The sequence below is a fragment of the Arthrobacter sp. KNU40 genome, assembly GCF_051515115.1.
In the GTDB taxonomy this organism is placed as follows: domain Bacteria; phylum Actinomycetota; class Actinomycetes; order Actinomycetales; family Micrococcaceae; genus Arthrobacter.
Map to the genome: position 1 here is coordinate 1,242,457 of NZ_CP195850.1, position 460,419 is coordinate 1,702,875.

Consider the following 460,419-nt stretch of genomic DNA (forward strand, 5'->3'; position numbering starts at 1 on the left):
CAGCAAGATGGCAACCGCCCGGCTCGGCAAGGACGTGCTGGACCTTGAAGGTGTCTCCCTCGACTTCAAGGGCGACGACGCCGGCCGGAAGCTCTTCGACGACGTTACCTTGCGCTTGGCGCCCGGGCAGCGGCTCGGGCTGGTGGGCGTCAACGGTGCCGGAAAGTCCACACTGCTGCGGCTGCTCAACGGCGAGATCACGCCGAGTTCCGGAAAGGTCAAGCGCGGCAAGACCGTTGTCACGGCGGTGCTCAGCCAGGACGTGAAGGAGCTCGACGATGTGTCCGACCTTCGTGTCATCGAGGTCATCGAACGCGAGAAACGCTCCTTCAGCGTTGGCGGCAAGGAATTCACGGCCGGCCAGCTGGTGGAGCAACTCGGGTTCACGAAGGAAAAGCAGTGGACGCCCGTCACCGACCTTTCCGGTGGCGAACGGCGCCGCCTGCAACTTTTGCGCCTGCTCGTGGGCGAACCCAACGTCCTGATGCTCGACGAACCCACCAACGACCTCGATACCGACACTCTTGCCGCCGTCGAAGACGTCCTTGACGGCTGGCCCGGCACGCTCGTCGTTGTCAGCCACGACCGCTACCTGCTGGAACGCGTCACGGATTCCCAAATGGCACTCTTGGGCGATGGCAAGCTGCGCGGACTTCCGGGCGGCGTGGACCAGTACCTCGAATTGCGCGAAGCCGCGCTCGCGAGCGGTGCGGTGACCGGCGGCGCGTCGAGCGGGAGCGCCAGGCCGACGGCGGCAAGCGGCTCGAGTGCGGCCGCCTCCGGTCCGAGCGAAGCAGAGAAACGTGAAGCCCGGAAGGACCTGAACCGGATCGACCGGCAGCTCGGCAAGATCGCGCAACAAGAAGAGAAGCTCCACGTCCAAATGGCGGCCAAGTCCCACTCCGGCGACTTCGACGCCCTCGGCGAACTGAACACGAAGCTCCAGGAACTCCTCGAAGAAAAAGAAGGCCTGGAGCTCGAATGGCTCGAGGCGGCCGAGATCCTGGGGGAGTAGTCGGGCACGTCGCGGATTCCCGCAGTCCGGCGGTTAAGGGCGGCGGACTGCCGGCGTCGTCCGCGAAAGAGAGAAGGGCGCTGGGTCCGAATCGACATCCAAATGTGCTGACGACTCGGAAAGAGGAATCCGATGCGCGGATTCCGGTGTCGACAGGAATTTTGCGCGTCGCCGGGACACATCCGCGTCGACACCAATGCGCGCATAGGGGTGAGTCCCAAACGGAACTTTGGCAAGAGCGGTGCTGCGGGCCTTCGGGTAGGAGCGCATCGCGGCGCATCGGGGTTTGGAGGTCGCTCAGCGACCGGAAGACCCCCACATGCGCTGTGTCTAAGCGACGGCGAAGGGCCGTTGCGCCGCGGAGGCGACCTCGGACGCGACCGCAAAGGCAACCACGGACACTGGCGAATGGGCCGTGGCGCCGCGAAGGAGACCAAAGACGTGACCGCGAAGGTGACCACGGACGCGACGCGAAAGGTGCCCCTAGCCCTCGCTCCGCAGCTCCGGCTCTTTTTGCAGGCCCGTCAGGCCGTTCCATGCCAGGTTGACCAGGTGGGCCGCTACTGCGCGCTTGTCGGGCTCGCGGTGGTCCAACCACCATTGGCCGGTCATGGCCACCATGCCCACGAGCATCTGGGCGTACACGGCTCCATCGGCTGCGCTGAATCCGCGCCGGGAGAATTCGTCGGCCAGCAGGTTTTCCACGCGATCCGCCACGTGGGAGAGCAGGGTGGAGAAGGCGCCTTCGGGCTGGGATGGCGGGGCGTCGCGCATGAGGATCCGGAAGCCGTCGCTCCGCTCTTCGATGTAGCCAAGCAAGGCAAGCGCCGCCTGTTCAACGAGGACGCGCGGTTTGGCTTCGGCGGCGAGGGACTCGTTGATGGCGTCGAGGAGGATCCGGAATTCGAACTCCACAACCTGCGTGTAGAGGCCTTCCTTCGAGCCGAAGTGCTCGTAAATCACGGGCTTGGACACGCCTGCGGCCGCTGCGATTTCGTCGATGGTCGTAGCGTCCAGGCCGCGGGCGGCGAAGAGGCCCCGGCCAATTTCGATGAGCTGGGACCGGCGCTGGGAGCCTGTCATCCGGGCACGGACAACCTGGGCGGCGGGTGCGTGGTTGATTACCCTGGAACCCGTCGATTGCCGGGGAAGTCCTGTGCTGTTGCTCACGCATCCATCATGCCTCATGTCAAGCGTGCAGCGACCTCGGGAGTGCCTGTAAGTGCCGATGAAAAGGACTCAGGAATGCACCAAGTCGCGAACACCGCAATGGTCATGGCAAACTAGATTCTTGTGTGTGCGACCCGGTCAATCGGGAAGCCCGAGGACCCCGCGTCCGCAAGGGCCGCGTGCGCACGGTCCGCTCTGGTGTAATGGCAGCACCCCGGCCTTTGGAGCCGTGGAGTATAGGTTCGAATCCTATGGGCGGAACTTGTCGGTGGTCTGCCGGCACCGCCTCTGAAGGCACCGTCTCTCCCGAAGCTGTCCACTGGCTGCACGGAAGGCTGTGAATCGGCAAGAGTAGGATAGAGCAGATGCCGCAGCCGGGTTCGCCCGGACGTAACCGAGCAAGGAGAGCGACTTCGTGAGCCCCGATACTACTGGCCCCGCCGCTGTAATTGTCCTAGCTGCCGGAGCCGGTACGCGGATGAAGTCGCGGACTCCCAAAATCCTTCACGAAATCGGCGGACGCTCGATGGTGGCGCACGCCATCCTCGCGGCCCGCTCCATCGATCCCCAGCAGCTGGCCTTGGTGGTCCGCCACGAACGCGACCTCGTCGCGGCGCACATCGGACTGATGGATCCCGACGCCGTCATCGTGGACCAGGACGATGTTCCGGGAACCGGACGCGCGGTGGAAGTAGCCCTTGACGCCTTGGACGCGAAGGCCGAACTCACTGGCACGGTAGTGGTCACGTATGGCGATGTGCCTTTGCTGACCGGTTCTCTTCTCTCCGAGCTTGTCGCCACGCATGAATCCGAGGGCAACGCGGTGACGGTCCTGACTGCGGTTCTCGACGACGCCAATGGCTATGGCCGCATCCTTCGTGCCGAGGACGGCACCGTGCTGGGCATCCGCGAACACAAAGACGCCAGCGACTCCGAGCGCTCAATCCGCGAGGTCAACTCCGGCATCTACGCTTTTGACGCAAAAGTGCTTCGCGAGCAGTTGCGCAAAGTGACCACTGAGAACATCCAGCAAGAAAAGTACCTCACGGACGTTCTCGAATTGGCCCGCGACGCCGGAGGCCGGGTTTCCGCCGTCGTCACCGCAGACCGCTGGCAGGTCGAGGGCGCCAACGACCGTATCCAGCTCGCCGCGCTCGGTGCCGAGCACAACCGCCGCATCATCGAGGCCTGGATGCGTGCCGGCGTCACGGTGGTTGACCCGGCCACCACGTGGATCGATTCCACCGTCACCTTGGACGAGGACGTCCGCCTCCTGCCCAACACACAGCTCCACGGCACCACAACCGTGGCGCGCGACGCCGTCGTCGGGCCCGACACGACCCTCACCGACGTTTCGGTGGGCGAAGGCGCGAAGGTGACCCGCACCCACGGTTCGGGATCCACCATTGGCGCCAGGGCAAGCGTGGGCCCGTTCACCTACCTGCGCCCCGGCACTGTCCTCGGGGAGACCGGCAAAATCGGCGCGTTCTACGAAACGAAGAACGTGACGATCGGCCGCGGTTCGAAGCTGTCCCACCTCGGCTATGCGGGCGACGCCGAGATCGGCGAGGACACCAACATCGGCTGCGGCAACATCACGGCCAACTACGACGGCGAGAAGAAGCACCGTACGGTGATCGGCTCCGGCGTACGGACCGGTTCCAACACCGTCTTCGTTGCCCCGGTAACGATTGGTGACGGCGCGTACAGCGGTGCCGGCGCAATCATCCGCAAAGACGTTCCCGCCGGAGCACTCACCTTGAGTGTCGCTCCCCAGCGCAATGCAGAAGGCTGGGTCATCGCCAACCGGCAGGGCAGCAACTCGGCCCAGCTGGCGCAGGCTGCGCAAGCCGCGCATGGCTCCACTGCCACCCCCGATTCCTCAAGTACTCCGGCAACCACAGAAGAGGGCACACAGGCATGAGCGAAATTACCGCACACGGCGAGAAGAAACTAGTTCTCGCCGCCGGACGGGCGCACCCCGAGCTGGCGCAGGAAATCGCCAAGGAGTTGGACACCGAACTCCTGCCTATCGACGCCTACGACTTCGCGAACGGGGAGATCTATGTGCGCTCTGCGGAGAGCGTCCGTGGCACGGACGCCTTCGTCATCCAGGCGCACCCGGCCCCGTTGAACAACTGGCTCATGGAGCAGTTGATCATGATCGATTCCCTGAAACGCGCCTCGGCGAAGCGGATCACGGTTGTTTCGCCGTTCTACCCCTACGCCCGGCAGGACAAGAAGGGCCGCGGCCGCGAGCCGATCTCCGCCCGCTTGGTGGCAGACCTCTACAAGACCGCCGGCGCGGACCGCATCATGTCCGTGGACCTGCACACGTCCCAGATCCAGGGGTTCTTTGACGGCCCCGTGGATCACCTCATGGCCATTCCGCTGCTTGCCGACTACATCCGCACCAGGGTCGAAGCGGACAACATCACTGTCGTCTCGCCGGACACCGGCCGTGTCCGCGTCGCGGAACAGTGGGCCGAGCGCCTGGGCGGCGCGCCGTTGGCGTTCGTCCACAAGAGCCGCGACCTCACGGTCCCGAACCAGGCTGTCTCGAAGACCGTCGTCGGGCAGATCGAAGGCCGCACCTGCGTTCTGATCGACGACATGATCGACACCGGTGGAACGATCTCCGGCGCTGTCCAGGTCCTCAAGAACGCCGGTGCCAAGGACGTCATCATCGCGTGCACCCACGCCGTGTTCTCCGAGCCGGCGGCGCAGCGCCTGGCCGATTCCGGTGCCCGCGAGGTTGTCGTCACCAACACCCTGCCGATTCCGGCCGACAAGCGCTTCCCGCAGCTCACGGTGCTGTCGATCGCACCGTTGATTGCGCGCGCCATCCGCGAAGTGTTCGACGACGGTTCCGTCACCAGCCTCTTCGACGGCAACGCGTAGCCCCCACCCAACTGACTGGCAGTAGTTGTCGTTTTCGAGCCTCAAAACGACAACAAATGCGAGTTAGTTGGGCTGGGCCCGCGCCGTTTTCCCTTTGGCGGGACGCGGCTGCTAAACTCTTGGGGATACCTTGGCGAGGGAGAGCACATCCGGGTTAAAACCGGATTGCGGGTCTCCGTTATCGACTGGGTCTGAATCTCCTTCAACGAAGGCGGACCGAACCTGCTGCTCAGCGGCTGGTCCTCTGCCGGGCGTGGAAGGTCACCACAGACCTCCGCCCTTGCTGATCGACTTGCCGGCAATTTGCCGGCGCCACAGTAATCAAGGAGTACACATGTCTGAGCAGAAGCTCGCAGCAGAACTGCGCACCGAATTCGGCAAGGGTTTCGCCCGCCGCGCCCGTGCGGCCGGCCAGATCCCGGCTGTCATCTACGGTCACGGCGCTGAGCCCCTCCACATCAACCTGCCGGGCCGTGCCACCACCTTGGCCGTCCGCGTCTCCAACGCACTGTTGGCCTTGGACGTCAACGGCGAAGAGCACCTGGCTCTCGTGAAGGACATCCAGCGCGACCCGATCAAGCAGATCATCGAGCACATCGACCTGCTGACAGTCCGCAAGGGCGAGAAGGTTACCGTCGACGTGGCCGTCCACGTTATTGGTGAAGCTGCCATTGGCGCTGTCGCCAACCAGGAAGCCACCACGGTTTCCCTCGAAGCCGAGGCCACCCACCTGCCGACCTTCGTCGAAATCAGCATCGAAGGCCGCAAGGCCGGCGAGCACGTCCACGCTTCGGACATCGTCCTGCCGACTGGCTCGGAGCTGCTCACCGATCCGGAGACGCTCGTCATCCACATCTCGGAGGCCACCTCGGAAGCCGAGGAAGAGGCAGCTCCTGCTGCTGAGTAGTCTTTCGGACTAATCGAGGCATTAGCCTTTGTGAGTGGCCGGGTCCCCGAGGGGTCCCGGCCACTTCTTTTTCATTCCACCCTCTTGATTCCCTAGGATGACTCCATGACAGACACTTGGCTGATCGTAGGCCTTGGCAATCCCGGTGCCGAATACAGCCACAACCGCCACAATGTCGGCCAAATGGTCCTGGACGAACTTGCCTCGCGGATGGGCGGAAGCTTCAAAGCCCACAAGGCCCGGGCCCACGTGGTCGAGGGCAGGCTAGGAATCGGGGGGCCCCGCGTAGTACTGGCGAAACCGATGAGCTATATGAATGTTTCCGGAGGACCCGTTTCCGGCCTCGCCAGGTTCTTCGACATCGCTCCGCATCACGTTATTGCCGTCCACGACGAAATTGATATTCCCTTCAATACGGTTAGATTGAAGATCGGCGGTGGGGAAGGCGGGCACAACGGCCTGCGCGATATTTCCAAGGCTTTGGCTACAAAGGACTACTTGCGGGTTCGCGTGGGGGTCGGCAGGCCACCCGGGAGGATGGACACTGCGGACTATGTCCTCAGGGATTTTGCACCCTCCGAGAGGAAAGAGCTGCCGTTCCTCCTGGATGAAGCAGCGGATGCTGTTGAGGTATTGATGACCGAAGGTTTGCTTGCCGCCCAGCAAAAGTTCCACCCCGTCAAGGCCTAGCGGCGGGGCCCCATGCGCACTCATTTCAATGGTTAACAAGTACTCTGAGGGTTCGTCGGCTGACTAATTGATTCGCGCCGATCGCTATGATACTTTGCAAATCACTGCTGGGGGTGAAGAGGAAATACAAAAGCAAACGACCCGCTGAACGTCACGTCCGCCAGAGCTGCGAAGGTAGCGTGATCTAAATTGCGAGCAACACCGGAATCTGAAACAGAGCGACCCGCAACGGAGCGGCAAGCACTGGGCGCTGCGGAGCGTCGAAAATGGTCGTCACTGGTCCGGCAGGATCTTCAGAACACGGTTATTGAAGCGCTCGGCGACCCGTCTTTGTATGGAGTGGTGGTGGTTGGCGCGCCGGGCGTGGGCAAAGCGACTTTTGCCCGTTCAGTAGAGGCCCGCCTCACTCCAAGGACCCACGTACTGCATTTGCACGGCTCCACGGACGTCACCACTCCGTTTGGGGCCCTGGCCCATCTGCTCGCGAGGCTGCCAATCGATGCCGCAGATTCCCCTGGCGCGATTATCCACGAGATCTCGCATTTGATAAGTTCGGACGCCGCGGGGCGCGAAGTGCTGTTGGTCCTGTCGGAACTTCCCGCTTTGGATACCATGAGCACAGCACTTCTCGTGCACTTATTAATCAGTGGGACAGCAAAAGTCCTCGTCACCGTCCGCCAAGCCACGGACATGCCGGAAGATCTGGTCAGGCTGTTGAAAGACGGCCTCCTGGACGAGGTTGAACTTCAGGTCTTTTCCCGCGCGGAAGTTGCCAAATTGCTCAGCGGCGTCCTTGGGAAACGAGTGACCGCTACGGCCGCAAGCGCTTTGCACGCGTCCAGCGGTGGAAATCCCCTGGTGCTCCAAGCCATTGTCACTGAGCAGCTCCGCTCGGGCAACCTGCACCTGGCCGGGCAGGTTTGGGCGATGAAGGGCGAAATCCACCTTTCATCCGCCGAAGTCCTGACCGATCTGGTCCGCTCGCGCCTGGCCAGGGAGAGCCCTGCGGTCCGGGAAGCGCTGGAGCTACTTGCCCTCATTCGAACGGCCCCGCTCGCCGTGTTGTTGGACGTCCTGGAACCTGAAGTGGTTGCCGAGATGGAGTGGTCCGGCTATCTCCGCATCGAAGCGTCAGGGGCCCGCCGGGTGGCGCTGCGCGACGAGTACATGGGGGAGGTCATTCGGGGCTGGATGGACCTGCCGCGGAGGAATGAACTGCGGCGGCTCGCCGCCGGGGTGATCGGCAGCATTACCCGGGACCTGGATGCCGAGGCGCTCCTGGGCTTTGCCTCTTCGACGCTGAACGTCCGCGAAACCCTTGAACCCGGGGTGGCCCTCGCGGCTGCGACGGCAGCGAACAGGCAATTCGATCCTTGGTTCGCCTTGGAATGCGCCCGGCAGATCGGACGCGAGGACAAGGAATGGGTGGCTGCCGCCCAGCAACGCTGCGTTTCCCACGTCATTCTGGCCGAGCACGAGGCTGCGGTGGCCGCATTGAAGGATGTGGCGCCCGAGCAGCTTCGGCGCCTCGCGGCGTATGACTATGCGGACTATGTGCAGGAGCTCTGCAGTGCGCTGCTGTGGATTCCAGGCGGGCACCTCCAGATCCCGGGCCTCATCGCTGAGGCGGGGGAGGATCTTTCCCGCCGATCGCAGGAAGCCGGAGCGGATGCCACTGAAATAGAACGGGCATGCGGGATGCTGAGGCTCGCGAGTTTCGAGCTCCACGTCCATCAGGGCGAGTATGCCGAAGTTGCCGAAGCCTTGGAGCAGGAGTACCGGGATGGCGTTGATCTTCAGCAAAGGCTGAGCTGCGGGAGCCTGCTGACCATGGCCTGGGCAGTACTAGGCAGGGAAATGGAGGCGATCGAGCTGGCGCGCGAGCTGAGGCACAAGATTCAGCGCGCAAAGGCGCGGCCGCGGTTGCATAACTGGTTGTCCGAAGGCTTGTTTGCCGCACTCCTTTGCAGCGGACAGTGGGAAGAACTTGCCCGGATGCTGACGGCTACCCTCGATCAGCAACCAAAGAACATCCACTACCTTGGCGGTGCCGCAGAACTTGCCCTTGGCGTTTCCTACACCTATGCCGGACGGGCTTCAGTCGCGATCGACACCCTGCTGGGGGCCCAGGCGCAGTTGGAGATCAGGCGCAACTACTACGGACCAGCATTGGCCTACTCGGCGCTCGCTTTTGCGTACGCCCAGGCCGGGGACGTGAAGGAATCCCGGACTTTTCTCGAATTGGCGGAAAAGGGACAAGGGGAAACAGCCTGGTTCCCCGCCTGGATGGCCGAATTCTGCGTCAAGATGGCAAGACGCTGGCTGAAGGATCCCGGGGCGAAGCAAAGTCTCATCGAGTCGGCCAACCGGGATTTGGCGAAGGGACGGATCACCACGGCATCAATCAGCCTCTTCGGCGCCACCGTGCACGGCACCGAGGAGGAGCTGCTGCTCCTGGAGCAGGTCTCATCGCGCCGCCAGGGCAAGATGGCCGCAGTGAACCGGATGGTGGCGGAGGGAACCCGCAAGAAGGACCCGAAGACGCTGCTTCTTGCTGCTTCGGTTGCCCAGGAACTGAAATTGGATGCGGTAGAGTCCCGCTGTGCCGTCCTGGCCTTGGACATCGCCCGGGAAGCCGGCGATTCAGCGTCCGCCAGGCTGGCCCAACAGCGGCTGGACCGCTTGGTCGGGACCGTGCCGGTGCTACCCCTGACACCACACACTTTCGGACCCGAACTGACGGAAAGGGAGCGTCAGGTTGCAAAGATGGCCAGTCAAGGGTTGAGTAACAAAGAGGTAGCCAACCAGTTGCAAGTTTCCGTGCGCACAGTCGAAGGCCACCTTTACCAAATCTTCACGAAAATGGGAATCTCATCGAGGAGCGAGCTTGAAGGAACCGCGCAGTCATGACAACGCTGCGGCGGTGCATGGTCACGTCGGAGAACGCGGTACAAGGCCGCCCGAACCGTGGCTCGACTATGGGCATTTGCTTCCTGGAATTACAGCTGCCATCCGTGCGGATGACTGTTCGGCCGTCTTCATCGTGGGCGATTCCGGTCTCGGCGCGTCATCTCTCCTGGCCCAACTAGGAAGCGCCTTTGGCGGGGAACGTGCGGTAGTCCCGATTCACGGAAGTCCGTCACTGACCGCGGTCCCGTACGGGGTACTGGCTCCTTTTCTTGCCCATCTTTCGCTTGCCGACATATCCTCCCGGGTCGCCGTGCTTCGCTCACTCTGGGATCATCTTGAGGGCGTCCGCGTAGGTACCGGACCAGCTTTGCTGCTCGTCGATGACGCGCACTACCTTGACGATGCCACGTGCGCGATGCTGACCGAGCTTGTCCAGGCAGGGTGGGCCAAAATCGTGGCCGCATGCATTCCACGGCCGGGAGTCCCCGGGCCGCTCCTGCGCTTGTGGCACGAGGGGACTGCCGAGTGGTTTGACCTGGAGCCTTTGACCGCTGAGCAAGGCCACGAACTGTGCGAGGCATTGCTGGGGGGAATCGTCCTGAACAGCACGAGCCATGGGTTCTGGACCGAGGCGGGCGGCAACACCCTTCTTTTGAAGACCCTTGTCCGCGAAGCCGAGAGCTCGGGTACCCTCGTCCAGAGGCACGGCGTTTGGCTCAAAGCAGCCGCGACACCGGTCCACACGGTAAAGCTGGAAGCTGTTGTCAAACTTCAGCTGATGCGCATTTCGGCCGCGGGCAGGGAAGCGTTGAGCTTGATCGCATTGGCAGAACCGGTGGACGAGACGTTGATTAACGTCGTGGCCGGAGAAGCGGCCGTCCAAGAGCTCGTGGACCAGCATTTAATCAAGCCCGGGGGCAATGGGTTGCCAAACCTTCGACTCGTCAATCCGGTCTACGGAGAGGTGCTTAGAAGCATCGTCCCGGCCGCGCAGAGCCTCCAACTGCATCGGCAGTTGATCTCCCGAATGGATGTTTTGGAGGACAACCCGGATTCCTTGTTGCGGATGGTGGCGTGGTCGCTTGACTGCGGAGCGGACGTACCCGATCGTCTCTTGATCCGGGCCGCGGTGCTTTCGGCGAGATTACTGCAGAGCGAGACGGCACTGCGCATGGCGGGCGCGGTACGGGACACGCAATGGCAATCGGTTGCTCAGGCGGTCGTCGCCCGCTCGTACTTCAATCTCGGCCGCCGGGACGAGGCTGCGGCAGCCTTGACCCAAGAAACAGTGGATGGCGCTGCCGGACCCTCCCACGTCGTGTCCAGCAGCGTTCTCCGCGCGGTCACGCTTGCCGCCGTCGGGCAGTCAGCTTCCGTGATTCGGGCAGAGGCCGACGTCCTCCGCGAATGGGGCGAACAGCAGCCAGGCATCGACGGCCAGCGGACGCCGGACGCGAAAGCCTCGGTGACGCTCGCCGTCACCGTGATCGGGCTGCTTGCCGGCTCCGTGGACGGCGACTACAAGAGGATGGGCCCCGAACTGGAGCACGTGCTCCTTCAGTCGGGAACCGTGGAAGGCTCTTTGGGCCCCCTATTCAAGGCCCTGGCGCTGGCCCTGAAGGCAGAGATGCTATGCGCCCTCGGCCGCGGGCGGCAGGCACGGCTGCTGGTTCTCGAGGCTGCCGGCTTGGCGCAGCCCCAGGAGAACGATGTCTTCTTCATCCCGGAATTCATTTCTGCCCGCCTCGTCATTTGCGCACTGGCTGTAGGTGACTGGGCCGACGCACAAACGCTCCTCGACAGGTACTACGAATCGTCGGGTGTCTCGATGGCGACCTTCGGCGGCGCGGCCTACGTGGTGGCCGGGTACATTGCCATCAGGCAGGGAAAGTCCGGCGACGCCTTGCCGTTGCTGACTGCGGGACTCGAAGCGTTGAGGGACAGCGATCCGCAGAATCTCTTCGGACTGTGTGCCGCCATGGCTTTCTACGCCGCAGCCGGCGCCGGGTTGACTGAAGCCGAACGGTTCCGGGCGGACTACAAGGACTGGGGACAACACAGCACCCACCTTCTCGCGGCACAGGCAAACAGTTTTTTCGACGCCGCGCTTGAACTCCTCAACGCCGACGGTTCCGGCGTGGAAGGGTTGCACCGCAACGCTGACCACGCGGCGAAGGAAAACGCCACGTACCTTGAACTTCATGCCCTGGAGCTTGCGCTTGGCCTGGGCGATCTCAGCAGGCTGGACCGGTTTTGTGAAACCGCGGCTGCAACGGAGGGCGAGTGGGCACAAGCGCTCGCCGAATATGGCCGGGCACTTAAGTTCGGGGGGGCTGCCCGCTATCTCTCCGCAGGGGAGAAGCTGCAGGCGGCCACCGCCTACCATCTGGCCGCGAAGGCTTATGGTTTGGCGTTGGCAGCACCGGATCGCAACAGCACCAAAGAGCTCAGTGCCGTTGCGCGCGCGGGGCTGGCGCGCTGCAACGAAGAACTGGGCCAGGGCAGCGAGGAGACACAGAACGAGTCGGTCGTTCCGAAGCTGACCAAGAGGGAATGGGACATCGTCAATCTGGCGGTTCAGGGCCTCAGCGACCGGCAGATTGCGGACACGTTGCTTATCTCGGTCCGGACCGTCGAAGGGCATCTGTACCGCTGTTATTCGAAATTGGGGATCACGGGCAGGGACGAACTTGCAGGGGCCGCCGCCGTCGCGCAGGGAGCGTCGAGTACAAGCTGAACCCGGGAAAGACCGCAGGGCACTAGTAGTGCACTCTCGATTTCGAGCGGGCGCCACTGCCAGTGACGAGTACCTGCCACCCGGGGGAAAGGTACTCACACCCGCATACGAGTATCCGGCAGTATGAAAGTCGAGTACTCACTACTGGTGTGGGCCTGACGGCTAGCTGGTTAATTGGGGGGTGTCACCACTCGATCACTGGGGGTCTCGCTCATGTTGACAGCAGGCAGTGCATCTACGGTCCATGCCGTTCGGTCCGGGAACGGGTCCCGGTACCAGGCATTCGACGCATCTTCGGCTCCGTCATCGCCTGACGGAACCGGAGGCAAATCGGCAATTTCGACGGCCTGGCCGCCGATTGGACCTAGGGCCGCTGTTGAAGACATCGCCAGTGCGCTGGCAGCTTCCAAGGGTGGTGTCCTTGTTACGGGGCCGTCGGGGAGCGGCAAGAGCTACTTGACTACTCGCGCGGTGAACGAACTACGCGGGCGCTCTTTCGTCGTCGTCATCCGGGGCAGCGCCGCGTTGGCGAGATCACCGTACGGCGCCCTCAATATCCTTTTGAGCGACCTTGACCCGGGATACCTTGCGCATCCCGTCCTGGTGCTGTCGGCGCTCACCAATTTGCTCCGTGAGCGCTCCGAGGGAAAGCCGGTATACCTGGTCATAGAAAACGCGGCCGAGCTTGATGAGTTGGCGGCGATGACAGTGGCCCAACTCGCGAGGAACGGCACTGCGCAGCTTATCCTCACCTGCACCGACCCGCAGCGCCTCTGCGGCGAGATCACGCGGCTTTGCGGTGATGGGTTCCTGCACCGGATAGACCTCAAACCACTGACATTCCAGGAATCGCACGCTTGGCTCGAGGCCGGACTGGGAGCACAGGTCTCTGCGTCCGGCGTCCATGCGCTGTGGACAGCAAGCGGAGGCAACCCCCACTACCTCAAGATGCTCGCTGCGGAGCTCGCCGAATCCGGCTCGCTACTGAAAAGCGACGGCGTCTGGGTCCTGACCTCCCGCAGCGAACAGCACGGCAGGGCGATCACCGACCTCATCACCACGCGGCTTGGGCGAATGGGCGACGGTGAGCGCAAAGTCCTGGAGATCCTTTCGCTGGCAAGGGCCGTGCCCCTGGAATCCCTGCTGGCCCTCGCCCCTGCGGACGATGTGGACTCCCTGGAAAAAAGGAGCGTCCTCGTCGTCGACGATTCGCTGCCCAGGATGGCACGGCTCCAAAGCCAGCTGGTGGGTGACGTGGTCCGGGCGAACGTTCCCCCTGGCCGCAGCAACGAACTCCGGGGCCTGCTCCTTAGGTCGATGAATCCGGACCTTGGGCAACGCTCGATGCTGCTATCCATGGCCGCGTGGGCCTTGGACTGCGGAGCCCAGCTGGGAAGGGAAGAAGCGCTTGAAGCTGCCGCGATCGCGAACCGGCAACTTGATGCGCGGCTGGCCCTGCGCCTGGTCCGGTCCATTCCAGGCCACGCGACCATGCCGGGGGCAATAGCCGAGGAAGCCCGGGCGATGATGACCCTGGGTGACGTCGCCGGGGCCAGGGACCTGCTGAGTCTTCATTTGGATGAACCGGGGGATGAATCCACCCTTGCCAAATGGGTCCGGCTCAAGCTGGCCGAAGCCGCGGTTCTTCTGGCCCTTCCCGAAACTACGGCGCAAGCATGCGAAACGCTGGCCCACGTCCGCCAGCGGCTCGAAGAAGAAGTCGGCGAAGGACAGGACATCGCCGCCTTGCGGGAGGAACTTGTCCTGTCCGAATCGCAGGCAGCCAGCTATTCGGGTTCCTACGTCGAGATGGCAGCAAGACTGGAAGAGGTCCTTCAAGACTTTGAATCGCACGGCACCGAATTCCGCCTCCTTGCCGGAAGCTGGCTGTGCGAGGCGTGGGCCCTGACGGGACGGCAATCCGAGGCGGCGGGCATGGCGGAACAGCTGATGGCTGACTGCCATGATCCCGCTGTTTCGGTCGCCGCAGCCCGGCGCGCCACATCGCGGCTCCGGTTCGCCTTCGTCCTTGCAGGACGGTGGGATAAAGAGGCGGAAATGGTCCAACCCGGCGATGACCTCTTGGTTTCCGCGGCCGAGGCACTGCCCACGGCGATCGATCTTCCCAAAGCGATCTTCCGGTGCCTGCAAGGGCGGGGCCAGGACGGTTTGGACGCGCTCATTCCGGTGATAAGCCAGTTGCGGGTCCAGGACAACGAAGGCATGCTGGATGTCGCGTGCACGGCGGCGGCTTACGCCTCGGCCCTGCAAGGTGGGCAGGAGCAGGCCCTGCGCTATCTGAAGGAAGCTTCCACCCAGCCGCGCCGGCCGACGTGGCGCAAGGAGCGAACGAAGAGGTACCTCGCGGCGTTGGCCCGGGACCGGGTCGACGGACCGGAGGCCGCCGTTGAGGAGCTCCTCCGCCTGGCCGACGCCGATCGGGACGAAGGTGCCCCCGGTCACGAGATCTTTTGCCTCAGTTCAGCGGTCCGCCTTGGCGCAGTTGCAGCCGCTCCACGGTTGTTGGACTCGGCCCTCCGGTGCCAGGGACGATTCGCCGAACTGTGCGTTGCGTATGCGCGGGCGACGATGTCCGGAAGCGCAGAGCTTCTTCTTGAGGCGGCACGGTTGGCAGAAGACATGCAGAACGACAGGTTCGCCTTCGATATCGCTGAGACCGTGTTGCACCTGGACCTGGTTCAGCTGGACAAGACGGCCCTCAGGAAGGCGCGGCAACTCGCGGAGACGTGCCGGCAGCGCTTGCGCACCCCGCAAAGCAGCAACCAAGAGGGGTTGAAGCTGACTGCCCGCGAGATGGAGATCGCCAAGCTGGCGGCGAACCGGGAGAGCAATAAAGGTATCGCTGCGAAGCTCCATGTTTCAGTTCGCACGGTGGAGGGGCACCTGTACCAGATCTTCGGCAAGCTGAAAATCGTTGAACGCTCCGAGTTGAGCTTCGCGCTTGGAAACGTCGAAGGTGGTGCGAAATGACTGAAGTGGTTGCGGCCGATGCGCTCGTCGGACGATACAACGTGATGGCAGCCGTCGTTGACTGCCTTCTTGACGTCAATGGTCCCGGGGTCCTGCTTTTCGGTGATGCGGGCATCGGCAAGACGGCACTGATTAACGAAGTGGTCCATGAATTGGGGCAACGCGTCCGCCCGTTCAGGGTCTTTGCCGGCCCCACCCTGGCCTCGGTACCGTTTGCCGCCTTGGCACCCTTGCTGACGGCCTTGACCCCAAGCCAGATCAACGAACCGTTGTCGGTCCTGAGGGCCGTAGTCGCGGCGCTGAACCCGGCAGGACAGCCGCATCCGGCCCCAGCCGTGCTGATCGTGGAGGACGCACATCACATCGATGACAGCAGCGTGGCTGTCCTGGCACAGTTGGCGGCAGCGGAAGCCGCAAAAGTCGTGTTCTTGTGCCGTCCGTATCCCGCGCCGCCGGCAGAGGTTTTCTCGATGTGGTCCGAAGGGCTCGTGGACCGATTCGACCTGCAGCCGCTCAACGAGCAGGAAGTCAACCAACTTTGCGCCCAGGCCTTGGACGCGCCCGTCGTCCAAGGCACCAGTGCCGTCCTTTGCAAGTACTCCGGCGGAAACCCGATGTTCCTGCTGGAACTGATCGAGCACGCCAAATCGTTGGGCCAATTGGTCTGCCGCAACGACGCCTGGATGCTTTCGGGCGAGCTCCGGGGGACCAGCGTGCGTTTGATGGACCTTGTCCGGAACCAGATCCTGATGCTGGGAGCCGCGCAGCGTGAGACCCTGGAGACCGTGGCACTGGCGGAGCCCGTCCCGCTGAATGTAGTGCAACAGGCCAGCGACTCCAGCGCCGTGGACGAACTGCAGGAACTGCATTTCATCGAGATCGCGTCCGACCCCGAGCGGCATGTCCGGCTGGCCCAGCCGTTGGTTGGCGAAGTGATTCGCCAGCTCGTCCCGACCGCCCACAGCATGACCATCCGGCGGCGCATCGTGAACCTCATGGAGTCCAAGCCCCAGACCATGGACGGACTGCTGCGCTACGTCTCCTGGGGATTGGAATCGGGCACCGAGATTCCGGACTCCGACATCCTGGAAGCGGCCCAGCTGGCCAACCGGTTGTTCATCCCCAGCTACGTGGAGCGGGTAGCCGGCGCGATCAAGGATCCTTCCCTGAGGCTGGCCGCCCAAGTGGAGGTGGCGCGGGCCAAATGGTACCGGGGCGACATCCGGGGAGCGGTGTCGTCGCTTGCGGGGGTCGTGGATCGGACAAATGACCCGCGGACGGTCCGGCAGGCATCGATGTTGGCGGCCCAGCTTGCCGGGCGACAAGGCGTCGGACCGAACGCCATCAAACAGGCCGCGTACGAATGGGAAGCAGCCCTGGCCAGGCTCGTCGAATCCCGTCAGGGGATCGGCGCTGATGAGCTGGAACTCGGGAAGCTGGGAAGCAGGCTCCTTTCGCTGGAAGGCCGCCAAACCGAAGGCCACTACATCGAGACGGAGCGGGAGCTCCGCCAGATCTGGAAAGAAGCGGACGACGACGAGTCCCGCCTCGTCGCGGGCACGCTCCTCGCAGAGGCCATGGCTGTCACTGGACGGCCGGTTTCCGCGATCCAGATTTTGATGGAGATACAGGAGATGGTCGCCAGGAGCGGCGACTGGAGCCTCCAGTACGCGGGGATGGTGATGCGCCGCTACATCCTGGCCTTGCAACAGTCAGGCGAGTTCGGCGTCCTGGAAACGTTCCTCAAGAACCATGTTTCCCAGGCACCGAACTCCCTGATCTATTCAGGCGGGATGTTCCACCTGGCTGCGGGAATGGTGGACCTGCGCCGGGGAGACCTGGGGGTGGCGCTGCCGCGGCTTCGCCAGGCGGTCAGCATGCTGCGTGTCTCCGACATGGGAAGCGACCTGCCCGACGCCGTTGCTGCCGCCGCGTACGCGGCGTCGATCCTGAAACGCCGGGACACTGCAATGACGTACTCAAACGAATACGACGCATTAATCCGGGAAGGCTTGCATCCGTCGCTGTTGGCACAGGGTCATGCGGCAGTAGCGCGAGCCGAGCATACCGGAACGCAAACAGCGATCGCGAGACTCATGTCCCTTGCGGATTCCGCAGCCGCGGACGGAGCCATCGGCGCGGAGATAGACATCCTGATGTTGGTCCTGAGACTGGGAGACCCCGGTGTGGCGCGTCGGCTGATAGCAGTAGCCGAGGGCAGCGAAGGCCGCACTGCGGAGTTTGCCTTGAGCGTCGGGCTTGCCCTCACGCACAAGGACGCGGATCGCCTCATTGAGCTGAGTGATTCGGCAGCCAGGGACGGGCTGGAGCTTGCCGCCGCTGACTGCGCGAGCCACGCCCTGCGGATCCTGGAAAGCAGGGGAGATAAGGCGCGCCAGCTTGAGGGACAGCGGCTCCTCAAGCGCCGAACCGCTGCTCTCGACAAGGCCGGCCCGGCGGTTGAAGGAGTCTCCCCGGATCTCCAGAAGCTGACCCGGCGCGAACAGGAAATCGCAACGCTCGTGCAGTCCGGATCGAGCAACAAGGACATTGCGCTTAGCTTGGGCCTGTCGTTGCGCACCGTTGAAGGTCACTTGTACCGAATGTTTGCGAAGCTTGGGATCAGCCACCGGGAAGACTTGATGAACGGTGGCCACGGCATGCAGGGTGTGGGCTGATCGCACGCGACCCCTATGCCCACTGCGATGGGGTGACCGCTTCCCGGAAGCCGCCTTCCGCCGTCGTGCGCTAGGGCAAAAGGCACGCAAAGGGCCCGAGGCCTAAAAGCGAGTACTGAATCGAGTGGTTAAAAGCGCTCGGACGGGTAGTCAAAAGCCTCGGAAGGGACCGCGTGTCCAAAGACGGGTAGAGCCCACTCGCGCCCGCCCTAGGGGTTCGTTAATACGCTTTTCTTGATGGCAACCGCCACTCATTTGGGGATAAGTGAGTCTCGAGATGAAGCGCAGGAAGAATTCTATGCAACAGGAAAACCTCCCGGTGATCCGGCGAGAAGTCAACTCCAATGCGACCGGTCTCCCACATCCGGCGGGTACCCCAACAATCGAGCCGGCGGCAGGCGGTTATGTGCCCTCTGAGACCAGGGCACATCCCGTTTCGCCGCCGGCTTTCTTTCACATTGGAGACAACACGCACCGGGAGGTCGACTGACCATGGCACCGAACACGAAAGTAAAGACCCTCAATACACAGCCGGGCGGGAGCCCGCAATCTCTGCACACGCAGGCACCAGCTTGGTCTGAGGGTGCGGGAACGCGGACAACCACACAGGACCCGGCTTTTACTTTCGACGTGGCGATCGTGGGAATGGGCTATGTCGGGCTGCCCACGGCCCTGGCGATCAACGCCTCAGGTCGGCGTGTTCTCGGCCTCGACGTGTCCGACGCCCGTCTGGCGGTGATCCGCGAGCAACGTGCAGATCTTCTGGACTCCGACAAGGAGCGGCTCAGCAACGCGCTGTTGGATCCGACCTTCATGCTAAGCAGCGACTTGTCGTTGCTTGCCCGCGCGGCGGCGGTGGTTGTCTGCGTTCCCACCCCCGTGGACGAGTACTTGGTCCCGGACCTCGGTATTCTCCGGGCGGCCTGTGCCTCGGTGGTCGATTTCGCCACCACCGGCCAGTTGCTGATGCTGACCTCTACAACCTACGTCGGATCCACGCGCGACCTTCTGGCCCTGCCCTTGGCTGCGAGGGGACTCATTCCAGGACGTGACGTGTTCGTGGCCTTCTCGCCCGAGCGCATCAATCCTGGCGTGGATTCGTTCTCCCACGAAGACGTTCCCCGGGTAGTCGGCGGCGTGACCCCGGCCTGCGGCGAAGTTGCCGAACGGCTCCTGAGCGCCAGCACCAAACTGGTTCACGTTGTGCCGTCTGCGGATGTCGCCGAAATGACCAAGCTGGTGGAGAACACTTTCAGGGCCGTCAATATCGCTTTGGCCAACGAATTCGCTGATATCTGCCACGAACTCAACATGGAAGTCATGGACGTCATCGATGCGGCCTCCACGAAGCCGTATGGCTTCATGGCGTTCACCCCCGGTCCCGGAGTCGGGGGACACTGCATACCGTGCGACCCGCACTACCTGCTGTGGCAATTGCGCAAGGCCCGCTTGACGGCCCCGGTGATCGAGCAAGCGATGGCCGGGATTGCAGGCAGGCCGCACCAGGTGGTGGAGAAGGCCCGCCGTATCCTGTCGGACCGCAACCACGGTATTGCCGGTGCCCGCGTCATGGTGCTCGGGGTCGCGTACAAGCCCGACGTCGAAGATCTCCGGGAATCCCCGGCGTTGGAAATCATTGCCGCCTTGATCGCCGACGGAGCGGAAGTGGCATTCTCCGATCCTTGGTGCCAGACGGCGCCCGACGGTCACGGCGGGACACTCCAATCCGAGCAATCGCCTGCCGACTGGAGTGCGGACCTGGTGATCCTGCACACGAGGCACAGCCAGATGGAACTTGACTGGCTGGCCGGAGCACCAGCAGTACTGGACACGACGTACCGCTTGCCCAAGGCCGACAACGTAACCCGGCTCTAGATCCACCAGGTTTTCGACGGAAGCAGGAGTAATGAAAACAGCAATAACCGGCGGTGCCGGGTTCATAGGAAGCCACCTTGTTGAGTACTTGTTGGCGGCCGGGGACGAAGTCGCCGTGCTGGACAACTTGTCGACCGGGCGCTTGGAGAACCTCAAAGGCGTCATCGGCCACAGGAACTTCCATTTCATCGAAGGTACGATCCTCGATCGTGACGCAGTGAACAAGGTGGTTGCGGGTGCAGACAGGGTCTTCCACCTTGCCGCCGCGGTTGGCGTGAATCTGATTGTCGACCACCCGTTGGAGAGCCTCCGCACGAATATCCACGGCACCGAAGTGGTCCTGGACTCGGTCTTGGAATCAGGTGCCTCGCTGTTGCTGGCATCCACGAGCGAGATCTACGGCAAGAACACGTCGGACAGCCTCTCGGAGGAAGCGGACCGCATCCTGGGATCCGCGCTCAAATCCCGGTGGACGTACGCTGCGGCCAAGGGTATTGACGAAGCATTTGCCCACGCATACTGGCGCCAATTCGGGTTGCCGGTTGCCATCGTGCGGCTCTTCAACACGGTGGGCCCGCGGCAGACGGGCCGGTACGGAATGGTTGTTCCGCGACTTGTGCGGCAGGCGCTCGTCGGTGAGCCCCTGACTGTATACGGAGACGGCCACCAGACCAGGTGCTTTTCCTACGTCGGCGACATCGTTCCCGCCATCGTCCGTATATCCGAGGAACCCCTTGCCTACGGAAATGCGTACAACCTCGGTGGTAGCTACGAGATTTCCATCCTGACGTTGGCCGAGAGGATTGTTGAACTCCTTGGGAGCGGCAGCACCATCACCTTGGTGCCTTATGAGCAGGCGTACTCGGAAGGCTACGAGGACATGCGCAGGCGGGTTCCGGACAACAGCAAGTCCTTCGGGCTTGTTGGCTTCGAGCCGAAGACCACCTTGGATGAAATCATCCTCAACGTCGCGGCCGACTACAAACCGGCAAAAGTCCTGGATCCCGCAGGTTGGAAGATCACGCTCGCATCTTGAACCAAGGGACGGGAAAGCCTACAGCGTAAGGACAGGCGGCTGGGTGAGTGGAGTATGCGCTGACCGGTCGCCTGCCCCTGTCCAAGGAAAGATCCGACGAACCCTTTTCCAGGAGCACGATGTGAATCGCCCAGCATCCGGGCCGAGGCGCCACAGCCGGGGCGGAGTGTCTGTACTTGCGGTCCTTACCCTGCTGACGGCGGCCTGCACCGGTCCAGGACCTTCCCCGAGTCCGACACAATCAGCCACAACGGCCGGCCGGTATCCATGGCACACCGGGATCGTGTCCACGACTTTCTGGGTTGGCGAGATCTTTGATCCCAAGGCTGCAGACGGGAGCCAAGTGATGTCGACATACGACTCCCAATGGATGCAGAGCTACGGAGGCTGTGACGGGGTCGTGACAAACGGCTGCAAGACCGAGGCGAGAACGCAGGCCAAAGGATACGCGCCCACCAGCATGACTCCGAAGGAGAACCCGTTCTACCTCGATCTTCCCTACGATGACGTCAACGATCCCACCGCGTTCGCCGAAAGGGCCAGCGTCATTCCGTGGGCCAACGATCCAGGTTTCGCGGGCAATGCCCAGAACCGTTCCTTCAGCTACATGAAGAACCAGTGGGTGAGGATCCGGATGGGCAACCGCGAATGCTACGGACAGATTGAAGATGCCGGTCCGGGGCAATATCACGACAAAAATTACGTTTTCGGATCCAATGATGCACGTCCAGTCAACAAGAACTTCAACGGAGCCGGAATGGATGTCTCGCCTGCGCTCAACGGGTGCCTTGGCTTCTCCGAGCTTGACGGCGAGTCGGACAAAGTCGACTGGCAGTTCGTGCCGCGGGACCAGGTTCCCGCGGGACCGTGGCTGAAAATCGTCACGGTCAGCCAAGTGAAGTAGCACCGGCCGCCGGGGCCTTCCAAGTAACCCGGTAAATCAGCCCGGTACGGGCAGTCCCTCGAAAATTGGAGGTATCCATGCAGTGGCTTAAGAAGCTGTTTCGACACGGCAACGGGAGGCACCTTGCCCGCCCGGCCGAAGCCAAGGACCAGAACAGGGCGGAACGTCCAAGCCAGGCATGATCGCTTGTTAATCGGCGGGGTCAAGGCAGTTTGGCGTGGAATCCTGCACCCAACAAGTCGGAGAAGCGTTGGGTTCCTTGATCGATGCCGCTACACACGTGGCTGGCCGGATCCTCAGGGGTGTCCTGCGGGCACGACATGTCCCGGTTCAAGGACCACATGGAGACTCGTTGAACTCCCTTGCTGATTGCGAAGGAGTTCAATCCGCGAGCCGCATCGAGGTCGAATATCTCGCCTGGGAGATCGTTCCGGCCGATCATGGGGGTCAATCCCATCTTTCCCCAGATCTGTTCGCTGTTGAGGGTGGTTCCTGCGCGCTGGTAGATGATGCTGAGCTGATCGTGGGTGGACTGGGCCGCCGAGGTTCCGGCATCGAGCATGCTCTGCGATTGACTCCGGCTTGAACCGTAGTTCATGGTCATGATGTTGACCCCGGAGAGCTGGACGCCGGCGGCGAGCATCTGGTCAACGGCTGATGTCCCGGCGTCGGTCAGCCCTTGCGGGGTGACCGGAAGGGTCAGCCAAATTGAAAGGGCGTGCCCTTCCTTGATCCGCTCCTTCTGGAGGGCAGCGATGGCTGCGGCTCGGCGCTGCCAGGCTGCGCTGTCTGCCAGGTTGTCGCCCTCGATGTCAAAGTCGATAGTTGCGGGGTTGTAGTGCTCCAGCACGGCCCGGTAGGCCCTTTCCAGATCTGTTGCATTCTGGCAGGAGTTGGCGAGCTCACTGTTCACTGAGCCGCCGAAGGACACAGCGAAGGCGCCGCCGTTTGACCGTAGCCTGGCGATACGCTCTTCGAGCTTGAGCGAAGTCTTCGCGGCATCGAGACTGTATGTGCTACCCCAACTCGGTGTGCAGGCCTGTCCAGCCATTGCCACCACAAACGCCAGCGTGACGTTCTTGGTGCCCTCGCCCACGGGTGTCTCGAAAGCGTACTGAGGGACCACAGTGACGTCGACGTAGCCGGAAAACCACGGGGGCTCGAGGGAACCGTTTGCGTCCGTAGTAAACCGCCACACGAGGATGCCTCCCATCCCCAGCACCACAAGGATGGCGGCAATGCAGGCTCGGGCGAAACCTGACAGCCGGCGGAGAGGTCCAAGGGTTTGGGCAGACCAGCCACGGACTTCACGCGCCCCGTCCGCCTCAGCCGAAACGGACGTGCCGCCTCCCTGCTTCCTGGACACTCTCTTCCGCCATCCTTAAACTCCGACTGCCCTGATTGCACCATTTGACCACGAACAGATCGGATTCGCCCCTGGCTGCGCCCTGAGGTTTGATTCCGGTGCTTTAGGCGCGGAGCGCACGAGTAGTGGCGCTGTCCGGACGTCAAGGTTGAGTGTAAAGACGGGTAGAGCCTACTCGTGTCCGTCGCCGCCTCAATTCTTACGCTGATGGTGTCAGTTGGTGGAGGGCAACGGGGGAAAGACAGGTCTCGCAATGGAAACGGACTCTCTGGTCCGAGCGGCAACAGGACGCGGCGGATTTATCCGAGAAGGCGTTTACCTGGAGTTCGAGCCTGCTCTTGGGGGATTCAGCACAGTCCCTCCCATCGACCCTGCGCCGATTGACGGTGCTGCCGAACGGCAGCGCGCCCTCATAGAGAGGGCCCCTGAGCGGGGGCCGGTGGTGAATAAGCCTTTGAGACCGAGGCTTCCCCCAGTCGCCACCGGCCCCTTCAGGAACCGCGGCAGCGCGGGTTGGCGATGAGCTCCCGGAGGAAGGGTGTCGCATCCGGCCCGCTCCGAACTTCGAGGAAGCGGGCAGGCCTGTGGGCTGCCTCGTGGGTGTCGGTGCTGCTCTTGTTGACGGGCGCCACATCGCTGATCAATGGAAACCAAGCTCCCCTCGTTGGGCCCGGGGACGACACCCCCACACCTTCTGCCGCCCCGCTCTCATCCGTCAGCTTGACGTTTGATGCGGGCCGGTCAAGCCAGATGGAGGCGGCCCGGATCTTGAAGGACCACGGCCTCCGGGGCACCTTTTTCATCGACTCCGGCTTTGTTGGCGCGCCTGACTACATGACCACGGACAATCTCCACAGCTTGGCCGCGGACCAGAATGAAATCGGTGGCCATACGGTCACTCTTGCTGATGTGACCTCGGTAGAGCCGGACGAAGCCTCGAGGCAGATCTGCAACGATCGGGTGAACCTCACGGATTGGGGCTTCAAGGTCACCTCTTTTGCCTATCCGTTTGCGGCTTCAACGCCAAAATCGGAAGAACAGGTCGCCGGTTGCGGCTACAACAGCGCGCGTGGCCTCGGCGAGATAACCACCCCGATCGACTGCGCGGGCTGCGCGGCCGCGGAAACTGTCCGCCCCGCCGACCTGTTCCGGACAAAGGCAACATCGGAGGTCGGCAGCAAGTGGTCATTGGCCGACCTTGAGGCGACAGTAACGCAGGCCGAAAAGGCCGGGGGCTGGTTGCAGTTGACCTTCTACGACATCGATAACAGCGGCAGTCTCCGCTCCATCAGCCCCGCGTTGTTCGAACAATTCGCCACCTGGCTGGCGGCCAGGACCCAACAAGGGACCATGGCCGTGCGGACGGTACATGACGTGATCGGCGGCGTGGCGAAACCCGTGGTGAACGGTCCTGGGGCGGCGCCGGCAGCACCTGGGAAGAACGCCCTTCGGAATCCGGGGCTGGAAACCGCTGGAAAATATGGCTTACCGGAATGCTGGCAGGTATCGTCCTATGGCAAGAATGCCGTGGTCCTGAGCACATTGACCCCGGGACACAGTGGTGCGGTGGCCCGTCGCCTGGACGTGACCGAATATTCGTCCGGTGACGCGAAACTGCTTCCCGTCCTCGATCTGGGAGCGTGCGCTCCGAGCGTGAGTGCCGGCCACAGCTATTCGCTCAGGGCGTGGTACCAGTCCACCGCAAAGACCCAGTTCGAAGTGTATTACCGCAACAATCTGGGCACGTGGACCTACTGGACGGCCAGTCCGTGGTTCGCGGCCAACACCAGTTATGAGCAGGCGATCTGGGATACGCCGCCCGTTCCGGCAGGAGCCGAGGCCATCAGCTTTGGAATGAACCTCTTCAGCGATGGCCAGCTTGCTACCGATGATTACGAAATGTACGACACAGTGGGAGCTCCGTCGCCGTGATAGTTCTTTCGATCTTTTTGGTTCTGGGGGTAAGCACGATCTTTTGGTCCCTTGCCGGGCTGGTCCGCCTGACCAGTGAGGAGTGGTGGCGGGTCCAGGGGTTGTCCTCCCGGACCCGCGGATGGATCGCCCTGCTGCTCGGCGGCACGGTGCCGATCCCTCGACGTCAACGGGCCCGCCATCGTTCGAAGGGGGTGCGGATCTCCCCGGCGAATGTCGCGGTCCTCGTGGCCGCCCACAACGAGGCTTTGGTCATCAGGGAGACAATCCTCGCTGCGTCCGCATTGGTCCCTCGACGCAACATCCACGTCGTTTCGGACATGTCCACTGATGACACGGCCGCAATTGCGCGGGCCGCAGGTGTGAAGGTCCTTGACCTCGAACCGAACCGTGGCAAGGCAGGCGCACTCGCCGCGGGCATCGCCCATTTCGATCTGTGCAGGCGGTTCAAGGTAGTCATGCTCCTGGACGCAGACACCCGCCCGACACCGGACTACCTCGAAACCGGGCTGCCGTTGTTTGACGATCCCACCGTGGTCGCCGTCGCGGGACGCGCCAAGTCGATCATGAGCCCGGCGCCTCCGACGGCGATCGGCCGCTTCTTGGTGGCCTACCGGGAGCGCTTGTACATTGCGGTCCAACTGCTGCTCAAGTACGGCCAGGCGGCGCAGGGCGCCAACGTCGTCTCCATCGTGCCTGGATTTGCCAGCATGTACAGAACCAGCGCGCTCGCAAAGATACAGGTCCTTGCGCCCGGACTGGTGATCGAAGACTTCAACATGACGTTTGAGATCCATGCGAAGAAACTGGGACGAATCGCGTTCCATCCCTCCACAGCTGTTGCGTACACCCAGGATCCGGACAACCTGAAGGACTACATCAAGCAGGTGCGGCGGTGGACACTTGGTTTCTGGCAGACCGTCAGGCGGCACGGCCTGCAGTTCAGCAGATTCTGGTTTGTCCTCGGGCTGTACATTGTTGAGCTCATAGCCAGCTGCCTCTTCTTCGTGCTTCTGGTGCCGGCATTCCTGCTATCGTCCCTCGCTGCGGTCGAAGTGTGGATTTTTGGCAATCGATCGGAAGTTTTTATCTTTCTGTCGGGTGTCCTGCGGCCTCAGGACGTTCTCATCGGAGTCTTCCTGCCGGACCTCTTCTTGACAGTCCTTGCCGCTGTTTCGATGCGCAACCCGCGCTTTCTGTTGATGGCTCCCTTCTTTCCGCTGATGCGGATCCTGGACGCGGTCATCTGCCTCCAGGTCTTGCCCAGGGCGTACTCGGCGAATTCGTCGGGAGTCTGGGTCAGCCCCGTCCGGCGGATCCAACGCGAACCTCAGGAAATCGCGACTCCGGGGCCTTCTGTAGTGCGGACAGGTTAGGGCACAGGCGTTGGCCTAGTGTGCGGACACGCGGACGCCCATGCCAGGCAGCCATTGCGGCTGTGTGGCATGGGCGTCCGACACTCCCGGAGTGCGTAGTGTCCTGCTGACCCGGGGGTCCCGGGATATTAGTTGGTGACTCCCGAAGTCGTGACAACGTTGAGCCACGGACCGGCCGGCACGCTGGCGCGGTCAACGAAACGCCACGATACGTGGTCATTGTCGCCGTTCAACTGAGCGAAGCCCAGGCAGCCGTTCAGGGCAGGGGACACGTCCATGCCTGCACCCTGGCTCGGGTCGCCGGAGAAGGACTTGTTGGCCGGACGGGCGTTGTTCGCGCCGAACACGTAGGCGGAATCGTGGTAGAGCGAGCCGCTGGAGGGGCCGGCATCTTCAACTTGTCCGTAGCAAACGCCGCCATTGGGGCCGGTGATCTGGACCCATGCGTTCTTCATGTAGCTGTAGCTCGAGTCCGCGCAGTGGTTGACGCCGGTTTTGGCGTTGTCCGCGGCGGCCCACGGAATCACTTTGCAACGCTCGGCGAAAGCGACGCTGTCATTGACGTCGTCGTAAGGCAGATCCAAGTAGAACGGGTTCTGCAAAGGCTTGGCCTGGTGCAGCGGGAAGTACCCATTGCTGGCTACGCGCTGTTCCGTGGCGCACTGGAAGCTCGTGCCGGTGCCGGAACTGACTCCGTCACAACCGCCGTAAGTGCTGCCGGGGCAACCGCTTGCGCCGGACGGAGTGGTTCCCATGTTGACGCCAGTGTGCTGCAAAGCCCACTGGCCGTTGTAAGTGGAGCAGACCTGGGAGCCGTCCGAGAGGCTGGCGTTGAAGATCTCGCCCACCCAGAAGGTGGTGCTCACGATGTTGGTGTGCAGGGGGTATGTTCCCGTCACAGGCAGGGGCGCAGCCGTTGGTGCGGGCGCGCTGGCGGCTGTTGCGGTCGGAGCCGGCGCAGCTGGAGCGGGCGTACTCGACGGCGCCGCGGCCGGAGCATTGCTGGGCGTCGGCGTCGGTGCCGGCGTGGCGGTGCGAGTTGGCGCGGATGAAGGGGAGGGTGATGAGCTGGGCCACGAATATGAACCGCGGTCGCCGGCCTGATAGGAGGATTTGTGTGATGACTGGACAGCGGAGATGGTGGCGAACCCGCCGAAGGCAAGTAGCGCCACGGCGACGAGAGCCGTGAACAGGTGTTTCATATTTTGGGTGACATATCTGTTGGGGACATAGACATACGAGACCTGGGCAATGGATGGGCGAACTGCAGGCGCACACGCCGCAGTGTCGTGCACGGCCAAATGGCGTGCAACGACAGAGTTGTCGGGAAAATCGGCTGCGCTTCAACTCCCCAGAAGTAGCCAGCCGGAACTTACTCTTGCCGCACCAGCTTACACAGTCAGATCACAGGGCGGTAACAGATGAGGCAAATCCCGCGGGAAACCCGGGTTGGAAACGACGCCGTGGTGCCTCGCGGGGAGGCTCCGTGGAGCAGGGATGTTTCGTGCGAGTGGCCCCGCAAAACCAAGTAGTTACCACTCAATCCAGGATCGAAACCCGAAGGTAACGTTTGGAAATGACACCGGTCCGTGCCACTGCCGTCAGGAACGTGTGTCCGGCGGCCCGAAGATGAGACAGGACCATGGACGATACCGAAGGGACCCACACCTCGCCCCCGATCATTCGGGCCGCGGAGCTCCAGGAGATTGCTATTGCCTTGTCAGGGCCGGAACCCGCCGGGATAGTCATCTCGGGGCCGGGGGGTTCAGGAATGACCACGCTCTTGGACGCAGCGGCCTCGGTGCTGAGCGGTTCCTTCAGCGTGATCGCCCACAACGTCTCGGAGTCATTCGCGGACATTCCGTTTGGAATCGCCATGGCACTTGTTCCGGAGCTGCCAGCCAGGGCCAAGGTGTGGCCGGGTTCCATCGTGGCGGCTTGCCGCAAAGCAGTGCGTGGCGCAGCGACACCCGGATCTGCCGCCTTGCTGGTGCTGGACAACATAGATTTCCTGGATGACATGTCTCTTTGGCTCCTGAGCCAGCTGCTTGTCGAACCGGACATCCGCCTGATTGCCACCCACCGCTCCGACCGGCCCTTGAGAATGGAACTCATGGAATCCGTGGTGTCGCGGCAGCTGTCCGTGGTGACGCTGGACGATCTCACGCAGGAGCAGCTTCGCGAATTCCTTGATGATCGCCTCGGCGGACGGGCGGCCCGCAGCCTGGTCCGGGACATCCATGCCCTCACCGGAGGGAACGTGCAAACTGCGAAGTTGCTGTTGGACGAAGCCGCAGGGCGTGGCGAGATCGTGGAGCAGGCTGATTCCTGGATGTTGTCCGGACCGATCCGCTTAGACGGCTCGCAAGCGCTCGAGCTGACCCGCCACCGGCTTGAGGGCTATTCCGTGCCACAGCGGCAAGTCGTGGACTTCCTGGCTGTGGGGGAGCCAATACCGCTGGCCGTCCTTGAACAACTTGGCCAAAAGCGGGCGATCGAAGCGCTGCGGGCCGACGGAACGATCCGAGTCCTGAAAGACGGCCAGAAGACGGCAACGCTCAGCCACGCCATCGAAGCGCGGCTGGCCCGGCAGCAGCTGGGACCTGAACGGATCCTCGAACTTCGACGGGGCATCTACGCGACGAGCTCAACCGTTGCCGATGACTCGCTCTGGACCCTGTTCCGTCGCGTGGACCTTGAACAGGCAAGCGGTTTGCCGGTGCCCGACGCCGATCTTTTGACCGTGGCCATTGCCGCAAACGATGTTCACGACAATCGGAGGGCCCGGCGGGCCGCGGAAGCGGTGCGGGCGCCGGAACTCGAACTGGTTGCCGCTGTGGAGCTGGCACGGGCGCTCTACCAGACAAGGGATTTCCCCGGGGCTGTGACGGTCTTGAAGGGTCTGGTGGCAAACACCCCGGACGTCCTGACTGTTGACTTCGCCCACGCGGTATGGCTTCTGCTGCGTGCCCTTTTGCCGACATCGCCCGGGGCAAGTGTCCTGCAGGCGGTCCTCCAGGATGCCCGACGGCGGCTGGAGGCTGCCGCTGTCGGCCTCCAGCCGGGCGAGCCAGCCCATCTTGACGAGTCTGCGGTCCGGGACGAACTGGATGTCCTCCAGCTGTATCTGGATGCCCAAAACGGCAGCTGGCCTTCAGCCAACGGTGAGCTGTTCCAAAGGCTTTGCCATAGCCAATTGGTCGATCCTGGATTGCGTACGGAGCACCATCCGCCACCGCCCGTCCAGGCCGGCGTGCTGTTGATGGCGCTCGTCTCCCAAGGGCTGGCCGTCAGCGGGCGGTTCGCTGACGCCGTCGCTCTTTCGACTCTGGCCCTCGAAGCCGTGGGGCGGCTGCCACGGTGCCCCGTGGACTTCCACTCCACCGTGCTGACCATCCACGGGTCCAATCTGATCTGGCGCGGGCAATGGGGTGGCCCCGAAATGTTCTGCGCCGGAAGTTCCAGCTTTAGCAACCGGATGAGCTATTTCGGCGGGTCTGCGCATCTCTACAGGGCACTTGTACTTGCCAGGCAAGGGAGCCTGGAACTGGCATGTGAACAGTTCCGCCAAGCCAAGGCCCGGCTGGATGAAGCCGACCCTGAAGGGCTCCTCCCACCGGCCCTCGGCGGACTTGCCGCGGCTGCGTGGTTGCTGGGCGACGTCAACCAGGTACGCCGGGCACTGACGGCCTACGATTCGAGGTCCAGCGGAGGGAACTATCTTGCTTCGCAGCTCGCCGAAAGCTATTCGTCCGCCGCCCGGTCAGTGCTGATTGGCGCTGAGCACTCGCACCGGAAACTGCTCCAACTTGCCGGGTCTGCCGCCAAGAAGGGGCACCGGGCGCTTGAAATGTTGAATCTCGGCCTCGCGGCCCGAACCGGCAGCCGGGGAGACCGGCAGCTTGGGGCGGGAGTGTCCGAACTGGTGTGGAGCGCCGAGTCCGGCATGCCGTCGGGACAGGAAGCAGGACAGGAAATGGGAACAGGGCAGCTAAGTATAGGTGAACCTCAGCAAGGGTCAGACGAGGAGGAGGCTTTCGTTTTTGACGAGCCCCGCCCGGCCAGTCCGGAGGCCGCGTCCTCGGTCCTTCCCGGCGTCGTCAAGCTTTCACAGCGTGAACGCGAAGTGACTGCCTTGGTGGCCTCAGGCCTAAGCAGCGCGGAGGTGGCTGCCCGATTGGGTATCGCCGTGAACACGGTCAACGCCCACCTGCAGCGGGTTTACGGCAAGCTGGGAGTGTCACGTAGGCAGAAGCTTTCCGAACTGTGGGACGAGTTGGCGAAGCCGGAGGAGTAGGGCCAACGCTCCGCGGATGAAGGCAGAGAAGCCGATTGGTGGGACAATTACTACGTGACGCCGCCACTCATGGCGGTCAGCCGCTGGCGATTGCCACGTAGTCCTAACGAGGAGCACCGGTTTTGACAATGGTTTCCACCCCCGCGTGGGGAGATGCCCAGGTTTCCGCACTTGATGACGATGAAGTCCGCCGCATCCGCAACGACTTCCCCGTTCTTGGGCAGGAAATCAATGGCAAGCCGCTGGTCTACCTCGATTCGGGCGCAACTTCGCAAAACCCCCGGAGCGTGCTTGAGGCTGAGCAGGAATTCTATGAACAGCGGAACTCAGCCGTCCATCGCGGCGCGCACCACCTTGCGGTAGAGGCCACGGACGCCTTCGAAGACGCGCGTGCCACCGTGGCCCGTTTTGTGGGCGTGCAGGACGATGAGTTGATCTGGACCGCCAACGCCACCGCAGGGCTGAACCTGCTGGCCTATTCGTTTTCGAACGCCAGCGTGGGCCGGGTGGGCGGGGAAGCCGGGCGCTTCGCCCTCAAGCCGGGCGACGAAGTGCTTGTCACCGAAATGGAACACCACGCCAACCTGATCCCGTGGCAGGAACTGTGCCGGCGGACCGGAGCGAGCCTCAAGTACATTCCCCTCGACGGCACCGGTGCGCTGCGTCTCGAGGAAGCAGCACACCTCATGACCTCGCGCACCCGGATCGTGGCCTTCACCCACACTTCAAACGTGCTCGGGAATATCAACCCCGTTGACGTGTTGGTCGGAATGGCACGGCAAGTAGGCGCGTTGGTGGTCCTTGACGCCTGCCAGTCTGCGCCACACCTCCCTTTGGACTTCAAGGCCCTCGACGTGGACTTCGCCGTGTTCTCCGGCCACAAAATGCTGGGGCCCACGGGAATCGGCGCGGTCTATGGCCGCAGCGAACTGCTCAATGCCATGCCCCCGTTCTTGACCGGCGGTTCCATGATCACCACAGTGACCATGGAGGAAGCCCAATACCTGCCTGCCCCCCAGCGTTTCGAGGCCGGAACCCAGCCTATTTCGCAGGCTGTGGCCCTCGCTGCCGCGACGAACTACCTTAGCGAAACGGGGATGCAGCGGATCGCCCTTCGTGAGGCGGAGCTCGGCCAACGGCTTGTTACGGGCCTCAGCGCCATCGATGGGGTGCGTGTGCTGGGCCCCGGGCCGGGGGAGGAACGGACCGGTCTTGCCGCGTTCGATGTCGCCGGAGTGCACGCTCACGACGTCGGGCAGTACCTCGACAATCTGGGCATCGCTGTCCGCGTGGGCCACCATTGTGCCCAGCCGTTGCACCGCAGGCTGGGCCTGAGCGCCTCCACGCGGGCCAGTACCTACCTCTACACCACATCCGACGAAGTCGACCTGCTGGTGGAGGCCGTTGCCCAGGTCAGGCCTTACTTCGGGGTAACCGCCGCCGGAGCCGCATCATGAGCGCCCTGGATTCCCTGTACCAGCAGCTGATCCTGGAGCATTCCAAGGCCCGCAGCGGCGGAGACCTTGCCAAGCTTCCGGCTGCCGGAACGGGCATCTCCGGGACAGAACAGAGCTACACGGGACAGAGCCACCAGCTCAATCCGATTTGCGGTGACGAAATCACCCTCCGGCTCAGTCTCGGCACCGCCGGAGACGGGCAGGCCGTCACGGAAATCCATTGGGACGGTGACGGCTGCGCCATTTCGATGGCGTCGGCGTCCATACTCAGTGAAATGGCACCGGGCATGTCCCCGGTGGCCCTCCGCAACACGATCGATCACTTCCGGGAATTGATGCGTTCACGCGGCAAGCTGGAAGCGGATGAGGAACTGCTCCAAGACGCTGCCGCGCTGGCCGGCGTTGCCAAATATCCTGCCCGGGTAAAGTGCGCCATGCTCGCGTGGGTTGCTGCGGAGGACGCGCTGCGCCAGGCCGAGGCGAGCCAAGGGGTGTCCCCGGCTCTCTAGTGCGGGTGGTTCGAGGTCGAGTACCGTCCACTCTATTCCGGGCAGTGGTCCGGACTTAGCCTCGAAGCATGATTACCTTGGAGAGCAGGCGCGAATGGCGCCAGAGCCAGCATCGGGTCCGCCGGGCGGAATTCGTTGTTGTGGGTTTGTTGCTCGCCCTCGTCGCCGCGACAATTCTTGCCGCCGTCGCGGGACTAGTGCAGTAAGGGGCGAATGCTCCAACGCAGCATGCTGCGGCGTTCACGCCTGACTATTTATAGCTTTGGAAAACCGTACGGCAAAGAAAAGCTCGGACCCGCAATAACCGGTCCGAGCTTTTTTGTACCGTTGGCCTAGTCACCGCATCATTTGGGTACCGCTGCGATGAGCACCGAAATCGTCATGAGACCGAGAATTGCCCAAACAAAGAACAATGACCAGTTCTTCTCTTGGGTTTTCCTGTGGGCCCCATGCCACACTCGTTCCATACTATTCGCGTCCATAGCAGCAAGGTATTCCTGCCGATACCGCCCAAACAGCGTGCCAACCACCCCAATTGAAAGCGGCATTACTCCAATTAAAATGAGGGCTACTCGTATGCGGCCCCGCCACGTCAGGCGCGGGTAAAAACGTCAGGCACGCCGTCGCCGTCGTCGTCCCTTTGCTCTTCCTGGGCCACGCTGCGGTAGTGCCGGTTGCGGGCTTTGAGCACGACGGCGGCAATCGCCGCCGCCGCGAGCGAACCGGCGAGGATGGCCACTTTCGCGTGGTCATCGTGCGGGGAACCGGAACCGAAGCCCAGCTCGGCGATCAGCAGGGAGACGGTGAATCCGACGCCCGCGAGCAGGGCCAGCCCTGCGACGTCGATCCATGCCAGGCCGTCGTCCAGCCGTGCGCGTGTGGTCTTGGTGATGAGGAATGTGGTGCCGAAGACTCCTGCCGTCTTACCCACCACGAGGGCCAGGACGATGCCAACCGCCACGGGATCGAGCAGGGCGGCACCCAGTCCCTCGGCGCCGCCCAAAGCCACGCCGGCGGAGAAGAACGCGAAAACAGGCACCGCAAAGCCGGCGGAGAAGGGACGCAAGCGGTGTTCGAAGCTTTCGGCGAGCCCGGCCGCTGGCTCACCCTTCTTGCCTGAGGCCACGACTGGCACGGCGAATCCGAGCAGGACTCCGGCGACGGTGGCGTGGATTCCCGAGGCATGGACGAAGGCCCAGGTGGCTGCGGCCAGGGGGAGGAGGAGGTACCAGCTGCGCACCCGTTTCTGGACCAAGAGCGTAAAGAGGGCCAGGGGCACAGTGGCGGCCATCAGCATGAAGGGCTCAAGACCGCTCGAGTAGAAGAACGCGATGATGCCGATGGCAATCAAGTCGTCCACCACGGCCAGTGTCAGCAGGAAGGTCCGCAACGCCGCGGGCAAATGTGTGTTGATGACGGCCAGCACTGCCAGAGCGAAGGCGATGTCAGTGGCCGTAGGGATGGCCCAACCCCTGAGGGTTTCCGCGCCCGAGCCGAAGTTGACGACCATGTAGATGAGCGCGGGAAGGATCACGCCGCCCACCGCTGCCGCAACCGGGACGATCGCTTTTGCGGGCTTCCGCAGTTCCCCGGCCACGAATTCACGCTTGAGCTCCAGCCCCGCGATGAAGAAGAAAACGGCCAAGAGCCCGTCCGAGGCCCAGTGGCCCAAGCTCAATTCCAGATGCCAGGGAGCGTAGCCGATCTTGACTTCGCGCAGCGCGAAGTAGCCGTTGGCAAGGGGTGAGTTTGCCCAGACGAGCGCGGCCACCGTGGCGGCGAGCAAGAGCGCGCCACCAACGGTTTCAGTGCGGAGAATAGCCAGGATCCGTTGATATTCCGGGAAACTGGATCGGCTGAACACCTTCGAAGGGGCAGCGGGGCGTCGGCGGTTAGCCATGTGGCTCCTTGGGGAGTTGCGGGTCGACAAAACTGTTGCCGACCAGACTTCCCGGCGCACCTGTATTCCACTTTAGCGGAACGGTCACCCACCCGGCCGCGGCCCCCAACTAACTCGCAGTTAACGTCGTTATGAGGCGTCAAAACGACAACAAATGCGAGCCAGTTGGGGACGGCAGGGGCGTTACGTGAGCAGCGCCGCGATCCCGATGACCGCCGTCGCGAGTCCGAGCACCATCGAGATGGTGACCAACACGACGTGGACCGTGAGGAACTTCGTGGCTTTCCCGTTGGCGTCGCGGGCACGCGAGTCTGCCATGACGCGGCGCAGGAACTGCGGCCACACGATGAGGGACCACGCACCTGCGATGATCAGCACAATCGACAGCCCGGCTGCCAGCTGCACGCTAGTGGCTTTCGAGCCAGGCCTGGGCCTGCTGGGACTGGATGTTCAAGGCCTTGCCCACCATCGGTTCGGCTGCGTCGGCGATCTTGCCGCCGAGGAACGGAACCGACGACGTGACGGCACCTTCGAGCTCGACGCGGGTGTTGCCGCCGTCGGCCACCAGGCGCTGCGCTGCCGTAACATCCAGCGGGGCGCCGGAGATCTTAAGGGAGATGTTGCTAGTCCGGGAACCATCGGCCGTCGGGGCGTCCCACTTCTCGGTCTGGGTGACGGTGAGCTTCTCGCCCACGAACTTGCGGGCGATCTCCGGGAGACGCGTGGTGGGCAGGGTGCGGACCGTGATGGTCGTGAAGGCGCCGGAGGTGTCGCCGTCGATCTGGAATGATTCCAAGGTGCCGCCGACGTACTCGCTCGTGTGGCGCAGGAAGTCTTCGTCGATGAAAGTGGCGGCTACGCGGTCGACGCCGTAGGGCAGGGTGGTGGATGCGTTCAGGGCCATGGGGGTCCTCCGTGAATATCTCGGTTGAAAGCTCTTGCGGCTCCCAAACATCCTACGGTGTGGTCGGGGTAGGCTAGGAACGCCCCGGGATTCGAGAGAATTTCGGGTTTTCGTGCTGCCTTTCCCCATCCGACTTCCCTCTTCCGAGGAGTGCCATCCATGAGCCCCAAAGGCCAACCGTCAGCGGTCAACTCCGGAGTCAGCCCTGCCGGCACTGTCGCATCCCTTGGTGGACTGCGGCGGGCCCTGGGTGAGGACCGGACCTTCGCCCGGGTCAGGCCCGAGGCCTCGCGGGCCTTCACCGAACGCAGCTCCGATTACCAGATCAGCGCCCCGGCAGGCTTGAGGGCGGCGCTGCTCGCGGAGATGGCCGACGGACTCGCCTCCCAGGATCTTGAAGCCACCGCTGTGGTGTTGGCCGTGACGGCCACGGGTCGAGAAGCCGAGGACCTTACCGCGGCCTTGGCTGCCTATCTCCCCGCGGACTCGGTGGCGGCCTTCCCCAGCTGGGAAACCCTGCCGCACGAACGGCTCTCCCCGCGCTCGGATACGGTGGGCCGCAGGCTCGCGGTTTTGCGCCGCCTGGCCCACCCGGAGAGCTCGACGGCGGGTCCCCTGCGAGTGGTCGTGGCGCCGGTTCGCGCAGTAGTCCAGCCAGTGGTGGAGGGACTGGGAGAACTGGTTCCGGTGACGTTGAAGGTGGGGCAGGAAATGCCCTTCACCGACGTGGTACGCCGCCTTGCCGACGCTGCCTATTCGCGAGTGGACATGGTTACCCACCGTGGTGAATTCGCCGTCAGGGGCGGTATTTTGGACGTTTTTCCACCCACCGAGGACCACCCGATCAGGGTGGAATTCTTCGGCGACGAGGTGGACCAGATGCGCTGGTTCGCCGTGGCAGACCAGCGTTCGCTCTCCGGACCGAGCGTGCACCACCCGAGCGAATTGCACGCCCCGCCTTGCCGGGAAATCCTCATCACGCCGTCGGTCATGTCCCGGGCAGCCAAGCTCAAGGCCGAGATGCCAGCCGCCGCCGACATGCTGGAAAAGATCGCGGGCGGCATCGCCGTCGAGGGCATGGAGTCCCTGGCTCCGGTTTTGGTGGACGCGATGGTGCCTTTCGTGGACCAGCTGCCGGCAGGTTCCATCGGTGTGGTCATCGAACCGGAGAAGGTCCGCACCCGCGCGCATGACCTCGCGGCCACCAACGAGGAGTTCCTCGAAGCCGCCTGGTCCACGGCGTCCGACGGCGGGTCGGCGCCCCTCGATCTCGACTCGGTGCTGGGCTCCCAAGCCGCTTCAGCGTTGCATGCGGCCAGCTTCCAGTCCTTGACCGACACCCGGCACGCGGCGCTGGCCCACGGTGTTTCCTGGTGGTCCATCACCTCACTGGCCACGGACGAAGAACTTGTCCTCGATATCGACGTCCTGAACCTGCACGCGCGTGAACCGCGCGGGTACCAGGGCGACGTCGCGGAGATGCTCGAATTCATCGGTTCCCACGTGCGGGACCAATGGCGCATCGTGGTGGCGACGGATGGCCCTGGGCCTGCCCAGCGTCTCGCCGAGTTGTTCCACGATGCCGACATCCCGTGCTCCCGCGTCGAATCCCTGGCCCATGAACCCCAAGCCGGAATCATCGAGGTGACCACCGCCGCCGTCGGACGCGGTTTTGTCTTGGACGGCCTCAAACTGGGGCTCCTTACGGAAGCCGACCTCCTGGGCCGTACTTCCGCCGGGTCCACGAAGGACATGCGGCGCATGCCCTCCAAGCGGCGCAACGCCGTCGACCCCCTCCAGCTGCACGCCGGCGATTTCGTGGTCCATGAACAGCATGGAATCGGGAAGTTCGTGGAGCTGATCCAGCGCAAGGTGGCTGGCTCCTCTGCTGGTCCTTCCGGTGGAGACGCGGGTCTTCGCGAGTACCTCGTGCTTGAGTACGCGGCGTCCAAGCGCGGTGCCCCCGGCGACCGGCTTTTCGTCCCTACGGACCAGCTCGACCAGGTGACCCGCTACGTCGGTGGCGATACGCCGTCGTTGAGCAAGATGGGCGGGGCGGACTGGGCGAGCACCAAGTCCAAGGCCCGCAAGGCAGTCAAGGAAATCGCGGGTGAGCTCATCAGGCTGTACTCGGCACGCATGGCTTCGCGCGGGCATGCCTTCGCTCCGGACACGCCGTGGCAGCGGGAGCTGGAGGAAGCATTCCCGTATGTGGAGACGCCGGACCAGCTCACCACCATCAACGAGGTCAAGGCCGACATGGAACGCGAGATCCCCATGGACCGTCTGGTCTCGGGCGACGTCGGCTACGGAAAGACCGAGATCGCCGTCCGGGCGGCGTTCAAGGCGGTACAGGACGGCAAACAGGTCGCAGTGCTGGTTCCCACCACGCTGCTCGCCCAACAGCACTATGAGACCTTCACCGAACGCTTCTCCGGATTCCCCTTGCGCGTCAAGCCGCTGTCACGGTTCCAAGGCGCGAAGGAAGCCAAGGAGACCATTGAGGGAGTCAAGAACGGCTCCGTGGATGTGGTCATTGGCACGCACCGCCTGCTGTCCAAAGACTTCGAGTTCAAGGATCTCGGCCTGGTGATCGTCGATGAGGAGCAGCGCTTCGGCGTGGAGCACAAGGAAGCGCTCAAGAAGATGCGCACCAACGTGGACGTCCTCGCCATGAGCGCCACCCCCATCCCGCGTACCTTGGAAATGTCCCTCACGGGTATCCGCGAAACATCAACGCTGGCCACACCGCCGGAGGAGCGGCACCCGGTGCTGACGTATGTCGGGCCGTTCACCAACAAGCAGACGTCCGCGGCGATCCGGCGTGAACTCATGCGCGAAGGCCAAGTCTTCTTCGTTCACAACCGTGTGTCCTCGATTGAGCGCATCGCCGCCCAGATCCGGGAGCTTGTCCCCGAGGCCCGCGTCGAAGTGGCCCATGGACAGATGTCCGAGAGCCGCCTGGAAAAGATCATCGTGGATTTCTGGGAGAAGCGCTTTGACGTCCTGGTCTGCACCACCATCATCGAGACCGGGCTGGATATTTCCAATGCCAACACCCTGATCGTGGACGGCGCGGACAAGTACGGCCTCTCCCAGCTCCACCAGCTGCGTGGCCGCGTGGGCCGTGGCCGCGAACGCGCCTACGCCTACTTCCTGTACCCCTCCGAGAAGCCGCTGGGCGAAGTGGCTCTCGAACGGCTCAAGGCCGTCGCGGCCCACAACGAGCTGGGGGCAGGCATGCAGCTGGCCATGAAGGACCTCGAAATCCGTGGTGCCGGCAACCTGCTGGGCGGGGAGCAGTCCGGGCACATCCAAGGGGTCGGCTTCGATCTGTACATCCGCCTGGTCGGCGAAGCCGTGGCCGAATACCGCGGCGAGGCGGAAGAGAAGGCCGCCGACATGAAGATTGAGCTGCCCGTCAACGCCCACTTGCCGCACGACTACGTGCCCGGCGAACGCCTGCGCCTCGAGGCCTACGGGAAGCTGGCCGGGGCCATCACCAACGAGGCCATCGACGAAGTGCTGGCTGAACTCGTGGACCGTTACGGCGAGCCGCCGCTGCCCGCGAAGAACCTGATCGCCGTCGCACGCTTCAGGGTGGGTGCCCGCGAGGCCGGGCTGTCCGACGTCGCGCTCCAAGGCAACTTCATCCGTTTCTCGCCCGCCCAGCTGCCCGAATCGAAAGTCATGCGGCTCAACCGCATGTACCCCGGCTCGCAGATCAAGCCGGCCCTCGACGCCGTGTTGCTCCCCAAGCCCAAGACGGCGCGGATCGGCGGCCGCGACCTGCAGGACGCCGAGATCCTGGAGTGGGCCAACACAGTGATCGAAGCTATCTTCTTCCCGGCTTCGCCGACGTCCAGCGCTTCGCAGACCGCAGGCTAAGCGATGATGGGAGGACACCACGCCGCGTCCGGGGCCGCGGCGTGGATAGCTATCGCTTCAACCGGCCCGTACGCCTTGGGCTGGTACCCGCTGGACGCCACCGGAGTCCTCATCGGAGCGATGACGACGGCGGGAACTGCTTTGGTGTGCGATTGGGACCACCGCTCAAGCACCATCGCCCACTCCCTGCCGCCGCTGTCGAACGTGATCGCCGTCGGGATCGAGAAGGCCAGCGGAGGGCACCGGCAGGGAACCCATTCACTGTTGGGCGCCTCGGCCTTCGTGGTCCTCGCCGCCATGGCCGCCCAGTTCCAGCTTGATACTCCCGTGGGCCGTTTGTCCGTGGGGGCCGGACTGTTGTGCATGTTCATGATCAACCTGGCCGCCAAAGCCCTCAAGCTGTTCCCGAATACCGGGTGGATCGCCAACTGGGTGTTCGCTCTTATAATGGCCGGGCTGGTCACGTGGTTCGCCCCGCATCAGTGGAGCTGGCTGCCCCTGTCCATGCTCACCGGCGTCGGGATCCACATTGTCGGCGACATGATCACCACCGGGGGAGTGCCGCTGCTGTGGCCCATCGTCATCAAGCCGCCGAAGTTCTGGCGCAAGCTGCCCCTCGTCAGCGGGATCTGGCGGGCCAACGGCGCCTTCTCCGTCCCCTTGCTTGGCAAAGCCGGTTCGCGGCGGGAATGGCTGGTCCTGATTCCCGTGAGCGGCTACGCCATGGTTGGACTTGGCCTGGCGGCGTGGGCATTGCTCCGGAACCAGTGGCCGGCACTCCTCGGGCTCATGTTGGGGTTGGGTGGGTGACGGTGGATTCTAGAATCGCGAGGTCATGCCGCCCGTGAAGCTCCCGGACAGAGGGTTGCCTGCCTTGTCCGCAGCGCCTGACACCGGGGTGTAGACGGGATTTACCTTGTTGCTGGTAGATCCCGCTGTGCCTGAACGGTTCCCCTGCAGGGTGATGACCAGTGTCCCGGATGTCCAGGTCATCGTGGACAAATCGAAGCTCAGGGGCGTCTGGCCGGTGGCATAGGCACTGACCAGGTCCACGCTTCCAAACGACCAAGCCGAGCACGTGGCGGGGCTGGCGAAAGTCAGCTTGTGGTCTAGGCCGATGCTGGCGGTGCCGCTTGCGGACTGGGCAGAAGCGGAGGAGGAATCCCAGCCACTGCACAGTGTGCGTGGGTCCATGTCCGGGGGAAAGACGATGGTGAGGGTGTCTCCCGCGTCGGCTTCCTTTGAATTTTGCGGACCGCCGTTGGCCATTGTGACGGAACTGACGGTAGGGGCCATGGTGTCGATGTTGATTGTCTGGGACTGGGATGTGACGTTGCCAGCGACATCCGTGGCGGAGTAGGACACCGTATGGGTTCCGTCGGCGCCGCTGACATTCACTGCCGCTGTGGCCGCGTTGACGGTGGATGGGGTGCCGTTGTCCACCTTGTAACTAATGGACGCGACCCCCGAACCGCGGACGTCCGTCGCGCTGAGGTTTACAGTCACCGAGCTGGTCCTGTTGTAGCCCAGGGAGTTTGGCGTTGGGGAGATTGAGGCCCCCACGACCGGATAAGTGGTGTCGATCTTAACCGTTTGAGTGTGGGAATCGCTGGGGTTCCCTGCGACGTCCGTGGCGGAGTAGAACACCGTGTGGGTGCCGTCGCCGCCGCTGACGGTCACCGCCGCTGTGGCTGCGTTGACGGTGACTGGGGTGAGGCTGTCCACGTGGTAGGTAATGGATGCGACACCCGAACCGCCCGTGTTGTCCACGGCGACGAGATTGACCGTGACCGTTCCGGCGCGGTTGAAGCCCGCGCCATTCGGCGCTGGGGAAACCGAGGTCACGCTGATGGTGGGTGGAGTCGAATCAGAAGTGGTGGAGTCGCATTTAAACTACTGTGGCCCCGGACTGAAAAGTCCGGGGCCACAGTTTTTGTATTTAGGTCTTAGCTTTCGCCAGCCGAGTTGGAGCGGCCGAGAATGGTCTGCGGGATCCAGAAGGCAAGGCCAAAGAGGACCAGGCAAACGGCCATCGGCCAGGTGTTCTCCAGCGTCAGGAAAGTCAAGGAGTAGATGGCACCGAGGAACAGGACCATGCTAAAGACAAAGAGCAGAATGCTCTGGCCCATAGGGTTTTCTTTTTCGATGGGCTGGCTGGCGTTCTGGGACATGCTTTCCTCCTCGGCCCCGGGGGGGGCTCAAAAACTATGGCGGCTGCCGGGAAACTCAGTACGCGGATGAACCTTGTTCACCTTTGACGATGGCAATTCCGGAGCTCGCACCGATACGTGTTGCACCAGCAGCAATCATAGCCTGTGCATCGGCCAGGGAACGTACTCCACCGGAGGCCTTGACGCCGAGATCCGGACCCACTGTCTTGCGCATGAGGGCCACGTCTTCCACTGTGGCGCCGCCACCGTTGAAACCGGTTGAGGTCTTCACGAAGTCCGCCCCGGCTTCCACCGATGCCTCGCAAGCCAGGACCTTCTGCTCGTCATTCAGCAGGGCAGTCTCGATGATGACCTTCAGGATGGCGCCGCCGGCGTGGACAGCCTCCGCGACGGTCGTGATGTCATCCACCAATGCGCCTTTGTCGCCGGCACGGGCCGCGGCGATGTTGATCACCATGTCGATTTCATCCGCACCGTCCAATACGGCGCCACGTGCTTCGAAGGCCTTGACGTCGCTGGGAGTGGCGCCGAGCGGAAAGCCGACAACCGAGCAGGTGAGCACTCCGGAACCCTTGAGTGCCTTCGTCACGGTCTTGACCCAAATCGGATTGACGCACACCGACTTGAACTTGTACTCGGCCGCCTCGGCGCAGACTTGGCGCACTTCGGCTTCGCTGGCTTCCGGCTTGAGAAGAGTGTGGTCGATGTATGAAGCGATGCTTGCACTGTTGTCCAGTGCGCTGGAGGCTTCGTTGCTCATGGAGGTCCTTCCGTGGCGGGCCCGGTGTGCCGCAAGGGTCGCGGCTCGTCAAATGACCATCTTGCCACACTGCCCGGCTGCCGTGGAGGCTCCTTCAGCGCGGCTGGCGGGCCGGGTATCGGGCTCCCTGAGACTCCCTTCCCGGCCCGCACTTAGGCCCCCGCCTCAGACCCGCGTCCCCTCAGGCCGCTGCGGCGGAGCGTGCGGAACGCGGAGGCCGCGTAGGACTGGGAGTGCGGAGACTGGCGTCTTCCTCAAGCCTGGCAGCGCAGTGTGCCGCGGCGGCATTCGAGGAGAAAACGAGCCCAAGGCGCATGCCGTCCCGCGAGGCGGCGTCCCCGATCGCCCAGATGCCCGGCGCCGATGTGGAGAAATCGCGCCCCACCCTGATACCGCCGTCGGGAGCTGTCTGCAGGCCCGCGCTTTCAGCGAGCCCATTGCGGGGGAGCCGTTCCTCGGCGAGCACCACAAGATCGCCGTTCATGCTGCTCCCGTCCTCGAAGACGATCCCGGTAGCCGGCAGGACTGAACCGGCGACGGAAGGCATGACGGCAGCTGGACGCAAAGTGGTTCGGATGGGGCGTACTCCGCGGGCGCGCAGCACGGCCTCGGCCTGGCCAGCCGCCGGACCGGTGCCAACCAGAATCCCCAGCGGACGACGGCCCAGGACCCTGGTGATGTCCTTGACGGCGGTGCCGATCTGCTCGGCGTCGTCGATGGTGGAGTAGTTGAGGCTGCATGCTGCGCCTTGGACCGGCGGGTACATGGGGGACGAGCCGGTCGCAATCACCAGCTGATCGTAGGGGAATTCGAGGCCTTCGGTGGTGGTGACCGCGCGGGCCTGGACATCGATGAAGCTAGCGGCCTGGCCGAAACGCACGGAGACCTGGGGGAGGGCGGCTAGCTCCAGGAGGGCATCGGGGCACTCGTCGCGGTTGCTCAGGACGGTGATAGTGCCATGGAACGCTGCCGTTCCGGACTGTCGCGAAGTAGTGCTGCTGCCTGTCAGTCGACGGACCAGGGCCTGGGCTGCCGGCCCGGCTCCTGCGATGACGAGGTGGATCGTGCCTGCGGACGGGGGGATGGACATGGTGGGTCCCTTCGCTGAACTGAGCTGTGGTTGATGTGCCTGTGCCCAGCGTAGGCGGGGGGTTTTTCGGTGGTGTTTCCCTGTTGTTGCCATTTGGCGGTGGCCCGTTCCCTGATGGTTACCAGCCGGTAATGAGTTGGATCACACAGGCGCCGCCGCGGCGTCAATCCTGCACGCCTAGTGCGCTGTGAGGGAGCGGTCCGGAGGTGCCAGCCACTCCCCGCTCTGGCCAAGCCCGACTACGCTGTCCATCGTGCCTCCGCCGCTCAGCGCCGCCGCACCTGTTTCCGTAGGAGCCGTGAGGAACCACGCTTCGACATGGTCGTCCAGGAGGCTGTGTGCTTCGGGAAGCCACGCGGTGAACACTGGCTTGGGTGCCACGTGGAGGGTTTTCAAGGGCGCGACGCCGGGAGTGTCGCCCAGGATGAGCCGCGCCTGGGCCTGCCTGCCGTAGGCGACGTCCGCGGTGCCCTCGATATAGCTGACCGACTTCCAGAGCATTCCACGGAAGGCGCAGTAGTTGGAGACCGCGAGCCTCACCGGGAGCCCGACCGGAGCAGGCTTTTCGATTTCGATATAGCAGCCCAGCCGTCCGTCCTGGTCGTACTGGGCTGAGACGGTGGCGTCTGTGACTACGAAGTCGAGGTTGGCCTGATGCTGGGGCATGCCCCAGATTCCCTTGCCGCACTTGACCGAGATTTCGGTGTTGACCGGCAGGTCCACCACGAACTGGCCAAGCCTGAACGACTTCTGGAAGAGGAGCGGCAGAAGCGGCGGGACGGGCCGGCTGCCGTGGGTGATGGCAATGGCCAGGGAATATTCGATGTATGTGCCGATATCCGTCGACGTGTGGTTGACCACCATGACCAACAGCAGGGCTTTGCCGCCGAGGCTGAAGGGTCGCATTTCCTTGCCTGGAAGCAGCCCAGCGGCGGCGCGTTTGTTGATGGGAAATGCCGCGATCAGCATGGGGGAGTTGTTCGACTTGAGCGGCATCACGCGACTGATGCCATCCACTTTGGCGTACTGGCCGCTGAGTTTGATCTGGCGGCGTGGGACCGGCGAGGGAAGCAATCTGTGGAAGGACCTGTGCATCGCCGCGTGCAGCTGTGCGAAGTTTTTCATGGCCGTTCCTCCGGACCAAGAGCGAATCTACGGCCATGGTCCCACCGGGCCGGGCATCTGTCCATGACGCGACGCGGAATCAGCGTCTGGGCGCCGCCGTTGAGCTGCGGACCACCAGGTCGGGCGTGAGGCGCTCGTCCGCGATGGGAGCCTCGGGATTGTTGAGCCGGTTCATTGCCGCGGCTCCGGCGATGTTTCCCAGTTCTATTGCGTGGAGATCGACCGAGGTCAGGTCGATCCCGTGGAGCCGGCCGGTCCGTGAATTGTCGTAGCCCACCAGTGACAGGTCCCCGGGAATGGCCATGCCCCTCGCGTAGGCGGCTTCTCGTGCTGCCAATGCGAACTGGTCATTGTGGGTGAAGATGGCTGTCGGGCGGTCCGCGGAGTCAAGGATTTCAATTGCGGCACGCATTCCGGCATCTTGCGTGAAGTCATCGGCCGGTACGGTCCGGGGAACCATTCCTGCGCCGCGCATTGTCTTCTCGTAGCTCCTTCGGCGGACCGTATGGCCGTCGTAGTCGGGCCCGGCCAGATGGGCGATCCGGGTGTGTCCAAGGCTGAGAAGGTGTTCGGTGGCGGCGCGGGCGCCGGCGTCGTCGTCCGAATACACGCTGTCGACGCCGGGTACGGGCCGCGCGACGCTGACGATCGGGACTATTTGTGCAAGTTCCTGCACCCGTTCGTCCGGGTCGAGCAGCGTTGCGGCGATGATGATCCCCACCCGCGCCTCAATCAGCGAGTCCACGGCTCCCGCGTCCACGCCGTCGATAGACTGGGAGACGCTGAGGATGAGCCGGTTGCGGGCTTGGGGGAGTGCCATCCTTACGCCGCTGAGGATGTCGGCATAGACCTCGTTGTGGATGTCCATCAAATAGAGCCCGACGGCGGAGCGATGCTTGCGTGCAAGGTCGGCGGCGGCCGCGTTGGGCCGGTAACCGAGACGTTTTGCAGCGTCGAAGATGGCCTGCTTCGTCTCGCCGCTAACACCGGGAGCATCGCGGAAGGCGAAAGACACAAGCGTGCGTGAGACGCCGACTTCACGAGCCACATCGCTCTGTGTTGCGGGACGGAGCTGCCGGTCAGGACCCATGCCCTCATCTTCCCATGGCCGGGAAGTCTCAATTAAGTCATTTGTTAGATTGACCTTACATTTAAGTCTTTCGCGCGTTAGTCTGTTATTCAGAGCGGGTGTATGACCCGCATCACAAGACAAAGGAGTCCTGATGTCTGCTACGCAAAGCCATAGGGGAGTCGGCAGCGCAGTCGCGCTTCCTCCGCTGACCAACGGCCCGCATCGTAAGCGCCTTGGCCTGGTCGCACTGATTGCCACCTTCGGCGGCCTGCTGTTCGGTTATGACACGGGTGTCATCAATGGGGCGCTCCGGCCAATGACGGCCGAACTCGGCCTCACCCCGTTCACCGAGGGCATCGTTGCCAGCTCACTCGTGTTCGCGGCGGCGATCGGCGCCCTTTCGGGCGGACGCATCTCCGACGGGTGGGGGCGCCGCAAGACGATCATTCTGCTAGCGGTGCTGTTCTTCGCCGGCACCTTGGTGTGCGTGTTCACGCCGAGCTTCGGGGTGCTCGTGGTCGGCCGCGTCCTGCTCGGTCTCGCCGTCGGTGGCGCTTCAGCGGTGGTCCCGGTGTTCCTGGCGGAGATGGCCCCGTATGAGATCCGGGGCTCCCTGGCGGGCCGCAACGAGCTCATGATCGTCGTCGGCCAGCTGGCGGCCTTCGTCGTCAACGCCATCATCGGCATCGTATGGGGCGACGTCTCCGGCGTGTGGCGCATCATGCTTGCGGTCTGCGCGTTGCCGGCGATCGCGCTGTTCTTCGGAATGCTCCGCGTGCCTGAGTCGCCGCGCTGGCTCGTCGAGAAGGGCCGGCACGATGAGGCCCTCGCGGTACTGCGGTCCGTCCGCTCCGAGGACCGCGCGCTCGCAGAGCTCGGCGAGGTCGAGAACGTCGCCAAGGAGGAGCAGGAGAGCCAGCAGATCGGCTGGCGCGCGGTCTTCAGCAACAAGAACCTGTTCCGCATTCTGCTCGTTGGTATCGGCCTGGGCGTCGCCCAACAGCTGACCGGCATCAACTCGATCATGTATTACGGCCAGACGGTGCTTGTCGAGTCGGGCTTCAACGAGAGCGGCGCGCTCATCGCGAACATCGCGCCCGGCGTGATCGCGGTGGTCGGCGGCGTCATCGCGTTGTCTTTGATGGACCGGATCGACCGTCGCAAGACCTTCATCCTCGGGCTTACTCTGACCACCAGCTGCCACCTTCTGATCGGCTTCGCCTCAATGATGTTGCCCGTAGGCAACCCGATCCGCCCGTACGTGATCCTCTTCCTGGTGGTTGCCTTCGTCGGGTCCATGCAGACATTCCTGAACGTCGCGGTGTGGGTCTACCTGTCCGAGGTCTTCCCGCTGCACATGCGCGGCTTCGGCACCGGCGTCTCGATTTTCTTCCTCTGGGTCGTGAACGGCTTCCTCTCGCTGTTCTTCCCATCGCTGGTCGCAGGGGTCGGGATCACCGGCACCTTCTTCCTCTTCGCCGTCGTCGGGGCACTGGCCCTGGTCTTCGTCGTCAAGCAGGTCCCCGAAACCCGTGGCCGCACCCTGGAAGCACTCGAGGAAGACGTCACCACCGGTGCCATCTACCTCGTCCACAAGAACCACAGCTAGACGCGGAGCCGGTAACCCCGTTTGACCACGGTTTCCACGAGCTTTCCGTCCGGCAGCGAGGACCGCAAACGGCTCACCGTCATGTCTAGGGCATGGACCGAGCCACGCAGTTCCAGAAGATCGGAAAGCGCTTCGCGGGACAACACGGCTCCCCCGGCTCCCAAAAGCGACCGCAGCAGGAGTAGCGGAGCCGGGGCCAGCTCCACCACGGAACCATTGATCCTCAAGCAACGCCCGCGCAGCTCGATGTTCCCTGCGGGAGTGTCGAGCCGGCGCACATGGTTCAGGGCCAGATGTTCGGTGACGAGCCGGATGAGCGCACCCATGCGGTAGCGGTCCGGGATGAGGGGGGTAAGCCCGGCGTCGATCAGTGGCTGTGCAGTGACGGGCCCGACGGCGGCAACGGTCACCTGGGTCTTGAGGGCCTCGATCAGCTGGCGGTACATGCCCATTTCGTGGGCAGTGCTCCACATGGCGTCTACGGCCGGTGCGCTCGTAAAGGTGAGCACATCCAAGTCTCCACTACAGGCGGCTTCGATCAGGCGCGGCAGCTTGTCTTCGCCGTCGGGCTTTACCCAGCGGTAGGGGGTGACTGTGAGGACCGTTGCCCCGGACATGCGGAGGCGCTCCAACTGGCGCACATCGGTGTAGCCGTGCAATTGCACGGCGACGGTCTTGCCGCGGACGCCTTCCTGAAGGAGCATGTCCACCAGGGTGGCGGTGGTTTCGTCACTGCTGATCCCGACGTCGGCAAGGCCCGCCGCGCGGACCGCACCACGGGCTTTTGGCCCCCGCACGAACATGCGACAGGCAGCCAGGACGTCGAGAAGTTGCTCGCCGATGCCGAAGGAGTCCGCAGCCTCGCACCAGCGCCGCATGCCGTAGGCAGTGGTGGCGATGCAGATATCGGGTTTGGCCGCGATGATCGTTTTCGTGTCCTCGATGAGCGTGACGTCTTCCTGGACCGGCGCGATCTTCAAAGCCGGAGCGTGCAACACGGAAGCGCCGCGCCGTTCAAGCGCCTCAATCAAGTCACGTGAACGCCTGTGTGAAGTCACTCCGATGCGGAAACCGTCCAGCGGCGCATCGTCGGTTGGTACGGGGGTGGCCAACGGCGAGCCTGCATCGATGGAGTCTAGGGCATTCAACGTAGTCATGTGTGTTCTTTCAGGCTTCAAGGAGGGAAGCTGCGAGGAGGTTGAGGTCTGCGGTGGCTTCGGTGTGATTGCGGTTGGCTTCGGCCACCCGGACCACTTCGCCAATAACCAGGACGGCCGGGTTGGTGCAGCCTGCGGCCGCGGTTTCAATGGTTCCGAGTTCGGCGATGGTAGTGCGTTGTCCGGGTCGGTAACCGCGCTCGACGACGGCCATGGGCATTGCCGGGTCCATCCCGGCCCGGCGGAGCCCGGCGGCGAGCTGCGGGAGGGTCCCGATGCCCATGAGGACCACGATGGTCCCGCCGAGCCCGGCCAGGTGCGTGTGCTCTTTCTCGGTCAGAGGTGCGTGGCCCGAGACAACCGTGAACATGTGGCTGACCTCGCGGTGCGTGACGGGAATGCCCGCGGCCGCAGGGACAGAGATGGCGCTCGTGACGCCCGAGATGACGCGGACGGGGATGCCCGCCCGCACACAGGCGCTGACTTCTTCGCCGCCGCGGCCGAACACATAAGGATCACCGCCCTTGAGCCGGACCACATTCTTCCCGGTCAGCGCGGCGTCGACCATGAGTTTTTCGATGTCGCATTGGGCTACCTTGTGGTGCCCGGGGCGTTTGCCGACGTCCACCATTTCCGCGGACGTCAGTTGCGCCAGTTCCGCGTAGGGGGCGAGCCGGTCGTAGAAGACGACGTCGGCGTCCCGCAGCGCGTTGACCGCGCCGATGGTCAACAGATCGAGCGCGCCGGGGCCGCCGCCCACCAAGGTGACGTGGCCTGACTCGCCTGCGGCAGGTTCGCTGGCGACCGGGATCCCCGTCTTCCGGCAGCGTTCGAGCAGGGGTTCCCAGCCGGGCTGGCCGTCGTCGACAGCCGCGACCAAAAAGGGGCGTTCGGGCAACGGGCCGTCAGCGTCGGCTCCGTCGGGGGTGCTGAGCCGATGGACGACGGCGCCGGCGGCTTCGTAGCGCCGGACGGCCTGCCGCGCGGCGTGAGCGGAGCCTATGACCAGAACGTCGCGGCCTGTGAGGTCGATGGTGAGCTGCATGGCTTCTTGCTCCTTAGTCCTGGCCGCGAACGGGGATCGTGCTGGCGATGAGGACGCCGCCTTTTTCCTCGTTGGTGGCGGGGCGGATCTGGCCGCGTTCGGGGACGAAGGTGATGGCTTCGTCTTTCTGGTCGGGGGCGTTGACGAAGGAGCGGAAGCGGCGAAGGCGTTCCGGGTCTTTGAGTGTTTCGGCCCATTCGTCCTGGTAGGTGTCGATATGGCGGGCCATCGCGGTTTCGAGGTCGTTGGCGATGCCGAGGGAGTCGTGGATGATGACGTCTTCGATGTGTTTGAGGCCGCCCTCGAGCTCCTCCTGCCAGCGCGCGGTGCGCTGGAGCCGGTCCGCGGTGCGGATGTAGTACATGAGGTAGCGGTCGATGTATTTGATCAGGGTGTCGTCGTCCAGGTCCTGGGCGAGGAGTTGCGCGTGGGCGGGCAGGAAACCGCCGTTGCCGCCGACGTAGAGGTTCCAGCCTTTGTCGGTGGCGATGACGCCGACGTCCTTGCCGCGCGCTTCGGCGCATTCGCGGGCGCAGCCGGAGACGCCCATTTTGAGTTTGTGCGGGCTGCGAAGGCCGCGGTAGCGCATCTCCAGGTTGATGGCCATGGCGACGGAGTCCTGGACGCCGAAGCGGCACCAGGTGGAGCCCACGCAGGATTTCACGGTGCGCAGGCTCTTGCCGTACGCCTGCCCGGATTCGAAACCGGCCTCGACGAGTTCCTTCCAGATCTCCGGGAGTTGTTCGAGGCGGGCGCCGAACATGTCGATGCGCTGGCCGCCGGTGATCTTCGTGTACAGGCCGTACTTCTCCGCGACGCGGGCGATCACGCCCAGGCCCTGCGGCGTGATTTCGCCGCCTGCGATGCGCGGGACCACGGAGTAGGTGCCGTCTTTTTGCATGTTGGCCAGGGCTCGGTCGTTGGTGTCCTGCAGGGTGCCGCGCCCGGCGCCCAGGACGTATTCGCTGTTCTGGCTGGCAAGGATGGAGGCGATGGTTGGCTTGCAGATGTCGCAGCCCGCTCCGGTGCCGTATTTGGCCAGGATGTCTTCGAAGGAGTCCAGTTCCAGGACGCGGATGGCGTCGAAGAGTTCCTGGCGGGAGAGGCTGAAGTGCTCGCACAACGCCTTGGAGACTTCGATGCCGGACTTCTTCAGCTCCCCCTCGAGGAGCTTCTTGAGCATCGGCACGCAGGAGCCGCACTGGGTGCCGGCCCGCGAGCACGTCTTCAGTTCGCCGAGTTCCCGGACGGGGGTGTTGCCGTCGCAGGAGCCGCAGCCGTTGATCGCGTCGCGGATGGAGCCGGCGGGGACGTTGTTGCAGGAGCACAGGATCGCGTCATCGGGCAGTTCGGTGTCGGGGGCCTCCCCGCCGCCCGCGGCGGTGAGGTAGGCGCCCGGTTCGGCGGGGAGTTCGCGGCCGAGCAGGGGGCGCAGGCTCATGTACGGGGTGGCGTCGCCGACGAAGATGCCGCCGAGCAGAGTCTTGGCGTCGTCGGTGGTGACGATCTTCTGGTAGACGCCGCGGGCGGGGTCGGCGTAGACGATTTCCAGGGAGTGCTCGGTTGTGGCGAACGCGTCGCCGAAGCTGGCGACGTCCACGCCGGAGAGCTTGAGCTTGGTGGCCGTGTCGAAACCGGGGAAGGTCGCTTGTCCGCCGTGCAGGCGGTCCGCGACGATTTCGGCCATCGTGTTCGCCGGTGCCACGAGCCCCAGGCACATGCCCTCGAAGTTCGCGACCTCGCCGATGGCCCAAATGCCGGGAACCGGGGTGGCGCAGTGGTCGTTGATGACTACTCCACCCTTCTTGCCCAGTTCGAACAGCTGTTCTTTGCCAGCTGTGGGGTCTTGAGCGGCGCGGAATAGTTCATCGCGGGGGCGGATGCCGATCGACGCGATGACCATGTCGGCGGGAATGATGCGCCCGTCTTTCATGAGGACGCCGGTGACCTGGCCGTCGTCGTCGGACAATACTTCGGCGGGGTAGGTTCCCGTAAGAACTTCGAGTCCTTTGGCAGTGACCAGCCGGCCCAATGCCTGGCCGGCGCCCTCATCAAGCTGGGCGTTCATGAGCCAGCGCGAACCGTTGATGACGGTGGCCTGCGCGCCCAACTCCATGGTGCCCGCCGCTGCTTCCAGACCGAGGAGGCCACCGCCGATCGTCACGGTCTTGACGGTCCGGCCGAGCTTATCCGTGAGTTCGGCGATGGCCTTGTTGATGGCCCAGACGTCGTCGAGCGTGCGGTAGACATGGGCGAGGTCACCGCCGGGGAAGGGGAGTTCCGCCGCGTCCGAACCGGTGGCCACCACCAGGTGGTCGTAGTCGTAAGTGTTGCCGGCCGCGGTCTCCACCGACTTGGCTTCGGGGTTGATCTTGGTTACCCGCTCGCCAGTGCGCAGGTCCAGCGACTCGTGGGCCCACATGGACATGTCGCCTAGTGTGAGGTCGTAGTCCACATCGGTCAGGGCCTTGCTCAACGTGACCCGGTCATAGGGAAGATGCGCTTCCTCGGTCAGGACCGTGACGTGCCAGCCCTCGAGACCGCGGGTATGCATGGCATCGGCAAAGCGGTGGGCGGCAGGGCCTCCGCCGGCGACAACAATACGGCGCAGGTTTTCTGGGGTGGAAGTGTGTCCGGTCACTGGTGGCCTTTCGCATACGCCGCAGAACGTGCTCCGCAACTTGTCACTTCAGACTACGGACGGGCAGTTTCTCTTCAGTTTCCCTTTTGTTTCGTGGTCTTAACTTCTGGGTCACGATTGGATGTCGGGACGTGTGAGGTCTCTTTTACGCACCGGACACATTGACTGCGTTCCGGTGAAACACTCCCCGCCTACCTTGAACGTATGGCCGCGTGGCGGCCAACGCCTTAAAGGAACGGGCAGCATTTGTCCGGCCGCAGGCATAGCGAGAGGGGTTGACATGACCGTCATTCTGGAACGGGAAGAACAACTGACGAGCGCTCCGACGGCGTCCGGCTGGCACCGCGTATGCCCCTTGGACGAACTTGAGCCAGCTTGGGGCGAGGCAGCTTTGATCGACGGCGTGCAGGTGGCGCTCTTCCGCGTCGACGCCGACAATGTCTACGCGGTCGCCCAGCAGGACCCTGCAACCTTGGCCAACGTCATGGCCCGCGGCATCACCGGTTCCCGGGGATCACGCCCCACCATCGCGTCGCCGTTGCACAAAGAGGTCTACGATCTGCAGACCGGTGAATGCTATTCCAACCCCGGGCTGCGGCTTGCGGCATTCAGGACCCGCATGGTTGACGGCTTCATCGAAGTCGAACTCTAACTAGAGCCCCAGCGCTTCGCGGACGTCCGCGAGTATGTGGTCCAAAGTGGTCCGCGCGGCGTGGCGGGTTTCCGCGAGTTCCGCCGCGGAACCGACCGATTTGATGACCTCCAGGTAGCACTTGAGCTTTGGCTCGGTGCCGCTGGGCCGGATGATGACGCGGCTTAGGTCCTTGGTCAGGTAGAGGAGGCCGTCCGTTGGCGGAAGTTGTTCGGTTCCCTCGGCCAAATCCACAAAGGTCTCGATGGCCGAGCCGCCAAAGGACTCCGGCGGATCGGCCCGGAGCCGGTTCATCATGGCGTCCAGCAAACCAAGGTCCGCCACCCGGATGCTGAGCTGATCACTCGCATGCAGGCCGTGCACAAGGTAGATCTCGTCCAAGGTGTCGAAGATCGTCTTTCCCTCGGCCTTGGCAGCCGCCGCCAGTTCTGCGATGAGCAAGGACGCGGAAATGCCATCCTTGTCCCTGACAAGTTCGGGCGCCACGCAGTAGCCCAGGGCTTCCTCATAGCCGTAAACGAGTCCCGGTACCCGGGAAATCCACTTGAATCCCGTCAGCGTTTCCTCATGGGCGAATCCAGCCGCCGCCGCGATGCGGGACAGCAGCCGCGACGAGACGATTGAATTGGCAAAAACGCCCCGGCTCGCGTCGCCTTGCCGGGCATCCGCGCCTTGCCGGGCATCCGCGCCTTGCCGGGCATCCGCGGCGTGCCGGGCCACGACGTGTGCCCCAAGCAGGGCGCCTACTTCGTCGCCCCGCAACATCCGCCAAGCACCCGTATCAGGGTCCTTTGCCGCCACAGCCGCGCGGTCGGCGTCGGGGTCGTTGGCCAGCACGATGTCGGCATCCAAGCGCGCCGCGGCCGCCAAAGCCAGATCCAGCGCGCCAGGCTCTTCCGGGTTGGGGAAACTGACCGTGGGAAAGTCCGGGTCCGGTGCTGCCTGCTCCTCGACGAGCGAGACGTCCGTGAAGCCGGCCGCGCTGAGAACCGAGACCGCGGTTTCACCGCCCACGCCATGCATGGGGGTCAAAACGATCTTCAGCTCACGGGCCGGGAAATTCTCGACGTCGGCCAAGCCAGCCATCGCAGCCTCATACTCGCCGGTGATGGAATCGGGCAGCTCAGTCCAGCCGGATTCAGCCAGTTCAATGGAGTCCAAGGGGCCCACGGCTTCGATGCTTGCGGCGATCTGCGAATCGTAAGGTGCCACGATCTGGGATCCACGGCCGCTTTCCTCCACGGCCCGGCCGCCCAGGTACACCTTGTAACCGTTGTCCTGCGGAGGGTTATGGCTCGCTGTGACCATGACGCCGCCGTCGCAATCAAGGGAACGGACCGCGTAAGCCAGCAGTGGGGTGGGAAGCGCTGAAGGCATCAGGAAGGTGTCGATCCCGGCGGCCGTGAAGATGGCAGCAGACTCCAGGGCGAAGACATCCGAGTTGTGCCTCGCGTCATAGCCGACGACGGCGCGCGGCCGCGTTCCGGGGGAAGCGGCCTCAACGGCATCCTTGAGGAAGGACGCCAAACCTGCCGCTGCCCGCCGCACCACCACGCGGTTCATCCTGTTGGGACCGGGACCGAGGGCTGCCCGGAGTCCCGCGGTACCGAACTGCAGTGTTCCACTGAAGCTGTCTTCAAGCTGTTGACGGGCTGCAGCGACGCCGCTGGAGGCGAGTCCGGTCAGCTCGGACAGGGCTGCCGCAGTGATTGGGTCCGGATCCTGGGCAGCCCATTCGCCGGCGTCGGATATCAGCTTTTCAAATTCGGCATCGCTCGATGTCATAGGGATAAAGCTATCGTCAAAGGGAATGAATGCCGAGGTCACGGGCTATGTCAGCCGTCACAGTCCGGCCCACGCCACCCAACTGGCTCGCAGTTGTTGTCGTTATGAGGCGTCTAAACGACAACTAATGCGAGTCAGTTGGGCTCCTCGAGCGTCAGGGTTGCTGCCGCGTGCTGCTGAGTTTGAAGCTCGCCGCGCCACCTGCGCTGAAGGCGGCCGCACCCGTGTTGCCCCATGGCGGAAAGAAAATGTCCGAAATGACTACCGAGCCGTCCTGTGTGAAGACCTCTACGGACGAGGAATCCAGGAGGATGCGGAGGCGGACCTTGCCGTCCTTCATGGGCACGGATGCTTGGTGGTAGGGGCTGAATTTCGGCGAGAAGTTGGAGGTTCCGGCCGCGGAACGGTCCACTTTCAGGGTCTGGCTTGCGCGGTTGTACGAGATCCGGAGGCCTGCCTTTCCGTCCGACGAGGCCCGCAGCACCATGCCGGCGTCCGCTGAGCCCGCAACGTCCATTTCGGCTTCGATAAGCTGGGTTCGGGACCCGAATTCGCTGCCGAGGGACTTCGTGGAGTCAGTGACGGTGAGGTTTTCGCCATGTACTTCACTGGTGTTGGCGTTCGTGAGCGCATCCGCGGCGGGCGGGGCGATGGTCGAATGGAGCTCGAAGCGGCTTCCCGTAGCTGCGAGGGTGAGTTGGCGGGGGATGGCCATGGATCCGCGCCACGGGGTGCTCGGGACGGACTGCGCATAGTCCCAATTCCCCATCCAGCCGAGCAGTACCGGCTTTCCACCGGGAGCCGCGGAGATGGTGTTGGCGGCGTAAAAGTCCGCTCCATGGTCCAGCCATTGCGAGTCCGTCAGTGGGTCACCCGGCTTCGCCGCGTTTTCCGCCGTGAACCGGGTGCCGTCGAAATCGCCCACGAAGTACTGCATGCCCGAGCCTCCTGCGATGCCTCCGGGGTTGATGCTCACGATCATGACCCACTTCTTCAGTCCGTTGGCGCCGTCGACGTCCATCTGGAGAAGTTCGGGAACTTCCCAGAGGCCGCCCTGGGCCCCCACCCCTGAGAAATCGCTGAGGAAGCTCCAGTGCAGCAGATCCGTGGATTTGAACAGTTTCACCACTTGGGCGTCCGCTACCACCGTGGTCATGACCCAGTATTTGCCGGGCTCGTACCAAGTGATCTTGGGATCGCGGAAGTTGTTCGACGCCGGCTGCAGGCTGAGCACCGGATTGCCTTTGTACTTGGTCCAGGACGTCCCATGGTCGAGGCTGTAGGCCACGGACTGGGCCTGGCTACCCTTGGGCAGAGCCCCGCCTTCTCCGTATGAGCTGGTGTAGAGGGCTACCAGCGGCGGGTTTTCAGCTGTGCCCAGGCCGGAGGCGTTCTTGGTGTCCGGAACGATCGCGCCGGAAAAGATTTCCTCGCTGGCGGAGCCTTCCATGGCCACCGGCTGCTGGGTCCAGTGGACCAGATCGGTGCTGGTGGAGTGGCCCCACGACATGTCTCCCCAGAAGTTGCCGTGCGGATTGTGCTGGTAGAACGCGTGGTAGGTGCCGTTTTCGTAGACAAGCCCGTTGGGGTCGTTGATCCAGTTTTGCGACGCTGTCAGGTGCGCGGCGGGCCGCCACGGGTCCGATTCGGACGGTGCGGGTGCAGAGGTTCCGACGGCGGATGGCGGGTTCGTCGCAGGCCGCGAGGAGTCCGGCGTCGGAGTGCAGGAGCTCGCGAACATTGCCACGACGACGGCGACGACGGCGAGTACCGCCTTGCGGGCGGGCCGGAGCGGGCATTGGGGAGAGTGGAGCATGGGACTTCCTGGGTTGTGGAGCGGGGCGCCCGGGGTGAACCGGGCGCCCCATAATCGCCGGGCAGGCAGCAAATCATCTGCCCGCCCGGCTGGAATTGACGGTGGCCTACTTGTAGAGGCCTTCCCCTCCAACGCGGACGTTGGTGGGGAGGTAGCCGAACGGGCCGAGGCCGTTCTTGCCGAAGCTGCGGTCAACCTGTGTGACGCCACCGGCGAAGTTGATCTTTACCGTGGGCGAGAGGGACCCTCCACGGACTCCGTCGACATTGTCGATGAATGACTGCACCAGGCCACCCGGCTGCACGTAGTGCGAGTAGGCCTGGAACTGACGGCCGTTCTGTTGTGCCGACTGGGTGCCGCTCGGGTTGTTCGCCGGGAGGTTCAAGTCGGTCGGCGAGCCGAGCGCGAGTCCCGAGTTGTTCACCGGCTGGAAGTCCGAACGGACACCGTTGCCAACAAAGCCGTAGACGCCGTCCGGGCCACGCATGCCATCGGCGTAGGTGAACTGGTGGCTGATGGTGAACAGGTAGTACTTGTTCTTGCCGTTTTCGTTCTGGATGAAGATCTGCGGGCGCTCGGTCTGGTCGTTGACGCAGTTGGCGGACAGGATCGGCGGCAGGAAGTGCCACTGGGTCAAGTCCTTGTTGTCGGCGACAGCCAGGCCGACGCTCGCGGTCTGGAACCACGAGCCGGTGGTGGTGTTGACCATGTTGGTGTTCTCGGCGTGGGGATCGCCTTGCTGGTAACCAAGGTCAGCATCGGTGCACTTGTAGGAGCCGCGGTTTCCGGCGGTGTTGCCCTCAAAGACCATGAAGGTCTGGCCTGGGTGGGCCGGGTCTTCGAAGGTGTACGGGTCACGGAAGGCGAAGCCGGCGTTCTGGGCCTTGGTCTGGTACAGCTTTCCGTCCGGTTCGAGCAGCTTGGTGTGCTGGAACCCGTCGAAGGTCACACCGTTCTTGTCGGCGTGGATGTTGCCGAGAGCCTTGGCGATGACTGCGTCCGGAGCGATCCCGCCGCCTCCCGCGTTGCGCTCTGCACGGTCGTAGAACGTGGTGGCCGTGTAGAACACGTTGACGTGGTCACCCTGCATAAGGCGCGTGGAACCCGACCATTCGGTGTTGCCGATGGAGGTGTTGTCCAGGAACAAGTGGCCGCCGTAGTTCCACTTGTCCTTCGCCGGGTCGGCGTTGGTCTTGCGGAAGAAGTAGCCGATGCGGGCGTTCCAGTGGCGCTGGTCGAAGCCGTAACCCGCGTGGCGGTCGGCGACGAGGGAGAAGATGACGTCCCAGCCCTTGTAGCTGATCTGGTTGGCGTTCTGGTCTGTCAGGGACCAGGTGTCCCAGACCCAAACGTCGTCGTTCATGGCCGGGAAGTCCTTGGGGATCTCCGGCATGGTGACGCTGGGGCTCATGGAGTTCTGGCCGGGGGTCACGTTCGGGTTGCTCTGGGCCATGATCTGCTTGGCATCCGCCCGCGTCCATTTGGACGTGAAGCTTGCTGCGGGATCAAAGGCTTCCTGCGTGTGGACCGTCGGCAGCGGGAATCCCGGCGTGGGGGCCGGCATCGTGGTGGCCGGCTTGTCGGCGGGCAGGTTCGCCTGGGCTGCCGGGGATGCCATCAGTACCGTGGCGGCCACACCGGCAGCGGCCGCAAAAGCGGCTGCCGACCGCAGTCGGCGGCGCGGCCTGTTGGGGTTTGAGTGAGATTTCATGCTTGCTCTTCTCGCGGAGGTTGGACTACGGGGGAATGGGCGCAAGCCCTTGTCCGAACTCCGGCGTTCCCGGTAACACCGATGGCGTCGTCAGGAACGCCATCGTCTCGGGTGGATGAGGATTCATAAGAGGCCCCCATCCTGCGGTCCTGGCACGTCGACTTGCCGGGACCGATCAAAGCTTGACGCGCGCTGAATGTGGCCGCAACTCGTGTTTCGCGAGGCATTCCGGGCCATAGGCCACATGTCAGACATATGTGCGCAAGCGCTTACATTTTTACACCGCGCGCGTGCCATGGAAAGTGCGGCGGGTCAAATATTTCTGAATAAATCTGATTTATTCAAAAAGTTCACACGCCATTAACACTTGGGTGAATTGACTTGACAGGAGTCGGAAAATTGCCGTGACGACGCCTGTCGCGTGCTGCTTGCTTGGATCGCGGGCGCGTGAGCTGGCGGGCAACCCCGGACCGTTCCTACCATCTCGCCTTCAGATGCAAAACTGCCCGCGCCGGGGTCCGGCGCGGGCAGTTCAGTTGTTCGTGGTGACGCTATTTGGTCTTTGTGGAGCGGGTTCGCGCGAGTGCGGTCACCCCCGCGGCGAGGCCAATGAGGCCTGCCGCGAGTCCGAACCAGCCGGCCGTGGATCCGGCGTCGCTCGATGTCGATGCCGCAGCTGACGGAGCCGGGGTCACGGTTGGAGCGGACGTGGGAGCCGCCGATGCAGCCGAATCACTGGCGGTCGTCACGAACGAGGGAGCCGGGTGCTCCGGCTCTGGCTGTCCCTCAACGGTCTTCTCATCCCACTTCACTACCGTGCCGTCGGTGTACGTCTGGGTAGCGGGCAGGGTGATGGTGGTGCCGGCGTCGGGCAGTACACCGACCGAGATCGAGAACGCCTGATATTGGTTCTGCCCGATCTGGTGTGCTGCGTCCGCAGTCCAGACGACCGAACTGACAGCCTTGGTCACCGTTGCTCCTGCGACCGTGACGGGTTTTGGCAGGGTGGTGGTGACGAGCTCGGCCGTCCAGCCCTCGACCGGCTTCACGGACACCGAGTTGAAGGGTGTGTCGGTGGGGAGCGAGACTTCGAGCTTGTTGGTCTTGGCCGTCGGGGACTCGTTGGGGACGTTGAAGGTCAGGTGGGTGTAGCCGCCCGCTGCCGGGTCGTCGGGATTGACGTTGACGTGTGCGGAGGCGGCCGAGACGCCGAAGGCGAGCAGCCCGGCGACCATGGTGGCGGCGCAGGCGGTTTTGAGGGTACGGCGTTGGGAGGTCTTCATGGCAATGGTGCCCTTTCACAAAGGAAAAGCGGTTGGGACCGGGGCGGACGGAGGTCCAGACCGGTGAAGGCAAGGAGCTGCCGCCCGTCCCTGCCCATGTGTGAAAGGGAGAGTCTTAGACGGCGGACACGAGGGCTGGGGGACCGCGCCGGGAAGGAAGCCGGAGGCAGGGAAGGCCCCGAGGACGAACATTGCGGCTCGAACGGGGGCTGGGGGCGCGAAGTGGCTGGACCACTGTGGCGACGGGCAGTTGGACCAGCGGACGTAGCCACGCAGCCAGCGCCCATAGTGCTCGTTCGCCGCGAGCGAGCACCAGCGCCGTGCCCAAGATTGCCATGGTGTGCGCCGCGAGCATCTGCCAGTCGCTGGCCGCGGCGTGGGTCGAGACGATGGCGCTTACGGTTTCCGGAGCGGGCGCCAAGGGAACATGCCCTGCATGCCCGGACAGCAGCGGTGCCGCGGTGGAAGTTCCGGACAGGGCGCAGAACGCCCAGTGAAGGCAGAGCTGCCCGGCCCCCAGTAGCCCGGCTAGGGCGGGCAGCGAAAGCCGGACGCGCGTCAGTATGGCGACGGGGAGGATTGTCAGGGCACACAGCGCCGTCAAAATGGCTGGCGCCGGAAGTTCTCCGCCAACAGCCAGGTGCCCGCCCGCGGCGAAGCCCAGAATGATTGAACCGATCAGGCCCGTTCGCAAGAACCGGAAAGGCGCGGATGTGGTCATCGGCGGTCCTTTCCGGCTCGAGCGCTACGGCGGAGAATCACTCAAATTCTACTGTGCTACGAACTCCGGAATGGCCGGGGAGCCTTGACTCCCCGGCCATTGGATCAAAGCTTGGCGATGATGTCCGCCAGGAGGCGCGAGATGCGTGCGCCCGCCGTCTGGCCTGCCTCGATGACTTCCTGATGGCTCAGCGGTACCGGGCTGATGCCTGCGGCCAGGTTGGTCACGAGGGAGATGCCGAAGACCTCCATGCCTGCGTGCCGGGCGGCGATAGCTTCCAAAGCGGTGGACATGCCCACCAGGTCCGCGCCGATTCGCTTGGCGTATTGGACCTCAGCCGGAGTTTCGTAGTGCGGGCCGGTGAACTGGGCGTAGACACCTTCGTCGAGCGTGGGATCCACTTCGCGTGCCAGGCCGCGGATGCGCGAGGAGTACAGGTCCGTGAGGTCCACAAACGTGGCACCTTCAAGGGGAGAAGCCGCGGTCAGGTTGATGTGATCACTGATCAGCACCGGAGTGCCGGGCGTCCAGGCTTCGTTCAGACCGCCGCAGCCGTTGGTCACTACGAGGGTCTTGCATCCGGCTGCCGCGGCAGTGCGAACGCCGTGCACTACGGCCCGAACGCCCTTGCCTTCGTAGTAGTGGGTACGCGCGCCGAGGACAAGGGCCCGCTTGCCCTCTTTCGTCAGGACCGAACGGATGGTGCCCACATGCCCCTCAACGGCAGGCGCGTGGAAGCCGGGAACTTCCGACGCCGTGAGGGTCGCCGTCGTCTCGCCTATGAGATCCGCAGCCGCGCCCCAGCCTGAGCCGAGCACGAGCGCGACGTCGTGGGATTCGACGCCGGTCTCCGCCGCGATGTAGTCGGCCGCAGCTTTGGCGGCCTCGAATGGGTCTGTGTTCATCAGCTCTGTGTTACTCACTGGTACAAACTACAGTGCGGCGCGCGCTGTTGAACAGAGCGCAGCTGGGCAGGAAAGCGGCCTCTGGGGGCGTTCTCAGGTGGGGCTTAGTGGCAGGTCCGCCGGCATTAAGTGAGAATTGAACATTGTGACCATGCATCCTGACTTCAGCTCACCACGAATCGCGATCCTGGGCGGAGGTCCAGGCGGATATGAAGCGGCCATGGTCGCGGCCCACTTGGGAGCGCGGGTAACCCTCATCGAGCGCGCCGGGCTCGGCGGCTCAGCCGTCCTCACCGACGTCGTACCTTCCAAAACCCTGATCGCGACGGCGGATCTCATGACCCGCGTCGGCGAGGCGGGGGAGCTGGGAGTCAAGTTCGCCGTCGACGGCAGCGATGTGGCGCCGGGCATGCGCGCGGACCTGGGCCACATCAATGACCGCGTCCTGCACCTCGCGCGGGAGCAGTCCGACGACATCCGGGTGGGCCTCGAGCACCTTGATGTCGAGATCCTGATGGGTTCCGGAAAACTTTTGGACAACCACACCATCGAGGTCACCACCGCGGACGGCACCAAGACAATCACCGCCGACGCCATCCTCCTGGCGGTCGGTGCGCACCCCCGCGAACTGCCCACGGCCAAGCCGGACGGTGAGCGCATCCTGAACTGGGCGCAGATCTACAACCTCGAAGAACTTCCGGAAGACCTGATTGTCGTCGGGTCCGGAGTCACCGGTGCAGAATTCGCCTCGGCCTACAACGGCCTTGGTTCTAACGTCACCCTGATTTCGAGCCGCGACCAGGTTCTGCCCGGCTCGGACACGGACGCAGCGCAGGTCCTTGAAGGTGTCTTCAAACGCCGCGGCGTGCGCGTTTTGTCCCGCTCACGCGCGGAGGCAGTTGAAAGGACCGACGCCGGTGTGAAGGTGACGCTCGGCGACGGTTCGGTGGTGACCGGTAGCCACTGCCTGGTGTGCGTGGGTTCTATTCCCAACACGGCCGGAATCGGGCTGGAAGAGGCGGGCGTGGCTGTCACGGAGTCCGGCCACATCAAGGTGGACGGCGTCTCCCGCACCACCGCGCCGAACATTTACGCCGCTGGCGACTGCACGGGAATCCTGGCTCTCGCCTCGGTCGCTGCCATGCAGGGCCGCATTGCTGTTGCGCACTTCCTGGGCGACGCCGTCATGCCGATCAAGCTACACCAGGTGGCTTCCAACATCTTCACTTCCCCGGAAATTGCCTCTGTGGGCGTCTCCGAGGCCGACCTCGAATCAGGCAAATACCAGGGCGACGTGGTCATGCTGTCCCTGCTGAGCAACGCCCGCGCCAAGATGCGCAACACCAAGGATGGCTTCGTCAAGATCATTGCGCGCAAGGGTTCCGGAACGGTGATCGGTGGCGTCGTCATCGGCCCCAATGCCTCCGAGCTCATCTTCCCGATCGCTGTTGCCGTCAAGCAGAAACTGCACGTCGACGACCTCGCGAGCACCTTTACGGTGTACCCCTCGCTGACCGGTTCCATCTCGGAAGCCGCGCGGCGGTTGCACGTGCATATGTGACGGTTGCAAGGCCGCGGAACTGGATACGTTGCCTCAGGTGAAAACCTCCGCTTAGCGGCGTGGTTGCGCGCATTGCGTTTGCTAGCGTCGGGCACATGCCTTCTTTCTATCCGCCCAAATTTCGTCGCGGTGACCTGGTGCGCGTGATCGCGCCCGCGCTAAGCCGCGCTGTGGTCATGGAGCACGACAACACCACCCACATCGAAAGGCGTTTCGCCGAGATAGGCCTGCGACTTTCCTTCGGGGAGCACGTCGACGAATTGGATGGCCTCCTTTCGTCGTCGGTGCAGTCGCGCGTTGACGATCTTCATGCCGCCTTCTCGGATCCGGAAGTAGCGGGAATCCTGACAGTGATCGGCGGATTCAGCAGCAACGAATTGCTTCCACATCTCGACTGGGATCTCATCGCGGCGAACCCGAAGATACTGTGTGGCTACTCAGACATCACGGCCCTTCAAAACGCCATCCACGCACGAACCGGACTCGTTACCTACTCCGGGCCGCACTGGTCCACGTTCGGCATGCGGGACCACTTTGAGGAAACTCAAGCGTGTTTTGTGGACGCGCTCTTTGGCGAGGCGCCCATGGACGTGCGTCCCGCCGCGACTTGGACCGATGACGCTTGGTTCCGAGACCAAGACGGGCGAACGCCAATTCCCAGCGGCGGCTGGTGGCCGTTGCAGGGTGGCGCTGCGAGCGGGCGGATTGTCGGCGGAAATCTGTGCACGCTGAATCTCCTGCAAGGAACTGCGAACATGCCGTCCTTGGAAGGTGCGTTGCTCTTCTTGGAGGATGACTTCGAAAGCCACCCGGCCACATTTGCCCGGGACCTTGCGTCGCTTTTGCAGACGCCTGAGGCAGCGGGCATACGGGGATTGGTGATAGGTCGCTTCCAGCGGGCAAGCCGAATGACCCGGGAGCTACTGGCGTTGATCGTGGCCAAACAATCCGTTCTTGCAGGCTTGCCGGTGCTCGCCAATGCCGATTTCGGTCACACCTCGCCTATCTTCACGTTCCCGATCGGCGGTGATGCCGAAGTTTCTGTCGGTGAATCGAGCGCTTTGCGGATCACGCGCCACTGACGACGGAGAAATCTGTAAGTGGACTTACTCCCGGTAGATTTCGCGGCGGTGACCGGCCTGAACGACGACGATCACGAGTCGGCCGTCGTCGATCCGGTAGAGCACCCGATAATCTCCCGTTCGGACGCGCCGCTCGACCCGCCCTGCCAGCTTCTTGGCGCCGGGCTGGCGCGGAGTCTCGGCCAGCAACTCGATGGCTGTTTGGACCCGGCGGCGGCCCTCGGGAGGAAGATTGCGCAGTTGCCGAAGGGCCGCTGGCAGGACCGTGACGTTGTAGCTCACGTCAGGCCCAGATCGCGCTTGACGTCCTCCCAAGGGATAGGCGTCTGACCCGTCTGTTCCATCTCTTCCCAGGCCACGTCCACGGCCCGGATGTCTTCAAGCTCTTCCGCGGCTTCACGAAGACGCTCCAGCTCGGCGGAATCGATAACTGCGGCGACCCGAATTCCGCGGCGAGTGAGGAATACCGGTTCGCGCTCGCGATGTGCCGTGTCCACAATGGTTGCCAGGTGATTCCGGGCTTCGGTGATGGCGATATCGGTCATGGACTCGATAGTGCGGTAAGTGCAGCAAAATGTACGTTGCGTACAGAACTGTCGATAACGCATGTGCGTTCCAGGTCGGTGGGCCGGCTATTTTGTCAGAGCCTCCTGAGATGCTTTGGGTATGGAAGCGATCGGACACCTCACTACCCGCCAGGCCGCTGCGCCCGGCGGCGGGTTCGTCGTCTTCCGTAAGGCGCGCCAGCCGCGGATGGTGACGGCGGCTGCTCAAGCGCCGGGTCAAATGCCGGGGCCGCGCCGGCTCGCTCTGCTGGATCCGCCCGAGGATCGCGACGGCGGCCGCGGTGGTCCGCAGCGGGTTCTGGAGGGTGCTCTTGCAGCGTTACGCTCCTTGGCACGGACGGCGGTGGACGACGTCGGGCCGATGGGGCTGAATGACTCCGCCGCGTTTGCCTTCAACGTGGAGGAACTCTCCCGAACGCTGGACTATTTGCAGCTGGTCGCCGCGGGGCAGTTGGACCGGGTGCGGCAGGAGGAGCCGGCCGGCGGGACCGGCTGGACGACCGGCTGGGGAGTCGAAGCGCGGGCGGCCGGCTCCAGCGATGGTCCCGGCAGCGCGGAAACTAAAGTCGGGGCAGCCGGAGCCGGAGCCGGTGCCGGCGTCGAGGGCGGTGGGCTCGCTGCGGGCGATGCCCGCGCCGGGTTCCAGGAGTTCCGGAACACGGGCGAGCACCTCCGCTCGCTTTTGCGGATCAGCGCGGCCGAGGCCCGTCGCCGCTTGGCTCTGGCGGAGGATCTGCTGCCCGGCCGTTCACTTACAGGTCAAAGGATCCAGCCGCGGTATGGGGAAGTGGCCGCGGCCCTGGCCTACGGGAGCATCGCGTCCCGGCCGGCCACCATCATCACCATGGCTCTGGATCGCGTCCGGCCCCTGTGCAGCCCCGAGACAGCCGCGGACATGGAACACGCACTGACCCTGACGGCGGCCGAGAACGACGCCGATTTCCTTGCCAGGATCGCCCGGCGCTGGACGGACGCGATCGATCAGGACGGTGCCGAGCCCAGCGAAGAAGCCCTGCGCCACCTCCAAGGCGCTTTCCTGCGGCGGCCCAAACACGGGCTGCAGCATGTGGAAATCTTCGCCACTCAGGACCAGTACGAGCACCTGCTCACCGTCATGAACACCGCCACCAACCCCCGAACCCGCACGTCCGAGGAGCCCGGACCGGGGGACAATACCGTGGACGCCGGCGGCGGGAGCGCGCTGGCAAATGCTCCGGCCGACAGTCTTCCGGGCGGTTCAGGCGATGATGCCGCGTCCCTGGATCGCCGCACACGGGCGCAGAGACTTCTGGACGGGTTGCTGGGCGCCTGCAAGATTGCCCTCGCCACCGGGGCGCTGCCCGCGGTCGGAGGCCAGCGCCCCCAGATCATGGCCACCATCGACCACCGGGACCTGCTGGCACCGCTGATGGAAATCGGGCAGCTCGCGTTCCTCGGGCAATCCGGACACCCCGGGCGCTCCGGCGGGCCGAAACAGGGCACGGGGAGCTTCACGTTCAGCGGTCCGGTCCCGGCGGCCACGTTGCGGAAGATCGCCTGCGATGCGGACATCATTCCTGTCGTCTTGGGCGGGGAAGGCCAGGTGTTGGATATCGGCCGGGCCTCCAGGATCTTTCCCGCCTACATCCGTAAAGCGATCACCGCCCGGGACAAAGGCTGCGCGTTTCCTTCGTGCACGATGCCGGCCCCGTGGTGCGAAGCCCACCACATCACCTACTGGTCCCGGGGTGGACCAAGCAGCGTCGACAATGGTGTCTTGCTTTGCAGCCACCACCACCACCTGATCCACAAGGAAGAATGGCACATCCAAGTCCAAACAGGCGTGCCCTGGTTCATCCCGCCACCCCACATCGACCCGCGCCAAAAAGCGCGCAGAAACCACTACTTTCAGGTGTGACCACGTTTCTTGGTATTGATCCTCAAGGCCTGTGCAAGAGTGTGGGGATGGAAATTCGTAACCGGGAGATCCTCGTCGATGAACTCACGGCTGTCATGCGCGGGTATGAGGCGGCCAACAATACACACGACATCGAGCGGGTTCTGCCGTACATAGACAGCGACGCTACCTACTGGTTCTCAGACGGATCCCACGAGGGGCGCGATCAGGTCCGGGCTGCCATCGAGGCGACCTTCCTTGCGATTCGGGACGAGCGATACGTCGTTGACGAACTGACGTGGGTGCTCGTGCAGGAGGAGGCCGCCGTGTGCCGCTACCGATTCTCCTGGACGGGAATTATTGACGGACAACAACACTCCGGAAGAGGACGCGGCACCAACGTATTAGTGCGCACACACGAAGGCTGGCAGATTGTCCACGAACAACTGACAGCCGATTCGTAATAGCGCACCGGGAGGCACCGTTGCCCGAGGCAAAATGGGGTAGCCAGATCCTGCGCTTGTGTCGCGAACTGGTGATTCCGAACAACCCCGACGGGAAAGCACCCTCTGGTTTACTAGGGCCATGGGGGATCCGGCAGAAAACAAAGATCGCACACTCAAAGTTGACGGCTTGGTCAACGGACGTGACCTCGGCGGTCTACGGCGCGTAGATGGGACGGTCACTCCACGGGGCGTGTTCTTTCGGAGCGAGAACGTCGATTGGATCACCGGGAGCGGATGGCAACAGATCCACGATGCCGGGATCCGGACCGTGGTTGACCTTCGTCAGCAAGGTGAACGCAACACAGATACCCGGGAACGGCCCGGCTGGCTCACCACCGTCCATGTTGACCTTGACGGCTTGGAAAACAAAGAGTTCTGGGCCGACTACTGGAACAACGGTCTGGTCGGCACAGCTCTCTATTTCCTCCCGCACCTTGCGGCCATGCCCGAACGGGCCGGTGCCGCCATATCCGCTGTGGTCAACGCACCGCCAGGAGCGGTCCTCTTCCACTGCATGGGCGGCAGGGACAGGACGGGCCTGCTCGCCATGGCCCTGCTTCATGCGATCGGCACCGATCCCGAAAGCATCGTCGGTGACTATCTCGAAACCGTCAGGCTTGGCGATGTACGGGCAGCGAACGCCAAGCGAAACAACGCCGAACGAAGGCTTGAGGAAGTGTGCCGGCAACACGGTACAACAACCGAGGGCGCGTTCCGGGATGCCTTGGCAAAATTCGATCTCAAAGGCTTGCTCGACTCCGCGGCGCTCACCGACGAAGACCGCGAGGGCTTGTTTACCTGGCGCGGCGCGACCACCACAGCCCCAAACCGGGAAGCGATAGCCTGAGCACCAAACCCCCTACGCCGCAACCCCCTGAAAGTGCTTCTCGATAATCCCCTTGATGTCCCCATGGCACCCGCCACACCCAGTCCCCGCGCGGGTCGCTTTGGATACCTCCGGCACGGAAGAGCAGCCATCCAGCACGGCTTCCTCGATGCTCGCACCGCTGACGCCCGCGCAGCGGCACACGGTCCGCTGGGGGTCATCATTCGAAGCAGATGAATCCAGTTGGTCCGGCCCATCCAAGCGAAGCAGGAGTGAACGGTCTGCGGGCAGTTCGGAGCCGCGTTCGAACAGCATCACGAGCTCCGCGGCCGTGCGGGGCATTCCCACGGTGACGAGTCCTTCGAGCGCGCCGCCCCGCGTCGTCATTTTGACATAGCGGCCGTGTTCCGGATCGGCCCATTGGGCAACCTGGCGCCGCGGCATTCCCTCGGAGACACCGACGGTCAACAGCTCGTCATCCCACGGTTCGGCGCTGTTGTCGCCGGCGACCGCCAGGTTGATGCCGCGCGCCTTCAACACCACGACGCCGGGCTTCTCCTGCGGTAGCGGTGCCAAGGTGTCGGCAGCGCCCTGGCCGCCCTCTGCAAGGAGGATCAGGTACTCGGCAAGCCATTCGGCCTGCCGCCAGCCCGGACCGACCAGCCCGGAAGGACCCAGTGCGGTGCGGCATTCGGCGCACTCGGCATCGGCGCAGCGGACTTCGGCGCAGTCGCCTATCGCGAACATGTGCGGCTCGTGATAGGTCCGCAGGTGGTGATCCACCAAGATCCCGGTGGCTGCAGGCAACCCACAACCTTCGGCCAGTTCGATCCGTGGGCGAACGCCGCAGGAAAGGACCAGAAGGTCGCCTTCGATCCGTGACCCGTCGTGGAGCACCAGGGCCGAAAACTTGCCGTCGGGACCATTGTGCTCCACCGCAGTAGAGCGGGCGTTGCCCACCATGGTGATCCCGCTGTTGCGCAAGCTCGCAGCGAGGACGGCTCCACCGCCACGGTCGATATTGCGGCCCAGCGGGAAGGAACCGTTGTGCACCACTGTGGTCAGGGCGCCTTCTTCCGCCGCGGCCAAGGCAGTTTCCAGGCCAAGCACGCCGCCACCGAGGACGATCACGCGCTTGCCGGCGGTCACGGCGTCGCGCAGTTGCCCGGCATCTCGGAGATCGCGGAGGGCCGTTACCCCTAGAGGGAGCACAGGATGCGAAGGATCAGGGTTGATGCCGGTGAGGTTCGGAATGACGGGCCTCGAGCCGGTGGCGAACACCAAACGGTCGTAGCCGGGCGTGGTCCCGTCCGATAGGACCACTTGCTGACGTGCACGGTCGATCCGCTTGACGGTGACGCCCAGCCGGACCTCGACGCCGTCGGTCGCCAAATCGGCAGCGTCCGCCATCGCGAGAGCCTCCGCGGTGGTCCGCCCCACGCCGAGTTCCGCCACCATGACGCGGTTGTACGCGGCTTCGGCTTCCTGCCCGACGACGAGCAACTCGACAAGGCCGCTGCGCACGGCCGGCAACAACTCGTCCACCAGCCGGGACGCGACCGGTCCGAAACCGACCACCACAATTCGCTCGCTCACGATGCCTCCTTGACCTGCATTGACAAGCTCTCCTGCATTGACGAGCCGACGGCCGCCGGCACAGTCAACTGGGCAGCCGACTGGGCAGCCAACCCCGGTTCGGCATGTGCTAGTGCCGCCTTCCGGACCCAGACTGTGCTGGTCTTGAATTCCGGCATTCCGGAAATGGGATCCGTGACCGCCTCAGTGAGACGATTAGCGCTTCCCAGTCCAGGGAAATGGAAAGGCAGAAAGACCGTGTCCGTCCGGATGCTGTTGCTGAGCTCTACCTTGCACAGGACCTCACCGCGCTCGTTGGAGACCCGGACAAAGTCGCCGCCGGAGATGTCCCTGACGGCCGCCGTCGCCGGGTGGATCTGCAAGAGCGGCTCCGGCTGGGCTGCCGCGAGTTCGGGCACGCGGCGGGTCTGGGCGCCCGATTGGTAATGTTCCAGCAGCCGTCCGGTGACGAGCGTCAGCGGATCGGGATCAGAGCCGACGACGGCGGATCGCCGGGACCGCTTCTGCGGTGCCACCGGGACCATCACCGCGCGTCCGTCGGAGTGCGCGAAGCTGTCGAGGAAGAGTCGCGGCGTTCCCGAACTGCCGGTTGGATAAGGCCAGTAGGCGGCTTCTCCGCGGTCCAGCATGGCGTAGTCGATTCCGGAGTAGTCGGCCAAGCCGCCTGCGGAGGCGAGCCGGAGCTCCTCGAAAACGGTCTCGGGATCGTCGCTGAACGTTGAAGGAGCGTCGAGCGATTCGGCGAGCCGGGCCATGAGCCACAATTCACTGCGGACGCCTGGGGGAGGGGTGAGCGCCTTACGACGGCGGAGCACACGGCCCTCGAGGTTGGTCAGGGTGCCTTCTTCCTCGGCCCATTGGGTGACGGGGAGGACCAGGTCAGCCTCCTGCGCGGTCTCGGACATGAAGAAATCGCAGACAACCAGGAAGTCCAGGCTGCGCAGGCCCTCGATCACCGCGCCGGCGTCGGGGGCTGATACCGCCACGTTGGCGCCGTGGACGAAAAGGCAACGGACGCCGTCGGGCTGTCCCAAAGACTTCAACAACTCCACGGCAGGCAGTCCAGGGCCGGGGATGAGGGATTCGTCCACGCCCCACACTTTGGCGACGTGGGCGCGGGCGGCGGGATCGGTGATCTTGCGGTAGCCGGGGAGCTGGTCGGCCTTCTGGCCATGCTCGCGGCCACCCTGGCCGTTGCCTTGGCCCGTCAATGTGCCATAGCCGCTGCGGGAGGATCCCGGCAGGCCCAAAAGAAGGCTGAGATTGATCGCCGCTGTGGCTGTGTCTGTGCCGTCGACGTGCTGCTCGACTCCGCGGCCGGTGAGGATGTAGCTCCCGCCGCGCCGGGCGCCGTCGGCGAGGCGGCGGGCGGTGTCCCGGATGAGCGTGGCGGGCACGCCGGTGATCGACTGGACGCGCTCCGGCCAGAAGCCGGCGAGGCTACGAACGATCGCAGGGTAGCCGGTGGTGCGGGACTGGAGGTATTCGGTGTCGGCAAGGCCTTCGTGCACTACCACGTGGGAGATGCCCAACAGCAGTGCGAGGTCCGTTCCCGGGGTCGGCTGCAAGTGGATGCCGCCGCCGTCGCCGGTGAATGCGGCGGTCGCGGAACGGCGGGGATCGGCCACGATCAACCCGCCGGAATCGCGCGCGCCCTGCAAGTGCTGGACGAATGGCGGCATGGTCTCGGCAACATTGGAGCCGAGAAGGAAGATGACGCTGGCCGAATCAAGGTCCTCGACGGGGAACGGGAGGCCGCGGTCCACGCCGAACGCGCGGTTTCCGGCTGCCGCAGCGGAGGACATGCAGAAACGTCCGTTGTAATCGATGCGCGACGTTCCCAGCGCCAAGCGGGCGAACTTGCCCAACTGGTAGGCCTTCTCATTGGTGAGTCCGCCGCCGCCGAACACGCCGACGGCGTCGGGCCCGTACTGCTCGCGGGTCTGCTTGACTGCTCCGGTGACCAGCATGAGTGCCTGGTCCCACGTGACCGGCCGGTGGACGCCGTCGGACCCTTTGAGCATGGGTTCCGTGACGCGTCCGGTGTGGTTCAACAACGACGGCGATGTCCAGCCCTTGCGGCACAGCCCGCCCCGGTTGGTGGGGAAGTCACGGCCGGACACTTCCAGTAGCGGAAGTGCCTTTGCTGTGGGAGCGGGGTCTGACCCCGGCTGCGCCGAGGGCGCCGCCGGGGTCAGGGTCATGGCGCACTGCAGCGCACAATACGGGCAGTGGGTGTTGGCGCCATTGGGCATATTAGATGTGTCCCATCGCGTTGCGGTTGGCCTTCCGGAGGTAGCAGGCCCAGCAGACGATGAGCATCAGCACATAGGCGCCGACGAAGCCATAGAACGCGGGGGTGTAGGAGCCGGATGCGCTGGATGCGTTGAGCACCTGGGGGATGACGAATCCGCCGTAGGCACCGATCGCCGAGATCAGGCCGAGGGAGGACGACGCGAGGCGCGCCGTGCTGGCGGCGCTTGCACCGGAGCGGGCGGCCCGGCTGGAGGTGGCGAAGATGACCGGAATCATGCGGTACGTGGCGCCGTTTCCGAAGCCGCTTGCCGTGAAAAGGAACAGGAACAAGACCAGGAACAGCCAGAAGTTCTTGAGCGGAAGGGTCCAGATCATGGTCAAGGTGATGATGGCCATCGCTGCGAACGCCGTGACGGTCATCCGGGCTCCGCCCATGCGGTCAGCCATGCGTCCACCGTAGGGGCGGGCGAGGGAGCCGACCAGCGGGCCAAGGAAGGCGAGCGAGAGGACGACCGCGCCGAGGTGCATGGAGGAGAAAGCCGGAAAGTAGTCCTTGATGAGCTTGGGGAAGACTCCGGAGAAGCCGATGAACGAGCCGAAGGTGCCGATGTACAGGAAGGCCATGACCCACAGGTGTGGTTCCTTGAGTGCGGCGATGGAGCCTGCGACGTCACCCTTGGCGCTCGTGAGGTTGTTCATGTACTTCCAGGCGCCGAACGCGGCGACAAGGATGAGCGGAATCCAGATGAGGCCGGCCATGGGCAGGTTGACGGTACCGGCCGCCAGGAGGGTGACCGCGATCGGGACGATGAGCTGCGCGACGGCGGCACCGAGGTTTCCGCCCGCGGCGTTCAGGCCCAGCGCCCAGCCCTTTTCACGTGCAGGGTAGAAGAAGGTGATGTTCGCCATCGAGCTGGCGAAGTTACCGCCGCCGAAGCCCGCGAGGCCCGCCACCAGCAGCATGACGCCGAAGGGGGTGCCGGGGGTCGAAACACACAGGGCGAGGCCCGCCGTCGGGATCAGCAGCAGGAGGGCCGAGACGATGGTCCAGTTACGGCCACCGAACCTCGGAACCATGAAGGTGTAGGGGATGCGCAGGGTGGCACCGACCAGGCTGGGGATCGAGATGAGCCAGAAGATCTGGTTGGTGTCGAACTTGAAGCCTGCGGCTGGAAGCTGGACGACGACGATCGACCAGAGTTGCCAGACAACGAAGCCGAGGAACTCGGCAAAGATGGACCAGTACAGGTTGCGCTTGGCGATGGAACGGCCGGCGGCTTCCCACTGCTCTTTGTTCTCTGCATCCCAGTTGGCAATCCAGCGGCCAGGGCGGTGTTCAAGCTCGGGGACGAGGGCGGTGGGCGCCTGCTCGTTGGTGAGGATTTCGGTGCTTCGGTCAACTGTCACGGAGTGCCTCCTTTGTGGGGACGTTGTACTTCCACGTTAGGGACGGCGCGTTTCGCGGACCGTCGCGGTTTGTAAACGTGCTGTGACATTTGCCTATCGGAGGGGGTCACCGGTGCGTGAGGCGATGGTGAGGTTGTGTGGCGCGGACCACAGAGTGAGACTTTCCAAAGCGTCCGCATATTGGACCTGATTGTCCATTTGTTGGATACCGGCAACTATTATTGAACTCTCAATAATCTTTGCCGGCAGGCTCAGGAACGCCGGGCCGGCGTGAACGGAAAGCAACCACTACATGTCTTCCATCGCTGAATCCAAGGAAAGCGAGTCAGTCAAGCCGGTCAACTCGCGGGGACGGGTGATCTTCGCCAGCCTCATCGGGACGTCCATCGAGTTCTACGATTTCTACGTTTACGCCACGGCTGCTGTCCTCGTCTTTCCCAAACTCTTCTTCCCGACGGCGGACGAGACCACGCAGTTGCTGAGCTCCTTCGCGGTGTTCGGCGTCGCTTTCGTCGCCCGCCCGCTCGGCTCCATAATTTTCGGCCACTTCGGTGACAAGTTCGGTCGCAAGGGAACGCTGGTTGCGTCCCTCCTGACCATGGGTATCGCCACGTTCCTGATCGGTTGCCTCCCGACGGCGCAGGTCCCGGGCTGGACCTTCCTGGCCCCCACGTTGCTGGTAGTGCTTCGTTTCGCCCAAGGCCTGGCTCTCGGTGGTGAGTGGAGCGGCGCCGCGCTGCTCGCAACCGAGAACGCGCCGGCCAAGAAACGCGCCATCTATGGAACGTTTCCGCAGATGGGCGCGCCGATCGGCTTCATCCTGGCCAACATCATCTTCCTGGTCTTCAGCTACACCCTGACTCCCGAGGCCTTCGCCGCCTGGGGCTGGCGCGTGCCGTTCCTGCTCAGCGCCGTCATGGTGATCCTCGGCCTCTACGTGCGCCTCAAGCTCATTGAAACTCCCGCGTTCACCAAGGTGCTGGAGTCGAACGAAGTGGCAAAGCTGCCCATCGGACGCGTTTTCAAGAAAAGCTGGCGCCCGCTAATCCTCGGTACCTTCATCATGTTGGCCACGTATGTCTTGTTCTACCTGATGACCACGTTCACGCTGACCTACGGCACCAAGCCCACGCTGGCGGGCGCCCAGGCCGCAGCGGTCAAGGCCGGAAAGCCCATGACCGACGCGGCCGCCGCGGCGTTCGTCCCGGGCTTGGGCTTCAGCCGGAACGACTTCCTCTGGATGCTGATTGCCGGCGTCGTCTTCTTCGGCATTTTTACCCTTGTGGCGGGCCCGCTGGCCGAAAAGTATGGTCGCCGCAAGATGCTTCTGGCGGTCACCGCGGGAATCCTGGTGTTCGGCTTGCTTTTCGTGCCGCTGTTCAGCGGCGGCTTTGTCGGCACTATGGCGTTGCTGATCATCGGTTTCACGCTGATGGGCCTCACCTTCGGCCCCATGGGTGCGCTGCTTCCGGAACTGTTCCCCACCAACGTCCGCTACACCGGATCTGCCGTCAGCTACAACATGTCCAGCATCCTCGGCGCGGCTGTGGCTCCGTTCATCGCGGTCTGGCTCTGGGAATCGGCCAAGGGCAGCACGGTCCTGGTGGGTGTCTACCTCAGCGCGATGGCAGTCCTGACGCTCGTGGCACTGTTCCTGTCCAAGGAAACCAAGGACACGGACTACGAGAACAACGTAGCCTGATCTTGTATTAACAGGCTCGCGTTTAGCAGGCTCGCGCTAAATGGCTCCGGCCCCGCACCAATGGTGCGGGGCCGGAGCTCTTTAATTGGGCCCACGCTGCCCGGGTTCCCTGGCCGAGCGAAGCGAGGCTAGGGCGGCAGTGGGGACTAGTCTTCGATCGTCGCGATAACGGCGCCCGCGGAGACGGTCTCGCCCGCCTTGGCCACCAAGCCGTGAATGGTGCCGGCCTTGTGGGCGGTGAGGGGCTGTTCCATCTTCATGGCTTCCAGGACCACGATCAGATCGCCCTCGGCAACCACGTCGCCGGCGGCTACAGCCACCTTGACGATGGTGCCCTGCATTGGCGAGGTGAGGGCGTTGCCGCCCGCGACTGCAGCTGTGGCGCCCGCAGATCGGGAACGCTTCTTGACCTTCGTGCCCTTGGCGCCCGCGCTGGCAACCGAGGAAACCGAGCCGAGAGTCGCGGGAAGGACAACTTCCAGCCGTTTGCCGCCAACCTCGACGACGACGCGCTGGCGCTCACCGGCGTCGGCGGCTTCTGTTCCGATTCCGGTAGGCGTCCATGCGGGGATGTTGTTGACGAACTCGGTCTCGATCCAGCGCGTGTGCACCTTGAACGGGCCTTCGGCCGGAGCGAACGCGGGATCGGTCACCACTGCGAGGTCGAAAGGAATGACGGTGGGGATGCCTTCAACGACCATTTCCTCAAGGGCGCGGCGGGAGCGCTGGAGGGCCTGTTCGCGGCTGGCGCCGGTGACGATCAGCTTGGACAGCATGGAATCGAAGTTCCCGCTGATGACGTCGCCCTGTTCGACGCCGGAATCGATGCGGATGCCCGGACCCGTCGGGTTCTTCAGGGTGCTGATGGTTCCCGGTGCGGGCATGAAGTTGCGGCCCGGGTCTTCGCCGGTGATGCGGAATTCGAAAGAGTGGCCGCGGACCTCGGGATCGCCATAGCCGAGTTTCTCGCCCCGGGCGATGCGGAACTGCTCACGGACCAGGTCAAGGCCTGTGACTTCCTCTGAAACACAGTGCTCCACCTGAAGCCGGGTGTTGACCTCAAGGAAGGAGATGATGCCGTCCTGGCCCACCAGGAATTCGCAGGTTCCCGCGCCCAGGTAGCCGGCTTCTTTCAGGATGGCCTTGGAAGACTCGTACAGTCGCTCGTTCTGCTCGGGGCTCAGGAACGGAGCAGGGGCTTCTTCAACGAGTTTCTGGTTGCGGCGCTGGAGGGAACAGTCGCGGGTGGAGACCACCACAACGTTGCCGTAGGCATCGGCGAGGCACTGGGTCTCGACGTGGCGCGGGGAATCCAGGAAGCGCTCGATGAAGCACTCGCCCCGGCCGAAGGCGGCAATGGCCTCGCGCACCGCGGACTCGAAAAGCTCGGGGATTTCCTCGATGGTGCGGGCAACTTTGATGCCGCGGCCGCCACCACCGTAGGCGGCTTTGATGGCGATCGGCAGCCCGAACTCCTGGGCGAAGGCCAGGATCTCGTCGGCGGATTCCACGGGGTCGGCCGTGCCGGGAACCAGGGGAGCGCCGACCTTTTCGGCGATGTGGCGGGCCTGCACTTTGTCGCCCAGCGCGGAAATGGCGTCCGGAGAAGGGCCGATCCAGGTGATGCCGGCGTCGATGACTTTGGCGGCAAACTCGGCGTTCTCGGCGAGGAAGCCATAGCCGGGGTGGATGGCGTCGGCACCCGACTGCTTCGCGACCTCGATCAACTTGTCCATCACGAGGTATGACTCAGCAGCAGTGTTGCCGCCCAGCGCGTAGGCCTCATCTGCCAGCCGGACGTGCAGGGCGTCGCGATCGGGGTCCGCGTAGACGGCCACGGAAGCGATCCCTTCGTCCCGGGCTGCGCGGATAATGCGGACCGCGATTTCGCCTCGGTTGGCGATCAAGACCTTGGTGAGAGGGCTGGAAATGGGCTGCGCCGGATTAGCTGACAAGTTGACTCCTTCTGTCCTTCAGGGAGCCTAGCGTGATTTTGAGGGTTCCGCCCATATTGATGGGGGATTCCGTGTGTGAGACGGCCTGTCTTTGTAGGGTTGCTACAAAGACCGGAATCCGGCTATCAAGCCGGCGCCTCGGCGCGTCCCTATTCGTTGGTCCCTTCGGAACCGTTGTGGGTCCAGAGTTCGGTGATTCCAACGTTCGCCTGCCCCAGCAGATCGCGGAGGGTCGAAATGGAGAGCCCGACGACGGCGTGCGGGTCGCCGTCCACCTTGCGGATGAAGGCCCCGCCCAAGCCGTCGATCGTGAACGAACCGGCGCAGTGCAGGGGCTCGCCGGTTGCGATGTAGGCGTCGATGTCTTTCTCGCTCATCTCGGCAAAGTGGACTTCTGCGCTGGATACGGCGCCGACTGTTGCTCCGGTGCCGACGGCCGTCTCGCCGTCGTTCATGTCGGCTGCGGTTTCGCGGCAGTCCACGAGCCAGTGCCCGGTGTGGAGTACCCCCTTGGAGCCGCTCATGCGCAGCATCCGTTCCTTGGCCACGTCCACCGTGTACGGCTTCCCGTGCGACTCGCCGTCGAATTCGAACACGGAATCGCAGCCGATCACCAAGGCGCCCTCAGCATCCGGAAGGGAGGCAACGGCCTCGGCCTTGGCTCGAGCGAGGAGGAGAGCGGTGTCATGCGCGTCTGTCACCCCGTACCGGGCTTGCACGGCATCCTCGTCCACGTCCGAGACGAGCACCTCGTGGTTGATGCCGGCCTCGGTGAGGAGCTTGGTGCGGGCGGGGGATTGGGAAGCCAGGATCAATCGGGTCACGGCTCAAGCGTAATACGCGGCGCCTTCCACCGACGCTCGCTCACTTATGTGGGTGTTTGGCCGGACGCTCGCTCACCGAGGTGAGCGGGCGTTTGGGGAAAGGGCATTAAAGGTGAGCGGGCGTCGGTTCCGGACACAGAACCGACGCCCGCCTCAAGACGACCAGGCGCTTAGTGGACCAGCTCCTTGGCCCCGCCTGCCGCCGTCGTGCGCTGCAGCTTGGCGCCCTCGACATCGACGTCGGGCAGGATCCGGGACAGCCACCGCGGCAGCCACCAGGCCTTCTCGCCCAACAGGTACATCACGGCAGGAACGATGGTCATTCGCACCACGAACGCATCCACGAGCACGCCGAACGCCATCGCGAAACCGAGCGGCCGGACCATGGTCAGGTGGCTGAAGATGAAGCCGGCGAACACGCTGACCATGATGATGGCGGCGGCCGTGACTACCGCTGAGGCATGGCTGAAGCCGCTTCGGACCGCCTGCTTCGCGTTCTCACCGTGCATGAACGATTCACGCATGCCTGAGGTGATGAACACCTGGTAGTCCATGGCCAGGCCGAACAGCACACCAATCAGGATGATCGGCAGGAAGCTCAGCACGGCTCCGGGATTGGGCACGTCGAACACGGTGCCCAGCCAGCCCCACTGGTACACGGCCACCACGGCGCCGAACGCTGCCGCGAGCGAGAGCAGGAATCCGCCGGTAGCGAGCAGCGGGACGACGATCGAGCGGAACACGAGGAGCAGGAGGACCAGCGAGAGCCCGACGACGATCGCCAAGTATGGCGGTAACGCGGCACCGAGCTTCGCCGAGACGTCGATGTTACCGGCTGTCTGCCCCGTCAGCCCGATGGTGGCGCCTGTGGCCTGCTGGATTTCGGAACCCTTGGCACGCAGTTCCGAGACCACCTGGACGGTGCTGGCACTCGCGGGGCCGTCCTTGGGGATGACCTGGAAAACGGCCGTGCGGTGATCCGGGCTGAGGGCTACCGGAACGGCCGCCACGACGTTGTCCACGCTGCGCAGCTTGTCCGCGACGTCGAACTGCTTGGTCTTGGCCTGGTCGTCGCTGAGCCCGGACGGGAAAGTACCGACAACCACGATGGGGCCGGTCATGCCCTCGCCGAAGCTCGTCCGGGTGAGGTCATAGGCCTTGAACGCTTGCGAGTCGACCGGTTCCGAACCGCCGTCGGGCAAAGCGAGGCGCAGCTGGGAAGCCGGGAGGGCCAGCACCCCGAGCAGCACGACGCCGGCAAGCAGCGAGACCACCGGGTGCCGGGTCACGAGCCCGCCCCACCCACGGCTGCTTCGCCGCTGGTCCTCGGCGCGGTCCGCCGAGGCATGCTCCGGCTCCGCGTTGTGGCGCTCCGCCTTCGCCCACGCCCGCTTCGAGATCAGCTTGCGGCCCACCAGCGAGAGGACCGCCGGGGTCAGGGTCAGGGAGACGACGACGGCGACTGCAACTGTCGCGGCGGCCGACAGGCCCATGACGGCCAGGAACGGGAGCCCCGGAACGACCAGCGCGGCAAGCGCGATGACGACGGTGAGACCCGCGAAGAGAACGGCGTTGCCTGAGGTGCCGGTGGCAAGGGCGACAGATTCCTCGGCGTCCATCCCTGAAAGCAATTGCCCGCGGTGGCGGTTGACGATGAAGAGCGAGTAATCGATTCCGACGGCGAGGCCCAACATGAGCGCGAGCATCGGGGAGATGGAACTCATGTCGATGACGCCGGTGAGGGCAAAGGTTCCGCCGACGCCAACGGCCACGCCAATGATCGCCATCAGGAGGGGCAGGCCGGCGGCGACGAGCGTTCCCAGCATCACGATGAGGGCGATCGCAGCCACGGCGATGCCAATGATTTCGGAGACTCCGAACAACTGGGAGACGTCCTCGGTGATTTCCTTGCTGGCCAGGGCCGTGACACCTGCCGAGGAGACTCCGTGGACGATGTCCTGGACTTGCTGCCGGACGGCGGGGGTCAGGCCGTTGATCGATGTCTTGAACTGGACCTGGGCGATCGCCGCTTTACCGTCCTGGGAGACGAAACGCATGCCTTGGGACGCTGTCACCTGGCGCTTGGCCAACGCAAGGGCGGCGGCACCGTCAGTGGCTTGTTTCTGGCCGGCGTCGAGTTTTTGGCGTCCGGCCAGAAGTTCGGCCTTCTGCGGGGCGAACTGGGCCTGGATCTGCGCAGCGGGCATGCCCGCAGCGGTCATTTGCTGCTCGGCGGCCTTCAGTTGGGCATCGCCCGCATCGAGCGTGGCCCGCGCCTTGTCCAGCTCAGCTTGCCCGGCGGCGGCTTTCTGTTCCCCGGCAGCAATATCGGACGGTGCCTTGTCCAAGGTGGCTTGGGTCGTGAACGGGTTGACCGTTGACTGCACATCGGGCAGTTTTTCCAGCTGGGCGAGGGCCGACGCGATGGCGTCCTTGCCGGCCTGGTTGAATCCGGCGTCGCCGGCTTCGAAGACGATCCCCGCGGAACCACCCGAAGAAGCCGGAAGGTCCTTTTTGAGCTTGTCCAGCATCTGCTGGGTCTCGGTACCCGGGATCTGGAAGTTGTTGGACATGGTGCCGTGGAAGGCGGCTGCGGAGCCGCCGACTGCCACGAGCACGGCCAGCCAGAGGGAGATCACCAGCCAGCGGCGACGGTAGGAGAACTTGCCAAGGCGGTAGAGCAGGAGTGCCATATTGGAACCGATCTGTCGGTGTGTGGTTATGCCGAGTGTTGTGGGTCAGCCGCGGGCTGAGTGCCGCGCGACGCCGGGCTTCGAGGGGCGGGTGTCGTGAAGCCCGAACCGAGCAGGCCAATGGCGTCGATCAAGTACTGCCGCAGGCTCGCGAGGGAATCAGGGGAAAGGTCCGGGCCGTGTTGTTCGAACCAGACGCTCATGGCTGCCTTGCCGCACGAAATGATAGACCCGGCCAAGGCCCGCAAATAGAGCTCATCGACATCCGGGCCGAGGCGAAGACGCGCGGCGTCGATGATCTGCATGGTGCAGTGGTCCCAGGCTTCGAGTTCGGAACGCACCAGGGCGCGGTTGTCGTGGGTCAGGCTGAAGAGCTCGGCCATGGGGGAAACCGTCATGGGGTCAGCCAGTGCCATGAGGGCGGCCCGGGCGGAATCGAGGATGGGTTCGTCCGACGGGCGCAGGCGGAATTGTTCCAGGGCATGGTCCAGGAAGCCCTCGGTCACCGAGGCCAACGCCGCCTCGAGGCTGGGGAAGTAGTTGAAGAACGTGCGCCGGGATACGCCGGCCTCTTCCGCGAGGTCCTCCACCGTGAAATTGCCGGCGCCCCTGCTGCGCAGCATGGCGAGGGCCGCATCCGCGATTGCTCGGCGGGTAGCCAGTTTGTTCTGTTCCCGGCGCGAGGGCAGGGCGGCGGTGTCGGAGGTTGTCACGTACTTACACTAAGTGCAACTTTGCACTCAGGGCAAGTTAAATCTCCGGCGGTGCCGTGTCTTCCCGGGGCGCGGCCGACGTCGCGGGCTGTGCGGGCTGCTGGGCAGCGGTGCTGGTCAGGTAGATCGACTGGCCAGTAGCGCCGGGCTCGCCTTCGGCGAGGGGGATGGCGAACACTGCGGTCCCGTAGGCGCACACTTCGGTCCAGTTGCCGCCCATCTCGGACGTGTCGAAGCGCATGGCGACAATAGCGTTGGCGCCGCGCTGCTGTGCCTCGCTGACCATACGGGCCATGACCTCCTGGCGGCTTTCATAGAGTGCCTTGGTCATTTCGGGCAGTTCGCCGCCGCCGAGGGAGCGGAAACCGGCAATCATTTGGGAGCCGAGATCCCGGGAGCGGACGGTGAGGCCCATGACTTCGCCGAAGACGGCGTCGATCCTGTGGCCCGGAATCTTGTTTGAGGTGACAATCAGCATGGACAGAGCCTATCCAGAATCCACCCCTGTTAAAAGGACGAATCCCCGGGGCATTCCCCGGGGATTCGTCCGCGCGACGATGGGCCTCCGCTAGGCCTTGGCGTCAGCGAGCTCGCGTGTGTCTCCGGATGCTTCCGCAGACTCGGTCTCGGCTGCGAACGCTGTTCCCTTGCGTGGCGCGTTGTAGAGCGATTCGTCCAGGATTCCCTGCCGTTTGGCGACGATGGCCGGAACCAGCGCTTGTCCTGCGACGTTGACGGCCGTGCGGCCCATGTCCAGGATCGGGTCGATCGCAAGGAGGAGCCCGACGCCGGCGAGCGGCAGTCCCAGCGTGGACAGGGTCAGCGTGAGCATGACGACGGCGCCCGTGGTGCCTGCCGTTGCTGCCGAACCAAGGACCGAAACCACCACGATCAGCAAGTACTGGCTGAAGTCCAGGTTGATGCCGAAGAACTGGGCAACGAAGATCGCGGCAACGGCCGGGTAGATGGCGGCGCAACCGTCCATCTTGGTGGTGGCGCCGAGCGGCACGGCGAAGGATGCGTAACCCTGGGGAACTCCGAGGTTGCGTTCGGTGACGCGCTGCGTGAGCGGCAGCGTGCCTATCGAGGAACGCGAGACGAATGCCAGCTGCACGGCCGGCCACACGCCCGAGAAGTACTGCTTGACGGACAGTCCATGGGCCTTGACCAGGATCGGGTAGACGACGAAGAGCACCAGGGCCAGGCCCGCGTAGATGGCCACCGTGAACTTGCCGAGCGAACCGATGGTGTCCCAACCGTAAACAGCCACGGCGTTGCCGATCAGGCCGATAGTACCCAGCGGGGCGATGCGGATGATCCACCAGAGGACCTTCTGGATGACCGCAAGGGCAGAAGCGTTGAGGTTCAGGAACGGTTCGGCCTGCTTGCCGACCTTGAGGGCGGCGACGCCGACGGCGATGGCGATCACCAGGATCTGCAGCACGTTGAAGCTGATCGACGTGCTGGCGACGCCGTCCGTGACGCTCGTGCTCGCGCCGATGCCCAGGAAGTTCTTGGGGAAGAGGCCGGTGAGGAACGCCCACCAGTCGCCGGTCTTTCCGGCGTATGCGGCCTTCTTGGTGATGCCGGTGCCGGAGCCCGGCTGCAGGAGCACTCCAAGTCCGATGCCGATCATCACTGCGATGAGCGAGGTGATGGCGAACCAGAGCAAAGTGTTCCATGCCAATTTCGCTGCATTGGACACTTGGCGGAGGTTCGCGATGGAGCTCACTACAGCGGTGAAGATCAAGGGCACGACGGCGGTCTGCAGCAGCGAGACGTAGCTCGAGCCGATGGTCTGCAGCGTGGCGCCGAGCCCGTTGGGAGTCTTCGTGGTGCTGCCGGTGGCTTTGGCCAGGAGACCGAGCGCCAGGCCGATCACCAGGGCCGCGATGATCTGGACGCCGAAAGACGTTGCCCACTTGGGAAGCCGGGACCCAGTCTTTCCGGCGGAAGTCAAAGTGTTGGATGAATTGCTCACCGGAACAAACTAGGCCCCGACAAATACCACCGCGACCCGACGTTGAGAAATGTTACATTCCCAAATTCAACCCACTACAAAAGAGGCCCACGAATTCGTGGCCAATCCACCCATTTATGAAGTTATTCCCGGAGCAAATGTGGGGAATGTAACAGCGTTTGGGCTTCGATATGGGAGCGAATTGTTGGGTCGCGAAGCCCGGAGGACGGGCATCCGGCAGCGTGCGTCTAAGCGAGGAACGAGCGAGCACGCAGAGGATGTCCGCCCTCCGGGCGGGGAGTTGGGTCAACCCAGCAAAGCGCGCTTGAGAGTATCCAGGCCAACCGAGCCGATATTCAGCGCATCCGTGTGGAAGGCCTTCAGGTCGAATCCGTCGCGGCGTTCGAGTTCAGCCCGGATTTCTTCCCATAGCCGTTGCCCTACCTTGTACGACGGAGCCTGCCCCGGCCAGCCGAGGTACCGGGTGAATTCGAACTGGAGCTGGCCCGCGCTGATGGGAAGGTTGGCCTTGAGGAATTCGAAGCCCTTTTCAGAGGTCCAGGTGCCGCTGCCCCAGCGTTCGGGAACTTCCAGCTCAAGGTGGACGCCGATATCGAACACGACGCGGGCAGCGCGCATGCGCTGCATGTCCAGCATGCCCATGTGGTCGCCCGGGTCCTTGAGGTAGCCGAGCTCCAGCATGAGCTTTTCGGCATAGAGGGCCCAGCCTTCACCGTGCCCGGACACCCAGCAGACGTTCCGTCGCCAGTTGTTGAGGAGTTCGCGGCGATAGACGGCGGTGGCCACCTGGAGGTGGTGGCCGGGGACGCCTTCGTGGAACACCGTGGTGGTTTCGGCCCAGGTGGTGAAGGTATCTTCGCCGGCGGGGACAGACCACCACATGCGCCCGGGCCGGGAGAAGTCGTCAGAGGGACCTGTGTAGTAAATGCCGCCTTCGTCCGTGGGCGCAATGCGGCATTCGAGCGTCTTCATGATGTCCGGGATCTCGAAGTGCACGTCGGCCAGTTCGGCTACTGCGCGGTCGGAGAGGTCCTGCATCCAAGCCTTGAGGGCATCGGTGCCCTTGATTTGCCGCTCGGGATCGTTGTCGAGGATGGCTTTGGCTTCCTCGATGGACGCGCCAGGCTTGATTTGCTCGGCTACGCGCTCCTGTTCGGCAATAATCCTGTCGAGTTCCTGCACGCCCCAGGCGTATGTTTCCTCCAGGTCCACGGTTGCTCCGAGGAACAAACGTGAGGCCAGGGCGTAGCGTTCGCGGCCCACCGCGTCCTTTTCGGGAGCAAAGGGCAGAAGCTCCGCTTCGAGGAAGGCGGCGAGGCGCAAGTAAGCGGAGCGCGCGACGGCGGCACCGGCGTCGAGCTCTTCCTGCAGTTCCACCGGCAGCGGCTGCCCATCGAGGGATGCTTCCGAAGCGAGCTTGGCGAAGAAGCCGTCCTCGGCCGCGTATTTGCTGGTCTGTTCGATGACGATCTTGACTTGGCGGGCTGCGGAGACTCTCCCTGCCTCCTTGGCTGAACGAAGGGAAACAATGTACCCGTCGATCGCTTCAGCAATGTTGGCCGCGCGGCCGGCGATGTGCCCCCAGTGTTCGGCAGTGTCGGTGGGCATGAGGTCGAAGATCGCGCGGATGGTTTGGGCCGGAGACTCGATGTTGTTCAGGTCCGCGGCGTCCCAGCCTGACTCGTGGATCTCGAGGGCCAGTCCGAGCCGTTCCCGCATCGCGTCAAGGGTGACGACATCGGAAGCGTCCGCCGGTGCGAGGGCAGCCAGCTCATCGAGGGTTCGGCGCGCTGCCTGGGCAAATGCCTCCGCGCCGGCAGGCGAGAAGTCCTGGTACTCGGTTTCGTGTCCGGGCAGGCCCAGGGTGGTGGCGAGGGTCGGGTTGAGGGCAAGAAGGGTGTCCGTGTAGGCGTCGGCGACCGCATCGATGGCAGTCTGGAGGCGTGCCGGAGCTGTGTTAGGAGTAGTCACCCCAAGAGCCTAACCGCGACAAGACTCTTGTGAAAGGGTTGTTGCAGATGTCTCGGAGGCCAACCCAACTAGCTCGCAGTTGTTGTCGTTTTGAGCCTTCAAAACGACATTAAATGCGACTCAGTTGGGGCACCACAGAACTTAACCCCGGCTGCGCTTCCAGGCGCCTGGCCCCGGAGTGGGGTCCATGCGCAGTTGCTGCCGTCGCAGCCAGTGCCGCGTGCTGGGTTTGGGAGTTTCGGCTTCCTCCGGCGATCCAAGGGAGGCGACGACGGCGGCAAGCGCCGCGAGCTCTTCCGGCGTCGGGTTTCCCTTGACGACCGAAAGCAACGGTTGCGCCGGCTCCACGTCAGTGGAATCAGGCCCGGAGTCAGGAAGGTTCTGTCCGGCGCTCACAGAGGGATGTTTCCGTGCTTCTTGGTGGGCAGGCTGGCGCGCTTGTCGCGAAGCGCACGAAGGCCCTTGATGATCTGGATGCGGGTCTCCGACGGCACGATGACGGCGTCGACGTAGCCAAGCTCGGCCGCCTGGTAGGGGTTGAGGAGTTCTTCCTCGTACTGGCGGATGATCTCGGCGCGCTTGCCTTCGACGTCGCCACCGGCCTCGGCGACGGCGGCAAGGTCGCGGCGGTACAGGATGTTCACGGCACCTTGGGCGCCCATGACGCCGATCTGGGCCGTGGGCCAGGCCAGGTTGAGGTCGGCCCCAAGCTTCTTGGAGCCCATCACGATGTACGCTCCGCCGTAGGCCTTGCGGGTGATGACCGTCAGTTTGGGCACGGTGGCCTCGGCGTACGCGTAAAGCAGCTTGGCCCCGCGGCGGATGATGCCCTGGAATTCCTGGTCCTTGCCGGGCAGGAAGCCGGGGACGTCCACCAAAGTGATGATCGGAACATTGAAGGCATCGCAGTGGCGGACAAAGCGGGCTGCCTTTTCCGAAGCGGAGATGTCCAGCGTGCCGGCGAACTGCATGGGCTGGTTGGCCACGATCCCGACGGTGTGGCCTTCAACCCGGCCATAGCCGATGATCACGTTGGGGGCGTAGAGCGACTGCATTTCGAGGAAATGGGCGTCATCCACGATCTGCTCGATGACCTTGCGCATGTCGTAGGGCTGGTTGGCCGAGTCCGGGATGAGCGCGTCCAGGGCGAGGTCGTCGTCGTCGAGCTCCAGCTCTTGCTCGTGCTCCAGCACGGGTGCCTCGGAGAGGTTGTTGGACGGCAGGAAGTCCAGGAGTTCGCGCACGAACTCGATCGCATCGGCTTCGTCGCTGGCGAGGTACGTCGCAGTGCCGGTGGTGGCGTTGTGCTGGCGCGCGCCGCCGAGGGTTTCCATGTCCACGTCTTCGCCGGTGACGGTCTTGATGACGTCTGGGCCGGTAATGAACATGTGGGAGGTCTTGTCCACCATCACCACGTAGTCGGTGAGGGCGGGGGAGTAGGCGGCGCCGCCGGCGCACGGGCCCATGATGAGGGAAATCTGGGGGACGACGCCGGAAGAATGGACGTTGTTGCGGAAGATGTCGGCGAACATCGCCAGTGAGGCGACGCCTTCCTGGATGCGCGCGCCGCCGCCGTCGTTGATGCCCACCATCGGGCAGCCGTTGCGGAGGGCGAACTCCTGGACCTTGACGATCTTCTCGCCGTTGACCTGGCTCAGGGAGCCGCCGTAGACGCTGAATTCCTGGCTGTAGATGGCCACCAGGCGGCCATCAACGGTGCCATAGCCTGAGACAACCCCGTCGCCGAGCGGCTTTTTCTTCTCCATGCCGAACGCGGTGGAGCGGTGGACGGCCAAAGCGTCGAACTCCACGAAGGAGTCTTCATCGAGGAGCATGTCGATGCGTTCGCGGGCGGTGTTCTTGCCGCGGGCATGCTGCTTCTCGATGGCTTCGGGGCCGGAAGGTTGTTCTGCACGGGCCTGGCGGTCGCGGAAGTCGGCAATCTTTCCCGCTGTCGTTGTCAGATCGTGGCTCATCAAATATCTCCGGCTCTGTAGCTGATTTACGCTGGCACTGCTTCGTTAGGCATGCGCTCTTAAGTAGCATCCGTACAAAGTGCGGGCCCTGTTGGCTAGTCTAATGACGCAAAAGCCACAGACCGCTGTAGAAACCCTACAATTTTCGGACTTCAAGTCGAGCATCGAGCCATGTTACTCGCCAGTAACATAGTTGGGCTACAGTGTCCTCATGACCTCAAGCAACGATGCTTCTGCAAACCCTGCCCTTCCCTACCAGGCACGTGGATCTCTGAAGGGCCGCACCATCCTGATGTCCGGCGGCAGCCGCGGCATCGGCCTGGCAATCGCAACCCGCGCGGCCCGCGACGGCGCCAACATCGTCATCATGGCCAAGACCGGAGAACCCCACCCCAAGCTGCAAGGAACGGTCTTCACGGCCGCCGAGCAACTGGAAGCAGCGGGCGGACAGGCGCTGCCGCTCGTTGGGGACGTCCGCAACGACGACGACGTTGCCACGGCGGTTGCCGCCGCCGTCGAACGCTTTGGCGGAATCGACGTCGTCATCAACAACGCCTCGGCGATAGATCTCTCCCGCACTGACGCGATTGACATGAAACGCTATGACCTCATGCAGGACATCAACGTCAGGGGCACCTTCCTGCTGTCCAAGCTCGCGCTTCCGGCCCTGCGGAAATCGGGCAACGCCCATATCCTGACTCTTTCGCCGCCGTTGAACCTCGACCCGAAGTGGGCCGGCATGCACTTGGCCTACACCATGGCCAAGTACGGCATGAGCCTCACCACGCTGGGACTGGCCGAAGAACTCAAGGACGACGGCGTGTTGGTCAACTCGCTCTGGCCTTGCACCCTGATCGACACTGCTGCCATCCGGAATATGCCGGGCGGGGAACAAATCGTCCAAGCCGCCCGAGGCTCGGACATCATGGCCGACGCTGCCCACGCTGTCCTGACCGGCGCGCACCTGACCGCAGACTCAGGCGGTTCGGCAAGTTCGGGCAACTTCTACACGGACGAACAGGTGTTGCGGGCTGCGGGCGTTTCGGACTTCAGGCCCTACAGTCTGGGTGCCCCGGAGGAGAAGCTGGTGCCGGATATCTTCCTCTAAGCGGAGAACTTCTTCCGGGACCTGCCTGGCTGGATAGGATTCTGTCTATGGATGTCGAACAGCCTGCCAGCACCGAACCACGTGCCCCGCGCCCGGGCCTGGACCGTGATGCCCTGCTTCATCCCGACTTCCTCGCGGCCGCCGGTATTTCGCAATTGAAGATCGTGGAGACCACCGGTTCCACCAACGCTGATCTGCTGCGCGCCGTTACCACGGAGCCCAAGGAATGGGGCGACCTCGCAGTCCTCACCGCCGAGCACCAGACGGCGGCGCGCGGCCGGCTCGACCGTCATTGGGAATCTCCCGCACGTTCGGCGATTTCCGTTTCGATCGTCCTGCGCCCCGTGAATTCCCAAGGACTGCCCGTCCCGACCCAGAGCTACTCCTGGCTCTCCCTCCTGGGTGCGCTCGCCTTGCGTGAGACCCTCCTGGAAACCGCGGGCCTGCCTGCGGAGATCAAGTGGCCCAACGACGTCCTCGTCCGGGGCAAAAAGATCGCCGGCATCCTGGCCCAGATGGGGCCGATGGGCGATGGCTCGGTTCCGGCGGTGATCCTGGGTACCGGCCTCAACGTCACGCTCGGCGAGGATGAATTGCCTGTCCCCACGGCAACGTCCCTCCTGCTTGAAGGTGCCACCACCACGGACCGCACTGTCCTTCTTCGCAACTATCTCTCCCGCTTCGCAACGCTGTACCGCAGTTTCTGCAATGCCGACGGCGACCCTACAGCGGGATTGGCCGGCGGCTCCTCCCTGCACAAGCGGGTAGAAGCTGTCATGGTCACCTTGGGACGCGAAGTAAAGGCCCATTTGCCCGGCGACCACGAATTGGTGGGGCATGCGTCCAGGTTGGATGAATATGGTTCCCTTTTAGTGGTGGACCATGGTGGCCGCGAGCACGTCGTGACCGCCGGCGACGTCGTCCACCTGAGGGCTACCGAAAGCGGTTATGCGTAAAGAGCTCCTGCGTGGGGAGCAAGTCATCGTGATCACGCGGCAGCAGCCCAGGATGCTCTTTGGTCCCGTCCTGACATTCATACTCGTCCCCGCTGCCGCCGCGTTCGCCTGTGCATGGATTGTCAAGGGCGGACCGGGCAAATTGATTCCGGTCATCACAAGCGACTGGACCCAATGGTTGGTTACCGCGTGCCTGGCCCTAGTGGCGATCGTGCTGCTCGGCTACAGCCTCCCGCGATTCATCCGCTGGCGCGGCATACGGTACATCCTGACAAGCGGCCGGATAGTTGCCCGTTTCGGAATGCTTCGCCGCGGCGACTGGCAGGTTCCGCTGGCTGCGGTGCGTAGCGTGGGGATTCAACAATCGCTGCTCCAACGGATATTGCGCTCCGGGAATATATCCTTGGATACCGGGCACCCCGGCGAGGCCGTTCTCGCGGATGTCCCGGAGGTCGGCAAGTTTCGAAGTTTCATCCTGGATGCCATGGCCGAGCTTCCGGCGAATGTCAGGTTCGGCCCCGGCGCCGGGCAAGAGAACCGGCGATTTTGACAGTTTTGCTGGACCAGTTGACGACCCGGATGCCGCGTTGCCCTGGGATATGAGAGAAGGTGGAAGAGATGAGCGTTGACGAGCAGGAGCCTGAGTACATGGACCACGAGCCCGACGCCGTGCCCGAACCTTCCGTGGACCAAGCACTAACAGGGGTCCTCCCCGTAGTGTCCCCGCCAACCGGCGCCCTGTCTTCAGAACGGCTTGCCATCAAGGCCCTGGAAACCAGGCTCCTGGGCGGCGAACGCAAACTCCGGCGACGCGAAGTGGCGGCCGGAGCAGGCGTCTCGCTGTTGTCTGCCCGCAAGCTGTGGCGAGCGCTGGGTTTCCCCAACTTCGGCGACCAGGACGTCGCGTTCACTGAGCGCGACCTCGCTGCGCTTTCCACCATCCTTGACCTCGTCCGCGCAGGAAAGCTCACCGAGGAAGCCGCCATTTCCGTGACGCGCGCGATCGGCCAAATGACCGACCGGATGGTGGTGTGGCAAGTCGAGGCCCTCATCGAAGACATGGTGATGCAGCAAGGCATTCCCGACGCCGTTGCCCGCAAACAGTTGGTCAATGAACTGCCCAACCTCGTCGACGCCATGGAAGAGATCCTTCTGTACTCGTGGCGCCGCCAGATGAACGCCGGTGTGCAGCGCCTGGCCGTCCGAGCAGAGGCAGGTCTTCAGGCGAGCGAAGCCGGCCGCGAAGGGGACGAAGACGATGCCCCTTTGCCCTTGGCGCGCGCCGTGGGCTTTGCCGACCTCGTCTCCTACACGAGCCTGTCACGCCGCATGAACGAGAAAACCCTGGCCCAGTTGGTCCAGCGCTTCGAGAACAAATGCGCGGAAATCATCTCCATCGGCGGAGGGCGCCTCGTCAAGACCGTCGGCGACGAAGTCCTCTACATCGCCGAGACGCCGGCCGCCGGCGCTGAGATCTCCTTGGCCCTCGCCCAGGCCTTCACGGAAGACGAAATCCTGCCGGAAGCCCGCGTCGCCATGGTCTGGGGACGGATCCTTTCCCGCCTCGGCGATATTTACGGCCCCACCGTCAACCTCGCGGCCCGCCTCACCGCCTTGGCCGAACCCGGCACGGTCCTCGTGGACGAGATGACGGCAGCAGCGCTAGGCCAGGACGAACGCTTCGTCCTGGTTCCGCAGACGGCCGAGAACGTTCGTGGTTTCGGGGAAATCCTCCCCGTCCGGCTTGCCCGCGGCCTTGGCAAGGGACTGGTTCTCGACTGATGACTTCACCCTCTGCAGCGACCTCCCCCGAGCCCGGATTCACGTTGAGCTATGGCTACGGGACGGACCGCGGACACAGCCGGGAACTCAACGAAGATTCGCTCATCGCGGAGGATCCGGTCTTCGCGGTCGCTGACGGCATGGGCGGCCACGAGGCGGGCGAGATTGCCAGCGCGTTGTGCGTACGGACCCTCGGCAGCATGCCCCAATTGGCGTCCGGAGTCCGCTCGGCGACCGCTGTTGCCATGCAAGAGTGCATCCTTGCCGCCGACTCCCAGATCCGGAATGCCACGGGTGGCCGCGCCGGAACTACGCTCACCGGCGTCGTTGTCGCTGAGCACATGGGCGTTCCATATTGGCTGGTCATGAACGTCGGCGATTCGCGCACGTATCGCTTGAGCCGGGGCGATTTCAGGCAGGTGAGCGTGGACCATTCGGAAGTCCAGGAACTCGTGGAGGCCGGAAGCATCACGCGTGAAGAAGCCACGGTGCATCCGCGCCGCCATGTGGTGACCCGCGCCCTCGGTACAGGCGGGGAAAACGAAGCGGACTTCTGGTTGCTGCCCATCCAGGATGGGGACCGGATGCTGATCTGCTCGGACGGACTCACCGGGGAGCTGAGCGACGAGCACATGTCCCGGATCCTGCGCGCGGTGGAGAAGCCCCAAGACGCGGTGGATGCCCTCATTCAGGAGGCGTTGCTGAGTGGCGGACGGGACAATGTCACCGCGATTGTGGTGGATGCCAGGATCGAGTAGAACGACGCCGAAGGGACTGGTGCAGGCTCCTGCCGATGGCGTTTTTGGGGGACGGGATTTGCGACACGCCCGGACTTTGTAGGAAGATTCCGGTCAATACCACCCCAACTCCGGGCGGCCTGTGCCGTCCTGCAGAGGTAAACATGACACAACGCTCCTCCGCGCGCTCTGGCGGCGCGACCCGTACCGCCGTGCGACGCCCGTTCTCCGTGGCCCTCGCGGGCATTGCCATGGCTGTGGTGATGTGCGCTTTCCCGTTGCTTTCGGCCCATGCCGAGACCGTCGGGCCTCCCGGGCAGGGACAAGTTTCCCCGGCCCCGGCCCCGGACCCGGCACCAACCGAGCCCACGCCAACCCAGCCGAAGGTCGTGGATCCCGCGCCCACCAAGCCACCCGTCGTCGCGCCGGCGGTCCCGGCACCCGCACCGGTTGTGCCGGCACCCGCCGCGCCCGAACCGGCCCCCATGACGCAGGTGACCCCGGAGCCGGAACCCAGCGTTGCGCCGTCGGAGGCTCCGGTAGCCTCGAGCTCGGCTACCCCGTCGGGCAGCCCGACGGCTAGTGCCTCGCCGTCGGCGTCGTCCAATTGGAATACCCCGATCCAAGACGGCCTCAAGGCGACCCAGGCTGCCGCGGTGAGCGGTACAAAAGGGCCGGGTTCTGACATGTTCGCCGTGATCGCCATCATGGGCGGCGTGCTTTTGGTGGCGGCGGGCGGCATTGCCTTCGCTTTGTGGAGCCGTCACCGCTTCTCGCACTGATTCCTGCTTGTGGTCCCTGCTTCCCGTCCGGGGGCCCTATTTTGTCGCTGCTTTGCGGCAAGATAGGTACGTGAGCACAGCAGAGAGCGAAACCGCAGTTCCAACGGAAGCCGTACGGGAAGAGTACGAAAACCTCGCAGACCTCGTCCGCAAGTACCGCTATGCGTACTACCAGGAAGATGCGCCGACTGTTTCGGATGCCGAGTTCGACTCCCTCTACCGCCGCCTTGAGGAGCTCGAGGCTTTGCATCCCGAGCTCGTGTCCAACGATTCGCCCACGCAGGAAGTGGGCGGAGAGGTTTCGGCCGCTTTCGCCGCCGTCGAGCACCTCCAGAGAATGTACAGCCTGGAGGATGTCTTCTCGCTGGACGAGTTGGAAGCTTGGGTCCGCAAGGCTGAGGCTTCGGTCGAAAAGCTGGGCACCGCGGCTACCCGCATTGCGTGGCTGACGGAGCTGAAGATCGACGGCCTGGCAGTGAACCTGCTCTACCGCGACGGCAAGCTTGTACGTGCCGCCACGCGCGGAGACGGCACCACGGGCGAGGACATCACCCACAACGTGCTCACCATCAAGGAGATCCCGCGCCAGCTCAGCGGCAGCGGATTTCCGTCCGAGGTGGAGATCCGGGGTGAAGTCTTCATTCCGTCCAAGGCTTTCGCCGAATTCAACGAGGCGCTGATCGAAGCCGGCAAGGCGCCGTTGGCCAATCCACGCAACGCCGCGGCCGGCTCGCTGCGCCAGAAAGACCCCGCGGAAACCGCCAAACGTCCGTTGAGGATGTTCGTCCACGGCATCGGGGCCCGCGAAGGCCTTGACTCCACGAGCCAGTCGGAAACGTACAAGCTGTTGGAGGAGTGGGGCCTGCCGGTCAGCCCCTATTTGAAGGTTCTGGACTCCTTCGAGGAGGTCCTCGACTTCATCAAGCACTTTGGCGAACACCGGCACGACCTCCTGCACGAGATCGACGGCATCGTGGTCAAAATCGACGACTTCGCCACGCAGCGTGCCCTCGGCTACACCTCTCGGGTGCCTCGTTGGGCGGTTGCCTACAAATACCCGCCGGAGGAAGTCCACACCAAGCTGCTGGACATCCAGGTCAACGTCGGCCGCACCGGCCGCGTCACTCCCTACGGGGTGATGGAACCGGTCAAGGTGGCCGGATCCACCGTGGAGATGGCTACCCTGCACAACCAGGACGTGGTCAAGGCCAAGGGCGTCATGATCGGCGACATCGTGATTCTGCGGAAGGCCGGAGACGTCATTCCTGAGATCGTCGGGCCGGTATTGGCGTTGCGAGACCAGCAGGATCCTCCCGTCCGTGAGTTCGTGATGCCCACGGAATGCCCGTCCTGCCACACGCCCCTGGCTCCGGCGAAGGAAGGCGACGTCGATATCCGCTGTCCCAACGCGAAGTCCTGCCCGTCCCAGCTGCGCGAGCGTGTCTTCCACGTGGCGAGCAGGGGCGCTTTCGACATTGAGGCACTGGGGTGGGAAGCAGCCATCGCGCTCACCCAGCCTGCGGAACCGGAAACTCCGCCCCTGCGCAGCGAAGCGGCCTTGTTCAGCCTCACACCGGAGGATCTCGCCGAGGTCCGCATCCACCGTGAGAAGCGCTCCAAAGGCGTGGGCACGGGAACGTTCGAACTGGTGCCCTACTTCTATTCCAAGGCCACCGCCAAGACACCCTCCAAACCCACAGCCACCACGGACAAACTGTTCAAGGAACTCGAGAAAGCCAAGACGCAACCCCTCTGGCGCGTCCTGGTTGCCCTGTCCATCCGGCACGTCGGCCCCACTGCGTCCCGCGCCCTGGCCACCGCTCTTGGCAGCATGGAAGCAATCCGGGCCGCCTCTGAGGAGGAACTGGCCAACGTCGACGGGGTGGGACCGACCATTGCCGCGGCACTCAAGGAATGGTTTGCCGTTGACTGGCACCAGGAAATCGTTGATAGCTGGGCAGCTGCCGGTGTGCGCATGGTTGACGAACGCGACGCCGGTATCCAGCGGAACCTTGAAGGCCTCACCATCGTGGTGACGGGCTCCCTCCCCACGCTGAGCCGGGACGAAGCCAAGGAAGCCATCATCATCAGGGGCGGCAAGGCAGCCGGCTCCGTTTCCAAGAACACCAGTTACGTCGTGGCCGGGGAGAACGCAGGCTCCAAACTGGACAAGGCAGAGCAGCTTGGCATCCGGGTGTTGGACGAGGACGGCTTCAAGGCATTGCTCGACGGCGTCCTGGAACCCGTCGGCGGCGCGGCTCCGGATGATGAAGACGCAGCGGTTTCTCTGGCTGGCGCTGCCGCGGCGGAAGCGGACGCCGCCGAATGACGGCCGATGTCTTGGAGCTTCTCGCTGTCGCCCACGCGGCCGCCGCGGCAGGAGCGGAGGTGCTCGCGGCCAGGCCTGCGGGCCCCAACTCGGCCGGGAACCTCGGCGTCGTGAACAAAGGTGACGCCGGCGACTGGGTGACGGCCTTCGACGTCGCGGCGGAGAACGCTGTGCGGGGCGCAATTACCGCGGCCCGCCCGCACGACACCATCACGGGCGAAGAGCACGGCACCACGCGGCCCGAGGAGCCCAGTGGCTACCGATGGTCGATCGATCCGCTGGACGGCACCACCAACTTCATCCGGAATATCGTCTACTACGCCACGTCCGTGGCCGTTGCTGATGCCGACGGCGTCTGGCTGGCCGGCGTCGTCAACGCCCCGGCGCTTGGACGCATCTACTCGGCGGCACGCGGCCACGGAGCGTGGCTTGAAGAAAACGGGGAGCGCACCCAGTTGAGCGGACCGCTGCTGGGCCGTACGGGGCTGATTGTGGCCTCCGGGTTCAGCTACGATCCCGCCACGAGGGCCGAGCAGTTCGCCGGGCTCGGAAACCTCATGGAAGGTTTTGCCGATCTCCGCAGGCTCGGCTCCGCCGCATTGGATCTCTGCCTCGTGGCCGATGGAACCCACGACGCCTTCGGGGAGCGGGGGCTCAACGAACACGACTACGCGGCAGGTGCCCTGATCGCCGAGGAAGCCGGCTGCTGGGTCCGCCGCCCACGGCTGACCAGCCCGCTGGACGGCGGACCCACAGACGCGGACCGTTTGGAAGCGTGGACCTGCGCGGGAACCCTTGAGCTCTCGGGCAAGTTCCCGCTTTAGGATCGCGGAGTCTTCGATGATACGGACGCTGGCGATTTCGAACTACCGTTCCATCCGGGACCTGACCATGGAGCTGCATGGCCTGGACTTGGTCACCGGCTCCAATGGCAGCGGCAAGTCCTCGCTTTACCGTGCTTTGCGGCTCCTGTCTGAGTGTGCCGGGAGCGATTCCGCGAACGTGGTGGGTTCCTTGGCCCGCGATGGGGGGCTCAGCTCAACGTTATGGGCCGGACCAGAAACCATCAGCGATGCCATGCGGCGGGGTGAAGCGCCGGTGCAGGGAACAGTCCGGAAGGCATCCGTCAACCTGAAACTGGGTTTCTCCGGAGATGACTTCGGCTACCTGATCGACCTGGGACTGCCCGTTCCCGCTGGCGCTTTTGACGACGCCATTGGCAGGACCGTCCCGTCCGCTTTCAACAGGGATCCGGAGATCAAGCGAGAGCACGTATTTTCCGGCCCGGTAGCCAGGCCCGGGTCGGTGCTCGTGGACCGCAAAGGGGCCGTTGCCCGGCTGAGAGGCGGGAAAGGCGAATGGGTGGAACTGTCCCGTCGCCTGCACGCTTACGAAAGCATGCTCACAGAAGTCTCTGACTATGACAGGGCCCCGGAGGTACTCAGGGTTCGGGACATGGTGCGGTCTTGGCGTTTCTATGACCACTTCCGCACCGACCATGAAGCTCCAGCCCGTCAGGCGCAAATCGGCACCAGGACTCCCGTCCTCCACCATTCCGGGGGTGATCTTGCGGCAGCCTTGCAGACACTCCGCGAAACCGGCCAGGACGGTCTGCTCGACGACGCGATCGGCAGCGCTTTCCCGGGCAGTAGGCTGCGGATCGCCGTCGTCGATGGTCGCTTCAGCGTCGAGCTCCAACAGCCGGGTATGCTTCGGGCCATGGCGGCCGCCGAACTGTCCGATGGCACACTCCGCTACCTCATGTTGGTTGCGGCGCTTCTGACGCCGAGGCCGCCGGAGCTCATGGTTCTCAACGAGCCGGAAACCAGTCTGCATGTGGATCTCATGCCGGCGCTGGCCCAGCTCATCGTTCAGGCCGGTGAGCGCAGCCAGCTGATTGTGGTCTCCCACTCTGCGCCCCTGATCGCTGCCTTGCGGGAGAGCGGACGCGTTCATCAGCATGAGCTGTACAAGGACCTGGGGGAGACAAGGATCAAGGACCTCGCTGCACTGGAGGGACCGCCCTGGAACTGGCCCCGCCGGTGACTCGTGCACCCAACATCCTGATGTCAGGCTCCGGCCGCGGCGAGCGACCCCAGTTCCGCGCTCACTTATATCTGAGCGAGCGTTGTGGGATTGAGGCGTATATCTGAGCGAGCGTCGGGGGCGGGGCGCCGCGAAGCCGCCCGCCGCCGTCGTATTTTACGACGCTCGCTCACGTATCCGGGGTTTTCCTTGGACGCTCGCTCACGTATGTCTGAGCGAGCGTTGGGGGATTGGGGCGTATGTCTGAGCGAGTGTCGGGTCCCGGGTGATAGTTCGGTCACGGAAACGCCGCTTTGGCAGGTCGTCCCCCGCGGACCCGACTACCATGGATCAGTGCATTCGCAGATTACCGTCCGTCCCGCCCTGCCCGAAGACTACGACGCCGTAGCCCGAGTCACGATGGCGTCTTACGTGACCGCTGGCTACTACGGCAGCCCGGATCACCCGTACTTGGAGAAGCTGCGCGATGTGGCCGGCCGCGCCCGGTATGCCGACGTTTTCGTCGCCGAGCGCGATGGCCAGGTTATCGGCTCCGTCACGTCGGCCAGGGCCGGCGGCGACTTTTCGGACATTGGCCTTCCTGACGAACTCGAAATGCGCACCTTGGTGGTTGATCCGGAGGTTCAGCGCTCGGGCGCGGGACGCGCCCTCGTCCAGGCAGTAGTCGACCAAGCCCGTTCCATGGATGGCATCAACGCCGTTTCCCTCACGACAGGCGCCACATGGGAAAGCGCGAATGCCCTCTACGCCAAGACCGGATTCGAGCGCGAGCCGGAGCGTGATTGGTTCGTACCCGGGACCGACATAAAACTATTCGTTTACCGGCAGGATGTCCGCCAGCCATAAGGTTTCCTCGTAAACCCCGGTCATCGGGCCGGGTGCGGAAACTGAGAAAGGCGCGGCATGCGCAAGACATTCGGCACGGGCTCGGTCTGGGAACAGACCCTTGGATACTCCCGTGCGGTCCAGGTGGACAATACACTCTTCATTTCGGCCACGGCGGCGTCCGGAACCGTTGACGGCAAGAACGCGATCGTCGGCGACGACTTCTACTCGCAGACCAAATACATCCTCGAAAAGCTGGGAGCGGTCCTGGCTGACGCCGGGTTCGCTTACGACGACGTCGTGCAGTCCAAGCTTTACCTGACGGACATCAGCAAGTGGGAAGACGCCGGCCGCGCACACGGCGAGGTCTTCGGCGAGATCCGTCCCACCCTTTCCCTGGTCCACGTCCTGCCGTTCCTCGACCCGGAAATGCTGGTCGAGATCGAACTGGTGGCCCAGAAGAGCGCGTAAGCAGCCCAACTAACTCGCATTAGGTGTCGTTTTGACGCCTCATAACGGCATCTACTGCGAGTCAGTTGGGTGGGCAGCTACTTGGGGGAGAGCCGCGCGGGGACGCCGTAGCGGTGTTCCGGGCGGCCCGTGGTGCCGTAACGCAGTTGGATCTCGACGGCGCCATCATCGGCCAGCGAGGACAGGTACCGTTGCGCCGTGGCGCGCGAGACGCCCACCCGTTCGGCCACTTCCGTGGCCGAGTATTGTTCCCCCGGTGCCAAGGATTCCAGCACGGACGCCTCGGTCGCCGAACGAGGCTTTCCCGACGGCGCCACGTCACCTGCCACGAGCGCCCGCTTGGCCCGCTCGATCGTGTCCTGGTCCACGGCATGTTGGCGGCCGAGGATTCTCCGGTATCTGGCGTACGAACGCAGTTGCTGCGACAGAGATTCAGCGGTGAACGGTTTCAGGAGATACGCCAAGGCCCCGCGGCGCAGGGCGGTCCTGATAGACACCGCATCGGATGCCGCAGTCAGCATCATGGCATCCACATCGAGTTGGCCCAGCAGATCCAAGCCTGAGCCGTCCGGGAGATAAACGTCCAGCAACACAAGGTCCGGCCGAAGGCTATGCACAGACTGGAGCGCCTGCGCCGTGGATCCCACCGGGGCCAGGGCAAGGAAACCGGCCACAGAGTCCACATAGGCGGCATGGAGCTTGGCGACGTGGAAATCGTCATCCACGATCAACACCCTGAAGTCTTCGCTCACTGGTGTCCTTCCTTGCGTTCAGCTGCGGGTGGTACGGCCCGGACGGCATTGTCCGGCGTGCCCGTCACGCCCGGCATCGTGGCCATAAAGACGGCGCCTGGGCCGCCTGTCGAACCCGGGTCCAGGACGCGCACATCGCCACCCCGACGGCGGGCGAGTTGCAGGACCAGTGCGAGGCCGAGTCCCTGCCCGCCGGCCCTGGCAATACCGCCCTCGGCGGGCTCCGCCGTCGTGAATCCTTCCACGAAAACCCTTTCGGGCTCGACACCGCCGAGGCCGTCGCCGGAGTCCGCGACGACGATGTGCAGCGTGCCGCCGTCGGGCCCTGGTTCGTCGAGCAGCTCAAGCTCCACCCAGCGTTGGGTCGAAGAGCCGGCGACGGCGGCGTTGACTGCGTTGTCGATCAGGTTGCCGAGCACCGTGGTGACGTCCTGCGGCTCGGTGACGTGCTCCCGCACCAAGGTCTCGGGGCCGATCCGCAGCGCCACCCCCCGCTCGTCCGCTTCCACGCTTTTCGCGCCGACGAACGCCTGCAAATACGGATCCTGGAGGAGCTCGGCTTGCTGGACAGGAAACTTCAGCGGCCCGGTGGCGGAGATCCTGGCGAGATAGTCCTTGGCCTGGCCGTGTTGGCCGATGCTCATGAAGCCGGCGATCGTATGGAGCTGGTTCGCGAATTCGTGGCGCTGGGCCCGCAGCGCGGCGGACATGGTGCCTACGGCGTCGAGCTGGCGCGTCAGCTGCTGCAGCTCGGTGCGGTCCCTGAGCATGACCACCCAGCCGAGATCCTCCTTGCGGTGCAGCGCCTTGCGGGCGTTGGCAACCAAGACCCGGCCGCCCGCCACGATTTCCACTGCTTCGGCGTCGTGCGCAGAGGGTTGAGTGAGGGCCTTGAGCTGCGCCGGGACGGCGGCCCTTTCCCAGTCAGTGCCCGCCATGTCAGTGCCCGCCAAGTCCGTGCCGGACCGGGCCGAGCCGGCCGTGGCGGGGGAGCCAGGAGTTCCTGAGCCTTCCGGCATGCCGAGCAGCCGCCTCGCCGCGGCATTGAAGACGGTGATGCGGCCATCAGCGGAAATGCCGATCACGCCGTCGTCCACGCCCTGAAGCACGGCCACCTGGTCATGCACCAGAGTGCTGATCTCCTCGGGTTCGAGGCCAAGGGTTAGGCGCTGCAAACGACGACGGAGGAGGAACGATGCGAGGACGCCGGCCACCAGGGAGCCCGCAGCGGTCAGGGCAATCGGGACGATGTCCTCGGCAAGGCTTTGGCCGAGCGACTCCATGGAATAGCCGACGCTGACTTCGCCCACCACCGTCGCTGCGGAACCTGTCGCTGCGGAACCTGTCGCTGCGGAACCTGGAGCGAAGACCGGGACCTTGGCGCCCGCCGATGGTCCCAAGGTTCCGGTGTTCCGAGTGGTGACTTCCTTCCCGGAGAGGGCATCCGAGGGGTCCGTGCTGACCCGTTCGCCGAGACGGACCCGGTCCGGGTGGGCCAGCCGCAGGCCGGTCTCGTCCGTGACCACCACGAACAAAGCACCGGTGCGGCTCCTGGCGGCCTCGGCAGCAGCTTGGATGGGTCCGGCCGCGAGAACGGTGGCGGGTGGGGTTCCGGGCTCTTTGCTGATGGCTTCGACCTGGGAGCGGAGCGCGGGGTCCGAGGCCACGGTGCGTGCCAAAGTCAGCGCCTGGTTCTCCGCCTCCGTGCCGATCCGACCATAGACGAGCCACGCATGGACGGAGCCGCTTAGCAGCACCACCAAAAGGACGACGCCGAGTTGCAGGAGCAGGGTCTGCGTCGAGAACCGCAGGGCAAGCCTGGGCATGCTGCCTCCTTCCGGCGGGGATTGGCCGGCTGGAGCGGGGCAGCAGCGGCGCTGTATTTCTACGTCTACCTCTCCATTGAAGCATTGAGCACAATGAGCAAAATGCTCTCAATCAGCAGTATGTCCATCAAATCCCACAAAGGCCTTGCCGTGAGCGTCGCCACTATACGTTCTGTATCGCGCATCACATCGACGTGATGCCGTTCACTGTAGTAAGGAGCCGGCTGTGCTGGTATTGCTTGGATTCGCAATGATTGCGGTGTTCATGGTCCTGATCATGACAAAGAAGTTGACGCCCGTTCTGGCGCTGATCATCGTTCCCACCATCTTCGGCCTGTTTGCCGGTGCCGGTCTTGGCATCGGAAGTATGGTGATGGACTCGATGAAGTCCATGACGTCCACGGCCGCCCTCCTGATGTTCGCGATCGTGTACTTCGGACTCATGATCGACGTCGGCCTGTTCGACCCCCTGGTGAAGTTCATCCTCCGCAAGCTGGGCAACGACCCCGCCAAAGTGGTCCTGGGCACCGCCATCCTCGCGGCCGCAGTATCGCTCGACGGCGACGGCTCCACCACCTTCATCCTCACCACCGCAGCGATGCTGCCCGTGTACCTGCGTTTGAAGATGAGCCCTGTGGTCCTGACCTGCGTGGCCGGCCTGGCCAACGGCACCATGAACATCCTGCCGTGGGGTGGCCCCACGGCCCGCGCCGCCACCGCCCTCAAGATCGATGTCAACGACGTGTTTGTCCCGATGGTTCCCTCCCTGATCGCAGGCCTTGTCGTGGTCTTCGTGTTCTCCTGGCTCTTGGGCCTGCAGGAGCGCAACCGCCTCCGCGCCACGGCTCCCGAGATCTGGGGCGACGTCGCTGACGCCGGTGACGCGTTCGACGGCGGCACGCACCGCGGTGGTACTGGCACCGGCGGAGGCTCCGGCGTCGTGGTCCTGGAACGCACTGAAACCCTCGTTGACCTCGCCGACACCGGCTTGACCGACACCGCTCTCGATCCCAACCGCAAGACCCTGCGCCCGAAGCTCTTCTGGTTCAACCTCGGACTGACGGTCGCTGTCATGGTGATGCTCGTGGCCAACCTGGTGCCGCTGCCGTACGTCTTCATGGTGGGTTCCGCGATTGCCCTGTTGGTGAACTTCCCCAAGGTCAAGGAACAGGGCGCGCAGCTGGTGGCCCACGCGCCGTCCATCGTGGCTGTGGTCAGCATGGTCATGGCTGCAGCCGTCCTCACGGGTGTCCTCAACGGCACCGGCATGGTCAAGGAGATGTCGGCGTGGCTCGTCCACATCATCCCCGCCGAGATGGGCCCGTTCATGGCCGTCATCACCGGCCTGCTCAGCATCCCGATGACGTTCTTCATGAGCAACGACGCCTTCTACTTCGGCGTCCTGCCGGTCCTGAGCGAAACCGCCGCGCACTACGGCATCAGCGGCGCGGAAATGGCGCGCGCCTCCATCACCGGCCAGCCCTTCCACCTCCAGAGCCCCCTGGTCCCAGCGATCCTGCTGCTGGTGTCCCTGGCGAAGGTTGAACTGGGAGACCACCATAAAAAGGTCCTCTGGCGCACGGCCGTCATCTCCGTCGTCATGCTCGCAGTCGGCATGCTGACGGGAGCCATCGGCATCGGTTAACAAAGCAACCAGCAACGCGGGGTCACTTACGGCCCATTCGGGACCTCCGGATGGGCCGTAAGTGACCCCGCGTTGTTCGGGGTCCAACCCACGTAGACTAGTCCGGAAAACCATTTGAACTTTGCAGGGGAGATCCATGGCTGCGATCAACCGTGACGACGTCGCGCATCTTGCGCGTCTGGCTCACATTGAAATGAGTGCTGAAGAGCTGGACAGGATGGCCGGCGAGCTTGCCGTCATCGTGGATTCGGTGAAGTCCGTCAGCGAAGCCGCCGGGGACGATGTCCCGGCCACGTCCCACCCGATTCCGTTGAGCAACGTATTCCGTGAGGACGTCGTGGGCCACACCTTTACGGCCGAGCAGGCGTTGTCCGGGGCTCCGGATTCCTTCGAGGGCCGCTTCAAGGTTCCGGCAATCCTGGATGAGGACTAAGCGAATGACTGAATTGAACAACTCCGAACTCATCCGCCTGTCCGCGGCACAGTTGGCCGCCAAGCTGGCCGCGCGCGAGGTCACGTCCGTTGAGGTCACCCAGGCGTACCTGGACCGCATTGCCGACGTTGACGGGCTAGTCAACGCATTCCTGCACGTCAACGCCGAAGAAGCGCTCGCCGTGGCCGCCGAGGTGGACGCGATCCGCGCCGCCGGCGGTGCCGAAGCCGAGGCGCTGCACGAGCTCGCCGGCGTGCCCATCGCCGTCAAGGACCTCATCGTCACCATCGGCCAGCCCACCACGGCCGGTTCCAAGATCCTCGAGGGCTGGCACAGCCCCTATGACGCCACCGTCATCAAGAAGCTGCGCGCAGCGAAGATGCCCATCCTTGGCAAGACCAACCTGGACGAATTCGCCATGGGGTCCTCCACGGAACACTCGGCTTACGGCCCCACCCGCAACCCGTGGGACCTGGACCGCATTCCGGGCGGCTCGGGCGGTGGCTCCGCGGCCGCCGTCGCAGCTTTCGAAGCTCCGCTGGCCCTCGGCACGGACACCGGCGGATCCATCCGCCAGCCCGGCGCCGTCACCGGCACGGTCGGCATGAAGCCCACTTACGGTGCAGTGTCGCGCTATGGCGCCATCGCTATGGCGTCGTCGCTGGACCAGATCGGCCCGGTTTCGCGGACCGTGCTCGACTCGGCCTTGCTGCAGGAAGTCATCGGCGGCCACGACCCCTTCGACTCCACCTCGCTGACGGACCCCTTCGACACCCTCGTTGCCGCAGCCAAGACGGGCAACGTCACGGGTATGAAGATCGGCATCATCAAGGAACTCCACGGCGAGGGCTACCAGGCCGGCGTCGAGAACCGTTTCAACGAGTCCCTTGAGCTGCTCAAGGAGGCCGGCGCGGAGATCGTCGAGGTTTCCTGCCCCAACTTCAAGTACGCGCTGGGCGCCTACTACCTGATCATGCCGTCCGAGGTTTCCAGCAACCTGGCCAAGTTCGACGGCGTCCGCTACGGCTTGCGTGTCCTGCCCAAGGACGGCCCCATGACGATCGAACGCGTCATGGCCGCTACCCGCGCCGCCGGTTTCGGCGATGAGGTCAAGCGACGCATCATCCTGGGCACCTACGCCCTGAGCGCCGGCTACTACGACGCGTACTACGGCTCGGCGCAGAAGGTCCGCACGCTCATCCAGCGTGACTTCGAGGCCGCGTTCGCGCAGGCCGACGTCCTGATTTCGCCGACGGCTCCCACTACAGCCTTCAAGCTGGGGGAGAAGCTGGACGATCCGCTGGCCATGTACCTCAACGACGTCGCCACGATCCCGGCGAACATGGCCGGTATCCCCGGATTGTCCCTGCCTGGCGGACTGGCGGACGAAGACGGCCTCCCCGTAGGCATCCAGCTGCTGGCGCCTGCCCGCGAGGACGCCCGCCTGTACCGCGTGGGCGCTGTCCTTGAATCCTTGCTCGAAGAGAAATGGGGCGGCCCCTTACTGGACCGCGCCCCTGTTCTTGGTTCCAGCTCCACCATCGCCGGAGGTTCCAACTGATGTCTACCGACGCCATCCTCAGCTTCGAAGAGGCCATGGAGAAGTACGATCCCGTCCTTGGCTTCGAGGTCCACGTGGAGCTCAACACCAAGACCAAGATGTTCTCCTCAGCCCCGAACGTCTTCGGCGACGAGCCGAACACCAACGTCAACGAGGTGGACCTCGGCATGCCCGGCGTCCTGCCAGTGGTGAACAAAACGGCGGTGGAGTCCTCCATCAAGATCGGCCTTGCCCTGAACTGCAAGATCGCCGAGTACTGCCGCTTCGCCCGGAAGAACTACTTCTACCCGGACACCCCGAAGAACTTCCAGACGTCCCAGTACGACGAGCCCATCGCGTACGACGGATACCTGGACATCGAACTCTCGGACGGCACCGTGTTCCGTGTCGAGATCGAACGCGCACACATGGAAGAGGACGCCGGCAAGCTGACCCACATGGGTGGCGCCACAGGCCGCATCCAGGGTGCCGACTACTCGTTGGTGGACTACAACCGTTCCGGTGTCCCGCTCGTGGAAATCGTCACCAAGCCGATCGAGGGCGCAGGCAGCCGGGCACCCGAGCTCGCCAAGGCCTACGTTGCCGCAGTGCGCGAAATCGTCAAGAACCTCGGCGTTTCCGACGCCAAGATGGAACGCGGCAACGTCCGCTGCGATGCCAACGTCTCCCTGCGCCCGCACGGCCGCGAACGTTTCGGCATCCGTTCCGAGACGAAGAACGTGAACTCGCTGCGCGCCGTCGAGCACGCCGTCCGATACGAAATCCAGCGCCACGCCGCCGTTTTGGACTCCGGTGAGCCGGTCATCCAGGAAACGCGCCACTGGCACGAGGACACGCGCACCACGACGTCGGGCCGCGCAAAGTCCGACGCCGACGACTACCGCTACTTCCCGGAGCCGGACCTCGTTCCGGTCCTGGCGTCCCGCGAGTGGGTCGAAGAGCTGCGCGCCACGCTGCCCGAGCCGCCCGCAGCCCGCCGCAAGCGGCTCCAGGCCGACTGGGGCTATTCGGACCTCGAGTTCCGCGACGTCGTGAATGCCGGCGTCATGGACTCCATCGAGGAAACCATCGCCGCCGGTGCCAGCGCCTCCGTGTCCCGCAAGTGGTGGATGGGCGAGATCGTCGGACGTGCCAAGACGGCCGACGTCGACCCCTCCGAACTCGGCGTCACGCCGAAAACCATCGTGGAGCTCAACAAGCTCGTCGAGGGCGGCAAGATCAACAACAAGATGGCTTCCCAGGTGCTCGACGGCGTCCTCGCCGGCGAGGGCACTCCGGCCGAGATCGTCGAGAAGCGCGGCCTCGCCGTCGTGTCCGACGACGGCCCCCTGCTGGAAGCGATCGACGCCGCATTGGCGGCCCAGCCCGACGTCGCGGAGAAGATCCGCAGCGGCAAGCTGCAGGCCATCGGTGCGATCGTCGGCGGAGTCATGAAGGCCACCCGTGGGCAGGCCGACGCCGGCCGCGTCAAGGAACTGATCCTGGAGAGGCTCGGCGTCGAAGGCTGATCCCACGCGCCCCCCACGCGCCTCACCCAACTAGGTCGCAGTTAATGACCCTTCTATGGTTCGTCAAGCGTGGCTGGGTGTTGGGTTTGTGTTGTTGAGTGTTCGGTAGATCCGTCGGGCGAGATAGCGTTTCACGCACCGGCGGATCTCCCTTTTGGTCCGTCCTTCGGCTTGTCGTTTCTGGACGTATCCGATGGTCTCGGTGTCGAAGGTCATCCTGCTGAGGGCGATCATGTGCAGGGCTTTGTTCAGGGTTCTGTCGCCGCCGCGGTTGAGCCGGTGCCGGACGGTGTTCCCGGAGGAGGCCGGGATCGGGCTGACCCCGGCCAGGGAAGCGAAGGCGGCCTCGGAACGGACCCGGCCCTGATGGGACCACGCGGTCAGGCAGATTGCGGCGGTGACGGGACCGAATCCGGTTTCCTGCAGCAGGGGCGCGGCTTCGCTGATTTCGACCAGTTCGGTGATCCGGGAGCCGTTGGTTTTGATGTCCGCGTCGAGTTCGCTGATGTGTCTGGCCAGCCGGACCGCTTCGGAGCGGGCAACGGACAATGCCAGCGGTTCTTCGCGGGCCCGCCAACGGGAGACCTCGGCGATCTGGGTTCCGGTCAGGGGTTTGCGGGCGTCCAGGCCCAGATCGTTCACCCTCAGGAGCGCGGTCAGTGCGTTCACGGACCGTGTGCGCTCGGTGGTCATGGACTCCCGCGCGGTGACCAGGACCCGCAAGGCTGCACGGATCCCTTCGTTCAGCCGCGGGCGGCGCAGCTGCTGCTCCCGGAGGGGCAGGACGGCCGCGGCGATCCGGTGCGCGTCCAACACATCGGACTTGCCGACTCCGCGGTGGGTGCGGGCGTCCATCCGGGCGGCTTCGGCGACCTGGTAGCCGGCGGCGCCGACGGCACCGGCGAGCAGGGCGCCATAGGACGCGGCGCCCTCGATCACCCACAGGGTCCCCAGATCGGCGCCGGTGCGGCGCGCGACCCAGGCGATGGCCCGGTTGATGCCGGCGCTGGTGGTCGGGAAATCCCGGGTCTGGAGCAGTTCCCCGGTAGCGGTGATGATGGCGTAGACATGGTTTTTGGCGTGGGTGTCGACGCCGACGACAAACGGGTGGGAATGCGCAACGATAGTCATAGCGGTTCCGGCACTTTCCTCTATTTCGCGGATATGGTCAGGGCCGCAAACGGCCGGTACCAGTCCGGGTAGAGGTCACTTCGGAACAGCACTGTGACGAGCCACGCCCCGTCAAACAGGGCGGGCAACCTTCTGATCAAGTCACCGAGGTGGGCCGGGCAGGTACCGGCCGCCCACCCCGCGGACGGACAAGTCACTAAAATGGCACCCCGACGGGGCCAGCCGTTATGTGAGTCACGACCGCAGGGCGGAACGGCCAGCACCTACTCTGCCAGCCAGTCCCAGACCAGCCACTCCAATCCTCACAGTCGTTATGAGCCTTCAAAACGACAACAACTGCGACCTAGTTGTGTCTGGATCCACAGCCCTCACACAGCTTCAAGGCTCATTATGGAGTCATCAGTTCTTTGCTGCCCGCCCCTTACCGGCCCGGGGAGGAGCGGAGGAAGGATTCGGCCATGTCCACCATGACTCCGGGGCTTCGCAAGGCCCTCATCGCGGGCGGTATCGCCGTCGTGTTGACCGGCGGTGGTGTGGCCGCAGTCTGGGCTGCCGGCCAGATCATCCCCGCCTACGTAGTGAGCGCGACGCCGACGAGCACGGCATCGCCTGCCTCCCCGTCGCCCGGGGCTACTTCGCCCGCCACCCCGTCGCCCGGCAAGGCCCGGCCGTTCCCGGTGCTTCCACGCGGCTTCGCAGGCCCGGGGATCCACGGTGAGTTTACGGTCAAGAACAACGACGGCAGCTACACGACCCTGGTGACGCAGCGTGGCTCCGTGCAGTCGGTCAGCGATTCGAGCATTTCCGTGAAGAGCGACGACGGCTTCACGCAGAGCTACGCGATCACATCGTCTACCACCATCGTCAGGTTCCCTGCTGCCGGAACAGGCACCCAGGGCCGCCGTCCATCTCTTCAAACCATCAAGGCCACCGACCTGAAGGCGGGCGACACCGTCGCAGTCTCCGGTACCAAGAGCGGCGCCACGGTCACGGCCACGCGAATTATCGGGGGTACCTTGCCCGCCGGGCCCACTGATGGCGGACGACGGCTTGGCTACGGGAGCGTCTCTTCCTGACTCTGCGCCCGCTCGTCTGGCTATGATGCTACTACCGCCGAACCGCGACCAATGGTCCGGTGTCTTAGCCCAAAAGGAGACGAATGCGCCCCACGATCAAGTCCGTGGCGGCGGCAGCCGGGGTTTCGACGGCGACTGTGTCCTACGTGCTGTCAGGCAGGAGCGGCAAAGACGGCAGCAGGAGCGGGTCCGGGGTGGCGCCCGCTACCGTGCTGCGGGTTCAAGAGGCGGCCCTGGCCCTCGGGTACCGCCCCAACCAGTCGGCAAGGGCCATCCGCACCGGCCGAACGAACCTGCTCATGTTGTCGCTGACAATGATCTCTGATCCGTGGGCATTGGATGTCAGCCGCGCTGTTGGTACGGCCGCCGCCCAGCGGGGCATTACGCCCATGATTCTGGCCGATACCGACTGGCGGGTGGCACTCAAACGCCAAAACGCGGACGTGACATTCATCGACGGCGCCGAGGAACCCGGGGATGCCGAACTGCTGGCACAGGCGGCGAGGCTGCAGCGCTTGGTGGTCTTCAGCGACACCATGGAACCTGAAGGGTTCGACGTCGTACGGCCCGTGGCCGGTTCGTCTTGCGACCAGGCGGTGGATCACCTCACGGGGCGGCACCACCGGGTGGGTTGCCTGATCTCCTCGACACATTCGACAAGCACCCTCGACCTCCGCTTTGGTGCCTACACCCGCGGCCTGGCCAGGGCTGGTTTGGACTACCGGGACGACTACGTCGAGACGTATGACCGCGACGGGCTCAGCGCGTTCGACGCAGCGTTGCGGCTCCTGCAGCGGGCGGATCGGCCGACCGCGATCTATGCGACCACGGACTTCGCGGCGATAGCCGCCATCCATGCGGCCCAGCGGCTGCAACTTCGCATTCCCGGAGACGTTGAAGTGCTCGGTATCGGCAACACCACAGAAGGCGAGCGCATGACGCCGTCGTTGACCACCGTTGGTCCCGAGGGCTTTTTCCATGGCCTGGCCGCATTCCTGCTCGACCGGGCAGAGAATCCCGATGGGCCTGCCGGCATTCTGGAATTCCCCTGGAAGCTCATCGTGAGGGACTCAGCGCCCTCGGTGTGAAAGCCAGGGCCTACGGTATGAACCGGGGCCCTCGGGCTAAGCCCGGACTATCCACGCAGCGTGTCGAGGCACGTGCCGGATGATCGCACAACCCGCACTCCATGCACTTTAGTGACGTTTTCTGCCAGTAAAAGTTAAGGAAAGATCATCCGAGATCTTGCCTTTAAACGATTAACATGATGTGATCAACTGCACAACACCAGTTGGGTTGGCTGTTCGCCGAATGCGGGCCCGCCCCCGAAGGACCGTCGGTCTTCTGACCAAGACATCGGAGAATTCTTATGAACCACAACGTGACCCGCAGGTCATTCCTTTCCTTTGCGGCTGCCGGTGCCGCCGTCGTCTCGCTTGCCGCTTGCGGCGGGAACAGTGCCGCGGGGGGTAGCGCAGCCAAGGCCGCCTACGCTGCTCCCGCGAAGGACCTGAGCGCCGAGCTGAGTTACGCCATCTGGGACGCGGCACAGAAGCCCGCGATGCAGAAGATCGTGACTGAATTCAACAAGCAATACCCGAACATCAAGGTCACCATCGACGTCACGCCGTCGAAGGGTTCGGCCTACTGGACGAAGATCCAAACCCAGGCAAGCAGCAACACCCTGCCAGATGTTTTCTGGATGAATGGTCCGCACATCAAGCTTTACGCGCAAAACAACCAGCTGTTGCCCTTGGACGGACTGGTGTCCGGCAAGGCAGTGGACACGGCCAATTACCCCAAAGCGCTGGTGGATCTGTACACCGTCGACGGGGCGTTCTACGGGGTGCCCAAGGACTTCGATACCAGCGCGCTCTTCTACAACAAGGCCCTCTTCAAGGAAGCCGGGGTGCCGGAGCCGACGTCCAACTGGACCTGGGACGATGTGAAATCCGCCGGCGCCAAGCTCTCCAAGTTCTACCAGGGCAAAGGTATCTACGGGTATGCCGGCGACCTCACGGGCGGCCAGACCAGCTACTACAACACGATGATCGAAGCCGGTGGGACCATCATCTCGACTGACGGCAAGAAGTCCGGATACGACTCCGCCGGCTCAATCGCCGGCCTTCAATTCTGGCGCGACCTGATCGAATCCGGCGTATCTCCCTCGATGCAGCAATTGACGGACACCTCTTCGAGCGACATGTTCACGTCCAGGAAATTGGCTATGACCATGGACGGCTCCTGGACCGTCGGGCCGGCCCAAAAGGCCCTTGGGGAAGATCTTGGCATTGTCAGCCTCCCGAAGGGGCCGAAGAGCAACCAGAGCGTGATCCACGGACTTGCCAACGTGATTCCCGCCAATGCGAAGAACCCGGCCGCGGCGCAGGCGTTCGTGGCCTTCCTGGGAACCCAGGATGCTGCCAAGATCCAGGCGGAAACCGGAACCGTCATCCCGGCCTTCAACGGCACGCAGGATGCCTGGGTCAAGTCCGTTCCCTCTGTCGACCTCAACGTCTTCCTTGACCTGGCCAAGGATGCCTCGCCCTACCCGGCGTCGGCCAACACGGCCGCCTGGAACGAACTCGAGAACACCTTGCTGCCCCAGGCGTTCGCCGGGACCAAGCCGGTTGCGGACGTCGCCAAGGACCTTGCCAGCCAGATGAATGCCGCGCTGGCCAAAGAATCATGAAATCCCAGACCCTGACGCCGGCGCCCAAAAACGGCCGGGCCGTCCAACCCGCCGGGGATCGCCGCAAAGGAAAATCGAAGTCGGATGGCTGGTGGCCATGGTTGTTCGTGGTGCCTACTGTTGCGGGCATCGGAGTGTTCTATCTTTGGCCGATCGTCCAGACGTTCTACTACAGCTTCACCAAGTGGGGTGTCTTCGGCGGAACCAAGTTCATCGGCCTGGACAATTACGTGCGGATGTTCGCGGATTCCACTATTCCGCAATCAATCCTCAATACGCTGATCTATACAGTCGTCGTCCTGCTGGGGATTCCTATTGCGGTCATCCTTGCGTCCCTGATCGAGCGTCCCGGCCTGCGCTTTGCGGCCCTGTACCGGACGCTGTACTTCATTCCCTACATCACCATGCCGGCCGCCGTCGGGATCGTGTGGAGGTTGATCTACAACGGTGACTTCGGTCCCATCAACTGGTTCCTGGGCTTGTTCGGGATCCAGGGGCCTTACTGGACATCGACGCCGGGGTTTGCACTCCTTGCCGTGGCTACCGTGGGGCTTTGGATGTCGCTGGGATTCAACCTCATCATCATCAGCGCGGGACTGCGCGAGATCCCTCGGGAGCTCTTCGAAGCCGCGGAAATGGACGGGGCCAGCCGGGTCCGCCAGTTCTTCAGCATTACCGTCCCGCTGCTGACGCCCAGCATCTTCTTTGTCACGATCGTCACCGTGATCAGCGGCTTCCAGCTGTTCGATTTGCTGTACGTGATGATGGGGAAAGCGAACCTGGCCATGCCTCAGACGCAAAGCCTCGTGTACATCTTCTACAACCAGGCCTTCCTGCAGAACGACAAGGGCTATGCGGCAGCCATCGGCATCCTGATCCTCGTCATCATCGCTCTTCTGACCGCTTTCCAATTCCGTATCCAGAAGAGGTGGGTCAACTATGTCTGAATCGATGCTCTCCACAAAAGGCGGTGTCGAATCCCGACAGATCGCTTCGGCAAGGCCATCTCACGCTGGAGGCGAACCCTCTGAACCCGCGGGCCGCGACCGCAAGATCCGCGGCACCAAGGGCGCCAAGGGCGCCGATCGCAAAGGTGCCAAAGGCGGCAAACAGGGCTCGAACGTCCTGGCACATTGTGTACTGAGCATTGGCGGGTTGGCCATGATCTCGCCCCTCCTGTACCAGATCGTCATGTCGCTTTCGACGAACGCCGAAGTCCAGAGCACGCCGCCCACCCTGTGGCCCAGCGTCGTCCAATGGCATAACTTCGCGGACGTCTTCACCTCCATGAATTTCGGTTCACAGCTCTGGGTGACGGTAGCAATCACTGTCATGAGGGTGTTCGGCCAGGTGCTCCTCTGCTCTTTGGCGGGTTACGCCTTCGCTCGGATGCAATTCCGGTTCAAGGGGCTCATCCTGGCCATAGTCTTGTCGATCATCATGGTGCCGTCCCAGTTGTTCCTGATCCCGCAGTACCAGATCATCCAGAACCTGGGGTGGCTGAACAGCATCGCCGGCATCGTGGCTCCGGGCATCTTCAGCGCCTTCGGCCTTTTCCTGATGCGCCAGTTCTTCATGGGGCTTCCGGACGAACTCGAAGACGCGGCACGGCTCGACGGTGCCAATCCGTTCCAGATCTTCTTCCGGGTCATGCTGCCCCTCGCGGCAAACGGCTTGTGGGCCCTGGTCATCATTACCGTGCTGTGGTCCTGGAATGACCTCTTGTGGCCTTTGGTGGTGACGTCGACGGCGAACGCCGCACCATTGAGCGTCGGGCTTTCGAATCTCCAGGGTGAGCACGCCAACAATTACCCGATCCTCATGGCGGCATCGCTCATGGCCATGGCGCCAATCCTGATCATGTTCCTGCTCATGCAGAAGCGTGTGATGGCAGGCATCGGCCGCTCCGGACTCAAGTAAAAACCAAGTGGGCACCCACGTAGAGACTCACGTAGGAAAGGATCGCAGCCCTTGACGGAACAGAACCCGGTCCAGCTGGACGGCTGGTCGTTCGTGCTGGTCGACTCCTTGGAAAAGGTCTACCCGGACGATCCACCACGGCCGTTCGACAGGACCATCCCGATGTCCGTTTTCCCCGGCGAGACTGCGTCGATCCAGGTGGCTCTCCGGCCGCCCATGAAACACGATTTTCGGCTGTCAGGGGCGTTGGAGGTTGCAGTCGATGGTCCGGCGGCAGGAATTGCCACCATTTCGCAGGTTGAACTGGTGCCGTGTTCATTGGCGGCATTCCCGCAGCATGACGGTGGCTATGACCGGGACACTCCCGGTTTGTATCCCGACCTTTTGCGACCCACCCCGGATGGTCTGATCAAGCCCCTCTACGGGCAGTGGAGCGCCGCATGGATCGACTTCGTGGTGCCATCCGCGGAGAATGCGGGCGATCACGAATTCGGGATCTCGGTACGGGACGTGGGGGGCCGCGTGCTCTTCAGCACCACTATCGAAGTCACTGTCCTCGCGGCTCAAGCCCCGGAACTGGAGATCGTGAACGCCCACTGGTTCCACTGTGACGGCTTGGCGAGCCATTACGGCGTCGGCGTCTTCAGCGAAGAGCATTGGTCGATCATCGACGCCTTCATCGGGTCCGCGGCAAGGATGGGAGCCAACTCGCTGCTGACGCCCACGTGGACTCCTCCGCTCGACACAGCCGTAGGGGGAACCCGGCTGCCCACCCAGCTGATCGGGATCCGCGAGGATTCCGGCTACCGCTTTGATTTCAGCAAGCTGCTGCGATGGGTGGATCTTTGCGCCAAACATGGCATCCAGTACCTGGAAATTGCCCACCTCTTCACGCAATGGGGGGCCAAGGCGACGCCGGCGATCTATGTCGAGACTGCCCGCGGAATGGAGCGGCGCTTTGGCTGGGACGTGCCGTCGACGTCGCCGTCTTACCGGGAGCTGATGGCCGGGCTGCTGCCTGCCCTGCGTTCCTTCCTGGCAGAGCACTGGTCTCTTGACCGGGTCATTTTCCACATTTCCGATGAACCAGCGGGCGCGCAAGCCCTGGCCGGATACAAGCAAGCAAAGGACGTCGTCGCGGACCTCCTGGACGGGTTGACGGTGGTTGACGCCCTGAGCGACTTTGAGTTCTACAACAGCGGAGCAGTTCCCAAACCCGTGGTGGCAAGTGATGCCGTGGCACCGTTCCTGGCGGCCGGGGTGAAGGACCTGTGGGTCTACTACTGCGTCGCCCAGGACGCCGGCGTCGCCAACCGGTTCATTTCCATGCCTTCAGTGCGGAACCGGGTTTTGGGTCACCAGCTATATGCCCTGGAATGCGCGGGCTTCCTGCATTGGGGATTCAACTTCTACAACACGGCCCACTCGTTGGCGCCTGTGGACCCGTTCAAGGACACCTGCGCCGGAGGAGCGTTTCCGGGCGGCGACGCCTTCATGGTCTACCCGGGACCGGATGGGGTGCCGTGGGAGTCGATCCGTTACAAGGTGTTCGCCCAGGCCATGTGGGACCACCGGGCACTCTCGCTCCTGGCAACGCTGGCCGGTCGCGAGGAGGCACTCGCGTTCATCGATACGAACGGCTCGGGCGGGAGCCTCGCCATGGACAGCTTCAGCTACGACCCCCTTCATTACCGAAGGGTCCGCGAGCTGGTCAACCAGGGAATCGCGCAGCGCGTGGGTCAAACACGCCGACGCATCAACTTATCTAGTTAGGAATAGTACTTATGGACCTCAAAGTAGGCATCGTCGGATTCGGCTTGCGGTCGTCGCTGTGGCGCCACGCGCACAAGCCCGGCCACGGTTCGGAAGTCACCGTCGTGTGCGATCTGGGCGAGCGCGGCAGGGCGGACGCGGCCGGGAAGATCCCGACGGCGGTCATCACCGACGATCTGGACGTCCTGTTGGACTCCGGCCTGGACGCGGTCCTGGTCCTGACGCCGGACAACCAGCACGCCGCCGTCGCCGTCCGGACGCTCAAAGCCGGCATCCCCACTTTCTGCGAGAAACCGCTTGATGTCACGTTGGAGGCAGCCGATCTTATCCTCCAGACGGCCTTCGACACCGGAACGCGACTCTATGTGGGCCACAACATGCGGCACATGCCGGTGGTGGTGCAGATGCGCGACATCATCCAGGCCGGGACCATCGGCGACGTCAAGGCAGTCTGGTGCCGGCACTTCGTGGGGAACGGCGGGGACTACTATTTCAAGGATTGGCATGCCCAGCGTGCCAACACCACAGGGCTGCTGCTGCAAAAGGGCGCGCACGACATCGACGTCATCCACTGGCTCGCCGGGGGATACAGCACCAAGGTGCAGGCGATCGGCGAGCTGGCCGTTTACGGCGACGTCGCTTCCCGCCGCGACAACACGGCACGCCGGATGGGTGATTGGTTCTCCGTGGACAATTGGCCCCCCACCGAACAGACGGACCTCGCCGAGACGATCGACGTCGAGGACATCTCGATGATGAACATGGTCCTAGGCAACGGCGTACTCGCCTCGTACCAGCAGTGCCATTTCACCCCGGACTATTGGCGGAACTACACGGTGATCGGCACCAAGGGCAGGATCGAGAACTTCGGTGACGGAGCCGGCGACCAGATCTATGTCTGGACCACCCGGACAACCTCCGGTTTCGCCGAGCCCGACCAGAAGGTGGAGATCCGCGACGGAGAAGGCGGCCATGGCGGCGCGGACCCCTTGCTCATAGCTGAGTTCCTGCGCTTCGCAAGGGATGGCGGAACCACGGCGACTTCGCCGATCGCAGCCCGGGAGGCCGTGGCGGCGGGCGTGCTCGCCACCGAGTCCCTCCGCGGCGACGGTTGCGCGAAGCTGGTTCCGGCCTTGCCCGAAGAGCTCGTGGAGTACTTCAACGCGGGCCAACCAGCCCGGGTGCGGGAACCCTAGCGTCGCGTGCCCCCAGCTAACTCGCAGTTATTGTCGTTTTAGAGCCTCATAACGACAACAAATGCGAGTCAGTTGGGCTGGGCGGCGCCAGGTGACGTGCCCCCGGAAAGTTCGGTCATGACAGTCTGCAGCGCTTCGCAGACCGTCATGACCGATTTCCGTTTCAGGGTTTCCGGCCTCGCCAGGATGTCGATCTTGCGCACGGAATTCACCCCCGCCAGCGGTCGCAGCACCACGCCGGCGTCCAGTACCCGCTGGGCGGTGAACCGCGGGAGCAAACCTATCGCGCCGCCGTCCGCCACGAGCGAGGCCACCGTGGAGTAGTCGTTGATGCGGTGCAGGACATCCGCCGGGCGCCCGCTGACAGCGACGACGGCGGCCAGCACGTCCGCGGGGGAGTAGCCGGCGCGGCTGGTCACCCAGGGCTGCCCGACGACGTCGGCCGGCCTGAGTTCGCGTCGCGCCGCGAGCGGGTGTCCGGCAGGCAACGCGACGTCGAGCGGCTCGTCGGCGAGCGGGATCACGGCGACTTTGTCGGTGGGCCACCCGGGGCTGTGCTCCATCCGGTGCGCCAGCACAAGGTCATATCGGGCGGCCAGGCCCGGAAAGTCTTCCTGGGCAACGTCTTCGTCGGCGAGCTTCACGCGGGGAACGCTGTTTTCCGGACCCGCGTTGCGCGCGGTGGTCAGCAAGGCCGCGAGCGGAGCGAACAAAGCCTGGCCCGCGCTGTGGAAGGCGCTCACGGTCACAGTGGAGCCCGGTGAGTCGTGGTACGCGCCAATGGCGGCCTGGGCGTCCGCGAGCGCATTCACGACGGCGGCTCCGGCGTCGGCCAGGACCCGGCCCGCATCGGTGAGCACCAGGGCCCGGCCCTCCTTGCGGGTCAGGGGCACGTCCACCGACTTCTGCAAGAGGGCGAGCTGCTGGGAGACGGCCGAGGGAGTGACCATGAGCGTCTCGGCCACGGCCTTGACACTGCCGAGATCTCCTAGTTCCCTGAGCATTTGGAGCTGATGTACTTCCATTTAGCAAATGCTAATTCGTTGATTGAGAAAAACCTAGTTGTGCTAAACCGTCCGTGGGGTTTCAATGAAGTGAAACGGCACACAAACGGCCCAATCCCTTGAGTTAGGAAGACCCATGAAGGCTCTCTACAAGTCCGGTCCCCACGCTGGTTTCGAACTCGCCGAACGGCCCGAACCGGAGGCAGGTCCCAGCGACGTCAAGATCCGCGTCATGACCACCGGCATCTGCGGAACGGACCTGCACATCCAGTCCTGGGACGCGTGGGCGCAGGGCATCATCGAGACCCCGCTGATTGCGGGACACGAGTTCTACGGCGAAGTGGTCTCCGTCGGCGAGGACGTCCGGGACGTCAAGGTCGGTGACCGTGTGTCCGGTGAAGGCCACGTGGTCTGCGGTATCTGCCGCAATTGCCGCGCAGGCCGCCGCCAGATGTGCATCCACACGGTGTCCGTGGGCGTGCAACGCGATGGTGCTTTTGCCGAATACGTTGTCATCCCGGAGACCAACGTCTGGGTCCACCAGGATCCTTCCATCACTCCTGAGCTCGGCGCCATCTTCGACCCCTTCGGCAACGCCGTCCACACCGCACTGAGCTTCCCCCTCGTCGGCGAGGACGTCCTCATCACAGGTGCCGGCCCCATCGGACTCATGGCAATCGCCGTCGCGCGCCATGCCGGTGCCCGCAAGATCGCCATCACCGACGTCTCCGCGCCCCGCCTTGAACTCGCCCGGAAGATGGGTGTGGACCTCGCCGTTGACGTGTCGAAGATGCGCGTCAAGGATGCCCAGCTCGAGCTTGGCATGCGCGAAGGATTCGACATCGGCCTGGAAATGTCCGGGCATCCCACGGCCCTGCCTGAGATGATCAACAACATGAACCACGGCGGACGGATCGCCATGCTTGGCTTGCCCAGCCAGTCCATTGACATTGACTGGGGCAAAGTGGTCACACACATGCTGACCCTTAAGGGCATCTACGGCCGCGAGATGTACGAAACCTGGTACGCCATGAGCGCCATGCTGTCCTCAAACCCCGTACTGCACAACCACATTTCCGCCGTCGTCACGGAAAAGCTGCCCGCCACCGACTGGGAAAAGGGCTTCGAAATCGCCCGCGCCGGCACGGGCGGCAAGGTCGTCCTCGACTGGACCGAAATCTAAGACACCGTAAAGTCCTCCCCAAGACCCCAGTACCAGGAGCCACCATGTACTCAAGTATCAAAGACCAGCTGCAGGGCGAACTTGAAGAGATCCGCACCGCAGGCCTCTTCAAAACCGAACGCCACATTGACTCGCCGCAGGCCAGCCACATCTCCGCAGGCCAGCTCGGCCAGCCGGCGAACACCGTCTTGAACTTCTGCGCCAACAACTACCTTGGCCTGGCAGACCACCCGGACATCATCGCCGCAGCCAAGTCCGCTATGGACGAGCGCGGCTTCGGCATGGCATCCGTCCGCTTCATCTGCGGCACCCAGGACCTGCACCTCGAACTCGAGGCGCGCGTCTCACAGTTCCTTGGAACCGAAGACACCATCCTCTTCTCCAGCTGCTTCGACGCCAACGGAGGCGTTTTCGAGTCCCTGTTCGGGGCCGAGGACGCCATCATCTCCGATTCCCTGAACCACGCCTCCATCATCGACGGCATCCGGCTCAGCAAGGCCAAGCGCTTCCGCTACGCCAACCAGGACATGGCTGACCTCGAAGCCAAGCTCATCGAGGCCTCAACCGGCGAGACCCCGGCCCGCCGCAAGATCATCGTGACGGACGGCGTTTTCTCCATGGACGGCTACCTTGCTCCGCTCGAGGCCATTTGCGATCTCGCGGAAAAGCACGACGCGCTGGTCATGGTGGATGATTCCCACGCCGTAGGCTTCATGGGAGCAACCGGTGCCGGAACCCCGGAACACGCGGGCGTTTCCGACAGGATCGACATCTACACCGGCACGTTCGGCAAGGCCCTTGGCGGTGCTTCGGGCGGCTACGTCTCCGGCCGCAGCGAAATCGTCGCCATGCTGCGCCAGAAGGCCCGCCCGTACCTTTTCTCCAACTCCCTCGCCCCCGCAATCGTCGCAGCCACCATCAAGGCCATTGAGCTGGTCCAGGGTTCGGGCGAGCTCCGCTCCAGGCTCTTCGAGAACGCCGCCTTGTTCCGCCGCCGCATGAGCGAGGAAGGCTTCGAACTGCTCGACGGCGAGCACGCCATCATTCCTGTGATGTTCGGCGACGCCGTGGCGGCCGCGAAGGTCGCCGACGAGATGCTCCACCACGGAGTGTTCGTCACGGCGTTCAGCTACCCCGTGGTGCCCAAGGGAGCTGCCCGGATCCGCGTGCAGCTCTCGGCCGCACACAGCTCTGAGGACGTCGAGGCGTGTGTCGAGGCCTTCGTGAAGAGCCGCGCAGCCGCGGGGCTCTGAGTTCCCATGATCCTCACCATCCTGGGCGGCGGGGGATTCCGGGTACCCCTGGTCTATTCAGCACTGCTGTCTGACCACGGGCCCGGCCGGGTCACCGAACTAAGGCTGTTCGACGCCGACCCCGCGCGCCTGGGCGTGGTGGCGAGGGTCCTGGCCGACATGGCCGAGGGGGTGCCTGACGCGCCCGCAGTGGGGCTGTTCACGGAGCTGTCAGAAGCATTGCCCGGCACGGACTTCATCTTCTCCGCCATCCGGGTGGGTGGCCTGGAGGGGCGCGCCGCCGATGAACGTATTGCCCTGGAGCATGGGGTTATCGGGCAGGAGACCGTGGGTGCCGGGGGGATTTCCTACGCCCTGCGGACCATTCCCGTGGTCCTGGACATCGCCGAGGCCGTGAAGAAACATGCTCCACACGCCTGGTTCATCAACTTCACCAATCCAGCCGGGGTCATCACCGAGGTGATGACGCGGGTCCTCGGCAACAAGGTGGTGGGGATCTGCGATTCGCCGGTGGGGCTGGCCAGGCGATGCCTGCTCGCAGCCGGAATCCACCGCGGCGCGGCAGCCTTCCGGGACGGTTCCGTGCAGATCGACTACATCGGCCTGAACCATCTGGGCTGGCTGCGCGGGCTGGTAGTCGACGATGAAGATGTCCTGCCGCGGCTCCTCGACGACGACAGCGCCATCGAATCGTTTGAAGAGGGCCGGCTTTTCGGCGCTTCGTGGATCAAAGCCTTGGGCGCGGTTCCCAACGAGTATCTGCATTACTACTACTTCAGGCGGGAAGCGCTCGACGCCGACCGGCGCGCCGAAACCACCCGCGGCGCCTACTTGGCGCGGCAGCAGTCGTCCTTCTACAGCGGGCTGGCGGAAGCGAACGACGGCGGTGCGGGGCCCGCCGAGGGGGTCCCGTCGTCGAAATCGGCCCTCAGGCTCTGGGAAAAGACCAAGCTCGATCGCGAAGAGACGTACATGCAAAGCAACAGGGACGCGGCCGGTACGTTCGAACGCGACGCCGAGGACCTGGTATCCGGCGGCTACGAGGCCGTAGCCTTGGCGATCATGCGTGCCATCAGCCAGGGCGAAACGGCCCGACTGATCCTGAACCTCCCCAATAGCGGCACCCTGGCAGAACTCGACGCCGACGCCGTCATCGAGGCGCCCTGCCTCGTAGACGCAGACGGAGCCCGCTTGCTGCCGGCCAAGGCTCTTCCGGACTACGCGCGCGGGCTCGTCGTCAACGCCAAAGCGGTGGAACGCGCCACGATCGACGCTGCGCTCACGGGTTCCCGGCGGTCCGCCTACAAGGCGATGGCGATGAACCCGCTCGTGGACTCGGTCAGGGTGGCAGAAGCGCTCCTGGACGACTACATCAGCCATTTCAAGGAGCTCCAATACCTGCGCTGAACCCCTTCGCCTAAGCCCTGTCCCGCAGAGGATCGGAGGCCTAGTATCTGCAGCATGGACAAAGATGCAGCACAACGTGTAACCGAGGTGTTGGATTCGCAGCAATGCTGGAATCTCCTGAGGGGCGTGTCTGTCGGCAGGCTGGCCGTGTGGCTCGGAGACCACCCTGACATTTTTCCGATCAACTACACCGTGGACCAGGGGACGGTTGTCTTCAGGACGGGAGCGGGCACAAAGCTCGCCGCGGCTCTGGGCGAGTTCCCGGTGGCCATGGAGGTGGACGGAGTCGACCCGAACACCGGAGTCGCGTGGAGCGTTGTGCTCCATGGCAAAGCGGCGCCCGTCAAACAGCTCGACGACGTCATCAACTCGTTCTCGCTGCCCCTGTTTCCTTGGGAATCCGGCAAGAAGGACCATTTCGTGCGGGTTCCCGCGGATTCGATCTCCGGGCGGCGCTTCACCGTCACGGAACCGCTCACGTGGTGGACCCCCTACAGCGGCATCAAGCCGTCCGCTCTGGAATAGGCCCGCTGGGACGGGCGCGGCGAGTCCCGAGCCGGCCCCTCGCATCTGGGCGTATGCGCTGACAGGATGGGGGGATGGCTGCGAATTATGATGTGGTAATTGTCGGTGGCGGCATCGCCGGGTTGTCGCTGGCTTCAGCGCTGGCCGGCCGGTGTTCGGTGGCGCTCGTGGAAGCCGAACAGACACTGGCCTACCACACGTCCTCCCGCTCAGCCCGGCAGCTGATCCCAAGCTACGGACCCGCCGTCGTACAGGAACTAACCGTCCGCACGCTGGAGCTGATGGCAGCCCGCGATGCTGCGTTGCCGGTGCCGGTGCTGGAACCGCGCTCGTTCATGTTGGTGGGCGACGAAGCCACCGTCAAGGCAGAAGCCAGCGGGCACATGCACCCCATCACGCACGCCGAAGCCCTTGAGCTGTGCCCGGGGCTGAATCCCGGCGCCTTCACGGCCGCAGGCCTGGACACGGGGTCGTTCGCCTGTAATGCGCCCGTGCTGTTGGAAGACCACCGCCAACGCGCCGAGGCCGGGGGAGTGGATATCATCACCGGAGCCCGGGTCCATTCTGCCCAACGGCTCGGTTCCGGCTGGCAATTGGGCGCCGGGCTGGAAGGTTTCCAGTCCGCCGTCGTCGTCAACGCGGCAGGTGCCTGGGCGGACGAACTCGCGGTCCTCAGCGGGGTGGAAAAGCTGGGCTTGCAGCCGTTCCGGCGCACGGCGGCAATCGTTGACGTCGAACGCCCGCTTGCGCCAGGCACCCCGATGGTCGCGGCAGCGGATGATTCCTACTATTTCCGGCGCGAGGGGGAGCAAGTGCTCATTTCGCCATCGGAAACGGTGCCGAGCGGGCCTGAAGACGCGCAGCCGCGGCCCGGCGACGTGGAAGAGCTCGTGGCCCGGCTGAATTCGATCACGTCGCTGGGCATCCGCTCCGTGGCAAAGGGATGGACAGGCTTGCGTACTGAAGCTGCCGACGGGGTTCCGGTGGTGGGTTTCGACGCCGAGGCTCCCGGTTTTTTTTGGCTTGCGGGCCAAGGTGGTTACGGTTTCCAGACGTCCTCGGCAATCGCCGAACTCGCCGCCGCGGAGATCCTGGGATCGGCGAATGTTGCCTCCGCGCCGGGCATCAGTCCGGCATCCCGGACACCGAGGGAGCTCGCGGCGGCCCGTTGTTCCATCCGCCGATGAACAATAGGTTCATGAGCGGGCAGACGAGCACACTGATCAGCAACATTGGCGAACTGATGACCCAGGACGCGGAGCATCGCGTTCTCAAGGACGCCGCCGTGGTGATCGAAGGTGAGCGGATTTCCTGGATCGGTCCGGTGTCGGAGGCTCCCGCGGCTGATGAGCATGTGGACGCGGAAGGCCGCGCGGTGCTCCCGGGCTGGGTGGACTCGCACTCGCACCTGATTTTCGCTGGCGACCGCACGGCCGAATTCGAGGCCAGGATGGCCGGCCAGAGCTACAGCGCCGGCGGGATCGCTGTCACCACGCGCGCCACGCGCGCCGCGAGCGACGAGGAACTGACCCGCCTCGCTGCCGGGCGCGTGGCCGAAGCCGTCTCCCAAGGCACCACCTATCTCGAGAGCAAGACCGGCTACGGACTGGACCTGGAGAACGAGGCACGCAGTGCACGGATCGCGGCAGCGACCGTGGATGAAGTCACCTACCTCGGCGCGCACTTGGTTCCGGCCGGAGCCGACGCCGAGGCATACACGGACCTCGTCTGCGGTCCGATGCTTGACGCCGTCCGCCCGTACGTCAGCTGGGCCGACGTTTTCTGCGAGCGCGGCGCGTTCACCGAAGAGCAGTCGCGCCGTGTCCTGACCGCCTGCCGCGATGCGGGACTGGGCCTGCGTGTCCACGGCAACCAATTGGGTGAAGGCCCCGGCGTGCAGTTGGCAGTGGAGTTCGGCGCGGCCAGCGTTGACCATGTCAATTACCTTTCAGCGGCCGACATCGAGGCGCTCGCCGGAACATGGAGGGGCTGGGATGCCTCCACCGGAACGGGTGCGCGGGGCACGGTGGCCACGTGCCTGCCCGCTTGCGATCTTTCCACCCGCCAGCCGCTTGCCCCGGGCCGTGCGTTGATCGACGCGGGGGTGCAGATTGCCTTGGCCGCGAACTGCAACCCCGGCACCTCCTACACGAGCTCCATCGCCTTCTGCGTCACTACTGCGGTGTTGCAGATGCACCTGAGCGTCCACGAAGCCGTCCGGGCGGCCACGTATGGGGGTGCGCTGGCACTGGGCAGGGAGTCGGGGAACGACGTCGACGGCGAACGGGCGGTGGGTTCGATCGCCGTCGGGCACCGCGCCGACCTCCACATGCTCAAGGCGCCGTCGGCGACGCACCTGGCGTACCGGCCCGGTATCCCGCTGACTTCCGCGGTGTGGCGGGCAGGCGTGCGGGCGCTCTAGCGGCGCTCTCGAGTCAACAAGGCAGGGCCTCTCCAGATGGAGGGGCCCTGCTTTTTCTTGTGCACTCTAGCGACGCCAGGGCGGGGTTCCTCCCTAAGGTTGGTCATTCCCATTTGCCAGGCGCGTCGAGGCGCCGTCGCGATCCTTGTGCGATTGAATATGATCGTTTAGTGTTTATATGGATCATAAAACGTCAAATCATTGACCGTTGAAGAGTGCGTTGAAGAGTGCGTCGAAGAAGCGCGGACAGGAATGGTAAGTGCGATGAGTAACAACACCCTCGGGGCCTTCATGGAAGAAGAGCTTGTTTCGCAGCCCGAGGTCTGGAAGCGGGCCATCGAGCAATCCAAGGCGGAGCACCTGCTTCCCGCTGACGGTGAGCGGATCGCCGTCGTCGGTTGCGGTACCTCATGGTTCATGGCGCAGAGCTATGCCGCCGCCCGCGAATCCGCGGGCAAGGGCGTCACCGACGCCTTTGCAGCGTCCGAAGCCTTCCTCAATCACAACAGCGCCGGCCGCCAGTACGACGCCGTGATCGCCATTACCCGCTCCGGCACCACCACTGAGGTGCTTGAGCTCCTTGAAGCCTTGCGTGGAAAAGTCCGCACTATCGCCGTGATCGGCGACGTAAATTCACCCATCACCACCCTGGCCAACGCCGTGATCGGCCTTCCCTACGCCGACGAGAAATCGGTGGTCCAGACCCGCTTTGCCACCACAGCCCTCGTGTACCTCCTGACGAGCCTTGGTATCGAACTCGGCACGGCGATTGAGGATGCCCGCACTGCCGTCACCGAGCCTGTTTCCCAGGAGTTGCTCGACGCCGAACAGTTCACCTTCCTCGGTACCGGCTGGACCGTTGGCCTGGCCCACGAAGCCGGACTCAAGATGCGCGAAGCAGTGCAGGGCTGGACCGAATCCTATCCGGCGATGGAGTACCGGCACGGTCCCATTTCCATTGCCGCCCCAGGCCGCGTGACGTGGATCTTCGGCCCGCAGCCCGAGGGCCTCGACGCCGACATGGGCCGCACGGGCGCCCTCTACGTCAACACCGGCAAGCATCCGCTCGCCGAGCTGGCCCGGGTCCATAAGGTCACCTTGGAGCGGGCACGCGTGCGCGGCCTCAACCCCGATCTGCCGCGCAACCTCACGCGCTCTGTTGTCCTGAACGCCACGGCCTAGGCAATCCCATGGTTCTCGGAGCCGCTGAATCCGCAGTCCTGGCCTTCGACGTCGGCGGGACGGATCTGAAGGCAGGCCTTGTCGACACAGCCGGGAATGTCCTTGGCCTGCGCCGCACCGCTACGCCGCATGATCCCTTGCGGCCGGGCGAGGCGATCCTGGACGCAGTCGAGGCATTGGCCTCGGAATTTGCCGCTGAATTCCCCGGCCACCCAGCGAAAGCCGCGTGCATTGTGGTTCCGGGAATCGTTGATTCCGACACCGGAGTAGGGATCTATTCGGCGAACCTGGGCTGGCGGAACTTTCCCTTTGGGGAAAAGGCCGCGCAACGCCTCGGGCTGCCGGTCTCCTTCGGCCACGATGTCAGCACGGCCGCCGAAGCCGAATTCCGGTTCGGAGCGGCCCGCGATTTTCGCAACGTCGTGGTGATGGTGGTCGGCACGGGGATCGCCGCCGCCGTCATCTCCGACGGGTACCCGGTGCGCGCAGGCGGCTTCGCCGGGGAACTGGGCCACGCCCTCGTACCGGACCCCGACGGTCCCGGGACCACTATCCTTGAGGCCGTCGGCTCCGCCGGAGCGATCGCCCGGCGTTACAGCGACAAAGCCGGAACACCGCGCGCCGGTGCCCGTGAAGTCCTTGAACGGGCCACAGCGGGCGATGCACTTGCGGCAAGGATCTGGGCCGACGCGGTGGACGCCCTCGCTTTCAGCCTCAGCCAATGCGTCAGCATCATTGGCACCGAAGCAGTGGTGGTTGGCGGCGGGCTTGCCGAAGCGGGTGAAGGACTCCTGCAGCCACTGCGTTCGCGCCTCGATGAGCTGCTCGATTTCCAGCGCCGGCCCATCATCATGCGCGCCCAGCTCGGCCAGGATGCAGGTTTGCTCGGCGCCGCCATGAGGGCACGGGCCTTGCTCCCGGCCGCGAAGGCCGCCTCCGGCACGGGGACGGGGCGGTGAACCAGGCCATGAAAAGGGTCATCACCGTCACGCCTAATCCGGCCATCGACCTCAGCTACCACGTCGCCGGAATCACCCCCGGAGCAAGCCATCGCGTTGCCGGACCCCTCAGCCGCGCAGGCGGAAAGGGCCTCAATGTTGCGCGCGTGGCCCACCAGCTGGGCCATCCCGTGCTGGCGATCGCGCCCTCGGGCGGCACGTCCGGTGCCGAATTCGCCGCCGAACTGCTCAGCAGCGGCGTACCGCATCGCCTCATTCCGGTCGCCGCGGAAACACGGCGCAGCATTGCGCTCGTGGACACGGTGGGCGGCGAAACGTCCATCTTCAATGAAGAGGGCAGTCCCCTCCAAGCGTCCGAATGGCAGGCGCTGGCCGCCGCCGTCGTCGACGCCCTTGACGGGCAAAGCGCGGGAGTGCTTGTCGGTTCCGGCAGCCTGCCACCCGGCGCGCCGGCCGACTTCTACCCGGCGCTGGTGCGCCTGGCGCACGACGCCGGGATTCCCGCCGTCGTCGATACTTCCGGTCCCGGGATCATCGCCGCCGCGCGGGCCGGGGCGGACCTCCTCAAGCCCAACAATCACGAACTCCTTGAAGCAACAGGGGAAAGCAGCCTTGACGTGGCCGCAGGGCGATTGATCGCCCTCGGGGCCAAGACGGTACTGGTCAGTGCCGGCGCTGAAGGCATGCTCGCGTTCCACCATGCGTCCCCCGGAGGCTACTGGAGCGCCCGGCTCCCGGAACCGCTCAGCGGCAACCCCACCGGAGCCGGCGACGCCGGAGTGGCGGCGGCCGCCGTCGCGCTCGCCGACGGGATCACGGACATCCCCACGATCCTCCGCCGGGCGACAGCCTGGTCCGCCGCCGCGGTGCTCATGCCGGCCGCCGGTGAGATCTCACCGCTCTACGCGGACCTCGAAGACAAACTTATTCTCAGCTGGAAGGAGACCCTGTGACGCTCGTCAGCACACGGGAACTCATGGATACCGCCGCGACCAACGGAATCGGACAGGGCGCCTTCAATGTCGTCCACCTCGAAACCGCCGAAGGCCTTGTTGCCGGGGCGGAGACGGCTGGTGTCCCGCTGATCCTGCAAATATCGGAGAACTGCGTCCGGTTCCACGGCGGACTCGTCCCGATTGCCCGGGGTGCCATGTCCATCGCCCGGGACTCTTCGGTGCCCGTGGCCCTGCACCTGGACCACGCCGAATCCGAAGAGCTGGCTATGCAGGCTGTCGACCTCGGGTTCGGTTCCGTCATGTACGACGGTGCGCACTTGCCCTATGGCTCGAATGTTGAAGTCACGCGTCGGGTCGCCAAATACGCCCAGGACCACGGGGTCTACGTCGAGGCCGAACTCGGCAAGGTGGGAGGCAAGGACGGTGCCCATGCCCCGGGAGTCCGCACGGATCCGGCCGAGGCTAGATCCTTCGTGGAAGCCACCGGCGTCGACGCCCTCGCCGTCGCCGTCGGTTCCTCGCACGCCATGACGGAACGCAGCGCAGCCTTGGACCTGGCCCTCATCACCCGGCTCAAGGAGGCCGTCCAGCTGCCGCTCGTCCTGCACGGATCCTCAGGCGTAGCAGATGAAACGCTGGTGGCGGCAATCCGGGCCGGTATGACTAAGATCAACGTATCCACACACTTGAACGGGTTCTTCACCCGCGCCGTCCGTGAGTACCTGGATGCCAACCCCTCGGTGGTGGACTCCCGCAAGTACATCAAGGCCGGACGGGACGCCTTGGTGCTGGAAACCGCACGTCTGCTGACGCTGTTCGCGAAAGTGAACTAGTCCCAATTTCCGGAAGGTTCGTGATGACCCGCAACGATCGACTGACAGCCATCCTTGATCTCCTCGCCGAGTCAGGGCATGTTGAGGTCGAGGATATCGTGACCCGACTGGCCGTCTCGCCGGCCACGGCGCGCCGTGATCTGGACAGCCTCGCCAAGCAGCGGCTCCTGAGCCGTACCCGTGGCGGAGCAACCACAGGATCGGTCGCCTACGAACTTCCGGGGCGCTACAACAGGGATGATCACGCCGAGGCAAAGCAGCAGATTGCCTTGGCAGCCTCGGAGCTCATCATGCCCGGGGCCGTGATCGGACTCAGCGGAGGCACCACCAATACGGCCCTGGCCCAGGTGCTGTCCACCCGCGAAGACCTGAACGCGCCCTCCAACAGGCCCATGCTGACGGTGGTCACCAACGCAATCAATATCGCCGCCCAGCTTGCCGTGCGTCCCAACATCAAGATCATGGTCACCGGCGGCATCCTGAACCCGCGTTCCTACGAACTTGTCGGGCCCTACACCGATGTCATCATGCAGAAGGTTGCCTTGGACATCGCCTTCATCGGCGTCAACGGAGTCGATCCGAAGATCGGCCCCACCATCACCGACGAGGGAGAAGCCATGGTGAATACCGTCATGGCCCGGCGCGCCACCGACTCCTATGTCCTCGCCGACTCCACGAAGATCGGCAAGCGTGCCTTCGCGGCGATGGCCGGGTACGATTTCCGCCGGCTCATCACGGATTCGGGCATCACGGCAGAGGACAAAGCTGCGTTTGAAGCCGGCGGCACCGAAGTGATCGTGGCCAAGGACGCCTAGCTCTGTTAGATGGCCGTCAAAAGACCATCGGGGGAGCGTTCAACACGGTTTCGTCCGTGCTGCGCCGCACCCACTGGCTGAACGGCGTGTCCAGATCGTACTTGTCCTGGTCGTTGCGGATCAGTGTCCGTAGCTCCGCGTTGCCCGGGTTGTTGAGGGACTCGAAGTACTCCACCGACCAGTGGAACCACCGCATGCAGAAGAGCCGCATGGTGAGGCCATGGGTCACCAGCAGGGTGTTGGGCGCGTAGTCGGGTTTCTCCCAATGCCGGTACAGGGTTTCCATGAAGGACGAAATCCGGTCGTAGACATCGGAACCTGATTCGCCCTCGCGGAAGCGGTAGAAGAAGTGCCCGTAGAGGTTGCGGAGCTCCTTCTGGTCCCCGATGTCTCCGGCAATCTGGAAGTTGGCCCAGTCCTGTTCACGCAGCCGGGGCTCCTCGATCACCCTTTCCGTGAGGCCGCCCAGATTCAGTGCCTCGAGGGTCTGGTATGCCCGAAGGTACGGCGAGACATAAACGCACACGGATTCGCCGTCGAGCTTCCTGCGCAGTGCCTCACCCGCGGCCCGTGCCTGCTCGATGCCGAGCTCCGTCAACGGGATACGGTAATCGGGCACACGGTTGTAGATGGAAGTGTCGGCGTTGGCGGCGGACTGGCCGTGCCGGATCATGAAGATTCGTGCTGGCGCGCTCATCCCACCAAGCATAGGGTCAGGAGACGCCTGGCCATGCAAACGGACTCCGGGTGGCCGGGCTCAGGGGAAACATCAGGCAAATGCAGGCAAGATAGGAGCATGCTCCTAGCCTCAACGCGCCGGTTGCGCGCCGAAGTACTGATTGTCCTTGGCCTGTCCCTCGGCCAATCGGCCGTGTACTCCGTGGTGCAGTTGCTGGACAAGATGACCCAGGGGCCTTTGGCCCATGCGACGTCCACCCTCAACCGCTCGCAGAGCACGCGCGAGTACTTCGATCTCACCTACCAGCTGTTGGATATCACGTTCGCCCTGGTCCCGGTGGTGTTGGTGTTCTACTTCCTGTCTTTGCACCGCCAAACGGCGGAGAGCCCCTCGGGTTTCACCCGGCTGGGCTTCAACTTCGCCCGCCCGGGCCGCGACGCGTTGCAAGGACTAGGCCTCGCCGCGCTGATCGGGATCCCGTCGCTGGGCCTCTATGCTGCCGGCCGCGCCCTGGGGATCACCACAGCGATCATTCCCAGCGGCCTGGACTCCTACTGGTGGACCGTGCCGGTGCTGGTCCTCTCCGCGGTGCGGCACGCCGTCGTCGAAGAAGTGATCGTGGTGGGCTACCTCCTGGACCGGTTCGGGAAGTTCGGGTGGAGCACCCCGCTGGCGATCGTGCTCAGCGCGCTCCTTCGCGGCAGCTACCACCTGTACCAAGGCTTCGGACCTTTCATCGGCAATGCCGTCATGGGCCTCGTGTTCGGCTGGATATACACGAAGACCAAAAGGGTCATGCCGCTCGTGGTGGCCCACGCCCTCCTGGACATTGTGGCGTTCGTCGGCTTCAGTGTCTTCGGCAAGGCCATCGGGCTGGGCTAGGGGCGCGTTAAAAGGTTTCGGCCGCCATTGCGGGGTGACGTCATTGGCACCCGCATAATGGCGGCCGAAGTTTTCCGGGCCATCCTGGCCCGTTGGTCCGTCAGATCGTGACGGCTCCGTTGGCGGTTTCGAACGTTACCGACATGATGCCCGGCGTTCCGTGCGGAGCCATCCATTGGACAGCAACGTCCTCAAGCGGCTTCTCCACGGGTTCTCCGAGCCATTCGGTAACCCGTTCCGCGGAGCCGGCAATGGTGAGGCTGGACATCTTGACGTCGCTTGGGTACACGAGGGACGGGTGAAGTGCAGGGTCGCCCTCCCAACGGAGCAGGTACGGAACCTGGGGATCGGCGATGAGTCCCAGGATGCCGATCTGCGACCAAACGAGTTCGCGGCCGTCCGGAAACTTGCGGTTGCCGGGGACAGCGGCGCGTCCGAGCCGCTCTTCGAACGGGCTCAGGTCGTCAACAGCGACGCACCAGCCCATCCAACCGCCTCCTGCGGCGGAGCGTGCACGGACTGCTTGTCCAAAAGGTGCCTTGTCGGATGCCGGGTGGTCTAGGACCTCGACAACTTCCAGGTATTTGTGGTCAGCAAGGGGGATGATCATGTTCCGGGTACCGAAGCGCGGATGCACTCCGCCCCGGACTGCGTCCACTCCCAATGCTGCGGAAATTCGCTCGGTGGTGGCCAAGAGGCCATCTCGTTCACAAGCGTAAGAGACGTGATCCATGCGCATGGCTTCATCTTGGCACTTTGTGATGGAGCTCTCAGCTAAGTCAAGCCTAACCAAGGTGGGATGTATCGAAAAGGCAGCTCAGAGTCACTTCAGGACGCGCCGGGACCGAAAACTACTGTGTTCGTCACAAACCTTCCGGAGCCCGCAATACCGTCCATAGACTGGCGCCAACCGAACGCCGGCAGGCTGAATACTTCAGCCCGGCAGGCTGAAACACGGCAAGAGCCCAGACAACCAGGAGTCCGCATGTCGCAAGGATGGTCATTCGAAACGCGCCAGATCCACGCCGGCCAGGAGCCGGACGCCGCCACCGGCGCCCGGGCACTTCCCATCTACCAGACCACTTCGTTCGTCTTTCCCAGCGCGGAAAGCGCGGCCAACCGCTTTGCGCTCGCCGAGCTGGCACCCATCTACACCCGGATCGGCAACCCCACGCAGGATGCGGTGGAACAGCGCATAGCGAGCCTGGAGGGTGGACTCGCGGCACTCCTGCTGAGCTCCGGCCAGGCCGCGGAAACGTTCGCCATCCTCAACGTCGCCGAGGCTGGCGACCACCTGGTCGCCAGCCCGAGCCTCTACGGCGGCACATACAACCTGCTGGCGCACACGCTGAAGAAATTCGGAATCTCGGTCACCTTCGTCGAGGACCCGGACAACCTCGAACACTGGCGTGACGCCGTGCAGCCAAACACCAAGCTGTTCTTCGCCGAAGTCGTCTCCAACCCGCGCCAGGACGTTTTGGACATCGAGGGCGTCTCCCGCATCGCGCACGAAGCCGGAGTCCCGCTCGTCGTCGACAACACCCTCGCCACGCCCTACCTGATCCGGCCCATCGAGTGGGGCGCGGACATCGTGGTGCATTCGGCCACCAAGTACCTGGGCGGGCACGGATCCGCCATTGCCGGAGTCATCGTGGACTCCGGCAACTTCGATTTCGGCAAGGACCCCGAGCGGTTCCCCAACTTCAACACTCCGGACCCCAGCTATAACGGCCTGGTCTATGCCCGGGACCTCGGCAAGGACGGTGCCCTCGGCGCGAACCTCTCCTACATCCTCAAGGCCCGGGTCCAGCTCCTGCGCGACCTTGGCTCGGCAGTTTCACCGTTCAACGCTTTCCTGATCTCCCAGGGAATCGAAACCCTCAGCCTGCGGGTGGAACGCCACGTGGAGAACGCCACGAAAGTGGCGCAATGGCTCGAAGGGCGCGACGACGTCGAATCGGTCGCGTACGCGGGGCTGCCTTCCAGTCCGTGGTTCGAGCGCGGGCGGAAGTACGGACCCCGCGGCACCGGCGCGGTGGTGTCCTTCACCATCCGCGGCGGGATCGACGCCGGCAAACGCTTCGTGGACGCCCTGGAACTGCATTCGCACGTGGCAAACATCGGGGACGTCCGTTCCTTGGTTATCCACCCCGCGTCCACGACACACAGCCAGCTGACCCCCGAACGGCAGGCCGTGGCCGGAGTGACCCCGGGCCTGGTGCGGCTGTCCGTCGGGATCGAGCACATCGACGACATCCTCGCGGACCTCGAGTCAGGATTCCGGGCGGCGAAGGGCAGCTAGTGCCGCTCCGGATGGCGCAGGAGGCCGGCGGGCGACGCAACATGAATCTTCGCCAGCCGGCCTCCTTGGTCCCTGCTTCGTGAACAAAACACGGTCAAGTGTCACAAAGGTGTCATAATCTTCGTCAGAAGGGGTCCGGTTTTCCTAGACTCTTCCTATAGGTCATGAGTGCCAGCGACAGCCCCGGCTTGCTGGCCGGCAACCCTCCATTCGCGGCGGGGTGCCCCGGGTGAAGACCTGGCCCTTCGCTGTGTTGGCGGCGGGCAAGCGCGATGTGAGGTGTCAACGAATGACAATTGCTGCAACAGCCATACCCCTTTCCGGTACCCAGGACGGAACACTCAAATATGTTTCCGTGGGCGGACTCGAACTGGAGGCCGGAGGTTTCCTGCCGGAGGTCCTCCTTGCGTACGAAACATGGGGGCGGCTCAATGCCGACGCTTCGAACGCCGTCCTGGTGGAACACGCCCTGACGGGCAGCACCCATGTGGCCCGTGGCGAGAGCGACGAAGAAGGCTGGTGGGAGCAACTCGTTGGTCCGGGCGCCACCATCGACACGGACCGCTACTTCGTGGTCTCCGTCAACATCGTGGGAGGCTGCTACGGCAGCACCGGGCCGTCGTCGAGCGCTCCTGACGGCAAACCGTGGGGTTCCCGCTTCCCTCTGGTGACGCTGAGGGACAGCACCGTAGCCGAAGCCCGGCTCGCCGACGCTCTAGGGATCCGCAGCTGGCACACCGTCGTGGGCGGGTCCATGGGCGGTGCCCGTGCACTCGAATGGGCTGTCGGCTATCCGGGCCGGGTCGAGCGATGCGCCGTGATTTCGATCGGGGCGTACAGCACTGCCGAGCAGATCGCGTTCGCGCAGGCCCAGACGCTCGCCATCCGGCAGGACGCCGACTTCAACGGCGGTGACTACTATGGCCAGGCCGCGCCCGAGGCGGGGTTGGCCCTTGCCCGGCGGATCGCCCACATCACCTACCGTTCGGCGGATGAACTGGACTTCCGCTTCGGCAGGAACGCCCAAGGCGGCGAGGCACCCCTCCAGGCTGCCGCGCTGGGGGACCGCGGCCGCTACCAGGTGGAGAGCTACCTCGACCACCAGGGACGCAAGCTGGTCCAGCGCTTCGACGCCAACAGCTACATCGCCATCACCGAGGCCCTCATGAGCCACGACATCACCCGCGGCCGCGGCTCATTGGAGGAGGCGCTGTCCGTGGCAACGGCGAAGTTCTTCGTTGCGTCGGTGGACTCGGACCGGCTCTACTTCCCGGAACAATCCCACGAGCTGGCCAAGGCCTTGCCCGGAGAGGTCCCGGTTCACGTAATCCAGGCGCCGATCGGGCACGACGGTTTCCTCACCGAGATCGGCCAGCTCGGCCCCCAGTTGCGCGAAGCCTTCTTCGGCTGAATCAGCCGTTCATGATCTCCTGGCGGAGCTTCATGTAATCCTCCATGGCGATTTTCCCGTCGCTGTACTCCTGGTCCAGTTCGGCCAGTTTCCGTGCCCGGTAGCCTTGGGGCGCGCTGTTCGGCTGGGGCGCGCTGTTCGTTTGCGGAGCAGCCGACGACGGCGGAGCGGCCTGCGGTACGGGCGTCGCCACCGGGGGTTGCGGCTCAGCCGGGAAAATTACCGGGGGTTGCTCCGGGTATCCGACGGGGTTGGTCTGCGGAGGATAGGGCTGACCGGGGTAATTCTGCGGAGGGAAGTCCCGGAGCCTGCGTTGGCGCGAGCGGTTGTACATGCGGATCCCCATCGGAATCAGCCAAGAGCAGACGATGATCCAGAAGATCAAATTGTTCACGGTACAGGCCTCCTAGGTCTTTCACCAGCTTAGCCCCGCCCCCCGTGACCCGCCCTGTGGTTCCCGCTCAACTCCGGGGCAGGAAGGTGTCGGCAGGACCGAAGACGGGTCCCGGCGTCGGGCGTTTCGGCAGGATGCCGTCACCGGAGGACCGGTGCCGGATCCTGCGGATGACCCAGGGGACAAAATACTCCCGTGCCCATACGAGGTCGCCCGAGCGGGCTTCGCGCCAACTGCGCTGGGGGAGCGGCTTGGGGAACAGTGGTTCGAGGCTATGCGGCACATTGAGTGAGTCGAGGACCATCGCGGCGATCGTGTGGTGGCCGAGCGGGGAGAAATGCAGGCGGTCTTCGTCCCACATCTGGGAGTTGGAGAGCTGCCGCAGGGACCACATATCAGCGATCACGGCATCGTTGCGGGCGGCCACCGTGCGGAGGTTTTCGTTGTAGATGGCCACCTTGCCGCGGATCCGGCCGAGTACTGACGACAAGGTGTCCGGGCCGTTGAAGAGAACCACGGTGGCGCCTTCGGAACTCAGGGTCTGCACGGCGGCATCGAGTTTCTCGGCCAGGGCGTCCGGATCGCCGCCGGGACGGATGAGGTCGTTGCCGCCTGCGGAGATGCTCACGAGGTCCGGCTTGAGGTCCATGCACGGGCCAAGTTGTTCGTCGAGGATCTGCTGGAGCAGCCGCCCGCGGATGGCGAGGTTAGCGTAGGCGAAATCCCGGTGTCCCCTGCTCAGTTCCTCGGCTACGCGGTCGGCCCAGCCGCGATGTCCCCCTGGATTGTTGGGTTCCGGGTCGCCGATGCCTTCGGTAAAGGAATCACCGAGTGCCACGTAGCGCGTCCACGGATGAATCCGCTCGTGCGGCTTTGCCTCCACCATGGAATCAGTGTCACTCACGTTCATATCCTGCCTCTTGCTGCAACGCTACGCGCCCGTAGCTTGTTACTCATGGGTAACTGTAAGAATAGTCCCATGAGTCAAGCTTCTGCCTTTCCCGCCCCGGTCGTTTTGTGGTCCCACGAAGAGGAGGAGCGGGCTGGAAAGCCGTTGCTGGTCCTGTTGCACGGTTACGGCTCCAACGAGCAAGACCTCTTCAGCCTTGCCGGGCTGTTGCCCCGGGACTTCGTCGTCGCTTCGCTCCGCGCGCCGATCGCGACGGGCCCAGGCTTCACGTGGTTCCCGCTCACGGCGTCCATCGACTACTCGCTCGACGCCGTCAAGGACGCCGCGGAGTACGTGTTTTCCTGGTTGGACTCGTGCAAGTCCAACCACAGCTCGGTGACGCTCCTCGGATTTTCCATGGGCATGGCCATGGCAACCTCGCTGCTCCGTCAGCGCCCGGCGGACTTTGCCGCCGTCGTCGGGCTTTCAGGCTTCGTCGTGGACGCCGATGCCGACCCCGCCTTCCGTGACGCCGAACTGGACGGTTCCGTGCCGCTCTTCTGGGGCCGGGACCAGCAGGACCCTGTCATCACCCCCGACAAGATCGAATACACCATGGGGTGGGTGCGAAAGCACACGGACCTCACCAAGGTGCTCTACACGGGTATGTGGCACGGCATCAACGAGCAGGAAATCGGCCACGTATGCGAATTCCTGGAGCACAAGGTCCTCGCGTCCGTCTGAAAGCAACGCGGGGTCACTTACGGCCCATTCCGAAGCACTTAATGGGCCATAAGTGACCCCGCGTTGCCAATAGCTAGGAAGCGGCGGTGATCCGCACCGTCTGCCCGTTGACGGTCACGGTGTCGCCGACATGGAGCTGGCGGCCCCGGCGATCGTCGATCTCGCCGTTGACTTTGACCAGGCCGTTCTTGATGAGTTCCGTAGCTTCCACGCCGTCCTCCACCAGATTGGCGAGCTTCAGGAGCTGACCAAGGCGGATCATGTCGTCGCGGATGGGGATTTCTTCGATTTCCGGGTTGCTCATACAAGCAATGATGCCTGAAGTAAGGTGGTGAAAATGCCGCAGTCGTCCCGCCCCTTGCTCACCGGACTGCTCCTCGCCGTGGCCACCGGGCTCGTGATCCCGCTTCAGGGCCGGATCAATGGCGCCCTGGGAGCAACGCTCGACGACGGCATCGCGGCCGCCGTCGTGAGTTTCACCACCGGGCTGGTACTGATCGCGGCGATCGGACTGGCGCTGCCGAAAGGCCGCGCCGCCCTGCGAAGGGTCCTGCCCGCCCTCAAGGAGCGCAGTTTTCCGCGGTTCTATGTCCTGGCCGGCGGTATCGGCGCCCTGTTCGTGTTCGCGCAATCTTTCACGGTCGGCTTGCTTGGCGTGGCCTTGTTTACGGTCGCCGCGGTCACTGGCCAGACCCTGAGCGGACTGCTCGTGGACCGGCTCGGCATCGGTCCCGGCGGCAAACGCTCGATCACCGGGGTCCGCATCCTCGGCAGCATCCTGACGATCGCCGCCGTCGTCTGGGCCGTCTCGCCGCGCCTTGGGGCAGCCGCCGACGTCGGGTCCTTGCTGCTGCCGATCCTGTTGCCGGTCGTGGCGGGTTGCCTCATGAGTTTCCAGCAGGCGATGAACGGTACAGCGACCGTGCACTACGGCAGCCCTATCGCCGCGACGCTGGTGAATTTCGTGGCTGGAACAGTCATTCTCTGGATCGCCTGGCTGATCAAGTTGTCGCTGCTTGGTCCTGGCCACGCCCTGCCCGCCGAATGGTGGTATTACTTGGGCGGGCCGATGGGCTGCGTCTTTATCGGCCTGGCTGCCTTGTTGGTCCGCAGCCTCGGTGTCCTGGTCACCGGGCTGGGAATGATTGCGGGCCAGCTGCTCGGATCGCTCGCGCTTGACCTGGTCCTGCCGGCTCCAGGAACCGTGGTGGCCTTGCCCACGATTCTTGGCACCTTGCTGACCCTGTTCGCCATCATCGTCGCCACCTTGCCGTGGCCGAAGGGTGCGCTCTCGTCCCGCCGCCCCGGCAAGGGCTAGCCGGGCCAGTCCCGGAAGCAGGACAGCACCCAAAGGCCGGTAGGCTAGGACACGCAGCTTCCTGCACAGCATTACCTACGCGCACAAGCACGGACCGCACCCAGCGGCCCTGTAGAACATTGGAGTTACCCATGGCAGCAAAATCCGTCCTCGACCAGGTCATTTCCCTCTCCAAGCGGAGGGGCTTCGTGTTCCAGGCCGGTGAAATCTATGGTGGCTCCCGGTCCGCATGGGACTACGGTCCCCTCGGTGCCGAACTCAAGGAAAACATCAAGCGCCAGTGGTGGCAGAGCGTTGTCCGCGGCCGCGAAGATGTTGTAGGCCTCGATTCCTCCGTGATCCTGCCCCGCCAAGTATGGGAAGCCTCCGGCCACGTCGACGTGTTCTCCGACCCCCTGGTCGAGTGCCTTTCCTGCCACAAGCGCTACCGCGCCGACCACCTCGAGGAAGAGTACGAGGAAAAGAAGGGCCGTCCCGCCGAAAACGGCCTCAAGGACATTGCCTGCGCCAACTGCGGCACCCGCGGCCAATGGACCGAACCTCAGGAGTTCTCCGGCCTGCTCAAGACCTTCCTGGGCCCAGTGGCCAGTGAAGAAGGCCTGCACTACCTGCGCCCGGAAACCGCGCAGGGCATCTTCGTCAACTTCAGCAACGTGCTCACCACATCCCGCAAGAAGCCGCCGTTCGGCATCGGCCAGATCGGCAAGTCCTTCCGGAACGAGATCACGCCGGGCAACTTCATCTTCCGCACCCGCGAGTTCGAACAAATGGAGATGGAATTCTTCGTCGAGCCGGGCACCGACGAAGAATGGCACCAGTACTGGATGAAGGAACGCATGTCCTGGTACACCGATCTGGGTATCCGGCCGGAGAACCTGCGTTTCTACGAGCACCCGCTGGACAAGCTCAGCCACTACTCCAAGGGCACCACGGATATTGAATACCGCTTCGGTTTCCAGGGCTCCGAGTGGGGCGAGCTCGAGGGCATCGCCAACCGCACCGACTTCGACCTCTCGACTCACTCGAAGGCATCCGGCCAGGACCTCAGCTACTTCAACCAGGCCACCAACGAGCGCTACACGCCGTACGTCATTGAACCGGCCGCCGGCCTGACGCGTTCCTTCATGGCCTTCCTTGTGGACGCCTACACGGAGGACGAGGCACCCAACGCCAAGGGCGGCGTCGATGTCCGCACTGTCCTGAAGCTTGATCCGCGCCTGGCACCGGTCAAGGCAGCCGTGCTGCCCTTGAGCCGCAACGAGGACCTGTCCCCGAAGGCAAAGGACTTGGGCGCCCAGCTGCGCAAGAACTGGAACATCGACTTCGACGACGCCGGCGCCATCGGCCGCCGCTACCGTCGCCAGGACGAGATCGGCACCCCGTTCTGCATCACCGTGGACTTCGACACCCTCGACGACCAGGCCGTCACCATCCGTGAGCGCGACACCATGAGCCAGGAACGCGTGTCCCTGGACAAGGTGGAGGGCTACCTGGCCGCACGACTGATCGGCGCCTAAGCGTGTCCATCGAATACCGCGAATGGCGTGAGGGCGACGACCTCGTCCTCCTGGAAATGTGGGGCGGGCCCGAGACCCTGCCGGCCCAGCAATTCCGCGCAGCCCTGGCGCCGTCGAGCAATAGCGGCCAAAGCCAGCCTTGGCGCCGGTGCATCGTGGCCGAAGACGTCGTGGACGGCATCGGCATCCCGGTGGCGGCAGGTGTGGTCCACGAGGCCTCCCTGCACCCGGAACGGCTCTGGGCCTACATCGAGGTTGCCAAGGACCACCGCCGGAGCGGGATAGGGGCCACGCTCCTGACCATGCTGCGGCGCGAAGCCGAGCAGGCGCCGTCGGGGGTCACAAAGCTGCGCAGCAAGGTGGAGCCCGGCACGGCCGGCGCCGCCTTCGCCGAGTGGGCGGGACTTGCACCCATCCAGCGTTCGCAGCTCGTGGTGGTTGACCCCGAGCCGCTCAGGCTTCCGGTGTTTGGAGACGGCTCCGAAGCAGCGGCCTCCGAGCAGGTGGAAGACCTAGCCACGGGATCCGTGGAATTGAGCGACGTCGTAGGCCGGTACTACACCGCCGTGCACCACTGGGATAACCCGGGAGTGCTCGGCATCCCCACTGTGCAGCGGCTGTTCCTCGATGACCTGACGGGGGCACACGGCGCGGTGGTGCTGCGTGCGCCCAAGGCGAGTGCCTTTGGCTCGGGCGTTCCGGCCACCCGCAAGGGCAAGCTGCAGGCCTTCGCCATCAGCTACGCCCAGGGCAGCTCGGACGAGCCCTCGGAAGTGTTCCTTGGCCACGATCCGCTTTTGCAGGATGACGAGGCGCGCGCCGCAATCCGTGACCTGCTGGCGCTCATTGCCTATCAGCACCCCGTGCTCCTCGAGGTGGACGATTCCATGACGGCAGTGCGCGCCGTCGTCGATCCCTTGCTGGAGTTGGGCAAGGCGAAGCTCCGCGGCGCGGACACCCTGGTGGTCAGCGAATAACTGTTCTTCCCCGGCTGGCCCAACTGACTCGCAGTTGTTGTCGTTTTGAAGGCTCATAACGACAACAACTGCGAGTCAGTTGGGTGGGACGCAGCGCTGCCCCACGTAGGCTTGTGGGCATGAGGTTTTGCAGCTAATGGGTCACGGCCATTCACACGGACACACAGGGCATTTCGAGCCAAGCCCGCTGGCACTCGCGGCACGCAAGCGGGCCAACTCGCTCCTCGTGGCCGTGCTGGCCCCGATTGCCGTGCTCACGATCGTTGCCATGCTTGTGATGTGGCCGTCAGGGAGCAAGGAAGGCATCACCTTCGCGAGCCCCTACGCGGCCGCTCCCGGGGTGACGTTTGATACCGGCAAGATCCAAGCCGTCACCCAGGAAAACTGCACGCAGGGGACCCAGGCTCCCGGCACGAGCGGTACGAACCAAAGCAGCGGTACGAACCAAAGCAGCGGCACACAGCCGCAAGGGTCCCAATGCACCTTCGCGTCCACGCAGCCGGATAACGGCGGCAGCCCCGTCAAAGTGGTCATCAACCCGGATGTCGCCAAGTCCCACGGCGTCAAAGTGGGGGACAGCATCCGCTACCTGAACCTCTCCAAGGTGCAGGGCGCAGCGGCAGGCAACGGCTCGCCGTCGTACGTTTTCCTGGACTTCGTGCGGGCCGTTCCCATGGCGCTTCTGGCTCTCCTGTATGCCGTGGTGGTCATTGCGGTCGCGCGCTGGCGCGGCTTCAGGGCGCTCCTTGGACTGGCCGGAGCCTACGTGGTGATGGTCAGCTTCATGCTTCCCGGATTGGTGGAAGGCAAACCGCCGCTGCTCGTGGCATTGGTCGGCTCCACCGCCATCATGATCGGGGTGCTCTATTTCGCCCACGGATTCTCGGCCAAGACCTCCACCGCGTTGCTGGGCACGATCTTCGGCCTCGGAATTACAGCGCTGCTGGCGGCCTGGGCCACGGATGCGGCCAACCTGACCGGGATCGCCACCAGCGAGGGCGCCACACTCGTGAATATGTCGGACAAGATCTCCCTGTCCGGCATCATCCTGTGCGGGCTGATTATCTCCGGGCTCGGAGTCCTCAACGACGTGACCATCACCCAGTCCGCCGCCGTGTGGGAACTCTACGAGCTGGCGCCTGAAACCGGCGCGCGCAAGCTGTTCAGTTCAGCCATGAGGATCGGCCGGGACCACATCGCCTCCACCGTCTACACCATCGCCTTCGCCTACGCCGGTGCTGCGCTTCCCCTCTTGATCATTGTGATGCTGTACGACCGCCCGCTGGTCGATGCCCTCACCAGTGCCGAATTGTCCGAGGAAGTCATCCGCACGCTGGTGGGCTCCATCGGCCTGGTGCTTGCCATCCCGGTGACCACCTTGATCGCAGTACTGGTGGTCAAGGCGACCGGTCCGCGGCGGCTCGCGGCCGCCGGCACGGAGGATGCGAAAGCCGCCGGCACGGGGGATCCGGAAGCAACCCACGACGACGGCAACGTCCGCGAGCTTGAAACCGCCGGGTCCGCCGATGCCTTCGAATCGTTCGACACTGGCGAGCTTGCCGCCGTCGTCATGACCAGGCGGGCACGCAGGGAAGCCGAGCGCCGCTAGCCGTCGATGACATTTGTCATCCCTCATTGGTGACACACGCCCGGGCACCGGACGCGGATCTCGGCTTTGATGGGTAGTGGAGTAAACCAAAGCCAAGGAGAGTCATGACAACAGCGAGTGTGCCGGCAGTCCACGCCGCCGGACTGCACAAGAGCTTCGGGAAGGTCCGTGCCGTCCGCGGCCTGGACCTGACCGTCCAGCCGGGGGAGGTGGTGGCGTTCCTCGGTCCCAACGGGGCGGGCAAGACCACCACCATCGACATGATCCTCGGATTGAGCGCCCCGGACCAGGGAAGCGTTTCCATCTTCGGCCACACTCCCCGGGGAGCCATCGCCCGTGGCCAGGTGGCAGCGGTGATGCAGACCGGCGGCTTGCTGCGGGACATCACCGTGCGCGAGACCGTGCAGCTCAACGCCGCCATGTTCGACTCCTCCCGGCCCGTGGACGAAGTCCTGGCGCGGGCGGGCATCCTGGAGATCGCCGACCGCAAGGTGGAAAAGTGCTCAGGTGGCCAGCAGCAACGGCTGCGCTTCGCCATGGCCCTCGTCTCCGATCCCGGATTGCTGATCCTGGACGAGCCCGCTACCGGCATGGATGTCGCGGGACGACGCGACTTCTGGAACGCCATCAGGACCGACGCCCAGCGCGGACGGACCGTCATCTTCGCCACGCATTACCTCGAAGAAGCAGACGCCTACGCGGACAGGATTGTCCTGGTCCGGCAAGGCAGCATCGTGGCGGACGGCACCGCCGCCCAGATCAAGAACCTAGCCTCCGGCCGCACCGTCAAGGCTTCGCTTCCGGCAACAGAGCGCGGACTGCTGGCCGGGATGCCGCCTGTGGAGAGCATGGATTACGACGGCGGCCGCCTCACCGTCCGCACTGGCGACTCGGACGCCGTCGTGCGGTACCTGCTCAATAGCACGGGCGCCCACGACGTCGAAGTGGCGGCCAACAACCTCGAGGAGGCCTTCGTGGCCCTCACCGGAGACGATGCCGTACCGGAATCCACGAGCATCACTTTTGAAGGAGACCTCATATGAGCACGGCAACAGTCGTCCAGGAACGGAAGCCGTCCACCGGCGGGGTCAACCGCACATTCCTCTGGATCGAGATCAAGCGGATGCTCCGGAACCGTCGGACCATCATTTTCACGGTATTCATGCCGGCCATCTTCTTCTTCATTTTCGGCTTGTCCAACAAGGACAAGCTCCTGCCCAACGGACACAGCTACGGCCAGTACATCCTCATCAGCCTCACGGTCTATGCCGCGATGACCGCTGCTACGGGCGCCGGTAGCCAAGTGGCAGTGGAACGTGCCCAAGGCTGGAGCCGCCAGCTTCGCCTCACCCCCCTCCTGCCCGGTGCGTACATCGCGGTGAAAGCAATGGCCGCGCTGACGCTGTCCCTCGTAGCCGTCGTGGCCCAATTCGCCATCGGTGCCCTGGCCGGTGTCACCATGGATGCCCAGACCTGGCTGACAGCGGGGCTTGTCGCTTGGCTCGGCTCCCTGGTCTTCGCGGCACTTGGCTTGTTCGTCGGATACCTCATGCCGAGCCAGAACGTCATGCAGATCCTCGGCCCGGCCCTGGCCATCCTTGCCATGCTCGGTGGACTGTTCATGCCGATCGAGATCATGGGGGAGACCTTCGGGAACATCGCCAAGTTCACGCCCGCATACGGGATCGGGCAATTGGCCCGGAGCCCCATCACCGGAGAGTTCGACTGGGCGTGGATCCTCAACGTGCTCATCTGGCTCGTGATCTTCGTGGCCGGGGCTGCCATGGCCTTCCGCCGCGACACGAAACGTGTCTGAACAGGCCGCTAGGGTGGGCACCATGACGATGTTCCGCGGTCCCGGGCCACGGGGCTGGTTCATCGGTGCGGGACTCTCCATCCTGCTCTGGGCCTGGCCGACGTGGAACATCGTGTGGTCCGTGGACGAGCCGCTCGCCTGGAAAATGGCGGCGTCGGCGTCCTTGATCGTGTTCTTCGCGGCCTACGTCTTCCTGCCCCAGATCAGTTGGAGCCTGGGCGTCCCGGCGGGCATCGTGTCCGTCTGCATCCTGCTGGCGCTGAACGGGCTGATGATCCTCATCATCGGAAGGGAAGCCTTGTGGACCTGGACGTTCCTCGCCTGCGCCATCGCCATGACATCCCTTCCGCCGCGCACGGATTTCTTCCTCATCGTCGCTTTGGCCCTCGTCTCCTTCACCACCCAGCTGGTGACGGGCAACGGGGAGCAGGCCCTGCTGCAGGCGGGGATCATCTTGTCCCTTGGCCTCATGATGTCCGCCTTCGCGCGGCTGATCCGGCAGACCGCACGGCTCCGCGAAGCGCAGACTGAACTGGCCGACGCAGCCGTCGCAGCAGAGCGCAGCCGCGTGGCCAGGGACATGCACGACATCTTGGGGCACTCCCTGACGGTGATCGCCGTGAAGGCCGAATTGGCCGGCCGGATGCTGGACACCGTCCCCGGCGACTACCTTGGCCGCGACCGTGCGGCAGCCGAGATCTCGGCGGTGCAGGACTTGGCCCGAGGTGCGCTCGCCGACGTCCGGGCCACAGTGGCCGGTTATCGCGGAATCAACGTCCTTGCGGAGCTCGCCGTCGCCCGGACGGCCTTGGAATCGGCCGGGATCGACGCCGAACTGCCGGGAACCGTGGAACAGGTTCCGGCGCGGCACAGGGAGCTCTTCGGCTGGGTGCTGCGCGAAGGTGTCACCAACGTGGTGCGGCACTCCGGGGCCGCGCGCTGCCGCGTCCGGTTGACGGCGTCGAGCGTCCTGGTGGAGGACGACGGCGTCGGCCCGGCCTCCGGGGGCCGCCCCGGGAACGGACTGGCCGGGATCCGCGAACGCGTGGGTGCCGCCGGGGGAACCGTCAGCATTGGCCCGAGTGACCTGGGAGGGTTCAGATTGGCGGTGGAGGTATGAGCATCCGATTGGTGATCGCAGACGATCAGGCGCTCGTGCGCGGAGCACTCGCGGCTTTGCTGGGACTGGAGCCGGACATCGAGGTGGTCGCGGAACTGGGCGACGGGACCGGGGTGGCGGCCGCCGTCGTCGAGCACTCCGCCGACGTGGCAATGCTTGACGTCGAGATGCCTGGCCTGGACGGCATCAGCGCGGCTGCGGCCGTGCGGCGGGCCGCGCCGTCGTGCCGGGTCCTCATGGTGACCACCTTCGGACGGCCCGGCTACCTCAAGCGCGCCATGCAGGCCGGTGCCTCCGGATTCGTCGTCAAGGACACGCCCGCGCGGCAATTGGCCGAGGCCGTGCGCCGCGTCCATCGCGGGCTTAGGGTGGTGGACCCCGTGCTCGCGGCGGAATCATTGACCGCGGGAGACAGCCCGCTGACCGAGCGCGAGGGCGAGGTGCTCAAGGCGGCGTCCGACGGTGGAACGGTTGCCGATATTGCGAAGTCGGCGATGCTTTCCGAAGGGACCGTGCGGAACTACCTGTCCGCCGCGATGGCCAAGACCGGCGGCCGGACCCGCGCCGAGGCCGTGCGCATCGCCGAAGACAACGGCTGGCTGCTCTAGCGGTCCGACTAGGTGGGTGCGGGCCGGGGGCTGCGTTCCGGGCCGAGCAGTCGGCCCGGACCCACGTCTTCGGCCGGTCAGCCGATTTGCCCCGCTTTGAGACAATGGACGGGTGACTGTAGTAGCAACGCCCCCTTCGCCCAAGCTCGAACTGCCCCCGCTGCAGCTCGGCCGGATCACCGTGGACACCCCCGTGGTCCTTGCCCCGATGGCCGGGATCACGAACTCGGCCTTCCGCCGGCTGTGCCGTGAATACGGCGGCGGCCTGTATGTCGCGGAGATGGTGACCTCCCGTGCCCTGGTGGAGCGCACGCCGGAATCGTTGCGCATCATCTCCCACGACGACGACGAAAAGGTCCGTTCCGTACAGCTGTACGGCGTGGACCCTGTCACCGTGGGCCAGGCCGTACGCATGCTCGTCGAGGAAGACCGGGCGGACCACATCGACCTCAACTTCGGCTGTCCCGTGCCCAAGGTCACCCGGCGCGGCGGCGGATCCGCCCTCCCGTGGAAGATCGACCTCTTCACCTCGATCGTCCAGACCGCCGTCAAGGAAGCCTCCAAGGGCGATATCCCGCTCACCATCAAGATGCGCAAGGGCATTGACGAGGACCACCTCACGTACCTCGACGCCGGCCGCATCGCCCGCGATTCCGGCGTAGCCGCCGTCGCGCTCCACGGCCGCACGGCCGCGCAGTTCTACTCCGGCCAGGCCGACTGGTCCGCGATCGCACGGCTGCGCGAGGCCCTCCCCGACATTCCCGTCCTGGGCAACGGCGATATCTGGTCCGCAGAAGACGCAGTCCGCATGGTACGTGAAACCGGGATTGACGGCGTCGTGGTGGGCCGTGGCTGCCAAGGCCGCCCGTGGCTTTTCGGTGACCTCCAGGCAGCGTTTGAGGGAAGCGATGAGCGCCACCGTCCCGGCCTGCGCGAGGTAGCCGACGGCGTCTACCGGCACGCCGAGCTCATGATCGAAACCTTCGGCAACGACGAGTACAAGGCGCTGCGAGAGATCCGCAAGCACATGGCCTGGTACTTCAAGGGCTACGTCGTGGGTGGCGAACTGCGCGCCAAACTGGCTACCGTGCCAACCCTCGAGGTCCTGCGCGAGCTCCTGGACCAACTGGACATGGACCTGCCGTACCCGGGCATCGACTCGGAGGGCCCACGTGGACGGGCGGGTTCCCCGAAGAAGCCGGCCTTGCCAAAGGACTGGCTGCTCAGCCGGCAGATGGACGCGGATCAGACGCGCGATATCGCCGCAGCCGAACTCGACGTCTCAGGCGGCTAAACCGCTGCCGGGGCCGCCGCGTGCACGCGCACGGCCAGAGTCATGGAAAACTGGCTGCATAGGCACCGGCTGAAAAGACGCCGGTGAACGGCAAGCGGAGGAGGCAGATACCCATGGGAACTGAAGCGATGTCTGCAGCACGCCCGGCCGAAAACGCAACGGGCATTCCAGGCTATGTGGAAGCCGACTCGGCACGCTGGGTCCAGGAACCCCGGAAGAATACCTACCGCTCGGACTTCGAGAGGGACCGGGCACGGGTGTTGCATTCGTCAGCCCTCCGGCGGCTCGGGGCCAAAACCCAAGTGGTGGCACCGGACACCGACGACTTCGTCCGTACCCGCCTGACGCACAGCCTTGAAGTGGCCCAGGTGGGCCGCGAGTTGGGCCGCGCTCTCGGTTGCGATCCGGATGTTGTGGACACGGCGTGCCTGAGCCACGACCTCGGCCACCCGCCTTTCGGCCACAACGGGGAATCCGCGCTCAACGAGGTAGCCCACGGAATCGGCGGCTTCGAAGGCAACGCCCAGACCCTGCGCCTGCTCACCCGCCTTGAACCGAAGGTCCTTGCTGCCGACGGCCGGCCCGCGGGCCTGAACCTGACCCGCGCGAGCCTTGACGCAGCGTCCAAATACCCGTGGTCCGCCATCGACGCGCCCGTCATCCACGGACAGCGGAGCAGCAAATTCGGTGCTTATGAAGACGATCTGCCCGTTTTTACGTGGCTTCGGGACGGCGCGCCGGGCAACCGCTCCTGCATCGAGGCCCAGGTGATGGACCTGGCTGACGATATCTCCTACTCCGTCCACGACGTTGAGGATGCCATCGTTGCCGGCCACTTCCAGCTCAAGTGGCTGGACAATCCCGATCACCGGGCCCGAGTGGTGGGGTACACCAAGCAGTGGTACCTGCCCCACAACGATCCCGCCGAAATCGATGCCGCTCTGGCCCGCCTCGAAGCCACGAGCGTGTGGGTCCGCGAGGCCGATGGCAGCCGCAAGTCGATGGCGGCGCTGAAGGACATGACCAGCCAGCTGATCGGCCGGTTCTGCCAGAGTGCCCTTGAGACCACGCGTGCCCGCTTCGGCCCGGACCACCTCACGCGCTACGGCGCCGAACTCATGGTCGCGGAGGAAACCGTCACGGAGATCGCCGCCATGAAGGGCCTTGCCACCACGTTCGTGATCTCCACCGACCATCGGCAGCCCGTCTATGAGCGGCAGCGCGAAGTCCTGCACGCGTTGGTGGGCGTACTCAACGCGAGCGGAGACCGGCACCTGGAACCGATGTTCGCCGCGGACTGGCGGGACGCCCCCGACGACGGCGCCCGGCTTCGCGTCGTCATCGACCAGGTGGCGTCCCTGACGGACGCATCGGCGCTGGCGATGTACGAACGTCTTGTGGGCAGCCTGCCGTCGCTCTGGTAGGCCGCCTCGAGTTGTTGGCCCGCTCAAGGACCGCCCGCGCGAAGCGACTAGGATGGTGACGTGGCTGGCCTGATCAAACGTGAAGATATCGACGAAGTACGCCAGCGCACCGATATCAAGGAAGTGGTGGACGGCTACGTCACCCTCAAAGGCGCGGGCCTGGGCACTTTCAAGGGCCTCTGTCCCTTCCACGACGAGCGCTCGCCGTCGTTCACTGTCCGTCCCCAAGTAGGCCGGTACCATTGCTTCGGCTGCGGTGAAGACGGCGATGCGATCTCCTTCGTCCAGAAGATGGACCACAGCTCCTTCCACGAAGCCGTGGAAAAGCTCGCGGCCCGGATCGGCTACGAGCTGCGTTATGAAGACGGAGGCACGGGTCCCAACCGCGAAGAGGTCGGCAAGCGCCAACGGCTGCTGGATGCCCACAAGATCGCCGACGAATTCTTCCGCGCCCAGCTGCTCACGGCAGGTGCCGCCGAGGGCCGCAACTTCCTCCATGGCCGCGGTTTCGATCGGACCGCAGCCGAGCAGTTCGGCGTCGGCTACGCGCCGCAGGGTTGGGACTCGCTCCTGAAACACCTGCGCGGACGCGGGTTCACGGATGCCGAATTGAAGCTGACGGGGATGTTTTCCGAAGGAAACAGGGGCATCTACGACCGCTTCCGAGGCCGGCTCATCTGGCCCATCCGGGACATCGCCGGCGACACGATCGGATTCGGCGCCCGGAAGCTGTACGAGGACGACCAAGGCCCGAAATACCTGAACACTCCGGAGACTGTGCTCTACAAGAAGTCCCAGGTCCTCTACGGCATCGACCTCGCCAAGCGGAGCATCGCCAAAGACCGGCAACTGGTGGTGGTGGAGGGGTACACGGACGTCATGGCCTGCCACCTTGCCGGAGTCGGTACCGCTGTGGCCACATGCGGTACGGCTTTCGGTACAGACCACATCAAGATCGCCCGCCGCTTGCTGTCCGACGACGGTACCGGGGGAGAGGTCATCTTCACTTTCGACGGCGACGCCGCCGGCCAGAAAGCGGCATTGCGCGCCTTCGAGGAGGACCAGCGTTTCGTCGCGCAGACGTACGTGGCCGTGGAACCGAGCGGAGCAGACCCCTGTGACTTGCGCCAACTGAAGGGGGATGCAGCTGTCCGGGACTTGATCGCCACCCGCCGCCCGCTGTTCGAATTCGCGATCCGGGCGTCCCTCAAACGCCACAACCTGGACACCGTGGAAGGCCGTGTCTCAGCCCTGCGGGAATCGGCCCCGGTGGTTGCGCAGATCCGTGATTCGGGCATCCGCCCAGCATATGTCCGCGAGCTGGCAGGCTGGCTCGGCATGCCCATTGAGGAAGTCAGCCGGGCTGTGGGTTTGGCTGCCAAACGCGCTGCTTCCGGCGCGCCGGGTACTGCGGGGGCTGCGAGCACCGCAGGAGCCACGGGTGCCGGGCAAGGCACAACGCCGGGCCAGGCCGGCCAGCCGGCGGCAGCACCGCCGTCGGACGCTCCCATCGCCTTCATGCGCCCGGATCCGAGGGATCCCATTGCCGCCATGGAGCGGCAGGCCCTCGAAGTGGTCATCCAGAACCCCGCCGTCCTGGGTGGCGAAGCTGCGCTCATCGGTGGCGCATGGGAACGGTTTGAAGCCTGCCACTTCGTCACCCCTGCCTACTCAGCCGTGCACACTGCCGTCCGGGCCGCCGGGCTGGCCCACGCGGGTGACCCTGTGGCTTGGGTGGAAGGGATTCGCCGGGAAGTCCCGGAGCCGCTCCAAGGCCTGGTCTCCGAGCTTGCAGTCGTTCCGCTGCCCGCCAGCACTCCCGAAGCGCTGCAGCGTTATTGCCGCGACATCCTGGCCCGGCTTTTCGAACTGCAGATCACCAGGGTCAAGGCGGACAAGATGGGCCAATTGCAGCGACTGGATGCCTCGGCCCAGCCGGAAGAGTTCCAACGCCTCAACCGGGAACTCATGCAGCTGGAAATGCAGCGCCGCGCCCTCCGCATGGATAACTGAAGCCTTTCCTGCGCCGATTTCGTTTCCCGGCGGCCCTTTGTTAGGCTTGTACACGCTTCATTCCTCCGTAGCTCAATTGGCAGAGCATTCGACTGTTAATCGAAGGGTTACTGGTTCAAGTCCAGTCGGAGGAGCTTTGAGTCGGAATCCCCGTCAGCCGCGTGCTGGCGGGGATTTTTCGTGTCCGGCAGTCCGTGGCCCAGCAGATCAGCGAAGGGATAGTGGATTAGCTTCGAAAAGCATGCTCCAGTGACGAACGTGGCAGGTTTCAGGCCTACTTGGGTCTCACCCCTTATTGCCCTGAAGCCGCGCACGGTCAGCGCAGCCGAAACCGCCGCGCCGCGGCCCAGGTCTCTGGAAATGAACGCGAAGCCCCTCAGTCGGCTGTAGGTTGACGCTTACGACCTTCCGGTAGTTACTGGCGGCGCCGGATGGTGGCGGGGACGGGGACAATGCCTGTAGTAAAGCATGATGATCTGGTGATGCAGGCGCTGTTGCTGGAGGAAATCCAACAGTCGGTGATCGGACTCGACAACACGTGGCGGGTGACCTATTGGAACCATGCCTCCGAACGGCTCTACGGTTTCGGGTCCACGGAGGTCCTTGGTCGTAAAATCAGCGAGCTTGGGATCATCGCCGGCCTGGACTTACAGGTGCAGGCGGTGACCCTGCGGGAGATCACGGACGGGATCGCCGCGGGCCAAGGCTGGGCAGGTGAGTTCTGGATGCAGCACCGAATGGGACGTGGGTTCACGGTGTATGCCACGGTCAGTCCGGTCCGAGGCATAGCTGCCATGTCGGTCGCGGCGGTGGCAGTGTCGACGGAAATCACCCGGGACATCACTGAGCTGAAACGTCTGCAGGTGGCCGCTGCCGAGCTTGAACGTCTCGTAGCGGCCCAGGAAATGGTTCACATGGGCATCGTCGAACACGACATCGTTTCGAATCGGTGGTCGCACTCAGATGAATATGCCCGGATCTACGGACTGGCCCCGGGTGAACTGGTCTCACGAAAACAGTCTCTGGCCCTGGTCCACCCCGAGGACCTGGAGCTAATCCAGGCGGCGCGGCGGGCGCTTGATTCAGGCACGAAGCGTGTTGAGTACGAGTTCCGGATCATTAGGGCCGACGGCGAGCTTCGGTGGATGCAGTCCCAGGGAAGAATGACCCATGACGCCAATAACGGGGCACCGTTGCGCTTCCTGGCGACGGTCATGGACATCACTGACCGTAAAGACGCCGAACAGGTTCTTGAATGGCAGGCCCGCCACGACGCGTTGACAGGCCTGCCGAACAGATATCTGCTCATCGACGTCCTCCAGGGCTTCTTGGCGCGGGCGTCCCGGCGGGTGGTGGTGATGTTCGTTGACGTCGACCGGTTCAAGCTAGTCAATGACGGCATCGGGCACACTGCCGGGGACGCTCTCTTGATCCTGCTCGGCGAGCGGCTCCAGACTGCCGTCCGCTCGGGCGATACCGTGGGCCGATTCGGTGGCGACGAATTCGTCATTGTCTGCGAGAACCTGGGTATCCGCGACGCCGCCGCTGCTGCGGAACGCATCAGGATGGCGACCCGCCAGCCGTTCAATATTGACGGACGAAGGATCTTCCTCAACGTCAGCGTCGGGATCGCGGTCTCGGGACCGGGAGATACTGCGGAATCGTTGCTTCACGGCGCGGACACGGCCATGTATGAAGCAAAGGCCGCCGGTGGAGACGGCTCAGTGGTCTATGACTCCCGTACAACCGGGCAGGCAGCCGGGCGCCTGGACCTGCAATCCGACCTGCGCGTGGCTTTGGAACGGGATGAACTGTTCCTGGAATACCAACCCATCATTGAACTGGACACGGAACAAACGGTCGGGTTTGAGGCCCTCTTGCGCTGGCGTCATCGTGAACACGGACTGATCATGCCGGACACGTTCATCCCCATTGCCGAGGAGACAGGCCTCATCGTTCCAATCGGAACCTGGGTGCTCAACGAAGCACTGGCCCAGGTCCAGCGGTGGCGCTCCAGTGTTCCGGGAGCCGGGAACCTCTGGGCCGCGGTGAACATTTCCGCCCGCCAGCTCGTGACCCCCGACTTCCCGGACATCGTGCACGCGGCGGCCCTAGCGGCGGGCATCGATCCAGCGGCGGTCAACCTGGAAATCACCGAAACCGTGTTGATGGAGCAACCGGAGCTGCCATCTGAGACCCTCCACCGGCTGCACGATCTCGGTGTCGGGCTTTCCATCGATGACTTCGGCACAGGTTACTCCTCATTGGGCTACATTCAGTGGATGTCCGCCCGGACCCTGAAGATCGACCGGTCCTTTGTTGAAGTACTCGGCACGGACCCGCAAAGGGCCTCCATCATCGAACTCATCCTGGGCATGGCACGGACCCTCGACCTGGTCGTGATCGCCGAAGGAGTTGAAACCCCCAAGCAACTCGCCGAACTTCGACGTCTCGGCGTCCACCATGCCCAGGGCTATCTCTGGAGTAAGCCGATGCCGGCTGACCAAGTCACGGCCTGGCTGGCGCGAACGGTCCGGCGAACCGAGCCACGGCTTGGCTGACGCCAACGGATCTCGTCCCACTGCCGTGCCTTTGCATTTTCGCCGCCGGACAGGAATCACACAGCAAGGTCGGTGTCGGTAGACACATTCGTCTTGGAGCTGAACGGATCACAGGGCGGCAGCCGCAAGGAGAGCGTAAACCAAGTCGTAGTACCGGAGCATTCCGGACCAATAATCGAAGGGTGACTGGGTCAAGCACAGTCGGAGGATCTTTGAGTCCGAATCTCCGTCAGCCGCGTGCCGGCGGGGCTTTTTCGTACCCAGCCCGTTCGTGGGGGCCAGGCTCTTGTCAGTGGCTCCGCTCCGTGTAGTACCGGACTTCGAACATCTTGGCCCCGTTCTCGGAGACCCACGGACCGTGTTCCATACCCGGAGGACGGGTCGCCCAGTCGCCGGCTTTGAAGGTCCGGCCGAGCCGTTTGTCCACAAACGAGCCTTCGAAGATGAAGACCTCTTCCCAGAATTCGTGGGTCAGAACGCCGTTGGGGGAGGTGTCAGTGCCCGGCTCGAACTTCAGGATGCGCGTGACGCAGTCATTGTCTGAATCCCGCGCCAGGATGGCCTCGGACAGGCCCTCGATATGCGGGTTGCAGGGTGTGAAGTCCACCGATTCCGTAGGGGTGAACTCAAATTCGGGCTTTGCCATGGCTATTCCTCTTCCTTGACGTTGATGCCGTGGGTGCTTTATGACCTGAAGACCCATTGCACCGTTGCTCAAAAATCCCCGTCCCCAGTAGAGGGCGGGGATTTTTGGCGTCTGATTCGTTTACCTGATCGTGAGGGCGACTATCGGGTGGTGAGGGTGACGTCGTCGAGGTACATCCAGGTGTCGTCGGCGGGGGTGGAGCCGTCGAGGTGGACGTTGAACCAGAGGGTGATGGTCTGGCCTTTGTAGGCGGTGAGGTCGGCGGTGAGCTGGGTCCAGGTGCCGTTGTTGTTGCAGAGTTTGAAGAGGCTGCCCAGGGTGGTGCCGGTGGTGGTGCGGACTTGTGCTTCCATCCAGTCGTACGGGCAGGTGTTGCCGGTGCAGGGGTCTTCCTGGCTGTGGGGCTGGTACCAGAAGGACAGGGTGGTGGTTCCGGTGGCGGGGACGGTGATGGTCTGGGACAGGCTGCTGTCGCCGAGCGGTTCCGCCCCGGAGGCCAGGCCCAGGAGCGCGGAGCCGGTGCCGGTGTGCGCGGTGGTGGAGGCCACGGGTGCCCTGACGCCGCCGGTGATCCAGGAGCTGAGTCCGGATTCGAAGCCGCCGTTGGTGATGGCCGAGCTGGTGGTTCCGGTGGGGGTGACCGGTGCCGAGGCCGCCGAGGCAACGGAGGTGCCGACGGCGTTGGTGGCGGTGACGGTGAAGGTGTAGGCGGTGCCGTTGGCCAGGCCGGTGACGTTGGTGCTGGTGGCGGGCGGGTTCCCGGTGACGGTGACCGGGGCCAGGGTGGTGGCGCCGGCGTGCGGGGTGATGGTGTAGGAGGTGACCGGGGAGCCGCCGTTGGCCGGGGCGGTCCAGGACACGGCCGCGGAGGCGTTGCCCGCGGTCGCGGTGACCCCGGTGGGGGCGGCGGGTGCCGTGGGGTTGGTCTGGGTGTTGGTGAGGGCCACGTCGTCCAGGTACATCCAGGTGTCATCGGCCGGGCTGGAACCGTCGAGGTGGACGTTGAACCAGAGCACGATGCTCTGCCCGTTGTAGGCGGAGAGGTTGGCGCTGAGCTGGGTCCAGGTGCCGGAGTCGCTGCAGAGCTTGAACAGGCTCGCCAGGACCGTGCCGCTGGTGGTGCGGACCTGCGCTTCCATCCAGTCGTAGCGGCAGGCGGTGCCGGTGCAGGTCTCGTCGGCGGTGTGCGGCTGGTACCAGAAGGACAGGGTGGACGTCCCGGTAGCGGGGACGGTGATCGTCTGGGACAGGGAACTGTCGCCGAGCGGTTCGGTGCCGGATGCCAGGCCCAGGAGCGCGGAGCCGGTGCCGGTGTGGGCGGTGGTCGAGGCCACCGGTGCCCTGGCGCCGCCGGTGGTCCAGGAGCTGAGCCCGGATTCGAACCCGCCGTTGACAACGCCCGGAACCGGGGCCGTCGGGGTGACCGGGGCCGAGGCCGCGGAGGGCACGGAGGTTCCGACGGCGTTCGTGGCGGTGACCGTGAACGTGTAGGCCGCGCCGTTGGTCAGCCCGGTGACGGTCGCCGTCGTCGAGGGCGGATTCCCGGTAACCGTCACCGGAGCCAGAGACGTGCCCCCGGAGGTAGGCGTCACCGCATACGAAGTGATGGGGGAGCCGCCGTTGGCCGGCGCCGTCCAGGACACCACTGCGGAGGCGTTGCCCGCCGTCGCGCTCACACCTGTCGGTGAGGCGGGTGCGGTCGGGGCCGTCGGGGTGACGGGGGCCGAGGCCGCGGAGGGCGCGGAGGTCCCGACGGCGTTCGTGGCGGTGACCGTGAACGTGTAGGCCGTGCCGTTGGTCAGTCCGGTGACGGTCGCGGTCGTCGAGGGCGGATTCCCGGTAACCGTCACCGGAGCCAAGGCCGTGCCCCCGGACGAAGGCGTCACCGCATAGGAAGTGATCGGGGACCCGCCGTTGCCCGGCGCCGTCCACGACACGGACGCCGAAGCGTTGCCCGCCGTCGCGCTGACACCCGTCGGTGCGGCAGGCGCGGTCGCGGCGGCAGCTACAGTCACCGCGTGCGTGACGTTCCCCGTGAGGCCGGAGTTATCGGTCACCGTCAGCTTCACCTGGTACGTTCCTGCTGTGGCGTAAGTGTGCGATGGCTTCACGCCGGTGCCTGCCGCGGAGGCGTCGCCGAAGTCCCAGCTGTAAGAGGCCACGGTCCCGTTCGGATCGGTCGAAGTCGAACCGTCAAACGTGGCTGTCAGACCCGCCGTCGAGGATGTGAAGGCGGCTACCGGGGGCTGGTTGGGCACATTGCCCAGGGCCTGGGCGACCGTTTGAACTGACGTGGTTCCGTTGGCCGTTCTCGCAGCCAGCCATGTGACAAAAGTCTTGAAGAGATTGGGATCGATAGTCAAAGTGGGATCTGTTCCGACCGCGATGTGGTGGAAGGTCAGCTGGACCCAGCCCCCTCCTGGTTCCGCGTTCGTAACCAGGTCCTCGAGGTTCTGCAGCGTCCACGTGCTGTCGACTTCGTCCGGTGCCGCCGTGTTGTAGGGATTGGCCGGGGGGAGGGTTTCCGCGAAGGGGCAGCTCGAGCAACTCGCAGGCGAACGGATATCACCCAAATTGCGCGCACTCGCAAACCCGCAATTCTTCACGATTTGCTCGACGGAAGAGTTTTCGGCGGCGAAGGGATAGGCGAAATCGGTGGCGTTGAATCCCCAGCTGGCGAGCGTGGTCCGCCCGCCGCAAACCTCGTTGGTTGCGGCCGAAGTGGACAACGTGGTGAGGTCCGGGTGGGTGATGGTGTGGCCGCCGATCTCGTTGCCATCCGCGGCGATGCTGTTCAGGTTGGCACGGGTGAGCCATGACGGATTATCGATCCAGCTGGTCGTAATGAAGAAGGTGCCGTGCAATCCGAGCGACTTCAGTAACTGTTCGGCCGGGAGCTGATCGGCATTGCCGTCGTCGAAGGTCAGGCTGATGATTGTTTTCGGAAGTGCCGCACGCGCGGCAGGCGCCAAGTAGACAGCGGAGTAGCCCAGCAAAAACAGCACGGACGCGGCCGTGGCCCAGCGGAACCAAGTGGGCCGCCGGAACAGTATGGTCAGGAGCCGCATCGGCTTCCCCTTTTTCTGAACAGACCGGGTCAGAATCCCCAGGTCCGGAGCCTATTGGCTATCCATCGCACGGGTTAAGAGTGGGTGGTACCCGTTTTAGACCCGGTCTCCCGCTCGTCCACTCAGGCTCCGATGCGCGTATCCGGCCCCAAGGCCGCCGACTCAAGCGAAAGGCGAGTACCTTCCCTCAGAGACGAGCTCGATTGCCCCGTCGAGCACGCTCACCATCGGCCCATGACCCGGCAGGATGGTCTCAGCGCCCAATTGCCTAAGCACCTCAACGCTGGCCAAGGTCTCCGCCGGACGGTGATGGAAGACAGCGGGCAACAACTGCGGACCGTGGACCGGACTGACGGCGTGGCCCGTGACGAGCGCGTCCCCGGTGACCACGGCCTTGGCTGAAGGGACGAAGAAGGACACGTGGCCGCTGGTATGCCCGCCCGTGGGGACGATTCGGGGAGATCCCGGGAGCCCGTCGAGAATGTCCTGGGTCATCGCGGCGACGCCCGGGACCGCGACGTCGGACAGGCCCCCCGAGCGGATGGCGTGTACCGCCCACACGCCGACCCTCGGGCGGAGGATCCGCGATCCAAGATCTTTGACGGTGACTTGTTCCAGGACCTCCCGGCGGATGTTCGGCAACTCCGCCTGGGACGCAAATACCGGAATACCCATCGCGGATATTCTGGCGGCATTGCCGATGTGATCCGAGTGACCATGCGTCAGGAGAACTCCGGCAGCATTTTCCATAGCCAGCCCAAGGAAATTCATGCTCGATTGGAGCAATGGCCAGTTCCCGGGATAGCCCGTGTCAATGAGGGTGAATTCCTTGCCCCGCTTGAGGATCGTCCAGTTGACGGCAGGCCCTTGGACGAAGAAGACGTCCTCGGCAACTTCCGTCACGTTGTCCTCGGCTGACCAGTTCTTAGGCATGCTTCCTTCTGTTCCTTTCCGTCACGGATGCGCTTCGGAGGCTCTACGTATGCGCCTCAGGCGCGTCGGACTATCCTATCCTCGGTGAGGGCGTCGGCTCCGCGGCATTTGGCGATACCCGGGAGGGGTATTCTGCTGCCCTTCCCGTGGGGGCCGGGGCTCGATTTCACTTGAGGCAAAACCTTTGCTAAAGTCATAACCGCTTCATTCCTCCGTAGCTCAATTGGCAGAGCATTCGACTGTTAATCGAAGGGTTACTGGTTCAAGTCCAGTCGGAGGAGCGCAAAGGTCCCGCACCGGTTTTATTGGTGCGGGACCTGTTTTTTGTCTCGGTTTGTCTGATTTTGCGCAATTGCCCGAATGGGCAGATTCTCATCGCCAAGTCGTCAAACGAAATCCATTTCCACTTGAAGGAATCTCGCTGCCTCGGCCACGGCGGACTGGAAGGCGTCATCTTCGGTGGGCGGCGTCCTCGGCTCCCGCGGGTGCCATTCGTGGGCGGCGGAGTGGACGCGGGTGAATCCGCCGCCAGGCGGGGCGTAAAAGATTCCGAAGCGTTGGACGGGCCATTCGGGGGAGGTCTCCGGAGCCACGAGCAGGGCCGCGCCGTTTGTCGGATTGAACCACTGCGCAATCGGCCGGCGGCGGTCCTCGGTGAAGAGCCCGGCCGCGTAAAGTGCCGCGGATTGCGGACTTGTCACGGTGCATAGACGATCCCACCACAGCGGCAGGATGCCATCATCCCTGCGCTGCCATGGGGCTGGAATAGGCTGTAGTTCCTGCCAACGGGGCACATCTCAACTTTATCGCCGGGCCATGACCGGCAACAGACCTCGAAGCAACGGAAGGCCTGCTTAGTCCCGTTTCCATGGCCCGGGATTGATCCGGTAGAGGATTGCGGAACCGACGACGGCGCCCAGCAGCGCTCCGAACACAGGGTTTCCGGCCCCACGGCCCAGCAGGAAGCCGACGACGGCGCCAAGCACCGCTCCGAGGAAAAGTCCCCTGCCGTTGCGGTGCGGTTTGCGCGTCATGGTTTGAGCCTACTTCTCCGTGCCGACGCCCGGGCTTCTCGAATCAGGGGACAGCCGCATCAGTGGATGGGCGGATTAGTGGATGGAGGGGACCGACCGGGGCCGCACGACGAGCCAGAGGGCCGCCACGGCGCTTGCGAGGCACACAGCCTGGACGGCCCCCATAGGAACGGCAGAACCGACGCCCAGCCAGCCAACCACGGGCGGGATGATGCCGGCCATCAGGAAGTTCGAGGCACCCAGCAAGGAGGCCGCGGTTCCGGCCTGCGCGCCATGGTTGGCCAGGGCAATCACCTGGACGCAGGGGAACATGAACCCGGTGGCAAGGATGTAGAACCACAACGGGACCATGACGCCCCATAGGCCGAAGCCGAGCAGATCGAACACCACAATCAAAAGGGCCATGAGCAGCATCCAGGCCGTGGCGAACGCCATGATCCATTGGGGTGCCACCCGCCGGATGACCCTGGAGCTGATCTGGACGCCAGCGACGATGCCCAAGGAATTGACACCGAACAGCAGGCCGTATTCCTGCGGGGAAAAGTTGTAGACCTGTTGGAACAGGAAAGTGGACGCGGACAGGTAGGCAAACAGTCCGCCGAAGTTGAAGCCGCCTACGAGCAGCATCCCAACGAAAATCCGGTCGGCGAACACGGCCTTGTAACGCTGGCCCGCCGTCGACGTCGTCTGCCGGCGGAGTTCGGCAGGATACGTTTCCCGGATAAGGAAAACCGCGGCAATGAACACGAGGATTCCGTAGCTCGCCAGGAAGTAGAAGATCCCGGGCCATGGCATCACCAACAGCAGTTGTGAACCGATGATAGGAGCCAAAATAGGCGCCAGGCCATTCACCAGCGACATGCGGGAGAACATCCGCACCATGGCGTAGCCCGCGAAGAGGTCCCGGACCATCGCCATGGCCACTACGCCACCGCCGGCTGCACCGACGCCCATCAGGACGCGGAAAAGGGCAAGGGTGCTGATGTCCGTGGACAGCGCGGCGCCGAGGGAAGACCCGATGTGCAGGGCCGTTGCCAGGATCAAGGGCATGCGGCGCCCGAATTTGTCGCTGAACGGACCCACCATCAATTGGCCAATGGCGAAGCCCACCGTTGTGCCGGTGAGTGTGAGTTGGATCGCAGCCGCTGACACGTCGAAATGATGCTCCAGCGCGGGAAACGCCGGCAAATAGAGATCCACTGTGAATGGACCCAAGGCGGTCAATGCGCCAAGTAGCAGGATGTAGAGGAGTTTTTCGCGTCGACTAAGGGAATCGCCCGGTACAGGGGGAGTGTTCACGATTATCAATCCTATGTGCGACAGATCATATTTATCAGCGATGGCTGGGGCGCGCCGCAGGACCGCCCCGGAAGTTGAGGCTGAAGCTGAATGGTAGTTTTGTGGACAGGTGCGCGTGGGCGGCTGTATTCGTCTCCGTGCCGGAGCCGGGTAGGAGCAAGATGGAAGCAGTGAGGCGGAACCTATGAGTGGACGTCACAGCGGCCGGGCTGGCCAACGCCCGGGCATTTCGGCATTGCCGAACACCCTGAAACTTGCAGCCCGGCTCGCGCCGCGGCAGCTCAACGACGAAATCAGCCTGGCCAAGCTTGAACTTAAGGGCAAAGGCAAACAGCTGGGTGTTGCCGGCGCTTTCGCTGGCGTTGCGCTGATCTTTCTCTCTTTGCTCGTCATCGCCCTGGTTGTGGCGGCAATCTTGGGCCTGGCCACGGTCATGCCACCGTGGCTGGCTGCGCTTGTGGTTGCGGCGGCGTTCCTTTTGATCATTCTTATCGGGGCACTCGTGGCATTCCGCGGGTTCAAAGGCGCCATGCCGCTTGTGCCTGAGAAGACCATCCGCGGCATCAAGCACGATCTCGGCATAGTCAAGGAGGGCACTTCCTTCGATGCCAGCATCCTCGACCCCTCGTCGGAAGCCTACAAGGCAGCGGAGGCAGCGAAAGCCGCCGCAGCTGAGAAAGCCAAGGCTGAAAAAGCCGCCAAGGCAGAAGCACACAAAGCAGAGCAACCCCCCGCCCCAAGCGAAGCTGAGCTGCTCCGCCGTCTGGAGCAGCGCCGCGAGCACCTCGCCGACGTTCGCGATCAGCTCGGCGTCGAGCTCGACGTCAAGACCCAGGGAAAGGTCCTCCGCGACGTTGCCGGGCAAAAGTTCGACGACGGACGCCGGTTCGCTGCCGACAAGCTCGCAGATTTCAGTGAGAAAGTTCCTGCCGGGCTGCCGGAGCGGCTCGCCGCGCGCTGGAAAGAGCTGTTTCTCTTCGCCGCTTCCGCCACGGTGGCCGCAGTAGGACTGCGGAAGCTGTTCAAGAAGTAATCGGGACGGCAAGCAGCAGCGTCAGCTGCGAACTACGGAAAGGGGGACAGGTGAGGTTCATCGGTGCAGGCGCACGCCCGGGCCAGCCACAGATCGACCACGATCTCATCTTCACCGTCCCAAATTTCCTCACCGTGTTGCGCTTCATGGGCGTCCCGCTGTTCGTGTGGCTGGTGCTGTGGCAAAGAGAATACGGTTTCGCCGTACTGGTTCTCGCCATCATGGGCGGCACTGACTGGGTGGATGGCTACGTCGCGCGGCGTTTCAACCAGACCTCCAAACTGGGCCGCATCCTCGATCCCGTCGCGGACCGCCTGGCACTCATCGCCGTCGCTGTCACGCTCGCCATCGCCGGTGTGGTGGATTGGTGGTACCTGGCCGCCCTCGTGGTGCCCGACGTCGTGCTTGCCACTGCGTCATTGTTCTATTTCCATAGCCACCCCGACCTCCCGGTGAGCCGGATCGGCAAGATCAGGACCGCGTTCCTGCTGCTGGGCACGCCTCTTCTGGTCCTCTCGAGGCTCGCGATTCCCTACACCGGTGTGTACTTCGTGATCGCATGGATCTGCCTGGGCCTGGGTCTGCTGGGGCACTGGGTGGCGGCCTACAACTATTTCTGGGCAATCCTGCGTAAGGGCAAAGAACTCAAAGCCAACGACGGCGGTCGCAGCTGATGGCCTGGTTCGCAGTCCTTCTTGCGGTGCTTGGCGCCTTTTGCCTTGCCATTGGCGCCCAGCGCCAGGGCAGCGCGGTTAAGGCCGATACCGGCGGCCTCGCCCTCAGTTCCAAGGGTTTTTTGAGGCTTCTCAGAAATCCGCGGTGGATGCTCGGCCTGCTGTTGCTCGCCTTGGGCATGGGGATGAACGCTATCGCCTTGGTGTCGGCACCCTTGACGGTGGTGCAGCCCATCGGAGCCATCGCCTTGGTCATCACCACGGTGGTCAATGCCAAGGACCAGGGACTTGCAATCAATCGCGGCACGGTGGTGGCGATCTCTGCTTGCGTGACTGGCTCGGCGATGTTCGTCCTGCTGGCTGTCAACGCCACCCAGGAGAACCACCACGTCAGCGGCGAGGACGAAATAACCATCGTGCTCCTGTTGACCCTCGCCGTCGGGCTTTTTGGAACGTTGGCTGTCATGTTCCGGCACCGCTTGAGTGCTTTCGTGTACATCCTGGGAGCCGGGGTGTTGTTCGGATTCGTCGCGGTGCTGACGCGCATCATCGGCCGGCACCTGCTGGACCCGAACGGGCACTTTTTGCTTAACGTTCAGTGGTACACGGTGGTGGCAATCGCCGCTGCCGGCGGGCTTGGTTCGTGGTTCGTGCAGAGTGCCTACTCCGGTGGGCCACCGGATTTGGTGATCGCAGGGCTGACTGTGGTGGACCCCATTGTCGGAATTGCCATCGGGATCGCAATTTTGGGTGAGCTTCGTCCCGATGTCCACGCCGTGCTTGCAATCGGCATGGCCGTGGCCGCTTCCCTTGCTATCGTGGGGGTTATTGCCCTGAGCCGGCACCATCCCGAGGTCACCAAGCGAAAACGTGACGCGAAGGCGGCTGCAAGCCGGAAGGCCTAGGGCAAAGTTCGACAACCGTGCCCCGCACACCCGCGGCAGGCAACCGGCGAAGACACCGCAGGGCCAAACGTTTTGCGATGTTCGCACCGTGACCATCAGGAGTTCTCCACGTGACTGTTCCCGAAACCAACAAACCCCTCACCATCCTGATCGCGGCGGAGACCTACCGCCCGCAGGTCAACGGTGCTGCACAGTTCGGGTACCGGCTTGCCAAAGGCATGAAGGCGCGGGGGCACAACGTCCATGTGCTGGCCTGCCGGGCGGACAACGGCAAGAGCTTCACCGAGTTCGGGGATGAAGGCACCGTGCACCGCTTGAAGTCCCACGGAGTCTTTACGCACGAGTACTTTCGCATCTGCTACCCCTGGGAAATCAAGAACGACATTCGGATGCTCTTCGACAAGGTGAAGCCCGACGTCGTTCACATCCAAAGCCACTACATGATCGGCGAACATGTTCTCTACGAGGCGAAGAAGCGGGGCATCCGGATCATCGCCACCAACCACTTCATGCCCGAAAACCTGAACCCGTTCTTGCCGTTCCCGCAGTGGTTCAAGGACATCATCGGGCGGGTCTCGTGGAAAGACATGGGCAAGGTCATGGGCCAGGCCGATGTCGTCACTACTCCCACGCCGCTGGCCGCGAAGGCAATGCACCAGCACGCCTTCCTCCGCAAGGTCCTGCCTCTGTCCAACGGTATTGACGCGGCGGCTTACGAACTTGCGCCGGGCGAAGAAATCGAGCCGCATGCCAACCCCACCGTTCTCTTCGTCGGCCGCCTTGCTGAAGAAAAGCATGTGAACGTCCTGATCGACGCCGTCTCCAAAACACCCGCCGAACTCAATGTGCATCTTGAAATCGTCGGCGGCGGAGAGGTCCGTGCCGCTTTGGAGGCCCAAGCCAAGCGCCTGGGCCTGGGCGAGCGGGTCAGGTTCCTGGGCCTCGCCAGCGACGAGGACCTGAGGAAGGCGTACATTCGGGCGGACCTGTTCTGCATGCCCGGAACCGCCGAACTGCAGTCCCTCGTGACGCTCGAGGCGATGTCGGCGTCGACTCCGGTTCTTCTCGCCAACGCGATGGCCCTGCCGCACCTTGTGCGTGAAGGCGAGAACGGGCATCTGTTCACGCCAGGGGACAGCAATGAACTGGCAGCCCGGATCACCGAGCTCTTCCGCCTGCCGGCCGGCGAACTCGAAGCCATGGGCAAGGCCAGCCGCGCCATGGTGGAGCCGCACAGCATCCAAGGCACATTGCAGACGTTCGAGGACCTCTACCGCGGGGCGAGCTATGAGGACAAGGTCATCTAGCCACACGAGCGCGGCGTAGGCTCCTGCTTGGCATCAGGAGCCGAATTGTTTTGCTAGAGTGTTTTGGCCGGGGACGCTGACAAAGCGTCCCCGGTGACTCGGGGCTATAGCTCAGCTGGTTAGAGCGCGGGACTCATAATCCTAAGGTCCTCGGTTCAAGTCCGAGTAGCCCTACCTGAAAAGAGCCCCTGAACTGCGGAAACGCAGGTCAGGGGCTCTTTCGTTTTGACGTTCTCAGGTGGCCATCCACCGGAAACCCACCGGAAACGAATCGAGCTAGTTACCGAACGCCTCGAGCAGCGAGGTGTTATCAGGTGCCTCGTGCGTCTTCTGGACGTAGTGCTTCCTGGTCACGTTCTCGCTGGAGTGGCCAAGCTGGGCGGAAGCGGCAGCCACTCCTGACGAAGCCTCCAGCAGTGTTCCGACGGTCTTCCTGAAGGTGGGGCCTAGCGCCCAGAGCACGGAGACGGACTTGGGGACGCTGAACGTGAGGTCAAATCCGGCGACAGCGTGCCGAGTAACGGTTTGCCCACTATTGTTTTGGACGATGGTGGCTTGGCCGTGTGCCCGGCCCATCGGAGCGCCGGTATCCGGGTGGGCGACATCGTCTAAAACGGCCTTCGCGTCGGTTTCCGTGACGAGGTCACCGGTTGTTCGGCCGATGCCGTTCAGGCCGGAGCCGAGCCATCGCCTGTTGCTCCGCGTTCCCTGCTTCGAGGCGCTCGAGTTCCGACGATTGGGTCCGGAGGGCCGTCTGGAGGGCGTCGATGCGCTGTTCGAGGCCCTTTGTTCCGGCAGCCTGCTGGATGGTGGCATGTTGCCGAGCGACAAGCCTGGAATAGGGTCCCCTTGCTGAGGCCTTGTCGCGGGCAGGTCGCAAGAGGCCGTTTTAAGCGGCGCTCCTCAGCTATTGTCCTCATCTGCGCGGGTGATGGTTCCGGCGGCGCCGTCAACGGTGATGGTCTGCCCGGTAACGAGCCGCAGGGTGGCGTCGGGGACGCCGACGACAGCCGGGATGCCGTATTCGCGGGCCACCACCGCCCCGTGCGAAATGGTTCCGCCCATCTCCATGACCAATGCCCCGGCGGTAAGGAACAACGGCGTCCAGCCGGGGTCCGTCGACGGCGCCACCAGGATCTCGCCCGGCTCCAGGTGCGCGCCGACCGGGTCCAGGATCACCCTAGCTTTGCCGGTGGCGATGCCGGCAGACGCCGGGCTGCCAGAGAGCACCAGCCGCCGAGGCTCCCCTTCCGCCACCGCCAGTCCTGAAGTTCGGGCCGCCGCGGCCTCCACGTCCGTGCCGTCGGACAGCAATAGCCGCGGAATGTACCGGCGGCGCAGCTCTCGCTCGTAGACACGCCGTCGGCCGGCCACCAGCTGATGCAGATCCGCTCCACGCAGCCCCACCCGCACCTCGTCCGGCTGGAGAAAGAAGACGTCGCTTGCCTCGGCAATCCGGTCGGAGCGGGCGAGCTCCGCGCCCACGGCTGCCAGTTGCCGCCTCAGCGCCGCAAGAATCACCACCAGGTAGTATTTGGGCTGCTCGCGCAACCCGCACAGCTGCCGTGCCCGGCGCAGCGCCAACCGAACAATCGCCGCCCGCAGCCTGCCGCGCCGGGCAGCCCTGGCCACCAAATCCGCGGCCTTCTCCTCTGCCTGGGCGGCGGCGCGCGCGAACTGGACGTCCGGAGCCTGCTCCGGATCGGTGACCCGCAGGTAATTGGCGATGGCGCCCAGAAGATGCGCCGGGTCCTCCCCCCAGCGCGGCATCCCCAAGTCGATCTCCGCGACTGCCCGGTGGCCAAAGCGCCCTAGAAACGCCCCCAGCCTTTCCTGCAGAACCGGCGGAAGCGTGCCTGCGGCGTACCGACGGGACAATTCAGTTGCTGGCTCCGCCGCCAGGACCTCGGTGGCGGCTGGATCAGAACGAACCTTGGTGGCCAGCTGCCACAGTTGCAGGTCCATGTCCGTGGTGACGTTATTGGGCAGGCCGCGCAGAACTGCCTGCAGTTCCCCGGGCGCGGCTATTCCGCGCAGCAACCATCGGGCCACACCCAACAGCACAAACCCGGCGGCGGGCGCCGCGATCACCTTCGGCACCGCGTTCGCAAAGGCCCCGGGCATGACGCGATCCACATAGTCCATGCGCTGCACCGCGGTTGCTGGTTCGCCAAATTCCAGCCGCTTCTCTAGCTCGTCCGCGAATCTCCGCACGCGCTGCAGCGCTGCCTCCGGCCGCCATGCGGCCTCGGCCAGCCGGGACGGCAGCTGGATCAGCTGCCTGACGATGTCCCCGGCAAAGATGTTCGGGGTGCGGGATCCCCGGACCACGGAGAACCTCGGATCGTCGTAGAGGGTGTGCAGGAGCCCGGCGGACCGTGCCTCCGCAACTCGAAACGTCCTGAGCAAGGTCCTCCGGCCGCCCTTGCTTCGGACCACCGGGGTCAGGTCCACGTATGGCCGCAGCCCGGCCCCTGGCATCTGCCATCCGCTGTCGTTGGCGGTGCTCAGGCGCTGGAACAGGGCCAGCCCCATCGGCGTGATCGGCCGGACGAGTCCTTGGGCCAGGCTGGCACACAGGAAAACGCGGGCTCCTGCGGCCGGATCCACGCCCTCCGGCACCGGATACAGCGTGGTGATTGGCCTTGACTGGGTCAGCCAGATCTTCCCTGCCGCGTCCACGGCCCATTCGAGGTCCTGTGGAGCGCCGAAAATATCCTCAACGCCGGCGCCCAATGCGGACAGCTCACCCAGCTGCGCGTCCGTCATGCACGGTCTCCCGACAGCGCTCGCCTGTCCACGTTGGCTCCCTGGCGGACGCTCCAGCACCCGGCCGCTGGAGGTGTCCAACACGAAATGGTCGGGGTTGACGCCGCCCGACACCACCGCATCCCCGAGCCCCCGGCCAGCGTCTATCACGGCCTGCCTGCGGGTGCCGGTTACCGGGTTCGCGGTGAACAGGACACCCGATGCCTCGGCCTGCACCATCCGCTGGACGACGACGGCGATTCCGACCTCGCCCTGCCCGATCCCGTTCGCGGCACGATAGGCGACCGCACGGTCCGTCCACAGCGAACCCCAGCATCGCCGGACCGCATCCAGGAGGGCATCCATGCCGGCAACATTCAAAAAGGTGTCTTGCTGGCCAGCGAAACTGGCCTCGGGAAGGTCTTCGGCGGTCGCGGAAGATCGTACGGCGACTGGCACGTCGCGTCCCAATTCCGCGTAAGCGGCTCGGAGCGCATCGGCCACAGGCTCTGGAACCGCGGCATCCAGAATGAGTGCGCGCGTACGTGCGGAGGCCTCCAGCAGGTCCGGTGGGACCCCCGGGCGCATTGCGTCGAGCGTTGCGCCAAGCCCGTCCAGGTCCGCTACGACCGTCCGGTAGGCCGCCGTCGTCAGGCAGAACCCGCCAGGCACCGGCAGCCCGGCAGCGGCGAGGATCCCAAGATTCAGCGCCTTTCCCCCGACAACCGGCAGCATACCGGGCCCAACCCCGGCCAGATCGATGACGAAACGCTCCTGGCCGTCCCCCCGCCGGCGTTCGCTCGCCGAATCCATGATGTCCCCGGTTCCTGCAGTGCCGATGATGCTTCGTGCCGACTTTATGCCCGCCGGCTGGTGAACTCAATGGCGGCCCCGGGCAAAACAACACGCCCCAACCGGTGTGCTTGAAGGTCGTGGTCAGCCCCAGGCCATGGTGGTTGATCAGACAGCGATTGGCGAATCATCGGACATCAACGCCGCGATCTTCTCCCAGAGTCTGGCGTGAGGCCGGTTGATCAGCTGGGCCGGACCCACTCCACTTGGTCGGAGGCGGAGAAACGTCTCCATGAGTTGAACTCACTCTGCAGCGGTGTTAAGCCTCGCATGCCGGAACGTGCTGAGGCAGGGACTGCGTCGGCGGGCATGGACTTGTCCTGTGTCTCCTGGCGGCCAGGTCAGAGTGACGGTGAGCTGCGGTCTCATCATGCCGGGGTTCTGGCCGCCCCGCTGTCCGGGCGGATGTTGGCGTTTCGGTGGAACACGTTGCCGGGGTCCCATTCAGTCTTGATCCGGGCGAGCCGATCGTATTTCTCTGCCCCGTAGGAGGCCCTGACCCGGTCTTCGTCGTCGGCGTCGGACAGGAAATTCACATAGGTCCCCGCCCCGGCTGCGTAAGGCCGCATCGCCGCCCAGAATTCACGGACCCAGGCCCGGTCCGCGTCGAACATCTCGGGCGTGGGGGAGGCTGCGGAGATGTTGAAGACCCATTTGGCTCCCCGGCTGCCGCCGAACGCGCTGTCCGCATCCGCGGTCCGGGCGAACGCGCCGCCTAGCGGGAAAACCGGGACGAACGACAACGGGGACGCCTTGCGGGGCAGGAAGTCGGCAAAGACGTCGATGGCATCGTTGCTCAGATCATCTAGGGTCAGGGCCTTTTCGTAAGCCTGGGTGCCCCACGGGGCGCTTTCGTTGAACATCTGCTGCAGCTGGACGTAAGGGATCGGGGACAGCATCTGCCACTGGGGCTGGGGTGTCATCCGCCGGATAGGCTGAAGGACGGATTCGTGCTCCTCCGCGGTGCCCCATCCGACGACCGCCAGTACAAAACCAGGCTGTCCTTGGTACTCCGGGGGAACAAACGGCGCAGGCGGTGCGCTCAAGCCGGCGATCAGGGAGCCCATGGTGTCAGGCAAGGTCGCTACGAAATCGCGGCTGAACCGCAGGCCTTCCTTTCCGTGCTCGGGATCCCAGAAGAACAAGGCCAATTGGGCCAGCGGTGGAACGTCATGAAGGGCAAATTCAAAGCTGGTGACCACCCCGAAGTTGCCCCCTCCGCCCCGCAAGGCCCAGAAGAGATCCGGATTCGCTTTCTCCGAGGCGGTGACGACGCGTCCGTCTGCGGTCACCAGCTCCGCAGCGACAAGGCTGTCGCAGCTCAGCCCGGTCCGGGCTGTGAGCCAGCCCATTCCGCCCCCCAACGTCAAACCCGCCACCCCCGTGTGGCTGATGAACCCGCCGGTCATTCCGAGCCCATGCTCCTGAGTCGCCGCGTCAAGCTCGAGCCAGGTAGTGCCGCCGCCGCAACGGGCTCTGCGGGACTGCGGGTCAACACTCACGGCGTTCATGGCACTCAGGTCAATCATCAGCCCGTCGTCGCAAACCGAGTGGCCCGCGTAGCTGTGCCCGCCGCCCCGCACGGAAAGCTCAACCCCTTCGGCTAGGGCATAGCTGATCGCTGCTGCCACCTGTGAAGCGTCCGTTGGCCGGACGATCAGTGCCGGGCGCCGGTCAATGTCGCCGTTCCATACTGATCTGGCCGTGTCATAGCCATTTTCTCCTGGAGCCAAGACCTCGCCGCCGAAGGAGTCTCGAAACGCCGCCAAAGATTGCTCTGAGATAGACATTGTTTTCTCCCGGTACGACGACACAGTACCGGGATCGTACACCCGGGCCTCCCTTCCAAACCAGAGGTTGCGTGGCCGCTCTGGAGGGCGTCGTATGGCCCGGAGCGCGTAGTGCGGCGGGGACTTCACCATGCCCTCGGCAGTTTGAAGCTTTTCCGGCCGGACCGCTGGGACATCATCGGGGCAGTCATCTGCCTGCTCGGCGTCGTGGTCATCATGTACGCTCCGCGCAGCCCCGGATAACGAAACCGGAATACAGCATCCTCTGAATACAGAGTCTGATGTACTGTTTCGTCATGGAAACCCTCACCCATGCCCCGGTGCTTGCCCGTTTCGGCTACGCGGTCTCGGACCCGACCCGGGCCCGGGTCCTGCTGGCCCTGGCCGGCGCGCCGGCCTACCCGTCCGAGCTAGCCGACTCCCTGGAGGTGTCCAGGCAGAGCATGTCCAACCACCTGGCCTGCCTGCGCGGCTGCGGGCTCGTCGTGGCCGTCCCGGACGGGAGACGGACCCGGTACGTACTCGCGGACCCCCGGCTGGGCCAGGCAATCAAGGACCTGCTCGGGGTGGTGCTCGCCGTGGACCCGGCCTGCTGCGCCCCGGACGGGACTTGCCTGGCATGAGCACCGCAACCACCTTGGCCTCTTCGGACGGCCGCCGGGCGGTGCTGAGCCGGCGCATCCGCCTGTTCGCCGCTGCCACGATCAGCTACAACCTCATCGAGGCCGTCGCCGCGCTCTGGGCCGGCGGCGTCGCGGATTCCTCCGCGCTGATCGGCTTCGGCCTGGACTCGGTCATCGAAGTCACCTCCGCCCTGGTTCTGTCCTGGCAGTTCTCCGCCCGGGACCCGGAACGCCGCGAGCACCTGACGCTTCGCATCATCGCGGTGTCCTTCTTCGCCCTGGCCGCCTTCGTGACCGCTGACGCCGCCCGCGCACTGACCGGTGCGGGCGAGCCGCAGCATTCGACCCCGGGCATCATCATTGCCGCCCTCAGCCTGGGGATCATGCCCGTGCTGTCCTGGGCCCAGCGCCGCGCCGGGCGGGAACTGGGTTCCCGCACGGCGGTGGCCGATTCCAAGCAGACCCTGCTGTGCACATACCTCTCCGCGGTGCTGCTGGCCGGGCTCGTGCTCAACAGCACGCTGGGCTGGTGGTGGGCGGACCCCGTCGCGGCCCTGGCCATCGCGGCGATCGCCGTCCGCGAAGGCATCAACGCCTGGCGCGGGGACGCGTGCTGCGCCGTCGCCTATGCCGGACACTCCGGGACCACGACCGAGGCCGGCCCCGGAGCCGACCGGCCAGCCCTGGATGACTGCTGCGCACCGGCCGCTGCGGACCCGGACACGGCAGTGACCGTTGGCACCGCAGCCCCAGGCCAGGCGATGGAGACCGCCGCGGGACCAGGGCATGGTGCCGGGCCCGAATCCGTCGCCTGCTGCGCCGAGTGCGCTTCCGCCTCAGCCCCGAAGACCTTTCCGATACCCCCTGACCGTGCGCACGGGCAAGGAATAGCGCCGGCCTGAGCTCACCGGATTTCCTTCAAGCGGGCCCCTTCCCGGATCACCCTCCGGGCGTATTGTGTTATTCCATGGAGTCATGGACTACGCCTTCGGGCGAGGAGAAGCTGGAAGTCTTCGATCAGCTGGCCCGCATCGCCAAGGCGGTGTCGAACGGTAAACGGCTGGAGCTGATCGAGCTCCTGGCCCAGGGCGAGCACCCCGTGGAAACGCTCTCCACAATGCTGGGGATGGGGATGACCACGGTCTCGGCGCACCTGCAGCTCTTGAAACGGGCGGGCCTGGTCCGGACACGGCGGGTGCGGACCACCATCCTGTACCAGCTTGCCGGCGATGACGTGGCCCAGATGTACCTGGCCATCAAGCGGGTGGGAATGCTGCGTTCCCCCGCCCTACGGGACGCGCTGGCAACCTATTTCGCACCCGGCGGCGCCCAGCCTCCGGTCAGGACCATCGATCCGGCCGACGTCACCTCCGGCATGACAGTCCTCGATGTCCGCCCCCTCTCCGAGTACGAGGCGGCGCATTTCCCCGGAGCGGTGTCCATTCCCCTGGCGGAGCTGCAGGACCGTGTTGGTGAGATCCCGGCCGGTAAGCCCGTGGTCGTGTACTGCCGCGGCGAGTTCTGCAGGCTCGCCAGGGACGCCGCGGCGTGGCTGACGGTCAGGGACATCCCGGCGATGGCCATGGATGAAGGCATCATCGAGTGGCGGGCAACCCGCGAGGTGGATCTCGATGCAACCGCGTGAGCAGATGGCGCTGCTCGGGGCGCGCATCCGCGCTGACGCAGCCGTGCAGGAATCCCTTCACCGCCGGACCCTGATCGTGGTCGCGACCAGCCAGATCCTGGGCGGGGCAGGCCTGGCCGCCGGGGTCACCGTCGGCGCGCTGCTCGCCCAGTCCATGCTCGGCGGGGACGGCGCCGCCGGCCTGCCCGCCGGGTTGTTCACCCTCGGCTCGGCGCTGGCGGCATTCCTTGTCGGAGCCACCACCCAGCGACTGGGCCGCCGGACCGGGCTGGCTCTGGGCTTCGCCGCCGGAGCCCTCGGCGCCCTCGGCGTCGTCGGCGCAGCCGTCATCGACAGTATCCCCTTGCTCTTTATTTCCTTGTTCATCTACGGGGCGGGCACCGCGACGAACCTGCAGGCACGCTACGCAGGCACCGACCTCGCCCCGGTCTCCCGCCGCGGCACCGCGGTCAGCATCGCCATGGTCTTCACGACCCTCGGCGCCGTGGTCGGCCCGAACCTGGTCGACGTGCTGGGCCGGTTCGCCGCGAGCCTGGGCATTCCCGCCCTCGCCGGTCCGTTCCTGCTCGCCGCGGCCGCCTACGCATCCGCCGGAGCCGTGCTGTTCACCCTGCTGCGCCCGGATCCCTTCCTGCTCGCCAGGGAACTGGAGTCCTCCACACTGGCTCCCGGCCCGGCCGGCACGCCCCGGCCCGCCGGGCAGCCCGGCACCGGAGTGTACGTGGGGGCCGCCGTCATGGTCCTCACCCAGGTCGCGATGGTCGCCATCATGACCATGACACCGGTCCACATGCGCGCCCATGGCCACCCGCTCTCCGAGGTCGGCCTCGTCATCGGCATCCACATCGGATCGATGTACCTGCCCTCCCTGTTCACCGGCATCCTCGTGGACCGCATCGGCCGCACCCCGATGGCCATCGCCTCCGGCTTGACCCTGCTCGCGGCCGGATTCACCGCGGCCATGGCCCCGGCGGACTCCCTCGGCCTGCTCATCCTGGCCCTGGCGCTGCTGGGCATGGGCTGGAACCTGGGACTGATCTCCGGAACCGCCCTGCTCGTGGACGCGACCGTCCCGGCGAACCGGGCCCGCACCCAGGGAGCCGTCGATGTGCTGATCGCCGTCGCCGGTGCCGGCGGCGGGGCAATGTCAGGGCTCGTCATGGCCCAGACAAGCTACGCGGTCCTGTCGATAGCCGGCGGGGTCCTGGCCCTGCTGCTGATCCCCGTCATCTTCTGGGCCCGGTCCCGCACCGTCAGCCCCGCCTCCTGAGCCGACACCCGGACCCGTGAAACCGAGCAGCAACCCTAACCGGACAACGGAACCTCCTGTCCTGGGGCTGCGGCAGAATCTGGCCCAGTTCATCCTCCTGGTCGCCGTCAACGCCTTCGTCGGCGGCACGCTGGGCAGGAACGCACGGTGCTGCCGCTGCTCGCCGGGCAGGTCTTCCACCTGGACAAGCACACCTCCGCCCTGACCTACATCCTGGCGTTCGGGCTGTTTCTGATCTTCGGCCCGTCCTGGGCATGGAACGTCGCGGCCAACATCGTCCTAGGCATCAGCCAGGGCCTGACCTGGTCCACCACCGTGACGATGAAAATGGACCTCGTCGGTCCCTCCCGCCGCGGCCTGGCCATGGGCCTGAACGAAGCCTCCGGCTACCTCGGCGTCGCGGGCACTGCCCTGGCCACCGGCTACGTCGCCGCCACCTACGGACTGCGGCCGGCCCCGTTCCTGCTCGGCGCCGCGTTCATCGCCGTCGGCCTGGGCCTGTCCGGCCTTACCGTCCGCGAAACAGACCAGCACGCCCGGCTCGAAGCAGCGAGCCAGGTCCCTGCGGCCGCGACCAAGGCGTTACCGGCCGGGGTTGCAGGACGCCGTCGACCGTCAGGTCCACCCTTTCATTGAAGAAGCTCACCAGCCCGTGGATCTGCGCGGCGTCGCGGAAGCGCCGGTCGTAGCTCCAAGCGACATTCCTGCCGTCCTCGGTGCCGGGGTAGGTCCAGTAGCGGGCTTCGCCCTTGTAAGGGCACACGGTCCTCTTGGGGCTCTCCTCCATGAGGTCCAGCCGCACGTCCTCAGGCGGGATGTAGTAACGGACGGGGAGGAGCGTCTCGTACAGGAGTTGCGCGCCGTTTGTCCTGGCGAGTGGGACCTGGTCGAGGGAGACCTCGACCGACAGGGATGACGCCCGGATGTCCACGCGGTGGAACGGGTCGCGGGGGTGTCCGATGATCTCCTCGTCGTCTTCCCTCCACTGAAAGGCGGCGAAATCCAGGACGACATACCCGGCCAGGTCTGGGTCGTCCGGGCGGAACGCGGCTCCGGCAGCCGTCGTCGTCCCTGTCACGACATCCAGCTGTTCGCCGGGGGTGGTGTACCGGCCGAACCCCGTGCGCGGATCCAGCGACGGGAGTGAGTCTGCGGACAGCCTGACGGCGAGCTCCGGGACGTCGGCCGCTGGGCCGCCGGGCGGTGTCAGCTCTGCCAGAAGTTCAGCCTCCGGCACGGCAAAAATCGGGGTAATGCGCTTCGGCTCCCAGACCAGCCACGCGTGCAGGGTGTCGACGACGGTGTTCCCGCCCAGGCTCGCGCGGATCCGCTTGGCGGTGGGTTCGAAGCGCAGCTGCGGGAAGGTCCCGAGGATCACTCCGGATAGTTTGGTGGCCATGCTTCAAGCGTGAGCGAGGGGCTGGTTGCCGTCAATGTCAAGTCCGAGTAGCCCTACCCGGAAGGCGCCGGTATCCTGGCGGTTGCCGGGGCCTTTGGCGTTTGCCCGGCCGCGGCTTGATGGCCTATTTGGTGCGATCGAGACGCGGTGCGGTTGATGCGCCTATGAGCATGGCGAGTGCACCCAGGCCCAATGGCAGTCCGCCCAGGGTGGCGAGGCTTCCGACTATCAATGGTCCGCCTGCGTCACCGAGTTCCCTGCCGAGCTCGGCAGAGCCCATGGTCCTGCCCATCCGGCTGTGGGGCGTGTTGTCGGCCAAATGGGCGAACGCGAGCGGGGTGGCCGTTCCGACCCCGGCCCCGATCAGGAGGGCGGCGATGAACACGGTGAGGGGTCCCGGGGCGAGGGCTACGATTCCGACGCCCGCGGCGGAGAGCAGCAGCCCGGCCCTTATTCCCGCCGTGTCGCCGATCCTTTGCTGGTCACGTCGTTTCCCGATCCATGGCTGGATGATGGCCGAAGCGATGGCCAGGACACTTACGGCGGCGGTCCCCGCAACGGGATCGAGCCCGTGACGGGTGGCGAGGGCCGGCAGGAACCCGATGGCCGCGCCTAGTGCGCCCGTGGACGCTGCCAGTACAGTCGTCGGCACGAGGAAGCTCCGTTCGGTGATCTGCCGGGCGAGGTCAAGGACGGTGTATCTGGTCCGGGGAACGGGTTCGAACCGTGGCAGGCTCACCGCTACCCATACAGCGGTGGCCGCCGCGAGGGCTGACAGGACCGCAAAGAGCAGCGCGAAGCCCCCGACATGGATCAGGCCAGCTCCCAGGAGCGGGCCGAGGACGTAGCCGAGGCCTTTCCAGGATCCGTACCGGCCGAAGTATTTCCCTGCGTTCCTGCCGCCGGCCAGTCGTGCCACGGTGGCCGATGAAGCAGGAGAAAATGCCGCTGCGGCTGCTCCCTGGCCCAGACGGGTCAGGCCCAGCGGGAGCGGGTCCGCCGCCCACAACCCCAACAGCGAGAAACCGGCGAATGCCAGAAGGCCCCAGACGATGACCGGCTTGGCGCCTATCCGGTCACTGAGGGCACCGAAGACGGGCTTGAGAAACACTTCGGCCAGATCGTAAACGGCCAGCAGGATGCCTAGGTTGAGCAGGCTCAGGCCGATGTTCCCGCTCTGGGCCCCTATTCCTGAAGCAATGCTGTGGGCCCCGAAAGCAGTCACGAAACCCGCTGCGTAGAGAGGAATGGTATGCCCGTGGATCTCCCGGGCGGTCCTGGTGGGGCTCACTGGTGCACCTGAAGGTAGACAAGATCTGAAAATTTTTCAAGAACCGCGGCGCACCGGGCAAGTTCGGTCTCCGCCGCATCGACCAGCGGGCTGGCGAAGACCGCCTTGGAGCGGTTGCTGCGGAACCATCGGCGAAGCCTCTCCAGGCTCTGCTCTTCTTCCTCCAGTTCGGCCAGGGTGAACTTGCGCTTCGCGATTTCCTTGGCAACTTCTTCGTTGAATTTGCCGCAGTCCGCCGTGAACTCGGCCCACTCATCGGCCCTGGCCGCTTCGAAAAGCCTGCGCAGCTGGGCGGCATCGGCGTCGTCAGCGTTCGTCGTCAGCAAAACGAGTTCTCCGTCGCCGGCCCGAGCCAGCTCACGGGCCCTCTCGGCACCCGTCCTGCACACCGGAACGTCCGGGGCGGTCCAGGCACCCTGCCCCACGGGAACCGCGCCGAAACGGCGAAGCTCCCGCCAAACGGCTACCCGGTGCCTGGAGGGTTGGGAGGGAACCTGGACGATCATCACGAGCCAGGACGTGCGCTGTTCACTAGTCACAAAGCAAAGTGTAACGATTGTTACAAGGAATCCTTCCCTCGTGGACGGCACCAACGCGGTCTCATCACATCCGCGGTCGAGGACCCGAGAGTTCGCGACTAGTTTGGCGGATCGTTTCCCACGAACGTTCCGGGGGGCATCCAGGCGCCAAACACGGGGCCGGGATCCGGCCGCTTTGCGTGCCGCCCGTCGTCGGAGATTCGTTGTTTGAGACGTTGCAGCACCCATGGGAACAAGTGCTCGCGTGCCCACACAATGTCATCGGTCCTAGCTTCGCGCCAGCTGCGCCCGGGTAGGTCTTTCGGTGTCATCGGTTCCAAGGCATGGGCGACGTTGAGGGTATCCAGCACCATGATTGCGATGGTGTGCTGTCCCAAGGGGGAGAAGTGCAGCCGGTCCGGATCCCACATTCGTGGGTGGGTGAGTTGGCGCAGGGCCCAGAGGTCGGCGATTACCGCATCGTGGCGTGCGGCGATGGTGCGCAGGTTCTCGTTGAAGATGGCCACCCTGGCGCGGGTGTGTCCCAACACGGGCGTAGCGCCCCAGTCCGGTCCGGCAAACAGTACAACCGTTGCGCCGGCAGCGGCGAGGAGTTGCACGCCGGCGTCCATCCGGACGGCGAGTTTGTCGGGATCGCTTCTGCGGAAGATCAGGTCATTGCCCCCGGCATTGAGAGTGATCAGATCCGGCTGCAGGGCAAGTGCGGGGCCGACCTGCTCATCCAGGATCTGATGGAGCAACCGTCCGCGGACCGCCAGATTCGCGTAAGCGAAATCGTCGTGTCCGGCGCTCAGTTCTTCCGCGACCCGGTCCGCCCAGCCTCGCAAGCCCCCAGGGCTGCGAGGCTCCGGATCTCCTACCCCTTCGGTAAAGGAATCACCCAGGGCCACATAACGGCTCCACGGGTGCAGGCGGGCACCGGAAACAACGGGGCCACCCTGCGCCGGACTATCGGCGCTGGGAGCGTTCATCCCTCCATACTGCTCCTGCCAGGCCGAACGCGCCACGGTGGCCTCTCTTCTTCGCTCGCCGGATGCGCATCCTAGAGTTATCCTGTGAGCTTCGAATTGCCCTCGCTGATCGATCCTGGACTGTGGTCACTCGTCGATGAATCCCGCGCTTTCTACGCCCGGCGGCCGGCTGGCCGTGGGCCGGGCAGTCGGGAAGAGCTGCTCGCATTCCGAGCGAGAGCGGCGGCACCTGCGCAGTGCGATCCACGGCCAATCGCAGAACTGGCAAGCGCGCATGGGCGAAGCGTTCCTGTCCGGATCCACGTGCCGGCCAGTGCCCCGGTGGCGGGCGTATTCCTGGAAATCCACGGCGGCGGCTTCTACATGGGCTCGGCCGCCGGAAGCGACGTTCGCAACAGGCGGCTTGCGGATGCGCTGGGTATTGCAGTGGTCAGCGTGGATTATCGACTCGCTCCGGAGCACCCGTGGCCTTCCGCACCCGACGACTGCGAGACAGCGGCGCTGTGGCTGGTGGAGCATGCCGAACGCCGTTTTGGCACAGCCAAACTCGCTATCGGTGGCTTTTCTGCGGGGGCGACGCTGGCGTTGTCTACGCTTGTGCGGTTGCGCGACCGCGGGGTCACGGCTTTCGGCGGCGGGGTGCTGCAGTTCGGCACTTATGACCTCGCCGCGAAGACGCCGGCCGGACGCCGGATCGCCGACGAGTATTTTCTCCACGCCTATGCGGGGACCGCTCCGGATCGCACACACCCCGACCTCTCGCCGCTCTTCGCCGAGCCCGCGGGCCTACCGCCGATCCTGATCGTGATCGGCAGCGACGACATCCTCCTGGAAGACAATCTCGCCATGGCCACGGAGCTGTCGGCCGCCGGTGTCGAGGTCGATCTGCGAATTTATCCCGCTTCCCCCCACGGCTTCACCGGGCACGCGACGCCGATGGCACGGGCCGCCCTCGAACACATCAACGCATGGCTTCGGATTCGGCTGGGCCCAGCAGACTGAATCGCTCAGCCGGGGCGACCACGCGGGTCGATTCCGGCACCAATGCGCAAGGTGCGACACACTTGGGCGGGTGGCAGACAGGTATAGAGCATGAGGCACCCTTCCAACGCTCCTGACCGGGAGCGCACCTTCAGATTGCTGTATGAACTCGTCTACCCAGAGCTCATGAGATTTGTTCAACGCCGCGCCCACCCTGACCACGCCGAAGACGTCGTCGCCGACGCATTCCTTGTCGTGTGGCGCCGCCTCGATGAGTTGCCGAGCAGCCATGGTGACGCGAGGGCATGGATCTTCGGCATTACGCGAAACATTCTGCTAAACACCCACCGGGGCGAACGGCGTCGTTTAGCACTCGGTGTTCGTCTCGCAGACTCCGCCGCTCTGGCCTACCTCGACGAAGACGCTGACCCGATCGTGAATCGCGTGGACCTAGGCAGGGCATGGCGTGCGCTATCGGAGGTCCATCAGGAGGCCTTGGGCCTTATTGTCTTCGAAGACCTCAAAGCACCACAGGCAGCCGCAGTACTCGGCATCTCACCGGTCGCCTTCCGTCTGCGAGTGAGCCGCGCCCGCCGAGCCCTTCGCCTTCTCCTCGAACACCTACCCCGGCAGTCCCGCACACCTGCGGCTTCTTTCGAAAGGACAACCACGCCATGACGCGCAATCAAGAGATCGATACTCTGCTTCGATCACTGGACGCCGCGGACCACAGGGCCCCCGTCGACAGTGAAAGGGCCGACGCCGATCTTCTCCGCATCTTGTCCACCGACCCGGCAGAGACACCATCCGAGCGCCCCTCGATGAGGAGCGCCGCCCGCAATCGTAGGCCTCAAAGCAGCAGATGGACCTCCCGCAGGGTCGCCGTGGTCGGAGGAATGGTGGCGGTGGTCACTGCAGGCCTGGTTGTCTTGCCGTCCTTGTCAGGCGGGGATCCTGCGTTTGCCAGCTGGACGCCCGTTCCGGCCGGCATGACTGAAACTGAACGTGCCAGTGCCGCCGCGGAGTGCCGCGAATCCAAGAAGCATGTAGGGGGTGGAATGTACGCTGACGACGTCGACTCGGCTGCGGTAGCGATTGCCGAGCGGCGCGGCGTGTGGACCACGGTGGTGCTCACGGGTGAGGGCGGGTTTTCGGCGCTGTGTATCACCGATGACGCCGTCAGTCTTTTCGGTAAGGGCATGATCGGATCGGTTGGAAAGTCCAGCCCTCACACGGTTCCGGGCCCGCGTGAGATGACCGCCACAGCTCTAGGGACGGGAACCATGAGCGCAGGCGACATTTCCTTGGCGGCCGGCATCGCGGGCTCTGACATTCTCTCAATCGTCTATAGAAGCCGGACCCACGGGGGCGTGACAGCGACCGTGTCCCGGGGACGCTTCGCCTTGTGGCTGCCAGGAGACGAACTGCGGAACGCGTCGAGCGATGGTGCCGAGGTCGAAGTGACCTACCAAGACGGCACTACGGGAACGAGTCGTCTGACCCTTTAGGACAAGCAGACACGTGAGGGGCCCTTTAGCCCGAAACAAAAGAAACCCCTGACGCGCGGAAGCGCGGTCAGGGGTTCTTTCGAATGCGGGCGTTACTCGGAGCGCTGACCTTCGTTGGAGTCGTCCCCGGCGCCGCCGGTGAACATCAAGCCCTTGGGCTGGATGGAGGCGAGTTCCTTGATCGGGGCGAGAGCGCCCGTTCCCAAGTCCAGGTTTGCCAGGTAGGCGGGTCCGGCGTCGGGCACCACCGTGGAGACGGCTTCGCCGGCCTTGAACGGGCCAGTGATGGAGAAGACCTTGTTGTCCTTCGGATCCGTGACCAGGAGGGTCTGGTTGGAGTGGGCCGCGAAGACGGTGTCATCCAAGGGCTGGGCAACCGAAAGCACCTGGAGAGCTTGCTTGCTGCTGCCCGGGTTGGAAGCGAAGATCAACTGCTGGTCCGCCTGCGCATCAAGCATGAACGAGTTCTTGAACCGCGGAGCGGCCGCCGGAACCTGTGTGTTGGAGTCCGGGTCCGTGAGGCCGAGCGTGGTCGCCTTTCCAGCCTGGGGGCCATTGGCTGCGGTAGCCTTAGCGCTGTCGCCGAAAAGGGGCGTCAGTTTGGCGGTGGCGCCTTCCAATGCGACGGAATAGGCGGCGGGACCCGAAGTATCAACCGGCGCCGAGGCACTGACGAGGATCTTGCCGTTCACGACAGATACGGCATCGGTTCCCCCACCGTGGGTGAGGCCCGAATATGTGTACGTGGTCAGCGGCTTGGCCTGCTCAGGGCTGAGGGTCGAGAAGCTCGAGTTGCCGTCCTCGTTGGCGGTGAGGAGGAGACGGTGGTGTTCCGGATCGGCCGTAAGCCCGTCAACCTTGCCCGTGACTTGCCAGGACTTGCCGGGCTTTCCGTCGAGGCTGAACTGCTGAACAGTGCTGGCTGTGGTGCCGTTTGCAGAAGCCTCGCCCAAGGGGCCTACGCCATTCTGGAACGAGACGTACACGGAGTCGCCCATCCGCGTGATGTCGTCAGGTGCTGACTCGGTGCCGACCGGGGAGAAGGTCTTCACGGTGAATCCAGCGGCCGCGGCGTGTGCTTCGCCCTCGTCAGCGGCGGATGCCGGCAGGGCAACGGAGGCAAGAGTAGAAGCAGCGACTGCGGCGCTGATCAATACCATCGAGGTCCGCTTGAGCTTGTTGGGTGTAACAGGCATTGAAAATCGTCCTTAGATTGGGGAAACGATGTCCCCGCCAACCTATGGAGGCGGGCTGGGAGGGAACCCTGTAAAGGGCAAACACCGGGAGACCCGGAGGTTAACGGCAACCATTCGCGCTTCGGACGATGACGCTACGCAAGACAGCAGTCCGCCAAGAGGTCGGTGCACCTGCTTGCTTGTGTGGAGCACTGTCATTGCTGTAAGTTACTCACCAGTAACTTACGCGAAGGAGTGTCATGTCCAAGGCAGCAATCGACCTCGAGGATCTCCCGTACGCCGACGGCGACTTCTATGGCTTTGAGCAATTGCTCACGGGCAAGGAGCAGGACCGACTGGCCGAGATCCGGGCTTTCCTTTCCCGTGAGGTCAAACCGATTGCCGTCGATTGCTGGAACCGCGGGGAATTCCCCATGGACCTGATTCCCAAACTGGCCGAGATTGACCTCGTCAGTCCGGTCAGGCGGCAAGGCTATTCCAACGTGTTCGCTGGCCTTGTGCACGCAGAGGCAACCCGCGCCGATGCCTCGATTGCCACGTTCATGGGCGTTCATGATGGCTTGTTCACTGGCTCCATCGAAGCGCTGGCATCTCGAGAGCAGCAGGACGCCTGGCTGCCCGACATATACTCCCTCAAGAAGATCGGCGCCTTTGGGCTGACCGAGCCATTGGGCGGCTCGGACGTCGCAGGCGGCACCCGGACCACTGCGCGCCGCGACGGCGGCAACTGGATCCTCAACGGGGCCAAGCGCTGGATCGGCAATGCCACTTTCTCGGACTGGGTTGTGGTCTTCGCCCGCGACCTCGGCGACAACCAGGTCAAGGGGTTCCTGGTGGACACGAGCCTCCCCGGTTTCAAGGCCAGCAAGATCGAGAACAAGATCTCGCTGCGCACCGTCCAGAACGCCGATATCACCCTTGAGAACGTGGTGGTCCCGGACTTCTTCAAACTGGCCAATGCCAACAGCTTCAGGGACACCAACAAGGTGCTCAAAGTCACGCGGCTTTCGGTCGCGTGGCAGGCTGTGGGCCAGCAGCTTGCGGCATTCGACGTCGCCCGCCGCTACGCGGTTGAACGGATGCAGTTCGGGAGGCCCCTGGCATCGTTCCAATTGGTGCAGCAACAACTCGTGCAGATCCTGGGCAACACAGTGAGCTCCATGGGCATGATGGTCCGTCTCGCTCAACTTGAGGATGCCGGCGTGGCCAAGGACGAGCAGTCCGCGCTGGCGAAAGCCTTCACTACGGCCCGCATGCGCGAAAGCGTTGCCCTGGGCCGCGGCATCCTGGGCGGCAACGGCATTGTCACGGACTATGGGATGGCAAAGATCTTCGCCGACGCCGAGGCGATCTACTCCTACGAGGGCACCCACGAAATCAACACCCTTGTCACGGGAAGGGCCATCACGGGCATTTCCGCCATCGTCTAGAGGCAGCACATCGTGTAGCGGAAGCAACACGGAAGGCCGGAGATCCGTGACGAAGGCGAGCGGGTTGACGTAGTCGTCCCCATTCCGCACTCCCCAGTGGAGGCACGGTGATCCCGCGCAGTGGCCGATTCTCACTACGCCGATGGATTGGCCCTTGTTGACCGTGGCGCCCTCTGCGAGTTCGCTGTCCACGGGCTCTAAGCTGCTCCGTAGCCCGCCCCCGTGGTCGATGGTGATCACCGGGCGGTCCACCACGACGCCCACGAAGCTCACGGTGCCGTCGGCGGGCGTGGCGACTGTGACGCCGTCGTCCGCTGCTCGTAAATCCACGCCGCGGTGCCCGCTCAACCACGGCTTGTCCGGAGGGTCGAAGCCGCGCAGGACCGCCGGCTTGGGGGAGAGCGGCCACGCCCAGCCCGGGCGGATTCCGGACGGGCTGGTCGCGCCCGGCGGCGACGACGCGGCGGCAGGCGCCGTGCCCAAGGCAACGAGCAAAAGAACGTGGGCCGGAAGATGTGCAGTTCTCATGGACCAAGCCTTCGTCGGCGCCGGAGTGTCCGGAAGCCGCCAGTTCGGCTATGTGGAAAACGGTGCGGGAAACCTGCCGGAGGATGGAGGCTGAATCCGGGGCTTTGCGGTCATAAGGCTGGAGGCGCTGTAGTACACTTGGTGGAGCAGTTTGCTGTGCCCTCAAGCTTGTTCAGAAGCGCTTCTCATTCAGTTGCGCGGGGGTCCCAGGCTGACTACGCGTATCCAACCCTCCAACTGCGAATCCTCATGGATTCAGTGCTGCGGAGGATTGTGCCTCTTGCGGTCCGGCGAGTCATTGGCCGGATGAGAAGTGCAATGGATGCCAGGAGCCACGGCCCGTTCGGGTCCGGCTAATTAACCGTCAACTATTGGCAGGGTAAGAGCGGCCCGTGTGGCTCTCTCATGAATGACCTGCCGGAAGGAGCGTCGGCATGCCCGTCGTAACTATGCGCCAGCTGCTTGACAGCGGCGTCCACTTTGGACACCAGACCCGTCGTTGGAACCCGAAGATGAAGCGATTTATCTTCACGGAGCGCAACGGCATCTACATCATTGACCTTCAGCAGTCGCTGTCCTACATCGACCGCGCTTTCGAGTTCGTCAAGGCTACTGTCGCCCACGGCGGCACCGTCCTGTTCGTCGGCACCAAGAAGCAGGCTCAGGAAGCAATTTCCGAGCAGGCTACCCGTGTTGGCCAGCCGTACGTCAACCAGCGTTGGTTGGGCGGTATGCTCACCAACTTCCAGACCGTTGCCAAGCGCATCCAGCGCATGAAGGAACTCGAAGAGATCAACTTCGAGGACGTCGCAGGCTCGGGTTACACCAAGAAGGAGCTCCTGCTCCTTCGCCGTGAACTCACCAAGCTGGAAACCAACCTCGGTGGTATCCGCAACCTGACCAAGGCTCCTTCCGTTCTGTGGGTTGTTGACACGAAGAAGGAACACCTGGCTGTTGACGAAGCCAAGAAGCTGAACATCCCGGTTGTTGCCATCCTGGACACCAACTGCGATCCCGACGAAGTTGACTTCCCGATCCCGGGTAACGACGACGCCATCCGCTCCGTAAACCTGTTGACCCGCGTGGTTGCCGACGCCGTTGCTGAGGGCCTCATCGCCCGTAACCAGCGCGCAACCGGTGCTGCAGAGGCTCCGGAAGAGCCGCTGGCTGAGTGGGAGCGCGAGCTCCTCGAAGGCAGCAAGGCCGAAGCTGCTGAAGCTCCGGTTGCTGAGGCTCCGGCCGAAGCCCCGGTTGCAGAAGCTGCTGAAGCTCCGGCTGCGGAAGCTGTCGAAGCCCCGGCCGCCGAGGCCACCGAAGCTGCTGCTGGCGAAGCCGAAGCAGACAAGTAAATCCGGACCTTTCCCGCACCAATTTCGATGCGGGGAGCTACTGACAGGATGGCGGCCCACTAGGTGGGCTGCCGTCCTGTCAGTCCGTAAACACATAAATTTCTAGACAGAGGGGTTCACATGGCGAACTACACTGCTGCTGACATCAAGGCCCTGCGCGAGCGCACCGGCGCCGGCATGATGGACGTCAAGAAGGCTCTTGACGAGGCCAACGGCGACGCCGAGAAGGCCATCGAGATCATCCGCATCAAGGGCCTCAAGGGCGCTACCAAGCGTGAAGGCCGCTCCACCGCTGAAGGCCTGGTTGCAGCCAAGGTCACCGGCGGCGTTGGCGTAATGATCGAGGTCAACTGCGAGACCGACTTCGTCGCCAAGGCTGACAAGTTCATCCAGCTGGCCGACAAGGTCCTGGCCGTCGCCGTCGAGTCCGGCGCTGCCGACCTCGAGACCCTGCTGGCCATCGACGTCGACGGCAAGCCCCTTTCCGAGGTTGTCGTCGAAGAAGGCGCCGTTCTCGGCGAAAAGGTTGTTGTCCGCCGCATTGCCCGCATTGAAGGCGGCACGGTTGACGCTTACCTGCACAAGACCTCCAAGGACCTCCCGGCCCAGGTCGGCGTCCTGTTCGCCGTTGAGGGCGAGGGCGACGCCGCTGCTACCGCAGCCCACGACGTTGCCGTCCACGTTGCAGCAATGGCCCCGAACTACCTGAGCCGCGAAGACGTCCCGGCCGAGCTGGTCGAGTCCGAGCGCCGCATCGCCGAAGAGACCGCCAAGGCCGAAGGCAAGCCGGAAGCCGCTCTCACCAAGATCGTCGAAGGCCGCGTGACGGGCTTCTACAAGGGTGAAGTTCTCCTGGACCAGGCATTCGCCAAGGACTCCAAGAAGACCGTTGCACAGGTCCTCGAAGAGGCCGGTGTCAAGGCAACTGCCGTTGCCCGTTTCCGCGTCGGAAACTAGTTAGACATACAAAAGGGGTGGTCACTTCGGTGGCCGCCCCTTTTGCATGCAACGACAGGCCCGCACCGAGTGCATCCACGGCCGGCAGCTTTCTGCCCGGCCCCCAGCAAGATAATCTAGCCAGAGTCCACAAACGGGAAGGCACCATGGAAACCGAGAACACTGCAAGCCATCCGGAGAAGACCCGTCGTCGTGTACTGCTGAAGCTGTCCGGCGAGGTCATCGGAGGCGGGAAGCTTGGTGTGGACCCGGAAACCGTCCGCGCCATCGCCAAGCAAATCGCCGCCGCTGTTTCCGAGGTCGAGGTGGCAATCGTCGTCGGCGGCGGTAACTTCTTCCGCGGCGCCGAACTGTCACAGAGCGGCATGGACCGTTCCCGCGCCGACTACATGGGAATGCTCGGCACTGTCATGAATTGCCTGGCGCTGCAGGATTTCCTGGAGCAGGCCGGCGTCGAGACCCGCGTTCAGAGCGCCATCACGATGGGACAGGTAGCCGAGGCCTACATTCCGCGCCGTGCCATCCGCCACATGGAGAAGGGCCGCGTCGTCATCTTCGGTGCAGGCGCAGGTCTTCCGTACTTCTCCACTGACACCGTGGCGGCCCAGCGTGCACTCGAAGTGCATGCCGACGTCGTCCTCATGGCGAAGAGCGGTGTGGATGGCGTGTACACCGCGGATCCCAAGAAGGATCCCACGGCCGAGAAACTCGAAAAGCTCAGCTACGACGAGGCCCTGCGCCGTGACATCCGCGTCATGGACCAGACGGCCATGACCATGTGCAAGGACAACAATTTGTCCATGGTTGTCTTCGGCATGGAAGGCGAAGGGAACGTCACCCGGGCCATTCTCGGCGAAAAGCTGGGCACCCTGGTCACCCCCTAGCAAGGGCTAGGATATTTCTAGGACTCTTCCGCCCGCAGGGGCGGAAATTTATTGTGCATTGCGGCCCGTGGACCGGGGCGCGACTATTTCTGAGGAGAAACCGTGATCGAAGAAACCTTGCTCGAAGCCGGGGAAAAGATGGACAAGGCGGTCGAGGTAGCCAAGGAGGATTTCGCGTCGATCCGTACCGGTCGTGCGAACCCCGGACTCTACAACAAGGTGATCGTGGAATACTACGGCACCCCCACACCTCTGCAGCAGCTGGCTTCCTTCGCTATTCCGGACGCCAGGACCATCCTGATCACGCCCTTTGACAAGACCTCAATGCGCGACATCGAAAGGGCCTTGAGCGACTCCGAGGTCGGCGCCAATCCGTCCAACGACGGCAACGTCATCCGGATCACCATCCCGGAGCTCACCCAGGAACGCCGCAAGGAATACGTCAAGATCGTCAAGGGCAAGGGTGAGGACGCAAAGGTTTCCATCCGAAGCATCCGGCGCAAGGCCAAGGACGCCCTGGACAAGCTCGTCAAGGACGGCGAAGCCGGCGAAGACGAGGGTGCCCGCGGCGAAAAGGAACTCGACGCGATCACCAAGGCACACGTCGACGGTATCGACGAGCTCCTCAAGCGCAAGGAAGCCGAGCTGCTCGAGGTCTGATGAGCGAGGCTGAGCCGGCGCCCGCGCAGGGAATTCCCACCCGCGCCAGACGCCAACGAGGCAACCCAACGCCCAAGGCCGGCCGGAATCTTCCGGCCGCCATCGGCGTCGGGCTCGCCATGCTCTTTGCCGTTCTCGGCGGGCTGCTGTTCCTGCCGCTGGGTTTCGTTCTCCTGACCACCGCGTTTGCGGTCCTCGGCGTGTGGGAAATTTTTCGTGCGCTCGAAGCCCAGGGCACCAGGATGCCGATCATCCCCGTGCTGACCGGTACCGTGGCGATGCCGCTGGCGGCTTACTTCGGTGGCACCGAAAGCCTGCTCTTCGCGATGGTGCTGAGCAGCACGGCCGTCCTGCTCTGGCGTTCGCTTGAAAGCGCTGCCGGCGCTCCGCGCAGCGTCTTCTCCGGAATCTTCACGCTTGCCTGGGTGCCTTTCCTGATCAGCTTTGCCATCCTGCCTCTCCACACGGGCGGGGGAGCGACGACGGCGGGTCCCTGGCCCGCCGGGCAGGTTCCGGCGGGTGCCTGGCAGATTGCCGTGATGTTGCTGCTGGTAGTGTCCAACGATACTTTCGGGTACCTCGTCGGGGCGCTGTTCGGCAAGCATCCGATGGCTCCCAAGATCAGCCCCAAAAAGACCTGGGAAGGGTTCGCTGGCTCGGTGGCAGGCGCCATGGTCATCGGGATCCTCGCCAGCATCTTCGTCCTGGGCAGGCCCTGGTGGGTCGGCGTGGTGCTTGCCGTAGGCATGGTGGCCGCGGCTACCGCCGGTGACCTCGCGGAGTCCATGGTCAAACGGGAACTTGGCGTCAAGGACATGAGTAGCATCCTGCCCGGACACGGCGGGATCATGGACCGGCTCGACTCGATCGTCTTCGCGGCTCCGTCAGCATATATTCTTTTCGCGCTGTTGAGCGGCGCCTGACAACCACCCAGAAGGAAAGCAGTGGCAGTGGACATTCGTCGCCAGATCCCCGCAGCATTTGAGCGCGTGGCGCACAGCAAGTACGGCTACAACGCAAAGCAAGTGGACCAGTTTTTCCAGCGCGCCCGGTTGTCTTTTGAAAACAGGGCCGAGGCCTCGGAGAAAATCGGCAGCAGCGATGTCCGTGCGGTTTCGTTTGATCCTGTCAAGGGGGGCTACGACGCCACCGCTGTGGACGCCGCATTGGACCGCCTCGAAGATGCCTTCGCCCGGCGTGAACGCGACGAGCTGATCGCTGCCGAAGGCGAGGACGCCTGGTTGCTGAAAATCGGCAAACTCTCCGGAGTGTTGCGCGGCCGTTTGCACAGGCCCGATGGCGAACGTTTCCGCCGGCCGGACAAGAAGCGTGCGCGGAGCTACAACATCGCCGAGGTCGATGCCTTGTGCGTCTCCCTGATCGGTTACCTGGAGAACGACAAACCGTTGAGCGTCGACAACGTCCGCCGAGCCGCATTCTCCGAGGCCCGCGGGCGCGACGGCTACGAAGAGGCGCAGGTTGATGCTTTCCTAGACCGGGTCGTCGAGCTCATGGCGGCGATCGACTAGCAAAGACAGCCGGGCTCCCGGCGCCTTCAGCGCCCGGCGCCTTCAGCGCCCGGCGCCTTCAGCGCCCGGCGCCTTCAGCGCCCGGCGCCTTCAGCGCCCTCGGCCGAAATCCCTCAACGGAGCTGGCGCTCCGTGGCCACCGGCCGTTCCGGGACATGGAGCCTGGTCATAAGCCGGGTCACGGTCCCGGGGATCCGGTGTTTCGTGGCCCGCGAGACGAGCACCATCACGGCAAACGCGGCCGGAACCGTCCACGCCGCGGGCTGGGCAATCCATCCGGGCGCGGCGGAACCGATGATCGTGCTCGATACGAGCGCACCCCCGCACAGGACGGCTCCCGTCAGCATGCCGGCAATCGCGCCTGCGTCGCTCAGGCCCCGCCACCAAATGCCCAGGACCAGGACCGGACAAATGGTGGACGCCGTGAAAGCGAACACCAGCCCTACACTGCCGGCCAGGGCCATCGAATCCGTGGTGAACGCAAAAGCCAGGGGGACGGCGACCGCCAGGAGGGTGGCCACCCGGAATCCGTGCACGCTCCCGCCAAGAAGGTCCTGGCTGATAACGCCGGCCAGCGAAACCACCAATCCCGACGTCGTCGAGAGGAATGCGGCAAATGCGCCAGCGACCACCAACGCCGACAGCAGATCGCCGGGCACGCCACCGAGCAGCTTTCCAGGCAGCAGCAGGACCATGGCGTCGGGCCGTCCGTTGCGTGCAAGCTCAGGTGCGAAGACCCGCCCGAGCAGGCCGGACGCCGTCGGGAACAAATAGAAGACCGACAACAGGCCCAGCACGATAAGGGTGGTCCGGCGGGCCGATTGGCCGTCCGGGTTGGTGTAGAAGCGCACAAGGACGTGGGGGAGTCCCAGCGTTCCGAAAAGCAGTGCCACCAGGAGCGAGACAGTCTGGTAGAGCCCGGCTGCGGGGAGGCCCGTGGGATTGCTGGATGCCTCCGCAAGGACCGGTGAGCCGCCGCCGGTCTGGTTCAGCAGCAGGAACACGACAGGCACTGCCAACGCCGTTAACTTGAGCCAGTATTGGAAAGCCTGGACGAAGGTGATGGAGCGCATGCCACCGGCCACTACCGTCACGCAGACCACGGCGACGACGGCGATGGAGCCCACCCAGGAAGGCAATCCCGTGCTGATCCGGATGGTGAGCCCGGCGCCTTGAAGCTGCGGCACGATGTAGAGCCATCCGACTGCCACGACGATAAGGCTCGTCACGCGTCGAACGGCTTTCGACTCGAGCCTGGCCTCCGTGAAATCCGGAATCGTGTAGGCGCCCGATCGTCGCAAGGGCGCGGCCACGAACAGCAGCAGCATCAGGTAGCCGGCCGTGTAGCCCACGGGGAACCACAGAGCATCCGTCCCGGTCAGTAGGATCAGTCCTGCGACCCCCAGGAAACTCGCGGCCGACAGGTATTCGCCGCCGATCGCCGAGGCGTTCCACCATGGCCGGACAGTGCGGGATGCCACGTAAAAGTCGCCGGTGGTGCGCGAAATGCGCAAGCCGTAGAAGCCGATCGCCGCCGTCGCGAGCGCGACACCCACAAAAGCGGCGAGCCCGACGGCGGGATTCACTTCTCCTCCACAAGATCGCGGTAGCGGGCTTCGTTCCTTGCCGCGGAGCGGTTGTACAGCCAGGCGCTCAGGCCGATCACCGGATAAAGTGCCGCTCCAAGAATGATCCAATTGACCGGGATGCCGAGAATCCGCATTTGCGCGAGCGGGGGGACCAGCGCCACCATGGAGCCGTAGGCGGCCAGGACCAGCAGGAATCCGGAAGCCACAACCACAGCCAGGCGCAACTGCGAACGGATGAGTGACCGGACGAAGACCTGCCCGACGTCCGAGTCCTCGGCGGCCTCGCGCGAATGGTATGGACGCATCGGGGCTATCCGGGCAGCTGACTGCGGGGCCGTGACCCTGACGCGGGTCATCCTTGTGGCCGGATCCGGGTGGCCTCGAGTTTGTCCCGCACGGCCGGAAGATGCCTGCGGCTGATCGGCAGTTCGGCGCCGGCAACGGTGACACTTGGCCGGGCCGCGGCGAGTTTCATATGCCCCACGTGGTTGAGGGACATCAGATAGGAGCGGTGGATGCGGATGAATCCGGCTTCCGCCCACTGCTGTTCGAGGTCGCTCAGGGATACCCGGATCAGGTAGCTCGCCTCCGCGGTGTGCAGCCGGGCGTAGTCTCCCTGAGCCTGGACGTAGCTGACGTCGTCCCTCCGGATCATGCGGGTGGTTCCGCCTTGGTCGACGGTGATCATCTCGGGCACCTTGCTGCCGTCCTTGATGAGCTCGCTGATGCGGCTGATGGACCTCGCCAGGCGCTCGGCACGCACCGGTTTGAGCAGATAGTCGACCGCGGCCAGTTCGAACGCCTCAAGCGCACAGTCCTCGTCGGCGGTGACGAAGACGACGGCGGGAGGGCGGGCGCTGCGCGAGATGGCGCGGGCGATGTCCAAACCGGAAAGCGCGGGCATGTGGATGTCCAGGAAGACAGCGTCCACGGATTCCGCTTCGAGGGCGCTGAGGGCTTCGGCGCCCGAGACTGCGCGGTGGATGGCACCGATGCGCTCGTCCCGACCCAGCAGGTAGGCGAGCTCTTCAACGGCGGGGAGCTCGTCGTCGGCGACGAGTACGTTGATCATGGTTATAGGTTAGCCTCAGGCATCATGGCTCGGCTGGGACTTTGGCACGCGGATGGTGATCAAGGTGCCCTCGCCCGGTGCGGTTTCGATGACGAGGCCGTGTTCGTCCCCGTAGACCTGCCGAAGTCGGGCATCGACGTTTCGCAGTCCAACGTGGTCGCCGTCGGCGTGCCCCGCCAGGACAGAGCGCAGGTGTTCCGGATCAATGCCCACGCCGTCGTCCTCGATGGTGACCTCCGCGAACGCCCCGGAGTCGTTGGCGCAGATGGTGATGTGCCCGGGTCCTTCCTTCGCTTCAAGCCCATGGCGCACGGCGTTTTCCACGAGCGGTTGCAGGCTCAGGAAGGGAATCACAGTGCTCAGGACTTCGGGCGCGATCCGGAGGCTCACTTGCACCCGGTCTCCGAAGCGTGCCTTCTCCAACAGCAAGTAGCGGTCGATGCTCCGAAGTTCCTCCGCCAGGGTGGTGAAATCACCGTGGCGGCGGAAGGAATACCGGGTGAAATCCGCGAACTCGACCACCAACTCCCTCGCCCTGGCGGGGTCAGTATTGATGAATGAGGCAATTGCGTTGAGCGAGTTGTAGATGAAGTGGGGGCTGATTTGTGCGCGCAGGGCCCTGACTTCGGCCTCCATGAGCAAGGTGCGTGAAGCATCGAGCTCGGCCAATTCGACTTGCACGGCCACCCAGTCGGCCAGCTCGCTTGTCGCGCGGACCAACCCGGCACCGGTTTGCGGGGCGAAGGCTGCGACGGCTCCCACCACGCGGTTTCCGGCCCTGATCGGCGCGACGACGGCGTTCAGTGCGTGCGAAGCCGGGACAACCACGGTCCGCCCGTCGGAGAGCACTCCCGAGGCGAGCTCCATCAGTACCGCTTTGAGTTCTTCCGCCGCGCCATCCCACGCCAGGACTGACTCGGTGTCGGTGATCGCCAGGGCGTCGCAGCCAAGCAGGGAACGCAATTGCTTGCTCGCCTTGGCCGCTCCCGCCGCGTGGAGCCCGGTGCGCAGGTGCTGTCCCGCGCGCGACGCCGCGTGCAGGGTCTGGTAGGTGGCCCTCTCGGCATCGGTTCCCAGTTCGCGGAAGGAACGGATCACCTTGAGGCCGACCCCGACGACGATCGCCACGGCGAGCACGATGACCGCAATGGCGGCGGCGGTGACGAGCGGGGAATCCGGCATGGAGCAAGACTAGCGAACCCACCGTTCGGCGCAGCAACGTGCCCGCTGGGCGACGCCTGTGCCGGTGAATCTGGAAGTGGCGCAGCCGCCGGGCGGATAGTGATTCCAGTCACATCGGCCAGGAGTGTGGTCGATGTAGACGTCCACAACCAGGAGGAAGCCATGGGTAACGAGGCCCAGACACCGGACGCAGCAGCGTCCGTTGATTTCCAGGAAGTCCAGCAAACGGGGCAGTTTCAGGAGCTTCGCAAGCGCCACCGCAGTTTTGTCTTTCCAATGGCCATCGCATTCCTGCTTTGGTACTTCGCTTACGTCCTGCTGGCTGACTACGCGGTGGGCTTCATGTCCACCAAGCTGTGGGGCAACATCAACGTCGGCTTGGTCTTGGGCCTGCTGCAGTTCGTCTCAACTTTCGGAATTACGGGCTGGTACGTTCACTACTCCAACAGCAAACTGGACCCGATAGCCACGGAAATCCGAAATGAGATCGAGGGCCATGAGTTCGACAAGGGCAGCACCGTGAGGGGGGCAGCGAAATGAGTGCCATGGTCCCGATGGTCAACGTTGCCGCTCTGAAGGACACCACGCTGTTGAACATGGGAATCTTCGCCCTGTTTGTCCTGGTCACCATGGTGATCGTCCTCCGGGCCAGCCGGAACAACAAAACGGCTGCCGACTACTATGCCGCCGGGCGCTCGTTCACCGGTTCGCAGAACGGCACCGCCATCGCCGGCGACTACCTCTCCGCGGCCTCCTTCCTCGGGATCACCGGGGCGATCGCCGTCAACGGCTACGACGGCTTCCTGTATTCGATCGGGTTCCTCGTCGCATGGCTTGTCGCGTTGCTGCTTGTCGCCGAACTCATGCGCAACACGGGTAAGTTCACCATGGCCGATGTGCTTTCCTTCCGGCTGCGCCAGCGACCGGTGCGGATCGCCGCGGCCCTCACGACTTTGGTCGTCTGCTTTTTCTACCTGCTGGCGCAGATGGCCGGCGCCGGAAGCCTCATTTCCTTGCTCCTGGGCATCAGCGACTGGGGCGGACAAGCCTTGGTGATTGTCGTCGTCGGCGCCCTCATGATCATGTACGTGCTGATCGGAGGAATGAAGGGCACCACTTGGGTCCAGATCATCAAAGCCGTGCTGCTCATCTGCGGTGCGGCAGTCATGACGCTCTGGGTGCTGTCCATCTACGGCTTCAACCTGTCGAACCTGTTGGGTGCTGCCGCAGACTCTGCCAAGAACCCCAACGTGCTGAACCCCGGCCTGCAGTACGGCAAGACCGAGACCTCCAAGCTGGACTTCCTGTCCCTCGGCTTGGCACTCGTCCTCGGCACGGCCGCCCTGCCACACGTGCTGATGCGCTTCTACACTGTGCCCACGGCGAAGGAAGCCCGCAAATCGGTGGTCTGGTCCATCTGGCTGATCGGGTTGTTCTATCTGTTTACCCTGGTCCTCGGCTACGGCGCGGCAGCCCTCGTTGGAGCCGACACCATCAAATCGGCCCCGGGCGGGGTGAACTCCGCTGCGCCGCTCCTGGCGTTCCACCTGGGCGGGCCTTTGCTGCTCGGCTTCATCTCGGCCGTCGCGTTCGCTACGATCCTTGCGGTGGTGGCCGGTTTGACGATCACGGCAGCGACGTCGTTCGCCCACGATATCTATGCAAACGTCATTTCCAAGGGCAAGGCCGGCGCCGGAACCGAGGTCAAAGTGGCCCGGCGGACCGTGGTGGTCATCGGGGTCCTTGCGATCATTGGCGGTATTTTCGCCAATGGCCAGAACGTAGCGTTCCTCGTCGCCCTCGCCTTCGCAGTGGCGGCATCAGCGAATTTGCCGACCATCCTCTACTCCCTGTTCTGGAAGAAGTTCACCACCCAGGGCGCCACGTGGAGCATGTACGGCGGACTGTCGGCGGCCATCATCCTGATTGCCTTGTCGCCGGTTGTTTCCGGTGCCAAAACGTCAATGATCCCGGGCGCTAACTTCGCGATCTTCCCGCTGAGCAACCCGGGTATCGTGTCCATTCCGCTCGCCTTCCTGCTTGGCTGGCTCGGAACCGTCCTGGACAAGCGGCGCGAAGACACGTCGAAGCAGGCCGAGATGGAAGTCCGTTCCCTGACCGGCGTCGGAGCCGAGAAAGCGGTGAACCACTAGGCCTACCGGTCCAACAAGCAGTAATCCCTCCCGCACTCAGTGTGGGAGGGATTTCTGCTGCAGATTGGCGGGACGCCTTAGTGGTTATGGCCGCCCGGCAGCGAGTGCTCTCCGTGCGGGACGGCGTGCGCTCCGGCCACCGAGGCGGCGAGGCCCGGCGTCGTAATTGCTGCGACGACGACGGCGGCGGCGAAGGCAGCCCCTAAGAGCGCGCCGGCCCTCGGGGAACCCGAGGTGGCTCCGCCGTCGTCCTCTAGGAACCTGCGGGCGAGCCAGGCAGAGGATCCCAGAGCCATCAGGACCAGGAAAAGAGCCGCCAGATGCCCGCCGTCGAGCACTCTTTGGGCCATGCCGCCAACCAGGAATCCAACATGGACAATGACGGCGACGAGGAGGCCCATGGTTGTCGGCTTACGGAACCGGAGCCGCCCCCGCTGGAGACTGGCAATCGAGCTCGCCAGCAGCGCCAGGCCCCAGGCCGCGAAGACGCCGCCCGCCCACACCAGCGGTCCCCGGCTCGAAATGTAGCTCGATGCGATGGAAAGTTCCACGAGGCCGGCCCCCATGCCCGCGAAGCACGAAAACAGGGTGAGGGATGCCCCGGCGGTGGGTCCAACGGACGTCGCTGCTTGAGCTGACACGGACGGCTCCTTATGGGTTTCGAGGTTTCTAGACGTGGGCCCTGGCGGTGGCGGCCGGAACCTTGTCCTGCGAGAGCCCGATGCCGAGGAGCACCACTGCGCTTGCGAGGTGCAGGACGTTGTCTGCGCCGTTGAGGGCAATGATGTTAAGGGCGGAGCCCACAAGGAACAGTCCGAGGATGCCGACAAGCAAGTAGACCGCGCCGACCGTGGTGTTGATGGTCTTGGACAGCACAGTGCTGTTCATGCCCGCGTAGAGAAGGGCGGCGCCGATGGCGAGGTGGATGATGTTGTGCAGGGGGTTTACCGCAAAGATGATCAGATTGGCACCCTCGGTGGCGAAGAATCCAATTCCCGAGGTGACGAAGAATCCAACGACACCCACGAGCAGGTAGACGGCGCCAAAGATGGTGGCGATCAGGCGGTTGGGCGAAGTGCGCATGGTCCAAACCTTCCGGTATGGCCGGTTTCATATCCGGCCTTGTGTTCGAAACCCCGGACGGGGCTCTCAACCAGTTATTCGGACCACCCGGGGTTATGGATGGGTGGGATGGGACGAATTTTTTCGACGTTGTCCCGACTCAGCCGGTACGGAGCGCTTTCTTGGTGTTCCGGTTCAACAACGGCTGCACCCGGAAGGGAATCAATTCGCCCATCGACATGGCGGTGTCGGTTCGTTCCACTCCGTCACACGCAAGGATCTTGCCGTTGATCCGGAACAAATCCTCGGCGTCGAGCGCCACCACCCGCAGCAGCAGGTCAGCCGAACCGGTCAGGCCGTACCCCTCCAGGATTTCCGGGATTTCCGCGAGGTCCAAGGCAAGCTGTCCAAGCTTTTGCTGCTGCACATGCACCGAGATGAACGCCATGAGGGGATAGCCCAGGGCCGCAGGGTTGATGCGCCGCTCGAAGGAGAGAAACGCGTGCTTCTTTTCCAGTTGGGCCATCCGCGCCTGAACCGTATTCCGCGATAATCCCAGCTTCTGCGCCAAGGCGACAACCGTGCCGCGGGGGTCCTTCGCCATGGCCGAAAGCAGGCGTGTGTCGGTGCCATCCAAAGCTTGCATAATGCGCAACGTTAGCACGGTGCCCACCGTCTGGATAGGGCAGAATGCGCAGAATTTTCAGCGGTGGTTGTACCCAATGAGCATTGTGAGTAGGGTCACAATTAATCCAGGCGACGACGCCCGGATGCTGGCCCGCGGTTGGATCACAAGTCCCTCCAAAGGCCTGCGAGCACGAGCTGAAAGGTGCGATCAACTGTGTTGACGGACGAACCCGGCCAGGACGCCTACAAGGCTTCGAATCCCGGAATCAGTGCAGCAAGCCCGCGTCGGACCGGCGGGGATCTGGTCCAACTGATTTCCCCGGAAGGGGAACGCATCAGCCACCCGGAGTTCGATCTCTGGGTCAGCGATGTTACGGACGAGCAACTGTGCTCGCTGTATGAGGACATGATGGTCATCCGGCGCATCGACGCCGAGGCCACGGCCTTGCAGCGTCAGGGCGAACTGGCCTTGTGGCCGCCGCTGCTTGGCCAGGAAGCGTCGCAGATCGGTTCGGGCCGGGCCCTCCGGGACGACGACTTTGTCTTCCCCAGCTACCGTGACAACGGCGTCGCCTACTGCCGCGGCGTGGAACCAACAGACTTGGTCCGCGCCTGGCGCGGCAATGCTTCGGCCGGCTGGGACCCGTACCGCCACAACATTGCCACCCAGCAGATCATCATCGGCTCGCAATCGCTGCACGCCACCGGCTACGCGATGGGCATCCAGTACGACGGTGCAGACTCCGTTGCAGTTGCCTACTTCGGCGACGGCGCCACGAGCGAAGGCGACGTCAACGAGGCAATGGTCTTCGCGGCGAGCTTCCAAGTGCCCGTGGTCTTCATCTGCCAGAACAACCACTGGGCCATCTCCGAACCGGTCCGGATCCAGTCACACATCCAGATCGCCGACCGTGCCTCGGGCTTCGGAATCCCCAGCATGCGGGTCGACGGGAACGACGTCCTGGCTGTTCTGGCGGTCACCCGGATTGCGCTGGACCGGGCCCGCAAGGGCGGCGGACCTACGTTCATCGAAGCCGTGACCTACCGCATGGGCCCGCACACGACGGCGGATGATCCCACCCGTTACCGCGACGCCAACGAGCTTGAGGACTGGGCGGCCAAGGACCCGATTAGCCGGCTCAAGGCGCTGCTTCGGACCAAGGGCCTCCTGACGGAAGGGCTTGAAGCCAAGACCCAGGCCAAAGCGGACGAGGTCGCAAAGAGCTTGAGGGCAGGAGTCATCAATATGCCCGATCCCCAGCCGCTCGACCTCTTCAAGCACGTGTACAGCACTCCCAACTCCTGGATCGAACGCCAGAAGGACCACTACTCCCGCTATCTGGAAAGCTTCAGCGGATCAACCCAGGAAGGTGCACTCTGATGAGCAAGCTGACCTTCGCCCGCGCCATCAACGCCGGCCTGCGCAAGTCCCTCGAAAACGATCCCAAAGTTATCCTCATGGGCGAGGACATCGGTGCGCTCGGCGGTGTTTTCCGGGTCACCGACGGCCTCCAGAAAGACTTCGGCACACACCGGGTGGTTGACACTCCCTTGGCGGAATCCGCGATTATCGGCACCGCCGTCGGATTGGCCTACCGCGGCTACCGGCCGGTCTGCGAAATTCAATTCGATGGCTTCATCTACCCGGCTTTCGACCAGATCGTCAGCCAGGTAGCCAAGATGCACTACCGGACACAGGGCCGCGTCAAGATGCCCATCACCATCCGCGTTCCCTTCGGCGGCGGAATCGGCTCACCCGAGCACCACTCCGAGTCTCCGGAAGCGTACTTCACCCACACCTCGGGCCTGCGCGTCATCAGCGTCTCCAACCCGCAGGATGCGTACACCATGATCCAGCAGGCCATCGCCTCGGATGATCCGGTGCTGTACTTCGAGCCCAAGCGCCGCTACCACGACAAGGGCGAAGTGGATGAGACCGCGGAACTTTCCATGGCGCTGTCCATGGAGAAGGCCAAGGTCGTCACACCAGGCAGCGACGTCACCTTGGTGACGTACGGCCCGCTCGTGAAGACCGCGAACGACGCGGCCATGGCCGCCGCCGACGAAGGAGTCTCCGTGGAGGTCATCGACCTGCGCTCGCTGGCTCCGATCGACTTCCAGGCAGTGGAGGCGTCCGTCCGAAAGACCGGCAGGCTCGTCATCACCCACGAGGCCGCGCAGTCCGGCGGGCTCGGCGCCGAAATTGCTGCCAGCATTACCGAGCGGTGCTTCAACTACCTTGAATCCGCGCCGGTCCGGATCACCGGATTCGACATCCCGTACCCGTACTCAAAGCTCGAAATGCACCACCTGCCCGATCTGGACAGGATTCTTGACGGTGTGGACCGGGCACTCGGCCGCGGCAACTCCCTGAGCGGGCTGGAAGGATGAGCGCCACCATGATCAAGGAATTCAGGCTGCCCGACCTCGGCGAAGGACTCACTGAGTCGGAAATCCTCAGTTGGAAGGTCGCGGTGGGGGACACCGTGACCCTGAACCAGGTCATTGCCGAGGTCGAGACGGCCAAGGCCGTGGTTGAGTTGCCCTCACCCTTCGCCGGAACCGTGGCCGCTCTGCACGAACAGGCCGGCTCCGTTGTGGAGGTCGGCAAGCCGATCGTTTCCTTTGAAGTCGACGACGACGGAACTGCGCCTTCCGGCGTTGCCGGTTCCGGTGAGGCCGCCTCCACGGAAAGCACGGCGGAGGCCGCGGCGAAGCGTGAGCCGAACCTCGTAGGCTATGGCGCCGTCGTCGAAAAGTCCGGACGCCCGGCGCGACGCCAGCGGATGTTTGACGGGGGCCCCGCCGAACGCGAGCCCGCCCCGGAACCCGTTCCCGCCGTCGAGCCCGTTCCTGTCGTTGAACAGCCCGCACCGCCCGCCGTTCCAAACGAGCCCGTGGTGGAGCAGGAGCGTCCACGGTCCACGCCTCCGGTCCGCAAGTTGGCGAGGGATCTTGGAATTGACCTCGCGCTGGTCACGGGAACCGGGCCGGCAGGCTTGATCACCCGTTCCGACGTCCAGGACTTCGCGGCCGGAGCCCAGGCACAGGTCTCGGTTCCCGAGGCCGCACCGGTCGCCGTTCCCGCCGTCGGGGTTTCCGCCGAGCGGGAGACGCGGACGCCTATCAAGGGAGTCCGCAAGTTCACGGCCGCTGCGATGGTGCAGAGTGCTTTCACGGCGCCGCACGTGACGGAGTTCCTGACCGTTGACGTCACGCCCACGATGGAACTGCTGACGCGGCTCAAAGCCAGCCGCGAGTTTGCCGGGTACAAGCTCACGCCGTTGACCATCGCGGCGAAGGCAGTCTTGATTGCCCTGCGCCGGAACCCGACGCTGAACTCCCACTGGGACGAAGGCGCGCAGGAGATCGTGCAGTTCAACTACGTGAACCTGGGTATCGCCGCCGCCACGCCGCGGGGACTGACTGTTCCCAACATCAAAGACGCGGACAAGATGACGCTGCTGGAACTGTCCACGGCTTTGTCCGCTCTCACGGACACCGCGCGTTCAGGCAAGACCTCCCCTGCAGATCTGACGGGCGGCACCATTTCCATCACGAACATCGGCGTGTTCGGGATCGACGCCGGAACCCCCATCTTGAACCCGGGCGAGGCTGCCATCGTGGCGCTGGGATCAGTGCGCAAAGCTCCTTGGGTGCACAACGACGAACTCGCGGTGCGCCAGGTGATGTCACTGAGCCTGTCCTTCGACCACCGGCTGGTGGACGGCGAACAGGGCTCGAAATTCCTGGCCGATTTGGGCGCGATCCTGTCCGACCCCGCAACCGTCATGACCATGATCTAGCCCGATCAGGCCCAACTAACTCGCAGTTGTTGTCGTTTTGACGGCTCATAACGACAACAACTGCGAGCTAGTTGGGCCAAGCTAGCGCACCATCAGGGCGGCCAGTGCCATGCGTTCGAGGATGGGCCGGGCGCTTTTGACCGCCATGCGTCGTCCGTGGTGCCGGACCGAGTGGGGCGTCGAGTTGATGAGGCCGAAGGCTGCGTGGGCGCGGACGCGTAGTTCGGCAGGATCCGTGTCGGGATGCAGTTCGCCGAGCACACCCACCCACAGTTCCACATAGTTGCGCTGCAGGGTGCGGACTTCGGCCTGGTCGGGGTCGCTGAGGTTGCTGAAGTCGCGGTCCTGGACCCGGATGACATCGGGGTTGCTGAGGGCGAAGTCCACGTGGAACTCCACCAATCCGCGCAACGCAGCCTCGGCGTCGAGGGCCTCGGACGCCACCGTGCGGCCGCCGTCGAGCAGATTCCGGCTCACACTCAACAGCAGCTCGGCCAACACGGCCTGTTTTCCCGGGAAATGCCGGTATACCGCAGGGCCGCTGACTCCTGCCGCGGCCCCCAGGTCCTCAAGGGACACGCGGTTGAAACCGTCGGCGGCGAACAACCCGGCTGCAGCGGTCAGGAGGGCCTTGCGCCGTGTTTCCTTGGCTTGGCTTCGCTGGGTCGGTGCCTGGCCGTCCTGCTGGGAGCTCCGCTGGAAGGTGACCACAATTCCTCCTTTTGCACGCGTCCAATTCAGCGCCGATACCGGGCAGGCCCGGTGCCGGGGTAATGGACAACACAGTTAATAGAGACTAACCTAAATTCCAGTTATGCGGTACTAACTGAGATGGCCCATGGGCCGGGATGGGACACAGTCGATGGAGACACTCGCCAGCCAGCTGGATACCAGCAGCGATCAGTTCGCGGCCAACGAGGAAGCGCAACTGTCACTGGTGCACGAGCTGAAGAAGCGCCTTGCCGTGGCCGCCCTCGGTGGCCCGGAGAAGTCGCGTGAGCGGCACATCTCCCGGGGCAAGTTGTTGCCGCGGGAGCGCATCAACTATTTGCTGGACGAGGGAAGCCCGTTCCTGGAGGTCGCCCCGCTCGCGGCCAACGGGATGTACAACGATGATTCCCCGGGCGCCGGTGTGATCGCGGGGATCGGTTTGGTCCATGGCCGCCAGGTGATGGTGGTTTCCAACGACGCGACGGTCAAGGGCGGCACGTACTACCCGATGACGGTGAAGAAGCACCTCCGGGCCCAGGAAATCGCGCTGGAAAACAAACTGCCGTGCGTCTATCTCGTGGATTCCGGGGGAGCGTTCCTGCCCAAGCAGGACGAGGTGTTCCCGGACAAGGAACACTTTGGCCGGATCTTCTTCAACCAGGCGAAGATGTCTGCTGCGAAGATCCCGCAGATCGCCTCGGTCATGGGGTCCTGCACGGCCGGTGGTGCCTACGTGCCCGCCATGAGCGACGAAACCGTCATTGTCCGCAACCAGGGCACCATTTTCCTGGGTGGCCCGCCCCTCGTGAAGGCCGCCATCGGTGAAATCGTCACGGCCGAGGAACTCGGCGGCGGCGACGTCCACTCGCGTATTTCCGGTGTGACGGACCACCTCGCCGAAAACGACGAGCACGCCCTGCAGATCGTCCGCGACATCGTTGCCACCCTGCCCAAGCCGGCAGCCCCCGCGTGGGACGTGGACACCGCCGTCGAGCCCGTTGTCGACCCGGGCGAAATCTATGGTGCAGTTCCGACGGACGTCAACGCCCAATACGACGTTCACGAAGTCATCGCCCGGCTCGTGGACGGCTCGAGGTTCCACGAGTTCAAGAAGAACTACGGCACCACACTGGTGACGGGGTTCGCGAAGCTCCATGGCCATCCAGTGGGCATCGTGGCGAACAACGGCGTGTTGTTCAGCGAGTCCTCCCTCAAGGGCGCGCACTTCATTGAGCTCTGCGACCAGCGTGGCATTCCCTTGGTTTTCCTCCAGAACCTTTCCGGCTTCATGGTCGGCAAGGACGTCGAGCACGGCGGCATCGCCAAGAACGGCGCCAAAATGGTCACCGCCGTCGCCACCGCCCGCGTGCCCAAGCTCACCGTGGTGATCGGCGGGTCCTTCGGTGCCGGAAACTACTCGATGTGCGGCCGGGCCTACTCACCCCGCTTCCTGTGGATGTGGCCGGCGTCCCGGATTTCGGTCATGGGCGGCAACCAGGCCTCCAGCGTGCTCGCCACCGTCAAACGCGAGCAATACGAGGCCCGCGGCGAGGAATGGTCCGCCGAGGACGAGGAAGCCTTCAAAGCCCCCATCAAGCAGCAGTATGAGGACCAGGGCAGCCCCTATTACTCAACCGCCCGGCTCTGGGACGACGGCATTATCGACCCCGCAGACACCCGGCGCGTCCTGGGCATGGCCCTCGACGTCGTCTCCCGCCAACCCCTGCCGGAAACCTCCTTCGGCCTCTTCCGGATGTGACCCCATGACAATCAACTCCTTCGACACCGTCCTCGTCGCCAACCGCGGTGAGATCGCCTGCCGCGTCATCCGCACCCTCAAGGCCATGGGCATCCGTTCGGTGGCGGTCTATTCAGACGCCGACGCCGGGGCCCGCCACGTGCGGGAAGCAGACGCTGCCGTCCGCATCGGTACAGCCGCTGCGGCGGACAGCTACCTGCGGATAGACGCCATCATCGATGCTTGCCTGCAAAGCGGTGCCCAAGCCGTCCACCCTGGTTACGGATTCCTGGCCGAAAACGTGGAGTTCGCCAAGGCCCTGGACGCGGCAGGCATCGCGTTCATCGGCCCCGGCATTGACGCCATCGAGATCATGGGCGACAAGATCCGGTCCAAGAACCACGTCATGTCCTACGGCGTCCCGTGCGTTCCGGGCATCGCCGAACCAGGCTTGAGCGACGAGGCACTCATCGAGGCGGCGCCCGGCGTCGGCTTCCCCCTGCTCATCAAGCCCTCGGCCGGGGGCGGTGGCAAAGGGATGCACATCGTGGAGCGGCTCGGGGATATGGCGGCCACCTTGCTGACGGCCCGACGCGTGGCGGCGAGCGCCTTCGGTGACGACACTCTGTTCCTTGAGCGGCTCATCCAGTCGCCCCGGCACATCGAGGTCCAGGTCCTCGCCGACAACCACGGCAACGTCATCCACCTCGGCGAACGCGAATGCTCGCTCCAGCGCCGCCACCAGAAAGTCATCGAGGAAGCACCGTCCCCTTTGCTGGAGTCCCTTGTGAACGGCGCAGAAGTCCGGGCAAGGATCGGTGAGGCCGCCTGCCAGGCCGCCCGAAGCGTCAAGTACAGCGGTGCGGGCACAGTCGAGTTCCTCGTCTCGGACCAGGACCCGGAACACTTCTTCTTCATGGAGATGAACACCCGCCTCCAGGTGGAGCACCCTGTCACGGAAATGGTGACGGGCGTCGATCTTGTCGAATGGCAAGTGCGCATTGCGGCAGGCGAGGTCCTCACAGTGGCGCAGTCCGACGTCGTGCTTGACGGCCACGCGGTGGAGGCGCGCGTCTACGCGGAGGTGCCGGAACGCGGTTTCATGCCATCCATCGGCGAGATCGTGACGCTCCGGGAACGGGCCAGCAACGATCCGCACGTCCGCGTCGACTCCGCCATGCTTTCGGGACTGTCCGTCACCGGCGACTACGATCCCATGCTCGCGAAGGTCATTGCCTGGGGCCCTGACCGCAAAGCGGCGCTGGACACCCTGGATCACGCACTGGGGGACTACACGCTGCTGGGTGTGCACACGAACGTTGAGTACCTGCGGCTCCTGATCAACGACGACGACGTCCGCGCCGGCCGCCTCGACACCGGCTTGATCGAGCGCAAGCTGGACAGGATGGAATTCCGGCAAGTGACCGACGTCGAGTTGGTCGGGGCGGCCCTGCTTAACCGCTCGGAATTGCTGAACCGCTCGGAACCGGCTCCGCTCGGGCCGGCAGCACCCTGGAACACTACCGATGGCTGGCGCGTCGGCGCCCCGGCGCCGTGGAAGACCACCATCGGCCGTCCCGACGGCGGTCTGGCTACCGTGGGGTTGACGGTGAACGGGCCGGGCTTCACGGCACGCGTGGATGGCGGCGCCGAGCACTCTGCCTCAATGCGGCCGGGACCCGCCGGGCACGCGGTGCTGGTGCTCGACGGCGTTGATCACCACTTCGCGCACGGCTCACCCTCTCCGGGGCGTGGGGCGCGCGAACTTTGGCTCGGCAGCGACGGCTGGTCCTGCCGGCTCGAGATCCTGGACCGCGAGGCCCGGCTCCAACGGATCCTCGCGGGCATCCAGCGCGAAGAAGGCGCCGCGGATCCCGAAGTCCGGTCTCCCATGCCGGGAACCGTCGTCTCCGTTTCGGTGCAGAACGGCGACCATGTGGAAGCGGGCGACGTCCTCCTCGCGGTCGAGGCAATGAAGATGGAACATCAGCTGGTGGCGTCGGTGTCCGGCACGGTCCACCTCAGCAGCAAGACCGGGGACCTCGTCAAGGCTGACCAAGTCCTCGCGACTATCCATGTGGCGGCAGAACCCACCCCTGAAGTCACAGCAGAACCGACTGAAAACCAGAAAGACGAGGAAGTCTAACCATGGCAAGTTTTGAACTCACCGAGGAATACCAGGACCTGAGCGACTCCGTCCGGGAATTCGCCGACGAGGTAGTGGCCCCTGTGTCCACCAAGCACGACGAGGAACACAGCTTCCCGTACGAGGTGGTCAAGCAGATGGGTGAGATGGGCCTTTTCGGCCTGCCCTTCCCTGAAGAGTTCGGCGGCATGGGCGGAGACTACTTCGCGCTCGCCCTCGCGCTGGAACAGCTCGGCCGAGTGGACCAGTCCGTCGCCATCACCCTCGAAGCGGGCGTCTCGCTCGGCGCCATGCCGGTGTACCGCTTCGGCACCCAAGCGCAGAAGGAACACTGGCTGCCCCAGCTGACCTCGGCCGAAGCGCTCGCAGGCTTCGGCCTGACCGAGCCGGAAGCAGGTTCGGACGCCGGAGGCACCAAGACGAATGCGCACCTTGAGGACGTCGGAGAAGCAAAAAGCTGGGTCATCAACGGCAACAAGGAGTTCATCACCAACTCCGGGACCGACATCACGCGGCTCGTCACCGTCACCGCCGTCACCGGGCAGCACGAACGCAAGGACGGGAGCATCAAGAAGGAAATCTCCACCATCCTTGTTCCCACCGACACTCCCGGTTTCACCGCGGAAAAGGCCTACAACAAGGTGGGCTGGAACGCTTCCGACACGCACCCGCTCACACTGAACAACGTCAGGGTGCCGGAAGAGAACCTGCTCGGCGTCCAGGGACGGGGTTACGCCAACTTCCTGTCGATCCTGGATGAAGGCCGCATCGCCATCGCCGCGCTCGCCACAGGCGCGGCACAGGGCTGCGTCGACTTGTCCGTGAAATACGCCAAGGAACGCGTCGCGTTCGGGCAGAACATCGGCAAGTACCAGGCCATCCAGTTCAAGATCGCCCGCATGCAGGCACGGGCCCACACGGCACGCCTGGCCTACTACGATGCTGCGGCGCGGATGCTCGCGGGCAAGCCGTTCAAGACCGAGGCGGCCATCGCTAAGATGGTCGCAGGCGAGGCAGCCATGGACAACGCACGGGACGCCACCCAGGTGTTCGGTGGCTATGGCTTCATCAACGAATTCACGGTGGCACGCCACTACCGCGACTCCAAGATCCTTGAAGTCGGGGAAGGCACCACCGAGGTCCAGTTGATGCTCATCGCCCGCGAGCTGGGCCTTTAACCGTCAGGGAAGGTGAACGATGATCGACAAAGTTGTTGCCAGCGCCGCGGAAGCGGTGAAGGACATCCGCGACGGCGCCTCTCTCGCCGTCGGCGGGTTCGGCCTGTGCGGTATCCCGGTGGCGCTGATCGATGCGCTCCACGATCAAGGCACCAAGGACCTTGAAACAGTCAGCAACAACTGCGGCGTGGACGACTGGGGCCTGGGCATCCTGCTGAGGGACGGGCGTATCCGCCGGACCATCAGTTCCTATGTCGGTGAGAACAAGGAGTTCGCGCGGCAGTACCTTGCCGGCGAACTCGAGGTGGTCCTCACCCCGCAGGGCACCTTGGCCGAGAAACTGCGCGCCGGCGGTGCCGGTATCCCGGCGTTCTTCACGGCTGCCGGCGTCGGGACACAGGTCTCGGAAGGCGGCCTTCCGCAAAAGTACGACGGCGACGGCAACGTGGCGATCGCGTCCTCGCCCAAGGAAGTGCGCACCTTCAACGGCGCGGACTACGTCCTGGAGGAATCCCTGACACCCGATTTCGGACTGGTCCACGCCTGGAAGGGCGACCGTCACGGGAACCTCGTCTTCCACGCGACGGCCATGAACTTCAACCCGCTGTGTGCCATGGCTGCCCGGATCACCATCGCCGAGGTCGAAGAGCTTGTGGAACCCGGCGAACTCGATCCGCAACATATCCACACGCCGGGCATCTTCGTCCAGCGGGTCGTCGTGGCACCCGACACCGAGAAGCGCATCGAAAAGCGGACCGTCGCGTTGACCCAGGCGTCTCCCACCCAGCAGGCAGGAGCCTAGCCATGGAATCGAACATCACCCAGGATGTGCCGCCGCGTCCGGAGGCGGTCAGGCACGAGTACCGCCGCGCCGGCGCCGAGCACCACGAGGGCAAAGGCTGGACGCGGAACGAACTCGCCGCCCGCGTAGCCCGTGAACTCACCAACGGGCAATACGTCAACCTCGGGATCGGAATGCCCACCCTAATCCCTAACTACATCCCCGAGGGGGTCGAGGTGATCCTGCATTCGGAGAACGGGATACTGGGCGTCGGCCCCTACCCGGCCGAGGACGCCGTGGACCCCGATCTGATCAACGCCGGCAAGGAAACGGTCACCGTCAACCCAGGCGCCGCGTTCTTTGACTCGGCAACGTCGTTCGGCATGATCCGCGGCGGCCATGTGGATGTCGCAGTGCTGGGAGCCATGGAGGTCGCGGCCAACGGGGACCTGGCCAATTGGATGATCCCCGGCAAAATGGTCAAGGGCATGGGCGGCGCCATGGACCTCGTCTTCGGCGCCAAGCGGGTGATTGTGATGATGGAGCACGTGGACCGCAACGGCAAGCCCAAGATCGTCAAGGAATGCTCGTTGCCCGTCACGGGGAAAGGCTGCGTGGACCGGATCATCACCGACCTCGCCGTGATCGACGTCGTCTCCGAAGGCGGGTCATCGAGGCTCGTCCTGCGCGAGCTGGCACCGAATGTCTCCGCCGAGGACGTGGCGGCCGCGACCGGCGTCGAGCTCTTCGAAGAGGACCAGGAGCTGACTGTATGACCAGCGTTCCCGAACCCCGTATCCCAGAACCCCGTGTCGTTGAGCAGCGGGGGCTGTACTTCGAGGAACTCGAGGAAGACGTCGTCTACGCCCACCGGCCCGGGAGGACCGTCACCGAAACGGACAACGTTCTGTTCACCACGCTGACCATGAACACCCAAGCCCTGCACCTGGACGCGGCCTGGAGCGCCACGCAGCCCTTCGGACAGAGGCTCATGAACTCGATGTTCACCCTATCCACCATGGTGGGACAGTCCGTCACGCAACTGACGCAGGGCACCATCATTGCCCAACTGGGACTCACGGACGTCTCTTTCCCGCACCCGTTGTACCACGGCGACACCCTCTACACGGAGACCGTCGTCGCCGGGAAACGGGAGTCGTCGTCGCGTCCCGGCCAAGGCGTAGTGACCATGAAGCACACCGGCCGCAACCAGGACGGGAAAGTTGTGGCGCTGGCAACGCGGGCCTGCCTCATGTGGACCCGAAACGCGCATCTGGAGGCGCAACAGGGGACAATCAATACATGACCTTCACCATGGGCCCCGCATTGCTTTTCTGTCCCGCCGACCGCCCGGAACGGTACCAAAAGGCCGCCGAGCGTTCCGACGCCGTCATCCTTGACCTTGAGGACGCCGTCGCGCCCGCAGACAAGAAGCGGGCCCGGGGTGCCATCCTTGCGCAGCTCGGCTCCGGCGGGGAGACCGCCGAGCTCGACCCCAGCCGCACGATCGTGCGCGTCAATCCAGTGGGCACTCCTGACTTCGAAAAAGACCTGCACTGCCTCGCGCACACCCCCTACCGCACCGTCATGCTGGCCAAGGCCGAGACCGGTGAACAGCTGAAGGCACTCGAGGGTTACCACGTCATCGCGCTGTGCGAGACGGCCAAAGGAATCGTCAACGCGGCTGAGATCGCCCAGGCTCCCAACGTCGTCGGGCTCATGTGGGGCGCCGAGGATCTGATCGCCTCCATGGGTGGCACCTCGAGCCGCAAGGACGACGGCGGCTACCGCGCCGTCGCAACGCACTCCCGCTCTACCGTGCTGCTGGCCGCCAAAGCCGCAGGCAAGGAAGCCATCGACTCGGTCTACGTCGACATTCCCGATCTTGCCGGCCTGGCCGCGGAATCCGCCGACGCCGTGGCCAGCGGATTCGGTGCCAAGGCCTGCATCCACCCGAACCAGGTCGCCGTTGTCCGCGAAGCCTACGCACCGTCGCCGGAAGCCGTCGCAGGAGCCCGTGAACTGCTTGAAGCTGCGGCCGCAGCCGGAACCGGTGTGTTCCAATACAAAGGCAAAATGGTGGATGGTCCCATCTTGAAACACGCCGAATCCACGCTGCTCAGGGCCCGGCTGTCCTGAAGGGCTATTGACCGCGCCGTCGTTGCTTCGGCAGCGACAACGGGGCGATGACGTCGTAGAGCTCCATCCGGATCCAGCGATGACCCGTCTCGCGGAACTCGGCCCTCGTGGCGAAGCGATACAGGAAGCTGCGCGCCCGTACCCAACGCGGCCGGGCGCCGTCGAACGGGTCCTGGCGCAACAAGCGCAAAGTGGGCCGGTCGGCGTCGAGCAGTTTGCCCAAGAACGCGTAGAACCACTCCTCGTGCACCGTGCGCAAGGGCAGGAACCACATCAACCAGTCGAGGCGCAGGTGGTACGGCGCCCACTGCCGGGGCAGCCGTCGGACGTCGCCGGGCTTGCCCTTGAAGCCGTATTCGCGCCAATCGGCCTCATCGACGGGGACGTCGGCCTGGGTGCCTTCCACCACGATTTCCACCCGGTGCCGCGTCACCGTGCCGAACGCCCCGTAGGTGTTGACCAACTGCCATCGGTTGAAGCTGGCGTTCATGAGCTGTTCCCGCGAGAGCAGGTTGCGGACGGGCCAATAGCTGAGCACCAGAAGGAGCGCCGTCACTGCGAGCACGACGGCGAGCCACCACACCGGGGTCTGCGGAACCGCTGCGGCCGGATTCGACCGTTGGGGAATGAACGGCAGCACAGTGCGGGCGACCGGGTCACTCACCGCAGCGAAAGCGAGCACGATCGCGGACCAATTGAGCCACGCGAAGTTTCCGGTCCCCACAAGCCAAAGCTGCGTGAACACGACAATTCCGGCGGCAATGGTGGCCAGTGGCTGTGGGGCGAACAGGAAGAACGGCACCACCAGCTGGGCGAAGTGGTTTCCAAGCACCTCCATGCGGTGCATCGGTTTGGGTAGGAGATGCGCCTGGCGGCTCAACGGTCCGGGCATGGGCTGCGTTTCGTGGTGGTAGTACAGGGCGGTTAAATCACGCCACTCGCTTCCGCCATGGATCTTGATCATGCCCGCGCCGAATTCCAGCCTGAACAGCAGCCACACAAGCAGGACCAGGATGGTCCTGGGCGGGGGAGTCTGTTCCGAACCGAGGAAGCCCACAGTGAAGCCCATTTCGAGCAGCAGCATCTCCCAGCCGAAGCCGTAAAACGTCTGGCCGACGTTGACGATCGACATGTAGAGCAACCACAAAGCCAGGAACGCGGCCAGGGGAAGCCACGGCGGTCCCAGTTGCGGCAGCCCGCCCACGAGCGTAAGGGAAACGGCAAGCCCGGCGGCGCAAACGGCACGGAGCAGAGTGTCCGAATACTTCCAGCGGAACAGGCTGGGCCTGCGCAAAACCCGGTGTCCGTCCACGTACCTCGGGACAGGCAGGAGCCCGTGTTCGCCAAGGAGCGCGGGAAACTGGTTGAGGCTGGACAGGAACGCGATGAAATAGAGCGCGGCCGTGCCACGCTGGAGCACCTGCCGGGCGAATTCATAGTCCGGCGCCTCGAACCACGAGACCCAGTCCACAAAACAACGCTACGCCTGGGGTGCGGGATACTTAAGCAATGCAGCCGCGCAAGATCATCCTCCTCGGGTCCACTGGTTCCATCGGCACCCAAGCGATTGACGTCGTCGACGCCGCCCCCCATCTCTTCGAGGTCGTGGCGCTGAGCGCGGGCGGCGGGAACCTGGAACTCATCGCGCAGCAGGCAGTCCACACCAAGGCCCAAGCGGTGGGGATCGCCTATGGCGACGCCCACGAACTCCAGAAACTCATCAGCGAGGCCGCTTCCGCCGCCGGGCTCCGGAACTATGATCCGGCGATCATCACGGGACCGGATGCGTCCACCAAGATTGCCGCGATCGAAGCGGACGTCGTGCTCAACGGCATCACGGGATCCATCGGGTTGGCGCCGACGCTGGCAGCCCTCAAGTCCGGCGCCATCCTGGCGTTGGCGAACAAGGAATCCCTCATCGTCGGCGGGGCACTCGTGAAGGCCGCGGCAGCCGTCGGCCAGATCGTGCCCGTGGATTCCGAGCATTCCGCCATCGCCCAATGCCTCCGCGCGGGAACCGACAAAGAGGTCGAGAAACTCATCCTGACGGCTTCCGGCGGACCATTCCGGGGCCGCAGCCGCGAGCAACTCCGCGACGTCACTCCGGCCGAGGCGCTCGCCCACCCCACGTGGGACATGGGCCCCATGGTCACCACCAACTCGGCCAGCCTGGTCAACAAAGGCCTCGAGGTCATCGAAGCGCACCTGCTCTTCGATGTTCCCTTGGACAGGATCGACGTCGTGGTGCACCCGCAATCCGTGGTGCACTCGATGGTGGAGTTCGTGGACGGCTCCATCATTGCCCAGGCCTCTCCCCCTGACATGCGGCTGCCCATTGCCCTTGGACTCGGGTGGCCGGACCGCGTGCCCCGCGCCGCCAAGGCCTGCGACTGGAGCCAGGCCACCAGTTGGACGTTCGAGCCCCTTAACTCGGTGGCCTTCCCGGCCGTGGAACTGGCCAAGGACGCCGCGAAGCAAGGGAGCACCTTTCCGGCCGTCTTCAACGCGGCCAACGAGGAGGCGGTGGAAGCCTTCCACGCCGGGAGGATCCGCTTCACCGAGATCGTGGACACTGTGGAGTCCGTCCTCAGCGAACATTCAGGATCCTTGGAGCTGACGGTTGACTCTGTGTTGGATGCTGAGAGGTGGGCACGCACGCGCACCCACGATCGTTTAGCCAACAGCACCCTTTAGGAAGCAGTACTTAAGGCATGAATCCCGTCATTTTGTTCATTCTCGGAGTCGTCTTCGTCGCTATCGGCGTGGCCGTCTCCATTGCGCTGCACGAGGTGGGGCACTTGCTTCCCGCCAAGCTGTTCAAGGTGCGCGTCACGAAATACATGATCGGGTTCGGACCCACCCTGTGGTCCACGCGGAAAGGCGAGACCGAGTACGGCGTCAAGGCCATTCCGCTGGGCGGTTACGTCGCCATGATCGGCATGTATCCGCCCAACAAGGAAGATGGCAGCGTCAGGCCGTCGAGCACAGGCATGTTCCAGACCCTTGCCACCGAGGCCCGGTCCGCGGCGCACGAGGAAGTGGGCCCCGGGGACGAGAACAGGGTCTTCTACAGGCTGCCGGTCTGGAAAAAGGTCATCATCATGCTGGGCGGGCCGGCCATGAACCTCCTCATCGGCTTGGTGCTGACCGCGGTGCTGCTCATGGGCTTCGGAGTGTCCACGGCCACCACCACGATTGCCGAAGTGTCCAAGTGCCAGGTCAAGGCAGGCGAGACCGTCGATCCGAACTCGCCGAACTGCCAACTGACCCCGGCCGCGGTCGCCAAGCTGCAGCCCAACGACGTCGTCACCAGCTTTGACGGCAAGCCGGTGACGAGCTGGGCTGAAATGAGCGGCTGGATCCGGGCATCCGCCGGGAAGGCCGTGCAAATCACGGTGGACCGTGGCGGCAAGAGCGTCACCACGCAAGTTACCCCCGTGCTCTCTGCGCGCCCCGTCATTGGCGACAACGGCCAGCAGGCCAAGGGCGCGGACGGCAAGCCGTTGTACGAGGAAGTCGGGTTCCTGGGCATCGGCGCGCAGACCGCCATGGTTCCCCAACCGGCGTCGACCGTTCTTCCGATGGCCGGGGAGAACATCAAGCAGATCGCCGGAGTCATCCTCAACCTGCCTGCGAGGGTGGTCGGCGTGGCGCAAGCGGCCTTCGGCTCCGAACCGCGCGATCCCAATGGCCCCATCAGCGTGGTGGGCGTCGGCCGGGTAGCCGGTGAAGTGGCTGCCATGGATCAAGTTCCGCTGCAATCGCGCGTCAGCGCCCTCGTGGGACTCCTCGCCGGCCTGAACTTCGCCCTCGCCGTGTTCAACCTGGTTCCGCTCTTGCCGCTCGACGGCGGACACGTGGCGGGCGCGCTCTACGAAGGAGCCCGGCGTCGAATCGCGAAGCTCTTCGGCAAACCGGATCCAGGCGCCTTCGACATCGCCAAGCTCTTGCCGCTTACTTACGTCGTGGCGAGTGTCCTTATGGCCATGAGCGCTTTGCTGATCTACGCGGACATCGTCAAGCCCGTCAACCTCTTCGGCTGATCCGGATTGGGCTGGGGGGATAGGCTATCCATATGACTGTTTTCGCTGTTGAGTACGTGTACGACGCCGAGTCCGCCGAGGTGCGCGACGCGAACCGCCCTGCCCACCGCGCCTGGCTCGCCAGCCTCGCCGAGCAGGGAACCCTGCTGGCGAGCGGCCCATACACCGATGGCGCGGGTGCGCTGTTGCTGCTTGAGGCCGCAGATGAGTCCGAGCTGAACGCCACGCTGAAGGAGGATCCGTTCGCCGCCGTCCGGGGGATTGCAGGCATCCGGACCTCGGAGTGGAACCCGATTATCGGAATGCTTGCCGCCCACGCTTCCTAGCAGCATGAACGGCCGGGGTCCTGACCCCGGCCCTACGATCCACCCATTTCAACCCAAGGAGTCCACGTGACCTCGGTCAGCCTGGGAATGCCGTCAGCCCCGCCCCCCGTTCTCGCGCCCCGCCGCAAGACCCGCCAGATCAAGGTGGGTTCGGTCGGCGTCGGCTCCGATTCGCCCATCAGCGTGCAATCGATGACCACAACCCCCACCACGGACATCAACGCCACGCTGCAGCAAATCGCGGAGCTGACGGCGTCCGGCTGTGACATCGTGCGTGTCGCCTGCCCTTCTGCGGATGACGCCGAGGCGCTGCCGATCATCGCCCGCAAGTCCCAGATTCCGGTGATCGCGGATATCCACTTCCAGCCGAAGTACGTCTTCGCCGCGATCGAAGCCGGTTGCGCCGCTGTGCGCGTCAATCCGGGCAACATCCGCAAGTTCGACGACCAGGTGAAGGAAATCGCCAAGGCCGCCAAGGACCACGGCACGTCCATCCGGATCGGCATCAACGCTGGCTCCCTGGAGCCCGGCATCCTGAAGAAGTACGGCAAGGCCACCCCGGAAGCCCTCGTGGAATCGGCCGTGTGGGAAGCTTCGTTGTTCGAGGAACACGGCTTCAATGATTTCAAGATCTCCGTCAAGCACAACGACCCCGTCATCATGGTGGCGGCCTACGAGATGCTTGCCGAAAAGGGCGACTGGCCGCTGCACCTTGGCGTGACCGAGGCCGGGCCGGCCTTCCAGGGCACCATCAAGTCCGCGACGGCCTTCGGAGCGCTTCTGTCCCGGGGCATCGGCGACACCATCCGCGTGTCCCTTTCCGCCCCGCCTGTTGAGGAAATCAAGGTCGGCAACCAGATCCTGCAGTCCCTCAACCTGCGCCCCCGCAAGCTCGAAATCGTCTCCTGCCCTTCTTGCGGACGCGCGCAGGTGGACGTCTACACACTCGCTGAGCAGGTCACGGCCGGGCTCGAAGGAATGGAGATTCCGCTGCGCGTCGCCGTCATGGGTTGCGTGGTGAACGGCCCGGGTGAGGCACGTGAAGCGGATCTCGGTGTGGCCTCCGGAAACGGCAAAGGCCAGATCTTCGTGAAGGGCGAAGTCATTAAGACTGTCCCCGAGAGCCAGATTGTTGAGACACTGATCGAAGAGGCCATGCGTATCGCCGAAGAGATGGGGGAGGCCGATGGCGAAGATGCTGTCAAGGGTAGCCCCGTGGTTAGCGTCTCGTAACGAGGCAGCCGCCGATGGGATTTCGGTCCGGGTGCTCGGCGCTGCCGACACCCGGGCCCTTCGCGCGCTCGCGATGGAAGACCCTGTAGCGAACGTCTTCATTTTGGCGCACCTCGATTCGTCGGGGAGCGCCGCACCCACTTCCGGCGGCGCGAGCGTCTTTGGAGTGTTCGACGGCGACGCCCTGGTGGGTGCCTGCTGGGCCGGCGCCAACCTGGTTCCGGTGCAGCTGGATCCCGAGTTGGCTTCCCGCGTTGCGGCCGTTGCACACCGGGCCGGACGTCGCTACGCCTCGATCTTCGGGCCCGCCGGGACCGTGCTGGCGCTCCATTCCCGCTTGGAGCAATTGGGCCATTTCGCCCACGAGGTGCGTGCCGACCAGCCGCTTTTGGCGATCTCGGGACCACCCGCCGTCGAACCCAATCCACAGCTCGGCTTCGGAAACATCGCGGACTTCGACCGGATCCTGCCCGCCTGCGCAGCCATGTTCGAAGAGGAAGTGGGCTATTCGCCCTTTCTCGGGAGCGAGGACTTCTACAGCCGCAGGGTGGCCGGACTGATCCGGCAAGGCCATTCCTTGGTGCACATCGACGCCGGGGGGACCGTCAAGTTCAAAGCCGAACTCGGGGCGGTCACGACGCACGCCACCCAGGTCCAGGGCGTCTGGATGAACCCCGAGTTCCGCGGCCAAGGACTCAGCGCAGGGTACATGGCGGGAGTGGTTGTCCTCGCCCAACAATTCGCCCCGATCACGAGCCTCTACGTCAACGAATACAACACCCGGGCGCGCGCCACGTACGAACGGGTCGGTTTCCAACGCCTCGGAACCTTCGCCACGGTTCTGTACTAGAGCTCACCCAACTAACTCGCAGTAGTTGTCGTTTTGAGGGCTCATAACGACAACAAATGCGAGTCAGTTGGGCGGGGTGAGTTCGCCCGTGAGGTAGTGCTGGACGTTCGGTGCCACGAGCCGGACTACTTCCTCTTGGGATGCTGAAGCCAACGGTTCCAGCCGGACCACGTAGCGCATCAGCATGAGCCCAACCATTTGCGTGGCAACGAGGTTGCCGCGCATTTTCGCTTCTTCGGGGGAGCCAGGAAGACCCGCGGTGATCCTGGAAAGGATCGTCCTCGCCACCATCTCGCGTAGCAAGGCGGTTTTGGCCTTGGAACCGATCGTGCCCCTGACGAACGCGACAAGGCCGTGTTGTGCCGGGCTTTCCCACAGCCGCAACACAGCGCGGACGATTGCCTCCGAGCGTTGCGACGGATCCAACGATTCGACGCCTGCAAGGACCTCGTCGGGATCCGCCGGAAGCTCGATGCTCTGGGCGAAGAGTTCGTCCTTGCCCTTGAAGAAGTGGTGGACCATGGCCGGGTCCATTTCGGCTTCGCGGGCCACTTGCCGCAGGCTCGTGCCGTCGAAACCGTGCTCGGCGAAGAGCCGGCGCGCTGTGGCCAGGATCAGTTCGCGGGAGTCGCTCCCGCCGCTGCGGCGTCCCCGCCGCACGGGAGGCAAGGCGCCGCTCACGAGGTCCGCCGTCGGAGGGTGAATGAGGCCAGGACCAAAACTCCCACCACGATCGCCGCCATGAGCCCGGCATCCTGCCACATGGCCTGCGTCGCCTCGGCGTTGTCGGCGATCTGCTGGAGCGCATCGACCGAAAACGTCAGTGGCAGCACATTGGAGATGCTCTCCAGGAGGCTGTTCATGTGGTCCCGGGCCACGAAGAGTCCACACAACAGGATCTGCGGTATCACCACTACCGGCATGAACTGCACCGCCTGGAACTCGGTCCGCGCAAAGGCTGAGCACAAGAGGCCAAGCGCGACACCCAGCACTGCGTTGATGACGGCGATCATCACGACGTAACCAGGACCGCCCTTGATATCCAGATTGAAGATCCAGTAGGCCACGGCCGTTGCCACAAGGGATTGCAGGGCAGCCATGATGGAGAAAGCCAACGCGTAGCCGAACAGGAGATCGGCTTTGTGGATGGGGGTGGTGAGGAGCCGTTCCAACGTCCCCGACGTCCTTTCGCGCAACATCGTGATCGACGTGACCAGGAACATCACCACAAACGGGAAAATGGCCAGCATCATGAGTCCCACACGGTCAAAGGTCCGGGGGAATCCGGGAGGCAGAGTCTCGTTCTCGAACAGATAGTAGACGCCCGTGAGCAGCAGGGCGGGAACCACCATGATGAGCGCGACGCTGCGGTGGTCGTGACGCAGTTGTTCCAGGACCCGCCTGGTGGTGGCAAACATCATCCGTGGATTCATGACGCCACCTGGCTTTCATTTGCACCCCGGCGGTGCGAGGTGGCGCTCGTTTCCTGGATGATGTGCAGGAAGGCCTGTTCCAGATCGTTGCTGTGTCCCCGTTCGCTGAGTTCCGCCGGACTGAGCTGCGCCAGCAGCAAGCCGTCGCGGAGCAGGAGCAACGAGGAACAGTGCGAGGCCTCTTCCATGACGTGGCTGGACACCAGCAAGGTGGTGCCCGATTCGGCCATCGCGGCGAACCGTTCCCACAGCTCGGCACGCAGTACCGGATCCAAGCCAACCGTCGGTTCGTCGAGGACCAGCAGCTTCGGATGGGAGACGAGCGCGCAGGCCAGCGAAACCCGGCTGAACTCACCACCGGAAAGGTCTGCTGTCTTCCGCCGTGCCAGTGATTCGAGCCCGACGGCGGTAATCGCCTCCGCAGTGTCGGCCGCCGAGACGCCGTGCATGGCTCCGAAATACCTGACGTTCGCCTCGACGCTCAGGTCCGTGTAGACGCTCGGCGCCTGGGTGACGTATCCGACGTCGTGCCGCAATGACGGCGTACCCGCCGGACGGCCCAAGACTTCCACGCTGCCGGCTGTCAGTCGCTGGACTCCTACGATGCAGCGCATGAGGGTTGTCTTGCCGCTCCCGGAGGGTCCCAGCAGGCCCGTGATGCGCCCAGGCTGCATGGCGAAGTCCAGGCCGCGCAGGATCTTCTTGTGGCCGCGCGTGACGTGCAGGCCCTCCGCTGTGACCGCCGGGGGCGCAGGGGACGTGCCTGGTGCGGGACTTCCCGCTGGGCTGTGGGACATCGCGGCCTCCGTTTTATTCATCAGGTGATGAATAAAAGGTAAGTCCGACACCGGCTGGCGTCAACTGTGGGCCGCGAGGACGGATCCGGCCCTTCGTTCTGCAACGCGGGGTCACTTACGGCCCATGTCGGACCTCCGGATGGGCGCTAAGTGACCCCGCGTTGGTCGTTGCCCGGGCCAGGGCCAGGGCCTACAAATATTGATAAGTCCAAGCCCTTGAATATTGTGTCCGCGATCACATATGTTCGGACCAGCCGTGTCGTTCGGGCGCGGATGGTTTCAGAGAGGAAACACAAACAATGTCTGTAAGCGTTGATCTTTCGAAGGCACTCGACAAAGCATTTGAAGACAAGTCGCTTAAGGAGATTCTCGACGCATCTCCGGCAGCGCTTGCAGGTGTAACTGATGCGACCGCTGCGAAATTGGAGGAAGCCCTGGGAATCAAAACCATTCGTGAACTCGGTAGCAACAAGTTCTTCGCAGTCGCGGGCGTTCTGGTTGCCCTGGAAGGCAAATCCGACTAAGCCTCGAAGACAACGCCCGCGGCCGACCAGCCGCTGAGCCACGCCATGGCAGGATGACCAGCCGCCCAGCGGCCAGGGGCTTCCTCGCACCATGGCGTGGCTCATCTTCGTTTGGTGGGTGCCGTCCTCGGGAGGAACCCGGGGGATGGGCCCCGGCAGGTTCCCCGGCCGCAAGCCGGTAGATTGGTACACAGTAGTTTTTGCCAGCTCTTGCCATAGAAACGGATTCTGACCCGTGGTCCTTCGCCTCTCCCAGCTGTTCCTGCGCACCTTGCGTGAAGATCCCGTCGACGCCGAAGTCGCAAGCCATAGACTCCTGGTCCGCGCGGGCTACATCCGCCGTGCCGCGCCTGGCATCTACACGTGGCTGCCTTTGGGATTGAGCGTCCTGCGCAAGGTCGAGCAGATCATCCGCGAGGAAATGGCCGCCATCGGCGCCCAGGAAGTCCATTTCCCGGCGCTGCTGCCCCGGGAACCCTACGAGGCCACCAACCGCTGGACCGAGTACGGCGAGGGGCTGTTCCGCCTCCAGGACCGCAAGGGTGCCGATTACCTTCTCGCCCCCACGCACGAGGAAATGTTCACCCTCCTGGTCAAGGACCTGTACTCCTCGTACAAGGACCTGCCGCTGAGCCTGTACCAGATCCAGAACAAGTACCGCGACGAAGCACGCCCCCGGGCAGGCCTCCTCCGCGGCCGCGAATTCATCATGAAGGACTCCTACTCGTTCGACGTCGACGACGCCGGCCTGGACGCGAGCTACGCGGCCCACCGCGCCGCGTACCTGAAAATCTTCGGGCGCCTTGGCCTTGAGGTCATCCCCGTTGCCGCCACGGCAGGCGCCATGGGCGGATCCAAGAGCGAGGAATTCCTGTACCCCACCGAGATCGGCGAGGACACCTTCGTGCGCTCGGCAGGCGGCTACGCCGCCAACGTCGAAGCCGTGACCACCGTGGCACCGGCCGAGATCGACTTCAGCAACGCGCCTCCCGCGCGTGTCCTGGACACCCCGGACACGCCCACGATCGACACCCTCGTGGCGGCTGCCAACCAGCTCGCCCCGCGCAGCGATTCCGACGGCGGCGCCTGGACTGCCGCCGACACCCTCAAGAATGTGGTCCTCGCCGTCACGCTGCCCACTGGCGAGCGCCAGATCGTGGTCATCGGCGTTCCCGGTGATCGCGCGGTGGACCTCAAGCGCGTCGAAGCCAACGTCGGTTCATTCCTGCCCATTGCCGGGGAGATCGGGCTCGAAGCGGCCAACGAGGAAGACCTCAAGAAGATCCCGGAACTCGTCAAGGGCTACATCGGCCCCGGACTGGTCCTCGGCGAGGCCGTTCTCGGGCTCGAAGGCACGTCCAAGTTGCTCTTCCTTGTTGACCCCCGGGTTGTCTCGGGCACCAGCTGGGTCACCGGAGCGAACGAAGACGGCAAGCATGTCTTCGGTCTAGTAGCCGGGCGCGATTTCACCTGGGACGGCGTCATTGAATGCACCGAGGTCCGCGCGGGAGACGAAGCCCCGGATGGCTCCGGTCCCTTGGAGACTGCCCGCGGCATCGAAATGGGCCACATCTTCCAGCTCGGCCGCAAGTATGCCGAGGCCCTCGACCTGAAGGTCCTTGACCAGAACGGCAAGCAGGTCGTGGTCACCATGGGCTCGTACGGCGTCGGCGTGACACGTGCCGTGGCCGCCTTGGCCGAGGCCAACAACGACGACCGTGGCTTGATCTGGCCGCGCTCCGTGGCCCCCGCGGATGTCCACGTGGTGGCCGTCGGACGTGGCGAGGAAATCTTCGCGGCAGCCGAGAAGCTTTCCGCCGAACTCGAGGCGGCCGGCCTCGACGTGATTTACGACGACCGCCCCAAGGTTTCCCCGGGTGTGAAGTTCGGTGACGCCGAACTCGTGGGCGTCCCCACCATCGTGGCAATCGGCCGCGGCTTGGTAGACGGTGTTGTGGAGATCAAGGACCGTCGCACCGGTGAGGCCGAAAACGTGGCAGTCGAGAAGGCTGCCGACTATGTGGTCAACGCCGTACGCCAGAAGTGATCTCCGGCTTCGAGTCGGTCCAGCTCACCACGCTCATCATGATCGTGGTGGCTGGATTCGCCGCCGGCTGGATTGATGCAGTGGTGGGTGGCGGGGGACTGATCCAGCTCCCCGCCTTGCTCCTGGTTCCGGGGATCACCCCGGTCCAGGCACTGGCCACCAACAAAATGGGCTCCATCTTCGGGACGACAACCAGCGCTGTCACTTACTACCGCCGGGTTGGTCCTGACCTCAAGACGGCCATACCGATGGCGGTGATTGCCCTCGCGGGCAGTTTCGGCGGAGCCGTCCTGGCCGCCAACCTTCCTGCAAGCGTGTTCAAACCCATCATCGTGGTGGCGCTGATCGCCGTCGCGCTCTTCACCGCGCTGAGGCCCAATGCGGGCGAGCTGACCGCCCTGCGTCACGACGGCCACACTCACTACGTGGTGGCCTGCGCCATCGGTGCCGTGATCGGGTTCTACGACGGCCTGATTGGTCCCGGAACAGGCTCGTTCCTGGTGATCGCCCTCGTCTCCGCCATGGGCTATGCCTTCCTGGAGGCCAGCGCCAAGGCGAAGATCGTCAACATGGCCACGAACGCCGGTGCCCTGTTCTTCTTCCTGCCGCACGGATCGCTGCTGTGGGGCGTTGGCGCCGTGCTGGGCCTGTCCAACATGGCAGGCGGCTACCTGGGCGCGCGGACCGCAGTGAAACAAGGCAGTGGCTTTGTACGGATCGTGTTCCTGATCGTCGTCGGCGCGTTGATCATCAAACTCGGCGTGGACGTCTGGAACGACTACTTCGCCAAGTAGTGTTCCGGTTGCCGCCGGCGATGGCCGGAGCGAACCCGCGGGCGTAGCATGCACTCATGTGGGTCGATTCCGGCGACTATGAACGGGCACTCGAACGTGCGTGGGAACACACCCGGGAGTGGTTGAGGGCCTTGCCTGGGCGGCCGGTACGGCCAAATACCGCGGCGGATGACATCACGGCGGTCTTCGGCGGACCGTTGCCGGCCAGCGGACTGGACCCGGTCTCGGTCATAGATTTCCTCGCCGAACACGCCGAGCCCGGGCTGATGGCCATGCAATCGGGGCGCTTCTTCGGTTGGGTCATCGGCGGTACGGTGCCGGCCGGGATGGCCGCGGACTGGATGGTTTCCGCATGGGACCAGAACTCCGGGCTGCGTTTCGCCACACCCGCCACGGCCGGGATCGAAGAGGCCGCCGGGCGATGGCTCCTCGAGTTGCTCGGCCTGCCTGCTGGCTCCGACGTCGGATTCGCGACAGGCGCCAGCATGGCCAACTTCACGGCCCTGGCGGCGGCCCGATGGCGCCAACTGTCCAAAGTCGGGTGGGATGTCAACGCCGGGGGACTCCAAGGCGCCCCGAAACTGCGAGTCCTGGTCGGAGCCGAGCGGCACGAGAGCCTGGATATGGCACTGCGCTTCCTGGGCTTCGGCGCACCCGAAGTTGTCGCAGCGGACCATCAAGGCACGATCAATCCCGACGCGCTGCGGGCCGCGTTGGAATCCGGTTCCGGTCCGGCAATCGTGTGTCTCCAGGCCGGGAACCTGCATTCCGGCGCCTTCGATCCGTTCCTCGAGGCGATTCCGGCTGCGAAGGATCACGGAGCGTGGGTCCACGTTGACGGGGCTTTCGGCTTATGGGCGGCGGCGGTGCCGGGACTGCGTCATCTGGTCGAGGGCGTCGAGTTGGCCGATTCGTGGGGAACCGATGCCCACAAGACCCTCAACGTGCCGTACGACGCAGGAATCGTGGTGGTTCGTGACGTCGCAGCCCTGCGGTCCGCCGTCGGCATGCACGCCGAATACCTCATGCAGGACGACCACGGCCCCGGCGACCCCATGGAGAAAGTGCCCGAGTTGTCCCGCCGCGCCAGGGGAGTGCCGGTGTGGGCGGCCTTGCGTTCCCTGGGCGCCGATGGCGTGCGGGAGCTTGTCGCGGGACGTGCGGAGTGTGCCGCGGAACTGGCCCGGCGGCTCGCCGAAGTGCCCGGCGTGGAAGTCCTCAACGATGTGGTGTTCACACAGTTGTCCCTGGCTTTCGGTTCAGACGAGAGGACCCGGGCCGTGACGGACTTCATTATGGCCGACGGGAGGGTCTGGATGTCCGGTTCGCGCTGGCGGGGCAGGGATATCCTGCGTGTTTCGGTGACCAACTGGTCAACGGATTCGGCCGATCTGGATATCGCGGTGCAGGCGATCAAAGATGCGCTGAAGGCCACCGGCTAGGCCGGGCGTCCGGACAACTCGGCGCCCCGAAGCTAGTTCGAGGCGGCAAGTCCGGGTTCGGGCAGATCGTGCGCGGCGGGCAGCCCGTCCAGGGGCCGTCCTGCGAGGGTGCTGGCCACCCACAACGAGCGTGCCAGATCGCCCTCATGCCGCGGTTTCCCGGCATACCACAGGGCGTTTTCGACCTCGCGGACCAGGCTCCATTCCCGGGCCGCTTCGCCGTCCAAGCCGGCCGCGCTGCTGAAATCCGCGCAGCGCTCCAGAAGGGCAACTTCCGGAGCCGTCGTGGAGAGGTCGCGGATACGGTTCCACAAGATCGGTGCGACGGCGAATTCCGCCTCTCCGATCTTCGGTTGCGGATCGATCGCCACGTATGCGCGTTCTCCGATGGACGCAGCGCCATTGAGGTGCGGAAGGATGTTCATGAAGTGCAGGTCGCAATGCACCAGGACGTCCCGGCCTGCCCGGCGCCCAACAGCGCCCCGGGTCTGGCACACCTCCAACGCGGCTTCGAGGAGCCATCGGGGGAAGGGCTGGCCAAGTTGCTCCCAGTCGGCGGGCAACTCATCGCTCCAGCGCTCGGCTCGGGCCGCGATGTGCTCGAACTCTTTCCATTCGGGCCGCTCGTCCGGTTCGATGCTGAGTTCCTTCACGAGCGATCCCCAGACGTCGCGGGCTTCTTCCATCGGGGCGCCCTGCAGCCAGCTGACGGAGTCGAGCCGCTCCAGGAGCATCGTGCAGGAGGCCGCATCGGCGTCGAGCAGCTTGACGGCCCCGGTACCGCCCCAAAGGGCCAGCGCATGCCGTTCAACGAGGGCTTCCTCGTGCGGGAACGCTATCTTGAGCACCGAACGGCCGCCGTTGTAGAGGACCGGAATGACGATGCCGCCGTGGCCGTTCCATGGTTCCGCGCCGGGCTCCAGGTCAACCGACAGCTTCCAGCGTTCCAGGCTGGCATCGATCAGCCCGGGCAGCCCCGAGAGCCACGCCCGCCCCTCCGCTGTGCGGGAGTAGCGTGCCTGGAGGTCGCCAGGGATGGAAACGAAGGTAGTCATCACTGTCAGCCTACCCAAGCCGGTCCGGGAGCGGTTCAGACCACTCCGGAGGAGCCCAAGAGGCTTCCGATGAAGAACGTCGCGGCAAGCGCAAGGGCTCCGCCGATGACGACGCGCACGGCGGCGCGGGTCTTCGAGCTGCCGCCGATCCATGCTCCTATGGCTCCGGTGATTGCGAGCGCGAGCAGCACGGAAATGAAGGTCAGCGGGACACGCAGCCCCGGGGGCGGGAGCAGAATCGCGAGCATGGGCAGCACCGCGCCGAGGGTGAAGGCAATGGCGGACGCGAAGGCCGCATGCCACGGGCTGACGATGTCGTCCTGGTCGATGTTCAATTCGGCCGAAAGGTGAGCGGCCAAGGCGTCGTGCTCCGTCAACTCCGCAGCGACTTTCCGCGCGGTTTCAGGCCGCAGGCCCTTGGCCTCGTAGATCGCAGTCAATTCGGCCAGCTCTTCTTCGGGTTCCTCGGCGAGTTCCCGCCGTTCCTTCTCGATGAGCGCCTTTTGGCTGTCGCTCTGGCTGCTGACGGATACGTACTCGCCGAGTGCCATGGACACCGCGCCACCCACGAGTCCGGCGGCTCCCGCAGTGAGGATGGCTCCGGTGTTCGTCGTGGCGCCGGCGACGCCCACCACGATGGCGGCGACGGAGACGATTCCGTCATTGGCGCCAAGGACGCCTGCCCGAAGCCAGTTGAGCCGGTGGGCGAGGTCGTTGGCGTGTGGTTCGTTCTCATGCAGGGCTGCAGTTTCGATGGAAGCCATGGTACAAGCCAAGCACCTGAAGACTGCTGCCGCCAGCAAAGAAAGGCTTTCCTATGGAGCCGGACTGCTGTCCGGCAGCGGGGGGAGTGCCGTGCTGTCGATCGACAGTCCGGCGAACGGGCCAACCGGAGTTCCCCAGGCCTGGCTGCGTTTGGCGGCGTCGACAAGTCCGTCTATAGCCCACTGCCGCGTCTCGCCCTCTGACAATGCCACGAGGTCGGCATAGGCAGTCAGCGAGCTGGCTTCCATGCTTCCCAGCGCGAGTGCGGGTTTGGCGGCGAAAGTGGCAGGCAGGCGATAGCCGGCCTCCCGTGGCGGTGTCGCGATGCAGTGCAGCCGGCCCTGGGCCTCCGCTCCCCGGAGCAGCTCCTGATGGCGCGCCAACCAGGTGGCTGCCGTCGCCGATGCCTTCGCGTCCAGCTTGGTCAGGGCCACTTGGTAGGCATAGATCGCCTCCTGTTCGGAGCTGACGACGGCGGCAAGGGCTGCGGGCAGATCGGCCTTGGTGGGCGCCGTTCCGTGTGGCGGTGCCGTCGACGTGCCCGGGGAGGCAGTGCAGCTGGGGGGCGGCGTCGGGGCGGAACTCACCCCGGCCGGGGTCGCCGGTAGCGGCAACCCCCAGGTCGCGGCCAGCCGTGATGACTCAAGCAACTGGGCGGTCCCGACGGCGGCAAGCAGCCGTGCCATGCCGCCGTCGGCGTCCGCGGCGTCCGCCAAGCGACGGGAAGCGCTCAAGGCGAGCGCGGAGACAAAGCCGGCCCGCGTTGGGCGCTCCTGGGTGGCACCGGGGCTTGGGGAAGCCGTGGAGGTATTCGATCCCGAAGAGCCGGAAGGTTGCAGCAGCGCTTGCGTCTGGCTTGTCAGCAATATCACAGTGTCCGTGCTCTCCAGGAGCGATGCGCTGCCCAGGAGCGTCCCGGCCGAAGAGAGCGCTTCGGAACGGGCGGTTTCGGAAAACGGCACCGCTGGGGGCCTTGGGGCGTCCCGCGGGACAAGCACGGCGCCGACTCCTAGGACGAGGACTGCGAGGAATGCCAGCAGGATGGCCCTCATCCAGCCATGGCTCCGTGGTTTCTCAACAGTCTCGTGGTTCACAACAGACTATGGTGTCACGCCCGCGGACAACTTGCGTCTCCGGCAAGGAGTCCCCGTGCACCACGCCGCCGTAAATGTCGTTAAGCTAGTAGTCACAACATCATCTATCGGGAGGCGGCTGGCCAGTGAGTCATTCGGAAGCCACGACTTCAACAGACCAGGCTGGAACGGATCCTACGAGTCCAGCGCAACACGAGGTCCGCAACCCCGAGGAGAGCAGGCTGAAGGCCCTTCTGGCGCCTGCCGTCCTGGCGAGCCGGCTCTATCTTGAGGATGTTGCCATCCAGGTTGCCGGTTCGCACCGGGTTGTCCACGTGGTCATCGACCTGCCCCAGGAGGAAACCGGCGGCGTCAGCCTTGACGTCATCGCGGAAATCTCCAGGGCCCTTTCGGACATCCTGGACAACGATCCCCGCACCGACGGCCGGCCTTACGACCTCGAGGTCTCCTCGCCCGGCGTCGGCCGGCCCCTGACGGAGCCCCGCCACTGGCACCGGGCCCGCGGGCGCATGGTCAAGGTCAACGTGATCCAGGGAGAGAACCTGACCGGGCGTATCCAGTCCGTCGACGACGCCGGCGTCACCCTGGTTCCCGAGCAAGAGGTCAAGAAGGGCATGAAGCCCAAGCAGGGCGAACCCGTGAAAATTCCTTTCGACAGGATCCGCCAAGGAAAAGTCGAGATAGAGTTCAGCCACCTCAACGAGGCCGTGCTGGAAGACGAGTACAACGGACCTTCCGAGGAGGCCTAATGGATATTGACATGAGTGCGCTGAGACTCCTGGAGCGTGAGCGTGAAATCCCGCTGGACCTCCTGATTCCCACCATCGAGCAGGCGCTCCTGGTGGCTTACCACAAGACGCCGGGCGCTTTCGAAAAGGCCCGTGCAGAGCTGGACCGCAAGAGCGGGCACGTGACCATTTGGGCCACGGAAATCGACGACGACGGCGAAGCCATCGGCGAGTTCGAGGACACTCCTGCGGGATTTGGCCGCATTGCGGCGAGCACCGCACGGCAGATCATCCTGCAGCGCCTGCGCGACGTCGAGGACGACAACGTCCTCGGCGAATTCAAGGGCCGTGAAGGCGAACTCGTCGCCGGCCTGATCCAGCAGGGCAACAACCCGCACATGATCCAGGTGAACCTCGGTTCCGTGGAAGCGCTGCTGCCGCCGCCCGAGCAGGTTCCGGGGGAGAAGTACACCCACGGCAACCGCCTGCGTGCGTTCGTGGTGGACGTCCACCGCGGCGCCAAGGGACCCTCAATCACGCTGTCGCGCTCACACCCGGGCCTCGTCCGGAAGCTTTTCGAGCTGGAAGTCCCGGAGATCGCGGACCGTTCGGTCGAGATCGTGGCACTGGCCCGCGAAGCCGGACACCGGACCAAGATGGCCGTCAAAGCCAACACTCCCGGCATCAACGCCAAGGGTGCTTGCATTGGTGAAATGGGCTCCCGCGTCCGCGCAGTCATGACCGAACTCAACGACGAAAAGATCGACATCGTCGACTTCAGCGAAGACCCGGCGACCTTCATCGCCAACTCCCTGTCGCCGTCGCGCGTGAATTCCGTCACGATCACCGACGAAGCCACGCGCTCCGCCCGGGTGGTTGTTCCCGACTACCAGCTGTCCCTCGCCATCGGCAAGGAAGGCCAGAACGCCCGGCTCGCAGCCAAGCTGACCGGCTGGCGGATCGACATCGTCTCTGATGCCGCTCCGGCCAAGGGCAACTAAACAGACCACATGGCGCCCAGCCCCGGATCCGCGCACCTTGTGGATTCGGTGGCCGGGCCCTCGGGGGCTTAGAATAGATGGAACCGGGCCTATGCCCGGTATCCGTGCGCTTTGGCGTGCTCGCGACTTACGGGGCGATAACCCCGGCAAGGCAAGGGCGGGCGCCGAGCAAAGCAGAACCGCAGAAGACAGGTAAAGACACTGAGGCAGGTTGATACACCCAGTGACTGAACTGCTTCACACCAGGCACCAGCCTGTGCGCACCTGCATCGGATGCCGGAAACAAGGCAAGCGGAGCGAGTTGATCCGGCTTGTCGCCGAAGGCGGCGGGTCACCCGTCGTCCTGGTGGATGAACGACGCCGGATGGCTGGCCGGGGTGCGTGGCTGCACCCCAGCACTACATGCCTGACGCTGGCAAGCAAACGGCGTGCTTTCGCAAGGGCCCTCGCGGGCGCAAGTGAAGTCACCGCCGTCGAAAGCTACCTGGCGGCAGTCATACCCCCTGCGGACACTGAAGTGAAAGCAGGAAAACCGTCCAAACCTGAAAGCGGGTCAGAAAACTGATGGAAACCCGATGAGTTCCCAGCGATGAGTGCGCAACGATGACAACTTTGTTGCGCTCTGCACAGGGCCTATCCGCCGCGTTCGCGGCAGGGGCCCGCAGTAAGAATTAGACGGTTCGTGCCTGGCTCGGTGCGGACCGAGACAGGAGAAATGTGGCCAAGGTCCGCGTACATGAGCTCGCCAAAGAGCTCGGTATTACTTCCAAAGATGCAGTGACGAAACTGCAGGAATTGGGCGAATTCGTTCGCTCCGCCTCTTCAACAATTGAGGCACCGGTCGTGAAGAAGCTTCGCGACGCCTACCCGGGTGCCGGCGCTGCAAAGGCCGCTGCCCCGGCAGCACCTCGCGTTGCAGCCCCCGCGGCACCTGCCGCACCCGCAGCATCCCGCCCGGCTCCGGGCCCCGCTGCGCCCAAGGCTCCGGTTCCCGCCCCCAAGGCTGAGACCCCCGCCCCGGCGGCACCTGCGGCTCCCGCAGCTGCTGCAAGTCCTATTTCCGCCAAGCCGGGTGCCCGTCCGGCACCCAAGGCCGAAGCCCCTGCCCCGGCACGTCCGGGCAGCCAGGCACCGCGGCCGGGCGGCCCCCGTCCGGGCAACAACCCGTTCGCGACCTCGCAGGGCATGCCCCGCGGCCGTGGCGACGGCGAGCGTCCTCCCCGTCCGGGCAACAACCCCTTCGCAACATCGCAGGGCATGCCCCGTTCCGGTGGCCGCACTGACGGCGAACGTCCCGGCGGTCCGCGTCCCGCGGCCGGCGCAGGCGGTCCCCGCCCCGCAGCCGGTTCCGGTGGTCCGCGTCCGGGCGCTCCGCGTCCCGGTGCTCCCCGTCCGGGCGCTCCGCGTCCCGCAGGTGGCCCCGCAGGAAACCGTCCTACCCCGGGCATGATGCCCAACCGTACCGAGCGTCCCGCTCCCGGTGGCGCAGGCCGTCCCGGTGGCGCTGGCCGTCCCGGTGGCGGCGGCCCCGGCCGTCCGGGTGGCGCTCCTGGCGCAGGCACCGGTGGCGGAGCTCCCGCCGGCGGAGGCTTCGGCAAGGGTGGCCGCGGACGCGGAGGTACCCAAGGTGCCTTCGGTAAGGGTGGCGCAGGACGCGGCAAGCAGCGCAAGTCGAAGCGTGCAAAGCGTCAGGAACTGGAGCAGATGAGTGCTCCGTCGCTGGGCGGCGTATCCGTACCCCGCGGCGACGGCAACACCGTAGTCCGGCTCCGTCGTGGCTCGTCCATTACGGACTTCGCCGACAAGATCGAGGCGAACCCCGCCGCACTGGTGACCGTACTGTTCCACCTCGGTGAAATGGCAACGGCTACGCAGTCGCTGGACGAAGACACCTTCGGCCTGCTCGGTGTTGAACTCGGCTACAAGATCCAGGTAGTTTCGCCGGAAGACGAAGAGCGCGAGCTCCTCGACTCCTTCGACATTGACCTCGATGCCGAGCTGGAAGCCGAAGGCGACGACGTCCTCGAACCGCGTCCCCCGGTTGTCACCGTCATGGGTCACGTTGACCACGGTAAGACCCGACTGCTCGACGCCATCCGGAAGACCAACGTGGTTGCCGGCGAACACGGCGGCATCACGCAGCACATCGGTGCCTACCAGATCAGCCACATCCACGAAGGCACTCCGCGCGACATCACCTTCATTGACACCCCCGGTCACGAGGCGTTCACCGCCATGCGTGCACGTGGTGCCAAGGTCACCGACATCGCCATCCTGGTTGTCGCAGCCGACGACGGCGTCATGCCGCAGACGGTGGAAGCACTCAACCACGCACAAGCGGCCAACGTGCCGATCGTCGTCGCGGTCAACAAGATCGACAAGGAAGGTGCGAACCCGGACAAGGTCAAGGGCCAGCTCACCGAGTACGGTCTGGTTCCCGAAGAATACGGTGGCGACACCATGTTCGTTGAGGTTTCTGCCCGCCAGAACATCAACATCGACGAACTGATCGACGCCGTCCTGCTGACCGCAGACGCCGCTTTGGACCTGCGCGCCAACCCGGACAAGGATGCTCGAGGCATTGCCATCGAAGCGAACCTGGACAAGGGCCGCGGTTCCGTGGCCACCGTCCTGGTCCAGTCCGGTACCCTGGCCGTTGGTGACACGATCGTGGCGGGTACGGCCCACGGCCGCGTCCGTGCCATGTTCGACGAAGACGGCAACGCCCTCGACGTCGCGCTTCCGTCCCGTCCGGTCCAGGTCCTGGGTCTGTCCAACGTTCCGCGTGCAGGTGACACCTTCCTAGTGACCTCTGACGAGCGTACGGCCCGCCAGATCGCTGAAAAGCGTGAAGCAGCCGACCGCAACGCGGCACTGGCCAAGCGTCGCAAGCGCATCAGCCTGGAAGACTTCGACCAGGCAGTTGCCGCGGGCAAGATCGACACCCTCAACCTCATCCTCAAGGGTGACGTTTCCGGTGCCGTTGAAGCCCTCGAAGACGCACTGCTCAAGATCGACGTCGGCGACGAAGACGTTCAACTGCGCGTCATCCACCGCGGTGTGGGTGCCATCACGCAGAACGACGTCAACCTCGCCACGGTGGACAACGCCATCATCATCGGCTTCAACGTCAAGCCCGCCGAGCGCGTGGCCGACCTTGCCGATCGTGAAGGCGTGGACATGCGCTTCTACTCCGTCATCTACTCGGCAATCGATGACATCGAGCTGGCCCTCAAGGGCATGCTCAAGCCGGAGTACGAGGAAGTCCAGCTCGGTACCGCCGAGGTCCGCGAAGTCTTCCGTTCTTCCAAGTTCGGAAACATCGCCGGTTCCATCGTGCGCTCGGGCATCATCCGCCGTAACACGAAGGCACGCGTCAGCCGCGATGGCAAGGTCATCGGCGACAACCTCACCGTTGAGACGCTCAAGCGCTTCAAGGACGACGCCACCGAGGTCCGCACGGACTTCGAGTGTGGTATCGGTCTTGGCTCGTACAACGACATCAACGAAGGTGACATCATCGAGACCTTCGAGATGCGCGAAAAGCCGCGCGTCTAAAGTGTCGCAGGCCGGTGCTGCTCTCGGGCGGCCCCGGCCCGTTCCGCCGATATGGGGGCCCCGCCCCTACGCTGGGCGGCAAAGGATCTGCGATCCTTTGCCGCCCAGCTTCGGCAGGCCCGATGCCACTCCCGGGCCCCCATATCGGCTCCACGGGCCTCGGTGGGAAGCTCGCGGTCCGTTCCGGACCTTTTTTGGCGAGTGGCATTTTTAGACTTAAGTACGCAAGTTGCTAACGCGCCGTCGTACGCAAAATTTTAGGAGTTGAAATGGCTGATCCGGCACGCGCTGCCAAGTTGGCGCAGCGGATTAAGGTTGTTGTTGCTGAGGCACTGGGCCGGCGGATCAAGGATCCTCGGGTTGAGGGCATCACTATTACCGATGCCCGCGTCACCAACGATCTTCAGCACGCCACCGTGTACTACACCGTCTTCGGTGACGAAGCCGCTCATTCTGATGCTGTTCGGGCGTTGGAGAAGGCCAAGGGTGTTTTGCGCCAGGAAGTGGGCCGTAACATCACCGTGCGGCTGACTCCTACCTTGGAATTCGTTGCGGACCTTATTCCGGTCAACGCCTCGAACCTTGAGGAGCTGTTGCGCACCGCCAAGCAGCGCGACGCCGAGGTAGCCGCGCTGGCTGCCGGCGCCAAGCACGCAGGCGATGCGGACCCGTACAAGAGCGATGCCCCGCAGGATGCGGACATCGACGAAGACGACTTTGATGAAGAAGACATCGACCTCCGTGCCGATGAAGACATCGACGAAGACGGCGGCAAGTAGTCCAGCGCTTCCCGGGTGGGACCGGATCCGCAGTTCTTAGAACTGCCGGATCCGGTCCTTCTTTGTTTAACCGCGAAAAGCCGGGCCAAATTGATGGGCCGTCGCTAAGATCGGAGCATGTCGGCGCACGATGCAGCTCAGAGTCCCGAAGATTACCTCGAATACGCCCTGCGGCTCGCGGTTCAGAACGTGGCCGACGGCGGCGGCCCTTTCGGCGCCGTCGTGGTCACGCCGGACGGACGGCTCCATGACGGCGTCAACCGGGTCACCCGCGATAACGACCCCACAGCGCACGCAGAAGTGGTGGCCATCCGGCGGGCGGCGTCGGAACTGGGAAGCTTCGATCTCAGCGGCTCGGTGCTCTATTCAAGCTGCGAACCATGCCCGTTGTGCCTCTCGGCCGCCCTGTGGGGCAGGGTAAGCCGCGTCTACTTTGCCGCAGATCGGCACGGGGCCGCAGCCGCGGGCTTCGACGATGCAGTGTTCTACGAATATTTCGATGGCAACAGGCCTGAACTTTTGCCCGTCCACCATACGGAGGTCGCCGCATCGGAGGCTCCCTTCGATGCTTGGCGCGGGCACAAGAGCCGGACCAAATACTGAGATCGTCAGGCCCTAAACGCGGCCCGGAAGCCGCCCGACGCCGTCGAGCAGCTGCTGGTGGTCACCGCACAAAGCGATCCTGATCCACCCCTCGCCGATGGAACCAAAAGCGGTCCCCGGCGCCACGGCCACTCCAGCGTCCGCCAGGAAGGTGCGCACCCAAGTACGCACGTCCCCGCCGCTTACATGCGAGACGTCCGCCCAGAGATAGAAAGCGCCTTGGGCGCCCAGGAAGGGAATGCGCTTTTCCGCGAGCACTGCCGAGGCGGCGTCGCGGTTGGAACGGTAATGCTCCCGCGCGGTGTCCACATAGTCCTGCGGGCCGGTCAGCGCCGCGACTGCCGCGTACTGGGAAGGCGAAGCCACGCAGGAAACGATCGCTTCCATGACGTTGTTCATCTTCCGTTCCAGGCCCGGCGGGCAAATGAGCGCCCCGATCCGCAGCCCGGTCAGCCCGTACGTTTTGGACAAAGTCAGGGACGTGAAAACGCGCGCCTCCCCGGGAACGGTGCTGTCGAAGCGGGCGGGACTCGTGTGCGGAACGTCGAAGGTGAAGGCTTCGTAGCATTCATCCGAAATGATCCACAGATCGTGTTTGACGGCCAATTCCACGAGCTGGCGCGTTGTTTCCTCGCAGATTACCGCGCCCAGGGGATTGGAAGGCGAATTCAGGACCAACACCTTGGTACGGGGAGTGATCAGTGCCTCGATGTCCTCGATGCGGGGTTGGAACTCGTGCTCGGGGTAGAGCGGATAGTGCACCGGAATGGCGTGCAGCAAATGGCTCGTCATGGCAAAAGTGGGGTAGCCAGGATTAGGAATCAGGATCTCGTCGCCGGGGGAGAGGAGCAGGCTCATGGCGAAATGCAGTCCCTGCTGGGCCCCGTCGACGACATACACGCGCTCCGCCCCGAGGTCCACTTTGTTGTGGGCACGGAAGCGGTCGGCAAAGGCCTCACGCAGCGCCGGGATCCCGGCATTGGGGGTGTAGTTGGTCTCGTCCCTGTCCAGACACGCGATCCCCGCGTCCAGGATGTGCCGGGGGAGCGCGAAGCCGGGCTCGCCGATGCTAAGGACAATTGCCCCGGGGGTGCTCCAGGCGGCCTCGGTAATTTCGCGGATCTGGTTCACGGGCACTTCGCGGACGTGTGCGGCAAGCTCAGGCATGGGAGCCATCTTAGCTGCGCACCCGGACCGTTCAGGGAAGCCGGGGGCCGCAGGATGCATGCCTCGACGCGGATATACTGGGAGGCGTGCTTTCTGGACTGGTAATCGTTGACAAGCCGCAAGGATGGACCAGCCACGATGTGGTTGGACGGATGCGGCGACTGGCCGGTACCCGGAAAGTCGGCCATGCAGGGACCCTGGATCCCATGGCCACCGGGGTCCTCGTGCTTGGCATCAACAAGGCCACGAGACTGTTGACCTACATCGTCGGCACCTCCAAGACGTACTCCGCCACCATCCGGCTCGGCGAATCAACCATCACGGACGATGCCGAAGGGGACATCACCGAAAGCCGCAGCGCCGCCGGAGTCACCGAGGAAGCCATCCGTGCCGGCGTCGCGCAGCTCAGTGGCGAAATCCAGCAGGTTCCCAGCAGCGTCAGCGCCATCAAGGTCAACGGCGAACGGTCCTACGCGCGCGTCCGTTCGGGTCAAGAGGTCAAGCTCGCCGCCCGGCCGGTGACCATCCACCGATTCGAGATCCATGCCATCCGGAGGGTCGACGACGGCAGGGTCGTCGACATCGATGTGACTGTCGAGTGCTCCTCGGGCACCTACATCCGCGCGCTGGCGCGCGACCTTGGCGAGGCTCTCGGCGTCGGCGGCCATCTCACGGTGCTGCGCCGCACCCAAGTGGGGCCGTACTCCCTGGCGCAGGCCCGCACCCTCGAACAGCTTGCCGAGGAACTGGAAGTCCTCGACATGTCCGCCGCCGCCCGCGCGCTCATGCCCAACCGGGAGTTGAGCGACGCCGAAACCACCGAGATCTCGTTTGGCCGCAGGATCGCCGCGGGACCCGCTGCCGGCACGGCCGACGCAGCCACCGCCGAGAACCCGGCTGCTGCGTTCTCTCCATCAGGGGAGCTCGTGGCGTTGTTGGCCGATGCGGGGAGTTTCGCCAAGCCCGTCCTCGTGTTCGCGCCTGACAACGAAAAGCAGGCACACTAGCCATGGACGGATACTTTTACGCTGTCCTTGTGGTGGGCCTGCTGTCCACCGTCATTTGCGTCGTGGCGGGCATCATGAAGAAGGCCCCCAACGACGTCACCATACTGTCCGTTGCCGCCGTCGAACTCGTCCTGCTGGTCTATCTGGTGGGATCGATCATCCGCGTCGCGATGGGTGAAAAGATCGCGGGGGAGCCCTGGGAATTCTGGGGCTACATCGTCACGGCGCTCATCCTCCCCGTCGTCGCGGTGTACTGGTCCATCCTGGAACGGACCCGTTGGAGCAATTTCGTCATGGGCGCCGTGGGCGTCACCGCATTGGTCATGGCGGCCCGCATGAACCAGATCTGGTACTGACATTGGAAGAAGCACACGAAGTGACTGTTGAAACCACCGGGAAGAAGAACCCGGACACCCGCAATACCGGGCCCGGGAGGCTGTTGATTGCGGTCTACGCAGTCTTCGCGATCTCGGCGACGGCCCGTGCCGGCTACCAGATCCTGACGAAGTTCTCGGATGCTCCCTTGGCCCACATCCTTTCGGCCTTCGCCGCCGTGGTGTACATCGTGGCCACAGTCTCCCTCGCGAAGCCGGGCCGCACGTGGTTCAAGGTATCGCTGGCGGCCGTCCTCGTGGAGATGGTCGGGGTGCTGGTGGTTGGCGCGATCAGCCTTTTCGATCCTGTGGCTTTCCCGCACGACACCGTGTGGTCCTTGTTCGGACGCGGATACGGCTTTGTCCCGTTGATCCTGCCGGTCCTGGGCCTGTTGTGGCTCTACCGTCGGCGCCCGGCACGGCTCCCGCACTAGAAATCGGGGCTCCGCCACCCGGGCATGCCAGCCCAGGGATAGCGGGTAACCTTAGAGAATTCCGGCGCCGGACCAGGCGCCGGGCATAGCGAATACCAGCAGTAAAAGGCGAGGTTGATGGTCCACATCTGGAACGATCCCACTGAGGTCCCCGAGGATTTCGGTCCCAGCGTCGTTACCATCGGCAACTTTGACGGCGTCCATCGCGGACACCAGCAGGTGCTGACGCAGCTTCTGCGCACCGCGGGGCAGCACGGCGCGCGGTCCGTCGTCGTGACGTTCGATCCCCACCCGGCCCTGGTCCACCGGCCCGACTCCGCACCGGAGCTCCTCATGGGCTTGCAGGACAAGCTCGATGCCCTGGCCGACACGGGCGTGGATGCCATCCTCGTCATGAAGTACAACCTCACGCTTGCGGCCATGACGCCCGAGGAATTCGTCGTCAACGTCCTGCTTGACGGGCTTCACGCGGCACACGTTGTTGTGGGCCACGATCTCCGTTTCGGCGTGGGAAATTCCGGCGACGTCGGCACCATGCAGGAATTGGGCAAGAAACTCGGATTCGGCGTCCACGTGGTCAACGAATTCGGCGCGGAAGGCTTTCCCGTGCACGACGACGGCGGCACGGACCGTCGCTGTTCCTCCACCTGGGTGCGCGAGGCCCTCGCCGAGGGCGACGTCGAGACCGCGGCTGCCGTCCTCGGCCGCCCGCACAGGATGCGCGGCGAAGTGGTCCACGGCGCCGCGCGGGGACGCGCCCTGGGCTTTCCCACGGCGAACCTGGACCACGGCGCCACGGGCTACGTCCCCGCGGATGGAATCTACGCCGGCTGGCTCGTGGACGAATCCGGAACCCGCTGGCCCGCCGCGATTTCGGTCGGTTCCAACCCCACGTTCGACGGCGTGAGCCGGCAGGTGGAAGCCCACGTGATCGACCGCCCGGAGGAGGAAGTGGAGGACTTCAACCTCTACGGCCAGACCGTCGTGGTGGAATTCACTTCGAGGCTGCGGGGCATGGTGGCCTACCGCGGACCCGAGGCCCTCGTAGAGCAGATGCGCCTGGACGTCGCCCAGGCCCACGATCTCCTGCTGGACAAGTAGCCCCGCGCCGTGAGCGTTGAGAAGAACACCCGGCCACTCGACGAAGGCATCGTCAAGGACTTCAGCTCACGCATGAGTTACGGCTCCTACCTGCAGCTGCCCTTGCTGCTCAGCGCCCAGCAACCTGTCAGCCAGCCGGAGCACCATGACGAACTCCTGTTCATCATCCAGCACCAAACCACCGAGCTCTGGCTGAAGCTGGTCCTGCACGAGCTCCGGAGCGCGGCCACCTGGCTGCGCCAGGACGACCTTGGCTCCGCGCTCAAGGCCATCGCACGGGTCAAGCACATCCAGAAGACGCTCACCGAGCAATGGTCGGTGCTCGCCACGCTTACCCCTACCGAGTACTCCCAGTTCCGCGGCTTCCTGGGCAATGCCTCCGGGTTCCAGTCGAGCCAGTACCGCGCCGTCGAGTTCATCCTCGGCAACAAGAACGGGAAGATGTTGCCGGTGTTCGAATCTGATCCGGAGTCCAGAACCATGCTGGAGGAGCTCTTGAACGCTCCGAGCATCTACGACGAATTCCTTGCCTACCTGGACCGGCACGGCTACGACGTTCCACGCTCCGTCCTGGACCGGGACGTGACGCAGGCCCACGAGTTCACACCTGGGCTCTTGCCCCTTTTCAAGCACATCTACGAAAATGCCGCAGACAACTGGCCGGCCTACGAAGCCTGCGAGGAACTGGTGGACCTGGAAGACAACTTCCAATTGTGGCGCTTCCGGCACCTCCGTACGGTGCAGCGGACCATCGGCATGAAGACGGGAACCGGAGGTTCAAGCGGCGTTTCCTTCCTGAAGAAGGCGCTCGATTTGACGTTCTTCCCTGAGCTTTTCGCAGTCCGGACCGAGATCGGGCAGTGAGTGTCGCTCCTGTTTGAGGAGGGTCACACGGCAGCTTTCGACAAGATTGCCGGGCTGCCGGTAAACTGAGGGATGGATCCGGCTGCAGTCCGTGGCGGCTGGACCTGTTTTGTGTGCGGTCATTGGCACATCACAACCCGGCAGCGAGGCGCTGAATCGGGACGCACGGCACAACTCTAGGAGTTCACGTGGCACTTGAAGCCGCTGTTAAGCAGTCCATCATCGAGGCATACGCAACGTCCAAGGACGACACTGGTTCGCCGGAGGTCCAGATTGCAGTCCTGACTCAGCGGATCAAGGATCTGACTGAGCACATGAAGGAGCACAAGCACGACTTCCACACCCAGCGCGGTCTGCTGGCTATGGTTGGTCGTCGCAAGCGCATGCTGGGCTACCTCAAGAAGACTGACATTGCCCGCTACCGTGCGCTCATCGAGCGCCTCGGCCTGCGCCGCTAGTTTGACTTCGGGCGGCCCGATCCTCCGCGGACCGGGCCGCCTTTTCTCCATAACTAAATCCAACACTTAACAGGAGTTCAACCGCATCGCGCATTCGCGGTCCTCGGTAGTGATCCCCGGGAACAGCCTTCTGTGATGAAGGCGCAGCCCGTGGGTCTCGATCGATGACCGGGTGTCGTACAGGCCAGGAACAGACGCTGGCCTGGGTCGATGCGGAAGGACTTCCGCTAAACAAGAAACGGAGGTGACTCTCAATGGAGGGTCCCGAAATCCAGTTCTCAGAAGCCATCATCGACAACGGCCGCTTCGGCAAGCGTGTTATCCGCTTCGAAACCGGCCGCCTCGCCAAGCAGGCAGCCGGCGCCGCGATGGTCTACATCGACGAAGACACCGCGCTGCTGTCCGCAACCACCGCTGGCAAGTCCCCGCGTGAAGGCTTCGACTTCTTCCCGCTGACTGTCGACGTCGAAGAGCGCATGTACGCCGCCGGCCGCATCCCGGGCTCGTTCTTCCGCCGTGAAGGCCGCCCGTCCACCGAGGCCATCCTGGCTTGCCGCCTCATGGACCGCCCCCTGCGCCCCGCGTTCGTCAAGGGCCTGCGCAACGAGGTCCAGATCGTCGTCACCGTCCTGGCGATCAACCCGGACGAGCTCTACGACGTCGTGGCCATCAACGCCTCGTCCATGTCCACCCAGCTCTCCGGCCTCCCGTTCTCCGGCCCGATCGGCGGCGTCCGCGTTGCCCTCGTCGCCGACGAACAGGGTTCGCAGTGGGTTGCTTTCCCGAAGCACTCCCAGCTCGAAAACGCCGTCTTCAACATGGTTGTCGCCGGCCGTGTTGTGTCGGGTCCCGACGGTGACGACGTCGCCATCATGATGGTTGAAGCCGAAGCCACGGACAACTCCTGGAACCTCATCAAGGAACAGGGCGCTACCGCTCCCACCGAAGAAGTTGTTTCCGAGGGCCTCGAAGCTGCCAAGCCTTTCATCAAGGCGCTGTGCGAGGCCCAGGCCGACCTGGCCGCCCGCGCTGCCAAGCCTACGGTTGAGTTCCCGATCTTCCTGGACTACCAGGACGACGTTTACGCCGCCGTTGAAGCTACCGCTGCCGAAAAGCTTGCCGCGGTCTTCCAGATCGCCGACAAGCAGGACCGCGACAACGCCTCCGACGAGCTCAAGGACGAAGTCCTCAGCGCCCACTCCGGCGAGTTCGAGGGCCGCGAGAAGGAGCTCTCCGCAGCCTTCCGCTCCCTGACCAAGCAGGTTGTGCGCCAGCGCATCCTCAAGGACCAGATCCGCATCGACGGCCGTGGCCTGACGGACATCCGCCAGCTGACTGCCGAGGTAGAGGTCCTGCCCCGCGTTCACGGTTCCGCCATCTTCGAGCGCGGCGAAACCCAGATCATGGGTGTCACCACGCTGAACATGCTCAAGATGGAACAGCAGATCGACTCGCTGTCTCCCGTCACGCGCAAGCGCTACATGCACAACTACAACTTCCCGCCGTACTCCACGGGCGAGACCGGCCGCGTCGGCTCCCCGAAGCGCCGCGAAATCGGCCACGGCGCCCTTGCAGAGCGCGCCATCATGCCGGTGCTGCCGTCCCGCGAGGAATTCCCGTACGCCATACGCCAGGTGTCCGAGGCCCTCAGCTCCAACGGTTCGACGTCGATGGGTTCCGTTTGTGCCTCCACGCTGTCCCTGCTCAATGCAGGTGTGCCGTTGAAGGCCGCTGTTGCCGGTATCGCCATGGGCCTGGTTTCCGACCAGGTTGACGGCCAGACCCGCTACGCCGCCCTGACCGACATCCTCGGCGCCGAAGATGCTTTCGGCGACATGGACTTCAAGGTTGCCGGTACTTCCGAGTTCGTCACCGCCATCCAGCTCGACACCAAGCTCGACGGCATCCCCGCATCGGTCCTGGCTGCAGCCCTGAAGCAGGCCCGCGAAGCCCGCCTGCACATCCTGGACGTCATCAACGCCGCCATCGACACTCCGGACGAGCTCTCCGAGTTCGCACCGCGCGTGATCGCCGTCAACATCCCCGTTGACAAGATCGGTGAGGTCATTGGCCCCAAGGGCAAGATGATCAACCAGATCCAGGAAGACACCGGCGCCGACATCTCCATCGAGGACGACGGCACCGTCTACATCGGCGCTACCAACGGTCCGTCTGCAGAAGCAGCCCGCGCCGCGATCAACGCCATCGCCAACCCGCAGATCCCGGAAATCGGTGAGCGTTACCTGGGCACGGTCGTCAAGACCACCACCTTCGGTGCGTTCGTTTCCCTGACCCCGGGCAAGGACGGCCTGCTGCACATCTCCGAACTGCGCAAGCTGGCCAGTGGCAAGCGCGTGGACAACGTCGATGACGTCGTCTCCGTGGGCCAGAAGATCCAGGTCGAGATCACCAAGATCGACGACCGCGGCAAGCTCTCCCTCTCCCCGGTTGTGGCTGAGGAAGAAGGCGCCTCCTCTGAAGAAGCTCCCGCCGAAGAGGCTGAAGTTTCCGCCGAGTAGCCTGAACCGGCAAACACGCGGCAGGACCGGTGGACATGTCCACCGGTCCTGCCCGGTTTAACAATGAATTCCCGTCCCGGGGGTGATGCGCCCGCTGGTACGATTGCAGCCAGATTTGGCACCCGTGATTTCCCGCAGAACTGAAAGGTCTTGATGACTGTCGTACCCCTCCCATTGGCGCAGACCGTGCCCGGCGGCGAATTGATCCATGGCGCCGAAGGCGGCTCCGTTGTCCGGCGCTCAGTGCTTCCGGGAGGCGTCCGGGTGCTCACCGAGGCCATGCCCGGGCAGCGTTCGGCAACTATCGGATTCTGGGTGGGAGTCGGCTCCCGGGACGAGGCAGACGGACAGCACGGCTCCACCCACTTCCTGGAGCATCTCCTGTTCAAAGGCACCAAGAAGCGCACCGCCCTTGAGATCGCGTCCGCTTTCGACGAGGTCGGCGGTGAATCGAATGCGGCCACGGCAAAGGAAAGCACGTGCTACTTTGCCCGGGTACTGGACACGGACCTCCCCATGGCGATCGACGTCATTGCCGACATGATCACCGGCGCCGTGCTCGATCCTGCGGAACTTGAACAGGAACGCGACGTGATCCTTGAGGAAATCGCCATGGACAGCGATGACCCCACCGACGTCGCACATGAAAATTTCGTGGCCGCGGTACTCGGCGTGCATCCGCTGGGACGCCCGATCGGTGGCACCCCTGCCGCCATCAAGGCCGTGTCCCGCGATTCCGTGTGGGCACATTACCAGCGCTACTACCGGCCGGACGAAATCGTCATCACCGCAGCCGGCGGCCTGGACCACGACGTCGTCTGCCGCCTCGTGGTCGATGCCTTGCGGACGGCCGGGTGGGAGCTGAAGGACACCGCTGCCCCCGTCGAGCGCCGCTCCACCGAGCGGGCGGATATCACGGGCACCGCAGGGCTGCATGTGATCAAGCGTCCCGTGGAGCAGGCCAACATCATCATGGGCTGCCCTTCGATCGTGGCCACAGACGATCGGCGCTTCGTGATGAGCGTCCTGAACGCGGTCCTTGGCGGTGGCATGTCTTCGCGTCTCTTCCAGGAGATCCGCGAAAAGCGGGGCCTCGTTTATTCCACCTATTCCTTTGCCTCCGCCTACGCGGACGCAGGCTACTTCGGCATGTATGCCGGCTGCACGCCGTCGAAGGTCAAGCAGGTTCTGGAACTCCTGGGCGCCGAACTGGATAAGCTCGCTGCCGACGGAATCACGGACGAGGAACTGCGCAAGGCCGTGGGCCAATTGTGCGGCGGCATCGTCCTGGCCCTTGAAGACACCGGATCCCGGATGTCCCGCCTTGGCCGTGCCGAACTCGTTTCGGGCGAATTCCAGGACATCGATGAAACGCTGGCCCGCATCAAGGCCGTCACAGCCGACCAGGTCCAGGAACTCGCCCGGGTGCTCGCAGAAGCCCCCCGCACCGTGACCGTCGTCGGGCCCTTCGAGGAAACCGAGACGTTCGGCCTCTGAACCCCGCACTCTCACAGGGACATGCCCCTCGTTGGAGCCTGGGAGTGGATATAACCCTGATATGTCCATTCCTGGTTTGGAAGAGGAGGCATGTCCGGTGTGGGGAAGGCTGGACGCGCCTGCTCGATCGGGAACATGATGGTGACGTATCCACAGCCTTGCGCAGGAGTCGCCATGAACGAGCCAATGAAGAGTCATGCACACACTGCGCTGGAGGCATTCCTGGGTCATTGGCGGGGGAGTACCGAGCTCTCGGCGTCGCCCTGGGGACCTGCCCGGACCGCCGACGCCGAGGTGACCTTCTCGCGCGCGGCAGGAGGTTACGCCTTGGTGCAGAGCTACCGGCACATTGAGCCCGACGGCACCCATTTCGAGGGGCATGGTGTCTTTACCGTTGACCCGGACCACGGGGACACCTTGTGGTACTACGTGGACAGCATGGGCAGGCCCCCGGAAGCTCCGGCTCGGGGGCATTGGGAAGACGGCACGCTGAGGCTGGAGCGACGCAGCCCCCGCGGGACGGCGCGACACACTTTCAAGGTGGACGGCGGCGTGCTGACCCATATGGCGGAGCTAAGGCTCGGGGATGCCCCGACGTTCAGCCCGTTCATGGTCTCTGTCTGCAGGCGCGTCTAAAGCTCACGTCCAGCAGGCGCATCACTCAGAGGACTCTGGCCTCCATCGACTCGACTAACCGCGCGTCTGGCATGCCGTCGAGCGAGGCCGGCCTTCCTGGTCCACTCCACACCTTTATCCGCAACGTGTTCAGCATTGATTCAGCTTGCTCCCGTTCGGCGAAATCAAGCTCAATCAGGACCCGCTGCGAATCGTCCACAAGCCTGGAGACCCGGTAGGAGACAACGCCGGAGCCGGCGCGATCCGCCGGATCCGAGTCGAACGACTGCTTCCATGCGCCGAAGTCGTTCACCGAGTGTTCGATCAGGAGGGTGTACATGGCTGTTCCTTTGCTCTTGCGCGGATAGGCACAGCGTAGGCTCCTTGGACCCTGGGAACCACCCCTCGGCCGTCGCCGGCTCAGCCGCCGGCAAACGGTGGGAGGACGTCGACGACGTCGTCCGCACCGAGAGGCGCCGATCGGTCGCGGACCGCTACCTCATTGCGCAGGAAGCTGCTGCGGGAAATGATCCGGGCCAGGGGCGGTGTTCCAGCCGGTGGTTCCGGACGTTCGACGGCGAGCACGGCCGCGATCAGCCCGTCCAGGCCGGTCCCTTCAGGGAGGTCGTGGTGTTCCTCTTCGACGCCCGCCGCGGCGCGCGCGGCAGCGAAGTATCGTACGAGCAAAGCCTCAGCCTCCGATCGCGCTCATGCTGCGGTCCGGCTGGACGAAGTCGGGTGCGCCGAGGCCCGTGTGGTCCATGCCGTGCGCCTTGGGTTTGATCCACATGGCGTCCTGCCAGCGTTGGGCGAGTTCCTCGTCGTCCGCTCCGGAGCGAAGTAGTCCCAACAGGTCGAATTCCTCGCGGGAGAACAAGCAGCTCATGATCTTGCCTTCGGCGGTGATCCGTGTGCGCCGGCAATCGGAACAGAACGGCTCGGTGACGGAGGCGATGATGCCGACGGTGCCCAGCAGCGGACCGTCGGCTTCCGCAGATTCCGGGTCCCGCCGTCGTACTTCGAATCGTTCCGCCGGTGCGCCGTCGCGTTCGCGCGGGTCCGGGGTCAGGGCGAAGTCGCGGGAGAGCAGTTCGCGGATCTCTGCCGCCGTGATCATGTCCCGCCGGGTCCAACCGTGATCGGCGTCCAGCGGCATTTGCTCGATGAAGCGCAATTCATAGCCGCGGTCCACGGCCCAGGCCAGGAGGTCGGGGGACTCGGCGTCGTTGATTCCGCGCATGAGGACGGCATTGATCTTGACCGGACCCAACCCCGCAGCCCAGGCGGCATCGACGCCGGCCAATACCTTGGCCAGGAAGGGTCGCCTGGTGAGCTTCGTGAACGTTTCTTCGTGCAGGGAGTCGAGGGACACGTTAATGCGCGTGAGCCCGGCGTCCTTGAGCGCCGCCGCCTTCTTGTCGAGTCCGACGCCGTTGGTGGTCATGGAGATCGGCAGATCGGGGTGCGCCTCGCGGAGGGCCGAGATGATGTCCACCAGGTCGGCACGCACCAAGGGCTCGCCTCCTGTGAGGCGAAGTTCGCGGACCCCGAGTTGTTCGACGCCGATCCGCACCAGCCGGACAATCTCGGCGGCGGTCATGACAGCCTGCTTGGACAACCATTCGAGGCCCTCGGCCGGCATGCAGTACGTGCAGCGCAGGTTGCATTTGTCAGTCAGGGACAAACGCATGTCGGTGGCCCGGCGTCCGTAACGGTCGAACAGGCCCGGGGGAGTTCCTGCAGGGCGCGGCGGGGGCGCAGAAACGCTGCTTCCCGTCCCGTCGCCCGTAGGGGGCAACGGCATGCCTAGCTGAACACTCATGGGTTCAGGCTACGCCAGGCAGGGCTCGAGCGTGATATCGCACACCGGTCACGTTCGTCGTCTGCTCCCGTGGAAGGCAAGGAAGGCGCGACTTCTTACGGAATGCATACGGTTGGCCCGGCGGCGCCCGGAACACATACCGCGGGCACCATGCGAATCTATGCTGAAGGTGTGAACACGCAGTCCGCCCCGCACCCTGCAGAAGTCGGCAATCGCCGCATTCTGCTGGTCGAAGATGAACAGACCATCGCCGACGTCGTCCGGGACTACCTGATCCAGGCTGGCTTCCAGGTCGATCTCGCGGGCGACGGCTTCACCGCACTGAGCCTCGCAGCCGCCAGGCGGCCCGACCTTGTCATCCTGGACCGGATGCTGCCAGGACTCGACGGCGTGGAAGTGTGCCGCAGGCTGCGCCTGGCCATGAGCGTTCCCATCATCATGGTCACCGCCCTTGGCACGGAAGACGACCGGATCCTGGGCCTGGAAACCGGAGCGGACGATTACGTCACCAAACCCTTCTCGCCCCGCGAGCTTGTCCTCCGCGTGAAGTCCGTGTTGCGCCGGAGTATCCGGGAATTCAGCCCGGAACCTCCCGTGGAACTCGCCGGCTTCGAATTGGATCCGGCGTCCCGCACAGTGCTCCAGGATGGCAAACCCCTCATGCTTACGGTGCGTGAGTTCGATCTGCTGGCCTTCCTGCTTCGTCGGCCCAACCAAGTGTTCAGCCGTGAGGACCTCATCAAGGCAGTGTGGGGCTGGGACTTCGGGGATTTGTCCACCGTGACAGTCCACGTCCGTCGCTTACGCGAAAAGATCGAGGACAACCCCACCACGCCGGTGCTGCTCAAGACCGTCTGGGGAGTCGGCTACCGCTTTGACGCGAAGGAAGGTGGACATGCAGGCAGCTGAAATGTTCGCGATCCTGGGCTGGATGCTGCTGTGGGCTGTCCTCATCGGCGCCTTGACCCTTGCCTTGCTGCGTTTCCTGCGCGGCGCGTCGATCCTGGTACAGATCTGCCTCGTGGTGGTGGCGACCGTTGCCGTTCTCGTGGCAGGGATGGTGAGCGCCTTCAATGCGATGTTCATTTCCGCTGTGGACCTCGAAGTCATGTGGTACATCCTCGGGGTGGCCTCGGCCGTGGCAATAGCGATTTCCCTCGTCCTCGGGGCCGGGGTGTCCCGCAACGCCATCCGGCTCGTGGCAGCAACGCGGCGCCTCGGCAGCGGAGAAGCCCTCGATGGCTCCTTCCTGGCACAATCAGGATCGCGGCGGGCCGGACCCGCAATGAACTCCGAGCTTGCCCAGCTCGCCCAGGAACTCGAAGCGAGCAGCATCAAACTCGAGGAATCCCGACGACGGGAAGCCGCCGTCGAAACCGCCCGCCGCGAACTGGTCTCCTGGATCTCGCACGACCTCCGGACCCCTTTGGCCAGCATGCGGGCCATGGCCGAAGCGCTGGAAGACGGCATGGCCTCCGACGTCCCAACGTACTACCGCAAGATCATCGCCCAGACGGACCAGATGGCCGTTATGGTCAACGACCTCTTGGAACTGTCCAAAATCCAGGCCGGAACGCTCCGGCTCAGCGCAGAATCCTTGGACCTCTACGACCTCGTGAGCGACGCGATTGCCGACCTTGCGCCGCTCGCCGCCCAGCGCGGCATCCGGCTCGACGGCGGCGGCGACCGCGAGTGCATGGCCGTCGCGGACGGCCCGAGCCTGGGAAGGGCCGTCCGGAACGTGGTGCTTAACGCGATTATCTACAGCCGGCCCGACGGCGGGGTCATGGTTCGCGTCGGACGCGACGGAAGCGACGCCGTCGTGGACGTCGTGGACAGCTGCGGCGGCATCGACGATGAGGATCTCGCCCACGTTTTCGAGACCGGTTGGCAAAAGGACCGTTCCCGGGGAGCGGGAATACCCGTCGAAGGGGGTCCACCGCGGTATAGCGGGGCAGGCGTAGGACTCAGCATGGTGGCGGGCATCGTGAAGGCGCATGGCGGCATGGTCACGGTGGCGAACACGGGCGAGGGCTGCCGTTTCACACTCCGCCTTCCATCGGGTGCGCAGGCTACCCCATCCCGCACCGAGGTATTTCCGACACAGACAGTTCCCGCGGACACCATTCCGGCAAAGAGCCGCAAACAGGCAGGCACATCATGAGCAGGACCACTTCGAAGAAAACCAGTACCAGGACGGCGGCCCGATGGGCGGCGGCGTGCGGCGTGGTGGCCATCGGACTCGGGGTGGCGGCCGGCGAGTTGCTGGCCGGGTTCCTGAGCCCCTCCGTCTCGCCGGTCACCGCGCTGGGGGGCGTGGTCATCGACGCCGTTCCGGGTTGGGCCAAGGAACTGGCCGTCAACCTTTTCGGCACCGCCGACAAACTTGCCTTGATCGTCAGCATCGCCCTGGTGACCTTCGTCCTCGCCGCGGTCGCCGGCCTCCTGGAGTATCGGCGAAAGGGAGCGGGGCTGGCGCTTGCCTTGCTCGCTGGAGCGGCGGGGCTGGCTGCCGTCCTGACCCGTGCCCAGGCCGCGCCCACTGCGGCAATCGCCCCCGTCGTGGCCACCATCGTCACCATGCTTTTCCTCCGGCTCCTGATCCAGCGGCTCGAAACCTGGCGACCCATGCCCGAAGCAGCCGACATGCCATTGGCCCGCCGGAGCTTCATGCAATTGCTGGGTGGAGCCGCGATCGCGGCGGCGGCGGCAGGCATCATCACGACCCTGGTGCGCAGGGCGGGAACGGTGGCATCCGATTTCCGCCGCGGGGTGGCCCTGCCCGCCCCGGTGACTCCTCCGCAAAAGGTTCCCGACGGCGCTGCACTCACCTTGGCGGGCCTGCAGCCGCTCGTCACACCGAACCCCGACTTCTACCGGATCGACACTGCGCTGATCCCGCCGGCCGTGAATCCGCCGGACTGGACCCTCAAGGTGACCGGCTTGGTGGAGCGCGAAGTCCAGTTGGATTTCGCCACGCTGCTGAGCAAGCCGATGATCGAGCGCTACGTGACCATCGCTTGCGTGTCCAACGAAGTCGGCGGAGACCTGATCGGCAACGCCCTCTGGCTGGGCTGGCCGGTCCGCGAACTCCTCGCCATGGCCGGACCCAAGCCCGGGGCGGACATGGTGCTGTCCCGCAGCACTGACGGCTGGACCGCCGGAACCCCCCTCGAAGCGCTCACCGACAATCGCGACGCGATCCTCGCTGTCGGAATGAACGGCGAACCGTTGCCGCTGGAGCACGGCTTCCCCGTCCGGATGGTCGTCCCGGGCCTCTATGGATATGTTTCGGCCACCAAATGGCTGACGGAACTGAAGGTGACCCGTTTCGCCGACGACCAGGGCTACTGGGTTCCGCGAGGTTGGAGCGACCACGGTCCCATCAAGACGCAGTCCCGTATCGACGTGCCCCGGGACGGCCGCTCGGTCAAGGCCGGAACGGTCCAGTTCGGCGGTGTCGCCTGGGCTCAACACCGCGGCGTTTCCCGCGTGGAGTTGCGCGTCGACCGCGGCAATTGGCAGGAAGCCAAGCTAGCCCCGGGGATCTCGTCGGACACGTGGTACCAATGGCAGCTGGGCCTTGAGTTGGGCTCAGGGAACCATGAAGTCCAGGTCCGTGCCACCGATGCCACGGGTACCCCGCAGCCCGAAGCCCGAACCCCCGTGGCACCGGACGGCGCCACGGGGTTCCACACCATCCATGTCACTGCAAACTGATACTAGGCTGGGTAGGTCCGAGCGAAACAACCCGGGAGGAACCCTCGTGGCACGATCCGTCGCAGCCCACCGTCAAGCCGTCCAGGAGTTGCTGTCCGGCCTTGCGCACATAGACGGCACCGAAGAGCTGCCGTTGTTGGGGGCGCTCGGCCGGGTACTTGCCGCCGACGTCTTGGCCCCGCTCAGCCTGCCGCCGTTCGCCAACTCCCAGATGGACGGTTTTGCTGTCCGCGCAGCGGACCTCGCCCCGCACGCAGGGAGCGACGCCGGTGCGGAGCTGACGGTCGTGGATCCCGTCCCGGCCGGCGCGGCACCGGCACGGCTCATGCCTGGCACCGCAGCCCCGATCATGACCGGCGCCATGATGCCCGAGGGTGCCGACGCCGTCGTGCCCATCGAACAGGCAGTGCCTGATGTCTTTCCCGTCCCCGGTGTCCCATCAACCGTCCGCCTTCCCACCACTGAGCCCGGAACGTTCGTCCGCGACGCGGGGAGCGACATCACGGCGGGAACCGTTGCCTTGCGCGGGGGAACGGCCCTCGGACCCGGGCAATTGGGGCTGCTAGCCGCCATGGGGATGACCGCCGTCGAGGTCCGCACGCCGGTGCGCGTGCTCCTGGTCACCACCGGCGATGAAGTCGTGGAACCCGGTACGTCCCTGCCGGAAGGCAAGATCTACGATTCCAACGGAACCCTTCTCGAAGCCGCCATGCTTCAGTCCGGCCTCCACGTCACGCGGACGGGAATCAGCGGCGACAATCCTACCGAGCTGCTGGCGCTCCTTCGCAGCCTGGGCGGCACCGTCGATCTCATCGTCAGCACCGGAGGCGTCAGCAAGGGCGCCTACGAAGTGGTCCGGCAGGCCATGATGGACCAGCCGGTCGAATTCGTGTCGGTGGCCATGCAACCCGGCGGCCCCCAAGGGATCGGAACGTTCGACGGCCTGCCCTTCCTGGGATTCCCGGGCAATCCCGTGAGCTGCCTCGTGTCCTTCGAAATGTTCCTTCGCCCGGCGCTCGCCGCCGTCGTGGGCAGCCCTGCATTGCGGCCGAGCCTGCAGGCGCGCCTTGCGGAGTCGTTGACCTCGCCGGCCGGTAAGCACCAGGTCCGCCGGGGCACCCTTCTTCCCGGCGGAACGGTCAGGCTTGAGGGGGGTCCAGGCTCCCATCTCATCCATGCGCTCGCCAACTCGAACGCGCTGGTCCAGGTGCCTGCAGCAGTCACGGAACTCGACGCCGGGGCGGAAGTGGAAGTATGGATGTTGTGAATGACACTCCAGACCCCGCCAGCATCGGCGGCGCCCTTACGCATTTGCGCCAAGACGGCGGCGCCCTTACGCATTTGCGCCAAGACGGTACAGCCCAAATGGTCGATGTCTCCGAAAAGGCCGTGACCACGCGGGAGGCCACCGCCACCGCCACGGTCCACAGCACGTCCGAGGTGCTCACCCTGCTCGGCGCCGGTGACCTCCCGAAGGGCGACGCCCTTGCGGTGGCGCGCGTTGCCGGCATCATGGCAGCCAAGAAGACGCCCGAACTCATCCCGCTGTGCCACCCGCTGCCGATTTCCAAGGTCACTGTGGACTTCGAACTCGGCCCGGACACCGTGGTTGTCCTGGCAACGGTGAAGACCAGGGGCGTCACGGGCGTGGAGATGGAAGCTTTGACTGCGGCCTCCGTTGCTGCCTTGAGCGTCTACGACATGATCAAGGCAGTGGATAAGCACGCTGTCATCAGCGGCATCCAGGTGTTGGCCAAGAGCGGCGGAAAGAGCGGCGACTGGGCCCTTCCCGCGTCGTCCGGTGCGTCCGCCGTGCCCGGTCCATCCGGCGAAGGAGAAAGCGCATGAACGCCTGCGAACCTGCGCGTGGTCCGCGGAAGGCCGGCGTTGTCATCGCGTCCAACCGTGCCGCGGCAGGAATCTACGAGGACAAGAGCGGCCCCGTGATCCTGGACTGGTTGGTCGAACACGGCTACGAGACCTTCCCCGTCATGGTGGTCCCGGACGGTGAGCCGGTCGGTGCCGCCATCCGTGCGCTGCTGACCCTGGAACCCGCCGTCGTCATTACCAGCGGCGGCACCGGGCTGAGCCCCGATGACCGCACTCCGGAAGTCACCCTGCCTTTGCTGGATCGCGAAATACCGGGGCTCATGGAAGGCATCCGCCGCGCCGGAGCCGCCAAGACACCCATGGCGATGCTGAGCCGGGGCCATGCCGGTACAGCAGGCAAGACATTCATTGTGAACCTGCCGGGTTCGCCGAAGGGCGTCATGGACGGCCTTGCCGTCCTTGATCCCGTCATCGCCCACCTTTGCGATCAATTGGAGGGAAGTCATGACCACTGAAACCGACTTCGAAGTCATCAGCGCGATCCTTAGCGCGGAGCCGATTTCCGTGGACCAGGCCATAGCAGCCGTGGAATCGGATACGGCGGGAGCGGTGGTGAGCTTCAGCGGCGTGGTCCGGAACCACGACGGCGGCAAACCGGTCGACAGGCTCAGCTACAGCGCCCACCCCACCGCGCACCAGGTCATGGCCGACGTCGTGGCGAAGCTTGTGGCGGAGCACTCGGGGGAGGCCGCGCAGCCTGTCCGGATCTGGGCAGCACACCGGATCGGATTGCTGGAGATTGGCGAACCTGCGCTCGTCTGCGCCGTTGCCGCTGCACACCGCGGCCAAGCCTTCGCAGTGTGCTCGGAGCTCGTGGACAGGATCAAAGCCCAAGTGCCCATCTGGAAGGAACAGTTCTTCAGCGACGGCACGGTCGAGTGGGTCGGGGCCGGCGAATAGGGTCGCTTCCGACTCCACGTTGGGGCAATCCCGGTACGCGTCGCCCGGTAGGGTTAAGGGCATGACCGAACAACTTGCTGTCGCCGTGCTCGGCGCCCAGGGCCGCATGGGTATCGAAGCCGTCAAGGCGGTGGAGGCAGCCGCCGACATGAAGCTCGTCGCGGCCCTCGGCCGCGGCGATTCCCTTGATATCCTGCTCGACGCCGGCGCCAAGTATGTCGTCGACCTGACCGTTCCGGACAGCACCGAAGCGAACGTCCGCTTCGCCGTCGAACACGGCATGCACGCTGTTGTCGGCACCACCGGTTGGGACGCGGCGCGGCTCGCGGCCTTGCGCGGCTTGCTTGCGGCGAACCCGGAGGCAGGCGTCCTTATCGCCCCCAACTTCGCCCTCGGCTCCGTCCTCGCCTCGGCCTTCGCCGCCAAGGCCTCCAAGTATTTCGAATCGGTGGAAATCATCGAGTTGCACCACCCGAACAAGGTTGATGCTCCCTCGGGCACAGCCGTCCGCACGGCCCAACTCATTGCCGCCGCCCGCGAAGAAGCCGGAGTCCCCGCGAGCCCGGATGCCACGAACACCGCCCTTGACGGTGCCCGTGGTTGCGATGTAGATGGCGTCCGAGTCCACAGCGTTCGCTTGCGGGGACTCGTGGCACATCAGGAAGTGCTCCTCGGCGGGCCGGGAGAGCAACTGACCATCCGCCACGATTCCTTCGACCGGGCGTCCTTCATGCCCGGCGTGTTGCTGGGTCTGCGTAATGTGGCGTCCCACCCCGGGCTGACGGTCGGCCTGGACGGCTATCTGGATCTGGGGCTGTAGGCACATGGGCTCGCTCTGGAACGCATTCAAGCAGAACCGCACCAAGATCTGGGTGGGTGCCGTCACCTTGTTGTTGGTTCTTTACCTCGTGGTCACCTTCGAGCGCTCGATACTGCTTCTCAGTGACGCGAACCTGGTAGCCAAGGGAATCGGCGCTGCCTACTTGGTGCTTCCCATCATCGGAGCGTGGGCGCTGATCCGCGAGCTCGTGTTCGGTGCGCGCACGGAGAAGATGGCGAAGGTGCTCGAAGCCGAAGGCGGGCTGCCCGTGGACAACTTGCCCCGCACACCGGGAGGCCGCATCGTGCGTGCCGCCGCGGACGCCGAGTTTGAGAAGTACCGCGTGGAGGCCGAGGCCGCCCCCGAGGACTGGCGTTCCTGGTTCCGGCTCAGTTGCGCCTACGATGCCGCGGGCGACCGCAAGCGCGCAAGGGAATCCATGCGCGACGCCGTGCGCCTCTTCCGCACTGAGCCCACCGCAGCGGAGCGGTAGCGGCTGCCGCCAAGAAGGAGACACACCTTGTGTTCGAATATATGTTCGAATACCATGGCTGCATGAACGATCCTTCGAAGCGGCCGAACGGCTATCCCCAAGGCCTGGATGGGCCCATGAAGGCGATGAGCCCGGGCGTCGTCGATTTCCTCTTCCGGCAGCTTGTGGCAGGGGAGCCGCCTGAAGATGTGCAGTGGCGGCGCGAGGGAACCGTTCTGGGCGAACAGCAGCCGGGCGCCGAACTCGCCAGGCGGCTCGAGGAGACTGACCTCGAATCGTTGACCCCCGTTGAATTGTTCGACTATGTGCGGGCCGCCCAGCGGCTGGGAGCATGGGCAGACCGCTTGCGGGAGTCAGCGGTTGCGCTGTACTGCTCGCCGGAGGCGCCAGCCAAGCCCGGGCGCCATAGCGACGCCTCAGCCTGAGGCCTTGCTCCCATTTAGTTGAATTTGACGACAATCACGCGGGCCCCATTCTCCTAACCCGCAGCTGACAGGGTAACGTTTTTCATATGTCTGACTCTCGTGCGAACGTTCCTGCTCTCGGTACCCTTCTGACCGCCATGGTCACCCCGTTCACCAAGGACGGCGAAGTTGACTACAAGCAGGCAGCGGAACTGGCAGTCAAGCTTGTTGACGACGGCTGCGATGGCTTGGTCGTCACCGGAACAACCGGGGAGACATCCACGCTCACCGATGAGGAAAACCTCGGCATGTTCCGCGCCGTGAAGGAAGCCGTAGGCGGTCGCGCGGCCATCATCGCGGGAACCGGAACCAACGACACCGCGCACTCGGTGCACCTCTCCCAGGAAGCCGCGAAGCTCGGCGTCGACGGACTCCTGATCGTCACTCCGTACTACAACAAGCCGAGCCAGGCCGGCGTCCGCGCCCACTTCGAGGCCATTGCGTCCGCCACCGAGCTCCCCGTCATGCTCTATGACATTCCCGGACGCTCCTCCATTCAGATCACGCCGGAGACCATGATCGGCCTGGCCGCCCACCCCAACATCGTTGCGGTCAAGGATGCCAAAGCCGACTTCGCCGCGGCCACCCGCGTCATGGCCGAAACCGACCTCCTCTTCTACTCGGGGGACGACGGCCTGACCCTCCAGTGGATGGCCATGGGTGCGGTAGGCCTGATTGGCGTCACCACCCACGTCGTTACCCGCCGTTTCCGTGAGCTCATCGACGCCATCAACTCGAACGACCTTGGCACGGCACGCAAGATCAACTTCGAACTCGAGCCCGTGATCCGCGCAACCATGACCCGGGTCCAAGGCGCCGTCGCCGCCAAACAAATTCTTAAATGGCAGGGAGTCCTGCCCAACTCGGTTGTCCGTTTGCCCCTCGTGGAGCCGGACGCCGCCGAGATCGCAATCATCCGCGAGGACTTGGCGGAAGCTGGAATGGACTTCACTGTCTAGAACGATTCCGCCGGAAAGTAGCGCATTATGACCCAAACCGCCCTTCCCGGACTTGTCACCCCGCCCAAACTTCCGCAGGGAACACTCCGGATTGTGCCCCTTGGCGGGCTGGGGGAGATCGGCCGCAACATGGCCGTATTCGAAATCAACGGCAAGCTGCTGGTAGTTGACTGCGGCGTTCTCTTCCCTGAAGAGACCCAGCCGGGTGTCGACCTGATCCTGCCCGATTTCTCGTATATCGAGGACAGGTTGGACGACGTCGTTGCCATCGTCCTGACGCACGGCCACGAAGACCACATCGGCGCTGTGCCGTACCTTCTTCGCCTGCGTCCGGACCTGCCGTTGGTCGGTTCCCAGCTGACGCTTGCCCTCGTCGAGGCCAAGCTCCAGGAACACCGGATCAAGCCGTACACGCTCACGGTCGCCGAAGGACAGGTGGAGCAGTTCGGCCCCTTCGAATGCGAATTCGTTGCCGTCAACCACTCCATTCCGGACGCCTTGGCGGTGTTCATCCGCACCGTGGGCGGCAATGTGCTGCACACGGGCGATTTCAAGATGGACCAATTGCCGCTGGACGGCCGCATCACGGACCTTCGCCACTTCGCCCGCCTGGGCGAAGAAGGGGTGGACCTATTCATGGCCGACTCCACCAACGCGGACGTCCCCGGCTTCACGACGGCGGAAAAGGAAATCGGTCCCACCCTGGACCGCTTGTTCGGCCAAGCCAAGAAGCGCATCATCGTTGCGTCCTTCTCCTCGCACGTGCACCGGGTCCAGCAAGTGCTCGACGCCGCCGCCAAGCATGGCCGCAATGTCGCCTTCGTGGGCCGTTCCATGGTGCGCAACATGGCTATCGCCGCGAAACTGGGCTACCTTGACGTCCCGCCGGGAATCCTCGTGGACATCAAGAACATCGACAACCTTCCGGACCACCGCGTGGTTCTCATGTCCACAGGCTCGCAGGGTGAACCCATGGCGGCCCTGTCCCGGATGGCCAACGGAGACCACCGCGTGGTGGTCGGCCAGGGCGATACCGTCATCCTGGCCTCGAGCCTCATCCCCGGCAACGAGAACGCTGTCTACCGGATCATCAACGGCTTGCTCAAGCTTGGCGCCGACGTCGTTCACAAGGGCAACGCCAAAGTGCACGTCTCCGGCCACGCCGCTGCGGGCGAACTGCTCTACTGCTACAACATCCTCAAGCCCCTCAACGCGATGCCTGTGCACGGCGAAATGCGCCACCTCATCGCCAACGGCAACCTGGCGGAGGACTCCGGCGTCCCTTCGGACCGAGTCATCCTCAGCGACAACGGCACGGTCATTGACGTCAGGGACCACAAAGCCAATGTGGTGGGCCAGGTGGAAGTGGGCTTCGTCTACGTGGACGGCTCCAGCGTGGGTGAAATCACCGACGCCGACCTCAAGGACCGCAGGATCCTCGGCGACGAGGGCTTCATCTCCGTTATCACCGTGATCAACCGGACCACCGGCAAGATCGTCTCGGGCCCGGAAATCCACGCCCGCGGCGTCGCCGAGGACGATTCTGTCTTTGACGAGATCATCCCCAAGATCAACGCAGCCCTCGAAGACGCAGTGCTCCACCACGCGGAACACACCACCCACCAGCTCCAGCAAGTGGTGCGTCGTGTGATCGGCACGTGGGTCAACCGCAAGCTTCGCCGGCGCCCCATGATCATCCCGTTGGTCTTGGAAGCTTAATCCCGCAGGCATAGTCCTGCAGGCGGCGCCGGCACAGGCATCGGTGTCAGGCTCCGAACGGCCCGGTTCACGCGAACCGGGCCGTTCGTGTTTCAGGACCAACCCGACTCCATGCCGGATCCGCAGATTGTCCAACAGGGGCAACATGGTTCCTCCGCGCCCCTGAAATCCGCGGGTTTCCGGACGGGTTGGGGTAGCGTGGCCGATATGGCGACTCGTACCACCTCCGCGCCTAGAGGCAGCTCCAACAGCAAATCCGGCGGCTCGGGCAGCGGCCGGACCCCGGCTAAGACCGGCCGGAGCGGCACAGGCACGGCCCGCGGCAAGCAGGCCGCCGTCGTCGAACCCCAACAGCCGTGGATCCTGCGCGCGCTTGCCGGCGTCTGGCTGGGAATCGGGCACGTGGTGGGCGCGGGCGTCCGCCGGATCGGCTACGACGTCAGTGACCTTGATCCCGCGGACCGCAGGGATGGCGCCGCGCTTTTCAACCTGGCCCTCGGTGTCTTCATAGCAACCTTCGCCTGGTGGGGATTCAAGGGCTGGTTCCCGGACGTTGTCTACAGCATCGTCAACGGAACCTTCGGCTGGGTATCCCTGCTTCTTCCGCTCATGCTTTTCGTCTGCGCTTTCCGGCTCTTCCGGCAGCCGTGGGACAGCCGTGGAAACAACCGTGTGGGCATCGGCTTCCTGATCATGACGTTCGCCGGGACCGGACTGGCCCACATCATCGGGGGCCAGCCGACTGTCGCCGATGGCTTCGAAGGCCTCCGGCGCGCGGGCGGGATGCTCGGTTTCCTCGCAGCCTCGCCTCTTGCCGCCATCCACCCCGCAGTGCCTGTCATCGTCTACGGCGCCTTGGCGTTCGTCTCCCTCCTGATTGTCACGGCCACGCCGTTCGGCGCCATACCCCGGCGTATCCGCGGCGCCTACGAGCACCTCATGGGCGTTGATTTGGTGGATGCCGACGCGCAGCGCGGCGATTCCCACGACCGCAGCTACCTCTACGAAAACGAGGCGGCCGTTGAACCGAAGAAGAAGCGCCGCAAGCGCTTCTTCGGCAAGGATCACGACGACGACCCCACGCTTGAGGGCTATGTAGGCGACGAGGCCTTCGAACACGCAATCGTCGACGACGATGCCCCTCCCGCAAAGGGCGGGCCGGCAGTTCCGCCCGGAGTTCGCAGGCCGACGCAGGCCGAAATCGCCGTCGAGAAGATCAAGGCCGCGCAGGGACTTGGAAACCCGAAGGCGGTTGCCGACAACGCGACCGAAGCGATCCCCCTGGTCGTGCCGACCGCCGTCGTCCCCCCGGTCATCGTGCCTTCGGCGCCCGTCAGTCCGCCACCACCCCCGACGCCGATCCCGCAACGCACCGAGCAACTTTCGCTTGCCGGGGACGTCACCTACACCCTGCCGTCCTCGGACAACCTGACGCCCGGTTCCATCCCGAAGGAACGCACGGAAGCGAACGACGCCGTCGTGGCCGCCCTGACGGACACCTTGCAACAGTTCAACGTGGACGCTACTGTCACCGGCTTTAGCCGGGGGCCAACCGTGACCCGTTACGAGATCGAACTCGCCTCCGGTACCAAGGTGGAGCGCGTCACGGCGTTGTCCAAGAACATCTCCTACGCCGTGGCATCGAGCGACGTACGTATCCTTAGCCCCATCCCGGGCAAGTCGGCCATCGGCATCGAAATCCCCAACACGGACCGCGAAACTGTGTCCCTCGGCGACGTCCTGCGCAGCCAGAACGCGCGGCGGACCGACCACCCCATGGTGATGGGCGTCGGCAAGGACGTCGAGGGCGGCTACGTCGTCGCGAACCTCGCCAAGATGCCCCACTTGCTCGTGGCGGGTGCTACGGGTGCCGGCAAGTCGTCGTTCGTGAACTCCATGATCACGTCGATCCTGATGCGCGCGACGCCCGACGAGGTCCGCATGGTCATGGTGGACCCCAAACGCGTCGAACTGACCGCGTACGAGGGTGTTCCGCACCTCATCACGCCCATCATCACCAACCCCAAGAAAGCTGCCGAGGCACTTCAGTGGGTAGTGCGCGAAATGGATGCCCGCTACGACGATCTCGCCAACTACGGCTTCAAGCACATCGACGATTTCAACAAGGCTGTCCGCGCCGGCAAGGTGGTTCCGCCGGTTGACTCCAAGCGCATCATCAAGCCCTACCCTTACTTGCTGGTGATCGTGGATGAGCTCGCCGACCTCATGATGGTGGCCCCGCGCGATGTCGAAGACTCGATTGTCCGCATCACCCAGCTCGCCCGTGCCGCCGGCATCCACCTGGTCCTGGCCACCCAGCGTCCTTCCGTCGACGTCGTCACCGGCTTGATCAAGGCGAACGTCCCGTCGCGTATGGCGTTCGCCACGTCCTCTGTCACCGACTCCCGTGTGGTCCTGGACCAGCCCGGCGCGGAAAAGCTCATTGGCCAGGGTGACGCGCTCTTCCTGCCCATGGGCGCCTCCAAGGCGATGCGCGTGCAGGGCGCCTGGGTCACGGAGTCTGAAATCCACCGTGTGGTGGAGCACGTCAAGGGGCAACTCAAGGCCGTCTACCGTGACGACGTCGCGCCCGAGGCGCAGAAGAAGCAGATCGACGACGACATCGGAGACGATCTCGAGGTCCTGCTCCAGGCCACCGAACTCGTGGTCACCACCCAGTTCGGTTCCACGTCGATGCTGCAGCGCAAGCTCCGCGTCGGCTTTGCCAAGGCCGGCCGCCTCATGGACCTGCTGGAGTCGCGCGGCGTCGTGGGTCCGTCCGAGGGTTCCAAGGCCCGCGATGTCCTGGTCAAGCCCGACGACCTCGCGCCCGTGCTTGCGGCCATGAAGGGCCAGGACGCTCCGGCCACGCCCGACGCGCACACGGCCGCCCTGAGCGAGAACGCGAACGCAAACATCGCTGTCGGCGGCTACGCAGAGGACCTCGTGGCCACCGATCTCGAGCGCCGCAAGCAGGTCACGGAATACCACGACGGCGCAGATGGCATCGATGACGAGGACGAAGGCGGCGAAGACGCCTGGTCGTTGACCGGACGGTAGCCTAGAGGGGTGACTACATCCGACGGCAGCAAAGCCGGTTCCAGCAGCTCCGATATCTGGAATCTGCCCAACATCCTGACGATGCTCCGAATTGTCCTGGTTCCGTTCTTCGTCTGGTTCCTTCTGGAGGACAACAGCCAGCACGGCCTCTGGCGCTGGGCCGCCGTAGTGGCCTTCGCCGTGGCGATCTATACGGACAAGCTCGACGGCGACATCGCCCGGAGCCGCAACCTCGTCACCAACTTCGGCAAGATCGCGGATCCGATTGCCGACAAGTTGCTGATCGGCTCGGCACTTGTTCTCCTCTCGGCGCTGGGAGAGCTGCCGTGGTGGATCACCATCCTCATCCTCGTGCGCGAATGGGGCATCACGGCATTGCGCTTCTTCGTCATCCGCTATGGCGTGATGCCGGCCTCGCGTGCCGGCAAGCTGAAGACCGTCGTCCAGACTGTCGCCATCTTCCTTTACATCCTGCCGCTGAATTCTTTCGCTCCGTGGCTCCTCAGCGTGGCCTTCTGGGTCATGATCGTCGCCCTCGTCATCACGGTGTGGACCGGCGTCGAATACGTGATTGAAGCCGCAAAACTTCGCGCGGCCGGCAAACGCGCATGAGCCCCGCCGCTGACGAGGTGGCCGCGTCCGCCGTCGCCCTCGCCATCGAGCGGGGCATCACTGTGGCGACCGCGGAATCCCTGACCGCCGGGATGGTTGCCGCCACCCTCGCTGATACTCCAGGGGCGTCAGGCATGCTCCAGGGAGGGGTGGTCGCCTATCAGAACGCGGTCAAGGCTGGAATACTGGGGGTGTCCGAAGAACTGCTTTCCGCCGTCGGATCCGTCGACGCCGAGGTGGCTGCGGCCATGGCCGACGGTGCCAGGCACGCATGCGGAGCCGACGTCGGGGTCTCCACTACGGGGGTTGCGGGGCCTTTGCCGCACGACGGGAAGCCGGTTGGCACGGTCTTCATTGGCGTCGCCACCCAGGGCGGAGCCACAGCGCATGCCTACTCCTTTCCGGGAGATCGGCCAAGTATCCGTGCGCAGGCAACGGCAGCCGCGCTGGAGCGCTTGCTGGAGTGCCTTGTCCATACCGACCTACCGCACGTAAAGTAGCCGGGAACAAAAACAGCGGCCCAATAGTTGTTACATTGTGTCGCCCCGGAATGGCCGGGGCGCCTAGGATGTAAAAAACAACCGGTACACCGGCAAGGTGAACCGGACTCACGAGGGAGCAAGGCGATACAGATGGTTAAGCAGCCCGTATCCGTAAACGGCGTTGTCCGCTGGAAGGATGTGGGCTTGGCCGAGAAGGCACCGAGCGAACAGAAGGAGCGCAAAATGGTTGTTCTGCGTCACGAAATTGGTGATGTCCTGCGCGATGTCCGCCAGCGCCAGGGCCGTACGCTCCGCGAAGTCTCACACAGCGCCCGCGTTTCCCTTGGCTACCTGAGCGAAGTGGAGCGCGGCCAGAAGGAAGCATCCTCAGAGCTGCTGTCCTCGATCTGCTCGGCTCTGGACGTTCCGTTGTCCGGCATGCTCCGCGAAGTCAGTGACCGGGTTGCCGTCGCCGAAGGCGTCGCTGTTCCGGACACCGTCCCGCAGGAATTCGCCCAGCGCTACGGCCGCGATCTCGACCGCGAGCTCAGCGCCGAACTGAACGACGATTTCACCCAAGGCATGCTCTCCGGAGCCCGCTAGGCGGACCCGGCGCCGGCACGCAGTTGGCGGCGTGAGGTTCAGACCTCGCTGCGGGATCCATTGCGCCGAAACGTCTGTGCCGAAACGTCGGCACATGCTTGAAGCAAGAAGGAGGGCCTCCATATGGAGGCCCTCCTTCTTTGGTCTTTTGTGGGGTTGGCGCGGTCAGTCCTTGCCGATTCCTTCGCCGTAGGCAGCGTTGAGCCGTTCTATGTAGTCCGCCAGCGTCTGGATTTCTTCCAAGGGCCACTCACCCAGTCGCTCCCGGAATACCTGCCGACGTGCGTCCTGGACCTGGTGCATCTTTTCTTCGCCTTTGGGGGTGAGCCGGATCGATTGGGCGCGGCCATCCTGGGGGTCGGCTTCTTTGTAGACCATGCCGATGCTCTCGAGGAACGCGATCTGGCGGCTCACTGAAGGCTTCCCGACGCCGATGCACGAGGCGAGCTCCGTCAGGCGGATCGGACCCTCCTTCCGGATGATCGACAGCAGTCCGTATGCGGCTGGTTCCATGTCGGGATGGACCTGCCGGGATAGCTGGTGGGACAGCGATCGTGCGCGTCGCCAGAACATGCTCAGCTGGTGTTCCACCTGCTGGAGGGCGGCGTCGACGTTGTCGCCTTCCTCCACCATCTCTGGCGCGTCGTCGGGAGTGTTGCTCATGACAACCATTCTAGAGTCCGCTCCCATGAGAGACTCTATTGGTGCGGATCAGTGACTTCTGGCGGCTGATGGACGATGAATTCGGGGCTGGCTACTCCCGGGTCCTCAGCAGCTCCCTTGTATTGGCCGGCGTCGGCGGCCGTACGGCAAACGACGCCTTGGCAGCGGGCTACAGCCCCCGCGACGTCTGGCTTGCCCTGTGCGACGTCCAGGACGTTCCTCCGGAGCGACGTCTCGGCAGGGATATCAAACCCGCCGGCAAGGGTTCCGGAACGTTCTGAGTTCCGGTTCCTGGCGGACACGCCCGCAAATTTGTTCGAATATCTGTTCGGATGAGGCTATGCTCCTTTCAGAGGAAAATTGATCCTGGCGGAGCGGTTTCCGTGTCTTTCGACACCCGTAGTTGTCCACATAGGCGAAGTCGCACACAAAATTGTCAGCGGCAGGTACTAGCGTCGGATGAGACAGGAAAGCGGCCGTTCAGGCCAGTCCACAGCGAGAAAGCATCAGAGGTGTGAACCATGGCGGCAAACCAGGATCGTGAGAAGGCGCTCGAGGCAGCGCTTGCCCAGATCGACAAACAATTCGGCAAGGGCTCGGTCATGCGCCTTGGGGACGAAGTCCGGGCGCCCATCGAAGTTATTCCCACTGGTTCCATCGCCTTGGATGTCGCTCTTGGTATTGGCGGGCTGCCTCGTGGCCGTGTCGTCGAAATCTACGGTCCGGAATCCTCGGGTAAGACCACCGTCGCACTTCACGCTGTGGCCAACGCCCAGCGCCAGGGCGGCATCGCGGCATTCATCGACGCCGAGCACGCCCTCGATCCCGAGTATGCTGCAAAACTGGGCGTCGATACAGACGCCCTGCTGGTTTCGCAGCCGGATACGGGTGAGCAGGCGCTCGAGATCATGGACATGCTGATCGGCTCAGGCTCCTTGGACGTCATCGTCATCGACTCCGTCGCAGCCTTGGTTCCCCGCGCTGAAATCGAAGGCGAAATGGGCGACTCCCACGTCGGCCTCCAGGCCCGTCTCATGAGCCAGGCCCTTCGTAAGATCACCGGCCGCCTGAGCCAGACGAAGACGACTGCTATCTTCATCAACCAGCTCCGTGAGAAGATCGGAGTTTTCTTCGGTTCCCCGGAAACCACTACCGGTGGTAAGGCCCTGAAGTTCTACGCCTCCATCCGCATCGACGTCCGACGCATCCAGACGCTGAAGGAAGGCGCGGATTCGGTAGGTAACCGCACCAAGGCCAAGATCGTCAAAAACAAGATGGCTCCGCCCTTCAAGATCGCGGAGTTCGACATCATCTACGGCCAGGGCATTTCCCGTGAGGGCGGCATCATCGACATGGGCGTCGAGCACGGCATCATCAAGAAGTCCGGTTCATGGTTCACCTATGACGGTGACCAGCTTGGACAGGGCATGGAGAACTCCCGCCGCTTCCTGCGCGACAACCCTGAGCTGGCAGCGGACCTTGAGCGGCTGATCAAGGAAAAGCTTGGCGTCGGAGTAGTCAAGCCTGCCGAAGCCGAGAAATCTCCGAAGCTGAAGGCCGTTGACGGCTAAGCGTCAGGGCCACTACCGGTCCTGGGGTCCGTCTGCGGATTCGTCCGTGGCAGCAGACCCTGAAGCCAATCCGGAAGCAGTTGCCCGGGCCATTGTGCTGCGTCAACTCACCAATTCACCCAAGAGCAGGCTTCAGCTTGCGCGCAAACTGGCTGAACGGAATGTACCGGAAGACGTGGCTGAAGCCGTTCTGGATCGCTTCGAGGAAGTCCGGCTCATTGATGACGCCGACTTCGCGGAGATGTGGGTCCGCAGCCGTGCGCAGTCGAGGAAACTCGCCCGGGGTGCCTTGAGACGCGAATTGGCGGACAAAGGCATCGACGCAGAATCGGCCGAGAAAGCGCTCGCGCAAGTGAGCGATGACGACGAGCGGAACGCTGCCAGGGACCTGGTCGCCCGCCGTTTGAGGGCCGGAACAGACCTTTCCGACAGGACCGAGCGGGACAAGCAAGCCCGGCGGCTCGCGTCGATGCTTGCCCGTAAGGGCTACCAACCATCGGCGGCGTTCCGGATTGTTGGCGAGGTCCTGGACGAAGCATTGTCGGGGGAGTCGGAGTCCCATGGTGCACGGGTGCGCGGTGGTGGTGATGCAGACGACGTCGGCTAGGCGGCGTCGCCGGCGTAACTGAGAGCTGCCTGTGAGTATTGCCACGGGCGGCGGGGATGGGTGGCTTCTTGGCGGTCTTCGGCTAGGGTTCTGGACTAGTGTTCCGAGTCGGGAAGCAGGTCAGATCCAATGAATCCGTTGTCGTTACGGCTTTCGGCAATCATTGTGCCCTTGCTTGTCGCGTCGATTCTCCAAGCAGGCCCGGCTTCCGCGGACGACGATGCGCCGCCGTCGGGGTACCCCAGCTGGGCAGAGGTACAGCAGGCCCAAGGGAACGAAGCTGCCGCAAGCGCCGAAGTGGACCGCATCAACCAGTTATTGGCCGGTCTTCAACAGAAGTCGGGCGAGCTCGGGGCGGCAGCCATCAAGGCGGGAACTGAGTACGCGAAGGCCCATGACGCCTTGCAGCATCAGCAGGCAGTCACGCAGAAACTGGCGGAGGCGTCCCAGCAGGCCAAGGCAAAAGCGGATTCACTGAAGAAGGCCACTTCCTCCCTGGTGGTCAAGGCATACGAGTCGGGCGGCTTCGATCCCGGGCCCTGGTCCCTTGCGAATGCCGCCATCGCACCGGACAATATTCAAAATTTCGCCTTGCTGAACAAGGTCCTCGATCGTACGGCGAAGCTGCACGATGATGCGCTGAGCGCTTCGCAGGCATCCGCCGCGGCAACGGCCCAGGAACAAGCTGCCCGCGATGTCTTGGCCCAGTTGGACAGTGACGCCGCGGCAAAGGCCCAGGCCGCGGAGTCTGCGAGGCGCGCGGCCGAAGACAGCGTTGCCGCCACGGACGGCCAGCGAAAGACCATGGTCGCCCAGCTCGCGTCCTTGACGTCCACTTCTGCTGCAGTCGCGCAGAAATACCAGGACGGCCAGGTGGCGCTTGCCGCTTATCAGGCTGCCCAGGAGGCCAAGAGGGAGGCGGCACAGCGCAAGGCTGAAGCCGACGCCCTGGCGGCAGCCAACCAGCGGGCGGCGCAACAGCAAGCCGCCCAGCCGCCCATCAGCAGCGGCGGAGGCGCCAGCAGCAACAACAGCGGCGGCAGCAGCGGCGGCGGCTTCGTAGGGGGAGGCGGTGGCGGGGGAAACGTCGTCAACGACCCCGTAGGCGCACGGCAATACGCGTCCTCCCGGCTCGGCGCCTACGGCTGGGGCCAGGACCAAATGCAGTGCCTGTCGCAGCTGTGGACCCAGGAATCAAGCTGGATGACAGATGCCACCAATCCCAGCAGCGGTGCCTACGGTGTTGCGCAGGCGCTGCCGCCGGACAAGTACTATTCGGCAGGCAGCGATTGGCTCAGCAACTACCGGACACAGATTGATTGGGGCCTCGGCTATATCCGCGACCGCTATGGTTCGCCCTGCAACGCTTGGCAGCATGAGATGGGCTTCAACTGGTACTAGTCCGAGGGGCTACCCTAGATTGGTGAGTTCCCCTTCCGCAGCACCAGCACCAGCCCCCCTTCAGCAGCCCGCTCTGGGCCCTGTGAGCGAGCCCGCACCCGAGCACGGTGCGAAGCGCACCTACCAGGTCCGCACCTTCGGTTGCCAAATGAATGTCCATGACTCCGAGCGCATGGCAGGACTCCTGGAGGATGCAGGATACGTACCCTTCGACGGCGGCGTCGCCGACGTGGTGGTCTTCAACACCTGCGCAGTTCGTGAGAACGCCGACAACAAGCTTTACGGCAACCTCGGGGAACTCAAGCAGGTCAAGGCTGCCCATCCGGGCATGCAGATCGCCGTGGGCGGATGCCTGGCGCAAAAGGACCGCGAAACCATCGTGCGCAAGGCTCCGTGGGTGGATGCCGTGTTCGGCACCCACAATGTGGGGGCGCTCCCGGCGTTGCTGGACAGGGCACGTCACAACAACGAGGCACAGCTCGAAATCCTGGAATCGCTGGACGTCTTTCCCTCCACCCTGCCGACCAAGCGTGACTCTGTGTACTCGGGATGGGTTTCCATCTCCGTCGGGTGCAACAACACCTGCACGTTCTGCATCGTCCCGTCGCTCCGCGGCAAGGAAAAGGACCGCCGTCCCGGCGAGATCCTGGCCGAAATCCAGGCCTTGGTGGACGACGGCGCCGTCGAGGTCACCCTGCTTGGCCAGAACGTGAACTCCTACGGCGTGGAATTCGGGGACCGCCTGGCTTTCTCCAAACTGCTGCGCGCCTGCGGCGACATCGAGGGCCTTGAGCGTGTCCGCTTCACGAGCCCGCACCCGGCTGCCTTCACTGACGACGTCATCGACGCGATGGCCGAGACCCCCAACGTCATGCCGCAGTTGCACATGCCACTCCAGTCCGGCTCGGACAAGGTCCTCAAGGACATGCGCCGCTCCTACCGCTCCACCAAGTTCCTCGGCATCCTGGACAAGGTCCGTGACAAGATTCCCCACGCCGCGATCACCACCGACATCATCGTGGGCTTCCCCGGCGAGACGGAAGAGGACTTCCAAGACACGCTCGACGTCGTCGAGAAGTCACGCTTCGCCTCGGCCTTCACCTTCCAGTACTCCAAGCGCCCAGGCACCCCGGCCGCGGAGCTTCCGGAACAGCTCCCGAAGGCCGTTGTCCAGGAACGCTACGAGCGGCTCACTGCCCTCCAGGACCGCATCGCGGCCGAGGAGAACAGGAAACAGCTCGGACGCCGGGTTGAACTCCTGGTCACGGCCCAGTCCGGACGCAAAGCAGAAGAGACGCATCGCTTGTCCGGCCGCTCCCAGGACCAGCGGCTGGTCCACTTCTCCGTGCCCGAGGGCGCAGAGATCCCGAGGCCCGGCGACTTCGTCACCGTGACGATCACCGGGGCTGCTGCCTTCCACCTCGTCTCCGATCCGGCGACGACGGCGGACTACAGCTTGAGGCGCTCCCGTGCCGGCGACGCTTGGGACCGCTCGCAGGCTGATTCCTGCGGCGCTCCGGCACCGGGTGCCGCGGGGGCCGGGTCCGGCAGCCTGAAAGGCGTCTCCCTTGGCATGCCGTCGCTTCCCGTGCGGCGCGGCTAGCCCGGCATGACAGCAGTACCGGCCGGATCAGCGGATCCGAATCCGCCCGTGATCGCCGTCGTCGGACCCACCGGTTCCGGTAAGTCCGATCTCGCCGTCCACCTGGCCCTCGCGATCGACGGCGAGGTCATCAACGCCGACGCCATGCAGTTCTACCGTGGAATGGATATCGGCACAGCCAAGATCAGCGTCCCTGAACGCAGGGGAGTGCCCCACCACCTCCTGGACACGATGGATGTCACCGAGGAAGCGAGCGTCTCCGCTTTCCAGGCCGACTGCCGAGCCGCCATCCGCGATATTCATCACCGAGGCAAGCGTGCCATCCTGGTGGGCGGCTCCGGCCTTTATGTCCGGGCAGCGTTGGATGTCCTGGAATTTCCCGGCACGGACCCAGGCGTACGGCAACGGCTTGAGCATGAGCACGAGACATCCGGTCTTCCAGGCCTCCAGGAACGCCTGCAGCGCGTCGACCCCGTGTCCGCCGGAAGGCTCGGTGACGCACGCCGCGTCATCCGCGCGCTGGAAGTCTTCGAACTTACGGGGCGCCCGTTCAGCTCGTTCATGCCGAAGCGAGAGTACTTCCAGCCGGCCGTGCAGATAGGGCTCGACGTCGACCGCGGAGTACTGCGCGAGCGTTTGGCCGAGCGCGTCCTGAGGATGGTCGATGCGGGACTTCTTGAAGAGGTCGCGCGGCTGGACGCCGCCGGACTGCGACAAGGCAAGACGGCATCGCGGGCGCTCGGATATGCCCAGTTCCTCCGGGTCCTCGACGGCGAGTCCGACGCGGCAACCGCGGCCGAAGAAACCATCGTCGCCACCCGCCAATTCGCCCGCCGCCAGCTCACCTGGTTCCGGGCCGACCCCCGGATCCATTGGCTTGACTGGCAGGATCCGGATTTGGTGGCCAAGGCGGCAGAAATCTGCGCGAGCCCGGCGTCGGTGATTTAGGCGCAACCCTTAGTGCAGGTAGCCTTGAGCCATGGATGAAACCCTTGCATTTTCCGCCCCGCAGCCTGCCGCTGCCGGCGGTGCCGTACCCGCCTCCGGTCTTCACGGCCTGGCCTTCTCCAAGGGGCACGGTACGGGCAACGACTTCGTCCTCATCGCGGACCCCGAAGACGCGCACCAGATTTCCCCGGAGCAGGTCGCAGCGCTTTGTGACCGCCACGTGGGCATCGGCGGGGACGGGCTCATCCGGGCAGTCCCTTCACGGTTCCTGTCCGAAGGCCTTCAGCTGCTCGAAGCAGACTCTGATGCCGAGTGGTTCATGGACTACCGCAACGGCGACGGTTCGCTGTCCGAGATGTGCGGCAACGGCGTCCGCGTCTTCGTCCAATTCCTGATCGAGCAGGGTCTTGTCACGCTCGACGCCGGTGAATCCCTGACCATCGGGACGCGCGGCGGCATCAAGAAGATTGGCCGGACCGCTGAGGGCTTCGCGGTGGACATGGGTCCTTGGGAGTTCATTTTCCCCAAGGATGCCACCAGCAAGGCCATGGACTCCCTCGTCAGCGCCGACGGACTGGAAGTCGCCCGGCCTGCCCTTTCTGTCAGCATGGGCAACCCGCACACTGTAGTGGCATTGGCTGAACTGTCCGAGCTCAGATCCACGCAGCTCTTCAAGGCTCCAGTCGTTGATCCCAAGCCGGCCAACGGCACCAACGTCGAATTCGTGGTTCCCGCGGAGCCCCTCGTCCACGACGGCATAGGCAACATCACCATGCGAGTCCACGAACGCGGCGTCGGCGAGACCCAGTCGTGCGGCACCGGTGCCTGCGCGGCCGCCGTCGCCATCCGCCACTGGGCCGGGGAAGGCGCTCCCGATACGTGGCGCGTCAAGGTGCCGGGCGGCGTCGTCGGCGTGCGGTTCTTCCCGGGAGAAAGCGGCCGGGAACACGTGGAGCTCAGCGGCCCCGCCGTGATTGTCGCTAGCGGGACGCTTTCCTGATCCGCAGCACGCGGAAGGATTTCGACGTACTTTCCCGGGATATCGAGAAAGAACCGTCGAGGGTATCGGCCAGCCAACGCTGAAGCGAGTCCGCTCCAAGGTTTTTCTGCACCACAAGCCAGGCGTTTCCACCCGGAGCGAGCCGCGGCAGCCACCTGAGCAGCAGATTGTGGAGTTCATCCTTGCCGATGCGGATGGGCGGGTTTGACCAGATGGTGTCGAACATCACGGCAGGGTCGACGTCGTCGGGCAGGCTCGCTGTGACATTCCCGAGCTCCAGGAGGGCGGCGTTCTCGTTGGTCAGGGTGACGCAACGCTCGTTGACATCAACCGCGTGGACGCGCGCGTGCGGCGCCATGAGCCCCATCGTCAACGCAATGGGACCCCAGCCGCAGCCAATGTCCAGCAGATTTCCCTGCGGTGCCGGCGGCGGAACCTCCGAAAGCAGGATCGCTGTTCCCTTGTCGATCCCGTCGGGGCTGAAGATGCCCCCCGATGTCTGGAGCCGGCGGGTCGCGCCGGCCAGTTCCACCGTGAGGGGCTTGCGGGTGAACGGCCCCGCGGGCTGTGCGCTGAAATAGTGAGCAGACTCCATAGCTTGCCAGATTAGTGGCCAGCAGCGGGCAAGGGAAACCGCGCACCGCGACAAACCGGTCCAACCCGGGCTTGACGGGGTCTGATAGTCTGATCCGCATGTTCCTGATCTTTGAGTAGCCGGCACCGCCCGCGACGCAGGCCTGCTTCATAGCAGCGCCATTCCGCCTTGGCATGTCCGTTCCAGACGTTGCTTTTTGACGACTGGACACTCAGCAGATCGTCCCCTTCCCTCCTGGGATCTGTGCACGCAATACGCGCAGACCGTTCCGGATGGAGATCCCAGACCATCGGCCGAGCCTTGCCAGGCATCAGCCCTGCGCGAATTCCGCGCCACAAGAGACGAATCGGCACTATTCTGGAAATGCCGAACCCCCTAAAGGAGACCATGACCACGCAGAAGAACACCGGACCCGATTCCGACGCCCAGGACATGAGTCCTGAAGAAATCCAGGCTGTCATCGACCGGATTCTCTCCAAGGACGCACCTGCCATAGTCCAGGACCGCGACGAACCCCGGGGCGTGTTTGGCAAGGCCCAGGCGATTTCCCGTCTGGACGAAGAACACAGCATCTACGACGGCGATCAAGAGGATCTGGCCGAGCGCCGGGCCTTGGGCCGTACCGCGGGCCTGTCCACGGAACTTGAAGATGTCACCGAGGTCGAATACCGGCAGCTGCGCCTGGAGCGCGTCGTGCTGGCAGGCCTGTGGACCGAAGGCACCCTGGCCGACGCCGAGAATTCCCTGAGGGAACTTGCCGCCCTGGCCGAAACGGCCGGCTCGGAAGTCCTGGACGGGATCGTCCAGCGCCGCATGAAGCCGGACCCCGGAACGTTCCTCGGCTCAGGCAAAGCCATCGAGCTCAAGGACATTGTGATGTCCACCGGCGCGGACACCGTGGTGGTCGACGCCGAACTGGCTCCATCCCAACGGCGTGGCCTTGAGGACATCGTCAAGGTCAAGGTGGTGGACCGCACCACGTTGATCCTCGACATCTTCGCGCAGCATGCCAAGAGCCGCGAGGGCAAGGCCCAGGTTGAGCTTGCACAGTTGGAATACCTGTTGCCGCGCCTGCGTGGTTGGGGCGATTCCATGTCCCGCCAGGCCGGTGGCCAGGTGGGTGGTGCCGGCGCCGGTATGGGTTCCCGTGGTCCTGGTGAAACGAAGATCGAACTTGACCGCCGTCGAATCCGCACGCGCATGGCCAAGCTACGGCGTGAAATAGCCGCGATGAAGCCATCGCGCGAGACCAAGCGGGCCAACCGCCGTCGTAATGCCGTTCCTTCGGTCGCCATCGCCGGTTACACGAACGCCGGAAAGTCGTCGTTGCTCAACCGCCTGACGGATGCCGGTGTCCTCGTGGAGAACGCGTTGTTCGCCACCCTGGATCCGACAGTCCGGAAGGCCCAGACCCCTGACGGGATCGGCTACACCCTCTCGGACACCGTCGGCTTCGTGCGCTCGATGCCCACCCAACTTGTGGAGGCTTTCCGCTCCACGCTCGAAGAGGTGGCCGACGCCGATCTGATCCTCCATGTGGTGGACGTTTCGCATCCCGATCCGGAAGGCCAGATCGCGGCGGTCCGCACGGTATTCAGCGAAGTGGATGCCCGGAAGATCCCGGAAATCATCGTCCTGAACAAGGCCGACGTCGCGGATCCGTTTGTCGTGGAGCGGCTCAAGCAAAAAGAGCCCCGCCACGTCGTCGTGTCCACCCGCACAGGACAGGGTATCGCCGAGCTCCTTGGAGCCATCAGCGAAGCCATCCCGCGCCCTGGCGTGCGCCTTGAGGTCCTGATCCCGTACAACCGGGGTGAGCTCATCAACAAGCTGCACAACACCGATGCCGAAATCCTGAGCCTTGAGCATGAGGAGGAAGGCACCCGCGTGGTGGCCATGGTCCATGAGAACCTGGCAGCCGAGCTGGAGTCGTTCGTCAACAATGGTTGATCCTGAGGCGGGGGAGCGCGGCGAAACCGTGGGGGAACGGACCGCCCTCGAACTCCTCGACAAAGCCGTTGCCGGCATGGGCGGCCAGAACCGCACGGGCCAACACCAGATGGCCAGGCAGGTGGCGCGGGCGATCGAGACCGGTGAACACCTCCTGGTCCAGGCTGGCACGGGCACGGGCAAGTCCCTCGCGTACTTGATTCCGCTGATTGCGCACGCGATGGAGAGCAACAAGCCCACGCTCGTGTCCACGGCCACCCTCGCCTTGCAGACCCAGATCGTAGGCCGGGATTTGCCGCGGCTCCTGGAAAGCATCAATCCTGAGCTGGAGCGCCCGGTCAGCATCGCCCTGGTCAAGGGCCGGGCCAACTATGTGTGCCGGCACAAGCTTGAGGGCGGGTTCCCCAGCGAGGAGCCGGCCGAGGGGCAGTTGTTCTCCCTCGGCGAGGACACGAGCGTTCCGCATCTCGCCGCAGCCATCGGCGGGCCTGCCTCGCAGCTCGGCAAGGAAGTGTTGCGGCTTCGCGAGTGGGCCGGGAAGACGGCGACGGGGGACCGGGACGAACTGATGCCGGGCGTGACGGACCGGGCCTGGCGCCAAGTATCCGTCACGTCGATGGAGTGCCTCGGGGCGCAGAAGTGTCCCATGGCGGAAGAGTGCTTCAGCGAGCTGGCCCGCCACCGTGCCGCGGAGTCCGACGTCGTGGTCACCAATCACGCGATGCTCGCAGTCAGCGCCTTCGAAGGCCTGGCCGTGCTGCCCGAATACGACGTCGTCGTGGTGGACGAGGCCCACGAGCTCCAGGACCGCGTGACCGGGGCTGTGTCCGGGCAGCTGTCCGTCGCGATGATCCATGCCGCTGCCTCGAGCGCCCGCAAACACACGGCCATCACTGTGGACGCCCTGAACGCCGCCGCGGACCGCTTGGAACTCGCGATCATCGGTGCGCCCTCGGGCCTCCTGCCCAACGGGCTCAATGACGATCAACTTGATTGCGTGGACCAGCTCCGGGAAGCCTGCCGTGCAGCGCTTTCCGACTCGAAGGGAGATTCGTCCAACACGGTCGACGGCGGACGCCAGCTCGCGCGCTCACGGCTGATGTTGATCCTCGAGCTGTGCGAACGGCTGCTCTCAGCCCGGGAAAACCGGGAAGTCGTGTGGCTTTCCCGGAACAGTACCTTCGATCCGCAACAGGGCTACACGGCGCCCGACGAGGATTCGCCTGCTCTTATCAATATCGCGCCGCTCAGCGTTGCCGGACGCCTCCGGGAAGGGCTCTTCGCGGGCCATACCGTGGTTTTGACCTCCGCCACCTTGGCTATCGGCTCTGCATTCGAGGCCACAGCCGGAGGACTGGGCCTGACTGGCCAAGGCGCCCCCAGCTGGACCGGCGTGGATGTAGGCTCGCCCTTCGACTACCCGAAGCAAGGCATGCTGTACGTCGCCAAGCACCTGCCCAAGCCGGGGCGAGGGACCTCTCCCGAAGCGCTTGACGAACTTGAAGAGCTCATCAAGGCCTCGCACGGCGGAGCCTTGTGCCTCTTTTCTTCCCGACGTGCGGCGGAGGAGGCGGCGGAAGCGATGCGCTCACGCCTGGACGTGGACATCCTGTGCCAAGGCGAATCGACCATGGCCGCGTTGGTGAGGCAGTTTGCCGAGGAGGAAGACACGTGCCTGTTCGGCACCATGTCCCTTTGGCAGGGCGTTGACGTTCCGGGCGGTTCATGCCGGCTGGTGGTGATTGACCGGATCCCGTTCCCTCGTCCGGACGATCCCCTGATGACGGCACGGTCCCGCGCAGTGGCGCAGGCCGGAGGCAACGGTTTCATGGCAGTTTCGGCAACGCACGCCGCCATCCGGCTGGCCCAAGGCGCCGGCCGGCTCATCCGCTCAACGGGGGACAAGGGCGTCGTGGCAGTCCTGGATTCGCGGCTTTCGACGGAGCGCTACGGAAACTTCCTGCGGGCAGCGTTGCCGCCCTTCTGGCCCACCACGGACCGTTCCGTGGTGCGCGGTGCGCTCGAACGGCTTTACGCCGAGTCAGCCAAGGCTTAAGGCGCGCTCTTGCTCACGCGGACCCGTCCTGGTGCGAGGACGTCCTAAAGGGAGCGCAGGACCGAGACGACCTTGCCCATGATGGTGGCATGGTCTCCCAGGATGGGTTCGTACTGCGTGTTCTGGGGGAGCAGCCAGGTGTGGCCGTCGCGCTGCCGGAAGGTCTTGACGGTGGCTTCGTCGTCCAGGAGTGCGGCCACGATGTCGCCGTTGAGTGCGTCGTTTTGACGCCGCACTACCACCCAGTCTCCATCGCAGATAGCGGCGTCGATCATGGAATCACCGGCGACTCTCAGCATGAAGAGCTCGCCATGGCCTACCAATTGGCGGGGCAGAGGCAGTACGTCTTCAACGGTCTGGTCCGCCAGGATGGGTCCACCGGCAGCAATGCGTCCGACGAGGGGGACCATGGCCGTGTCACTGGCACTCGCGAGTTCCGTGACGGCCAGTCCTCCCGCGCTGCGGAGTTTCGCCGGCGATTCAACGCCGGGTATGACAGAGCCGCCGTCCAGGGTCAACGGCATGAGGACTTCCATTGCACGCGGGCGCTTGGGATCGCGACGAAGATAGCCGAGCTTCTCAAGCTGCGACAACTGGTGCGTAACGCTGGACAAGCTGGCTAGGCCAACCGTGTCCCCGATTTCACGCATCGACGGCGGATAGCCATGATCGTTCACTGAACGTTGGATGGTCTCCAGGATTTTCTTCTGGCGGACGGTCAGGCTCTTGGGGGCCTTCTGCGGCTGCTGGCTCCGCGCTGAGGCCGGCCCGCTGCCAGTGGCTTTCGCTGCCATTTTCACCAACGCCCTTCCGTTCCGCCCGTTCGGCCCTGAGGCGCCTGCCGGGACTGTCGGCCTGAAATGTCAGACCCTCCTGTTGCACTGGTTCAGTGCTCTTCCTTCACTCAAACGTAGGGCAGGCACTGGCGTTTTTCAAACATTTGTTCTAGCGAGTCTCGACATCGTTCGTTGATAGGTGCTAAAAATGTCATAGCAAGGTTCGAATATGTGTTCTATAAAAGTGCTGCAGGATCCGGGTGTTCGTTCGAATCGTTCGAACAGATCAACTAATAACCGTCCTGCAAGCACTGACTGAAGGCAAGAATTGGCAGCCGCAACCAGAGATTCCGGAACGCGGCATTGTTCAGAAGGGCTCAGCTCATGTCCGCAATCACCATCACCCACCGGTCCGGCCGCAATACGGCACCGGGCCGGCTTCGCCTGACCCGCCGGGGCCGCATGGTCTTCTTCGGGGTCCCGGCAATGCTCGTGGTCGCAGTGCTGCTCAGCCTGGCGGGATTCCTGAATTCGCCGGCCAAGGCTGCTGATTCCGCCGCCGAGCTGCAGCCCACTTCAAGTACGAGCGTCACGGTACAGGTGGGCCAGTCCTTGTGGGGGATTGCGGGAATCGCCGCGCCTTCCCGGGATCCACGCGACGTCGTTGCCGAGATTATCCAGCTGAACAACCTTCAGGACGGCCACATCGTGCCGGGCCAGCAACTGTTCATTCCGGCCACTTAACACCAACGCTGACCGGGTTGGCAGGTCTCCGAGTCGGCGCCGGGCCGTCACAGTTTCAGGGCATCCGCCCCCGCACCTTAAACTGTCATGGTGAGTGACCAGCTTGAGCGACTTGACCGACTTCCCCTCCGGACCAACCTCCGCGGCCTGAGCCCGTATGGCGCGCCGCAGCTTGATGTTCCGATTTTGCTCAACGTCAATGAAAACACCCATGGCGTGCCGGCCGATGTCCAGGCGGCCATCACCGAAGCGGTAGCGGCAGCCGCCGTCGGACTGAACCGCTATCCGGACCGCGAGTTCACAGAACTGCGCGAGGCTCTTGCGGAGTACCTCGGTCACGGCCTTGCGGCCGAGAACATCTGGGCAGCCAACGGTTCCAATGAAGTTCTGCAGCAGATCCTCCAGGTCTTCGGTGGCCCGGGCCGGACCGCGCTCGGTTTCCCGCCCACGTACTCGATGTACCCACTGCTGGCCAGCGGAACCGACACGGGATACATCGCGGGAGTTCGCGCCGAAGACTATGGACTCGATGCGGCCTCGGCCGCCGCGCAGGTTCGCGAACTCAAGCCGAATGTCGTGTTCCTCTGCTCCCCGAACAACCCCACCGGCACGGGACTTGGCCTTGACGTCGTCGAAGCCGTGTACGAGGCCGGCGAGGCGAGCCAGACCGTGGTGATCGTGGACGAGGCGTACCACGAGTTCGCCCACGACAACACGCCCAGTGCGTTGACACTTCTCCCTGGCCGGGAGCGCCTCATTGTTTCCCGGACCATGAGCAAAGCCTTCGCCCTCGCCGGTGCACGCATCGGCTACATGGCAGCTGCTCCCGAGGTCGCCGACGCGATCCGCTTGGTCCGCCTTCCGTACCACCTCTCCGCCATCACGCAGGCAACCGCGCTGGCGGCCCTCCGGCACCGCGAAGCCCTCATGGCCGACGTCGAGGACATCAAGGTCCAACGCGATCGCATTGTCAGCGAGTTGAGCCGCATGGGCCTCAAGCCGGCCGCCTCGGATTCGAACTATGTGTTCTTCGGCGGAATCGAAAACCCCCATGCCCTGTGGCAAGGCCTCCTGGAACGCGGCGTCCTGATCCGCGACGTCGGCATACCGGGCCACCTCCGCGTCACAGCCGGTACGGAGCCCGAGACCACCGCCTTCCTCGAGGCGCTCGAAGCCTTGCTGGACGGCCAGCTCTCCGCACCGGCCTAGACTTAACAAGTCCCACCACTCCTTCCTCCTAAGGATCATCAATGAGCGAAAACGGCGCCAGCACGGCGGCCGCCCGGACAGCACGCATGGAACGCACCACGAGCGAGTCCTCCGTCCTGGTTGAAATCAACCTCGACGGCACGGGAGTTTCGGATATCAGCACCTCGGTGCCGTTCTATGACCACATGCTGACGGCGCTCTGCAAGCATTCGCTCATCGACATGACCGTCAAGGCGACCGGAGACACCCACATCGACGCCCACCACACTGTGGAGGATGTCGCCATTACATTCGGTGAGGTCCTGCGCACCGCCTTGGGTAACAAAGCGGGTATCCGGCGGTTCGGCGAGGCCACGGTTCCGTTGGATGAGGCGTTGGCACACGCCGTCGTCGACGTCTCCGGACGTCCTTACCTAGTTCACGGAGGTGAGCCCGCCGGTCAGGAATACCACCTGATCGGTGGACACTTCACTGGTTCGCTGACCCGCCACGTCTTCGAGGCCATCACCCTGCACGCGGGCATCTGCCTTCATATGAATGTCCTGGCCGGCCGGGATCCGCACCACATCGTGGAGGCCCAGTTCAAGGCGTTCGCCCGGGCGCTCCGCTCCGCCGTTGAGTCCGACCCCCGCGTCGAAGGCATTCCGTCCACGAAGGGCGCCTTGTGAGTAAGCACATCCTCAAGGATGGCGCTGTCGTGGACCCGAAGGCCGCCAGCCGCATTGTCTCGCCTGAAGGAAAACCGACTGTAACGGTCCTTGACTACGGCTCGGGCAATGTCCGCTCTGCGGTCCGGGCGCTTGAGCGTGCCGGAGCGGCAGTCACGTTGAGCGCCAAGCCCGAAGATGTCCTGAATGCTGACGGGCTCCTGGTCCCCGGCGTCGGCGCTTTCGAAACGGTGATGCGCGAACTCAAGGCAGTAGACGCCATTCGGATGATCGGCCGTCGTGTTGCCGGAGGCCGGCCCGTCCTGGGCATCTGCGTCGGGCTCCAGGTCTTGTTCGAGGCCGGAGTGGAACACGGAACCGAGGCAGAAGGCATGGGAGAGTGGCCCGGCAAGGTGGAACTCCTGCCAGCGCCCGTTGTCCCGCACATGGGCTGGAACACCGTGGACGTGCCCGAAGGCTCAAAGCTGTTCGCCGGCGTCGAGCATGAACGGTTCTATTTCGTGCACTCGTACGGCGTGCAGAAGTGGGAATTCGACGTCGTCCAACCCCGCATGGCTCCGCCGAAGGTGACCTGGTCCGAGCACGGTGCGCGCTTCATCGCCGCCGTGGAAAACGGTCCGTTGTGCGCTACGCAATTTCACCCCGAGAAGTCGGGCGACGCCGGAGCCCGGCTCCTGCGCAACTGGGTCGATGGCTTGCGCCCGCAAGCAAAAACCCAGCCGCAAGCGACCGAGGCCGGAGGCGCTGCCTAAGATGTGGTCCGTTATCTTCATGGGCGCGGCCGGGCTGCTGGTAGGCGGCGGAATCTCCTTCCACCAGCAGAAACGCCCCGCCTGGGTCTCCATTTCGTTCTACGTACTCGCCGGCCTGGCACTGCTGGCGGCCTACCTCTTCACTTTGCCTGCCAAATAGTGCCTGCCAAATAACTTGCCGGGCAACTGACGCCCGTCCCCACGACACCGAGGACATCAATGACATCCCCCTCTGAACTGCCCGTCCTGGAACTCCTGCCCGCCGTCGACATCGTGGACGGCCAGGCAGTCCGCCTCCTTCAGGGAGAAGCCGGCTCCGAGACCAGCTACGGCACTCCGCTGGAAGCCGCACTGAACTGGCAGAACGCCGGAGCCGAATGGGTGCACATGGTTGACCTGGACGCCGCCTTCGGCCGCGGCAACAATGCCGACCTCATCAGCGAGGTGGTCTCGCAGCTGAACGTCAAGGTTGAGCTGTCCGGCGGACTGCGCGACGACGAATCCCTCGAGCGCGCGCTTGAGCTCGGCGTCGCCCGCGTGAACCTCGGAACGGCGGCGTTGGAGAATCCCGAATGGACCCGTCGGGCCATCGACCGCTTCGGTGACAAGATCGCCGTCGGGCTCGACGTTCGCGGCACGACGCTCGCGGGCCGGGGCTGGACCAAGGAGGGCGGGGATCTCTGGGAGGTGCTGGCCCGCCTTGAGGAGGCCGGCTGCGCCCGCTACGTGGTCACCGACGTCACGAAGGACGGAACCTTGCAGGGTCCCAACGTCGAGCTGTTGCGCCGGATGGTGGAAAAGACCGGCAAACCTGTCGTTGCGTCGGGCGGCATCTCCAGCCTCGAGGACTTGCGCGTCCTGCGGGAGCTCGTGCCGCTCGGGGTCGAAGGAGCGATCGTCGGCAAGGCGCTGTACGCCGGTGCCTTCACGCTTCCGGAAGCCCTGGACGTCGCCGGCCGCCGCTGATGTCGCAGGATCCACAGTCCCCGGCTGCTGACAATGCTTCGACTACGGCACCCCGGCAGTTGCCCGGGCACATCGCTGCCGCCCTGGCGGGCGCCGGGGGATCAGGCGATTCTGCCGGCCAGCCCTGGGCGGGCCGCGACCTGAGCGGAGACGCCGCCAAGATCCATAATTTCGACGACGACGACGGAACGGCCGACGCCGGGTACCTCGCCGCCGTCGCGGCCCTGCTCGCCGGTACCGGCAGCGAGGCCGGTGTGGTGGCTTCGTTGGCGACGGCCAGGGTCTTTGTCCCGGTGGTAGCCCAGCTCGCCGAGGAAGCCGAGGGCGTGGACGGTCTCCATGCCGACAAGCAGGCCGACATGGCGCTCGTGACATTGAAAGCACCGGACGGCCGCACGGCCATGCCCGTGTTCACCTCGGCTGCCGCCCTTGAAGCCTGGCACCCGCAGGCCCGCCCCGTCGCCGTTTATGCGGCACGGGCGGCGTTGTCTGCCGTGTCAGAGGGAGCCCAGCTGCTCGTCTTGGATCCGGGTTCGGATGTCACCTTCGTGGTGCGCCGGCCTGCCATGTGGTCATTGGCGCAGCAGCGCGACTGGACGCCGTCGTACCTTGATGATGAACTGGAGGCTGCTCTCAATTCCTTGGCAGGGATGTACCCCGCCGTGCGGCGCCTGGAGATGCGGCCAGGATCGGGGATGGCTTCGCGCACGGCCGACGGATCGGCCATGGCCGGCGGGGGACCCGGGCCTGAATTGCGCGTGGTGCTGTACCTCGAAGACGGCCTGGACGCCGCCGCGGTGCAGGACCTCGTCTCCGGGCTGAACGGACGTTGGGCGCAGAACGAATTGTTCGCCGAGCGGGTTGACTCGATCGAAGTCAGCCTGCAGCGGGCGGCACAGTAGCCGAAGGCACAGGGGGAACGTCCTTGTCCTGCCCTCGGCAGAACAGAGGATATAGCTCGTGAATTTCTCTCTCTACCGGGAGATGCTGTCCATCACGTCCGTGCGGCGTCTCCTGCTGGTGGGCATGGTGGCCCGCATACCGCACTCGGCAGCGGGAGTTCTGCTCACCCTGCACATCGTGCTGACCCTGGGCAAGGGATACGCCGCCGCGGGTGCTGCCGCCGCGGTATTCACCATCGGCATCGCGATTGGCGCTCCCTGGCGAGGGCGGCGCGTGGACATTGTCGGCCTGCGCAAGGCGCTTATTCCTTCGGTGGTGTCTGAGCTGGTGATTTGGTCCGTGGTGCCGCACGTCAGCTACGAATGGATACTTCCGCTCGTCTTCGTCGGGGGCCTGTTGACACTGCCGATCTTCAGCGTCATCCGGCAGTCCCTCGGTGTGCTGGTTGATGGCGAGCAACGGCGTTCGGCCTATGCCCTGGACTCCATCGGCACCGAAGTGGTCTTCATGATCGGTCCCGCGGTGGGCGCAGTCGTGGCTACCAGCGGGTTCACCGTGCTCGGCCTGACCATCGTGGGCGTGTGCACTTCGGCCGCCGGGCTCTTCCTGCTGTGGTTCAACCCGCCCACGCGCAGCGAGGGCGTCCTGGATGCCGGCCAGACGGCTGACCGGGATGCCGATGAGCTCCATGCGGCCGAAGCCGCAGTGGTGGCCTCGGCGCCGGCCCATCTCCAGGAAGCCGCTTCAGAGATGGCCCCGACGGTCTCGCAAGCTTCCGGGTTGCGGGGAAAAATGGCCCGGAACTTCACATGGTTCACCGCGGCGGTGGCCGCCGTGTTCGCCGTCGCCGCAGGATCGGGCATGGTACTGAGCGGCACCGACGTCGGAATTGTCGCGGTGCTGCAGCGCGGGGGGCACGAGAGCGAGATCGGAATTGTTTTCTTCTTCTGGTGCGCCTCTTCGGTAGTCGGCGGGCTCATCTACGGCGCCATGCACCGGCCCGTCTCACCCATCCTGCTCCTGCTGGGCATGGCGGCCCTGACCATCCCGATGGGCTTCGCCGGGGACACCTGGACCCTTGCTTTGTTGTCCCTGCTTCCCGGTCTGCTCTGCGCGCCGGTGTTGTCCGCGGCGTCGGAAAAGGTCGCCGACATCGTGGATGAGGACCGCCGCGGCGAGGCAATGGGCTGGTATGGCTCGGCGCTCACAGCGGGCGTCGCCTTCGGTTCGCCGGTCGCCGGGCTCTTCATCGACGGCGTGGGGCCGTGGGCCGGCTTCGTCGCTATCGGGACGGCAGGAGTGGTGTTGTGCCTTGCCGGGCTGTTCCTCCAGCTTCGTCGGCGCCGGAGCATGACCATCACCCAGGCCGGCGCCGGGGATCCCGCCAACTGAGTCGCGCCTGAGCCGCCAGAATACGACGACGGCGGGCCGGCCAAAGAGGCCAGCCCGCCGTCGCGGTCCTATGGGTAGTCCGTGTCAGTTGACCGGGCCGGTGAACTTTTCGCCCGGGCCCTTGCCCGGTTCGTCCGGGATCAGGGAAGCTTCGCGGAACGCAAGTTGCAGGGAGCGGAGGCCATCGCGCAAGGGGCCCGCGTGCTGCGAACCGATTTCCGGTGCTGCGGCGGTGACCAGGCCGGCCAAAGCGGTGATCAGTTTGCGCGCTTCGTCCAGGTCCTTGAGCTCTTCGGCTTGGGGGTCGTCGGCCAAGCCCACCTTGACGGCCGCTGCGCTCATGAGGTGAACGGCGCCGGTGGTGATGACCTCAACAGCCGGAACTTCCGAAATGTCGCGGATCTGCTGGCCTACTCCGGCGTCGGTGCCGGCGGGCTCGTGGTCGAGGGAATTGCTGTCTGAAGTGCTCATGCTGGTAAGCTTGTCACAGACCGACTGGAAGTTGCCATTTCCCATGGCACACGCAGCGCTCGGCCACCCATCGTTAATGTGCGCTTGGTTGCCGATTTCTGTAGAATTGATTTTCAGTTTGCAAGCGGAGTTCTCTCCCACCCGCGTCAGCCGTTTCCCTTAGGGGATGTAAGTTGCCGGGTACATGGTCGGACACCGTTCAAGGTAAGCCTTGGATGGTGCGAACGCCCCGTTGAGGGGCCGTCTCCGATCTTCGAGGCCTTCGATTGCGCCAGCAATTGGGGGCCTTCTCTATTTGCCGGTGGAATACTCATCACAACAACAGGAGCTTTGACATTAGCGAGCCAAGAATCAATGAGCGTATCCGCGTCCCCGAGGTGCGTTTGGTCGGCCCTGCCGGCGAACAGGTTGGAATCGTCCGTATTGAGGACGCCCTGCGTCTGGCTGCCGAGGCTGACCTGGATCTCGTTGAAGTTGCACCGCAGGCGAAGCCTCCGGTGTGCAAGCTGATGGACTTCGGCAAGTACAAGTACGAAGCCGCTGTCAAAGCCCGTGAGGCCCGCAAGAACCAGACCAACACGGTTCTCAAGGAAATCCGCTTCCGCCTGAAGATCGACACCCACGACTACGAGACCAAGCGCGGCCACGCGCTCCGCTTCCTGGGTGCCGGTGACAAGGTGAAGGCCATGATCCAGTTCCGTGGACGTGAGCAGCAGCGTCCTGAAATGGGCATCCGCCTGTTGCAGCGTTTCGCTGAGGACGTCGCCGAAGTTGGCGTGATTGAGTCCAGCCCGCGCATCGATGGCCGGAACATGGTCATGGTGATTGGTCCGTTGAAGAACAAGGCTGAGGCCAAGGCCGAGGCCCGCCGCGCGGCGCAGCGTGCAGAAGCCAAGGCACAGAATGAAGCCAAGGCTGCAGGCCGGATTGACGTCTCTGGCGAGGATGCTCCCTTGACCCAGTCACTCGCCGACTTGCTCCCGGCGGAACTCTTGACTCAGGCTGGGGATACCCAGGCCGAGGAAACCCAGGCTGAGGAAACCGCGCCGGAAGCCGTTGAGGCGGAGGCTGCTGAAGTCGAAGAGACTCCGGCCGCTGAGGAAACGGTTGTCGAAGAAGCCCCTGTGGTTGAAGCAGCTCCGGTGGTCGAAGAAGCTCCCGTGGTTGAAGCAGCTCCGGTTGCCGAAAAGGCTCCCGTAGTTGAAGCAGCTCCGGTTGCCGCACCGGCGCCGGCGAAGGCACCAGCGAAGGCTCCTGCACCGGCAAAGGCTCCTGAGCAGGCAGCTCCGAAGCCTGTTGTACCAGCTGCCCCCAAGCCTGCTGCTACACCAGTACCGAAACCGATGGCGAAGCCCGCGGTTCCGAAGCCTGCAGCTCGACCGGCAGCCCCCAAGGCCGCTCCGAAGCCAGCGGCACGCAAGACCAACTAGTCACGCCGCAGGAGGGGCATCCCCTCTGCCCGGCACGAAAGCAGTAGCCGCCCTTCATGGGGTGGCTGCACGAAAGAACTGCAGACCCAGTCTGCGGACACGTAAGGAGATCGGTTCCCATGCCGAAGATGAAGACCCACAGTGGTGCTAAGAAGCGCTTCAAGCTGACCGGTACCGGCAAGCTGAAGCGTCAGCAGGCCAACCGCCGCCACTACCTGGAGCACAAGTCCTCCACCCTGACCCGTCGCCTTGCCGGCGACAAGATCGTCTTCAAGGGCGATGCCAAGGTCATCAAGAGGATGCTCGGCATCTAAGTTCCAAGTTTTCTGGTTGCTGCCATCCGGCAGCTGCCGACTACACCAAAGCCTTCTCAGGCCGGCCGGGTTTCCGGCAGTAGCAGCTTGGGATAAGAATTTTGAAGGAGTACGCACGTGGCACGTGTGAAGCGGGCGGTAAACGCCCACAAGAAGCGTCGGGTTGTCCTTGAACGGGCCAAGGGTTACCGCGGTCAGCGGTCTCGCCTGTACCGCAAGGCAAAAGAGCAGCTGCTGCACTCGTTTGTGTACAGCTACGGCGACCGCCGCAAGAAGAAGGGCGACTTCCGTCGCCTCTGGATCCAGCGCATCAACGCTGCATCCCGCGCCAACGGCCTGACCTACAACCGTCTGATCCAGGGCCTGAAGGCCGCTGAGGTCGAGGTTGACCGCCGCATGCTGGCAGAGCTGGCCGTTTCCGACGCCAACGCTTTTGCCGCGCTGGTCAAGGTTGCCAAGGATTCCCTGCCTGCCGACACCTCCGCTCCGGCCGTCAAGGCTGAAGCCGCTCCGAAGGCTGCTGCCAAGACTTCTGCGGCTGCCAAGGCTGCTCCGGCAGTCAAGGCCTCCGTTTCCGAGGAAGAGCCCGCTGCCAAGGCCCCCAAGGCCAAGGCTGCGAAGAAGCCTGCCGCTGAAGCTGCTGAGTAGCACGTAGCCTCAGTTCATGGGACGGTGGCAACTGCCACTAAAGTTCTGTATATGAACGAAACCGGGCGCCCGCAAGAACTTCCGATGTCCAACCCCCGAGCCGATCGGGTCAGGGATGTCGCAAGGCTTGCAGGGCGCCCGGCGCGTTTAAAGCGTGGCCGGTTCCTCGCCGAAGGCCCCCAGACCGTGCGCGAGGCGCTGCTCCTGCACCGGGAGCGGACCGCGGCGGGGGAGCCCGCCGTCGTACATGAAGTCTTCGCGAGCGAAAGCTGCCTTGACCGGCTTCCCGAACTGGCCGAGCTCGCCGACGGCGTTGCCTTGCGGCTTGCGAACGATGATGTCCTGGCCGCCATGGCGGACACCGTCAATCCCCAAGGGATTGTGGCCGTCTGCAGCTTTGTGGACGTCAGCCTTGAATCAGTGCTCGACGCCGGGCCGCGGCTGATCGCTGTCATGTGCCAGGTGCGCGATCCTGGCAATGCCGGGACGGTGCTTCGGGCCGCTGATGCTGCCGGTGCGGATGCCGTGGTTTTGACGGCCTCCAGCGTGGATATTTACAATCCGAAGGCCGTGCGGTCCACGGCCGGTTCGCTCTTCCACCTGCCGGTCGTCCTGGGTGCGGACGTCGAAGAGCTCGCAGCCCTCTGCAAGGAGCGCGGCATCGGGATCCTCGCAGCGGACGGTTACGGCACCCTCAATCTGGACAAACTTCAGGACGAGAACGCGGCACGCCGCCTGGGCGCGTCGGCGGCGCCCTCCGCCTACGCACTCGAAGCCCCGACGGCCTGGCTGTTCGGTAACGAGGCGCAAGGACTTTCAGACTCCGAGCTGGCGCTTGCCGACCATCGTGTCGCAGTGCCCGTCTACGGTTCGGCGGAAAGCCTGAACCTCGGCACAGCCGCCACCGTCTGCCTTTACGCCAGCGCGCGCTCCCAGCACTCCTGACCATTTCTCAACCGGTACGGTATTGCTTGCAGGACGCGACCCCGCGGTCCGTTCCTGCCGATTCACTCACATCCCCTGAACCGAAGAAGAGGTGGAGCTTTCGTGGCTGCAAATGGCGGTACCAAGGCAATCGTGGCGGCATTGAGCGCCAACCTGGCGATCGCTGTGCTCAAGTTCGTCGCCTTCGTGCTGACGATGTCGTCGTCCATGTTGGCAGAGGCAATCCACTCTGTCGCCGACTCCGGCAACCAGTTGCTCCTGCTACTTGGCGGGAAGCGGGCGCAGCGGGCCGCAAGTCCCGAACACCCCTTTGGCTATGGCCGTGAGCGCTATATCTACGCCTTCATCGTCTCGATTGTGCTGTTCAGTGTCGGAGGCCTCTTCGCGCTCTACGAATCCTGGGAGAAATTCCAGCACCCGCACGCCATCGAAGGCGATTTCTGGTGGGTGCCGCTGGCCGTGCTGCTCGGCGCCATTGCGGCGGAATCCTTCTCGTTCCGCACCGCCATCCACGAATCCAATCCCCAGCGCGGAAAACAAAGCTGGATCAAGTTCATCCGCAACGCCAAGCAACCGGAACTTCCCGTGATTCTCCTGGAGGATTTCGGAGCTCTCCTGGGCCTCGTTTTCGCGCTGTTCGGCGTGAGCCTGACCCTCATCACGGGCAACGGCTTGTGGGACGCAGCGGGCACAGGAATGATCGGGTTGCTTCTTGTGGGAATCGCCGTGGTGCTCGCGGTGGAAACCAAGTCCTTGCTGCTGGGCGAATCAGCCACCAAAGAGGACAACGCCCGCATCACGGAAGCGATCGAGTCCGACGGCACGCGCATCATCCACCTCAAGACCATGCACTTGGGCCCGGAGGAGCTGCTGGTCGCTGCGAAGATCAGCGTAGGCGCAGCAGATACCGGTCAGGCCATCGCCAAGGCGATCGACGACGCCGAACTCAGGATCCGCACTGCAGTCCCGATCGCCCGGGTCATCTACCTGGAGCCCGACGTCGAGCGGGTCCAGGTCTGAGCAACCCGCGGCAGCACTAGGCCGCCAGTGGCCGCTTGCGTTCCAGCCAGCCGCTGATGCCCGCGACGCCGAGCCCCAGGATTGCCAGGACGGCCCCGACGAGGGCAGGGGCAACGTATCCCCAGCCCCAAGCGATGACCACGCCGCCGAGGAACGCGCCAAGGGCGTTAGCGATGTTGAGGGCCGAGTGGTTGAGTGAAGAGGCCAAGGACGGAGCGTCCGGCGAAGCGTCGAGGAGGCGCGTCTGCAGCGGCGGGATAAGCATGGAGCCAATACCGCCGACGATGAAGACCATGATGAATGCGGACCACGCCCAGTGGGCCGCGACGGCGTAGGCCACCAGCGCCAAGGCAATGAGGGGAAGGACACGGTAGATGGTTCCCATGACCGACTTGTCGGCGATACGGCCGCCAAGGATATTGCCTGCCACCATGCCGAGTCCGTAGAGGGCAACTACCACGGGTATCAGCGCCTGCGGAATCCCTGCCACCGAAGTCATGGTGTGCGAGATATACGTGTAAGTGGCGAAGAAGCCGCCAAATCCGATGATTCCGATCAGCAACGCCAACCACACCTGGATGCGCTTGAGGGCACCAAGTTCCCGCCGGATGCTCGCCTCGGGGTGGGCAGGCTCAAAGGGGACAAACTTCCACAACAACACGCTGGTGGCCAGGCCGATGACGCCCACAACGACGAAGAGCAGACGCCACCCGAACGTCTGGCCGAGCCAAGTAGCCGCAGGAACACCGATGACGTTCGCGATGGTCAGCCCGCCCATGACCATCGAAATCGCCCAACCGCGCTTGGTGGGGGCAACCAGGCTCGCTGCAATGACCGCGGCGATCCCGAAGAAGGCGCCATGCGGCAGTCCCGAGGCAAACCTCGTGAACAACATGGTTCCGTAGTCCGGTGCAATGAAGGACGTCAGGTTCGCGATGGAGAGGAACAGCATGAGTCCCAAGGCAAGTTGCTTGCGGGGGAGCCGGGCGCCCAGCGCCGCGAAGATCGGCGCACCCACTACGACACCCAAAGCGTAGGCGGAAATCAGGTTCCCGGCCTCGGGAGTGCTGATGTTGAGTCCCTGCTCGATCTCCTTGAGCAAGCCCATCATGGTGAACTCCGTGGTTCCGATGGCGAATCCGCCCATGGCAAGGGCGAAGATCGCCAGCGACACGTGACGGCTTCCGGTCTTTTGGGAGGTCTTGCTGACAGCGGTAGTGGTCATCGTCCTGTTTCTTGGGGGCGAGCGGGATGTCACTCGAAGGGAATAAAGCCGACTTTCAAGCTTAGTGCGAGTCTCCGGCGAATGTCCCTGAATGTGACAACTTCCATAGGCAAGGGTGATGCTCTGACGGCCAATAGACTGTTGCGGTGACTGGACTGATAAGCGTGGCGGGCGCCGCCGTCGTCGATTCCCTTGAAAATCCGAAAAGGCTGCTCGTTGCGAGGCGCAGCGCCCCGCCGCAATTCGCCGGAATGTGGGAGTTCCCGGGCGGCAAGCTGGAGGCAGGGGAGTCCTTCGAAGACGCGCTGCACCGCGAACTGCTCGAGGAACTCGGGATCACTGTGCGGCTCGGGGCCGAAGTGGAACCGGACGCAGCCGCTGGGTGGCCCTTGAACGAGCGGGCCGTCATGAGGGTATGGTGCGCCGAACTGCTTGACGGCGAACCGCGTCCGCTCCAGGACCACGACGAACTCCGGTGGGTTCCGCTTGGCAATGGAGGCGAGGCGTTCACCTTGCCGTGGATTCCTGCTGACCTGCCGATTGTCCGGGCACTGCTGGGGCGCGTGGCCTCCGGGCTGCTTGGCTAGAAAAGAGTGGACTGACCGGCCGGTGGGGACGCCGAGGTTTCTTTGCCCGCCGTGGCGTTCCTGTGGCTGAAACCGCTGCTCCCGGAGAAATCGTGATGGGCCTTGAAGTAGTTGATACGGCCGCTTAGCCAGGTCCTGTACTCCTTCGAAGCGTACGAGCCGTGACCGTAGAGATGCCGGTACTTGCCGACGAGGCCGGGGTGATGCACTGCCAGCCATTGCATGAACCATTCCCGCGTGCCCGGCTTCAGGTACAACGCCCCGGCCGTCACTCCGGTGGCACCGGCGTCGGACAGGGCCGTAAACAGCGACTCCAGAGCGTCATCGCTGTCCGTCAGCCACGGCAGGATGGGCATGGCCATGACGCCGCACGGCAGCCCGGCCTCGCGCAGCCGGCGGATGAGCTTGAGCCTGGCGCGGGGTGCGGGCGTGCCCGGTTCCACCGCCGAGGCCAGGGCTTCGTCAGTCATGGCCAGCGAGATGCCCAGGTCCACGGGCACTTGGCTGGAGGCGTGCTTGAGGAGGGGGATGTCGCGGCCCAGGAGGGTTCCCTTGGTGAGGATGGAGAACGGAGTACCGGAATCGGCCAGAGCCCGGATGATCCCCGGCATCAGCTGGTAGCGGCCCTCTGCCCGCTGGTAGGGATCCGTATTGGTGCCGAGGGCCACATGATGGTGGCCCCACGACGGTTTGGACAATTCCCTGCGCAGGACCTCCGCCGCGTTGATCTTCACTATCACCTGGGAATCAAAATCGTGTCCGGCATCGAACTCCAGATAGGTGTGGCTCTTGCGCGCAAAGCAGTAGACACAGGCGTGGCTGCATCCGCGGTAGGGGTTGACCGTCCATTCAAAAGGCATCTGGGAACCGGACGCCACCTTGTTGAGCACCGATTTGGCGGTGACCTCATGGAAGGTGACTCCGGAGAATTCGGGAGTTGAGACGGAACGCACAAGCCCGGCCAGCGGCAGCAGTGCGTCCGTTGCTGGGGCGGCGCCGGACAGAAGGCTGTTGCTGTTGTCTCCGGGTGCCGGACCACGTTGTGGCGAAAGTGCTTGTGCGTCCCATCTCATGGACTCCATTCGAATATATGTTCGAACGCTTGTCAAGGCCCGGTGAAAGAAGGCCCTGTGAAAGAAGGCTTGACGAAAGGAGGCCCAAGAAAGATCGGGCGGGGAGCCCTGAAGCCAGGCCAGCCCCTTGCTAGGGTGGGTTCATGATTCTGCTGACGGGATTCGAGCCTTTTGGCGGCGATTCCAGCAACCCCTCATGGGCTGCGGTCCTCGAAGCGCAGGAAATTTTGCGCGCCGAAGGGCATGACGTGGAAACGCTCGAGCTGCCGTGCGTATTCGGGGAATCCGCTGCGGTCCTGGGCGAGGCCATGGCGCGGGTACGCCCGGAGCTGGTCATCTGCGTCGGGCTCGCCGGAGGCCGGGACCGGCTCTCCTTGGAGCGTGTGGCCATCAACTGCGACGACGCCAGAATCCCGGACAACGCCGGGAACAGGCCCATCGACGAGCCGGTGGTGCCGGAAGGGCCCGCGGCGTACTTCAGCACGCTGCCGTTGAAGTCCGCGCTGCGAGCACTTCAGATCGCTGGAATCCGCGCCGAAGTCTCGCAGACCGCCGGGACGTACGTATGCAACCACGTGTTCTATGCCCTGATGCATGAGCTCGCCGGGGCTGTTGCGCCCCCCTCCCGGGGCGGTTTCATCCACGTCCCCTATGACACAGCGCAGCTGCCACAGGGCAGTGCCGCGCCCGGCATGGCGACGCAGGACATGGGCCGGGGGATCGCCGTCGTCGTTCGCACCGCGCTTGGGAATCCGGTGGACGCGAAACTGTCCGCGGGCGCCGTTCACTAAGCTGGCGCGGGTGAATCCAGCTCCCACTGCACCACAACGCTCGTGGAAACGGCCACTGAGCCTGCTTCGATGGGCACGCCTTCGCTCGTTGAGGCGCGCTGCATACCGGCCATCACCGGCACCGGCGATCCATGCCCCGGCCGCTGGTCGATGGATAGCACCTGCCCCAGCCGGCCGCCGGCAAGTGCGGCAAACCGGGCCGCCTTCGCTTCGGCATCCCGCCATGCGGCCTCTTGAGCCCGCGCCGCAACGGCCGAGGCATCCGTGAATCCTTGTTCGATCCCGTTGATGCGGAGGCTGTCACCGCCTGCAGCCACCGCGGCGGATATGGCCGCGGGGGCCGCTGACGGCTGCCCGACCCGGGCAACCAGCGTGGTTGATGCAACATAGCCGCTGACCTTTTGCCCCTGGTTTTCGGCCCAGACGAGTTCGGCACGCAGATTGAGGCCGCTGGTCCGCAGGTCAAGACCGGCCACACCATGCCCGCGCAAAGCCTCCGTCACGGCCGAGGCGATCTCTCCGGCGTCGTCATAGGCCGCTTCGGCGGCGTCGCGCCTGACCTCGACAGCGAGCGTGAGCGTGAGCAGGTCGGGAACGGCTTCAGCGGTTCCCTCTCCGGTGACAGTGATGGTGCGGACCGGTGTCATGAGGCCATGCTAGCCCCGGGCGCTGGCGAACGCCGTCCGGACGGTGTCACCGGTTAAAGCCCCGCCGAGCCCTTCTACTAGACTGGGTGTTAGTGCCCGCCGGACGCGTCCAGCGAGCATCGCTCCTGCTTTTGCCATGGCCCTGCCTGGTGAAGACCATTTCCGACTCGTAGCTAAGAACAGTAGATGACTGACACTTTGCCGGGCGCCGCCATCCCGAACCCTCTGGATGAAGCCGCCATCACCGCTGCCGTTGAGGAAGCCGTCGCCGCGATTGCTGCCGCATCCTCCCTCGAAGAACTCAAAGCCGTCCGCTTGGCGCACACCGGCGAGAAGTCGCCTTTGAGCCTTGCCAACCGTGAAATCGGTGGCCTGCCCAAGGAGCAGAAGGCCGCCGCAGGCAAGCTCATGGGTTCCTCCCGTGGCCGCGTCAACCAGGCGCTCGCGGCACGGACTGCCGTGCTCGAAGCCGAAAACGACGCCCGCATCCTTGTGGAGGAAACCGTCGACGTCACGGCAGCGCCGCGGCGACGCCGTGCCGGCGCCCGCCACCCGCTCTCCACGCTGCAGGACCGTGTGGCGGACATCTTCGTGGGTATGGGCTGGGAGATCGCCGAAGGGCCCGAGGTCGAGTCCGAGTGGTTCAACTTCGACGCCCTCAACTTCAAGCCCGACCACCCCGCCCGCGAAATGCAGGACACCTTCTTCGTGGAACCTCCCGAGGCTCACTTGCTCATGCGCACGCACACTTCCCCGGTGCAGGTCCGTTCCATGCTGGAGCGCGAAGTGCCCATCTATGTGCTGTGCCCGGGCAAGGTATTCCGCACCGATGAACTCGATGCCACGCACACGCCCGTGTTCCACCAGTTCGAGGGCCTTGCCATCGACAAGAAGCTGAGCATGGCTGACCTGCGCGGAACTCTGGAGCACTTCGCCCGGCAGATGTTCGGTGACGAGGCACAGATCCGCCTGCGTCCCAACTACTTCCCGTTCACCGAGCCGTCCGCGGAGCTGGACATTTGGCACCCCGGTGCCAAGGGCGGCCCTCGCTGGATCGAATGGGGCGGCTGCGGCATGGTCAATCCCAACGTCCTGCGCGCTGCCGGCATCGACCCGGACGAGTATTCAGGATTTGCCTTCGGCATGGGCATCGAGCGCACGCTCATGTTCCGCAATGAGGTCGGCGACATGCGCGACATGATCGAAGGCGATGTACGTTTCAGCGAGCACTTCGGGATGGAGATCTAACAGTGCGTATCCCACTTTCATGGCTGCGTGAATTCGCGCAGGTTCCGGCCGACGCAACGGCCGAAGACGTCATGGCGGAACTCGTCAAGGTCGGCTTTGAAGAAGAAGCGGTCCACCGCCCCACGGACGAACTCAAGGGTCCCATCGTGGTGGGCCAGGTCCTGAGCCTCGTCAAGGAACCGCAGAGCAACGGCAAGACCATCAACTGGTGCCAGGTCCGCGTGGTCCCCGAAGGCCAGGAGCAGGCCCTGACCGGCAAGGGCATCGACCCCTCCGGTGTGCAGGGCATCATTTGCGGTGCCCACAACTTCGTCGAGGGAGACAAGGTTGTGGTCACCCTCCCGGGCGCCGTGCTCCCGGGTGACTTCCACATTTCCGCGCGCAAGACCTATGGGCACCTGTCCGCAGGCATGATCGCCTCCGTACGCGAACTCGGCATCGGTGAGGACCACGACGGCATCCTGGTGCTTTCCCGCATTGGCCTGGATCCCGAAATCGGCACCGACGCCATGTCCCTCCTTGGCCTCTACGACGAAGCCGCCGAAATCAACGTCACTCCGGACCGCGGCTACGCGTTCTCGATCCGTGGCGTGGCCCGCGAATATGCCCACGCCACCGGAACCGTCTTCACGGACCCGGCAGCGAAGGTCAATGCCCCTGTGGCACTCTCCGGTGGCTACGGCGTCAAGCTCAATGACGACGCTCCCATCTACGGCAAGCCCGGTTGTGACCGCTTCGTGGCCCGCACGGTCCGCGGCGTGGACGCCACCCGCCCCACCCCGCCGTGGATGGTCTCTCGGCTGCGCCTGGCAGGCATCCGCTCCATTTCGCTGCCTGTGGACATTTCCAACTACGTGATGCTCGAACTCGGCCAGCCGAACCACTGCTACGACCTCGACAAGCTTTCCGGCGACATCGTGGTCCGCCGCGCAGTCGCGGGGGAGAAGATCACCACCCTCGACGACAAAGTGCGTGCGCTCGACGTCGAAGACCTCCTGATCTCCGACGACTCCGGCGCGATCGGCATCGCCGGCGTCATGGGCGGAGCCAACACCGAGGTTTCCGATTCGACCACCAACATCCTGGTCGAGGCTGCGCACTTCGATGAGGTCTCGATCGGCCGCTCGCGCCGCAGGCACAAGCTACCGTCCGAGGCGTCCAAGCGCTTCGAACGCGGAGTGGATTGGCAGGTTGCCAACGTTGCTGCCCAACGCGTCGTTGACCTCCTGGTTGAACTGGCCGATGGAACGGCCGACGAAGCCGGCACCGACGTCGGGACAGCACCGGACGCCGTGACCATCGAGCTGCCGGCCGGTTACGCGGCCTCCAGGATCGGTATCGACTTCACGGAAGAGCAGATCACGGGTTCCCTTAAGGACCTCGGCGCCATCGTCCTGAGGGACGAGGTGGGCGGCTCCTATGTGGTCACGGCACCGAGCTGGCGCAATGACCTGGAAACCAAGGAAGACCTCTCCGAGGAAATCGCAAGGCTGGTTGGCTACGACAACATCCCGGCCACCCTTCCCGTCGCCCCTCCAGGACGCGGCCTGACCCGGACCCAGCAACAGAAACGCCGCGTGGTCCAGGCGCTGGCCGACGCAGGGCTCACCGAGGTCCTCTCCTATCCGTTCGTCTCCAAGTCGGCCAATGACACCTTCGGAGTTGCGGAGGAAGGTGCGGCACGCACCGCCCTCAAACTGGCCAACCCGATCAGCGAGGAACACGGTTACCTGCGTACCTCCGTGCTTCCCGGCCTGATCGAGGTCGCCCGCCGCAACCACTCCCGCGGGTTCCGGGACCTCGCGCTCTTCGAGGCAGGCTCGGTGTTCCTTCCGGACGGCCAGCTGGGCACGGCGTCCATCCCGCCGCTGGGCGTCAAGCCTTCCGACGAGGTCCTTGACGGACTGTACGACGGCGTCCCGGACCAGCCGCTGCACATCGCCGCTGTTTTGACAGGCCATGATTCCCCGGCAGCCGCGGCCCACACTCCGCGTGCCTGGGACTGGGCCGACGCCCTGGATGTTGCCCGGCTCGTCGGCGACGTCCTCGGAGTGGAGCTCGTGGTCAGCCAAGGCAGCCACCAGGCGTTCCACCCGGGCCGTGCCGCCCAGTTGGCGCTCCGCTCCGGCGACGTCGTGGGCTACGCCGGCGAATTGCACCCCAAGCTGCTCGCCGCACATGACATGCCGGCACGCTCCGTGGCGCTCGAGCTCAACGCGGATGCACTATTCGACGCCGCTCCGGACGTCATTGTTGCCAAGCACATCTCCGGTTTCCCGGTGGCCACCCAGGACGTTGCCCTCGTGGTGCCGCAAGACGTTCCGGCGGACGCCGTCCTGGCCGCCCTCCGGGAAGGCGCCGGCGAGCTCCTCGAAGACGTCGCCTTGTTCGATGTCTACGCGGGCCAGGGCATCGAAGACGGCAAGAAGTCGCTTGCCTTCGGGCTGCGGTTCCGTGCCACGGACCGCACCTTGACCGCAGACGAGGCATCGGAGGCCCGCGAGGCCGCAGTCGCCGTCGCCGCAGAGCGATTCGGAGCAGTCCAGCGCTGACGAGGATCAACCCGGGGATCCAGGGGCTGGCTGTTCACATCCAGTCCCTGGATCCTGCCGATTCCGCCGCCATCGAAAAGATTGCTGCGGAATTGTTGTCTCCGGCCGAAACCCTGAGGGGAGACGCCATGGCCCCGGCCCTGCGCCTGGAGTTCCTCGCGTCCAGGCTGGCGCAGCAGGACTTTGCCGCCACCCTCCTGGGTGTTCCCGCCTCGAAGCTCCAGGCCGCGTATGAGTGCCCGGAATGCGGTGCTGGTCCCGGCATCGCCCATGGTCGCCCCGGATACGTGCTCGACGGCGGCCCCGCACCCCTGGCGCTCAGCGCCTCACGGTCGTCGGGCTGGGTGTTGTTTGCCGCCGTCGTGCATCCGGAACCGGGGCTCCGGGTGGGCGTCGATCTGGAGAATGCGACCGGTACGGAGTTCGCCGGCTTTGACGACGTTGCCCTGACCGCACGGGAGCGGCGCCATCTCAAGGCGCTGGAACCCGGGCGCCGGGCGCAATCGCGCGCACGCTTGTGGGCGCGCAAGGAAGCCTGGTTGAAGATGACGGGGGAAGGGCTCAGGGTGGCCCCGGATTCCCTTGAGGTGCTTGATAGGCCGGGGCTGTGGGATCTGGAGCTTCCGGCCAGCGCCGACGGCCATGATCTTCCTGCCGGACTGGTTGCTGCCCTCGCGGTAACGTCCCGCTGAATCCTTGGATTAGCTGAATTTCGGGATCAGCCGAAAGCGGGCAGCTTTGCTTGGTACAGCCACGGCTCCAGGACAGCGGCCGCGTCGAGCCCCGGGACGTAAGCGTTGGCCGCGGCGATGAATTCCGCCGTGGACACCGAGCTGTGGCGCTTGGCCCCGGTCCAGTGCCGCAACATTCCGAAGAACGCCGCGTCACCGCATGCAAGGCGGACGGCGTGGAGGGCGAGGGCCCCGCGCTTGTAGACGCGGTCATCGAACATGTGCTCGGGTCCGGGGTCGCCGATCACCAGGTCCTGGGCGCCGGCGTCGAGCTTGCGCCACGCGGCCCTTGCACGGTTGGCGAGGGACATGACGCCTGCCTCCTCGGACCAGATCCACTCGGCGTAGCAGGCGAAGCCCTCATGCAGCCAGATGTCCCGCCAACTGCTCACAGTGAGCGAATTGCCGAACCACTGGTGGGACAGCTCGTGGGCGATGAGGCGCTGCGCATCCCACGATTGCTCCATGTGGTTCCGGCCAAAGATCGAGAGGGTCTGGGCCTCAAGGGGGATTTCCAGCTCGTCCTCGGTCACCACGGCCGTGTATTCGGCAAAGGGATATGGGCCGAAACACTCCACAAACGTGCGCATCATGTCGGCCTGCCGAGCCAGGCCTTCGCGGGCCTCGGTCAACAAACCGGGGGAGACCGCAACGAACTGGGGCACCGGAGCCTGCCGCAGGGCTTCTGCATGATGGGCCGTCCCCGTGCGGACCCCACTGGGGGCGGGGCTGAGCTGGTGGAGCCGGTAGCGTCCGATTTGCACAGTGGCGAGATAGCTTGCCATCGGCTCGCCTTGTTCGTAGACCCAGGTTTCGCGGCTTGATTTCCTGCTGTGGGAGACCAGGCGGCCGTTGCAGATCGCACGGTAGTTGTCGTCGGTGGTGATACTGATCAAGTAGCTGGACTTGTGCCGCGGATGGTCGTTGCACGGGAACCAGGAAGCGGCGCCGTTCGGCTGTCCGGCAACCAGCACGCCGTCGTCGAGCTCTTCCCAACCGACCTCGCCCCACAGGCCCCGGCGCGGCTTCGGGTTGCCGTCGTAGCGGAGTTCAACCGTGAAGTGCTGGCCTGCCCTCAAGCGGTCCTTGGTGGTGATCACGAGGTGCTCGCCGCGGGTACTGAACTTCGGCACTTTCTTGCCGTCGACGAGGATTTTGGAAGCCTTCAGGCCCACCAGATCGAGCATCACCGAGTCCGCGTCTTCGAAGGCTACGCAGCGAAGCACGGCGCGGCCGTTGAGCCGGTTGCTGCCCAGGCTGTAGTCCAGGTCCAATTCATACCTCAGCACCTGGAATGCCGTGCTTCCGTGGTGCAGGGTGTAGGGATCGGCGGCAGTTGTGGTTATTCCTGGTTCGCTAGGGCTCATGTGTGCTGGCTGCCTCCGTGTAGCTTGTTGTGCTGCTGTTGTCATGGGCTGGTATTTCACGCCCTCTTGCCAATTTACGCTACGGTCCGGACCACGGGCTGACGGGGTTGCCCATCCAGTAAGTGCCCGCGGGAACAGTCTCGCCGCGCATGACCAGCGACGCCGGTCCCACCGTTCCGCCCGCCCCGATACTCGCGCGCGGCAGGATGACGCCGTGCGGGCCCATCGTGGCGCCGTCTCCGAGGACCACCGTGTCTATGCTCATGATGCGGTCGTGGAAGAGATGGGTCTGGACCACGCAGCCACGGTTCACCGTGGAGCTTTCGCCGAGAGTGACGAGGTCGGCTTCCGGCAGCCAGTAGCTCTCGCACCAGGTACCCCGGCCGATTTTCGCTCCGAGCGCCCGGAGCCACCACACCAACGCCGGCGTGCCGGATGCCGAACGCGCAAACCAGGGAGCGCTGACCATCTCGATGAAGGTGTCCACCACTTCGTTGCGCCAGATGAACGAGCTCCACAGCGGATGCTCGCCCTCTTTGATGCGTCCCACCAATATCCACTTCGCGGCGACCGAACTGGCCGCGGCCACGGCACCCGCGGCGAGGACCACGACGCCACCAAGGACGGCAGCGAGCCAGTAGGAGCTCTCGGTGGCGATCCAGTCGAGGACCAGCATGATGCCGACGGCGATCCCCACTGTCAGGATGACCGGCACCAGCCGGCATAGTTCCCAGAGGGCCCGTTTGGTTTTGAGGGCCAGCGGCGGGTTGAAGGTGAGGCTCTGATCGGCGTCGACGACGGTCCGGCGCAGCCTGACGGGAGGGCTGCCCAGCCAGGAGGTGCCCGATTTGGCCTTGGCCGGCGTAGCGGACAGCACCGCGACCAGTGAGTTCTTGGGCACGCTGCGGCCTGCGGCGGTCATACCGGAATTGCCGAGGAACGAGCGTTTGCCGATCTTGGCCGGCCCGATCTTCATCCAGCCGCCGCCAAGCTCGTAGGAGGCCACCATGGTGTCGTCCGCGAGGAACGCGCCTTCGCCGATGGTCGTCATGCGTGGCAGCAGCAGCACCGTGGAAGCCTCCACGTTACGGCCTACCTTGGCGCCCAGCAGGCGCAGCCACACTGGTGTGAAGAGGCTGGCGTAGATGGGGAAGAGCAGGTCCCGCGCCATGTCCAGCACACGTTCAGTGGCCCAAACCTGCCAGCCGACCCGGCTGCGGACCCGATAGTACCCCTCCTTGAGACCGACGCCGAGCATCCGGGTGGTCACCAGGATCAACAGGAGATTGCAGAAGAACCAAGCCAGTGCCGCCAAGGGAATGGCAAGCAGGAGTTCGGGGAACGCATCCTGCAGGGAATTCCTTCCTTGGATGAAGGCCAGGATGACGATCGCGGCGACGAATGCCGAAATGTAGGGGATCAAGGCGAGCAGCGCCGAGGCCGCAGCGAATGCCGCAAACCAGAGCCTGCCGATCAGGTGGTGTGACGAGGGGGTCTCGGGCCAGCCATTCTTGGCTTTGCCGCGGCGTTCGGCGGGGGAGCCGGCAACAAGATGCCCGGCCTTGACCTTGCCCAACACTGCGGAACCGGGCTCCACGCGTGCACCTGCGCCGATGCTGGTTCCCGGCATGAGCGTGCTGCGGGAGCCCACAGTGGCGCCTGCTCCCACATGGATGGCACCGATGTGGACGTAGTCACCGTCGATCCACCAGGCGGAGAGATCCACTTCGGGTTCGATGTTGCAGCCGCTGCCCAATGACAGGAGTCCTGTGACGGGAGGCAAGGAGTGCAAATGGACGTTGTTCCCGATCTTCGCACCCAGCGCCCGGGCGTAGTACGGAACCCACGGGGCGCTGGCGAGGCTGATGGCGCCCGAAAGGTCCTGGATTTGTTCGGCCAGCCACAGCTTCAAGTGGACTTTGCCTGAGCGCGGGTAGGTTCCGGGACTAACTCCACGCAAGAGGGTTCGGGCGGCGAGGATCGAGATGCCCATGCGTCCCGGCGGGCTGACGAACACCAGCCAAGATGCCAGGATCCACCACCAGGACACCACGGGAGCGGCTGTGAAACCGGCGAAGTCGGCCAGCAAATGGTTCGCGGCCATGAGGTACGTGAGCCAACGCATGCCCACCAGGATGTTGAGGAAGATCCCCATCAGGGTCTGGAAGATCTGCGATTTCCGGGAGGTGGGGCGAACCGTGCGTTCGGCCGCCGGTCCCTGGATGCCGCCTTCGGGCAAAGACTGCCGAGCGGCGTCGATCAGGGCGCCGACCCGGGGTGTCGCGTAGATTTCGGCCACCGTAATGGTGGGGTACCGCACGCGCAGCGCCGAGACGAGCTGGGCAGCGGCGAGGGAGCCGCCACCATAGGCGAAGAAGTCGGCGTCGAGCGAGGTGACGCCGGAGCCGAGGACGCTTTCCCATTGCTCAACCACCCACTGGGCGTCCTCGGGCAGGTTGAGTGGCGCCTTGTCCGCATCCGCGGCGCCCGCGCCCGCCAACGGCCACGGGAGGGAATGCCGGTCCACTTTGCCGCTGGTCTTCGTCGGAAGCGAATCCACGACCGTCAGCAGGGGAATCAGCGCGGCGGGCAGGCTTTCCGAAAGCAGCTCGCGGGAAGCTGAGAGATCGATGTCCTCGGGTCCGGCCGGAGCCAGGTAACCGACCAGTATCTGGTTCCCTGCCGCCGTCGTGCGGACTGCAGCCGCGGCACCAGCGACCCCCGGTAAGGCCTGCAGGGCGGCGTCGATTTCGCCGAGTTCGATGCGCCGGCCACCCAGCTTGACCTGTTCGTCCGCGCGGCCTTGGAAGATGAGGCCGGCTTCCTCGTAGCGGACGAGGTCGCCGGAGCGGTACGCGCGTTCCCACCCCAGGGACGGCATGGGTGCGTACTTTTCTGCGTCTTTGGCCGGATCGAGGTAGCGGGCCAGTCCGACGCCGCCGATGATCAGTTCGCCCGTCTCGCCTTCCGCGACTGGAACCCCGGCGGCATCGACGACGGCGAGGTCCCAGCCGTCCAGCGGCAGTCCGATCCGGACGGGTCCATCCCCGCCTAGGGGAGCCGCGCAGGCCACGACAGTCGCTTCGGTGGGGCCATAAGTGTTCCATACCTCGCGGCCGTCCACCGCGAGGCGCTCAGCGAGTTCGGGAGGGCAGGCCTCGCCGCCGAAAATGAGCAGGCGCACGTTCTCGAGGGCTTCCGCGGGCCACAGGGCCGCGAGCGTGGGAACGGTAGACACCACTGTGATGCCGTGGTTGATGAGCCATGGGCCAAGGTCCATGCCGGAACGCACCAGGGCGCGCGGGGCAGGGACGAGGCAGGCACCGTTCCGCCACGCCAGCCACATCTCCTCACAGGAAGCGTCGAAGGCCACTGAAAGGCCGGCGAGGACCCGGTCCTGCGGACCTATGGGATCTTGCTGGAGGAAAATCCGGGCTTCGGCGTCAACAAAAGCGGCGGAGGAACGGTGCTGCACCGCAACACCCTTTGGCGTGCCGGTGGAACCTGAGGTGAAGATGACCCAGGAATCGTCATCCAGCCCTGGGGAACGCGGAGCCGGGTGCGGTGTCGGCCGCTCCGCGGACACGTCGATCCTGCGGCCCTTGGTGACGACGGCGGACACTTCGGCTTCTCCGAAAACGAGCCGTGCCCGTTCCTCGGGATCGTCAGCGTCTACGGGTACATAGGCGGCCGCAATCGAGAGGATCGCCAGGATGGCGATGTAGAGATCGTTGGATCCAGAGGGGACCCGCACGCCGATTTTGTCTCCTGGGCCCAGTCCGGCTGCGTTGAGCGAGGCAGCAAAACCGCGCACCTGCGCCAAGAGCTCGGAATAACTCAGCGACTTGTGCCCGTCATCGAGGGCCGAGGCCTCCGGGAATGTCCGGGCCGTGTCCTGGAGGATCTCCATGAGCGTGCGTGCCGGCGGTGCGGCTGCCGAGCCTTGCAGCTGAGGCAGATGCTCTACTTGCAGTTCCAGGCGGTCGGCCGGGAGTTCATGTTCCTGGGTCACGTTCGAAGCTTCTCGGATTGAGGTGAACAAAAAGTGTCAGCGGTCGCGTTGCCGTTGCTTCGATTATGGGACCAACAGTACCTTGCCTGTGGTCTTGCGGGCTTCCAGATCGCGATGTGCCTGGGCGGCTTCGGCCAGCGGGTATGTTCCGCCAATCCGGACCTTGAGTGCGCCGCTGGCTGCAGCGCCGAAGACTTCGGCCGAACGCCAGCGCCGCTCCTGCGGGTTCTGCAGGAAGTGGCCTAGCGTGGGGCGTGTCAGGGACAACGATCCGCCCGCGTTCAGTCGCTGCGGGTCAAAGGGAGGCACGGGTCCGGACGCCGCCCCGAACAGGACGAGCGAGCCGCGGATCCGCAGGCTCGCGAGGGAACCGTCAAAGGTATCCTTGCCGACGCCGTCGTACACCACATTGACTCCTACGCCGTCGGTGAGCTCGCGGACCTTGTCCGCAAATCCGGCGTAGCGCAGGACCTCGTCCGCGCCGGCTTCCCGGGCAAGGGCTTCCTTCTCGTCCGAGGAGACCGTGGTGATGACGCGGGCGCCCCGGGCCTTGAGCAACTGCGTCAGGATGAGTCCCACGCCGCCTGCGCCGGCATGGGTCAGGACCGTCTGGCCCGGTTCCACGCGGAAAGATGAGTTGATCAGGTAGTGCGCGGTCATTCCTTGCAGCGGCAGGGCTGCCGCTGTGTGGTCGTCGACGCCGTCCGGTACCGGAAGCGCTTTGTCGGCGTCTACCAGGGCGTACTCCGCGTAGCTGCGGGATCCTTCAGCGGTAGCGACCCTGTCCCCGATGGTGAAATCCACCACGTCCGCGCCGATGGCCACCACGGTGCCGGCCGACTCGGAGCCGGGAGTGAACGGGTACTCGACCTTGTAGATACCACTGCGCTGATACGTGTCGATGAAGTTCACGCCGGCGGCTGCAACTTTGACGAGGAGCTGGCGCGGGCCCGGGACCGGAACCTCTGCCTCGGTGACTTCAAGGACTTCGGGTCCTCCGGCTTGCCGGGCAATGATCGCGTGCGTCATGGGTCTCCTTCTCCGTCGAGGCACTTTCGTGCCCGCATTCACACAACCATCCTAGGGAGCGGAGTCCGTCGAGTGTCCAGTCAACGGCTTGGGGCCGCGGTTCGCCGTAACGTGTCCGGTGGTAATCCGGGCGTGTCAGCTCCTGCCGTGCGCGGATGCAACAGGGCAGTCAAAGCCGCGGCCCGCTGCGAGTCCTACCTCATTGAGGTACCGCACGACGATGGCGTAGGACTGCATCAACGTGGTTTCGGTGTAGGCGATGGAGTGCGTTTCGCAGTAGCTTCGAACGATCTCCGAGGCGCGGCGCAAGTGTGGGCGGGCCATGTCGGGGAACAAGTGGTGTTCCGCCTGGTGGTTGAGGCCGCCAAGAAGGATGTTCATGAAGGGTCCGCCGGAGATGTTCCTGGCAGTCAGAATCTGGCGACGCAGGAAATCGACGCGCGAGTCGGTCGGCAGAACCGGCATGCCCTTGTGGTTCGGGGCGAAGGAAGCACCCATGTAGAAGCCGAACACCATGATCTGGACGCCCAGGAAGGCAAATGCCATGCCAATCGGCAGGAAGGTGAAGGCGAGGACCGGCAGTGCGAGAAGCCGTGCCAGAAGGATGGGGGTCTCCACCCAGCGGTGCTTGATGGCTCCGGGCCGGCAGATGTACATTAACGACTCCCACTGCAGGCTGATGCCGAGAAGCAGGAGGAGCGGGAAGAAGAACCAGCCTTGCCTGCGCGTGAGGAATGCGAAGCGTCCCTGCCTGCCTGCGGCGGCCTCAACGTGGAAGGCCAGGGCTCCGGTCTTGATGTCCGGGTCCTTGGAAATCACGTTCGGATTGTTGTGGTGTGCGCCGTGCTTCTGTTCCCACCAGGAGTAACTGATTCCGGCAACCGAAGTGGCAAGGATGCGGGCGGACCAGTCATTGGCCCTGCGGGAGGCAAAAATCTGGCGGTGGCCGGCCTCATGGGCCAGGAAGCTCAACTGGGTGCAAAGGATTCCCAGGGCCGCGGCGATGAGGAGCTGGTACCAGCTGGGACCGATCAGCGCGAAGCCGAACCAGGTACCGGTCAGCAGGAGGACCAGGGCGGCAAAAACGCTGATATAAAAGCCGACGCGGCGCTTCAAAAGCCCTTCCGCACGGACCGTCTTGAGGAGCTCGGAATAGCTGAGCACGACGGCGTTGGGTGGCCGGACGCCCTTGGTAGGACGTTCCGTGGTGGAGGTCTGTGACATATGCAGTTGCCCCGTAATACATAACGGGCAACGCTGCAACCGACGATCGGCTGCACGGTCTAGATCACCCTCTATTCAGCATACGCTCCCAAAACCGCGCGCCGAGACGAGCCGCTCCCGGCAGATCCGAAAACAATCATGCATAAATATCGGCAACCATGAATAGTTTTGCTGTATAGTCGTGCCATGACTATTTCTGTTGCCGTCTCCGGTGCCAGCGGCTATGCCGGGGGAGAGGTGCTGCGCCTCCTGGTAGGCCATCCGGACGTCACCATCGGTGCCATCACTGCGCACAGCAATGCCGGTTCAAGACTAGGGGAGTTGCAGCCGCATCTCCATGGTTTGGCCAGTCGGATTCTCGAAGACACCAGCGTGGAAAACCTCGCTGGCCACGATGTGGTGTTCCTGGCGCTCCCGCATGGAGCCTCGGCCGCGATCGCGGCCCAGTTGCCGGAAGGCACGCTGGTGATCGACGCCGGCGCGGACCACCGGCTCGAAGACCCCGAGGCATGGGAAAAGTTCTACGGCTCGGCGCATGCCGGGACCTGGCCTTACGGGTTGCCGGAACTCCCCGGCCAGCGCGACGCACTAAAGGGCGCGAAGCGGATTGCCGTGCCCGGCTGCTACCCGACGTCGGCCCTCCTCGCCCTCACACCTGGCTTCGCCAACAAGCTTCTCCAGCCGGACGACGTCGTGATTGTTTCCGCCTCAGGCACCTCGGGAGCCGGCAAAGCGGCCAAGGTGAACCTCATCGGTTCCGAAGTCATGGGGTCCATGAGTCCCTATGGCGTGGGCGGCGGCCACCGCCACACCCCCGAGATCGAACAGGGACTTTCCAACGCCGCCGGTGAACCGGTTACCGTGTCCTTCACGCCCACGCTCGCGCCCATGAGCCGCGGCATCCTCAGTACTGCAACTGCCAAGGTCAACGCCGGCGTCACTGCAGCCGAACTCCGCAGTGCCTGGGCTGAAGCGTACGACGACGAACCGTTCGTCCACCTGTTGCCCGAAGGCCAGTGGCCCATGACCAAATCGGTGCAGGGTTCCAACCACGCCGTCATGCAACTGGCCTTCGACGAGCACTCCGGCCGCGTGGTTGTCACGTGCGCCATCGATAACCTGACCAAGGGGACCGCCGGCGGCGCTGTGCAGTCCATGAATATTGCCCTCGGCCTGGACGAATCCGCCGGCCTCAACGTCCAAGGAGTTGCCCCGTGACCATCACCGCCCCCCAGGGATTCCGGGCCGCCGGCGTCAAAGCCGGCATCAAGGCATCGGGCAATCCCGACCTCGCCCTGGTCGTCAACGACGGCCCCCTGAAAGCCGCAGCAGCCGTTTTCACCTCCAACCGCGTCGCCGCGGCTCCCGTGCACTGGTCCCGCCAGGTTCTCTCCGACGGGCGCGTTGACGCAGTGGTGCTGAATTCCGGCGGCGCCAACGCCTGCACCGGTCCCCAAGGATTCCAAAATACGCACGCAACCGCCGAGAAAGTGGCCGCCGTCCTCGGGATCTCCGCTTCCGACGTCGTCGTCTGCTCCACCGGCCTCATCGGTGAGCAACTGCCCATGGACAAGATCATCCCGGGCATCGACGCCGCGTTCGCGGAGCTGGCCGAGAACGGTGGTTCCGCCGCCGCCACGGCGATCATGACCACGGACAGCGTGGCGAAGGAAGCAGTCTTCACCGGCACCGATGCCGAAGGCAACACCTTCACGGTCGGAGGCATCGCGAAGGGTGCCGGCATGCTGGCGCCCGGCCTCGCAACCATGCTCGTAGTGCTCACCACTGATGCCCAGGTCCCGGCGGAAGAGCTCGACGTCGTTCTCCGCGACGCCACGCGGGTCACCTTCGACCGCACGGACTCGGACGGCTGCATGTCCACCAACGACACTGTTGTCCTGCTGGCATCAGGGGCCTCCGAAGCCATCCCGTCCGCCGAGCAGCTCGGCGCCGGAGTCACCCAGGTGTGCGCCGAGCTTGCCCGCAAGCTGATCGGCGACGCCGAAGGCGCGAGCCACGACATCGCCATCCGCACGTTCAACGCGGCGAGCGAGCGCGACGCCGAAATCGTCAGCCGTTCCGTGGCCCGATCCAACCTCTTCAAGACCGCCATCTTCGGCAAGGACCCGAACTGGGGCCGCGTCCTGTCCTCGGTGGGCACCACGGACGCCGTCTTCGAAGCGGACCAGCTCAACGTCTCCATGAACGGCATCCAGATCTGCCGCAACGGCAGCATCGGCGACGACCGCAACCTGGTTGATCTCGAGCCCCGCGAGGTGCTCGTGGAAATCGACTTGCAGGCCGGCGACGCCGAGGCCACCATCTGGACCAATGACCTCACGCACGAGTACGTGCATGAGAACAGCGCCTACTCGAGCTAGACGGGGATGACCATGACTGCGCACACCCGCGAAAATACCTCCATGAGCGATGCCCAGGACAAGGCCGCGACCCTGATCGAGGCGCTGCCGTGGATCCAGCGCTTCGCCGGCACCACCATGGTGATCAAATACGGCGGCAATGCCATGGTCAACGAAGAACTTCGACGTGCCTTCGCCGAGGACATCGTCTTCCTGCACCACGTGGGCATCCACCCCGTCGTCGTGCACGGGGGTGGTCCGCAGATCAACTCGATGCTCGGCCGGCTGGGCATCGAATCCGAATTCAAGGGCGGCCTCCGCGTCACCACTCCCGAGGCCATGGATGTGGTCCGTATGGTACTCACCGGACAAGTGGGCCGCGAGCTCGTCGGCCTCATCAACTCCCACGGGCCCTATGCCGTGGGCATGTCCGGTGAGGACGGCGGGCTCCTGCGTGCAGTGCGTACCGGCACCGTGGTGGACGGGGAAGCAGTGGACCTGGGCCTGGTGGGCGAAGTGGTGGGTGTTGATCCCACGGGTATAGAGGACATCCTCGACGCCGGCCGCATCCCGGTGATTTCCACGGTCGCCCCCGAGATCCTCGACGAAGGGGATGGCACGGGCTCCACCACGGGGCAGGTCCTCAACGTCAACGCGGACACCGCAGCAGCGGCCGTCGCCTCGGCACTGGGCGCATCCAAGCTCGTTATCCTGACCGATGTCGAGGGCCTCTACGCAAACTGGCCGGACAAGTCCTCGCTCATCTCCTCGCTGACGGCCACGGAGTTGCGGGAGATGTTGCCGCGCCTGGAGTCCGGAATGATCCCGAAAATGGCTGCCTGCCTGAAGGCCATCGATGAAGGAGTGGAACGGGCGCACATTGTGGATGGCCGCCTGCCGCACTCCATGCTCCTGGAAACCTTTACGACCGCGGGCATCGGAACCCAGGTTGTCCCTGATGAGGAAGTGAACTCATGAACGAAACTGTTGGTTCTCGCTCGACCGCCATCGCCGCGGAGGCCGCCGCAACCACGCTCGTTTCCCAGAGCACGGGAAGTGACTGGCTGGCGCGTTACTCTTCTTCGCTCATGGGCGTCTTCGGCACGCCGCAGCGGGTCCTTGTCCGCGGGGCAGGGGCCCTGGTGTGGGACGCCGACGGCAAGGAATACCTGGACCTCCTGGGCGGTATCGCTGTCAATGCCCTTGGCCATGCCCACCCGTTCGTCACCTCGGTCATCGCCAGCCAGCTGGCCACGCTGGGCCATGTCTCCAATTTCTTCACGAGCCCCACGCAGATCGCGCTCGCCGAGAAGCTGCTGGCCCTCACCAACGCTCCTCCCGGCTCCAAGGTGTTCTTCGCCAACTCGGGCACCGAAGCCAATGAGGCCGCGTTCAAGCTGGCGCGGCGCAACAGTTCTGACACGCGCACCAAGATCATCGCGCTCGAAGGTGCCTTCCACGGCCGCACGATGGGCGCGCTTGCCTTGACTGCCAAGGAAGCGTACCGGGCACCGTTCGAGCCGTTGCCCGGCGGTGTGGTCCACATCCCGTTCGGCGACATCGAGGCGCTCCGTGCCGCCGTCGATGAAAACACGGCCGCAGTGTTCCTCGAGCCCATCCAAGGCGAAGCCGGCGTCCGCCCGCTCAGTGTCGAATACTTGCAGGCGGCCCGCGAAGCCACCACCGCTGCCGGCGCGCTGCTGGTCCTGGACGAGGTGCAGACCGGCATCGGCCGGACCGGCAAATGGTTGGCCAGCGAAGACGCAGGCATCGTCCCCGACGCCGTGACCCTCGCGAAGGGCCTGGGCGGCGGCTTCCCGGTCGGCGCGCTCATCACCTTCGGCGAGCGGACGTCGTCGCTCCTGACCGCGGGCCAGCACGGAACCACTTTCGGCGGGAACCCGGTGGCCACGGCCGCCGCGCTCGCTACCTTGCATGCCATCGAAAACCAAGGCGTGCTGGAAAATGTGCTCAGCGTCGGCGCTCACCTTCGGGCTGGACTGTCCGACGTCGACGCCGTCACTGAAGTGCGCGGCGAAGGTCTCCTGATCGGCTTCGATCTTGACGCCGATATCGCGCCCGCCATGGTGACGGCCGCGCTCGATGCAGGCTTCATCATCAACAGCCCCGGCCCGCGCACCATCCGGCTGGCTCCGCCGCTCATCCTGACCACCGAGCAAGCGGACCGTTTCCTCGACGCGCTGCCGGGCATCATCAAAGCCGCGGCAGCCCTGACCGCTGCACCCCTGACCGCTAAGGACGCACAGTGAACACCACCCGTCACTTCCTCAAGGACACGGACCTCACCCCGGCCGAGCAAGCCGAAGTGCTCGAACTCGCCGTTCGGATGAAGGCCGCACCGTACAGCGTCCAACCGTTCGCAGCTGCCGGCAGCGGGCGGAAGACGGTCGCCGTGATATTCGACAAAACCTCCACCCGTACCCGTGTGTCCTTCGCCACCGGCATCGCCGACATGGGCGGCAACGCGCTCATCATCAATCCGGGCGAGGCGCAGATCGGCCACAAGGAATCCGTGGAGGACACCGCCAAGGTCCTCGAACGCATGGTCTCCACCATCGTGTGGCGGACCTCGGCGCACTCCGGCCTCGTAGCCATGGCCGAAAACTCCAAGGTTCCCGTCATCAATGCCCTGTGCGACGACTACCACCCCTGCCAGTTGCTGGCAGACCTCCTGGCGGTCAAGGAGCGCAAGGGCGAACTCAAGGGCCTCACCATGGCCTACCTGGGCGATGCCGCCAACAACATGGCCAACTCCTATCTGCTCGCAGGAGTCACGGCGGGCATGCACGTCAGGATCTCGGGTCCGGAAGGCTACCTGCCGGCCGCCGACATCGTCGCGGCAGCGGAGGAGCGCGCCGCCGAGACCGGCGGTTCCGTGCTCATCACCACTGACGCCAAGGAAGCCCTCGACGACGCCGACGTTGTCGCCACGGACACCTGGGTGTCCATGGGCCAGGAAGCCGAAAAAGAAGCCCGCATGCAGCTCTTCCGCGAGTACTCCGTGGACGAGGCTGCCATGGCACACGCCGCACCGGACGCCGTCGTGCTCCACTGCCTTCCCGCCTACCGCGGTTACGAGATCTCAGCCGGTGTCATCGACGGACCCCAGTCCATCGTCTGGGACGAAGCGGAGAACCGCTTGCACGCGCAGAAGGCGCTCATGGCCTGGCTGATGCACCGCTCGGGACTGGCCTTCGTCGACGGGCTTTCCCCCGTTGAGGGCACCGGAGAGAGCACGTTCTAGTGTCCACCCATCCAGCATCGCAAGGTGCCAGCCCGGCCACCAAGACCGCCCGACAGGCGCGGATCACCGCGATCCTGACGGGTCAATCGGTGCGCTCGCAGGCAGAGCTCGCAGCCTTGCTGGCGGACGACGGCGTGCAGGTCACCCAAGCGACCCTCTCCCGGGACCTGGTGGAACTGGGGGCGGTCCGCGTGCGCGGCAAGGACGGTGCACTGGTCTATGCGGTGCCCGGCGAGGGTGGAGACCGCAATGCAAAGAGCGGTGTCACCCAGGAAATCCTGGACGCGCGCCTGTCCCGCCTCTGCGGCGAGCTACTGGTCACCGCGGAGGCTTCGGGCAATATCGCGGTGTTGCGGACGCCGCCGGGGGCCGCCAACTTCCTCGCCTTGGCCATCGACCACTCGGTGATGCCGTCTGTATTGGGTACGATCGCAGGCGACGACACTTTGCTTTTGGTTGCCCGGGATCCCGACGGCGGCGCCGAGCTGGCAGCCCGATTCCTCCAGCTGGCCCAGGAAGCCGGACCGGGTAACTAGCCCAGGCCGGCAACTGAAACATTCCGGCACTGTTCCACCCGGGCCTTCGGCCCGACCCAAGCATTTGACTCAAAAGAACCAAGCAACAACAAAGGAGCACTCTCGTGACTGAGCGCATTGTTCTGGCCTACTCCGGTGGCCTTGATACTTCCGTAGCCATCGGCTGGATCGGTGAAGCCACCGGGGCCGAGGTCATCGCCGTGGCCGTCGACGTCGGACAGGGCGGCGAGTCGCTGGAGACCATCCGCCAGCGCGCCCTCGGCTGCGGCGCCGTCGAGGCCTACGTCGCCGACGCCCGCGACGAATTCGCCAACGAATACGCCATGCCCACGCTGAAGGCCAACGCCCTCTACCAGGGCCACTACCCGCTGGTTTCGGCGATTTCACGTCCCGTGATCGTCAAGCACCTCGTCAAGGCCGCCCGCGAATTCGGTGCCACCACCGTTGCGCACGGTTGCACGGGCAAGGGCAACGACCAGGTCCGCTTCGAGGTCGGCATCCAGACCCTGGGCCCGGACTTGAAATGCATCGCACCTGTCCGCGACCTCGCCCTGACCCGCGACAAGGCCATCGCCTTCGCCGAGGAAAAGGGACTGCCGATCGAGACCACGAAGAAGAACCCGTACTCGATCGACCAGAACGTCTGGGGACGCGCCGTCGAGACCGGCTACCTCGAGGACATCTGGAACGCTCCCACCAAGGACATCTACGACTACACGGCCACACCGGAATTCCCGCCGGCACCGGACGAAGTCACCATTACCTTCGAAGCCGGCGTCCCGGTGGCCATCGACGGCATCAAGCACACTCCACTCCAGGTCATCCAGGAACTGAACCGCCGCGCCGGTGCCCAGGGCGTTGGCCGCATCGACGTTGTCGAGGACCGCCTGGTCGGCATCAAGTCGCGCGAAATCTACGAGGCTCCGGGCGCCATGGCCCTCATTACCGCCCACAAGCACCTCGAGGACGTCACCATCGAGCGCGAGCAGGCCCGCTTCAAGGCCACGGTCGGCCAGCGTTGGTCCGAGCTGGTCTACGACGGCCAGTGGTTCTCCCCGCTCAAGCGCTCCCTGGACGCTTTCATCGAGGACACCCAGAAGTACGTCTCCGGCGACATCCGCATGGTCCTTCACGGCGGCCAGGCCATCGTGAACGGCCGCCGCTCCGACACCTCGCTCTACGACTTCGACCTCGCCACGTACGACACCGGCGACACCTTCGACCAGTCGCAGGCCAAGGGCTTCATCGAGCTATGGGGAATGTCCTCCAAGGTCGCCGCAGGCCGTGACCTGCGAGTGTCAGGCAAATGACGTCCGTGGGCCCTCGGACGCCGGGGAGCGAGGTTGGGGAGCGTTCGGGGACGAATGAAGGTGCGCTGTGGGGCGGCCGGTTCGCCGGCGGTCCCGCGGATGCGCTTGCCGCACTGAGCAAGTCCACGCACTTTGACTGGCGGCTGGCCCGCTACGACATCGCCGGCTCCAAGGCGCATGCCCGCGTGCTGCACAAAGCGGGGCTGCTGGACGACGGCGAACTCCAAGGCATGCTCGAGGCGCTCACCTCGCTGGATGACGACGTCGCGAGCGGTGCGTACCAGCCCGCCGAGAGCGATGAGGACGTCCACGGTTCCCTCGAACGCGGGCTCATTGAGCGTGCGGGAACCCACCTGGGAGGCAAGCTCCGGGCAGGGCGTTCGCGCAATGACCAGGTGGCCACGTTGGGCCGCATGTTCCTGCGCGACCACGCACGCATCATCGCCCGCGGTGTGCTCGCCACGATCGATGCCCTCGTTGAGCAGGCCAAGGCCCACCATGGCGTTGCCATGCCCGGCCGGACGCACTTGCAGCATGCCCAGCCTGTCCTGCTGAGCCACCACCTTCTGGCCCACGCCTGGGCACTGTTGCGCGACGTGCAGCGGTTCCAGGACTGGGACAAGCGCGCCGGCGTCTCGCCGTACGGTTCCGGCGCTTTGGCCGGTTCCTCCCTCGGCCTGGATCCCGAGGCAGTCGCAGCGGATCTCGGGTTCTTCTCGGCAGTGCACAACTCGATCGACGGCACGGCTTCGCGCGATGTCTTCGCCGAGTTCGCATGGATCTGCTCGATGATCGGCATCGACCTTTCGCGGGTCTCCGAGGAAGTCATTCTGTGGGCCACCAAGGAGTTCTCCTTTGTGACGCTCCATGATTCGTACTCCACGGGGTCTTCGATCATGCCGCAGAAGAAGAATCCGGACGTCGCCGAGCTCGCCCGCGGCAAGGCAGGGCGCCTCATCGGCAACCTGGCCGGCCTGTTGGCAACGCTCAAAGGCCTGCCGCTCGCGTACAACCGCGACCTGCAGGAAGACAAGGAACCGGTTTTCGACGCCGCGGACACCTTGGAAGTGCTGCTCCCGGCTGTCTCCGGCATGATCGCCACGCTCACCTTCAACACCGAGCGCATGGCTTCCCTGGCACCGCAGGGCTTCGCACTTGCCACGGACATCGCCGAATGGCTTGTCCGCCAGGGAGTGCCGTTCCGGGAGGCACACGAGCTCTCCGGAGCGGCGGTGAAGCTGGCTGAAGGGCGCAGCGTTGAGCTGTGGGACCTGACGGACGAAGAGTACGCGGGCATTTCGGAGCACCTTACCCCCGAGGTCCGCACCGTGCTCAGCACCGAAGGGTCGCTCAACAGCCGGAACTCCCAGGGCGGAACGGCCCCGGCCGCCGTCGAGCGCCAACTGCTTGCCCTCGAAGCTGAACTCGCAGTGGTTCGGAAGTACGCGCAGTAACCAAAGCAGGTCCACACCGGTGGGCATTTCGCGGCAGTGTCTTACGCAAAAGCTGCCACGAAATGCCCGCCGTTGTCAGTTAATCCTCGTTAACAGCCGTTAACTCTGTCGGATACTATGGCGCTATGACCGAGATCACTACCTCAGCGCTTCTTGCCGAGCTCCACAAAGCAGCCGGCACTGTCACCGACGTTGTCGCCAAACTCGACGACGCCGATGTTGCAGCTCCCTCTGAGCTGCCCGGGTGGACCCGCGGCCACGTGCTGGCGCACATTGCCGGCATCTCCAATGCCATGGCCCGCCAGCTGGAATACGCCGCGCGCGGCGAGACCATCGACATCTACGACGGCGGCTACGAGGGCCGTACGAAGGCCATTGAGCTGGCTGCGAGCCACAGCCTCGCTCAACACCGTGCGGCCACGGAAGCGGCCCTCGCCCGGGCCCTGAGGGCCTTCGACGGTCTCGTGGAGTCCGGCTGGAACACCCGGATCAGCTTCCGGAATGGAACAGTGCTCGACGGCGGCCTGGCGCTCTGGCGCGAACTGGTCATCCACGTCACGGATCTGGGAGTCGGCCGCGGCCCGGAGGCCTGGAGCCGGCAATTCTGCGAGCATCTCTTCGATTTCCTCTCCGCCCGAGTGCCGGCCGACCAGAAATTCGTACTCCAGCCCCTGGGCCTGCCGCAGCTTGTCATTGGCTCGGGCCGGCAGTCCGTCGCGATCAACGGCATGATCACCGATATCGCCGCCTGGCTCGCCGGGCGCACGCCTACCCTGGGGAGCCTGCGCGCCTCTGCTGACGCGGACGGTGTTGACTTGCCGGAGCTTCTCCCGTGGCCATCGAGCGTTCCCGCGGCGCACTAGCGCTGGCGCGCTTGCTTGCCGCTGCCCGCCACAGGTGCATCGTGGCGTAGGAACGCCACGGGCTCACGTTGCGGAAATCGGCAGGCAGGCCTTCCGCGGCCGCTAGATTCTTGAGGCCGTTCCGAACCGCTGCATCGTTGGCGAGGAAAACATCCGGGTCGCCGATGACCCTCATCGCCACGTAGCCCACGGTCCATGGTCCGACGCCGGGAAGCGGCAATAGCTTGTCGGCCAGTGTTTGGGGGTCGTCGCCATAGTCGAAGTCGAGCTCCCCGCAGGCCATCGCTGCTGCTGCGGCCAGCACGGAGTCTATGCGGCGCTGTGGGCCCTTCAGTAGTTCCCGGCCCGAGCCGGCGATCTCCTCAACCGTGGGAAACAGACGATCCAGGCCCAGTGCGTGTCCTGCGTGGCCTTCCGGCAGGCGGGTTCCGGCGTCGGAAAGTTGGGTCAGCGCCGTGCGGGCGGCGGCTACGGTGATTTGCTGGCCGATCATCGCCCGGATCAGCAGCTCTTGGGGATCCACGGCACCCGGAACCCTGATCCCGGGCGTATCGCGAACTGACGGGCCGAGCCTGGCATCGGAACCCAACGCCTCGTCCACGGCGACGGGATCGGCGTCGAGATCGAACAATCGCCGCACCCGGCTGAGGAGCACGGGAAGATCGTGGAGATCGAGGGTGCTGACGGCGAGGGTCAGGGCGCCGCCGCGCGCCCCGGCGTCGTACTCCACGGTGAACGCCGCATTGCCGCGGGGCAAGCGGAGGGCCCGCGTATAGCTGCTGGAGTTCGCCAGCTCGACGCCGGGAACCGCGCGGGCCGCGAGGAAATCGAAAATCCCTGTGTCGAACGGCTCCCGGTACGGGAGGTTGAGGGTCAGAGAGGTAGCCTCGCCCTGTCTGCCGTGATGGCCAATGGGCTTCGCGGTGGCCCGGAACGCCGTCGGTGTCAGGGCGAAGACTTCGTTGATGGTGTCGTTGAACTGGCGGACACTGTTGAATCCGGCAGCGAAAGCCACATCCGAGAGTTTCATCGAGGTGGAGACCAGGAGCGTCCTGGCCGTCTGCGCCCGGCTGGCCCGCGCCAGGGACAGCGGCCCGGCGCCAAGTTCATGACTGAGGATCCTGTTGAGCTGGCGGGAGGAATAGCCCAGCCTGGTGGCGAGTCCTTCGACGCCGACCCGGGAGAGCGCGCCGTCGTTGATGAGCCGCATCGCCCTCCCGGCGATGTCCGAGCGCAGGTTCCACGCAGGCGTGCCAGGAACCGCCTCCGGGAGGCAGCGTTTGCACGCCCTGTACCCGGCCTCGTGCGCCGCCGCCGAGGTTTCGTAGAAGGTCACGTTTTCTGCCTTGGGTGTCCGTGCCGGGCACGACGGCCGGCAGTAGATGCCCGTCGAACGGACGGCGGTGAAGAACTGGCCGTCGAACCGGGGATCCCGCGCGTCGATAGCGCGGTAGCGCTGCCAAAAGTCCATGGCTTCATCCTTTCAGCATCGGCAGGCTCTTCCTAGCGGAAATCGGACATTGCCGGCGGCGGATCGAGCTGATGGATTTTGCTAGGGTCTGGGCATGACAACGCAGAGCCAATCCACGGAGGCCATCCGGGCCATTCTTTCCGGAGATCCGCGGGACGTTGCTCCTTTGCTCCTCGGCGCAGTGCTGAGCCACCGGACGCCCGAGGGCACGGTATCCGTCCGGCTCAGCGAGGTGGAAGCGTATCTGGGTCCGCGGGGCTCGGGTCAACCCGATCCTGGCTCCCACACCTTTGGCGGCCCCACCGCCCGCAACGCACCCATGTTCGGTCCGGCAGGCCACCTCTACGTCTACTTCACGTATGGCATGCACTATTGCGCCAACATTGTCTGCGGTCCCGACGGCGTTGCGTCCGCGCTGCTGTTGCGGGCAGGGGAGGTGGTGGCCGGGCACGCCTTGGCGCAGTCCCGGCGTCCGGCGTCGAAGTCCCTGAGCGACCTCGCCAGCGGGCCGGCGCGACTCGCCTCCGCAATGGGGCTGACCACGGCGGACAGCGGCCGCGATGCCTTGGCCGAGCCGTTCGGCCTCGAACTTCCGGTTACCCCGGCTGCGCCATCAGCAGTCGCGAGTGGTCTCCGCGTAGGAGTATCCGGCGACGGCGGTTCCGCCGACTACCCGTGGCGGTTCTGGCTTTCCGGGGATCCGACGGTGTCCCGCTACAAGCCGGGCAGGAGCCGCGCCGTCTAGAGGCCTCCGGGGATCCTCAGGCGGCGTGTTCGGTCCGGGTCGGTTCGGCGACATACACGCAGTGGTTGTCGGGCACTTCGAAGGGCGCCAGGCGGCCGAGCAATGACTCGCGCACGTGGGGCCACTCATCGCGCAGGATCGAGAAAACGGCGGTATCGCAACGGCTGCCGTCGGGAGCGAAACGGTGCCCGCGCAGCGTGCCCTCGTAGCTGGCCCCGAGCCGCTGAATGGCCGAGGCGCTGCGGGTATTCCGGGCATCGCAGCGGAAGGCAACCCGGTGGACGTCCAGCACATCGAAGGAGTAGGCCAGCAGCAGTTGCTTCGCGGCGGGATTGACATGGCTACCCCAGAACGGGCGCCCGTAAAATGTGCCGCCGATTTCCAGGCGCTGCTGGCGGGGACTGTACTCGCACAGCGAGGTGGTTCCGAGCAGCGCGCCGGTCCGCTGCTCGACGACCGCGAATGGAATGGTTGCCGGATCTTCGAGGCGGGCTGTGAAGAGTTCGGCCAGTTCCGCCGCGCTCAAGGGCTGCTCGGCGGCCATGCCGGACCACATCCCGGAGTCCACGAAATCGAAGAGCGGACCGGCATGTGCAGGGGAGAGTGGGACCAGGCTGATGCCGTGTCGCGTAAGGGCAACGTCGTGCTGCATTGCAGCATTTAAGCACCACTGGGTGCGGATGGAAAAGCTCAGGGGGTTAGCGGCGGGTGAACATTGTATGACGCACCGGCGTGCGGGCAGTTTCACGCACGTCAAGCAAAACCGCTGTAGAATGGACGGTCCGTCTTTTTCGATAGGGGAACGTTTCGATGCACGACGCTGATTTGATCCACGAGCGGGAGTACGTGGCCGGTCTCTACTCGCGCCTGGATGAGCTGCGGGAGGAAAAGCGCCAACAGCTGGCGCAGGTCCGGCGCGCCGGAGCGGTGGGAACCATGCAGAACGTTTCCGAAAGGGACGCCTTCGCGGCACTGTACGAGGACCGCCTCGCCCAGCTCGACGCCGTCGACGACCGTCTCGTGTTCGGGCGCCTCGACCTGGACACCGGGGAGGCGCAGTACATCGGCCGCATCGGACTGTCCACCGCGGACCTCCAGCGGCTTATGGTCGACTGGCGCGCCCCGGAAGCCGGCCACTTCTACCAGGCGACCGCCTTCGACCGGCAGGGCGTCCGCCGTCGTCGTCACCTGATCCTGCAAGGCCGCGAGGTCAAGGCGATCGAAGACGATGTCCTGGATGCCAGCATGCTGGCGGACAACGCCTCGCTCCAGGGTGAGGGCGCACTCCTTGCCGCCCTGAATTCCAAGCGCACCGGCCGCATGTCGGACATCGTCGGCACCATCCAGTCCGAGCAGGACCGGATCATCCGTTCGTCCATGTCGGGTGCCTTGGTCGTCCAAGGCGGTCCCGGTACCGGAAAGACGGCCGTCGCGCTCCACCGCGCCGCCTACCTGCTGTACACCCACCGTGACCGCCTGAAGTCCGCGGGCGTGCTGCTCGTCGGGCCTTCCTCGTCGTTCATGCACTACATCGAGCGGGTCCTGCCTTCCCTCGGCGAGACCGGCGTCGTCATGGCGAGCCTGGGCCGCCTCATGCCCGGAATCCATGCCGTCCCGGAACAGGATCCCGACGTCGCAGCGCTCAAGGGCAAGCTGAACATGGCCGACGTGATTGCCAACGCCGTAGCCAACCGCCAGCGGACTCCCGCCGAGGACCGCATCCTCGAGGTCGATTCCCGCAAGCTCACACTGTCCGTGCGGCAAGTCCGCCGCGCCCGGGACAGGGCACGCGCTACCGGCAAGCCGCACAACGAAGCCCGCGTGACGTTCGTGAAGATTCTGCTGCGCGAACTCACGGAGCAGCTGACGGAGATTGTCGAGGAATCGAATATCGGCAACAACGCCGACCGTTCCTATCTCGCCGAAGACGTCCGTTCGGCACGCGACGTCAGGATCGTCCTGAACCTGTGCTGGATGCCGATGACGCCCGAGAAGCTCGTGTCCGAGCTCTTCAGCAAGCCAGCCATCCTGGAAGCCTGCACCCCGCATCTCACACCGGCACAGCGTGCGCTACTTCTTCGCCCCGCGGATGCGCCGTGGACCGAAGCCGATATTCCGCTGCTCGACGAGGCCGCTGAGCTCCTCGGCGAGCTGGATCCCGCCGCCGGCAGGGGACTGGCACAGCAAGAGCATGATCGTGCCCGCGACATCGCCAACGCCAAGCAGACCCTGGTCAACATGGAGGCCATGGGGGTCGACGTGTTGATGACGGCCGAGGAATTGGCGGACCAGAACCAGGAACGCGAAACGCGGTTGACAGCGGCGGAACGGGCCACGAGCGACCGTTCGTGGGCGTTCGGGCACATCGTGGTTGACGAAGCCCAGGAACTCTCGCCCATGCAGTGGCGGCTCTTGGTCCGCCGCTGCCCCTTGAAGTCCTTCACGATCGTCGGCGACATCGCCCAGACGAGTTCCTCTGCCGGTGCGAATTCCTGGCAAAGTGCCCTCGCGCCGTCGTTCGGGGACCGCTGGCAGCTCGAAGAACTCACCGTCAACTACCGCACCCCCTCGCAGATCGCGGAAGCGGCGGTCCGCATGGCGAACCGCGCGGGGCTGGTTGTTTCGGCTCCCAAAGCCGTGCGTGAAGGCAAATGGTCGCCCATCGTGGACCGTGTGGACGAAGCGGGGATGGTGGACCGTCTCGTTGAGGTCCTTCCGGAAGAACTGGAAGCGATCGACGGCGGCCTCCTCGCGGTGATCGCCGACGGCGCCCTCCTGCCGCGCGCCGCAGCCGCCCTCCGCGGGGTGTATGGCCACCGTGTGGGCACCGGAGCGGGCAGCTACTCCCAGGACATCGTGGTCATCAGCCCCAAGGAAGCCAAGGGCCTCGAGTTCGATGGTGTCGTGGTTCTTGAGCCTGCTGCCATGCTGAACCACGAACACGGGAAGGTGGGCGATCTCTACGTCGCGATGACCCGTCCGACGCAGCGGCTGCGCCTCATCACCGCCGCGCCGTTGCCCGCGGGTATCGAACGCTGAGCCATGCAAGCAAGACGAACGGCAATCCTGCTAACTTAGAACTCGTGTCACACGTAAACAACCTCGAGTCCCAACACAACGACCCGGGCTTTGCCAATATCTGGCAAGAGCTCAAATGGCGCGGCCTTATCCACGTTTCCACTGATGAAACGGAATTGGAAAAGCTCCTCGCAGGGGACCCGATCACGTATTACTGTGGCTTCGACCCCACGGCTCCGTCCCTGCACCTTGGCAACCTTGTCCAGCTCCTGCTCATGCGTCGCCTGCAGTTGGCCGGCCACAAGCCGCTCGGCCTGGTGGGTGGCTCCACGGGCCTCATCGGCGATCCGCGCCCGACGGCGGAACGCACCTTGAACACCAAGGACACCGTTTCGGAGTGGGTCGGCTACCTTCAGGCACAGGTCCGCCGCTTCCTCAGCTTCGAGGGAGACAACGCGGCACGCATGGTGAACAACCTTGACTGGACCGCGCCGCTGAGTGCCATCGATTTCCTGCGCGAAATCGGCAAGCACTTCCGCGTGGGCACCATGCTCCGCAAGGATGCCGTTGCGTCCCGCCTCAACTCGGACGAGGGCATCAGCTACACCGAGTTCAGCTACCAGATCCTGCAGGGCATGGATTACCTCCAGCTCAACCGCGACTACGGTTGCGTGCTGCAGACCGGAGGTTCGGACCAGTGGGGCAACCTCACGAGCGGGACGGAGCTGATCCGCAAGGTCGATGGGAAGGTTGTCCACGCCCTCGGCACGCCCCTCATCACCAACTCGGACGGCACCAAGTTCGGTAAGAGCGAAGGCAACGCCATTTGGCTCGATGCCCACATGTGCAGCCCCTACGCCTTCTACCAGTTCTGGCTCAACACCGCGGATGCCGACGTCGTTGACCGCCTCAAGGTCTTCACTTTCCTTAGCCGCGCCGAGACTGAGGAGCTTGGAGCCGCTGTCGCCGAGCGTCCGTTCGCACGCGAGGGCCAGCGCAGGCTTGCCTACGAAGTCACCTCGTTGGTTCACGGAGTCGACGCAACGGAGAAAGTGATCGCTGCTTCGGCTGCGCTGTTCGGCAACGGTGATCTCTCGGTTCTGGACGAAGTGACCTTGGCGTCCGCAACTGCCGAGCTGCCGTCTGCCTCGATCGGCGCGGATGGCCTGGGCATCGTCGACCTCCTGGTTGCTTCCGGACTGTCCGAGAGCAAGTCCGCTGCCCGACGCACGGTGGGGGAGGGCGGCGCCTACGTGAACAACAGCAAGGTGACCGACCCCGACGCCGTGATCGACCAGGCGGAACTGCTTCACGGCCGGTACCTTTTGTTACGCCGCGGGAAGAAGAATCTCGCCACTGTCGAAGTGACGGCCTGACGCTTATTTAGTTCCGGGGCGTGTTCCTGCGGGGGCGCGCCAGACGGACTGTTGCATGCTCCATTGCACGCTCCTCCGGGCCGACTTGCGCGGCTCCGGAGGAGCGTGTATCGTTTTCTGAGTCGCTGCCGCTAAAGCGGATAAATTGCGACAAAATCCCATTGAGTGTGAATCATCCGATTTAGACGAAAAGTCTGGGACTCGGATGATTTATTGACTCTGTGGGGAAATTCGATCCATTTGGGTGAATTTCCGGAGAAATCCTGGATTTGCAAAGTGGAAATGAATGAAATAAAGTAGAAACATCGCAGCGAGGAAATGCGGAACATCGAATTCAATTGAATTTGTTCCGGGAAGTAATCGAATTGTGTCTGTTGTTTGAGAACTCAATAGTGTGCCAAGTTTGTTGATACCGATTTATTTTATATGAATTGGTTGTTTTGGCTGGTTCTGTGTCGCTTTGGTGGCGTGGGGCTGGTTTTTTACAGCTGGTTTCAAATTTTGTGCAGCTCTTCTGCCGTTATTTCCGGTGGTTGTGGTTGTGTCTGTTTTTGTTTTACTTCAACGGAGAGTTTGATCCTGGCTCAGGATGAACGCTGGCGGCGTGCTTAACACATGCAAGTCGAACGATGATCTCCAGCTTGCTGGGGGGATTAGTGGCGAACGGGTGAGTAACACGTGAGTAACCTGCCCTTGACTCTGGGATAAGCCTGGGAAACTGGGTCTAATACCGGATACGACTGCTCCGCGCATGCGGTGGTGGTGGAAAGCTTTTGCGGTTTTGGATGGACTCGCGGCCTATCAGCTTGTTGGTGGGGTAATGGCCTACCAAGGCGACGACGGGTAGCCGGCCTGAGAGGGTGACCGGCCACACTGGGACTGAGACACGGCCCAGACTCCTACGGGAGGCAGCAGTGGGGAATATTGCACAATGGGCGAAAGCCTGATGCAGCGACGCCGCGTGAGGGATGACGGCCTTCGGGTTGTAAACCTCTTTCAGTAGGGAAGAAGCGAAAGTGACGGTACCTGCAGAAGAAGCGCCGGCTAACTACGTGCCAGCAGCCGCGGTAATACGTAGGGCGCAAGCGTTATCCGGAATTATTGGGCGTAAAGAGCTCGTAGGCGGTTTGTCGCGTCTGCTGTGAAAGACCGGGGCTCAACTCCGGTTCTGCAGTGGGTACGGGCAGACTAGAGTGATGTAGGGGAGACTGGAATTCCTGGTGTAGCGGTGAAATGCGCAGATATCAGGAGGAACACCGATGGCGAAGGCAGGTCTCTGGGCATTAACTGACGCTGAGGAGCGAAAGCATGGGGAGCGAACAGGATTAGATACCCTGGTAGTCCATGCCGTAAACGTTGGGCACTAGGTGTGGGGGACATTCCACGTTTTCCGCGCCGTAGCTAACGCATTAAGTGCCCCGCCTGGGGAGTACGGCCGCAAGGCTAAAACTCAAAGGAATTGACGGGGGCCCGCACAAGCGGCGGAGCATGCGGATTAATTCGATGCAACGCGAAGAACCTTACCAAGGCTTGACATGAACCGGTAACGCCTGGAAACAGGTGCCCCGCTTGCGGTCGGTTTACAGGTGGTGCATGGTTGTCGTCAGCTCGTGTCGTGAGATGTTGGGTTAAGTCCCGCAACGAGCGCAACCCTCGTTCTATGTTGCCAGCGCGTGATGGCGGGGACTCATAGGAGACTGCCGGGGTCAACTCGGAGGAAGGTGGGGACGACGTCAAATCATCATGCCCCTTATGTCTTGGGCTTCACGCATGCTACAATGGCCGGTACAAAGGGTTGCGATACTGTGAGGTGGAGCTAATCCCAAAAAGCCGGTCTCAGTTCGGATTGGGGTCTGCAACTCGACCCCATGAAGTCGGAGTCGCTAGTAATCGCAGATCAGCAACGCTGCGGTGAATACGTTCCCGGGCCTTGTACACACCGCCCGTCAAGTCACGAAAGTTGGTAACACCCGAAGCCGGTGGCCTAACCCTTGTGGGGGGAGCCGTCGAAGGTGGGACCGGCGATTGGGACTAAGTCGTAACAAGGTAGCCGTACCGGAAGGTGCGGCTGGATCACCTCCTTTCTAAGGAGCACCATTATCGCTCCCTGTCCGGCCGCATGGTTGGTTGGGGGGTGTGTGGAAGCAAAGCCCATTGCGCAGGCGTCTGTTCTGCGGTGGGTGCTCATGGGTGGAATATCAGCAGATAGCGGCCGGTTGGTTCTTGTCCGCCCCTAGTACGGATGCTCTTTGAGTGTCTTGGAACGGTGCGGGTGGGGGGTGGCCGGTTTTCGTGTTTGGCACACTGTTGGGTCCTGAGGCAACAGGGCCGTGGCGTGGGGTGCGTGGCCTGTGAGGGTTGCGTGGTTTCCGTGGTGCGGGTTTGTGTGTTTCTGGTTTCCTGGCTGCATGGTCTTCGTGCGTTCGTGGTTGTTCTTCGTCTTTGGTGGCGGGGGTGGCCGGGTGCGGGGGGGTGTGGTACGGGGTTGTTGTTTGAGAACTACATAGTGGACGCGAGCATCTGATACGGGCCGGCCTTCGGGTTTGGTTCGTGTCATACAGCAATTTCTTTTTATGAACCTGGATCCGGCCATGCTTTGGTGTGGCGGTTTCTGTGGTTCTCTCGAGAAGTTTTTTGATCTTGTGTGGTCAAGTTTTTAAGGGCACACGGTGGATGCCTTGGCATTAGGAGCCGAAGAAGGACGTAGGAATCTGCGATAAGCCTGGGGGAGTTGATAACCGAACGGTGATCCCAGGATGTCCGAATGGGGAAACCCCGCCAGACGCGCTTGCGTGATCTGGTGACCCGCATCTGAACACATAGGGTGCGTGGGGGGAACGCGGGGAAGTGAAACATCTCAGTACCCGCAGGAAGAGAAAACAAGAGTGATTCCGTTAGTAGTGGCGAGCGAACGCGGATGAGGCTAAACCGTTCCATGTGTGATAGCCGGCGGGCGTTGCATGGGCGGGGTTGTGGGACTTTCCGTACTGGTTCTGCCGGACCGGTGGGGTGAGAGCATGGACATAGGTGAACGGTCTTGAAAGGCCGGCCGGAGAGGGTGTTAGCCCCGTAACCGTAATGTTGTGTGCCGCCTGGAGAGGATCCCAAGTAGCACGGGGCCCGAGAAATCCCGTGTGAATCTGTCAGGACCACCTGATAAGCCTAAATACTTCCTAATGACCGATAGCGGACCAGTACCGTGAGGGAAAGGTGAAAAGTACCCCGGGAGGGGAGTGAAACAGTACCTGAAACCGTGTGCTTACAATCCGTCGGAGCAACCTTGTAGTTGTGACGGCGTGCCTTTTGAAGAATGAGCCTGCGAGTTAGTGTTACGTCGCGAGGTTAACCCGTGTGGGGTAGCCGTAGCGAAAGCGAGTCTGAATAGGGCGAGTGTAGTGGCGTGATCTAGACCCGAAGCGGAGTGATCTACCCATGGCCAGGTTGAAGCGACGGTAAGACGTCGTGGAGGACCGAACCCACTTCAGTTGAAAATGGAGGGGATGAGCTGTGGGTAGGGGTGAAAGGCCAATCAAACTCCGTGATAGCTGGTTCTCCCCGAAATGCATTTAGGTGCAGCGTTGCGTGTTTCTTGCCGGAGGTAGAGCTACTGGATGGCCGATGGGCCCTACAAGGTTACTGACGTCAGCCAAACTCCGAATGCCGGTAAGTGAGAGCGCAGCAGTGAGACTGTGGGGGATAAGCTTCATAGTCGAGAGGGAAACAGCCCAGACCACCAACTAAGGCCCCTAAGCGTGTGCTAAGTGGGAAAGGATGTGGAGTTGCGAAGACAACCAGGAGGTTGGCTTAGAAGCAGCCATCCTTGAAAGAGTGCGTAATAGCTCACTGGTCAAGTGATTCCGCGCCGACAATGTAGCGGGGCTCAAGTACACCGCCGAAGTTGTGGATTTCAGATAGTAGACAAGCCTTCGTGGTTCAGTCGTCTGGAGTGGTAGGGGAGCGTCGTGTGGGCGGTGAAGTCGCGGTGTAAACCAGCGGTGGAGCCTACACGAGTGAGAATGCAGGCATGAGTAGCGAAAGACGGGTGAGAAACCCGTCCGCCGAATGATCAAGGGTTCCAGGGTCAAGCTAATCTGCCCTGGGTAAGTCGGGACCTAAGGCGAGGCCGACAGGCGTAGTCGATGGACAACGGGTTGATATTCCCGTACCGGCGAAGGACCGCCCATGCCAAGCGGGGGATACTAACCGCCCGGAGCCTGCCCAATCACCCTTGTGGTGTGCGGGTTTTGGCCGAGCGCGGGACCTGATCCCGGGAGGTAAGCGTATTAACAGGTGTGACGCAGGAAGGTAGCCGGGCCGGGCGATGGTTGCCCCGGTCTAAGGATGTAGGGTCAGCGATAGGCAAATCCGTCGCTGTGTCTTTGATGACGTTCCTGAGATCTGATGGGACCCCCGTCATGGGGGGATCCGGTGATCCTATGCTGCCTAGAAAAGCATCGGCGCGAGGTTCCAGCCGCCCGTACCCCAAACCGACACAGGTGATCAGGTAGAGAATACCAAGGCGATCGAGAGAATTATGGTTAAGGAACTCGGCAAAATGCCCCCGTAACTTCGGGAGAAGGGGGGCCCCAACCTTGAACACCACTTGCTGGTGGGAGGGGATCGGGGCCGCAGAGACCAGGGGGAAGCGACTGTTTACTAAAAACACAGGTCCGTGCGAAGTCGCAAGACGATGTATACGGACTGACTCCTGCCCGGTGCTGGAAGGTTAAGAGGACCGGTTAGCCGCAAGGCGAAGCTGAGAATTTAAGCCCCAGTAAACGGCGGTGGTAACTATAACCATCCTAAGGTAGCGAAATTCCTTGTCGGGTAAGTTCCGACCTGCACGAATGGAGTAACGACTTCCCCGCTGTCTCAACCATAAACTCGGCGAAATTGCAGTACGAGTAAAGATGCTCGTTACGCGCAGCAGGACGGAAAGACCCCGAGACCTTTACTATAGTTTGGTATTGGTGTTCGGAGTGGCTTGTGTAGGATAGGTGGGAGACGTTGAAGCCCGGACGCCAGTTCGGGTGGAGTCATCGTTGAAATACCACTCTGGTCACTTTGGACATCTAACTTCGGCCCGTGATCCGGGTCAGGGACAGTGCCTGATGGGTAGTTTAACTGGGGCGGTTGCCTCCTAAAAAGTAACGGAGGCGCCCAAAGGTTCCCTCAGCCTGGTTGGCAATCAGGTGTCGAGTGTAAGTGCACAAGGGAGCTTGACTGTGAGAGAGACATCTCAAGCAGGGACGAAAGTCGGGACTAGTGATCCGGCGGTACATTGTGGAATGGCCGTCGCTCAACGGATAAAAGGTACCTCGGGGATAACAGGCTGATCTTGCCCAAGAGTCCATATCGACGGCATGGTTTGGCACCTCGATGTCGGCTCGTCGCATCCTGGGGCTGGAGTAGGTCCCAAGGGTTGGGCTGTTCGCCCATTAAAGCGGTACGCGAGCTGGGTTTAGAACGTCGTGAGACAGTTCGGTCCCTATCCGCTGCGCGCGCAGGAAATTTGAGAAGGGCTGTCCTTAGTACGAGAGGACCGGGACGGACGAACCTCTGGTGTGTCAGTTGTACTGCCAAGTGCACCGCTGATTAGCTACGTTCGGATGGGATAACCGCTGAAAGCATCTAAGCGGGAAGCTCGCTTCAAGATGAGATTTCCATGCACCTCGTGTGTGAGAGGCCCCCAGCCAGACCACTGGGTTGATAGGCCGGATGTGGAAGACAGGACTAAAGACTGTTGAAGCTGACCGGTACTAATAGGCCGACAACTTACACCACACAAACACGATCACTGCTTGCGTCCACTATGTGGTTCCCGAACAACAAACCCGTTGCTCCAGGAACCAAACAACTGAACAACAACACCACAATGTTGTAACCACGTATCTTCCCACCCCGCACCTGCGGGGACGGGTAACAGGGTTACGGCGGTCATAGCGTGGGGGAAACGCCCGGTCCCATTCCGAACCCGGAAGCTAAGACCCACAGCGCCGATGGTACTGCACCCGGGAGGGTGTGGGAGAGTAGGACACCGCCGGACAACCATTAACGGCCAGGCCCCGACACCACGTGTCGGGGCCTGACCCATTTAACCACCCCCGGATTTAGCCCCGGCCCGGCTGACGTGAGCGGGGGTTTCCGAACGGGGACGCATAGGTGAGCGGGGGTTTGGGATATCAAACCCCGGCTCACCTACGGGCCGGTTCCCACCAACCCCGGCTCACCTATGGGCGGGAAATCCCCAAACCCCCGCTCACCTATGGGCCGGTTCCCACTAACCCCGGCTCACCTATGGGCCGGTTTCCACGAACCCCGGCTCACCTATGGGCCGGTTTCCACGAACGCCTGCTCACCTATGGGCCGGTTCCCACCAACGCCGGCTCACCTATGACCCGGTTTCCACGAACGCCGGCTCACCTATAACAGGGCCGGGGCCACACCCCCGCTCACCCTTGAGCCGGACCGCGGCCCCCTGCCCCCACCCGTCGTCAGCAGAAATGAGCGGGCGTCCGGCCGGGACCCGGCATATGTGAGCGGGCGTCCGGCCGGGACCCGGCATATGTGAGCTAGCGTCCGGCCGGGACCGGTTATATGTGAGCCGGCGTCCGGCCGGGACCCGGAATATGTGAGCTAGCGTTGTTTGAGGATTCTGATCCTGGACTCGGATCTGCAAGCCAGCCGAACGTCCTCAGTCATGCTTGGGTTGTGATGATTCCCACGGGAAGCCTGAATAGGCGGCCCTCGAATGCGTTCGTGGATGGCTGTTCACCTAGAATTACATAAGAGATACGAGCCGGATCCCGGCGGCGTGAGAACAAAATACGGATAAGAGCGGCTGCGCATGCGCCAGTGGTCAGCTCACAACAGGAGGAATCCATCATGGCTGAGCACAACGGCGGCAACCGCGGCAACTTCGGCGGTGGCCGTGGCGATCGCGGCCCGTTCCGCGCCAACAACAATTCCGGGGGCGACCCGCGAGGATTCCGTTCCAGAGACAACCGTGACGGCGTTCCTGGCGGTGACCGAGACCGTAAGCCGGCGGGCGATGGTGAGCGCCGTAGCTTTGGTGACCGTCCTCGTCGTGATGGGGATGCGCGCCCGAGCTTTGGTGATCGTGATCGTAAGCCGTTTGGTGATCGTCCGAGCCGTGAGGGCGACCGCGACCGCAAACCTTTCGGTGATCGTGATCGTAAGCCGTTTGGTGATCGTCCGAGCCGTGAGGGCGACCGCGACCGCAAACCTTTCGGTGATCGTGATCGTAAGCCGTTTGGTGATCGTCCGAGCCGTGAGGGCGACCGCGACCGCAAACCTTTCGGTGATCGTGATCGTAAGCCGTTTGGTGATCGTCCGAGCCGTGATGGGGATGCGCGCCCGAGCTTTGGTGATCGTGATCGTAAGCCGTTTGGTGATCGTCCGAGCCGTGAGGGTGATCGTGACCGTAAGCCGTTTGGTGATCGTCCTCGTCGTGATGGGGATGCGCGCCCGAGCTTCGGCGACCGTGATCGTAAGCCGTTTGGTGATCGTCCTCGTCGTGATGGGGATGCGCGCCCGAGCTTCGGCGACCGTGATCGTAAGCCGTTCGGCGACCGTCCGCGCCGCGAAGGCGACGGAGAACGTCGTAGCTTCGGCGACCGCCCCGAGCGCGGCCCCCGCAAGTTCGATGGCCCACGTAGCGAGGGACGCAGCTTCGGCGGCGGCTCCTGGGAAGAACGTCCCGCGCGGGTTCCGAACGCGGCGGATCTGCGCAGCGCCAACCGCCCGGACCGCGAGCGTTCCCCCGAGATCGACGACGACATCACGGGCCAGGAGCTCGACCGGGTCACGAAGCACCAGATCAAGACCCTTGAAGGCATGAACGCCGATTGGGTTGCGAAGCACCTGGTGATGGCAGGCCGCCTTATCGATATCGACCCTGAGCTTTCCTTCCAGCACGCCTTGGCCGCTAGCCGCCGTGGTGGCAGGTTGGCCGCTGTCCGTGAAGCCGTGGGCCTGACCGCCTACGCTGCCGGCCACTATGGCGAGGCGCTTCGCGAATTCCGCACCTACCGCCGGATCAGCGGCTCCAACGTCCATTTGCCGCTCATGGCCGACTGCGAACGCGGCCTGGGGCGGCCGGACCGTGCGCTGGACGTCGTCCGTTCACCCGAAGCACAAGACCTCGACGCCCCCGGCAAGGTTGAGCTAGCCATTGTGGCTTCCGGTGCCCGGAGCGACCTTGGCCAGTTGGATGCCGCGGTGGCCGAGCTGGAGATCATCCAGCTCGACATCAACCGCGCCTTCTCCTACAGCCCGCGCCTGTTCCGTGCCTACGCAGACGCCCTGACGGCAGTGGGCCGCACGGAAGAAGCCGGCAAGTGGCAGCGCCAGGCAGTCGTGGCTGAAAATGCCCTCGGCGTTGGAGACTTCGAGGACCCGGACATCATCGACCTCGGCGAGGACGATGAAAGCGAAGCTCGCAAGCCTCGTTTCAGGAACATTGAGGAGAGCACGGAGCGAGCCGACGAGAGCAAGTCCGAGGCGGCGCCCGCACGCGCGGAGACGGTCATCGGCTCTGAATCCACCGAACAGGACGACGTGGAACTCGACGACGTCGAGTCTGACTACTTTGAGTCCGACGACGCCGAGTCGGACCGCGATTCCGTCGAGGACACCGAAGAAGACGAGGAAGACGCAGAAGAGGCTTCCGAAGGCGGCGAAGAGACCAAGAATGACTGAGGCCTCGCTGGTTTCGCGTTTCGACGCTGTCCTGTCCGATCTGGACGGAGTCGTGTACGCAGGCCCGCACGCCATTCCCGGCGCTGTGGAGTCCTTGCAGCGGCTTGAGTCGGTCGGGGTGCGCCTGGGTTATGTAACCAACAACGCCTCGCGTACTCCGGCACAGGTTGCCGCGCACCTTCGTGAACTTGGCGCACCTGCTGAGGATAACCAAGTGGTCAGTTCCTCGCAGGCCGCGGGGGATCTTTTGGCCGGACTCCTGGCTCCGGGTTCTCGGGTAATGATTACGGGCAGTCCGGCGCTGGCCCACGAAATCGAACTCGTGGGCCTCACGCCTGTCCACAGCGCCAAAGAGAACCCTGTGGCTGTGGTCCAGGGCTTCAACCCGGAAATCGCGTGGAAGGATCTGGCCGAGGCGTCCTATGTTGTCGCCGCAGGCGCCCTCTGGGTGGCTACAAATACGGACATGTCCATTCCCCAGGCCCGCGGGATTGCTCCCGGAAACGGCACCCTCGTGGCCGCCGTCGCGTCGGCCACCGGCAAACAGCCGCGGGTAGCCGGCAAGCCGGAGGCCCCGCTCTTCCACTCGGCGGCACGGAGGCTCAAGTCGGAGCGCCCGATCGTCGTCGGAGACCGGCTGGACACCGACATCCTTGGCGGCAACCGTGCGGGCTTCGCGACGGCGGCAGTCCTCACCGGCGTCGATACGCCCGAGTCCATCCTGGCTGCACGCAGCTCGGAACGCCCAGGCTACTTGCTGGCTGATCTCACGGAACTGCACGAGCCGTACCCCGAGATCGTCGAGGAGGACAGCACGTTCCACTGCGGAAAGGCAACTGCCGAAGTCCAGGATGGCCTGATCAAGGTCTCCGGGTCCGAGAAGGATCTGGACGCCTGGCGCGCTGCATGCGCAGCCTGGTGGGCGGCCACCCCCGACGCCGCAGAGGCTACATCGCCGCGCCTCGAATGGCTGGAAAACTAGACTGGTCCGATGAGCGAGTTGAACGATCACTGGGAGAGCGCCGCCGAAATGAGTGCCATCGATCTGGACGGCCTCGAACCGCAAAGCGTCGAACCGCACGACGTCCTATGGCCGGACGACACTACCGCGACAGGTGACGACGCCGTGGATGCTGCCTTGGAGCGGCTGGCGGGCATCTCCACTGTGCCGGTGGCCGAGCACAGCGGCGTCTACGCCGAGATCCATGACTCCTTGATGGCGTCCCTCGACGACGAAGAACGCTGAGCATGGCCAGACTCGACCAGGAACTCGTCAGCCGTGGATTGGCGAGATCGCGGACCCATGCCGCGAAACTCATTGCGGACGGAAAAGTCAGTTCCGAGGGCAGCATTCTTGCCAAGGCAGCGCAACAGGTCTCCGAAGAGACGGAAATCGATGTTCAAGCCCATGCCGAGGACGTCTACGTCAGCCGCGCCGGACACAAACTCGCCGGGGCACTGGCGGCCTTCCCTTCCGTTCTTGTGGAAGGGAAGCGGTGCCTCGACGCCGGAGCCTCCACCGGTGGGTTCACTGACGTGCTGCTCCGGCAAGGTGCCGCGCACGTGGTGGCGGTCGACGTCGGGCATGACCAGTTGGTGCCGTCCCTGCGGAAAGATCCCCGCGTCGCAGTCCATGAGGGCGTCAACGTCCGCTACATGACGGCCGAGCAGATCGGTGGGCCGGCCGCGCTCACCGTGGCAGACCTGTCCTTCATTTCCCTCACACTGGTTCTACATCCGCTCGCGGCGTGCACCGAACCCGGGGGAGACCTCGTGCTCATGGTGAAGCCCCAATTCGAGGTCGGTAAGGAACGGCTGAGCCGCACCGGCGTGGTCACCTCCGATCATGAACGGCGTCGCGCGGTGGCCCAAGTCGCCAAAGCGGCCGTGGATGCAGGGCTTGAACTTTGTGGCCTGGCACCGAGTCCCTTGCCGGGCCAGGACGGAAATGTGGAGTACTTCCTGTGGATAAAACGCAGGATGCAGCCGGACTTGCCTAAGATCGAAGAGCGGGACGAGGAAGTTGCTGCACTGATGGAACGACTCTGGACCACCCACTAGAAAGCAGAACACCATGAGCAGGCGCGTTTTGGTCCTTGCCCACACCGGGCGTGAGGACTCCCTTCGCGCGGCCTGGGATGCCTGCGGGCAACTCCACTACTCAGGCCTGATCCCTGTGATGCAGAAGTCGGAACTGGACGACATCGAACGGTTCTACGGCGTGGTGGATAAGCCGATCGAGATACTCCACGGGGATGTCCGGTTGGAGGACGTCGAACTCGTCATGGTTCTTGGCGGCGACGGCACCATCCTGCGCGCTGCCGAGCTGGTCCGCAACGTCGATGTTCCCCTGTTGGGCGTCAACCTCGGGCATGTCGGGTTCCTCGCCGAAAGCGAGCGGGCCGATCTTGCCCAGACCGTCGAGTGGATCGCGAGCCGCGAATACACGGTGGAAGAGCGCATGACCATCGATGTCCAGGTGTGGGTCCGGGGCCAGAAGATCTGGCATACCTGGGCCCTCAACGAGGCCGCCATTGAAAAGGCCGACCGGGAGCGCATGATCGAAGTGGTGACCGAAGTGGATGAACGTCCGCTGACGTCTTTCGGCTGTGACGGAGTGGTGCTCGCAACCCCTACGGGTTCCACCGCCTACGCCTTCTCATCCGGCGGGCCTGTGGTGTGGCCCGAGGTTGAAGCCCTGGTGATTGTCCCCATCAGCGCCCACGCCCTCTTCGCCAAACCCCTCGTGGTTTCGCCGCGGTCCAGGCTGGCTGTGGAGATCCTCACCCGGACGGACGCCCAAGGCGTGCTTTGGTGCGATGGCCGCCGTTCCGTGGACCTCCCGCCCGGCGCACGGATCGAAGTAACAAGGTCCACCCGGCCTGTGCGGCTTGCCCGCACCCACCAGACCCCGTTTTCAGCTCGGCTCGTGCGGAAGTTTGAGCTCCCCATCCACGGCTGGCGGGGTCCGGCACCCCGTTCGGCTGACATCCACACCGGTCCTACCCCCGTGATCAGGACCTTCAAGCCCAGCCCTTTGCCGGCGCCCCAGGACGTGCGGACAGGCAGAGCGGCCGACCCCACAAAGGAGATGTAAACCATGATCGAGGAACTCCGGATCCGTGATCTCGGCGTCATCACCGACGCCACGTTGCCGTTGGGGCGCGGCCTGAGCGTCGTTACGGGCGAAACCGGTGCCGGTAAGACCATGGTGGTCACCGCCGTGGGCCTCCTCCTGGGAGCCCGGTCGGACGCAGGCGCGGTACGTTCCGGTGCCAAGTCGGCCTCTGCAGAGGCCCGGCTCTTGCTTGATCCGGCGCACGCCGCCGTGGAACGGGCCGTAGAAGCCGGCGGCGACGCGGAAGAGTACGACGGCGGCACCCAGCTCTTGCTGGCCCGCACCGTGGGCGCAGACGGCCGCAGTCGTGCTTTCGTGGGCGGTCGGTCGGCGCCTGTGGGCGTATTGGCGGAACTTGGCGAGAGCCTGGTGGTGGTGCACGGCCAGTCGGACCAGATACGTCTCAAGGGTGCCGTGGCGCAGCGGCACGCACTGGACCGATTCGCCGGGGCCGAGCTCGCCGCGATGCTCACGGAATACCAGGAGCTTTACGGGCATTGGAAGTCCAGCCAGGCGGAGCTCGATACCCTCCGCGGCGAGGCCCGGGAAAGGCTGCGCGAGGCGGAATCGCTCGCGGTCGCGCTCAACGAAATCGACGACGTCGATCCCCAGCCCGGCGAGGATGAATCCCTCAAGGCCGAGGCAGTGAAGCTGGCGAACGTGGAAGAGCTCCGCATCGCCGCCGCGGCAGCGCATGAAGCCCTGATCTCGGAGGAATTCGGCGAAACAGCTGATGCCACGACGCTGATTGACTCGGCCAAACGGGCATTGGACCAGGTTTCCGAACATGACGAAGCGTTGGCGGGAGCCGCCGCACGCCTCGCCGAGATCGGCTTCCTCATCAATGACATAGCGGGGGAGCTGTCCAGCTACCAAGCGTCCCTGGACTCCGAGGGGCCCGAACGGCTTTCGGAGATCGAGGAGCGGCGCGCAGCACTGGCCAAACTCATCCGGAAGTACGCTCCGAGCATCGACGAGGTCTTGGAATGGGCGGCAGCGTCGAGGACCAGGCTTGACGAACTGCAGGATGACTCGAGCCGGATCGAAGCCCTTGATGCCGAGGTAACCGCCGCAGAGACGACGCTGCGAAAGCAAGCCGCGCGCATCTCGAAGTCGCGATCAAAGGCGGCCAAGGAGCTCTCCGCGCGGGTAAGTGCGGAGCTCACAGCGCTTGCGATGGCCGACGCAACTCTGGTGATCGAGGTGGACAGCCAAGGGCAGTTGGGCCCGCATGGCGTCGACGACATCTCCTTCCTCCTGCAACCGCACGCTGGCGCCCCCGCCCGTCCTCTCGGCAAGGGCGCGTCCGGTGGTGAATTGTCCCGCGTCATGCTTGCCATCGAAGTGGTCCTCGCCGCCGTGGACCCGGTGCCCACCTTCGTCTTTGACGAGGTAGATGCCGGAGTGGGCGGGCGTGCCGCCGTCGAGATCGGACGCCGGCTTGCCATGCTGGCCCGCCACGTCCAGGTGCTGGTGGTGACCCATCTGCCGCAGGTGGCCGCCTTCGCCGACCAACATATCCGCGTTACCAAGACCTCAGTCAGGGGAAGCGACGGCAAGACCGCCACGGGCTTCACGTCCAGCGACGTCCAACTCCTCGATGACGAGGAACGCGTGAAGGAGCTTGCCAGGATGCTGGCGGGACAGGAAGACTCCGAGTCTGCGCGTGCGCATGCCCAGGAATTGCTGGACGACGCGAAGCTTCTGCCCCAATAGGCGTAGCCGCCCGGCAGCCGTCTGGGACATCGGTCACATGAGCGCCTTCGCCGGTCCCTGAGGCCAAGTAGCGGATTCCCAGGCGGCTGAGCTGTTTTGCCGGTCCAGGTGGACTTTACTCTTGATCCTTGCCCCATGGCAGGGGACTATTGAGCATTTGGGAAAACGGCTAGCGGATCCTTTGGAGGCGCAATTGATGATAGGCTCGAATTCCGTGGTGCAGCGATCAAATTCCCGTGTAAATTCCCGGTTCCCGGGCTCGTCCAAGACGACCAAACACATCTTTGTCACTGGCGGTGTGGCGTCCTCGCTCGGTAAGGGACTGACGGCTTCGAGCCTCGGCCACCTGCTGCGGGCACGCGGTTTGTCTGTAACTATGCAGAAGCTCGATCCCTATCTCAATGTGGATCCGGGCACGATGAACCCCTTCCAGCACGGCGAAGTCTTCGTCACTGACGACGGCGCCGAAACCGACCTCGACATCGGACACTACGAGCGCTTCCTCGATGAGAACCTTGAGGGTTCGGCCAACGTCACAACCGGCCAGATCTACTCGACAGTCATCGCCAAGGAACGGCGTGGTGAGTACCTCGGCGACACCGTCCAGGTCATCCCGCACATCACGGATGAGATCAAGCGCCGCATGCGCCTCCCCGCTGAGGGCAAGAACGCTCCTGATGTCATCATCACCGAAATCGGCGGCACCGTTGGCGACATCGAGTCGCAGCCTTTCCTCGAGTCCGCACGCCAGGTCCGCCAGGACATCGGCCGGAACAACGTCTTTTTCCTGCACGTCTCCTTGGTGCCGTATATCGGCCCCTCGCAGGAACTGAAGACCAAACCAACACAGCACTCTGTTGCCGCGCTGCGCTCCCTCGGCATCCAGCCGGAAGCGATTGTGATCCGCTCGGACCGCGAAGTGCCTGACGCTATGCGCGAAAAGATCGGCCGCATGTGCGACGTCGACATTGATGCAGTGATCAACGCCGCCGATGCTCCCAGCATCTACGACATCCCGAAGACGCTGCACTCCCAGGGCCTTGACTCCTACGTCGTCCGAGCCCTGGATCTCCCGTTCAAGGACGTCGACTGGACCAGCTGGGACAAGCTCCTCGAAGCTGTCCACAACCCCAAGCACCACGTAGAAGTTGCTTTGGTGGGCAAGTACATCGACCTCCCGGACGCTTACTTGTCCGTGACCGAGGCCTTGCGTGCCGGTGGTTTTGCGAACGAAACCAAGGTCAAGATCCGCTGGGTCCCGTCCGATGAGTGTGAAACCCTAGAAGGCGCCACCAAGTCCTTGGCCGGCGTCGACGCCATTTGTGTTCCCGGTGGCTTCGGTATCCGTGGCCTGGAGGGCAAGCTCGGCGCACTCAAGTTCGCCCGCGAGACGAAGCTTCCGGTGCTTGGCCTCTGCCTCGGTCTTCAGTGCATGGTCATCGAGTACGCCCGCAATGTGGTCGGCCTCGAGGGCGCGTCCTCCAGCGAGTTCGAGCCTGACTCCAAGTACCCGGTCATCGCCACCATGGAAGAACAGCTCGACATCGTGGACGGCAAGGGCGACCTTGGCGGCACGATGCGCCTGGGCCTTTACGAAGCCAAGTTGGATGAAGGCTCCGTGGTCGCAGAAACTTACGGCGCAACAACTGTTAGCGAGCGTCACCGGCACCGCTACGAGGTCAACAACAAGTACCGCGAGCAGATCGCAGCCGATGGACTCGTGTTCTCCGGAACGTCTCCCGATGGCAAGCTGGTTGAGTTCGTGGAACTGCCGCGCGAAGTACACCCGTACTACGTTGCAACTCAGGCCCACCCCGAGCTCAGCTCCCGCCCCACGCGCCCCCACCCGCTGTTTGCCGGCCTCGTGAAGGCTGCGCTGGAGCGTCAGGCAGGCGTGGATTCGCTAGCAAAGTCAGCCCGCAAGGTCGCTGCGAAGTAATCGCTCACACGAAATGAAGGACGGCGCGATGCCCGGTATTTCTGAAACCCCCAGCACTTTTCGGAGGGTTTCGGACATGCCGAGCCCGCGCCGTCTTTTGTCGTCCAACAAGGTCTATGAAGGCCGTATTTGGGACGTCGTCAGTGACGCCTTCGAGCTGGGCGACGACACCGGCACTTTGGTCCGCGACTACATCGACCATCCTGGCGCTGTAGCAGTACTGCCGATGAATGTCGACGGCGAAATCCTGTTGCTCAAGCAATATCGCCACCCCGTGGGCATGGATCTGTGGGAGATTCCTGCCGGGCTTCTTGATGTGGCCGGCGAAGACTTCGTAGTCGGCGCAGCCCGGGAGCTCGCAGAAGAGGCAGATCTCACCGCAGCCACGTGGAATGTCCTCGCCGACTTCTTCAATTCACCGGGATCCTCGAGCGAGGCGATCCGAATCTATCTGGCGCGGGGGTTGGGAGACGTGCCCGAGGCCGAACGCCACGTCCGCACGGAGGAGGAATCCGAAATCGAGCTGGTGTGGGTGCCTCTCGACGAAGCTGTTTTGGCAGTGCTGGAAGGCCGCCTTCACAACCCGTCCGCCGTCGTCGGGATCCTCGCCGTCGCAGCTGCCCGCGCCGACGGCTTCAGGAACCTGCGACCGGCCAATGCCCCCTGGCCCGCCCATCCGAGCCAGCGCTGACCGTGCCCCAGCTCGCGGAGACGAGGGTCCAGACCGCCATTGACCGGGCCGTCACGGACTACCTGCAGCACCTCGGCGTGGAACGCGGCCTTGCAAGCAACACCTTGTCCGCCTACCGCAGGGATCTGTCCCGCTATTCGAACTTCCTGGCAGGGTCCGGTGTCGACAAGCCGGGAAATATCTCCCGCCACGATGTCACCGCTTTTGTCCAGGCCCTGGCCGACGGCTCCGACGGCGGCGCCGCACTCGGCGTCCGTTCGGCGGCACGCACCGTGGTTGCCGTCCGGGGCCTCCACAAGTTCTGGGCCCTGGAGGGGACGACGACGGCGGACCCCGCGAGCGATGTCCACCCGCCTATGCCCGGCAAGCGTCTGCCGAAGGCCATTAGCGTCGGCGAAGTGACCCGTATCCTCGAAGCCGCCGGTGCCGATACCGCCACCGGGTTGAGGGACCGGGCACTTTTGGAGTTCCTCTACTCCACGGGTGCCCGCATCAGCGAAGCGGTGGGGCTTGACGTCGACGATGTCTCCCTCGAGGCTGAGGCCGATGGGCCCGCGATCGTGCGGCTCTTCGGAAAGGGCTCCAAGGAGCGCTTGGTGCCGCTGGGGTCCTACGGTGCCCGCGCCGTCGGATCCTATGTGGTCCGCGGAAGGCCTGCGTTGGCCGCGAAAGGAAAAGGCACTCCGGCGCTGTTCCTGAATGCCCGCGGCGGCCGGATCAGCAGGCAAAGCGCCTGGACCATTCTCAAGACTGCGGCCGAGAAGGCCAACATCACCAAGGATGTCTCTCCGCACACCCTGAGGCATTCTTTCGCCACTCATCTGCTTGAGGGCGGCGCCGATGTCCGGGTGGTGCAGGAACTCCTGGGCCATGCCTCGGTGACCACCACACAGGTGTATACCTTGGTCACTGCCGACACATTGCGCGAGGTGTATGCGGCCGCGCATCCGCGGGCGCTCGGCTGACGCCTCGCGCTGCACGCTGGAGACTTACCGCGGCCCGGTTACGCCAAGACCTTGAAGGTCAGCTCCACCGCGTTCAAGAACAGCGCCAGAATGGACATCCCGAGGCCGGCCACGAGCAGAAGGCCCGGGTGCGCCAAGCCGAGAACCACCCGCCTCAGATCAGGCCGGGAGCGCAGGAATTTCCTCGGCACCCGTGAGCTGGCGGGACTTTGGCTCCAGCCACGCAAACGTCGCAGGAACCAGGCGCAGCGGACGATGAAAGCCATCCACAGGACCGAAATGACAAGCGGGACTGCTGCCACGAGCAAGTTGAAGCCGAGGGCCGTCACTTCGCGCTCGGAATTTCCCACTGCGGCCTGGACAGTCGTGGAGATCGAGGCGCTCATGACCACTGAGACGCCCCACACGAGGAAAGCAGTCACCAAGGCAAGGAATCTCACGAAGAAGTGGCCAAGCACTGACTCGTTTTGTGGTTTCAAATGCCTGCGGGGAGTAGCGTTCAGCACCGCGAGTGTAGACAGAACGGTCGGCAGCGCGGCCATGCCGACCAGCAGGTACCAGCTCCAGCCGGCCAGGTCCAGGAATTCATCGAGGAGGATCAACACCGCCCAGAAACCGGTCCATGCCCACCCGGCGTAGAGCGGATGCCGGACCAGCCAGCCAGGCAGCCAGGCCTCGGAAGCGTCCGCTGCCTGGGCACTCGCCTCGCTCCCCGGGGCATCTGCCTTTCCTGGCGGGGCCTTTGCCGTCGTGGGACCTTCACCCCCATCCACGCTCATGGGCCAACTGTAGCAAGGACACACTTGCGAAGCCCTGCGGAGTTAGGCTTGGTCAATGACTTCAGCCCACGTCACCCTGTGTTTCCTGCTCCGCGACGGCGACGCCGGCCAAGAGGTGCTCCTGGGTCGGAAGAAGACCGGCTTCGGCACAGGGAAGATTGTGGGCGTAGGCGGACATGTGGAGTCCGGAGAGACAGCGGCCGAAGCCGTATGCCGGGAAGTTCAGGAGGAAATCTTCGTCCATGTGGAAGAAGGGGACCTCATTCCCGCCGGGACAGTGGATTTCGTCTTCCCCGCCAAGGCCGAGTGGAACATGTTCACCACGGTGTATCTGACCGAGAGATGGACAGGCGAGCCAGCCGAGAGTGATGAAATAGCGCCGCAGTGGTACCGCGTGGAGGGACTCCCTGTCGAACAGATGTGGGCCGACGCCGAACACTGGCTGCCCGCCATGATTTCCGGTCAACGCATCGCAGTTGAAGTTGTGCTCGCTGGTGACAACGAAAGTGTCGCCGAAGTTCACACTGGCGAGTGGCTGGATTCTGGAGCGGCGCGCTAGTTGCGAGGAATCTTCAAGAAAGCTTGGTTGGAAATGTAACTTTGTCCGGCTTCTTGGAAATTACCCTCGTAGCCGGTAACCACAGGCTTAAAACTTCAAGGGGGGACCATGCTTTCGGAACGGGAGCTGGCGTTTATCACGCTTCACAAGGACTGTTACCCACGCGTTTTCGGCTTTGTTCGACGACGCGTTTCAGATGCGGAATTAGCGCAGGAGCTCGCGGCGGACGTGTTTCGCGTGGCATGGCAAAAATGGGATGAAGCAGGGGTGACTGAACCCGCGTGGTTGTTCGCCGTAGCTCGGAATCTGCTGGGGAACGCCTACCGTAGCCACGAACGTCAGCAGGCATTGCATTTGCGGCTTAGGGAATCCGCAGGAACCATCGGTGCTGCTGCCGAAAGCAACGAAGTTGTGGAACATGCCATGGCTGCTTTGAGGGAAAAAGACCGTGACGTCCTGCAACTCGCGTATTGGGATGAACTCTCGATCGCAGAAATCGCCGGCGTGCTGCAGTGTAGCGAATCGGCCGCAAAGGTGCGTCTACACCGAGCCCGCGAGGCATTCCGCAAGGCCATGCCGGTCCGGGCCGAAACCGCTTCACAGAAAATGGGGGCATGAAATGGATGCCATTAGGAATTTGATTTCCGCAACTGATCCGTTGAAAGCAGATCCCGCTACCGTCCCGGATGCCGAGGCCGTCCTCCGGCAGATTGTCACGGACCGCTCCGAGACCGTTGACAAGATGCCGCCCAATATCCGGTCATTGGCCGATGCCAGGCGACAGCGGGCAGTGCGTCTCGCCGGGCTGCTGACCATCGCTGCGGCTGCCGTGACGGCAGGCGTGCTGGTGGTGTCGAATCTGGGCGCGTTGACCGGGGCTCCTGCTCCGGCCAATTCCGGGCATGTGACTCCGGCTCCCTCCGCCACCCCGTCAACCTCCGCAACGCCCACTGCGACACCAACACCAACCCCAACTGTAAGCATGGCCCCCGCTGTCCGGTGGAAGACGTTTACAGACGCGACATCGCAGGCGACGTTCGAGCTGCCTGAAAGCTGGTTCGTAGTGGAGCGACCGACGATGATTGCCGGCGGATCGTACAACCAGGCTTCAATACGGGATGCAGAGAACAAGCAGGTCGCGGAGTTGAACTTTGTCTACGACCGCACCATTGGAGGCTGCGCCAACCCTAAGCCGTACTCTCCAAAGCCGGTCACTGTCCTGGATTCGGTGGATCTGGATATCCCGCAGAAGGCAGACAAGGTCGCATGGTTTTCAGGAGCCAAGGGCTCCCCGCTTGGTCCCTCTCGTTTCACATTCACTGTGATCAAAGGCGATCGCGTCTACGGCACAGTAGCGCTCTCGGAGGAGCATGAGTTGCCCGGAACACCTGTGTGCCACCAAATCAATGGCATCACCGGACCGGACAACGTTCCCTTGGTCGAATTCGGAGACACTTGGGCGATGGCCGCGGACGGCTCGAACGCGCCTCTCGTCTTCGACACCATGGCGGAGGCGCGCGCGTACACGCAGACGCAGGATTACCAGGACATGAAGCGGATGCTGAGCTCTCTGTCCCTGAAGCCCAGCAAAACTGTCGTTTCCTCTATATACCGAAGCCAGGCCGCGAAGGTCCAGTTCGAACTGCCGACAGGGTGGACAGCGGCGGAGGTACCTGCGGGGACGGCCGAGTTTCCTGGCACGGGGATTGACGTCGCGGACGAGTCCGGTAAAAGGGTGGCCCAGTTGCGATATGGCTCTGGCGGTGGCCTCGGTGGCGCCTGCGGTCCCAGTGAGCGCTACAAAGTGACGGAGCTCGATTCCTTCACCATGGGATATTCCTGGGCGGAAGCAGCAGGTGCCAGGTTCTCATACCGCGTGCTGGACCTAGCCCCGGTGGGCAAAGGTTTGAGTTATGAAGTGGGTCTCGTCGACAAGTCCAGCGGGCAGCTGACGGACACGTGCCCGACCCTGATGTACGCAGTGGTCAGTGGGGCCCCCAAGGGCTCCCTGTCCTTTGCCGACAGGAGCATCCAAGGTCCCGGAGCTCCCGTCTTCGACACCATGCACGAAGCCATGGCCTACATGGGGACACCCGAGTACGCAAAGCTGAAGCTCATGATGACGAGCCTCGCACTCACCGATTAGCCAGGCTCCTGTTCGAGAACGACGCCGGGCCGGTCCCCAGAATGGACCCATTCTGGTGACCGGCCCGGCGTCGTACTTGGTGAAATTACGGCAGGTGCCGTTCATCCACGCCGTTGTATTCGCTGAGCGGACGGATCAGGGAGTTCGATCCGAGCTGCTCCATGATGTGTGCGGTCCAGCCGGTGATGCGGCTCGCGACGAACAGCGGGGTGAAGGTGGGGGTGTCGAAGCCCATGAGGTGGTACGTGGGCCCGGCGGGGTAGTCGAGGTTGGGCTTGATCGCCTTGGCCTCGTCCATGGCCTGTTCGAGGCCGTTGTACAGGCCCAGGATCTCGGGCCGGCCGTAGTGGGCGATCATCTTGTCCAGCGCGGCCTTCATGGTGGGCACCCTGGAGTCGCCGTGCTTGTAGACGCGGTGCCCGAATCCCATGACCTTCTTCTTCTGCGCCAAGGCGTGTTCCATCCAGGTCTTCGCACGGGAGGCTGCGTCATCCAGCGATTCCTCGGTGCGGATGCCGATTTCCTCGAACGTGTGCATGACGGCCTCGTTGGCGCCGCCGTGCAGCGGGCCTTTGAGGGCGCCGATCGCCGCGGTGACCGCGGAGTGCAGGTCCGAGAGGGTGGAGGTGACAACGCGGGCAGTGAAGGTGGACGCGTTGAAGGAGTGCTCGGCATAAAGGATCATCGAGACGTTGAACGCCTTGACGACCTCGTCCACCGGGTCCTCGCCGAAGGTCATCCACAGGAAGTTCGCGGAGTAGCCGAGGTCCTCGCGGGGATCCACGACTCCCTGACCGCGCCGGCGGCGCTGGTCGTAGGCGACCACTGCCGGCATGGCGGCGAACAGGTCAATTGCCTTGGTCATGTTGGCCTCGGGCGTGGAAACCTCGGCCAGCGGGTGCCGCGCTCCCAGCACTGAAGCGGCCGTTCGGCAGACATCCATGGGGTGGGCAGTCGTCGGCAGAGTATCGATGACCTGCTTCACTACAGGGTCAAGGGCGCGGCCCGCGCGCTCGCGGGCGGTGAACTCTGCAAGTTCCTCCGACGTGGGCAGTTCACCGTTCCACAGCAGGAAGGCGACTTCCTCGAAACTGCATTTGGCGGCGAGTTCCTGCACGGGGTAGCCGCGGTACAGCAACGAGTTGGTGTCCGGATTGACCTTGGAGATCGCGGTGTAGTCAACCACGACGCCGGCCAGGCCCTTCTTGATCTCTTCAGCTACCATGCTGTCCTCCTTCGTTCATCGGCAAGCACTCCGGACTAGCCGGAGCGCCTGCATCCCTTGGTTGATCCAGTTACCGGCTGAGCCCAGGAACCTGGAAGTTGAAAACGCTCGTGTCGAAGTGGTTGTAGGCCTCGTAGTCCACGAGGTCATAGAGGCGCGCACGGGTGAGCATGTTCTCCACCTGCGCCTCCTGCGTTCCTGTGGCCTTGATCGTTTCCAGCGTACGCTCTGCAGCCCCCATGGCAATGCGGAGCAGGGTGACGGGGTAGATCACCATGTTCACTCCGACGCCCTGGAGCTGTTCCACGGTGAATAGCTCGCTTTTGCCGAACTCGGTCATGTTGGCCAGGATCGGCACATCCACTGCGTCGCGGATGGCTTGGAACTCGGACAGGTCCTTCATGGCTTCGGGGAAGATCGCGTCCGCGCCGGCGTCGACGAGTGCCCGGGCACGTTCCTGGGCGGCCTGGATGCCGTCGACGGCGCGGATGTCGGTCCGGGCCATGATGAGGAAGTTCGGGTCGCGCCGGGCGTCCGCTGCCGCACGGATGCGCTTGGCGGCGGTGTCGGTGTCGACCACGTTCTTGCCGTCGAGGTGCCCGCACCGTTTGGGGTTGAACTGGTCTTCGATATGGCAGCCGGCCAGCCCGGCGTTTTCGAGTTCCTGGATGGTGCGGGCCACGTTCATCGGCTCGCCGAATCCGGTGTCCGCGTCCACGAGGCAGGGGAGTTCGGTCATGCGGGCGATCTGCCCTGCGCGGGTGGCGACCTCGGTGAGGGTGGTGAGTCCGATGTCCGGCAGGCCGAGGTCGTTGGCGAGGACGGCACCGGAGATGTAGACGCCGGGGAAGCCCTTCTCCTCGATCAGGCGTGCCGAGAGCGGGTTGAAGGCGCCGGGGAACTGGGCGATGGTCCCGGAAGCGAGCATCCCGCGCAGGGCGAGGCGCTTCTGCTCCGGGGTGGTGGTGGAGTAGAGCATCTAGAAGAGTCCCTTCGGTGCGGCGGCAAGGTCGATGACGCCGGGGGCGGCGGTGATGTTCAGCTGGTCCAGTTCGCCCGGGCCCAGTTCCGGGAGGCGCTCGACGGCGGCGAGGAACCTCTCGATCTCGGACGCCTCGACCAAACCGGTAGCAAGCGTTCGGAACTTGTTCACGTACTGTTCGCGGGCGAAGGGCCGGGCGCCGAGCGGGTGCGCGTCGGCCACGGCGATCGACTCGGTGATGACGGTGCCGTCGTTGAGTGTGATGACAACGGTGCCGCCGAAGGCCTTTTCCGCGATGTCCAGGGAGTGGTAGCGGCGGGTCCATTCGGGGTCTTCCACGGTGGTGACCTTGTGCCAGAGTTCCACGGTGTCCGGGCGTGCGGCGCGTTCCGGGCTGTAGGAGTCGACGTGGTGCCAGGTGCCGTCCTGCAGGGCCACGGTGAAGATGTACGGGATGGAGTGGTCCAGGGTTTCCCGTGAAGCGGTGGGCGAGTATTTCTGGGGGTCGTTGGCTCCGGACCCGATCACGTAGTGCGTGTGGTGGCTGGTTTTGATCAGGACGTTGGCCACGTTGGCCGGGTCCGTGGCCTCGGGGTGCTCTTTGTGGAGTTTGCGGGCGAGGTCGATCCAGGCCTGGGCCTGGTACTCGGCGGAGTGTTCCTTGGTGTAAGTGTCAAGGATTGCGCGTTTGGGCTCCCCGGCTTCGGGCAGCGGGACCTCGTAGGAGGCGTCCGGGCCGTCCAGCATCCAGGCGATCACGCCGTCTTCGCCTTCGTAGATCGGCACGGGGGAGGTCTGGCCGCGCATGGCCCGGTCCACGGCCTCGACGGCCATCTTGCCGGCGAACGCGGGGGCGTGGGCCTTCCACGTGGAGATTTCACCCTTGCGGGACTGCCGCGTGGCGGTGGTGGTGTGCAGGGCCTGGCCGACGGACTGGAAGATCGTCTCCACATCCAGGCCCAGGAGGGTGCCGATGCCGGCGGCGGCGGACGGGCCGAGGTGGGCTACATGGTCGATCTTGTGCTGGTGCAGGCAGATGGCCTTGACCAGGTTCACCTGGATCTCGTAGCCCGTGGCGATGCCGCGGATCAGGTCCTTGCCGCTGGCCCCGGTGTGCTGGGCCACGGCGAGGATCGGCGGGATGTTGTCGCCCGGGTGGGAGTAGTCCGCAGCCAGGAAGGTGTCGTGGTAGTCGAGTTCTCGGACGGCAACGCCGTTGGCCCAGGCGGCCCACTCGCTCGAGACCCGGTCCGTGATGCCGAAGACCGACGAGCCTTTGCCGTTGGTGGTCGGCGCGTGGGTCAGGGCCTGCGCCCGGGCGGCGATGATCGGGCCACGGTTAAGGGAGGCAACGGCAACGGAGGCATTGTCGATGATCCGGTTGATGATCATGTCGGTGACCTCGGGAGTCACCTCGACGGCGTCGGCGGCAACCGTGGCGATCTTGTGCGCCAGCTGCTCCTCGCGGGGAAGGTTCTCTTCGCTCTTGTAGACGCGGACGTGGTTGTTCTTCACCATGGTGCTCCTTAGTGAGGGGTGTGGGTGGCTTTGACGTGGGAAAGACTGCGGTGCAGATGGACTGTCGTGGCGGCTTCGGCGAGCCGGGGGTTGCCTGCCGCGATGGCTTCGGCGATCGCGGCGTGCTCGGCCGCGGCGGCATGGAGGCGTTCGTCGTCGTCGGCCGCGAGGCGGCGGACCCGCACGAGGTGCACGCGGAGGCTGCGCATGGCCTGGGCGAGGTAGGAATTGGAGATGGCTTCGTCGATCGCTTCGTCGAGCCTTCCCACCAGGGCGTAATAGTCGTGCCGGGAGGGGTCGCTGTCGTTGAGCATCTCCGGTGCCCGGAGGAGCTCGGCGTGGAGTTGCTCGAACACCGCACGTTCACCGCGCACGGCGGCGAGGGCGGCGGCCTTGCCTTCCAGGGTTTCACGCAGCTCGAACAGTTCGTCGATGTCCTCCAGCGAGATATCGGTCACGACGACGCCGCGGCCGCCCGCCGCCGTCGTCAGTCCTTCCGCGCTGAGCCGGCCCAGCGCCTCCCGGACCGGTGTGCGGGACACGCCCAGGCGCTCGGACTGCTCCACTTCCGCGAGGACCGTCCCGGGCGCCAGACGCCACTCAATGATGTCCTCGCGCAGGGCCGCATAGGCTCTCTCGCTGGCACGCATGGACCCTCCTTCGCTGGGTGGACGTCCTCAGTGTATACACAAATGGTGATGAAGCCTAGCTTTTCTGGAGATTACTCGGTCGATGATCGACCTGTGTATACATCCAGGATGGATTGTGGGCTAACTCCGGTTCCAGCGGTATTCGTTCTCCGGCCGACCTGGGGTACCGTATCGCGCATTCCGCGTGACCATTCCGGCGTCGGCCAGGTACTCGAGATAGCGGCGTACGGTGACCCGGGACATCCCAAGGGCGACAGTTGCCTCGCTTGCGGACACGGCCCGGCCAAGGCTGGCCAGGAGGTCTTTGACGGACTCCAGGCTATGGGCCGAAAGGCCCTTGGGCAGTGGGACTTCGGTGGGCGCGCGGAGACTGGCAAACGCCTGGTCCACATCGCTTTGCGATGCTCCACTCGCCCGGGCGCCTGACGCCGGTGCGGCGAGTTGCTCGCGGAAGGTGCGGTAGCTGGCGAGTTTGTCCGCGAACGTTGCGAACGTGAACGGTTTGATAAGGTACTGCACCACGCCGATCGACACCGCGCTGCGGACAATGTTCACTTCCCTGACGGCGGTGATGGCGATGATGTCCGCAAGGAGTCCCGAAGCGCGCATTCGGCGGGCAACATCCAGTCCGTGCAGATCCGGCAGGTTCATGTCCAGCAGGACGAGGTCCACCGGCTGGCCGGCAACGGCGAATTCGTTCAGTAGCCGCAGGGCCGACTGTCCGTCCGGGGCCGTTCCCGCGACGGTGAAACCGTCGATTCGGCCGACGTAGACGCCATGGGCATCGGCCGCGATGGGTTCGTCCTCGACAACGAGGACGCGGATTTCGGTCATTCGGCTTCTTTCCTGGAGTCCGGCGCGGGGAGCGCCACGCGGAAGAACGCACCGCCCAAGGCGCTCGTGGATTCGCTGATGGACAGCGTACCGCCAAGCCGCTGAACTGCTTGCCGGACCAAGGCCAGGCCCACGCCGCGGGAAGGAGCTCCGGGTTGACCCGCCTGGCCGATGCCGGCGGCCTTGGTGCTGAATCCGTATTGCCAGACGTCGTCCACGATGCCGGGATCGATGCCGTGGCCGGAATCGGCCACCGTGAACGTGGTTCCATCAGGTCCGGATTCGATGTCCAGTTCAACTTTGCGCGGCGGGGGAGCGGCAGCGGCGGCGTCGAGCGCGTTGTCCAGCAGGTTTCCCAAAATGGTCACGAGGTCCTGGACGGCGAGGCCCCGTAGGCCGTCCCCGCCGGTCACCGTGACAGTCAGCTCCGCTCCGCGTTCGTGCGCCTCGGCGGACTTTCCCATGATGAGCGCACTCAGGACAGGCTCGTCCACCGATGCCACGAGGTGGTCGGTCAGCTGCTGACTCAGTTCAAGGTCCTTGGTGGCAAAGTCCAAGGCGTCGGTGGTCCGCCCGAGCTCCATGAGGGACACGATGGTGTGCAGGCGGTTGGCGTGTTCGTGGGTCTGGGCCCGCAATGCGTCAGACAGGGTCTTCATTGTTTCGAGTTCACTGCCGAGGGACTCGATTTCCGTCCTGTCCCGGAGCGTGGCAACGGTCCCGAACACGGCAGGTCTCTGCCGACCCCTCATTCCGGGCGGTCCCACGGCGGGCGCCTGGTTCACCACCAGGATCCTGGACCCCGTGAGGTGGATTTCGTCGTGTGCCGTCCGGCCGGACTCGAAGAGCCCGTGGAGGCTGGGCTCCAGGGGCAGATCCGCAAGGCGAGGTGCGGCTCCCGCGGCGGGATCGACGTCGGACCTTTCCAGTCCCAGCAAATCCGCGGCCTGGTCGTTGTACATGACCACACGGCCGCCCGTATCGATCAGGACCACGCCTTCGCGAACCGAATGCAGGACCGACTCGTAATACGCGAACAATTGCGCCAATTGCTCCGGTCCCCAGCCCCGGGTGACCGAACGCAGGTAACGGCCCAGCAGCCCGGAGGCGAGGGAGCCTCCAGCGAGCATGGCCAGGGAGAAGGCGATGATCGTCGTGAGCCGGGCTGACACCGCGACGTCCACCGTCCGCACCGTGACACCCGCCGCCACGAGTGCCCGGACCTTTCCGGAGGAATCCTCCACAGGAACGATGGTGCGGACGGAAGGGCCGAGCGTACCGGCAGTGACCTCAGTGAAGGTCTGCCCGTGCAGGGCAGGATCGATGGTGCCGATATACGGTTTGCCGATTTCGTCGGGGTTCGCATGGGTCCAGCGCGTCCGGTCCGGGGCCATGATGGTGATGAAGTCGGTATGGGCGTTAGCCATGACCATCTGGGCGTAAGGCTGCAGGGCGGCGGACGGATTCGGCGTACCGGCTGCCTGAAGGACGAGGGGGTTGGCTGCGATCGCCGCGGCCACCGCCTGCATTCGCTGGCCGGCGTCGTTGTAGGCCCGGTCCCTCGCGTCCACAAACGCCACCGTTCCGACGATCGCAGTGAGCGCCAAGATGAACAGCAGATTTGCCACAAAGAGTCTCCGGGCAATGCTCCAGCGTCGGATCTCGTGCTCCTTTCTGCGGGCCATCCTGTGACCAATATGAACGCAACAGTGATACATGTCACGCCGCGCCTAATGATGGGTATCACAGCAGAGCGGCGCAGGGACATTTTGCAGGGACCACGGCGCTTTCCAGAGTATCTATAAGGAGCAAAGCCATGACCTCTCAAAGAGGAGAGATTGCACCCGCCAAGACCGGGCGCAAGGGGCTGGACAAGTCGCATTACCTCTACATCGCCGTGATCGCCGCAGTAGTACTGGGCGCAGTCGTCGGGCTGCTTTTCCCCGAAGTGGGTAAATCCCTCAAGCCTTTGGGTGACGGCTTCATCAAGCTCATCAAGATGATGATCGCCCCCGTGATTTTCTGCACGATCGTCCTGGGCATCGGATCGATCGCCAAGGCAGCCACTGTTGGCAAAGTCGGCGGCCTCGCACTCATCTACTTCCTGGTGATGTCAACGTTCGCGCTCGCGATCGGTTTAGTAGTCGGCAACATCATCCACCCGGGTGAAGGCCTGAAGCTGATCCCGTACGACCCCAATGCGAAGGCCGCCACGAACAGCACCGCCGACTTCCTGCTGGGCATCATCCCGGGAGACATTCCCGTCCTGCCGACGCTCCTGGCCGCTATCTTGGTGGGCTTCGCGCTGCAGCGCATGGGCTCCCAGGGCCAGCCGGTACTCAGGGCCATCCAGCACGGGCAGGCACTCGTCTTCCGAATCCTCATCATGATCATGTGGCTGGCTCCCGTCGGCGCCTTCGGCGCCATCGCCGCAGTGGTCGGTGCCACCGGGGTCAAGGCAATTTTCGGCATGCTCACCCTGATGGTTGCCTTCTACATCACCTGCGCGCTGTTCATCGTCGTGGTGCTCGGCACCTTGCTGCGGGTGGTTGCCGGCGTCAGCATCTTCCAGCTGATGAAGTACCTGGCCCGCGAGTACCTGCTCATCTTCTCCACCTCATCCTCCGAAGCGGCGCTGCCGAGGCTCATTGCCAAGATGGAGCACCTCGGCGTTTCCAAGCCGGTTGTCGGTGTCACGGTGCCTACGGGCTACTCCTTCAACCTGGATGGAACTGCCATCTACCTGACCATGGCCTCGCTGTTCGTCGCCAACGCCATGGGTATCCCGCTGGACCTGGGTGCCCAGGTATCGCTGCTGGTCTTCATGATCATTGCGTCCAAGGGAGCGGCAGGCGTTTCCGGTGCCGGCCTGGCCACCCTCGCTGCGGGCCTGCAGGCACACCGGCCCGAATTGCTGGGCGGAGTCGGCATGATCGTCGGCATCGACCGTTTCATGTCGGAAGCCCGCGCCCTGACCAACTTCACGGGCAACGCCGTCGCCACCGTGCTGATCGGTACCTGGGTCAAGGAAATCGACCGCAACCAGGTCACCAACGTCCTCTCCGGTGCGACGCCGTTCGACGAGCTGACCATGATCAGCCACCACGCTGAACCCGAAGTGAAAGAGGCCGTGGCCGCTTAGTCCGGCACGCTGTTTCGAAGCATCCACGCAGGCAAGGCAGGAACCCGTCAGGGGGACCTGCCTTGCCTGCTTTTTATTGGCACCGCGAACCAACCTTCTACCTCAGCTAGAAGGTAAAGGCTCAAACTGCGGGCAATGTCAAGTTCCGAAGAATGCCGTGTCGGGCGCTGTAGCCTAGGTGGGGAGCAGTGCTGGTGCTGGAGACAGCCGCAGGAAATGACCGTCGTGGAGAGAGTGGATAGATACGTGAGCAGCGAACGGGGAACGACTACGCTGGAGGGCACGGATTTCGATCTGGAAGACGCCGTCATGGGGCCCACGGGCCGCCCGCACCGCGACTTCCCGGAGCCCGCGCCACTGGCCTCCCATGGCCCGGCCCGCGTCATCGCCATGGTCAACCAAAAGGGCGGCGTGGGCAAGACCACGTCAACCATCAACCTCGCCGCTGCGCTCGCAGAATACGGCCGTCGCGTCCTGCTCGTCGACTTCGATCCGCAGGGAGCCCTTTCCGCGGGGCTGGGAACGAACCCGCACGAGCTCGACCTCACCGTGTACAACGTCCTGATGGACCGCAAAGTGGACATCCGCGACGCCATCCAGAAGACCGGCGTCGAAGGCATCGACCTCCTGCCGGCGAACATCGACCTCTCCGCCGCGGAGGTCCAGCTGGTCAACGAGGTAGCCCGCGAGCAAGTGCTGGACCGCGCGCTCAAGAGCGTCGAGGACGACTATGACGTGGTGCTCATCGACTGCCAGCCGTCCCTTGGCCTCCTCACGGTCAATGCCCTGACGGCTGCGCACGGCGTCATCATCCCGCTGATCTGCGAATTCTTCGCCCTCCGCGCGGTGGCACTGCTTGTCGAAACGATCGAAAAGGTGCAGGACCGGTTGAACCCGCGCCTGCAGGTGGACGGCGTGCTCGCCACGATGTACGACGCCCGCACCCTGCACAGCCGCGAAGTCATTTCGAGGCTCGTGGAGGCGTTCGGGGACAAAGTCTTCGAGACCGTCATCAAGCGTTCCATCAAGTTCGCCGACGCCACGGTTGCCGCGGAGCCCATCACCAGCTACGCCGGAAACCACATCGGCGCCGATGCCTACCGCCGCTTGGCCAAGGAACTGATTTCGCGCGGCGGCGCACCCTAGCCCGCGTGGCAGAACCGCTCACCCCGGGAGCCTCGCCTTCGGGACGGAAGGCCGGCTTTGAGGTCCGGCTGGCGAACTTTACCGGCCCCTTCGATCTCCTGCTCGGCCTGATCTCCAAACACAAGCTGGACATCACCGAAGTTGCGCTGGCCACCGTCACGGATGAGTTCATCAAGTACATCCGGCGCCTGCAGGAACTGGGCGAGGACTGGGCTCTGGACGAAGCCAGCGAATTCCTGGTCATCGCCGCAACCCTCCTGGACCTCAAGGCCGCAAGGCTCCTGCCAGCCGGCGAAGTCGAAGATGCGGAGGACATTGCCTTGTTGGAGGCCCGGGATCTCCTCTTCGCCCGGCTCCTGCAGTACAAGGCTTTCAAGCAAGTGGCCGCGATCATGTCCGGCACCCTGGAGTCCGAAGCCCGGCGCTTCCCGCGGCAAGTTGCGTTGGAAGGGCATTTCGCGGCGATGCTGCCCGAACTGATTTGGCGCCACACGCCGGAGCAATTCGCCGCGCTTGCGGCCAAGACCCTGGCGCCGAAGGACAACACGCCCGAGGAAGTCGGGCTCGACCACCTTCACGGATCACCCGTCAGTGTGAAGGAACAAGCCGAGATCATCGGGTACCGCCTGCAGCGCGGCCAGCCACAATCCTTCAGGGCCCTTATTGCCGACGCCGAGTCCACGCTTGTTGTCGTAGCCCGGTTCCTGGCACTACTCGAGTTGTTCCGCGACCGCGTGGTGGCGTTTGATCAACCGGGTCCGCTCGCCGAACTGACCGTCCGCTGGACAGGGCGCCCAGAAGGCTGGAGCAGCGACAGCTTGAGAGATGAGTATGAGCAGATCGACAAGGGAGAGGAACCGCTGTGAGCGAGCAGGAAACGGACGGGGACGGCCTCGCCGAGCTTGAAGCCCTGCCCGGTGGCGCCCGCGCGGCACTGGAAGCCGTCCTGATGGTGATCGACCACCCGGCCACCGCGGAAGAGCTCGCTGCCGGGCTCAACGTGACAGTCGCCGTCGTCGAGGATTTGCTGGAGGGACTGCGGCAGGAGTATAGCGGCTATACTGTTAAAGCCCCGGGCAGGGACGCTGATGACTTGCGCACTGATGCAAGTGCCAGCGCTGCACCCCGGGGTTTTGAGTTGCGGAACGTTGCCGGAGGGTGGCGGATCTATTCACGCGCGGATTTTGCCGACGTCGTGGGCAGGTTCGTTCTCGAAGGCCAGACCGCGCGGCTGACGCAGGCAGCCCTTGAAACCATGGCGGTCATCGCGTACCGGCAGCCGGTTTCCAGGGCCAGGGTGTCGGCCATCCGCGGCGTCAATGTCGATTCAGTCGTTCGGACCCTTGTCCAACGCGGGCTGATCGAGGACTCAGGTACCGATCCTGAATCGGGGGCGATCCTTTACCGGACCACCTCGTACTTCCTCGAACGGATGGGCATTGGCTCGGTGGCGGAACTGCCTCAATTGTCCCCCCACCTTCCGGGGCTGGAGGGCATCGAGGAGTTCTTCGACGCCGAACGCATGTAGTCGCGGGAAACCCGGCCGCAGGCAAGCTAAACAACTCAATATTGCAAGGATCTACAAACGCCCGGCTAGTAGCGGGCAGACACACAGGACAGATATTCTCTGTCCGGCTGGCTTACGTTGAGAAAGAACAAGCCGGCCACCATAACAAAAGGACGGGTCATGACACAGGCGGGACGCCAGGGTTCACCACGTAATAGTTCGGGACGAAACACTTCCGGACGCAACGAGTCGCAAGACTCAGGCCGCAACAACGCAGGCCGCAGCAGTGCCGGCCGCGCAGGAGGCAGCAGCTTTGGTGCCGGCCGGGGTGGCGCAAGCCGTGCCGGTGGCGCCTCCGGAGGTAGCAAGCGCAGCTTCTCCCCGGGCGGAGAGCGCCCCTTCAAGCCCACGCGTCCGCGTGAAGAACGCCCCTTCGATCCGGACAATCCCACCTCGGCCGGAGGCTACGAGCGTCGTGAAGACGCGAGGCCAGCCAAGGCCCCCCGCAAGCCAGGCTCCAACAAGCCCGGCTTCGGCAAGGCGCCGGGCACGCCGGGCGCATTGAAGCCCAAGACAAGCACCAAGAAACAGTACGCTTCCCGCGCCTTCGGCAGCGAGCGCTTCGGCCAGAACCTTGGACCGATCCGCAAGCCCCGCGGCCGCCGCGGCGAGGTGGCACAGTCCGAGCAGCACGACGCCGATGGCGTGCGCCTTCAGAAGGTCATGGCCCAGGCCGGCGTGGCTTCCCGCCGCGTGTGCGAGGAAATGATCGAAGAAGGCCGCGTCGAGGTCAACGGCCAGCTCACCACCGAGCTTGGCATGCGCGTCGACCCCGCCACTGCCGTGATCCACGTCGACGGCATCCGCATCCAGCTCGATGACACCATGCTCTACATGGTGTTCAACAAGCCCAAGGGTGTCGTTTCCACGATGGAAGATCCCGAAGGCCGTCCCTGCATCAGCGACTTCCTCAAGTCCGCCAAGAACAAGGGCGAGCGTCTCTTCCACGTCGGCCGTCTTGACGTCGCCACCGAGGGCCTGCTGCTGCTGACCAACGACGGCGAACTCGCCAACCGCTTGACGCACCCGTCATACGAGGTGCCCAAGACGTACCTGGTACAGGTCCGCGGTCCGTTCCCGCAGGGCGTCGGCGCGCAGTTGAAGGCCGGCATCGAGCTCGAAGACGGCATCGCGTCCGTCGACTCGTTCAAGCTCGTGGATTCCACTCCGGGCCACGTGCTGATCGAGGTTGTGCTGCACTCCGGCAAGAACCGTATTGTCCGCCGCTTGTTCGAAGCCGTGGGTTTCCCCGTGCTTCGCCTCGTGCGCGTCAAGATCGGTCCCATCGGCCTGGGCGACCAGCGCCAGGGCAGCATCCGCAACCTCGGCAAGCAGGAAGTCGGACACCTCCTGGCCTCCGTAGGACTGTAAGGCATGTCGGCATTCCACTCGCACGGCCGGGGCCACCTTGACGGCCCGGTGGTCGTTTTCGGCACCGGCCTGCTCGGAGCCAGCATCGGTCTCGGCCTGCGCGGCCGGGGTGTCTCCGTGTTCCTTTCGGACCCGTCGCCAACCAACCAGGCCGTGGCCGTGGATATCGGAGCGGGCCGGCCTCTGTCCGAGCTTGGGAACCCACCCCAGCTGGCTGTTGTCGCGGCACCGCCGGATGTGACGGCCGACGTCGTCGAGCGTGCCCTGGGTGAATACCCGGAGGCCGTTGTGGTGGACATTGCCAGCGTCAAGCTGGCCATCCAAGCCGAGCTCCGTGGCCGTGGAGTGGACATGTCCCGCTACGTCGGGACGCACCCGATGGCGGGGCGCGAGAAATCCGGGCCCGTCGCGGCCCGGGGCGAGCTCTTCACGTCCATGCCTTGGGTCCTTTGCCCGTCCGACGAGACCAGCGCCGACGCGCTTCAGACTGCACGTTCCCTTGCCGGTGACCTGGGGGCAATAGTCTCCCAGTTCACGGCGGAGGAACACGATGAAGCCGTTGCTTTGGTGTCGCATTTGCCCCAGGTGATGTCTTCGCTTCTCGCCAGTCGCCTGCAGGGAACACCGCTTCACGCGCTGTCCCTGGCCGGCAACGGGCTGCGGGACACCACAAGGATTGCTGCCAGCGATCCCACCCTTTGGGTGCAGATCCTTGGCAACAACGCTGCCAAGGTGGTGGATATCCTCCATGGTGTCCGTGAAGACCTCAACCGCTTGATCGGTACCCTGGAGGATCCCACGGCCCCCGGGGCCCGCCTGGATCTTGCCCAGCTCATCAGTGAGGGCAACGCCGGGCAGGCCAGGATCCCAGGAAAGCATGGCGGACCCCCGCAGGCATATTCATGGCTTACAGTTCTGGTAGACGACCGGCCCGGGCAGATCGCCAGGCTGTTGACGGAGATCGGTGATATCGGCGTCAACGTTGAAGACCTCCGCTTGGATCACTCGTCCGGGCAGAACGTTGGCATGGTGGAACTTTCCGTTATGCCCAACAAGCACGACCTCCTTGTTGAAGCCTTGACCGACCGTGGATGGCGGGTACTCCAGTAATGAAACGTGAACTTTTCGGCCCGGAGACCGTCGTACGTCCGGGAAAGCCGCTCGTTGTCGCCATCGACGGCCCGTCCGGCTCCGGCAAGTCCAGTGTCAGCAAGGAAGTTGCCCGGCGCTTGAAGCTCGCCTATCTGGACACGGGTGCGATGTACCGTGCGTTGACCTGGTACTGCCTCAAGACCGGCATCGACCTCGCCGACGGTGCCGCCGTCGAGCAGGCCTCAAAGGATCTGCCGCTGGAACTCAGCACGAGCGCGAACGCCGAATACGTCAGTGTTGCCGGAGTGGACATCACGGAGGAAATCCGAGAGCCGAGGATCTCCTCGTCGGTCAGCGCGGTGGCAACCACCCTGGGTGCCCGCAACGAATTGATCCGTCGCCAGCGCCAGCTGATCGAACAGCACCACCGCCGCATGGTGGTGGAAGGACGGGATATCACTACCGTCGTCGCGCCCAATGCGGAGGTCCGCATGTTGCTGACCGCCAGCGAGGAAGCCCGGCTGCGGCGCCGCGGCCTCCAGTTGGGCGGAACGCAGACCCAGGAGCAGCTCGCCGCCCAAGTGATCCACCGCGATGCCAAGGACTCCACTGTGGTGAACTTCACTCAAGCAGCCGACGGCGTCGTGACCCTGGATTCCTCGGACCTGGATTTCGAAGAGACGGTCGAAACGGCTCTGAGCATTGTGGGCAAGGTCATCTACGGTGACTGAAGCCCGGCTCCCGGCACGCTGGACCATGATGTGGAGCCGGCCTGTTGGCTGGCTGTTGGATCATGCCTTGTACCGGACCGCGATCACGGGACGCTCCAATGTTCCCAAGTCCGGCCCGGTCATTTTCGCGGGCAACCACATCAGTTTCCTCGACGGGCCGGTGATGTTCGGCGCGGCTCCACGGCCCATGCACATCCTGGTCAAGAAAGAGATGTTCAAGGGTTTCCTGGGAAAAGTTCTTCGTGCCTCGGGGCAGATTTCCATCGACCGTTCGGGCGATCGCGCGGCGCTCCAGCTTGGAAAGCAAGTGCTCGACGCCGGCCGTTGCGTGGGGATTCTCCCCGAAGGAACGCGGGGGAGCGGCACCGCCGGCAATATCAGCAACGGCGTCGCATGGCTCGCGTTGATGTCAGGGGCCACAGTGATTCCCGTGGCCATCCTCGGAACGCGGATCGGAGATGAACATCGCGATTCCATTCCGAGGCTGCGCCGCCGCCTGCACGTCAGTTTCGGAGCCCCCTTGAATGTGACCCGCAGAAATGGCGAGTCGGGGCGTGTTTCAATGGACAGGGCGGCTGCGGAGATCCGCGCTGCGCTGGCTGGACACGTCCAGGATGCCGTCAAGACCACCGGTCAGTCCCTTCCGGGGGACTAAATGAACCGGCCCACAGCCAATGCAGCACCGCCAAGAAGAAGTAGCCGGGACGCCGGCAGATCACCACTAAGGAAAGTGCAATGAGCGATACGACTCACAAATCCGGCAACATCGGAGCCGGCGACGACGAATACACGCCCACCGGCACCGACCAGGTGGCTGAAAACCTCGCCGCCTTGGACGACGACGAAGCCGAACTCCGCGCAGCCTCCCTCCGGGCAGGCCTGGAAGACTATGACCTCGACGAGGACGACGCCGCCCTGCTGAGCGGGCTTTACGACGATGAAGGCGAAGACGGTCCCCTCAAGCTGGACCCGGTCCTGGCCATCATTGGCCGCCCCAACGTCGGCAAGTCCACGCTGGTGAACCGCATCCTCGGCCGCCGCGAGGCCGTCGTCGAGGACACCCCGGGCGTTACCCGTGACCGTGTCATGTACTCGGCACACTGGAACGGCCGAAACTTCACGCTCGTGGACACCGGTGGCTGGGAGCACGACGCGAGGGGCATCCACGCCCGGGTCGCCGAGCAGGCCGAGATGGCCGTGGAACTGGCTGACGCCGTGCTCTTCGTGGTGGACTCAGCCGTTGGCGCCACTGCCACGGACGAAGGTGTCATGAAGATGCTGCGCAAGTCCAAGAAGCCGGTCATCATGGTGGCCAACAAGGTTGACGACTTTGCGCAGGAAGCCGACTCGGCAACGCTTTGGGGCCTTGGCTTCGGCGAGCCGTACCCGGTGTCCGCTCTCCATGGCCGCGGCGTTGCCGACCTCCTGGACCACGTCATGGACACCCTGCCCGAGTTCTCCACGGTGGAAGGCGTCGAGCGTTCAGGCGGTCCCCGCCGCATCGCCCTCATCGGCCGTCCGAACGTCGGTAAGTCCTCGTTGCTGAACAAGCTTGCCGGCTCCGAGCGCGTGGTCGTTGATCCCCTCGCCGGGACCACCCGCGACCCCGTGGACGAATTCATCGAACTGGGCGGCCGCACCTGGCGCTTCGTGGACACTGCAGGCATCCGCCGCCGTCAGCACATGGCCCAGGGCGCGGACTTCTACGCTTCCCTGCGTACGCAGGCCGCGCTCGAAAAGGCGGAGGTCGCCGTCGTGCTCCTGGCCGTTGACGAGGTGCTCAGCGAGCAGGACGTGCGTATCCTGCAGCTCGCCATCGAGTCGGGCCGCGCGCTGGTCCTCGCGTTCAACAAGTGGGATCTGCTCGACGACGAACGTCGCCGCTACCTCGAACGTGAAATCGAGCAGGACCTGGCACACGTTGAATGGGCCCCGCGCGTCAACATCTCCGCGAAGACCGGCTGGCACAAGGACCGTCTGGTGCCCGCACTGGACCTTGCCTTGGAGAGCTGGGACAAGCGCATCCCCACGGGACGCCTCAACGCGTTCCTGGGCGAGCTCGTGGCTGCCCACCCGCACCCGGTCCGCGGCGGCAAGCAGCCGCGCATCCTGTTCGGCACCCAGGCGTCCAGCCGCCCGCCGAAGTTCGTGCTCTTCACCACGGGCTTCCTGGACCCCGGATACCGCCGGTTCATCACTCGCCGGCTGCGCGAAACCTTTGGCTTCGACGGCACGCCGATCGAGGTCAACATGCGCGTCCGCGAAAAGCGCGGCAAGAAGCGCTAATTGAGACGCGCATCACAGATGACACCCGCCAAGGTGTCATTGAGAACCTCGAACATCGTGTAAGCTTTTTGAGGTGGTTCGGCCGGACTGCTTAGGTGAAAACCTAGGCGGAGAACGGCAGGACTGACGGGCTGTAGCGCAGCTTGGTAGCGCACTTGACTGGGGGTCAAGGGGTCGCAGGTTCAAATCCTGTCAGCCCGACCGCAAGGTCTGGATAGCAAAAGTCCCGGGAATCGTATGGTTCCCGGGACTTTTGCGTTTAAGCGTTGTGTGGCAGCGAGTGCGCGTTGGATTCTGCTGCTCGGATGGGATCGTCAGCGCTCGGATTTCGGATTCTGCTCAATCATTCGAATGGACAAATTCCGGGTCCGCGGAATCTCGGGGCCAGCAACGTCGGCGAAGGGAATGATCCAGCAGAATCCGACGGTGTTCGGGGGTCGACCGTCTTCGAAGAGCGTGATCCAGCAGAATCGACGCCGCCCCCGCGATTCTCTCCGGACCTGAGCTCACCGTGCTGACCTTGTTTGGAGGGCCAGAGCGTTGACACGACGTGACTCGCCGTGTCGTAAGCGTTTTCTCAGCCGGCAAGGAATCGATAGGGCCACGACAGCTTATGGAAACAAGATCCGTTGCAGAGAACATTATTAGCTACAAGTCGATCAAAGTCGGGACCAAAATTAACAAGGAGGACTTTGATGAGCAGCAGAAGAGTTTCAAAAGCCTCAATGGAACTGCGCCAAGCAAGAGACCCTCGGGCATCATGGATTAGCGGGCACCCATGAACAGTGCGGACTCTTGGGCACGAGCCTTTGAGGAAGGCTTCAAGCTTGTGGACGAAAGCATTATGGGCCATGTCAGATTCAGGCACGCTGCGTCTATTGATGCCACCCGAATCGCCGTCGCCTACGACGATTGGCGAGGCGCGCTGGCTGGTCGGGTCTACGACCTGCGACTCCTCGAAGAACTGGACTTCGACAGGCGTCAGCCGATTCAAACCGCCATGGGCATCGTGCTTCTGGAGCTTGTTGAACCCACGGATGAAGGAAGAGAATGAGACAGCACGGTTCTGAAGGCGATTAATGCAGATTACCCGGGAATCCACTGGTTCGGGAGCGTTCCATAGATACGCGCCTGTCGAGTACGGAGCGCTGACCATGCGTAGGGTACGAACAGCAGGTGCGGCGATAGTCTTGGCTGGTGTCATTTCGTGGCTGCTAGGGGCCCATGCCGTGTTCATCGTTTCAGCGCGGTACACCGGACTGGGCGTCTTCGAGTCCTATGTGGCGTTCCAGGGCGGGTCTAACGTTGGCAACGTCATTTGGTTCGTGATTTGGAGCGGAACAACCGGCATCGTGTTGGACCCTTGTGCCGGCGGAATCGTAAATCCTTCGATGCCAGAAGGGTGGCTCACTTCATGTTGTTCGCCTATGCGGTTCCGTCGGTGCTCCTGATCCTCCCAGACACTGCCTGGGGTTCGCTGTGTCACACTTCCGCGCGTTTCCGGATGACACAGTGCCTCATTCTCGCCTCGCAATGTTTCTCATCCAAAGTGGGACGCTGGCGCTTATCGTTGCTTTGATTCTGTCCGGCATGACATGTCTCCGATGTCGAAACCGATCCACGACTCGGAAATTGCCGATCGACGAAGGAAATTCGTAGTCGCAGGTCATTCTGCGCGTCGTCAAATGAGATGCCCGTCGTCAAACGAGATGCGCTTCGTACGTGTGCCACGGTCTCCGTCTACGTGTTGTACCGACCCCAACTATCATTGGATGGTGAGCGAAACACTTCCCCCTTGCCCCGAATGCGCCAGCGAATACACGTACGAGATGGGTGCGCTGCTGGTCTGCCCCGAATGCGCTCACGAATGGTCGCCGGCCGCGTCTGATGAGGCAGAAGCCGAGTCAACGGACATCAAGGACGCCGTGGGCAATGTCCTCTCAGACGGGGACACTGTCACAGTGATCAAGGACCTCAAGGTCAAGGGGAGCGCCACGGCCATCAAGGTTGGAACCAAGGTCCGCAACATCCGCCTCGTGAACGGCGTGGGGGATCACGACATCGACTGCAAGGTGGACGGATTCGGGCCGATGCAGCTCAAGTCAAGCGTGGTCAAGAAGGTCTAACGCGCCGACGCGCGTGGCCACTCAACACGTCAAACCAACGCTGGGCCCGCGAAAGAAACCTCAAGCCCCCTGCAGCGCCCCCAGTGCCTTGACCAGCGGTTCAAGCTCCGGTACCGATTCTGCGGCCGTCAGGGACTCCGCGAGGGTTTCGTCGTGCACCGGCCTTGCCGCCAGCAACAGCTTCTGGCCCGCTTCCGTGAGCTCCGTGTAAATCCCGCGCCGATCGTCCGCACACAGGATCCTCGTCAGCAACCCCCGGTCTTCAAGCCGGTTCACCAAACGCGTCGTGGCGCTGCTGGACAGTGCCGTGGCCCTAGCAAGCTGCTGCATCCGCATGTGCCAGCCATCCTGGCGGCTCAGAGCGTCAAGCACCGTGTACTCGACCACCGAAAGATCCGCAGCGGACTGCAACGCCTTCTCCAGCGCTGCCTCGATGTTGCCGTGGAGCGCTGCGAGAGTCCGCCACCCTTGCGCGCGTACTTCAACGGCGTCGTCCTTGATGCCCATGTCTCCTGTAACTCCTGCCGATTGATGAAGAAATCAGACGCCCGCAAAGTAGTTGCTTGCGCAATTACATGGCGCATGCAACTATATATGGAGCGTCTGCAACTAATTCTACGGTTCTCGGCGACGCACTTCCAGTCTCACGGGAATCCATCCCCACAAAGGAGCAACAACATGCCCGCAGGGTTGATCGCCCTTGCCCTGGGCGGATTCGGCATTGGCTTGACCGAATTCGTCATCATGGGCCTCTTGCCGGAAATTGCCACCGACTTCGGAGTCAGCGAAGCGGCCGCCGGCTGGTTCATCACCGGCTATGCGCTGAGCGTCGTGGTCGGCGCCCTCTTGGTGACAGCGGCCGTCACCCGCTTGCCCCGCAAGCCTGTCCTGATCGGGCTCCTCGTCCTGTTCATCGCGGGCAATTTCCTTTCCGCCATCGCGGACAGTTACCAGGCAATGCTGATCGGGCGCATTGTTGCCGCCCTTTGTCACGGAGCCTTCTTCGGTATCGGCTCAGTGGTCGCGGCCGGCCTGGTCCCGGCCCACAAAAAGGCCGGAGCCATTGCCATCATGTTCACGGGCCTCACCGCCGCGAACGTGCTGGGTGTTCCCTTCGGAACTTTCCTCGGCCAGAACCTTGGCTGGCGGTCCACCTTCTGGGCCATCACCATCATCGGCGTTTTCGCCCTCATCGGCATTGCCCTCATGGTCCCGAGGACCAAAGAAGGCGCCGCCGCCAGCAGCCTCCGCAGTGAGCTAGGCGCTTTCAAGTCCGCGCAGGTGTGGCTGTCGATTATCGTCACAATTCTCGGCTTTGGCGGTATGTTCGGTGCCTTCACCTACATCGCCTTCACGCTGACCCAAGTCTCCGGATTCGATCCCCACGCCGTCCCTTGGCTCCTCGTCCTGTTTGGCGCCGGACTGTTCGTCGGCAATATCGCCGGCGGCAAAGCGGCCGACAAGTCCATCGACAAAACCCTCGTGGTCATCCTTGCGGGCCTGGTGCTGGTACTCGTGTTCTTCGCACTCACTGCCGCGAGCCCGGTGGTCACCCTGTTCTCACTGGCACTCATGGGCGGCTTCGGCTTCGCTACCGTCCCGGGCCTGCAGATGCGCGTCATGCACTTTGCCGCCACCGCGCCCACCCTTGCCTCCGGAGCGAACATAGGGGCCTTCAACCTGGGCAACGCCCTGGGCGCCTGGCTGGGCGGAGTCACCATCACCATGGGCCTGGGTTATACCTCGCCCATCTGGGCCGGCGCCGCCATCACTTTAGCGGCCCTGTTCGTCATGATCGCTGCCGCGGCAGCCGCCGGACGCGGGGGAGCGGCGCAGTCAGCTTCCGCGCAGCAAGCAGCCTCCGACGTCGTACGCGAACCTGAGGAGGCGCCGGTCGCCTAGGCGACGGGCGGCTTCTTCGAATCAGGCGTCGTTGCTCGAACCGCGTTTGGCGAGGATCTCGCCGTTGGTCTGGCACGTGGGGCAGTACTGCAGCGAAGTCCCCACGAAGGCAACCTCCCGCACGGTGTCCCCGCAGACCGGGCAAGGCTCGCCGGTCCTGCCGTGCACGCGCATCGAGGCCTTCTTAGCCGGTTTGAGTTCTTCCGGGCTCTTGCCCGAGAGATCTTTAATGGCCCCGCTGAGAATGTCCTGCATCGTGGTGAAGAGACGCTCCACCGCGTCCGGTCCCAACGAAGAAGCAACGGCGACGGGAGACAGCTTCGCCGCGTGGAGGATTTCGTCGCTGTAGGCGTTCCCGATACCCGCTATGAGCTTCTGGTTCTTCAGGATTCCCTTGATCTGCTGCCGGTGCGTGAAAAGCCGGCTGAACTCGTCCAGGCCGAAGCCGGGGTCAAGGGGATCCGGCCCCAGCTCGGCAATGCCATGGACTTCCTCCGGCTGGCGAACGATGAAGATGGCCAATCCCTTCCACGTTCCGGTGTCGGTCAGGGTGATGCCGAAATCGTTGCCGTTGTTCGAAAAGCCCAATTGCGCCGCGAAGTATTCGCCCGCCACGCTCGCTTCGTTTCCGGGCTGATTCTCCGAGAACGTGAGCCAGCCGGCCTTGGCGAAATGGACGATCAAGTACACAGGCTCCGCCAAGTCGCCGCCCTCCGGTGCAGCGGGGGCGATCTCGAAAACCAGGAATTTCCCACGTCGGCCGACGGATTCAACGGTCCGCCCGATGAGCGATTCATGGGGAACATCCGCTACTTTCAGGGCGAACGCCGATGGCAGCAGTAAATGCGTGAGCTGTGCCCCGGACAGCTGCCCGTCCAGAAAGTCGCTCAGGGCAGTGATTTCGGGCAGCTCCGGCATGATCGTGCTCCTTCGGCGGCGTTGCAGGACTATGCGGCTCGAGTCTGCTTCCAATCATTCCAGACACCTGTGGGGAGGAGGCAGTGATGTGCTTATACTTTCAGCGGTGGCCGGATGACCGGGCCGCCGTCGTGGTCCGAAATGTCCCGATGAAAGGCGACTCATGAGCAATATTCCTGCCGATCTTTCCTACACCGCCGAACATGAATGGGTCAGTGCCCCGAATGCAGACGGCGTCGTGCGCGTCGGCATCACGGACTTCGCCCAGGATGCACTCGGCGATGTCGTCTACGCCCAGCTGCCCGAGCCTGGCACCACGGTGAAGGGCAACGACGTCGTAGGTGAAGTCGAGTCGACGAAGAGCGTAAGCGACATCTACGCCCCGGTGAGCGGCGAAATTGTTTCCCGTAACGAGGCTCTCGACACCGACTCTGCCCTGATTAACTCGGATCCCTACGGTGACGGCTGGCTGTTCGAAGTAAAGCTTTCGGAAGCTGACGCCATCGAGACCCTTCTCAGTGCATCAGAGTACGAACAACAGGTAGGCTAAATGGTATCTGGCCCGCCAAGTCGGTTCTCCCCGGAACGCCGGGAGCGACGGCGGCGGGCCAGCGACCTGTTTGGCCCGGGGAACCGGGCAGTTGCGTAACCGGCAGTTTTGTCAACTGCCGGCGGATGAGGAGGATTTCCATGGTTGGCGGCAAGCGGAACCACGCCCGGGACGAGCACGGTGCTGTAGAACAGCCAACCTCGGAGACCACCTCAATTCAGCTCACGCCCGTGCGCCACCACGAGCCGGATGCCCGGCCGCCGCTGGCCGCCGAGGAGCGCGCTGCGGTCCAGGCATTGCCTCCTGGATCGGCTTTGCTGATTGCGCACACCGGCCCGAATGCGGGTGCACGGTTCCTTCTGGACTCCGACACCACCACTGCGGGCCGCCACCCGGATGCGGACATCTTCCTGGATGACGTGACGGTTTCGCGCAAGCACGTGGAATTCGTACGCACCCCCGAAGGCTTCGAAGTAGTGGACACTGGAAGCCTCAACGGCACCTACGTCAACCAGGACCGGGTGGACAACGTCCTGCTCAAGAACGGCAGCGAGGTCCAGATCGGGAAGTTCCGCCTCACCTACTACCTGAGCCCTGCCCGCGCAGCAGGCCAAGACTGATTCCGGGTACGCCTGTGGCACTGCCCCAGCCGGAACGGCGAGGACCGCAGGTCCTCAACATCGGGGAGGTCCTCGCCCAACTCAGCGACGACTTTCCCACCATGACGGCGTCCAAGATCCGTTTTCTTGAGGAAAAGGGACTGATCAATCCGAAGCGCACGCCTGCCGGGTACCGGCAGTACGCCGAAAGCGACGTCGAGCGACTGCGTTTCGTGCTGGCCCTCCAGCGTGACCAGTACCTGCCCCTGAAGGTCATCAAGGATTACCTGGACGCGATCGACCGTGGCGAGCGTCCCGAAAGCCTCCCGCCGGGGGTGTCGGTTTCTCCGCGGATTGTCTCGGACGAACTTGCGGCTGAGCTGCAGGGCCACGCGCGCGCGTTGAGCGAGGAGCAGCTGCGGACGGAATCCGGGGCCAGCGTCCCGCTATTGCAGTCACTCCTCAGTTACGGGCTCATCAGCCACGTCAACGGCAGATTCGACGAACACGCCCTTCAAGTGGCGCGCGCATGTGTCCAGCTTGAAAGCCATGGACTTGAGCCGCGGCACCTCCGTCCCTTCCAGGCCGCAGCGGAGCGTGAATTCGGCTTGGTGGAGCGTGTCGTCGCTCCTCTGACGTCCCGCAGGGATGCGGCATCGCAATCCCGGGCAGCGGAAGCGGCCCGGGAGATCAGCGAACTCTGCCTCAGCCTGCATCGAGCCTTGGTGCAGGACCGTATCTCCCGTATGGACGCATGATGATTGAGGTCGAGATCGTTGGAGTGCGGATTGAACTGCCTTCAAACCAGCCTTTGGTCCTCCTGCGCGAGATGCACGGGGAACGCCATGTCCCCATCTGGATCGGCACGCCCGAAGCCAGTGCCATCGCCTTGGCCCAGCAAGGCGTCGTGCCGCCCCGGCCCATGACCCACGATTTGATGATCGACGTCGTTGAAGCACTCGGCCACACCATCATCAGCGTGAACATCGTGGCGGTCGAAGACAATATCTTTTATGGCCAGCTCCAGTTCGACGACGGCACTGTGGTGAGTTCCCGCGCTTCCGACGCGTTGGCGCTTGCGTTGCGGGCGAAATGCCGCATCTGGTGTGCGGACGCCGTGATGGATGAAGCCGGCGTCCGGATCACCGAACACGACGAGGGCGAAGACACCGAGCCGGGTCCCGAAGTCGACGAAGAACGGGAATTGCGCCGCTTCCGGGAGTTCCTGGACGACGTGGAGCCCGAGGATTTCGAAGGCTGAAGGTAGCCTAAGGTTAAAGTTGAGGGTGAAAGTTTCGACACGATCTGAAAATGCCCCGGACGTCTTTGACCTGAGGCTCCCGCACGCCTAACGTCGAAGATATCAAGTTCCCGTTGCGTACAGGACCCGCGCAAGTCACACTGAAAGGTGCGGCCGCGTTGAAATTACACGAGTGCATTTTCCCGTTTCGTGTTAGCCGCCGTATGCACCATCCCCAAGGGAACTTCTGACAAGGAGGGTCACGTGAGTCCCAAAGGCGAAGCAGGCGAGCTAAAGCAGGCGTCGACAGGCGTTGCTGTACCCGCAAGCGGTGCCCAGGGTCTGCTCTTCACAGAGGACCTTCCGGTCCTGGATGAAGATGCCGGCTACCGTGGTCCCACCGCGTGCAAGGCGGCAGGGATCACCTACCGCCAGCTGGACTACTGGGCACGTACAGGACTCGTTGAACCCGCTGTGCGTGGCGCCGCCGGTTCCGGATCGCAGCGGCTCTATGGCTTCCGGGACATCTTGGTTCTCAAAGTCGTCAAGCGCCTCCTGGACACAGGTGTATCCCTCCAGCAGATCCGTACGGCCGTTGAACATTTGCGTGAACGCGGAGTGGAAGACCTGGCGCAAATCACGCTCATGAGCGATGGTGCGAGTGTCTATGAATGTACTTCCGCGGACGAAGTCATTGACCTGGTGCAGGGTGGCCAGGGCGTATTCGGCATCGCGGTAGGCCGCGTGTGGCGCGAAGTCGAGGGGAGCCTTGCTGCGCTGCCGAGCGAGCACGTTGTAGAACAGTCCTTTCCGGACGACGAACTCAGCAAGCGCCGTTCCGCGCGCCGCACGGGCTGACCCGCCGTCGGGATCGCCGTGAGCTGCCACTGAAGACCAATGAAGCCGCCTTCCAACAGGAAGGCGGCTTCGTCGCTTCTCTCGAAGAACGCATTTCTCGAAGAGGCAGCTTCTGCCTCGCAGGTTCCCGTCAGCGCTTGCGGCGTTCCCGCGTGCCGTTGTTTGAGGACAGCATGTTCTCCAGAAGCGAGTCAAAAAGCTTGGCGGTGTTCTTGGCGGAGTCGCCAGGCCAGTGGTGGACGGCGTGGGCGGCCCCCTGGATTTGCTGCCAGTTCGCCTGCTCCGGAATATGCGGTGCCAGCAAAAGTTCGCCGAACATCGATTCCATCTCTGCGAGGCGGAACGTGTGCTCGGATGAGGCAGTCCGGACCCGGTTTGCAACGATCCCGGCCGGAGCCAGCTGCGGGGCGAATTCCTGGCGGAACAGCTGGATGGCGCGCATGGTGCGTTCCGTGCCGGCTACCGAGAAGAGCCCTGGTTCGGCAACAAGGACCACGCGGTCGCTCGCGCTCCAGGCCATGCGTGTGAGCCCGTTGAGGGAAGGCGGGCAGTCGACGAGTACCAGCTCGTACTTTTCGGCCGCAGCAAGGACCGTGGTCAGGCGGCGGAGATCGCGGCGCCCAAGATCCGGCCGGTCGTAGATTCCGGTGTAGGCGGATCCGACGGCGACATCAAGGGCCGTCCCCCCACCGTTGCCGCGTGGGTGGTCAACCCAGCCGCTGCTGACCACGTTGTCCAAGAGCCTCGCCTTGCGCGGGTTCTTCAGCATGCGGCCAATGTCGAGCTGGTCACCGGCCTGGACGCCGAGGGCCGTGGTGGCGTCGGCGTGGGGATCCAGGTCCACAACAAGGGTCGGGATCCCTGCGGCCAGTGCGGCCGAGGCCAACCCAGTGGTTACGGATGTCTTGCCCACGCCGCCTTTGAGGCTGCTGATGCTGACTACTTGCACTTGAAAACCCAAAACCTAACGCCGGTTGCCGTGTCGCGGTGCTTGTGTTCCGGCGTTGCCGGAACCGGGGCTCTGCCGCTGCCCTTCAACATCATATGTTGAGTGGCCGCGGATTCCCGCCTTATCGGCCCGGAACCGCTTGGGCCGCCTGTTACTCGATCGCCTTTTAGCACGTGAAACTGCATCGTGCGCGAAGGTACACTGCTCGTGACGAATCCCCGTGTGACTGTCACCACAAAGATTTGTGTTTGGGTATGGAGGTCTTACACACTGTGACCACCGACCGTTACACCCGCAATGATGCAGGAGAAGCATGTTTTCCAAGATTCTGGTGGCTAATCGCGGCGAAATCGCGATCAGGGCCTTCCGCGCTAGCTATGAACTGGGCGCCAAGACCGTAGCGGTCTTCCCGTATGAGGATCGCAACTCGATCCACCGGCAGAAGGCTGATGAGGCCTACCTGATCGGCCAGGAAGGCCATCCGGTCCGCGCTTACCTGGACGTGGACGAAATCGTCCGTGTCGCCAAAGAATCGGGTGCAGACGCAATCTACCCGGGCTACGGATTCCTCTCCGAGAACCCGGACCTCGCCCGGGCGGCCCAAGAGGCAGGCATCACGTTCATCGGCCCGCCGGCGGAGGTCCTGGAGCTCGCCGGCAACAAGGTCGCCGCACTCGAGGCCGCCCGCAAGGCCGGAGTACCGGTCTTGAAGTCCAGCGCACCGTCCCGCGACCTCGACGAGCTCATTGCCGCAGCGGACGAGGTCGGATTCCCGATCTTCGCCAAGGCCGTCGCTGGCGGCGGTGGCCGCGGGATGCGCCGGGTGGAGACCCGCGAGGACCTTCCGGAAGCCCTCCGGGCGGCCATGCGCGAGGCGGACGCCGCGTTCGGCGATCCCACCATGTTCCTGGAGCAGGCAGTGCTGCGTCCCCGCCACATCGAGGTCCAGATCCTGGCCGATGGCGAGGGCAATGTCATGCACCTCTTCGAGCGCGACTGCTCCCTGCAGCGCCGCCACCAGAAAGTCGTGGAAATCGCTCCGGCCCCCAACCTGGACGAGTCCATCCGCCAGGCCCTTTACCGGGATGCTGTCGCTTTCGCGAAGGCCCTCAACTACGTCAACGCCGGAACGGTCGAGTTCCTGGTGGACACCGAGGGCGAACGGGCCGGCCAGCACGTCTTCATCGAGATGAACCCGCGCATCCAGGTAGAGCACACGGTCACCGAGGAAATCACTGATGTGGACCTCGTACAGGCGCAGATGCGCATCGCCTCGGGCGAGACCCTCGCAGACCTCGGCTTGAGCCAGGAGTCGGTATCCATCAAGGGCGCCGCACTGCAGTGCCGCATCACCACGGAAGATCCTGCCAACGGCTTCCGGCCCGACGTCGGAAAGATCACCGGCTACCGTTCCGCGGGTGGCGCGGGTGTCCGCCTCGACGGCGGCACGGTCTACTCGGGTGCCGAGATCAGCCCCCACTTCGACTCCATGCTGGTCAAACTGACCTGCCGTGGACGCGATTACCCGGCTGCGGTGGCCCGTGCCCGGCGCGGCCTGGCCGAGTTCCGGATCCGTGGCGTGTCCACCAACATCCCCTTCCTCCAGGCCGTCCTTGCCGACCCGGACTTCATTGCGGGCAACGTGGCGACCGACTTCATCGACAAGCGCCCCGAACTGCTGAAGTCCCACGTCTCCGCGGACCGCGGGACCAAACTGCTGACCTGGTTGGCCGATGTGACGGTCAACAAGCCCAACGGCGAACTCAAGGTCCACTCGGACCCCGCAGCCAAGCTCCCGTCGATTGCCGGGATCGTTGCACCGGCCGGCTCACGCCAGAAGCTGCAGGAGCTGGGTCCCGAAGGCTTTGCGAAGGCCCTGCGCGAGCAGCAGGCCGTGGCCGTCACGGACACAACGTTCCGCGACGCCCACCAGTCGCTCCTCGCAACCCGTGTCCGTACCCGCGACCTCGTCGCGGCCGGTCCCGCCGTTTCCGCACTGCTGCCCGAACTGCTGTCGGTTGAAGCCTGGGGCGGTGCCACCTACGACGTTGCCCTGCGCTTCCTCGGCGAGGATCCTTGGGACCGGTTGGCCGCGCTGCGCAAGGCCCTTCCCAATGTCTGCCTGCAGATGCTGCTCCGTGGCCGTAACACAGTCGGGTACACGCCCTACCCGGAGGAAGTCACCGAGGCATTCGTCAACGAGGCCGCGGCAACCGGCATCGACATCTTCCGCATCTTCGACGCCCTCAACGACGTCAACCAGATGGCTCCGGCCATCCGCGCAGTGCGGGCCACCGGCACCGCGGTAGCGGAGGTTGCACTCTGCTACACCGGCGATCTCCTCGACCCTAACGAGAACCTGTACACCCTCGACTACTACCTGGACCTCGCCCAGAAGATCGTCGACGCCGGTGCGCACATCCTCGCCATCAAGGACATGGCAGGCCTGCTCCGCCCCGCGGCCGCAGCCAAGCTTGTCAGCGCCTTGCGTGAACGCTTCGACCTTCCGGTCCACCTGCACACGCACGACACCGCAGGCGGCCAGCTGGCCACCCTGCTGGCAGCCGTGGCCGCCGGCGTGGACGCCGTCGACGTCGCATCAGCGTCCCTGGCCGGTACGACAAGCCAGCCGTCGGCGTCGGCCCTTGTGGCCGCCTTGGCACATACCCCGCGCGACACCGGGCTCAGCCTGGCCAGCGTCAGCTCCCTGGAGCCCTACTGGGAAGCGGTCCGCCGGGTCTACGCGCCGTTCGAGTCCGGCCTTCCCGGTCCCACAGGCCGGGTTTACCAGCACGAAATTCCGGGCGGCCAGCTGTCCAACCTGCGCCAGCAGGCCATCGCGTTGGGCCTTGGCGAGCGTTTCGAGGCCATTGAGGACATGTATACAGCCGCGGACCGTATCCTGGGCCGCTTGGTCAAGGTGACGCCGTCGTCCAAGGTGGTGGGCGATCTCGCGCTGCACCTCGTGGGAATCCATGCAGATCCCGCGGACTTCAACGAGAACCCGCAGAACTACGACATCCCGGACTCCGTCATCGGCTTCCTGTCGGGTGAATTGGGAGATCCCCCCGGAGGATGGCCGGAGCCGTTCCGCACCAAGGCGCTCCAGGGCCGCAGCATCAAGGTCCGCGACGTCGAACTGAGCGCCGAAGACAGTGCTGCGCTCAAGGGCGATTCCAAGTCCCGCCAGAGGACCCTGAACCGGCTTCTGTTCGAGGGCCCCACCAAGGACTACCTCAAGAGCGTGGACACCTACGGCAACCTGTCGGTGCTCGATACCCGTGACTACCTGTACGGTCTCCAGCTCGGTGCCGAACACGTCATGGAGCTCGAGAAGGGCGTGCGTCTGATCGCTTCCCTGGAAGCAGTTTCGGAGCCCGACGAAAAGGGCATGCGCACGGTCATGTGCAAGCTCAATGGCCAGTCCCGCCCCGTTGTGGTTCGTGACAAGTCGGTTGTCAGCAACGTGAAGGCCGCGGAGAAGGCGGATGCGTCCCAGCCCGGCCAGGTGGCCGCGCCGTTCGCCGGCGCCGTGACCCTGACCGTCAAAGCAGGCGACGCCGTCAAGGCCGGCGACACCGTCGCCACCATCGAGGCGATGAAGATGGAAGCATCCATCACGACGCCGGTGGCCGGCACCGTCTCGCGCCTCGCCATCAACAACGTGGAGCAGGTCCAGGGCGGCGATCTGTTGATCGTGGTCGAATAGCGGCCCGCTCCTCCGCGGAGCACGCAAGAAGAAAGGTCCCGGGCTGTTAGCCCGGGACCTTTTTTTCATGCTTTGACTGATGCGTCGGGGTGCGGCGCGTCAGGAAGCCTTGGGCGCCGAGTACATTTCCTCGATCACTGCGTCGAAGTCCTTCATGACCTGGGCGCGCTTGACCTTCAACGACGGCGTGAGGTGACCGGAAGCCTCGGTGAAGTCGGACGGCACAATCCGGAACGACTTGATCGCCTCCGCGTGGGAGACGGACTGGTTGGCGTGGCTGATCAGTTCCTGGACGGCAGCCCGGACGAGGGCGTTGTCCGCGGCAGCCGTCGTCGTCGTGGACGCGGGAAGGCCGTGGCGCTCGAGCCAGCCGGGCAGGGCTTCCTCGTCGAGGGTGACCAGCGCGCCGATGAAGGGCCGGTTGTCGCCGATCACAAGGACCTGGGACACCAGGGCGTCCGCACGGATTTGGTCCTCCAGCAGGGCAGGCACGACGTTCTTGCCGCTCGCCGTGACGATGATTTCCTTCTTGCGGCCGGTGATCTTCAGGAAACCCTGTTCGTCCAGTTCGCCGATGTCACCTGTGCGGAACCACCCGTCGACGAACGTTTCCGCGGCGAGGTCATCCCGCTTGAAGTAGCCCCTCATGACGCAGACGCCCTTGGCGAGGATCTCGCCGTCGTCGGCGATCCTGACCGCATTTCCGGGAAGCGGGGCCCCCACCGTGCCGATCTTGATCAGGGACGGGGTGTTGACTGAAATGGGTGCCGTGGTCTCTGTGAGGCCGTAACCCTCGAGGATCTGCAAGCCGATACCGTGGAAGAAATGGCCCAGCCGTTCGCCGAGGGGACCGCCACCGGAGACGGCGTGGCTGACGTGGCCGCCCATGGCAGCGCGAAGCTTCCCGTACACCAAACGGTCGAATACGGCGTGCTTGAGCCTTAGCACCAAGCCAAGGGATCCCTCCTGCTGCGCCTTGGAGTAGGCGATCGCCGTGTCGACGGCCTTGTGGAAGATGGCACCCTTGCCACCGTCCTCCGCCTTGGTGAGCGCCGAGTTGAAGACCTTCTCGAAGACACGCGGAACAGCCAGGATGAAGGACGGCTGGAAGCTTTGCAGGTCTGCAAGCAGGTTCTTGATATCCGGCGTGTGTGCCACTTGGGCGCCGGCGGCGACGGCCAGAACCGAGATGAAACGGGCGAAGACGTGGGCCAGAGGGAGGAACATGATGGTCTTGGCGGTCTCGTTGACGACGTCGCCAAGGGAAGCCAAAGCGTTCTCCGAGAGCTCCACGAAGTTTCCGTGCGTGAGTTCGCAACCCTTGGGACGCCCCGTGGTGCCGGAGGTGTAGATGATCGTGGCGACGTCGGCGAGTTCCGCGCTGCTGCGGCGCGCCTCGAGTTCCTCGTCGCTGACACCGCTTCCCGCGCTGCGAAGCGCGTCAAGGCCGCCGCCTTCAAGCTGCCAGACATGGGCCACTGAGCCGAGGCCTTCGGCGGTGACGGCCTGGCGGATGACGTCTTCGTGGTGTGCCGACTCGGCGAATGCCGCGACTGCGCCGGAGTCGCCGAGGTTCCAGGCCACTTGTGACGGCGATGACGTTTCATAGATCGGCACGGAAATGCCGCCTGCAAACCAGACGGCGAAGTCCACGAGGGACCATTCGTAGCGGGTCCTCGACATGATGCCCACTCGGTCGCCCACGCCGACACCATTGGCGATCAGGCCTTTGGCCAGCGCCGACACGTCCTGGAGGAAGTCCTTTGCCCGGATGTCCTGCCATTGGCCGGCGCTGTCGAGCTTGGCGAACAGTGCCGGGTTGGATGTCTTGGCGGCCTGGCGAACCACAAGGTCCGTGATGTTGGTTTCGGGGGCAACATTCACCAGGGGCGGAACACTGAATTCACGCACGATAGCTCCTTCGATATCAACAGACCATTGCGGGGCTGCTCTAACTCTATACGGCCAAGTAATGGGTGTGGCGCAATTCACCTTACTCAAGTTACTGATGAGTAACATTACGTGAAGCCTGGGATTCCGCCAATGCAGGCCTGCGGGCGCTCCTTCCGAGGGTCCAACATGTCAGTACATATGGGGCGCTCGGAATAGGATGGCGACATGCCTCTGAATTCATCCAACGACCAGATCCCGGCAAGCGTTCGGAAGATTTCCTGGTCCGGTTCGGCGTCAACCGGCCGGCGCCCCGGCTCCACGCACGGCGGCCTGCGCTGGGAGTCGGTGCCATGGGCTGCGCGCCGTTCCCATCTCGGCCGCAGGGGGCTTGCGATCGGGATCGACATTGGCGGCACGAAGGTGGCAGCGGGAGTCGTGGATCCCTCGGGCCGGGTGGTCGACGAAGCGCGGCGCTCCACTCCGGGCAATGACGCCCGGGCCGTGGAGCAAGTGATCGTCGAGCTTGTCCAGGAATTGGGCAGAAACCACCGGATCGCCTCTGTGGGGATCGGCGCTGCCGGTTGGATGGATCTCGACGGCGGCACGGTGCTTTTCAGCCCCCATCTCGCCTGGCGTAACGAGCCGCTGCGCGAAAACCTTCAGAGCCTGCTGAGGCGCCCGGTACTCGTCACCAACGACGCCGACGCTGCTGCCTGGGCTGAATGGCGCTTCGGCGCAGGGCAAGGCGAGAGCCGCCTCGTCTGCATTACGCTTGGCACCGGCATCGGTGGTGCCATGGTCATGGACGGACGAGTGGAGCGTGGGCGGTTCGGCGTCGCGGGGGAGTTCGGCCACCAGATCGTGGTGCCCGGCGGGCACCGCTGCGAATGCGGCAACCGCGGATGCTGGGAGCAATATGCCTCCGGTAACGCGCTTGGCAGGGAAGCCCGTGAGCTGGCCCTCCGGAATTCACCTGTTGCCTACGAATTGCTCAAGGCTGCCGGAGGCTCGGCTGAGAACATCACGGGCGTTACCGTGACGGAGCGGGCGAAAGCCGGAGATTCCGCTTCGAGGGAGCTCTTGGAAGAAGTGGGGCACTGGCTCGGGCTTGGTCTGGCGAACCTGGCTGCTGCGCTCGACCCAGGGACATTCGTCATCGGCGGTGGGCTATGCGATGCCGGTGAGCTTCTCGTGGGCCCTGCGCGGACAGCATTCACCCGGAACCTCACCGGCCGTGGTTTCCGTCCCGCGGCCGCCATCAAGCTCGCTGCGCTGGGACCGCGAGCGGGGATGATCGGCGCTGCCGACCTGTCCCGGGTCAGCGGCAGGGCGCGCGGGTAGACGGGCCCAGCCGCGAGGGGATGCGCAGTGCGGAAGTCCGCTTAGACGCGGGCGCCGTCGTCGTTCTCGTCTTTTTCCTGGGGCAGCTTCATGATGAGGTACACCACTGAGGCCAGAAAGGTCGCCAGGATGCCCATCACTGCGAGGAGCGGCGCCGAGCGCCAGAACATGGCGGTGAACAGCAGGGCAAGCGGGCCGCCCACGGCTCCGATCCAGGCGAGCATGGTCAGGGGTTCGGTGCCGGCCAGGCTCGGCGGATCCTCCGGGACGAAGCCGTTCTCATCCTCGACGTCGTAGTCGCGCGGACCGGGCTCCCCGCCGCCCGTGGGTTCTTCTGCGGCGCCCTGTTTAGACAATCCAAGAGGGTCGAAGTCTTGGAAGGAACGTGACGATGAGCGCCCCGGAACGTCGTCCGGACCTGGACCCGGCCCTGTTCCGGAATCGTTGCCGCCCTCCGCCGACGTCGGCGCCTCGTCGAGGGCCGATGAAGGCATCGACTCAAGCCGGGCCACCAAATCGAGCCAGACGGCGTCGTCGTCTTTGTTGGCGCTCTGGTCGGGGGAGTCAGGCCCTGGCCTATTCATGGGGTGAATCCCGGAGCTCGGTACCGGACTGGCTGGCGGGGGCCGAACTGCTTGTCAGCCCTGCCATGGTCTTCTTGATGAACTCGGCAGAGCCCCGGAAAATCTCCAAGGCATCATTGTCCAGCGTGGCCACGTGGTAACTGTTCTCCAAGGTGCTGAACTCCATCGAAGCCGTGACCCGCTCCTTCAACTGCGTGATGCTCCGGTCGGAAACCACGTGGTCGACCGAGGAACGGAAGACGCGCACCGGTGCGGAAATCCGGGGGAGCAGAGTGATGGTGTCCTTGTACATCTTCTTCAACTCATGGGCGGCGGCGACCGGTGTCCTCGGGTACGCGCCCTCGTCCATGCCGGGTTTGAGGATGTCGTTGGCGATGGCCGGGGTGGATTTCATGACGTGCTTCAGGATGCCGACCACGGCGGCGCGGGGATCGTCGATCACCAGTCCCGGATTGACGACGACGGTACCGGCCACGGGCCGGGTGGCCGCGATCCGCAGAGCCAGTGTCCCTCCCATCGACAAGCCGGCGGCGAAGACGAAGTCGCACTCGGCCTGGAGCTCCAGATACGCCGCATCCACTGCGTGGTGCCACTCCTGCCAGTGCCGCGTGGCCATGTCCTGCCACGTGGTCCCATGGCCTGGAAGCAGAGGGAGACGGACAGCGAAGCCTTCGGCCGCCAAGTACTCGGCCCAGGGGCGCATGCTGTGCGGACTGCCCGTGAAGCCGTGGCTCATCACGACGCCGATACTGGGTCCACTACCGGTGAAGTCGCTGGTGTACGGCGAGGGATCGGGGAGAGTGTTCATGATGACTCCGAGGCTACTCTGTTGGCGGCACTGCTTTCCGTGATGTGTCCATCGTGTCACTGTTCGGGACAATTCTCACTGGAGTATGGTGGCTTCTGAGTGCGGGCCGGGACCGTCCGGACGCCTTGCAGACGCCGCCCCGGAGAGGAACCAAAGTGTTCTATTGGGTCATGAAACGGATCTTTTTGGGTCCGCTTCTCAAATTGCTGTTCCGCCCGTGGGTCAAGGGCCTCGACAATGTTCCCCAGGATGGCGCCGCGATTCTCGCTTCCAACCATTTGTCCTTTTCCGACTCGATCTTCATGCCGGTGATGGTGCCCCGGCGCGTCAGTTTCCTTGCCAAGTCCGAGTACTTCACGGGTACCGGGCTCAAAGGCAGGCTTACGGCCATGTTCTTCCGGCTCACCAACCAGTTGCCAATGGACCGTTCGGGCGGGGCCGCGTCCGAGTTGTCCCTGCAGGCCGGCAGGGACGTCCTGGCCGCCGGCGGCCTGCTGGGCATCTACCCTGAAGGCACCCGCAGCCCAGACGCCAGGCTCTACAGGGGCAAAGTGGGGGTCGCCAAACTTGCGCTCCAAACCCGGGTCCCCGTTGTTCCCGTTGCGATGATCGGCACCGAAAAAGTCCAGCCCATCGGGAAGCGTTTGCCCAACATCCGCAGGATCGGGATCATTTTCGGGCAACCTTTGGACTTCAGCCGGTACTACGGCCAAGAAGAAGAGCGTGCCGTTCAACGCGCCGTGACCGACGAGATCATGTACGAACTCATGCGGCTCTCGGGGCAGGAATACGTGGACGAATACGCCGCCGTCGTCAAGCAGCGGCTGGCCGGGCAGCCGCCGGAGCCGGTGAGCGGAAGCGAAGCGAATCCAGCCGACGACGGCGACGAGGGCAGGCGCCCGCCCGGCAACAGTTCGGGCCCGGACGGCGACGGCGCAGTGCCCGGGAAAGTGTGACGGCCTGCCAATAAGGGTTACGGAAGCCATGCCCCGAACAGCGGGCAAGGCAACTAGTCTTGGAGAGTGACTGAGCTATCCGCGAACCCCGCACCGTCCATGACCGGCCCCGTGACCAGTTCCCTGGGCAGCCCCCTGACCAGCACCGCGCAAAGCGGCGCGGCAAACTATCCCGGCTTGGACGATTGGCGCCAGCTGCCCATCTCGCAGCAACCCACCTGGACCGATAGGGGCGTCTTCGATGCCTCCGTCAAAGAACTGTCCGTGCTTCCGCCGCTGGTCTTCGCGGGCGAAGTCGACATCTTGCGCGAGCGTCTGGCAGCTGCAGCCCAGGGCAAGGCATTCCTGCTTCAGGGCGGCGACTGCGCCGAGACCTTCGAGGACGCGACAGCTGACAAGATCAGCGCCCGGGTCCGCACCATCCTGCAGATGGCCGTTGTGCTTACCTATGGTGCGGCCATGCCCGTCATCAAGATGGGCCGCATGGCCGGCCAGTTCGCCAAGCCCCGGTCCTCGAACGAGGAAACCCGCGACGGCGTGACCTTGCCCGCGTACCGCGGGGACATTGTCAACGGCTATGATTTCACCCCGGAGTCCCGCGCCCACGATGCCAGCCGCATGCTGAAGGCGTACCACACCTCGGCTTCCACGCTGAACCTTATTCGCGCCTTCACGCAGGGCGGCTTCGCCGATCTCCGCCTGGTGCATCTCTGGAACAAGGGCTTCACCGAAAACCCGGCCCATGCCCGCTACGAGTCCTTGGCGAGGGACATCGACCGCGCCATCAAGTTCATGGCGTCCTGCGGTGCCGATTTCGAAGCCCTCAAGCGCGTGGAGTTCTTCGCGAGCCACGAGGCACTCCTGCTCGACTACGAGCGGGCCCTGACACGCATCGACTCCCGCACGGGACTTCCTTACGACACTTCCGGGCACTTCCTCTGGATCGGTGAGCGCACCCGTGAGCTCGACCATGCGCATGTGGACTTCCTGTCCCGGGTGCGCAATCCGATCGGCGTCAAGCTCGGTCCCGGGACTTCCGGAGACGACGCATTGCGGCTCATTGACAAGCTCGACCCGAACCGCGAGCCCGGCCGCCTTACCTTCATCACCCGTATGGGTTCCAAGAACATCCGCGAGAAGCTGCCCGCCGTCGTCGAGAAGGTCACTGCGTCGGGCGCCCAGGTCCTCTGGGTCACGGACCCCATGCACGGGAACACGGTCACCTCGCCCAACGGGTACAAGACCCGCAACTTCGATGACGTCGTGGACGAAGTCCGCGGGTTCTTCGAGGTCCACCACGCACTCGGGACGGTACCCGGTGGCCTGCACATGGAAATGACCGGCGACGACGTCGCGGAATGCCTTGGCGGCGCCGATCCCATTGACCAGGACGCCTTCCTGGACCGCTACGAGTCTGTGTGCGATCCACGCCTGAACCACATGCAGTCCCTCGAGATGGCGTTCCTCGTGGCTGGAGCCCTCACCAAGCGGTAGTCCCCACGAAGCGCTAATCCCCACCAAGCGCTAGTCCAGCAGCAGGCCCGAATACAGGAAAGGCGATCCGGAACATTCCGGATCGCCTTTCCTGTATGGGCGCGTCCTACACAACGGTCAGTGTGACGACGGAGCCCTCCGGGGCATCGCTGTCCACGGGGTTCTGGTCGCGGACGGTGCCGAAGAAGCCACCCAGGATGTTGTTGATCTTGACCTCGAATCCGAGCGACTCCAGGGCCTTGCGGGCGGCGTCCGCCTGTTTGCCGATGAAGTTGGGGACATGCACCATTTTCGGACCCTTGGAGAGGGTCAACGTGACGGCGTCGCCGCGGATCAAGGTGCCGTTGGCAGGTGTCTGGCTGACCACGGCTCCCGCGGGGACCTTTTTGTCGTTGACGGGGTCCGGAGATATTTTTGCGGTCAATCCGGCGTCGCTGATCGCTTTGACAGCGGCTTGCTGGCTCATGCCGCGGACATCCGGTACGGGGAGCGGCTGCGGTCCCTTGGAGACCACCAGTGCCACCGGGGTGCCGTGGCGGACCCCGGTGTCCTGGGCCGGAGACTGGGAGATGACCGTGCCTGAAGGCACTTTGTCGTCATATTGCTCGGTGACTTTGCCGAGCGCCATCCCCGCCACACCAAGGGCATTCTTTGCCTGGTCAAGTGTCAGGCCGGTCATCGTGGCAAGCGGAAACAATTGCGGACCCTTCGAGACGAAGAGCGACACCCCTTGGAACTTCCGGACTACTTGGCCGGAAGCGGGTTCCGTTCCAACAGCCAAACCGGCCGTGACGTCGTCGTCGAACACGTCTTTTGGCTCGGATTGAAAGCCGGCGGTTCTCAGCAGCTGCTGTGCCTCGGCGACCGTCTTGTTCTTGATGTCCGGTATGGTTCCGGGCGAACCGGGCCCCATGCCGAAGAACCAGCCAGCCGCAGTGGCAAGGATCGCCAGGACAATCACGACAATCGTCCAGATCACGGCCCGGCGGCGCGGGTTGCCTTCCCGCAAAGAGCGCGACGGCGTGGCCGCGGCCCGGGCCCGGTCCTTTTCTTCCTGGCGCTCCATCCGCTTGATGTCGCGTTTGCTCGGCGGGGCATCGGCCGGATCCAGGGGTTCGCGGTCCTGTGGCACCTGGATGTCGAAAGCTGCGGCACCGGGGGAGAATCCCGACGGCGGAAGCACTGTGGTTGGATTGCGCTGGCTTGAGATGATCTCCGTCGGGCGGCCTATCCGTTCCAGGGGCTCCGTACGTTCGGCGTGGAAAGGGGCGACTACCGCGGTTGCCCCGGCCGCTTCTTGTTGCCCTTCGGGCATCGCCGCCTTGGCGGCCGGCGGGTTGATATCCAGTTGCGCGTCGCTCAAGGTGGTGCGGATGTGCCGCAGTTCCGACAAGAGCGCGGAGCCGTCCACCGGACGCTCTTCGGGTTCCTTTGCGGTGCACCACTGGACCAGTTCGTCCACATCGGCGGCAAGGCCGGGCACCGCGAGCGACGGCGGAGCGACGGCCGCGTTGACGTGCTGGTAGGCAACCTGGATGGGAACGTCGCCGGCATACGGTTGTTCGCCGGTAAGCATTTCGTAGATCATGATGCCGGTGGAGTAGATGTCGCTCCGGGCGTCCGCGGCTTTGCCGAGGACCAGTTCGGGAGCCAGATATGCGACCGTGCCGATGAGGGCGCCGGTGCTGGTGGTCGCTGTGACCGCCCGGGCCAGGCCGAAGTCGCCCACCTTGATGCGCCCGTCGTCGGCGATGAGGACGTTTTCCGGTTTCACGTCGCGGTGGATGAGCCCTGCCGCGTGGGCGGCCGCGAGCCCCTCGATGACGGGGTCGATCAGGGCAAAGGCCAGCCGGGGCGGAAGGGCTGCCTTCTCGTTGAGGACGTCGCGCAGGGTGTGGCCCTTGATGTACTCCATAACGATGTACGCAATGTGGCCGTCCTGTCCCTGGTCGAGGACACCTACGACGTGCGGGTGGGAAAGGCTCGCCGCGGCCCGGGCCTCGCGCTGCAAGCGGTCGAGGAAATTCTGGTCATTGGCCAGGTGGGGATGCAGCACTTTGAGCGCCACGTCGCGGTCGAGCCGCTCGTCGGTGGCGAGATAGACGGTTGACATTCCGCCGTTCGCGAGGCGCGATCGCACCAGGTAGCGCCCGTCCACGAGGGATCCGAGGAGTTGGTCCGAAACTTGTTCCTGCACCCTACGATCCTAGTTGAGCAAAAACACGGGCCCGAATCGCCGTGCGATCCGGGCCCGTGTTCGGCGGCCTGATTTAGCTGAAGTTCTTCTTGAGGGACAGGATCGAGGCGACGTAGGCCTTGGTGTCGTCGTACATCCCGTGCTTGCTCACCGAGTACTGGCCCTGGTAGTAGCCTGCGATGGCCGTGTTCAGATCCTTGCTGGTGTTGACGAGGGCCCGGATGATGGCGACGCCGGCGGTCACGTTGTCATACGGGTCCAGGATGTTGAGCTTGCGTCCCACCAGTTGGGAAGCCCATTCTCCGGAGGAGGGAATCACCTGCATCGTGCCGATGGCGTTGGCGGGAGAGACGGCACGCTGGTTGAAGCCGGATTCCTGGTAGGCGAACGCCATGGCCAGAGACGGGTCCACCCCCATCCGGCGCGCGGTATCGGCTACGATCCCCTTCATCTGGGCGGTGCTGGGCACCGGGGACGCATTGAGCAGGGCCTTGTTCGCGTTGGCCGAACTGACCACCGCCTCCGGGTAGGTGTAGCCCAGGAACGTGCTGGGAACCAAGGGAGTGCTGACCGGAGCCGGGGCCGGAGCCGAGGCTGCAGGAGCACCCGGGATGGCGAGCTTCTGCCCCGGATAAATGATGGTGCTCATCGATAGCCTGTTGGCCGAGAGCAGCGATGACAAGGACACGCCAAGGCGGGACGCAATGCCGCCCAGAGTGTCACCCGACTTGATCGTGTACGAGCCGCTGTTGGCAAGTGCCGGCGCTGCCGGGGCAGCCGGAGCTGAAGCAGGGGCCAATGCCGCTGGAGCCGGGGCAGCCGGAGCTGGTGCGTTCGTTCCCGGGCCAACCTTGATCTTCTGTCCCGGGTAGATGATGGACCGGCCGTTGAGGCCGTTCCAGCTGAAGACGTCCGACAGCGCCACTCCGTGGCGGGCGGCAATGCCGCTCAGGGTGTCCCCGGACACGACTGTGTAGCTGGCAGCCGACGACGACGCCGGGCTGGGTGCCGGGGCGGGCGCGGGTGCCGGGGCGCTTGGAGCAGCCGCGGAACCGGACAACTTGATCTGCTGTCCCGGGTAGATGATGGTGTTGCCCGAGAGCCCGTTGAGCTGCAGGACGGTGTTGGTGTTCAGCCCGTAGCGGGCCGCGATGCCGCTGATGGTATCGCCCCGGACGATCGTGTACGTGGCCGGAGCCGTCGGTGCCATGGGCTGCATGGCAGTCGGGATGGTCGCGGCAACCGCGGAGGCGGGAATGACGTTTGCGGATACGGCTGCGGCCTGGGCCTGCATGGCCGCGGTCAGCGATGCGGGGATCCTCTGGGTTTGTGCCGCTGGAAGCGCTGTTGCCGGCTGGGCGAGCGCCAACGAAGAGAGCATGACGGCGGGCAGCGCCGCTGTGGTGGCCGCAATTATGGGCATGCTCGTTGTCTTCTTGGGCGAGCGGGGCGTCGTCATGGGAGCAATCCTCATCTCAGCAGCGGATGTTGGGAATGCCGCTGTTGCCAGTGTTACTAAAGTTAGTAGTGATGCAAATGTGATCAATGTGAATCTCTCACATTTTTCGATTCCGCACAAGAAATCCCGGCGCATTCGATTCGTGGGCAATTCGGGGACGCAAATTCCGCCCGTGCCGTCCGTCCGGCTAGGCGCAAAGCGCGCGGGCGTGGCAATCTTGATCCGTGAGTAATGTAGAAAGCCTCGTTTCCGAATGGCTGCCGCTGCCCGATGTGGCAGAGCTGCTGAACGTTTCAATCACCAAGGTCCACGGTCTTCTGGATGAGCGTGCAGTGGTGGCTGTGAGAGTGGGCGCACGCAATATCCGTTCGATTCCTGCCCTCTTTATCCAGGACGGTCATGTGGTGGATAGCCTGAAGGGCACCATCGCAGTGCTTGGCGATGCCGGGTACACGGATGAGGAGCTCATCGCGTGGCTTTTCACTCCAGATGAGTCGCTGCGTGGCCGCCCTGTCGACGCGCTCCGTGAAGGGCGCAAAACTGAAATCCGACGCAGGGCCCAATCGCTTGCCTGGTAAGGGACTCCTGCCTTAAATACAGTGGTGGCGATCAGATTGCTGATCGCCACCACTGTATTTAAGGCAGGTATTTAGACTGCCCTTAACGTGGATTTCTCCAAGAGTTCATGCGGCCCGGCTGACGGCGGCTTCGGCCAACCGCCTGAGCGCGGTAAGCGGGAGTTCAGCCAAGGGGAGCCTTTCCAAGGCCTCGAAAGCTTCGTTGCTGAGTTCCTCGATCATGGATTCCGTGGCTTCGAGCGCTCCGCAATCTACGATGATCCGCCGGATCTCGGCAACCTCGGCCTCGCCAAGGTCCTGCCGTCCGAGCATGGTATCGATGTAGCTCGAATCAGTAGCCCCGGCCTGGTTGATGGCGAAGCCCACCAGCACAGTCCGTTTGCCTTCGCGGAGGTCATCTCCTGCAGGCTTTCCTGTCGTCCCGGGGTCTCCGAACACCCCCAGGACGTCGTCGCGGAGCTGGAAAGCTTCACCAAGGGGCAACGCGAAAGCGGAATAGCCTTGCAAGAGCTCTTCGCTGGCACCGGCCAAGGCGCCACCAAGGGCCAAGGGGTGTTCCGTTGAGTACTTCGCCGATTTGAATCGGATGATGGACTGTGCGCGGCGGACGGCACCTGCGCGGTCCCGCACGGGGCCCGCAACTTCCTCCAGGATGTCCAGGTATTGGCCGGCCATGACCTCGGCGCGCATCAGGTTGAAGATCCGCCGCGCAGGCGTGCCTGTTGCAGCCCTGCCGCCAATCTCGGTGAACGCTTCCTCGCTGAACGACAGGCAGAGGTCTCCGGTGAGGATCGCGGCCGCATGTCCGAAGCGCTCGCTGTCGAGGGCCCAGCCCTCGCCCTCATGGAGCTGGCTGAACCGCTTGTGGACGCTTGGACCGCCACGCCGAGTGTCAGAGCGGTCGATGATGTCGTCGTGAATCAGGGCTGCTGCCTGGAAGAGTTCCAAAGCGCAGCCGGCAGTAATGATGTCCGGATGTGCGGACTCACCGCCGGCACCTCGCCACCCCCAGTAGCACATCAAGGCCCGGAGCCGCTTGCCACCTGTCACGAGGCTCGTGATTGAGCCCATGAGGGGAGCGACATCGGGGGAGATGGTGGCCATGGTTTCTTGTTGCACCGCAAGGAAACCGTTTAGTTTGGCCGCGACGTCGGCCACGAAACGGCTCTGTTCCGAACCTAGGCTCTCGGTGGTCACTTGATTGACCCGGCGGCCACGTTGGCACCGATGGTGAACGTGGATTTGCCCGCTGTTTCCACAACCGAGATATTCACGGTTTCATTGTCGCCACGGAGGAAATCCTTTGATTTGATACTTCCCACGGTGCTGCCGGGAACTTCCTTAAAGCCCTGCGCCGTGAGCGCAGAGGTATAAAAGGCCACTACTGCGTCCGATGGGGACGCAATGGTGCCGACCAGGGCCACCGACGCCGGGGAGGAGTTCTTGTCGAAACTGCTCGATTCCACCGCTGCCTTGGGCATCAATGGAATCAGTTGTTGCGGGAATCCCGGAACCAGGGCGCCGACCGTCGCCGAAGCTCCTGCAGCCGCCGTGGACGTGGTGGCCGACGCCGGACTTGCCGAGGCAGGGGCCGCCCCGGACGATGTTGGCGCAGCCCCTTGGGATGCCGTGCCCGCGGGGGACGACCCGCAAGCCGAGATGGTCAACGCGACGCCCGTGGCCAGCAAGGCCATACTGACGGGTTGAGGCTTTCCAAAGAGCTTCACAGGGATTTCCTCCTGGGGACGACGCCGGATGCTGCCTCCAGTTTAGGGCGCCGGATGCGGCCACCAGTAACCAGTGCCGCGGCATAGGATTTCCTTGTGAGACCACAAGCAGAGAACAACGGGCGGGGCCCCGGACAAGAATCCGCCCCGGATCCCGCTGCCCTGCGGGAACTGAGGCGCACCAGCATCCTCCACGTCGACATGGATGCCTTCTTTGTCTCGGTGGAATTGCGCACCCGGCCTGAACTCAAGGGAAAACCCGTCATTGTCGGCTTCCCGGTGGATCGCTCAGTTGTACTGTCCGCCTCCTACGAAGCGCGGGCGCTGGGCGTGAAGTCTGCCATGCCCATGGCCAACGCTATGCGGATGTGCCCCAACGCTGTCATCATCGAGCCCCGCCACAGCCTCTACTACGAGGTGTCCCGGGAGTTGATGGGCATATTCGAATCGATAACGGACCTCGTGGAGCCCTTGAGTGTCGACGAGGCTTTCCTGGATGTCGGTGGCGCGATCCGGAGGCTTGGTCCGCCTCTCCAGATCGGCCATTTGATCCGGCGCCGCGTTTTGTCCGAGCTCGGAATCACTGCGTCCGTGGGAATAGCGGCCAACAAGTTCGTTGCCAAAATTGCTTCTACGCGCTGCAAACCCGACGGACTGCTGCTCATTGAAGAAGGGCAGACCGTAGCCTATCTCCACAGCCTGCCCGTGAACGCCTTATGGGGAGTCGGGGCCAAGACCGCCGATGTCCTCGCCCGGCTGGGGATCCGTACCGTGGCTGACGTTGCGGCCACGCCGCTGTCTTCCTTGAAAAAGGTCCTCGGAGCGTCGGGCGAGCACGTCCACCGATTGTCGATGGGCTTGGATCCGCGGCCGGTCACGCCTACCCGCCTCGAGAAGAGCATCGGTTCCGAGGAGACGTTCGCTGTTGACACTCCGGATGACGCACTCCTGCAGCGCGAGTTGCTAAGGCTCTCCCACCGAACTGCTTCACGGCTGCGGACAGCCGGAATGTTGGCCCGGACCATCGCGTTGAAACTGCGCTATGCGGATTTTTCGACAATCAGCCGCAGTAAGACAATGCATACGCCTGTAGACAGCGCCCAGTTGATCTATCAAGTTGCGAACCAGTTGCTGGCGTCCTTGGGGGAGCGGCCCATGAGCGTGCGCCTTGTTGGAGTCAGGGCCGAGCAGCTCGAACCGGCGGAACACACCTCGCTGCAGTTGAGCTTCGACCGCAGGGACGACAACTGGCGGGCGGCTGAAAAGGCGCTTGACCGTGTCACCGAGCGATTCGGCAGCAAGACTGTTCTTCCGGCGACGCTTCTGGAGCCGAATGCGGAGCCCGGCGGGCCGGGTTCTCCTTAGGCTTCGAAGAGCCCCCGCGTGCCCTCCGGGGTGTCTTTCAGAACAGCGGCCAACAAACTATCCTAGAGATACACAGATTTAGACCGTCTGGATAAATTGCCATGTTGCGTCTGTTCCGTGAGACCGTGTTCACAAGACCCGGTCTTCGGGAACCCTTTTTTGGGTTCGTCCGTTCAAGGGAACAGAGGCAACGGCCGCGGCGTATCCAGACGCTGGCCGACTAAAGGAGGTCGCGATGCCCCTCTCGGAGCACGAACAGAAGCTCCTCGAGCAACTCGAGAAGCAACTGCATGAGGACGATCCAAAGTTTGCCAATTCAATGGGCTCTGACCCCATTCGCTCATGGTCGACCAGGCACATCGTTATTGGCGTTCTAGGCACTATCGCCGGGATTCTCTTGTTGTTGGTAGGTGTGTCCTTGCAGAACATCTTCCTTGGTGTGCTGGGCTTCATCGTGATGGGCGCCGGCGTTTACTTTGCCACCCTGAGAAGGGCAGCCGGCGGGAAGTCGAAGAGTGCCAAGCCGGGCAAGTCAAAGAACTCATTCATGAGCAACCTCGAAGAACGCTGGGACGAGCGCCGCCGCGGCGAGGAGAGCTGAACGCTCCACCAGGGGGCTTGTCCTCCACCGGGATGCCGAGTCCTCCACATTGCACCACCAGGCTCCGGCCTGATTGCGAAAAGACCCGAATATCGGGTCTTTTCGCATTTAACGCCACGTTCGCCGCACATCGTGAGCCTGTAAGCGCGGCTGGGGGAGCCGCCGTCGAGCGCTTCCCTAGAGGGCCGCCGCAAAGCGTCCTCCACCACCAACCACCACTGAGATCCACGTGTTTTCAGGCTCCCGCGTTCGAAAGTGGGGCAGAAACACGCCGGATTGCGTTGACTGTGGGGGCTTGTGGAGTAAAGTGGAGCGAGTAAGAGGGTAGTGGCGGCGTGGGGCAGGTACGGGCACCTTTACGGATGGGGGCGGTGGGCCAGTGTTTCTTGGCACGCATTCTCCTCGTCTGGATGAAAAGGGCCGGATCATCCTTCCCGCCAAGTTCCGCGAGGAACTTGCTGACGGCTTGGTGCTCACAAGGGGCCAGGAACGTTGCATCTACGTCTTCAGCCAGCGGGAATTCGAACGTATTCACGAATCCATGCGGGAGGCCCCCATTTCCTCCAAGCAGTCGCGTGACTACATCCGGGTTTTCCTGTCCGGAGCCTCTGACGAGGTACCTGACAAGCAGGGGCGCGTGACGATTCCGCCGGCGCTCCGGAGCTACGCAGGTCTTGAGCGGGAATTGGCGGTCATCGGCGCCGGAACCCGTGCAGAGATCTGGGATGCCCAGGCTTGGGATGAATACCTGGCCGAGAAGGAAGCCGCCTTCTCGGAGACCGACGACGACAACCTTCCCGGGTTCATTTAGAAACCGGGACAGGAAGCAGCAATGCTTCTTGGACGGGATCTCCAGCCGCCCATCACATAGTTTTCCTGGCTCACCTTCCCCGGAGCCAGGCGGACGCTGCGATAGGCGCGGATGGGGATCCGGCTCAAGAAGCGACCCGCCCAACTGACAGACGAACTATTCAGCTCTGAGGAGGCCGCATGGAGGAGCAAGACGCGCCAAAACCAACCTCGGAGCGACATGTACCGGTCCTGAAGGACCGGTGCATCAATTTGTTGGCACCAGGTTTTGAGGCCGCCCGCAGCCGTGGCGAGACGCCCGTCGTCATCGACGCCACGTTGGGAATGGGTGGCCACTCCGAAGCGATGCTGCAGCGGTTCCCCGATCTGCACCTTGTCGGCATAGACCGGGACGAAGAGGCCCTGGCCCTCGCCGGTGAGCGACTGCAACCCTTCGCGGCCCGCACTGACTTGGTGCATGCCGTCTATGACGAAATCGAAGATGTCCTCGTAGACCTTGGAATCCCGGAAGTGCACGGCATCCTCATGGATCTGGGTGTGTCTTCCCTCCAATTGGACGAGCGGGAGCGCGGCTTTGCCTACTCCTACGACGCGCCGCTGGATATGCGGATGGACACCAGCCGCGGCCAGACTGCCGCCGACGTCGTCAACAACTATTCCGAAGAAGACCTGGTACGGATTATCCGCAAGTGGGGCGAGGAGAAGTTCGCCGGCAGGATCGCAAACCGCATCGTCACGGCAAGGGCCGTCAAGCCTTTCGCCACCACCGGGGAGCTCGTCGAGCAGATCCGCGGCGTTGTTCCTGCGGCCGCCGCAAAGTCCGGCGGGCATCCGGCAAAGCGGACTTTCCAGGCCCTGCGGATTGAAGTCAACGAGGAACTCGACGTTCTGGAGAGAGCAGTGCCTGCCGCCCTCTCGGCCTCGGCAATGGGCGGACGGGTAGTGGTGATGTCTTACCACTCACTCGAAGACAAGATCGTGAAATCGGTCTTCCAGTCCCGGTCCAAATCGTCCGCCCCGCTGGGCTTCCCCGTGGAGCTGGAAGAACACAAACCGGAATTCAAGACCCTAACCAAGGGCACGGAAGTGCCCACACTTGAAGAAATCGCCGAAAACCCGCGTGCGGCATCTGCCCGCCTGCGGGCCGTGGAACGCATCAAAGCGAGGAGAACAGCATGAGCACCGCTGCCGCGAAGATCCTGCCGCCCACGGTGGGGAACACCGCGCGTGCCCTGCCCGCCCGGGGACCGGAACGCGAGACGACCCGCAAGGCGCGGACACCGCTCTCGCTCGTCCAGAGTGTTCCCGGACGACGGCGGACTCCCTTCGTCGTCTTTTGCTTCGGCGTGCTGGCCGCCGCCTTGTTGACTGTCCTGGTGCTCAACATCTCCGTTTCCACGGCCCAATACGACCTTGTGAAGCTCAGGAATGACGCTGCATCCCTGAACAAGCAGAACCAGGATCTGACACAACAGGTCCAGAACTACCAGGCTCCCCAGAATCTTGCCGCCAAGGCCGCAGAATTGGGCATGGTAGCTTCCACTGCCACCGGCCAGATCGATCTGGACAACCTGACAGTCACAGGAAAGGCCACGCCGGCAACCAAGGGACAGAATCCCGGTGCCGTCATCGCTGCTCCTGCGGTTGCAGGCCAGTCCAGCGTCGCAGCTCCTGCACCCGCCAAGAACGATTCACTGGACAGCCGTAAGCCCAACGGTGCCGCCGACTCCACCGCGGCCAAACCGCAGGCGCCCGCGGTTCCTGCGGCACCCAAGCCGCCGGTTGTGGATCTCCATGGTGGTTCGGTCCCCGCTCCGCAGCAGAAGGTACCCGGGCAGTAGCGTCCAGCCGACCTGATTTCAGGTGACCAGCAAGGCAAGCAGCAAGGAATCGACGTGGTGCAGAAGACCGGCAAATCGAAGAACAAGAGAACGCCGGTGGCGAAGAAGCGCCTGCGCCTCGGCCTCGGAATCATGCTGACGCTGTTGCTGGTGGTCGGGGGCAAATTGTTCCTCGTCCAGGGGCTGGACGTCGGTGGCCTGGCCGAGGCTGCCTACAACAACCGGCTGACCACCACCGTCCTGCCGGCCGAACGCGGCAAGATCATTGACGCCAACGGCACCGTGCTCGCCAGCAGCGTGATCCGCTACAACATTGTGGTGGACCAAACGGTCAACACCAACACATCTGAGTTTTCGCGCTACAACACCCAGACCCAAGCCATCGATAAGATCTCCAGGACCCAGGGGATTGCAGAGCTTTCCAGCGCCCTGGGGATGGACGTCAACCAGGTTACGCAGGCCGTGACCGGCGGGAAGAAATACAACATCGTGGCCAAGGAAGTGAAGCCGGACGTCGAGGACCGGATATCCCAGCTCCACATCCCGGGTATCGTCTCGGAGGGCATCAGCAAGCGCGTCTATCCCAACGGCAGCGTGGCGGGTGGCATCATCGGCTTCCTTAAGGACGGCACCACGGGCCAAGCGGGCCTTGAGCAGACCCAAGACGACCTCCTTCGCGGCAAGGACGGCAAGCGCGTCTTTGAGATCGGCGCCGACGGTCTCCGTATCCCCGTGGCAACCGATCTGCTGACCCCGGCTGTCAATGGCAAGGACGTCAAGCTGACGCTGAACACGGACATCCAGTACTTTGCGCAGCAGGCCATCCAGACCCAGGTCAACCAGCTCAATGCCGAGTGGGGATCAATCGTCGTTGAGGACATCAAGACCGGGAACCTCATTGCGATGGCGGATACGAACGCCCCGGATCCCAACGACCCGGGCAAAGTAGCGGCTGCGGACCGCGGCGTGCGGTCGGTGACGGCCGCCTATGAGCCTGGTTCGGTGGAGAAGATGATCACCGCGTCCGCTGCGATCAATGAAGGAAAGTCCAGCCCATTGGACACCGTTACCGTTCCTCCCGCCGTGACCATCGACGGTCAGACGTTCACCGATGCCTTCCTTCACGGAACCGAACAGCGGACCCTCGCCGGTATCCTCGGCTATTCGATGAACACGGGTACCGTGATGATCGGGAGCCGGCTGAGCAGGCAACAGCGCTATGACTATCTCCAGCGCTTCGGCATCGGGGAAGCCCCGGACATTGGTCTTCCCGCCGAAGCCTCAGGAATCCTGGCCAAGCCCGATCAATGGGACGACCGGCAGCAGTACACCGTCCTGTTCGGCCAAGGCGTTTCCCAGTCCACGCTGCAGACCGTCCGGGCCTACCAAAGCGTGGCCAACGACGGCGTGATGCTGCAACCCAGGTTGATCGACGGCTACGTCGGGGCCGACGGGGTCGAAGCGAAAGCACCTGCCAAGGACGCCCGGCAAGTCGTTACCAAGGACACCGCGCAGCAAGTCCGGGACATCCTGGAGAGCAACGTGACGATGGGCGAAGTGAAAGATGCTGGCATCGACGGATACCGGGTGGGCGCCAAGACAGGAACCTCCGAGGCACCCCGCGAAGACGGCCTGCCTGGCTTCGATGGCTTCACGGCCTCCATCATTGGGATGGCGCCCATGGAAAATCCACGGTTCATCGTCGAGGTTGTTGTCCAGAGGCCCAAGGGCAACATCTACGGCATCACCCAAGGACCGATTTTCCGCTCGGTGATGGGCCAGGTCCTGCGCACCTACAACGTCCCGCCGTCCACCGGCACTCCGGCGCGGTTCCCCCAATACGGCAAATAAGGACCAGGACTGCAAATAAGGCCAGTACGGCAAGTAGTTCAGTTTCGCCAAGTAAGCTTGTTGGGCATCTGTCCGGCCACATTTAGATCAACCCATGCCGTTTGCGGGAGCCCAAGGGTTCCCGCGCGGCCAGTTTTACGAGTACCAACGGAGACCACCTTGTCAGAGCAGAATGATGCCGTATCGATCCCTACAGGGAACCCGCCGGCTACGGACAAACCCGGCTTCCGTCCAGCCGTCGTGGCGCCGGTTGCCCTGGAGGCCATCGCATCGTCCCTCGGAATCGCGCTGACCCCGGACTCAGCCGGTACGTCGGTCACTGGGGTGTCCCTCAACTCGCGCACCGTCGAGCCGGGAGACCTGTACTTGGCCCTGCCCGGTGCCACGCGCCACGGGGCAGACTTTGTCACCCAAGCGGTGGCGGCCGGTGCTGTTGCCGTCGTGACCGATGAGGACGGCGCCCGTCAATTGGCACTCGAGGACCTTGCCGTTCCGGTGCTGATCGTTGGCGATCCCCGTGCAGCCGTCGGCACCCTCGCTGCCCTCGTTTATCGAAGCCAGCCACTCGATGGGGTTTCGCCCACGCTTTTCGGTGTAACTGGTACGAACGGCAAAACAACGACGACGTATTTCATCAACTCCTTGCTCCGTGCCCTGGGCATGAATCCCGGCCTGATCGGGACGATTGAAATTCTTGCGGGGGGCGAGGCCATCCCGAGTCTGCTGACCACGCCGGAGTCAACGGACGTCCATGCCTTGCTCGCCCTCATGCGTGAACGTGGGTTGGAGGCGGCTTCCATGGAGGTGTCCTCCCATGCTCTTTCGTTCCACAGGGTCGACTCGGTGACATTCGACGTTGCCGGCTTCACCAATCTGACGCAGGACCACCTCGATCTGCACGGAAGCATGGACGAATACTTCCGGACCAAGGCGGAGCTGTTCACGAGAGCGCGCGCACGGCGGGCCGTAGTGACCGTGGACGATCCGTGGGGGCGCTTGCTGGCCGAAGAGGCGGGAATTCCCGTGACCACGCTGTCGGCCACCGCCGGGAGCGAAGCTGACTGGACGGTCGGGTCTTCCAAACCACGCGGACTTGGAACAGACTTCGAATTGCGCCACCGCGATGGATCGGTCCTGCGCGTCCATACCGGATTGCCGGGAGATTTCAACGTCGCCAATGCGGCCCTGGCCACCATCATGGTGCTCGACTCCGGCATCGACCGGTCGGCGCTTCAGGCGGCCCTGGACAGCCACGATCCCTTCACGGTTTCTGTGCCCGGCCGGATGCAGCTGATTTCCGATGCCCCGGCTTCGGTTGTCGATTTCGCGCACAACCCGGACGCGCTGGCGCGCGCCCTGAGCGCGATACGCCCGAAGACACCCGGATCCCGCGTGATCGTCGTTTTCGGCGCCACAGGACAGCGCGACCAGGGTAAGAGGCCGACCATGGGCGCCATAGCTGCCCGGCTCGCCGACGTCGTGATTGTCAGCGACGACGATCCCCATGACGAAGACGCTGCGGCGATCCGTTCGGAAGTCATCGCCGGCGCCCGGGCCGCCCGCGAGTCGGAGGACCTTGACTGCGAGATCGTGGAAGCGTACCCCCGGGACGTCGCCATCCGTCAAGCCGTGGATCTGGCCACCGAGAAGGACATCATCCTGATCGCCGGCCGAGGACATGAGGTCTGGCAGGAAGTGAAGGGCGTCAACCTTGCCCTCGACGACCGGGTGGAACTGCGGGCGGCCTTGACAGCCAGGGGATTCAAGGTTTCCACGGACGAGCGGATAGAGTCCTAGACCGAGATGATTGCACTTACTGCGGCGGAGATCGCCGATATTACCAATGGCCGATTGGCAGCGGACCCGGGGATTGTCCCGGCGTCCATCGTTACCGACTCCCGTGAGGCGGCGGCCGGATCGCTGTACGTGGCCAAACCAGGTGAGAACGCTGACGGCCATGCCTACGTGGGCGCCGCTTTCGAGCGCGGGGCTGTCCTGGCGCTGACCGAGCGCGACGTTTCCGACGACGACGGCCGGCAGTACCCCGCCGTCGTCGTCGATGACGCCGTGATCGCGATGGGTGCCCTGGCCGCAGAGTCCGTGCGCCGCATCCGTGCCGCACGTGCGGCCCAGGGGGAGCCCTTCACTGTCATAGGGATCACAGGCTCGGCGGGCAAGACAACTACCAAGGACTTGCTCGCGGGCATTCTTTCCCGGGCTGGCGCCACAGTGGCACCGCAGGGTTCGTACAACGGTGAAGTCGGCGTGCCGCTCACCGTGTTCGGAGCCGATGCGGGCACGCGCTACCTCGTGATCGAAATGGGCGCCACCGGGATTGGCCACATCAAATACCTCGCCGAGATGGTCCAACCGGACATCGGCGTCGTTCTTTGCGTCGGCACCGCCCACGCCGGCGAGTTCGGTGGGGTGGAGAACATAGCCAAGGCCAAGGGCGAACTCGTCGAAGCGCTGGGGCAGGACGGAACCGCCGTCATCAACCTCGACGACGCGCGCGTCGCGGCGATGGTCTCCCGCACCCAGGCAAAAGTGCTAGGAACCACCGCTACTGGCATTTCCGGCTCGGAGGTCGAAGCCAGGAACGCCGATATCGATGAGGACGGCCACCCGGAGTTCGAACTCATCCTTCCCGACGGCGGGGTCCCCCATCGCGTCCACAGCAAGCTGATCGGTGCGCACCACGTCACCAACCTGCTTGCCGCCGCGGCCGCCGCGTTCGCGGCAGGCCTCCCTGCAGCCGGGATCGCCGACTCGCTGAGCGAGCAGTCGCCGGCCAGCCGGTGGAGAATGGAACGCACTGAGCGGGCAGACGGCGTCACCATCATCAACGACGCGTACAACGCGAATCCGGAATCCATGCGCGCAGCCTTGCGCACCCTCGCGGACCTCGGCCAGGGACGCCGCACCTGGGCAGTGCTTGGCGCGATGTTGGAACTCGGCGAAGATTCCATCCGCGAACACACCATAGTGGGGACGCAAGTGGTTCGCTTGAACATTTCCAGGCTCGTGGTGGTTGGCCGCGAAGCCCGGGCGCTATACATTTCCGCGATCCAGGAAGGCTCCTGGGGCGACGAATGCATTTTCGCTGAAACGGCCGACGAGGCCTACGAACTGCTGCAGGCCGAGCTCAAACCAGGCGACTTGGTGCTTTTCAAGTCCTCGAACGGGGTCGGCTTAAGGCATTTGGGGGATCGGATAGCATTACCTCCACAGGCCGGTACGAGTGCGAACACCGCGGCTGCAACTGCCGCCAATGAAGGGAACGAGCTGCTGTGATTGCACTGTTGATCGGCGCGGGCGTGGCCCTCCTGGTGGCCTTGGTCGGAACGCCACTCTTCATCCGGTTCCTCGTCACCAAGGGATACGGCCAGTTCATCCGCGACGACGGACCCACCTCGCACCACACCAAGCGCGGTACTCCCACCATGGGCGGGACGGTCGTGGTGGCCGCCGTACTCATCAGCTATGGGTTGACCCACCTGATCATGTGGATGATGAACCCGCGATCACCGGGCCCGTCGGCCTCGGGCTTGCTCTTGTTGTTCCTGATGGTGGGAATGGGATTCGTTGGTTTCCTCGACGATTTCATCAAGATTTCCAAGCAACGCAGCCTCGGACTCAATGCCAAGGCCAAGCTGATTCTCCAAGCATTTGTCGGCATTGTCTTCGCAGTACTCGTCCTGAACTTCCCCGACTCGCAGGGGATCACGCCGGCCTCCACCCATATTTCCCTTGTGCGGGACATTCCCTGGCTGAACCTGGCCTTCGGGGGCACCGTCCTCGGAGCCATCCTGTTTGTCATCTGGTCGAACCTGATCGTCACTGCGGCAACCAACGGCGTCAACCTGACGGACGGACTGGACGGCCTTGCCGCCGGTGCCTCCATCATGGTCTTCGGGGCGTACACACTCATGGGAATCTGGCAGAACAACCAGGCGTGCGGTTCACCCCGCGAGGCGGGCAGCGGCTGCTATTCGGTCCGCGACCCGCTCGATCTGGCGCTCCTGGCAGCTATTTGCAGTGCCGCGCTGGTGGGCTTCCTCTGGTGGAACACGTCTCCGGCGAAGATCTTCATGGGAGACACCGGTTCCCTGGCGATCGGCGGGGCGGTGGCCGGCTTTGCGATCCTCTCCCGCACCGAACTTCTTTTGGGCATCATCGGTGGGCTTTTCGTCCTCATCACGCTGTCAGTCATCATCCAGGTGGGCTACTTCAAGCTCACCAAGGGTAAGCGGGTCTTCAAAATGGCGCCCCTTCAGCATCATTTCGAACTCAAGGGCTGGGCCGAGATCACGGTGGTTGTCCGATTCTGGATTCTTTGTGGCTTGTTCGTGGCCGCTGGCCTTGGGATTTTCTATGCTGAATGGGTGGTGCTGCTGTGAGCGCAAGTCCTCAAACCAAGCCTTCTGCCAACGACCGGCTCGAGAACCTCGTCAGTTGGGATTCCGACTGGAAGGGCCTGCGCGTCGTCGTGACCGGCATCGGCGTCTCCGGTTTCGCGGCCGCCGATACCTTGATCGAACTCGGCGCCCGGGTGGTGGTTGTTGATGCTGCCACGAGCGCTAAAGCCCTAGCACAGGCGGACACCTTGAAGATTGTCGGCGCTGCCGACGTCCTCCTCGGACAGGACGCCGTCAAAACGCTGCCCCGCGTGGACGGTGAAAAGCCCGAACTCGTCGTGACGTCGCCGGGCTGGCGGCCGGATCAGTCCCTCCTGGCAGCTGCCAAAAGGGCCCACGTACCGGTGTGGGGCGACGTCGAGCTCGCCTGGCGGGTGCGCGAACGCAAGGGCCGCAAGACGGCGGACTGGCTCACGATCACGGGTACCAACGGCAAAACCACGACGGTGGGCATGACCGAAGCCATGCTGCAGGCAGCAGGGCTCAAGGCAATCGCCGTGGGGAATGTCGGCACCCCCATCCTGGACGCACTCCGTGACCCTGTGGAGTACGACGCTTTCGCGGTTGAGCTTTCCAGCTTCCAATTGCACTGGATCGAATCGCTCTCCCCGGTGGCGAGCGTCTGCCTCAACGTCGCCGAGGACCACGTCGACTGGCACGGCTCCTACGAGTCCTACCTCGCGGACAAGGCAAAGATCTTCGAGAATACCCAGAAGGCGTGCATCTACAACGCCGAGCAGATCGAGACCGAACGCATGGTGGAAAACGCCGACGTCGTCGAGGGTTGCCGGGCGATCGGCTTCACCACCTTGACTCCGGCCATCAGCATGCTCGGCGTGGTCGAGGGCTTGCTCGTGGACCGGGCGTTCATCGAAGAGCGCAAGAGTTCCGCAGAGGAACTCGCGTCCCTGGCCGACCTGGGCACGGCTGCGCCGCGACACATGGTTGCGAACGCGCTGGCCGCCGCCGCACTGGTGCGCGCCTACGGCGTCGAACCGGCCGCAGTGCGTGAGGGGCTCAGGAACTATCTCCCCGGAAATCACCGTATCCAGCCTGTGGCCAGGCAGAACGGCGTCCTCTGGGTCAACGACTCGAAGGCGACCAATCCGCATGCTGCTTCTGCGGCCCTGTCGGCGTTCGATCGGGTCGTCTGGATCGCCGGCGGTCTGTCCAAGGGCGTCAACTACGACGACTTGGTCAAAAGCAACGCGCGCAGGCTCAAAGCGGTGGTGCTGATCGGCTCGGACACCGCGGACCTGGAAGCCTCCCTCAAGCGACACGCAGCGGATGTGCCCGTAATCGGGCAGCCCAAGGGCGACACTGAAATGGTGCAGTCCGCCGATTCAGCTGGTACCGCCGCGGAACCGTCTCCGATCTTCGGCGACACCGTGATGGCCCATGCTGTCGAGTCGGCAGCTAGTATCGCCGAGCCCGGCGATACCGTGCTGATGGCCCCGGCGGCTGCCTCCATGGACCAGTTCTCTTCCTACGCTCACCGTGGCGATGCTTTCATCCGGGCAGTGCGCGAGCTTGTGGAAGGCCAGGCACAGACCACCGAGGAGTAACAATGGTCAGCACGCCCACGCGCAGCGGGCCCGGGCGGACCCGGGCCGGCAAGGCAGACCCCGCCGGACGCGCGGCAGGCGTGGCGCGGCCCTCGCTGCCGTCCCGCATCCGCTCGGGGATTTCCGGGTTTTGGTCGACCCTCGAAGGAAGCGGAAAGTCGAGCGGCGGGTCAACCTACTACTTGATTCTGGGTGCTTCGCTTGCCCTGACGGCCATCGGGATCATCATGGTCCTGTCGGCGTCGAGCGTCGAAGCGATTGCGGCCGGCGAATCGCCGTACTCCATCGCCACCAAGCAAGGCATGTTCGCCGCGATCGGCATCGTTGCGATGCTGGTGCTTTCGCGGGTCAACGTCCTGTGGCTTAAGCGATTCGCATGGCCCTCGATCATTCTTGCCGGCGCCTTGCTGGTGCTGGTCCTGGTCATCGGCAAACGTGTTCTGGGCAACCAGAACTGGATCGAGATCGGTGGCTTCACCTTCCAGCCATCGGAGTACGCCAAGTTCGCGCTGGTGCTCTGGATGGCCACGGTTCTTTCCGTCAAGGCAAAACTTCTTGACAAATGGATGCACGCGCTGATCCCTGTCGTGCCGGTCTCCGGCGCCATCATCACCTTGATTGTCCTGGGACATGACCTAGGCACCTCGCTGGTGGTCATGCTCATCATGGCCGCGGGATTGTTTTTCGGCGGCGTCAACCTGAAGCTTTTCGCTGCGGCCGGTGGTGTCGCCGCTGCTGCCGCCCTGATCCTGGCGTTTACGAGTGGAAACCGAATGTGCCGGATCACCTCGTGGATGGGGCAGAGCTGCGCAGGGGCAAGCGACATCGGATTCCAAAGCGAACAGGGGCTCAGCGCCCTTGCCTCGGGAGGTTGGCTAGGTGTTGGACTTGGCCAGAGCCGGCAAAAATACCAGTGGATTCCCGAAGCCCACAACGACTTCATCTTCGCTGTCATCGGGGAAGAACTCGGGCTCGTGGGGACGATCGTGGTCCTGGTGCTTTTTGCCTTGCTCGCCGTTGCTATCTACCGGGTCGTCAGCCACCAGGAAGACTTGTTCGCCCGGGTGCTCGGCGGATCGATCATGGCGTGGATGCTTGGACAGGCCGCGATCAACATGGCGATGGTGGCAGGCCTGCTCCCCGTGATCGGAGTGCCGCTGCCTTTCATTTCCTATGGCGGTTCAGCGTTGGTGATGTCGCTATGCGGCGTGGGCGTAGTGTTGTCTTTGGCCCGCGCCCAAATGGCTCCTGCCAGCCGCTCCAAGCCGCGCTGGCGATTTGCGAAAACTGCACGAAAGCGTACATAGCTCCATGAATTCCCAGCCCAAGCCCCTCTCCGTGGTCCTCGCCGGCGGCGGGACCGCCGGACACATCAGCCCCTTGCTTGCCATTGCCGATGCCATCAAGTCGCTGCGGCCCGATGCCAGGATCCTTGCCGTCGGCACACCCAACGGCATGGAAACGCGCCTCGTTCCGGCTGCCGGCTACGAGTTGGCCACCATCGACCGGGTTCCGTTTCCCAGGAAGCCTTCCGCGGATCTGCTCAAACTGCCCGGCAGGCTCGCGGCCGCCGTCAAGCAAGCGGGGCGCATTCTCGACGACGCGCAGGCGGACGTCCTCCTCGGCGTCGGCGGCTATGTCTGCACTCCCATGTACCTCGCGGCGTGGCGTCGCAGGATCCCGATCGTCATCCACGAGGCCAACACGCGCGCCGGGCTTGCCAACCGGGTAGGAGCGATGTTCACCAAATATGTGGGTGTGGCCTTCCCCGAGACCCGGCTACGGCACGCCCGGCACGTGGGGATGCCCATGCGCAAGGCAATCGCCGGTTTGGACCGGGCGGCTTGGCGCGCGGACGCCAGGCAGTCGCTCGGTCTTGACGCCGGACAGCCCGCACTCGTCGTGACGGGCGGTTCCTCCGGCGCCCAGAGCATCAACCTGACCATTGCCGGAGCCGTCGCCGCTTTGTCGGAAGCCGGTATCCAGACACTGCACATCACCGGCCGCGGCAAGGCAGTGACGAACGACGACGGCGCCCCCTTGGCTGCCGACGGCTACCACCAGGTGGAATACGTGGACGGCATGGAAAACGTCTACGCGGCCGCAGACGTCCTCCTTGCCCGATCCGGCGCGGCAACTGTCAGCGAGGTGGCCGCCGTCGGGCTCCCTGCGGTCTTCGTTCCGCTGCCCATCGGAAACGGCGAGCAGGCAATGAACGCCTCCGCGCTGGTCAAAGCCGGGGCGGCGCTTTTGGTCGACGACCGGGACCTGACCGCGGAATGGCTCAAGGCAGAGTTGATTCCGTTGCTCACGGATCAAGCCCGCCTTGAGGATATGGCGAGCAAGGCTAAGGAACTTGGCATCAGAAATGCTGATCGGCGGATGGCCGATCTCGTCTTGGAAGCGGTAACCGAATGACTCAGCCCCTCGCAGACATCGATTCCCTCGGCAGGGTCCATTTCATCGGCATCGGCGGCGTGGGCATGTCCGCCGTCGCACGCATCATGGTGGCCAGGGGCGTTCCGGTGAGCGGTTCCGACGCCAAGGACCTTCCCGTCATGCACGACCTCGGGTCCGCGGGGGCCCGCATCGCAGTCGGCTACGCTGCGGAAAATCTTCGTGACGCGCAGACCGTCGTCGCGGGTTCGGCCATCAGGGCGGACAATCCGGAGCTGGAAGCGGCCCGGGCGGCCGGCCTTCCGGTGCTCCACCGCTCGGAGGCCCTCGCGGCGACCATGGGCGCAGACCGTGTGGTGACCGTGGCCGGCACGCATGGCAAGTCCACCACCACCTCAATGGTTGCCGTGTTGCTCAAGGAAGCGGGCCTTGATCCGTCCTTCGCCATCGGCGCCAACGTACCCGCCCTCGGTGTCAACGCAGCGCACGGCACCTCGGACATCTTCGTCGCCGAAGCCGATGAATCGGACGGTTCCTTCCTTAACTACCGGCCCCTCATCGCCGTCGTCACCAACGTCGAGGCCGACCACCTCGACTACTACGGCACGCCTGAGGCTGTCTACGCCTCTTTCGACAGCTTCGCGGCACTCCTGCCCGCCAACGGCGTTCTTTTCGCCTGCGCGGACGACGACGGCGCCCGGGCCCTTGCGGAACGGACCCGCGCTGAGGGAAATACCCGGGTGCTGAGCTACGGGACCGCGGAGGACGCGGATATCCGCCTACACGATGGGGGACCCGGCGACGTCCTGGTTTCTGTCGACGGGCAGGAATACCGACTTGACCTTCAAGTGCCCGGGCGGCACAACGCGTTGAACGCGGCGGCCGCGTTCGGCGTCGCAGTCGAGCTCGGCGTGGCGCCCCAGGCTGCCGCGGCCGCCCTCGGCCATTTCACCGGAGCATCGCGCCGATTCGAGTTCAAAGGACAGGGGAGGGGCGTGCGTGTCTACGACGACTACGCCCACCACCCCACGGAAGTCCGGGCCGCCTTGTCCGCTGCACGCTCCGTGGCAGGCGGCAACAAGGTTCACGTGCTCTTCCAGCCCCACCTGTTTTCGCGCACCCGCGAGTTCGCGGAACAGTTCGCAGAGGCGCTTGGCGAGGCGGATACGGCCCTCGTGCTGGACATCTACCCTGCCCGCGAGGATCCCATTCCAGGAGTCACGAGCACCTTGATCACGGGGCGCCTCAAGAGCGGCAGGCTCGTGGCCGGCGGACAGGATGCCCTGGACGCGGTTCTTTCCGCGGCCGGCGAGGGTGACATCGTCCTGACCGTGGGAGCCGGCGACGTGACGGCCTACGGGCCCCGGATCGTGGAGCTGTTGGGTGGCTGACACCCGGAAGCCCACTTTCAAGCCGCAGGCGGGCACCCGGCCCGGAGTCGTCAGTGCTGAACGCAGCCTCGACGATCCCGTCGGGGGCCCTTCGGGGTCCGCCGGCGGCAAGGACAACAATGTGCTGGCCTTTCCCGAGCCCAAGGGACGCAAGCGGCGCCGGACGGTGATCACGGCCTTGGCCATTATTGTGGCGCTGGTCGCCGGAATAATCGTTGCGGCGATCTACTCGCCGGTCTTCGCCGTGCGCACGGTGACGGTCGACGGCACCAAGCTGCTCCAGGCGGGGAGCGTCCAGAAGGCCCTGGAACCGGTGAAGGGAAAACCCCTTCCACAAATCAGCGACGCCGAGATTGCCGCGCTGCTCAAGCCCCTTGTCCAGGTGCGCTCCGTCAGTACCGAAGCCCGCCCTCCGTCGGAGCTCTTGGTCCACGTCGTCGAACGGGTACCCGTGGCCCTGGTCAAGAGCGGCGACAACTATTCACTGGTTGACGTCGACGGCGTCCAGCTCGGATCAACCGCCGATACCGCATCGGTTGCCTTGCCCCTCATCGACGGACAAGGAGCCAACCAGAATCTCTTCCGGGCGATCACTGCAGTTCTTGCGACCCTGCCGGCGGATGTCCTGGCCAAGATGGCCAGCGCGTCGGCCTCGTCGCCGGACGCCGTCGAGCTCAAGCTCACGGACGGCAAGATCGTTGTGTGGGGGAATGCGGACGAGAAGGAGCTGAAGGCGCGCGTCCTTCAGGCGTTGCTCAAGGCTCCCGCCAATCCAAAAGTTCCGGTGAATGTCTACGATGTCAGCGCACCGAGGCACCCGTTCACCAAATAGGCCATTTCAGGAAGTAACCTCACTGACGCACAGGGCTATTTTTCGGACTTTCACACGACACGCGGAGTCGGTCATTGAATGTCGGATTCATAGCCCATACCGTCACTTAGGAGTTACTTGACATAACTATAACCTTCAACTAGAGGGTTAAGGTCCAAGAATTCAAGTTGGACTCGATCTGTTTCGCTATAGGACACAAGCAAGGGGCACGAAACGTGGCAGCACCGCAGAATTACTTGGCCGTCATCAAGGTCGTCGGCATCGGCGGCGGTGGCGTGAATGCAGTTAACCGAATGATCGAAGTCGGCCTTCGCGGCGTCGAGTTCATCGCCATCAACACCGATGCCCAGGCTCTCCTCATGAGCGACGCCGACGTCAAGCTTGACGTCGGACGCGAGCTCACACGCGGTCTGGGAGCCGGCGCCAACCCCGACGTCGGACGCCAGGCAGCCGAGGACCACGCCGATGAGATCGAAGAGGTTATCCGCGGAGCCGACATGGTCTTCGTCACCGCAGGCGAAGGCGGCGGCACCGGAACCGGCGGCGCCCCCGTCGTGGCCCGGATCGCCCGCTCGCTCGGCGCCCTGACCATCGGTGTTGTCACGCGGCCCTTCACCTTCGAAGGCCGCCGGCGCGCCGGTTCGGCCGAGGCTGGAATCGACGCCCTGCGCGACGAAGTCGATACCCTCATCGTCATTCCCAACGACCGCCTCCTGTCCATCAGCGACCGTAACGTCTCCGTCCTGGACGCTTTCCGTTCCGCTGACCAAGTACTCCTGTCCGGTGTCCAAGGCATCACGGACCTCATCACCACCCCGGGCCTGATCAACCTCGACTTCGCCGACGTCAAGTCGGTCATGCAGGGCGCAGGCTCCGCGCTGATGGGTATCGGCTCAGCGCGCGGCGAGGACCGCGCTGTCAAGGCCGCAGAACTCGCCATCGCTTCGCCCCTGCTGGAAGCGTCGATCGATGGCGCCCACGGCGTCCTGCTCTCCATCCAGGGCGGTTCGGACCTGGGTCTGTTCGAAATCAACGAAGCCGCAAGGCTCGTGCAGGAAGTGGCCCACCCCGAAGCCAACATCATCTTCGGTGCCGTCATTGACGACGCCCTGGGTGACGAAGCACGCGTCACGGTCATCGCCGCTGGTTTTGACGACGTCAAGGCCACATCACCGTCAATGAACCAGTCTGCTGCCCAGCAGCCCGGTCAGCACCAGGCCCCGGCGGCCCCGGATCGTCCTGCACCCTCAGCTGCACCGGCCTATTCCGCGCCGCAGCACGTTTCCGCCGGCGTCGGGGCTTCCGGCTTGAGCAACTGGGGCCAGCAGCGCCCTTCGGCATTGCCGGCTGACTCGGGCTTCGACGTCGACCTCCCGGCCGTCGTCGAACCGGACCTTTCGGGAAGCCGCACCGACGACCTCGATGTTCCGGACTTCCTGAAGTAGCAGGTCTGTTCAAACCCACCCAGGAGAGTTAGCCAGTAGTGTTTTGGTGGCAAAAAGAAGTGCGGCCCGGAATTTCGGTTGCCTTCTCCGATGACGATGCGGGCAACCTTGCACTGCACGTGGCGGACAATCCTGACGATGTCATGGCGCGCCGGGTCCGGCTGGAAGCAGCAGCGGGGCTCGGCGAACGCCATTTCCAATACATGAACCAGGTCCACGGAAAAGCCGTCGAATTCATCTCAGTGCACGGGGACGGCCCAACGGCCGACGCCATGGTGTCCAGGGGACAGCCTCTTGCGGTGATGGTGGCCGATTGTGTCCCCGTCGTGCTATTGGGCGACGTGGAGGACGAATCCGATCCGGTTCTTGCTGTGGTCCACGCCGGCCGGCCCGGGGTTGCCGCGGACATCGTTTCGGCCACTGTGGTCAATATGCGAAGCCACGGTGCGGCGACCATCAGCGCCTGGGTGGGCCCTTCCATCTGCGGTGAATGCTACGAAGTTCCCGAACAATTGCGGACGGACGTAGCTGCCGCGGTCCCGGAAACCTGGTCCACCACCTCCTGGGGTACGCCCGCACTGGATCTGCCCGCCGGTGTGCGCGCCCAGCTGGAGGCCCTCGGCGTCACGGTCGAGTACTCGGGGGAGTGCACGCTGGAGACTGCTCGGCTTTACTCGTATAGGCGCAATCAGCAAACGGGCCGATTTGCAGGTTTGGTGTGGACGCATGAGTGAGAATTTCCCGACAGCGGAAAGCGCCGCGGGCGATCCACGGACCGCCGAGCTGCGCGAACGGCTCGCCGCGGTCCGCCAACGGATTTCGGCGGCAACCGCGGCGGCCGGGCGAAGCGACGAGCCGCAACTGATAGTCGTCAGCAAGTTCCATCCCGCAGCGGACGTAGCCCGGCTGGCGGCACTTGGCGTGACCGACGTCGGCGAAAACCGCGACCAGGAAGCGGCCGCGAAGTCTGCCGAGCTGGCCGGACTCCCGGTGCGTTGGCACTTCATCGGTCAACTGCAAAGCAACAAGGCCAAATCCGTAGCGAAATACGCGTTTTCCGTGCAATCGATCGACCGTCCGCAACTCGCCGAGGCCCTTGCCAAGGCTGTAGCGCGCCAGCAATCCGAATCCGGCAGGCAGGACCTTGACTGCTACATCCAGGTCAGCCTTGAGGACGAGGGCGGCGCCCACCGCGGCGGTGCCGCTCCGTCCGACGTCGAGCGCCTCGCTGAATCCATCGCTACCGCCGCCGGGCTGCGCCTGGCCGGAGTGATGGCCGTCGCGCCGCTCGGCGCGCCTCCGGAGGAAGCGTTCGAGAAACTCGCCGACATTTCACGGGATTTGCGGAGGCTGCATCCGGACGCCGTGGGGATATCCGCCGGGATGAGCCAGGACCTCGAAGCTGCCGTTCAATTTGGTGCGACACACCTGCGAATTGGCTCGGATATTCTCGGTTCGCGTCCGCGGGTGGGGTAGCGTCAAAGTATTGGAAGCGACGGGCCGGGATTTCAGCGATGTCAAGTCATGGGCGGCCCGCCTACTGCAGACACGATAGGAGTCCAGCATGGCTGGCGCATTGCGCAAGACAATGGTTTATCTTGGGCTCGCCGATGGCGATGAACACTACGAGTCTGAGCAGCACATGCAGCACGCGGACGAGGACCGGTCTGTTGACCACAATCGTGAAGAGCGCCGCGCCCCTGCACCTGTACGTGAAGTAGTTCGTGAAGTCCCCCCTGTCGCCGAAGAGGAATACCGCGCACCCGTGACACCTATCAAGCGTGCGGCATCTAGCCGCGAAGACGCCTCCGGACTGAGGCAGATCACCACCGTCCATCCCCGTTCCTACAATGACGCCAAGATCATCGGCGAAAGTTTCCGGGACGGCATCCCCGTGATCATGAACGTCACCGACATGGGCGAGGGAGATGCCAAGCGCCTCGTCGATTTTTCCGCCGGGTTGGTCTTCGGACTCCATGGCAGCATTGAGCGCGTCACCAGCAAGGTTTTCCTGTTGTCGCCGTCGTACGTCGAAGTTCTTGGCGACGACAAGAAGGTCAGCGAAGCCCAAGCAACGTTCTTCAACCAGAGCTAGCACAGTCATCACGGGATGCCAGGCAGAGCGATCTGCCTGGCATCTGTGTTGGAATAGAGGAACTGACCGAGAAAAGTGGCGAACTAGGAGATCTGAGCTAACCCGTGGGCATAGTTTTCGGCCTTTTGTACATTGCATTGCTGCTGTTCCTGGTCACCCTCGTCATCAGGCTCGTTTTCGATCTGGTGCAGATGTTTGCGCGGCAGTGGCGCCCCCGTGGCGGAGCCTTGGTTGCCGCGCACGTGGTCTATTCCGTGACTGATCCGCCCTTGAAACGGATCCGCCGGCTGATCCCGCCGCTGCAGCTTGGTGGGGTGTCCCTTGACCTGGCATTCCTCATCGTGTTTATTGTCGTCAGCATCGCGATGGGATTCGTCTACACGCTGGCGTAGCTTTTCCGCAGGCCATTTTCCGTCAATCTGTTTCATCGGCGAGTGGGCTGCAATCTCCGACCCAACACGATGGTGTTGAATTGGGGGAATCAGATGATATTTAGGTACCGTAGTTTTGAACGGCCGGAAGGCCTACTGACTAACTAGACCAACGAGGTGACCAGATGGCTTTGACGCCAGAAGACGTTGTCAACAAGCGCTTTCAGCCGACCAAGTTCCGCGAAGGCTACGACCAAGACGAGGTCGACGACTTTCTCGACGAAATCGTCGTCGAGCTGAGGCGTTTGAACCAAGAGAACGACGAGCTGCGCAAGAAGCTCGGCGAAGCCGGAAACCCGGTGGCTGCCAGCGCGGCATCGGCACCAGTGGTCGAGAAGGTGCCCGCGCCCGTGAAGGCCGACAAGGACGCACAGGCGAAGGCGGAAGCCGAAGCTAAGGCCGAGGCTGAGAAGAAGAAGGAGCCGGCTGTTGCCGCCGCTCCTGTTCCGGCCGCACCTTCGGCCGGCTCGCCCTCCGCCGAGTCCGCAGCCGGTCTGCTGGCCATGGCTCAGCAGATGCACGACAAGCACGTGGCCGATGGTGAGCAGCAGAAGGAAAAGATCATTGCCGAGGCACAGATCGAAGCTTCCAGCCTCGTCAACGACGCGCAGGACAAGTCCCGCAAGATCCTCGGTGCCCTCGAGCAGCAGCGCAGCGTTCTCGAACGCAAGGTGGAGCAGCTCCGCGGCTTCGAGCGCGACTACCGCTCCCGCCTGAAGGCCTACATCGAAGGCCAGCTGCGTGACCTGGATGCCCGCGGCTCAGTTGCGGCTCCTGAGGTCGGCGAAGCCGCCGCAGAGGTCTAGCAAGTATTCTGAAAGCCGGTGGCTGGGGATTCCTCGGCCACCGGCTTTCGCCTGTTAAGGCGCAGAAGCCACGGTTACCGAATGAAAGTACTATGAGCGACGAACAAACTGACGGCACTACGGAGCCCGTCCGCATCAAAGCCCATACGTGGCGTCCCGCACTGCTTTGGGTCTTTGCAGGCTTCGCCGTGTTCGCGTACGCCTTCGATCAACTGACCAAACTCTGGGTCACCAGCACCATGGTTGAAGGCGAGCGGATCCCCGTCCTTCCTCCTCTCCTGCACTGGTACTACATCCGAAACTCGGGCGCTGCGTTCTCTATCGGTGAAAACGTCACCTGGGTCTTCACGATCGTCATGGCGGCCGTTTCAGTGGTGATCCTTTTCCAAGTGCGTCGATTGGGGTCAGTCTGGTGGTCCTTGGCACTCGGCCTGCTGCTCGGTGGTGCGCTCGGAAACCTCACGGACCGTCTTTTCCGCGAGCCATCCTTTGCCATGGGCCACGTCGTGGACTTCATCCAGTTGCCCAACTTCGCTATTTTCAACATCGCCGACTCTGCGGTGGTTTCCAGCGTCGTGATTATCTGCCTGCTGACTTTGCGGGGGATCGGGCTCGATGGCTCCCGCCACCACTCCGCCGATTCGGTGCCCGACAAGTCCGGCACGCCGGAGGGTGAGGATCCGGGCGATGTCTGAGCAATTCGTGGTGCCTGATGAGTTGGGCGGGGCCAGGGCCGACGCAGGCTTGGCGAAACTGATGGATATCTCCCGCTCCGCGGCCGCCTTGCTGATCGCCGAGGGGAACGTCACCATCTCGGCAAGCACGCTGGGCAAATCGGCGAAACTCGTTGCCGGGTCCGTGCTGGAAGTCACCGTTCCGGAACGCCGGGATCCCTTGGAAGTCGTGGAGGAAGTCGTGGAAGGCCTGAATATCCTGTTGGACGATGACGACTTTGTCGTCATCGACAAGCCTGTTGGCGTGGCGGCGCACCCGTCCCCGGGTTGGGTCGGCCCTACCGTGGTGGGTGGCCTTGCCGGTGCGGGATACCGGATCTCAACGTCCGGCGCGCCTGAACGTGCCGGCATCGTCCATCGTCTCGACGTCGGAACCTCCGGCGTCATGGTCGTGGCCAAGAGCGAACAGGCTTACACGGTGCTCAAGCGGGCCTTCAAGGAACGCACGGTGGAGAAGGTGTACCACGCAGTGGTCCAGGGCCTGCCGGATCCACTGGAGGGCACCATAGACGCGCCCATCGGGCGCCACCCGGGGCATGATTGGCGTTTCGCGGTGATCGAGGATGGCCGTCCCTCCGTGACGCACTACGAAGTCCTCGAGGCCTACGGCAAGGCGACCCTCGTGGAAATTCACCTTGAGACAGGCAGGACACACCAGATCCGGGTTCATTTCTCGGCCCTCAGGCACCCTTGCGCGGGCGATCTGACCTATGGGGCGGACCCGCGTTTGGCTGCCAACCTGGGTCTTACCCGGCAGTGGCTGCACGCGCGGCGGCTTGGCTTCAACCACCCCCGGACCGGCGAATGGGTGGAAGTCACCAGCGAGTATCCGGCGGACCTGCAGTACGCGCTGGAGCTCCTTGAAAGCGGTAACGCATAGGCGGATCCACGCTTCCAGCGCGCCACTCCAACTGCGCGGGCCCTGCCGGTAGACTGTCGTGGTGACTTCCAGCAATGACTCGTTCGTCCATCTGCACACCCACACCGAATACTCCATGCTGGATGGTGCGGCACGTCTCACTGAGTTGTTCGACGAGACCGAGCGGCTGGGCATGCCTGCGCTGGCCACCACGGACCACGGATACCTGTTCGGTGCCTTCGATTTCTGGAAGAAGGCCACGGACAAAGGCATCAAGCCGATCATCGGCGTGGAAGCCTATGTCACGCCGGGCACGGCGCGCGGCGACAAAGAGCGCGTCCGCTGGGGCGACGAGGGCCAGCGCAAGGATGACGTTTCCGGTGGTGGTTCCTACACCCACATGACGTTGTTGAGCTACAACAACGTGGGCATGCGCAATCTGTTCCGGGCATCCTCGATTGCTTCGCTCGACTCGGTGTTCGGCAAATGGCCCCGCTTGGACAGGGAGTTGCTGAACACGTATTCCGAAGGCCTGATCGCCACCACCGGTTGCCCTTCCGGTGAAGTCCAGACCCGCCTTCGGCTCGGGCAGTACCGGGAGGCGCTGGCCGCGGCTTCCGAGTTCCGCGACATCTTCGGTGCGGAAAACTACTTCTGCGAACTGATGGACCATGGCCTGGACATCGAACGGCGGGTCACCGGCGATCTGCTGCGTTTGGCCAAGGAACTGAAGCTTCCGCTCGTGGCCACCAATGACCTCCACTACACGCATGAGCATGACGCGAAGGCGCACGAGGCCCTCTTGGCGATCCAGTCGGGCTCCACGCTGCTCGAGCCCACCTATGACAACGGCGGCTCGCGGTTTGCGTTCTCCGGCAGCGGCTACTACCTGAAGTCACCGCAGGAGATGCGCGAGTTGTTCCGCGATCATCCCGAAGCCTGCGACAACACTTTGCTGATCGCAGAGCGCTGCGAAGTGTCCTTCAACACGGGCGCGAACTACATGCCGCGGTTCCCTTGTCCTCCCGGCGAGGACGAGACATCCTGGCTCGTCAAGGAAGTAGCCACGGGGCTCGACTACCGCTACCCGAACGGCGTCCCGGACAAGGTACGCACGCAAGCCGACTATGAGCTTGAGGTCATCACGTCCATGGGCTTCCCGGGATACTTCCTGGTGGTGGCCGACTTCATCAACTGGGCCAAGAACAACGGAATCAGGGTGGGCCCGGGCCGTGGTTCGGGTGCGGGCTCCATGGTGGCGTATGCCATGCGCATCACCGACCTCGACCCGCTGGAACACGGCCTGATCTTCGAGCGCTTCCTCAACCCGGACCGCGTGTCCATGCCCGACTTCGACGTCGACTTCGATGATCGTCGCCGCTCCGAGGTGATCGACTACGTCACCCGGAAGTACGGCGACGAGCGCGTGGCCATGATTGTCACCTACGGCACCATCAAGACCAAGCAGGCCCTCAAGGACTCCTCCCGTGTGCTCGGCTACCCGTTCAGCATGGGTGAACAGCTCACCAAGGCGTTGCCGCCGGCCGTGATGGCCAAGGACATCCCGCTGGCGGACATCCAGAACCCCGAGGCCAAGCGCTATGGCGAGGCCGGAGACTTCCGCCAGCTCATCAGCACGGACCCGGAGGCCACCAAGGTCTTCGAGACCGCGCTGGGCATTGAGGGGCTGAAGCGGCAGTGGGGCGTACATGCCGCAGGCGTCATCATGTCTTCGGACCCCATCATCGACGTCATTCCTGTCATGCGACGCATCCAGGACGGCCAGGTCATCACGCAGTTCGATTACCCGACGTCCGAAGGCCTCGGCCTGATCAAGATGGACTTCCTCGGCTTGAGGAACCTGACGATCATTTCCGACGCCCTGGAAAACATCAAGATGAACCGAGGCGTCGACCTCGATCTTGAGCACCTGTCGTTGGACGACCCGGCGTCGTACGAGTTGCTGGCGCGCGGCGACACGTTGGGCGTCTTCCAGCTCGACGGCGGGCCCATGCGGTCGCTGCTCAAGCTCATGAAGCCTGACAACTTCGAAGACATCTCCGCCGTGTTGGCGCTGTACCGGCCGGGTCCCATGGGCGCCAACGCCCACACGGATTACGCCCTGCGTAAGAACAAGATCCAGGAAGTCATCCCGATCCACCCGGAGCTCGAGGAACCGCTCTCCGAAATCCTCGGCGGAACATATGGCCTGATCGTGTACCAGGAGCAGGTCATGGCCGTGGCCCAGAAGCTGGCCGGCTACTCACTTGGTCAAGCCGATATCCTCCGGCGCGCCATGGGCAAGAAGAAGAAATCCGAACTGGACAAGCAGTTTGCCGGCTTTTCCCAGGGCATGCAGGACAACGGCTATTCCATGGATGCCGTCAAGACCTTGTGGGACATCCTGCTCCCGTTCTCCGACTACGCCTTCAACAAGGCGCACTCCGCCGCGTACGGGGTCATTTCCTACTGGACCGCGTACCTGAAGGCCCACTTCGCTCCCGAATACATGGCAGCCCTGCTCACTTCCGTGGGCGACGACAAGGACAAATCGGCCATCTACCTCAATGAATGCCGGCGTATGGGCATTACGGTCCTGCCGCCGGACGTCAACGAGTCAAGCCTCAACTTCACCCCTGTGGGAACTGACATCCGCTTCGGAATGGGGGCTATCCGCAACGTCGGCGTCAACGTCGTGGAAGCCATGGTGGCGGCCCGGGCGAGCGAGGGCGCCTACACGTCCTTCAAGGACTTCCTCATGAAGGTTCCGGCGGTGGTCTGCAATAAGCGCACCATCGAGTCCCTCATCAAGGCCGGTGCGTTCGACTCCCTCGGCCATCACCGCCGTGCGCTGGCGATGGTGCACGAAGAAGCGATCGATTCGGTCATCACGCTCAAACGCAATGAGGCGATCGGCCAGTTCGATCTCTTCGCCGGATTCGAGGACCAGGAGCCGCAAGCCTCCCTGAGCACGGAGATTCCGGACCTGCCGGAATGGGAGAAGAAAGACAAGCTCGCCTTCGAGCGTGACATGCTCGGACTCTACGTCTCGGACCATCCACTGCAAGGGCTTGAGGGCGTGTTGAGCCAGCACGCAGAGCAGTCGATCACTTCGATCCTGGGAGAAGACGGACCGCACGACGGCGCCATCGTCACCATTGCGGGCATGATCACCTCGCTCAGCCGCAGGATTGCCAAGGCAAGCGGCAATGCCTACGCGCGGGCGGAGATCGAAGACCTGGGCGGTTCCATCGAAGTCATGTTCTTCGGCCAGGTCTACGGCCCCATCGCCTCGGTCCTCGCGGAGGACCTGATCGTGGTGGTCAAGGGCCGCCTGCAGCGGCGCGACGACGGTGCGGTTACCTTGAACTGCATGGAGCTCTCGGTTCCGGACCTCAGCGAAAGCACCAACGGTCCCCTCGTCATCACGATGCCCACCTACAAGGCAACCGAGGCCGTCGTCACCGATCTTCGCGATGTTTTGACCACCCACCGGGGAAACTCCGAGGTCCGGCTCCACCTGCAAGGTGACTCCAAGGTCGAGGTCATGGGCCTGCCCGTACACATGCGCGTGAATCCCACTCCGTCGCTTTTCGGTGACCTCAAGGTACTTCTCGGCCCGACCTGCCTGGACAGTTGATGAGCCCAGCTTCCTGAACAACCCAGCCGATGACGTTAGATCTCCTGCCTTAACTAGATCTCATAATCGATCGGAACCGGCTGGCCGTAGGAGCCCGAGTGGTACAGCAGGGGAGTATCGTCTTCGCCGACCAGCCCATCGACAACCTCCACCACCACGATCGCGTTATTTTCGAAGGACAGGCGCATCTGGATCTTGCCGATCAGCCAGCCGGCCACGTTCTTGAGGATCGGGACGTCGAAGGGCCCAGGCTCCCAGTGATCGCCTTCAAACCGTTCCTGCGTGCGGGCGAAGCGGTCTGCGAGGGCCTGATTCTCGAGACCGAGCATGTGCAGGCCGATATACGTTGAATTCGCCACAGCCGGCCAGGAGCTGGAGCTGCGGGACATGTTGAACGTGAAGCGTGGTGGCTCGGCCGACAGCGAAGCCACGGACGTCGCCGTGAAGCCGAAGGGCTTGCCGTTGAGGTCGGCAGTGATGATGGCCACCCCCGCGGCATGCCGGCGGAACATTTGCTTGAATGTCGCTTCAAAAGCCGAATTGTCCGAGGCCACTTTGCCGATCTCCTGCGTGAGCTAGTGGTAATAACGCTGGTGGATTCAGCGTATTCCGCTGCTCGCCGCGGCGCTTGCTTGTTGAGCCTCCAGAAACGTTTGTTAATGTTTGTGTCATGACGAAGCCACCATCGAACCTTCTCGACTCCGGTCCCGCGAGGGACACCCACCCTGACATGGGCATGGACATGCGAGACCGCAAATGGTGGCTGTGGCTCGCCGTGCCTGCCGCCTCGGGAATCGGGCTGGGTCTCGCATGGTGGCTATTGGCTCCGGGCGGCCTCAACGTCGTCTCCGGCAATCCTGCCCTCGCCGATCCCACTGCCTCGGCGGGGCGGCTTCCGAGGGACTTGGTCCTGGCGGGGCTTCTGCTGCTTTCCGGCTGCTTCACGGCAGTCCTCCTCGACGGCAAGGTCCGGACGCCGGGCCACGGCATCCGCACGTTCCTGGCAGTCCTAGGTGGCGCCGTGGGGGCATTGGTGGCTTGGCAGGTGGGTGTGCTGGCCGCGCACTGGTGGGGTCCCGCCTCAAGCGGAACCGACGGCTTCTCGTTGCGGTCGGCGACGGCACTCTTGCTGTGGCCGGGGGCGACGGCCCTTGTGACATTCCTGCTGACTCTTTTCAGCTTGATGGGAAGGCAGCCGGAGGCACCGCCGCTTGACCCGTAAAATGATCTGGTGACCATTTCTCCGGACAACCCTGCCGAAACCGCCGTCCAGTCCCTGGACTTCCGCCGCATTGACTTGCGCGGACGATCCTTGACCCTTGCGGAGCTGCGTGCCGTGGTGCCCCGGGCGAAGCATCAGACCATGGCGGACGCCGAGCAAAAAGTCCTGGACATCATTGCTGCCGTCCGATCCCGCGGCTTCGAGGCGCTTGGGGAGTTCGCGCTGGCGTTCGACGGCGTGGAGCAGTCCCACCCGCGCGTGCCGGATGCCGCCCTTGCTGAAGCCCTTGAGAACCTGGATCCGTCAGTCCGTGCGGCCCTAGAGGAATCCATCAGCCGTGCCCGGCGTTTTGCGGATGGCCAACGGCCCGCGAACGTCGATGTGGAACTGGGGGACGGCGCCGTCGTCAGCCAGAACTGGGTGCCGGTGGGCCGCGTGGGACTGTATGTTCCCGGCGGGCTGGCCGTCTATCCGTCGTCGGTGATCATGAACGTCGTTCCGGCGCTGGCTGCCGGGGTCGCCTCGATCGCTTTGGCGTCTCCGCCGCAGAAGGACTTCGGAGGCTTGCCCCACCCCACCATCCTGGCCGCGGCCGCTTTGCTCGGCATTGACGAGGTGTATGCCATCGGAGGGGCCCAGGCGATTGTTTCCTTTGCCTACGGCATCCCCGGGGCTGCCGACGATCAGCCCATCGAGCCCGTGGACGTCGTGACCGGTCCCGGAAACATCTTCGTCGCCACGGCCAAGCGGCTTGTGAAAGGCGTCGTGGGGATCGACTCCGAGGCCGGCACTACCGAGATCGCCATCTTGGCTGATGCTTCCGCCCGTCCGGAGCTCGTGGCTGCGGACCTCATCAGCCAGGCCGAGCACGACCCCAAGGCGGCGTCTGTCCTGATCACCGATTCCGAGGAACTCGCCTCCGCAGTGCAGCGGGAACTAGCGGTGCAGGCAGGAACCACGAAGCACGGTGAGCGAGTCACCACGGCATTGTCGGGCCCACAGTCCGGCGTGGTGCTGGTAGACGATATCGAGCAGGGCATTGCGGTCTGCGATGCGTACGCGGCAGAACATTTGGAAATCATGACCGCGGACGCGGCCGCGGTGGCCGCAAGGATCCGCAACGCCGGCGCGATTTTCGTAGGGGACTACAGCCCGGTCAGCCTCGGAGACTACTGTGCAGGCTCCAACCACGTTTTGCCCACGAGCGGTACAGCAGCCTTCTCTTCCGGACTGAACGTGACAACATTCCTTCGCGCCGTCCAGGTGATCAACTACGACAAGGCTGCCTTGGAACAGGTCAGCAAACACATCGTGAGCCTCGCCGACGCCGAAGACCTTCCCGGCCACGGCGACGCCGTCAAGATTCGTTTCGCGGGCCCCTAAACCACTACATGTATGGGTAACAACCACTACATATAGTAATTACAATCTTGTCATTAGGCCTTATGTAGCCGTAAACTGGTGCCGGAAGTCAAACTTCCGGCACCAGTTGCGTCCCCGGCCGATGCCGCCGTGAGGACAGGGGTGCCGGAACCAAACAGGGGAGGCCCAGCGTGTATTGTCCGTTCTGCCGAAACCCCGACTCACGCGTTGTGGACAGTCGGATGGCCGACGACGGCTCAGCCATCCGCCGTCGGCGTCAGTGCCCCGAGTGCGGACGCCGGTTCACCACCGTGGAGACCACAAGCCTTTCTGTCATCAAACGCTCCGGCGTGGGAGAGCCCTTCAGCCGGATCAAGATCATCAACGGCGTTCGGAAGGCCTGCCAGGGGCGTCCCGTGACTGAGGACGACCTCGCGATGCTGGCCCAGGAAGTCGAGGAAAATATCCGATCTTCCGGTGCGGCTGAAATCGACGCCCACGAGGTGGGCCTGGCCATCCTGGGACCACTCCAGAAACTCGACGAAGTCGCCTACTTGCGATTTGCCAGCGTTTACCAGGCCTTCGAATCGCTTGAGGACTTCGAATCGGCCATTTCGCTGCTCCGCCACGAAGCCGAAAGCGCAGCGGCCGAGAATGCAGCGAAAATCGCCAAGGGCAAGAGCTCCGAGAAGAGCCCCATCTAGCTCCGGTGGTGGCAGCGGAGGGGAAGCCGCAGCCACCACCGGCATCGCTTCTACCGCCGCCCGAGACCGGCAGTACGGCTCCGGTGATGTAACCGGCGTCGTCGGACATCAACCACAACACGGCGGCGGCCACCTCATCAGGTTCTGCGCCCCGGCCCATGGGGATCCCCGGGTTGAGCCGTTCCACACGGTCGGGCGTCCCAGCGGCCGCGTGCAATCCCGTGTTGGTGCTTCCGGGCGCCACGGAATTCACCCGGATACCCTGTTTCGCTACTTCGGACGCGAGGCCAACCGTCAGGACGTCAACAGCGCCCTTGCTCGCAGCGTAGTGCGCCCAGGTGCCGGGTGAACCCGCTTTGGTCGCGGTCGAGGAAACGTTGACAATGGAGCCGCCCGGGCCGCCGCTCTCGGTGGATAGGCGTCGTACAGCTTCCTGGCAGACGAAGACCAATCCGTTGACGTTGACGTCCATGACGCGGCGGATCGTTTCGCTCGGCACATCAATGAGATTGCCGATGAGGTTGGACTAGTTGACGACGACGGCGTACCCCGCTGCCGCTGCCCTGAGGGCTATGGCAGCGCCAATGCACCGGCTCGCGCCGGTGACAATCGCGACGTCGGGCACGCCGTCGTCCATCCGGAAGGCTGCCGTACTACTTGGCGAGCTTGTGGTGGAGGGCGACGTCAAGCGCGGCCCCCACGATTCCGGCGTCGTTCTTCAGTTCCGCAGTGACGATGCGGGTCCGCAGATTCAGGTGGGGGAAGTATTCGTCCGAACGCTTCGAAATACCGCCACCGATGATGAAGAGTTCCGGGGAGAACAGGAACTCGACGTGGGAGAGATAGCGCTGCAGCAGCACGCTGTACTCTTCCCAGCTCAAGCCGTCGCGTTCACGTGCCACGGCGGATGCCTTTGTTTCGGCGTCGTGGCCGTCCACTTCGAGGTGGCCGAGCTCGGCGTTGGGCACGAGGTGCCCGTTGAAGATAAAGGCTGAGCCGATGCCTGTGCCGAGCGTAATGACCAGGACCGTGCCGTCGACGCCTTCGCCCGCGCCGTAGCGGGCTTCAGCGAGTCCGGCTGCGTCGGCATCGTTGATGACCTCGACGGGACGGTCCAATCGCTTGGTGAGCAGCGAATCAATGTCGGTGTCGAGCCAGGACTTGTCCACGTTGGCGGCGGAGCGGACTACGCCGTGCTGGATGATTCCGGGGAAGGTGACTCCCACGGGCGAACCTTTGGCGGGGGCATCCTCGCGGGCCGACAATTCTTCGACGATCTGTGCGATCACTTCGGCGACGGCTTCGGGAGTGGCAGGCTGCGGCGTCGGGATACGAAGGCGGTCCCCGAGCAGCTTGCCCTTTTTGAGATCGACGATGCCGCCCTTGATGCCGGTGCCACCGACGTCGATGCCGATCAGCGGGCCGTTCTTGTGGATCTTCTCATCCTTCTTGGTCAATGCGTTTCCGTTCATGGCAGGAGGGGTGGGCATGTCGCAGCACGAACGGCTGCAGGTGACCTTCCGGCGAGCTTAAGGAAGAGTCAGGATTTCGGCGCCGGTCTCGGTGACCAACAGGGTGTGTTCGAATTGCGCGGTCCGCTTGTGGTCGCGGGTGACTACGGTCCATTCATCGGGCCACATGTCCCACTCGATCGTTCCGAGGGTGAGCATGGGTTCAATCGTAAAGACCATGCCGGCTTCGATGACCGTGTTGTAGGCCGGCGCGGCGTCGTAGTGCGGGATGATCAGGCCCGTGTGGAAGGCCTCGCCGACGCCGTGGCCGGTGAAGTCGCGGACCACGCCGTAGCCGAAACGTTTCGCGTAGGACTGGATAGCCCGGCCGATCACGTTGATTTCGCGGCCCGGCGCTACGGCTTTAATGGCCCGGTTGAGCGACTCCCGGGTGCGTTCAACGAGAAGACGCGACTCGTCGTCGACGTCTCCCACTAGGAAGGTGTAGTTCGTGTCTCCGTGGACCCCGTTGATGTAGGCCGTGATGTCGATGTTCAGGATGTCGCCGTCCTGGACGACGGTGCTGTCTGGAATGCCATGGCAGATGACCTCGTTAAGCGAGGAGCACAGGGATTTGGGAAAGCCCCGGTAGCCAAGAGTTGACGGGTAGGCCTGGTGGTCCAGGATGAACTCGTGGCCGATCCGGTCCAACTGGTCCGTCGTGACCCCCGGCTCGATGTGCTTGCCGACCTCGACGATCGCCTGGGCCGCGATTTTGCTGGCGATGCGGATCTTCTCGATGGTTTCCGCCGATTTGACCTCTGAACCGGTGAACTTCGCCGGTCCAGGCTTGCCGACGTACTCCGGGCGCGGGATGGACGCCGGTACCGGCAGCTGTGGGCTGACGGTTCCACGGGTGAGCGTGCCGATGGGTGCGGTCAGAGCGGGAGAAGGCATAGATTGATCATATAAGGGACGCGCGAGACGCAAGTAACTAAGTAGCTAAATATCGGCCCGCACGAAGGGCAACCCGCCCCGCCGAGCGTACGGCGGGATTCGCAAAGGAGAAACCGTGGCGGAGTTCTGGTACAACGTTCAGACACACCAAATCGAAGAGGACGCGTTGTCCGACTGGTCCCAGTTGATCGGTCCTTACAAGACCCGCGAGGAAGCCGAGCATGCCCTCGAAAAGGTCAAGGCCCGCAACGAAGCCTGGGACAAGGACGACGAGGACTGAAGCTGTGTCCTCCTAGAAGGAGTGTTCCGGGCCCGGGAACTGGCCGGACCTGACGTCGTCGGCGTACGCCTTCGCTGCTTCGCTCAGGGTGGTGCGCAGATCCGCATATTGCTTGACGAACTTGGCCATCTTGCCGCCGCGCAATCCGGCCATGTCCTGCCACACCAGGACCTGTCCCGTGGTTGCGTTACCTGCGCCGATTCCGATAGTCGGTACGTCAATGGCTGCATCGACGGCGGCCGCGGTTTCCGCGGGAACCATCTCCATCAGTACACAGAACGCTCCGGCATTTGCGAGGGCAACGGCGTCTTCGATCAGGCGCGCAGCGTCATCGCCCCGGCCCTGGACGCGGTAGCCGCCCAGAGAGTGTTCGCTCTGGGGCGTGAAGCCGATGTGCGCCATGACGGGAATGCCTGCCTGGACCATGGCCCGCACGGTTCCCGCGTAGAACGCGCCGCCTTCGATCTTGACGGCGTGTGCCAGGCCTTCCTTCAGGAAGCGCACGCCTGTTGCCACTGCCTGCTCCGGAGACACTTCGTAACTGCCGAAGGGAAGATCGGCCACAACCAAGGCACGCTTGGCGGATCGGGCCACTGCTCGACACAAGGGGAGGAGTTCGTCGACGGTCACCGGGAGGCTGGTTTCGTTCCCGAAGACGTTGTTGGAGGCCGAATCGCCGATCAGCAACACCTCGATGCCGGCCTGGTCGAAAATTTCAGCCGTGTATTGCTCGTAGGCGGTCAACATCGCAAAGTGCTCACCCTTTGCCTTGGCCTGTTGCAGGTGATGGGTGCGGATCCGGGCGGCGGGCTTCGGCGTTGAAGCAACCGTTGAAGCCCCGGAACCTGCAGTGGCAGGTCCGGTTCCGTAAGGCGCAGGAATTTCGGCGGGCATGCTGGAATCGGAACTGTTGCTTGGGGCCATGAATAGAGCGTATGCGGTACCGGCCGTCCTAGCCACCGTCGCATGAGGAGCCTCACATTTGTAAACGCTGTGTTACGCGGACCGGGGGTGCAGCCAATCCGGGCCAATGCTTAGTAGAGTGAATGCTGAGTTGTCGTCGGCTTCGAACCCCGAACCCGCGGCATGGACGTTGACCCGGAAATGAGGCCCCATGGACCGCCAGCAAGAGTTCGTTCTGCGAACTATCGAAGAGCGTGATGTGCGCTTCGTACGCTTGTGGTTTACCGACGTCGTCGGTTCCCTGAAATCGGTGGCACTTGCGCCGGCAGAAGTGGAAGGCGCCTTCGAAGAAGGCCTAGGTTTCGATGGCTCGGCTATCGAGGGCCTCGCCAGGGTGTTCGAATCCGACATGCTGGCCCAGCCGGACCCCTCCACGTTCCAGATCCTCCCGTGGCGCGGTGAAACCGAGCAGACCTCCAGGATGTTCTGCGACATCCTGACCCCCGACGGCGAGCCGTCGGCCGCCGACCCCCGCAACGTGCTCAAGCGCACCCTCGCCAAGGCCGCTGACATGGGTTTCACTTGCTACACGCATCCTGAAATCGAGTTCTACCTCCTCAAGTCCCAGGACCTCGACGCCAACGGCGTTCCTGTTCCGGTTGACGAGGGCGGCTACTTCGATCACGTGCCCGGCGGCGTGGCACAGGACTTCCGTCGCACTGCCGTCACCATGCTTGAATCCGTGGGTATCTCCGTGGAGTTCAGCCACCACGAAGGCGGACCAGGCCAGAACGAGATTGATCTGCGGTACGCGGACGCGCTCCAGACGGCCGACAACATCATGACCTTCCGCACTGTCATCAAGGAAGTGGCCCTGCAGCAGGGCACCTACGCCACGTTCATGCCCAAGCCGTTCACGGACCACCCGGGTTCGGGCATGCACACGCACTTCTCGCTGTTCGAGGGCGACACCAATGCCTTCTACGAGGCCGGCGCGGAATTCCAGTTGTCCAAGACCGCGCGCCAGTTCATTGCCGGTATCCTGCACCACGCGCCGGAATTCACCGCAGTCACCAACCAGTTCGTCAATTCGTACAAGCGCCTGTGGGGCGGCGGCGAAGCGCCGAGCTACCTGAGTTGGGGCCACAACAACCGCTCGGCCCTGGTTCGCGTGCCGCTCTACAAGCCGGGCAAGGGCCAGTCCGCGCGGATCGAATACCGCGGGATTGACTCCGCCACCAACCCGTACCTCGCCTACGCCGTATTGCTTGGTGCCGGGCTCAAGGGCATCGAGGAGGGTTACGACCTTCCGGCCGCCGCGGAAGACGATGTTTGGTCGCTGACCACGGCCGAGCGCAAGGCGATGGGTCACACTCCGCTGCCGGCCAGCCTCCACGATGCCATCCGCGCCATGGAGGATTCGGAACTCGTAGCAGACATCCTCGGCGAACAGGTCTTTGACCACTTCCTGCGCAACAAGCGTGCGGAATGGCAGGACTACCGGCTCCAGGTCACGCCTTACGAGCTCAAGCGCAATCTCGGCATTCTCTAGGCTGTGAGTGTGAGCCTGGCCCGCCGGCTCATCTCGGCCGGTTTCAGCGATCTTGAAAAGGGTGAACGGTTCCTTGCCGCGCGTGAACTCGACGGCATCGACCAGGAGACGATCTTTGCTGGCCTGCACCTGAGCGCCAACCCGGACACCGCGCTCCAGTCGCTCGTCCGTTTGATTGAGAAGCATCCCTCACTCAGGCAGCTCGCGGGGGAGCACCCGGATCGCAGCGAGCCGCTTTACCGCTTGCTGGGGGCCTCCGAGGCCTTGGGGGAGTTCCTGATCAGGCATCCGGAACACCTGGACGTCTTTGATGTCCGCGTCAGCCCGGAGCCCTTGTCCGCCGACCCCCGTGAGCTTCGGACGAAGCTGCTCCGCTCTGTCAAAGCGGACCCCAACTCTCCCCGGCCCGTTGCAGCGATGACGGGGGCCAGTGCCTACACCGCCCTCCGGACGGCTTACCGGCGCGGGCTGACCGAACTGGCCATTAAGGATCTCTGCGCCGCTAGTCCCCAGGACTTCATGCCCGCCGTCGGCGCCGAACTGGCCGACCTCGCCGGCGCGGCGATAGAAGCAGCCCTGGCGGTTGCCAGGGCCGAAGCCGCGGCGACTTTCGATGCCGACGATATTGCCGGCGTCGGGCTGGCCGTCATCGGCATGGGCAAGTGCGGTGCCCGCGAGCTGAATTACATTTCCGACGTCGACGTCATCTACGTGATCGAGGCGCCGAGCCTCGAGGACGCCGAGGCCGCAACAATCGGCACGGCCTTGGCCGCCGGGATATCCCGTGCCATTTCGTCCACGGGCACCGAACCCGGGCTGTGGGAGGTCGACGCGAACTTGCGGCCTGAGGGCAAATCGGGTCCCCTCGTCAGGACCTTGCCCTCGCACTTGAGCTACTACGCGAAGTGGGCTGAAAGCTGGGAGTTCCAGGCACTCCTCAAGGCGCGGACCATCGCGGGAGACAAGGATCTGGGTTCGCGTTACGAGCAGGCCGTCCAACCGCTCGTGTGGGCTTCGGCCGGCCGGGAAGGATTCGTGGAATCGGTGCAGGCTATGCGCCGCAGGGTCACGAACAACATCGCTCCGGCGGAAGAACAGCGCCAGATCAAACTCGGTCCCGGCGGCCTGCGCGATGTCGAGTTCACGGTGCAGCTCCTGCAGCTCGTCCACGGAAAGTCCGATGAAACCCTCCGTTGCCGTGACACCACGTCGGCGATATCCGCGCTGTCCGCGGGTGGCTACATCGGCAGGGTGGACGCCGCTGCCTTCGATGCCGCCTACCGCTATCTGCGGGTTCTTGAGCACCGCATCCAGTTGTTCCAGATGCGCCGTACCCACCTCATGCCGACGAGCCAGGAGTCTTTGCGTTTCCTCGCGAAGGCCGTCCTGGGGCCCTTTTCAACGGGCAGGCCGCATCCGGACGCCCTGATCGAAACCTGGCAGAAGACCAAGCGGTCCGTTCGCGAACTGCACGATCGGATCTTCTACCGGCCGCTGCTCAACACTGCCGCGAAGCTGAGCACCGAAGACGCCCGGCTCACTCCGGAGGCCGCCCAAGGCCGGCTCGCAGCACTCGGCTACCGCGACCCGCAAGGCGCGATGCGCCACATCGAGGCCCTCACGGCAGGGGTCAGCCGCCGCGCCGCGCTGCAGCGGCAACTGCTTCCCATCCTTCTCGGCTGGCTCGCCGAAGGTGTAGACCCCGACGCCGGACTGCTCGCCTTCCGCCGCGTCAGCGAAGCCCTCGGAACGACCCATTGGTATCTCGGGATGCTCCGGGACTCGCAGGCGGCGGCCGAGCGGCTTTGCCACGTGCTCTCCAACTCGCGGTTGATCGCCGATCTCCTGGAGGTTTCCCCGGAATCCGTTGCGTGGCTTGGTGCCGACAAGGAACTCATGCCGCTTAGCTTCGAAGCGCAGTGGCAGGAAATCCAGTCCAAGATGTCGCGCCACGCCGATCCCGCGAACGCGATGCGGCTCATCCGGCTCATCCGGCGCCGGGAAATCCTCCGGATCGCCATCGCGGACAGCTCAGGCCTCCTGGAACAAGACGCAGTGGGGGCGGCATTGGCCGATGCCGACCGGGCCGCGGTTCTGGGCGCCTTGCACGTCGCCGAAGCCATCGTGGCTTCCGATGGGCCCCTCAAGACCCAGGTGTTGGTGGTTGCCATGGGCAGGCAAGGCGGGCGCGAGATCGGCTACGGCTCCGACGCCGACGTCATGTACGTCCATCGCGCTCTTCCCGGGGCGAGTGAATCCGAAGCCCAGCAACAAGCCCTTGCCGTCGTGGGGCACCTTTCCACTTTGCTCACCCAACCCCTCAAACCGGCCATCCTGGCGGAGCGGGTCCTCAGCGTCGACGCCGATCTTCGTCCCGAGGGGAAGAGCGGGGCCATGGTCCGTTCCCTCGAGTCGTACGCGGAGTACTACCGGCGGTGGTCCCTCATCTGGGAGGCCCAGGCGCTGTTGCGGGCCCAGCCAATGGCCGGCAACGACGATTTGGCCGGGGAGTTCCTCCGGCTCATCAACCCGATCCGTTACCCGGAGTCCCTCGCGGACACAGATGTGCGTGAGATCCGACGAGTCAAGGCGCGGGTGGAGTCGGAACGGCTCCCGAGAAACGCCGATCCGGCCAGGCACGTCAAACTCGGCAGGGGCGGACTCAGCGACGTCGAATGGCTTGTGCAGCTGCTCCAGCTCCAACACGCAGGGAAGCATCCGCAACTCCGGACGACTTCCACGCTGCAGGCCCTCGACCTGATTGAGTCGTTGGGCTTGATCGACAAGAGCGACATCGTGTTGCTTCGCGAAGCCTGGCGGCTAGCGAGCCGTATCCGCTCGGCGAATGTGATCTGCACCGGCCGCGCCTCCGATGTCCTCCCGGCCTCTCGCAGGGATCTCGAGGCCGTTGCCAGATGGTGTGGTTACGCTCCTGGGCAAGCCGCGGTGTTCGAGGAAGATTATCTGCGCCTGAGCCGGCGGACCCGGGCCGTGTTTGAGAAGGACTTCTACGGCCAGTGAGCTCGGCTCCAGCCGTCCCCGCGGAGGGCGGAGGGCGGAGGGCGCTAAGCTCGAAGGATGCTCGAAACCGTGTGGCTCATTCCGCTGAAGGATCTCGACGACGATGCCCGCACCATCAAGCTCGGCGACGTCGCGGAGATGGAATTGGCCGCGGGGCAGGAAGATTTCGTCGGCGACCCGTTCAAGATGATGCTCATGGGCCTCGAAGACGAAAGCCGCTGGCCGTACGTGATCGAAGCGGCCGGTGCCGCCGTCGGAGTTTTCACCTTGCAGTCAGGTGCCGCGACCTTGGCGGGATGGGACGACGACGATTCCGCCTGGCTCCTGCGTGGGTTCCTGATCGACCAGGCGCGACAGGGAAGGGGCCTGGGCTCCCTATCGGCTGCAGCTGCTGCCCGGGAAGCGCTCAAGCTGACAGCGAGGCTGGGTGGCGGGCAGGACGGCGTCGTGCTCTCCGTCAACGAACGCAATCCGGCCGCCAAGGCTGCCTACGCAAAAGCGGGTTTTCTGCAGACGGGCAAATACTTGGGTGGTTCCGCCGGTCCGCAATGCACCATGTACCGGGGGTTCGGCGACTAGCCGGGCGTCCTTCGAGGTGTTTGCCCGGCAGAGTCACCGTGATGCATCTCTCGCTCAGGGAGAAAGTAAGCTTACTGAATGAATAGACCGGACGAAGGCCCTGCAGATACTCTCCTTGGCGGCAGGTACCGTGTGCAGGAGCGCATCGCCTCCGGCTCCATGGCCACCGTCTACCGGGCCTCGGATGAGTATCTAGGGCGCGACGTCGCGGTCAAGATCATCAACAGGCCCGCAGCTGCAGCGGGGCCCGTCCCTCTGGACGATGAGGTGGGCATCCTCGCCCGCATGAGTCATCACGGCCTGGTGACCCTCCTTGACGCCGGAGTCGACCGGGAAGGGTCCGGAGAACCCAAGGTTTACCTGGTGATGGAGCTGGTTCAAGGGGCGGACTTGAAACAGCGGCTGGCCGACGGTCCCGTTGCTTCGCGAGACGCGGCCCTGCTTGGTCATGATCTCGCGGACGCCTTGGACTACATCCATCGCAGTGGCGTCATTCACAGGGATGTGAAGCCAAGCAACATCATGCTCTTCGACTACAACCAGGACTCCGCGCGGATGCGGGCGAAGCTGACGGACTTTGGCATCGCACTGATCTCGGAAGCCCCCCAGGGGCCTGATGGCGGCGTCTTCGGGACGGCGGCATACTTGAGCCCGGAGCAGGCGCGTTCCGAGCCTGTGGGCCCAGCCAGTGACGTGTATTCCCTCGGCCTGGTGCTGCTGGAGTGCCTTACAGGGCGGCTCGCTTTCCCCGGGGATCCCCTGCAAAGCGCGCTTGCCCGGCTGATCCAGGACCCGCCGATCCCCGCCGACCTTAACGAGTTCTGGCGGACCCTCTTAGGCGCGATGACGGCGGCCGATCCCCAAGCCCGACCGACAGCGCGGGACATATCCGAGGCGCTGTATGAGCACGCCCATTCCGGCCGGGGCAAGCATAAAGTAGACGCTTCCATCATTCCGGCGGACGAGGCCGAGAGAATGGCGGCGGTGCACCGATATCAAATCCTCGATACGCCGCCGGACGGCGCCTTCGACAGGATTACTGCACTGGCGGCCCGGCTTTTCGATGTTCCCATAGCAATCGTCAGCGTCGTGGACCATGACCGGATTTGGTTCAAGTCCCACCACGGAACTGCGGTGGAACAGATCGACAGGGACCCCGGTCTCTGCGCCTCGGCCATCCTTCAGGGAGGGACCTGGGTTGTCGAGAACGCCCCGGAGGATCCCCGCGCGCTATCGAACCCGCTGGTGGCGGGGGAGTTCGGACTCGGCTTCTACGCGGGAGCCCCGCTGCGTACCCGCGAGGGCCACAACTTGGGGACCCTGTGCATCCTCGACTTCGCTCCGCGAAAGATGTCCGCGGCGGAGATCGACACTCTCCGGGACCTGGCCGCGGTAGTCATGAACGACCTGGAACTTCGGCTCGAAAGCCGGCTTTCGGCACAAGGCGTGCGCGCGTCGGCCGATGTCGATTAGATTAGTAAGTCTACTTACAGTAAGGTTGCTGAGGTTTGCACAGCGATAAAGGCAATCATCAAAATGTTTACGACTGAAACGGAAGGTACATCATGAATGTCATCCTCGGAATCGTCGCGGTCATCGCGATCGTTTTCTTTATCATTGGCGGAACTGTCAAGGCCCTGGGATTCCTTCTTTGGATCGCCCCGATACTGATCGTCTTGGCGATTATCGTCTTCCTCTTCAGGTTGATTAGCGGGCGCCGGCGGGTGTAGGAAAATTGGGGGTCCGGCCCCGGCGATCCGGGGCCTTTACCAAAGGACGGCTGTGTCTTAGCGGACACGGCCGTTCTTGTTTTTGTGCGGGAATTCATTTCTCGTTGTACGTTTCTTCCCGGACTTCGTCGTACGGAAGGCCTCCGGGAAGCGACCCTTCGGCGAGGCCGCGGAGGACGAGGCGACGCAGGGGTGGCTGTCCGTCTGCCGCGAGAACTGACGAGCCGATCGAAGCAGGGGCAGGTAGGTTGGCTGCTGCCATCCGGTCAACTCCTGATGCGCCTGCGGCGCCCAAGAGGACGACTGCGAGGGCAGCCATTGCGTGCACTATGGGTCTTTTCCAAAGCCTCATTTATTGATCCTGACCCGCTTGCGTCAAAACCGGATCAAATTCTCCTTTGCAGAGGCTGGGAGCCTCAAACCTTCAACGGCCGGAAGCGACCATCCGGTGGTGAGGCTGCCGTTAAAAGCGGAAGCGCCCCTCGCCCGGTGAAGGGGCGGGGGCGCTTTGCGCTCAGGGCGTCTTAGCCCTGCGATCTTGCTAGACGCCGTAGTAGAGCTCGAACTCGTAGGGGTTCGGGCGCAGCGACAGCGGACGGATCTCGTACTCGTACTTGTACTCGATCCAGGTGTCGATCAGGTCCTGGGTGAAGACGCCGCCGGCCTGCAGGAACTCGTTGTCCTCGCGCAGTGCCTCGAGGGCTTCCTCAAGGGAGCCCGGAGCCTTGGGGATGTCCTTGGCTTCCTCGGCGGGCAGTTCGTACAGGTCCTTGTCGATCGGAGCCGGGGGCTCGATGCGGTTGCGGATGCCGTCGATGCCAGCCATGAGCTGGGCGGAGAACGCCAGGTACGGGTTGGACGCGGCGTCCGGAGCGCGGAACTCGATGCGCTTGGCCTTCGGGTTGGAGCCCGTGATCGGGATGCGGATGCCGGCGGAGCGGTTGCCCTGCGAGTAGACCATGTTGACCGGAGCTTCGAAGCCCTTGACCAGGCGGCGGTAGGAGTTGACCGTCGGGTTGGTGAAGGCGAGCACAGCAGAGGAGTGCTTCAACAGGCCGCCAATGTACCAGCGCGCGGTGTCGGACAGGCCAGCGTAGCCCTTCTCGTCGTAGAACAGCGGGTCGCCGTTGCTCCAGAGGGACTGGTGGCAGTGCATGCCCGAGCCGTTGTCACCGAAAATCGGCTTCGGCATGAAGGTTACGGACTTGCCGTATTCCCACGCGGTGTTCTTGATGACGTACTTGAACTTCTGCAGGTCGTCGGCAGCGTGCACCAGAGTGGTGAACTTGTAGTTGATCTCAGCCTGGCCTGCGGCGCCGACTTCGTGGTGCGAGCGCTCGACTTCGAGGCCTGCTTCGTCCAAGGCGAGGCACATGGCGTCGCGGAGGTCGGCCTGGTGGTCAACCGGGGATACCGGGAAGTAACCGCCCTTGAAGGGGGTCTTGTAACCGAGGTTTCCGCCTTCTTCTTCGCGGCTCGTGTTCCAAGGTGCTTCAATCGAGTCGACCTTGTAGAAGGAACCCTGGGGGGAGGATTCGAACTGGACGTTGTCGAAGACGTAGAACTCAGCTTCGGGAGCAAAGAATGCCGTGTCCGCAATGCCGGTGGAGGCCAGGTACGCTTCGGCCTTTTCGGCAACGCCGCGCGGGTCCCGGTGGTACGGGTCTCCCGTGCGCGGGTTCACGATGGAGAAGTTCAGCGCGAGGGTCTTCTCGATGCGGAAGGCGTCGATGAAGGCCGTGGTGACGTCCGGGATGAGCTGCATGTCGGACTCGGCGATGCCCTGGAAACCGCGGATGGAAGATCCGTCAAAGAGCTGGCCGTTGACAAAGAAGTCAGCGTCAACGCTCTTGGCCGGCACATTGAAGTGCTGCTGGACGCCCGGAAGATCGGTGAAGCGGATATCGACGAATTTAACATCTTCGTCTTTGATGAACTTGAGGACTTCGTCCGCAGTCTTGAACATCTATGCTCCTAACGCATAACAGGTAACAGGCCCCTAGGGCCGTCTGGTCCAGCGCAAACCGAAAGCAGGGAAACAAAAAAGTATCCCTGATGCGGCGGCTAGCAACTTCTCCAACCATAGGGAAATGGGATTTCCCCGGAGTGTCGGTATTGTTTCGAGCAGGTTACAGAACTGCCTGCCGTGTAAACGCTACTGGTCTACTGCAGTGCCAGTCTATGTCTTACGCCTGTGTGTCTGTTTCCTTGTGAACACAGCTGACATCCCACCGGCGAAACCTCTCGCCGTCGGGCGTGCGATGGTGAAGCCGTAAGCTTGAAGCGTGGTTGATCGTAAAGATATTGGTTCATGGCTCACAGGGCCGGACACGTCCGGAATCTCCAAGTACCCGGGAGCACGGCTCGGCCTGCCGGAATCCGGCCCCGGCTCGATGGCCCGGGCCGGCCGTCGCATCCTGGCAATCTGCATTGACTGGGTTATTGCCCTGGTGATCAGCAACTTTGCCTTCGGCGGCAACCAGTGGGCGACGCTTGCCGTGTTTGCCGTGGAGCAGATCCTTCTCATCGGCACGCTGGGCTATAGCATCGGACACCGGGTTGCCGGCATCCACGTAGTACGGCTCGGGGGAGCGCAGGCAGGACCCTTGGCTGCCTTGGTCAGGACGATCCTCCTGTGCCTGGTGATTCCCGCGGTTGTTTTCGATCCCGACCAGCGCGGACTCCATGACAGAGCCATGAACACAATCCTCATTCGGATGTAACCTTCTACGCAGACAAAAAGCCGCCCGCTCCCGGAGATTCCAGGAACGGGCGGCTTTCGTGTTGGTTAGCGTCCGCGTGCGGCCTTGCGGTCAGGCCGTGCCTTGTAGGGGTCGATGCCCTTGGGGATCGGCAGGCGGTTGCCTAGCGAAGAGATCCGCTTGCTGACAGCACCGACCTCAACCTTGGTGAGCTCGTTCTTGTATTTGTTCATGGTCTTTGCGATCTGGCTGATGGGTACCTGGCCTTCGCCACGGCCGCTTTCGATCACGTGAATGGTGACGTTCGGCAGGATACGTGCGAGCTTCTTGCGCTCGGCGTCAACCAGGGGCTTGACGCGGTGCGACGGTCCTTCGCTGACCAGCACGACGCCGGGACGGCCGATGGCGCGGAAGACAGCGTCCTGGGTGCGCGGGTTGACGGCGACCGGCTGATCCTCGGTGATCCAGCCGCGGCGCAGCGTCCCCAAAGCCGCACCGGAAGCTCCGGGCTGGTTCTCAATCTGTGCGAAGGCCGCACGTTCCGCGCGGCGCGACAGGATGAAGACAGCTGCCAGCAGGCCCAAGGGGATGCCGATGATCAGGCCTGTGACCCAGTTGTTCAGGAGGAGCCCGACGACGAGGCTGACAGCAATGACGCCAAGGAACGCCAGAAGCATGAGCCACACGACGATGGGGTCATTGCGGCGGGTCATCTTGAAGACCTCGCCGATCTGCTTCAGCTGGCTCGGCTTCTTGGCCTTGGCTTCCTTGGGCTTGCGGGAAAACAAGCCGCGTTTGGGAGCGTCGGCAGCCGATGTTGTCGAGTTGCTGGGATCAGGGGATTTCGCCATAGTGCCTTAATTCTACGTGATTTATGCCAAAGGACCGGACGCCGGATTTGTCCGGGGTCCGGTCCTTTGACCGTGCTTTGGCCGACGTGCTATGCGTGGTGTGCGAGGAGGGTGCGGGCTTCCTGGCGGGTGGTGCCGGAGTCCTGGATGCCTTCGGCGATGTGGGCCAGGTGGGCGGGGATTTCGCGGCCTTTTTTGCGCATCGCGGTGGCCCAGAGGCGTCCGGCGCGGTAGGAGGAGCGGACCAGGGGGCCGGACATGACGCCGAGGAAGCCGATTTCCTCGGCTTCGGTGGCGAGGTCGACGAATTCCTGGGGTTTGACCCAGCGGTCCACGGGCAGGTGCCGTTCGGAGGGGCGCAGGTACTGGGTGATGGTGATCAGGTCGCAGCCCGCGGCGTGCAGGTCGGCCAGGGCTTCGGAGATCTCTTCGCGGGTTTCGCCCATGCCCAGGATCAGGTTGGATTTGGTGACCATGCCGGCGGCCCGGCCCTGGGTGATGACGTCCAGGGAGCGGTCGTAGCGGAACGCGGGGCGGATGCGTTTGAAGATCCGGGGCACGGTTTCGACGTTGTGCGCGAAGACCTCGGGGGCGGAGTCGCAGATCGCTTGGATGTGTTCGGGTTTGCCGGAGAAGTCGGGGATGAGCAGTTCGACGCCGGTGCCGGGGTTCAGTTCGTGGATCTTGCGGACGGTTTCGGCGTAGAGCCAGACGCCTTCGTCTTCCAGGTCATCGCGGGCAACGCCGGTGACGGTGGCGTAGCGCAGGGCCATGGCCTGGACGGAGCGGGCGACCTTGGTGGGTTCGAACATGTCCACGGGGGAGGGTTTGCCGGTGTCGATCTGGCAGAAGTCGCAGCGGCGGGTGCATTCGGAGCCGCCGATCAGGAAGGTCGCTTCCTTGTCTTCCCAGCACTCGAAGATGTTCGGGCAGCCCGCTTCCTCGCAGACGGTGTGCAGGCCTTCTTTTTTCACGAGGTTCTTCAGGCCCACGAATTCCGGGCCCATCTGGACCTTGGCCTTGATCCACTCGGGTTTGCGTTCGACCGGGACGGCTTTGTTGCGCTGTTCAACGCGCAGCAGCTTACGGCCTTCAGGTGCCAGGGTCACTGGAGTGCTCCTTCGGGGCTGGATACGAGTGCTTCTTCGTGCTTGCGGAACTCTTCGATGAAGCGCTCGGCAATATCGGCCGGGTTGATGGTCCTGCCGGTCTCAATGGACATGGTGGTGACGCTGGCGTCGGTGATGCCGCACGCGATGATCTGCGCGTAGGGAGCGAGATCGTTGCTGCAGTTGATGGCCACGCCGTGCATGGTGACGCCGTCGAGGACACGGATGCCGATTGCCGCAATCTTGCGGTCCGGGCCCTTGTCGTCGGCGAGGACCCAGACTCCGGCCCGGCCCTTGACCCGCGTGGCTTTGATCCCGTAGTCCTCCATGATCGCGATCATGACGGCTTCGAGGCGCTCGACGTAGTCACGGATCCCGGCGCGGTTCTTCAACTTGAGGATGGGGTAGGCAATGAGCTGTCCCGGTCCGTGCCAGGTCAATTTGCCGCCACGGTCCACCGGTACGACGGGCGTTCCGTCAAACGGTCGCTCGTGGTCCTCCGTGAGCTTGCCAGCCGTGTACACCGCGGCATGTTCAAGGAGCAGGACGGTGCTCGGTTTCTCGCCGGCAACAACCTTGTTGTGGAGTTCGCGCTGGATATCCCAGCCCTGCATGTAGTCAACGAAATCCGGGGCAAGACCCAGCTGTGAAAACTCAAGAGTCATGGGGACAAGCTTAGACCCCGCGGGGCGCACGCCATGATTTTGTGGCCAAGCTCTCAGTCGTACTCGGCCTGCTTGCGGGGCCGCGGGCCCCGGGCCTGTGGATAACTTCTGCGGCAATCCGCGATTTCCGGTATTTGTTGAGGCATGGAGACTTTTTCGCCCGGCGAGAGTGGTCGGGACCAAAAGGGGGACATGCCTTCCCAGGGGATCGAACCTGCCGAACCTTTGATCCCAGGCTTTGTTCCGGTCCGTGAGCTGGGGCGCGGCGGGAGCGCCACGGTGTGGCTCGCAACGGAGCAGCGGTCGCGGAGCAAGTTCGCCGTGAAATGCCTTGGCCGGAGGCCGGCGACGGTGAGTCCGGGCGAAGCGAAGTCATCCGTGCTCCGCGAGGTGCGGCTTCTGTCCCGGCTGGACCACGAACACCTCGTCAAGGTCCACGGCGTCGTTGAGCTGGCCGGCTCCTTCGACGGCGGCTTGGGCGTGGTCATGGACTACGCCCCCGGAGGATCCCTCGGGCAGTTGGTGTCCAGCAGGGGGCGTCTTGGCGTGGGCGAGACGGTGACTATCCTGACGCCGCTCGCGCAGGCATTGGCCTATCTGCATCGCCAAGGCATGACACATTCCGATGTTTCGCCCGGCAATGTGCTCTTCACTGCCCAAGGGAAGCCGCTCCTGTCGGACATGGGCATTTCCCGCGTGGTGGGGGACGCCTCCGGGGTCCCGGAGTCCGGAACTCCCGGATTCGTGGATCCCGATCCGGTTGTCCGGCGGAGCGCAGAACTCCAGCCGCAGCAGGATACCTACGCCCTCGCTGCCCTTGGCTGGTATTGCCTCACCGGTTCTGCTCCGGACACTGCGGCACGCCGGCCGCCCCTGACACTCCTGGTACCCGCGGTCCCCACCGCCCTGGCCGTTGCCATCGAGGCCGGGCTTCATCCGGATGGACAACAGCGGCCCTCCGCGGCCGAATTGGGTGTCGCAGTCTACCGGAGCGCCGCGCCGGAAGCCGTGGACCTTTCGGCTTCGGTGCACGCGGCTGTTGTTCCGGAACTGATGACCCGGCGTCGGGCTTCCGGTCCTCGCTCAAAGCAAGCCCGCATCGCAGCGCTTTCCAGCTTCCGCCGTCGGGGAGCGGGACGCAGACACAGGAGGGCGGTTGCGCCGCTTTCCTTAGGACGGCGGGCGGCGTCCGCAGTGCGCGCCGTCGGGATAATCGTGGGCGCCGGATCAGTAGCCGCGGCGTGGTTGGCTGGCACAGGGTGGTGGACCGGCGATCGGGGACCGGGTGCCGAGGCCTCCGCTTCGGCACCCCACACAGTCCTCGACGAAGTCCCAGCGGCGGCAGAGCTTCCTGCTGGGCTGTGGGGCCGGATCCGATCCCCAAAGCCAGAGGAAGCCATCAGGGGACTGTCGGCGATCCGGGACACGGCGTTGAGTTCCGGCAAGTTCGAACTCCTGGATCACGTCAATGTGCAGGGCTCGGCGGCCGCCGCCTCGGATGGGAAGCTCAGGGACGAATTGATCGGCGCCGGCTTGGTTCTCGCCGGCTTTTCCACGACCTTGACCGGCGTGAGCATGGAGAGCCCTTCCGGCCCGCACCGGGCAACAGTCAATGTCACGGTGGAAACGTGCGCCTATGAAGAACGGGACGCCTCAGGGAAGGTAGTCGGAGCGCGTCCCCGCGGAGCACCACAGGAACTCAGGGTGGTTCTCCTGCGTAGCGGGGATGCGTGGAGGATCGCGGAGATCCTGGCCAAGTCTTAGGCGATCATTTGCCGCCGCTTGCAACCCATCGGGCGGCGTCCACCAGCGCAGGGTGCTGCCAGGCAAAGCCCGAGTCCATCAGCCGTGCCGGTTCCATGCGCTGGTTGGCAAGGACAAGTTCTTCTGCCAGATGGCTGCCGAGGGCGAGCCGCAGCGCGGGGGCAGGTACGCGTAGGAACGCCGGCCTGTGCAGGGCCGCCGCCAGTTGGGCGACGATGGCGTTGACGTCGGCGCTTTCCGGGGCGCACACATTGACGGGACCTTCGAGCGACGAGTTGAGCAGGTATTCGAAGGCTGACACTACGTCCACGAGGGAAATCCACGGCCAATATTGCCGACCGTTTCCGAGCGGTCCGCCCACGCCCATCTTCAACAACGGAAGGAGCGGCCCCAATGCTCCGCCGTCAGGGCTGAGGACCACACCGGTACGCGGCGTCACCACTCGTACGCCGGCAGGTGCCGTGTGGGCGGCGGCCTCCCAATCGACGCATAGGCCGGCCAACATGCCTTTGCCCGGTCCCGAGTCTTCCCGGAGCAGGCCGGCGCGGGATGAGCCGTAGTAGCCGGAGGCCGACTGGCTCAGGAAGGTTCCGGGCGGAGTTCCCAGCCGTCCCATCGCCGCAGTGAGCGTTTTTGTTGTCCGCAAGCGTGAGTCGATGATGTCCCGCACGCGTGCTTTGGTCCAGCGGCGCTCCCCGATGCCCGCCCCGGAGAGGTTGACCACGGCGTCTATACCGTCGAGTACCGCCTCATCCAATTGACCCGCGGCCGGATCCCAATATGCCTCGCCGGCTCCTGCGGGCGCACGGCGGACGAGCCGGACGACCTCGTGCCCACTGCCGAGGAGATGCGCGGAGAGCGCGGTTCCAATGAATCCTGAAGCACCCGATATCACGATTCGCATGCCCCATCTCATCATGGCAAGCATCACTTCGGCATTACGGCAGGCCTCAAAGGGCTCGCTTCTCCGTTGACTATGATCGAACAATGACCTCCTCCAGCTACTTCCGTTTCCCGCATTTGCACGGTGATTTGATCACTTTCGTGGCCGAAGACGACGTTTGGATTGCGCCCGTGGCCGGAGGCCGCGCGTGGCGGATTTCGGCCCAGCAGCTCCCTGCACGCAATCCCCGCTTCACCCCGGACGGCAAGCGGCTCGTCTGGACGACGATCGTCGGGACCGCTCCCGAGGTGGTGACAGCAGAGGTCGACGGCGGCGGGTACCGGCAGTTGAGCTACTTCGGCCACAGCACCACCCGAGTCAAGGGTTTCACTTCCACAGGCGACATTGTGGTGACCACGGCTTTCGAACAGGCTGAGGGGCGGCACACGCATGCGTACGCCTTGCCATTCGATGGCGGCCCCGCCGTCGAGCTTCCCTTCGGCCCGGTCGAATCGGTGGCGTTCGGCCCGGAAGTGGGGGACGAGCGTCCCGTTGTCGTTGCTAGCGTGCTTTCCCGTGAGCCTGCCTGGTGGAAGAGGTACCGCGGCGGTACCGCCGGAAAACTGTGGATCGACGCCGACGGGAACGGCGAGTTCGCCCGCTTGCTTCCCGGGCTCGACGGGAACCTCGCGGACCCGCTGTGGGTAGGCGGACGGATCGCCTTCCTCTCAGACCACGAGGGATACGGAAATCTCTATTCAGTACAGCCGGATGGTTCGGATCTTCGCCGGCATACCGATCACGAGGACTTCTACGTCCGGCACGCTGCCAGCGACGGCAAGCGGGTCATCTTTGAATCGGCGGGCGAGTTGTGGATCCTGCCGACGCTCGAAGCCGATGCCGAGGCCGCGCGGGTGGACATCTCGCTGGGCTCGGCACCCCAGTCGCGCCGCCCATCACCCCTCAAAGCCGCCGCCCACTTGGGCGACGTCTTCCCCAACGCAGCAGGTTCGGCCAGCGCGGTGGAATCCCACGGAACCATCCACTGGCTGCGCCACAAAGACGGACCGTCCCGCGTGGTGGAAGCGACCCCGGGCGTGCGGGCAAGGCTTCCCCGCCCCCTTGTTGACGGGCGTATCGCCTACGTAGCGGACCACGACGGCGTCGATTCCCTGTACATCAAGAGGATTGCCCCGCGTTTTTCGCGGCCTGCCGTCGAGGCGCCAGTCCAGGACGCTGGACCCGCGCCACGCGAAGCTGAAGAGGACGGCGCCGGACAATTGCCCCGCCCGGTCCCGGCATCGGCCATTGCGGGACAGCCTGCGACGTCCGCGGTTCGGCTGCCGGAACCGCACGCGGAGCCCGCTACGGCGTCCGCGGACGCCGTAGCTGTCCCGGTCAACTCCGCGAGGGGCGGAGCCGAGGAGTCACGGCTCGACTTCCTGAGGATCGATTTCCCCAAGGCAGCCCGTCCAAGCGCCCTCGAAGCCAGTCCCGATGGCCGGTGGCTTGCAGTGGGTACCGCATTCGGGGACGTCTACCTGGCCGACACTGCCAGTGGCACTTTGTCGCTGCTTGTCAGCGTAGGGGACGGCAGCATCGAGGGCCTCGCATGGTCGCCGGACTCACAGTGGCTCGCATGGTCCGAGCCTGTGACGTCCTTCGGGTCGCGGAGCAAGTTACGCATGGTCGGCACTGCCAACCCGGAAGACATCGTGGAGGTCACCGATGGCCGCTTCTGCGACGAATCGCCGGCCTTCACTCCCGATGGCAAATTCCTGGCGTTCCTCTCGAACCGCAGCTTCGATCCCGTCTACGACGGCCATGCCTTCGACTTGTCTTTCCCGAGCCCCATCAAGCCGTACCTCGTGGCGCTAGCTGCGGCCACTCCTTCGCCTTTCGGCCCGGTAGTGGACCTGCTGGACGACGACGAAGCGGACGCTGTACCCGAAGGGAAGAACGGCGGGAAGAACGGCGCGAAGGATGGTCCGGGGAATGGTGCCGGGACCGACGTCAAGGTCCACGTGGACCGCGAAGGGCTGCCGTTGCGCGTCATCGGCGTCCCCGTGCCGCAGGGCAACTACTCGGCCCTTTCGGCCTCCAACGGCGCACTGCTGTGGCTCGACACCCCGCTCTCAGGCGTCACGGGAGATGGCCGCGGCACGGTGCAGGACAAGGCACCTGCTCCGGCGCTGGTCCGCTACGAGCTTTCGAAGCAAAAGCAGGTCACACTCGCGTCCGCGGTTGAGCGCTACCGATTGTCCGGAGACGGCAGGAAACTGGTCTTCGTCAACGACAAGCAGGTTATCGCCGTACCGTCCGACGCCAAGGTTGAGGAAGAATCGGGCGAGCTGGTCAAGGTTGAGCTGAACCGGATCCGGGTGGTCATGGATCCGTTGGCTGTGTGGGGACAGGCATTCGATGAAGCGTGGCGACTGCAGCGGGACTTCTTCTGGACCGAAGACATGGCCGGCCAGGACTGGGATTCGGTGCACCGACGGTACCGTCCGGTCGTCGAACGCCTGGGCTCGCACGACGACCTGGTGGACCTTCTGTGGGAACTGCACGGTGAGCTAGGCACTTCCCACGCTTACGTGCGTCCGGCGGCGGTGGGCGAACCCGGGAGCAATGGACAGGGAAGGCTCGGTGCCGACCTCAAGCTCACGGAGGCCGGTTGGGAGATCACGCGCATCCTCGCGGGAGACACTTCCGACCCGCTGGCCAACTCGCCGCTGACTCGGCCGGGAGCCGACGCGAAGGTAGGCGACGTTGTCCTGGCGATCGACGGCGTCGGGCTCTCCGCGGACCGTACTCCAGCCAAACAGCTGGTGGGCGCAGCGGGCCGGACGGTGGAACTCACGATCTTGAATGGCGGCGGGCACGGCGAGGCGGCCGGCCAGCAGCGGCGGATCGCCGTGGTTCCGGTGAAGGACGAGGAACGCTTGCGGTACCAGGAATGGGTGCACGCCAACAGGCGCACCGTGCGCGAGGCCTCGGACGGAAAGTTCGGCTACCTGCATGTCCCGGACATGATGGCCAACGGCTGGGCGCAGCTTCACCGGGACCTCGATACCGAGACCGCGCTGGACGGGTTGATTGTCGACGTGCGGCGGAACCGTGGCGGCCACACCTCGCAGCTCGTGGCGGAACTCATCGGACGCAAGGTCACCGGCTGGAGCATGCCCCGCGGCGAAAAGCCGCGTACCTACCCGCATCACGCACCGCGCGGCCCTGTCATCATCCTGACCGACGAATTCGCGGGTTCAGACGGCGACATCATCACCCAGGTGTCCAAACTCCGCGGCATCGGCCCGGTCATCGGCACCCGCACTTGGGGCGGCGTCGTGGGCATCGACAACCGTTTTTCCCTGGCTGACGGCACCGGCGTGACCCAGCCGCGCTATGCCACGTGGTTCTCCGGCGGCATCGGCTGGAGCGTGGAGAACTTCGGGGTTGAGCCTGACATCGAAGTGGTGTTCCCGCCCCACGCCTATGCGGCCGGCACCGATCCCCAGCTGGAGTACGGGATCGGCGCGCTCAAGGAAATGGTCCAGGAACTACCCACGGACCGGCCGCCGCTTCGTGAAGGGTACAGCAAGGTCCGCCCCGCTGCCTTGCCCGCGAGGCCGCAAAAGGGCTAGCTCAAGGCCTGCAAAACGAAGTCCCCGCCCTTCCGGAAGGAAAGGCGGGGACTTCGTTGCTTTTGATGTTTTGCCGCTAGGAAGCGAGCGTGGCATCCAGCGTGATCGGAGTTGCCCGGAGTGCCTGGGATACCGGGCAGTTGACCTTGGCGTCCTCGGCGAGGCGCTGGAATTCTTCTTCGGAGACACCGGGGATGCGTGCGCTCACGGTCAAGTGGATGCCCGTGATGCCCTCGCCCGGCTGGAAAGTGACGTCGGCCTTGGTGTTGACCTCTTCCGGCGTGAAGCCCGCACCGGCCACGCCGTTGCTGAATGCCATCGAGAAGCATGCCGAGTGTGCTGCGGCAATCAGTTCTTCGGGGCTGGTCTTGCCTTCCGCGGACTCCGCGCGGGCCTTCCAGGTGACGTTGAAGGTCCCCAGTCCTGAGCTGTCCAGCGTGGTGTTGCCGGCGCCTTCGATCAGGTTGCCGTTCCATACGGTGTGTGCGGTGCGTGTTGTAGCCATGTCCACTCCTCAGCGTCGTTGCGAATTGGCATCCGGATACCGGTTGCCGCCGGGTTCAATCCTAGGGATTCGACGGCGGCGGCGCACCGCTTGTCCGCTCTCAGAGGATTGTGACTGCCCCTGTTTGAGAAGCGACGGTTTAAGCGGCAACGGCCGCCGGACGAATGTCCAGGCGGCCGCGCTGTTTGCTCAGGCCAGCGTGTATTCGCCGGTCACTGCCAGATCGTGGCGATGGCGATGTTGAGCAATCCCAGGCCTCCGACGCCGTGGGCCAGGCCCGTCGAGACCGGTTCGCCCTTCTTGACCTTGCGCGAGCCGATGACGGCGAGCACGGCCACTGCGAGACCGATCGCGAACTTGATGCCGAGCTTGAAGTAGTTAGGGTCGGCATTGGGCAGCATGGGCAGGATTCCCATCATCGCAATACCCGTGATCAGCTGCACGAAGGCACCATCCCGCTGGCGCGGGTGGACAGTCGGCTGCTTCATGGTGGCGATCCAGTAGCCCACAATCATGGCTGCGCCGACGATGTGCAAGAACAGCAGGACGTTGAAGAGGATAGTCATGGCTCCAGCTTATCCAGAATCTTCTACGAGCCGTAGCAAAGCCACGGGGTAATATCCGGGCATGAAAAACGGGAAGGTCCCGGCGGTTTCCCGTCGGGACCTTCCCGTCACGCGATAACTGGAATCAGAGGCCCAGGTCGGCTTCGAAGGAACCTTCCTCAAGGCGGGCCCTGAGGGTCTGCAGGAAGCGGCCGGCGTCGGCACCGTCAACCAGGCGGTGATCGTACGTGAGGGACAGGTACATCATGGAGCGGATGGCGATCGAGTCGTCACCGTTCTCGTCGGCAACGACAACCGGACGCTTGACGATCGCGCCGGTCCCCAGGATGCCCACCTGGGGCTGGTTGATGATCGGCGTGTCGAACAACGCTCCGACGGACCCGATGTTGGTGATGCTGAAGGTACCGCCGGACAGCTCGTCCGGACCGATCTTCCCTTGGCGCGTACGGCCGGCGACATCGGCGATCTTGCTGGCCAGGCCGGCAAGGTTCAGGTTGCCGGCGTCGGAAATGACCGGGACCAGCAGGCCCTTGTCGGTGTCCACCGCAATCGCGAGGTGTTCCGCGTTGTGGTAGGTGATTTCCTGCTTGGCTTCGTCGTACGCGGCGTTCAGCTTGGGGTGCTGCTTCAAGGCTTCGGCCACGGCCTTGGCGATGAACGGCAGGAACGTCAGCTTGACGCCGTTCTGGGCCTCGAAGGAGCCCTTGGCCTTGAGGCGGAGCTTGGCGATCTTGGTCATGTCGACCTCGTGCACCTGGGTCAGCTGCGTCGAGGTTTCGAGGGACTCGCGCATGCGGCGGGCGATGACCTGGCGGATGCGCGGAGCCTTTTCGACGGTACCGCGGAGCGAGGAGGCCGCCACGGGGGCCGGAGCAGGCTTGGCGGGAGCTGCGGACGCCGGGGCCGGAGCAGCGGCTGCTGCCTTCTTGGCGTCGGCCGCGGCAAGCACGTCCTGCTTCCGGATACGGCCGCCGACGCCGGTGCCCGTCACGGTGGTGATGTCGACACCGCTCTGGTTGGCCAGCTTGCGGACGAGGGGGGTGACGTAGCCGGACTCGTTCGAAGAGGATGCGGGTGCGGCAACCGGTGCCGGGGCTGCCGGTGCCGGCGCTGCCGGTGCGGCGGCTGCGGGTGCCGGGGCTGCCGGCGCGGGTACGGATTCAACAACGGGTGCCGCTGCTGCGGGCGCTGCTGCTACGGGTGCCGGTGCTGCTGCGGGTGCAGGCGCTGCTGCGGCGGGAGCGCCCGAGCCGATGACGGCAAGAACGGAACCGACTTCAGCGGTGTCGTCTTCGTTGACGCGGATCTCGAGCAAAATGCCGGCCACGGGGGAGGGGATCTCGGTGTCGACCTTGTCCGTGGAGACCTCGAGGAGCGGTTCGTCCACCTCGACGGTGTCGCCGACGGCCTTGAGCCAGCGGGTGACGGTGCCTTCGGTGACGCTTTCACCCAAGGCGGGGAGAGTCACGTCGTGACCCGATGCCTCGCCGGATGCTGCGGCGGGGGCTGCGGCTTCTTCGGCTGCGGGAGCCGGTGCTGCTTCAGGCGCTGGTGCTGCTTCAGGTGCGGGGGCTGCCGGTGCTTCTTCCGCAGGTGCGGCGGCGGGCGCTGCAGCGCCGTTGCTGCCGCTGCCGATCCGGACCAGGGGAGCGCCGACTTCGGCGGTCTCGTCTTCAGCCACGAGAATTTCTTCGATGATGCCGGCAATAGGAGACGGGATTTCGGTGTCTACCTTGTCGGTGGAAACTTCGAGCAGGGGCTCGTCGACTTCCACTCGGTCACCAACCTGCTTGAGCCAGCGAGTGACGGTGCCTTCGGTGACGCTTTCACCAAGGGCGGGCAAGTTAACGGATTCAGACATGTCGTCCCCGTTCTCCTTATTGATCTTTAGTGCGGATGAGTGTTGCCTGCTGGGGTCCTGCGCCCGCAGTTCGTGCGGGCGCAGGACCGGGTGTCTTGCGTAAAGACTTAGCCGTGGAGCGGCTTGCCGGCCATTGCGAGGTGGACTTCGCCCAGGGTCTCGTTCTGCGTCGGGTGTGCGTGGATGAACTGCGCCACGTCCTCCGGGTGGGCTTCCCAGTTGACGATCAGCTGTGCTTCGCCGATCTGCTCGCCCATCCGGGAACCGATCATGTGGATACCGACAACCGGGCCGTCCTTCTGGCGGACAACCTTAACGATGCCGCCCGTGCCCAGGATGGAGCTCTTGCCGTTGCCGGCCAGGTTGTATTCCTGGGTCTGGACCTGGTCCTCGCCGTACTTCTCCTTGGCGCCCTTTTCGGTGTAGCCAACGGTGGCGATTTCGGGTTCGCAGAAGGTGACCTTCGGGACGTTCACGTCTTCGACGACCACTGGGTTCAGGCCTGCGATCTCTTCGGCGACGAAGATGCCCTGCTGGTACCCGCGGTGGGCCAACTGGACGCCGGGGACGATGTCGCCGACGGCGTAGACGTTGCCGACGCCGGTGTGCAGGCGCTCGTTGGTGATGACGAAGCCGCGGTCGAGGGTGATACCTGCTTCTTCGTAACCAAGGTTGGCGGTGACGGGGCCACGGCCCACGGCAACCAGGAGGAGATCGGCTTCGAAGGTCTGGCCGTCAACCAGGGTGACCTTCACGCCGTTGTCGTCCTGCTCGACGCCCTGGAAGAAGACGCCGGTGCTGAACTTGATGCCGCGCTTCTTGAAGGCGCGCTCAAGGTTCTTCACGATGGCGGTGTCTTCGTTGGGAACGAGGGAGGGGAGGCCTTCGACGATCGTGACGTCGACGCCGAAGGACTTCCACACGGAAGCGAATTCGACGCCGATGACGCCGCCGCCGAGGACGATGACGCTCTTGGGGATGTAGTCCATGGTCAGCGCTTCATCGGACGTGATGACGCGGCCGCCGATTTCCAGGCCGGGCAGGGACCGGGAGTAGGAACCCGTGGCCAGGACGATGTTCTTGCCCTTGTAGGCTGTGCCGTTCACGACGACGGTGTCGGTGCCCTGCAGCTTGCCTTCGCCTTCGATAACCGTGATGCCCCTGGACTTGATGAGTCCCTGCAGGCCCTTGTACTTACCGGCGACGATTCCGTCCTTGTAGGCGTTCACGGCCGTGATGTCGATGCTGTCCAACGTGACGTTGACGCCGTACTTGGCGGAATCGCGTGCGTGGTCGGCCAGTTCCGCCGAGTGCAGCAGGGCCTTGGTGGGGATACACCCGTTGTGAAGGCAGGTGCCGCCGAGCTTTCCCTTCTCGACGAGGCCAACGGTGAAACCAAGCTGAACGGCACGCAGAGCCGTGGCGTAGCCGCCGCTGCCGCCACCGAGTACCAGGATGTCGAATTCTTGCGCAGTTGCCTGATCGGCCACTAGGACGCTCCCTCGCGTGAGCGATGACACGCGACTACGCGTCATCTGGTCTTGGAACTTGTACTGCCGCGATTATGCCAGCACCGAAAGTTCTCTTGCATTTGTGACTACCGTGGTTCACCTTAGCGAACCACTTATCCATGCTCCACCCTGCCGAGGCATTTGTGGGGCGCTTGTGGCCAGACTCACGTCGGGCCGTGGGGCCGGTCATGGACCGGCCCCACTTGGGGACCTGCTTAGGCCGTGGCCAGCACGTCTTCGACGTAGGCGAGCAGCGTCCGGACAGTGCAGCCGGTGCCTTGCTTGGGCGTGTAGCCGTAGGGGCTGCCGTTGTTGAAGGACGGCCCGGCGATGTCGACGTGTGCCCAGGGGATCTGCTTGCCCCCGGCGTCCTTGCCGACGAACTCGCGCAGGAACACGGCCGCGGTCATCATTCCGCCGTGGCGTTCGCCGATGTTGGCGATGTCCGCCACCTGCGAGTCGAGGCTGGCGCGCAGTTCTTCCGGCAACGGCATCGGCCAGACGAGTTCGCCTGCGCGGTCCGCAGCGGACTTGAGGGCGCCCGTGACGGCGTCGGAACCCATGACGCCGGCAGTGCGGTTGCCGAGGGCGATCAGCTGGGCGCCCGTCAGGGTCGCGACATCGATGATGGCGTCCGGCTGCTCGAGGCTGGCCGCGACGATTCCGTCCGCCATGACCAGGCGTCCCTCGGCGTCGGTGTTGAGGACCTCGACCGTCTTGCCGCCGTACACGGTGAGGACGTCCGCCGGGCGCTGTGCAGCGCCGGAGGGCATGTTCTCAGCGATGCAGAGCCATGCGGTCACCTTGACGGGCAACCCAAGCCCCGCGACGGCTAGGACGGTATTCAGTACGACGGCGGCGCCCGCCATGTCGCTCTTCATGTCGCCCATGCCGAGGGCAGGCTTGATGGAAATGCCGCCCGTGTCAAAGGTGATGCCCTTGCCGACAAGCGCGATCTTCTTGGTGGCCTTGGCCGGGGCGTACTCCACCTTGACGAGGCGCGGCTGGCGGGTTGAACCCTTGCCAACGCCCAGGATTCCGCCGAAACCGTCCTTTTCGAGGCGTTTCTCGTCCCACACGGTGACCTTGACGGGCAGTCCCTTGGAGAGTTCCCTGGCAGCTTCGGCAAAGGACTCCGGGTAAAGGTGGCTCGGAGGCTGGTTGACGAGTGTGCGGGTGGCGTTGACCGCGCGTCCCACGAGAAGTGCCCGATCGAGCGCGGGCTGGACGTCCTTGCCGTCAAACGCCGTGTGGATCAGGACCTTGCCGACCGGATCTTTGAGGCCGTCCTTGGTGGAGCGGTGCTCCGTATAGGAATAGGAACCCAGCACGGCGCCTTCGGCGACGGCCGCGACGTCGGCGAGGGAGGCCGTCGGGAGGGCCAGGGTCACGGAGGACAAACCGGCCAATTGGCGGACGGCGGATCCCGCAGTCCGGCGCAGGGTTTCCTCGGCGAGGAGGGCGTCGTCGGCGACCTTGCCGACACCTGCCAGGACGAGGACGCCCGAACCGGTCTCCGGAAGACCCGGCAGACGGTGTACCTGATCGGGTGCTCCCGTGATGCCGAGGAGGCCCAATGAAGCTGCGAGTGTTTCCGCGGCCTTCGCGCCCAGCGGGTTCCCGAGCAGTATTGGCCCGTCTTCCCCCTGACCCACGGCTATCACGAGTGCGTCGCTGGGCGCCTTCTTCAGGTCCTTGGCAATAGTGCCAAGGGTGATGTCTGTAGTCTTCACCACGAGGATTTGTCCTCATCTCTCTCTGCATGGCTTGGCCGGGCTGCATGTTAGGCGCCCGGCCCTGGTACCCCTCGGTTGTCCGCTTGTGACAACGTCGGTGGTTGCTTGGGTCCGCACACGGCGGCACGTCTCGATCGTAGTCTGTCTGTTGCGGGGGAAAGCAATTAAATGAGAGTTGCGGCACATTGGCCGACAGGAATGCGCGGCCGGTCCGGGGCGTTGTACCAGTACATAGAGCGTGGCCGGCCGCCGAGGCGTCTGCTGCGGCGTGCAGCCGCCTGCTCCTCCAAGAATTTGAAACTGCGAAAGGAACATGCCGTGTTTGAACGGATTTCCGGCTCACTCCTTGACCCTGAGTCGCTCTATGCGAGCAACATCGAGCTCTTCCACAGCCCGGATATCAGGGGCCTCAACATGCTGATGGGCTTCACCGGATTCGCTGATGCCGGTCACGTGGTCCAGCAGATTAACCGGGAACTACTGGATACGCTCGAAGTCGAAACCGTGGCTGTGTTCGACGCCGACCAGCTCATTGACTACCGCACGCGCCGTCCCCACATCAGCTTTGTCGAAGACCATTTGGAGGACTACAAAGCCCCTCAACTGGCGCTTTACAAGCTTAATGACGGCTTGGGCGAGCCGTTCCTCCTGCTTGCCGGTTTTGAACCGGATCTCCAATGGGAGCGTTTCGCGCGCGCCGTCGTCGGGATTGTGGAAAAACTGGACGTCAACCTGGTGACCTGGATCCACTCCATCCCCATGCCTGTTCCGCACACCCGGCCGGTTGGTGTCACGGTGCACGGTAACCGCCCGGAACTCATCGAGGGCATTTCCACGTGGAAGCCGACTGTCGAGGTTCCTGCGGCCGTCGGCCACATCCTCGAGTTGCGGCTGGTCGAGGCGGGGCGGAAAGTCGCCGGGTACGTCATCCACGTCCCGCACTACCTCGCCGATGCCGAGTACCCGCCGGCAGCGGTCGCAGGACTCGAATACCTCGGTGCGGCCACCTCCCTGATGCTGCCGACGGACCGGCTTCGCGAGGCAGGCAGGGAAGTGGGCAGGCAGATCGCCGAACAGGTGGAAGCATCCGAGGACGTCCAGCAGGTGGTTTCGAAGCTGGAGTCCCGCTATGACGACAAGGCCGAGGGGACAGTCCGCCGTTCCCTGCTCGCCGACGAGAATGACGAACTGCCCAACGCCGAGGACCTGGGCGCGGCGGTTGAGGCGTATCTCGCACGTAAAGATGCGCGCCCATAAAGCAGCTTTAATGCGGCCCCGGGCATAATGGAAGGGTGAACGCACCCCGCGCCTGGCTCATTTGGACGATTGGGGTGCTTGCCTACCTTGTGGCGGTCGCCCAGCGCACATCCTTCGGTGTATCCGGGCTGGAGGCTACCGAACGGTTCCATGCCAGTGCTGCGGCCATTTCCTTCTTCACGGTGCTTCAACTGCTGGTTTACGCCGGCCTCCAGATACCGGTCGGGCTCCTGGTTGACCGCTTCGGCTCGCGTGCCATGATCGCCAGCGGTGCTGTGCTCATGGGCCTCGGCCAACTCCAGTTGGCTTATGCCGACGCTGTTCCGGCAGGCGTGCTCGGCCGCGTCCTCGTCGGCGCCGGTGACGCCATGACATTCGTCTCCGTGATCCGCCTCGTGCCGATCTGGTTCGCGCCGGCAAGGGTTCCGCTCGTCACCCAGCTGACGGGAATGTCGGGCCAGCTGGGCCAGCTCATCAGTGTGGTGCCGTTCGCGCTGGTCCTTCATTCGGCGGGCTGGAATACGGCCTTCCTGGCGTTGAGCTCGTTGTCGGCGCTCGCCGTCGTCCTTGTTCTCGCCTTGCTCAGGGACGTTCCGCCGGGTCACCCGCCGCGGGAGAGCGCCCAAGGCCTACGCGCCACAGGCGTGACACTGGCCCGTGCCTGGAAGCAGCCCGGGACGCGCCTGGGACTCTGGTGCCACTTCACGGTCCAGTTCAGCGGCAACGTCTTCGCCATGTCCTGGGGTTACCCGTTCCTGGTATCGGCGCAGGGCCTGAACCCGGCCACCGTGTCCGCCTTGATGGGACTCTTCGTCGTCACCAGCATTCTCGTGGGGCCGTTGTTTGGAACCTTCGTGGCCAGGCACCCCATGCGGCGTTCGGCCATGGTCCTCCTGATTACGGCGGCCACCGCGCTCGCGTGGGCTGCGGTGCTGCTGTTGCCGAGCAGGGCGCCCCTATGGTTGCTTGGCTTGTTGGTGGTTGCCCTGGCCATCGGCGGCCCCGGGTCCATGATCGGTTTTGATTTTGCCCGGACATTCAATCCTTCCCACAGGATCGGCACCGCCACCGGCATCGTCAACGTGGGTGGCTTCGTTGCGGCCCTCGTGACGATCTACTCGGTGGGGCTCATCCTCGACCTCCTCCACACGAGCGGTTTCTCGGGCGGGGAGCTGTACGGCCTGGCACCCTTCCGCATCGCATTGAGCGTGCAGTTCCTGTTCCTGCTCGTGGGTACGGTCCTGATCCTCATGACCCGTCGCAAAGTGCGCCGCCAAATGGCGGCACAGGGGGTACACGTCCCGCCACTCCTCGTATCGCTGGCAAACCAGCGCCGACGCCGCGTGGAATTGCGCCGCGAACGTTTAGCGAAGCAGCGGAGCTCCACGCCGTAGCCTGCTCTCACGGTGTTCCCCCACAGGCGCTGACGGACACCTTTGTCCACATACCGCAATTGAGGCCTGCCGTCGCCCGCGATTGATGCCAATGCTGGATTCATGACAGCAGACAACCGTGTGACCATCTCCCGTCCTGAGGACATCCTCGGCTTCATTCCGCACGCCTTGGGACTCTGGCCGAAGGAGAGCCTCGTTGCCATCACGCTGTGCGGGCAGACACTCGGCGCCACACTCCGTGTGGACCTTCCGCCCGGGAGATCCGAACGCGTGCTTGCCGCGTACTCACGGAGGATCGGTGAGTACCTGGAAGCTGACCATGACGCCGATGGCGTGCTTTTGGCATTCTTCAGCGACAACGGTTGGGACGATGGCGGCGCCGTGGCACACGGCATGCCGCTTCTAGAAGCCTTGGAACCCGTCCTGGTCCGCGGTGGATTGGCGTTGCGGGATGCCTGGTTCATAGGTTCCGATTACTGGCGAAGCGCATTCTGCACCGACCTGGAGTGCTGTCCCCTTCCCGGGCGTCCCGTGGACCAGATCCTGGACAGCCGGCTCAACGCGGAAATGGTGTTCAGGGGGAGCAGCGTCAGGAAATCGCCGCGGTTGTTGGGGCCCGGCGACCAGCCTGTCCTTGATCCCGAATTCATGCGTGCGGAAGACGCCATGCTTGGGGAGTTGCTCCTGCGGTGGCGGCGCAGGAAGTCGTTCGAGGAAATGCTGGATGTGTGGACGGGGGTCCTCGATTCCTGCCGTCCGGAGGAATTCGACGGCGAGGCTGCGGCGTTCCTCCGGGCAAGCTTGAGGGTTCCTGCCTGGCGCGACGCCGTGGTGGTCCTGGCGGCTGGCGGGAAAGCTCTAGCCTGCGGCGGTGCGGAAGCCTTCGGCTTCTTTGAACATGAGGACGATGACGCGGATTCATTGGCCCTTCCGCCCGGGCTCTGTCCCCCGGCACCAACAGCGGGCACGGCACCAGTGGCCGGCAAGCCCACTGAGGCTGCGGATCTCAGCGTCATGCGCTACGGAGACGTACTCCTGGGCCTTTACCCGGAGAACCCCGACTGGAAGCGGTTGACGAGCCTGGACCGGGTTCTGGCGGCGCTCTCCCGGCACGGCGGTGGGGAGGCGCGCGCCGCAACGCTCACGATCCGCGGGTGGATTCAGTGGTGCCGGGGGAGCGGTTCGTTCGCCCACGAACTCCTTTCGCAGGCTGACGCTGAGCAACAGGGCTATCGGCTCGCCGAACTACTCGCCGAGCTGGTGACGCGCGGAACGCTCTGCGGCTGGGCCAAAAGCAAGTCCTCCGCGTGGCGGAAGTTCGGTGGGGCGGCCGGATGACCCTGGAACTCAAAACCGTGAGACAATGGTTGCCGAGACCCGGTTGGGTCCGTGTTTCAAGTGCCATGAACGTCCCCTGAACTCTAGGGAACATTAAGGCGCCGTCGGGAGTTTTACCTAAAGACTCTGCAGTCGGCGATGGCACTTGATGTTGATCACGGACTTGACAGGGTCATAGTGGTGTTGCCCCCATGGTGATTCCACAGACCGCCGCTAGAAAGGTTTTCTGTGACCCCGTCTTCCGCCGAGAAGGAACCCGCCGCCCTGGCCGAACTGTCCGCCGAAGAAAAGAAGGCGGCTACAGCTGCGAAGCGTGCGGCAACGCGTGCTGCCAATGCTTCGACTGCAGGTGCAGAGAAGCCGGCACCCAAGAAGCGCGGGCCCAAGCCCGGCGCCAAGGCCGCTGCCGAAGCAGCCAACAAGTCCACCGGCGCCGACGAGGACTCCGAAGAAGCCGAGGATTTTGACGCCGTCGTTCCCGACGAAGCAGAGCTCACGGAGGACGTCGAGGAAGGCGAAGAGGGCAAGAAGCCTGCCACGACCGGTTCCGGCTTTGTCTACTCGGATGCCGACGACGACGATGCGCCTGTCCAGCAGGTCATGTCAGCCGGCGCCACGGCCGACCCCGTCAAGGACTACTTGAAGCAGATCGGCAAGGTTGCCCTGCTGAATGCTGAGCAGGAAGTCGACCTTGCGCTCCGCATTGAAGCCGGCCTGTTCGCCGAAGAGAAGATCAACGCCGACGACGGCTCCATGGACCCGAAGCTCAAGCGTGAGCTCGAGTTCATCATCCACGACGGCAAGAGGGCCAAGAACCACCTCCTCGAGGCCAACCTGCGACTCGTGGTCTCTTTGGCCAAGCGCTACACCGGCCGCGGCATGCTGTTCCTGGACCTCATCCAGGAAGGCAACCTGGGCCTGATCCGTGCAGTGGAGAAGTTCGACTACACCAAGGGCTTCAAGTTCTCCACTTACGCCACCTGGTGGATCCGCCAGGCCATTACCCGCGCCATGGCTGACCAGGCCCGGACCATCCGCATCCCGGTCCACATGGTGGAAGTCATCAACAAGCTGGCACGTGTCCAGCGCCAGATGCTTCAGGACCTTGGACGCGAACCTACGCCTGAGGAACTGGCGCTCGAGCTGGACATGACTCCCGAGAAGGTTGTTGAAGTCCAGAAGTACGGCCGCGAGCCCATCTCGCTGCACACGCCGCTTGGCGAAGACGGCGATTCCGAATTCGGCGACCTCATCGAGGACTCCGAAGCGGTTGTGCCGGCGGACGCTGTGAGCTTCACACTCCTCCAGGAGCAGTTGCACTCGGTGCTCGATACCCTGTCCGAGCGTGAAGCAGGCGTCGTTGCGATGCGTTTCGGCCTTACCGATGGCCAGCCAAAGACTTTAGACGAAATCGGCAAGGTCTATGGAGTCACCCGCGAACGCATCCGTCAGATCGAATCGAAGACGATGTCCAAGCTGCGCCACCCCTCGCGGTCGCAGGTTCTGCGCGACTACCTTGACTAAAGGAACGGACACCCTGCCTTAACCGGCACAGCCCGTCAAGAAGTGGACCCACGGATTTGTCCGGGGGTCCACTTTTGCGTCTGGAGGCATTTCGCCTAGGCGCTGTTCCGTTCGAGTGCCCGGCCAATGATGCGAGTGCCTTCCGGGAAAGCGGAGGGGTTGGGTCCTGCGTAGTTGAGCCGGATGAACGGTCCCGCCGGTTCGGCCGGGAACCATTCCGTACCGACCGCGATCATCACCCCGGCATTCTCGCAGTCGCGGGTCAACTTTTCGAGGTCCGTCCCGTCGGGCAGGCGTGCCCAAAGGTTCAGTCCTCCCTTGGGGATGAGGCTGAGATGGGCCTGGGGGGCGTGCTCGCGCAGGCTTGAGACCAGCAGGTCGCGGCGTGACTGGAGCTGATGGCGGAGGCTTCGCAGATGCGTCTGCCAAGCCGGCTGGGTGACGACATCGAGGGCCGCAGCCTGCAGCAATCCGCTGACATACATCGACTCGGCAGCGCGGTCCGCGAGGATACGTTCGCGGGCGGGGCCGCGCGCGATGACGGCGGCGACGCGGATGGCGGGTGAAACGCTCTTCGTGAGGGAGCGTAAATAGACCACGTGGCCGGAGTCGTCACGTGCGGCAAGCGGTACCGGCGTCGACGTGATGCCGAAGTCGTGCGCCCAGTCGTCCTCGACGAGGAACGCGCCGTACTCCCGGACGACGTCCAGGACTTCTTCGCCCCGCCGGGTGGACCATTGCGCTCCAGTGGGGTTGGAATAGTTCGGTTGGGCGTAGAACAACCGCGCGCCCGTCTCCTCAAAGGCCCTGGCCAATTCTTCGGGATCCGGCCCATCGGCTCCGCTGGGTACCGGGACGATGCGGACTCCGGCTTGCGTCGCGGCCAGGATGGCTCCCCAGTAGCTCGGAGATTCCATGAGCAGCGGCTGCCCGTGGCCGACCAATGCAGTGAAGATCGAGCTGAGGCCGCCTTGGCTTCCGGGCAGCACGATGACGTCGCTCGGTGTTGGCGGGGTGAGCCCTGCCGGGGTCGCGGTGCCGAGTTCGTGCGCGAACCAGGACTGCAACTCGGGAAGACCGGCCGCCGGAGGCCGGGACAAAGCAGCGTCGCCGCGGGCCACGCGGGCGAGAGCGGCCCGCACAAGCCGCTCCGGCAGGAGTTCCCGGTCCGGGTATCCGGAATGGAAGGCGATAGTGGCGTTCGAGGTGTCGCGCATCGTAGTGGAGGCTGAACGGGGAGGCGCCTGCGGTGCACGCAGCGCCGCGGTTTGCCAGCCGTAATCCGAGGGGCGTGCTGACCGGACGGCCCGCACGAAAGTGCCGACGCCGGGCCGGCTCTCGATCAAGCCCTGCGAAGTGAGCGTCTGCAAGGCTTTCTGAACCGTCACAGGGCTGGCCTGGTACTCGGCAACCAGTGACCGGGTGGACGGAAGCCGGGATCCCGGCGCGGCCCCGGCGATCCATTCCCGCAGTCGCATCGCAATCCTGGAACTGCTATCGTTGTTCATGAGAGACAATAGTAGCGCTACTACAATTATTCGGCCAGTGATACCGTCGCGCTCGACAACCGGCCTCTGGTGGGGACTCCTCGGAGTAGCGGCGTTCTCCTTCACTGTTCCCTTCACCCGGGTGGCGGTTGGTGGGCTGTCGCCCCTGTTCATCGGCTCCGGCCGTGCCGTCGTCGCGGCGATGCTCGCGGCATTCGCCCTCACCCTCACCAGGCAGCGGCTGCCTCAAGGCAGGCAATGGGCGCGCCTGGCCGTGGTCGCCGCCGGGATTGTTGTCGGGTTCCCCTTGCTCACCTCGTTCGCGCTCACGACGGCGCCGGCCAGCCACGGCGCCGTCGTCATCGCCCTGTTGCCGGCAGCAACGGCAACTGCCGCAGTGCTCCGCGGACGCGAGCATCCGCCTGTCGCCTTCTGGCTGGTCACCGCCGTAGGCGCTGGTGCGGCCATCGCATTCGCATTCGCGCAGTCCGGTGGGTTCGGGCAACTTGACTGGGCGGATGTGCTGCTCCTCGGAGCTGTCATTGCTGCGGCAATCGGCTACGCGGAAGGCGGCCTGCTCGCCCGCGAACTCGGCGCATGGCAGACCGTATCGTGGGCGCTCGTCCTGGCCTTGCCGTTGATGGCCGGACTGTCGGCGCTCTCCATGGCCCAACAGCCGCCGTCGGCCTCGCCGGTCCAGTGGGCTGCTTTTGCCTACCTCGGAGTCGTCAGCATGTTCTTCGGCTTCTTCGCCTGGTACCGGGGTCTCGCCATTGGACCCATGGCCAAAGTCAGCCAGGTGCAACTCGTCCAGCCCGTACTGAGTATTTGTTGGGCAGGGCTGTTGCTGGGCGAATCCCTCGGCTGGACCACGATTGTCGGTGGTCTGGCCGTCATCCTTTGCGCCGGCGTCGCGGTCCGTGTCCGGCTCAATCCGCAGAGACCGGAACAGAACCGCTGAAGACCAACACAACAGATCGCCCGTCCCACGATAGGAAGAATAGAACCATGTACATCCCAGCGCATTTCGAGGCCGGTCCCGACGTACTCCACGACCTCCTGACACGGCCAAGTGCGGCGAATCTGGTCACCATGACGACGCAGGGCCTGCTGGCGACCTTCCTGCCACTTATCTACGATCCCTCGATCGGCGAATACGGCGCGCTCCACGGGCACCTCGCCCGAACCAACTCCCAATGGTCTGAGCCGGCGATCGGAGAATCACTCGTGATCATCCAGGGCGCGGACGCCTACATCTCGCCCTCCTTGTACGCATCGAAAGCAGATCATGGGCGCGTCGTCCCGACGTGGAACTACTCCACCGCGCACGTTTACGGCAAGCTTGCCGTCCATGAGGATGCCGCGTGGCTGGGGAACCATGTCAGGCAGCTGACCAACCTCAACGAAGCCGATTCCGAGCGGCCGTGGTCCGTGGACGACGCGCCGGAACGCTACGTCTCCGGCCAGTTGCGTGCGATCGTTGGCATCGAGCTGGTCATTACCCGTATCGAGGCGAAGGCCAAACTGAGCCAGAACCGGCCCGACAAGGACATCGACGGTGGTGGCCGGGCTTGATGCCCAAGGGCACAAGGAGATTGCTGCCGACGTCGCCCGGGCCAGGCGGGGAAGTTAACGCAACGGCCCCCTCCATTCGGAGGGGGCCGTTGTCTCTGTGAAATTATGTCAGCCGGGCGGCCGCTGGGGCCGGCCACTTAGGCTAGTCGGTGAGGACTGGTTCCTTCTCCTGAAGGCGACCGGTCTCGTCATGCCAGTCCGAAGTCATCGGCCGCAGCGTGGCCTCTACTGCACGTGCGTGGTGGCCGCAGAAGAGCAGCTCACCGCCGGAGGACTCGAGTACAACGCGGACATATGCCTGGGCCCCGCAACGGTCGCACCGGTCGAGTGCATTGAGTGTGCGGTCTGCAACTGCTGTTGTCATGTTCGGCCTCCTTAGTAGTTCTGTGTATCCATATAACCAGCATTCGAAGCAAAACCATGGCAAGGATGGGTCACGTTCGCTGTCCGCGTATCACATGTGCGTAACACCGGGAAGTGGCGTCCAGCACGATTGGGAGTGGCAGCTCTCGTCCGGGCTCCGGGCCAGCTAGCCTAGGAGGAGTGTTTTTTGCCTCTGTTACACCCCCGAAGGAGCGCCCCGCCCGTGGCACCGAGTTCTGAATACAACGCCCGGCACCTTTCAGTCTTGGAAGGCCTGGAGGCGGTCCGCAAACGTCCGGGCATGTACATCGGCTCCACCGACTCGCGCGGCCTCATGCACTGCCTGTGGGAGATCATTGACAACTCCGTGGACGAAGCGCTGGCGGGCTTCGGGCATGACATCCAGATCATCCTGCACGCGGACAATTCGGTGGAAATCCACGACGACGGCCGCGGCATCCCGGTGGACCTGGAACCCAAGACGGGGCTCACCGGCGTCGAAGTCGTCTTCACCAAACTGCACGCTGGCGGAAAGTTCGGTGGCGGCTCCTACACGGCGTCCGGCGGTTTGCACGGCGTTGGCGCGTCCGTAGTGAACGCGCTCTCTGCCCGCCTTGACGTGCAGGTGGACCGCGGCGGCAAGACGTACCAGATGTCCTTCCGCCGGGGCGAGCCCGGCCGATTCAAGGACATCGGTTCGAAGCCCAGCCCGACGTCGGTCTTCGAACCGTTCGTCGAGAACTCGGTGCTCGACGTCGCGGGCAAGGCCAAGCGGGGTGTCACCGGTACCCGCATCCGCTACTGGGCAGACCGGCAGATCTTCACTCCGGACGCGAAGTTCTCCCTCGAGGATCTTGCGGCGCGCGCCCGCCAAACGTCATTCCTGGTTCCGGGCCTCAAGCTCACGGTGCGCGATGAGCGCCGGCTCCCCGGTACCCCCGGCGAAAACGGGCCGCACCAAGAGGTTTTCCATCACGACGGCGGCATTTCCGAATTCGTCGACTTCCTCGCCGCGGATTCGGGCGTCACTGATATTTGGCGGCTCCATGGTGCGGGCAAGTTCAAGGAAACGGTTCCGGTCCTTGACGAAAACGGGCACAGCAAGATCGCGGAAGTGGAGCGGGACTGTGAAGTGGACATCGCGCTGCGCTGGGGAATCGGCTACGAAACCACCATGCGGAGCTTCGTCAACATCATCGCCACCCCCAAGGGCGGCACGCACCAGGCAGGCTTCGAGCAGGCGCTCCTGAAGACCTTCCGCAAAGCCGTCGAAACGAACGCGCGCAAGCTCAAAGCGGGCAACGACAAGATTGAGAAGGACGACATCCTGGCCGGCCTCACGGCAGTGCTGACGGTCCGCTTGGCAGAGCCGCAATTTGAGGGCCAGACCAAGGAAATACTGGGCACTTCGGCCGTCAAGGCTATTGTTGCCAAGGTTGTCGAGGACGAGATCACAGCGCGCCTGAACTCGGCGAACCGGAACGACAAGGCCCAGTCCGCCCTGCTGCTCGAGAAGATCGTCAGCGAAATGAAGTCCCGCATCTCGGCCCGCGTCCACAAGGAAACGCAGCGCAGGAAGAATGCGCTGGAAACGTCGTCGATGCCCACCAAGCTGGCGGATTGCCGCACGGACGACGTCGGACGTTCCGAGCTGTTCATCGTGGAAGGTGACTCCGCCCTTGGCACTGCCAAGCTGGCGCGGTCCTCGGACTTCCAAGCGCTGTTGCCGATCCGTGGCAAGATCCTCAACGTGCAGAAGGCATCAGTGGGGGACATGCTCTCCAACGCGGAGTGCGCCGCCCTCATCCAGGTAGTGGGTGCCGGTTCGGGCCGGAGCTTCGACATCGACGCCGCCCGGTACGGCAAGGTGATCCTGATGACCGACGCGGACGTCGACGGCGCTCACATCCGTACGCTGCTGCTCACGTTGTTCTTCCGGTACATGCGTCCGATGATCGACGAGGGCAGGGTATATGCGGCAGTACCGCCGCTGCACCGGGTGGAAGTCATCAACGCGGGCCAGAAGGCCAACGAGATGATCTACACCTACTCCGAGGCCGAACTGCACGTCCTGCTGGCCAGGCTCGCCAAGGAAGGCAAGCGATACAAGGAACCGATCCAGCGCTACAAGGGCCTCGGTGAAATGGACGCCGAGCAGCTCGCCGAGACCACCATGGATCCGCGCCACCGAACCCTCCGCAAGGTGGGCATCGAGAACGCGAAGATGGCGGAAGACACGTTTGACCTGCTGATGGGATCGGACGTCGCCCCGCGCAAGGACTTCATAATCGCCGGCGCTGCGGACCTGGACCGGGAACGCATCGACGCCTGATCCGGCGGGCCATATCCGACGCCGCTCAGCCCAGCAAGCCCGGCACGATCAGCAGGCCTGTCGGCACCGCGAGCAACATGGCCGACGCCGCAAGCACCAAGGTGCGCTGGGCCGCCGGAAGCGGCGGCTTGGGTGAGAGCAGCCGGCTGACGCGCGACGCCGTCGTACGCGGTGAATCGGCGCCGCCGGTGCCGCTCAGCGAACTGCCTTCGGGGGAAGCGTCCTGCCCGCCTGTTCCGGGAGGCGCGAATTGCTCCACGGGACCGGCGGAGCCGCTCGCCACGATCGCAATCGCCTTAATGAGCGTCCCCTTACTCTCGGTGCGCAGGGCCACATCGTCGGCGAGCATTTCGATCAGGGAGTTGACCGCAACCTGGGCGAGTCGCGTCGTTGGGAACCAGGGCAGCGCCTGGCGCCACGCCGCGAAGGCCCACAAAAGAAGGTCGTGGCGCTGGGAAAGATGGGCATTTTCGTGGATGAGGACCGCCCTGAGCTCGGCGGGCTCCAGGGCGGCCATGAGGCCGTCGGACAGGACAGTCACTGACCTTGCGCCGCCGGGCAAGCAGTATGCAACGGGGGAGTCGTGGTTAATGACCACGGTGCCAGGGCCGTCGTCGGACGGTGAGGCCAGAAGTGCGAGGAGTTCGCGGTGCCTGCGCCGCTGCCGTTCGATCTTGACGTAGGTGAGCAGCAGGGTGAACACGAGATGGGCGCTCAGCAGCGCCGCGGCGGACAAAGCGAACAGGTGCCAGAAGCCCAGTGCCGTGGTGGGCTCGTTGTGAAGCACCATGCCGGCCAAGGAGCGCACGCCTGCAATAAGGTTGTCGCCGATGGGCTCAAGCCCGTAGACGAGCATGGCCCCGATCATGGAGAGGCCACCGGCGAGTGCGATGGCTTGCCAGAGGACCATGGCCATGAATGGCGCGCGTGAAGGCCACTCGGCGCGCGAAAGGAGGACAGGAACCGGCCAGGCCAGCACCAAAGCAAGGACCGCCAGAAAATATGAGGTCCAGAACATGGGTGGTTAGTTTTTGCCGAGCAGCTTGCGCAGCGTGGCGGCTTCACTCTCGCTCACGGAACCGATGAACCGAGCCAGCACGGCTTCGCGGTCCGGGGCGGAACCCAAGGCCTCGTGCATGAGGTCCGCCGTGTGGTCCGCGCGGCTCGAAACAGCCTGGTAGCGGTGCGGGCGGGTGCCGCGTTCGCGCTCCACGAGGCCCTTCTTCTCGAGGCGGGACAAGACAGTCAGCACTGTGGTGACTGCGAGGTCCTTACCCTGGTGTCCTGCAATCCCATCCGTGGCGGCGGAATCCTGCGCCAGCAGATCACGAAGTTTGTTGGCTGTCGCAGCCTCCTGGCCCGCCCAAAGGAGATCCATGACCGCCCGTTCCAGTTCGCCAAGACTTGCCATCAACGCATCCCTACTTTCCGCACTTCCCTTGCCGGTTTGCGTGGACCGGGGGAAGTGCGATGATCCAACATTCCACCATCAATCTACCGCTTTTCAGGCGGCGATTCTACGTGAGGTAGAACATGCGGCGCGGCGTGTCCTTGCGGCACTGTGACGCCGCTGGAAGAGTGGTGAGCAGATCGCAGGGGGTTTGTTCTACACTGTGTAGAAGAAGTCAGTTCTACGTAACGTAGAAAAAGGACGCCGCAAGCGGGCGTCGGGACAATAAGGACAGCCATGGACGCCTTGGAAATCGCACGCTGGCAATTTGGAATCACCACGGTCTACCACTTCATGATGGTGCCGCTAACCATCGGGCTGGGGCTCGTGGTGGCCGTCATCCAGACCCTTTGGTACCGCACGGGCAAGGTTGAATACCTGCGGATGACCAAGTTCTGGGGCAAGCTCTTCCTCATCAACTTCATCATGGGTGTGGCCACGGGCATCGTGCAGGAATTCCAATTCGGCATGGCCTGGAGCGAATACAGCCGATTCGTCGGCGACGTGTTCGGTGCGCCCCTGGCCCTGGAAGCGCTTCTCGCGTTCTTCGTGGAATCGACCTTCCTGGGACTCTGGATCTTCGGCTGGAAACAACTCAAGCGTGGCGTCCACCTCGCGTGCCTCTGGATCGCCGTGATCGGCTCGGTCTTCTCGGCCTACTTCATCATCGTGGCCAACTCCTGGATGCAGCACCCCGTCGGCGTCACGATGGTCAACGGGCGTCCCGTCATGACCGACGCCTGGGCAGTCTTCACCAACAACACCGCCATGGTGGCGGTACCCCACACGCTCTTCGGCGCGCTGGCCGTCGCCGGTGCCTTCCTTCTGGGCATCGCCTGGTACCACCTCTGGCGCCGCCGCCACGATGGCATTGACACCATCGGAGCCGACGGCCGGGCCATCGCGGGCGAAGCCGACATCCCAGGACGGGACAAGGCCGACTACAAGGTGTGGATCAACTCCCTGCGGATCGGCGCCGTCGTCGCCATGATCTCCTTCGCAGGCACTGCGTTCACGGGCGATTTGCAAGGCAAGCTGATGTTCGAACAACAGCCCATGAAGATGGCCGCGGCCGAGGCCGCCTGCCACGACGGCACCGGCTTCTCGGTGCTGAGCGTCGGCAACCTCGGGTCCAAGAGCTGCAACGACATCGTGGCCGTGATCGAGGTCCCCGGGATCCTCTCCTTCCTGGCCAAGGGTGATTTCAACACGGAAGTGAAGGGCGTCAACAGCCTCCTCGACGAGTACAAGGCCAAGTACGGCACCCACCTGCCGAACAATCCCCTGTACGGCGATCGGGCAGGCCAGGAAGTCCAGTACGTACCGGTCATGGAAGTGACCTATTGGGGCTTCCGCATGATGATCGGCTTCGGCGGGATCGCTGCCTTTGCCGCATTGCTGGCCTTGTGGGTCACGCGCAAGGGTATGGTCCCGCAGGCCCGCTGGATCATGCGCCTGGCGGTCTTCGGCATCCTCGCTCCCTTCGGCGCCAACGCCGCCGGCTGGATCTTCACCGAAATGGGCCGGCAGCCGTTCGTTGTCGCGCCCAATCCGGACGCCAGCGGCGTCGACCAAGTGTTCATGTTCACGGCCGCGGCGGTCTCACCGGGCGTCTCCGCCGCCGAGCTCATCACGTCGCTCGTCGTGTTGGCATCCATCTACGCGGTCCTGCTGGTGGTCGAAGTCCGGCTCCTGGTCAAATACGCCCGGGGTGGCGTGGTGTCCGCGATGCCTGAGCTCGCCGAAGCCCGCCACGGCGAGAAGAAACAAAAGAAGGACGACGACGGCGGGACGCCGGGTGCCCCGGGCCAGCCCGGTGACAGCGACGACGTCCTGGCATTCGCCTACTAGGAAGCAAAGGGATCTTTCGAATGGAACTGTTGCCTACCGTCTGGTTCGTGGCCATCGCCGTGCTGTGGACGGGTTACCTCTTCCTGGAGGGCTTCGACCTCGGCGTCGGAATGCTCATGAAGCTCTTCGCACGGAACAACACCGACCGCCGGGTATTGCTGAACACCGTCGGCCCGGTGTGGGACGGGAATGAAGTGTGGCTGCTGACCGCGGCCGGTGCCACCTTCGCCGCATTCCCGCTGTGGTACGCCTCGCTGTTTTCGGCGCTCTACCTGCCGCTGCTCATTGTCCTCGTGGCCCTGATCTTCCGGGCTGTGGCCTTCGAGTACCGGGGCAAAGTGGACAGCGCCCGCTGGAGGACCGTCTGGGACTGGGCCATTGCCTTGGGCTCGTTCACGGCCGCGTTCGGCATCGGCGCCGCGCTGGCGTTGACCACCACCGGGCTGCCGATTGACTCGAACGGCGACCGCCAGGGCGGGCCCTTTGCCTGGTTCAGCGGATACGCCGTGCTGGGCGGATTCGCCGTGGTCGCGTTCGCCTTGGTGCACGCCCTTGCGTTCCTGGCCCTGAAGACCGACGGCGAAGTGCGCCACCGCGCGCGCCGCTGGTTTGTGCGGCTCGCCCCGCTCGCACTGCTGCCGCTGCTGGCATGGATGGTGTCCCTGCAGCTGCTCAGCGGCAAGCCGTTGACATGGATCCTGGTGATCCTCGGAGTCGTGGCAGCCGCAGCAGCGTGGGTGCTTGCCCGCAAGGGAGCTGAGGGCAAGGCCTTCGGGGCCCTGGGTGGGTTCCTCTTGTGCGCCACCGCCTCCATCTTCGGTGCGGCGTTCCCCGTGGTCATCCCTTCCACCTTGAACCCCGCCTTCAACCTCACCATTTCCAACGCATCGTCGTCCGCTTACACCCTGGGGCTCATGAGCATCGTGGCTGCCGTGGGGTTGCCCCTGGTCATCGCCTACCAGGCGTGGACCTACTGGGTGTTCCGCCGTCGCGTGAGCGCAGCGCATATTCCCGCCGCACATGGTTTCCTGCCGGCCATCGCGGCAAAGGTCCTGGTCGGCCAGTCGGCACCGGGCGGACCAGCTGCGAAACGCGCACCCCGCGACGCCGGCGAGTAACGGATGAAGCCCCAGCTGTCCGCCGGACCCGCCACCCGATCCGCTTTGTACTTCCTTGGTCTGTTGTCCTCCCTCAAGGCTCTGTCCCTGGTCCTGATTGCACAGGCCATCGCGGGGATGTTGTCCGGACTTGCTGCGGGCAGCATGGGGTGGCGCGAAGGACTCCTCTGGGGTGCCGCTGGCGCGGTCCTGCGTTCGCTGACGGTCTGGGGCCAGGGAGTCGCGGCGCGCCGGGCGGCCCTCGGGGTCAAGGAGGAGCTGCGGTCCAGGCTGCTGGGGCGCGCCCTCGGCGCCGGAGCTGCCGGACGGATCGGCGACGTGAACGACGGCGGGCTCGCCGTGCTCGCGACACACGGACTTGACGCACTGGACAATTACTACACCCAGTTCCTGCCCGCCTTGGTCAATTGCGCCGCGTTGCCCCTGCTCCTCGGCGCGCGGATCCTCTTCGCGGACTGGGTCAGTGCCGTGGTTGTGGTGCTGACCTTGCCGCTGGTCCCGTTGTTCATGGTGCTGATCGGCCACCACACCGAGGACCGGGTCCACGAAGCCCAATCCACGCTGCGGAGGCTCTCGGGGCACATCCTGGAGTTGGCCAAGGGACTTCCCGTGCTGGTGGGACTGGGCCGCGCCGGTGAACAGCGCGCAGCCCTTGAGGACCTCTCAGAGGAATACCGCTCGCGCACCATGGGAACACTGCGGACTGCCTTCTTGTCGGCCCTCGCCCTGGAGCTGATAGCCTCCATCTCCGTCGCGGTCGTCGCCGTCTTCATCGGCGTGCGGCTCGTGGCGGGAGACATGGGCCTGGAAGCCGGCCTGCTGGCCCTCATCCTCGCCCCCGATTGCTATCTTCCCCTGCGCGAGCTGGGTACGGCCCACCACGCTAGCGACGACGGGCGTGAGGCTTTGGCCGCAGCCAACGCCGTGCTGGAGTCGCCGGCGGGCCGTCCGCTGAACGGATCTTCCGGCACCGAAGTTTCCGGCGGCGTCGTGGTCACCGGACTGACGGTGAGGTACACGGGGAGGGTGGCTGCCGCCGTCGGGCCAATCGACTTCAAGGCACCAACCGGACAGATCACCGCCCTTGACGGCCGCAGCGGTTCGGGCAAGAGCACCATCCTGGGTGTCCTGGCCGGTACGATCGGCGACGGGCCGCTGGCAACCGTTGAAGGCTCGATTAGCGGACTGGGTGCCGGCGCGGTGGCTTGGGTACCGCAGCATCCCGTCATGGTCGCCGGTACGGTGCTGGATGAGGTCGTCCTCTACCTGAACGGTGGGAACCAGGACGTTGCGTCCATGGACCGCGGGACCACGCCGGACGCGGACATTGCGAGGGCCATGCGTTGCCTCGAGCAGTCTGCCGCGGAGCACCTCGCGTCCAAAAATCCTGCCGAGTTAAGCCCTGGAGAACTGCGGCGCGTGGCTGTGGCGCGCGGTTTGGCGGGGCTCAACGCGGGAGCCACGGTCCTGCTGCTTGACGAACCCACCGCCCACCTTGACGTCGCGTCCGCGGACGCGATCCGTTCGGCCGTCGCGGGGCTGCGTGGTGGGGCGACTGTCATCCTGGTCGCCCACGACGCCGCGACCCGGAAACTGGCGGACAACGTCGTGAAGGTCGACGGCGGCGAGTTCACCAGCGGAACGGCGCAGGAGCAAGCCGGTCACGTGCGCCTGGAATCCGATGCATCTGCGCCGGCCCCGGTCCGGCGGGACACCAATCCCGGAACCACACCGGACGGAGCCCCCACGACAATCTCCACGCTCAAGGCCCTCGCGCGCATCCTGGCGCCCGTCCGTTACAAGTTCGCCGGTGCCGTCCTGCTCGCGGCGCTCGCCGCCATGTTCGCCGTGGCGTTGTCCGGGCTCTCCGGATGGCTCATCATCCGGGCCAGCGAACAACCGCCCATCCTGTACTTGCTCGGAGCCATCGTGGGCGTCCGGTTTTTCGGCATTGGCCGGGCGGTGCTGCGTTACTCCGAGCGGCTCGTTGTCCACGACACCGTGTTCGCCGGGATGACAAGGCTCCGGGGCGCGCTCTGGGCGGCGCTTAGCGCCCGGGCACTGTCATTGCGCCGCCTCCTGCAGGGCGGCAATGTGCTCGGAGCGGTGGTGGACGACGTCGATACGCTGCGCGACGTGCTGCCGCGCGTCGTCCTTCCACCCCTCTCCGCCCTTGCCGTAGCAGTGTCGGCGGTTGTCGCCTCGGCCCTCCTGGTTCCCGCCACCGTGCCGGCAGTTGTCGGCAGCGCCGTGGTTGGCCTTGTTCTCGCCCCTCTTCTTGCCCTGGCGGCGGACCGCAACGCGGCCCGTTCGGAGCAGCAACTGCGCTCACTCGTGCTGCGCGACGTTGCCGCAGCCCTCGACGCCCGCGCGGAGCTCAGCGCCAACGGCGTGGCCGGCACAGTCCTTTCGTCCTTGACCCGGAGGGACAACGCGGCCACCGCCGCCGCACAGCGTTCGGCCTGGGCTGACGGCATAGGCCAGGGATTGACGGTGCTGGCCTGCACCCTCGGAGCCTTGGCCGCGGGCATTCTCGCGGCACCGTCGGTGCAATCCGGAACTGTCGCGCCGGCTGTGCTGGCCGTCGTCGTCCTTGTTCAGCTGGCCCTCGCGGAGCCTTACGGGGCGGTGGTGTCTGCCGTGCGGCAGGGTCCGGCGTTGGCCGCAGTGCTGCGGCGGATCGCGCAGTCCGGCGCCTTCGATACGCCAGAAGCTGACGGCGGTGTGCTGGCGTTGCCGGATCGACCCGACGGCTCTGCGGGACTGCAGCTGGATGACCTCGAAGCGTCGTGGCCAGGCGGCCCGCCCGTGTTCAGCGGACTCAGCGCCGAAGCTGCCCCCGGGCATTGGCTTGCGGTCACGGGGCCCTCCGGCTCGGGGAAATCCACGTTGCTGTCCGTCCTGCTTGGCTTCCTGCCCGTATCATCCGGGAGGGCCTACGTCAGCGGGAATGCCGCTTGGTGTCCCCAGGAAGCCCACCTCTTCGACTCAACTATCCGCGGCAACCTGCTGCTCGCCCGCCCGGCAAGCCGCAAGCCCTCCAAAGCGGACATGGACAAAGCCCTGGCGGCCGTCGGGCTTTCCCGAGTGGTGTCCGGGCTTCCCGGGGGCCTTGACAGCCGCATAGGCCCCTCGGGTTCGTTCCTGAGCGGCGGAGAACGCCAACGGCTCGCTATGGCCCGCACGCTCCTCACCGGCGCAGACGTCCTGCTCCTCGACGAGCCCACCGCCCATCTCGACGCCGAGGCCGGACGCCTCATGATGGCGGAGCTGCGGTTCGGGCTGAAGGACGTCACGGTGGTCCTGGTCACCCACAACCCGGCCGACATCGCCGGGGGCGACTCCCCGCTGGATCTGGGCTCGTCCTCGGCGATTCCGGCGGTGGCGCGCGGAAACTAGCCGAGAAGCCGTCCTAAGATCGAGTCCACCGACTCGACGATATTGTCCACGAACTTCCTTGCGTCGTTCTCCCGGATGAGCGGCGTCGATTGGCCCGCCCACAGGGACATCAGGCCCGGGATTCCCTGTGCAGCCGCGGCGGGCCGGAACTTGCCGGTCAGCCAGTTCTGGATCGGGAACGGGGCATGTGCAGCAGGATCGGCGAGTTCCGCGATGATCCGGTTGGGAATACCGCGTGCCAAGCGGCCGCTGAGGGCCCGGGTCAGGACAGTGTGGGCGGCATCGGGTCCGCGCATCGCGGCCAGGTGAGCCGGACTGATGGCTGATTGCCGCGTGGCCAGGAAGGCCGAACCGATCTGGACCGCGTCCGCGCCAAGCGCCAAGGCGGCAGCGACTCCACGGCCATCAGAGATACCGCCTGCGGCGATGACCGGAACCGGGACGGCATCCACCACCTGGGGCACCAGGGCCATGGTCCCGACCAGCGAGTCCTCCGGGGCGCGGAGGAAGGAAACCCGGTGACCGCCGGCCTCCATCCCCGTGGCAACGATCGCGTCAACGCCGCCGGCAGCCAGGGCCACGGCTTCGTCAACAGTGGTTGCAGTACCTGCCACCACGATGCCGTTCCGGTGGGCCTCCTCGATGACAGCCTCGGACGGAACACCGAATACGAAGCTCAGCACGGCCGGTTGGGCATCGAGGGCCGCCTGGATCTGTTCCTGCAGATCCGGCAGGTAGGTGTCCGGTTGCGTGGGTGGTTCCACGCCCACCAACTCGAAATACGGCCGGAGGATGTCCACGTAGGCCGCGAACTGCCGGGCGTCTGCTGTCGGCGGCTCTTCGCCCTCGATGGGGAGCCAAAGATTCAGCGCGAAAGGTTTCCTTGTGGCCTCCCTAAGCTCGCGGGCCGTGGCGGCAATCCGCTCCGCATCGTATCCGTAGAGGCCGTAGGAACCGAGCCCGCCGGCCTCGCTGACCGCGGCCGACAGCTCCACCGATGACAAGCCACCGAAAGGACCAAGGACGATGGGCAAGTCAATATTGAAGAGGCGGGTTGCGCGCGTGTCTTTCCACGACATCTCAGCCGCCTAGCCGTCCACGTCGTGAAGGTGATGGACGACGTCGTGCAGGAAGTACTGGGCAAACGTCAGCACGGTGAACGTGGAGCCGTTGCTGCGCACCCCTGTGCGGGGCCACTCATCTTCGTGGACAGCGGCGAAGGAGTTGGCAATCTGGGTGCCCTCGGCGGCCAGCTGCGCAGCCACTTCCGCGGGGTCGGCATTGGCGTAGTCGCCGTCGATCGCGGCCTTGTCCTGGTCCCAATTGGCGAAGTGGGCATCGTCCTCCCGCAGCATCAGGTTCAGGCGCTGGTCGAAGAGGCTGAAGACATCCCGCACGTGGCAGGCATACTCCAGGGGCGACCATGTGTGTTCATCCGGGCGCGCGGAGGCGTCTTCCCGGCGCAGAACGGACCGCCAACGCGGCAGCATGCTCAGGACTGTCCCCGGGACGGTGGACGGGGTCACAGTGGCGGCGTCGAAGCCGCATTCGGGACAGGGCGTGGACAGGACCCAGGTCCAGTCCTTGTCATCGGGAATGATCGGCATGGCAGTAGTCTAGGGCCCGGATTCCTGATCCGGTCACACCGCCCGGGGAGAGGCCTGTCCCAGCACTGATCAGCCCGATCAGGAGTAAAGTTAGGTGCTGTGGGGAAGCCTGGAAAGTGAAATTGCCATGCTAAAGGATCTAAACGTCGCCGGCGTGCTCCCTGCCAGCGATATCGCCCGCGCCCGCGACTTCTACCGCGACAAGCTAGGCCTCGAACCGGATAACCCGGAGGCCACAGACAACCTGATGTACAAGTGCGCCAACGGCACCGCTTTCCTGCTCTACGAGACGCCCAATGCCGGGACCGCCAAGAACACCCAGTTGGGATTCCAGAGCACGGACCTGGACCAGGACATGGCCGATCTCAGGGCACGCGGAGTCGTTTTCGAGGACTATGACTTCCCGGGCCTGAAGACCGAAAACGGCGTAGCCACCTTGCCGGACGGCGAAAGGGGAGCCTGGTTCCTCGACTCGGAAGGAAACATCCTCAGTATCGCCACGATGTAGCCGAGCGCATTCGGGTTTTAGCTTCCGGTCAATTTTCCTCGGCGCTTCCTTCTTCCCACGCCATGCTCGCACCAATGGCATCCACGGGCTGGGAGAGGGGAACGCCGGAGCCGTCACGGCGGCCGTGCTCTTGTGGCAGTGCGCGGGCAACGCCGGCGCTGGATGATGCCTTCGCCGGACCGTGACCTGCCCACCCGAGCAGCAGCGTGTCTTCACCCTTGAGGAAACGGTGGGCCCGGACACCTCCCGTCGCCCGGCCCTTGGCCGGGTACTCCTCGAACGGGGTGATCTTCGCAGTGCCCGGAGCAGTTCCCGGCAGCGCGCCGTTGCTGCCCGCGATCGTCACGACGACGGCGGCAGGGTCGTTGGTGAGCACCGTGCCGAAGTGGATGACTTCGTCTCCGTCGCCAAGCTTGATGCCCGCCATGCCGCCCGCGGTACGGCCCTGCGGCCGAACGGCAGAGGCGCTGAACCGCAGGAGCTGCGCAAGCCGGGTCACGAAGACGAGGTCGACGTCGTCGTCAGGGGCGGGCTCCACGCCCACCACGGTGTCCTTGTCCTTGAGGGCAATGATTTCCCAGTCCTCGCGGTTCAACGGGTAGTCAGGCTGGACGCGCTTGACCACGCCCTGGACCGTTCCGATGGCCAACACGGCATCCAGCGGGACGAACGCCACGAGCGTTTCGCCCTTCAGCAGGGTGATGAAGTCCTTTGCCGCGACGCCCCCGGCAAGATTGGGCAGGCCGGACATGGGCGGCAGCGCCGGCATGTCCATGACCTGTACCCGGAGCATGCGGCCCTGTGAGGTGACCGCGCCGATTTCGCCGCGTGCGGTCGTCTTGACCACGGAGCGGTAGACATCATGCTTGCTCCGCGGGCCTGCTTCGGCCAGCGGCTCCTGGTTGGAGGTCCGTGCGATCTGGCCCGAGGCGCTGAGGAGTGCCCAGCAAGGGTCATCGGGGATCTCAAGCGGTAGAGCTGCGGCCTTGCCCTTGCCCGCCGGGACAGCTGCTGCGAGCGCCGCGGCGACGGTGGGGGATACTGCCTCGGACTCGAGGAGAACGGTGCGTCGCGGGGTGCCGTACTTCTCGGCCACTTCGGCCAATTCCCCGGACACCAGCCCGCGCAGGAGCAGGTCGGACGCCAGGATCGCTTCGAGTTCGGCGATCTCCCGGCGCAGTTCTTCCTGCTCTTTTTCGAGTTCGATGCGCGAATACTTCGTCAGTTGGCGCAGGCGGAGTTCCAGGATGTAGTTGGCCTGGATCTCGGACAGGTCGTAGATGGACATCAGCCGTTCGCGCGCCGCCGATGCCTCGTCCGAGGAGCGGATGATCTGGATGACCTCGTCGATATCGACGATCGCGATCAAGAGGCCCTCCACCAAGTGGAGGCGGTCCTTCTTCTTTCCCAGGCGGAAGGCAGTGCGGCGGCGTACGACCGATATGCGGTGGCCGACGTAGACCTGCAGGAGCTGGAGCAAGCCCAATGTCTGGGGCTGCCCATCCACCAAAGTCACGTTGTTGATGCCGAAGGAGTCTTCCATCGGGGTGAAGCGGTAGAGCTGCTGCAGCACGGCGTTGGGGTTGAAGCCGTTCTTGATCTCGATCACGAGCCGTAGTCCGTGCTTGCGGTCAGTAAGGTCCATGACATCGCTGATGCCTGTCAGCTTTTTGGCGTTGACGGCATCCTTGATCTTCTCGATGACCTTCTCCGGACCCACCATGTAGGGGAGTTCGGTCACCACCAGGCCGGTGCGGCGCGCGGTCAGCTGCTCGATCTCCACCTTGGCGCGGGTCTTGAACGAACCGCGGCCCGTGGCATAGGCATCACGGATGCCGTCCAGGCCAACGATCCGGCCTCCTGTGGGCAAGTCAGGGCCCGGCACGAAGCGCATGACGTCTTCCAGCGTCGCGTCCGGATTGGCGATGAGGTGCCGGGCGGCCGCGATGACTTCCACGAGGTTGTGGGGAGCCATGTTGGTGGCCATGCCGACTGCAATGCCCGTGGTGCCGTTGACGAGCAAATTAGGGAAGGCCGAGGGCAGGACGTCCGGCTGGGTCAGCTGGTTGTCGTAGTTGGGGACGAAGTCCACCACGTCTTCGTCGAGGTTCTCGGTCATCGTCATCGCAGCCGCGGCGAGCCGGGCTTCCGTGTAACGCGGTGCTGCCGGGCCGTCGTCAAGCGAACCGAAGTTGCCGTGCCCGTCAATCAGGGGCAAGCGCAGCGAGAAGTCCTGTGCCATGCGCACCATGGCGTCATAGATGGCGGTATCACCGTGGGGGTGCAGCTTTCCCATGACTTCGCCCACCACGCGGGCGCTCTTCACATGCCCGCGGTCCGGGCGCAGGCCCATGTCGCTCATCATGTACAGGATGCGTCGCTGGACGGGTTTGAGGCCGTCGCGCGCATCGGGGAGAGCGCGGGAATAGATCACCGAATACGCGTACTCCAGGAAGGAGCCTTCCATCTCGGAAGTGACGTCGATATCGATGATGTTCTCGGTGAAGTCCCCGTCGACGGCGGCCGAGGCCGCGTTTGCGCGGGAGGGACTTTGGCTGCGTGCCATGGAGTCGGTGGATCCTTAAACGTGTACTGCGGAAGACTTAGCTAGGCTAAGCCTATGGTGGATCAGCCCGGCGCCGGCGTATATCCGGAATATTGGGAGGCCGATGTCGTGCTTCGCGACGGCGGAACAGCCCACTTGAGACCTATTTCACCCGGGGATGCGGACGCCCTCCAGGCTTTCCACGCCGCGCAGTCCGAGACTTCCATTTACATGCGGTTCTTCTCGTTCAAACCGAGACTCTCCAGCAAGGAACTGCACCGCTTCACCGAAGTGGACCACAAGGACCGGGTGGCGTTCGTCATCACGATCGGCGGAGAGATCGTGGGCGTCGGCCGCTACGACCGGCTCGAGGACCCCACGGAGGCCGAAGTAGCCTTCAACATTTCCGATGCCCAGCAGGGCCGGGGGATCGGTTCCATCCTGC

The 460,419-nt window shown here is 64.2% G+C and carries 398 protein-coding genes, 5 tRNA genes, 3 rRNA genes, 6 pseudogenes and 1 riboswitch (2 of these 413 cut by a window edge); of the genes and pseudogenes, 279 read left to right on the forward strand and 133 right to left on the reverse strand.

Going from position 1 to position 460,419, the window contains the following annotated elements:
- On the forward strand, positions 1-1,015 hold the 3' portion of the coding sequence (locus ACSKT0_RS05910; protein ID WP_437772926.1) for an ABC-F family ATP-binding cassette domain-containing protein. It extends 821 nt beyond the left edge of the window; only the last 1,015 of its 1,836 coding nucleotides appear in the window; the start codon falls outside the window, past its left edge; its stop codon occupies positions 1,013-1,015.
- A gap of 483 nt (positions 1,016-1,498) precedes the next feature.
- Here ACSKT0_RS05910 and ACSKT0_RS05915 read toward each other — a convergent pair whose 3' ends face one another.
- Entirely contained in the window at positions 1,499-2,185 is a 687-nt protein-coding gene (locus ACSKT0_RS05915; RefSeq protein ID WP_437772927.1) for a TetR/AcrR family transcriptional regulator, read from the reverse strand.
- A gap of 189 nt (positions 2,186-2,374) precedes the next feature.
- Here ACSKT0_RS05915 and ACSKT0_RS05920 point away from each other — a divergent pair.
- The 12 genes from ACSKT0_RS05920 (at position 2,375) to ACSKT0_RS05975 (ending at position 21,814) form a co-directional block, all read left to right on the forward strand.
- Positions 2,375-2,446 (forward strand) — tRNA-Gln (locus tag ACSKT0_RS05920).
- 154 nt (positions 2,447-2,600) lie between these two features.
- Positions 2,601-4,109, forward strand: coding sequence for a bifunctional UDP-N-acetylglucosamine diphosphorylase/glucosamine-1-phosphate N-acetyltransferase GlmU (glmU, locus tag ACSKT0_RS05925; protein ID WP_437772928.1), 1,509 nt, complete (start codon positions 2,601-2,603; stop codon positions 4,107-4,109).
- Positions 4,106-5,086: a ribose-phosphate diphosphokinase gene (locus ACSKT0_RS05930; protein WP_437772929.1), complete on the forward strand. Its 981-nt coding sequence runs from the start codon at positions 4,106-4,108 to the stop codon at positions 5,084-5,086. Before glmU ends, ACSKT0_RS05930 begins: the two co-directional genes overlap by 4 nt.
- 334 nt (positions 5,087-5,420) lie before the next feature.
- Positions 5,421-5,993, forward strand: a complete 573-nt coding sequence (locus tag ACSKT0_RS05935; protein WP_345449601.1) for a 50S ribosomal protein L25/general stress protein Ctc — start codon at positions 5,421-5,423, stop codon at positions 5,991-5,993.
- 105 nt (positions 5,994-6,098) lie between these two features.
- Complete coding sequence (pth, locus tag ACSKT0_RS05940) at positions 6,099-6,683, forward strand: aminoacyl-tRNA hydrolase (protein ID WP_437772930.1); 585 nt, start codon at positions 6,099-6,101, stop codon at positions 6,681-6,683.
- A 189-nt stretch (positions 6,684-6,872) separates the two neighbouring features.
- Positions 6,873-9,593, forward strand: a complete 2,721-nt coding sequence (locus ACSKT0_RS05945) for a LuxR C-terminal-related transcriptional regulator (RefSeq protein WP_437772931.1) — start codon at positions 6,873-6,875, stop codon at positions 9,591-9,593.
- Positions 9,571-12,330: a LuxR C-terminal-related transcriptional regulator gene (locus tag ACSKT0_RS05950; RefSeq protein ID WP_437772932.1), complete on the forward strand. Its 2,760-nt coding sequence runs from the start codon at positions 9,571-9,573 to the stop codon at positions 12,328-12,330. The genes ACSKT0_RS05945 and ACSKT0_RS05950 overlap by 23 nt, the downstream gene beginning before the upstream one ends.
- Positions 12,331-12,543: 213 nt before the next feature.
- Positions 12,544-15,321, forward strand: a complete 2,778-nt coding sequence (locus tag ACSKT0_RS05955) for a LuxR C-terminal-related transcriptional regulator (RefSeq protein ID WP_437772933.1) — start codon at positions 12,544-12,546, stop codon at positions 15,319-15,321.
- Positions 15,318-17,999, forward strand: a complete 2,682-nt coding sequence (locus ACSKT0_RS05960; protein WP_437772934.1) for a LuxR C-terminal-related transcriptional regulator — start codon at positions 15,318-15,320, stop codon at positions 17,997-17,999. Before ACSKT0_RS05955 ends, ACSKT0_RS05960 begins: the two co-directional genes overlap by 4 nt.
- Before the next feature lie 492 nt (positions 18,000-18,491).
- Entirely contained in the window at positions 18,492-19,874 is a 1,383-nt protein-coding gene (locus ACSKT0_RS05965; RefSeq protein ID WP_437772935.1) for a nucleotide sugar dehydrogenase, read from the forward strand.
- 31 nt (positions 19,875-19,905) lie between these two features.
- Entirely contained in the window at positions 19,906-20,910 is a 1,005-nt protein-coding gene (locus tag ACSKT0_RS05970) for a dTDP-glucose 4,6-dehydratase (protein WP_437772936.1), read from the forward strand.
- Between the two features lie 283 nt (positions 20,911-21,193).
- Positions 21,194-21,814, forward strand: a complete 621-nt coding sequence (locus ACSKT0_RS05975; RefSeq protein ID WP_437772937.1) for a hypothetical protein — start codon at positions 21,194-21,196, stop codon at positions 21,812-21,814.
- A gap of 202 nt (positions 21,815-22,016) precedes the next feature.
- Here the strand turns inward: ACSKT0_RS05975 and ACSKT0_RS05980 are convergent, their stop codons facing one another.
- Together ACSKT0_RS05980 and ACSKT0_RS05985 are read right to left on the reverse strand one after the other, a co-directional pair.
- A complete protein-coding gene (locus ACSKT0_RS05980; protein WP_437772938.1) occupies positions 22,017-23,180 on the reverse strand; it encodes a chitinase in 1,164 nt (387 codons plus the stop codon).
- 491 nt (positions 23,181-23,671) lie between these two features.
- On the reverse strand, positions 23,672-23,983 hold the full coding sequence (locus ACSKT0_RS05985; RefSeq protein WP_437774114.1) for a hypothetical protein: 312 nt from the start codon (positions 23,981-23,983) through the stop codon (positions 23,672-23,674).
- On the opposite strand from ACSKT0_RS05985, the gene ACSKT0_RS05990 reads away from it, so the two are divergent.
- Both ACSKT0_RS05990 and ACSKT0_RS05995 read left to right on the forward strand, forming a co-directional pair.
- Positions 23,931-25,112, forward strand: coding sequence for a polysaccharide deacetylase family protein (locus tag ACSKT0_RS05990; protein ID WP_437773981.1), 1,182 nt, complete (start codon positions 23,931-23,933; stop codon positions 25,110-25,112). The two genes, ACSKT0_RS05985 and ACSKT0_RS05990, sit on opposite strands and share 53 nt — an antisense overlap.
- On the forward strand, positions 25,109-26,488 hold the full coding sequence (locus tag ACSKT0_RS05995; RefSeq protein WP_437772939.1) for a glycosyltransferase family 2 protein: 1,380 nt from the start codon (positions 25,109-25,111) through the stop codon (positions 26,486-26,488). The genes ACSKT0_RS05990 and ACSKT0_RS05995 overlap by 4 nt, the downstream gene beginning before the upstream one ends.
- A gap of 128 nt (positions 26,489-26,616) precedes the next feature.
- Here the strand turns inward: ACSKT0_RS05995 and ACSKT0_RS06000 are convergent, their stop codons facing one another.
- Positions 26,617-27,354: a hypothetical protein gene (locus ACSKT0_RS06000; protein ID WP_437772940.1), complete on the reverse strand. Its 738-nt coding sequence runs from the start codon at positions 27,352-27,354 to the stop codon at positions 26,617-26,619.
- 1 nt (position 27,355) lies between these two features.
- Here ACSKT0_RS06000 and ACSKT0_RS06005 point away from each other — a divergent pair, with 1 nt between their 5' ends.
- The 5 genes from ACSKT0_RS06005 (at position 27,356) to ACSKT0_RS06025 (ending at position 32,957) form a co-directional block, all read left to right on the forward strand.
- On the forward strand, positions 27,356-27,592 hold the full coding sequence (locus ACSKT0_RS06005; RefSeq protein WP_437772941.1) for a hypothetical protein: 237 nt from the start codon (positions 27,356-27,358) through the stop codon (positions 27,590-27,592).
- A gap of 538 nt (positions 27,593-28,130) precedes the next feature.
- Entirely contained in the window at positions 28,131-30,785 is a 2,655-nt protein-coding gene (locus ACSKT0_RS06010) for a LuxR C-terminal-related transcriptional regulator (RefSeq protein ID WP_437772942.1), read from the forward strand.
- A gap of 122 nt (positions 30,786-30,907) precedes the next feature.
- Entirely contained in the window at positions 30,908-32,242 is a 1,335-nt protein-coding gene (locus ACSKT0_RS06015; RefSeq protein WP_437772943.1) for a SufS family cysteine desulfurase, read from the forward strand.
- Positions 32,239-32,751 carry a Fe-S cluster assembly sulfur transfer protein SufU gene (sufU, locus tag ACSKT0_RS06020; RefSeq protein WP_437772944.1) on the forward strand — a complete coding sequence of 171 codons (513 nt, stop codon included), beginning with the start codon at positions 32,239-32,241 and terminating at the stop codon, positions 32,749-32,751. Before ACSKT0_RS06015 ends, sufU begins: the two co-directional genes overlap by 4 nt.
- Before the next feature lie 68 nt (positions 32,752-32,819).
- Positions 32,820-32,957, forward strand: coding sequence for a hypothetical protein (locus ACSKT0_RS06025; protein ID WP_437772945.1), 138 nt, complete (start codon positions 32,820-32,822; stop codon positions 32,955-32,957).
- 386 nt (positions 32,958-33,343) lie between these two features.
- Here ACSKT0_RS06025 and nhaA read toward each other — a convergent pair whose 3' ends face one another.
- From nhaA to ACSKT0_RS06040, 3 genes are all read right to left on the reverse strand, one after another.
- A complete protein-coding gene (gene nhaA, locus ACSKT0_RS06030) occupies positions 33,344-34,651 on the reverse strand; it encodes a Na+/H+ antiporter NhaA (protein WP_437772946.1) in 1,308 nt (435 codons plus the stop codon).
- 183 nt (positions 34,652-34,834) lie between these two features.
- Positions 34,835-35,056, reverse strand: a complete 222-nt coding sequence (locus ACSKT0_RS06035; RefSeq protein WP_437772947.1) for an SCO4848 family membrane protein — start codon at positions 35,054-35,056, stop codon at positions 34,835-34,837.
- A 1-nt stretch (position 35,057) separates the two neighbouring features.
- Positions 35,058-35,555: a DUF2505 domain-containing protein gene (locus tag ACSKT0_RS06040; protein ID WP_345449620.1), complete on the reverse strand. Its 498-nt coding sequence runs from the start codon at positions 35,553-35,555 to the stop codon at positions 35,058-35,060.
- Between the two features lie 159 nt (positions 35,556-35,714).
- Between ACSKT0_RS06040 and mfd the strand changes: the two genes are divergently transcribed.
- Together mfd and ACSKT0_RS06050 are read left to right on the forward strand one after the other, a co-directional pair.
- Positions 35,715-39,443 carry a transcription-repair coupling factor gene (mfd, locus tag ACSKT0_RS06045; RefSeq protein ID WP_437772948.1) on the forward strand — a complete coding sequence of 1,243 codons (3,729 nt, stop codon included), beginning with the start codon at positions 35,715-35,717 and terminating at the stop codon, positions 39,441-39,443.
- Positions 39,444-39,446: 3 nt separating this feature from the next.
- Positions 39,447-40,253, forward strand: coding sequence for a metal-dependent hydrolase (locus ACSKT0_RS06050; protein WP_437772949.1), 807 nt, complete (start codon positions 39,447-39,449; stop codon positions 40,251-40,253).
- A gap of 9 nt (positions 40,254-40,262) precedes the next feature.
- On the opposite strand, the gene ACSKT0_RS06055 is transcribed toward ACSKT0_RS06050, so the two are convergent.
- The 6 genes from ACSKT0_RS06055 to ACSKT0_RS06080 all read right to left on the reverse strand — a co-directional run bounded on the left by ACSKT0_RS06055 (position 40,263) and on the right by ACSKT0_RS06080 (position 45,679).
- Complete coding sequence (locus ACSKT0_RS06055; RefSeq protein WP_437772950.1) at positions 40,263-41,288, reverse strand: OmpL47-type beta-barrel domain-containing protein; 1,026 nt, start codon at positions 41,286-41,288, stop codon at positions 40,263-40,265.
- Between the two features lie 101 nt (positions 41,289-41,389).
- Positions 41,390-41,614, reverse strand: a complete 225-nt coding sequence (locus ACSKT0_RS06060; RefSeq protein ID WP_284989806.1) for a hypothetical protein — start codon at positions 41,612-41,614, stop codon at positions 41,390-41,392.
- A gap of 55 nt (positions 41,615-41,669) precedes the next feature.
- A complete protein-coding gene (gene deoC, locus ACSKT0_RS06065; RefSeq protein WP_234750836.1) occupies positions 41,670-42,374 on the reverse strand; it encodes a deoxyribose-phosphate aldolase in 705 nt (234 codons plus the stop codon).
- Positions 42,375-42,555: 181 nt separating this feature from the next.
- Positions 42,556-43,464 carry an FAD-dependent oxidoreductase gene (locus ACSKT0_RS06070; RefSeq protein WP_437772951.1) on the reverse strand — a complete coding sequence of 303 codons (909 nt, stop codon included), beginning with the start codon at positions 43,462-43,464 and terminating at the stop codon, positions 42,556-42,558.
- Positions 43,465-43,641: 177 nt separating this feature from the next.
- A complete protein-coding gene (locus ACSKT0_RS06075) occupies positions 43,642-44,589 on the reverse strand; it encodes an acetoacetate decarboxylase family protein (RefSeq protein ID WP_437772952.1) in 948 nt (315 codons plus the stop codon).
- 79 nt (positions 44,590-44,668) lie between these two features.
- Positions 44,669-45,679, reverse strand: a complete 1,011-nt coding sequence (locus ACSKT0_RS06080) for a LacI family DNA-binding transcriptional regulator (protein WP_437772953.1) — start codon at positions 45,677-45,679, stop codon at positions 44,669-44,671.
- Between the two features lie 133 nt (positions 45,680-45,812).
- Here ACSKT0_RS06080 and ACSKT0_RS06085 point away from each other — a divergent pair, with 133 nt between their 5' ends.
- On the forward strand, positions 45,813-47,270 hold the full coding sequence (locus ACSKT0_RS06085) for a sugar porter family MFS transporter (protein ID WP_437772954.1): 1,458 nt from the start codon (positions 45,813-45,815) through the stop codon (positions 47,268-47,270).
- Here ACSKT0_RS06085 and ACSKT0_RS06090 read toward each other — a convergent pair.
- From ACSKT0_RS06090 to nirB, 3 genes are read right to left on the reverse strand one after another with little or no spacing between them, the layout of a single operon-like run.
- Positions 47,267-48,427, reverse strand: coding sequence for a uroporphyrinogen-III synthase (locus tag ACSKT0_RS06090; RefSeq protein ID WP_437772955.1), 1,161 nt, complete (start codon positions 48,425-48,427; stop codon positions 47,267-47,269). The genes ACSKT0_RS06085 and ACSKT0_RS06090 overlap by 4 nt on opposite strands.
- Before the next feature lie 10 nt (positions 48,428-48,437).
- Positions 48,438-49,472, reverse strand: coding sequence for a uroporphyrinogen-III C-methyltransferase (gene cobA / locus ACSKT0_RS06095; RefSeq protein WP_437772956.1), 1,035 nt, complete (start codon positions 49,470-49,472; stop codon positions 48,438-48,440).
- A gap of 13 nt (positions 49,473-49,485) precedes the next feature.
- Positions 49,486-52,113 carry a nitrite reductase large subunit NirB gene (nirB, locus tag ACSKT0_RS06100; RefSeq protein ID WP_437772957.1) on the reverse strand — a complete coding sequence of 876 codons (2,628 nt, stop codon included), beginning with the start codon at positions 52,111-52,113 and terminating at the stop codon, positions 49,486-49,488.
- Between the two features lie 280 nt (positions 52,114-52,393).
- Here nirB and nirD point away from each other — a divergent pair, with 280 nt between their 5' ends.
- Positions 52,394-52,765, forward strand: a complete 372-nt coding sequence (nirD, locus tag ACSKT0_RS06105) for a nitrite reductase small subunit NirD (RefSeq protein WP_437772958.1) — start codon at positions 52,394-52,396, stop codon at positions 52,763-52,765.
- On the opposite strand, the gene ACSKT0_RS06110 is transcribed toward nirD, so the two are convergent.
- The 6 genes from ACSKT0_RS06110 to ACSKT0_RS06135 form a co-directional block, all read right to left on the reverse strand.
- Positions 52,766-54,550, reverse strand: a complete 1,785-nt coding sequence (locus ACSKT0_RS06110) for a phospho-sugar mutase (protein ID WP_437772959.1) — start codon at positions 54,548-54,550, stop codon at positions 52,766-52,768.
- A gap of 154 nt (positions 54,551-54,704) precedes the next feature.
- Positions 54,705-56,366, reverse strand: coding sequence for a glycoside hydrolase family 32 protein (locus ACSKT0_RS06115; RefSeq protein WP_437772960.1), 1,662 nt, complete (start codon positions 56,364-56,366; stop codon positions 54,705-54,707).
- Positions 56,367-56,472: 106 nt separating this feature from the next.
- On the reverse strand, positions 56,473-58,077 hold the full coding sequence (locus tag ACSKT0_RS06120) for a glycoside hydrolase family 68 protein (RefSeq protein WP_437772961.1): 1,605 nt from the start codon (positions 58,075-58,077) through the stop codon (positions 56,473-56,475).
- Positions 58,078-58,628: 551 nt separating this feature from the next.
- Positions 58,629-59,360 (reverse strand): YcnI family copper-binding membrane protein, encoded by a 732-nt coding sequence (locus ACSKT0_RS06125; protein WP_437772962.1) that lies wholly within the window; start codon positions 59,358-59,360, stop codon positions 58,629-58,631.
- Positions 59,361-59,475: 115 nt separating this feature from the next.
- Positions 59,476-60,081 carry a hypothetical protein gene (locus ACSKT0_RS06130; RefSeq protein WP_437772963.1) on the reverse strand — a complete coding sequence of 202 codons (606 nt, stop codon included), beginning with the start codon at positions 60,079-60,081 and terminating at the stop codon, positions 59,476-59,478.
- Between the two features lie 104 nt (positions 60,082-60,185).
- Complete coding sequence (locus ACSKT0_RS06135) at positions 60,186-60,986, reverse strand: purine-nucleoside phosphorylase (RefSeq protein ID WP_236816417.1); 801 nt, start codon at positions 60,984-60,986, stop codon at positions 60,186-60,188.
- Between the two features lie 145 nt (positions 60,987-61,131).
- Here ACSKT0_RS06135 and ACSKT0_RS06140 point away from each other — a divergent pair, with 145 nt between their 5' ends.
- Both ACSKT0_RS06140 and ACSKT0_RS06145 read left to right on the forward strand, forming a co-directional pair.
- On the forward strand, positions 61,132-62,547 hold the full coding sequence (locus ACSKT0_RS06140) for an NAD(P)H-quinone dehydrogenase (protein ID WP_345449641.1): 1,416 nt from the start codon (positions 61,132-61,134) through the stop codon (positions 62,545-62,547).
- Positions 62,548-62,642: 95 nt separating this feature from the next.
- Complete coding sequence (locus ACSKT0_RS06145; RefSeq protein WP_437772964.1) at positions 62,643-63,629, forward strand: S66 family peptidase; 987 nt, start codon at positions 62,643-62,645, stop codon at positions 63,627-63,629.
- Positions 63,630-63,653: 24 nt separating this feature from the next.
- Here the strand turns inward: ACSKT0_RS06145 and ACSKT0_RS06150 are convergent, their stop codons facing one another.
- Together ACSKT0_RS06150 and ACSKT0_RS06155 are read right to left on the reverse strand one after the other, a co-directional pair.
- A complete protein-coding gene (locus tag ACSKT0_RS06150; protein ID WP_437772965.1) occupies positions 63,654-63,911 on the reverse strand; it encodes a type II toxin-antitoxin system RelE family toxin in 258 nt (85 codons plus the stop codon).
- On the reverse strand, positions 63,908-64,174 hold the full coding sequence (locus ACSKT0_RS06155) for a type II toxin-antitoxin system Phd/YefM family antitoxin (RefSeq protein ID WP_437772966.1): 267 nt from the start codon (positions 64,172-64,174) through the stop codon (positions 63,908-63,910). Before ACSKT0_RS06155 ends, ACSKT0_RS06150 begins: the two co-directional genes overlap by 4 nt.
- Before the next feature lie 121 nt (positions 64,175-64,295).
- On the opposite strand from ACSKT0_RS06155, the gene ACSKT0_RS06160 reads away from it, so the two are divergent.
- The 3 genes from ACSKT0_RS06160 (at position 64,296) to ACSKT0_RS06170 (ending at position 67,424) form a co-directional block, all read left to right on the forward strand.
- Positions 64,296-66,092, forward strand: coding sequence for a DUF222 domain-containing protein (locus ACSKT0_RS06160; RefSeq protein ID WP_437772967.1), 1,797 nt, complete (start codon positions 64,296-64,298; stop codon positions 66,090-66,092).
- 47 nt (positions 66,093-66,139) lie between these two features.
- Positions 66,140-66,535: a YybH family protein gene (locus tag ACSKT0_RS06165; protein WP_437772968.1), complete on the forward strand. Its 396-nt coding sequence runs from the start codon at positions 66,140-66,142 to the stop codon at positions 66,533-66,535.
- A gap of 121 nt (positions 66,536-66,656) precedes the next feature.
- Positions 66,657-67,424, forward strand: coding sequence for a tyrosine-protein phosphatase (locus ACSKT0_RS06170; RefSeq protein ID WP_437772969.1), 768 nt, complete (start codon positions 66,657-66,659; stop codon positions 67,422-67,424).
- Positions 67,425-67,436: 12 nt separating this feature from the next.
- Here the strand turns inward: ACSKT0_RS06170 and ACSKT0_RS06175 are convergent, their stop codons facing one another.
- The 3 genes from ACSKT0_RS06175 to ACSKT0_RS06185 are packed head-to-tail and all read right to left on the reverse strand — an operon-like array spanning position 67,437 to position 72,662.
- Entirely contained in the window at positions 67,437-68,999 is a 1,563-nt protein-coding gene (locus tag ACSKT0_RS06175) for an FAD-dependent oxidoreductase (RefSeq protein ID WP_437772970.1), read from the reverse strand.
- Entirely contained in the window at positions 68,996-71,254 is a 2,259-nt protein-coding gene (locus ACSKT0_RS06180; RefSeq protein ID WP_437772971.1) for a molybdopterin oxidoreductase family protein, read from the reverse strand. Before ACSKT0_RS06180 ends, ACSKT0_RS06175 begins: the two co-directional genes overlap by 4 nt.
- A gap of 1 nt (position 71,255) precedes the next feature.
- Positions 71,256-72,662, reverse strand: a complete 1,407-nt coding sequence (locus ACSKT0_RS06185; RefSeq protein ID WP_437772972.1) for an MFS transporter — start codon at positions 72,660-72,662, stop codon at positions 71,256-71,258.
- 292 nt (positions 72,663-72,954) lie between these two features.
- Here ACSKT0_RS06185 and ACSKT0_RS06190 point away from each other — a divergent pair, with 292 nt between their 5' ends.
- Positions 72,955-74,364, forward strand: a complete 1,410-nt coding sequence (locus ACSKT0_RS06190) for an MFS transporter (protein WP_345449649.1) — start codon at positions 72,955-72,957, stop codon at positions 74,362-74,364.
- Between the two features lie 146 nt (positions 74,365-74,510).
- Here the strand turns inward: ACSKT0_RS06190 and ACSKT0_RS06195 are convergent, their stop codons facing one another.
- The 9 genes from ACSKT0_RS06195 to ACSKT0_RS06235 all read right to left on the reverse strand — a co-directional run bounded on the left by ACSKT0_RS06195 (position 74,511) and on the right by ACSKT0_RS06235 (position 86,477).
- Positions 74,511-76,319, reverse strand: coding sequence for an acetyl/propionyl/methylcrotonyl-CoA carboxylase subunit alpha (locus ACSKT0_RS06195; protein WP_437772973.1), 1,809 nt, complete (start codon positions 76,317-76,319; stop codon positions 74,511-74,513).
- Positions 76,320-76,468: 149 nt separating this feature from the next.
- Positions 76,469-77,143, reverse strand: coding sequence for a Maf family protein (locus ACSKT0_RS06200; protein ID WP_437772974.1), 675 nt, complete (start codon positions 77,141-77,143; stop codon positions 76,469-76,471).
- 170 nt (positions 77,144-77,313) lie between these two features.
- The gene (locus ACSKT0_RS06205; RefSeq protein ID WP_437772975.1) at positions 77,314-79,836 is read right to left on the reverse strand and encodes an MMPL family transporter; all 2,523 of its coding nucleotides are present in this window, start codon (positions 79,834-79,836) and stop codon (positions 77,314-77,316) included.
- Between the two features lie 26 nt (positions 79,837-79,862).
- Positions 79,863-80,549, reverse strand: coding sequence for a TetR/AcrR family transcriptional regulator (locus ACSKT0_RS06210; protein ID WP_437772976.1), 687 nt, complete (start codon positions 80,547-80,549; stop codon positions 79,863-79,865).
- Between the two features lie 37 nt (positions 80,550-80,586).
- The gene (locus ACSKT0_RS06215) at positions 80,587-81,027 is read right to left on the reverse strand and encodes a YbjQ family protein (RefSeq protein ID WP_437772977.1); all 441 of its coding nucleotides are present in this window, start codon (positions 81,025-81,027) and stop codon (positions 80,587-80,589) included.
- A gap of 90 nt (positions 81,028-81,117) precedes the next feature.
- A complete protein-coding gene (locus tag ACSKT0_RS06220; RefSeq protein ID WP_437772978.1) occupies positions 81,118-82,530 on the reverse strand; it encodes a dicarboxylate/amino acid:cation symporter in 1,413 nt (470 codons plus the stop codon).
- Between the two features lie 285 nt (positions 82,531-82,815).
- Positions 82,816-84,501: a DUF885 domain-containing protein gene (locus ACSKT0_RS06225; RefSeq protein ID WP_437772979.1), complete on the reverse strand. Its 1,686-nt coding sequence runs from the start codon at positions 84,499-84,501 to the stop codon at positions 82,816-82,818.
- Positions 84,502-84,642: 141 nt separating this feature from the next.
- Positions 84,643-84,897 carry an acyl-CoA carboxylase subunit epsilon gene (locus tag ACSKT0_RS06230; protein ID WP_437772980.1) on the reverse strand — a complete coding sequence of 85 codons (255 nt, stop codon included), beginning with the start codon at positions 84,895-84,897 and terminating at the stop codon, positions 84,643-84,645.
- Positions 84,894-86,477 carry an acyl-CoA carboxylase subunit beta gene (locus ACSKT0_RS06235; protein ID WP_437772981.1) on the reverse strand — a complete coding sequence of 528 codons (1,584 nt, stop codon included), beginning with the start codon at positions 86,475-86,477 and terminating at the stop codon, positions 84,894-84,896. Before ACSKT0_RS06235 ends, ACSKT0_RS06230 begins: the two co-directional genes overlap by 4 nt.
- A gap of 211 nt (positions 86,478-86,688) precedes the next feature.
- Between ACSKT0_RS06235 and ACSKT0_RS06240 the strand changes: the two genes are divergently transcribed.
- From ACSKT0_RS06240 to ACSKT0_RS06290, 11 genes are all read left to right on the forward strand, one after another.
- Positions 86,689-87,585, forward strand: a complete 897-nt coding sequence (locus tag ACSKT0_RS06240) for an SDR family oxidoreductase (protein WP_437772982.1) — start codon at positions 86,689-86,691, stop codon at positions 87,583-87,585.
- Between the two features lie 47 nt (positions 87,586-87,632).
- Positions 87,633-88,541: a biotin--[acetyl-CoA-carboxylase] ligase gene (locus tag ACSKT0_RS06245; RefSeq protein ID WP_437772983.1), complete on the forward strand. Its 909-nt coding sequence runs from the start codon at positions 87,633-87,635 to the stop codon at positions 88,539-88,541.
- Complete coding sequence (locus ACSKT0_RS06250; protein WP_437772984.1) at positions 88,534-89,091, forward strand: PH domain-containing protein; 558 nt, start codon at positions 88,534-88,536, stop codon at positions 89,089-89,091. The genes ACSKT0_RS06245 and ACSKT0_RS06250 overlap by 8 nt, the downstream gene beginning before the upstream one ends.
- 68 nt (positions 89,092-89,159) lie before the next feature.
- Positions 89,160-90,323, forward strand: coding sequence for an adenylate/guanylate cyclase domain-containing protein (locus ACSKT0_RS06255; RefSeq protein ID WP_437772985.1), 1,164 nt, complete (start codon positions 89,160-89,162; stop codon positions 90,321-90,323).
- Positions 90,323-91,081, forward strand: a complete 759-nt coding sequence (locus ACSKT0_RS06260; RefSeq protein WP_437772986.1) for a PP2C family protein-serine/threonine phosphatase — start codon at positions 90,323-90,325, stop codon at positions 91,079-91,081. Before ACSKT0_RS06255 ends, ACSKT0_RS06260 begins: the two co-directional genes overlap by 1 nt.
- Positions 91,082-91,224: 143 nt before the next feature.
- Complete coding sequence (locus ACSKT0_RS06265) at positions 91,225-91,842, forward strand: hypothetical protein (protein ID WP_437772987.1); 618 nt, start codon at positions 91,225-91,227, stop codon at positions 91,840-91,842.
- A 70-nt stretch (positions 91,843-91,912) separates the two neighbouring features.
- The gene (ligA, locus tag ACSKT0_RS06270) at positions 91,913-94,171 is read left to right on the forward strand and encodes an NAD-dependent DNA ligase LigA (RefSeq protein ID WP_437772988.1); all 2,259 of its coding nucleotides are present in this window, start codon (positions 91,913-91,915) and stop codon (positions 94,169-94,171) included.
- Entirely contained in the window at positions 94,168-94,995 is an 828-nt protein-coding gene (locus ACSKT0_RS06275) for an inositol monophosphatase family protein (RefSeq protein WP_437772989.1), read from the forward strand. Before ligA ends, ACSKT0_RS06275 begins: the two co-directional genes overlap by 4 nt.
- A gap of 16 nt (positions 94,996-95,011) precedes the next feature.
- Complete coding sequence (locus tag ACSKT0_RS06280; RefSeq protein ID WP_437772990.1) at positions 95,012-96,217, forward strand: AAA family ATPase; 1,206 nt, start codon at positions 95,012-95,014, stop codon at positions 96,215-96,217.
- Positions 96,218-96,550: 333 nt separating this feature from the next.
- Positions 96,551-97,063 carry a GNAT family N-acetyltransferase gene (locus tag ACSKT0_RS06285; protein WP_437772991.1) on the forward strand — a complete coding sequence of 171 codons (513 nt, stop codon included), beginning with the start codon at positions 96,551-96,553 and terminating at the stop codon, positions 97,061-97,063.
- Positions 97,064-97,120: 57 nt separating this feature from the next.
- Positions 97,121-97,513 (forward strand): RidA family protein, encoded by a 393-nt coding sequence (locus tag ACSKT0_RS06290; RefSeq protein ID WP_437772992.1) that lies wholly within the window; start codon positions 97,121-97,123, stop codon positions 97,511-97,513.
- Between the two features lie 77 nt (positions 97,514-97,590).
- On the opposite strand, the gene ACSKT0_RS06295 is transcribed toward ACSKT0_RS06290, so the two are convergent.
- Positions 97,591-98,265, reverse strand: coding sequence for a response regulator (locus ACSKT0_RS06295; RefSeq protein WP_437772993.1), 675 nt, complete (start codon positions 98,263-98,265; stop codon positions 97,591-97,593).
- Positions 98,262-100,091 carry an ATP-binding protein gene (locus ACSKT0_RS06300; RefSeq protein WP_437772994.1) on the reverse strand — a complete coding sequence of 610 codons (1,830 nt, stop codon included), beginning with the start codon at positions 100,089-100,091 and terminating at the stop codon, positions 98,262-98,264. Before ACSKT0_RS06300 ends, ACSKT0_RS06295 begins: the two co-directional genes overlap by 4 nt.
- A 226-nt stretch (positions 100,092-100,317) precedes the next feature.
- On the opposite strand from ACSKT0_RS06300, the gene ACSKT0_RS06305 reads away from it, so the two are divergent.
- From ACSKT0_RS06305 to gatB, 4 genes are all read left to right on the forward strand, one after another.
- Complete coding sequence (locus ACSKT0_RS06305; RefSeq protein WP_437772995.1) at positions 100,318-101,736, forward strand: CitMHS family transporter; 1,419 nt, start codon at positions 100,318-100,320, stop codon at positions 101,734-101,736.
- Positions 101,737-101,872: 136 nt separating this feature from the next.
- The gene (gene gatC / locus ACSKT0_RS06310; RefSeq protein WP_078105822.1) at positions 101,873-102,169 is read left to right on the forward strand and encodes an Asp-tRNA(Asn)/Glu-tRNA(Gln) amidotransferase subunit GatC; all 297 of its coding nucleotides are present in this window, start codon (positions 101,873-101,875) and stop codon (positions 102,167-102,169) included.
- 4 nt (positions 102,170-102,173) lie between these two features.
- Positions 102,174-103,730: an Asp-tRNA(Asn)/Glu-tRNA(Gln) amidotransferase subunit GatA gene (gatA, locus tag ACSKT0_RS06315; protein WP_437772996.1), complete on the forward strand. Its 1,557-nt coding sequence runs from the start codon at positions 102,174-102,176 to the stop codon at positions 103,728-103,730.
- Positions 103,730-105,238 (forward strand): Asp-tRNA(Asn)/Glu-tRNA(Gln) amidotransferase subunit GatB, encoded by a 1,509-nt coding sequence (gene gatB, locus ACSKT0_RS06320; RefSeq protein WP_437772997.1) that lies wholly within the window; start codon positions 103,730-103,732, stop codon positions 105,236-105,238. Before gatA ends, gatB begins: the two co-directional genes overlap by 1 nt.
- Positions 105,239-105,301: 63 nt before the next feature.
- On the opposite strand, the gene ACSKT0_RS06325 is transcribed toward gatB, so the two are convergent.
- Positions 105,302-106,369 carry an IS110 family transposase gene (locus ACSKT0_RS06325; RefSeq protein ID WP_437770106.1) on the reverse strand — a complete coding sequence of 356 codons (1,068 nt, stop codon included), beginning with the start codon at positions 106,367-106,369 and terminating at the stop codon, positions 105,302-105,304.
- Positions 106,370-106,827: 458 nt separating this feature from the next.
- Here ACSKT0_RS06325 and ACSKT0_RS06330 point away from each other — a divergent pair, with 458 nt between their 5' ends.
- From ACSKT0_RS06330 to ACSKT0_RS06360, 7 genes are all read left to right on the forward strand, one after another.
- Positions 106,828-107,445: a DUF5666 domain-containing protein gene (locus ACSKT0_RS06330; RefSeq protein WP_437772998.1), complete on the forward strand. Its 618-nt coding sequence runs from the start codon at positions 106,828-106,830 to the stop codon at positions 107,443-107,445.
- Positions 107,446-107,528: 83 nt separating this feature from the next.
- Positions 107,529-108,533 (forward strand): LacI family DNA-binding transcriptional regulator, encoded by a 1,005-nt coding sequence (locus tag ACSKT0_RS06335; protein ID WP_437772999.1) that lies wholly within the window; start codon positions 107,529-107,531, stop codon positions 108,531-108,533.
- Between the two features lie 281 nt (positions 108,534-108,814).
- Positions 108,815-110,137: an extracellular solute-binding protein gene (locus ACSKT0_RS06340; protein WP_437773000.1), complete on the forward strand. Its 1,323-nt coding sequence runs from the start codon at positions 108,815-108,817 to the stop codon at positions 110,135-110,137.
- Positions 110,134-111,084: a carbohydrate ABC transporter permease gene (locus ACSKT0_RS06345; RefSeq protein WP_437773001.1), complete on the forward strand. Its 951-nt coding sequence runs from the start codon at positions 110,134-110,136 to the stop codon at positions 111,082-111,084. The genes ACSKT0_RS06340 and ACSKT0_RS06345 overlap by 4 nt, the downstream gene beginning before the upstream one ends.
- Entirely contained in the window at positions 111,077-112,057 is a 981-nt protein-coding gene (locus ACSKT0_RS06350) for a carbohydrate ABC transporter permease (protein WP_437773002.1), read from the forward strand. The genes ACSKT0_RS06345 and ACSKT0_RS06350 overlap by 8 nt, the downstream gene beginning before the upstream one ends.
- 51 nt (positions 112,058-112,108) lie before the next feature.
- Positions 112,109-113,830 carry a DUF4091 domain-containing protein gene (locus ACSKT0_RS06355; protein WP_437773003.1) on the forward strand — a complete coding sequence of 574 codons (1,722 nt, stop codon included), beginning with the start codon at positions 112,109-112,111 and terminating at the stop codon, positions 113,828-113,830.
- 11 nt (positions 113,831-113,841) lie between these two features.
- A complete protein-coding gene (locus ACSKT0_RS06360; protein WP_437773004.1) occupies positions 113,842-115,026 on the forward strand; it encodes a Gfo/Idh/MocA family protein in 1,185 nt (394 codons plus the stop codon).
- Positions 115,027-115,094: 68 nt separating this feature from the next.
- Here the strand turns inward: ACSKT0_RS06360 and ACSKT0_RS06365 are convergent, their stop codons facing one another.
- Positions 115,095-116,051, reverse strand: coding sequence for a LysR family transcriptional regulator (locus ACSKT0_RS06365; RefSeq protein WP_437773005.1), 957 nt, complete (start codon positions 116,049-116,051; stop codon positions 115,095-115,097).
- 115 nt (positions 116,052-116,166) lie between these two features.
- Between ACSKT0_RS06365 and tdh the strand changes: the two genes are divergently transcribed.
- From tdh to ACSKT0_RS06420, 11 genes are all read left to right on the forward strand, one after another.
- On the forward strand, positions 116,167-117,213 hold the full coding sequence (gene tdh, locus ACSKT0_RS06370) for an L-threonine 3-dehydrogenase (protein WP_437773006.1): 1,047 nt from the start codon (positions 116,167-116,169) through the stop codon (positions 117,211-117,213).
- Positions 117,214-117,257: 44 nt separating this feature from the next.
- Positions 117,258-118,466 (forward strand): glycine C-acetyltransferase, encoded by a 1,209-nt coding sequence (locus ACSKT0_RS06375; RefSeq protein WP_437773007.1) that lies wholly within the window; start codon positions 117,258-117,260, stop codon positions 118,464-118,466.
- A 6-nt stretch (positions 118,467-118,472) separates the two neighbouring features.
- Complete coding sequence (locus tag ACSKT0_RS06380; RefSeq protein WP_437773008.1) at positions 118,473-119,873, forward strand: 6-phospho-beta-glucosidase; 1,401 nt, start codon at positions 118,473-118,475, stop codon at positions 119,871-119,873.
- 54 nt (positions 119,874-119,927) lie between these two features.
- A complete protein-coding gene (locus tag ACSKT0_RS06385; RefSeq protein WP_437773009.1) occupies positions 119,928-120,398 on the forward strand; it encodes a pyridoxamine 5'-phosphate oxidase family protein in 471 nt (156 codons plus the stop codon).
- 74 nt (positions 120,399-120,472) lie between these two features.
- Positions 120,473-121,585 (forward strand): NAD(P)/FAD-dependent oxidoreductase, encoded by a 1,113-nt coding sequence (locus ACSKT0_RS06390; protein ID WP_437773010.1) that lies wholly within the window; start codon positions 120,473-120,475, stop codon positions 121,583-121,585.
- Between the two features lie 11 nt (positions 121,586-121,596).
- Positions 121,597-122,820 carry an imidazolonepropionase gene (hutI, locus tag ACSKT0_RS06395; protein ID WP_437773011.1) on the forward strand — a complete coding sequence of 408 codons (1,224 nt, stop codon included), beginning with the start codon at positions 121,597-121,599 and terminating at the stop codon, positions 122,818-122,820.
- A gap of 264 nt (positions 122,821-123,084) precedes the next feature.
- Positions 123,085-124,002, forward strand: coding sequence for an SIS domain-containing protein (locus tag ACSKT0_RS06400; RefSeq protein ID WP_437773012.1), 918 nt, complete (start codon positions 123,085-123,087; stop codon positions 124,000-124,002).
- An 8-nt stretch (positions 124,003-124,010) separates the two neighbouring features.
- Entirely contained in the window at positions 124,011-124,961 is a 951-nt protein-coding gene (locus ACSKT0_RS06405; RefSeq protein ID WP_437773013.1) for an ROK family protein, read from the forward strand.
- A gap of 8 nt (positions 124,962-124,969) precedes the next feature.
- Entirely contained in the window at positions 124,970-125,914 is a 945-nt protein-coding gene (locus ACSKT0_RS06410; RefSeq protein WP_437773014.1) for a 1-phosphofructokinase family hexose kinase, read from the forward strand.
- Positions 125,911-126,750, forward strand: coding sequence for a class II fructose-bisphosphate aldolase (locus ACSKT0_RS06415; protein ID WP_437773015.1), 840 nt, complete (start codon positions 125,911-125,913; stop codon positions 126,748-126,750). The genes ACSKT0_RS06410 and ACSKT0_RS06415 overlap by 4 nt, the downstream gene beginning before the upstream one ends.
- 23 nt (positions 126,751-126,773) lie before the next feature.
- Positions 126,774-127,565: a DeoR/GlpR family DNA-binding transcription regulator gene (locus tag ACSKT0_RS06420; RefSeq protein WP_345449690.1), complete on the forward strand. Its 792-nt coding sequence runs from the start codon at positions 126,774-126,776 to the stop codon at positions 127,563-127,565.
- Between the two features lie 16 nt (positions 127,566-127,581).
- Here the strand turns inward: ACSKT0_RS06420 and ACSKT0_RS06425 are convergent, their stop codons facing one another.
- Positions 127,582-128,262, reverse strand: a complete 681-nt coding sequence (locus ACSKT0_RS06425; protein WP_437773016.1) for a histidine phosphatase family protein — start codon at positions 128,260-128,262, stop codon at positions 127,582-127,584.
- Positions 128,263-128,361: 99 nt separating this feature from the next.
- On the opposite strand from ACSKT0_RS06425, the gene ACSKT0_RS06430 reads away from it, so the two are divergent.
- Positions 128,362-129,126, forward strand: a complete 765-nt coding sequence (locus ACSKT0_RS06430; RefSeq protein WP_437773017.1) for a CPBP family intramembrane glutamic endopeptidase — start codon at positions 128,362-128,364, stop codon at positions 129,124-129,126.
- Between the two features lie 100 nt (positions 129,127-129,226).
- Here ACSKT0_RS06430 and ACSKT0_RS06435 read toward each other — a convergent pair whose 3' ends face one another.
- On the reverse strand, positions 129,227-129,865 hold the full coding sequence (locus ACSKT0_RS06435; protein WP_437773018.1) for a VOC family protein: 639 nt from the start codon (positions 129,863-129,865) through the stop codon (positions 129,227-129,229).
- A gap of 246 nt (positions 129,866-130,111) precedes the next feature.
- Between ACSKT0_RS06435 and ACSKT0_RS06440 the strand changes: the two genes are divergently transcribed.
- Complete coding sequence (locus ACSKT0_RS06440; protein WP_437773019.1) at positions 130,112-131,428, forward strand: bifunctional o-acetylhomoserine/o-acetylserine sulfhydrylase; 1,317 nt, start codon at positions 130,112-130,114, stop codon at positions 131,426-131,428.
- Positions 131,429-131,588: 160 nt separating this feature from the next.
- Positions 131,589-131,704: riboswitch (SAM riboswitch) on the forward strand.
- Between the two features lie 13 nt (positions 131,705-131,717).
- A complete protein-coding gene (gene metX / locus ACSKT0_RS06445; protein WP_437773020.1) occupies positions 131,718-132,839 on the forward strand; it encodes a homoserine O-acetyltransferase MetX in 1,122 nt (373 codons plus the stop codon).
- 1 nt (position 132,840) lies between these two features.
- Here the strand turns inward: metX and ACSKT0_RS06450 are convergent, their stop codons facing one another.
- Together ACSKT0_RS06450 and ACSKT0_RS06455 are read right to left on the reverse strand one after the other, a co-directional pair.
- Positions 132,841-133,233, reverse strand: a complete 393-nt coding sequence (locus ACSKT0_RS06450; protein ID WP_437773021.1) for a hypothetical protein — start codon at positions 133,231-133,233, stop codon at positions 132,841-132,843.
- A 67-nt stretch (positions 133,234-133,300) separates the two neighbouring features.
- A complete protein-coding gene (locus ACSKT0_RS06455; protein ID WP_437773022.1) occupies positions 133,301-134,143 on the reverse strand; it encodes an SGNH/GDSL hydrolase family protein in 843 nt (280 codons plus the stop codon).
- A 69-nt stretch (positions 134,144-134,212) separates the two neighbouring features.
- On the opposite strand from ACSKT0_RS06455, the gene ACSKT0_RS06460 reads away from it, so the two are divergent.
- On the forward strand, positions 134,213-134,866 hold the full coding sequence (locus tag ACSKT0_RS06460) for an alpha/beta hydrolase (protein WP_437773023.1): 654 nt from the start codon (positions 134,213-134,215) through the stop codon (positions 134,864-134,866).
- Between the two features lie 73 nt (positions 134,867-134,939).
- Here ACSKT0_RS06460 and ACSKT0_RS06465 read toward each other — a convergent pair whose 3' ends face one another.
- Positions 134,940-135,170: an RNA-binding S4 domain-containing protein gene (locus ACSKT0_RS06465; RefSeq protein WP_345449698.1), complete on the reverse strand. Its 231-nt coding sequence runs from the start codon at positions 135,168-135,170 to the stop codon at positions 134,940-134,942.
- A 33-nt stretch (positions 135,171-135,203) separates the two neighbouring features.
- Between ACSKT0_RS06465 and ACSKT0_RS06470 the strand changes: the two genes are divergently transcribed.
- From ACSKT0_RS06470 to ACSKT0_RS06530, 13 genes are all read left to right on the forward strand, one after another.
- A complete protein-coding gene (locus ACSKT0_RS06470) occupies positions 135,204-136,184 on the forward strand; it encodes a DMT family transporter (RefSeq protein WP_437773024.1) in 981 nt (326 codons plus the stop codon).
- A 131-nt stretch (positions 136,185-136,315) separates the two neighbouring features.
- Positions 136,316-137,701, forward strand: coding sequence for a glycine--tRNA ligase (locus ACSKT0_RS06475; protein ID WP_345449700.1), 1,386 nt, complete (start codon positions 136,316-136,318; stop codon positions 137,699-137,701).
- Between the two features lie 2 nt (positions 137,702-137,703).
- Positions 137,704-138,678 (forward strand): GNAT family N-acetyltransferase, encoded by a 975-nt coding sequence (locus ACSKT0_RS06480; protein WP_437773025.1) that lies wholly within the window; start codon positions 137,704-137,706, stop codon positions 138,676-138,678.
- A 136-nt stretch (positions 138,679-138,814) separates the two neighbouring features.
- Positions 138,815-140,287 carry a YibE/F family protein gene (locus ACSKT0_RS06485; protein WP_437773026.1) on the forward strand — a complete coding sequence of 491 codons (1,473 nt, stop codon included), beginning with the start codon at positions 138,815-138,817 and terminating at the stop codon, positions 140,285-140,287.
- Between the two features lie 104 nt (positions 140,288-140,391).
- Positions 140,392-141,330: an ABC transporter ATP-binding protein gene (locus ACSKT0_RS06490; RefSeq protein WP_437773027.1), complete on the forward strand. Its 939-nt coding sequence runs from the start codon at positions 140,392-140,394 to the stop codon at positions 141,328-141,330.
- On the forward strand, positions 141,327-142,103 hold the full coding sequence (locus ACSKT0_RS06495; protein ID WP_437773028.1) for an ABC transporter permease: 777 nt from the start codon (positions 141,327-141,329) through the stop codon (positions 142,101-142,103). Before ACSKT0_RS06490 ends, ACSKT0_RS06495 begins: the two co-directional genes overlap by 4 nt.
- A gap of 22 nt (positions 142,104-142,125) precedes the next feature.
- The gene (locus ACSKT0_RS06500; RefSeq protein WP_437773029.1) at positions 142,126-143,223 is read left to right on the forward strand and encodes a sensor histidine kinase; all 1,098 of its coding nucleotides are present in this window, start codon (positions 142,126-142,128) and stop codon (positions 143,221-143,223) included.
- Positions 143,220-143,831, forward strand: a complete 612-nt coding sequence (locus ACSKT0_RS06505; RefSeq protein WP_437773030.1) for a response regulator transcription factor — start codon at positions 143,220-143,222, stop codon at positions 143,829-143,831. The genes ACSKT0_RS06500 and ACSKT0_RS06505 overlap by 4 nt, the downstream gene beginning before the upstream one ends.
- 112 nt (positions 143,832-143,943) lie before the next feature.
- Entirely contained in the window at positions 143,944-145,125 is a 1,182-nt protein-coding gene (dusB, locus tag ACSKT0_RS06510; RefSeq protein ID WP_437773031.1) for a tRNA dihydrouridine synthase DusB, read from the forward strand.
- Between the two features lie 113 nt (positions 145,126-145,238).
- Positions 145,239-146,549, forward strand: coding sequence for a deoxyguanosinetriphosphate triphosphohydrolase (locus ACSKT0_RS06515; RefSeq protein WP_437773032.1), 1,311 nt, complete (start codon positions 145,239-145,241; stop codon positions 146,547-146,549).
- 60 nt (positions 146,550-146,609) lie between these two features.
- A complete protein-coding gene (gene dnaG / locus ACSKT0_RS06520) occupies positions 146,610-148,562 on the forward strand; it encodes a DNA primase (RefSeq protein WP_437773033.1) in 1,953 nt (650 codons plus the stop codon).
- A gap of 61 nt (positions 148,563-148,623) precedes the next feature.
- Positions 148,624-148,696, forward strand: a tRNA-Asn gene (locus ACSKT0_RS06525).
- 318 nt (positions 148,697-149,014) lie between these two features.
- Positions 149,015-151,123, forward strand: a complete 2,109-nt coding sequence (locus ACSKT0_RS06530; RefSeq protein ID WP_437773034.1) for a sensor domain-containing protein — start codon at positions 149,015-149,017, stop codon at positions 151,121-151,123.
- Between the two features lie 289 nt (positions 151,124-151,412).
- On the opposite strand, the gene ACSKT0_RS06535 is transcribed toward ACSKT0_RS06530, so the two are convergent.
- The 3 genes from ACSKT0_RS06535 to ACSKT0_RS06545 all read right to left on the reverse strand — a co-directional run bounded on the left by ACSKT0_RS06535 (position 151,413) and on the right by ACSKT0_RS06545 (position 155,770).
- On the reverse strand, positions 151,413-151,769 hold the full coding sequence (locus ACSKT0_RS06535; protein WP_437773035.1) for a cupin domain-containing protein: 357 nt from the start codon (positions 151,767-151,769) through the stop codon (positions 151,413-151,415).
- 140 nt (positions 151,770-151,909) lie between these two features.
- A complete protein-coding gene (locus ACSKT0_RS06540; RefSeq protein WP_437773036.1) occupies positions 151,910-154,837 on the reverse strand; it encodes a fibronectin type III domain-containing protein in 2,928 nt (975 codons plus the stop codon).
- A gap of 162 nt (positions 154,838-154,999) precedes the next feature.
- Complete coding sequence (locus ACSKT0_RS06545) at positions 155,000-155,770, reverse strand: MBL fold metallo-hydrolase (RefSeq protein WP_437773037.1); 771 nt, start codon at positions 155,768-155,770, stop codon at positions 155,000-155,002.
- Between the two features lie 208 nt (positions 155,771-155,978).
- Here ACSKT0_RS06545 and ACSKT0_RS06550 point away from each other — a divergent pair.
- Positions 155,979-156,051: transfer RNA gene (locus tag ACSKT0_RS06550), tRNA-Asn, on the forward strand.
- Between the two features lie 105 nt (positions 156,052-156,156).
- On the opposite strand, the gene ACSKT0_RS06555 is transcribed toward ACSKT0_RS06550, so the two are convergent.
- From ACSKT0_RS06555 to ACSKT0_RS06565, 3 genes are all read right to left on the reverse strand, one after another.
- Complete coding sequence (locus ACSKT0_RS06555) at positions 156,157-156,564, reverse strand: hypothetical protein (protein ID WP_234750734.1); 408 nt, start codon at positions 156,562-156,564, stop codon at positions 156,157-156,159.
- A 60-nt stretch (positions 156,565-156,624) separates the two neighbouring features.
- Positions 156,625-156,804, reverse strand: a complete 180-nt coding sequence (locus ACSKT0_RS06560) for a glycine zipper domain-containing protein (protein WP_059387861.1) — start codon at positions 156,802-156,804, stop codon at positions 156,625-156,627.
- A gap of 75 nt (positions 156,805-156,879) precedes the next feature.
- Positions 156,880-158,109 carry a multidrug effflux MFS transporter gene (locus ACSKT0_RS06565; protein WP_437773982.1) on the reverse strand — a complete coding sequence of 410 codons (1,230 nt, stop codon included), beginning with the start codon at positions 158,107-158,109 and terminating at the stop codon, positions 156,880-156,882.
- 178 nt (positions 158,110-158,287) lie between these two features.
- On the opposite strand from ACSKT0_RS06565, the gene ACSKT0_RS06570 reads away from it, so the two are divergent.
- The 5 genes from ACSKT0_RS06570 (at position 158,288) to ACSKT0_RS06590 (ending at position 162,196) form a co-directional block, all read left to right on the forward strand.
- On the forward strand, positions 158,288-159,136 hold the full coding sequence (locus tag ACSKT0_RS06570) for a phage holin family protein (RefSeq protein WP_437773038.1): 849 nt from the start codon (positions 158,288-158,290) through the stop codon (positions 159,134-159,136).
- 50 nt (positions 159,137-159,186) lie between these two features.
- Complete coding sequence (locus ACSKT0_RS06575) at positions 159,187-159,810, forward strand: CDP-alcohol phosphatidyltransferase family protein (RefSeq protein ID WP_437773039.1); 624 nt, start codon at positions 159,187-159,189, stop codon at positions 159,808-159,810.
- The gene (locus ACSKT0_RS06580) at positions 159,810-160,715 is read left to right on the forward strand and encodes a DMT family transporter (protein WP_437773040.1); all 906 of its coding nucleotides are present in this window, start codon (positions 159,810-159,812) and stop codon (positions 160,713-160,715) included. The genes ACSKT0_RS06575 and ACSKT0_RS06580 overlap by 1 nt, the downstream gene beginning before the upstream one ends.
- A gap of 110 nt (positions 160,716-160,825) precedes the next feature.
- Positions 160,826-162,022: a glycosyltransferase gene (locus ACSKT0_RS06585; RefSeq protein WP_437773041.1), complete on the forward strand. Its 1,197-nt coding sequence runs from the start codon at positions 160,826-160,828 to the stop codon at positions 162,020-162,022.
- A 100-nt stretch (positions 162,023-162,122) separates the two neighbouring features.
- Positions 162,123-162,196 (forward strand) — tRNA-Ile (locus ACSKT0_RS06590).
- A gap of 102 nt (positions 162,197-162,298) precedes the next feature.
- Here ACSKT0_RS06590 and ACSKT0_RS06595 read toward each other — a convergent pair.
- The 3 genes from ACSKT0_RS06595 to ACSKT0_RS06605 all read right to left on the reverse strand — a co-directional run bounded on the left by ACSKT0_RS06595 (position 162,299) and on the right by ACSKT0_RS06605 (position 167,412).
- Entirely contained in the window at positions 162,299-162,838 is a 540-nt protein-coding gene (locus ACSKT0_RS06595) for a relaxase domain-containing protein (protein ID WP_437773042.1), read from the reverse strand.
- 87 nt (positions 162,839-162,925) lie between these two features.
- The gene (locus tag ACSKT0_RS06600) at positions 162,926-165,583 is read right to left on the reverse strand and encodes a PEP/pyruvate-binding domain-containing protein (protein WP_437773043.1); all 2,658 of its coding nucleotides are present in this window, start codon (positions 165,581-165,583) and stop codon (positions 162,926-162,928) included.
- A gap of 407 nt (positions 165,584-165,990) precedes the next feature.
- Positions 165,991-167,412, reverse strand: a complete 1,422-nt coding sequence (locus ACSKT0_RS06605) for an FAD-binding oxidoreductase (protein ID WP_437773044.1) — start codon at positions 167,410-167,412, stop codon at positions 165,991-165,993.
- A 153-nt stretch (positions 167,413-167,565) separates the two neighbouring features.
- On the opposite strand from ACSKT0_RS06605, the pseudogene ACSKT0_RS06610 reads away from it, so the two are divergent.
- The 6 genes and pseudogenes from ACSKT0_RS06610 to ACSKT0_RS06635 form a co-directional block, all read left to right on the forward strand.
- Positions 167,566-167,655: pseudogene (locus ACSKT0_RS06610) on the forward strand (YnfA family protein); the annotation flags it as partial.
- 53 nt (positions 167,656-167,708) lie between these two features.
- Entirely contained in the window at positions 167,709-168,035 is a 327-nt protein-coding gene (locus ACSKT0_RS06615; protein WP_437773045.1) for an ArsR/SmtB family transcription factor, read from the forward strand.
- Entirely contained in the window at positions 168,032-168,937 is a 906-nt protein-coding gene (locus tag ACSKT0_RS06620) for a cation transporter (protein WP_437773046.1), read from the forward strand. The genes ACSKT0_RS06615 and ACSKT0_RS06620 overlap by 4 nt, the downstream gene beginning before the upstream one ends.
- Positions 168,938-169,002: 65 nt before the next feature.
- A complete protein-coding gene (locus tag ACSKT0_RS06625; RefSeq protein WP_437773047.1) occupies positions 169,003-169,680 on the forward strand; it encodes an ArsR/SmtB family transcription factor in 678 nt (225 codons plus the stop codon).
- A complete protein-coding gene (locus tag ACSKT0_RS06630; RefSeq protein ID WP_437773048.1) occupies positions 169,667-170,950 on the forward strand; it encodes an MFS transporter in 1,284 nt (427 codons plus the stop codon). Before ACSKT0_RS06625 ends, ACSKT0_RS06630 begins: the two co-directional genes overlap by 14 nt.
- 61 nt (positions 170,951-171,011) lie before the next feature.
- Positions 171,012-171,523, forward strand: a pseudogene (locus tag ACSKT0_RS06635) (MFS transporter); the annotation flags it as partial.
- Here the strand turns inward: ACSKT0_RS06635 and ACSKT0_RS06640 are convergent.
- From ACSKT0_RS06640 to ACSKT0_RS06655, 4 genes are all read right to left on the reverse strand, one after another.
- Positions 171,459-172,349 (reverse strand): DUF427 domain-containing protein, encoded by an 891-nt coding sequence (locus ACSKT0_RS06640; RefSeq protein ID WP_437773049.1) that lies wholly within the window; start codon positions 172,347-172,349, stop codon positions 171,459-171,461. The pseudogene ACSKT0_RS06635 and the gene ACSKT0_RS06640 overlap by 65 nt on opposite strands.
- 124 nt (positions 172,350-172,473) lie before the next feature.
- A complete protein-coding gene (locus ACSKT0_RS06645) occupies positions 172,474-173,640 on the reverse strand; it encodes an MFS transporter (RefSeq protein ID WP_437773050.1) in 1,167 nt (388 codons plus the stop codon).
- Positions 173,637-174,179, reverse strand: a complete 543-nt coding sequence (locus tag ACSKT0_RS06650) for a Chromate resistance protein ChrB (protein WP_437773051.1) — start codon at positions 174,177-174,179, stop codon at positions 173,637-173,639. Before ACSKT0_RS06650 ends, ACSKT0_RS06645 begins: the two co-directional genes overlap by 4 nt.
- Positions 174,180-174,277: 98 nt before the next feature.
- On the reverse strand, positions 174,278-175,150 hold the full coding sequence (locus ACSKT0_RS06655) for an SGNH/GDSL hydrolase family protein (RefSeq protein WP_437773052.1): 873 nt from the start codon (positions 175,148-175,150) through the stop codon (positions 174,278-174,280).
- Between the two features lie 84 nt (positions 175,151-175,234).
- On the opposite strand from ACSKT0_RS06655, the gene ACSKT0_RS06660 reads away from it, so the two are divergent.
- The 3 genes from ACSKT0_RS06660 (at position 175,235) to ACSKT0_RS06670 (ending at position 177,639) form a co-directional block, all read left to right on the forward strand.
- The gene (locus tag ACSKT0_RS06660; protein ID WP_437773053.1) at positions 175,235-176,152 is read left to right on the forward strand and encodes an alpha/beta hydrolase; all 918 of its coding nucleotides are present in this window, start codon (positions 175,235-175,237) and stop codon (positions 176,150-176,152) included.
- Positions 176,153-176,242: 90 nt separating this feature from the next.
- A complete protein-coding gene (locus ACSKT0_RS06665) occupies positions 176,243-176,809 on the forward strand; it encodes an RNA polymerase sigma factor (RefSeq protein ID WP_437773054.1) in 567 nt (188 codons plus the stop codon).
- On the forward strand, positions 176,806-177,639 hold the full coding sequence (locus tag ACSKT0_RS06670; protein ID WP_437773055.1) for a hypothetical protein: 834 nt from the start codon (positions 176,806-176,808) through the stop codon (positions 177,637-177,639). The genes ACSKT0_RS06665 and ACSKT0_RS06670 overlap by 4 nt, the downstream gene beginning before the upstream one ends.
- A 92-nt stretch (positions 177,640-177,731) precedes the next feature.
- Here the strand turns inward: ACSKT0_RS06670 and ACSKT0_RS06675 are convergent, their stop codons facing one another.
- Positions 177,732-178,835 (reverse strand): hypothetical protein, encoded by a 1,104-nt coding sequence (locus tag ACSKT0_RS06675; protein ID WP_437773056.1) that lies wholly within the window; start codon positions 178,833-178,835, stop codon positions 177,732-177,734.
- A 239-nt stretch (positions 178,836-179,074) separates the two neighbouring features.
- Here ACSKT0_RS06675 and ACSKT0_RS06680 point away from each other — a divergent pair, with 239 nt between their 5' ends.
- Entirely contained in the window at positions 179,075-180,265 is a 1,191-nt protein-coding gene (locus ACSKT0_RS06680) for an acyl-CoA dehydrogenase family protein (protein ID WP_437773057.1), read from the forward strand.
- A gap of 120 nt (positions 180,266-180,385) precedes the next feature.
- Here the strand turns inward: ACSKT0_RS06680 and ACSKT0_RS06685 are convergent.
- Positions 180,386-180,793 (reverse strand): annotated as a pseudogene (locus tag ACSKT0_RS06685) (peptidoglycan DD-metalloendopeptidase family protein); the annotation flags it as partial.
- A gap of 434 nt (positions 180,794-181,227) precedes the next feature.
- Between ACSKT0_RS06685 and rpsB the strand changes: the two are divergent.
- From rpsB to ACSKT0_RS06715, 6 genes are all read left to right on the forward strand, one after another.
- On the forward strand, positions 181,228-182,142 hold the full coding sequence (gene rpsB, locus ACSKT0_RS06690; RefSeq protein ID WP_437773058.1) for a 30S ribosomal protein S2: 915 nt from the start codon (positions 181,228-181,230) through the stop codon (positions 182,140-182,142).
- A 120-nt stretch (positions 182,143-182,262) separates the two neighbouring features.
- Positions 182,263-183,099 carry a translation elongation factor Ts gene (tsf, locus tag ACSKT0_RS06695; protein ID WP_234753056.1) on the forward strand — a complete coding sequence of 279 codons (837 nt, stop codon included), beginning with the start codon at positions 182,263-182,265 and terminating at the stop codon, positions 183,097-183,099.
- 146 nt (positions 183,100-183,245) lie between these two features.
- Positions 183,246-183,983, forward strand: coding sequence for a UMP kinase (gene pyrH, locus ACSKT0_RS06700; RefSeq protein ID WP_437773059.1), 738 nt, complete (start codon positions 183,246-183,248; stop codon positions 183,981-183,983).
- 102 nt (positions 183,984-184,085) lie between these two features.
- On the forward strand, positions 184,086-184,643 hold the full coding sequence (gene frr, locus ACSKT0_RS06705; protein ID WP_078105729.1) for a ribosome recycling factor: 558 nt from the start codon (positions 184,086-184,088) through the stop codon (positions 184,641-184,643).
- Positions 184,643-185,566 (forward strand): phosphatidate cytidylyltransferase, encoded by a 924-nt coding sequence (locus ACSKT0_RS06710; RefSeq protein WP_437773060.1) that lies wholly within the window; start codon positions 184,643-184,645, stop codon positions 185,564-185,566. Before frr ends, ACSKT0_RS06710 begins: the two co-directional genes overlap by 1 nt.
- A gap of 21 nt (positions 185,567-185,587) precedes the next feature.
- Positions 185,588-186,172, forward strand: coding sequence for a DivIVA domain-containing protein (locus ACSKT0_RS06715; protein WP_437773061.1), 585 nt, complete (start codon positions 185,588-185,590; stop codon positions 186,170-186,172).
- Positions 186,173-186,285: 113 nt separating this feature from the next.
- Here ACSKT0_RS06715 and ACSKT0_RS06720 read toward each other — a convergent pair whose 3' ends face one another.
- Genes ACSKT0_RS06720 through ACSKT0_RS06735 form a run of 4 tightly spaced genes read right to left on the reverse strand, consistent with a single transcriptional unit; the run spans position 186,286 to position 190,015 of the window.
- Complete coding sequence (locus ACSKT0_RS06720; protein ID WP_437773062.1) at positions 186,286-187,758, reverse strand: cation acetate symporter; 1,473 nt, start codon at positions 187,756-187,758, stop codon at positions 186,286-186,288.
- Positions 187,755-188,117 carry a hypothetical protein gene (locus ACSKT0_RS06725; protein ID WP_437773063.1) on the reverse strand — a complete coding sequence of 121 codons (363 nt, stop codon included), beginning with the start codon at positions 188,115-188,117 and terminating at the stop codon, positions 187,755-187,757. The genes ACSKT0_RS06720 and ACSKT0_RS06725 overlap by 4 nt, the downstream gene beginning before the upstream one ends.
- Positions 188,114-188,833, reverse strand: a complete 720-nt coding sequence (locus ACSKT0_RS06730; protein WP_437773064.1) for a LytR/AlgR family response regulator transcription factor — start codon at positions 188,831-188,833, stop codon at positions 188,114-188,116. Before ACSKT0_RS06730 ends, ACSKT0_RS06725 begins: the two co-directional genes overlap by 4 nt.
- A 15-nt stretch (positions 188,834-188,848) precedes the next feature.
- A complete protein-coding gene (locus tag ACSKT0_RS06735) occupies positions 188,849-190,015 on the reverse strand; it encodes a histidine kinase (protein ID WP_236816591.1) in 1,167 nt (388 codons plus the stop codon).
- A 162-nt stretch (positions 190,016-190,177) separates the two neighbouring features.
- Between ACSKT0_RS06735 and ACSKT0_RS06740 the strand changes: the two genes are divergently transcribed.
- Together ACSKT0_RS06740 and ACSKT0_RS06745 are read left to right on the forward strand one after the other, a co-directional pair.
- Positions 190,178-190,555 (forward strand): DUF485 domain-containing protein, encoded by a 378-nt coding sequence (locus tag ACSKT0_RS06740; protein ID WP_437773065.1) that lies wholly within the window; start codon positions 190,178-190,180, stop codon positions 190,553-190,555.
- Complete coding sequence (locus ACSKT0_RS06745) at positions 190,552-192,168, forward strand: solute symporter family protein (protein WP_437773066.1); 1,617 nt, start codon at positions 190,552-190,554, stop codon at positions 192,166-192,168. The genes ACSKT0_RS06740 and ACSKT0_RS06745 overlap by 4 nt, the downstream gene beginning before the upstream one ends.
- Positions 192,169-192,245: 77 nt before the next feature.
- Here ACSKT0_RS06745 and ACSKT0_RS06750 read toward each other — a convergent pair whose 3' ends face one another.
- From ACSKT0_RS06750 to ACSKT0_RS06760, 3 genes are all read right to left on the reverse strand, one after another.
- On the reverse strand, positions 192,246-192,809 hold the full coding sequence (locus ACSKT0_RS06750; RefSeq protein ID WP_437773067.1) for a hypothetical protein: 564 nt from the start codon (positions 192,807-192,809) through the stop codon (positions 192,246-192,248).
- A 28-nt stretch (positions 192,810-192,837) separates the two neighbouring features.
- On the reverse strand, positions 192,838-193,251 hold the full coding sequence (locus tag ACSKT0_RS06755) for a DUF4383 domain-containing protein (RefSeq protein ID WP_437773068.1): 414 nt from the start codon (positions 193,249-193,251) through the stop codon (positions 192,838-192,840).
- Positions 193,252-193,390: 139 nt separating this feature from the next.
- A complete protein-coding gene (locus ACSKT0_RS06760) occupies positions 193,391-193,876 on the reverse strand; it encodes an Lrp/AsnC family transcriptional regulator (RefSeq protein ID WP_078105724.1) in 486 nt (161 codons plus the stop codon).
- A 195-nt stretch (positions 193,877-194,071) separates the two neighbouring features.
- On the opposite strand from ACSKT0_RS06760, the gene pdhA reads away from it, so the two are divergent.
- Genes pdhA through ACSKT0_RS06775 form a run of 3 tightly spaced genes read left to right on the forward strand, consistent with a single transcriptional unit; the run spans position 194,072 to position 197,663 of the window.
- A complete protein-coding gene (pdhA, locus tag ACSKT0_RS06765; protein ID WP_437773069.1) occupies positions 194,072-195,238 on the forward strand; it encodes a pyruvate dehydrogenase (acetyl-transferring) E1 component subunit alpha in 1,167 nt (388 codons plus the stop codon).
- Complete coding sequence (locus ACSKT0_RS06770; RefSeq protein ID WP_437773070.1) at positions 195,238-196,248, forward strand: alpha-ketoacid dehydrogenase subunit beta; 1,011 nt, start codon at positions 195,238-195,240, stop codon at positions 196,246-196,248. The genes pdhA and ACSKT0_RS06770 overlap by 1 nt, the downstream gene beginning before the upstream one ends.
- Positions 196,245-197,663: a dihydrolipoamide acetyltransferase family protein gene (locus ACSKT0_RS06775; protein ID WP_437773071.1), complete on the forward strand. Its 1,419-nt coding sequence runs from the start codon at positions 196,245-196,247 to the stop codon at positions 197,661-197,663. Before ACSKT0_RS06770 ends, ACSKT0_RS06775 begins: the two co-directional genes overlap by 4 nt.
- Positions 197,664-197,744: 81 nt before the next feature.
- Here the strand turns inward: ACSKT0_RS06775 and ACSKT0_RS06780 are convergent, their stop codons facing one another.
- A complete protein-coding gene (locus tag ACSKT0_RS06780; protein ID WP_437773072.1) occupies positions 197,745-198,374 on the reverse strand; it encodes an SACE_7040 family transcriptional regulator in 630 nt (209 codons plus the stop codon).
- 151 nt (positions 198,375-198,525) lie between these two features.
- Between ACSKT0_RS06780 and ACSKT0_RS06785 the strand changes: the two genes are divergently transcribed.
- Genes ACSKT0_RS06785 through ACSKT0_RS06815 form a run of 7 tightly spaced genes read left to right on the forward strand, consistent with a single transcriptional unit; the run spans position 198,526 to position 206,356 of the window.
- Complete coding sequence (locus ACSKT0_RS06785; RefSeq protein ID WP_437773073.1) at positions 198,526-200,133, forward strand: carboxyl transferase domain-containing protein; 1,608 nt, start codon at positions 198,526-198,528, stop codon at positions 200,131-200,133.
- A 4-nt stretch (positions 200,134-200,137) separates the two neighbouring features.
- Positions 200,138-202,258, forward strand: a complete 2,121-nt coding sequence (locus tag ACSKT0_RS06790) for an acetyl/propionyl/methylcrotonyl-CoA carboxylase subunit alpha (protein ID WP_437773074.1) — start codon at positions 200,138-200,140, stop codon at positions 202,256-202,258.
- A gap of 2 nt (positions 202,259-202,260) precedes the next feature.
- Positions 202,261-203,436, forward strand: coding sequence for an acyl-CoA dehydrogenase family protein (locus tag ACSKT0_RS06795; RefSeq protein ID WP_437773075.1), 1,176 nt, complete (start codon positions 202,261-202,263; stop codon positions 203,434-203,436).
- A gap of 19 nt (positions 203,437-203,455) precedes the next feature.
- Positions 203,456-204,238 carry a CoA transferase subunit A gene (locus ACSKT0_RS06800; RefSeq protein ID WP_437773076.1) on the forward strand — a complete coding sequence of 261 codons (783 nt, stop codon included), beginning with the start codon at positions 203,456-203,458 and terminating at the stop codon, positions 204,236-204,238.
- 2 nt (positions 204,239-204,240) lie between these two features.
- The gene (locus ACSKT0_RS06805; protein WP_437773077.1) at positions 204,241-204,993 is read left to right on the forward strand and encodes a CoA transferase subunit B; all 753 of its coding nucleotides are present in this window, start codon (positions 204,241-204,243) and stop codon (positions 204,991-204,993) included.
- The gene (locus ACSKT0_RS06810; RefSeq protein ID WP_437773078.1) at positions 204,990-205,523 is read left to right on the forward strand and encodes a MaoC family dehydratase; all 534 of its coding nucleotides are present in this window, start codon (positions 204,990-204,992) and stop codon (positions 205,521-205,523) included. The genes ACSKT0_RS06805 and ACSKT0_RS06810 overlap by 4 nt, the downstream gene beginning before the upstream one ends.
- A complete protein-coding gene (locus ACSKT0_RS06815) occupies positions 205,520-206,356 on the forward strand; it encodes an HpcH/HpaI aldolase/citrate lyase family protein (RefSeq protein ID WP_437773079.1) in 837 nt (278 codons plus the stop codon). Before ACSKT0_RS06810 ends, ACSKT0_RS06815 begins: the two co-directional genes overlap by 4 nt.
- A gap of 4 nt (positions 206,357-206,360) precedes the next feature.
- On the opposite strand, the gene ACSKT0_RS06820 is transcribed toward ACSKT0_RS06815, so the two are convergent.
- Positions 206,361-207,827 carry a lipase maturation factor family protein gene (locus ACSKT0_RS06820; protein ID WP_437773080.1) on the reverse strand — a complete coding sequence of 489 codons (1,467 nt, stop codon included), beginning with the start codon at positions 207,825-207,827 and terminating at the stop codon, positions 206,361-206,363.
- A 38-nt stretch (positions 207,828-207,865) separates the two neighbouring features.
- On the opposite strand from ACSKT0_RS06820, the gene dxr reads away from it, so the two are divergent.
- From dxr to ACSKT0_RS06845, 5 genes are all read left to right on the forward strand, one after another.
- A complete protein-coding gene (gene dxr, locus ACSKT0_RS06825) occupies positions 207,866-209,050 on the forward strand; it encodes a 1-deoxy-D-xylulose-5-phosphate reductoisomerase (RefSeq protein WP_437773081.1) in 1,185 nt (394 codons plus the stop codon).
- Between the two features lie 17 nt (positions 209,051-209,067).
- Positions 209,068-210,399 carry a M50 family metallopeptidase gene (locus ACSKT0_RS06830; RefSeq protein WP_437773082.1) on the forward strand — a complete coding sequence of 444 codons (1,332 nt, stop codon included), beginning with the start codon at positions 209,068-209,070 and terminating at the stop codon, positions 210,397-210,399.
- Positions 210,400-210,431: 32 nt separating this feature from the next.
- Entirely contained in the window at positions 210,432-210,725 is a 294-nt protein-coding gene (locus tag ACSKT0_RS06835; protein WP_236816616.1) for a YciI family protein, read from the forward strand.
- Between the two features lie 66 nt (positions 210,726-210,791).
- Positions 210,792-211,958, forward strand: a complete 1,167-nt coding sequence (gene ispG, locus ACSKT0_RS06840) for a flavodoxin-dependent (E)-4-hydroxy-3-methylbut-2-enyl-diphosphate synthase (protein ID WP_236816619.1) — start codon at positions 210,792-210,794, stop codon at positions 211,956-211,958.
- The gene (locus tag ACSKT0_RS06845; protein ID WP_437773983.1) at positions 211,921-212,808 is read left to right on the forward strand and encodes a GNAT family N-acetyltransferase; all 888 of its coding nucleotides are present in this window, start codon (positions 211,921-211,923) and stop codon (positions 212,806-212,808) included. Before ispG ends, ACSKT0_RS06845 begins: the two co-directional genes overlap by 38 nt.
- 63 nt (positions 212,809-212,871) lie before the next feature.
- Here the strand turns inward: ACSKT0_RS06845 and ACSKT0_RS06850 are convergent, their stop codons facing one another.
- The 3 genes from ACSKT0_RS06850 to ACSKT0_RS06860 are packed head-to-tail and all read right to left on the reverse strand — an operon-like array spanning position 212,872 to position 215,038.
- Positions 212,872-213,489: a TetR/AcrR family transcriptional regulator gene (locus tag ACSKT0_RS06850; RefSeq protein WP_437773083.1), complete on the reverse strand. Its 618-nt coding sequence runs from the start codon at positions 213,487-213,489 to the stop codon at positions 212,872-212,874.
- Positions 213,486-214,229: an ABC transporter permease gene (locus ACSKT0_RS06855; RefSeq protein WP_437773084.1), complete on the reverse strand. Its 744-nt coding sequence runs from the start codon at positions 214,227-214,229 to the stop codon at positions 213,486-213,488. The genes ACSKT0_RS06850 and ACSKT0_RS06855 overlap by 4 nt, the downstream gene beginning before the upstream one ends.
- 8 nt (positions 214,230-214,237) lie before the next feature.
- Positions 214,238-215,038, reverse strand: a complete 801-nt coding sequence (locus tag ACSKT0_RS06860) for an ABC transporter ATP-binding protein (RefSeq protein WP_437773984.1) — start codon at positions 215,036-215,038, stop codon at positions 214,238-214,240.
- A 299-nt stretch (positions 215,039-215,337) separates the two neighbouring features.
- Here ACSKT0_RS06860 and ACSKT0_RS06865 point away from each other — a divergent pair, with 299 nt between their 5' ends.
- The 4 genes from ACSKT0_RS06865 (at position 215,338) to ACSKT0_RS06880 (ending at position 219,845) form a co-directional block, all read left to right on the forward strand.
- Positions 215,338-215,562 carry a hypothetical protein gene (locus tag ACSKT0_RS06865; RefSeq protein WP_437773085.1) on the forward strand — a complete coding sequence of 75 codons (225 nt, stop codon included), beginning with the start codon at positions 215,338-215,340 and terminating at the stop codon, positions 215,560-215,562.
- A 235-nt stretch (positions 215,563-215,797) separates the two neighbouring features.
- On the forward strand, positions 215,798-217,609 hold the full coding sequence (locus ACSKT0_RS06870; RefSeq protein WP_437773086.1) for a proline--tRNA ligase: 1,812 nt from the start codon (positions 215,798-215,800) through the stop codon (positions 217,607-217,609).
- Positions 217,606-218,403 (forward strand): sulfite exporter TauE/SafE family protein, encoded by a 798-nt coding sequence (locus ACSKT0_RS06875; protein WP_437773087.1) that lies wholly within the window; start codon positions 217,606-217,608, stop codon positions 218,401-218,403. The genes ACSKT0_RS06870 and ACSKT0_RS06875 overlap by 4 nt, the downstream gene beginning before the upstream one ends.
- Positions 218,404-218,459: 56 nt before the next feature.
- Positions 218,460-219,845 (forward strand): pyridoxal phosphate-dependent decarboxylase family protein, encoded by a 1,386-nt coding sequence (locus ACSKT0_RS06880; RefSeq protein ID WP_437773088.1) that lies wholly within the window; start codon positions 218,460-218,462, stop codon positions 219,843-219,845.
- Between the two features lie 32 nt (positions 219,846-219,877).
- Here the strand turns inward: ACSKT0_RS06880 and ACSKT0_RS06885 are convergent, their stop codons facing one another.
- From ACSKT0_RS06885 to ACSKT0_RS06895, 3 genes are read right to left on the reverse strand one after another with little or no spacing between them, the layout of a single operon-like run.
- Positions 219,878-220,900, reverse strand: a complete 1,023-nt coding sequence (locus ACSKT0_RS06885; protein ID WP_437773089.1) for an aminoglycoside phosphotransferase family protein — start codon at positions 220,898-220,900, stop codon at positions 219,878-219,880.
- A gap of 35 nt (positions 220,901-220,935) precedes the next feature.
- The gene (locus ACSKT0_RS06890) at positions 220,936-221,664 is read right to left on the reverse strand and encodes a VIT1/CCC1 transporter family protein (protein ID WP_437773090.1); all 729 of its coding nucleotides are present in this window, start codon (positions 221,662-221,664) and stop codon (positions 220,936-220,938) included.
- Positions 221,665-221,715: 51 nt separating this feature from the next.
- Entirely contained in the window at positions 221,716-222,717 is a 1,002-nt protein-coding gene (locus tag ACSKT0_RS06895) for a DUF4439 domain-containing protein (protein WP_437773091.1), read from the reverse strand.
- A 167-nt stretch (positions 222,718-222,884) separates the two neighbouring features.
- On the opposite strand from ACSKT0_RS06895, the gene rimP reads away from it, so the two are divergent.
- From rimP to ACSKT0_RS06925, 6 genes are all read left to right on the forward strand, one after another.
- On the forward strand, positions 222,885-223,508 hold the full coding sequence (gene rimP, locus ACSKT0_RS06900) for a ribosome maturation factor RimP (protein ID WP_437773092.1): 624 nt from the start codon (positions 222,885-222,887) through the stop codon (positions 223,506-223,508).
- Positions 223,508-224,488 carry a transcription termination factor NusA gene (nusA, locus tag ACSKT0_RS06905; protein ID WP_236816636.1) on the forward strand — a complete coding sequence of 327 codons (981 nt, stop codon included), beginning with the start codon at positions 223,508-223,510 and terminating at the stop codon, positions 224,486-224,488. The genes rimP and nusA overlap by 1 nt, the downstream gene beginning before the upstream one ends.
- 223 nt (positions 224,489-224,711) lie before the next feature.
- Entirely contained in the window at positions 224,712-225,053 is a 342-nt protein-coding gene (locus tag ACSKT0_RS06910; RefSeq protein WP_437773093.1) for a YlxR family protein, read from the forward strand.
- Between the two features lie 152 nt (positions 225,054-225,205).
- Positions 225,206-228,046 (forward strand): translation initiation factor IF-2, encoded by a 2,841-nt coding sequence (gene infB, locus ACSKT0_RS06915; RefSeq protein ID WP_437773094.1) that lies wholly within the window; start codon positions 225,206-225,208, stop codon positions 228,044-228,046.
- A gap of 269 nt (positions 228,047-228,315) precedes the next feature.
- Complete coding sequence (gene rbfA, locus ACSKT0_RS06920; protein ID WP_236816645.1) at positions 228,316-228,825, forward strand: 30S ribosome-binding factor RbfA; 510 nt, start codon at positions 228,316-228,318, stop codon at positions 228,823-228,825.
- Between the two features lie 117 nt (positions 228,826-228,942).
- Positions 228,943-229,428, forward strand: a complete 486-nt coding sequence (locus tag ACSKT0_RS06925; protein WP_437773095.1) for a nucleoside deaminase — start codon at positions 228,943-228,945, stop codon at positions 229,426-229,428.
- 12 nt (positions 229,429-229,440) lie between these two features.
- Here ACSKT0_RS06925 and ACSKT0_RS06930 read toward each other — a convergent pair whose 3' ends face one another.
- A complete protein-coding gene (locus tag ACSKT0_RS06930; protein ID WP_437773096.1) occupies positions 229,441-230,595 on the reverse strand; it encodes a pyridoxal phosphate-dependent aminotransferase in 1,155 nt (384 codons plus the stop codon).
- Between the two features lie 86 nt (positions 230,596-230,681).
- On the opposite strand from ACSKT0_RS06930, the gene truB reads away from it, so the two are divergent.
- The 9 genes from truB (at position 230,682) to ACSKT0_RS06975 (ending at position 239,485) form a co-directional block, all read left to right on the forward strand.
- Complete coding sequence (gene truB / locus ACSKT0_RS06935) at positions 230,682-231,602, forward strand: tRNA pseudouridine(55) synthase TruB (RefSeq protein ID WP_437773097.1); 921 nt, start codon at positions 230,682-230,684, stop codon at positions 231,600-231,602.
- Positions 231,603-231,604: 2 nt separating this feature from the next.
- A complete protein-coding gene (locus ACSKT0_RS06940) occupies positions 231,605-231,958 on the forward strand; it encodes a hypothetical protein (protein ID WP_437773098.1) in 354 nt (117 codons plus the stop codon).
- A gap of 2 nt (positions 231,959-231,960) precedes the next feature.
- Entirely contained in the window at positions 231,961-232,410 is a 450-nt protein-coding gene (locus ACSKT0_RS06945; RefSeq protein ID WP_437773099.1) for a hypothetical protein, read from the forward strand.
- A gap of 117 nt (positions 232,411-232,527) precedes the next feature.
- The gene (locus tag ACSKT0_RS06950) at positions 232,528-233,511 is read left to right on the forward strand and encodes a bifunctional riboflavin kinase/FAD synthetase (RefSeq protein WP_437773100.1); all 984 of its coding nucleotides are present in this window, start codon (positions 232,528-232,530) and stop codon (positions 233,509-233,511) included.
- A gap of 9 nt (positions 233,512-233,520) precedes the next feature.
- A complete protein-coding gene (gene kynA / locus ACSKT0_RS06955) occupies positions 233,521-234,375 on the forward strand; it encodes a tryptophan 2,3-dioxygenase (protein WP_437773101.1) in 855 nt (284 codons plus the stop codon).
- 188 nt (positions 234,376-234,563) lie between these two features.
- Entirely contained in the window at positions 234,564-234,833 is a 270-nt protein-coding gene (gene rpsO, locus ACSKT0_RS06960) for a 30S ribosomal protein S15 (RefSeq protein ID WP_437773102.1), read from the forward strand.
- A 254-nt stretch (positions 234,834-235,087) separates the two neighbouring features.
- On the forward strand, positions 235,088-237,352 hold the full coding sequence (locus ACSKT0_RS06965; protein ID WP_437773103.1) for a polyribonucleotide nucleotidyltransferase: 2,265 nt from the start codon (positions 235,088-235,090) through the stop codon (positions 237,350-237,352).
- 153 nt (positions 237,353-237,505) lie between these two features.
- Positions 237,506-238,849: a M16 family metallopeptidase gene (locus tag ACSKT0_RS06970; protein WP_437773104.1), complete on the forward strand. Its 1,344-nt coding sequence runs from the start codon at positions 237,506-237,508 to the stop codon at positions 238,847-238,849.
- A 174-nt stretch (positions 238,850-239,023) separates the two neighbouring features.
- On the forward strand, positions 239,024-239,485 hold the full coding sequence (locus ACSKT0_RS06975) for a DUF1579 family protein (RefSeq protein ID WP_437773105.1): 462 nt from the start codon (positions 239,024-239,026) through the stop codon (positions 239,483-239,485).
- A 25-nt stretch (positions 239,486-239,510) separates the two neighbouring features.
- Here the strand turns inward: ACSKT0_RS06975 and ACSKT0_RS06980 are convergent, their stop codons facing one another.
- The 3 genes from ACSKT0_RS06980 to moaA form a co-directional block, all read right to left on the reverse strand.
- A complete protein-coding gene (locus ACSKT0_RS06980) occupies positions 239,511-239,804 on the reverse strand; it encodes a hypothetical protein (protein WP_437773106.1) in 294 nt (97 codons plus the stop codon).
- 80 nt (positions 239,805-239,884) lie between these two features.
- A complete protein-coding gene (locus ACSKT0_RS06985) occupies positions 239,885-240,151 on the reverse strand; it encodes a MoaD/ThiS family protein (protein WP_345449795.1) in 267 nt (88 codons plus the stop codon).
- A 4-nt stretch (positions 240,152-240,155) separates the two neighbouring features.
- Entirely contained in the window at positions 240,156-241,286 is a 1,131-nt protein-coding gene (gene moaA, locus ACSKT0_RS06990; protein WP_437773107.1) for a GTP 3',8-cyclase MoaA, read from the reverse strand.
- Between the two features lie 150 nt (positions 241,287-241,436).
- Here moaA and ACSKT0_RS06995 point away from each other — a divergent pair, with 150 nt between their 5' ends.
- The 16 genes from ACSKT0_RS06995 to ACSKT0_RS07070 all read left to right on the forward strand — a co-directional run bounded on the left by ACSKT0_RS06995 (position 241,437) and on the right by ACSKT0_RS07070 (position 257,008).
- Complete coding sequence (locus ACSKT0_RS06995; RefSeq protein ID WP_437773108.1) at positions 241,437-242,195, forward strand: response regulator transcription factor; 759 nt, start codon at positions 241,437-241,439, stop codon at positions 242,193-242,195.
- Positions 242,182-243,450, forward strand: a complete 1,269-nt coding sequence (locus tag ACSKT0_RS07000) for a sensor histidine kinase (protein ID WP_437773109.1) — start codon at positions 242,182-242,184, stop codon at positions 243,448-243,450. Before ACSKT0_RS06995 ends, ACSKT0_RS07000 begins: the two co-directional genes overlap by 14 nt.
- Positions 243,447-245,006 carry a molybdopterin-dependent oxidoreductase gene (locus tag ACSKT0_RS07005; protein WP_437773110.1) on the forward strand — a complete coding sequence of 520 codons (1,560 nt, stop codon included), beginning with the start codon at positions 243,447-243,449 and terminating at the stop codon, positions 245,004-245,006. The genes ACSKT0_RS07000 and ACSKT0_RS07005 overlap by 4 nt, the downstream gene beginning before the upstream one ends.
- The gene (locus ACSKT0_RS07010; RefSeq protein WP_437773111.1) at positions 244,990-246,273 is read left to right on the forward strand and encodes a molybdopterin molybdotransferase MoeA; all 1,284 of its coding nucleotides are present in this window, start codon (positions 244,990-244,992) and stop codon (positions 246,271-246,273) included. Before ACSKT0_RS07005 ends, ACSKT0_RS07010 begins: the two co-directional genes overlap by 17 nt.
- Complete coding sequence (gene moaC / locus ACSKT0_RS07015) at positions 246,261-246,854, forward strand: cyclic pyranopterin monophosphate synthase MoaC (RefSeq protein ID WP_437773112.1); 594 nt, start codon at positions 246,261-246,263, stop codon at positions 246,852-246,854. The genes ACSKT0_RS07010 and moaC overlap by 13 nt, the downstream gene beginning before the upstream one ends.
- Positions 246,851-247,351 (forward strand): MogA/MoaB family molybdenum cofactor biosynthesis protein, encoded by a 501-nt coding sequence (locus ACSKT0_RS07020; protein ID WP_437773113.1) that lies wholly within the window; start codon positions 246,851-246,853, stop codon positions 247,349-247,351. The genes moaC and ACSKT0_RS07020 overlap by 4 nt, the downstream gene beginning before the upstream one ends.
- Positions 247,341-247,796, forward strand: a complete 456-nt coding sequence (locus tag ACSKT0_RS07025; protein ID WP_236816685.1) for a molybdenum cofactor biosynthesis protein MoaE — start codon at positions 247,341-247,343, stop codon at positions 247,794-247,796. The genes ACSKT0_RS07020 and ACSKT0_RS07025 overlap by 11 nt, the downstream gene beginning before the upstream one ends.
- Positions 247,797-247,857: 61 nt before the next feature.
- The gene (gene dapB, locus ACSKT0_RS07030) at positions 247,858-248,616 is read left to right on the forward strand and encodes a 4-hydroxy-tetrahydrodipicolinate reductase (RefSeq protein ID WP_437773114.1); all 759 of its coding nucleotides are present in this window, start codon (positions 247,858-247,860) and stop codon (positions 248,614-248,616) included.
- Positions 248,617-248,620: 4 nt separating this feature from the next.
- Entirely contained in the window at positions 248,621-249,109 is a 489-nt protein-coding gene (locus ACSKT0_RS07035) for a hypothetical protein (RefSeq protein ID WP_236816689.1), read from the forward strand.
- A gap of 62 nt (positions 249,110-249,171) precedes the next feature.
- Positions 249,172-249,534, forward strand: coding sequence for a hypothetical protein (locus ACSKT0_RS07040; RefSeq protein WP_437773115.1), 363 nt, complete (start codon positions 249,172-249,174; stop codon positions 249,532-249,534).
- Between the two features lie 86 nt (positions 249,535-249,620).
- The gene (dapA, locus tag ACSKT0_RS07045; RefSeq protein ID WP_437773116.1) at positions 249,621-250,532 is read left to right on the forward strand and encodes a 4-hydroxy-tetrahydrodipicolinate synthase; all 912 of its coding nucleotides are present in this window, start codon (positions 249,621-249,623) and stop codon (positions 250,530-250,532) included.
- Positions 250,533-250,559: 27 nt separating this feature from the next.
- The gene (locus ACSKT0_RS07050) at positions 250,560-252,251 is read left to right on the forward strand and encodes a ribonuclease J (protein ID WP_437773117.1); all 1,692 of its coding nucleotides are present in this window, start codon (positions 250,560-250,562) and stop codon (positions 252,249-252,251) included.
- Positions 252,252-252,458: 207 nt separating this feature from the next.
- A complete protein-coding gene (locus ACSKT0_RS07055) occupies positions 252,459-255,311 on the forward strand; it encodes a DNA translocase FtsK (RefSeq protein WP_437773118.1) in 2,853 nt (950 codons plus the stop codon).
- An 81-nt stretch (positions 255,312-255,392) separates the two neighbouring features.
- Positions 255,393-255,923 carry a CDP-diacylglycerol--glycerol-3-phosphate 3-phosphatidyltransferase gene (gene pgsA, locus ACSKT0_RS07060; RefSeq protein ID WP_437773985.1) on the forward strand — a complete coding sequence of 177 codons (531 nt, stop codon included), beginning with the start codon at positions 255,393-255,395 and terminating at the stop codon, positions 255,921-255,923.
- A complete protein-coding gene (locus tag ACSKT0_RS07065) occupies positions 255,920-256,423 on the forward strand; it encodes a CinA family protein (RefSeq protein WP_437773119.1) in 504 nt (167 codons plus the stop codon). Before pgsA ends, ACSKT0_RS07065 begins: the two co-directional genes overlap by 4 nt.
- A gap of 132 nt (positions 256,424-256,555) precedes the next feature.
- Positions 256,556-257,008 (forward strand): helix-turn-helix domain-containing protein, encoded by a 453-nt coding sequence (locus ACSKT0_RS07070; RefSeq protein ID WP_078105673.1) that lies wholly within the window; start codon positions 256,556-256,558, stop codon positions 257,006-257,008.
- Between the two features lie 165 nt (positions 257,009-257,173).
- Here ACSKT0_RS07070 and ACSKT0_RS07075 read toward each other — a convergent pair whose 3' ends face one another.
- Positions 257,174-257,671, reverse strand: coding sequence for a MarR family winged helix-turn-helix transcriptional regulator (locus ACSKT0_RS07075; protein WP_437773120.1), 498 nt, complete (start codon positions 257,669-257,671; stop codon positions 257,174-257,176).
- A 41-nt stretch (positions 257,672-257,712) separates the two neighbouring features.
- Here ACSKT0_RS07075 and ACSKT0_RS07080 point away from each other — a divergent pair, with 41 nt between their 5' ends.
- From ACSKT0_RS07080 to dapF, 7 genes are all read left to right on the forward strand, one after another.
- The gene (locus tag ACSKT0_RS07080; protein ID WP_437773121.1) at positions 257,713-257,952 is read left to right on the forward strand and encodes a DUF3046 domain-containing protein; all 240 of its coding nucleotides are present in this window, start codon (positions 257,713-257,715) and stop codon (positions 257,950-257,952) included.
- 240 nt (positions 257,953-258,192) lie between these two features.
- The gene (gene recA / locus ACSKT0_RS07085; protein WP_234753124.1) at positions 258,193-259,242 is read left to right on the forward strand and encodes a recombinase RecA; all 1,050 of its coding nucleotides are present in this window, start codon (positions 258,193-258,195) and stop codon (positions 259,240-259,242) included.
- A gap of 46 nt (positions 259,243-259,288) precedes the next feature.
- Positions 259,289-259,849, forward strand: coding sequence for a regulatory protein RecX (locus ACSKT0_RS07090; protein ID WP_437773122.1), 561 nt, complete (start codon positions 259,289-259,291; stop codon positions 259,847-259,849).
- A gap of 129 nt (positions 259,850-259,978) precedes the next feature.
- Positions 259,979-261,250, forward strand: coding sequence for a lytic transglycosylase domain-containing protein (locus ACSKT0_RS07095; RefSeq protein ID WP_437773123.1), 1,272 nt, complete (start codon positions 259,979-259,981; stop codon positions 261,248-261,250).
- 148 nt (positions 261,251-261,398) lie between these two features.
- Complete coding sequence (gene miaB / locus ACSKT0_RS07100) at positions 261,399-262,853, forward strand: tRNA (N6-isopentenyl adenosine(37)-C2)-methylthiotransferase MiaB (RefSeq protein WP_437773986.1); 1,455 nt, start codon at positions 261,399-261,401, stop codon at positions 262,851-262,853.
- A 6-nt stretch (positions 262,854-262,859) separates the two neighbouring features.
- Complete coding sequence (miaA, locus tag ACSKT0_RS07105; protein ID WP_437773124.1) at positions 262,860-263,801, forward strand: tRNA (adenosine(37)-N6)-dimethylallyltransferase MiaA; 942 nt, start codon at positions 262,860-262,862, stop codon at positions 263,799-263,801.
- 31 nt (positions 263,802-263,832) lie between these two features.
- The gene (gene dapF / locus ACSKT0_RS07110; protein ID WP_437773125.1) at positions 263,833-264,801 is read left to right on the forward strand and encodes a diaminopimelate epimerase; all 969 of its coding nucleotides are present in this window, start codon (positions 263,833-263,835) and stop codon (positions 264,799-264,801) included.
- On the opposite strand, the gene ACSKT0_RS07115 is transcribed toward dapF, so the two are convergent.
- Positions 264,782-265,396 (reverse strand): class I SAM-dependent methyltransferase, encoded by a 615-nt coding sequence (locus tag ACSKT0_RS07115; protein ID WP_236816702.1) that lies wholly within the window; start codon positions 265,394-265,396, stop codon positions 264,782-264,784. The two genes, dapF and ACSKT0_RS07115, sit on opposite strands and share 20 nt — an antisense overlap.
- A 387-nt stretch (positions 265,397-265,783) precedes the next feature.
- On the opposite strand from ACSKT0_RS07115, the gene hflX reads away from it, so the two are divergent.
- Together hflX and ACSKT0_RS07125 are read left to right on the forward strand one after the other, a co-directional pair.
- The gene (gene hflX / locus ACSKT0_RS07120) at positions 265,784-267,346 is read left to right on the forward strand and encodes a GTPase HflX (RefSeq protein ID WP_345449825.1); all 1,563 of its coding nucleotides are present in this window, start codon (positions 265,784-265,786) and stop codon (positions 267,344-267,346) included.
- A complete protein-coding gene (locus ACSKT0_RS07125) occupies positions 267,339-269,402 on the forward strand; it encodes an ATP-dependent DNA helicase (protein ID WP_437773126.1) in 2,064 nt (687 codons plus the stop codon). Before hflX ends, ACSKT0_RS07125 begins: the two co-directional genes overlap by 8 nt.
- A gap of 44 nt (positions 269,403-269,446) precedes the next feature.
- Here ACSKT0_RS07125 and lexA read toward each other — a convergent pair whose 3' ends face one another.
- Positions 269,447-270,196: a transcriptional repressor LexA gene (gene lexA / locus ACSKT0_RS07130; protein ID WP_236816708.1), complete on the reverse strand. Its 750-nt coding sequence runs from the start codon at positions 270,194-270,196 to the stop codon at positions 269,447-269,449.
- 366 nt (positions 270,197-270,562) lie between these two features.
- Between lexA and ACSKT0_RS07135 the strand changes: the two genes are divergently transcribed.
- The 8 genes from ACSKT0_RS07135 (at position 270,563) to ACSKT0_RS07170 (ending at position 276,812) form a co-directional block, all read left to right on the forward strand.
- Positions 270,563-270,922, forward strand: a complete 360-nt coding sequence (locus ACSKT0_RS07135; RefSeq protein ID WP_437773127.1) for a LysM peptidoglycan-binding domain-containing protein — start codon at positions 270,563-270,565, stop codon at positions 270,920-270,922.
- A gap of 90 nt (positions 270,923-271,012) precedes the next feature.
- Entirely contained in the window at positions 271,013-272,131 is a 1,119-nt protein-coding gene (locus tag ACSKT0_RS07140; RefSeq protein WP_437773128.1) for a histidinol-phosphate transaminase, read from the forward strand.
- A 41-nt stretch (positions 272,132-272,172) separates the two neighbouring features.
- Positions 272,173-272,799, forward strand: coding sequence for an imidazoleglycerol-phosphate dehydratase HisB (gene hisB, locus ACSKT0_RS07145; protein WP_234753135.1), 627 nt, complete (start codon positions 272,173-272,175; stop codon positions 272,797-272,799).
- Positions 272,796-273,551, forward strand: a complete 756-nt coding sequence (gene hisH, locus ACSKT0_RS07150) for an imidazole glycerol phosphate synthase subunit HisH (protein WP_437773129.1) — start codon at positions 272,796-272,798, stop codon at positions 273,549-273,551. The genes hisB and hisH overlap by 4 nt, the downstream gene beginning before the upstream one ends.
- Before the next feature lies 1 nt (position 273,552).
- A complete protein-coding gene (locus tag ACSKT0_RS07155) occupies positions 273,553-273,711 on the forward strand; it encodes a hypothetical protein (RefSeq protein ID WP_172465499.1) in 159 nt (52 codons plus the stop codon).
- A 59-nt stretch (positions 273,712-273,770) separates the two neighbouring features.
- Positions 273,771-274,517: a bifunctional 1-(5-phosphoribosyl)-5-((5-phosphoribosylamino)methylideneamino)imidazole-4-carboxamide isomerase/phosphoribosylanthranilate isomerase PriA gene (gene priA, locus ACSKT0_RS07160; protein ID WP_437773130.1), complete on the forward strand. Its 747-nt coding sequence runs from the start codon at positions 273,771-273,773 to the stop codon at positions 274,515-274,517.
- Entirely contained in the window at positions 274,517-275,419 is a 903-nt protein-coding gene (locus ACSKT0_RS07165) for an SseB family protein (RefSeq protein ID WP_437773131.1), read from the forward strand. The genes priA and ACSKT0_RS07165 overlap by 1 nt, the downstream gene beginning before the upstream one ends.
- 58 nt (positions 275,420-275,477) lie before the next feature.
- Positions 275,478-276,812: an MFS transporter gene (locus tag ACSKT0_RS07170; protein ID WP_437773132.1), complete on the forward strand. Its 1,335-nt coding sequence runs from the start codon at positions 275,478-275,480 to the stop codon at positions 276,810-276,812.
- Positions 276,813-276,896: 84 nt separating this feature from the next.
- Here the strand turns inward: ACSKT0_RS07170 and ACSKT0_RS07175 are convergent, their stop codons facing one another.
- Positions 276,897-277,283, reverse strand: a complete 387-nt coding sequence (locus ACSKT0_RS07175) for a DUF1844 domain-containing protein (RefSeq protein ID WP_236816723.1) — start codon at positions 277,281-277,283, stop codon at positions 276,897-276,899.
- Between the two features lie 377 nt (positions 277,284-277,660).
- On the opposite strand from ACSKT0_RS07175, the gene infC reads away from it, so the two are divergent.
- The 5 genes from infC (at position 277,661) to ACSKT0_RS07200 (ending at position 281,640) form a co-directional block, all read left to right on the forward strand.
- A complete protein-coding gene (gene infC, locus ACSKT0_RS07180) occupies positions 277,661-278,713 on the forward strand; it encodes a translation initiation factor IF-3 (protein ID WP_437773133.1) in 1,053 nt (350 codons plus the stop codon).
- Positions 278,714-278,832: 119 nt separating this feature from the next.
- Positions 278,833-279,027, forward strand: a complete 195-nt coding sequence (gene rpmI / locus ACSKT0_RS07185) for a 50S ribosomal protein L35 (RefSeq protein WP_236816733.1) — start codon at positions 278,833-278,835, stop codon at positions 279,025-279,027.
- Positions 279,028-279,144: 117 nt separating this feature from the next.
- Entirely contained in the window at positions 279,145-279,675 is a 531-nt protein-coding gene (gene rplT / locus ACSKT0_RS07190; protein ID WP_437773134.1) for a 50S ribosomal protein L20, read from the forward strand.
- 51 nt (positions 279,676-279,726) lie between these two features.
- Positions 279,727-280,620 (forward strand): TrmH family RNA methyltransferase, encoded by an 894-nt coding sequence (locus ACSKT0_RS07195; protein WP_437773135.1) that lies wholly within the window; start codon positions 279,727-279,729, stop codon positions 280,618-280,620.
- A gap of 102 nt (positions 280,621-280,722) precedes the next feature.
- Positions 280,723-281,640 carry a cation diffusion facilitator family transporter gene (locus ACSKT0_RS07200; protein WP_437773136.1) on the forward strand — a complete coding sequence of 306 codons (918 nt, stop codon included), beginning with the start codon at positions 280,723-280,725 and terminating at the stop codon, positions 281,638-281,640.
- A gap of 16 nt (positions 281,641-281,656) precedes the next feature.
- Here ACSKT0_RS07200 and ACSKT0_RS07205 read toward each other — a convergent pair whose 3' ends face one another.
- Positions 281,657-282,865 carry an MFS transporter gene (locus ACSKT0_RS07205; protein ID WP_437773137.1) on the reverse strand — a complete coding sequence of 403 codons (1,209 nt, stop codon included), beginning with the start codon at positions 282,863-282,865 and terminating at the stop codon, positions 281,657-281,659.
- A 146-nt stretch (positions 282,866-283,011) separates the two neighbouring features.
- Between ACSKT0_RS07205 and ACSKT0_RS07210 the strand changes: the two genes are divergently transcribed.
- Positions 283,012-283,452: a (deoxy)nucleoside triphosphate pyrophosphohydrolase gene (locus tag ACSKT0_RS07210; RefSeq protein ID WP_437773138.1), complete on the forward strand. Its 441-nt coding sequence runs from the start codon at positions 283,012-283,014 to the stop codon at positions 283,450-283,452.
- On the opposite strand, the gene ACSKT0_RS07215 is transcribed toward ACSKT0_RS07210, so the two are convergent.
- Complete coding sequence (locus tag ACSKT0_RS07215; RefSeq protein ID WP_437773139.1) at positions 283,449-284,525, reverse strand: Rv2578c family radical SAM protein; 1,077 nt, start codon at positions 284,523-284,525, stop codon at positions 283,449-283,451. The genes ACSKT0_RS07210 and ACSKT0_RS07215 overlap by 4 nt on opposite strands.
- A 143-nt stretch (positions 284,526-284,668) precedes the next feature.
- On the opposite strand from ACSKT0_RS07215, the gene pcp reads away from it, so the two are divergent.
- Positions 284,669-285,316 (forward strand): pyroglutamyl-peptidase I, encoded by a 648-nt coding sequence (gene pcp / locus ACSKT0_RS07220; protein WP_437773140.1) that lies wholly within the window; start codon positions 284,669-284,671, stop codon positions 285,314-285,316.
- Here pcp and ACSKT0_RS07225 read toward each other — a convergent pair.
- Positions 285,313-285,963: an SIMPL domain-containing protein gene (locus ACSKT0_RS07225; RefSeq protein ID WP_437773141.1), complete on the reverse strand. Its 651-nt coding sequence runs from the start codon at positions 285,961-285,963 to the stop codon at positions 285,313-285,315. The two genes, pcp and ACSKT0_RS07225, sit on opposite strands and share 4 nt — an antisense overlap.
- A 186-nt stretch (positions 285,964-286,149) precedes the next feature.
- Here ACSKT0_RS07225 and pheS point away from each other — a divergent pair, with 186 nt between their 5' ends.
- The 3 genes from pheS to ACSKT0_RS07240 all read left to right on the forward strand — a co-directional run bounded on the left by pheS (position 286,150) and on the right by ACSKT0_RS07240 (position 290,455).
- Positions 286,150-287,211: a phenylalanine--tRNA ligase subunit alpha gene (pheS, locus tag ACSKT0_RS07230; protein WP_078105647.1), complete on the forward strand. Its 1,062-nt coding sequence runs from the start codon at positions 286,150-286,152 to the stop codon at positions 287,209-287,211.
- A 2-nt stretch (positions 287,212-287,213) separates the two neighbouring features.
- Positions 287,214-289,763, forward strand: coding sequence for a phenylalanine--tRNA ligase subunit beta (gene pheT, locus ACSKT0_RS07235; RefSeq protein ID WP_437773142.1), 2,550 nt, complete (start codon positions 287,214-287,216; stop codon positions 289,761-289,763).
- 128 nt (positions 289,764-289,891) lie between these two features.
- Positions 289,892-290,455, forward strand: coding sequence for a 4'-phosphopantetheinyl transferase family protein (locus tag ACSKT0_RS07240; RefSeq protein WP_437773143.1), 564 nt, complete (start codon positions 289,892-289,894; stop codon positions 290,453-290,455).
- Positions 290,456-290,481: 26 nt separating this feature from the next.
- Here ACSKT0_RS07240 and ACSKT0_RS07245 read toward each other — a convergent pair whose 3' ends face one another.
- From ACSKT0_RS07245 to ACSKT0_RS07260, 4 genes are all read right to left on the reverse strand, one after another.
- Positions 290,482-291,861 (reverse strand): M1 family metallopeptidase, encoded by a 1,380-nt coding sequence (locus tag ACSKT0_RS07245; protein ID WP_437773144.1) that lies wholly within the window; start codon positions 291,859-291,861, stop codon positions 290,482-290,484.
- 79 nt (positions 291,862-291,940) lie between these two features.
- The gene (locus ACSKT0_RS07250; RefSeq protein WP_437773987.1) at positions 291,941-295,771 is read right to left on the reverse strand and encodes a Pls/PosA family non-ribosomal peptide synthetase; all 3,831 of its coding nucleotides are present in this window, start codon (positions 295,769-295,771) and stop codon (positions 291,941-291,943) included.
- 165 nt (positions 295,772-295,936) lie between these two features.
- Entirely contained in the window at positions 295,937-296,902 is a 966-nt protein-coding gene (locus tag ACSKT0_RS07255) for a quinone oxidoreductase family protein (protein WP_437773145.1), read from the reverse strand.
- 135 nt (positions 296,903-297,037) lie between these two features.
- Positions 297,038-298,126: a fatty acid desaturase family protein gene (locus ACSKT0_RS07260; protein WP_437773146.1), complete on the reverse strand. Its 1,089-nt coding sequence runs from the start codon at positions 298,124-298,126 to the stop codon at positions 297,038-297,040.
- 186 nt (positions 298,127-298,312) lie between these two features.
- Between ACSKT0_RS07260 and argC the strand changes: the two genes are divergently transcribed.
- The 9 genes from argC (at position 298,313) to ACSKT0_RS07305 (ending at position 307,914) form a co-directional block, all read left to right on the forward strand.
- On the forward strand, positions 298,313-299,344 hold the full coding sequence (argC, locus tag ACSKT0_RS07265) for an N-acetyl-gamma-glutamyl-phosphate reductase (protein WP_437773147.1): 1,032 nt from the start codon (positions 298,313-298,315) through the stop codon (positions 299,342-299,344).
- Positions 299,341-300,507 (forward strand): bifunctional glutamate N-acetyltransferase/amino-acid acetyltransferase ArgJ, encoded by a 1,167-nt coding sequence (gene argJ / locus ACSKT0_RS07270; RefSeq protein WP_437773148.1) that lies wholly within the window; start codon positions 299,341-299,343, stop codon positions 300,505-300,507. The genes argC and argJ overlap by 4 nt, the downstream gene beginning before the upstream one ends.
- A gap of 12 nt (positions 300,508-300,519) precedes the next feature.
- Entirely contained in the window at positions 300,520-301,464 is a 945-nt protein-coding gene (argB, locus tag ACSKT0_RS07275; RefSeq protein ID WP_437773149.1) for an acetylglutamate kinase, read from the forward strand.
- Positions 301,461-302,756, forward strand: coding sequence for an acetylornithine transaminase (locus tag ACSKT0_RS07280; protein ID WP_437773150.1), 1,296 nt, complete (start codon positions 301,461-301,463; stop codon positions 302,754-302,756). Before argB ends, ACSKT0_RS07280 begins: the two co-directional genes overlap by 4 nt.
- Positions 302,753-303,751, forward strand: coding sequence for an ornithine carbamoyltransferase (argF, locus tag ACSKT0_RS07285; RefSeq protein WP_437773151.1), 999 nt, complete (start codon positions 302,753-302,755; stop codon positions 303,749-303,751). The genes ACSKT0_RS07280 and argF overlap by 4 nt, the downstream gene beginning before the upstream one ends.
- A complete protein-coding gene (locus ACSKT0_RS07290; protein WP_345449851.1) occupies positions 303,751-304,287 on the forward strand; it encodes an arginine repressor in 537 nt (178 codons plus the stop codon). Before argF ends, ACSKT0_RS07290 begins: the two co-directional genes overlap by 1 nt.
- A gap of 104 nt (positions 304,288-304,391) precedes the next feature.
- Positions 304,392-305,597: an argininosuccinate synthase gene (locus ACSKT0_RS07295; protein WP_345449852.1), complete on the forward strand. Its 1,206-nt coding sequence runs from the start codon at positions 304,392-304,394 to the stop codon at positions 305,595-305,597.
- Positions 305,594-307,051 (forward strand): argininosuccinate lyase, encoded by a 1,458-nt coding sequence (gene argH, locus ACSKT0_RS07300; protein WP_437773152.1) that lies wholly within the window; start codon positions 305,594-305,596, stop codon positions 307,049-307,051. Before ACSKT0_RS07295 ends, argH begins: the two co-directional genes overlap by 4 nt.
- 125 nt (positions 307,052-307,176) lie before the next feature.
- Positions 307,177-307,914: a maleylpyruvate isomerase family mycothiol-dependent enzyme gene (locus ACSKT0_RS07305; protein WP_437773153.1), complete on the forward strand. Its 738-nt coding sequence runs from the start codon at positions 307,177-307,179 to the stop codon at positions 307,912-307,914.
- On the opposite strand, the gene ACSKT0_RS07310 is transcribed toward ACSKT0_RS07305, so the two are convergent.
- On the reverse strand, positions 307,820-309,385 hold the full coding sequence (locus ACSKT0_RS07310; RefSeq protein WP_437773154.1) for an AlkA N-terminal domain-containing protein: 1,566 nt from the start codon (positions 309,383-309,385) through the stop codon (positions 307,820-307,822). The genes ACSKT0_RS07305 and ACSKT0_RS07310 overlap by 95 nt on opposite strands.
- A gap of 94 nt (positions 309,386-309,479) precedes the next feature.
- On the opposite strand from ACSKT0_RS07310, the gene ACSKT0_RS07315 reads away from it, so the two are divergent.
- Positions 309,480-310,130 (forward strand): DNA-3-methyladenine glycosylase, encoded by a 651-nt coding sequence (locus tag ACSKT0_RS07315; protein ID WP_437773155.1) that lies wholly within the window; start codon positions 309,480-309,482, stop codon positions 310,128-310,130.
- Between the two features lie 16 nt (positions 310,131-310,146).
- Here ACSKT0_RS07315 and ACSKT0_RS07320 read toward each other — a convergent pair whose 3' ends face one another.
- Positions 310,147-310,782 carry a GNAT family N-acetyltransferase gene (locus ACSKT0_RS07320; protein WP_437773156.1) on the reverse strand — a complete coding sequence of 212 codons (636 nt, stop codon included), beginning with the start codon at positions 310,780-310,782 and terminating at the stop codon, positions 310,147-310,149.
- 158 nt (positions 310,783-310,940) lie between these two features.
- On the opposite strand from ACSKT0_RS07320, the gene ACSKT0_RS07325 reads away from it, so the two are divergent.
- From ACSKT0_RS07325 to rrf, 5 genes are all read left to right on the forward strand, one after another.
- Positions 310,941-313,169, forward strand: coding sequence for an AAA family ATPase (locus ACSKT0_RS07325; RefSeq protein WP_437773157.1), 2,229 nt, complete (start codon positions 310,941-310,943; stop codon positions 313,167-313,169).
- A 44-nt stretch (positions 313,170-313,213) separates the two neighbouring features.
- Positions 313,214-314,524 carry a tyrosine--tRNA ligase gene (tyrS, locus tag ACSKT0_RS07330; protein ID WP_437773158.1) on the forward strand — a complete coding sequence of 437 codons (1,311 nt, stop codon included), beginning with the start codon at positions 313,214-313,216 and terminating at the stop codon, positions 314,522-314,524.
- A 561-nt stretch (positions 314,525-315,085) separates the two neighbouring features.
- Positions 315,086-316,608: ribosomal RNA gene (locus ACSKT0_RS07335) — 16S ribosomal RNA — on the forward strand.
- A gap of 562 nt (positions 316,609-317,170) precedes the next feature.
- Positions 317,171-320,308: ribosomal RNA gene (locus ACSKT0_RS07340) — 23S ribosomal RNA — on the forward strand.
- A gap of 145 nt (positions 320,309-320,453) precedes the next feature.
- Positions 320,454-320,570 (forward strand): 5S ribosomal RNA (gene rrf, locus ACSKT0_RS07345).
- The 16S, 23S and 5S rRNA genes sit together here, the layout of an rRNA operon.
- Before the next feature lie 818 nt (positions 320,571-321,388).
- Here the strand turns inward: rrf and ACSKT0_RS07350 are convergent.
- On the reverse strand, positions 321,389-322,408 hold the full coding sequence (locus ACSKT0_RS07350) for a hypothetical protein (RefSeq protein WP_437773159.1): 1,020 nt from the start codon (positions 322,406-322,408) through the stop codon (positions 321,389-321,391).
- Here ACSKT0_RS07350 and ACSKT0_RS07355 point away from each other — a divergent pair.
- From ACSKT0_RS07355 to xerD, 9 genes are all read left to right on the forward strand, one after another.
- Positions 322,382-323,245: a hypothetical protein gene (locus ACSKT0_RS07355; RefSeq protein WP_437773160.1), complete on the forward strand. Its 864-nt coding sequence runs from the start codon at positions 322,382-322,384 to the stop codon at positions 323,243-323,245. The two genes, ACSKT0_RS07350 and ACSKT0_RS07355, sit on opposite strands and share 27 nt — an antisense overlap.
- Positions 323,238-324,227 carry an HAD-IIA family hydrolase gene (locus ACSKT0_RS07360; protein ID WP_437773161.1) on the forward strand — a complete coding sequence of 330 codons (990 nt, stop codon included), beginning with the start codon at positions 323,238-323,240 and terminating at the stop codon, positions 324,225-324,227. Before ACSKT0_RS07355 ends, ACSKT0_RS07360 begins: the two co-directional genes overlap by 8 nt.
- A 9-nt stretch (positions 324,228-324,236) precedes the next feature.
- Positions 324,237-324,491, forward strand: a complete 255-nt coding sequence (locus ACSKT0_RS07365) for a hypothetical protein (RefSeq protein WP_437773162.1) — start codon at positions 324,237-324,239, stop codon at positions 324,489-324,491.
- Between the two features lie 2 nt (positions 324,492-324,493).
- Positions 324,494-325,306 carry a TlyA family RNA methyltransferase gene (locus ACSKT0_RS07370; RefSeq protein ID WP_437773163.1) on the forward strand — a complete coding sequence of 271 codons (813 nt, stop codon included), beginning with the start codon at positions 324,494-324,496 and terminating at the stop codon, positions 325,304-325,306.
- 13 nt (positions 325,307-325,319) lie between these two features.
- A complete protein-coding gene (locus tag ACSKT0_RS07375) occupies positions 325,320-326,342 on the forward strand; it encodes an NAD kinase (protein WP_437773164.1) in 1,023 nt (340 codons plus the stop codon).
- 3 nt (positions 326,343-326,345) lie between these two features.
- Entirely contained in the window at positions 326,346-328,079 is a 1,734-nt protein-coding gene (gene recN / locus ACSKT0_RS07380; protein ID WP_437773165.1) for a DNA repair protein RecN, read from the forward strand.
- Between the two features lie 196 nt (positions 328,080-328,275).
- Positions 328,276-330,018: a CTP synthase gene (locus tag ACSKT0_RS07385; RefSeq protein ID WP_437773166.1), complete on the forward strand. Its 1,743-nt coding sequence runs from the start codon at positions 328,276-328,278 to the stop codon at positions 330,016-330,018.
- A gap of 28 nt (positions 330,019-330,046) precedes the next feature.
- Complete coding sequence (locus ACSKT0_RS07390) at positions 330,047-330,709, forward strand: NUDIX domain-containing protein (RefSeq protein ID WP_437773167.1); 663 nt, start codon at positions 330,047-330,049, stop codon at positions 330,707-330,709.
- Positions 330,682-331,674, forward strand: a complete 993-nt coding sequence (gene xerD, locus ACSKT0_RS07395; protein WP_437773988.1) for a site-specific tyrosine recombinase XerD — start codon at positions 330,682-330,684, stop codon at positions 331,672-331,674. Before ACSKT0_RS07390 ends, xerD begins: the two co-directional genes overlap by 28 nt.
- A gap of 38 nt (positions 331,675-331,712) precedes the next feature.
- Here the strand turns inward: xerD and ACSKT0_RS07400 are convergent, their stop codons facing one another.
- Positions 331,713-332,453 (reverse strand): hypothetical protein, encoded by a 741-nt coding sequence (locus ACSKT0_RS07400; RefSeq protein WP_437773168.1) that lies wholly within the window; start codon positions 332,451-332,453, stop codon positions 331,713-331,715.
- A 55-nt stretch (positions 332,454-332,508) separates the two neighbouring features.
- Between ACSKT0_RS07400 and ACSKT0_RS07405 the strand changes: the two genes are divergently transcribed.
- The 3 genes from ACSKT0_RS07405 (at position 332,509) to ACSKT0_RS07415 (ending at position 335,158) form a co-directional block, all read left to right on the forward strand.
- On the forward strand, positions 332,509-333,012 hold the full coding sequence (locus tag ACSKT0_RS07405) for an 8-oxo-dGTP diphosphatase (protein ID WP_437773169.1): 504 nt from the start codon (positions 332,509-332,511) through the stop codon (positions 333,010-333,012).
- A gap of 108 nt (positions 333,013-333,120) precedes the next feature.
- Positions 333,121-333,630, forward strand: coding sequence for an RNA polymerase sigma factor (locus tag ACSKT0_RS07410; protein ID WP_437773170.1), 510 nt, complete (start codon positions 333,121-333,123; stop codon positions 333,628-333,630).
- Between the two features lie 40 nt (positions 333,631-333,670).
- Positions 333,671-335,158, forward strand: coding sequence for a hypothetical protein (locus tag ACSKT0_RS07415; RefSeq protein WP_437773171.1), 1,488 nt, complete (start codon positions 333,671-333,673; stop codon positions 335,156-335,158).
- An 85-nt stretch (positions 335,159-335,243) separates the two neighbouring features.
- On the opposite strand, the gene ACSKT0_RS07420 is transcribed toward ACSKT0_RS07415, so the two are convergent.
- From ACSKT0_RS07420 to ACSKT0_RS07445, 6 genes and pseudogenes are all read right to left on the reverse strand, one after another.
- A complete protein-coding gene (locus ACSKT0_RS07420) occupies positions 335,244-336,383 on the reverse strand; it encodes a bifunctional 2-methylcitrate synthase/citrate synthase (RefSeq protein WP_437773172.1) in 1,140 nt (379 codons plus the stop codon).
- Between the two features lie 70 nt (positions 336,384-336,453).
- Entirely contained in the window at positions 336,454-337,362 is a 909-nt protein-coding gene (gene prpB, locus ACSKT0_RS07425; RefSeq protein WP_437773173.1) for a methylisocitrate lyase, read from the reverse strand.
- Positions 337,363-338,883, reverse strand: a complete 1,521-nt coding sequence (locus ACSKT0_RS07430; protein WP_437773174.1) for an MmgE/PrpD family protein — start codon at positions 338,881-338,883, stop codon at positions 337,363-337,365. It lies immediately after the preceding gene.
- Positions 338,879-339,533 (reverse strand): annotated as a pseudogene (locus ACSKT0_RS07435) (GntR family transcriptional regulator); the annotation flags it as partial. The pseudogene ACSKT0_RS07435 and the gene ACSKT0_RS07430, both read right to left, overlap by 5 nt.
- A gap of 120 nt (positions 339,534-339,653) precedes the next feature.
- Positions 339,654-340,367: a response regulator gene (locus ACSKT0_RS07440; protein ID WP_345446996.1), complete on the reverse strand. Its 714-nt coding sequence runs from the start codon at positions 340,365-340,367 to the stop codon at positions 339,654-339,656.
- Positions 340,364-342,052 carry an ATP-binding protein gene (locus ACSKT0_RS07445; RefSeq protein ID WP_437773175.1) on the reverse strand — a complete coding sequence of 563 codons (1,689 nt, stop codon included), beginning with the start codon at positions 342,050-342,052 and terminating at the stop codon, positions 340,364-340,366. Before ACSKT0_RS07445 ends, ACSKT0_RS07440 begins: the two co-directional genes overlap by 4 nt.
- A gap of 131 nt (positions 342,053-342,183) precedes the next feature.
- Here ACSKT0_RS07445 and ACSKT0_RS07450 point away from each other — a divergent pair, with 131 nt between their 5' ends.
- The 12 genes from ACSKT0_RS07450 to ACSKT0_RS07505 all read left to right on the forward strand — a co-directional run bounded on the left by ACSKT0_RS07450 (position 342,184) and on the right by ACSKT0_RS07505 (position 353,828).
- The gene (locus ACSKT0_RS07450) at positions 342,184-343,509 is read left to right on the forward strand and encodes a cation:dicarboxylate symporter family transporter (protein ID WP_437773176.1); all 1,326 of its coding nucleotides are present in this window, start codon (positions 342,184-342,186) and stop codon (positions 343,507-343,509) included.
- A 246-nt stretch (positions 343,510-343,755) separates the two neighbouring features.
- Positions 343,756-344,655, forward strand: a complete 900-nt coding sequence (locus ACSKT0_RS07455; RefSeq protein WP_345446988.1) for a ParA family protein — start codon at positions 343,756-343,758, stop codon at positions 344,653-344,655.
- Between the two features lie 5 nt (positions 344,656-344,660).
- A complete protein-coding gene (locus tag ACSKT0_RS07460; protein WP_437773177.1) occupies positions 344,661-345,521 on the forward strand; it encodes a segregation and condensation protein A in 861 nt (286 codons plus the stop codon).
- Positions 345,518-346,183 carry an SMC-Scp complex subunit ScpB gene (gene scpB, locus ACSKT0_RS07465; protein WP_437773178.1) on the forward strand — a complete coding sequence of 222 codons (666 nt, stop codon included), beginning with the start codon at positions 345,518-345,520 and terminating at the stop codon, positions 346,181-346,183. Before ACSKT0_RS07460 ends, scpB begins: the two co-directional genes overlap by 4 nt.
- A gap of 159 nt (positions 346,184-346,342) precedes the next feature.
- Complete coding sequence (locus tag ACSKT0_RS07470; RefSeq protein WP_437773179.1) at positions 346,343-347,593, forward strand: pseudouridine synthase; 1,251 nt, start codon at positions 346,343-346,345, stop codon at positions 347,591-347,593.
- A gap of 3 nt (positions 347,594-347,596) precedes the next feature.
- Positions 347,597-348,703, forward strand: coding sequence for a prephenate dehydrogenase (locus ACSKT0_RS07475; protein ID WP_437773180.1), 1,107 nt, complete (start codon positions 347,597-347,599; stop codon positions 348,701-348,703).
- Positions 348,703-349,416: a (d)CMP kinase gene (gene cmk, locus ACSKT0_RS07480; RefSeq protein ID WP_437773181.1), complete on the forward strand. Its 714-nt coding sequence runs from the start codon at positions 348,703-348,705 to the stop codon at positions 349,414-349,416. The genes ACSKT0_RS07475 and cmk overlap by 1 nt, the downstream gene beginning before the upstream one ends.
- Positions 349,409-350,071 (forward strand): lysophospholipid acyltransferase family protein, encoded by a 663-nt coding sequence (locus ACSKT0_RS07485; protein ID WP_437773182.1) that lies wholly within the window; start codon positions 349,409-349,411, stop codon positions 350,069-350,071. The genes cmk and ACSKT0_RS07485 overlap by 8 nt, the downstream gene beginning before the upstream one ends.
- 80 nt (positions 350,072-350,151) lie before the next feature.
- Positions 350,152-351,702 carry a ribosome biogenesis GTPase Der gene (gene der / locus ACSKT0_RS07490; RefSeq protein WP_078105603.1) on the forward strand — a complete coding sequence of 517 codons (1,551 nt, stop codon included), beginning with the start codon at positions 350,152-350,154 and terminating at the stop codon, positions 351,700-351,702.
- 127 nt (positions 351,703-351,829) lie between these two features.
- Positions 351,830-351,903, forward strand: a tRNA-Pro gene (locus ACSKT0_RS07495).
- Between the two features lie 628 nt (positions 351,904-352,531).
- The gene (locus tag ACSKT0_RS07500; RefSeq protein WP_437773183.1) at positions 352,532-352,756 is read left to right on the forward strand and encodes a hypothetical protein; all 225 of its coding nucleotides are present in this window, start codon (positions 352,532-352,534) and stop codon (positions 352,754-352,756) included.
- 721 nt (positions 352,757-353,477) lie between these two features.
- Positions 353,478-353,828, forward strand: coding sequence for a zinc ribbon domain-containing protein YjdM (locus ACSKT0_RS07505; RefSeq protein WP_437773184.1), 351 nt, complete (start codon positions 353,478-353,480; stop codon positions 353,826-353,828).
- Positions 353,829-353,888: 60 nt separating this feature from the next.
- Here the strand turns inward: ACSKT0_RS07505 and ACSKT0_RS07510 are convergent, their stop codons facing one another.
- Positions 353,889-354,335 (reverse strand): MarR family winged helix-turn-helix transcriptional regulator, encoded by a 447-nt coding sequence (locus ACSKT0_RS07510; protein WP_078105600.1) that lies wholly within the window; start codon positions 354,333-354,335, stop codon positions 353,889-353,891.
- A gap of 171 nt (positions 354,336-354,506) precedes the next feature.
- Here ACSKT0_RS07510 and ACSKT0_RS07515 point away from each other — a divergent pair, with 171 nt between their 5' ends.
- Positions 354,507-355,730, forward strand: coding sequence for an MFS transporter (locus ACSKT0_RS07515; protein WP_437773185.1), 1,224 nt, complete (start codon positions 354,507-354,509; stop codon positions 355,728-355,730).
- Positions 355,731-355,751: 21 nt separating this feature from the next.
- Here the strand turns inward: ACSKT0_RS07515 and ACSKT0_RS07520 are convergent, their stop codons facing one another.
- Positions 355,752-356,648, reverse strand: coding sequence for a DNA-formamidopyrimidine glycosylase family protein (locus tag ACSKT0_RS07520; protein WP_437773186.1), 897 nt, complete (start codon positions 356,646-356,648; stop codon positions 355,752-355,754).
- Between the two features lie 163 nt (positions 356,649-356,811).
- Between ACSKT0_RS07520 and gcvH the strand changes: the two genes are divergently transcribed.
- From gcvH to ACSKT0_RS07545, 5 genes are all read left to right on the forward strand, one after another.
- On the forward strand, positions 356,812-357,198 hold the full coding sequence (gcvH, locus tag ACSKT0_RS07525; RefSeq protein ID WP_078105597.1) for a glycine cleavage system protein GcvH: 387 nt from the start codon (positions 356,812-356,814) through the stop codon (positions 357,196-357,198).
- A 140-nt stretch (positions 357,199-357,338) separates the two neighbouring features.
- The gene (locus ACSKT0_RS07530) at positions 357,339-357,818 is read left to right on the forward strand and encodes an FHA domain-containing protein (RefSeq protein ID WP_234753790.1); all 480 of its coding nucleotides are present in this window, start codon (positions 357,339-357,341) and stop codon (positions 357,816-357,818) included.
- Between the two features lie 20 nt (positions 357,819-357,838).
- On the forward strand, positions 357,839-358,555 hold the full coding sequence (gene ftsR, locus ACSKT0_RS07535) for a transcriptional regulator FtsR (protein ID WP_437773989.1): 717 nt from the start codon (positions 357,839-357,841) through the stop codon (positions 358,553-358,555).
- The gene (locus ACSKT0_RS07540; RefSeq protein ID WP_234753890.1) at positions 358,555-359,058 is read left to right on the forward strand and encodes a bifunctional nuclease family protein; all 504 of its coding nucleotides are present in this window, start codon (positions 358,555-358,557) and stop codon (positions 359,056-359,058) included. The genes ftsR and ACSKT0_RS07540 overlap by 1 nt, the downstream gene beginning before the upstream one ends.
- Before the next feature lie 243 nt (positions 359,059-359,301).
- A complete protein-coding gene (locus ACSKT0_RS07545) occupies positions 359,302-359,895 on the forward strand; it encodes a MerR family transcriptional regulator (protein WP_236816845.1) in 594 nt (197 codons plus the stop codon).
- 130 nt (positions 359,896-360,025) lie between these two features.
- Here the strand turns inward: ACSKT0_RS07545 and ACSKT0_RS07550 are convergent, their stop codons facing one another.
- Positions 360,026-360,844, reverse strand: a complete 819-nt coding sequence (locus ACSKT0_RS07550; protein ID WP_437773187.1) for a ParA family protein — start codon at positions 360,842-360,844, stop codon at positions 360,026-360,028.
- Between the two features lie 313 nt (positions 360,845-361,157).
- On the opposite strand from ACSKT0_RS07550, the gene ACSKT0_RS07555 reads away from it, so the two are divergent.
- Positions 361,158-364,553, forward strand: a complete 3,396-nt coding sequence (locus tag ACSKT0_RS07555) for a pyruvate carboxylase (protein ID WP_437773188.1) — start codon at positions 361,158-361,160, stop codon at positions 364,551-364,553.
- Positions 364,554-364,652: 99 nt separating this feature from the next.
- Here the strand turns inward: ACSKT0_RS07555 and ACSKT0_RS07560 are convergent, their stop codons facing one another.
- The gene (locus tag ACSKT0_RS07560) at positions 364,653-366,464 is read right to left on the reverse strand and encodes an AMP-dependent synthetase/ligase (protein WP_437773189.1); all 1,812 of its coding nucleotides are present in this window, start codon (positions 366,462-366,464) and stop codon (positions 364,653-364,655) included.
- A 207-nt stretch (positions 366,465-366,671) separates the two neighbouring features.
- Between ACSKT0_RS07560 and ACSKT0_RS07565 the strand changes: the two genes are divergently transcribed.
- Positions 366,672-367,787, forward strand: coding sequence for an ROK family glucokinase (locus ACSKT0_RS07565; RefSeq protein WP_437773190.1), 1,116 nt, complete (start codon positions 366,672-366,674; stop codon positions 367,785-367,787).
- 41 nt (positions 367,788-367,828) lie between these two features.
- On the opposite strand, the gene ACSKT0_RS07570 is transcribed toward ACSKT0_RS07565, so the two are convergent.
- Together ACSKT0_RS07570 and ACSKT0_RS07575 are read right to left on the reverse strand one after the other, a co-directional pair.
- Positions 367,829-368,371, reverse strand: coding sequence for a hypothetical protein (locus tag ACSKT0_RS07570; RefSeq protein ID WP_437773191.1), 543 nt, complete (start codon positions 368,369-368,371; stop codon positions 367,829-367,831).
- A complete protein-coding gene (locus ACSKT0_RS07575) occupies positions 368,364-369,179 on the reverse strand; it encodes an alpha/beta hydrolase (protein ID WP_437773192.1) in 816 nt (271 codons plus the stop codon). Before ACSKT0_RS07575 ends, ACSKT0_RS07570 begins: the two co-directional genes overlap by 8 nt.
- A gap of 155 nt (positions 369,180-369,334) precedes the next feature.
- Here ACSKT0_RS07575 and ACSKT0_RS07580 point away from each other — a divergent pair, with 155 nt between their 5' ends.
- Both ACSKT0_RS07580 and ACSKT0_RS07585 read left to right on the forward strand, forming a co-directional pair.
- Positions 369,335-370,135, forward strand: a complete 801-nt coding sequence (locus tag ACSKT0_RS07580; RefSeq protein WP_437773193.1) for a lysophospholipid acyltransferase family protein — start codon at positions 369,335-369,337, stop codon at positions 370,133-370,135.
- Positions 370,136-370,201: 66 nt separating this feature from the next.
- Complete coding sequence (locus tag ACSKT0_RS07585; protein WP_425550454.1) at positions 370,202-371,629, forward strand: class II 3-deoxy-7-phosphoheptulonate synthase; 1,428 nt, start codon at positions 370,202-370,204, stop codon at positions 371,627-371,629.
- Positions 371,630-371,735: 106 nt separating this feature from the next.
- Here ACSKT0_RS07585 and pknB read toward each other — a convergent pair whose 3' ends face one another.
- Both pknB and ACSKT0_RS07595 read right to left on the reverse strand, forming a co-directional pair.
- Positions 371,736-373,826, reverse strand: coding sequence for a Stk1 family PASTA domain-containing Ser/Thr kinase (pknB, locus tag ACSKT0_RS07590; RefSeq protein WP_437773194.1), 2,091 nt, complete (start codon positions 373,824-373,826; stop codon positions 371,736-371,738).
- A gap of 73 nt (positions 373,827-373,899) precedes the next feature.
- The gene (locus ACSKT0_RS07595) at positions 373,900-375,285 is read right to left on the reverse strand and encodes a LysM peptidoglycan-binding domain-containing protein (RefSeq protein WP_437773195.1); all 1,386 of its coding nucleotides are present in this window, start codon (positions 375,283-375,285) and stop codon (positions 373,900-373,902) included.
- A 224-nt stretch (positions 375,286-375,509) separates the two neighbouring features.
- On the opposite strand from ACSKT0_RS07595, the gene ACSKT0_RS07600 reads away from it, so the two are divergent.
- The gene (locus ACSKT0_RS07600) at positions 375,510-375,863 is read left to right on the forward strand and encodes an Rv2175c family DNA-binding protein (protein WP_437773196.1); all 354 of its coding nucleotides are present in this window, start codon (positions 375,510-375,512) and stop codon (positions 375,861-375,863) included.
- Between the two features lie 105 nt (positions 375,864-375,968).
- Here ACSKT0_RS07600 and ACSKT0_RS07605 read toward each other — a convergent pair whose 3' ends face one another.
- Positions 375,969-376,967 (reverse strand): polyprenyl synthetase family protein, encoded by a 999-nt coding sequence (locus tag ACSKT0_RS07605; protein WP_437773990.1) that lies wholly within the window; start codon positions 376,965-376,967, stop codon positions 375,969-375,971.
- An 89-nt stretch (positions 376,968-377,056) separates the two neighbouring features.
- On the reverse strand, positions 377,057-377,245 hold the full coding sequence (locus tag ACSKT0_RS07610; protein ID WP_308193892.1) for a hypothetical protein: 189 nt from the start codon (positions 377,243-377,245) through the stop codon (positions 377,057-377,059).
- Between the two features lie 22 nt (positions 377,246-377,267).
- Between ACSKT0_RS07610 and ACSKT0_RS07615 the strand changes: the two genes are divergently transcribed.
- The 24 genes from ACSKT0_RS07615 (at position 377,268) to dnaE (ending at position 404,671) form a co-directional block, all read left to right on the forward strand.
- Positions 377,268-377,570 carry a hypothetical protein gene (locus tag ACSKT0_RS07615; protein WP_437773197.1) on the forward strand — a complete coding sequence of 101 codons (303 nt, stop codon included), beginning with the start codon at positions 377,268-377,270 and terminating at the stop codon, positions 377,568-377,570.
- Between the two features lie 182 nt (positions 377,571-377,752).
- The gene (gene dinB, locus ACSKT0_RS07620; protein ID WP_437773991.1) at positions 377,753-378,955 is read left to right on the forward strand and encodes a DNA polymerase IV; all 1,203 of its coding nucleotides are present in this window, start codon (positions 377,753-377,755) and stop codon (positions 378,953-378,955) included.
- Positions 378,956-379,190: 235 nt separating this feature from the next.
- A complete protein-coding gene (locus ACSKT0_RS07625; RefSeq protein WP_059389148.1) occupies positions 379,191-379,556 on the forward strand; it encodes a DUF3040 domain-containing protein in 366 nt (121 codons plus the stop codon).
- A 379-nt stretch (positions 379,557-379,935) separates the two neighbouring features.
- Entirely contained in the window at positions 379,936-380,367 is a 432-nt protein-coding gene (gene mraZ, locus ACSKT0_RS07630) for a division/cell wall cluster transcriptional repressor MraZ (RefSeq protein WP_059389147.1), read from the forward strand.
- Positions 380,368-380,546: 179 nt separating this feature from the next.
- Positions 380,547-381,545 carry a 16S rRNA (cytosine(1402)-N(4))-methyltransferase RsmH gene (gene rsmH, locus ACSKT0_RS07635; protein ID WP_437773198.1) on the forward strand — a complete coding sequence of 333 codons (999 nt, stop codon included), beginning with the start codon at positions 380,547-380,549 and terminating at the stop codon, positions 381,543-381,545.
- Positions 381,542-382,207 carry a hypothetical protein gene (locus ACSKT0_RS07640; protein WP_437773199.1) on the forward strand — a complete coding sequence of 222 codons (666 nt, stop codon included), beginning with the start codon at positions 381,542-381,544 and terminating at the stop codon, positions 382,205-382,207. Before rsmH ends, ACSKT0_RS07640 begins: the two co-directional genes overlap by 4 nt.
- 54 nt (positions 382,208-382,261) lie before the next feature.
- Positions 382,262-384,058 carry a peptidoglycan D,D-transpeptidase FtsI family protein gene (locus ACSKT0_RS07645; protein WP_437773200.1) on the forward strand — a complete coding sequence of 599 codons (1,797 nt, stop codon included), beginning with the start codon at positions 382,262-382,264 and terminating at the stop codon, positions 384,056-384,058.
- Between the two features lie 159 nt (positions 384,059-384,217).
- Positions 384,218-385,855, forward strand: a complete 1,638-nt coding sequence (locus tag ACSKT0_RS07650) for a UDP-N-acetylmuramoyl-L-alanyl-D-glutamate--2,6-diaminopimelate ligase (protein WP_437773201.1) — start codon at positions 384,218-384,220, stop codon at positions 385,853-385,855.
- A gap of 6 nt (positions 385,856-385,861) precedes the next feature.
- Positions 385,862-387,352 carry a UDP-N-acetylmuramoyl-tripeptide--D-alanyl-D-alanine ligase gene (locus ACSKT0_RS07655; protein ID WP_437773202.1) on the forward strand — a complete coding sequence of 497 codons (1,491 nt, stop codon included), beginning with the start codon at positions 385,862-385,864 and terminating at the stop codon, positions 387,350-387,352.
- Positions 387,349-388,458 (forward strand): phospho-N-acetylmuramoyl-pentapeptide-transferase, encoded by a 1,110-nt coding sequence (gene mraY / locus ACSKT0_RS07660; RefSeq protein ID WP_437773203.1) that lies wholly within the window; start codon positions 387,349-387,351, stop codon positions 388,456-388,458. The genes ACSKT0_RS07655 and mraY overlap by 4 nt, the downstream gene beginning before the upstream one ends.
- Positions 388,440-390,041: a UDP-N-acetylmuramoyl-L-alanine--D-glutamate ligase gene (gene murD, locus ACSKT0_RS07665; protein ID WP_437773204.1), complete on the forward strand. Its 1,602-nt coding sequence runs from the start codon at positions 388,440-388,442 to the stop codon at positions 390,039-390,041. The genes mraY and murD overlap by 19 nt, the downstream gene beginning before the upstream one ends.
- A gap of 2 nt (positions 390,042-390,043) precedes the next feature.
- Complete coding sequence (gene ftsW / locus ACSKT0_RS07670) at positions 390,044-391,348, forward strand: putative lipid II flippase FtsW (RefSeq protein ID WP_437773205.1); 1,305 nt, start codon at positions 390,044-390,046, stop codon at positions 391,346-391,348.
- A 4-nt stretch (positions 391,349-391,352) separates the two neighbouring features.
- On the forward strand, positions 391,353-392,459 hold the full coding sequence (gene murG / locus ACSKT0_RS07675) for an undecaprenyldiphospho-muramoylpentapeptide beta-N-acetylglucosaminyltransferase (protein ID WP_437773206.1): 1,107 nt from the start codon (positions 391,353-391,355) through the stop codon (positions 392,457-392,459).
- Entirely contained in the window at positions 392,456-393,829 is a 1,374-nt protein-coding gene (murC, locus tag ACSKT0_RS07680) for a UDP-N-acetylmuramate--L-alanine ligase (protein ID WP_437773207.1), read from the forward strand. The genes murG and murC overlap by 4 nt, the downstream gene beginning before the upstream one ends.
- A complete protein-coding gene (locus ACSKT0_RS07685) occupies positions 393,822-394,661 on the forward strand; it encodes a cell division protein FtsQ/DivIB (protein ID WP_437773208.1) in 840 nt (279 codons plus the stop codon). Before murC ends, ACSKT0_RS07685 begins: the two co-directional genes overlap by 8 nt.
- Before the next feature lie 215 nt (positions 394,662-394,876).
- Positions 394,877-396,106 carry a cell division protein FtsZ gene (ftsZ, locus tag ACSKT0_RS07690; RefSeq protein WP_236816900.1) on the forward strand — a complete coding sequence of 410 codons (1,230 nt, stop codon included), beginning with the start codon at positions 394,877-394,879 and terminating at the stop codon, positions 396,104-396,106.
- Positions 396,107-396,144: 38 nt separating this feature from the next.
- Positions 396,145-396,840 (forward strand): polyphenol oxidase family protein, encoded by a 696-nt coding sequence (locus tag ACSKT0_RS07695; protein WP_437773209.1) that lies wholly within the window; start codon positions 396,145-396,147, stop codon positions 396,838-396,840.
- Positions 396,833-397,582 carry a YggS family pyridoxal phosphate-dependent enzyme gene (locus ACSKT0_RS07700; protein WP_437773210.1) on the forward strand — a complete coding sequence of 250 codons (750 nt, stop codon included), beginning with the start codon at positions 396,833-396,835 and terminating at the stop codon, positions 397,580-397,582. Before ACSKT0_RS07695 ends, ACSKT0_RS07700 begins: the two co-directional genes overlap by 8 nt.
- An 88-nt stretch (positions 397,583-397,670) precedes the next feature.
- Complete coding sequence (locus ACSKT0_RS07705; RefSeq protein WP_345446866.1) at positions 397,671-398,201, forward strand: cell division protein SepF; 531 nt, start codon at positions 397,671-397,673, stop codon at positions 398,199-398,201.
- 104 nt (positions 398,202-398,305) lie between these two features.
- Positions 398,306-398,593, forward strand: a complete 288-nt coding sequence (locus ACSKT0_RS07710) for a YggT family protein (protein ID WP_437773211.1) — start codon at positions 398,306-398,308, stop codon at positions 398,591-398,593.
- 164 nt (positions 398,594-398,757) lie between these two features.
- Positions 398,758-399,438, forward strand: coding sequence for a DivIVA domain-containing protein (locus tag ACSKT0_RS07715; protein WP_437773212.1), 681 nt, complete (start codon positions 398,758-398,760; stop codon positions 399,436-399,438).
- Between the two features lie 92 nt (positions 399,439-399,530).
- Positions 399,531-400,133 carry a signal peptidase II gene (gene lspA, locus ACSKT0_RS07720; protein ID WP_437773213.1) on the forward strand — a complete coding sequence of 201 codons (603 nt, stop codon included), beginning with the start codon at positions 399,531-399,533 and terminating at the stop codon, positions 400,131-400,133.
- Complete coding sequence (locus tag ACSKT0_RS07725) at positions 400,126-401,052, forward strand: RluA family pseudouridine synthase (protein WP_437773214.1); 927 nt, start codon at positions 400,126-400,128, stop codon at positions 401,050-401,052. The genes lspA and ACSKT0_RS07725 overlap by 8 nt, the downstream gene beginning before the upstream one ends.
- Positions 401,053-401,113: 61 nt before the next feature.
- Entirely contained in the window at positions 401,114-404,671 is a 3,558-nt protein-coding gene (dnaE, locus tag ACSKT0_RS07730) for a DNA polymerase III subunit alpha (RefSeq protein WP_437773215.1), read from the forward strand.
- 53 nt (positions 404,672-404,724) lie between these two features.
- Here the strand turns inward: dnaE and ACSKT0_RS07735 are convergent, their stop codons facing one another.
- Positions 404,725-405,183, reverse strand: a complete 459-nt coding sequence (locus ACSKT0_RS07735; RefSeq protein WP_425550457.1) for a flavin reductase family protein — start codon at positions 405,181-405,183, stop codon at positions 404,725-404,727.
- Between the two features lie 158 nt (positions 405,184-405,341).
- On the opposite strand from ACSKT0_RS07735, the gene ACSKT0_RS07740 reads away from it, so the two are divergent.
- The 3 genes from ACSKT0_RS07740 to nrdR all read left to right on the forward strand — a co-directional run bounded on the left by ACSKT0_RS07740 (position 405,342) and on the right by nrdR (position 407,959).
- A complete protein-coding gene (locus ACSKT0_RS07740) occupies positions 405,342-405,893 on the forward strand; it encodes a hypothetical protein (protein WP_437773216.1) in 552 nt (183 codons plus the stop codon).
- A 9-nt stretch (positions 405,894-405,902) separates the two neighbouring features.
- Entirely contained in the window at positions 405,903-407,276 is a 1,374-nt protein-coding gene (gene hisD, locus ACSKT0_RS07745; protein WP_437773217.1) for a histidinol dehydrogenase, read from the forward strand.
- 170 nt (positions 407,277-407,446) lie between these two features.
- Positions 407,447-407,959: a transcriptional regulator NrdR gene (gene nrdR / locus ACSKT0_RS07750; protein ID WP_234753861.1), complete on the forward strand. Its 513-nt coding sequence runs from the start codon at positions 407,447-407,449 to the stop codon at positions 407,957-407,959.
- A 115-nt stretch (positions 407,960-408,074) separates the two neighbouring features.
- On the opposite strand, the pseudogene ACSKT0_RS07755 reads toward nrdR, so the two are convergent.
- The 3 genes and pseudogenes from ACSKT0_RS07755 to map all read right to left on the reverse strand — a co-directional run.
- Positions 408,075-408,431, reverse strand: a pseudogene (locus ACSKT0_RS07755) (SDR family oxidoreductase); the annotation flags it as partial.
- A 181-nt stretch (positions 408,432-408,612) separates the two neighbouring features.
- Positions 408,613-409,416 (reverse strand): polyphosphate--glucose phosphotransferase, encoded by an 804-nt coding sequence (gene ppgK, locus ACSKT0_RS07760; protein ID WP_272909619.1) that lies wholly within the window; start codon positions 409,414-409,416, stop codon positions 408,613-408,615.
- A 72-nt stretch (positions 409,417-409,488) separates the two neighbouring features.
- The gene (map, locus tag ACSKT0_RS07765) at positions 409,489-410,367 is read right to left on the reverse strand and encodes a type I methionyl aminopeptidase (RefSeq protein WP_437773218.1); all 879 of its coding nucleotides are present in this window, start codon (positions 410,365-410,367) and stop codon (positions 409,489-409,491) included.
- Positions 410,368-410,482: 115 nt separating this feature from the next.
- Here map and ACSKT0_RS07770 point away from each other — a divergent pair, with 115 nt between their 5' ends.
- A complete protein-coding gene (locus ACSKT0_RS07770) occupies positions 410,483-410,647 on the forward strand; it encodes an SPOR domain-containing protein (RefSeq protein WP_234753867.1) in 165 nt (54 codons plus the stop codon).
- A 12-nt stretch (positions 410,648-410,659) separates the two neighbouring features.
- Here ACSKT0_RS07770 and panB read toward each other — a convergent pair whose 3' ends face one another.
- The gene (gene panB / locus ACSKT0_RS07775; protein ID WP_437773219.1) at positions 410,660-411,571 is read right to left on the reverse strand and encodes a 3-methyl-2-oxobutanoate hydroxymethyltransferase; all 912 of its coding nucleotides are present in this window, start codon (positions 411,569-411,571) and stop codon (positions 410,660-410,662) included.
- Positions 411,572-411,761: 190 nt separating this feature from the next.
- Here panB and ACSKT0_RS07780 point away from each other — a divergent pair, with 190 nt between their 5' ends.
- The 5 genes from ACSKT0_RS07780 to ACSKT0_RS07800 all read left to right on the forward strand — a co-directional run bounded on the left by ACSKT0_RS07780 (position 411,762) and on the right by ACSKT0_RS07800 (position 418,432).
- Positions 411,762-413,102 (forward strand): glutamine synthetase family protein, encoded by a 1,341-nt coding sequence (locus ACSKT0_RS07780; RefSeq protein ID WP_234753871.1) that lies wholly within the window; start codon positions 411,762-411,764, stop codon positions 413,100-413,102.
- Positions 413,103-413,111: 9 nt separating this feature from the next.
- On the forward strand, positions 413,112-416,123 hold the full coding sequence (locus ACSKT0_RS07785; protein WP_437773220.1) for a bifunctional [glutamine synthetase] adenylyltransferase/[glutamine synthetase]-adenylyl-L-tyrosine phosphorylase: 3,012 nt from the start codon (positions 413,112-413,114) through the stop codon (positions 416,121-416,123).
- A gap of 57 nt (positions 416,124-416,180) precedes the next feature.
- Positions 416,181-416,702: a GNAT family N-acetyltransferase gene (locus ACSKT0_RS07790; RefSeq protein ID WP_437773221.1), complete on the forward strand. Its 522-nt coding sequence runs from the start codon at positions 416,181-416,183 to the stop codon at positions 416,700-416,702.
- 78 nt (positions 416,703-416,780) lie between these two features.
- Entirely contained in the window at positions 416,781-418,175 is a 1,395-nt protein-coding gene (locus ACSKT0_RS07795; protein WP_437773222.1) for a protein kinase domain-containing protein, read from the forward strand.
- A 92-nt stretch (positions 418,176-418,267) separates the two neighbouring features.
- Complete coding sequence (locus tag ACSKT0_RS07800; protein ID WP_139359516.1) at positions 418,268-418,432, forward strand: DUF2207 domain-containing protein; 165 nt, start codon at positions 418,268-418,270, stop codon at positions 418,430-418,432.
- 94 nt (positions 418,433-418,526) lie between these two features.
- On the opposite strand, the gene ACSKT0_RS07805 is transcribed toward ACSKT0_RS07800, so the two are convergent.
- Positions 418,527-418,751, reverse strand: a complete 225-nt coding sequence (locus ACSKT0_RS07805; protein WP_437773223.1) for a hypothetical protein — start codon at positions 418,749-418,751, stop codon at positions 418,527-418,529.
- Between the two features lie 222 nt (positions 418,752-418,973).
- Positions 418,974-420,398, reverse strand: a complete 1,425-nt coding sequence (gene glnA, locus ACSKT0_RS07810) for a type I glutamate--ammonia ligase (RefSeq protein ID WP_234753877.1) — start codon at positions 420,396-420,398, stop codon at positions 418,974-418,976.
- A gap of 319 nt (positions 420,399-420,717) precedes the next feature.
- Here glnA and ACSKT0_RS07815 point away from each other — a divergent pair, with 319 nt between their 5' ends.
- Positions 420,718-421,155, forward strand: coding sequence for an RDD family protein (locus ACSKT0_RS07815; RefSeq protein ID WP_236816955.1), 438 nt, complete (start codon positions 420,718-420,720; stop codon positions 421,153-421,155).
- Between the two features lie 65 nt (positions 421,156-421,220).
- Here the strand turns inward: ACSKT0_RS07815 and ACSKT0_RS07820 are convergent, their stop codons facing one another.
- The 3 genes from ACSKT0_RS07820 to lipB form a co-directional block, all read right to left on the reverse strand.
- Positions 421,221-421,985, reverse strand: coding sequence for a DUF4191 domain-containing protein (locus tag ACSKT0_RS07820; RefSeq protein WP_236816957.1), 765 nt, complete (start codon positions 421,983-421,985; stop codon positions 421,221-421,223).
- Between the two features lie 89 nt (positions 421,986-422,074).
- Positions 422,075-423,094, reverse strand: coding sequence for a lipoyl synthase (gene lipA / locus ACSKT0_RS07825; RefSeq protein ID WP_437773224.1), 1,020 nt, complete (start codon positions 423,092-423,094; stop codon positions 422,075-422,077).
- Positions 423,091-423,759, reverse strand: coding sequence for a lipoyl(octanoyl) transferase LipB (gene lipB / locus ACSKT0_RS07830; RefSeq protein WP_269993404.1), 669 nt, complete (start codon positions 423,757-423,759; stop codon positions 423,091-423,093). The genes lipA and lipB overlap by 4 nt, the downstream gene beginning before the upstream one ends.
- 192 nt (positions 423,760-423,951) lie before the next feature.
- On the opposite strand from lipB, the gene ACSKT0_RS07835 reads away from it, so the two are divergent.
- Positions 423,952-425,523: a serine/threonine-protein kinase gene (locus ACSKT0_RS07835; protein ID WP_437773225.1), complete on the forward strand. Its 1,572-nt coding sequence runs from the start codon at positions 423,952-423,954 to the stop codon at positions 425,521-425,523.
- 4 nt (positions 425,524-425,527) lie between these two features.
- On the opposite strand, the gene ACSKT0_RS07840 is transcribed toward ACSKT0_RS07835, so the two are convergent.
- On the reverse strand, positions 425,528-426,427 hold the full coding sequence (locus tag ACSKT0_RS07840; protein WP_437773226.1) for a TIGR01777 family oxidoreductase: 900 nt from the start codon (positions 426,425-426,427) through the stop codon (positions 425,528-425,530).
- An 83-nt stretch (positions 426,428-426,510) separates the two neighbouring features.
- Here ACSKT0_RS07840 and ACSKT0_RS07845 point away from each other — a divergent pair, with 83 nt between their 5' ends.
- Positions 426,511-430,047, forward strand: coding sequence for a S41 family peptidase (locus tag ACSKT0_RS07845; RefSeq protein ID WP_437773227.1), 3,537 nt, complete (start codon positions 426,511-426,513; stop codon positions 430,045-430,047).
- A gap of 76 nt (positions 430,048-430,123) precedes the next feature.
- Here the strand turns inward: ACSKT0_RS07845 and ACSKT0_RS07850 are convergent, their stop codons facing one another.
- From ACSKT0_RS07850 to ACSKT0_RS07870, 5 genes are all read right to left on the reverse strand, one after another.
- A complete protein-coding gene (locus tag ACSKT0_RS07850; RefSeq protein ID WP_184739048.1) occupies positions 430,124-430,552 on the reverse strand; it encodes an OsmC family protein in 429 nt (142 codons plus the stop codon).
- A gap of 212 nt (positions 430,553-430,764) precedes the next feature.
- Positions 430,765-431,118 carry a hypothetical protein gene (locus ACSKT0_RS07855; RefSeq protein ID WP_059389121.1) on the reverse strand — a complete coding sequence of 118 codons (354 nt, stop codon included), beginning with the start codon at positions 431,116-431,118 and terminating at the stop codon, positions 430,765-430,767.
- 124 nt (positions 431,119-431,242) lie between these two features.
- A complete protein-coding gene (gene sucB, locus ACSKT0_RS07860; protein ID WP_437773228.1) occupies positions 431,243-432,979 on the reverse strand; it encodes a 2-oxoglutarate dehydrogenase, E2 component, dihydrolipoamide succinyltransferase in 1,737 nt (578 codons plus the stop codon).
- Between the two features lie 107 nt (positions 432,980-433,086).
- Complete coding sequence (gene lpdA, locus ACSKT0_RS07865) at positions 433,087-434,469, reverse strand: dihydrolipoyl dehydrogenase (RefSeq protein WP_437773229.1); 1,383 nt, start codon at positions 434,467-434,469, stop codon at positions 433,087-433,089.
- Positions 434,470-434,705: 236 nt separating this feature from the next.
- Positions 434,706-436,226: a leucyl aminopeptidase gene (locus ACSKT0_RS07870; RefSeq protein WP_437773230.1), complete on the reverse strand. Its 1,521-nt coding sequence runs from the start codon at positions 436,224-436,226 to the stop codon at positions 434,706-434,708.
- Positions 436,227-436,544: 318 nt separating this feature from the next.
- Between ACSKT0_RS07870 and ACSKT0_RS07875 the strand changes: the two genes are divergently transcribed.
- The 4 genes from ACSKT0_RS07875 (at position 436,545) to ACSKT0_RS07890 (ending at position 441,739) form a co-directional block, all read left to right on the forward strand.
- A complete protein-coding gene (locus ACSKT0_RS07875) occupies positions 436,545-437,483 on the forward strand; it encodes a proteasome assembly chaperone family protein (protein ID WP_236816974.1) in 939 nt (312 codons plus the stop codon).
- 35 nt (positions 437,484-437,518) lie between these two features.
- Positions 437,519-438,877, forward strand: a complete 1,359-nt coding sequence (locus tag ACSKT0_RS07880; RefSeq protein ID WP_437773231.1) for an MFS transporter — start codon at positions 437,519-437,521, stop codon at positions 438,875-438,877.
- 102 nt (positions 438,878-438,979) lie between these two features.
- Positions 438,980-440,215 carry a DUF4192 domain-containing protein gene (locus ACSKT0_RS07885; RefSeq protein WP_437773232.1) on the forward strand — a complete coding sequence of 412 codons (1,236 nt, stop codon included), beginning with the start codon at positions 438,980-438,982 and terminating at the stop codon, positions 440,213-440,215.
- Positions 440,216-440,443: 228 nt separating this feature from the next.
- On the forward strand, positions 440,444-441,739 hold the full coding sequence (locus tag ACSKT0_RS07890) for an RNA polymerase sigma factor (RefSeq protein ID WP_437773233.1): 1,296 nt from the start codon (positions 440,444-440,446) through the stop codon (positions 441,737-441,739).
- A 95-nt stretch (positions 441,740-441,834) separates the two neighbouring features.
- On the opposite strand, the gene ACSKT0_RS07895 is transcribed toward ACSKT0_RS07890, so the two are convergent.
- A complete protein-coding gene (locus ACSKT0_RS07895; protein ID WP_437773234.1) occupies positions 441,835-443,247 on the reverse strand; it encodes a PLP-dependent aminotransferase family protein in 1,413 nt (470 codons plus the stop codon).
- Here ACSKT0_RS07895 and ACSKT0_RS07900 point away from each other — a divergent pair.
- Together ACSKT0_RS07900 and ACSKT0_RS07905 are read left to right on the forward strand one after the other, a co-directional pair.
- Entirely contained in the window at positions 443,246-444,187 is a 942-nt protein-coding gene (locus ACSKT0_RS07900) for a DMT family transporter (protein ID WP_437773235.1), read from the forward strand. The two genes, ACSKT0_RS07895 and ACSKT0_RS07900, sit on opposite strands and share 2 nt — an antisense overlap.
- 47 nt (positions 444,188-444,234) lie before the next feature.
- Positions 444,235-444,859 (forward strand): annotated as a pseudogene (locus ACSKT0_RS07905) (FMN-binding negative transcriptional regulator).
- Between the two features lie 84 nt (positions 444,860-444,943).
- Here ACSKT0_RS07905 and ACSKT0_RS07910 read toward each other — a convergent pair.
- Complete coding sequence (locus tag ACSKT0_RS07910; protein ID WP_437773236.1) at positions 444,944-445,165, reverse strand: DUF7455 domain-containing protein; 222 nt, start codon at positions 445,163-445,165, stop codon at positions 444,944-444,946.
- A gap of 222 nt (positions 445,166-445,387) precedes the next feature.
- Between ACSKT0_RS07910 and ACSKT0_RS07915 the strand changes: the two genes are divergently transcribed.
- Positions 445,388-447,496 carry a DNA gyrase/topoisomerase IV subunit B gene (locus tag ACSKT0_RS07915; protein WP_437773237.1) on the forward strand — a complete coding sequence of 703 codons (2,109 nt, stop codon included), beginning with the start codon at positions 445,388-445,390 and terminating at the stop codon, positions 447,494-447,496.
- 25 nt (positions 447,497-447,521) lie between these two features.
- Here the strand turns inward: ACSKT0_RS07915 and ACSKT0_RS07920 are convergent, their stop codons facing one another.
- Both ACSKT0_RS07920 and ACSKT0_RS07925 read right to left on the reverse strand, forming a co-directional pair.
- On the reverse strand, positions 447,522-448,514 hold the full coding sequence (locus ACSKT0_RS07920) for a M56 family metallopeptidase (RefSeq protein ID WP_437773238.1): 993 nt from the start codon (positions 448,512-448,514) through the stop codon (positions 447,522-447,524).
- Between the two features lie 6 nt (positions 448,515-448,520).
- Entirely contained in the window at positions 448,521-448,907 is a 387-nt protein-coding gene (locus ACSKT0_RS07925; RefSeq protein WP_078105520.1) for a BlaI/MecI/CopY family transcriptional regulator, read from the reverse strand.
- Between the two features lie 276 nt (positions 448,908-449,183).
- On the opposite strand from ACSKT0_RS07925, the gene ACSKT0_RS07930 reads away from it, so the two are divergent.
- The 3 genes from ACSKT0_RS07930 to cydD are packed head-to-tail and all read left to right on the forward strand — an operon-like array spanning position 449,184 to position 455,314.
- Positions 449,184-450,797, forward strand: coding sequence for a cytochrome ubiquinol oxidase subunit I (locus ACSKT0_RS07930; protein WP_437773239.1), 1,614 nt, complete (start codon positions 449,184-449,186; stop codon positions 450,795-450,797).
- A gap of 20 nt (positions 450,798-450,817) precedes the next feature.
- Positions 450,818-451,915, forward strand: coding sequence for a cytochrome d ubiquinol oxidase subunit II (gene cydB / locus ACSKT0_RS07935; protein WP_437773240.1), 1,098 nt, complete (start codon positions 450,818-450,820; stop codon positions 451,913-451,915).
- 3 nt (positions 451,916-451,918) lie between these two features.
- Entirely contained in the window at positions 451,919-455,314 is a 3,396-nt protein-coding gene (gene cydD, locus ACSKT0_RS07940; protein WP_437773241.1) for a thiol reductant ABC exporter subunit CydD, read from the forward strand.
- On the opposite strand, the gene ACSKT0_RS07945 is transcribed toward cydD, so the two are convergent.
- Together ACSKT0_RS07945 and ACSKT0_RS07950 are read right to left on the reverse strand one after the other, a co-directional pair.
- Positions 455,311-456,393, reverse strand: coding sequence for an NAD(P)H-dependent flavin oxidoreductase (locus tag ACSKT0_RS07945; RefSeq protein ID WP_437773242.1), 1,083 nt, complete (start codon positions 456,391-456,393; stop codon positions 455,311-455,313). The genes cydD and ACSKT0_RS07945 overlap by 4 nt on opposite strands.
- A gap of 9 nt (positions 456,394-456,402) precedes the next feature.
- Positions 456,403-456,921, reverse strand: a complete 519-nt coding sequence (locus ACSKT0_RS07950) for a DinB family protein (RefSeq protein ID WP_437773243.1) — start codon at positions 456,919-456,921, stop codon at positions 456,403-456,405.
- Positions 456,922-457,048: 127 nt separating this feature from the next.
- On the opposite strand from ACSKT0_RS07950, the gene ACSKT0_RS07955 reads away from it, so the two are divergent.
- Complete coding sequence (locus ACSKT0_RS07955) at positions 457,049-457,429, forward strand: VOC family protein (RefSeq protein ID WP_437773244.1); 381 nt, start codon at positions 457,049-457,051, stop codon at positions 457,427-457,429.
- A gap of 28 nt (positions 457,430-457,457) precedes the next feature.
- On the opposite strand, the gene ACSKT0_RS07960 is transcribed toward ACSKT0_RS07955, so the two are convergent.
- Positions 457,458-459,995 carry a DNA gyrase/topoisomerase IV subunit A gene (locus tag ACSKT0_RS07960; protein WP_437773245.1) on the reverse strand — a complete coding sequence of 846 codons (2,538 nt, stop codon included), beginning with the start codon at positions 459,993-459,995 and terminating at the stop codon, positions 457,458-457,460.
- A gap of 54 nt (positions 459,996-460,049) precedes the next feature.
- Here ACSKT0_RS07960 and ACSKT0_RS07965 point away from each other — a divergent pair, with 54 nt between their 5' ends.
- Positions 460,050-460,419, forward strand: the 5' portion of a protein-coding gene (locus tag ACSKT0_RS07965; protein WP_437773246.1) for a bifunctional acetate--CoA ligase family protein/GNAT family N-acetyltransferase. 2,324 nt of this gene lie beyond the right edge of the window; 370 of the gene's 2,694 nt are visible here — the first part of the coding sequence; it begins with the start codon at positions 460,050-460,052; its stop codon lies off the right edge, out of view.

What these genes read in the sequence shown, in the direction of transcription:
- ACSKT0_RS05930 (WP_437772929.1), top strand. Translation starts at nt 4,106, where the DNA reads ATGAGCGAAATTACCGCACACGGCGAGAAGAAACTAGTTCTCGCCGCC.
- ACSKT0_RS05935 (WP_345449601.1), top strand. Translation starts at nt 5,421, where the DNA reads ATGTCTGAGCAGAAGCTCGCAGCAGAACTGCGCACCGAATTCGGCAAG.
- pth (WP_437772930.1), top strand. Translation starts at nt 6,099, where the DNA reads ATGACAGACACTTGGCTGATCGTAGGCCTTGGCAATCCCGGTGCCGAA.
- ACSKT0_RS05955 (WP_437772933.1), top strand. Translation starts at nt 12,544, where the DNA reads ATGTTGACAGCAGGCAGTGCATCTACGGTCCATGCCGTTCGGTCCGGG.
- ACSKT0_RS05960 (WP_437772934.1), top strand. Translation starts at nt 15,318, where the DNA reads ATGACTGAAGTGGTTGCGGCCGATGCGCTCGTCGGACGATACAACGTG.
- ACSKT0_RS05965 (WP_437772935.1), top strand. Translation starts at nt 18,492, where the DNA reads ATGGCACCGAACACGAAAGTAAAGACCCTCAATACACAGCCGGGCGGG.
- ACSKT0_RS05970 (WP_437772936.1), top strand. Translation starts at nt 19,906, where the DNA reads ATGAAAACAGCAATAACCGGCGGTGCCGGGTTCATAGGAAGCCACCTT.
- ACSKT0_RS05990 (WP_437773981.1), top strand. Translation starts at nt 23,931, where the DNA reads ATGGAGGCGGCCCGGATCTTGAAGGACCACGGCCTCCGGGGCACCTTT.
- ACSKT0_RS05985 (WP_437774114.1), bottom strand. Translation starts at nt 23,983, where the DNA reads ATGAAAAAGGTGCCCCGGAGGCCGTGGTCCTTCAAGATCCGGGCCGCC.
- ACSKT0_RS06005 (WP_437772941.1), top strand. Translation starts at nt 27,356, where the DNA reads ATGTTGGTGTGCAGGGGGTATGTTCCCGTCACAGGCAGGGGCGCAGCC.
- ACSKT0_RS06010 (WP_437772942.1), top strand. Translation starts at nt 28,131, where the DNA reads ATGGACGATACCGAAGGGACCCACACCTCGCCCCCGATCATTCGGGCC.
- sufU (WP_437772944.1), top strand. Translation starts at nt 32,239, where the DNA reads ATGAGCGCCCTGGATTCCCTGTACCAGCAGCTGATCCTGGAGCATTCC.
- ACSKT0_RS06025 (WP_437772945.1), top strand. Translation starts at nt 32,820, where the DNA reads ATGATTACCTTGGAGAGCAGGCGCGAATGGCGCCAGAGCCAGCATCGG.
- nhaA (WP_437772946.1), bottom strand. Translation starts at nt 34,651, where the DNA reads ATGGCTAACCGCCGACGCCCCGCTGCCCCTTCGAAGGTGTTCAGCCGA.
- ACSKT0_RS06040 (WP_345449620.1), bottom strand. Translation starts at nt 35,555, where the DNA reads ATGGCCCTGAACGCATCCACCACCCTGCCCTACGGCGTCGACCGCGTA.
- mfd (WP_437772948.1), top strand. Translation starts at nt 35,715, where the DNA reads ATGAGCCCCAAAGGCCAACCGTCAGCGGTCAACTCCGGAGTCAGCCCT.
- ACSKT0_RS06050 (WP_437772949.1), top strand. Translation starts at nt 39,447, where the DNA reads ATGATGGGAGGACACCACGCCGCGTCCGGGGCCGCGGCGTGGATAGCT.
- ACSKT0_RS06060 (WP_284989806.1), bottom strand. Translation starts at nt 41,614, where the DNA reads ATGTCCCAGAACGCCAGCCAGCCCATCGAAAAAGAAAACCCTATGGGC.
- deoC (WP_234750836.1), bottom strand. Translation starts at nt 42,374, where the DNA reads ATGAGCAACGAAGCCTCCAGCGCACTGGACAACAGTGCAAGCATCGCT.
- ACSKT0_RS06070 (WP_437772951.1), bottom strand. Translation starts at nt 43,464, where the DNA reads ATGTCCATCCCCCCGTCCGCAGGCACGATCCACCTCGTCATCGCAGGA.
- ACSKT0_RS06075 (WP_437772952.1), bottom strand. Translation starts at nt 44,589, where the DNA reads ATGAAAAACTTCGCACAGCTGCACGCGGCGATGCACAGGTCCTTCCAC.
- ACSKT0_RS06080 (WP_437772953.1), bottom strand. Translation starts at nt 45,679, where the DNA reads ATGGGTCCTGACCGGCAGCTCCGTCCCGCAACACAGAGCGATGTGGCT.
- ACSKT0_RS06085 (WP_437772954.1), top strand. Translation starts at nt 45,813, where the DNA reads ATGTCTGCTACGCAAAGCCATAGGGGAGTCGGCAGCGCAGTCGCGCTT.
- ACSKT0_RS06090 (WP_437772955.1), bottom strand. Translation starts at nt 48,427, where the DNA reads ATGACTACGTTGAATGCCCTAGACTCCATCGATGCAGGCTCGCCGTTG.
- cobA (WP_437772956.1), bottom strand. Translation starts at nt 49,472, where the DNA reads ATGCAGCTCACCATCGACCTCACAGGCCGCGACGTTCTGGTCATAGGC.
- nirD (WP_437772958.1), top strand. Translation starts at nt 52,394, where the DNA reads ATGACCGTCATTCTGGAACGGGAAGAACAACTGACGAGCGCTCCGACG.
- ACSKT0_RS06110 (WP_437772959.1), bottom strand. Translation starts at nt 54,550, where the DNA reads ATGACATCGAGCGATGCCGAATTTGAAAAGCTGATATCCGACGCCGGC.
- ACSKT0_RS06115 (WP_437772960.1), bottom strand. Translation starts at nt 56,366, where the DNA reads ATGCTCCACTCTCCCCAATGCCCGCTCCGGCCCGCCCGCAAGGCGGTA.
- ACSKT0_RS06120 (WP_437772961.1), bottom strand. Translation starts at nt 58,077, where the DNA reads ATGAAATCTCACTCAAACCCCAACAGGCCGCGCCGCCGACTGCGGTCG.
- ACSKT0_RS06125 (WP_437772962.1), bottom strand. Translation starts at nt 59,360, where the DNA reads ATGAAGACCTCCCAACGCCGTACCCTCAAAACCGCCTGCGCCGCCACC.
- ACSKT0_RS06130 (WP_437772963.1), bottom strand. Translation starts at nt 60,081, where the DNA reads ATGACCACATCCGCGCCTTTCCGGTTCTTGCGAACGGGCCTGATCGGT.
- ACSKT0_RS06135 (WP_236816417.1), bottom strand. Translation starts at nt 60,986, where the DNA reads ATGAACACAGACCCATTCGAGGCCGCCAAAGCTGCGGCCGACTACATC.
- ACSKT0_RS06145 (WP_437772964.1), top strand. Translation starts at nt 62,643, where the DNA reads ATGCCTTCTTTCTATCCGCCCAAATTTCGTCGCGGTGACCTGGTGCGC.
- ACSKT0_RS06155 (WP_437772966.1), bottom strand. Translation starts at nt 64,174, where the DNA reads ATGACCGATATCGCCATCACCGAAGCCCGGAATCACCTGGCAACCATT.
- ACSKT0_RS06160 (WP_437772967.1), top strand. Translation starts at nt 64,296, where the DNA reads ATGGAAGCGATCGGACACCTCACTACCCGCCAGGCCGCTGCGCCCGGC.
- ACSKT0_RS06165 (WP_437772968.1), top strand. Translation starts at nt 66,140, where the DNA reads ATGGAAATTCGTAACCGGGAGATCCTCGTCGATGAACTCACGGCTGTC.
- ACSKT0_RS06170 (WP_437772969.1), top strand. Translation starts at nt 66,657, where the DNA reads ATGGGGGATCCGGCAGAAAACAAAGATCGCACACTCAAAGTTGACGGC.
- ACSKT0_RS06180 (WP_437772971.1), bottom strand. Translation starts at nt 71,254, where the DNA reads ATGCCCAATGGCGCCAACACCCACTGCCCGTATTGTGCGCTGCAGTGC.
- ACSKT0_RS06190 (WP_345449649.1), top strand. Translation starts at nt 72,955, where the DNA reads ATGTCTTCCATCGCTGAATCCAAGGAAAGCGAGTCAGTCAAGCCGGTC.
- ACSKT0_RS06205 (WP_437772975.1), bottom strand. Translation starts at nt 79,836, where the DNA reads ATGGCACTCCTGCTCTACCGCCTTGGCAAGTTCTCCTACCGTCGCCGC.
- ACSKT0_RS06215 (WP_437772977.1), bottom strand. Translation starts at nt 81,027, where the DNA reads ATGCTGATTGTCACCTCAAACAAGATTCCGGGCCACAGGATCGACGCC.
- ACSKT0_RS06235 (WP_437772981.1), bottom strand. Translation starts at nt 86,477, where the DNA reads ATGAGCCACGATCTGACAACGACAGCGGGAAAGATTGCCGACTTCCGC.
- ACSKT0_RS06240 (WP_437772982.1), top strand. Translation starts at nt 86,689, where the DNA reads ATGACCTCAAGCAACGATGCTTCTGCAAACCCTGCCCTTCCCTACCAG.
- ACSKT0_RS06245 (WP_437772983.1), top strand. Translation starts at nt 87,633, where the DNA reads ATGGATGTCGAACAGCCTGCCAGCACCGAACCACGTGCCCCGCGCCCG.
- ACSKT0_RS06250 (WP_437772984.1), top strand. Translation starts at nt 88,534, where the DNA reads ATGCGTAAAGAGCTCCTGCGTGGGGAGCAAGTCATCGTGATCACGCGG.
- ACSKT0_RS06255 (WP_437772985.1), top strand. Translation starts at nt 89,160, where the DNA reads ATGAGCGTTGACGAGCAGGAGCCTGAGTACATGGACCACGAGCCCGAC.
- ACSKT0_RS06260 (WP_437772986.1), top strand. Translation starts at nt 90,323, where the DNA reads ATGACTTCACCCTCTGCAGCGACCTCCCCCGAGCCCGGATTCACGTTG.
- ACSKT0_RS06265 (WP_437772987.1), top strand. Translation starts at nt 91,225, where the DNA reads ATGACACAACGCTCCTCCGCGCGCTCTGGCGGCGCGACCCGTACCGCC.
- ACSKT0_RS06275 (WP_437772989.1), top strand. Translation starts at nt 94,168, where the DNA reads ATGACGGCCGATGTCTTGGAGCTTCTCGCTGTCGCCCACGCGGCCGCC.
- ACSKT0_RS06280 (WP_437772990.1), top strand. Translation starts at nt 95,012, where the DNA reads ATGATACGGACGCTGGCGATTTCGAACTACCGTTCCATCCGGGACCTG.
- ACSKT0_RS06290 (WP_437772992.1), top strand. Translation starts at nt 97,121, where the DNA reads ATGCGCAAGACATTCGGCACGGGCTCGGTCTGGGAACAGACCCTTGGA.
- ACSKT0_RS06300 (WP_437772994.1), bottom strand. Translation starts at nt 100,091, where the DNA reads ATGCCCAGGCTTGCCCTGCGGTTCTCGACGCAGACCCTGCTCCTGCAA.
- gatC (WP_078105822.1), top strand. Translation starts at nt 101,873, where the DNA reads ATGGCTGCGATCAACCGTGACGACGTCGCGCATCTTGCGCGTCTGGCT.
- gatA (WP_437772996.1), top strand. Translation starts at nt 102,174, where the DNA reads ATGACTGAATTGAACAACTCCGAACTCATCCGCCTGTCCGCGGCACAG.
- gatB (WP_437772997.1), top strand. Translation starts at nt 103,730, where the DNA reads ATGTCTACCGACGCCATCCTCAGCTTCGAAGAGGCCATGGAGAAGTAC.
- ACSKT0_RS06325 (WP_437770106.1), bottom strand. Translation starts at nt 106,369, where the DNA reads ATGACTATCGTTGCGCATTCCCACCCGTTTGTCGTCGGCGTCGACACC.
- ACSKT0_RS06330 (WP_437772998.1), top strand. Translation starts at nt 106,828, where the DNA reads ATGTCCACCATGACTCCGGGGCTTCGCAAGGCCCTCATCGCGGGCGGT.
- ACSKT0_RS06335 (WP_437772999.1), top strand. Translation starts at nt 107,529, where the DNA reads ATGCGCCCCACGATCAAGTCCGTGGCGGCGGCAGCCGGGGTTTCGACG.
- ACSKT0_RS06340 (WP_437773000.1), top strand. Translation starts at nt 108,815, where the DNA reads ATGAACCACAACGTGACCCGCAGGTCATTCCTTTCCTTTGCGGCTGCC.
- ACSKT0_RS06345 (WP_437773001.1), top strand. Translation starts at nt 110,134, where the DNA reads ATGAAATCCCAGACCCTGACGCCGGCGCCCAAAAACGGCCGGGCCGTC.
- ACSKT0_RS06350 (WP_437773002.1), top strand. Translation starts at nt 111,077, where the DNA reads ATGTCTGAATCGATGCTCTCCACAAAAGGCGGTGTCGAATCCCGACAG.
- ACSKT0_RS06360 (WP_437773004.1), top strand. Translation starts at nt 113,842, where the DNA reads ATGGACCTCAAAGTAGGCATCGTCGGATTCGGCTTGCGGTCGTCGCTG.
- ACSKT0_RS06365 (WP_437773005.1), bottom strand. Translation starts at nt 116,051, where the DNA reads ATGGAAGTACATCAGCTCCAAATGCTCAGGGAACTAGGAGATCTCGGC.
- tdh (WP_437773006.1), top strand. Translation starts at nt 116,167, where the DNA reads ATGAAGGCTCTCTACAAGTCCGGTCCCCACGCTGGTTTCGAACTCGCC.
- ACSKT0_RS06375 (WP_437773007.1), top strand. Translation starts at nt 117,258, where the DNA reads ATGTACTCAAGTATCAAAGACCAGCTGCAGGGCGAACTTGAAGAGATC.
- ACSKT0_RS06380 (WP_437773008.1), top strand. Translation starts at nt 118,473, where the DNA reads ATGATCCTCACCATCCTGGGCGGCGGGGGATTCCGGGTACCCCTGGTC.
- ACSKT0_RS06385 (WP_437773009.1), top strand. Translation starts at nt 119,928, where the DNA reads ATGGACAAAGATGCAGCACAACGTGTAACCGAGGTGTTGGATTCGCAG.
- ACSKT0_RS06390 (WP_437773010.1), top strand. Translation starts at nt 120,473, where the DNA reads ATGGCTGCGAATTATGATGTGGTAATTGTCGGTGGCGGCATCGCCGGG.
- hutI (WP_437773011.1), top strand. Translation starts at nt 121,597, where the DNA reads ATGAGCGGGCAGACGAGCACACTGATCAGCAACATTGGCGAACTGATG.
- ACSKT0_RS06400 (WP_437773012.1), top strand. Translation starts at nt 123,085, where the DNA reads ATGAGTAACAACACCCTCGGGGCCTTCATGGAAGAAGAGCTTGTTTCG.
- ACSKT0_RS06405 (WP_437773013.1), top strand. Translation starts at nt 124,011, where the DNA reads ATGGTTCTCGGAGCCGCTGAATCCGCAGTCCTGGCCTTCGACGTCGGC.
- ACSKT0_RS06410 (WP_437773014.1), top strand. Translation starts at nt 124,970, where the DNA reads ATGAAAAGGGTCATCACCGTCACGCCTAATCCGGCCATCGACCTCAGC.
- ACSKT0_RS06420 (WP_345449690.1), top strand. Translation starts at nt 126,774, where the DNA reads ATGACCCGCAACGATCGACTGACAGCCATCCTTGATCTCCTCGCCGAG.
- ACSKT0_RS06425 (WP_437773016.1), bottom strand. Translation starts at nt 128,262, where the DNA reads ATGAGCGCGCCAGCACGAATCTTCATGATCCGGCACGGCCAGTCCGCC.
- ACSKT0_RS06430 (WP_437773017.1), top strand. Translation starts at nt 128,362, where the DNA reads ATGCTCCTAGCCTCAACGCGCCGGTTGCGCGCCGAAGTACTGATTGTC.
- ACSKT0_RS06435 (WP_437773018.1), bottom strand. Translation starts at nt 129,865, where the DNA reads ATGCGCATGGATCACGTCTCTTACGCTTGTGAACGAGATGGCCTCTTG.
- ACSKT0_RS06440 (WP_437773019.1), top strand. Translation starts at nt 130,112, where the DNA reads ATGTCGCAAGGATGGTCATTCGAAACGCGCCAGATCCACGCCGGCCAG.
- metX (WP_437773020.1), top strand. Translation starts at nt 131,718, where the DNA reads ATGACAATTGCTGCAACAGCCATACCCCTTTCCGGTACCCAGGACGGA.
- ACSKT0_RS06455 (WP_437773022.1), bottom strand. Translation starts at nt 134,143, where the DNA reads ATGAACGTGAGTGACACTGATTCCATGGTGGAGGCAAAGCCGCACGAG.
- ACSKT0_RS06460 (WP_437773023.1), top strand. Translation starts at nt 134,213, where the DNA reads ATGAGTCAAGCTTCTGCCTTTCCCGCCCCGGTCGTTTTGTGGTCCCAC.
- ACSKT0_RS06465 (WP_345449698.1), bottom strand. Translation starts at nt 135,170, where the DNA reads ATGAGCAACCCGGAAATCGAAGAAATCCCCATCCGCGACGACATGATC.
- ACSKT0_RS06470 (WP_437773024.1), top strand. Translation starts at nt 135,204, where the DNA reads ATGCCGCAGTCGTCCCGCCCCTTGCTCACCGGACTGCTCCTCGCCGTG.
- ACSKT0_RS06475 (WP_345449700.1), top strand. Translation starts at nt 136,316, where the DNA reads ATGGCAGCAAAATCCGTCCTCGACCAGGTCATTTCCCTCTCCAAGCGG.
- ACSKT0_RS06485 (WP_437773026.1), top strand. Translation starts at nt 138,815, where the DNA reads ATGGGTCACGGCCATTCACACGGACACACAGGGCATTTCGAGCCAAGC.
- ACSKT0_RS06490 (WP_437773027.1), top strand. Translation starts at nt 140,392, where the DNA reads ATGACAACAGCGAGTGTGCCGGCAGTCCACGCCGCCGGACTGCACAAG.
- ACSKT0_RS06495 (WP_437773028.1), top strand. Translation starts at nt 141,327, where the DNA reads ATGAGCACGGCAACAGTCGTCCAGGAACGGAAGCCGTCCACCGGCGGG.
- ACSKT0_RS06500 (WP_437773029.1), top strand. Translation starts at nt 142,126, where the DNA reads ATGACGATGTTCCGCGGTCCCGGGCCACGGGGCTGGTTCATCGGTGCG.
- ACSKT0_RS06505 (WP_437773030.1), top strand. Translation starts at nt 143,220, where the DNA reads ATGAGCATCCGATTGGTGATCGCAGACGATCAGGCGCTCGTGCGCGGA.
- ACSKT0_RS06515 (WP_437773032.1), top strand. Translation starts at nt 145,239, where the DNA reads ATGGGAACTGAAGCGATGTCTGCAGCACGCCCGGCCGAAAACGCAACG.
- ACSKT0_RS06530 (WP_437773034.1), top strand. Translation starts at nt 149,015, where the DNA reads ATGCCTGTAGTAAAGCATGATGATCTGGTGATGCAGGCGCTGTTGCTG.
- ACSKT0_RS06535 (WP_437773035.1), bottom strand. Translation starts at nt 151,769, where the DNA reads ATGGCAAAGCCCGAATTTGAGTTCACCCCTACGGAATCGGTGGACTTC.
- ACSKT0_RS06540 (WP_437773036.1), bottom strand. Translation starts at nt 154,837, where the DNA reads ATGCGGCTCCTGACCATACTGTTCCGGCGGCCCACTTGGTTCCGCTGG.
- ACSKT0_RS06545 (WP_437773037.1), bottom strand. Translation starts at nt 155,770, where the DNA reads ATGCCTAAGAACTGGTCAGCCGAGGACAACGTGACGGAAGTTGCCGAG.
- ACSKT0_RS06560 (WP_059387861.1), bottom strand. Translation starts at nt 156,804, where the DNA reads ATGACGCGCAAACCGCACCGCAACGGCAGGGGACTTTTCCTCGGAGCG.
- ACSKT0_RS06570 (WP_437773038.1), top strand. Translation starts at nt 158,288, where the DNA reads ATGAGTGGACGTCACAGCGGCCGGGCTGGCCAACGCCCGGGCATTTCG.
- ACSKT0_RS06580 (WP_437773040.1), top strand. Translation starts at nt 159,810, where the DNA reads ATGGCCTGGTTCGCAGTCCTTCTTGCGGTGCTTGGCGCCTTTTGCCTT.
- ACSKT0_RS06595 (WP_437773042.1), bottom strand. Translation starts at nt 162,838, where the DNA reads ATGCCACCATCCAGCAGGCTGCCGGAACAAAGGGCCTCGAACAGCGCA.
- ACSKT0_RS06600 (WP_437773043.1), bottom strand. Translation starts at nt 165,583, where the DNA reads ATGGATTCGGCGAGCGAACGCCGGCGGGGGGACGGCCAGGAGCGTTTC.
- ACSKT0_RS06605 (WP_437773044.1), bottom strand. Translation starts at nt 167,412, where the DNA reads ATGTCTATCTCAGAGCAATCTTTGGCGGCGTTTCGAGACTCCTTCGGC.
- ACSKT0_RS06615 (WP_437773045.1), top strand. Translation starts at nt 167,709, where the DNA reads ATGGAAACCCTCACCCATGCCCCGGTGCTTGCCCGTTTCGGCTACGCG.
- ACSKT0_RS06620 (WP_437773046.1), top strand. Translation starts at nt 168,032, where the DNA reads ATGAGCACCGCAACCACCTTGGCCTCTTCGGACGGCCGCCGGGCGGTG.
- ACSKT0_RS06625 (WP_437773047.1), top strand. Translation starts at nt 169,003, where the DNA reads ATGGAGTCATGGACTACGCCTTCGGGCGAGGAGAAGCTGGAAGTCTTC.
- ACSKT0_RS06630 (WP_437773048.1), top strand. Translation starts at nt 169,667, where the DNA reads ATGCAACCGCGTGAGCAGATGGCGCTGCTCGGGGCGCGCATCCGCGCT.
- ACSKT0_RS06640 (WP_437773049.1), bottom strand. Translation starts at nt 172,349, where the DNA reads ATGGCCACCAAACTATCCGGAGTGATCCTCGGGACCTTCCCGCAGCTG.
- ACSKT0_RS06655 (WP_437773052.1), bottom strand. Translation starts at nt 175,150, where the DNA reads ATGAACGCTCCCAGCGCCGATAGTCCGGCGCAGGGTGGCCCCGTTGTT.
- ACSKT0_RS06665 (WP_437773054.1), top strand. Translation starts at nt 176,243, where the DNA reads ATGAGGCACCCTTCCAACGCTCCTGACCGGGAGCGCACCTTCAGATTG.
- ACSKT0_RS06670 (WP_437773055.1), top strand. Translation starts at nt 176,806, where the DNA reads ATGACGCGCAATCAAGAGATCGATACTCTGCTTCGATCACTGGACGCC.
- ACSKT0_RS06675 (WP_437773056.1), bottom strand. Translation starts at nt 178,835, where the DNA reads ATGCCTGTTACACCCAACAAGCTCAAGCGGACCTCGATGGTATTGATC.
- ACSKT0_RS06680 (WP_437773057.1), top strand. Translation starts at nt 179,075, where the DNA reads ATGTCCAAGGCAGCAATCGACCTCGAGGATCTCCCGTACGCCGACGGC.
- rpsB (WP_437773058.1), top strand. Translation starts at nt 181,228, where the DNA reads ATGCCCGTCGTAACTATGCGCCAGCTGCTTGACAGCGGCGTCCACTTT.
- tsf (WP_234753056.1), top strand. Translation starts at nt 182,263, where the DNA reads ATGGCGAACTACACTGCTGCTGACATCAAGGCCCTGCGCGAGCGCACC.
- pyrH (WP_437773059.1), top strand. Translation starts at nt 183,246, where the DNA reads ATGGAAACCGAGAACACTGCAAGCCATCCGGAGAAGACCCGTCGTCGT.
- ACSKT0_RS06710 (WP_437773060.1), top strand. Translation starts at nt 184,643, where the DNA reads ATGAGCGAGGCTGAGCCGGCGCCCGCGCAGGGAATTCCCACCCGCGCC.
- ACSKT0_RS06725 (WP_437773063.1), bottom strand. Translation starts at nt 188,117, where the DNA reads ATGACCCGCGTCAGGGTCACGGCCCCGCAGTCAGCTGCCCGGATAGCC.
- ACSKT0_RS06730 (WP_437773064.1), bottom strand. Translation starts at nt 188,833, where the DNA reads ATGATCAACGTACTCGTCGCCGACGACGAGCTCCCCGCCGTTGAAGAG.
- ACSKT0_RS06735 (WP_236816591.1), bottom strand. Translation starts at nt 190,015, where the DNA reads ATGCCGGATTCCCCGCTCGTCACCGCCGCCGCCATTGCGGTCATCGTG.
- ACSKT0_RS06740 (WP_437773065.1), top strand. Translation starts at nt 190,178, where the DNA reads ATGGGTAACGAGGCCCAGACACCGGACGCAGCAGCGTCCGTTGATTTC.
- ACSKT0_RS06745 (WP_437773066.1), top strand. Translation starts at nt 190,552, where the DNA reads ATGAGTGCCATGGTCCCGATGGTCAACGTTGCCGCTCTGAAGGACACC.
- ACSKT0_RS06755 (WP_437773068.1), bottom strand. Translation starts at nt 193,251, where the DNA reads ATGCGCACTTCGCCCAACCGCCTGATCGCCACCATCTTTGGCGCCGTC.
- ACSKT0_RS06760 (WP_078105724.1), bottom strand. Translation starts at nt 193,876, where the DNA reads ATGCAAGCTTTGGATGGCACCGACACACGCCTGCTTTCGGCCATGGCG.
- ACSKT0_RS06770 (WP_437773070.1), top strand. Translation starts at nt 195,238, where the DNA reads ATGAGCAAGCTGACCTTCGCCCGCGCCATCAACGCCGGCCTGCGCAAG.
- ACSKT0_RS06775 (WP_437773071.1), top strand. Translation starts at nt 196,245, where the DNA reads ATGAGCGCCACCATGATCAAGGAATTCAGGCTGCCCGACCTCGGCGAA.
- ACSKT0_RS06785 (WP_437773073.1), top strand. Translation starts at nt 198,526, where the DNA reads ATGGAGACACTCGCCAGCCAGCTGGATACCAGCAGCGATCAGTTCGCG.
- ACSKT0_RS06790 (WP_437773074.1), top strand. Translation starts at nt 200,138, where the DNA reads ATGACAATCAACTCCTTCGACACCGTCCTCGTCGCCAACCGCGGTGAG.
- ACSKT0_RS06795 (WP_437773075.1), top strand. Translation starts at nt 202,261, where the DNA reads ATGGCAAGTTTTGAACTCACCGAGGAATACCAGGACCTGAGCGACTCC.
- ACSKT0_RS06800 (WP_437773076.1), top strand. Translation starts at nt 203,456, where the DNA reads ATGATCGACAAAGTTGTTGCCAGCGCCGCGGAAGCGGTGAAGGACATC.
- ACSKT0_RS06805 (WP_437773077.1), top strand. Translation starts at nt 204,241, where the DNA reads ATGGAATCGAACATCACCCAGGATGTGCCGCCGCGTCCGGAGGCGGTC.
- ACSKT0_RS06810 (WP_437773078.1), top strand. Translation starts at nt 204,990, where the DNA reads ATGACCAGCGTTCCCGAACCCCGTATCCCAGAACCCCGTGTCGTTGAG.
- ACSKT0_RS06815 (WP_437773079.1), top strand. Translation starts at nt 205,520, where the DNA reads ATGACCTTCACCATGGGCCCCGCATTGCTTTTCTGTCCCGCCGACCGC.
- dxr (WP_437773081.1), top strand. Translation starts at nt 207,866, where the DNA reads ATGCAGCCGCGCAAGATCATCCTCCTCGGGTCCACTGGTTCCATCGGC.
- ACSKT0_RS06830 (WP_437773082.1), top strand. Translation starts at nt 209,068, where the DNA reads ATGAATCCCGTCATTTTGTTCATTCTCGGAGTCGTCTTCGTCGCTATC.
- ACSKT0_RS06835 (WP_236816616.1), top strand. Translation starts at nt 210,432, where the DNA reads ATGACTGTTTTCGCTGTTGAGTACGTGTACGACGCCGAGTCCGCCGAG.
- ACSKT0_RS06845 (WP_437773983.1), top strand. Translation starts at nt 211,921, where the DNA reads ATGCTGTCAAGGGTAGCCCCGTGGTTAGCGTCTCGTAACGAGGCAGCC.
- ACSKT0_RS06855 (WP_437773084.1), bottom strand. Translation starts at nt 214,229, where the DNA reads ATGATGTTTGCCACCACCAGGCGGGTCCTGGAACAACTGCGTCACGAC.
- ACSKT0_RS06860 (WP_437773984.1), bottom strand. Translation starts at nt 215,038, where the DNA reads ATGTCCCACAGCCCAGCGGGAAGTCCCGCACCAGGCACGTCCCCTGCG.
- ACSKT0_RS06865 (WP_437773085.1), top strand. Translation starts at nt 215,338, where the DNA reads ATGTCTGTAAGCGTTGATCTTTCGAAGGCACTCGACAAAGCATTTGAA.
- ACSKT0_RS06880 (WP_437773088.1), top strand. Translation starts at nt 218,460, where the DNA reads ATGTGGGTCGATTCCGGCGACTATGAACGGGCACTCGAACGTGCGTGG.
- ACSKT0_RS06885 (WP_437773089.1), bottom strand. Translation starts at nt 220,900, where the DNA reads ATGACTACCTTCGTTTCCATCCCTGGCGACCTCCAGGCACGCTACTCC.
- ACSKT0_RS06890 (WP_437773090.1), bottom strand. Translation starts at nt 221,664, where the DNA reads ATGGCTTCCATCGAAACTGCAGCCCTGCATGAGAACGAACCACACGCC.
- ACSKT0_RS06895 (WP_437773091.1), bottom strand. Translation starts at nt 222,717, where the DNA reads ATGAGGGCCATCCTGCTGGCATTCCTCGCAGTCCTCGTCCTAGGAGTC.
- nusA (WP_236816636.1), top strand. Translation starts at nt 223,508, where the DNA reads ATGGATATTGACATGAGTGCGCTGAGACTCCTGGAGCGTGAGCGTGAA.
- rbfA (WP_236816645.1), top strand. Translation starts at nt 228,316, where the DNA reads ATGGCTGATCCGGCACGCGCTGCCAAGTTGGCGCAGCGGATTAAGGTT.
- ACSKT0_RS06925 (WP_437773095.1), top strand. Translation starts at nt 228,943, where the DNA reads ATGTCGGCGCACGATGCAGCTCAGAGTCCCGAAGATTACCTCGAATAC.
- ACSKT0_RS06930 (WP_437773096.1), bottom strand. Translation starts at nt 230,595, where the DNA reads ATGCCTGAGCTTGCCGCACACGTCCGCGAAGTGCCCGTGAACCAGATC.
- ACSKT0_RS06940 (WP_437773098.1), top strand. Translation starts at nt 231,605, where the DNA reads ATGGACGGATACTTTTACGCTGTCCTTGTGGTGGGCCTGCTGTCCACC.
- ACSKT0_RS06950 (WP_437773100.1), top strand. Translation starts at nt 232,528, where the DNA reads ATGGTCCACATCTGGAACGATCCCACTGAGGTCCCCGAGGATTTCGGT.
- ACSKT0_RS06965 (WP_437773103.1), top strand. Translation starts at nt 235,088, where the DNA reads ATGGAGGGTCCCGAAATCCAGTTCTCAGAAGCCATCATCGACAACGGC.
- ACSKT0_RS06970 (WP_437773104.1), top strand. Translation starts at nt 237,506, where the DNA reads ATGACTGTCGTACCCCTCCCATTGGCGCAGACCGTGCCCGGCGGCGAA.
- ACSKT0_RS06975 (WP_437773105.1), top strand. Translation starts at nt 239,024, where the DNA reads ATGAACGAGCCAATGAAGAGTCATGCACACACTGCGCTGGAGGCATTC.
- ACSKT0_RS06980 (WP_437773106.1), bottom strand. Translation starts at nt 239,804, where the DNA reads ATGTACACCCTCCTGATCGAACACTCGGTGAACGACTTCGGCGCATGG.
- moaA (WP_437773107.1), bottom strand. Translation starts at nt 241,286, where the DNA reads ATGAGTGTTCAGCTAGGCATGCCGTTGCCCCCTACGGGCGACGGGACG.
- ACSKT0_RS06995 (WP_437773108.1), top strand. Translation starts at nt 241,437, where the DNA reads ATGCGAATCTATGCTGAAGGTGTGAACACGCAGTCCGCCCCGCACCCT.
- ACSKT0_RS07000 (WP_437773109.1), top strand. Translation starts at nt 242,182, where the DNA reads ATGCAGGCAGCTGAAATGTTCGCGATCCTGGGCTGGATGCTGCTGTGG.
- ACSKT0_RS07005 (WP_437773110.1), top strand. Translation starts at nt 243,447, where the DNA reads ATGAGCAGGACCACTTCGAAGAAAACCAGTACCAGGACGGCGGCCCGA.
- ACSKT0_RS07010 (WP_437773111.1), top strand. Translation starts at nt 244,990, where the DNA reads ATGTCACTGCAAACTGATACTAGGCTGGGTAGGTCCGAGCGAAACAAC.
- moaC (WP_437773112.1), top strand. Translation starts at nt 246,261, where the DNA reads ATGGATGTTGTGAATGACACTCCAGACCCCGCCAGCATCGGCGGCGCC.
- ACSKT0_RS07020 (WP_437773113.1), top strand. Translation starts at nt 246,851, where the DNA reads ATGAACGCCTGCGAACCTGCGCGTGGTCCGCGGAAGGCCGGCGTTGTC.
- ACSKT0_RS07025 (WP_236816685.1), top strand. Translation starts at nt 247,341, where the DNA reads ATGACCACTGAAACCGACTTCGAAGTCATCAGCGCGATCCTTAGCGCG.
- dapB (WP_437773114.1), top strand. Translation starts at nt 247,858, where the DNA reads ATGACCGAACAACTTGCTGTCGCCGTGCTCGGCGCCCAGGGCCGCATG.
- ACSKT0_RS07035 (WP_236816689.1), top strand. Translation starts at nt 248,621, where the DNA reads ATGGGCTCGCTCTGGAACGCATTCAAGCAGAACCGCACCAAGATCTGG.
- ACSKT0_RS07040 (WP_437773115.1), top strand. Translation starts at nt 249,172, where the DNA reads ATGAACGATCCTTCGAAGCGGCCGAACGGCTATCCCCAAGGCCTGGAT.
- dapA (WP_437773116.1), top strand. Translation starts at nt 249,621, where the DNA reads ATGTCTGACTCTCGTGCGAACGTTCCTGCTCTCGGTACCCTTCTGACC.
- ACSKT0_RS07050 (WP_437773117.1), top strand. Translation starts at nt 250,560, where the DNA reads ATGACCCAAACCGCCCTTCCCGGACTTGTCACCCCGCCCAAACTTCCG.
- ACSKT0_RS07055 (WP_437773118.1), top strand. Translation starts at nt 252,459, where the DNA reads ATGGCGACTCGTACCACCTCCGCGCCTAGAGGCAGCTCCAACAGCAAA.
- pgsA (WP_437773985.1), top strand. Translation starts at nt 255,393, where the DNA reads ATGCTCCGAATTGTCCTGGTTCCGTTCTTCGTCTGGTTCCTTCTGGAG.
- ACSKT0_RS07065 (WP_437773119.1), top strand. Translation starts at nt 255,920, where the DNA reads ATGAGCCCCGCCGCTGACGAGGTGGCCGCGTCCGCCGTCGCCCTCGCC.
- ACSKT0_RS07070 (WP_078105673.1), top strand. Translation starts at nt 256,556, where the DNA reads ATGGTTAAGCAGCCCGTATCCGTAAACGGCGTTGTCCGCTGGAAGGAT.
- ACSKT0_RS07075 (WP_437773120.1), bottom strand. Translation starts at nt 257,671, where the DNA reads ATGAGCAACACTCCCGACGACGCGCCAGAGATGGTGGAGGAAGGCGAC.
- recA (WP_234753124.1), top strand. Translation starts at nt 258,193, where the DNA reads ATGGCGGCAAACCAGGATCGTGAGAAGGCGCTCGAGGCAGCGCTTGCC.
- ACSKT0_RS07095 (WP_437773123.1), top strand. Translation starts at nt 259,979, where the DNA reads ATGAATCCGTTGTCGTTACGGCTTTCGGCAATCATTGTGCCCTTGCTT.
- miaB (WP_437773986.1), top strand. Translation starts at nt 261,399, where the DNA reads ATGAATGTCCATGACTCCGAGCGCATGGCAGGACTCCTGGAGGATGCA.
- miaA (WP_437773124.1), top strand. Translation starts at nt 262,860, where the DNA reads ATGACAGCAGTACCGGCCGGATCAGCGGATCCGAATCCGCCCGTGATC.
- dapF (WP_437773125.1), top strand. Translation starts at nt 263,833, where the DNA reads ATGGATGAAACCCTTGCATTTTCCGCCCCGCAGCCTGCCGCTGCCGGC.
- ACSKT0_RS07115 (WP_236816702.1), bottom strand. Translation starts at nt 265,396, where the DNA reads ATGGAGTCTGCTCACTATTTCAGCGCACAGCCCGCGGGGCCGTTCACC.
- hflX (WP_345449825.1), top strand. Translation starts at nt 265,784, where the DNA reads ATGACCACGCAGAAGAACACCGGACCCGATTCCGACGCCCAGGACATG.
- ACSKT0_RS07125 (WP_437773126.1), top strand. Translation starts at nt 267,339, where the DNA reads ATGGTTGATCCTGAGGCGGGGGAGCGCGGCGAAACCGTGGGGGAACGG.
- lexA (WP_236816708.1), bottom strand. Translation starts at nt 270,196, where the DNA reads ATGGCAGCGAAAGCCACTGGCAGCGGGCCGGCCTCAGCGCGGAGCCAG.
- ACSKT0_RS07135 (WP_437773127.1), top strand. Translation starts at nt 270,563, where the DNA reads ATGTCCGCAATCACCATCACCCACCGGTCCGGCCGCAATACGGCACCG.
- hisB (WP_234753135.1), top strand. Translation starts at nt 272,173, where the DNA reads ATGAGCGAAAACGGCGCCAGCACGGCGGCCGCCCGGACAGCACGCATG.
- ACSKT0_RS07155 (WP_172465499.1), top strand. Translation starts at nt 273,553, where the DNA reads ATGTGGTCCGTTATCTTCATGGGCGCGGCCGGGCTGCTGGTAGGCGGC.
- priA (WP_437773130.1), top strand. Translation starts at nt 273,771, where the DNA reads ATGACATCCCCCTCTGAACTGCCCGTCCTGGAACTCCTGCCCGCCGTC.
- ACSKT0_RS07165 (WP_437773131.1), top strand. Translation starts at nt 274,517, where the DNA reads ATGTCGCAGGATCCACAGTCCCCGGCTGCTGACAATGCTTCGACTACG.
- ACSKT0_RS07175 (WP_236816723.1), bottom strand. Translation starts at nt 277,283, where the DNA reads ATGAGCACTTCAGACAGCAATTCCCTCGACCACGAGCCCGCCGGCACC.
- rpmI (WP_236816733.1), top strand. Translation starts at nt 278,833, where the DNA reads ATGCCGAAGATGAAGACCCACAGTGGTGCTAAGAAGCGCTTCAAGCTG.
- ACSKT0_RS07195 (WP_437773135.1), top strand. Translation starts at nt 279,727, where the DNA reads ATGAACGAAACCGGGCGCCCGCAAGAACTTCCGATGTCCAACCCCCGA.
- ACSKT0_RS07205 (WP_437773137.1), bottom strand. Translation starts at nt 282,865, where the DNA reads ATGACCACTACCGCTGTCAGCAAGACCTCCCAAAAGACCGGAAGCCGT.
- ACSKT0_RS07215 (WP_437773139.1), bottom strand. Translation starts at nt 284,525, where the DNA reads ATGAGATGGGACGCACAAGCACTTTCGCCACAACGTGGTCCGGCACCC.
- pcp (WP_437773140.1), top strand. Translation starts at nt 284,669, where the DNA reads ATGATTCTGCTGACGGGATTCGAGCCTTTTGGCGGCGATTCCAGCAAC.
- ACSKT0_RS07225 (WP_437773141.1), bottom strand. Translation starts at nt 285,963, where the DNA reads ATGACACCGGTCCGCACCATCACTGTCACCGGAGAGGGAACCGCTGAA.
- pheS (WP_078105647.1), top strand. Translation starts at nt 286,150, where the DNA reads ATGACTGACACTTTGCCGGGCGCCGCCATCCCGAACCCTCTGGATGAA.
- ACSKT0_RS07240 (WP_437773143.1), top strand. Translation starts at nt 289,892, where the DNA reads ATGGCCCCGGCCCTGCGCCTGGAGTTCCTCGCGTCCAGGCTGGCGCAG.
- ACSKT0_RS07245 (WP_437773144.1), bottom strand. Translation starts at nt 291,861, where the DNA reads ATGAGCCCTAGCGAACCAGGAATAACCACAACTGCCGCCGATCCCTAC.
- ACSKT0_RS07250 (WP_437773987.1), bottom strand. Translation starts at nt 295,771, where the DNA reads ATGGAGATCCTCCAGGACACGGCCCGGACATTCCCGGAGGCCTCGGCC.
- ACSKT0_RS07255 (WP_437773145.1), bottom strand. Translation starts at nt 296,902, where the DNA reads ATGACGCACGCGATCATTGCCCGGCAAGCCGGAGGACCCGAAGTCCTT.
- ACSKT0_RS07260 (WP_437773146.1), bottom strand. Translation starts at nt 298,126, where the DNA reads ATGTCACAGACCTCCACCACGGAACGTCCTACCAAGGGCGTCCGGCCA.
- argC (WP_437773147.1), top strand. Translation starts at nt 298,313, where the DNA reads ATGACTATTTCTGTTGCCGTCTCCGGTGCCAGCGGCTATGCCGGGGGA.
- argB (WP_437773149.1), top strand. Translation starts at nt 300,520, where the DNA reads ATGACTGCGCACACCCGCGAAAATACCTCCATGAGCGATGCCCAGGAC.
- ACSKT0_RS07280 (WP_437773150.1), top strand. Translation starts at nt 301,461, where the DNA reads ATGAACGAAACTGTTGGTTCTCGCTCGACCGCCATCGCCGCGGAGGCC.
- argH (WP_437773152.1), top strand. Translation starts at nt 305,594, where the DNA reads ATGACGTCCGTGGGCCCTCGGACGCCGGGGAGCGAGGTTGGGGAGCGT.
- ACSKT0_RS07305 (WP_437773153.1), top strand. Translation starts at nt 307,177, where the DNA reads ATGACCGAGATCACTACCTCAGCGCTTCTTGCCGAGCTCCACAAAGCA.
- ACSKT0_RS07310 (WP_437773154.1), bottom strand. Translation starts at nt 309,385, where the DNA reads ATGGACTTTTGGCAGCGCTACCGCGCTATCGACGCGCGGGATCCCCGG.
- ACSKT0_RS07315 (WP_437773155.1), top strand. Translation starts at nt 309,480, where the DNA reads ATGACAACGCAGAGCCAATCCACGGAGGCCATCCGGGCCATTCTTTCC.
- ACSKT0_RS07320 (WP_437773156.1), bottom strand. Translation starts at nt 310,782, where the DNA reads ATGCAGCACGACGTTGCCCTTACGCGACACGGCATCAGCCTGGTCCCA.
- ACSKT0_RS07325 (WP_437773157.1), top strand. Translation starts at nt 310,941, where the DNA reads ATGCACGACGCTGATTTGATCCACGAGCGGGAGTACGTGGCCGGTCTC.
- ACSKT0_RS07355 (WP_437773160.1), top strand. Translation starts at nt 322,382, where the DNA reads ATGAACGCCGATTGGGTTGCGAAGCACCTGGTGATGGCAGGCCGCCTT.
- ACSKT0_RS07360 (WP_437773161.1), top strand. Translation starts at nt 323,238, where the DNA reads ATGACTGAGGCCTCGCTGGTTTCGCGTTTCGACGCTGTCCTGTCCGAT.
- ACSKT0_RS07365 (WP_437773162.1), top strand. Translation starts at nt 324,237, where the DNA reads ATGAGCGAGTTGAACGATCACTGGGAGAGCGCCGCCGAAATGAGTGCC.
- ACSKT0_RS07370 (WP_437773163.1), top strand. Translation starts at nt 324,494, where the DNA reads ATGGCCAGACTCGACCAGGAACTCGTCAGCCGTGGATTGGCGAGATCG.
- ACSKT0_RS07375 (WP_437773164.1), top strand. Translation starts at nt 325,320, where the DNA reads ATGAGCAGGCGCGTTTTGGTCCTTGCCCACACCGGGCGTGAGGACTCC.
- recN (WP_437773165.1), top strand. Translation starts at nt 326,346, where the DNA reads ATGATCGAGGAACTCCGGATCCGTGATCTCGGCGTCATCACCGACGCC.
- ACSKT0_RS07385 (WP_437773166.1), top strand. Translation starts at nt 328,276, where the DNA reads ATGATAGGCTCGAATTCCGTGGTGCAGCGATCAAATTCCCGTGTAAAT.
- ACSKT0_RS07390 (WP_437773167.1), top strand. Translation starts at nt 330,047, where the DNA reads ATGCCCGGTATTTCTGAAACCCCCAGCACTTTTCGGAGGGTTTCGGAC.
- ACSKT0_RS07400 (WP_437773168.1), bottom strand. Translation starts at nt 332,453, where the DNA reads ATGAGCGTGGATGGGGGTGAAGGTCCCACGACGGCAAAGGCCCCGCCA.
- ACSKT0_RS07405 (WP_437773169.1), top strand. Translation starts at nt 332,509, where the DNA reads ATGACTTCAGCCCACGTCACCCTGTGTTTCCTGCTCCGCGACGGCGAC.
- ACSKT0_RS07410 (WP_437773170.1), top strand. Translation starts at nt 333,121, where the DNA reads ATGCTTTCGGAACGGGAGCTGGCGTTTATCACGCTTCACAAGGACTGT.
- ACSKT0_RS07420 (WP_437773172.1), bottom strand. Translation starts at nt 336,383, where the DNA reads ATGGTAGCTGAAGAGATCAAGAAGGGCCTGGCCGGCGTCGTGGTTGAC.
- prpB (WP_437773173.1), bottom strand. Translation starts at nt 337,362, where the DNA reads ATGCTCTACTCCACCACCACCCCGGAGCAGAAGCGCCTCGCCCTGCGC.
- ACSKT0_RS07430 (WP_437773174.1), bottom strand. Translation starts at nt 338,883, where the DNA reads ATGGTGAAGAACAACCACGTCCGCGTCTACAAGAGCGAAGAGAACCTT.
- ACSKT0_RS07440 (WP_345446996.1), bottom strand. Translation starts at nt 340,367, where the DNA reads ATGACCGAAATCCGCGTCCTCGTTGTCGAGGACGAACCCATCGCGGCC.
- ACSKT0_RS07445 (WP_437773175.1), bottom strand. Translation starts at nt 342,052, where the DNA reads ATGGCCCGCAGAAAGGAGCACGAGATCCGACGCTGGAGCATTGCCCGG.
- ACSKT0_RS07450 (WP_437773176.1), top strand. Translation starts at nt 342,184, where the DNA reads ATGACCTCTCAAAGAGGAGAGATTGCACCCGCCAAGACCGGGCGCAAG.
- ACSKT0_RS07470 (WP_437773179.1), top strand. Translation starts at nt 346,343, where the DNA reads ATGACACAGGCGGGACGCCAGGGTTCACCACGTAATAGTTCGGGACGA.
- ACSKT0_RS07475 (WP_437773180.1), top strand. Translation starts at nt 347,597, where the DNA reads ATGTCGGCATTCCACTCGCACGGCCGGGGCCACCTTGACGGCCCGGTG.
- cmk (WP_437773181.1), top strand. Translation starts at nt 348,703, where the DNA reads ATGAAACGTGAACTTTTCGGCCCGGAGACCGTCGTACGTCCGGGAAAG.
- der (WP_078105603.1), top strand. Translation starts at nt 350,152, where the DNA reads ATGAGCGATACGACTCACAAATCCGGCAACATCGGAGCCGGCGACGAC.
- ACSKT0_RS07510 (WP_078105600.1), bottom strand. Translation starts at nt 354,335, where the DNA reads ATGGGCATCAAGGACGACGCCGTTGAAGTACGCGCGCAAGGGTGGCGG.
- ACSKT0_RS07515 (WP_437773185.1), top strand. Translation starts at nt 354,507, where the DNA reads ATGCCCGCAGGGTTGATCGCCCTTGCCCTGGGCGGATTCGGCATTGGC.
- ACSKT0_RS07520 (WP_437773186.1), bottom strand. Translation starts at nt 356,648, where the DNA reads ATGCCGGAGCTGCCCGAAATCACTGCCCTGAGCGACTTTCTGGACGGG.
- gcvH (WP_078105597.1), top strand. Translation starts at nt 356,812, where the DNA reads ATGAGCAATATTCCTGCCGATCTTTCCTACACCGCCGAACATGAATGG.
- ACSKT0_RS07530 (WP_234753790.1), top strand. Translation starts at nt 357,339, where the DNA reads ATGGTTGGCGGCAAGCGGAACCACGCCCGGGACGAGCACGGTGCTGTA.
- ACSKT0_RS07540 (WP_234753890.1), top strand. Translation starts at nt 358,555, where the DNA reads ATGATTGAGGTCGAGATCGTTGGAGTGCGGATTGAACTGCCTTCAAAC.
- ACSKT0_RS07555 (WP_437773188.1), top strand. Translation starts at nt 361,158, where the DNA reads ATGTTTTCCAAGATTCTGGTGGCTAATCGCGGCGAAATCGCGATCAGG.
- ACSKT0_RS07565 (WP_437773190.1), top strand. Translation starts at nt 366,672, where the DNA reads ATGCCTCTGAATTCATCCAACGACCAGATCCCGGCAAGCGTTCGGAAG.
- ACSKT0_RS07570 (WP_437773191.1), bottom strand. Translation starts at nt 368,371, where the DNA reads ATGAATAGGCCAGGGCCTGACTCCCCCGACCAGAGCGCCAACAAAGAC.
- ACSKT0_RS07575 (WP_437773192.1), bottom strand. Translation starts at nt 369,179, where the DNA reads ATGAACACTCTCCCCGATCCCTCGCCGTACACCAGCGACTTCACCGGT.
- ACSKT0_RS07595 (WP_437773195.1), bottom strand. Translation starts at nt 375,285, where the DNA reads ATGACGACGCCCCGCTCGCCCAAGAAGACAACGAGCATGCCCATAATT.
- ACSKT0_RS07605 (WP_437773990.1), bottom strand. Translation starts at nt 376,967, where the DNA reads ATGGCCACCATCTCCCCCGATGTCGCTCCCCTCATGGGCTCAATCACG.
- ACSKT0_RS07615 (WP_437773197.1), top strand. Translation starts at nt 377,268, where the DNA reads ATGGTGCCGACCAGGGCCACCGACGCCGGGGAGGAGTTCTTGTCGAAA.
- ACSKT0_RS07625 (WP_059389148.1), top strand. Translation starts at nt 379,191, where the DNA reads ATGCCCCTCTCGGAGCACGAACAGAAGCTCCTCGAGCAACTCGAGAAG.
- rsmH (WP_437773198.1), top strand. Translation starts at nt 380,547, where the DNA reads ATGGAGGAGCAAGACGCGCCAAAACCAACCTCGGAGCGACATGTACCG.
- ACSKT0_RS07640 (WP_437773199.1), top strand. Translation starts at nt 381,542, where the DNA reads ATGAGCACCGCTGCCGCGAAGATCCTGCCGCCCACGGTGGGGAACACC.
- ACSKT0_RS07655 (WP_437773202.1), top strand. Translation starts at nt 385,862, where the DNA reads ATGATTGCACTTACTGCGGCGGAGATCGCCGATATTACCAATGGCCGA.
- murD (WP_437773204.1), top strand. Translation starts at nt 388,440, where the DNA reads ATGGGTGGTGCTGCTGTGAGCGCAAGTCCTCAAACCAAGCCTTCTGCC.
- ftsW (WP_437773205.1), top strand. Translation starts at nt 390,044, where the DNA reads ATGGTCAGCACGCCCACGCGCAGCGGGCCCGGGCGGACCCGGGCCGGC.
- murG (WP_437773206.1), top strand. Translation starts at nt 391,353, where the DNA reads ATGAATTCCCAGCCCAAGCCCCTCTCCGTGGTCCTCGCCGGCGGCGGG.
- murC (WP_437773207.1), top strand. Translation starts at nt 392,456, where the DNA reads ATGACTCAGCCCCTCGCAGACATCGATTCCCTCGGCAGGGTCCATTTC.
- ACSKT0_RS07700 (WP_437773210.1), top strand. Translation starts at nt 396,833, where the DNA reads ATGAGTGAGAATTTCCCGACAGCGGAAAGCGCCGCGGGCGATCCACGG.
- ACSKT0_RS07705 (WP_345446866.1), top strand. Translation starts at nt 397,671, where the DNA reads ATGGCTGGCGCATTGCGCAAGACAATGGTTTATCTTGGGCTCGCCGAT.
- ACSKT0_RS07715 (WP_437773212.1), top strand. Translation starts at nt 398,758, where the DNA reads ATGGCTTTGACGCCAGAAGACGTTGTCAACAAGCGCTTTCAGCCGACC.
- lspA (WP_437773213.1), top strand. Translation starts at nt 399,531, where the DNA reads ATGAGCGACGAACAAACTGACGGCACTACGGAGCCCGTCCGCATCAAA.
- ACSKT0_RS07725 (WP_437773214.1), top strand. Translation starts at nt 400,126, where the DNA reads ATGTCTGAGCAATTCGTGGTGCCTGATGAGTTGGGCGGGGCCAGGGCC.
- ACSKT0_RS07735 (WP_425550457.1), bottom strand. Translation starts at nt 405,183, where the DNA reads ATGTTCCGCCGGCATGCCGCGGGGGTGGCCATCATCACTGCCGACCTC.
- ACSKT0_RS07740 (WP_437773216.1), top strand. Translation starts at nt 405,342, where the DNA reads ATGACGAAGCCACCATCGAACCTTCTCGACTCCGGTCCCGCGAGGGAC.
- map (WP_437773218.1), bottom strand. Translation starts at nt 410,367, where the DNA reads ATGCCTTCTCCCGCTCTGACCGCACCCATCGGCACGCTCACCCGTGGA.
- panB (WP_437773219.1), bottom strand. Translation starts at nt 411,571, where the DNA reads ATGGCCCCAAGCAACAGTTCCGATTCCAGCATGCCCGCCGAAATTCCT.
- ACSKT0_RS07780 (WP_234753871.1), top strand. Translation starts at nt 411,762, where the DNA reads ATGGACCGCCAGCAAGAGTTCGTTCTGCGAACTATCGAAGAGCGTGAT.
- ACSKT0_RS07790 (WP_437773221.1), top strand. Translation starts at nt 416,181, where the DNA reads ATGCTCGAAACCGTGTGGCTCATTCCGCTGAAGGATCTCGACGACGAT.
- ACSKT0_RS07795 (WP_437773222.1), top strand. Translation starts at nt 416,781, where the DNA reads ATGAATAGACCGGACGAAGGCCCTGCAGATACTCTCCTTGGCGGCAGG.
- ACSKT0_RS07800 (WP_139359516.1), top strand. Translation starts at nt 418,268, where the DNA reads ATGAATGTCATCCTCGGAATCGTCGCGGTCATCGCGATCGTTTTCTTT.
- ACSKT0_RS07805 (WP_437773223.1), bottom strand. Translation starts at nt 418,751, where the DNA reads ATGGCTGCCCTCGCAGTCGTCCTCTTGGGCGCCGCAGGCGCATCAGGA.
- glnA (WP_234753877.1), bottom strand. Translation starts at nt 420,398, where the DNA reads ATGTTCAAGACTGCGGACGAAGTCCTCAAGTTCATCAAAGACGAAGAT.
- ACSKT0_RS07820 (WP_236816957.1), bottom strand. Translation starts at nt 421,985, where the DNA reads ATGGCGAAATCCCCTGATCCCAGCAACTCGACAACATCGGCTGCCGAC.
- lipB (WP_269993404.1), bottom strand. Translation starts at nt 423,759, where the DNA reads ATGACTCTTGAGTTTTCACAGCTGGGTCTTGCCCCGGATTTCGTTGAC.
- ACSKT0_RS07835 (WP_437773225.1), top strand. Translation starts at nt 423,952, where the DNA reads ATGCCTTCCCAGGGGATCGAACCTGCCGAACCTTTGATCCCAGGCTTT.
- ACSKT0_RS07840 (WP_437773226.1), bottom strand. Translation starts at nt 426,427, where the DNA reads ATGCGAATCGTGATATCGGGTGCTTCAGGATTCATTGGAACCGCGCTC.
- ACSKT0_RS07845 (WP_437773227.1), top strand. Translation starts at nt 426,511, where the DNA reads ATGACCTCCTCCAGCTACTTCCGTTTCCCGCATTTGCACGGTGATTTG.
- ACSKT0_RS07850 (WP_184739048.1), bottom strand. Translation starts at nt 430,552, where the DNA reads ATGGCTACAACACGCACCGCACACACCGTATGGAACGGCAACCTGATC.
- ACSKT0_RS07855 (WP_059389121.1), bottom strand. Translation starts at nt 431,118, where the DNA reads ATGACTATCCTCTTCAACGTCCTGCTGTTCTTGCACATCGTCGGCGCA.
- sucB (WP_437773228.1), bottom strand. Translation starts at nt 432,979, where the DNA reads ATGTCTGAATCCGTTAACTTGCCCGCCCTTGGTGAAAGCGTCACCGAA.
- ACSKT0_RS07885 (WP_437773232.1), top strand. Translation starts at nt 438,980, where the DNA reads ATGACAGCAGACAACCGTGTGACCATCTCCCGTCCTGAGGACATCCTC.
- ACSKT0_RS07900 (WP_437773235.1), top strand. Translation starts at nt 443,246, where the DNA reads ATGAGAGACAATAGTAGCGCTACTACAATTATTCGGCCAGTGATACCG.
- ACSKT0_RS07895 (WP_437773234.1), bottom strand. Translation starts at nt 443,247, where the DNA reads ATGAACAACGATAGCAGTTCCAGGATTGCGATGCGACTGCGGGAATGG.
- ACSKT0_RS07910 (WP_437773236.1), bottom strand. Translation starts at nt 445,165, where the DNA reads ATGACAACAGCAGTTGCAGACCGCACACTCAATGCACTCGACCGGTGC.
- ACSKT0_RS07920 (WP_437773238.1), bottom strand. Translation starts at nt 448,514, where the DNA reads ATGTTCTGGACCTCATATTTTCTGGCGGTCCTTGCTTTGGTGCTGGCC.
- ACSKT0_RS07925 (WP_078105520.1), bottom strand. Translation starts at nt 448,907, where the DNA reads ATGGCAAGTCTTGGCGAACTGGAACGGGCGGTCATGGATCTCCTTTGG.
- ACSKT0_RS07930 (WP_437773239.1), top strand. Translation starts at nt 449,184, where the DNA reads ATGGACGCCTTGGAAATCGCACGCTGGCAATTTGGAATCACCACGGTC.
- cydB (WP_437773240.1), top strand. Translation starts at nt 450,818, where the DNA reads ATGGAACTGTTGCCTACCGTCTGGTTCGTGGCCATCGCCGTGCTGTGG.
- cydD (WP_437773241.1), top strand. Translation starts at nt 451,919, where the DNA reads ATGAAGCCCCAGCTGTCCGCCGGACCCGCCACCCGATCCGCTTTGTAC.
- ACSKT0_RS07945 (WP_437773242.1), bottom strand. Translation starts at nt 456,393, where the DNA reads ATGTCGTGGAAAGACACGCGCGCAACCCGCCTCTTCAATATTGACTTG.
- ACSKT0_RS07950 (WP_437773243.1), bottom strand. Translation starts at nt 456,921, where the DNA reads ATGCCGATCATTCCCGATGACAAGGACTGGACCTGGGTCCTGTCCACG.
- ACSKT0_RS07955 (WP_437773244.1), top strand. Translation starts at nt 457,049, where the DNA reads ATGCTAAAGGATCTAAACGTCGCCGGCGTGCTCCCTGCCAGCGATATC.
- ACSKT0_RS07960 (WP_437773245.1), bottom strand. Translation starts at nt 459,995, where the DNA reads ATGGCACGCAGCCAAAGTCCCTCCCGCGCAAACGCGGCCTCGGCCGCC.